Below are 461,373 nucleotides of genomic sequence, written 5' to 3'. Positions count from 1 at the left end.
GGTGCAGACAATCATCTAGTTGAATTTCTATCTCTTCTAAAGTCAACATATCATCCCCCTTTAAACTACCCGTTTGGGTACGGTGTAAAGCGGTTAAATGACCGACTGTTCCAAGAGCCTTGGCAATATCTTCACCCAAGGTTCTAACATAAGTTCCTTTAGAACTATGAACATCAAAGATAATTTGATTAGCGGTAAAAGAGACTAAAGACAATCGAATAATACGAATGGGGCGAGCAGGACGTGCAATTTCTATACCTTGACGCGCATAAAAATAGAGCGGTTTACCTTTATGCTTAAGTGCAGAATACATGGGTGGCACTTGTTCAATATCACCCAAAAACTGAGAAAAAACTTGATTAATAAGTTCTTCTGAAAGCTCAGGTACCGGTAAAGTTTGAATGATTTCGCCTTCTATATCTCCGGTATCAGATTGTTCACCTAGGTTAAGCGTAGCGGTATAACGTTTGTCTGAATCTAATAATAAACCCGAGACCTTGGTCGCTTCGCCTAAACAAATGGGTAACAATCCGGTGGCAAATGGATCTAGTGCTCCGGTATGTCCGCCTTTTTTTGCATTAAATGCTCTAATCACTTGTTGCAAAATACCGTTAGAAGATACGCCTGCCGACTTATTCAGTAACACAATACCGTTTACCACACGTTTAGGTGGTCGTTTAAACTGCTGAGCCATTTATGTATTTAGTGCCTTATTAATCAAATCTTCCATATGTTGAGCATGCTCTGGAATATTGTCATAGTAAAAACGAATATGCGGCACAATACGTAAACGTAAACGTTTACCAATCTCTGAACGGAAAAACCCTTGTGCCTTTTCTAGTGCGGCTAATGCATCTGCTACTTCAGGGTCATTTTCATTAAACCCCATTAAGGCAAAGTGAATTTTTGCAACACTTAAGTCTTTACTGATTTTACAATCGGTAATACTAATATTTTGAAAACGAGGATCTTTAACCTCTTGCACAATTAATTGTGCAATGGTTCTACGAACCTCTTGAGCCACACGTGTTGGTCGACTCACTGCTTGATTACTCATATTTCTTTCTCGTTTAAAATCAAAAAGCCCCAAATAGCTGGGGCAATTTGAATCAAGGACTTGATTTATAAAGTTACCAGGCCTGGTAACTTTATAAAAACCTTATCTATTTGATTAAATTTAGTTTAATCTAAGGTACGTTTGACTTCTACGCGCTCGTAGCACTCAATCTGGTCACCCACTTTAACGTCATTGTAATCCTTAACACCGATACCACATTCCATACCTTTGTTAACTTCATTAGCGTCATCTTTAAAACGACGTAATGACTCTAGATTACCTTCGTAAATAACCACGTTATCACGTAATACACGGATAGGGTTGTTACGTTTAACGACACCCTCTGTAACCATACAACCGGCGATAAGACCAATTTTTGGCGCCTTAAAGACTTCACGTACATCCGCCACACCAACGATGTTTTCTTGAATATCTGGAGCCAACTTACCTTCAACAGCACGTTTAACTTCATCCACAATTTCATAGATAATGCTGTAGTACTTAAGACCAATACCTTCGCTATCAATAATACGTTTTGCAGAGGCGTCAGCACGAACGTTGAAACCAAAGATTAACGCGTCAGAGGCAATCGCAAGGTTAGCATCGGATTCATTAATACCACCGACACCTGAAGAGATAACATGGACTTTAATTTCTTCATTCGAAAGTTTAGTTAAGGCATCTGTAATCGCTTCGATTGACCCTTGAACATCTGCTTTAAGAATAATATTGATGTGCTGAACATCACCTTCAGCCATCTTATTAAACATGTTTTCTAACTTAGACTTTTGCTGACGTGCAATCTTAAGCTCTTTAAACTTACCTTGACGGAATGAAGCGGCTTCACGTGCTTTACGCTCATTTTCAACGGTAATCATTTCATCACCAGCAACAGGCACACCAGAAAGACCTAACAGCTCAACTGGAATAGAAGGTCCGGCTTCAGTTACCGATTGCCCTGCATCATTAACCAATAAACGTACACGACCATATTCCATACCACAAAGAACGATATCACCTTTTTTCAAAGTTCCTGACTGTACAAGAACTGTTGCAACCGTACCGCGACCTTTATCTAGACGTGATTCTACAACCACACCTTTAGCTGGTCCTTCGGTAGGCGCTTCTAATTCTAACATTTCAGACTGCAACGAAATGGCATCAAGCAGGTCATCAATACCAAGACCGGTTTTAGCAGAAACAGGAACAAATTGAACATCTCCACCCCACTCTTCAGGAATAACTTCTTCAGCAGCTAACTCTTGCATGACACGATCCATGTTAGCGGTTTCTTTATCCATTTTGTTAACGGCAACCACCATACCAACACCAGAAGCTTTTGCGTGTTGAATCGCTTCCTTAGTTTGAGGCATAACACCATCATCAGCCGCCACAACAATAACAATAACATCTGTAATATCTGCACCACGAGCACGCATTGCAGTAAACGCGGCGTGACCTGGAGTATCAATAAAGGTAACCCCACCCTTATCGGTATCTACATGATAGGCACCGATATGCTGAGTGATACCACCCGCTTCGCCACTAACGACTTTAGCTTTACGAATGTAATCTAACAATGATGTTTTACCATGATCAACGTGACCCATAATAGTTACCACTGGAGAACGTGTCACAGTTGCACCATCATAGTCTTGGTTTACCACTTCATCTTCAACCGTTGTTTCAGTGAAAGCAATCGCTTTATGCCCCATCTCTTCAACAATCAACATAGCCGTTTCTTGATCAAGAACTTGGTTAATGGTAGCCATAGTCCCTAGTTCCATCATCATAAACTTGATAACTTCACCGGTTTTAACAGACATTTGTTCTGCAAGTGCTGCTAAAGAGATACTCTCTGGAACCTTAACCTCTTTAATCACTGGTTCAGTCGGTTTTTGGAAACCATGTTCCTTATCAGCTTGAGCAGCCTGACGTTTATCAACTTGGCCACGACGACCTTTATTACCACCACGACGACCTTTATCGTTAAAATTACGTCCTTTTGGAGCCGCTTTTCCTTTAGGTCCATCTGTACCGTCATTTTTCTTACGATTGTCTTGATGTTTTTTGTCTTTAGCTTTTTTAGTTGACTTAGAGTGGTCTTCTTTAACAGGAGCAGGCGCAACAACTTCTGGAACAATCTCTACTTTTATAGGTTCAGGTTCAGGTTCAGGTTCTGCTTTAGGCGCTTCTTTAACTTCTGGTTCAGGAGTTTTTTCTGCTACTTTTTCAGCGACTTTTTCAGGCACCGTCTCAACCACTGGAGTTTCCACTACTGGAGTTTCTTGAACTGGCTCAGCCACTTCTTCTACCACTTCTTCAACCGCTTCTGGTTTTTTAACGTAAGTACGTTTTTTTCGAACTTCAACATTTACGGTACGCTTTCCGCTACCAGAACCCGCTGAAAGGTTTAGCGTTTGCTTACGACGCAAAGTCACTTTTTTAGGGGCATCACCCGATACATCCCCGTGTAAACCTTTTAAATAGGTTAATAATGTGCGCTTCTCTTCTTCTGAAAGAGAGTCTGATTCAGTTTTACCCTTAACACCAGATTCATTAAGTTGAGAGATTAGTTTGTCAACAGAAAGGTTAAGCGTCTCTGAAAATTGTTTTATTGATACTTTGGCCATTACTCTTCCTTTTTATTATTCAAACCATGGAGCGCGAGCTTTCAGGATTAATTCACCTGCAGCTGCTTCATCCATCTCTACAAACTCTAATAACTCATCTGTACCCAACTCGGCTAGGTCTTCTTGAGTAACAATACCGTTTCCTGCTAATTGTTTAGCCATATCGTCAGTCATACCTTCTAAAGCTAATAGGTCTTCAGCAGGCTCTGCCATTGCCGTTTTTTCTTCTGCGGCAATCGCTTGCGTTAACAATGCATCTTTTGCACGTTGCTTTAATTCAGCAACTAAGTCTTCGTCAAAACCATCAATTTCTAGCATTTCTGCAGCGGGTACATAGGCAACTTCTTCAACGCTAGTAAACCCTTCCGCGACAAGAACTTCTGCAAAATCTTCATCAATATCTAACGCATCAACAAAAATATCAATTTGACCTTTTGACTCACTTTTATGTTTCTCAGCCATATCTGACTGAGTCATGACATTAAGTTCCCAGCTAGTTAATTCACTTGCTAAACGAATGTTTTGACCATTCTTACCAATTGCTTGAGAAAGCTGTTCATCATCAACCGCTAAATCCATCGTATGGCGATCTTCGTCTACCATAATTGAAGTCACTTCAGCAGGAGCCATTGCATTAATAACAAACTGAGCATCATTAGGATCCCATAAAATGATATCAATACGCTCACCGGCAAGTTCATTAGTAACCGCTTGAACTCGACCACCACGCATTCCTACACAAGCTCCAATAGGATCAAGACGTGAGTCATTGGCACGAACAGCAATTTTTGCACGGAAACCAACATCACGAGCTGCACTCATAATATCGATTAAATCATCTGCAATTTCAGGAACTTCAATTTTGAACAGCTCAATCAGCATCTCATTACAAGAACGCGACATAAATAATTGAGGCCCACGAGGACGAAAAGACACTTCTTGTAAATAACCACGAACGCGATCACCAATACGGAAGTTTTCACGACCAACAAGTTGGTTACGCATGATAACAGCATCAACATTTTCACCCATATCAAGAATAACATCACCACGATCAATGCGTTTAACCTGACCCGTTAATACTTCACCAACGCGTTTTTCGTAAACTTCTACCACTTTCTTACGTTCAGCTTCACGAACTTTTTGAATAATTACTTGCTTAGCCGTTTGTGCACCAATACGCCCAAACTCAATCGATTCCATTGGTTCTTCAATGTACTGACCGACTTCAATATTAGGATCTTCATCAACCGCATCCATTTCACGAATGTACCAACCTACGTTGTCTTCAATCGCAACATCATCTTCAATCACTTCCCAACGACGAAAAGTCTCATAATCACCTGTGTGGCGATCAATACTTACACGAACATCAATTTCATCATCATTATTTCTGCGGGTTGCTGTCGCTAATGCCGTTTCAATCGCGTCAAAGATAATTTCTTCATCAACGCCTTTTTCATTGGCCATAATTTCAACAACGGCTAAGATTTCTTTACTCATTTCTGTCTCGCTCTAATTCTGTTACTACTAAAATCTATTTATCTTAAAAAATCTGTTAATTTCAATAAAGAATGGGGTTAAAACTTAGGTACTACGTTCGCTTTATCAATTAAATCGAATGGAATCTCAAATACTTCACCATCCACTTCTAATTCAATACCGGATTCAGTCACTGTCGACATAGGTCCCTTAAAACGTTTACGACCTAAAATAGCCATACTAGTACGAACTTGAACTTCTTCACCTTTATAACGTGTGTACTGCTCTGGAGTGAATAGCAATCTATCCATACCAGGAGATGAGACTTCTAAACGAAACTCGCTACTAATGACATCTTCAACATCTAAAATAGCGCTTATCTGTTTGCAAACAGCATATGTTTCATCAGAATTTACAGTTCCATCTGCTTTTTCAATAAACACACGTAATAAAGTGTGTCTACCAGCAGGCATATATTCCATACCCCACCAATCAAATCCCATGGATTCAACAGTAGGTTTTAAGGCGTTTTTAATTTTTTCTTCAATCGTCACGTAAAACTCTTTCCAGTAAGGTTTTAATTTATAAAGTTCAAATAACAAAAAACCCCGTAAAGACGGGGTTTTTTAAAATTCAAGCCACCGCTTTAAACTCTTTTAAAGCGACCCTCGATAAAACTTTTAAAAAATCTGCGCGAATTATATCGTTTTTTGTTTATTTGTCAAGAACTTAAGCATGAATTTTTGTAGAATCTTTATTGACCATATACCAAGAAAAAGGCATACAAAAAGGCAAATTAATTTAACTATCCTGTTGTAATTTAACAAAAATAAGTGCTGTCATTAATGCATCACTAAAAGCATCATGTTGACCAATATTGGGTATATTTAGTTTTTTTAGAATATGATCAAACCCCAAATCAATATTTGGCTCAATACAAGATCGCCGATACTTTTGCATAGCATGCTCATAATACATACCTGAAACTTCAATCTGTGGGTTAGGCAATCGAATTCCTAATTGGGGCTTAATCACTTTATTGACCATAGCAACATCAAACTCAAGATAATACCCTACTAAGGTTGCACCCTTTATAAAATGCAAAAAATTCTTAATCGCTTCAAATTCGTCCTCATAAAGAGTTTCACTATTTTCAACATCCAAATTTCTAATTTGATGAATCGCAATACTATCTGCTGAAATAGCTTCTTGCTGTTTAATAACTAAATTTAAACTTTGACTTGTTTGGATTTCATTACCCATAATTTTGATGGCACTAAGCGTAATTATGCGATCATTTTTTTTATCTAAACCCGTTGTTTCACAATCAAAACAAACAAACACCCCTGGTTCAACATCAAACAAAAATTGGTAATTAGGGTCTTTAAGTTGACGCTTAAGCCGATTTAATTTTGAACTTTTTAACCACGCCGTTATACTATTTAACGTACCATTTACCATCACATTAACCCATCCAATGCAAAATGATGATTAATTCGTTTTTTAAATCCCTCAACAACCACAAAACTCTGTTTAAGCAAGTCCTGTTGCATATGACTTAATTCTGACAACCTAATTTTATTATCAGGAAGTTCAACACCCTCTACTAGCTGCTTCAACATAGATTCTAAACGCAATGTATTTAAGAAGTTAAGGGTTTCTCCTAACTCAATACCAAACTCTTTATCAAAGACACCCGCATCCATTAACGCCTTTATTCGCCAGTGAGTGTTGGTTTTTTCAATTCCAGCTTCTAAGGCATAACAACGAACACCATGCACAATACTAAAAATCCCCCCCTTTTTAATATCAATAACCTCATGCCCCGCTTCAGATTCTGCAACCAATCCACCAAAAAAACCTACAGGGGTTTTAAACCGTAAAACAGATACTGCAAAATGGCGTAAAAAATTAGAGTATTTTTCTTTTTCATCCAACAAAATTTGTTTAAGTCGTTTTAGCCATTCTTCACGTCCAAAAACCACCTCTGCATCAAAAAAGATAGCCGCATACATAAAATTCTCTTCAGAGGGGTTAGCAAACCAATCTTTAACTTTTTGCGCAAAGTCTGTTTGACTCATTCGCCAATAAGCATTAGACAACATAATATTTCCAGGACAGGCTGGAAAACCCATTTGTTGCAAAGTGGCTATAAACGTTTGTGAAAACTGCGCCACCTCTTCAAGCTCAATCTCGGTTAATCCATCAGAATAAATAAGAGCATTATCTTGGTCTGTTCTTATCACCTGTTCAGAACGCCCCTCACTTCCCATTACAAACACACAAACCTTTTCTAATAGATGTTTGGGGAGTAAAAGTGTGGCGAGTTTATTAATCATCTTTCTGTGAAGTTCATTAACCAGTTTGGCAATATAGTGAGTTTTAATCCCTTTATGATGTAAATTTCCAATTAGCCCATCAATTTGCTCTCCTAGTACTACTAAATCACTTACGGTTTTAGCCTGATCAACTTTTAATAACACCAGGCCTGATTGATTGGCAAATAAACTCATTAAATCTTTTTGATGTAAAAATCCTAAGTAGCCTTCATCACCTCTTACCACTAATCGATCAATTTGAAACCGCGTCATTTTTAATAATGCATTAAACAAATAATCAAATTCATGTACAGTTTGTACCGGTTTATTCGCTAGACCGCCTAGCCTTAAAGAAGCGATATCTGGCTCATTATTAGCCATAAGTTTTAAAATATCGGTAGAAGTAACAATACCTATTTCTGAATTGTTAGAATCGTCACAATCGTCACAATCGTCACAATCGTCAAATTCAACAATGCAAGCATCTGTTCGATGTTTAACCATTTGTTGTGCGGCATGATGCAAAGTTGCATCTGGAGGCAACGAAACATAGTTTTGTAAAGGTGCCGAACAAACTGTATCCATCATGACCTCTGTTGAGGTAGCCGATTGTATCGCTTCATGAATACGGTTTAACTTTTCAACAATAGACGAATTGAAATAATGAGAAAATTCGTGATTATCTTCAAACGCTTTCAAAAAAAGTTTTGCTGGAAGCTTATAGGCTATTGCCTCTTCTTGAACTTCATAATGTGCTTGAATTTCATTTTTGCCCAAAATAGCCGTATCACCAAAAAAACCACGCACACTATATCGAGAAGTAATTTCTTCATTTTGAATTTCTGCTACCTTGCCCTTTATAAGCAAATAAAGGTAATTTTCAGATATTGAGGTAGAAACTTCAATGAGCGTTTTTTGAGGAAAATAAACTACATCCATACTATCGGCAAGTTCATTTAAAAGAGGCTGGGGTAATTGATTAAACGGTGGGATTTGAATCAGAAAGTTTCGTTGTTGCGTCATTGCCATTTTATTCTAACCCTTATGATTATATTGCTATGAGACCTTTGCACGAGATAGGTGCGAAAGAAAAATGAGGGAAAATTTGCCTGATTGCGGCGGAAAACGCAGGGAATAGCTAGCTATTCGCAAGTTTTCCAACAAAAATCAGATAAATTTTAACCATTTTTACTCGTGCATACTCTCGTACATAGGTCTCTACATTAATACAATCATACATCTAAGAGTTCACTTAGAACAAATATTTAAGACAATAAAAAAAGGGGCTAAAAGCCCCTTTTTTATTACGAAAAATAAGATAACTTATTTTGCGTGAGCTTTTGCCATAAACTCTTCAATATTTCCTTTATCGCTAGTCATCATACTAACAACAACTGTTACTATGATTGCAACAGGAACAGAGTAAAGTGCAGGGTTAACTAATACATCTAAACCTAACATTGTTTTAAGTCCAAAGAACTTAGAGAATGTGAATAGTAAAGATAGTACTAGACCAGTTGCCATACCATAGATAACCGCTTGGCTAGATAAACCTTTCCACCAAACCGCAAGTACTAGAACAGGTGCAAAAGTAGAGGCTGCAATACCAAAACACATACCAACAAGCATCGCTACGTTTTCTTCTTTTAGCCATACAGACATACCAATCGCAATAATTGCTAGGAAGAAAGCACCCATTTTTGCAAATTTAAGCTCTTCTTCATCCGTTGAGTCTGGATTAATAACCCCTTTATATAAATCATGCGCTAATGAAGAAGTTGCAGAAATTAATAGACCCGCAGAGGTACTTAACATTGCCGCCATTGCTCCAGCTGCAATCACACCCATTAGAAGCTGACCACCAAGCATATCACCAAGCATAGGCATGGTCATGTTCTTAGCTCTACCAATTTCACCATCAGTAATCATTTGTAATAACTGAGGGTATAAAGCGTACATTGCAATCAAACCAACAAAGAAAATAGCTGCATAGAATATTGCTAAACCCCAAATAGTGATTTCAACTGATTTACGAGCGTCAGATGCGCTTGATACAGTGTAGAACTTAATCAAAATATGAGGAAGACCTAAAACACCAAAAAACAGAGCAATAACTAAAGACGCTTGGTTAGCAAAGTCACGAAGACCTACACCTGGAGTTACCGCAGATGGAGCATCAGCCATAATTGCACGAACTGCTTCAACCGCTTCACCAGGACCGGCTGCTGCCGTTGCTGCTGCTACCGCTGCCGCATTACCTGCTGCTAGTTTTGCCGGAACCATAGTTTCAGAGGCTTCGATTACGCCCGCTGGGTTACCACCAAATAAGTGAATTACACCAAAAATCAGTAAGAAAAGCATTGCAGCAAATAGGATTGAACCTTGAATCGCTTGGTTATATGAAGTTCCTTTCATACCACCGATGATTACGAATAATGCCATCAATGACCCTGTAACCAATACAGTTGGTAGATAATCCCAACCAAGAAGTAGACCAAATAAATGACCCGCACCTACAATCTGTGGAACTAAGTACATAACGCAAAGTACTAACGTTGAAAACATTGCAACGGTACGAATCTTCTTAGTATTTTCAGAGAAACGTGCATTTAATACGTCGGCAGCCGTGAACTTACCCACATTTTTCAAAGGACTAGAAATGGCAATTAAGACCACAATCCATGCTGCAAAGAAACCGATAGCAAGCCACCAACCATCAACCCCCATAAGAGCAACCGCACCAGCCACACCTAAAAAACTTGCAGCAGAAGCGTAATCACCTAGCATTGCTAGACCATTTACCGTTGGCGAAATGCCTCCACCAGCTACGTAGAAGTCTGATGTACTCCCTGTAGAACCACGGTGATAAAAACTAATCCAAATCGAAAGCGCTATACCAAGGCCAACAATAATTAGAGCAACCATGTTTTCCATTATTCGTTCTCCTCAGAATCCATCTTTTTTAGATACATACGAGTAATGATTACACCTGTAATGATGACCAATAACCCGCCCCAGATTGCTAATGGCATTCCCGCCACATCTGTCGCAGCAATGTCTTTGAACGTTGCACTAACCATCAGCGCAATACCAAAGTACAAGACTGTGAAGACAGCTAATAAAATAGCTGAAAACTTTTCTTTATTATTCACAATACCTCTCCTCAATGAGATTCTTATTTTTTAATCTGTCTATAAGAGACCTTTGCACGAGAGTATGCACGAGTAAAAATGGTTCTAGGTACCCCTTGAGGGTAAAAATTGACCTGATTTTTGTTGTACCCCAAGGGCACTTCCGCTGGGCGACAACTTGCGAATAGCTAGCTATTCCCTGCACTTTCCGCCGCAAACGAAGAACTCGGCGCCCGAAGGGGTAAGTCGAGAATCAGACAAATTTTTCACCCTCAAGGGGTACTCACGCCTATTTTTCTTTCGCACCTATCCGTGCAAAGGTCTCTATAAAAACAGAATCTGCGCAATTATTACGTTATTAAGCCTAAGTTTAAAATAAGTTTTATTTATGGATACATATATAAATAATTCTAAATCAACGATTTATGTAGCCAAAACCTAAAAGATATAAACTATCCCCATGAATTAAATGATAAAAAATAAAAAAACCGAAGTTACCAGGCCTGGTAGCTTCGGTTTTGATAAAGAAAAACTAAATTAAATTAATTTATTTTTGTTGCTGAAATTGCTCAAGAATTGAAGGATCTTCAAGTGTTGAAGTATCTTGTGTAATCTCTTCACCTTTAGCAATCGTTCTTAAAAGACGTCGCATAATTTTACCTGAACGCGTTTTAGGTAAGTTAGTTCCAAAACGAATATCATCAGGTTTGGCGATTGGACCAATCTCTTTTGCCACGTGTTCACGTAACTCAGCAACCAATGCCGTTCTTTCATCACCATTAGGGATATCCACATTTAATACTACAAAGGCAGAAACCGCTTCCCCTTTAATATCATGTGGACGGCCTACAATAGCGGCTTCAGCAACTTTTTCATGCGAAACTAAAGCGGATTCAATTTCCATTGTTCCCAAACGGTGACCAGAAACATTTAATACATCATCAACACGACCTAAAATCCAGAAGTAACCATCTTTATCTTGATATGCGCTGTCACCCACAACGTAATAAGGAACATCTTGTAATGGGAAATATGTACTCTTATAACGTTCCTCATCACCCCAAACATTGCGAATCATTGAAGGCCATGGCTTTTTAATAACAAGTAAGCCACCCTCTCCAAGACCAAGTTCATTACCTTCTTCATCTAAGATAGCCGCTTCAATACCTGGTAATGGTTTAGTACAAGAACCTGGTTTAAGTGGAGTGATTGGGAATGGAGCAATCATATGCGCCCCCGTTTCAGTTTGCCACCAAGTATCAATAATTGGACACTCTCCACGCCCAATCACTTCGTGATACCACATCCAAGCTTCAGGGTTAATTGGCTCACCAACAGTACCCAATAAACGTAACTTAGATAAGTCATATTTTTCAGGAAGATCTGCACCAAACTTCATTAACGCACGAATTGCGGTTGGCGCAGTATAGAAAACGGTCACACCATGGTCTTGACATACCTGCCAAAAACGACCTGCGTCAGGATAAGTTGGCACACCTTCAAACATAAGCATGGTTGCCCCAACCGATAATGGGCCATAAGCAACATAAGTATGCCCTGTAATCCAACCCACATCTGCAGTACACCAAAAGACATCGTTATCATTTAAGTCAAACATCCACTCATTTGTTAGATGCGCATTAAGTAAATACCCACCAGTGCTATGCTGAACGCCTTTTGGTGTGCCAGTAGAACCCGAAGTATAAAGTAAGAACAGTGGATGTTCTGCATTAACCGGAACTGGTTCATGATAGTTACTCATGCCTGCTTCAGCGTCCATCCAGTCAATATCTCGTCCTTCTTTCATTTCAACTTCGTCATCAGTACGGCGATAAACGATGACCTTCTTAACATGATCACAACCTTTTTCTAAAGCTGCATCAACCGCACCTTTTAACGGAATCGTTTTACCACCACGACGACTACCATTAGTGGTAATCACAAGTTTAGCATTGGCGTTTTCAATACGATCACGTAACGCTTCAGCAGAGAAACCACCAAACACAACTGAGTGAATAGCACCAATACGTGCACAAGCTTGCATTGCAATAACGGCTTGAGGAATCATTGGCATATAGATAATGACGCGATCACCCTTTTCTACACCTTGCGCAGTTAAAGTATTTGCAAAACGACAAACTTGGTCATGTAGTTCTTTATAGGTATAGGTTTGAACATCACCTAAATCACCTTCAAAAATAATAGCCGCTTTATCGCTTTTAGTTTCTAAATGACGATCAATACAGTTATAGGAGACATTAATTTCACCATCGGTAAACCATTCATAATGGGGTGCTTTTGAGTCATCTAAACCGACTGTAAATGGTTTTGACCATTCGAGTTTTTCTTTTGCTAAATCAGACCAAAAACCAACATGATCTTCGCTGGCTTTTTTATGCATTTCAGCTAATACCGCTTCAGTAATTGCAACACTGTTTTTAACCTTTTCAGTCGGTTCAAAAATACGTGTTTCAGTAAGAATAGACTCAATGTTTGACATAATATCTCCTGTTAAAAATAACAATCTATATGAGACCTTTGCACAAGTTAAGGATGTAAGAAAAAGTGAAAAAATTCTCTATATATAATCTAAAAAATTTAACCATTTTTACTTTTATCGACTCGTGCAAAGGTACCTATACAGCAAATTGGCAAAGATAACTCGATAATTAAGGCCTAAATAAAAACACCATAATACTGAGCTAAAATATTAGCCAAAGTTTACCACTCTAGGATAGAAATTAAATGGTTTAAATCAATTTAAAATAAAAAAAGCCTTTTGTAAAAGCCGATAAATAGATAAAAACAGCTATAATCCGCAATTTCTATAATAGAAAAATCCATAATCAAACACCAAAGCTCTAACACATCAATACATTTAAGAGGTTCTAATGAACGTTAGTCAAGCGATAAAACAGCGCCATTCAACTCGTGCATTTACCCAGCAAGCCGTCAATATAGAGGTGATTAAAAATTTGATTAATACCGCTAAGCACGCTCCTTCAGGAGTAAATATGCAACCTTGGCAAGTTGCAGTGGTACAAGGCAAAACTAAGCAAACACTCTCAGAAGGCATGATTAACGCATTTAGAAATAAAAACACGGAATCAATGGATTATCACTACTATCCTACAGAGTGGGTTCAGCCATATAAAAGCCGCAGAGTTGAAACTGGAAAAAAACTGTATGAAGCTTTAGATATTCAAAGAGAAGACAAAGAAAAACGTTTAGCGCAGTGGGAAGCCAATTATCGAGCTTTTGATGCACCCATTATGCTGTTATTTTTTATTGACGAGAGTTTAGAAACTGGCTCTTATTTAGACTACGGCATGTTTTTACAAAATATTATGCTTTTAGCTGAAGAAGCCGGTCTAGCAACCTGCCCTCAAGGAGCGCTGGGCGAGTTTCCGACATTAATTAAAGAAACCTTAAAAATAGACAAAAACAAAAAATTAATTGGTGGCATGGCCATAGGATATAAAGATACTAACCACCCCGTAAACCAATACAGAACCACTAGAATTGAATTAGACGAATTCTGCTCTTTTTATGACTAAAAAAGACCTTTGCTCAAGAGTATCTACGAATAAAAATTGTTAAATCTTTAATTGAAAAAAATTGAACTTAATCCGACAGGACAACAATCAATTCATAACCTGACTTGATAAACAATCATTATGAAATTTGAGTTATTTACCGCTTTTGTTATGCTTAATATTGAAGCTTGGGCAAACGCCTTAAGTCCCCTTGTAATAAATGGTGCAAGGTTCTTAGTGTAGTGAACGGTAAAAAAACGCTGCTGTTTGAGCGCAGCGAGTTCAGCGTTTTCAGTTCACAAGCTTAGAACTTGCCCATTTATGGAGTGGGGTTTGTTTTTTGGTTACTTTTTGCCAAACTGCAAAAAGTAACGGGAAGCCTGAGTGACCAAATTTAAGGCAAAGGTTTAAATTTAAAAAGGCTTCTCAATCTCTACAATGTGAAGTGACCCCCTCTTAAATATTAAACCTTACGGCTCAACTTAATTAATTTACTGTACCAAGAAGCCAATACATGAGCATGCTCTTCTAAGTACGCCAACACCTCATCGGGTTTGGCGTCTTCTTTCTCTAAAGTCACTTGTACTAAATAACGTAATTGCTTAAAGTCCTCTGCACTTAGGTGTTTGCCCAAAGTAAACGCAGAGAGCTGCGTTAAGATAGAAGTATTTAAAACAACTTGCCACTGTTTAGTATTGAATGAATACTTACTTTTATAGTGGTTATCAATTTCTTTAAAACGCATTTCAACTAAATGCTCTAACCCCTCTCTTAAATAAACTTCTGCCGTCACTTCTCTTAAAGAGAATGGTAACTCATTCATAAAATAGGGTTCTACAATAACGGCCATTTATGCTCCCTCAAGACTTAATAAGAATTGATGATTAATACAATGATTTGCCGTTTTATCAATTTGTAAACGTTCAATTTCAAGTTCTAAAAATTTCTGATCCTGCTGATCAGGAAACTCAAAATAAAAAGCATTTAACTCAAGCATTTCCGTAGAGTTACTTTCCGCCCTAGCAAACTGAGTTTTAACCTTTATTGTTCTAGCTTGCTCGGCAAAATAAATATAAGAGGTTAAAGGTCTGCCTGGTAAAAACCGCTTAGGAAACATGGTCGAAAAACCACCTGCACTAATGGTCACATCACGTTCTTTCCATGCCTCGGGATGCTCTCTTAAGTAATAATCTGAATTCATTTCCTGAAATATATCACAGTAAGTACTCACCAATTCACTCATAAAATAAATTGCCTGTACAAGGGGAATTTTTTGAAAAGAGGGTTGGGTAAATCTTTGTGTCATGCCATCAATTTTAAAATCAGGCTGTGAAATATCAAAACTGTGATATTGATTTGAACTCGATTTGTGCAGGGATAGAAGTAGTAAACGAAAAAAATGCGTTAGCTTTTTTTCTATTTCGTAGAAATATTGAAACGTTTTTGGTGCCGGCTCTTCAAGAGAAGCAATTCTGCCTACTGACTTCAAATTTAACATTATCTGCTGTGTCATTTGCTCATCTAAAAGTGGATTATGCCCTTTGGAGATGGATTTAACGACTTCACCCAATAATTGTGCGGCATCCACAACCTGCAAAAAAACCGGTTCAAGAATCTCTTTTTGTTCTTGAATATGATTAACCCATGATAAAAGTTGCTTTTGATTACGAGCTATTTTCTTTTGAACGGTATTAGGAAAGTAATCAATCCCTAAAGCAAACAACTCTTTGTCCTTAATGGGATCAGCAGGCGTCACAAATAACTTAACCGCCATATCCATTCGACGGAAACGTCTAAAGTTATTTTTTTCAAACCAAAAAGCCACTTATAAACCTCTCATTTCATATAACCACTTATATAAACATCTATATAACCACTTCTGGGAACCAACCCTGAGCATTTAACGCTTCTATCAAATCGTCATCCGGAAAAAACTGATTAGATACATGCGTTTTCATTTGTACGGTAGCTAAGTCATTAGTGTAATCAACCACCACTGGCAGTCCTTTTTCAGTTTGATAAGCACCTAACAACGTTTGTAACTGGCTAACCTTTTCAATCATTATGGGTTTTTCACTGGCGTTCACCCTAAGCTTAATGGCCCTTGCCTTTTCAACACGAGCTTCAGCCAAACTTACCACAATTTCAGCATCTAACTTAATACCACCATTAAACGTATCTTCTGCGACTTCACCTTGCACCATAACCACCATATCAGGTTTTATCGTCTCTCTAATCGCTTCAAAAACAGTTGGGCGCATAACCACTTCTAAACGCGCTGTTTTATCATCTAATGAAATAAAGCCCATACGTTGTCCATTTCGTGTCACTTTACTTCGTAGTTCAACAACCAGGCCTGCTGCGGATACTTTTTTCCATTTTTCAGGGCGCAAACTAGACAAACGATTAGGTACTAAACGTTTTAATTCCTCTTGGTACATATCAATAGGGTGACCAGTCATATAAAGACCTAAAGTCTCTTTTTCACCGGCTAACCTTTGTTTTTCTGGCAGCTCAGGCACCTCAAGTAACTGAGATTCTCCTGATTCTTCTACAGAAAGCATGTCACCAAACAAGTCATTTTGACCCACTTCATCATTTTTATGTTGCTGCTCAGCCTGTTTAAGAGCCATAGGTACACTTTGCAACATAGCATTTCGATTATCGTGCAACTCATCAAAAGCCCCCGAGCGAATCAGTGCTTCTATGACACGTTTATTGGCTTTTTTACCCGCACGTAAACAAAAATCAAATAAATCTTTGTATTTACCCGTGGCCTCACGCTCAGAAATCACGCCCTCCAGTGCAGCCTCTCCCACACCTTTAATCCCCCCTAAACCATAATTAACGGTTCTTTCGCCGTAGGGTTTAAAGAGAACTTGTCCTGTATTAATATTTGGTGGTAAAACGGTTAAGCCCATTGCATAACATTCGTTTACCATATGAACCACTTTTTCCGTGTTATCCATATCAGATGAAATCTGAGCCGCCATAAATTCAGCCGGATAATGGGTTTTTAACCATGCAGACTGATAAGAAACTAGAGCATAAGCGGCAGAGTGAGATTTGTTAAAACCATAACCGGCAAACTTTTCTACCAAGTCAAAGATTTTCATGGCTAACTCGCCATCAACACCAATACTTTCTGCACCATCCTTAAATACAGAACGCTGTTTTGCCATCTCTTCAGGTTTTTTCTTACCCATTGCACGACGCAGCATATCCGCACCACCCAGCGTATAACCCGCTAAGATTTGTGCAATCTGCATAACTTGCTCTTGGTACAAAATAACACCGTATGTTGGCGCTAAGGTCTCTTTTAAAGATTCATGCTGCCATTGCGCATCCGGGTAAGAGACTTTTTCTTTACCGTGTTTACGTGCGATAAAGTTATCAACCATTCCAGACTCTAACGGGCCCGGGCGAAACAACGCGACCAAAGCGATAATGTCTTCAAAACAGTCTGGTCTAAGCCTAACAATCAAACTTTGCATTCCGCTCGATTCAAGCTGAAACACCCCAGTTGTTTTACCGGTTTTAATCAAGTCAAAGGTAGGTTCATCTTGTAAAGGGATGCGCGCAATATCAACAAAACCTTCATCACCTGGTTTTTTATTCTCATTAATAGACTGTAACGCCCAATCAATAATCGTTAGGGTTCTTAATCCCAAGAAATCGAATTTAACCAGGCCTGCTGTTTCTACATCATTTTTATCTAACTGAGTAACCACACTCGTTCCATCTGGTTCACAAAGAACCGGACAAAAATGGTCTAGTGGTTTGGGACCAATAACAACACCACCCGCGTGTTTACCTGTATTACGTACCGTACCTTCTAACTTAAGAGCCAATTTTAGAAGTTGGCGTGCATCGTCATCATTGTCATATTTATTTTGAAGTTCTTCTTCTTTTTCAAGCGCTTCTGCAAGCTTAATGCCAAGCTCATTAGGGATTAATTTAGCAATACCATCAACCACCCCATAACCTAAACCTAATACACGCCCCACATCGCGCACTACTGCTTTAGCAGCCATGGTTCCGTAAGTAACAATCTGAGACACATGGTCACGACCATAATGCTGCGCAACGTAATCAATTACCTCATCTCGTCGATCCATACAGAAGTCGACATCAAAATCGGGCATAGAAACACGCTCAGGGTTTAAGAAACGCTCAAACAGTAAATCGTATTGAATGGGATCTAAATCGGTAATTTTAAGTGAATATGCCACCAACGAACCCGCACCAGAACCACGCCCAGGCCCTACAGGAATAGCCTGATTTTTACCCCATTGAATGAAATCGGCAACAATTAAGAAATACCCCGGAAACCCCATTTGCAAAATAATATCTAACTCAAACTTAATTCGGGCGTAATACTCTTTATGTTTCTCTTCAAATTCTTCTTTAGACAAGTGACCAAACAAAAAGGCTAAACGCTCATCTAATCCCTTATGACTCTCTTCAATAAAGAACTCATCCATCGTCATCCCTTCAGGTACAGGGAAGTCAGGCAAAAAATAAGTACCTAAAGTTAGGTCTAAAGAACAACGTTTGGCAATTTCAACCGTATTTTCAATGGCCTCAGGAATATCGACAAACAGTTCAACCATCTCTTGTGATGTTTTAAAGTACTGTTCTTCAGAGTAATTTTTTGGGCGGTTTTGATCATCTAAAATATAACCATCATGAATACAAGTACGAACTTCGTGCGCTTCAAAATCTTCTGGCTTGGCAAAACGCACATCATTGGTCGCAACTACAGGCGTCTCGTAACGAATGGCAACGTCTATCGCTTGGGCAATATAACGCTCTTCATTATCACGCCCTGTTCTAACCAACTCTATATAAAATCGATTCTCAAAATAGGTCTGCCACCACTTCATTCTACTGGCAACCAAATTTGGTTTTCCGGCTAATAAGGCCTGTCCAATATCTCCTTTTCGGCCACCTGAAAGAACGATTAGGCCATCATTAAACTCCGCTAACCACTCACGTTTAATCAACGCCAACATATCGTTTTTATAGAGTTTTTGATTATGCAGATAACTTTGAGAAATAATATGTGATAAATTCAGATAACCTTGAGGGTTCTGACAGAGTAAAACGACATTAAAGACCTTACCCTGCTCATCTTCAATATAAACATCCGCACCAATAATTGGTTTAATACCCGCACCATTAGCAGCGTTATAAAACTTAACTAAGGCAAATAGATTATTTTGGTCGGTTAACGCCATTGCCGGCTGTTCACAACCTTGAGTTAACGTGATTAAGGGCTTAATCCCTAAAGTACTATCAACAACAGAATATTCGGAATGGACATGCAGGTGAACAAATTGGGTCATAAATGGAATTCAATTCTTAGCTTTCAATTGCAAAGCTCTCTAATCGCTTCAAACAATATCAAAAAGGGTTAATGGTGTAATTGTGATATTCTATCTTATCTTTAGAATCGACTGAGATTAAGTTAAATAGTTTTTTATAAACTAAAATTCTTAGCACCATTAAAATGTATTCACCTTAAATTCACTGAATTGCACAAAATTTGCTTACTTAAAGAATACAAAATAAAAAACAGTACAGAAAACCATGATAAATCCACCAAATCTTGTTCCATTTTGGCTTGAATCCAAACCTGTTAACTTTCCGCCTAGCGAGCTGGCTATGCAAGACCCAGATGGGTTATTAGCCGTTGGCGGTGCTTTAACACCAGAATGGCTTTTAATGGCTTACAGCAAAGGAATTTTCCCGTGGTTTAACCCAGGTGAACCTATTCTATGGTGGACACCTAATCCACGCAGCGTACTATTTATTAACCACCTTAAGATTCACCGCAGTCTAAAAAAGACCATTCATAAATACCTAAGAGAAAACCGTCTTAAAGTCACCCTAGACAAAGACTTTGCTGAGGTGATGCAAGCCTGTGCAGAAATTCGAAGAAACGATCAAGATGGAACCTGGATTAGTGAAGAAATGCTTCAAGCCTATAATACATTACACAATATGGGTCATGCACACTCCGTAGAGGTTTGGATTGATAACCAACTAGTTGGCGGGCTTTATGGTGTCGCCATTGGCAAAATGTTTTATGGAGAATCCATGTTTGCCAAACAAACAGATGCCTCAAAAATAGGACTTGTAGCCCTAACATTACAACTTAAACAATGGGGCTTTCATTTAATAGATACTCAGGTTGAAACACCGCACTTAAATAGCCTAGGTGCAGAACTTATTAGCCGAGATAAATTTGAAAACTTAATTACCCAAGCAACCCATCAAACTTTCAAACCCAATAAATGGCAACTAGCACCTAATTGGTCTGAATGGATTAATCAACACATTCAAACCCAAGCCAAATAAACTCCATAGACCTTTGTACGAGTCTAAAAATGAAGGATAAAGTGACAAAATTCTCAAGATTTAATCTAAAAAACTGCATCACAGCCAACTACTAACCTGTTTTATAGACTAAAGATAGAAAATTTTCGCCTTTATCCTTCACTCATCTACTCTCACAACTACTCTCACAATCCCCTGCAAAAAACGCTTTTAACACTATTCATAAGGATAAATCAGTAAATAACGGTTAATTATTTGAAATAAAACAAATAAGTTTGTTATAATCCGCGCACAATTTTTTATAGAAAAGGTTTTAAATAAGAATATGGCTAAGCAAGACGTAATTGAGTTCGACGGTGTCGTTCTAGAAACTCTACCTAACACAATGTTTAAAGTAGAATTAGAAAACGGTCACCAAATTTTGGCACACATCTCAGGACGTATGCGTAAAAACTATATCCGAATTCTTGCAGGCGATGCTGTTAAAGTTGAACTAACCCCTTACGACCTAACTAAAGGACGTATTACTTACCGCGGTAAATAAACCCGGTAAGTTGAGAAATTAAAAACCTTTCTAAATAAAAAACCCCTTAGCGCAAATTGCTCTAAGGGGTTTTTTATTGCCCAATGTATATAGAGGTTGCGTTACTTAGTCTGCCATTAACGATTTAAGTTTTTAGTTCAACCTGTTCTACCAGGCCTGGTATGTCCTGTGGCTATCTGTATTTTGTTAGCTCTACTAATAGCAGAGGTGAGTTCAAAGTCTAAAATCAATAGAGTCTGGGTTTATTGGGGGAACTTCATAGCGTCCCCTTTTCATATAGCCTCTTGCAAACATAAACTCAATTTACCAGGCCTGGTAAATCATCTATTTTTATTTTAATGACAACACTCTCTATCACCGCCTGTGCTAGCGGCCCTAATCAACAAGGTGGTGGCAAAAAAGATGGCAAAGGAGCAAAACCTCCTGCTGAAGCATTTACCGCCTGTGAAAGTAAAAGTGCAGGACAAAGCTGTACGGTAACATCATCTCGCGGTGAAATGACAGGTACATGTAAAGCTCCGCCTCAAGGAGAAGGTGAATTAGCTTGCGTACCTGCAAACAATAGGCCACAAAGATAAAAGTCACAACTCAATATAGCAAATAGACATTGCAGGAGCACAATCGTGAAAACAATTATTATTCTAGGCCTAATGAGCAGTTTACTTTTATCATCTTGCGCTGCACCAAGAGGAGGCATGGGTGGCGGCGGTCATGGTGGTGGTGGCAATGCGGACGGCCTAATTCTTTTAGGTGCAGGTGTTGTGATTGGCAGCATCATTGCCACGCTTCCCAAAAAACATGCGCCTGCTGGCCCAGACCAATATTATTCTAATGGTGTGTTTTACCGCAACTCACCAAACGGCTACGAAGTTATTGCCGCACCAATAGGTGTTAGAGTAAATCAAATCCCCACAAACCATAGAGTGGTGCGTTATGAACACCGTATTTATTATAATGCCAGAGGTTCATGGTATATTTATGATCATCACTTGCAGCAATACCAGGTTGTTGCTCCACCAGAAAGAATGAACCCGCGTTAATAACAAATTTTCTTGGAGAAATAGGACAGTATTTTTAAAAAACACAACTTTTATTAATTTAAAATCAATAACTTATCAAAAAAAAATAAAGAATACTGTCCGGTTTTTACATTAATTGACAAGCATTATTTACATAAATGGCAGTTAAAAACACGCCTAATCTAATTACATCTGCCATTGTGCTATCCTCTCTAATCTCTAAATGCTACTTATCTAAAAAAATTTTATCTTTATTTCTTAAAACCAGCCGCTAAACCAACTGGTTACTTTCTCTTTAAGCTCACCCCATGAAAGTGGTTTTTGCTTTGACTCAGTTTGCTCTGGAAAAAGGGGACGTTATAAAGTTCCCCCAATAAACTAATAAAAGGGGACGCTACCCTTTTTTAGGCCTTCCAATTGGTTTATAACTCAAATCTCTTTTCGATTGTTGTTCCAAGTTTTCAATAAACTCGGCATTTCCACAAGGTAAACCTTTCTCTATATTACGTCTGATGATATCTATTGATTCTTTGGCATTATTTTCACCTAAATACTCATGCCACTGCTCTACCGTGCTGGGTGCATGGCTAGCGGGTATGGATGACAAAATTTCATTAGACTCTAATCCAAGATGTGCTCTCGCACTAGACCAAACATACTCTGATGCGTCCTTAACCATTCCAGCTCTTACTGGATTCTGCTCAACATAACGTATAGCAGAATAAGTATAAGCCTCATCCAAAGCGGATGAAAAATACCGACCTTGCCATAAATGACCTTTCCAACCCATCTTTTTATTAATGTATTGTGCATAACGCATATGTAAAGGCTTCAGTACTTGCTGCAAACCTTTTTCCGTTGAAGGCTTCAAGATAAGGTGGATATGATTGGTCATTAGGCAATAAGCCCAAACCTCAACTGCAAATTTTTTAGCGTATTCTTTTAACGTTTGTAAATAAAATTCACGGTCTTCATCATCAAAAAACACATCATCACGTCGATTACCACGCTGGGTAATATGATAAGGAATATTGGGTATAACAACTCGGGCTAATCTAGGCATGGTTAGAGAATAACATTTATTTCAGGGATAAAAAAGGGTAGCGTCCCATTTTTTTTAATATCTTCATTTGCTTTTACGGTATTGGTGCTCATGCCAACTATCCTTAATGTTATTTAATTCTCTTATAAAAATTTTTGTAGCCATATAGTTTGAACTTCAAGATTGCTGAAAATAGCGCTACAAATAAAAACAAAATAATATTCTGGTAAGAAACTCCCCATTGTTTGTATTCATTCAAGGCGTTTTTTATAGATATAATTTCTTTTGATTTATATCGCAGACTAACAACGTAAGGACCACTAAATAATGTTTCAAAATAGGCTACCTCAACGTTATGACCTTCAAGCATAGATAATTCTGAAGCAGCAAAATTCTTCGTAAAGATATTTGGGTCTGCTTTAAAAACTTGCTTGGCTCCACCCTCAAAAACGAGCTTAAACTTTGCAGTGTGTGTTGCTCCATTCTTTCTAGTAAATGATTTTTTAAATTCTTCAACTAGAGCTTGTTGAATTATGTACTCGCCATTAGATACGTTATTCAACTTAATATCTGATAACCCAGTTTCAATTAACATCAGAAAAGGAGATAATATAAAAATGGTTTGAAGAAAATTGAGAAACGCATAGCCAACTGGGACAGACTTTCGCCCCTCTTTTGTGTAAGCATTTCGACCCCAAAAATGCGGAGAAACAATCTTAATAGTTTTTCTAATACACACAACAAATCTAGAGCGTAGATAGGGACGATTCATTCTTATTTTTTTAAACTCGCTCCAATTCAGTTTTTTTCTAAAGGAAAAAGACAATAGAAAAGCAATAAAAACAATAACAAGTATGTGAAAAAAGTACATTGTCCTCTCCTAAAAACTTAGCACATCAATGCTTTCAGACTCGATTGATTTATGCTTTTTCGGCTCATTTATCATATTTACCTCTCCCTAATACTTTCATTCTGATAACGCAGTAAAGGCGTTAACAGATATTCAATAATACGTCTGGTGCCGGTTTTAACTTCTGCGGTGATTTGCATACCGGGGCTAAGTTTGACTTGTTGGTTATCGACATAGACTTGATTTTTTTCTATGTTTAAACGCATGGCGTAGACAAGGCCTAAATCTTCATTTTGTACGGCATCACTGGAGATATTATTAATTTTGGCGTGGATTACGCCGTATTTGGTGAAGTTAAAGGTGTCTATTTTGACTTCTACCGCTTGGCCTTCATGCACAAAACCTATATCCTTATTTAACAACATGGCTTCGACTTCTAGCTGTTGGTTTTTAGGCATAATGACCATAAGCTCTTGGGCGGGTGTGACCACGCCACCAATGGTATGGGTAGCAAGTTGTTGCACGGTACCGTCTATTGGGGCTTTAATCTCGTAAAGCGCTAGACGTTGTTGTGCTTTGATTTGTTCTTGTTGTAGGTTTTCGATTTGTTTATTGGCGTCCACCAATTGCTGTAACAGAGCTTGTTTGGTTTGGCTTTGTAGTGAGGCTTGCTGAGATTGAACTTGCCTTAACTGGGCTTTGATACTGTCAATTCTGAGCTTTTCTATATTGAGGTCTTGAGTTTGTTCGATTTGCGCTTGTTTGACTTGTAGCAACTGATCTTCTGAGATTAAAGAACGTTTATAGAGCTTTTCACTTGAATTTAAGCGTTTTTGGGTGATAGGTAATACAAAGCTTAGTTTGGTTTGCAAAGTGTTTGCGAAAACGACAGCATTCGCATGAGTGAAACGCTGCAAAAATAGATGAAGTGAAAAAATAAGAAACATAAACGCATATTAATGCAAAACACACTAACAAGTAACTATTTTTACTTATTTTTGTGCGTATTCAGTATTGGACATAGGCAATTTTGGATAATTAAATGTATTGAGACAGTTTTACCAGGCCTGGTAACCCCTGTGGCTATCTATATTTTGTAAGCACAGGGCAGAACCTAGAAATGATTCATTTAGGAAATATTAATAACAGGTTAATCTTCAACCTTTTCAAAGGTTAATGCATCTTCTTTACAGTCAACAAACACTTCACCGCCCTGCTGCAACTCTCCAAACAATAACTTTTCAGCTAAAGGCTGTTTTACTTTCTCTTGAATCAAACGTTCCATTGGTCGTGCACCCATTAGAGGGTCATAGCCTTTTTTGGCTAACCATGCTCTTGCTGCATCACTAATTTTTAGACTGACTTTTTTATCTGCCAAAGCATTCTCTAGGGCATAAATAAACTTGTTAACAACCGATTCCATTGATTCTTCAGACAATCGATTAAACTGAATAATGCCGTCTAAACGGTTTCTAAATTCGGGGGTAAACACTTTTTTGAGTTCGGCATCAAAGTCCATTGTGTGGTCTTGAGTGGTAAAGCCCATACTACTGCGTGCCATTTGTTCTGCCCCCACGTTTGAGGTCATGATTAACGTGATATTTCTAAAGTCGGCTTTACGGCCATTGTTATCGGTTAGGGTTCCGTGGTCCATTACCTGTAATAACAAGTTAAAGACATCTGGATGCGCCTTTTCAATTTCATCCAGTAAAACCACTGAATGAGGGTTTTTAGCGACGGCTTCGGTTAATAAGCCGCCTTGGTCATAACCGACATAGCCTGGAGGTGCACCAATCAAACGAGAAACGGTATGGCGCTCCATGTACTCTGACATATCAAAGCGCAGCATCTCCACTCCCATATGATTAGCTAACTGCTGACTTAATTCTGTTTTACCCACACCTGTAGGCCCTGCAAATAAGAAAGATGCCGTGGGTTTATTTGGATTATTTAAACCTGAACGAGCTAAATGAACCGCAGAGGTTAGCTTTTCAACTGCATGATTTTGTCCAAACACAACCCGTTTTAGATTGGCTTCTAAATCAAACAATTTGTCTTTTTCTTTTTGAGTAATTTGCGACACTGGAATACGTGCAATACTTGCTACAACTTGTTGAACCTCGTGCACACCAATTTGTTTTTTACGCTTACTAGCTACCGCTAAAACTTGTTTAGCGCCAGCTTCATCTATCACATCAATCGCTTTATCTGGCAAATGACGATCGGTTAAATAGCGTGCCGACAGTGCAACCGCTTCTTTTAATGCTGGCAGAGTATATTTAACATTATGATGCGCTTCATACTTTGGTTTTAAACCTTTTAGAATCTCAAAACTCTCTTGATGCGTGGGTTCTTTTACATCGACTTTTTGAAAACGACGAGCCAAGGCACGATCTTTTTCAAATACACCACGAAACTCTTCATAGGTGGTGGCGCCTACACATCGTAAACGCCCTGAAGAAAGAGAGGGCTTCATTAAATTAGATGCATCCATTGCGCCACCCTGCACTGCTCCAGCACCAATGACGGTATGAATTTCATCAATAAATAAAATAGCATGTTCTTCTGATTCTAAGGCTTTTAATAAAGCTTTAAAACGCTTTTCAAAGTCGCCTCGGTAGCGCGTACCAGCTAACAAGGCACCCATATCCAGACTATAAACAACCGCATCAGCTAAAGACTCTGGTACTTTTTCATGCACAATTTGATAGGCTAAACCTTCTGCAACCGCAGTTTTACCTACGCCGGGTTCACCGACTAATAAGGGGTTATTTTTGCGACGTCGGCTTAATACTTCTAATGTACGATTTAATTCCCACTCTCTTCCAATAATAGGGTCAACTTTACCGTCAACGACAGCTTGATTTAAATTACTGGTAAAACTTTCAAGAGGTGATTTTTTAGCTTCGCCATCCGACTCTAATTGAGCTTCATCTTCATTGGTTGCCGGTAAATAGTCATCACTTTCACTGGCCGTAACGCCATGCGATAAAAAGCTCAGTACATCAACACGTTCTACACCGTTACTTTCTAATAAAAACACGGCTTGAGAATCTTGTTCTGCATATAAGGAGGCTAATACATGAACGGCCGTTACTTCTGGATAGCCGTTAGATTGCACCAAATAAATGGCGCGCTCAATGACACGCTGAAAACTCATTGTTGGCTGCAACTCATCAGGTTTACGCGAAACCATTTCAGATTCTAAAAATTTCTCTAAACCTTCTTCAATCGTAATCACATCTGCACCGCAAGCATTAATCACTTCTTGCACCGCTGGCACACCAATAAGCTCTAACAATAAATGCTCTAAGGTAACAAATTCATGCTCATACTCATGCGCCACACTAAATGCATTGCTTAGAGTCATTTGTAATTCTTTACTTAACATATTTTTTTGACCCTTTGCTTAAGCAACTTCTAATTGACACATTAATGGATGTTTGTGCTGACGAGAAAAGCTATTTACTTGCTGAACTTTCATCTCAGCCACTTCTCTACTATAAACACCACAAACCCCTTTCCCATCGTGATGAACGGCTAACATAACGGCATTGGCTTTTAGCTCATCTAAACCAAAAAAACGTTGTAAAACCTCAACAACAAAATCCATTGGTGTGTAGTCATCATTCATTAATACTACTTGATATTTTTTAGGTGGTTTTACTTTAGGTTTAGCATGTTCTAACAGTAAATTACCGTCATCTTGCTCTGGTGAATAAGGCATTTAATCTCTTTCTTTTTATTTTAGAGACCTTTTTAAGGGTCTCTTTTACAGATCGTAATATTTGTACAGAATATAATAAATTAACTCTTACAAGTTTTTATGCTGACAATATTTAAATTTTAAAGCAAAAACAATTCCTGTGAGAAGGAAAACATATTTAATCTATCTTGCCGTAATCCATTCATATATCAGCCTATGCGTCTTTCTCTTAACGTCTTTAGATAGATAAGGGCTTATTTAACTAAATTCAACACTGACTACTCAACTCATACTTGTTTTCTATTTTTAAATCATTCTAATTTTAATACCATTAAAGTTAAGCAACATAATTAAATCAACATCAAAGCCAATTTTTAATCATAAGTTACCAGGCCTGGTGCTTTAAGTAACCCGATTATTTCCTTAAAACCAAAGGCAGTATTTAGTAGTCTTTTAATGACTTTTAGTGACTTTTAAGGCATAATACGCGCCCATATTAAATATTTTAACGTAAAGGAACTCCAAATGAGCGTAGAACAAGCCTTAATCGCACGCAGCGGTAACAAATGTGAACTTTGTGGTGCAGAACATGATTTATCTGTATTTGAAGTTACACCTAGTGACGGTTCTGAAGAACAATCCGTATTAATTTGTGGTACTTGTAAATCTCAAATGGAAGATCCTAGCACTTTAGATGCTAATCACTGGCGTTGTTTAAATGACAGCATGTGGTCGCCAACATTAGCGGTTCAAGTTTTATCTTATCGCATGCTTCATGCTCTTAGAGCTGAAGGCTGGCCACAAGATTTACTAGACATGATGTACCTTGAAGACGATGCTAAGGCCTGGGCTGATGCGGGTCTTGCTGAAGAAGACGATGATGATGATACCTTACCAACTAAAGATAGTAACGGCACCGTTCTTAATGAAGGTGATGATGTTACTTTAATTAAAGATTTAGATGTTAAAGGCACTAACTTTACCGCTAAACGTGGAACGCTAGTTAAAAATATTCATTTAACAGATAACCCTCTTCACATAGAAGGTAGAGTCAATGGTACACAACTGGTATTAGTTGCCGCCTTTATGAAAAAAGCTTAACTAAACCCTAGTCTAGTCTACCGACTCATTGACTTGAGTCACGTTGAAACAGTAAAGCCGTATTTATTCATTAACTTGGATAAATACGGCTTTTTTTGTATGGGTACTTTTAGGTTTTAAGCTTCATTCTCATTTTGAGGGTTTTCTATTTCCTCTTTTGAATCATTCATAGATTCACGATCGGCTTTCGCAATATAAGGCTCTTTATTTTTTGGAAAACGTTTTGCCTTAGCCTTTTTTAACTTTTTTTCAAACTTTTGGCGTATCTTTTTTTGTCTATTCATTATAAAACCCATTAAATTGATTTAATTAGGGTGATTTTAGAGCAAAACCTCCTAAAAAATGATGGAATTGTGTAAAATTTACGCTTCGTATATTTTAATGGAGCATTAATAATGGGAAGAGCCTACCAAAACCGCAAAGAATCAATGGCCAAAACCTCAGATCAAAAAGCAAAGGTTTACAGTAAATACAGCCGTGAAATCTATGTGTGTGCCAAATCTGGTGGTGTGGAAACTGAAGGAAACTTAGCCCTTCAAGGACTAATTGACAGAGCTAAAAAAGATCAAGTTCCTGCTCACGTTATTGATAAAGCCATTGATAAAGCCAAAGGCGGTGGTGGTGAGGATTTCTCTCCAGCCCGTTATGAAGGTTATGGTCCGGGTAGCACAATGGTCATTGTTGAGTGTTTAACCGATAATCCTAACCGTACTTTTGGTGATGTGCGCCACTGCTTTACAAAAGCAAACTGTAAAATTGGTACACAAGGCAGTGTTGCACATATGTTTGATCACTCGGCAATATTGGTATTTGCTGGCGATGACGAAGAAGCCGTTTTAGAAGCCTTATTAATGGCCGATGTTGATGTCAATGATATTGAAGCTGAAGATGGAAAAATCAGTGTATTTGCTCCACATACAGAATATGCAAAAGCTAAAAATGCCCTTAAAGAAGCTTTCCCTGAAATTAAATTTGAAGTAGATGAAATTCAATTCTTACCGCAAATGAGTAAAACAATTGAAGGTGAAGACTTAGAAATGTTTGAAAAATTCATTGGGCTTTTAGATGATTTAGATGATGTGCAAAATGTCTATTATGACGCTGAATTTTAATTTTTTTACCTTCTTTTATGCTTTTCCAAACCCAACTAAATAGCTTATTTTTTCATGTAAGTCACTTGTATTTTAATAAAACGACACAAACAGTGTAAAACAATTAATATGTTAAGTAACAGTCATATAGATGGAAAAAAACTTATTGGAGAACTTGAATCTTTATTGAATGAGATTCACCGTTATTCCGATACAATTAATCAGTACGTTATTACATCGTCCACTGATTTAGATGGCACTATCACAAGCGTGAGTCAGGCATTCTGCCAAGTTTCAGGCTACAGTAAAGAAGAACTTATTGGGCAAAACCACAATATTGTTCGACATCCTGAGACCCCTCCTGAACTCTATCGAGAATTATGGCAAACCCTTCAAGCGGGTAACACCTGGCAAGGTGAAATCCAAAACTTGTCTAAAAGTGGCGAAAGCTATTGGGTTACCGCCAATATTGAACCACTTAAAAATGAATGTGGCGAAATAACCGGTTACATTGCCATTAGACAAAATATTACCGACCATAAGTACATTGAAAGCCTAACCATTACTGATGAGCTGACAGGAGCTCATAATAGGCGTTATTACAATCAAATATTACAGCCTGAAATTGATCGCGCTAAACGAGACGATGTTTTTCTTTGTTTCTTAATGATTGATGCCGATAATTTCAAAAAATATAACGATACCTATGGTCACCAATCCGGTGACGAAGTACTTAAAACCATTGTCTCTACTGCCCAATCAATATTTAAACGCGCAGGCGATTATGTTTTTAGATTAGGTGGTGAAGAATTTGCGGTGTTATTTAGAACTGAGAACCCTGAAAAAGCGGCTTTAATCAGTGAACACGCTAGACAGGCAATCTATGATTGCAATATTGAGCATTCAGGAAACTCGCCATTTTATAGAATTACTATATCATTGGGGTTAATGATTTTAGATCCTACTGAAACCTACATTGTTGAAGAAATTTATAAATACGCTGATGAAGCTCTTTATAAAGCCAAAGAAAATGGTCGTAACCGTATTGAAATACATAAAACAGATAATGAAATAGAGTTATTTTAAGTTCATTCTGACAACGTAATATTTTGTAAAACCTGCCAACTCACTTCACACTCACCTCTTTCAGTAGCAATATATGCTGCCCCGTCACTAACCGTAACTGAAAGCTCTGGTTCTATCTACCAGGCCTGCTAGAGTTTGGATTTGTTCATTATCAAACCGATAAAAACTCACCTCTAACTGACTAAATTTATCTTTGCCTTGTTGCCACCAGACCTCTGACTTAGTGTTAAAACTATAAACTTTAACTTCTCTAGCTAAATTTTGAGCCTTCTTTAATCTATCAAATGCAGGTTCACCAATATCAATCCATAACATTAGCTGATCATCTAACGTCTTAACCCAAATATCGGGTTCTTCAATGGCACTTAATCCCTTTGTAAAATCTAAAAACTCTTGTGCATTTAAACAATAAGCTAAAAATCTAGCCATCATTCTTTCTACGTTTTCAGAAGGATGCATGGCAATGGTTAAATTGAGTGTGTCGTAAACATTTCTATCCATATCTGACAATGCAGTACGAAACTTATAAATAGTTGGTTTTAAAGCCATGTGCTAATCCCGTTAAAAACGTTGAATATAATAAAAGTGAAGGAATTATAATAGCCTTAAAGCACTGAGTTATTCTTAAAAATTCTATGTTCTTATCACTTTATAGACTTCTATTTTTAAATTAACAATACGTTGTTAACTTTTTGTGAGGACTTTTATGCTCAGTATTTTCATAATGTGTCTGAAACTTACATAAGGAACGTTACATAAGGAATGATTATGAACACTCAAATATTTAAATTAAAAAATCTAGTTAAAAGTACTTTTTTATTAACGGCTTTTACATCTTTTTCTGCTTTTGCGGTTGATATGCCAAAACCAACAGCCAATGGCATCGATTTTCCCGCTGGCTATCAAGACTGGTCAATTGTGTCTATGACACATCGTGAAGACAACAAAACCATTCGTTCTGTAATAGGCAACCCTATGGCTATTCAGGCAATTAAAGACGGTAAAACAAACCCTTGGCCTAATGGCGCTATTTTAGGCAAGTTGGTTTGGAAAGACGCTAAAGATAAACATTGGCCAACAGCAACCATTCCAGGTAAATTTGTTCATGCTGAATTTATGTTTAAAGACACCAATAAATGGGCACAAACTGGGGGCTGGGGTTGGGCTCGTTGGGTTGGGTTAGAACAAGTTCCTTTTGGTAACACGGCCAAAGCGGCTCAAGATTCTTGCATTGCTTGCCATACCCCCGTTAAAAATCAAGACTGGGTTTTTCATAAACCAGCCATGCTACCTCCTCGTATAGAAAAGAATTAATGAACAAGAAAACGTATCTAATTTATAAATGAATCTAATATAACAACCAACGTTATATTAAACTTCTTCAAAGTTATTTTTAATATTAGGTACGTTAATTTTATGAAAGGTAGTTTTCACGCCCTTATTCTTGAAGATGATACTGACATCGCTCAGCTCATCGCCTTGCAAGTTAAATCATTGGATGGCAGTAGCTACTTGGCTACCGACATTCAATCTGCAACAACCTATTCAACATCTCATGCTAAAGACTTATTTATACTTGATTTATCGTTACCTGATGGCGATGGATTAACCTTTTGCAAGGCTATAAGAGAACAAGATCAAACCACACCAATATTAATTATTAGCGCACGTTCTAATGAAAGAGATCGAGTAATGGGTCTAGAATTAGGTGCTGATGACTATTTAAGTAAACCGTTTGGTTTAGCCGAGTTAAAAGCCAGAATTAAAGCGCTATTAAGACGCTCTCAAACAGCTGAAACAGTTAAAACCACTGAAGAAACTATTACCCTAGGTAAATTAACGATAACGCCTAAAAAGCACCGTGTATGCCTTGATAATAAAGTCATTACTTTAACGGTTAAAGAATTTGAACTACTGACATTATTTGCCTTAAACCCAAACCAAGTGTTTAGTCGTAATGATTTATTAAATACTATTTGGGGTGTGGATTATATCGGTTATGAACATACCGTTAACTCGCATTTAAATCGTTTAAGAAAAAAAATAGAGGTGGATGCTAATGCACCTAAAATTATTGAAACTATTTGGGGAATTGGCTACAAATTAAACAGCCAATCATTACAAACTATATGACGCAACTTTTTAAATCTAAACTCATCAAACAATACACGCTATATTTTGCCCTTATTTTTACCTTAATGAGCGCGATGTACTTTGCCATTAGCATGAATATTTCAAACTATTATTTGGAACAGGTACAAACTAAATTACACATTAATATTGCGACAACCATTATTGAAGATTTTAAAATTATTGAAAAACAAAAGCTCGTTTCAGGTGCTATAAAAACAGCTTTTAACCGTTATATGTTACTTAACCCACACTTAGAACTCTATTTACTAGACGCAAAAGGAAATATTGTTGATTTTTCTGCCGATCCAAAAAAAATCAAACTGCAAAAAGTTCATTTACAACCTATTCATTATTTCTTAAACCATCAACCTTTAAAAACCTTTCCAATGGGCGATGACCCTAGATTCTTAGACGAAAAAAACCCATTTTCTGTTGCGCAATTGCCTAATGGTGGTTTTTTATATGTCATTATTCAAAGCCAAATCGAAAAAGAAGCAAACAGGCAATTACAGGAAAGCATTTTACTTAAAGTCAGTACTCTTGCTTTTGTGGTTAGTGCAATTATGGGCTTTATTTTAGGCGGCCTATTAATTTTTCATTTGACCAAAAGAATTAACCAACTCTCTTACGGCGTAACCCGTTTTTCAGAAAACCGAAAAAACACCATACAATCACCCAAAAAAATTAGTGATGAATTAGATCAATTACACTCAGATATTGTGACCATGTCTACTGAATTAACTCGGCAAATGGAACAGCTTAATCGTATATATCAAAAGCGACGTTTTATGATTTCTAGCCTATCCCATGACCTAAGAACACCGTTAACCAATTTATTAGGTTACATCGAACAAAGCATGCAAGTGTATGAGGATAACAACCTAAACATTGCTTATCAAAATGGTCTAAAACTTAAACATTACTTAAATCAAATATTTGAGTTTTCAAAACTAGAACTTCCGCAAAACACGCTTTATAAACAAGAGCTTTCGATTAATGAGTTTTGTAATGATATTTATATAGAGTATCAAAATAATAATCCATCTAGAAATTTCACCTTAAATTTTGATGGTTTATTTATTTATACATTTGATGCTAACCAACTAGAACGAGCCATAAGTAACCTACTAGACAATGCCATAAAATACGGTACGGACGATATAGATTTAGCCTGCAAAAAAACAGAAAATTGGTTAGAAATATCTGTGTGTGATACAGGAGATCAAGCTCTTATAAAGCAAGACTTACAGCACGATTTTTTATTACAACCTAACAATATATTTAATATTAAGATTCAAGATAAGCCATCACAAAACAAACAACCAAATTACTCCGGATTAGGCTTATCTATTGTGTATTCTATTATTGAAAAGCATCATGGGCAATTTGTGTATAGACGCAGAGAAAACAAAAACTGTTTTGTGATTCGCTTGCCGTTATAACTTTTAGAGACCTTTGCACGAGTGGAGCGCGAAAGAAAAATGTGGTAAAAGTTGTCTTATTTAGCCAAAAACCCTAACCAATCGCTAGCTATTGGCAAGTTGTCGCCCAACGGAAGTGCCCTTGGGGTACAACAACAATCAGGCGGTTTTTAACCATATTTATTCCTGCAGCCGTCTCTTGCAAAGATTTCTTTTAATTAAAAATTATTGAGAACCCCAAATAACTAACGCCTATATTTGGCCTGTTAATAATTAAGCATCTAGGTTATTTAGATAATCAACCACTTCTGAAATACTGCCTTTAAAAATAACCGACTTGTTATTTTTTTGCATTTGATAGTCGTACATTGGGTCGTAGTATTCGACTAATAACGTTTTTATCCAGGCCTGGTGTTCTTCAATTGTGTTTTGATTTAACTGAGTTTTCATAGCAAAATCAAATTGACTCATGACTCTTTGATAACGTTCGCCACCTAAACGTTTTTGAATGCGTTGCATAGCGCCACGCATAAAATCTTCCCACTCAGCAATATTGTTATATTCCGCTTGTGCCTCAATCACGTATTCATCCAAAGTAATTGCAACACGTTCCTCTATTGAAGTATCAACCACCACTCTTGAACCACTTTTTAAAAATTCGAACAGTTCTTTAGATAAGTTTACCGAACCAATGTTGCGTCCTTCATCCTCAATAACTAAATGTTTCGGTTGAGTTTCCATAAAACGGATCAAATCCATTGCTAGATTGTTTTCAAAATTGATTTGAGTCGGTTGTGGTGTGGCATGTCGACCAAAGGCTGAACCACGGTGATGAGCTAAACCTTCTAAATCAATAGCATTGTTTAATTGATGAATCACCAAGGTTTTGCCTGACCCGGTTCTTCCAGCTAAAACAACAGGTTCAATCCCTGCTTTTTCAAACTCTGATGGTACTGAATCTATGAAATCAATTAAATAACGTCTAAAGGCTTTATAACCGCCTTTTAATCGCACTATTTCACGCCCAGCATCTTGCAACCATTGTTGCGAAATTTTAGAACGCATACCGCCTCTAAAACAATAAAGTAATGCGGTTGGATTGGCATCCATAAACTCAATCCAGGACTCTACTCTGGGTTCACGGGTTTGCTGATTAACTAACTGATGCCCCAACGCTACAGCGGCAGCATTACCATTTTGTTTATAACAAAGCCCTACTTTTTGGCGTTCATCATCATTCATTAAGGGCAAATTAGTCGAAGAGATAAACGCACCTTGAACATATTCAACGGGTGCACGCACATCAATTAATGGCGTTTGATTTAGCACGATTGATTTAAAGTCATCCGTCTGCGGTAAATCATCAGTAAATTCAGTAATCTGAACGGTCATTAAATAACCTCAACCACATGAGACTGAGAGTCTGATGCAACGGTCTTTCCAATAGGTTGTAAATCTAAGCCATGTTGAGCAGCAACCGCTTTAAATTCAGCAACCGCCTCTTTACGAACGGCAGCCAATAGACCTCCGGATGTTTGCGGGTCACATAAAATCATTTTTTTCGTTTCACTCAACTCACCTTCAACAGGTGAGACTTTATGACCATAACTGGCATAGTTACGCCCTGTTCCGCCTGGTGTACAACCTTGCTCTAAATAGTTTAAAACATTTGGCAAAATCGGCACTTTATTAAACTCAACTTGTGCGGCAATTCCACTCCCCTCACAAATTTCAATTAAGTGACCTAAAATACCAAAACCCGTTACATCTGTTAAAGCGGTAACCCCTTCGATTTTGGCAAAATCAGACCCAGGTTTATTCAAAGTGGTCATGGCTTCAATTGCCATTTTCATGTGTTCTGGTTGAATTTTTTTCTGTTTTTGAGCAGTGGTTAAAATACCAATACCCACAGGTTTAGTTAAAAACAATTCGCAATCTGCTTCTGCTGATGCATTCTTTTTAAGGTGTGTATTTTCAACAATTCCGGTTACCGCTAGTCCAAAAATAGGTTCTGGAGCATCAATAGAGTGCCCGCCAGCTAATGGAATACCTGCGGCTTCACAGGTTGCACGACCACCTTCAATCACTTGTTGCCCTACTTCAGCAGGCAAGATATCAATCGGCCAGCCAAAAATAGCAATCGCCATAAGTGGTTTACCACCCATAGCGTAAATATCACTAATGGCATTGGTTGCGGCAATTTGTCCAAAGGTAAACGGGTCATCAACAATCGGCATAAAAAAGTCAGTGGTGCTTAAAACAGATGTACCATTGCCCAAATCATAAGCCGCAGCATCATCTTTTGTGCTATTACCGACCAATAAATTAGGGTTAGGAACAATATTCATAGAAGTTTTTAAAATACTGTCTAAAACCATTGGCGAAATTTTACAGCCACAACCTGCACCATGACTGTATTCAGTCAATTTAATGGTTTGTGAAGCTGAATCATTATTGGTTGTGTTTTGCATGTAAATTGTCCTAATTTTGGATGGGTTTTATGATTTTACCAGGCCTTTATAATCACTTCGGGGTGCGGTAAATATTTAATTCTGTGTTTTTAAACTGATTCTAAATTAATATACTAATGAGAAAAACTGACCAAATCGGTTTAATTTTCTTAACCCATTTTTCATCAATCAATTAACCATGTTGCATTTTTAAAATATCCGCCACATTAATAGGGCCAGGATAACGTGCAAACTCAGTTTCTTTCTCATTAATCGCTACCATGGTCATTCTGTCAGCAAGTTCATTGCCTTCTACCCCAACGTGACCATTTACGTGCAGTATTTGAATGTTATCTTTTAAGGTTTGATGCAAAGCAAACATCGCTTTAATCACTTCTAAATTTTTGATCTCACCGCCCGCTTTTTTCCAGCCTTTCTTTTGCCAACCTATTGCCCATTGAGTAACACATTGAATGGAATACTTTGAATCGCATAAAATGGCAACTGAATGCCCGAGTTCAACCTCTGTTTTTGCCATGATTAACGCTTGATGTAAAGCATTTAACTCTGCGGTATTATTTGTTCCCATTGGATTGTAAAGCCCATACCAAAGTTCAGCAATTTTGTTATTGCGATACACCGCCATACCAGAACCTGCTTGGCCAGGGTTAGGTTCACAACCGCCATCGGTAAACATTTTAACATCCAAGCTCATGGCATTAATTTCAGTAGCGGTGTAGGTTTTAATACCATTTGTAGCGGGTTTCTTTTTAATTGGAGTTTGCGCTCTTGACGTAGACTTTGATCCTGAGGCGGCAGAACTTGAGGCTCCATAAGAACCTTTACCGCCAAAAGCTTGCTCTGCCTCTGCCTTAGTTGGAAACGACTTATATTTTGCCCCTGCAAACTTATCTACTTGGGCTTTACAGCTATTCCAATCAGTGTAAATTCCAGGCTGTCTACCCTGCCATACTACATAAAACTTTTTTGCCATTTATTGATTACCTGATATTTTATTTAAGACCTAACTTTATTTAAGACCTATCTTTATTTAAGACCTATCTTTATTTAAGACCTAAGTAAATTAGGACCTTATTTAATTTAAGACCTTTGCACGATTTGGGGATGTAAGAAAAAGGTAAAAGAATTCTTTAGGTTTCGTCTAATAAAACCACAAGATAGCGAGCTATTAAGCGTTTTTTTCTGAAGAAAGAGAATAACAAACTTTTAAACCATTCATCGACTATTGCAAAAATCTCTATTTATAACGCTTCTTTCTAACGTCTCTCTCTTTCTAACTTTTCTTGCATTAATTTAACGCCAAAAAAAGACCACGCAATAACCAAATGAATGCCGCTTATTGATGCTAACACTATTGCTGTCGTTTGTTGGTGATCAAATGGGTCAAGGTAAAGAACCGAAATACTGCTGATGACACCAATGATATAAACTAGAGGGTAAGAGATAAATAAAAACTGAAGAAGCTTAACATCAAAGCCTCCACGACCAGAATCATTGCCCATCACCCCAGCAATGAGCATCGGTCCGGATAAAAACACCATAACAATGCCAAAAAAAACATTTATTCCCGTTACCAAAGCAAAACTGCTCAGTACTTCAAATGTAAAAAAGCCAATTAGCCCTAGTACAAAAATCCAAATCCATTTTCTTATAAATAAAAACACTGTTTGTAAAATATTATTCAAACTAACTTCCTATGATTCTTCATCTATACTTCTGCATCGCCTAAGCTCTCTTTTATTCGTTCTTGGCGTTTTTGTTCCTCTTCTAAAGCCGCCTTAATCTCTTCCATAACAGAATCAACATCTGCATTTTTTTCAACTTCTGAAAATTGTCCGGTAAGTTCGGTGTCGGCATTTAACTCAGCGGCTTCAAACAGTGCCCACATCTCTTTGGCATAATTTGTTTGTAACAACTCTGGCGCATATTGAGAATAATAACGGGTCATATTATCAACATCTCGAGTCAACATACGCTTGGCATTGTTATTGGCCGCCGCATTCACCGCTTGTGGTAAGTCAATAATCACCGGGCCATAATCATCCACCAATACATTAAATTCAGATAAATCACCGTGAATTAAACCTACTGATAACATCAACATCACATAATGCATAATTTCAGCATGATCTTCTATTGCCTGCTCTTTTGACATGGAGACATCATTTAAACGAGGAGCTACATCACCGTCTTCGTCAGTAATCAATTCCATTAACAGAACACCATCAAAACAACCATAAGGTTCTGGCACACGAACGCCAGCGGCCGCTAATTTATATAACGCATCAACCTCAGCATTTTGCCAAATATCTTCTTGTTGCTGACGCCCAAATTTTGAACCCTTTTGCATGGCTCTGGCACGTCGACTGTTTTTGACTTTACGGCCTTCTTGATATTCCACCGCTTTTTTAAAACTGCGTTTACTGGCTTCTTTATAGACTTTGGCACAACGAATTTCATTGCCACAACGCACCATAAAAACGTCAGCTTCTTTACCACTCATCAAGCGGCGAATCACTTCATCAACTAGTCCGTCTTCAATTAGGGGGAGAATTCTTTTAGGTGTTTTCATAGCAGGGATTTTATAGGTTTTGGTTATTCAAATTACGGTACACATAATACACCGGCATGCCTTTAAGGTGTAAAATTGTTTCATTGAACACAGTCTAGCGATTGATTCTTGATTGTGATTATTGATGTTCTTCATTGATTGCTAATGCCATTGCTTCTGCAATACGAATTCCATCAATGGCTGCCGACATAATTCCACCCGCATATCCCGCTCCTTCACCTGCTGGGTAAAGCCCTTTTGTATTGACACTCTGGTAATCGGCATTACGTTTAATAGATACGGGTGAAGAAGTTCGCGTTTCTACACCGGTTAACATGGCATCTTTTAAAGCAAAACCGCGAATTTTACGGTTGAAAGCGGGAATCGCTTCTTGGATGGCTTCTCGACAGTAATCGGGGAGAATCTTTGTCATATCAGTCAGTTTCACTCCCGGTTTATAAGACGGCTCTACCTTGCCTAAATTGTTAGAAGAGTTATCGGCTAAATAATCACCAACCAACTGCGCAGGAGCATCGTAAGTTTCGCCACCCAACACATAAGCTGCACTTTCTAATTGACGTTGCAGCTCAATACCTGCCAACGGGCTATCACTTGGTTAATCACTTGGGTCTATGCCAACAACAATGGCGCTATTAGCGTTGCGCTCATTACGTGAATATTGACTCATTCCATTAGTCACTACTCTATTCTCTTCAGAAGTTGCGGCAACGACCGTACCACCGGGGCACATGCAAAAGCTATACACTGAGCGTCCATTTTTACAATGATGTACCAATTTGTAATCAGCTGCACCTAAAATGGGATTACCTGCATTTTTACCAAACAAAACTTCATCAATTGCCGATTGGTTATGTTCGATACGAAACCCAATTGAAAAAGATTTCGCTTCAACATGAACGCCTTTTTTATATAACATTTCAAAAGTATCACGTGCACTATGGCCGGTAGCTAAAGCAATATGCTTTGATTTAATCCGTTGGCCATCGGCCAAAGTTAACCCAGTGATTTGACCATCTTCAATATGCAAATCATCTACTCGCGAGTTAAAACGAATTTCACCACCTAATTCGATGATTTTTGCACGCATTTTTTCAACCATACCAACCAATTTAAAGGTACCAATATGCGGTTTACTTACATACAAAATTTCTTCTGGCGCACCCGCATCAACAAAATCATTTAATACTTTACGGCCATAATGTTTTTTATCGTTAACTTGAGTCCACAACTTACCATCTGAAAAAGTTCCCGCGCCACCTTCACCAAATTGCACATTAGATTCCGTATTTAAAGTTCTATTACGCCAAAAACCAAAGGTATCTTTAGTCCGTTCACGTACCTCTTTACCACGATCCAGAATAATCGGTTTATATCCCATTTCAGCCAAAACTAAACCAACAAAAATTCCGCAAGGTCCAAAACCAACCACCACTGGACGTTCTGCTAAATTTTCTGGTGCCTGAGCGACATATTTATAACTCATATCTGGGGTTAATCTGACATTTTGATTATCCAAATGCTTTTCCAAAAGCGCTTCTTGATTGGCAACATTGACATCAATGGTAAACAACAAGGTAATTTTGTTTTTACTTCTGGCATCAAAACCTCGCCTAAAGACCGTAAAATCAATCAAATGTTTCTGATTAATTTCAAGAGCAGATAAGACCGCTTCTTCAAGCTGAGCTTCATTATGATCTAAAGGAAGTTTGACATTGGTGATTCTAATCATGGGATATCCAAAAAAATTATAGCGACTAAGACCTTATTTAAAGCCTATATAAGGTTGCAATCTATCGCTTTATCCGTAGTATACTTTCGGGAAGAATAGGCAGGTTCATTTAGAATTTTAAACGAGAAATTTTAACAGAAACTCACGCATAAAGGCTAAGAAAGCATATGGCATTTGTAGTTACCGAAAATTGTATTCAATGCAAATACACCGACTGTGTTGCAGTTTGTCCAGTCGATGCCTTTCATGAAGGGCCAAACTTTTTAGCCATTAACCCTGAAGTGTGTATTGATTGTGACCTATGTTCACCTGAATGCCCTGCTGAAGCTATCTTTCAAGAAGATGCTTTACCAAAAGGAATGGAACATTATCGACAACTAAATATCGATCTTGCTTCTATTTGGCCAGTGATTACCGAAGTCATTCCTGCCCCAAAAGATGCCGACCAATGGGATGGCGTTCCTAATAAAGAAGCGAATTTAATTATTGAATCTTAAGCCCCTTCTCTCAAAAAACAACCTACCAGGCCTGGTAGAATTAATGCGTTAAAACATTTACTTAAATTAAAAGAGACCTTTGAAAGAAATCAGAACCATACATAGCTTATTCCTGATTATTCATGATTTTTAACACCCTTAACCTGACTTTCTAGCCTATCTATAATTGCCAAATAACGTTTTTCATTTGAAATCATTACAAATCCATATAAAACGAAGATTGTCACAACTAAAAATAAAAACAAAACAACCACAGGTAACATCATCACAGACATTGACAAGGTTGATTGGCTTATTGCGTTTTGATTTATTGCTTCTGCAACAAATAAAGGATTTACTAAATAAGGTGTTTTAATCACCAGCCATGCAAGTAACGCAAAAATAATCACTAACATTGCAATGGCTACCGGGTTCCATAAAGAAATTAAACGAGTTCTTTTATTCAGAAATTTATGATCATTTTCATACTGCATACAAAATCAACCTTAGATAAAAAATGGGCTACTCTTTACTTATTCAAGCACAGCATCTTAATGTTTAGCCCTTTCTAGTATTAAATGTTTTTTAATTAATTGAAATCAGAGTAAAGTTATTTTTAAAACACACCTGCTGTACTATTTATTGTTCTTGAATTCAGACAAGCAGCATTTTCCAGATGGATTTTTTGTTTTACATGCACATTGTTTTTTCTTAGTTTCATTTAATACAAATTCACGGGTAAGAGGATTATTTATTGCATCTGATTTTGTAATTCCAAAACAATAGCATATTAATGCATTTTCTGATTTATCTTTTAAACCAATAGGCGTTCTAACAGATGAACTTTCGATAATCGAATTATCCTGACCAAAATATACAACAAGACAATCAGGATCAGAGCAAAAGTAATACCCTTGATCTTTTTCTTGCCATGACCAGGGTTCTTTAATGTGATGTTTTATCGTTGTAGGAGACACTAGCCCGAATTGTTTACCATTAACAGGGCATAGATGTTTTTTAGGATAGGTTTTTATTTCACACGATTTTGAACAACAATTTGACATATATATCTCACTAAACATTACGTTCTAACTAGAACCAGGTTTTCTAAATAAGCACGTAAAACCAATTTATAGCGGCTTAAAAAATACGATAAACATAATTTAGTATGAGACCTTTGCACGAGATAGGTGCGAAAGAAAAATGAGGAAAAATTTACCTGATTGCGGCGGAAAACGTAGGGAATAGCTAGCTATTCGCAAGTTTTTCAACAAAAATCGGGTAAATTTTAACCATTTTTACTCGTGCATATTCTCGTACAAAGGTCTCAGTATATACAATTCTTTCTTAAAAAAAGCTAAAAATATCGACTCTATATTAATTTTTGCCAGGCATTTATAGTTCCTTTTGGCTTTTGTAAGAACATTTTTCGTACAAATTTTAAGCATAAAAAACCCGCACGAATTAACATTTTTTTGGTAATTTTTGCGGGTTTTATAGTTAAAACTAAATGCGTAATTAAGGTTTAGATAGCATCAATAATTGCATTTAAAGTCGCACTTGGTCGCATTGCTGTTTCTATGGTTTTTGGTTGGTAATAACCTCCCAGATCAACAGATGTACCTTGTACTTCATTTAGCTCGCTGACAATAGTTGCTTCATTTGCCGTTAAGGCTTCTGCAACTGGAGTAAAGCGTGCTTTTAAATCGGCATCGTCATTTTGTGCAGCCAGCTCTTGTGCCCAATACATGGCTAAGTAGAAGTGACTCCCACGGTTGTCGATTTCACCGACTTTTCGTGATGGTGATTTGTCGTTATCTAAAAATTGTCCCGTCGCTTTATCTAACGCATTAGCTAGTACTTGCGCTTTTGGGTTGTTATAGTTGTTAGCTAGGTGTTCAAGCGATACGGCTAATGCTAAAAACTCACCCAATGAATCCCAACGTAAATGGTTTTCGTTAATTAGCTGTTGTACATGTTTAGGCGCTGAACCTCCTGCACCGGTTTCAAATAATCCACCACCATTCATTAGTGGAACAATAGACAACATTTTGGCTGACGTACCTAGCTCCAAAATTGGGAATAAATCGGTTAAATAGTCACGGAGTACGTTACCGGTAACCGAAATCACATCTTTACCTTCTTTTACATGACGAAGCGTAAAACGAGTGGCTTCAGCAGGATCCATAATATGAATTTCTAGACCGGTTGTATCGTGAATCGCTAAATACTGGTTTACTTTTTCAATGATTTGATGGTCATGAGCACGTTCGCTATCTAACCAGAAAACCGCTGGATTTCCCGTTGCACGTGCACGGTTAACCGCTAATTTCACCCAGTCTTGAATAGGAGCATCTTTAGCCTGACACATACGGAAGATATCACCCTCTTCAACAGGCTGTTCTAATAAGTTATTGCCATTAGCATCAACGGCGCGAATAACCCCTTTACCGGTTGCTTGGAAAGTTTTGTCATGTGAACCATATTCTTCTGCTTTTTGAGCCATTAACCCTACGTTTGGTACAGAACCCATTGTAGTTGGATCAAATGCTCCGTGTTGTTTGCAAAAATTAATCGTTTCTTCATACACTGTTGCGTAACAACGGTCTGGAATAACGGCCATTGTGTCCTGCTGTTTACCGTCTTTGTTCCACATTTGGCCGGACGTACGAATCATTGCTGGCATAGATGCATCAACAATAACGTCGGAAGGAACTTGAAGGTTGGTTATACCTTTATCGGAATCGACCATGGCAATATCTGGCCCGGCGTCAATAGCCGCGGCGATATCTGCTTCAATCTCAGCTTGTTTATCCGCAGGTAAAGTAGCGATTTTATTGTAAACATCGCCTAATCCGTTGTTTACATTTACACCAATTTCAGCAAAAGTTTTTGCGTGTTTTGCAAAAACGTCTTCAAAATATACCGCTACCGCATTACCAAAAATAATGGGGTCAGAGACTTTCATCATAGTAGCTTTAAGATGAATTGAGAATAGAATACCTTCTTCTTTAGCCTTGGCTTTTGCTTCTTTTAAAAAGGCTCTTAAAGCCGATTGACTCATAACGGCGGCATCTAACACCTCACCCTTTTTTAACGGTGCTGCTGATTTAAGCTCAGTTACTGAACCATCTTGTGCGACAAACTCAATTTTAAATGTTGTTTCATCGGCTACAGTAATTGATTTTTCTGAACCATAAAAATCGCCATCTGACATATAAGCAACATGCGTTTTAGATTCCGCTGACCAAGCACCCATTGAATGTGGATTTTTACGTGCGTAATTTTTTACCGCTAATGGTGCACGACGGTCAGAGTTACCTTCACGTAACACGGGGTTTACGGCAGAACCCAATACTTTGGCGTAAGAGGCTTTAATGGCTTTTTCGTCGTCATTTTGAGGTTCAGCGGGGTAATTTGGAACCGCATAACCATGTGCTTGTAGCTCAGCAATTGCAGCAACAAGCTGAGGAACCGATGCTGAAATATTTGGTAATTTAATAATATTGGTTTCTGGCTTAGTGGTCATTTCACCAAGCTCAGCTAAGGTATCTCCAATACGCTGCTCTTCTTTTAAGTAAGAAGGAAAGTTAGCAATAATTCGAGCGGCTAATGATATATCTCGTGTCTCAACAGCAACGTCTGCCGCACCAGTAAAGGCTTTTACTATTGGTAAAAATGAGTAAGTCGCTAAAACTGGAGCTTCATCGGTTAAGGTATAAATAATCTTGGATTTTTCTGACATACAATTTCCCATAGTTTACTTGGACTCGTCGTTGAGTACGATAATATTAGAATAGAGCTTTGAACAAGTTCGATGAACCTGCAAAAGTCTTAAAAAGTGTTAAAATTTCCACTATTTTATCATCTGCTCCGCTTAATAAAAGCAATTAAAAAAGCAATTAACCCATAATTAACAAAGTAAGCACCCCATTTATGTCAGATCTACTGCTTTTTAACAAACCGTTTAATGTACTTTGCCAATTTACGGACAAACCTGAGTTTAAAGAACAGCGTGAAACCTTGGCTAACTATATTAATCAACCAGGGTTTTATGCCGCAGGACGATTAGACCGTGACTCTGAAGGACTCTTGCTGCTGACTAATGATGGTAAATTACAGCAACAAATAGCTAACCCAAAAACTAAACAACCTAAAACGTATTTGGTGCAGGTAGAAGGTGAGATTACCAAACAAGCCATTAAACAACTTGAGCAAGGTGTTAACTTAAAAGATGGTTTAACCAGGCCTGCTAAATCTCGTAAAGTCTCAGAACCCAAATGGCTTTGGGAAAGAAACCCTCCTGTTAGAGAACGTAAAAACATTCCGACCAGTTGGCTTGAATTAACGATTACCGAAGGCAAAAATCGTCAAGTAAGAAGAATGACTGCTACAGTGGGTTTTCCAACTTTACGTTTGATACGCATTCAAATTGGTCAGTGGAAATTAGGTAACCTTGCTTTAGGTGAATCAACACTTTTAAAGAATCAGTCTATATGCGACCTTTAGCCAACAAAGACCTATTATGCTAGTCGCAGAAATTGTGACTCTCTGCTAAACTAACAGGATTGAAAAACATCAATCTTACCCTCATTAATCACATACGTTAATTTAAAAGAGACCTTTGCACGAGAGTATGCACGAATAAAAATGGTTAAAATTCACCCGATTTTTGTTGTACCCCAAGGGCACTTACGTTGGGCGACAACTTGCGAATAGCTAGCTATTCCCTGCGTTTTCCGCCGCAATCAGGCAAATTTTTCCTCATTTTTCTTTCGCACCTATCTCGTGCAAAGGTCTCTAAAACGCTTAAAACTGTACCAAACACATAAACACATAAAAATTTAGGTAATAAAACAGCATGAATTCAACTCAAGACAACTCCAAAACAAAAGTAATTGTTGGCCTTTCTGGAGGTGTCGATTCGTCGGTTGCTGCTTTGTTATTGAAACAACAAGGTTATGACGTTGAAGGTCTGTTTATGAAGAACTGGGAAGGCGATGATACTGAGGACTATTGCCCCGCTGCGGAAGATTTAAAAGACGCTATGGCTGTGGCTGAAAAGTTAGATATCCCAGTACACATTGAAAACTTTTCAGGTGAATATTGGGATAACGTTTTTGAACACTTTTTAGCGGAATACAAATCAGGCCGTACTCCTAATCCTGATATTCTATGTAATAAAGAGGTTAAATTTAAAGCTTTTTTACAACACGCTATGTCTTTAGGTGCAGACTTTATTGCAACAGGACATTACACCCGTGTATCTCGTGATGAAAATGGCCAATGCCACCTTTTAAAAGGATTAGATGACAATAAAGACCAAAGTTATTTTTTATACACTTTGCAACAACATCAACTACAAAAATCAATGTTTCCAGTCGGTGAGTTAGAAAAACCCGAGGTTCGTAAACTTGCTGAAGAAGCTGGGTTTATCACTCATGACAAAAAAGACAGCACCGGAATTTGTTTTATTGGTGAGCGTAAATTTAAAGACTTTTTACAGCAATTTATACCTGCTCAACCAGGTGATATTATTGATGACCAAGGCAATGTAATTGGTAAACATGATGGTTTGATGTATCACACCTTAGGCCAAAGAAAAGGCTTAGGTATTGGAGGTGGTCATGGAACAGGCAATAATCCTTGGTATGCCGCTGATAAAGATTTAAAAAATAATGTCTTGGTTGCCGTTCAAGGAAAGCAACACCCGTTATTACAACATCAATATTTGGTTGCGGATACTTTAGACTGGGTTTCTGGTGAATGCCCTGCTCTTAACTCGCCATTAAAAGCTAAGATACGCTACCGACAGGCCGAACAACCTTGTCAGATTATTGAACATAAAAATGACAAAATAGTGGTGAAATTTAATGAGCCACAAACCGCTATAGCACCCGGTCAGTCGGTCGTATTTTATATTGAAGATGATTGTTTAGGCGGTGGTATTATTGAACAACGTTTACACTCATTAGATGAGCGTATTTAGTCAACTACTTAGTCCACGACTTAACTTAATGAGAACATAATGAGTCAATATACACAACAAGACCGAACGATTGCCCTAGTGGGTATTTACCAATGTTCGCAATTAGTCTATGAACTTGCAACAACAGGTAAAGCAGATGAACTCGCTTACAAAACTTGTATTAACTCGTTATTTGTAGACAGCCCTGAAGACACCATCGGTGTGTTTGGAGGTAACGTAGAGAATCTCCAACTGGGTGTCAACACGTTATTAGCGCAAATGAGTTCAGATCAGGCGATTCAAAATCGTAATATAGAAATTACACGTTATGTGTTGAACCTAATGATTTTGGCCAAAAAACTAAAAGAATTAGAATCTCCACTAAACTCTATATTTGGTATTTTAGAAACCGCAAAAATGCAAACTGAGCAATTTGGTGAACTACATGAGAATGTGATTGCTACCCTAGCAAGGGCTTACTCTGAAAATGTGAGTCCCGTGACTCCAAAAATTATGGTTAATGGCCAACACGGTCATCTCCAAAACTCTAGAACAGCGAATAAAATTCGTGCCTTACTATTGGCTGGTATTCGCTCCGCTCTGCTTTGGTATCAAGTAGAAGGTTCTCGTTGGGGATTGATTTGGTCTCGTAAAAAATACTTACAATCCGCCCAAGCATTGCATCGTCCCAACAACAATGATGTAGAAAATCATTTTGATTCTTAGTTTTAAGAGAGCTAATAACTAATGGTGAACTAAATAAAATATTGTAAAAAACTGTCTGATTTAGTCAAACAGTACATCGGTTGAGAAGCCTTTTTAAATATTAGCCTTTGCCTTAAATATTGTCACTCAGGCTTCCCGTTACTTTTTGCAATTTGGCAAAAAGTAACCAAAAAACAAACCCCACTCCATAAAAAGGCAAGTTCTAAGCTTGTGAACTGAAAACGCTGAACTCGCGTCGCTCAAACAGCAGCGTTTTTTTACCGTTCACTACGCTAAGAACCTTGCACCATTTATTACAAGGGGACTTATGGCGTCTGCCCAAGCTTCGATATTAAGCATCACAGAAGTGCAAAATAATTCAAGTCCCATTATCTTTGGTTATTAAATTAGAATGGTAATTGACTATTATCTATTCAGATAAAATTCAATTTTTTAAAACTAGTTGATTTTTAACGTTTTTTATTCGTAACCACCTTTTATTTATGCCCTTGGGTACAAATTTTTCAATAAAAAAACCCGAGTTACCAGGCCTGGTAACTCGGGTTTTTTATTAGTTTGCTTTTGTTTGCTTTGGTTAAAAGCTTAAGCTTTCGACCGCAAGCAAACCGTTTATAAACACTTATTTTACTGTTTTATACACTTCTTTTTTAACCACATCAGAAGTTGCTTTTAAAGTGGCTAAACGTGCTGATAACTCAGAATTTGAGAATAGTTCTGCAAACGCCTTTTTCAATGGGGCTTTTTGCTCTTCCGTTAATGGTTTAGTTTTAACGTCAGTTACTTCCAATAAAATAGTATCACCAGTACCTAAAGCAAACTTAGTCCAGCTAGGCTTACCTTCAACTGGCTTAGGCGTTTTAAATGCCTCAGATACCATTTGAGGAAGTAGGTTTTGTGCATTACGTGCAATCCAACCCACAGTATTCCATTCAACACCATCTTGCATTTGAGACTCACCTGATTCACCTGACATAATTTTCTTAAGCAGTGCATCACCTAGTTTTGCTGACTCAGCAATGGCGGCTTTACGGGTTAACTCCTCTTTAATAGACGCTGAAACTTCAGAAAGTGCTTTTTGACGTTCTGGCTTATGAGTATTTACTCTTAAAACTAGCGCACGGTTAGAACCTAACTCAATAGATGAGCTATTTAATCTTGACTTTAAGACATCCTCAGAGAAAGCGGTATTAACCACTTTATCATTACTCAAGATATCACCTGAACCACCTTCACGGCTAAAGAAATCCGAAGTCTGAACCTTAAGCCCTGTTGCAGTTGCTGCTGGCTCTAGGCTATCAGATTGTTCATAAACAATCGTATTCAACTTTTCTAATAAATCAAAATACTGACGTTCAGCTTCTTGCATTTGATATTGCTTAGTAACTTCATCTTTTACGGCTTTTAAGGGCTGAGCTTGTTTTGGTATGATTTTTACTAACTTAATAAGGTGATAGCCAAATTCTGTTTTAACAGGCTTACTGATTTCACCTTCTTTCATTGAGAAAACCGCCTCATCAAACTCAGGCACCATCATACCCTGTTCAAAAGTTCCTAAATCACCACCCGTATTGGCAGAACCAGGATCTTGAGAATAAGCTTTAGCTAGTTTTTCAAAAGACTCACCAGCAGCTAATTTCTCTTGAACTTCAGTAATCGTTTTTTTAGCTTTTTCGTCTGCATCTTCTACATCTGCTGGAGTTAAAATTAAGATATGCTTAGCTTGGCGTTTTTCAGGCAAAGTAAATTGACTCTTATTTTCAGCATAAAAACCTTCAATAATCTCATCTGTCACAGGCATTTTTTCTGCTAATTTTTCTTGCGAAAGTTCAATATAGTCAATTGAAACTTTTTCTGGTTCAACATATTGAGCCATGTCTTTATTGTAAGATTCTGCGATAGCTTCATCTGAAATAGAAACGGTCTTAAAGAAAGGACGTTGGTCAACACGTAAATAATTAACTTTACGTTCTTGGCCCTGCAAACTCGCTAACTGCTTAACTTCAGAATCGGTCGAAAATGCAGACGTTTGTGTTAAGTTTCGGTACTGGTTTTCAGATAAAAACTGACGCTGTTCATTTTCAAAACGTGCAACATTCAAACCATTTCTTAACAAAACCTCTTCATAGATTTTTTGTGAGAACTTGCCTTTTTCTTGAAACACACTAGCTTCATGAATAGCGGAGGCCAGTTGTTGATCACTAATAACCATGCCATTATTTTGTGCCCATTGTCGAATCTCTTCAGATTCAATTAATGCATCCAAAACTTGATTACGTAATTCATCATCTTTAACAACTTGATCATACATATCACCAAATTGCTTTTGAAGTCTTTGCTTTTGACGGTTATATAAGGTTAAAAACTGATTGGCTGTAATATCTTCGCCATTCACTTCTGCAACCACTACGACCTTATCACCACGCGCATATTGGTCAATTCCAAATAATGCAAACGTTAAAATAATTAATCCGACAATCACCCAAGCAATCCACCCTTGAGCGTGATCACGAATAGCTTGTAACATGCTTAATCCTTTGATTCATTTTAATGTAAAAAAACAGCTTTCTATAATAACAAGCAATGACTTTCGTTTCAGCATTATTACTCAATATTAAAAGAATTAAATACCCAAAATAGCAACGATTCACTTAAACATACAAGAATGACTCCATTAATCAAAATGGCAAAACTAAAAATATTAGTTAACTCATGCTCTTTTAGTTTAGTAAAATGAGAATTTAGTAGCCAAAAGGCATATACACTCAATCATAAACAAAAGAGAGAAAAATGAAGAAACTACTCTATGTTGACGATGCCAGTTCTATGAGAAAATTAGTTAATCTTGTATTGGCGAAAGACTTTGACATTACGTTAGCAGAAAATGGTTTACAAGGTTATGAAGCCATTGAAAAACAGCAGTTTGATGTTATCGTCTCAGACGTAAACATGCCCGTTATGACTGGTATAGAGCTACTAGAAAAACTTCGGGCACACCCTAATAGTAAATTCACGCCAGTGTTAATGCTCACCACTGAGGCTAGCTCAGAATTGAAAGCCGAAGGGAAAAGACTTGGCGCAACGGGTTGGATAGTCAAACCTTTTGATCCTGAAAAGCTATCTAGCGTTATCAATCGAGTTTTAAATTAAAACACTTAGAGACCTTTGCACGAGATTGGTACGAAAGAAAAATGAGGTAAAATTTACCTGATTGCGGCGGAAAACGCAGGGGATAGCTAGCTATTCGCAAGTTGTCGCCCAACGGAAGTGCCCTTGGGGTACAACAAAAATGAGGTGAATTTTAACCATTTTTACTCGTTCATACTCTCGTGCAACGGTCTCACTAAATTAAAATAACCCGATATAACCAAAAAGCCCTCAATTAAGAGGGCTTTTTTATGCATGTAAAATAATTATTTCTCGCTATCAAGCTTAAGAGCGAGACGTAAAATTTAGGCAAAAGGGTCATTTATAACCAAGGTCTCAGAACGATCTGGGCCTGTTGATAAAATAGAAACCGGAATACCCACTTCTTTTTCTAAAAACTGAATGTAGTTTTTTGCTTCAACAGGCAATTCATCCCATGACTGTGCACCTACTGTAGAAGTTTGCCAACCAGGCATGGTGACATAATTTGGTTTACATGTGTCATACTCATCAGCACTAGCAGGTGGAAGCAGTAATGTTTCACCATTTTGCGAGTAAGATGTACAAATTTTGATTTCAGCTAAACTATCCATAACATCAAGTTTAGTTAAACACATACCTGTTAAACCATTGATTTGAGCTGAACGACGTAAAGCGACTGCATCAAACCATCCACAACGACGTTGACGGCCTGTAGTTGCACCAAATTCATACCCACGTGTACCCAATTCTTTACCAATTGGATCACCTTGATCTGTATCACAGTTGTAAGACAATTCGCTAGGGAATGGACCACTTCCTACTCGAGTGGCATACGCTTTAGTAATACCTAGAATGTAGTCTAATTCTGTTGGTCCAATACCTGCCCCTGGGCCTGCACCACCAGCTGTGGTGTTAGATGAAGTTACATATGGATATGTTCCATGGTCAATGTCTAATAAAGTACCCTGCGCACCTTCAAACATTAAATTTTTACCCGCCGCATTGTATTCACTAATAAGGTTAGGAATATCTGCAAGCATGGGTAGAATCATTTGACTGTAGCGTTCACATTTTGCCCAAAGCACTTCAAAAGAAACCGGTTCACACTTATAGAAGTTTTCTAACATAAAGTTATGGTAGGTCAAAGTTTCTTTCAATTTAGCTTTAAAGGCAGTCATATTTTTAAAATCACCCGCTCTCAATCCACGACGAGCAACCTTATCTTCATAAGCTGGCCCAATACCACGACCCGTTGTTCCAATCGCTTTATTACCACGAGCAAACTCACGCGCTTGATCTAAAGCAACGTGATAATCTAAAATTAACGGACAAGCTTCACTAATTTTTAAACGTGATTGAACTGCTAATCCCGTCTCTTCTAATTGTTTAACTTCTTTTTCTAATGCATCTGGTGCTAGAACAACACCATTACCTATAAAGCATTCAACATCTTCGCGTAAAATTCCAGAGGGAATTAAATGTAAGACTGTTTTTTTACCATCAATAACCAGTGTATGCCCTGCATTATGACCACCTTGAAAACGCACAACAGCAGCAACACGATCTGTTAAAAGGTCAACAATTTTACCTTTACCTTCATCGCCCCACTGGGTACCAACAACAACAATATTTCGTTTTGACATAAAATACTTCTTAATAACTTTTAATAAATTCTTTGGTTAAGCTAAAACTATAACGTTTCAACGCTCCATTGACCAGACTGCTTTGACAGCGTTTTAACACCTTTATTTAAAGAGGATAAATCATAAGATTTAATTACTCTAAAACCTTGTTTTTTTAAATCTGCAATCGCTTCTTGAAGAGACTTATCAACTAATGAAGGAGCGTATATTGTTTCGGTTACGTTTAAAGTGACTTCTTCTAAAAGATCTAGTGCTGAACGCAAATCTAAACTAAAACCACTTGCTGGCAGTGCTAAGCCAAAAACTGACCCAATATTGTCATAACGTCCGCCTTTAGCAACTGGTTGTAATTTACTACCACTATAACAAGCGAATACAATTCCGGTGTGGTACTGATAGCCACGCATTTCAGCCATATCTAAATGCACTGGTACGGCATTAATTTCAGCAATAGCATCAATAACCGTATCTAATCTTGCAATTGCCGCATCTAAACCAGCTGATAAACCCGCTAATTCATGCATAGCTAAGGCAATAACTTCTGTTGCCGACCCACACATTTTTGGCAACTGTTCGAATTTAGATTTTAATATTGGACTCATATGAATCTGAGCAATAAAGGCTTCAAACTCAGGTATGGCTTTACGCTCCAGAATATTAATAAGTTCACTTGATTGTGAATCACTGAAATTTGCAAGTGTCATTAACTCAGTAACAATCGCCACATGACCTAAGCTAACTTTAATATCAGGCAGTTTCAAAAGTTTCATACTTTCAAGCATTAATTCAATGATTTCTATATCACTTTCAACACCCTGATGACCAAAAATTTCAGCACCAACTTGAATAGGACTTCGGGAGCCTTTAGCTTTATTGTTACGCGTTTTTAAAACTTCTCCAACATAACATAAACGTGAAATAGTTGAATCTGCTTTTAAACGATTACTGACTATACGGGCTACCTGAGGAGTCATATCTGCACGAACCCCCATCATACGACCGCTCTCTTGGTCGGTAAAACGGCAAGTATCAACAGCCATATGACCTGCTGTTCCCGTTAATAAAGAATCAGTAAACTCTGCTAGAGGTGGAAGCACCATTTCAAAACCAGAAAGTTCAAAACCATCAACGAGCTTGCGTCGATAAAACTCTAATTTTTGTGCTTGAGGTGGTAGGAGGTCTTCTAAACCTTCGGGCGTAAACCACGTTGATTGCTGCATTTCAAAACTTCTTTTTATTTATTAAAATTCTTGGGGACATACTTAGACCTTTACTCGATGGGTGTGTACAAGTCTCATATTATTATAAATCAACTCGTTGCTATTCACTAAAAAATAGCAGCAACACTAATCCAATTGAGATAGAAACTAACCCCATTACACGCAAATCGCGATCAGACATTTTCATGGCTTCTAGCATCATACGTTTCCAAATAGCTGGAAACACAAACGGGAGTAACCCTTCTAAAATTAATACTAAAGCAATTGCTGCAAATAATGTGTTTTCTAACATACGTCCATAAAAAAGGTGGGTTACCCCACCTTTCACAATACTTATTCTTTAATAATTTATTTTCCAGACTCGTTAAAGTACTTGAAAAAATCTGATTTAGGGTCAACGACCATTACATCTGATTTATTATTAAATGATTTTTTATAAGCGTTAATACTGTGATAAAAAGCGTAAAACTCAGGGTTTTTACCATAAGATTTCGCATAAATATCTGCTGCTGTAGCATCCCCTTCACCGCGTAAAATCTCAGCTTTGCTATACGCATCAGCTAAGATTACAACACGTTGACGGTCAGCATCAGCTTTAATTTTTTCAGCCGTTTCGGTACCTTTTGAACGTAAGTCTTTTGCTTCTCGATTACGTTCCGCATTCATACGTTGATAAACCGATTCACTGATATCTTTAGCCAAATCTATACGTTTAATACGTACATCTTCAATTTCAATACCAAATGATTCTGCTTGTAGGTCTGTGGTTTTTTTAATTTTTTGTGCAATTTCAACACGCTCACCAGAGATAACTTCTTTAACCGTACGGTTACCAAATTCATCTCTTAAACCTGACTGAACAATTTGCCCTAAACGCATACCTGCTAAACGATTATCACCATTCATTGTGGTGTAAAACTTTTTAACATCAACAATACGCCACTTTACAAAAGAATCCACTTCTAGCTTTTTCTTTTCTACGGTGTAGTAATCTTCAGGTGCTGCATCTAATGTTTGTAAACGAGAATCAAACAGACGAACATTGTTAATAAAAGGCGTTTTAAAATGTAAACCAGGTTCTATATCTGCTTTTACAATTTCCCCTAAACGAAGAACCACACCCGTTTGCCATTGATTGACAACATATACAGAGCTGCTAGCAACAAATAAAACTGCTGCCACAAAAATTGAAAATAATGATTTCATTAACGTAGCTCCCTATTTTTTAGATATTCACGAATACCCGTTCTTTGTGAGTTATTATTTTGTTGCGCGGTTGGAGTTGGAGAAACGGTTGGAGCTGAAGCAGGAGTTTCTGACATTTTAAAAGGAACTGATGATTGCCCACTTACCATTTTATCTAATGGAAGATAAAGAAGGTTGTTACTGCTTTCAGAACCGACAAACACCTTGCTTGTACTACTTAATACGCCTGATACAGCATCTATATAAAGACGCTTACGAGTCACTTCTGGTGCTTTTTCATACTCAGTGACAATACTCGTAAAACGAGATGCCTCACCTTTCGCTTGAGCAATGACCTGATCATGGTAAGCACTCGCTTCTTCAAGCTGACGAGCAGCCTGCCCTCGTGCTTTTGGTAATATGTCATTTGAATAAGCTTCTGCTTCGTTAATAGAACGTTCTCTATCTTGACCCGCTTTAACCACATCAGCGAAGGCTGGTTGCACTTGCTCAGGTGGTTTGGCTTCTTGTAAGTTCACACTGGTAATCATTAAACCGGTTTTATAAGCATCTAATCTTTCTTGCGCTAAATCTTTAACACGTTTAACAATTTCATCACGACCTTCTGTCAAAACAAAATCCATTGTACTTTGACCAACAACTTCGCGTAATGCACTTTCCGTCACAGAACGTAATGTTGTGTCTGGATCCGTTACATCAAACAAGTATTTATTAGCACTCGTCACCTGATATTGAACAGCAATTTTCAAGTCAACAATATTTTCATCTTTGGTCAGCATTAATGATTCATTAAGAACACTACCAGAACCAGAACGACCACGTGAATCCTGCGAAACACCAGATCGATAGCCAATTTCAGCGGTACGAATCTGATCAACGTTAACGATACGAACTTTTTCAATTGGATAAGGCATATGCCAATGCGGTCCGGCTTTGGTTTCGTCTACAAATGAACCAAAACGAGTAACTACACCACGTTCTGCTGGATCCACAATATAAATACCTGACAATAACCAAACCACAACAATAACCGCCACAATAACTGAGCCGCCAATGCCACCAATTCCGCCGCCATTGTTACCAAATTTATCACCCGCGCCACCTAATAAGCTTTGAGCTTTTTTTAGTAACACATCTAAGTCGTCGTCATTTTGTTTTTTTGGTGGTTTATTATCACCACCGCCATTATTACCGTTGTTGCCGGGTTTTCCTGAGTTACCCCAAGGATCTTGCCCTGACTTACCTGGTTCGTTCCAAGCCATTAATTTACTCCATGCTTTCACATTGGTTATGCAATTTTAGTTATTAATCATCACTTGGTTAGACCTAGCAATAAAATCGCGATTTGTAATTCTGTTATTTTAGAGAGTAACACTTTAAATGTCACCTATTAAAATAATTTATAAACAAGTTTTTTAGATTGAGTCCTTTGCATGATGAGAGTATGAATAAAAAGTGAACGAATTCTTTGGATTTAGTCTCTCATTCTCTTTTAATTATTGATTGTTTCTAACTTCAGCTTTAATCAGTTCTGGCCATTTCTTAATTTGATTCCATTCATGTTCTGTCAGGTTCATAGTGAACAAGCTATTACCTTCTTCATCAAAACCTTCTTCCAAAATGGTTCCTAGTTGATAAAGCTGAGAGCGTTTTTTTCCGGCATCTCGTTGTAAGATTAAATCAACCTCATAGAAAGAACCTTTAAAAAATGAAGCCACTGCTTCCATTAACAGCTCTACACCCAGACCTTTTTGAGCTGAAACCCATACACGTTTTGCAACACCCTCTTCATCATAATCAATTTTAGGGTCAATAGCCGGCTCCAACAAATCAATTTTATTGAATACAACTAACTGTGGAACCTCATTTGCCCCTACTTCGGCGATGACATCATAAACATCAGTCATTTTTTCTTCACGATGCATATCAGCAGCATCGACTAAGTGAATTAACAAGCTAGCTTCACGAGTTTCTTCAAGGGTAGAACGAAAGGCGGTGACTAAATCATGAGGAATGTGACGTATAAAACCAACAGTATCTGCAAAAATAACAGGCCCCGCTCCGGGCAAATGAACACGCCTAAGCGTAGAATCTAAAGTTGCAAACAGACGATCTTCCGCATACACATTTGCGGTTGTCATATAGTTAAATAAGGTTGATTTACCCGCATTGGTATAACCAACAATGGTAATAGTCGGCAATTCAGAACGTTTACGTGAACGGCGCCCTAAATCACGCTGTTTACGAACCTTCTCAATCTTAGATTCTAATTGTTTGATTCGACCTTGTACAAGACGCCTATCAGACTCTAGCTGAGTTTCACCTGGTCCTCTTGCTCCAATTCCCCCTTGTCTATCAAGGTGAGTCCAGCCTTTTACTAGGCGAGTAGCCATACGTTTAAGCTGAGCAAGTTCAACCTGCAACTTACCTTCATGCGAACGGGCTCTTTGAGCAAAGATATCTAGAATCAAACCAATTCGATCCAACACCTGACAACCCACTAATTCCGAAAGGTTACGCTCTTGAGCAGGCGTTAAAGCGTGGTTTACAATCACAACATCAGCTTCATATAATTCAACGGCCTGTTGAATCTCTTCAGCCTTACCTTTACCTATAAAGTACTTTGAATCCGGGTGTTGACGTTTAGTTGTGAGGAGTGTGCATATTTCAGCACCGGCAGAATCCACTAACTCATAGAACTCATCAAGTTCTTCTCTATCAGCTTCATTGTGAAAATCAACATGAACTAAAACGGCTCGTTCTAATTCACGTCGTTCAAGACGATCAAATAATTCCATTAACGCTCTCTGGTAAACCCTTTTTGGGTAACCTAATAATAATCAAGCTGCGCACTTTATCAAATTTAGCTAAAATTAGCCAAAATTAGAAACCCGTTAATGAAATTAATCTTTAAGCTTTAGTTTACTCTTTGGCAGATTCATTATCTTCACTAAACGCTTCATAAGGCTTAGGATCACGCATTGGAACAATGGTTGAAATCGCATGTTTATAAACCATTTGCGTTACATTACTTCTCAACAAAACCACAAATTGATCAAATGAATCTACTCTACCCTGCAACTTAACCCCATTAACCAAATAGATTGAAACGCTTATTTTTTCTTTTCTTAACGCATTTAAGTAAGGGTCTTGGATAGGCAATGCCTTAGCCACTTTTTTATTCTCCATGATAATTCCTATTTTATTTTTATTATTTTGATTTCTTATTATTATTTTAAGAACTCATTTAGAGACCTTTTTAAGGCCCCATTTAAATTCAAATCCAAAACCGAAGATGACAAAGCTGAAGATGAATTATGTGGTTGATTTGACCAATTTAGCCTACCAAAAACAAGTTTAGCGAAAAGCATACCACACTGCTTAAAATTGTGATTATCAAATCGTTTTATTTACAGATAAAACACAACGACTATTACACTGAGACCTTTGCACGAGAGCATGCACGAGTAAAAATGGTTAAAATTCACCTGATTTTTGTTGGAAAACTTGCGAATAGCTAGCTATTCCCTGCGTTTCCCGCCGCAATCAGGCAAATTTTCCCTCATTTTTCTTTCGCACCTATCTCGTGCAAAGGTCTCACAATTAATCACACCTTTGAATTTAACAACGATAAGGCTAACTTTACGCGTTCTTCTGGTGAGGTTTTATAAGGGTCAATAACCGTCACATCTGGCTCTTTTCTTAACCAGGTTAATTGCCTTTTAGCAAGTTGACGGGTGGCAACTAAGCCCTTATAAACAAAGGTTTCATAATCGTATTCACCCTCCAAAAACAACCAGGCCTGGCGATAACCCACACTGCGTATAGAAGTCATATCTTCATTTAAGTCTTCTCGTTGATAAAGACCTTTCATTTCTTGTAAAAAACCCGATTCAATCATTGACAAAAAACGTACTTCAATCTGTTTATGCAACTTAGCCCTGTTTTCGGGTATTAACGCAATTTTTATCAACTCAAAATCAGGCAAGCCTTTTTTGGGCTGAGCTCTAAACTCCGTTAGACTTTTACCCGTAATTTCATAAACCTCTATCGCACGAACCAATCTTTGTGGATCATTTTTATGAATTCTTTCTGCTGAAACAGGGTCAATATCTAATAATTTTTCATGTAATAAATTTGGAGATTCATGCCAAATCTGTAACCATTTCTCTCTTATTTTTTCATTCGCAGGAGGCAAATCTGACAAACCTTGTTGCAAGGCATTAAAGTACATCATGGTTCCACCTACTAATACAGGCAGTCTATTTCGGGTATAGATTTCCGTCACCAGACGATTTACATCCTCCACAAATTCAGAAGCCGAGTAGGTTTCACTAGCATCATGCGTATTGATTAAATGATGTGGCACTAAATCTAACTCTTGTTGACTAGGTTTAGCTGTACCAATATCCATATCACGATATATCAGTGCCGAATCCACACTAATAATTTCAATTGGCATTTGCTCAGCTAACAACATTGATAACTGACTTTTACCCGAAGCTGTGGGTCCCATAATAGCTAAACATTTTTTATTAGCGATTAATTGGTTGACTAGGTTTTGATATTTTAAATTCATTAAATGTTCTTTTTCTATAGCTTGTGCAAATATAGCTCGTACAAAGCTCTCTTTGTAAAATTATTGACCACGCATAAACAAACTATCGAGCTGATTCATGGATAATTGAACCCAGGTAGGTCGGCCATGATTGCATTGGTCTGAACGTTCAGTGACTTCCATTTCTCTCAATAAAGCGTTCATTTCTGCAATCGTTAACTGACGGTTTGCTCTTACCGAACCATGACATGCCATAGTCGATAAAATATGATTAATACGTTCTTCAACCTGTTGAGTTTGCCCTGCAACCGCTAAATCTGAAATCATGTCATTTACCAGGCCTGGTATATCACTTTTTGCTAATAATACAGGCACAGCGGTTACTTTTAATTGCTCCGGTCCAAGCGCTTCCAGTTCAAAGCCTAACTTTGCAAATAAAGCTTGATATTCTTCCCAAATTGCAATTTGTGATTGTTCAAATGCCATTGCCATAGGCACCAATAATGGTTGACTAATTAAACGGTCATTTTGCCACTGGGCTTTAAAGCGCTCATAAACCACCCGCTCATGAGCCGCATGCATATCAACTAAAACTAAGCCTTGCTGGTTTTCTGACAATATAAACACACCATGCAATTGAGCTTTTGCAAAACCAAGCATCGGCATATTTGCATTACCCGATTCTGTATTGCCAAGTTCTGTATTGCCTGGCGTTGCATTAGTTCGTTCTTGTTCAGCGGCGTATTTTCCGCTTAATTCTGATACGTTCAATGCATTATTCATAGACGAAGAATCAAGCATTCCCCCATCCTCGCGACGCTGCTGAATTATCTCACCTAAGTTAGCATTGTAACTTCCGCCTGCGCTATTTGAATTTTGCCAACCTTCTACTGGCGCTTGAAAACGCATACTTTCTTGAGAGGTCGCAGATTGATTCAGAAAACCACCTGGATTTATAACTGATTCTAAAGATGCTCCAGTTCCCGTTTCTGAGACCACAGGCTTTGCTACCGCCTCTCTCACACTGCGGCGTAAAAAATCATACACCCAACGTCCATTCGCAAATCGCACTTCATATTTTGCTGGATGCACGTTTACATCAACTAAATCATGAGGCATCTCAATAAAAATCAAATATGCGGGATGTCGTCCATGGTAAAGCACATCAGCATACGCTTGTTTTACCGCGTAAGAGAGTAAACGATCACGCACAATACGACCATTTACAAAAATGTATTGCATATCTGTTTGGCTTCGATTAAACGTAGGTAAACCAACCCAACCAGACAATTTTATATCTTGTGTCTCAAATTCAATCGCAAGAGATTGTTGAACAAAGCTAGTTCCCATTAATTGACTCAGTCGTTTTTGCAAGCTTGCACTATCATTTGCAGTAAAGACCTGACGAACCATCTTTTGGTTATGGACCAGTTTAAACCCTACCTCGGGACGGCTTAACATGACACGCTTAACTAACTGGTCAATTTGGGAGAATTCGGTTTTAGCTGTGCGTAAAAATTTTTTACGTGCTGGGGTATTAAAAAACAGGTCATTAACACTCACACGAGTACCAATTTTACCTGCTGTAGGCTGAGCTTGCCCCCATTTTCCTTCACCCTCTGCCGACAGTTTCCAAGCTGCAGAATCTGATTCATGTCGACTTACCACTTCAAAACGCGAAACTGAACTAATACTCGCCAAAGCTTCACCCCTAAAGCCTAAGGTTTCTACCGCTGCCAAGTCTGATCCTGATTTAATTTTACTTGTGGCATGACGACTAACAGCCAGTAAAAGCTCACCTTTGGGAATTCCATAACCGTTATCCGCAACAACGATTGATTTAGCACCACCCTCTTCAATCAAAATATCAACTTGAGTCGCCCCTGAATCAAGCGCATTTTCCAACAACTCCTTGACTACAGAAGCTGGGCGCTCAACAACTTCACCTGCGGCAATTTGGTCGGCTAAATAACTAGGAAGTTGCTCAATAATCTGGCGCATATAAGATTTAAAACCCGTTTATAGACTTAAAAAGTTTGTAAAAAACGGCCAAAATTATACCATCAATCACGCTATTATTTAGCCATTACCCTGCTTCTAAACCTACTAGGCCTGGTGGTTTTTAATAATTTAATCCAAAAGGTATTCATAAACCTTATTTTTTATAGCCTTTTTATCCAAGTGTTAGCTGTTAAAATAACCACAATTATTTTTTAGAGACCTTTGCACGAGATAGGTGCGAAAGAAAAATGAGGTAAAATTTGCCTGATTGCGGCGGAAAGCGCAGGGAATAGCTAGCTATTCGCAAGTTTTTCAACAAAAATCAGGTGAATTTTAGCCATTTTTACTCGTGCATTCTCACGTGCAAAGGTCTCTTTTAACGGTAGAGGTAAATAAATGGGTATTCTAAACTCTCTTTTTGGCAATGGTATTTCGCAAGAATTACAAGAACAACTCACCAAAAAATTTAAGTCCATTGTTGATCCAACATCACAACAAGACCTAGATTCTCTCAATGCGATTAGTGACTTAAAAATTAAAAAAGATACACTCTCTTTGACCATTGCTATGCCTTACCCATGTAAAAGTCTTTGGCCAAGTATTGAACAAAATATTGTGCACGAATTGACTCAACTTGGTGAAATTAACCACGTAACCGTTAACTTCCAAACCAAAGTTGTTTCGCATGATGCTCAAAAAGGAGTTTCTCCTTTAGCAAACATAAAAAACATTATTGCTATTGCCTCAGGAAAAGGTGGCGTAGGAAAATCGACAACTTCTGTCAATATTGCCCTAGCGCTTCAACAGGAAGGCGCAACCGTTGGCTTATTAGATGCCGATATTTATGGTCCAAGCATTCCAACCATGCTCAATATTAAAGAAAAACCTCAATCCCCAGACGGTAAAAGTATGCAACCCCTTGCGGCTTATGGTCTTCAGGTTATGTCTATTGGTGCTTTAATAGAAGAAGATTCACCGATGATTTGGCGTGGCCCCATCGTGACTCAAACACTAACCCAATTATTAAAAGAGACAAATTGGGATGATTTGGATTATTTAATAATTGACCTCCCTCCAGGAACCGGTGATGTTCAACTTACTTTATCTCAACAAATACCCGTTACTGGCTCAGTCATTGTCACCACTCCACAACAAGTCTCGTTAATAGATGCTAAAAAAGGCTTAAAGATGTTTGAGAAAGTCGAAATTCCTGTATTGGGGATTATCGAAAACATGAGTACCCACGTTTGTAGCAACTGTGGTTATGAAGAAGCTATTTTTGGAGCTCATGGTGGCGAAAACATGGCTAAAGAATATAAGGTTGATTTTTTAGGTGCGCTTCCGCTTGATAAACGCATCCGTGAAGAGTCTGACAAAGGTAAACCGACTGTAACTGCTGAACCCAATAGTGATATCGCCTTAAAATATCGTAAAATGGCTCACAAAATTAGTGCCCAAATCGGCATTAAAAAACGTAACTACGCTAATGTGTTCCCTAATATAGTCATTCAAAATAATTAATTTCACTCATAAAGAGCTTTGCATTCAAGCAAAGCTCCTTTAGCTCCTTTAAAAATAATAAAAAATCATTCAATTAATCAATTAATTAATTAATTGTAAACAACTTTTTGAACTGAGCCACTTCAAGAATTTTAAGAACCGTTCCACTCACATTAATTAATTTTACCTTACGCTTATTACCCATCGTTTGCTCTCGCAAAAGCAACAGCATGCCTAATGCAGAGCTATCCATATAATGTGTTTTTGAAAAATCTAAATTAAAACAATTTTCAGGTGCCTTATATTTTTCACATATAGACTTAAATTCTTCATACTGACTTACATCAAAACTACTATCTAGTTTAAGGGTTATTAAGTCATCTTGTTCTTGAACCACGATACTCATAAATCATCTTCTTTTAACTCTAGCAATTTAACAGAGTCATTATCATTTTTAATGAATTTGCTTTTTATATTGAATAAAAGCATACCTGACACAGAAAATATAAAATAGCTTTCATTTGGATTTAAAGCTAATTTGAGACCTTTGCACGAGAGTATGCACGAGTAAAAATGGTTAAAATTCACCCGATTTTTGTTGAAAAACTTGCGAATAGCTAGCTATTCGCTGCATTTTCCGCCGCAATCAGGCAAATTTTCTCTCATTTTTCTTTCGCACCTATCTCGTGCAAAGGTCTCAATTTAAATTATAACAAGGCGAAAACTCCAAAACTTTACTGCAAACAATCCATACAAATACACCTAAAAAACAATATAATATCTGGCTTAATTTAAAAACTCATTAAGCCTATTATCGAACAGATGGTCGTTATTGCAACCTCTCTTTGTTCGCTCCATGCTTAAAACCGAATTTGTAAAGTGGAAACTCAGCAATGTCAGAAGCACAAACAGCCCCAAGAAAAATCCTAATCACAAGTGCACTACCTTATGCCAACGGCCCTATTCACCTTGGTCATCTTGTTGAGTATATTCAAACGGATATTTGGTCTCGTTTTCAAAAAATGCGTGGACATGAGTGCACCTACGTTTGTGCAGATGATGCGCATGGCACCCCCATTATGCTTAGAGCTCAAGCGGAAGGTATTACACCAGAAGCGTTAATTGCTAAATCGTCAGAAGAACATCAAGCAGATTTTGCTGGTTTTAATGTTAAGTTTGACCACTACCATAGTACCAATTCACCTGAAAATAAAACGTTTGCCGAATACATTTATAATGAGTTAAACGCTAAAGGTTACATTTCACGTAAAACCATCACTCAGGCATACGACCCTGAAAAAGAGATGTTTTTACCTGACCGTTTTGTAAAGGGAACTTGCCCTAAATGTAATTCTGAAGACCAGTACGGAGATAACTGTGAAGTCTGCGGTGCAACCTATAGCCCAACTGATTTAATTGATCCTAAATCAGCGGTTTCAGGTGCAACGCCTATTGAAAAAGAGACTGACCATCTGTTTTTTGAATTAGGACAGTTTGAAGATATGCTTAAGGAATGGACTCGAGCGGGTCACTTACAATCTCAAATAGCCAACAAACTTGATGAGTGGCTAGAGTCTGGACTTCGTGGCTGGGATATTTCACGTGATGCCCCTTATTTTGGTTTTGAAATCCCTGGAGAAAAAGATAAATTCTTTTATGTTTGGTTAGATGCCCCTATTGGGTATATGTCTAGTTTTAAAGCTTATTGCGATAAAACAGGGTTAGATTTTGACGAATACTGGAAGTCAGGGTCAACTACCGAACTTTATCATTTTATTGGTAAAGACATTATTAACTTCCATGCATTATTCTGGCCAGCGATGCTTTCTGGTGCGGGTTTTAGAACACCTAATGCAGTTTTTGCACATGGTTTTCTTACGGTTGATGGTCAAAAGATGTCTAAATCTCGTGGCACATTTATTATGGCCAAAACCTATCTTGAGCATCTAAACCCAGAATATTTACGTTACTACTATGCAGCTAAATTAAGTGGTCGCATTGATGATATTGACCTTAATTTAGAAGATTTTGCACAACGTGTTAACTCTGACTTAGTGGGTAAAGTAGTCAATATCGCTAGCCGCTGTGCCGGCTTTGTCGTTAAAAAATTTGATGGCAAGTTAGCTACATCTTGGTCTAATGATGCTAATGAGTTATATCAATCTTTTACGGCTAAGTCTGAAGAGATTGCTGATTTATATGAGCAACGTGAATATGGTCATGCAATGCGTGAAATTATGACATTAGCGGATAAGGCAAATGAATATATCGCAGAAACTGCACCATGGGTTTTAGCTAAAGAAGAAGGCAAAGAGACTGAGCTATTAGAGTCTGTTAGTGTTGGAATCAACCTATTCCGTGCGTTAATGAGTTATTTGGCTCCGGTTATACCTGAAACTGCGGATAAAGCTCGTGCGTTTTTAAATTTGGAATCTTGGGAATGGAATGCGATTCAAAAGCCATTAATGGGGCATGAGATTACTAAATTCAAAGCCTTATTAACGCGTTTAGAAATGCCGCAGATTGAAAAAATGATTGAAGCATCTGCAGAGTCTTTAGCGAATACTTCATCGGCACCTGACGGTAAAAAAGATGATAAAAAACCAAAATCAAATAAACAACAAAAACAAGAGACCGCACAAGTAAGCAATGAACTTGAACCGATTGCAGAACAAATAACAATCGATGACTTTGTTAAAATTGACTTACGCATTGCCAAAATCGTTAACGCTGAAGCGGTCCCTGAAGCTAAAAAGTTACTCAAATTAACATTAGACATTGGCCTTGAACAACGTCAAGTATTTGCAGGAATCAAATCCGCCTATGAACCAGAAGACTTAATTGGCAAGCTCACGGTTATGGTGGCAAACCTAGCACCCAGAAAAATGCGATTTGGTCTATCTGAAGGTATGGTTTTAGCAGCCGGTCCAGGTGGCAGTGACTTATATATTTTATCTCCCGATGAAGGAGCTATTCCAGGGCAAAGAGTCAAGTAACCAGGCCTGGTGAATACCATTTGGATTAAACTCAAAAGGAAACACTGTTAATGAAAGAATACATTCTCATTTTAATCAGCACGGTACTGGTTAATAACTTTGTATTAGTCAAGTTTTTAGGCTTATGCCCTTTTATGGGGGTTTCTAAAAAAACTGATGCAGCTTTAGGAATGGGACTAGCAACGACTTTTGTATTAACTTTATCTTCCGTTTTAAGTTACCTAATCTTTACTTATCTTTTAGAACCTTTTGGGTTGGAATATCTGCAAACAATCGCTTTTATTTTAGCGATTGCTGCAGTCGTTGGCTTTACGGAAATGGCCATTCATAAAACCAGCCCTGCTCTTTACCAAGTATTAGGGATTTATTTACCGCTGATTACGACCAATTGCGCCGTTTTAGGTGTGGCATTATTGAATGTGGGTGAAAAGAATGACTTTATTGCTTCTGCTTTCTATGGCTTTGGAGCCGCTATTGGCTTTACGTTAGTCATGGTGTTATTTGCCTCCATTCGTGAACGCGTTGAGGTTGCTGATGTTCCAGGACCGTTTAAAGGTGCTCCTATTGCTTTAATCACAGCAGGCTTAATGTCTATGGCATTTATGGGCTTTGGTGGATTGGTGTAAAGATTTATGATAGAAGCAATTTTAATTTTTGTTGGGCTTGCGATAGTATTTGGACTTTTGCTTGGGTACGCCTCGGTACGCTTTAAAATAGAAGGTAATCCCACCGCTGAACGTATTGACAAAATCTTACCGCAAACCCAGTGTGGTCAATGCGGTTATCCAGGCTGTAAACCCTATGCGGAAGCACTTGCCAAAGGCGAAACTGAGGTAAATAAATGCGTTCCAGGCGGGACAGAAGTCATGATTCTCATTTCCGAAATCACCGGTCTTGAACCTAAAGAGATGGAAACCGTCGAAGAGGAAGACAAACCTAAAGAAGTTGCTCGCATTAACGAAGATCTTTGCATTGGTTGCGTGTTATGTATTAAAGCGTGCCCAGTTGACGCTATTTTAGGCGCAACTAAATTAATGCACACCGTCATTGAAAAAGAGTGCACCGGCTGTGAGCTTTGTGTACCTGTTTGCCCGGTTGATTGTATTGATATGCAGCCAATTCCTCTATCAACCCGCAACTGGAAATGGCCAGAACCTGACGAAACGATTGCAATAGAAACCATTAACCAGCAAAGCGACATCAACAAGCCTAATCAAGGAGAGGTTTAATGTCTATTTTGGCCAGTATTGTTAACAAAATTGCTCCTATTTACCCTCAAGCAAAGCGCTGGTTGCATAGTTTTAATGGTGGAGTCTTCCCACAATATCGAAAAGAGCTCTCTTCTAGCCAGCCAATTCGTGAACCGATTATTCCAGAACGTCTAGTCATGCCCTTACAACAACAAGTAGGTCAACCTGCTGAACTCTTGGTAAAAGTTGGGCAAACCGTCAAAAAAAATCAATTAATTGCTCGTTCATCTAAAGATGCTAATAAAGCCTTAGTAGTACCTATTCATGCTCCTACTTCGGGGGTAATTGAAGAGATTGCAAACTACACTCTTCCGCACCCTTCTGGTTTGCAGGATGTTGCAATCATCATCAAACCAGACCATTTAGATGAAAGCATAAAAAACCCACTCAAGGTCTCCGGTGAAAGCCCAAACAATCCAAAAGAATTAAAAGAGATTTTGCTCAACGCGGGCATTGTTGGCATGGGGGGCGCAGGGTTTCCAACCTATGCAAAAATTCCGAATGAACCTGGCAAAATCCACACCTTATTGATCAATGGCGCAGAGTGCGAACCCTTTATTACTTGTGATGATTTAATCATGCAAACTGAAGCGAATGCCATTATCCAAGGTGCGCTGATTACCGCTCAAGCTTTAGGTTCAAGCAAAATTATATGTGGTATTGAAAGTAATAAACCTGCCGCAATAAAATCTATGCAAAAAGCCGCTAAAGATACTTTAGTTGAAATTATTGTGGTTCAATCGGTTTACCCAATGGGAGGGCAAAAACAGCTTACTCAAGAATTGACCGGAATCGAAATGCCGCATAAAGCTCATGCGGTCGATATTGGATTGTTAATGATGAATGTTGCTACCTTTGCCGCCATTCATAATGCAGTTCGTTTTGGCGAGCCACTTACCTCTCGCTTAGTTAGCGTAACCGGCTTAGGTTTAGCAGAACCTTTTAATATTAAAGCCTTAATTGGTACCCCTTTTGAAACCTTAGCTCAAGCAGCAAAGCCAAAATTTCCACTCAATTATCCGTTAATTATGGGTGGCCCAATGATGGGCTTTAAGGTTCAAGACAACCAAGTACCGGTAATTAAAACCACTAACTGTATTTTAGCTAATCCTCCTGAGCCAGTAGAGATGCAAATGCCCTGCATTCGTTGTGGTGAGTGTATGGATGCTTGCCCAGTTAACTTACTACCACAACAGATGTACTGGCACAGTTATGCCCATGAGTTTGAAAAAGTAGAAAAGCTTAACGTTTTTGATTGTATTGAATGTGGTTGTTGTAGCTATGTTTGCCCAAGTCATATACCGTTAGTGCAGTATTACCGCCACGCAAAATCAGAAATTAAAGAAATTCATGCTGAAGAAAAAGCGACTGAACTGGCTAAACAACGTCATGAATTTAAACTTGCACGAATTGAACGTGAAAAACAAGAACGCGAAGCTCGCTTAAAAGCGAAAAAAGATGCGGTAAAAAAACAGGCTGAAAACAAAGCTGATTCAGAAAGCACCTCTAAACCAAAAGGCAAAGCAAGTGCAGCTGCTGCAGCGGCTAAAGCGGCAGCAGCAAAAAGAGCTGCGGCCAAAAACACCGCTTCTGGTTCTGCAGATGAAACGGCTACGTCGGCTACTTCTGACAATATCCCGCCTGCTAGAAGAAAAGCCATTGAAGCGGCTAAACAAGCTACTCATCAAGCTTCGAAACAAGCTAGGGATAATAATGGCAATATATCTAGCCCTAAAGATGCAGCCAAAGCAGCAGCCATGGCGGCGGCTAAAAAACGTGCCGATGCAAAAAAAGCTAAAAAACAGTCTGATTCTTTAGATAACAACAAAACGCGTGATGTAGAACCGTCCGTATCTAAAGACCCAAAACAAGCAGCCAAAGCAGCCGCCATGGCTGCTGCAAAAGAACGTGCTCAGGCAAAAAAAGCGACTCAAAAAGATACAGAGGTAGAGCAAGCGCCAGACTTAACGACAAACTTAACTCAAAACACCGAAGAAACCCCAGCATCCAAAAAAGAAGCGGCGCGTAAAGCGGCAATGCAAGCAGCAAGAGCCGCTGCTAAAAAGCGCAAAGCAGATTCTCAATCAAAAGCCCAAACTAAGAATGCGCAAAATAATGAGGATGCATCTAACTCTAAGCAATCTAATCAGCCAATCACTGAAGCTTCATCCCAACAAGTGGATAAACAAGCTGATAGACAAACTGATAGACAAACTGATAAACAAGATAAAAAACAAAAAGCAATGCAATTAGCTAAGGCCAATGCAGCTAAAAAAGCCGCTGAAAGAGCTGCGTTAAAAAAAATTCAAGAAAATTCTGAGGATACTCAATCGTGAATGCCCCCGAACTAAGTTCTTCACCTTACACTCATAATAATCAAAATGTTCGTAAGGTCATGTTGCAAGTTCAGATTGCGGCTTTACCTGCACTTTTTACACATATCTACCTTTTTGGTTTTGGTATTGTCGTGCAATGGATACTAGCGGTAATGACCTTACTGATAGTGGAATACGTTATGCTAAGAATGCGTGGCCGACCTGTGCTACCTTTTATTACCGATATGAGTGGATTAATTACCATAACGGGTCTTGTGTTTTGTATTCCTCCTGACTCCCCTTGGTGGATTATTGTAAGTGGTAGTACATTTGCCTTAATTTTTGGTAAACATCTTTATGGTGGCTTGGGTTATAACCCTTTTAACCCTGCCATGTTAGGTTATGCTTTTCTTTTAATCTCATTCCCCGTACAAATGACTCAATGGACCTTGCCAAGTAGTTTAAGTGGCCACTCTATTAGTTTTCTGGAATCTGCTTATTACATTTTTACAGGGCATATTCCTGGCATGAATTTGGATGCTCTTACCGGAGCAACGCCTTTAAATTCAGTTCGTACAGGATTATCTCAAGGCATTACGGTTGTAGATTCAATTAGAACTGAAGCGTCGAGTCATTTATTTGGTTTATCAAGCTGGGGCTGGGTAAATGTCGCCTTTATGGTGGGTGGTGTATGGATGATAATTACCCGTTCTATCAGCTGGCAATTTCCTGTTGGCTTTTTGGGTGCTCTTGGCCTAATGAGTTTTATCTTTAACCAAATTGACCCTAACCTATATCCACCAATGAGCTTCACCTTATTGAGTGGTGGAACGATGTTGGCAGCATTTTTTATTATTACTGATCCCGTCACGGCCAGTACAACGCCAAAAGGCCGGTTTATCTATGCTTGCGGAATAGGCATATTGGTTTACGTTATCCGTAACTGGGGAGCCTTTCCTGATGGTATCGCGTTTGCGATTTTATTAATGAACATTGCGGTTCCTTTAATAGACCAATACACTCAACCACGTGTATTTGGCCACAAACGTTAGAGGTTGATTTAATGAATAACACAACCCAACAACTTATTAAAACAATGTTTAGTTCAGCAGGTAAACTGACCTTATTTGTGCTTTTAAGCATTATCCTGCTATTAAGTATTAAAGCCTTAACCGCCCCGGCTATTGAGAAAGCGGAACGTGAAAACTTACTAAATACCTTTGGTCAAGTTTTACCGAAAGCACTTTATAATAACGACCCGCTTGCAAACACTTATACAATCAATGACCCTAACTATTTAAAACTATTGGGTACGTCACAACCAGTTACCGTTTATCGTGCCTTTAAAGACCAACAACCAGCAGGAGCGATTTTTAGTGCCATCGCACCCAATGGATATTCTGGCAACATCTATATATTAATTGGTGTTTATCCTGATGGTCGTATTTCTGGCGTACGCGTCATAAAGCATAAAGAAACACCAGGCCTGGGTGATAAGGTTGAGATTAATAAAACTAAGTGGGTATTAGAATTTGATGGCCGCAAAGTGCGTGATGACAATGATCCACGCTGGGCAGTAAAAAAAGATGGCGGTGATTTTGACCAATTTACAGGTGCAACCATTACACCAAGAGCCGTGGTAGGCGCCGTAAAACACGCATTACTGGTGGTTAATGATTTAGGAGAACGTTTGTATGAGTAATGCAACAACGACCAACCCTGCTGACAATGAAACAGCCGTTGATAAAAAGCCATTTTGGCATGATTACAAAATCATAATAGAAAATGGACTTTGGAACAATAACCAAGCACTCGTTGCCCTTCTTGGGCTTTGTCCGCTATTAGCTGTGTCAAATAATACTATTAATGGCCTGGGGCTTGGTCTAGCGACCCTACTGGTTTTAGTTTTATCTAATGCCTTGGTCTCTGCAATACGTAACCATGTTTCAGATGAAATTCGTATTCCTGTTTTTATCGCTATTATTGCTACGATGGTTACGGTCATTGATTTATTAATGAATGCTTACTTTCATACGCTACATGGCATCTTAGGTATCTTTATTCCATTGATTGTTACCAACTGCGCTATTTTAGGCCGTGCGGAGGCTTATGCGTCTAAAAATAATATCGATAAAGCCATTGTTGATGGATTCTTTATGGGCTTAGGTTTTCTATTGGTCCTCACGTTACTAGGTGCTTTACGAGAGGTGATCGGCAACGGCACTCTTTTTGATCAAGCTTACTTAATGTTTGGTGAAGATGCTCGTAGTTGGACCATACACTTTGGTGATAATTATCAAGGCGTATTATTAGCCATATTACCTCCAGGTGCCTTTATTGGTTTAGGACTTATTATCGCTTTTAAAAACTGGTTTGACGCCCGCAAAATTGCCAAACAACAAAACCAATTAGGCATTCAAGTCTCTGTTACCTCAATGGTCACCAAATAACGTCATGAATAAAGCGAAACGTCTTGAAATCTTTGAACGCCTAAGTGAAGCTATTCCTAACCCGGAAACCGAACTTAACTACTCCACCCCTTTTGAGTTATTAATTGCGGTTATTTTGTCCGCACAAGCGACTGACAAAGGGGTGAATATTGCGACAGATAAACTCTTCCCTATTGCCAATACACCAGAAGCCATCTACGCTTTGGGGGAAGAAGGTTTAAAAGAGTACATTAAAACCATTGGTCTGTTTAATACCAAAGGTGCCAATATCATTAAAACCTGCAAAATGTTAATCGACCTACATCATTCTGAGATACCAGATGACCGTAAAGCCTTAGAAGCCTTACCGGGTGTTGGTCGTAAAACAGCCAATGTCGTTTTAAATACTGCCTTTGGGCACCCAACAATGGCTGTGGATACCCATATATTTCGTGTATCAAACCGCACTAAATTGGCACCAGGTAAAAATGTTCTTGAAGTTGAAATGAAACTACTCAAAAACATCCCTAAAGAGTACCTTATTCCCGCACACCATCTTTTAATCTTACACGGGCGATACACATGTACGGCTCGTAAACCCCATTGTGGTGCTTGCTGTATTTATGACTTATGCGAATTTAAAGAAAAAACAGAATAACCAGGCTTGGTAGCTTAAATAAGCAAGTTTTTGAGTAACTCATAATCTACTCTCTAATGATATTATTTAATTGAGACCTTTGCACGAAATAGGCACGAAAGAAAAATGAGGGAAAATTTGCCTGATTGCGGCGGAAAACTTAGGGAATAGCTAGCTATTCGCAAGTTTTTCAACAAAAATCGGGTTAATTTTAACCATTTTTACTCGTGCATACTCTCGTGCAAAGGTCTCTAATTACCAACGATCCCCTCAAAACAAACTTACCAGGCCTGGTAAAACGATGAAAGGTTAATATGTTTTACACTTCTGAAAGAGATAAACTCAGACAATTTTATGCCGATACCTGGCAAAAAGCGCGTCATGGTTTACCGATGGATGCCATGGAAACCATGGTGGCTAATGTGATTGAACTCCATCCTGAATACCAATCCATGTTACAAAATGAGAAACATCTTGGTAATGAATACAAACCTGAAGATGGTGAAACCAATCCCTTTTTACACATGGGAATGCATTTAGGTTTACAAGAACAAGTCTCTATGGATAGACCCGCAGGTATTCAAGCAGTATACCAACAACTTGGAGAACGCTTGGGCGATGTTCACAAGACAGAGCATGCCATGATGGACTGTTTAGCAGAATCTCTTTGGATTGCTCAGCGAGATCAAGTTGAACCTGATGAACAAGCCTATTTAGCCTGCTTAAGACAACTACTCTTTAAATAACTGATTTAGCTCAAGGATACGCATATGTTAAAGATTCAAAATCTTTTAAAGACATCTCTATCAAAAAATATCTCATTGCTGTTTTTAAGTCTATTTTTGCTTGCAATGTCACCCTTAACCAAAGCTGCACAAAATTCAGTATTTGTATCCGCTAACTGGGTTAAAAAGCACCAGTCTTCAGTTAAAGTTATTGATTTAAGTGATCGAGCTAATTACCTAAAATTTCATCTTCCTAATGCAATGTGGGTGAACTATAGCTGGTTAATCAAGCCACAGAATGGACTCAGCTTAAGTGGCGGTGATAAATATATGGCAAATGTATTTTCTCAATTAGGCATTAATAATAACGATAATATTGTGATTTATGATGATATGGGTGGTTTAAATGCAAGCCGGCTTTACTGGGAATTTACAAAACTCAATCACAAACAAGTTCATATTTTAGATGGAGGGATTGTTAATTGGGTTTTAAGCGGCAATAAAGTCACACAAAAACTCCCTACTCAACCTAAAAAAGTTAATTACCAAGTTCCGGTTAACACTTCAACGGATGCCTTAACCGCTAATAAAGCTGAAGTAATAGCGGCTATTAAAGACAATAAAACCGCGTTAATAGATGCCCGAAGCCAAGAGGAATATGAAGGAATTGCTAAACAGAAACGCAGTGGGCATATTCCAAGTGCTTTATGGTTTGATTGGTCTATGGCCGTGAATACCACTGATGGTTATAAACAACAGCCTAAAGATAAGTTATTAGAGAAATTAAGAGCGAAAAGTATTAATGATTTAAACCAACCTATTATCGTGTACTGTGATACCGCACATAGAGCATCACGCACGTTTACCATGTTAAAAAGTATTGGCTTCAACAATATCAAACTCTACGATGGCTCTATGCAAGAATACAGTATAGATAAATCTTTGCCGCTAAAACTTGGTTCACGCCCTTAATAATTAGCTTTACAAAATGCCCAGCGACTCCCTAAAAATGCTTAACTCTAATGTTGTAAATTCAAAGGTTACCATCTACACCGATGGAGGTTATTTTGAAAAAATTGATATTGGGGGCTGGGGATTAGTTATCTTTGAAAATGACAAAGAAGTTTACAGAGACTCTGGTTGGCAGCGTCAAACCTCCAGTTTAGAGATGGAGTTAACCGCTGCACGCAATGCCCTTGAATACCTGAAAAGTCAAAATTCAATGTATTCTAATCAATCAGAAATGACTCAGCATTCTTGTCTCGATTCGTGTAACACTCTATACACCGATTCTAAAATTATTATTGAAGGTTTAACTGAAAAGTATAGCGTGTGGTGTCAAAATCAATGGCGCGTTAAATCAGGAAAAACGGTTGTCTACAAAGAATTATGGCAAGCCTTATCCAGCTTAACAACTAGCTTAGATATTCACTGGCAGTGGGTTAAAGGCCATAATGGAAATCAAGGCAATACCATTGCGGATCAGCTTGCTAGAGAAGCTGTATTACAGAGAAAATGCAGTTAATAGCGAGTTATCGAAAAATATTTAAGCCACAATCAAGCACCGTTAAGCATTTTTATTAAGCCTACAAACCAACGCATACAGACTCGACCTAACAATTAAAACTCTGTTCAAGCATTAAAACTCAATTCAAGCATAGTCGCATCATCTTTAAGTGGCTGACCTTCACTAAACATCTCAAGACGATTTAGCATTATGTCAATTGATAACGATTGTTTAGCAATCTCATCAATAACTTTCAAGACATTTTCTGCCCCAAAATACTGTTTTTGTGTATTTATCGCCTCACTAATTCCATCGGTATAAACAAACAATTTATCCCCCATCGTTATATCAAATCTAGCCGGCTGGACGTTATGTTGACTAAACTCAACAATCCCTAATGCAAGCGATATAGAAGGAATTAAAGTGAAGGTTTGTTGGTCATAAAAGATAGCATCAGGCAATCCAAAATTCCAGATAGTTACCTGGTTTTGAGTTTTATCCCAATCAATATAAACTGCAGCTAAAAATTGATTAGTCGGTAATTTACAAAACAATTCGTTATTTATCACCTTAAGAATAAATTCAGCAGAATGATTTTCCTCAACTAAAGCATAAAACAGGGAAGAAGCCAAAGGGCCAGCAATAGCGGCATGTAATCCATGCCCGGTAAAATCGCCCATTAAAATCTGTTGATGATTATCTTGATTGGTTGCCGATAGGACTATATCACCGCTAGATTTTTCAATGGGTAGAGACATAACGTCTAGGTTATTTGAATCAAAACGTTTATCAGCATGCATACTTTCTAAAATCTGCTCTATATAAGAGCGTTCTTTTTTCAGGACTTGATTATGATGTTCCAATATTTTTCTAGTAAAACTGAGTTCAAGCTGAGTATTAATTCGCGCTAATAAAATCGCCTCTGTAAACGGTTTAGTAATGAAATCTACCGCTCCCATTTGCAGACCTTTTTTTTCATCATCAACTTTCATCATTGCGGTTAAAAAAATAACGGGGATATGATGAGTGGCAGGATTTTCTTTTAGCGCTTTGCAGACCTCATAGCCAGAGATTCCCGGCATGTTAATATCTAATAAAATTAGGTCTGGTATCGTATCTTTCACAAAGTCTAAACACAACTCTCCGCTTTCAAGCATAGTAAGTTGGTAGCGATTTTCAATCATATCTTCTATGATAAATCGATTCATCGGTTCATCATCAACAGCCAAAATAAGAGGTTTATCAAAAAACCTAAATTTATTCAGAGGCATCATTAACTCCATCTACTGCGTATAAAGGTACAGGTAACGTAAACCTAAATACCGCACCTTGAACGGCATTTTGAACAGTCCAATTTTCACCCCAAATTTTACCTTTGTGAGCGGAAATAATTTCCTTACTTATGGCTAAGCCAAGCCCCGTCCCCCCTGTATTAGCAGCAGAGAGTTTACTTTGGATGAACTTATCAAATATCAGATCAATTTCATCGGAATTTATTCCATCACCGCTATCTTGTAAAGAAAATACGATTGACTCAGAACCATTAGTCTCAACAGAAATTTCAATTTTCTGGTTTTGAGGGGTGTGCCTAATAGCATTACTTAATAAATTGGAAATAACCTGGGCAATTCGGCTTTCATCAAAGACTGCCATGTAGTCAGATTCTTGAACAATGAGTTCAATATTTTTTTCTTTTAACAAAGGAGATTGTTCATTAATACACGCTAAAATGACCGGCTTAATATTTTGATATTTAAAATCGAACTGCATCATTCCTGACTCTAGTTTTTCAGAGTCTAAGACATTATTTAGTAATGACATTAATCTTTGCGCACTGCTATTAATATTCTTAAAATAACGCTGTAACTGTTCTTGAGAAGCGCTTAAATAGCGAGATTCGCCTAATTGTGAATAGCTTAGCACTCCATGAAGAGGGGTTCTAATATCATGAGACATCTTAGCTAAGAAGTCTGACTTTGCTTTATTGGCCGCAATTGCATGCTCTCTTGCCAATTTCAATTTGCTCTCAAGTTGTTTAGGCTTAGAGATATCTCTAAATGCAATGTGAACAACCGTTCTTCCAAAGTACTCTAGGCGTGTTAATACTATATCCGTCCAAAATTCCTCTCCGTTTGCTCGTTTATTGACCCACTCATAACGGTGAGTTCCCTTTTCTAAACAGATCTGTAACATCCTAAAACCTTTACGATATGAAAGCTCTCCATCAGGTTGATACTTAGGCGCAAAGACTCTGTTAGGCAAACTTAAAAGTTGTTCTTTTGATTTATAACCAAAAATTTTCACTGTCGCTTGATTGCAATCTACAACATGACGACCCTCACTAATAAAAATTCCATCAGCAGATTTTTCAAAAATCGTTTCAAAAGCTTGCTTTTGGTCATTCAGATCCCGTGTTGCTTTATTAATTTCTTTTTGAAGCTGAGCATTACTTAAACTTAAGTCTCTATTAATAATTTGCTCTGTAATATTTCGAACAAATGCAATCGTGACATATTCATTTTTCATTTTAAATTTATTAGCACTCACCTCAACATCAATTTGTTGCCCATTATTATCTTGATGAATCGTTTGGAAGAGTCGCTTTTTACCCACTTCAATGCCCGCACAAATATCAGCTATTTCCTCAGCACTATATTTACAATCAATTTGGCTTATACTCATTCTCAACAAGTCTTCTCGAGAGTAACCTAATACCTTACAAGCTTCATCATTTACATCCAAAATAGAGCCATCACACCTTAGTAAATAATACGCTTCTGAACTTTGATTAATGATATCTTGATAATGCCTTTTCTGGCTATTAAGAATGGTTTCTCTTTGCTTGATTTTTAACCAAAAACGTAATAACCAGAAAATGAGTAAACTAAATAAAAGACTAAGACCTAATCCTTTTACCCAGAATTTTTGCAACGATTGATGACTGAGTATTTTGTATTCTGGTATATCTTTAAGATTTATTGCAATTAGCATTTTCCAAGATTTATCGGCAAAAGGCATTAAATACTCATTCTCTCGATAAAGCTTTCCACTCTTATCATAAGACTTTCCAGAAGAGAAAAATGAGTCTAAAGGACTTTGCTTATCAAAAAAAGACAGTCTAAGATTCTTCTCAATTAATGAATTAGCACGAAGATTTTCAATAAAACGTTTTAGATTAAAGCGTAAGACAACATAACCCTTAAAAGTTTGTTGATTATCATAGACGGCTTGATAAAAAAGGGTGTTAACACCATTTGTGTTAGATTGAATAACAGAATGTGGAGTGGTAGCGATTGTTAATTTGCTTTGTTCAGCAAGCAACATAGCCTGTTTTTCAGAGGCATTTAAATGAACATCTGAGCCAATCAACTTATCATTTTCTTCAATAGAAGAAACGTATCTAAAAACGGCATAGTTATGATTCTCATTGGTGAGAAACACCTCAGCATAACGCTCAAAATCTTGTTTAGATATATTCTTAGACAGCTTGAACAAGGCGGCCAAACTATTTAAACGTTCAAGCTCTCTTTTTAAGGCGTTGGTAATCGTATTATTCGCATTAACAGAAACTTGATTGAACGTATTCTCCAAAATTTCAATATGTTTACTTTCTGAATGATTTTTCCACTCCCAAGAGATTAGCAATCCTAAAAAAAAGACTGAAGCACTCAAGAAATAAATAAGTTTATTTGATAATTTAAACGTCACGAAGAAATTATATTCCTAGAATTTTGGAGCCCATAGACACATGCGAAGGTCTCATATTACAAGATAAATCCATTCTAACTGATACATAAACTCATGGCGTAAATTTATGTATAGCTGCTCTTAATATGCGAATTCAAGAGTTCTTGTTTAAGAGGAATACCCATAATTATTTTAAGGGCGATATTCAAGATAATATTCGTTAATATAAATGCTATAAGAGACCTTTGCGCGAGAGTATGCACGAGTAAAAATGGTTCTAGGTGCCCCTTGAGGGTAAAAATTCACCCGATTTTTGTTGTACCCCAAGGGTACTTCCGATGGGCGACAACTTGCGAATAGCTAGCTATTCCCTACGTTTTCCGCCGCAATCAGGCAAATTTTCCCTCATTTTTCTTTCACACCTATCTCGTGCAAAGGTCTCTATAAATCACTCATAAAGACCTTCGTACGAACCGGAGAGGTAAAAAAGTGAAAACATTCTTTAGATTTTTAGCCTAAATATAGAGGATTATTGACTTTTTTACATTCATCCACTCTTGTAAAGAAAGGTCTCTCATATTCACTTAAAGGTTTTTATTATGCTTAAAGTCTCACAAATTGCACCAGCCATCTCAAGTCCTAATCACAATAACCAGATGATTCATCTTGCTGATTTTAAAGGACATAAAAATGTTGTACTATATTTTTACCCAAAAGATGATACCCCAGGGTGTACGATTGAGGCCAATGACTTTACCGCTTTAGCCAATGAATTTTCTGAGGCAAATACCGTGGTTATTGGGGTAAGCAAAGATGATTGCGGCAGCCACCAGGCTTTTATTGAAAAGTTTGGACTTAAGGTTGCACTATTAGCCGATACTTCAGGCGAAGTTTGCGAAGCTTACGATGTTTGGCAATTAAAAGAAAAAAATGGTGTCTCTAAAATGGGCATTGTTCGTTCGACTTTTATTATAGATAAAAGCGGTACATTAGCTTATGTTGAATATGGCGTTTCACCAGACGGACATGCTGCCGCTATGTTAGAAAAAGTGAATGCTCTATAACAGACCTTTAAAAACGGCTTTGCAAGACTGAAAATGGTTATAAACCAGATTTTAATACAAAAAACGAGTGGCTCAATGGTTAAAAGTAGAAAATTCAACTTAATCTGACAGAACAACAGTCAAATACTATTCTAATTTAATACCCCACCATAATGAGATTAGAATTATTTTCACTTCTGCGGCGCTTTACATTGAAGCTTGGACAAACGCCATAAGTCCCCTTGTAATAAATGGTGCAAGGTTCTTAGCGTATTGAACGGTAAAAAAACGCTGCTGTTTGAGCGTAGCTAGTTCAGCGTTTTCAGTTCACAAGCTTAGAACTTGCCCATTTATGGAGCGGGGTTTGTTTTTTTGGTTACTTTTTGCCAAATTGCAAAAAGTAACGGGAAGCCTGCGTGACAAAATTTAAGGCAAAGGCGTAATATTTTAAAAGGCTTCTCAATCGCTGTACTGTCTGATTAAATCTAAGCTTTTACAAATTAAACACGTCCTACTTTAAACTTGCGGCCTTTAATTTTATTTTGGTTTAAACCACGCACGACTTCTGCTTCATAACCACGTTCAATGGCCACGTAACTAGAGTGATCAACCACATCTATTTTTCCCACGTGTTTGCCTTCTAAACCAACTTGCTTAGTAATTGCTCCCAAAATATCTCCGCGGCGCACTTTGTCTTTACGACCACCAGAAATATAAAGTGTTACATATTCTGGCTGAACTCGATTAGACCGAGACTGCGGCAAACGTTCAATAGATTCATATTCCAGAGCATGACCTTGATAGCTACTCAAGTGGTCTAATTTATAACGCTCTTTTTCAGTAAAAAGAGTAATCGCCTTACCTTCTAAACCTGCACGCCCTGTTCGACCAATACGGTGAGTATAAGTCTCTTGATTACGTGGCAATTCATAGTTAATAACCGCGGGTAGCGCTTCAATATCTAAACCTCGAGCAGCGACATCTGTTGCTACTAAAAAATTGGTACTGTGGTGTTTAAAACGAATCAAAATTTGCTCTCGTTCTCGCTGTTCCATATCGCCATGCAAGGCAACGGCATCAAAACCTTTCTCTTCAAGAAAATCCATGACTTCTTGTACCAACGCTTTGGTATTACAAAAAATCATCGCATGTTCAAATTCATTCACTGACAATATACGCACTAAACTCGCCAGCTTATCTTTGTGATGACACATATAAAACAACTGTTCAATGCTTGCAGAATCATGATGTGACTCAACCGCAATTTGCATAGGATTCTTTTGAAAACGGCGACTAATGTATTCAATATCATCGGGAAAGGTTGCCGAAAACAATAAGGTTTGGCGCGTGTGTGGCGTATAACCAATAATATCGACCATCTCTACTTTAAAACCCATCTCTAACATACGGTCAGCTTCATCCAACACTAGAGTATGGATTTGTGAAATATCGAGATTATTTTTTTGAATATGATCTTTTAAACGCCCTGGTGTACCCACAACAATATGTGCACCATGTTCTAAAGACGCAATTTGGGGACGCATGGGAATTCCGCCCGATAAGACGATAATTTTTATATTCGATTGAAAACGAGCTAAACGTCTAAGTTCTTCAGCAACCTGATTACTTAGTTCTCTTGTTGGGCAAATAACCAAACCTTGAACGGTCATATTAGACATATCCAATTTATTCAGCATCGGAATACCAAACGCGGCTGTTTTACCACTCCCCGTTTTGGCTTGAGCAATTAAATCATGCCCACCCAATGCCAAAGGTAACGCCTCGTTCTGAATTGGGGTCATCGATGTATAGCCCAATTGGGTAAGGTTATTTAACTGAGACTTAGGTAAATCAAGATGTTCAAAATTGCTTGGCATGGGATTACTCATTTGGATTATTTTGTATTGACTACAGAGACAGGAAAGTTTTAAAAATAGTTTTTACCAGGCCTGGTAAATTTAAAACTAAGTTGCCATTTAGCGACTTATCGCTCTTATTGAGAGAAAGTTATCTCATTTAAACATTTACTCTCTTCATGACTTCCTGATTTGTGAATTCGTGTCTTTGTGTCTTTGTGGTATCAAAAACTTACCATTCGTGTTTACTGGCATAATAAGAAAATGCCGCCATAAAAGCCGTCTCTTGGAATTTTTTAAGGCCTGTTTCTGCAAAACTAATTGGTAAAGGATAATGTTTTAAATGCACTTTTTGGTCACTTGCAGACATTAAAACAACCTTTAAACCATCAATCAACTGAATCGCTGCTTCAAGTTTAAAGCCATTAGCTCCACCCGCAAACTTGCCTTTTTTCATACGCTCTTTAATGACAACGGTATCAATTTGATAATCTGTCATTAACTGCTTGAACGTCTTTTGAAAATATTGCAGGTCATTAACGGTATCTGGGTTTTGGCAGGTAATACGACGCACACGACACTCAGGTAGGTTAAAAATCTCGTTATCAACGGTTAGTAAACTAATTACCGCATCATTACCACTCAGCTCTACACCACAAATTCGCATCATGTTATTTATTCCTTTTTGTCTCTTAGTGACCTTTGCAAAGGCCTCTCTTGGCTTTAAATTAAAGTCATTACTTTTTTGACCAAGTATCGCGCAAGGCAACCGTGCGGTTATAAACTTGTTGTTCTCCCGATTGATTATCTCTACAGAAATAACCCTCGCGTTCAAATTGGTACGCCTGTTCAGGCTTTGAATCAACCAGGCCTGGTTCAATATAGCCCTGTTTTACACTTAATGATTCTGAATTAATCACCGCTTCAAAATTATCTTCTTTTGCTGGGTTTTCTACTGTAAACAAACGGTCATATAATCTAAATTCAGCAGGCACCGCTTTAGAAGCTTCAACAAAATGAATAACGCCTTTTACCTTACGTCCATCCGCTGGGTTTTTACCATGCGTGTCAGGGTCATAGGTACAATAAACCGTCGTCACATTGCCATCTGCATCATACTCAACACGTTCACCTTTAATCACATACGCATTACGTAAGCGCACTTCTTTATCTAACGCCAAACGCATAAACTTGCGGTTTGGTGCCACTTCAGAGAAGTCTGCACGGTCAATATACAACTCTTTACCAAAGAAGATTTCACGTTTACCCATCTCTTCGTTTTGCGGATGAATCGGCGCCATTAATGCTTGTGGCTCACCCTCATAGTTTTCAATCACTAATTTAATAGGGTCTAATACGGCCATTGAACGCGGTGCTACTTTATTTAAGTCATCACGTACTGCCGCTTCTAAAACCGTCATTTCGGTCATACTATCGACTTTAGAGATACCAATACGTTCGGCAAAATCACGAATAGATGCAGGCGTATAACCACGACGACGCATACCAGAAATAGTGGGCATACGAGGGTCATTCCAACCTTCTACCAAATTATCATCCACCAACTGATGTAACTTACGCTTAGACATTACCGTGTATTCTAAGTTTAAGCGCGAAAACTCATACTGATGTGGGCGGTCTGGCTTATTAAAATCATTTAAATGCTCTAATACCCAGTCATACAAACGGCGGTTGTCTTGAAACTCTAAGGTACATAAAGAGTGAGTAATGCCTTCAATCGCATCAGAGGTACAGTGCGCAAAGTCGTACATTGGGTAAATGCACCATTTATCGCCCGTTTGGTGATGGTGTTCAAAACGCACTCTATAAAGCGTTGGATCGCGCATACACATAAAAGAAGATGCCATATCAATCTTGGCACGCAATACACACTCACCCTCTTTAAACTCTCCGTTTTTCATTTTGGTAAACAGAGCTAAGTTCTCTTCAACAGAAGTATCGCGATATGGGCTATCTTTACCAGGTTCTTTTAAAGAACCACGATATTCTCGGCTTTCTTCTGCATTTAAAAAGCAAACATAAGCCAAACCTTTTTCAATTAATTCAGTAGCATATGCATAAAATTGATCAAAGTAGTTTGATGAATAGCAAATTTCATCCGCCCACTGAAAACCTAACCAGTTCACATCATTTTTGATAGAATCAACATACTCCATGTCTTCTTTTGCAGGGTTAGTATCATCAAAACGAAGATTACATTTACCGTTATAATCGGCAGCCGTACCGAAGTTTAAGCAGATTGATTTAGCGTGACCAATGTGCAAATAGCCATTAGGTTCTGGTGGAAAACGTGTATGAACTTGCTTATGCTTTTGCTGAGCTAAGTCTTCGTCAATAATATTGCGAATAAAGTTTACTGGGCGATCAACTGCTTCGGATTTACCGTTATTACTCATCTATCTAAAAACCTGTTAAATGCTATTGAAACCGGCCTAACGAACTACCAGGCCTGGTAAGAAATAAATAGCGCAAATTATAGCATTATTGACCATGTCTTTAGATAAATATAAGGTGAGACCTTTGCACGAGAGTATGCACGAGTAAAAATGGGTAAAATTCACCTGATTTTTGTTAAAAACCTTGAGAATAGCTAGCTATTCCCTGCGTTTTCCGCCGCAACCAGGCAAATTTTTACTCATTTTTCTTTCACACCTATATCGTGCAAAGGTCTCAAAGTAACCAGGCCAGGTGTAAGTATTCGCATATAAAACTAACTTGCACTAAGCTAATCAAAAATTGCAACAAATACTTTTCAAGATAAAAAATAAAAAAGGATAAAAATGGCTTTAGCTTGCGCAAGACATATTCTAGTTAAAACAAAATAAGAAGCTGAAAAGCTCAAACAACAGCTTGCAAAAGGCGCTGATTTTGGCACATTAGCTAAAAAACACTCTCTATGCCCGTCTAAAAAGAAAGGGGGAAACTTGGGTGAGTTTAGACCAGGAAGCATGGTTAAAGCATTTGATAATGTCGTGTTTAAACTTCCTGTATTAACGGTTCATGGACCTATTAAAACTAAATTTGGCTATCATTTGATTGAAACTATTTATCGAAACTAACCATTTAATTTTTGCCTATGGCTTTAGCAATCTCCATTTAAATCTAAGCTACGCTCCATGATATTAAAGCGTAAATCTAACCGAATCCTGTCAAAAATGGCTTGTGTCATACCATTTAAATTTTGTATATCTTCAGCCTCCGTACACTCATATACTTCACAATGCATGGCTATTGATTCTGCTAAGCTCTGGCTTATTTCAAGCGATTCTGCAATATCATATGATGCCTCTATATTGACATTAACAGGGGCTGAATAGATTAATGGACTAAATAAAAAAGCTAAGCTCAAAATCATAACTGAGGTAAATTTCATAAACCCTCCTATTGAAATCAACTTGAGTCAAAAACCATAGAATACAAACTTGTATAACTTCTACAGGGCAAATTTATAATTTAAAAATAGATCAGCAATAGATTAAAACCGGTAACACCCTGTAATTAAAAGAGAATTAATCCTACTTTATGATTTAATCATACACCTCTTTTAAGATGAGACCATTGCAAGATTCGATGAATGCATAAAAAAGGCTATAATCTTCCATCTTCTGCTTAAAAAATTCTCGCTATTTTCTGAACCCCTGGCTCGTGAAAACCCTCAACGTAAAACAAAAAAACAAGGATTAATAAATGATTCATCAAAAACATCATAAAGTCGTTTTTTCATTTTTTATGTCACTCCTCATGTCCTGCATTATGTCTTTAGTTATCAGCTTATTTAATGTAGGGTTCGTCGAAAATATTATTGAAATATGGTTAAAAGCCTGGTTATTTGCATTTGCCGTTGCCTTCCCTACCATTTTTCTCATTTCACCCTTAGTTCATAAATTGGTTAACTTAGTCCTCAAAGATGAACACAAATAAGCCTATTAAAGCTTAATTAACCAATTTAATAAAAATAAAACGACTCATTATTTTCATTAAAAAGATGATTATTTTCATATATTTGGGTATGATTCCTCGCTTATTTAAAAAATCTTATGATTTACCCCATTTTTAGTTTATCGAGAAAACATGTACTTAGACGCTTTTCATACCATTCAAAACAATTTAATCCAAATTACTCCAGAGCAAGGTAGCCGTTTTGCAAAAGAAGTCTCTAACGACTTTAATCCATTGCACAACCCTGAATCAAAACGTTTCTGTGTACCCGGAGATTTACTTTTTGCGATGACCTTGGCTCGCTTAGGTTTATCAAAAAAAATGCAATTTAATTACACTGGCATGGTAGGAAAAGGAGTGGAGCTAGCTTTTCCAGAAACGGATGCACAAACATTCACTATTAAAGATGTTAATGACAAAAGCTATTTAGAAGTCAACCGAGAAGGTGAGACCTCTCAAGACATGGAATTTATTGAAGGTTTTTCACGAGCTTATGTTGCGTTCTCTGGTCACAGTTTTCCGCATATATTAGTGCCATTAATGCAACAGCATAATGTCATGATTAACCCACAACGCCCTACCGTTATCTATAAAAGTATGGCGTTTGAATTTGAGCATTTAGATATAAAAGCACCATCGCTAAAATTAAGCAATTCAACTTTAGAGGTTAACGGCAAACGCGGTAAAGTTCGTATTGAATTTGATATTTTAGACGGCGATCAAAAAGTTGGTTTTGGTTGCAAAAGCATGGTATTAAGTGGTTTACGTGAATACCAACAATCTGAAGTAGAAAGCTTAATTAATCTTTACGAAACCTCTAAAAACAACTACCTAGCCTAAAACTCAATCGTTATAACTAGGTTCTACCAGGCCTGGTTATGCAAACCTTTCTCAAATAACATTCATATTTCTTTACGTTTTTATTAAGAAACCCTTGTTTTTCAAATCTAGCTAAGTACAATCTAGCTTTTTTCAGGTGCTTTACTAATTGAAGCTTTTCAAAAGGGTAAAGTTAAACGGGAAGTATGGTGCGAAGGGTTTTAATCCTTCTATTCCAGCGCTGCCCCCGCAACGGTGATAGAGAAAACAGATTACTTTAGCCATTGGAACGTTCGTTCTGAGAAGGCAATCTGAAATTGCTCTTAAGCCCGGATACCGGCCTGAAACTACCAGGCCTGGTAATTTCAGGCCAAAACCGATTGCGGTGGGCAATACGGAGATAAGCCAAATACTCTTTGCACATTATCAATGCAAAGATGCCAAAGTAATTTATCTAAGCAGACCTCTATTCCTTTTAATGGAATCGGTTATCACTAACCAGGCCTGTCCGTTTGCCTTCGTTCATTAAAACTTATGAATTGAAGGAATATCATGAAACTCTCAAAAATATCTGCGGCTATTTTAGTTGCTACCATTTCACAAAACGTCTTTGCTGAAACCACAAATTTAGACAAGATTGTTGTGACAGCAAACAATATGTCTCAAAACATTCAATCAATCACCAGCCAAATTAACGTTATTACACGCGAAGAGATAAAAGAAAAGCAGTATCAAACGCTGCAGCAAGCATTGCAGCAAGTACCAGGTGTTAACTTATATAATAATGGTGGACCTCTTCAAGCTACCAGTATTCAAATGAGAGGTTCTTCATCAGGGCAAGTTCTTGTAATGGTTGATGGAATCGCTATTAATGACCCTTCTGGCTTTGGTGCAAACCTAAACTCAGTGGCACTACAAGACATAGAACGCATTGAAATCTTAAAAGGCCCGCAAGCAGGTGTATGGGGTGCAAATGCAGCCGCAGGTGTTATTAATATTATTACTACGCAAGCTAAATCAGGTGAACAAGGTCAAGTTAATATTGAGTTAGGTTCAAACAATACAAAAAAATTGGTTGCTGGTTTAAGTGCTGCTAATGAACAAGGCGATTTTGCTTTTTCAATTTCAAATATCAATAGCGATGGATTTTCAACAATTATGCCTGTAAACGGTGATGCCAGTGATGGTGAAAATGATGGCTATTCTCAAACAGATTTTTCACTCAAATTAGGCGTTAACTTAAATAAGCATCATCGTTTGGAAACGTTTATTAAAAAAGGCACCACCAATACTGATTTTGATTCAGGTTTTCCTATTGACACTAATGACACTCTTTCTAATTCAGACATGAATAGTACTTTGCGTAAATTGCAATACATTTATAACCAAGACCGTTTTAATCTGCGAATTTACCTAAGTAAATTTGAAATTGATCGAACAGTAACTGACCCATTTTCTACAGCTTATTACAAAGGCGATATAACTGAAAAAGGCGCTGTTGCAAATTATGAATATTTAAAAAATCAAACTTTTGCAGCTGGGTTAACCCAAACCATCACCAATGGTTTAAGCGACTATTACGGTGTATCTACTTCTGAATATCAATCCACTGGATTGTTTGTATCAAATACAAACCACTTTAACAATGGTTCTTTAATCCTAACCGAATCTATCAGAAAAGATAATTATGACAACAATTTTGATGATAAATTAACTGGCAAGATTGGCTTTAAGAACTACTTTACGCCTGATGTTTATCTTAGTGGACAATATGGAACCGCTTATAACGCACCATCACTATATCAGTACACTCATCCTGTACCAGGATTTAATCTTCAACCTGAAACAACAGAGGGATATGAGGTTAATTTAGGAGTTTATGGTCTTCAACTTAGTTATTACAATAATGAAATTAGTGATTTATATTCCTATGACTCTACCAGTTTTGGTTATTACAACGAATCAGGAAAAAGTAATTTAAAAGGCATGGAAATTAGCTATTCTCACTATTTTAATACACTGGATACTGAGCTATATTTATCATATGAAACATTAAGTGCAAAAGATTCCAATAATAAATGGTTAGGACGTCGTCCAGAATCTCAAGCAAACTTAAATGTAAGTTATGATGGATTTAAAAACACGGTGTTAGGTATTGAAACACGTTATATTGGGCAAATGAATGATAGAAATGAAGCCAATGGACAGAGTGCACAAATAGGTGATTACTTTACGACTAACTTAACAGCAAGTTACCGTATCAATAAAAATCTAGCTATCTATGGCCGAGTTGTAAATGCGTTTAATGAAAATTATACAAATGCAGTAGCAAATTACTCTTCTACTTATGATACAAGTTCCCCTGTTCAAGATATCTATAATAACGGTGGTCGCCAATTCTTTATTGGTGTTCAAAGCAGTCTTTAATGTAAAACGTTCATAACATAAAACACGGTATATACTCATCATCGTGTTTTATGTTTGTCTGGCAATAATTTATAAGACAGTACTTAAATTTAGAGAAACAATATGACTCAACAAAATACAAAACAAGACCAATATCACAAGGTTCGCATGGAGCGAAAAAAAGCCCAAATTGATGCTTCAATTGAACGTGCTAATGATGAAAAAGGCATTTTATTAGTGATTACCGGTAATGGTAAAGGTAAATCAACTTCAAGTTTTGGCATGGTGGCCCGTGCTTTAGGTCATGGGATGAAAGTTGGGGTTTGTCAGTTTATTAAAAGCCGTACTGATACGGGTGAAGAGGCTTTTTTTAAACAACAACCTAATTGTGAATGGCATGTCTTAGGTGACGGTTTTACTTGGGACACCCAAGATAGAAAACAAGATATTGAAACCTCTGAAAAAGGTTGGGAAGTCGTCACTAAAATGCTAAATGATCCAAGCTACGATTTAGTGGTATTGGATGAACTTACTTATCTATTAAGTTATGAATATCTCGATAAAAACTTAGTACTAGACACCATTCAAAACCGACCTGAGATGCAGCATGTTGTAGTAACAGGCCGAACCGCAATTTCTGAGTTACGCGATTTAGCCGATACTGTTTCAGACATTAAAGATGAAAAACACGCTTATACAAGTGGTATTAAGGCACAAAAAGGTGTGGATTTATAGTGCGCTTTCAATCTTATTTATTTAGGCGGAATAATATTGAGAACAATAGTATTTAGAAAAATTATATTGAGAACAATAATGTTTAATTGGAATAAGCTCATCGCATTTCCGTTATTGACTTTATGTTTAGTTTTTATAAATTACCAGGCCTGGTCAGCCGAATTTATACCAAAACACCGCATTATCTCTTTGGCACCTCATATTACCGAGATGGTTTATTCTGCTGGTGCAGGGGAATATCTGATTGGTGTAAGCGACTATTCTGACTATCCTGAGCAAGCAAAAAAACTACCTTCTGTGGGTAATTATCAGACCATAAATATAGAAGCGATTTTGGCTCTCAAACCCGATTTAATCATTGCATGGAAATCATCTATTAGGCCGCAAGATATTGCAAAATTAAAATCACTTGGATTAGAGGTTTGGTTAACACAAATACAGTCCTTACAAGATATTCCCAACCTCATCAGCCAAATTGGTCAACAAGCTGGTACTTCAATGATTGCAAACCAACACGCTAAAAAATTAAATTCAACCCTAAATCAATTAAAAACACTTTATCATCACAAACAGAAAGTCTCTGCGTTTTATGAGGTTTGGCAAAAACCTTTAATGACCGTTAATGGCAAACAATTTATTAGTTTAGCGATGAATATTTGTGGCGCACAGAATATCTTTTCAGACCTACCCATATTAGCGCCACAAATTAATATTGAAAGCGTCATTCAAAGCAACCCAAAGGTCTTTTTAATAGGTGGGCAAAAAGAATTTCAAAATAATTGGAAACAGCAATGGCTAAAATATCCATTTTTGGATGCCGTTAAAAACCAACATATATTTCTTTTAAATAATAATTTATACCAACGACCAACTGCACGGTTTATTAAGAATTTGCCTGGTTTATGTAGTTTAATAGACCAAGCAAGAGAGCCAACTGCCCTAGATAAACTAAAAGAGACCTTTGCACGAGAGTAAGCACGAGTAAAAATGGTTAAAATTAACCCGATTTTTGTTGAAAAACTTGCGAATAGCTAGCTATTCCCTGCGTTTTCCGCCGCAATCAGTCAAATTTTTCCTCATTTTTCTTTCGCACCTATCTCGTGCAAAGGTCTCTAAAAGAATAATGCGCGACAACGTTAGATAAAAAAACGCCTAATAAAAATTAAGCATTATTAGCAAAAATCAAAAAATAAATCATATAACCGCCATACATAACCACCATAACAATACTCATTAGGGTGATGGGTCTTAAGCCTTTTTGCTCAACCACAATGCCTTGCGCTTCTAGTTTACGGTTACGGATTTTTTGTTTAATTAGCCAGTAAAAAAAGTAAATAACGGCCATTAAGGTAAGGTATTTAAGCATAAAAATCTGAGATTAATTTGGGGCTAACAAGCTACGAACTTGCTTTAGGTCGTCAGCGGTATCCACACCAACACCAGCATCACATAGCGCATCTAAAACTAAAATATCAACCCCATGCCAAAGCACACGTAATTGCTCTAATTTTTCAACATGTTCTAAATCACACTCTGGCCAAGCCACATACTGTTTAACAAAACCTGCACGATAAGCGTATAAACCAATATGGCGTTTATATGCCCAATTAGTAGGTAAGGTTTTAATCTCTTGAGAAAAGGTATCTCTGGACCAAGGCAGTGGTGCACGGCTAAAGTTAATCGCAAAGTTATTAACATCTCTAGAAACTTTCACTGCGTGTGGATCAAATACGGTTTCAACAGAATGAATAGGCTCACATAAGGTGGCCATTTGTATGTGTGAATGAGTTTCTAAGCCTTCGGCCACTTGATGAATTAATTCAGCAGGCAACATGGGCTCATCACCCTGCACATTAACAATAATTTCATCTTCTGCAATACCAGAGAGTTCAATCACTTCGGCAATACGCTCTGTGCCTGACTGATGCTGGTCACCAGTTAAACAGACCTCCGCACCAAACCCCTCACAGGCCTGTTTTACTTGCACTGACTCGGTGGCAATAATAATACGTTGCGCTCCCGATTTTTTTGCTTGTAACCAAGTCCATTGAATCATCGGTTTACCGTGAATATCCATTAAAGGTTTACCAGGTAAACGACTTGATTCAAAACGGGCAGGAATAATAATGCAAAATGACATATAAAGATTCTACGTTAGCGCTTAGCTTTTTTGTTTACGAAACGTTTCCGCTTCTTCAGAAGTTAGCTGACGAGCTTCGTCTTCCAATAAAATGGGAATACCGTCTCTAACCGGAAAAGCTAAATTGGCTGCGGTAGAGATTAACTCTTGAGCGTCTTTATCATAGATAAGTTTTATTTTACTCACCGGACAGACTAAAATTTCTAGTAATTTTGGATCCATTTTTAACTCTTATAATTAATTGTTAGCCTACACGAATGGGATTCGTACCAAGCTCTCTAATTTTATTAATTGAATGCTGCCTAAGTTATCAAGCGTTTTACTTACAACGTTGAATAATCTCTTTAATAATCTGTTCATCGCATTCAGCAGCCACTTGTAAGTACCACCAATGCTTTTCAGATTCTGCAAATTGAGTACATTTTACCGCATCTTTTTCCGTCATAACCAACGGTTTTCGTTCTATTGATTCACCAGACTGACTAATGAGCTTTTCTAAATCGGTTTTTTGATAAGCATAATGATCATCAAATGCCTGTTCCTGTGCTTTTAAACCCATATTTTGCAGGGTATCAAAAAAACGTTTGGGGTTACCAATGCCCGCAACCGCTAAAACCGATTTTTCTGAATATCTAGCTATAAAATCTTCAATACTTAGACTAATATCCGGCCATCCAACCATTCTAAAACAGGCTGGTTGCAATTGCATGGTAGAAGGATTTGATTGTGCGATGTCTAATTGAGGAATAGATTCCGTTTTCGCTAAGCCATTCCATACAATAAAATCGACTTTGGTAATACGTTTTAAGGGTTCTCTTAAGGGGCCAGCGGGAATACATTCACCATTACCAAACTGCCTTTTAGCATCGATTAACACAATCTCTATATCTCGTGCTAAAGCATAGTGTTGCAAACCATCATCACTAATCACAACATCACATTGAGCTTTTTTATTTAACAGCTGTAATGCTTGTAAACGCTTTGGTGCAACCGCGACAGCACACCCCGTTTGCTTATACAACATTAAGGGTTCATCGCCACAATCGCTTGCCTGACTGCTCCCCGTTACCCAATAAGGCCATTGGTTATTTTTAGCGCCATATCCTCGACTAATAATACCTACCTTTAGGCCTTTTGCTTGCAAACTCTTTGCCAACCAAATAATAAACGGCGTTTTACCTGTACCGCCTACAACGATATTTCCCACTACAATCACTTTTGCCTGAGTTTGATTTGACGGAGGAGCGCTTTTAAATTTTTTAAGGCGGCGAGAAGCCTCCCAACAGACTAATTTTGCCAGCGGTAACAATAACTGTGTTTGCCAAGTGTTCTTAATCCAAAATTGTGGCCAGCTCACTGATAATAGGTTCCTTGCTGAGATTTTAAACAGGTGTGATGATACCATTTATGTAGCGATTTGCGTGCTTGATAACGCAAATCTATAGCAAAATTATTTAACTCAAATGAGACCGCACCAGAACAAGCCGTGTTCCACCATTTAATTGGGTTTTGTGGATTGAGTGCTTGCAAACGTTGAATTACCGCTTGGTTAGGAAAATGATAGCGGTTTAAATACCCCGCAGAAAAAACAACCTTAGTTGGATTTACTTTTTGTAAAAATTCAGTAGAACTGGAATGTTTACTGCCATGATGTCCCGCTACTAATAAATTGGCTTGAAGTTTTTCTGTTTGGTGTTGATAATTTTGCCATAAAATTCGCTCGCCTTTTTGGCTTAAATCCCCGGTTATTAATACACTTTGTTTATCATTGGTTATCTTTAAAACGCAAGATAAATCGTTATCAGACTTTAGGCCTTTCGTTTGGGTTGGGTACGGAGACATCACTTCAAATTTAATACCATCAAACCACCAGGCCTGGTCACTTTTACACTGCGTAAATCTAGCTGCATCTTTATCCTTTGATAAATCATCAAAACCCACTAATTGATTCACTTCTTTAGGTTGACCACTGAATCGTTGTTTTACCGTTATATTATCTAAAACGCTTTTAGTCCCGCCTGCGTGATCAATATCACTATGACTAATCATCAGTAAATCAATAGACTGCCAACCTTTTGATTTTAAATAAGGTAATAACACGGCTTTAGCTGCGTCGGTGGTATTTCCCCATTTGGCCCCCGTATCATAAACAACCACATGATTTGCGGTTTCAATCACAATAGATTGCCCTTGCCCAACATTCAAAACCGTTAACCAGGCATGCTGATTATGCTTTTTGGCGTCAAACAGGGGTCTTTCCAAAGTGTACGGATAAAAAATTAGAGCCACAAAATAAAAACTTAAAATAGGAATTAGCCACCAAGCTGAAATGTCCCACCGTCTTTGTATATACCTAAAAACAGATAAAAGTGCCCCTAAGGCCAATAATACAAAAGCAAGCCAAATCCAAGAGTGTTGTAGACTCAGAACATTAACCTTAGGTAAAGCCTGTATCCATTCTAAATACGTCCAAAGTTGCGACCATAACCAGTCAAAATTTTTAAAATAAAACTGAGCTAAATCAGTAGAAAACAGGCCTAGAAAAACGCCTAATAACAGTCCTGGTAAACCTATAAAGGAGACAAATGGCACTGCAACCAAATTCGCTAACAATCCATATAAAGGAACTTGGTAAAAGCTCCAAATAATTAAGGGCGCTAAGCCCGCTGACAACATAAACTGCATGGCAATGAGTTGTTGCCATTTAGGCTTTTCTTTAAAAAACTGCAAACTAATAAATATCATCGCAACCGCAGAAAAAGAGAGCCAAAACCCCGTACTTAAGACAGCGCGAGAATCCCATAAAACCACTAAAAATGCCGCCATCGCTAAGGCATACCAAGGTCTAAAACTTCTTCTTATCAACAAAAAAGCTAATAGACTTACCACCATAATCCAAGCTCTTTGAGTGGGAATAGCGCCTCCAGAAAATATTAAATATCCGGTGGCAAACAAAATTCCCCCTAAAGCGGTAAAGGTTGGCAAGATCATTAATTTTTGACGGTAAGCCCCTAACCACCAAAATAACTTAAAAACCCAAAAACCAATCAGTGCCATAATCCCCATGTGCAAGCCTGAAATAGCCATTAAGTGAATTGTTCCCGTTTGTTGAAACAATTGCCAAAACGAATCTTTTATTTGCGTTTTATCCCCAATAAGTAATGCGTTATATATTCCGTGGTTATCCGTTTTTCCGTAAAGCGTCGATAAATAACTTGCCAAGTGTTCACGCCAAACTAAATAACTCCAGTTGCTTCTATCTTGTAATTTCAATGCCGATACTGCAGTAATAGCAGACAAAGACTTATTTTTAATTTTAACCCCTGAAATAGGGGCTTTTGCCAAGATATGGTTTTGAAACAACCAGGCCTCGTAATCTCGTGCTCCAGGATTAAGGGTGGCGTGATTACTTTTTAATTTTGCATAAAATCGCCATACCTCACCCGTTTTAGGTAATTTTTTTAGACTAAGGTATTCTTCTTTATTCATGTACCAACTAAATTTAATAATGGGTTTTATCAATAACCAGGCCTGGTCGTTGGTATTTTGTTTAAAACCACTTACATGGGGTTGTGTTATTCGGTTTAATTTGGCAACAAATGCCAGTTTATAGAAATGATGCGTTTGAGAAACTTTAGGGGATTGAATAAGCTTGGCTTCTAACAAAGCTTTTTGATTATAGAATTGTGAATCAATATGCGGAGAAAGTGTATTTTGCCAGAAGACAATATTTACCCCAACAATAAAACCAAATAGAAAATTAACAAGAGTTAATCCACCTTCTCTAGAAGAGAGGCTATAAGCCCTTAATTTTGAATTTAATAATGATGAACTATTTATTAATTTTTTTATTAAAAAGAATAGCAATAGCGGCAATAGGGTCAAAATAAACCCTACCCAACCGTTCCAAAAGGGTAGATAAGTTGTTAACTGATAACATAGAATAACACTACACAATAAACCGATAATAAACTGAATAAACATGCCAAAAAAACTCATTAAACGTTATCTACCCAACCCTGACAAAATTAAAAAGATGCAAGGCCTTGGTATTCTTGGTAAATGGCTACACAATCCTAATATTTGGCACCTTAATAGACATTCTGTTTCTAAGGCTTTAATCATTGGCCTTTTTTGGATGTCTATTCCCGTGCCTTCTCAAATGATTGCTTCTGCAATTTTTGCTGTTATTTTTAGAGCTAATCTTCCAATTAGTGTTGCCCTAGTTTGGATAAGTAACCCATTAACCATGGGCCCAATTTTTTATTTTAACTATTTGGTTGGAGCCTATATTCTTGGCCAGGATGCGACGGAAGACCTGGCATTTGAATTAAGCTGGCACTGGGTTGTTAATGTTCTAGGTGATTTATGGATTCCCTTATACTTAGGTAGCGCTGTTGTAGGCTTAGTTTTAGGGTTAATGTCTTATTTAATTGTGAAGTTTCTTTGGCGATTTCACGTTATCAAAAACTGGAAGGCAAGAAAAAATACTTTATCTTAATAAACCCAATAAACCCAATAAACCCTATTAACAGCACCATACATAAGAGAATAACACTATCAAATAAGCAATAATATTTATTAATATTTTTTTTTGAAAGTTTGATTAAATTTGACTTGTTTTATCTCTGTTCTTAACTAGAATCAAAGTAAGAAAAGTATAAAAACTAAATTAATAAGGGATTCCAACAATGACTAAGAAGGACATCGTCATACAATTAAGGGCTGCTAAGGCTGCTCATATTCAGTGGCGAGCTTATGCACAAGCTATTGTAAATGGATTTTCTGTGGACCAAAACCACGTACCCGTTATTCATACCAACTGTAAATTTGGACAATGGTATTACGGTAAAGGGCAAATGCTTTCAAGCATTCCAGGCTACTCTTCGATTGATGCGCCCCACGCAATGCTTCACCAAACGTATATGGAAATTTTTAAACTCATGTTTGGTCAAATTCAAAAGCCAAAAGGCCTTTTTGGCAAAATGTTCTCTTCGGAAGATAAAATCCGCGAAAAAAATGCAAAAAAAGCGAATGAAGAGATGGAAAAATTAATTGATATTTCTGAGACACTGCTTTCTGCACTAACTTCTCTAGAAAAACAAGTCATGGAGCTTTCTGATGAAGAGGTATCTAGACTATTCTAACTAGACTATTCTAACCACACTTTTTTTGAGCTAATCTTTTATCGTTATTTACCAAATAGTTTAATACCTCGAATAGTTAATAGCTCAAATAAAAAAACCGCTACATTTAATATAATGAGTAGCGATTTTTTAGATACAAATTTATTGAGCATTTTTTAAACATTATTCATGCTTTAAGTTCATATCCTCTAAAGACTTAACCACCCGAGCATTCACGCTATTTTTACTAAACTTACCTTTTTTAGTTAATTTACCTGCTTTTACTCCGGTAAATAGCGCAATTGCATCATCAATATGGCTCATTGTATAAATATGGAAGTCGCCCTGTTCAACCGCTTCACGCACTTCAGTGTTTAACATTAAATGACTGGCATTGGCTGATGGAATAATCACCCCTTGCGTTCCCGTTAAGCCTCGTTCATGACAAATTTTATAGAACCCTTCAATTTTCTCATTCACACCACCAATTGGCTGAATTTCACCAAACTGGTTAATGGAACCCGTAATCGCTAAATCTTGTCGCATTGGCAACTGTGCTATTGATGAAATTAAAGCTAATAACTCTGCAGAGGAGGCTGAATCACCCTCTACTCCATTATAAGATTGCTCCATAACAATAGAACCACTAAATCCTAGAGCACGTTGCTTCATATATCGACCACGGAGGTAGCCTGATAGAATCAACATTCCTTTAGAGTGTATTGGGCCAGCCATCTCAACTTCACGCTCAATATCCACCACACCTTCATCTCCGGGTGAAGCTTGTGCAGTAATGCGAACTGGCTGACCAAATGATTGACGACCAACCGTCAAAACAGTTAACCCATTCACCATTCCTATATGTTCGCCTTCCGTTAAGATTAACACCTGCTGTTCTGTAATAGCGCGATGGTAATACTCTTCCATTAACCCAGTATGAAATTCACGTTGCTGTATGGTATCTTCAATGGTCTGACGACTAATAAATTCTTCACCATTTGCTCTTGCAAAAGCATTTGCCTCGGCTAACACATCTCTTAAAATAGCTTTGTTACTGTACAAACGACTTTCGTCTTCGGCCATTCGTGAAGCATATTCAATTAAACGCTCAAATGCAGAGGGTTTAACCGGCAAGTCATCCCAACCTTCTATTTCTGAGGCCAGCTGTTTAGCCAATGTCACTTCATGCTCTGGTGTTCTAGCCAGTTCAACTTCAAATTCTACTTGTACTTTAAATAAACGACTAAATTGTGCATCAATCTCTTGTAAAGCATAAAAATGCGCGGCTTGACCAACCAAAACTAAAGTTAGATTCAGTGGAAAATCAGGCAAGTGATAAGGAGCAACACTGCTTGAAGAAGGCACTTCAAAACTTAATTTTTTACCCATTAATGCTGCTTTCAAATTAGACCAAATGTCAGGATCTTTCAAAATAGACTGAATATTTAAAATTAAGTAACCGCCATTCGCCTTTTGTAATAGCCCCGCCTGGTGGCTCATTGCTAGACTTACGGTATCTGTCGCCGTTGCCGCTGCGGAATTAATGGTATAACCAAAAAGTTTTGGCGTAGTGGCATTTTGTTCATAAATAATAGGCGCATGTTTTAAATCACGATGATCAACCAGTAAGTTTACTTCAAAGATAGATAAGCCCTGCTGCTCAGAGAGTAATTCATCCATACTTGATTGATTATTAGCAGTAACCTGGTCTGCATTTTGATCCCAAAACAGATGCAATTTAGAAACAATGCTATTTTGTAAGTCATCAAGATAGGCAACAACCTCAGGTGTTTTTGCAAACTCCATCTTTAAGGTTTGTATTAAAGGTTCTAAATGCTCATTAGCTACATCGGTGTTTAAGTGTTTTCCCGCATCCATGTATTCATGCTGTAAAAATGGAAAATGCGTTAAACCTTTATTCAAAGCTTCTTCAACTTTGTCAAAAGCGTCTAAAAAATGTCTTTGAATCTCTTCATCAAAGTTTTTAAGTTCAGCCGCGCGATAATTCTTATCATCAATAACGGCTGATAGAACAAAATTATTTTCCGATTGATTTATGGCAATACTCAACTCTTCCGCTAATTCAAAAGCTGGCTCTAATACCGCCTCTTGCTTTTCATTTAACTCATTTTCTAATGCCTGACTTCTTAACTGATAGGCATGGCCATCAAACAAAACCGGTAACTGAGTTTTTAACTGGGTTACAAAAGCTTCTACTGCGGTTTTAAACTCAATCCCAACTCCTGCTTCAAAATAAAGATACTGGGTTTTATTTGATTCACCAAAATCAGAGACTAACACCACATCATTAGGAATCTCTTTTTGCTTTGCCGACTCGGTTAGCATAGCCTTAGTCATACCAATACGGCCAATACCAGGTTCACCCATAATAAAGATATGATTATGATTGCGCTTCATGTGCAAACCAAAGTTTAGAGACTGATACGCTCTAGGATGAAAGTGCTTCATAAAATCTAAGATTTCAGCATCTTTTCCTTTAGTATTTAACGGATTAAAATCTGATTGAGAAAGGTCAGTAAAACGATAAAGTTCTTCAGAGGTTAGCTTTTGCATAAGTTGATATTTTCTTCTTATTGAGACCTTTGCACGAGATAGGTGCGAAAGAAAAATGAGGGAAAATTTGCCTGATTGCGGCGGAAAACGTAGGGAATAGCTAGCTATTCGCAAGTTTTTCAACAAAAATCGGGGGAATTTTAACCATTTTTACTCGTACATACTCTCGTGCAAAGGTCTCTTATTTTAGGTCTTTAAATGTTAATTACACTATAACAAAAAAGCCCGCAACTAAGTGCGGGCTTTTTTAGTATTTAACGTAATTAAATCTACATTTCTAAATGCATTTTGAGACCTTTGCACCCAAGGGCATAAACACGAGATAGGTGCGAAAGAAAAATGAGGAAAAATTTACCTTATTGCGGCGGAAAATGCAGGGAATAGCTAGCTATTCGCAAGTTGTCGCCCAACGGAAGTACCCTTGGGGTACAACAAAAATAAGGTGAATTTTTACCCTCAAGGGGCACCTAGAACCATTTTTACTCGTGCATACTCTCGTGCAAAGGTCTCATCTTAATAGTCATCACGCGGTGGATTAGCATGGATACGGTGAATAGATAAATCCGCACCTTCATATTGCTCATCATCACTCATACGAATTGCAGAAAATGCATTGACTAGTAAGTAAACAAGGTAACCACCAACAAAGGCAATACCCACTCCCATTGCTATTCCCACTAACTGAGACACAATGGAGACTCCGCCTAGACCACCTAAAGTTTCAGAACCAAAGATACCTGCTGCAAGCGCACCCCAAACACCAACTAAACCGTGTAATGGCCAAACCCCTAATACATCATCAATTTTTAAGGTTTTTTGCGTCCATGTAAAGGCTTTAACAAAAAGAGCTCCAGCCACTAAACCAATCACTAATGCGCCTAAAGGGCTCACAATATCAGAACCCGCACAAATTGCTACCAGGCCTGCTAAAGGTCCATTATGAACAAAACCTGGATCTTTATCACCAACAAAGGTTGCCGCTAAAATACCACCTACCATCGCCATTAAAGAGTTCATAGCCACTAAACCTTGAATTCCTTCAATGGCTTGAGCAGACATGACGTTAAAACCAAACCAACCCACAGATAAAATCCATGCACCTAAAGCTAAAAATGGAATACTTGATGGTGGATAAGAGTGGCGAATATTACCCTGTTTGTCATAACGGTTGTGACGAGCTCCTAGCACTAAAATTGCGGCTAAAGCAATCCAACCGCCAACGCCATGCACAACAATAGAACCCGCAAAATCATGAAAACCAGCTCCAAAACTTTCTTCTAACCAAGCTTGTACACCAAAATTTCCATTCCAAGAAATGCCTTCAAAAAACGGATAGATAAATGCCACGATTAAAAAAGTTGACATTAATACAGGATAAAAACGAGCTCTCTCTGCAATACCACCAGAAACAATGGCCGGAATAGCTGCTGCAAAAGTCATTAAGAAGAAAAACTTAACTAACTCATAGCCAGATTTTTCAGTCATAGCTTGAGTTAATTGACCATCAACGTTAAAGCCCCAAAATACCCCGTAGGCAATGCCGTAACCAATGAAGAAATAAGCAATGGTCGATACGCCTAAATCACTCATGATTTTAACCAGGGCATTTACCTGATTTTTATGCTGTACCGTACCCACTTCCAAGAATGCAAAACCTGCATGCATAAATAGTACTAGAATGGCACCTAGTAGGATAAACATTACATCCAAGCTTGTTGTTAGCTGTTCCATTCGACTCCTCGTTGAGCTTTTAGCTAATTATTGAGATAAAATTTGATATTAAAAACTGACTGTCGTACCGCAGTCTAAAAATTAAAAATAGACTAAAATCTATTTCATAAACGACAAATTGTAACAAAATTAAAAAAATATGACAGCCAAAAACCCCATTAAAACGCCTTTAACCCCCCTAGATTCAAGGCTGTTTGATAAATACCAAGTTAAAGTTTGGATTAAGCGTGATGATTTAAACCATCCAACAGTACAAGGCAATAAATGGCATAAACTTAAATACAATTTACAACAAGCACGCAAAATGAATAAAACCACCTTATTAACCTTTGGTGGCGCTTATTCTAATCACATAGTAGCCACAGCCGCTGCCGCTAATCATATGGGTTTTAAAAGCATAGGATTTATTAGAGGAGATGAGTTAGCAAATCATCCCGAGAAGTGGAGTCACACATTAAAAACAGCAGCAGCTAATGGGATGCAATTACAATTTATAAATAGACAAGATTACCGTCAAAAATCAGATGAAAACACGCTAAAAAATTTACAGTTACAGTTCCCACAGGCTTATATATTGCCAGAAGGCGGTACAAATGATTTGGCCGTTTTAGGGTTTGATGATTTAATGACAGAAACCACTCAACAGTGCCCTGATTGGACTCATCTTTTTACCGCGACGGGAACAGGTGGGACTTTAGCCGGATTAGTTCACGCCAGCCAAAATTTAACACCTAAAATAACACCCAAAATAACACCCCAGTCAAACACTAAATCTGAGAATAAAACCAAAACTTTATCACGCCATATTTTGGGTGTTGCTGTTTTAAAAAATGCCGACTATTTAATTCCCCAAATTCAAAATTTGATTTACTCAGCATCCCAAAAAAAATACCACAATGACGTTAATCCAAATCAAACCCTACCGGTAAACTGGAGGTTGCTCACCCAATATCATGGAGGTGGTTACGCCAAACAGTCTTCAGAAAGCAGGCAATTTCAAACCGAATTTGAAAGTCAATTCTCCATTTTATTAGACCCTATCTATACAAATAAAATGGTATATGCCTTTTACCAAGAACTTATAAAAGGCAATATAAAACCAGGTTCAAACATTATTTTATTACACACTGGCGGCTTACAAGGTAGAACAAGATGAAGCACAATTAAAATTAACTTTAACAAATAAAGCATTGTTATAAAACAATAAAAACTAATATTAAACATCAGTTTCAATTAAATACTTTTATTAAAGTCTTTTATTAAATTTCTCACTTAACCCTACTAGCGCTAATTTCACCAGACAACAATTCTTACTCTGTAGATATCACACTTTTGATTTTTAAATCAATCGTTCTATTTCTTTTCTCTTTCTTAAAAGACCATAAGTTTTTTTTGTTATGATTCATATATAAATTTGAATGGAGTTTATCTCCCTTGTTTATAAATTAAACTTATAATAGACAAAGTATAACTAATGGAAATACCCCAAATGAATATTACTATCCTAGGAACAGGTTTTGCCGCATTAACGGCTATTAAACAAACTCGTAAAGCAGCCCCTAATTCAAACATTACGGTTATTGCTCCAAACGAAAATTTTATGTACTACCCTAGTTTAATTTGGATCCCAGCTGGGATTCGTAATGGGGATGATTTAAGCATCAATCTACACAACTTTTTTAATCGTCAAAAAGTTCAGTTTATTCAAGCTAGCGTAGAAAATATCACTAACGGCGGACGCACTGTTGTTACCTCTAATGGCGAATATCAAAACGATGGTTTAATTATTGCAACGGGTGGTCGCTTTATTAAAAAACTACCTGGTATTGAACATGCCATTACTCCTTGTGAAGGAATTGATGCTGCCAACCGAATTAAATCTCGTTTAGACGGTATGACGGGGGGCACCATAGCAATTGGCTTTGGTGGTAATCCTAAAGAGCCATCAGCCATGCGGGGTGGTCCAATGTTTGAGTTCTTGTTTGGAATAGACAATCTACTTCGTCGTCAAGGCCGTCGTGATAAATTTAAAATTGTCTTCTTTAACCCTGCACCAGAGCCTGGCAAACGCCTTGGGCCAAAAGTTCCTGGCAACCTAGTTAAGATGATGAATAAAAAAGGTATTGAAACCCATCTAGGCAATAAAATGGTCGGTTTTGAAGCTAATAAGGTTAAAACCGAAGGTGGTGAATTTGACGCTGATTTAATCTTATTTATGCCTGGAATGACAGGACCTGCTTGGTTACCAAACTCAGAATTACCAAAATCTGCTGGGGGAATGATTGTAGCCGACATGCACGCTAAAGTAGAAGGCTATGATGATGTTTATGTAGCTGGTGATGCAGGAAGTTTCCCAGGGCCAGATTGGCAAGCTAAACAAGCTCACGCTGCTGATCTACAAGCCACTGCAGCGGCAAAAAATTTAGTTAAATCTTTAAATGGCCAAACAGACTTTGAAGAATTTAAACATGAATTAATCTGTATTGTCGATACCCTCACTCACGGTATTTTAATTAAACGTACAGACAAAGGCACAACTTTACTTCCACCATGTCGTCTACTGCATTTCGCTAAACGTGCATTTGAATGGATGTATCTGCGCCAATATCGTTAAAAATCTTTACCGGCCTGAAATTTATACTCACCACACCCCGCAAGGGGCTATACAGGCCTGGTAACACTAATTTTCGCCGTTTTATTACTAAGGAACCCAAAATGAAACAAAAAATCTTTAAAGAAAAATACCCTATTTTTGCACTAGAAATCACAAAAGAAGAATCAAAATTTGACAATGTTCCAGCTATTTTAGATTTTCTACACGCTCAAGTAGAAGCACACCCAAAAGCCGTTAACATTGCACGTTTTGATCACTTTAGTCATACAAAAAGCATTAATGGTGAAATTGGTGAAGGCATTCAAGATGCGCAAAACCTAATTCTTTGTTTTGGTATGCAGTTACCTTCAGCGGACCCTGTTGCGGTTCGCCCACGTTCAATTGGTGTAACTGACATGGGTGATCACTTTGTAATTAACTTTATGGAAGCACCAAATCCTATCGCCAACGAAACAATGGAAGCTTGGGCAAAACAATTAGTTAAATAATTCAATTAGACCAATCTACCCAAAAGCCTCGTTTAGAATTCACTTAAACGAGGCTTTTTTATAGTTATGCTTAGAGCTAAATATTTCATTTTCAACTATCGTTACAATTAGCATTCAAAAACTAAAGTATATCCAGTAAACTAAAGATAATCTGAAACATTTAAGAGACCTTTATTGGATAATATATATGTTTGCTAACAAATCAAAACACAACGCCCAGCCAAGCAGTTCTCGTAGTCTGCTGACCATTTTCATTGCCACCCTGTTTTTATACTCAAATATCTCATTAGCAGAAACCCCTACCACTCAAACGGATACCCAAGTCAACAAAACTGAATCCCTACAAAACGCAGAACAAGAATTACATACCTCTCTCGTCTTGACAGCTTTAAAACTAGATTTTTACAACCGCCGTTGTCGAGGTATTAGCGTGGCCAAAAACTTCAATAAAGTTAATCGTTTATACATTACCAAATACAGCTTAACCGCCAATAATTTCATAAAAGACTACATCAATAATGATGTACGCAAAGAAAAAGCCTCACAAGAACGAGACTTTAAAAAAACCTTAAACTCACTTGGCGGTTGTGCTAAAGCCAAACAAAAAGATTGGATAAAAAAGATTCACGACCAATTCAAAACCACACTAGAACAAGCCCAACAATCGGCTTGGTTTCCAGAAGAAAACTAATCAACCAGGCTTTTATCCCCACTTGCGGGGTGCCATAAAATCAAAAAACTATTTATATCAAACTAGACATAAACAACTACTTGCTTAATTTTTTAAACATCCAGTCAAACTTAACGATAAACCTCTTTTCGGTGTCGGATTCGAATCACCGTTACCAAAATTTCTTCCTCAAACAACTCATAAACGACTCGATAATTACCTACCCTAAACTGATAATAAGATGATAATTCACCTACCAATCTTTTACCCTGAAAAGGATTTTTAACCAACTTAGTTTTTATAGCATTAATAATTCTTTGTTGCCAAACCTTATTGATACCTTTCAAATCCTTGATGACTTTATCATCAAAAACGAGTTGGTACTTTACCTCAGAGGCCAAGAGACTTTTCCAATTCTTCAACAGAAATTAAATTACGTTTTTCATCTTTACTACGAACTTGAGCCTCGTAATAATCCTCCATATCTTCTCTATAGTTTTTCAACGCTTCTTTTACAAAAAAACTTTTAGAACGATGCGTTTCATTCGCCAATGTTTCTAAAAACTTCTCCGTATCCGAATCCAATCTTACAGAAAGCATAACTTCAATCCTTTAATTAAAAATGTATGACAAGTATGACATGCATTACAATCTAAAACAATTTATTTCACTTTACGCCAACCTGTTGGTCTTCCAAGCTTTTTTGGTGACCCCCTTCTACCAGTAAGTGACTCAATCTGTGCTTTAAAGTTTTTATTACGTGCTTTCACTTTATCAGACAAGACAACAGTTAATGACTAACCTAACTTGATAAAAATTCATTATTAGATTTAAGTTATTTTCCACTTTTGTGATGCTCAATATTGAAGCTTGGGCATAACTCACTGAAAACTGAGTAGTTGTGTTTTAAATAATCGGCAATAAATAAAATACGTTGTTCCATAGGGTTCACATTTTTCCATGTCATAATCACCTCCTTGAGTGCTTAATAGATTACAAAATGTGTTACCTATGTTTGTGTATCGGACACCCACAAAAAACGGCTTTGACCACTTAATCTTATTAATCTTCTTAATCTTTAAACCGAGATAATAAAAAAGGGCTGTAACACATATGTATACAGCCCTTTCACTTTGATTACTTTAATCTTCGAGACATTCAATTTAACAAGTTTTAGCTAAAATACCTAGCTAAAATACTTATCTAACTCTTCGTAAACCACTTCAATGTACATCAACTTGGGGCCGCCACCCATTACCACCGCCATCATGGCCGCTTCAAGAATTTCTTCTTTGGTTGAACCTGAATCAACACTTCCTTTAACGTGCAAGGCAATACACCAAGAACATTGAAATGCGACACCTAAGGATAAAAGCATTAAGTGTTTAGTTTTTTCGTCGAGCGCACCATCCGCTTCTGCCCCTTTTACAAAGGCTCCAAAACTCTGTAGTTGTTTTGGCATATCCTTCATAAGACGCCCCATCATGGCGCCAGTTTCTTGTAGTCTTTCCATTTTACAAATCCTTCTTACTTGAAATTAAAGCCTAAAAAACCTATTTAATAATTACTATACTGCTCTAGCTGATTTATTATATGAACTTTTTATGTACCTGATTTTGTAAATCTACCAGGCCTGGTAGCTTGCATTATCAAACTTAACAATTTGAATTACATAATGTTTTAGCCAAACTTAGTTAACCAAAATCCAAGCCAAATTCAGTTGAATTAAATGATTATTCTGGGTTGTAACTAATATCGTTCACAAACCAAGTTTTTTTGCCTGTTGGCAAACTGACAATGACTTCGTCATCTACCGCTTTGCCAATGCAGGCCCTGGCCATGGGTGAATCAATGGATATATAGTCTTTTGCTCCATAGATTTCTTCTGGGCCTACAATTCTAACGTTAAGGATATTACCTTCTTCGTCTTCTAGCTCTATCCAGGCACCAAAAAACACTTTGCCGTCCTGTTGCGAGCTGTATTCTACAATTTTTACTTCTTCTAAAAACTTACGTAAAAATCGCACTCTGCGGTCTATCTCTCGTAAACGGCGTTTATTGTATTGGTAGTCTGCATTTTCTGAGCGGTCGCCCAGGCTGGCGGCCCAAGTTACTATTTTAGTAACGGCTGGACGTTCTTTACGCCAAAGTTCATCCAGTTCATCTTGAAGTTTTTTAAAGCCTTGTTTGGTGATTAATTTCGTTTTCATTTTTATATTTAATAAGACCTTTGCGCTCTGTTTGTTCTAATTCTGTTTGCTATAATTCCATTTTTCTAATTTCGTATAGTAAATTATAGTCTAGTGAATGGCTCCGCTACTTTTTAACTGTTTGTGTATGGCTTGCGCCAATGCTTGGTAGCCTTGAGCATTAAAATGAACATAGTCTGATTTCATGGATGGTCGTTTGATTAGATCAGCCACAATATCTTCTTCGAGCGGTATATTAAATTGATTGGCTAATTCTGAATACAACTCTAGCGAACTACCAAAGAGTTTTTTCTCCGGCACGCCCACCAATAAAACGGCAGAACCACTGTTTTGAATCATACTAATCATGCGAGCTAGATTGGCTTTTATTTGAGACTCTGGAACTTTTTGAAGAACATCATTTCCACCTTCTAATAGAATCACTAAATGGGGTTTATATTCCACTAAAACCTTAGAAAGACGAGCTAATCCTTGCTGGGTGGTTTCACCCGAAATACCTGAATTAATAATATTCAACCCAGTCATTTTGGCTAAAACACTAGGATAACTTTGGTTTTTTTGCACACCGTAACCAACGGTTAAACTATCGCCAAAAGCCACAACAACATCCTCTGATTGTAATACGGGCAATTTAGCCTGACTACAAGATGATAATAACAAGACAGTTGTAACAATGCTTAAAACCAACGTTACCAGGCCTGCTGGTATAGTATTCATTTTCATTTTATTTACCAATTAGATGTAGATTTAATCATATGACATTAAAAGCACGTTTTTCACCTTTTATTAAGCCGTTAGCTTACACGCTAATTGCTATTTCTACTATCGCTTGGATGCTAGTTTTTATTATCCCTTTTTTAGAGTTTGGTATTGCAGAAATGGCTGGCATGATTACCGCCTTAATCATAATGGGTGAAGTGACTTTTTATATTGCTATATTATTAATGGGTAAACCTTTATGGGAAAAAATTAAACATTACTGGCTACACAAGATTTTAAACCAACCTAAAGCCTAAGTTAACAGGCCTGGGATTTTAAACCAACTAAGCCTTTATACCGCATTGATGTTGTGTGCGAACATTTAAATTCTTTGTTACTAACTCCCCCCACCTTATTTGCAGCTTGCTAGCAAAAAATGATTTGTATTAAGTCTTAAAGTCTCTAGAGAGTTGATTTTCTTTTTCGTTAATTTTAAGTGATATATACTTAACTTAAAGAGTTAATTAACCTAACTGCAACGGCGACCAATATGCAATCGACCCAAACCCAGATATCAGAAAATAACCAACTTTCTCAGTCTATAGAGAAAGAAGTGGTATTTGAGCTAGAAGGCATAACTAAAATCTATCAAATGGGTGAGGTACAGGTGCATGCTTTGCGCGGTGTAGATCTTAAACTTTATGAGGGTGAACTCTCCGTTTTACTAGGTCCATCTGGCAGTGGTAAGTCAACGCTTTTAAATATTTTAGGCGGATTAGATACCCCCACAAAAGGGTCGGTTATTTATCACAAGGTTTTGGATGATAAAGATGAAATCATTGATTTAAGCGCGGCTTCGGAGCACCAACTTACTGAATATAGACGCTTTAACGTGGGCTTTGTTTTTCAATTCTATAACTTAATTCCTAGCCTAACTGCTCGTGAAAATGTAGCCGTTGTTACTGAAATAGCGAAAGCACCGATGACACCTGAACAAGCCTTAGAATTAGTTGGCTTAGGTGAGCGTTTTGACCACTTTCCGGCACAACTTTCTGGGGGGGAACAACAGCGTGTTGCCATTGCTCGTGCCATTGCTAAAAACCCAGATGTGTTATTGTGTGATGAACCGACTGGTGCATTAGATTCAAAAACAGGCATTAAAGTATTAGAAGCATTACAACGTGTAAATCAAGAATTAGGTACCACTACAGCTGTCATTACTCATAATGCGGGAATTGCTCAAATGGCTAATCGAGTCATTAGCTTATCCGATGGTCAAATCACAGATATTCATACCAATAAAACCTTAATATCACCTAAAGATTTAAGCTGGTAATTGAGGTTAACCATGAATGCAATTGATATAAAGCTTTGGCGAGAGCTCTGGAATATGCGGATGCAAGCCATGGCAATTGCAATGGTCATTATCGGTGGTGTTGCTATTTTTATCACTTTTTTCAGTACTTACCACTCACTCTATGAAACTCGTGAAAATTATTATCAAGACAATCACTTTGCGGATGTCTTTGCCTCGTTAAAACGCGCGCCTATCTCATTGGTAAAACGTATTGAGGATATACCAGGTGTAGATAAAGTCGAAACCCGAGTAGTTACTTATGTAAACCTTGATATTGCTGGCTATGATGATCCGGTGAGCGGGCACATTATTTCTGAACCCGATAAGAAAAAGAGCCTGCTTAACCAAATCTACCTAGAAGATGGTCAGCCCTTAGAACCTAATCGTGATAATCAAATCATTATTAGCCAAGAATTTGCAGATGCCCACCAACTCAAACCCGGAGATAAACTTAAAGCAAATATCAATGGTCGCAATAAATCGCTGACTATTGCAGGCACTGGACTATCGCCCGAATATATCTATCAAATTGCACCTGGAGCAATGTTCCCTGACTATAAAAGTTATGGTGTTATGTGGATGGCTCGCACACCTTTAGCAAGTGCTTATGATATGACCGGTGCATTTAACGATATTAGTTTAACGGTAACTAAAGGCACCAACCTTCAAGATGTTATTGATGAACTAGATAACCTACTCGCCCCTTACGGGGGTATTGGCGCTTACTCACGAAAAGATCAACTCTCCAACCGTTATTTAAGCCAAGAACTTAAACAATTAAAAAATATGGCGACTCTATTTCCTATTATTTTTTTAGGGGTAGCCGCGTTTTTATTAAATGTTGTCATTAGCCGTTTAATTGCACTTGAGAGGGAACAAATCGCAACGCTTAAAGCCTTTGGTTATAGCAATATCGCTGTGGGCATGCATTACAGCAAGCTGGTGTTAATGATTGTTACTATTGGCGTAATACTCGGAATTGCTTTAGGTATTTGGATGGGAAAAGGTTTAAGCGGACTTTACATGAATATCTTTAGCTTACCTTATATGCATTATTTACTTAAACCAGAGGTCATTGCATCGGCTACCCTAGTGAGTTTTGGCGTTGCATTAATGGGCACGTTATATGCCGTAAATAATGCGATACGTTTATCACCTGCACAAGGTATGCGACCAGAACAACCGATGACTTATCGCCCAACGCTAATTGAAAAATTGGGAATACAAACGCACTTTTCTCAATCTTCTCGTATGATTTTACGCCATTTAGAACGCCATCCAGTTAAGTCTTTTTTAACAACGATTGGGATTAGTTTGGCCTGTGGAATTATGATGGTAAGTGGTTTTCAAAAAGGTGCGATTAATAAGATGTTAGACGTGCAATATAATATGAGCCAACACGAAGACTTAATGGCTTTATACACCGAGCCCACCTCAACCCGTTCACTTTATTCTGTAAAAAACATACAAGGCGTAGAATTAGCCGAGGGGTTTCGCAATATATCGGCTAACTTAACCTTTGAACACCGCTCTTATAGAACCTCTGTAAAAGGGGTTGAACCTAATCAAGTATTAACCAAATTGTTAGACAGTGAACTTAAACCCATTAAAGTGCCTGAGCAAGGTGTAATCATTACCGACTATTTATCACAGCAATTACATATAAAGGTTGGTGACACTCTTACCATAAAAGTTTTAGAGGGCAACCGCCCAATATTACAGGTCCCCGTGGTGGGTACTGCCAAAGAGTATTTAGGTCTCAATGTTTATATGCAACGCCACACTTTAAACAGACTGCTTAAAGAAGGCGATGTCATTTCAGGAACCTATTTAAAAGTAGATGAAAAATATCAAAAACAGGTCTATAAAGACCTAACCAATATGCCTAAAGTGGTGGGTGTAGTGGAACAAAAGTCGGCCATTAAAAGCTTTTACCAAACCATGAATGACACCATATTGCTCTTTAGCTTTGTTTCTACCTTATTGGGTGGAAGCATCGCTTTTGGTGTGGTTTATAACAGTATGCGCATTGCTTTATCCGAGCGTAACCGAGAATTGGCGAGTTTGCGAGTGCTAGGATTACGTCGTAGCGAAATTGCTTATATTCTTTTAGGTGAGCAGGCAATCATTACCCTATTTGCAATCCCCATTGGTTTTTTAATTGGTAACGGATTTTGTGCTTATCTTGCAATGAAGTTTGATAGCGATTTATATCGCATCCCTTTTGTTTTAGAAAACAATGTTTATGCCACTGCAGCACTAGTCGTGATTGTTTCATCACTACTTTCAGCCTTAATGATATGGCGAAATTTAGCGCACCTTGATATGGTAGCGGTATTAAAAGCCAAAGAATAAACTTGAGAAATTTACTATGAAGATGTCATTACGCAATACCCCCTTGTTTAATCACCCTGGCGTTTTAATTACGGTCGTTTTATTGATTGGATTACTTATTTGGGGATTTTGGCCTAAACCCATTATGGTAGAAACGACAACGGTAAAAAAAGCCCCGCTGACGATTACCATTCAAGAAGATGGAAAAACCCGCGTTATTGATCGCTATGTAATCAGTTCCCCAGTTAATGGCATGACCTGTCGCATGCATTTAAATGTAGGTGATAACGTCACTCAAGGGCAAAACCTTTTAGCCATAACCCCTCTTGAATCTCAAGTATTAGATGCCCGAAGCCGTGCACAAGCAGAGGCTCAAGTCATGGCTGCAAGAGCATCTTTACAATCAGCCAAACAACAAGCTATTGCTAGCCAAGCTACCGCTAAATTAGCACAAGAAAAAGTACAACGTTTTAAACCTCTTTTACAAAAAGGCCTTATTTCACAAGAAACTTTTGATGAAGCCAAAACTGCAACCATTACCGCAAATTCACAACAACGTTCAGCTAAGTTTGCTGTTGAAGTTGCTAACTTTGAACTACAAGCCGCACTTACCACGCTAGAATATTCGGCGGCTAAACCACAAAAACAAAACGTAGATCGTGTTGCCGTCAAATCGCCAATTACAGGTAAAATTCTAAAAGTCACCCGCCAATGCGAAGGCCCAGTAACAACCGGACAAGCGTTACTAGAAGTGGGAGATCCAACCGCCTTAGAGGTAGAGGTTGACCTACTCTCCGCTGATGCCGTTAAAATCAAACCCGGCATGACCGTACTCTTTGACCGTTGGGGCGGAGCTCAACCGCTTAAAGGTGTGGTTAAGTTAATAGAACCCATTGGATTTACAAAAGTTTCTGCGTTAGGTGTTGAAGAACAGCGTGTTTGGGTTATCTGCAGCTTTACCTCGCCAACCAAACAGTGGCAACGCTTAGGGGATGGTTACCGAGTAGAAGCCAAATTTATCTTATGGCATGAAGACAACGTACTGCAAATACCTGAAAGCGCGCTATTTCGTTATCAAAACGGCTGGGCTGTATTTAAAAAAGAAGCCAATAAAGCAATAAGACAGTCAGTTAACATTGGACAAAGAAATGGTTTAACCGTGCAAATATTAACAGGCCTGGTAGAAGGCGAAAAAATAATCAACCACCCTAGTGATGCGGTAGAAGATGGCGTAAATATTAAAGAACGTTCAACCCATTAATAAACAAATTGGCAGTCTTATTAAAGACATGCCAAAACCATTGCAAAGTTTGACGCATTTTAAAGCGGCTAATATTGAAGGACATGGGTGGTGGATAAAAGTTGATGATATAGTAAGTATGTAATACTTTAAAAAACCAAGTCATTCCATTGAATGCTGGGTTTCATATTAATTTTTTTAGTGCAAATAAAGCTATTTGTTTAATGGCTTAATCACTAATTCATTACCTTTAAACAATGGAATCAACACTCGATTGCGTTTTGTATCTAAACCAAGGTCTGCAGGAGATTTCAAGCCATCAATAACCTTAGTAACGCTTTTGTCTGAAGCAATACGATAAACCTTTGAAGTTTCCCAGCTTGAAGTAATAATCGAGCCATCATCAAGACTCAAAAGACCATCTAAACGACCCCCTTCTAAAGTCATTATTGATTGGGTTTCTCCTTTATCGTCCATAAAAACTAACTTACCACTACCGAATGTACCAATGATTACACCACCATTATGTGCGGCGATACCATTGGGTTTATTAAGCTTTGTAGTTTTAACCAGTGTAGAAACTTGACCATCTAAACCAATTTGATAAATTGCGTCTGTTCCCGAGCTTTTAAACCCTGGAGCAACCCCCATGTCGGTTACATACACGCTATTTTGGTCGGCCATCGATAAACCATTTAAAAAGCTAGCACCTTCAACAGCAATATCTGCTAACTGCTTACCCGATGGCAAATCAAATACACGTAATTTATCAATATCTGCAATCAACAATCGATTGCCCATGATTTGCATCCCTTTTGGCGCATTTAAAGCAATGTTTGTTGCCGCTCCATCTAACCACTTAAGCTCAAGTACATCACCGTCTGGAGAGATTTTAGAAATAAAACCGTTATCATCTTTAGCAAAGGGGCTGCCATTAATATTAGCCACTAAATAAACATCTTCACCTGCATAATATTCAACCGATTCTGGTGTTGCAAAGCCGACATCGCTCACATAAATTGGCGCACCACTGGCGGTGTTTTCTGAACCCGCAAAAGCTAAATGCATTGGTGCGGCTAAACCTAAAAAAGCCACGGCAAATAGCGCTGATAAAGAACTGAACTTAAATTTCGAACCCATTTTTTGACCCCCTGATTTATATAAAAAGTCGTGATTAAAATACACTTTAAACAGTTTAAATGCGCCATTAAATAACAAGACTTCAAAGAAAGTTTAGCACGCCTATATCAATTAATAAAACGCTATTTAAACAACCTTTGTAAAACTATGGTATAAATAAAGTATAATTATTGTACTTTTCTTTTACAAGCACACGGTTTGTGGATTTTTAAAAGGCAAACCCTGAGTAATTCGCCATAACGCTAAGATGACCACCATGACAAAACCGACTATACAACTTGTTTGGTTTAAAAGAGATTTACGCACCGTGGATCACGCACCTCTTTATATGGCTGCACAAAAAGGCTTGGTTCTGCCTATTTACATTTTTGAACCTGAACTATGGTCGCAAAAAGATGCCAGTCTTCGCCATTGGCGGTTTGTTCAAGACTGCTTAATCGAACTAAACCATGACTTAAGCCGATTGGGACAACCTTTAATCCAATTGTATGGCAACGTGATTGATGTATTTAAACAACTCAAGAGTCACTACCAAATTTCAGGCGTTTGGAGCCACCAAGAAACGGGCAACTTATGGAGTTATACTCGAGACCAAAAGCTTATTACCTGGTTAAAGAGCCACGACATTCCCTGGTATGAATTTAAACAACACCCTATTCATCGAGGTAAAAGCCAGCGTGATTATTGGCAAAGCCAGGCTAACCATCATTTTAACCAGGCCTGCTTACCGGAACCAGAAGCGTTACCTTTTGTTCAAGAACAAACTACCCTACCAAATTATTTGTTATTACCCTCTGCAATTTGTGAACAAGAGCAAATACAAAAAGGTGGGCGCTCCCTGGGTTTAAAGCTATTGCAACGTTTTCTGACCCAGCGAGTAGGTCACTATCTTTTTGATATCGCCAACCCCATAAAAGCACCACAAAACTCCTCACGGTTAAGCCCACACTTAACGTGGGGTTCTCTGTCTATCCGAGAAGTTATTCAAGCGGCACAATTTAGGCAAACTCAAGCCCCTGTTAATCAACAACGTGGGTTAACAGCCTTTATTTCAAGGTGTTTTTGGCAAAGTCATTTTATGCAAAAACTCGAAACTGAACCCCAGATGGAAAAGCACTGCTTGCACGCTGCTACTGAAAATTTGCGACTAGACAACCCTAGTGCAGGTGAGTTCTTGCAGGCCTGGTTAGAAGGTCAAACTGGCGTACCTATGATAGATGCTTGTATGCGAAGTCTAAGAGTCACTGGATGGTTACCTTTTAGAATGCGTGCGATGGTGGTGTCGTTTGCAAGTTATCAACTTTGGATAGATTGGCGTTTAATCGCGCCACCTTTAGCTCAACTCTTTACCGATTATGAACCTGGTATTCATTACAGCCAAATTCAAATGCAGTCTGGTACTACAGGGATTAATGCCATGCGTGTTTACAGCCCGTTAAAACAAGGTAAAGATCATGACCCTTTGGGTCTCTTCATTAAAACCTGGTGCCCAGAATTACAAGCCGTACCAGTGGAATACATTCACCAACCTTGGACTATGCCAATTGAGTGGCAAAGCCATTTTGGGGTTTTTATTGGTCAAGACTATCCTGCACCCTTGGTAGACATTGATGAGAGCGCAAAACGAGCTAAAAACAAACTGGCTACTCTGCGTAAAGATCCCAATGCCAGACAACAAGCTAAAAGCGTTTTTATAACCCATGGTAGCCGTGCTAAAAGGCCGAAAAAAACACCTTCTAAAACGCCCAAAAGTAAAACTACCAGGCCTGGTAACACTGCGAAACAAGCCGTTCCAGATAATCAGTTAAGCCTATTTTAAAGGGGCATTAGTGAGCCGTTACAAAAAATGAAAGGTATCAAAAAACAGAACCTTCCCAGCAAACTCTGCCCTATTTGCCAGCGCCCTTTTGTATGGCGTAAAAAGTGGGCAAAAGATTGGGAAAATGTCATCTATTGCAGTGAAAAATGTCAACGCAGTGCCAAACAAATTCGTCGTCAAATCCAGGAAAAACCATGAATAAAATCCGTAATCTTTGCATTGTATTGGGCGACCAACTCAATTTAAATTCCGCTCTATTTGATGAATTTGACCCAAACCAAGATTTAATTTGGATGGCTGAGGTTATTGAGGAAAGTACACATGTAAAATCACACCCTCAGCGTATCGCTTTGTTCTTAAGTGCTATGCGTCATTTTGCAGAACGTCTTCAAGATAAAGGCTGGCCTGTTCATTACCTCGCACTATCAAAGAAAAACAACCAACATCCATTCAATTTAGCGGATAGTTTAAGTGAATTTTTATCCAAAAATTCCGTTAAAAACATCCAAGTGGTTTTACCGGGAGATTACCGAGTTTTAAAGCAGTTAAAAACAACTGCCAATCACTTTGAACACAAACTTAATGTTTTAGCTGATCGCCATTTTATAAGCCTTCCAGGAGAGTTTAGTAAATGGATGTCGCAGCGTAAAAAACCTGTTATGGAATACTGGATTCGCCACCTGAGAAAGCGCACTGGCATATTAATGGAGAATGGCAAACCTTGCGGTGAAAAATGGAATTTTGATGCTAAAAACCGCGGTAGTTTTGGTAAAAAAGGCCCAGGCCTGGTCGTTGAAGCGCCAACATTTCGTAAAGATAAGATTACTCAAGAAGTTCTAGAGTTAGTAGATGATTTATTTGCCAATCATTCAGGCAGCTTGAAAAGCTTTAATTGGCCCGTGACTCACCAAGAAGCACAACAAGCTTTAGCCGATTTTATTGAAAACCGTCTAGCACTCTTTGGGCAATATCAAGATGCGATGTGGTTTGATGAACCTTTTCTCTATCATTCATTATTATCGAGTAGCTTGAATCTAAAACTAATCTCACCACTTGAAGTCATTAAAGCTGCCGAACAGGCTTATCATAATGGCGATGCTCCTATTGAAGCAGTTGAGGGTTTTATACGTCAAATTTTGGGTTGGCGAGAATTTGTACGAGGACTCTACTGGCATGCTATGCCAGAGTGGAAAACATGGAATCATCTAGATGCAAAACAAAAGCTACCCTCTTTCTACTGGACAGGTAAAACCGATATGCTCTGTTTACAACAATCTATATCGCAAGTTTTAGAGCATGGTTACGGCCATCACATTCAACGTTTAATGGTGACCGGCCTGTTTGCACAGCTTTGGGAAACCAATCCGATTGAAGTGCATGAGTGGTATTTGGGGATGTATGTAGATGCGGTTGAATGGGTTGAACTACCAAATGTAATGGGTATGAGCCAATATGCCGATGGCGGTTTTATGGCGAGTAAACCTTATGTTGCCACAGGAAAATACATCCAAAAAATGAGCCCTTATTGTAGTCAGTGCCCTTACAAACCAGAAGAATCCATTGGAGATAAAGCCTGCCCATTTACTACTTTATATTGGGCTTTTTTGCTCAAACACGAAACCGAATTTAGCCAACACCCAAGAATGGCTTTACAAATAAAGCATCTTGCGAATATGGATAATAAAAAACGTACAGCAATTCAACAGCGCGTGGAGTTTCTTAGAAAATCCCTTTAGCTATATCAAAATTCCGCTATAACAAAATTCCGCTATTTTTCACCGGGCTTGGTTTAGTTAAAACTGGCCAATATGCAATACTTAAGAGCATAAAACGAATTGCCCAACCCCATTGGCTAAGATGCATCCATAAAACATAGTGGTTAGCATCAACAAGCGGAAATACCACCCGAACAATCGCCGTAATGGTTAACAAAGCAAAGACCATAATCACTATTTTAGGGGGTTCAAAAACATTTCTATTGGTATGCCCTAGAGATATTCGAGCCATTATAGATGAACACAATAAACCAATACCTCCTGTGGCTAAAGCACAGAATAGAGAAATCAGCCAAGCCTAAACAAGTTGGCTGAATTTATGAAGTGAAAACCTTCTTTGTAAGGATGTTTTACTGAGTTTTACAATGGCATCATGATAAAAAAGCTAGAAAGTAGACCAATTAAACCACCAAAAATACCACCCCAAACTACTAACCAACCCAAATGTTGCTTAATCATTTGTTGTACCATTTCTTTTACTAATTGAGGTGTTAACTCCTGTAAACGAGCCTCAATAATATCAGCTACTTTGGTTTGAATATCGGCCATTACATCGGGTTGGTCTAGCTCTTCTTGTAACATTTGGTGAAAATCATCGGTTTGTGTCATTTCAATTAATGAGCTTTTCATATTAGAAATGAAAGGTTCTTTTAGAGGTGTTAAGGCCTCCTCACCGCCAAACATAGATAACATAGAGCCAAAGGAGGAGTTCATAATCACTTCAACAAGACGGTCATAAGATGGCGATAAATCGACTTTTTCAATAACCGGTTTAAGTTCAAATTTAGCATTTTGTGCGCTACCGGCTACAAATTTATCAATATTCTCTTTGCTGAAAAACTGCTCCATCATTAAGGTTTTAATCGCGGCTTTAAACTCTTCAAAACGATTTGGAATCACGCCAGAACCTACCAGGCCTGGTACTTTTTCAAACAGCATATAAACCGCTAACCAGTTGGTTAAAGCACCTGAAAGTGCAAATAAACCAAACATCAATAAATAAGTATTTTCAAACATATAACCTAAAAGCAGTAAAACTAGAGCCGCTAAATTAGTCACTAATGATTTATTCATACAATAAACTCCCAAATATTCAACGCTGTTCTGCAATCACAAAAGCAACGGTGTGATGCTTTTCATCACTAATACTAATTGCCCAATCGGTAATGCAGAGTTCATTTGATTTTTCTAGGGTTGAACCTTCCAAAAATAAAATAGGTTGACCACTATCTTTATGGCCAACCGTCATGTCTTTAAAACGAACGCCTTGAGCAATCCCCGTTCCTAACGCTTTAGAAACGGCCTCTTTTAATGCCCAGCGTTTTGCTAAAAATCGCTCTGGGTAGAGCTGATTTTCAAACTCAGTTAACTCAGCTTTTGAAAGCAAACGCTCAGCAAATGCAATTCCTTGCTTATCATAGACTTTAGCAATTCGCTCAACATCAACAATGTCTGTACCTACACCCACAATCATCGTAAAACTTAATCTTGTAAGTAAGCGTTTTGACGAGCTTCAACCATTAAACGCTTCATTTCACGAATCGCGTCAGGAAGACCTGAATAAATGGCTTGCGCAATAATTGCGTGGCCGATATTAAGCTCTTCGATTTCTTTCATAGCGGCAATGGGCTGTACATTATGATAATGCAAACCATGCCCTGCATTGACAACTAAACCAATACTATTTCCGTAAGTGGCGGCTTTTTGAAGTCGTTCAATCTCTGCCTCAACATCGGCAGGATTTTCTAAGTCAGCATAAGTCCCTGTGTGTAATTCAATAACGGGTGCGCCAACTTCTTTTGCAGCTGCAATTTGTGTTTCGTCAGGATCAATAAACAGCGATACACGGCAACCTGCTGCAGCTAAACGTGAACAAACCTCGGTTAACCAGGCTTTTTGTCCTGCTACATCCAAACCACCTTCAGTCGTTAATTCTTGACGTTTTTCAGGTACTAAACAGACATCCTCTGGTTGCTGTTCAATAGCGATTTTTACCATCTCTTCTGTTGCAGCCATTTCTAAATTTACTTTGGTTTGACGCATTGCTGAAATTTGCACAACATCGGCATCTTGAATATGACGGCGGTCTTCACGTAAGTGTAATGTAATACTGTCAGCCCCGGCCATTTCTGCATCTAGCGCAGCTTTAACAGGATCGGGATAACGAGTTCCGCGCGATTGACGTAAAGTAGCAACGTGATCAATATTCAAACCTAAGTAAATCGGATTCATTTAATTTCCTTAAAAATAGTATGAGACTACTGCACGAGGCCATAAAAAAACAAAAAGGCTAAAATTTCACTTTTTTGATGGCTTGTGCAAAAGTTTCTGAGTGTAGAAAAAAGCGTAGAGTATTATCGCTAATTGTTCACAAAATAACATTGAAAATTAATGAATTTAGTTGAATAATTCTCGTGTCATAATCGGTTTATCGCCTAAATATAATGCTAAAACCGCTCTAAACAAACGCTTAAGCTGCGGCAAACAGTCCTCACAGTAACGCATCTCTTGTAATGCCAATAAACAATCACCTTGAATTAATACGCCTTGCTGTTCAGAGTCATTCTGCAATAACACGGCACCTTGTTGCGGATAATATTGGTAGGTAGATTCAGCTAATATCGCTTGTTGATGAACATCTTGTTCACATTGCAAGCCATGCCCCATTTCAGTAAGTAGTTGAAATTCAAATTGACGTAACGACCAGGCCTGGTCAGCTCGATTTTTAGAAGCTAAAAGCTGATAGAGGGTTTGTTGATACACATCAAATAAGGCTTCGGTAGCCACCTGCGGGAAAAGTAGACGGTAGAGGAGTTCGTTAACGTACAAACCACAAATATTGGTTTCCGCCTGCAGGGGAAAACGTAAGGTTGAAAGTTCAATTTGTTGAATATTGAGTAAATCGCTGGCGTTATTTGCTTTTTCTCGCCATTGTAAGGTCAACTGTTGAAAGGGTTGCAATATAGCGGTTTTTTGAGAAGCCGTTTTACGTCCACCTCTAACCCCTCTGACAACCCCATTAACTTTGCCATATTCAGGAGTAAAAAAAGTGACTAAAGCACTAGTCTCTCGATAAGGACGCGAATGTAAAACAAAGGCAGGCTGTTCTATTTGCATAGAATCAGGTGCTCACTTAACTAGAATAGTTGTCATCGTAGCCTAAACTGGCTAAAGCACGTGCATTGTCAGACCAGTTTTCTTTGATCTTAACCCACAACTCTAAATGAACTCGGCCATCTAATAACGTAATTAAGTCTTTACGTGCTTGGATTCCCATCTGTTTGATTAATTCGCCCTTTTTACCGATAACAATCTGTTTTTGACCTTTACGCTCAACCAAGATTAGTGCATTAATTAACCAACGCTCCTCTTCTTCATCGTACTTAAACTGTTCAATCTCAACAGTGGAACCGTAAGGAACTTCTTCCCCTAAGGTTCGCATTAGTTTTTCTCGAATAATTTCAGCCGCTAAAAAACGCTGAGAGCGATCCGTGACATACTCTTCTGGAAAAATTTTATCTTGATGAGGTAGGTATTTTAAAACTTCTTTTTTAATTAAATCTAAGCCACTTTTTTTATAGGCTGAAATAGGAATTAAGGTGTCCATTTTGACCCTTTCACCCACTTTTTGTAAAAATGGAAAAAGGTCTTCTTTATTTTTGTAGTTATCAATTTTATTCATCAAAACGACTACAGGGACATCAATACACGCCAATTTTTTGGCTACCGCATCGTCTTCTTTTGTCCACTTTCCAGCTTCCACCACAAACAGAATGACATCTACATCGGCAAATGCACTATTGGCAGTTCGGTTCATATAGTCATTAATTGATTTCTCGCCACCTAAGTGCATACCTGGCGTATCTACATAAATAATTTGATGCTCGGCAGTGGTATAAATACCATGAATACGGTGACGTGTCGTTTGTGGCTTATGCGATGTAATACTCAGTTTCTGACCAAGCATTTCATTCATAATGGTCGATTTTCCAACATTTGGCCGACCAATTACAGCAGCAAAACCGGCTTGGTATGCGTTATTTTGGTTATTATCCGCGTCACTACCAGCTAAGATTTTTTCTAAAGACAATTCATTATCAGACATGTTTTTCTCATTTTAATCAAATGGTTATTTGATTAATTATAGTTCGCCAAGCGCTTCTAAAGCAATTTCTGCGGCTTTTTGTTCAGCTTTACGACGGTTAGTGGCAATCGCTTCAAACTTAGAATTCAGTTTTCCTACATAACAAGAAACGGTAAATTCTTGATTATGAGCAGCGCCATTAACACTAATAATGCTATATTCTGGTAAGTCTTCGTTTTGCGATTGTAGGTATTCTTGTAGGCGTGTTTTGGGATCTTTACCCACTTTTTTAGGGTCAAGGACTTGTAAACGTTTTTGATAAAAACGACTGACTAATTGACGGCAAGCATCTAGACCACCATCTTCATAAACTGAAGCAATAATGGCTTCTACCGAGTCCGCAATAATTGAATCACGTCTAAACCCACCACTTTTAAGTTCGCCAGGGCCTAATACTAGATAATCACTTAATTTGTATTCACGACCGATAACCGCTAAGGTATCGCCTTTAACTAAGTGAGCACGTACACGACTCATATCGCCTTCAGGTAAACGGTTAAACTGATGAAACAGGACATCAGCAATCATAAAATTAACCAGACTGTCTCCTAAAAATTCTAAACGCTCATTGTTGATAGCGCCCATACTGCGATGGGTTAAAGCATGCTGTAATATTGAAATATCATTAAATTGGTAACCCAATTTTTTGGATAGTTGCTCTAATTTAGCAAGACGCTCAACTGAGAGCTTACCGTTTGACTTAGCCATATTAGTGAATTCCTGTACCTAATCGATTTAGATGTAACTTATGGTCCCAGTTCATCCAAATACCAAACGCTTTCCCTTTGAGGTTTTTCTCAGGAACAAACCCCCAAAAACGGCTATCATTACTGTGATCACGGTTGTCACCCATCATAAAGTAATGACCTTCGGGTACGGTAACGGTATCCATATTTCGTGAAGATTTATCCATATCCAGCAGAATATTATGAACATTACCATCATCAAACGTTTCTTCAACCACAGAGGCGCCATTCATAACTGCACTTGACTCGGTTCCATGATATTTGCCAATAAATTTTTGTGGTACCACTTTACCGTTAATAAAAAGTGTTCTATCAACGTAGGTAATTTTGTCGCCTGGCAGACCAATAACACGTTTAATGTAATCAACATCGGGATCATTTGGGTATCTAAACACCACTACATCTCCACGCTCAGGTTCAGAGGTAGGAATAATTTTAGTTTGCAAAACCGGCAACTTAACACCATAGGCAAATTTATTAACCACAATAAAGTCACCAATTTGTAGTGTTGGATACATTGAACCCGATGGAATTCTAAAAGGTTCAATAATGAATGAACGCAATACCAGTACCACTAAAAATACTGGAAAAAGAGAACGAGCATATTCAATTAACATGGGTTCTTTGTCAGGCATCATTGCCGACAAACGTTTGGGACGCCAAACCACTCTATCCACATAAGTAATCACACCGGTGACAGCGGTTACAATCACTAAGATTAACTCAAAGCTCATAATTAAGACTCTCCTGTGTCTAATATCGCTAAGAAGGCTTCTTGCGGCAACTCTACACTACCGATTGATTTCATGCGCTTCTTACCTTCTTTTTGTTTTTGTAGTAATTTCTTCTTACGAGAAACATCACCACCGTAACATTTTGCCGTTACATTTTTGCGTAATGCTTTTACATTTGAACGACCAATAATTTTACCGCCAATGGCGGCTTGAATGGCAACGTCAAACATTTGACGAGGAATGACATCTTTTAATTTTTCAATAATGACTTTTCCACGTTGGGTCGCAAAGCTTCGGTGAGCAATGACCGCTAAAGCATCCACTTTTTCGCTATTGATCATAAAGTCTACACGTATTAGATCATCAGCTTGAAAACACTTAAACTCGTAATCCATCGAAGCATATCCACGGCTACAAGATTTTAAGCGGTCAAAGAAATCTAACACCACCTCGTTTAGTGGGAGTTCATAATTAATCGAAACTTGGCCACCTGAATATTGCATATCTTTTTGAACACCGCGTTTCTCAATACACAACTTCATTACTGAGCCCACATATTCATTAGGGACTAAAATATTGGCTTGTATAATCGGTTCACGAATCTCTTGAATAACACCCGCATCTGGCAGTTCAGATGGGTTATCAATAGTGATAACATCCCCCGCTTTAGTAAGAACTTCATAAATTACCGTAGGAGCCGTTGTGATTAGGTCAATATTGTATTCACGCTCTAAACGCTCTTGAATAATCTCCATGTGCAACATGCCCAGGAAACCACAACGGAAGCCAAAACCTAAAGCCTCTGAGGTTTCTGGTTCAAAATGTAACGCGGCATCATTCAAGCGTAATTTGCGCAAAGACTCTCGCAAGTCTTCATATTGGTCAGATGAAATGGGAAATAAACCGGCAAATACTCTAGGTTGTGCTTCTTTAAAACCGGGTAAAGCTTCAACTTCTGGCTGAGTAGCATCAACTAACGTATCCCCAACGGGTGCACCGTCAATATCTTTGATGCCCGAAATCACGTACCCAACTTCACCAGCGGATAGCGATGGCATTGATTTACGTTTTGGAGTAAAGATTCCCACATCATCTACCAAATAAACTTCTTTAGTCGACATCACCTTCATTTTGGTTTTTTTACCAATTTTACCGTCAATCACTCTAACTAAAGAGACAACACCTAAGTAGTTATCAAACCATGAATCTATGATTAAGGCTTTTAATGGTGCATCAGGATCACCTTTTGGAGCCGGAATTTTGGCAACAATCTCTTCTAAAGTTTCTTCAATACCAATACCAGACTTAGCACTTGCGCGAACAGCATCAACCGCTTCAACACCTATAATTTCTTCAACTTCTTCAATCACGCGTTCTGGATCAGCTGCTGGCAGGTCAATCTTATTAAGAACAACCAAAACCTCAAGGCCTTGTTCAATAGCCGTATAACAGTTAGCAACGGTCTGTGCTTCTACCCCTTGAGAGGCATCCACAACCAATAAAGCGCCCTCACAGGCGGCTAAAGAACGGGAAACTTCATAAGAAAAATCTACGTGTCCAGGAGTATCGATAAAGTTTAATTGGTAGGTTTCACCATCTTTGGCTTTATACTCCAAAGTAACACTTTGTGCCTTAATAGTAATACCCCGTTCTTTTTCAATATCCATTGAATCAAGAACCTGAGCTTCCATTTCTCTATCAGTCAATCCTCCACATAAGTGAATAAAACGATCTGCAATGGTCGATTTACCATGGTCAATGTGCGCAATAATCGAAAAATTTCGAATATGTTTTAAACTGTCTGACATTTAAGCTCCAACTCAATCTTAAAAACCCATTTTTTAGGGGCTCTACCATTTTAATTTACTTATTCGTGCAATCACCTTGCAAATAATATCCAGCAATGGTCTTCACTAGTAAATTAATGAGACCTTTGTACCCAAGGGCATAAATACGAGATAGGTGCGAAAGAAAAATGAGAGAAAATTTTCCTGATTGCGGCGGAAAACGCAGGGAATAGCTAGCTATTCGCAAGTTTTTCAACAAAAATCGGGTAAATTTTAACCATTTTCACTCGCGCATACTCTCGTGCAAAGGTCTCTTAAAGAAAAAAATACTACAAAAAAAGGGGCCACTGCCCCTTTAAATTCAACCTTGCTAAATTATAAGTATTCGCAAGGTTGATTTGGTTATCAATGAATGGCGGGTATTTTACGCTAATTTAAGGTTTTTCGCATTGATAAATCTTAGCGATGACTTAACTTAACCTCAAATATAACTTAACCACCTTTTTTATGAGTTATTACCTATTTACCATCACTGTAAAACCTCAATTAATCTAGTATTAATGGTAAGAATAATGAACGGTTTTTTCTAACCACTCTAACCGGTAATGAATGCCCTTTTGGTAAAGTTTTCATTAGTTTTTTAAGCCCAGAAGCACTTTTAACAGGTTTAAAATCAATCGTAACAATGATGTCTCCAGATTGAATTCCTGCTTTTTTAGCTGGACCACCCTGAACATCAGTGACAACCACACCAAATGGTAGACCTAATGATTTTAAATCCTCTTTACTAAGTTCTTTAACCAAGGCACCTAATCGATTATCGCTATAGGCTTTACCACTGGCATTGGCAGCAATATCATCCGCATTATCCAACGAAGAAAGTCTGACCGTAAAGAACTTCTCTTTACCTTGGCGTAAGACTTTAACCTTAACCTTTTTAGTAATGGGTGTCATACCCACAATAGGCGGTAAGTCCGAAGATTTTTTAATTGCCTTACCATCAAATTCTAAAATAATATCTCCAGATTCAATCCCTGCTTTTTCCGCAGCAGTATCTGGATAAGTTTGTCCAACTAAAGCCCCTTGTGGTTTAGCTAAACCAAATGATTTCGCTAAATCATTTGTTACTTCCTGAATTTGTACACCTAAATAACCTCGTGTGACTTTTCCTTTGCTTTTAAGTTGCTGCACAACATTCATAGCAATATCAATAGGGATTGAAAAAGATAGCCCCATTGAACCACCTGTTTTACTATATATTTGAGAGTTTATACCAACAACTTCGCCATCTAAGTTAAAAAGTGGACCTCCAGAGTTACCCGGATTAATGGGAACATCGGTTTGAATGAATGGTACGTAAGTATCGTCAGGTAACGCACGACCTAATGCACTAATAATCCCGTGAGATGCGGTAAAATCCAAACCAAATGGTTCGCCTATTGCCAATACCCATTGACCGACTTTTAATTCGTCTGAATTACCAATTTTTGCATAAGGAAGATTTTTTGCATCAATTTTGATCAAGGCAACATCCGTTCTTGGATCCGTACCAATGACCTTGGCAACTAACTCTTTGCGATTTCGCATTCTTACAATAATTTCATCAGCCCCTTCAACAACATGGTTATTAGTCAAAATATAACCGTCTGCACTGATAAGAAAACCAGAACCCAGTGAGTGAGATTCTTCTTTATGAGGTTGTTCAGGAACATTCCCCCTTGGCTCGCCTTTAAACTGCGGCATGCCAAAAAAGTGACGTAATAAATCTTCAGGCATACCTCTAAACTGAGGCATAGCAGCTCTCTCAACCATTTTGGTAGTACTAATATTGACGACACTTTGATTAGTATCTTCAACAAGCTGACTAAAATCAGGCAAACCGAATTTGTTAGCTTGAGACGTATAACTATTCGCATAGCTATTAATAGGCTGAAGAACCACTAAAGCACTAATTAAAACGCTAAAAAGCAGGGATAATTTTTTCATTATTAAATGATCTCCTAATTTAATTTTTAAGTTGATATTGCAATGACCTTACTTAATTCTGGCATAACGGGTTTATAAATTTTTCGAGTTAACCACCAACCTAAGTACAACCCTAAAAAGCCACCAAAAATTGCCGACAACTCTGCCTGGCCTGGTGTTAGCATTAATAAATGCAAAGCTATTTTAGAAAAGCCAATTGCAAAAACAAACAGACCAATTAATGGTAATCCATATGCCATGAACGAATGTTGAAGCAATCGTGACTCATCTAATACTAATTCAACCGTATCACCCATATGACATTCAATTCGATTTTTAACTCTAATTGGTGCTTTACTGGTTGAGGTAAATAGCTTTGCCAAGGCTGATGTTCCACAACCCGATTCTGAAGAGCAACCCGAACAACCGGTGGTTCTTTGAGTTTGAACAAGCACATGGTCACCTTCTATTCCAACCACAATCCCTTGCTCACGCAAAATATGACTATCTTGATTTTCCATTCTATTCCTAAAATTTTAAACGGTGACAAAGACGATCTTAGTTCGTAATAATTCTTGGTTTTTAATAAGGACGACAATTCTTAATTTCAACATTAACATTGTTTTATATAAAACAATCTGGTCATTACAAACCTTTTAAAATAAATATTCACCTTCAAGAAAGATATTCTTCAATATAATATCGGTATTAACAACGATCGGTATTAACAACGATTTAAACTCTTTAGTTTTACTTTTAAGGAAATAATTTGCCAGCTCCATCTAACACATTAACCACCGACATTCTTATTATAGGCAGTGGAATTGCAGGCCTATCACTTGCCCTAAAACTTGCTGAAGAACATAAAATTACCGTACTTGCAAAAGGCTCTTTAAGCGAAGGCAGTACTAATTACGCACAAGGTGGAATTGCTGGAGTATTAGACCCTTTTGATAGCATTGAAGCCCATATTTCCGACACTCAAATTGCAGGTGCAGGTCTTTGTGATCCCAAAGCCGTTGCCATTGTTGCATCACATGCTACAGAATCAATTCAAGAGTTAATTGACTTAGGTGTCCCCTTTAGTCTGGATAATGAAAAGCCCAATAACCACGAAGCAGGTGACTTCCCTTTTCACTTAACGCAAGAAGGTGGGCACAGCCATAGACGCGTGATACATGCCGCTGACCACACAGGGCAATCTGTTTTAAGCACCTTAATTAAAAGAGTTAAAAGCCACCCTCACATCACATTATTACCTGAACATATGACTATTGATTTGATTAAAAATAAGCGTCAAAACCGATGTATTGGTGCTTATGCTCTTAATCAAACCGACAGTAACATTATTGCGATTTCATCTTTATTCACGGTGTTAGCTACGGGGGGAGCAAGTAAGGCCTACCTATATACCAGTAATCCAGACACTTCAACAGGTGATGGCATTGCCATGGCTTGGCGAGCGGGCTGTAAGATTGGAAATATGGAATTTAATCAATTTCACCCTACTTGCCTTTACCACCCTAAAGACCGTTCGTTTTTAATTAGTGAAGCCGTTCGCGGTGAAGGTGGAATTTTAAAACTCCCCAATGGCAAACCCTTTATGCAGCAATACCATGAGAGTGCCGATCTTGCACCAAGGGATGTTGTTGCCAGAGCCATTGACCAAGAGATGAAAAAACATGGTGTAGATTGTGTCTATTTAGATATTACTCATAAACCGGCTAGTTTTTTGAAAAACCATTTTCCAACGATTTACGAACGTTGTAAAAAAATTGGTATTGATATCACCAAAGAACAAATACCCGTAGTGCCTGCGGCTCACTATACTTGCGGAGGCATCGTTACCGACCTTGAAGGCAAAACCAGTTTAGATGGCCTTTATGCCATTGGTGAAACCGCATACACAGGATTACATGGAGCGAATAGACTAGCCAGTAATTCCTTAGCGGAAGGTTTAGTATTTGCCAAAATGGCACAACAAAGTATTAAAAACACCTTTGATAACCAAGAGCTAAAGCATAAAAATGTCATTCCATGGGATAGTAGTGGAACAACCGAACCGAAAGAAAAAATACTCGTGAGTCATGACTGGGACGAATTACGTCGAGTTATGTGGGATTATGTGGGTATTGTTAGAACAAACAAACGCTTAAAAAGAGCACGTCAAAGAATCCGTAATTTACACAAAGAAGTCGATGAATATTACCGTCAACACACGCTTAATCGCGACTTACTCGAACTTAGAAATTTAGTACTTGTGTCTGAACTCATCGTGATTAGTGCTCAAAAACGTAAAGAAAGTCGCGGGCTTCACTATAATTTAGATTATCCACATATACACAAAATACCTAAACCAACCATATTAAAACCCAAACTAGGGTAATCAACTTTAAGATTAAATATTAAGTGTAAATTTCAATTGGCGGCTCTTTAGCTAGTCGCCTAATTAAATCACTCTCAGTAACAATTCCAATAATTTGATGATACTCGCTCATAATAACAAGCGCATCTATTTGATATTGATTTAACGCTTGTGCAACATGGCGAATATCGGTATCTAAGTTAGTGGTTACCACTTCAGTATGCATAACATCAACCACCTTTTCGGGTTTAACCCCTTCTAACTCACCAGATTTACCCACAATAATCCTAGTTAACAAATTTTCTTGAGAACACATTCCTACCAATTCAGCATTATTTAAAACTGGTAAGTGTTTAATTTTTTTGCTGTGCATAATTTGCCAAGCCTCTTCCAAAGAAGCATTCACATTAATTGTGACAACCGGCGAAACCATTACTTCTGCAACCTTAACAACAGCTTTACCTGAAGATGTTGATTGATTTTGTTTATAAGCGTTTAACGCACTGTTTTTTGGATTACTCTGAGATTTAGACTCAATATCAGTTTTTAAAGCCCCTAACTCAGACTGTTCAACCTTATTTATTCGCTTAGCTGGATCAACCTTAAGCACAGGTAAATTTTGCACAGCTCCAATAAAGCTTTGCCCTTCAGGGCTATAGACTATAAACATATTTTCACTCTCAAAATCGTAAACTAGAATTCACTAAAAATTAACGCACTGTTGATTTGTCAAAAATCATCTACCTATACAAACCGTGGATTCAAGTAATAACCGCAATTTTTAATTTAAACTCAAAAAAACTTTCTTGCTAAAAAAACGCCTTCTTATTTAGAGTATATCGACTGCAAATCATACAAACTTAAAGAAAATAAATTTCTCTATGTTAAATACTAAGCCTTAACCGCCAATAAACAATAAAATCAAACTCAAATTTATCCATAATTTAACTAGAATAAGACCCACCAATTGACTATACTATTTGGGTTAAAAAACTCGAAATCACTCACTAAAATAAGGATAATACTATGTCAGTTCTTGTCACTAAACAGGCTCCAGACTTTACTTCAGCTGCGGTTTTAGCAGATGGTTCTATTGTTGATGACTTTAATCTAAAAAGCCACATTGCTGGTAAATACGCAGTTGTTTTCTTCTACCCATTAGACTTCACATTTGTATGTCCTTCTGAAATTCTTGCCTTTGACCACCGTGTTGAAAAATTTAAAGAGTTAGGAACTGAAGTTGTAGGTATCTCTGTAGATTCTCAATTCACTCATAATGCTTGGCGTAATACTCCTGTTAATCAAGGTGGACTTGGTCCAGTTAAATTCCCTCTAGTAGCAGACCTTGGTGGTTCTATTATGGAAGCATACGGAATTGTTCACCCTGGTAATGTTGCTTTACGTGGTGCTTTCTTAATTGATACTGATGGTGTTGTTCGTCACCAAGTTGTTAATGATTTACCACTTGGTCGTAACGTTGATGAAATGGTTCGTATGGTTGAAGCTCTAAAATTCCACGAAGAAGTTGGTGAAGTTTGTCCAGCTGGTTGGAACAAAGGCGATTCAGGAATGAAAGACACTCCTGATGGTGTTGCTGAATACCTAAGCGAGCACTCTGACGAACTATAATTTCGTTAAAAGCTGAATGCTCAACATTAATGTATTAAAATATATCCATTAATTAACAGCATTTTTTGTAAAGGTTTAAAGCTTATCTGCTTAAAACTTTGCACTGATAAAAAGGCCGTCTATTAGACGGCCTTTTTTATGGAGAAGATTTTTGCTAGACCAACTAATCCAATATCAAGAACGTGTTAATCAAGCCTTAACACACCATTTACGGTTCTTTGCTAAGCAACAAAAAGATAGCTTAACAATCGATACTACAAATAACCTATTCCCCGCTATTGAATATGCAACACTAAACCAAGGAAAACGTCTGCGACCTGCATTAATTTATGCAGTAGCTGAAGCCTTGGGGATTCCTTTAAATAAAGTGGATGCTGCAGCCTGTGCTATTGAACTGATTCATAGCTATTCATTAGTGCATGATGATTTACCAGCAATGGATAATGATGACTTGCGCCGTGGGCAACCTACCTGCCACATAAAATACGATGAAGCGACGGCAATTCTGGTAGGCGATGCTCAACAAACTTTAGCGTTTCAAATTTTAGCAGAAGACAAAAATTTAGCTCCTTCTCAAACCATAGAAATGATTCGTTTACTCTCTCTCGCTAGCGGTCCTTTAGGAATGATTGGCGGCCAGGTATTAGATATTCAAGCCGAAGGTAAGTCGATTAGCTTGCAACAACTCAAAGCACTGCATTATCTAAAAACAGGAGCGCTAATTCAATGCGCATTACTAATGGGGGCTACCGCTTCTCCAAACTACACTACTATTCAACCAGGCCTGGTTAAATTAGGAGAATTGATTGGTCTAGCCTTTCAAGTTCAAGACGATATTTTGGATATCGAAGGCGATACCGATACTTTAGGCAAACCTCAAGGTAGTGACATCGCACTCGACAAATCAACCTACCCCAAATTACTCGGTTTACAACCAGCTAAAGAATATAGAGACGATTTAATTACACAAGCCAAAAAAGAACTCTCTATTTTAAAGCTAAAAAGTCCGTTCTTAATAACATTAATAGAGTACATTGCCGCTAGAAAACATTAACTGATCAATAAATTGAAGATTAAAGAAGTTAAGAAAAATCTTAGCTTTCAAAAAGTTAGCTTTTAATCGTTAATCATTTTAGTTATAATCAGCAACCTCTCGCAGCAAGGCTTAAAATACAACTATTTGTGTAGCGAGATTTTGCAAGAGTCGATATATTTATTAGGTTAGAATTTATAAGGCTAGAATTCTCTGAATTAGTTTAAAGAATTCTTTTATTTCTTTCTTACATCTTTCTTGCATCACCAACTCGAACAAAGGTTTCATCTTACTAGCTGACCTCTTAACGGGTGGTAAAACTTTATTAAAAACTGAGAAGATTGACTCTATTATGGCCCAAACATTTGTTTTAAAAACATTACTTGATTTCGCTGCTGCTCATAGCCTAAAAGGTTATCCTGGTGACTGTGCAAAACTTCATGGCCATAACTGGAAAATTGAAGTGCAAGTAGCGGGTTCTCAACTTAATGAAATTGGCATGGTAATCGATTTTAAAGAGATTAAAGGTCATGCAAAGGAAGTCGTAAAAGAGCTAGATCATACCTTCTTAAATGACCACCCACATTTTAAAGAACTAAATCCTACTGCTGAAAATATTGCTGTCTATCTCTATAAAGAGATCGAAAAAAGAATTAAAAGCCCTGAAGTCAACATGCACAGCCTAACCGTCTGGGAAAATGATCGTAACTGTGTGACCTATTCTGAGTAGTATTTGGTAACAGAAATCTTTGCAAGATTCGATAATGATTAAATGCAATAATACAAAAAAGCCGATTCAGATTGAATCGGCTTTTTGCTTTTAAAATTTAAAAAATTGAACTAAAGCTGGCTGGACAACAATAAAGTACTATTCCAATTTAATATCCAATCGTAATGAGATTTGAATTATTTTTCACTTTTTGATGCTTAATATTGAAACTTGGACAAACGCCATAAGTCCCCTTGTAATAAATGGTGCAAAGTTCTTAGTGTAGTGAACGGTAAAAAAATGCTGCTGTTTGAGCGAAGCGAGTTCAGCATTTTCAGTTCACAAGCTTAGAACTTGCCTATTTATGGAGTGGGGTTTGTTTTTTGGTTACTTTTTGCCAAATTGCAAAAAGTAACGGGAAGCCTGAGTGACAAAATTTAAGGCAAAGGCTTAATATTTAATAGGCTTCTCAATCTCGGTGCTGTCTGACTAAGACTAAGTTTTTACATTTAAACCTATTGAGAATATGTTGTTAACCATTTCCAGACGGCATATTTTCTGCATTAGCGACAATATCATCAATTAACCCATCAGCGGCAAGCTTGTCTAAATCAACCACAACAACCATTCGCCCTTTATCAGACAAATTTTGTTCAGCCGTGCCCATTTGTGCCGCACTACTTTGACCTTGACTATCTTTAATTGTGGTTAACCCTAAAATATATTGGCTATGCATAGAATTGGAAATATCAGGTGGATCTTGTAAGTTATTAATATCAAACTGATGAACATCAGACACCGCATCAACCACTAACCCAACCACTCTTTCACCTTGAGACGTTAAAACATGAACAACAATAACCACCGTAGTGCCATCATAGCTCACTTTTAATTTAAACTTTTCTCTTAAATCTATAATGGGAACAACCGTTCCTCTAAGATCAACAACGCCTTTTACATAAGGCGGGACATTGGGTAACGGGTTTGGTGATACCCAACCTCTAATTTCTTGAACACGAAGAATTTCTACCGCAAATTCTTCTTTACCAATAATAAAGGTTAAAAATTCTTGTTTAGAACTTGACACAGGTTGTCTCCATTTTACCTAATCTCTCCCTAAACATAAGGAGCTTACATACGCTTGAAGAGTATTATTAACGTTAATCTAAACGTACAGTTTTTATTTTATACTACTGTGTCATACTAAAAAGCTAAATTAAATTCATCTAGAGACCTTTGCACGAGATAGGTGCGAAAGAAAAATGAGGTAAAATTTGCCTGATTGCGGCGGAAAACGTTGGGAATAGCTAGCTATTCGCAAGTTTTTCAACAAAAATCAGGTGAATTTTAACCATTTTTACTCGTGCATACTCTCGTGCAAAGGTCTCATCTACATTAAAAAATTATATTTGACGAATTTTTGCTATAAGACACTTTGCTATAATATTCTACAAATTCTACACGCAAGAAATACGCCAAGATATTTTATTACGGTATCATATGCATCAAATACAAATTAAGGACAATAAAATGACAACACCAGCTTCTTTAAGCCCTATTTGGTCTGAATTTCTAACCTCTCAAAATGCTCAGTTTGATGAACAAGGCAAAATTTGCAGTTTTGGCCAACCTGAACTTGAACGTTTTATCATCAAAAATGGCCCCGTTGTCACTAGCTTAACGCACCAAGCTTTGATTCGAGTCTCAGGCAGTGAAGCGCTAACATTTTTACTAGCGCAGCTAACAAGTGATGTGAATTTAGTCAGTGATAATCAGGCACAGTTCTCCGCTTATTGTGACCCAAAAGGTCAAGTGCTTGCCAACTTCTTAGTGTTTAAGTACCAAGGTGATTACTACCTTAATTTTGATGGTTCCTTAAGAGAGTCCATCCTTAAACGTTTAACCATGTTTGTTTTACGTTCTGATGTAAAACTAACCGAGGTTTCACAAGAATTAATTCAAGTTGGTTTTGCTGGCGAATTTGGTGATTTAGACATACAACGTCGTTTAAGCACAAAAGTTAAAGATATTTTTGAGTCTGGCATGATTGAGCTAGATGATATGCAAGATGTGTTAGTGGTTAAAGTACCCGGCCCGTATCATAAATATGCTTTATTTGGCCCTGCTGAACAGATGAAGTTAGCTTGGAAAAAAATTCGTGATAATGCGGATGTTACCAACAACTATGACTGGAATCTCTTAAATATTGCCGCTGGCGTGCCTGAAGTTACTGCGGCAACAAGTGCACAGCTAACGGCTCAGTTTTTTAACTTAGATAAGTTTGATGCCATTAACTTTAAAAAAGGCTGTTTTCCAGGACAAGAAATCATCGCCCGAATTCATTATCGCGGTAAAGTCACAAAACGTATGTTACGTATTCACTTAAATGAGGTCGTTTCATTATTGCCTGGCGACAACCTGACATTAAAAGACAAAAATGAAAAAGCCTATAAGCTAATGGTTGTGAATGCAAACCCAGATATTTTTAACGGTACTTTATGTCTAGCGATAGGGACATTAAAGCCTTTAGAATCTGTAGAAGGAGACCTATTTACAGAGTCTGGAGAAGCGGCCACGATTGAACCATTGCCATACAGCATTACTGATGATGAATAAATCGTGAACTTTTCAATAATGGAATGAGAAAGAAAAATACGGTTTTGATAATCAACAACAATCTTTATCCTTAAAAAATAAAACCCCACTTATCCTTTCAGATAAGTGGGGTTTTTTAATACCTTGTTTAATCTTAAAAGATTAATTTTGACGCATATGCGGGAACAATAACACATCACGAATTGAAGCCGAATCCGTAAATAACATTACCAAACGGTCAATACCAATCCCTTCCCCTGCAGTTGGTGGCATGCCGTGCTCTAAGGCCGTAATATAGTCTTCATCATAATGCATCGCTTCATCATCACCCGCATCTTTGGCGGCAACTTGTGCTTTAAAACGTTCAGCTTGATCTTCAGCATCATTTAACTCGTTAAATCCGTTAGCTAACTCACGGCCACCGATAAACAATTCAAAACGATCCGTAATAAATGAATTTTCATCATTACGACGCGCTAAAGGAGAAACTTCTGCAGGATACTCCGTAATAAACGTTGGATCCATTAACTTCTCTTCAACCGTTTCTTCAAAAATTTCAGTAATGACTTTACCTAAACCATAGCCTTCTAAAACATGAATATTAAGTGACTCTGCTAAAGCCGTTGCGCTCTCTAAAGTATCAAGTTGGTCGGCCGTCACACCTTCATTGTATTGAAGTATTGCATCTTTCATACTTAAACGTGCAAAAGGCTTACCAAAATCAAACTCTTGTCCTTGATAAGGCACCTTAGTTGAACCTACCGCTAATTCAGCTAACTCTTTCAAAAGTTCTTCTGTGTAATCCATTAACTGATGATAATCAGAGTACGCGGCATAAAATTCAACCATCGTAAATTCAGGATTATGGCGCGTTGATAAGCCCTCATTACGGAATGAACGGTTAATTTCAAATACACGTTCAAAACCACCTACCACTAAACGCTTTAGATAAAGCTCAGGAGCAATACGCAAATACAAAGGCATGTCCAAAGCATTATGATGCGTATTAAAAGGTTTAGCCGTAGCGCCCCCTGGAATAACATGCATCATTGGAGTCTCAACTTCCATAAACTCTTTACGGATTAAAAAGTTACGTACGTGTTGAACAATTTTAGAACGCAGCATAAAAGTATCACGGCTTTCTTGGTTTACAATTAAGTCAACATAACGCTGACGGTAACGTATTTCTTGGTCTTGTAACCCGTGGAATTTATCTGGTAAAGGACGAATCGATTTAGTGACTAATTCAATGTGTTGAACATGCACCGATAATTCACCGGTATTGGTTTTAAATAAATAACCTTCTGCACCAACAATATCACCCAAATCCCATTTTTTGAATTGAGTATTGTAGAAACCTTCTGGTAACTCATCACGAGTGACATAAACTTGAATACGCCCTGTTTGATCTTGTAAGGTGGCAAAGCTTGCTTTACCCATAATGCGGCGTAACATCATTCGACCCGCAATTTTAACTCTTACTGGCTCAGCTTCAGCTAGCTCTTCTTTAGTCATTTCGTCATATTTAGCGTGAAGATCTAGCGCTTCGTTTTCACGACGGAAGGTATTTGGATACGAATGCCCATCTTCTCTTAAAGCCGTTAATTTAGCGCGACGCTCGGCAATAATTTTATTTTCATCTACTTCAGGCACATTCTTTTTCGTTTCCGACATGAAATTTCTCTCTTAAAACATAATGAAAACTCACCTTAAAGGATTTATGAGCTCTCTAAAAACAAACAACCAGGCCTGGTTACTTTAAAACAACCAGGCCTGGTACATTGAGAGACCTTTACAAGAGTCTATGAATGGTTAAAAAAGTCTATAGCGCTCTATCTTCAGGCTAAAGAGTTCTTTGACTTTTTTATTACATTCCCTGCTCGTGCAAAGGTCTCATTGGTAATAATAAATTGCGTGTATTTTAAGCTTTTACACCAATAAACTCTAGTGTAATAAGCAAAGATAGACCTTTAAAAAGCCTATAAACCAGCAAAAAAGGCTAAATAACAAGGTCTATTAGAGACCTATGCATGAGATAGGTGCGAAAGAAAAATGAGGTAAAATTTACCTGATTGCGGCGGAAAGCGAAGGGAATAGCTAGCTATTCTCAAGTTTTTCAACAAAAATCAGGTGAATTTTAACCATTTTTACTCGTGCATACTTTCGTGCAAAGGTCTCTACTAAATTAAACTCCTGATTTTAAACTGGCTACGATAAACTGATCCAAGGCTCCATCTAAAACCGCTTGCGTATTTCCGGTTTCAACTCCCGTTCTCAAATCTTTGATTCGTCCTGAATCAAGAACGTAAGAACGTATTTGACTCCCCCAGCCAATATCCGATTTTGACTCTTCAAGTTCTTGCTGTTCAGCACTGCGACTTAACATCTCTTGTTCATACAATTTTGCACGCAACTGCTTCATTGCTTCAGCCTTGTTTTGATGCTGAGAACGACCATTTTGACACTGCGTAACCGTATTACTGGGTAAGTGGGTGATACGCACTGCCGATTCTGTTTTGTTAACGTGCTGCCCACCGGCTCCACTTGCACGATAAACATCAATACGTAAGTCCGCAGGATTGATATCAATTTCAAAACTATCATCAATTTCAGGTGACACAAATACCGATGCAAAGGAAGTATGGCGTTTTGAATTAGAATCAAAAGGTGATTTACGAACTAAACGGTGAACACCCAGTTCTGTTCTTAACCAACCATAAGCGTATTCACCTTTAATATGGACTGTCGCCCCTTTAATTCCTGCAACATCTCCCGCAGAAATTTCAGTAATATCAGCTTTAAAGGCATGACTATCGCACCAACGTAAATACATACGTAAAATCATGTTGGCCCAGTCTTGAGCCTCAGTACCACCTGAACCTGATTGTATTTCTAAATAGGCATTATTTGGATCCATTTCACCTGAGAACATACGCTGAAACTCAAGTTTATCTAAACGTTCACCCAATCGATCTAATTCTGAAATAACCTCATCCACCATCTCTTGATCAGAATCCATTTCTGCCATTTCCAAGAGCTCTTTCGAGGCTTCTGTACCAGAGGTTAAATCGTCAATGGTTGAAACAATATTCTCAAGCTGAGATTTCTCTTTACCTAAAGCTTGAGCTTGCTCTGGGTTATTCCACACATTTGGGTCTTCAAGCTCTTTAGAAACCTCTTCAAGACGTTCAGATTTTACATCGTAGTCAAAGATACCCCCTAAGCACTTCACTACGAGCTTGGTAATCTTCAATTCGGTTATAAATAGGGTTTAATTCCATTGATTTAGTTCCATACTACACTTTAAAAATTGCGGTAAATCATAACAGGAATCGGTTTTTTATGCTTTAATTCTCAAAAAGCTCATGCATTTTCACGCTTATCTTTTCGTAAAACCTGTCATTTTGACTATAATTTATGTAAATATTTCTTAAAGTTATCCAACTATTGGCCGTTAAACTGAGTAGCGGTTCTATTTACACTAACATTAGACGTTACAAAAATTAAAAAAACGACATTACTCTCATGTATTGCAAAATGTAAATGACCAACGCTAAATAAACTCACTCGACCAGAAAAGGTGAATCTCATGGCAATTGATACTAAAAACCTAGCCTCTATAAATGCCTACCAAAAGCTTTCTGCGCTACCCACTGAGCAAGCCAGAACCCACAACCCTAATGCAATTGATAGTCAAGAGAATTTTACTGAAAAAACACAGATAGTAGCCTCTCAAATGACGATTCGAAATGAACGCCAAGCCAGCTTGGTTGCACACCTATTTGGTAATGGTCAAGCAGCTGAATCACAATCTTTAAAATTAACTTATCAAGCCGCCATAGACAAAATAAACAAAGTTTTAATGGCTGATAAACCAACTACAGAAGATGCTGAAACAGATACCGCACCGATTAGCGAAGAAGCCTTAAAATCTCAAGGTGGAATGGAATATTGGACACCTGAAAACACGGCTAAACGTATTGTAAGTGGTGCTACAGCTTTTCTACCTGGATTTCAAGCAATTCATCCTGAATTAGAAGGTGAAGCATTAATGGATAAGTTTTTAGACGTAGTTGGCGGTGGTTTAACTCAAGGGTTTGATGAAGCTAAAGGACTATTAGGTGACTTAGATGTTTTAAAAGGAGATATTGCCGACAATGTCGATAGTACTTATCAATTAGTGCAAGATGGTTTACAGAACTTTAAAAATCAATTTTTAGGTCTTAACAAAGGCTTAGATGAAACACCATCAACAACTTCTGAAGAAAATAATACCGAAGTTGAACCAACCTAAAACAAATAAAATCTACGCATAAAATGTAAAAGTTTAGATTTAATCAGACAGTACGGCGATTGAGAAGCCTTTGAAATATTAGCCTTTGCCTTAAATATTGTCACTTAGGCTTCCCGTTACTTTTTGCAATTTGGCAAAAAAGTAACCAAACGAAGAACTTGGCTGCAGAGACAAGAAAAAACAAACCCCACTCAATAAATGGGCAAGTTCTAAGCTTGTGAACTGAAAACACTGAACTCGCTACGCTCAAACAGCAGCGTTTTTTTACCGTTCACTACACTAAGAACCTTGCACCATTTATTACAAGGGGAGTTAAGGCGTTTGTCCAAGCTTCAATATAAGTATCACAAAAGTGGAAAATAACCCAAATCTGATAATGAATTTTTATCAAGCTAGGTTAGTAATTAACTGCTGTCTTGCCAGATTAAATTTAATTTGTACACATAAAAAAAGGCGTTTTAAAACGCCTTTTTTATTGGATTAAATACCTGGGTTAAGTACTTAATTAAGTACTTAGGTAAATACTTAGATTAATTATTCAATCTCTTCAAGACCCACTTTAGTTAATCCTGATTCATTAGCATAGTTAGTTAACTCTGCTGTAGAGGTCATGCCCATTTTAGTCATTAGGTTTTCACGGTGTTTAGACACGGTACGATCACTAATTTCTAGCTGTTCAGCGATTTCTTTTGTTTTGAAACCTTCAGCAACTAACTTAACAACTTGTTTTTCACGAACGGACAAACGTTTGTTATTTAGCCCCCCGTCTGCTTCTAAAATAGGTTGAATTTCAGAGTGAATAAACGTCTCACCCTTCATCACTTTTCTAACTCCAGAAACTAATTCTTTAGGTGAAATTGATTTCATGGCGATTCCATCAATTCCCATATCTAAAACTTCACGCCAAACGTTAATGGTTTCAGCGGCCGTTAATACAATTATTTTAGTATCAGAATAACGTTTTTGAATATGAGTTATCGCATTCACACCACTTAATTTAGGCATCGACAAATCAAGTAAAACTATATCAGGTGTTTTGGCTCTAATTAATTCTAAACACTCTAGGCCATCCTCAGCTTCGGCTACAACCTCAAAGTCTGTTTCACCTTCAATAATTGACTTAAACCCAGCTCTAACTAAAGCATGGTCTTCAGCTAATAAAACACTAATTTTCTTAGACATATCGTCTCTACCTAACTTATTAATTTTATTTAGAATTCTTACTTACAAAATTTTACTTATAAAGTAAGAAATTTTAATTTTTATATTTGTTTATTATGACCAATTAATACCGAATTCTCAAGGCTTTTCACGTTTAATGCAACATTTTGTAAAGTTTTTTGAGTTTTTTCAAACCTAAATAATTTATCTTCTTGTTGAAGCACTTCCAAATGCCTAAATAGATCTACCAGGCCTGGTAACTGAAACAACATACAATTACCTTTTAGATAATGCGCCTTTTTTTTAATGGCTTCACGATTATTTAAAACATTAAATTGCTCAAGTTCCTTAAGGCCATCATTCATCTCAACAATAAACGGTTCAATTAATTGATGAAATTGTTTAGGTACATCAGAGATTAAAGCTAATTTTTGTTGAGTTTCAATTTCCTGGCTAACTTCTTCAGTGCTTTCGTTACCAATTTCGCTACTAATTTCGTTAATTAATGGTTTTGTATGGTCACTAACCAGACTTTTCAAGTTTGAATGTTTTTCTAAGGGTCTATAATCTTGTTCTAAGAGTTCAACAATCTGTTTTTTATTAACGGGTTTTACCAACCAAGCATCAAATCCAACACTTTCAGGTTTTTCATGTTCTGATATAAATCCTGATGAATCTCCCCCTGCCGTAATCGCAAATACGCCTTTAAGTTGCTTAGATTTCCCCTCATCATAATGTTGTTTAATTTTTTTACTGACTTCTACACCATCCAAATATGGCATCTGAATATCTAGTAAGACATAATCAAAATCCTGCTCTTGAAAAACCTTCCAGGCCTCTCTACCATCTCTTACTTCAACCACATTACACGTTAAGTCTGCTAAATAACCTGCTAAGACCATACGATTAATTTTTGAGTCATCTGCAACCAAAACACGACATTGATCTAATTTAGGACTTTCCTGATTCTCGTCCGCCTTGTATTTACTCACATCTTTTTTATTTTTTAACGGCAAGTCTTCTGAGCGAGTTTTACTTTTATTTAACTTAATAAGTTCGGTCATTTGAGTTTCATCAGTTTTGCTTGATAAACTACGACTTGGGCTATCAACACATTTAATCTTTAAATCAAATTCAAATGTCGTTCCGACTCCCTTTTGAGAAGTCACTTTAATTTTCCCGCCCATTAACTCAACCAACTGTTTTACAACAAACAAACCTAATCCAGCGCCTAAAAACTGAGTATTTGAAGTATATTTGCCATTATCGGATTCCAATTGTGCGAAAGGTTCAAAAATCTGTTTTTGTCTTTCTGGAGAAATACCCTCACCGGAATCAGTGATTTTAAAAACAAAACGGTTATTCACTAACTCACGAACTTCAATGTTCACCCCTCCATACTGTGTAAATTTAATGGCATTCACAATTAAATTAATTAAAACTTGGGTTAAACGCACCCCATCTACAATCACTTTTTCATGTTCACCTAAATAAACTAAAGACAAAATTAAGTCTTTATCTGAAGCAATAGATTTAGCCAGTTGTTTTACATTTTCTAATAATTCTGGCAAACACACTTCAGTTGGATGAAGCGTAATTCCGTCATACTCAGTTTGTGAATAAGTCAAAATATCATTCACTAAATAAGTAGACTGTTCTGCCGTCATACTAATGGTTTTGAGCAAAGTCTTAACGTCAGGTGAAACATCCATTTCGGAGCGAATGCGTTTAACCAAACTTCTAATACCTAATAGTGGTGAACGTAATTCATGACTTAATAACGCAAGAAAACGAGATTGCTTATTATAAGAACGGGTAATAAAGGCGTTACGCTCTTCTAAAGCCGTTTGTTTTTCATAAAGTTGATTTAAATTTAACCGGCCTTGAGCCTCAACCATCTCACGTTCTAAGGCTACCATTTCGGAAACATCAAGACAGGTTGTCCAAATAATTTTCTCACCACTCAACGTAAAGATTCTTAACTGATGTTGAAAAGAGCGCTTGCCTTTTAAGGTTTCATAACTGGCAATAAAACGCATATCAAAATCCGATTTTTCAGCATCTTCATCTTGATAAGCTTCTGATATTTTTAATCTAAGCAACTCAGTTTCGTACTCACCCATAATATCTTCAAGCACGGTCACCGGTCTTCCCAAAAGGTTTTGTAAACCTTTTGATAGTCCTAGATTCTCTTTACCCTCAATAATGGAATAAGACCACCACAGGTTGTTATCAAACATTTCATTGGCTAATTTAGTTTGTAAACTACTCATTACTCTTCGCTTAAGGTTAGGCTATATTTTTATTAAAAACAGGCGTAAAATATTTGGCATTATTTTGTCTTAGTTTATTTCAAACTATTTAACCATGAATAAACTTTTTCGGCACACCAATCCTCTGTTTTTAGTTGCTGCTCTTTTCAGAATCTAAAAGTCAGATTACAATTTAAAAAGAACTTAAAACTATGTCACAACCAATTTCCTCTTCTGAAACTCGTATTGAAAAAGATAGCATGGGCAGCTTAGAAGTCCCTAAAAATGCCTTATATGGTGCGCAAACACAGCGTGCAATCAATAACTTTCCTATTAGCGGCATTCCTATGCCAAAAGCCTTTATTGATGCTTTATGCTATGTAAAGTTTGCTTGCTCGGACAGTAATCTAGAGCTAGGTCTTTTAAGTGAAGAGAAAGCGGATGCGATTCAAACGGCGGTTAAAAAAGTTATTCAAGGTGACTTTAGTGAACACTTTCCCATTGATATTTTTCAAACCGGTTCTGGTACCAGTACCAATATGAATGCGAATGAAGTCTTGGCCTCTTTAACAAAACAATTAACGGGAGTGGAAGTTCATCCAAACGATGACATTAATATGAGCCAAAGCTCAAATGATGTTATTCCAACAGCGATTCATGTTGCCGCATCCATTGCTTTAGAAGAACAGTTATTACCAGCTCTATTACATTTAGTAGAAAGCATTGAAGACCGTGAAATTGAATTGGCAAATATTGTCAAAACGGGGCGTACCCACTTAATGGATGCTATGCCAGTAAAACTTAGTCAAGAATTAGGTGCATGGAAAGCCCAAATTAATGACAATATTCAACGTTTACACGATACACAAAAACGTATTCAAAAATTACCTCAAGGCGGAACAGCGGTTGGTACGGGCGTTAATGCAGACCCTGAATTTGGACGTTTAGTATCAGCTAACTTAGCCACCATTACGGCAATTGATTTTGAACCTATGGATAACCTTTTCGTAGGCTTAAGCTCGCAAGATAGCGCTCTTGAACTTAGCGGACAATTAAATGTACTTGCTGCTAGTCTAATGAAAATAGCCAATGATTTACGTTGGATGAATTCAGGGCCTTTAGCGGGCTTAGGAGAAATTCAATTACCCGCCTTACAGCCTGGAAGTTCAATCATGCCTGGTAAGGTAAACCCGGTTATTCCAGAAGCGGTTTGCATGGTTGCTGCGCAAATTATGGGTAATCACACCGCGATTACAGTCGGCGCACAGTCAGGTAATTTTCAGTTAAATGTGATGTTACCAATGATTGTTCACAACCTACTACAAAGTATTGAAATTGCTGCTTCAAGCTCTATTCAATTAGCAGACTTAGCTATTAAAGGCTTTACCGTAAATACTGCAAATATTCAAAAAGCACTGGATGTAAATCCAATTCTAGTTACCGCCTTAAATACTGTGGTAGGCTACGAAAAAGGCGCGGCGATAGCTAAAGAAGCTTATCGTTCTGGCCGCCCAGTTTTGGAGGTTGCCATGGAAATGACAGACTTAGATGAAGCAACCCTAAAACAATACTTAAACCCAGCATTACTGACAGAAGGCGGCAACCCGTCTCTGTAAAATAAGCAATCACCATTAAATGTTCTACGAATCAAACTGAAAGGAAGGCTCATGGCTGTTATTAATCTAAAAACTGAACAATTTGAAGAAACCATTGCAAACAACGATATCGTCATTTTCGATTTCTGGGCTGAATGGTGTGGCCCTTGTAAACAATTTGGTCCGGTATTTGAAGAAATCTCTGAGAAATACCCTGATATTGCCTTCTGCAAAGTTAACGTAGAAGAAGAGCAAGAATTAGCCGGTATGTTCCAAGTCCGTTCTATTCCAACATTAGTGTTTATGCGTGAAAAAATTGTCGTTTTCTCAAACCCAGGTGCCATCCCAGGAAGTGCACTTGAAGAAGGTATTGGTCAACTTTTAGAACTAGATATGGATAAAGTCCATGCCGACCTAGCAGAAGCTCAAGCCAAGCAAGAAGGCTAAATATAAAGCTATTCTCTTTATTATTTATTTGGATACAGCTTAACGATAATAACGATAAGCTGCATCCAAACTAATCTCTCCATCCAATTACTCCAATTCAGTCATTTAAGCACTACTTTAGTTAATCCAAATCTCCTATAATCAAACTAATCTAAATCTAAACGATTATTGGAATCCTAAATGACGCAAGCTTTACCTATCAATAAAATTTTACCTCCTGGAAACATTCTTATTACAGGCTGTTCAACGGGTATTGGTTATCAGTGTGCTAAACAATTACATGAAATGGGATATAAAGTTATTGCAACTTGTCGACAGCAAGACGATGTCACGCGTATCAACAATGAAGGCATCACTTGTATACAGTTAGATTTAGCTAATAGCCAATCCATTGAGTTTGCTCTAAAGCAAATATTACTAGAAACTAATGGCAAAATTGATGCTCTGTTTAACAATGGAGCTTTTGGATTACCTGGTGCGGTTGAAGACTTAAGCCGAGAAGCCATGGAATACCAATTTCAAACCAATGTTTTTGGTACGCAAGAACTTACCAATGCCGTTGTTAAAATTATGCGTGCACAAGGCTACGGAAAAATCATTTATAACAGCTCTATTTTAGGGTTTGCTGCTATGCAATATCGTGGCGCATACAATGCCAGCAAGTTTGCCATTGAAGGCTTTGCAGATACTTTAAGGTTAGAAATAAAACAGGATAATATACAAGTGAGTCTAATTGAACCAGGCCCAATTCTCTCTGATTTTAGAAAGAATGCTTATGAACAATTTAAACATTGGATTTCAATAGATGAGAGTGCTCACAAAGAAAAATACCAGGCAATGGTCAGTCGATTAGAAACGGTTGGACCCAGCGCTCCATTTACCTTAGGACCTGAAGCCGTTAGTAAATGTGTCGTTCACGCCCTCCAAAGTCAACAAGCAAAAATCCGTTATCGAGTCACCATACCAACTATTGTGTTTGCTTATTTAAAACGTTTTTTACCAAATTCTTGGTTAGATATTCTCTTGATTAAGGCTGGTGGTGACGGAAAACGTTAGGTCATATACCAATCGACCTATACATGAAAATATTAATCTTCAAAAAGCATTGAATATGGTCTTGCTATGTCTTGCATCACCTTTTGCAAACTAAAGGTTCTCACCTCTTCAATAAAACGTTGTCCGGTGAAATAGACCTGTAGAGTTGGTAAACTTAACACCCCATTTTGCGAACAGACATCTGTAGTAACATGACAATCAACATAGACCATTTTTATTTTTGGATAATTAGTTTCAATTAACTCAATAATTTGCGGTTTTATCGCATGGCAAACATTACAGTTTTTACCACCAAACAAAACCAACAAAGCCTCTTCTGATTGTTTTAAGTTATCTAATACTGCTAAGGTTTCAATATTTTGCATTATGAGTCCTTATTTTTTGTTAATTAAACAAATTACCAGGCCTGGTAACTTTATTTAGAGCGCTGTCCAAAAGATCGATACTCGTGTAAAGCACTCATCCAATAAATAAATTAACCTCTTCTAGGTGTTCTAGTGCGGTTATTGTTGTTTTTAGGTGCCTGGCTAGAGGTCTGATGCCCTCTGCTGTTTTCACCTGAACGTTGTCCGTCTTGATGATTTACTTTTGGTTTTTTGGGTTTCTTCGGCTTTTTAGGCCGCGGATTAAGACGTGATTGTTTTAATGGATGAGTGGGGACATACCCCTCCAGCGTTCTACGCTCAAGCAACTCACCAATTAAACGCTCAATGGCAAATAGCAACTTATCTTCATCTGCACAAACTAATGATACTGCTTCACCACTTGCCCCAGCTCTTCCTGTTCGTCCAATACGGTGAACATAATCTTCGGCAACATTAGGTAAGTCATAATTCACTACGTGCGGAAGTTGATCTATATCTAAACCACGCGCGGCAATATCAGTAGCTACCATCACTCGAATTGCACCTGATTTAAAATCAGCTAATGCACGAGTTCTTGCTCCCTGGCTTTTATTACCATGAATTGCGGCGGCACTAATCCCTACCGCTTCAAGTTGCTTGGTAATGCGGTTAGCACCATGTTTGGTTTTACTAAATACGAGTACTTGCTCCCAGTTATTATCAATAACTAAATCAATTAAAATTTTGGTTTTCTGAGCTTTGTCTACCGCATAAATCCACTGATCAATTTTCTCAACGGTACTGTTTGGTGGCGTTACCGAAATTTCTACAGGGTTATTCACTAAGCCTTTAGCTAATTGTCTAATTTCAGGTGAGAATGTCGCAGAGAATAGTAAGTTTTGACGGTTTTTAGGTAACACTTTCATAATACGTTTTAAATCATGAATAAACCCCATATCCAACATACGATCTGCTTCATCTAATACTAAGACTTCAAGCTGATTAAATTTGATTGCATTTTGACCATACAAATCTAACAATCGCCCGGGGGTTGCGACTAAGATATCGACACCACGTCTTAAACGCATCATTTGAGGGTTTACTTTTACTCCACCAAACACCACATCTGACTTTAACTCGGTATGTTTACTATAAAGATTTACGCTTTCTTGAACCTGAGCCGCTAATTCACGGGTTGGCGTTAAGACCAAAGCTCGAGCTTGATTTGCTTTGGGGCGTTCTCCACCGCTAAGACGTTCAATTAAAGGTAAGGTAAAACCGGCAGTTTTACCTGTTCCGGTTTGTGCGGCAGCCATAACATCGTTACCAGCAATCACCGCTGGGATGGCTTTTTCTTGAATTGGAGAAGGTTTTTCATAACCTAATTCTGTTACGGCTTTTAGAATTGATTCTGATAAACCAAGGGAGGCGAAATCCATAATATACTCTTTGCAAATTGGCAAAGGAGCATAAACGAATTTATCTTATTTGCCAGGGGGGTTAACTAGAGCGTGTAGCTTACAGTAAGACGTCTATTAAAGCCATTTAGATTAAAGCTTATTTAAACCTCAAATTCACTTAGACTTCAGCAAATTAGCAGGCCTGGTAATTACTACGAATTGCCAGCAGACTAAAGGTTATTAACTAAAGGTCATTAACTACAGTTCATTAGCTACAAGTCATTGTTAACGTGTAACCAACTTGGCTATGCTAAAATCCAAATTATATTATACGTCACAAAGAATGAACTCTATGAATATTTGGGTAGATGCCGATGCTTGTCCAGTGGTAATTAAAGAAACCTTGTTTCGAGCCGCTGACCGAACCAAAACTCATACTACTCTGGTAGCGAATCATGCCATGAGAATTCCACCCTCACCTTACATTAAATTTCAGCATGTAGAATCTGGGTTTGATGTTGCTGATAATAAAATTGTTCAGCAAATTACTCAAAATGATTTATTAATTACCAGCGACATTCCTTTAGCAGCCGAAGCCGTTGCTAAAGGTGCAACCGTATTGAGTCCAAGAGGTGAGCTATATACTGAATCCAATATACGCTCTCGTTTAAATATGCGTGACTTTATGGAAGGGTTAAGAAATAGTCGCGTAGATGTTGGTGGCCCGAATGCTTTAAGCCAAGCAGATAGGCAAAACTTTGCTAATCACCTGGATAGGTGGTTAACTACAACTAAAAATTGATGTAAGCAAAATTTGTGAACTTAATTGCCATAGCGAATGGCGATTCATTTTTTTGGGTATCCGTATTTTGTGATTGATTATCCAGTATTGTAAAAATTAACCACGAAGACACAGAGGCACGAAGATTAAAAAAACAAATAAAAGTGATTCGAAAATCATACCCTAACGTTCTAAAGTCATGACTATAAGCTCTGCAGCTCTGCATTTGTAAAGTTTAAAAGCGATTAATTTATAACGTTTAGTTTGATTATTCGTTAAATTTAAGTTGGTATTAGATATTAGAAATCTTCGTGCTTTGGTGTCTTCGTGGTTAAAAGATTTGTTTAAGCTATCATAAAATACATATACCCGTATTTACAACCAAGCCGCACCTCTTACACCGCTGGCATCGCCGTATTTAGGAGCAAGGAGTTTGGTTTCAATCATATCGCTAAACACCCAGTTTTGCCAGATTTTTGGAACATCTGTATAAAGTCTTTCAATGTTAGACATTCCCCCACCCAACACAATGACATCTGGGTCAATAATATTAATCACACTCGCCAAACCTTTAGCTAACCACTTGATGTAATCTTGCATTAACTGTTCAGCAACCTTATTACCCTGTTCACTTAATGCCACAATCTCTTTTGCAGTTTTAACCTGACCAGTTCGTTTTAAATAATGATTTTCAAACCCGCTTCCAGATAAAAAGGTTTCATTGCAGCCACTCAATCCACAATAACAGAGATGAGAATCCTCCTTTTCAGACTGCCACGGTAAAGGATTATGCCCCCATTCCCCTCCAATGGCATTAATACCATTGAGAATTTGACCATTAATCACGATGCCTCCTCCACAACCCGTACCAATAATCACTCCAAAAACCACTTTAGCACCTTTAGCGGCGCCATCCGTTGCTTCTGAAAGTGCAAAGCAGTTTGCATCATTCGCTAGTTTTACAGGCCGATTTAAAGCACTTTGCAAATCAGCTTGTAAGTCTTTACCCATTAACCATGTTGAATTCGCATTTTTGATCTTACCCGTTTTAGAAGATATTGCTCCGGGAATACCAATACCTACCAGGCCTGGTAAGATTGAAGTTTGGGTATTTTTTTTTGACGTGATAGTGTTTGTTTTAAGAGTCGATTCTAATGTAAATTTAAGTTCTGCTTCAGCCTGCAAAACTAATTGGACAATTGCGTTAACTGTCTCTAAATAATTTCCTTTTGGCGTATTAATACGTTTTTGATAAACCGTCTGTGATTCTTTATTATCAGCCGTTATCAAACCTAATATTTCAATTTTAGTGCCGCCTAGATCTATACCAAAACGCAATTGGGTCATATCTTTTAACTACCGTAATTATTTACGCAAATAAATCGTAAAGTCATTTTCTAAATAACCCTCAACCAATTCAACACGATTAGCAAATCCCTGACAAAAACTCACAATCTGATTAGGTAAAAAACTTTGTAAGTCATAACGACTGTTTACCCATTCGTGACGTGCATCCAATAAATTAAATGCGACACCTTTCCTACTGATTGAATACATTGTTTTAATGACTGATTTGGCATATTCACCTTGTTGCTCATGAGTACCTTCAACTTCAGTTTCAACCACTTCATTCAGTGCTCCGGATAACATCACATAATCAAATTGAGAGCAATTGAAATCAAAATCACTTAACTCTCCCTCTTTAATAACCAAATCAGGATGCATAGATTTAGCTCCAAGTACCATTTCTGGAGAGATATCTATCCCAGTATAATCAGGTTGATAATGGTTTGTTTTTAAATAGTCTAACAGGTCAGCAAATCCACAACCTACATCTAATAATGACCAGGCCTGGTGATTTATTTGATTGGCAGGAGGTAAAATCTCAATTAACTTCTGAAAGCGTATTTCTTGAATTTCACGATTACTCCAATATAAAGCTTGTGGCTGATAACCATAGCGTTCTACTGAAACTCTATGCCGAGTTTGAATTCTTAATCGTTGTTTGTCTGAGAGTTTATTAAACGAAGGTTTCATGATTTCTGTTTCAGATTAAGTTGTTTTCACGAGAGGGTCGGTACTCTATTTTATAGTCTTTAACCATTCAATTTCTTCATCAGAAAAACCGGCTTGCTGTCGAGCTTCAAAATTAAATGGGCCTCTTAAATCACCATGAAAATAATCGCGTATAATCGTTTGAAAAGCTTCAAATGGATTCAAATCACGTTGATCACATAAATATCTAAACCAACGGGTTCCCACCTCTACATGACCAATCTCATCACGTAGTAAAATTTTTAAAATTTCAACACCTCGTTTATCTCCAATAGAGCGCAACTTGCTTATCATTGGAGGGGTAACATCTAAACCTCTGGCTTCAAGCGTTCTAGGAACCAATGCCATGCGAATTAAAGAGTCGTGATCCGTTTCATAAGTTGTCATCCATAAGCCATCATGTGCAGGCATATCACCATACTCATAACCTAGGCTATTCAGATGTTCTCGTACCATTTGAAAATGATAGGCTTCTTCACCCGCAACTCCCAACCAATCACGATAATACTCATACGGCATCTCTTGAAAACGGTAGATAGCATCTAAAGCTAAATTAACCGCATTAAATTCTATATGAGCAATAGAGTGCATTAAAGAAGCATGCCCCTCTTTTGACCCTAAACGACGACGTGGTAAGTCTTTTGGCGGTACTAAATCAGGTTTTAGCGGACGACCCGCATCTTTTACTCTAAACACATTTTTAGTTGGTGATAAATCAAATAACTCATTTGCCCAATCTTCTTGCAATTGTGAGAGTTGCTGTACTTTTAGGTTTAAATCTGACTCCATCAAACAGGCATAGACAGCTTCAAACAGATTTTTAGTATTGGACTTTTTCATAACAGTATTGTGAGATCATTACAGAGGATAAACATAAATAACGCCATTAAAACGTCACTCTTTAAAACAAAAAAACCGGCTTTAAAGCCGGTTTTTTATAGGACACTTAATACCAAATTAACGGTAGTAAGTTGCCTGAAGGTAACGAACACCTTTATATTGTTTAGCATCAACTGCATCAAACAATTTAGCCCACTTAGCGCGGTCTTCAGGAGTCATAACTGAAGAAGGGTTAACACCTACCGTTTTATCGCCATATTTAGCTTCAATTTTAGTCAATTCAGCCATACATGCTGCAACTTCAGTTTTTTGCTCTAAAGCTTGTGCAGCAGTAGAACCTTCTTTAAGTGCCGTAGCAATTACATTTTCAGCATCAGTAATACACTGACTATATACATCATCTGCAGCTTGAGCATTCATAGACATTGCCGCGATTGCAGAAATGAATAATGCTTTAAGTGTTAAGTTTTTCATTTTTAAATAAACTCCGAGGTTTTAATTTTTCGCTGTAACTCGTCAATTCTGACGGTTTTTAATTCAAATTGCAAGCCTATTCGAATTAGAAAATAATGAAATGCTTATAAACATTTTTTATCACTTAGATATCTAAGCCTTCATTACCTTAAGTGTTTTAAATATAGAGAGTATAAGCATAATAATAACAATAAGATAACCCAACTGATAGACACCATGCAAACTGGCAAAAAGAGACCAATCTGCCGCCGTATCATCTAACCCTTTGGGATATTTCGCTTTAATCTCTGCCATCCATGGAGCAACTAACCACAACAAAATACCCATTAACAATAATGAAATAGAATCAAAAATAACCGAGAACGCCACTCTTCTTACCGACAAACGCCAAACCATTAAGAGCAGTAAAGTAACCACTAAAATATAGCCCGAAATACTAAAGAGAAAACCTGCTATGAATCCCGCTAGTTTTGAACTTAAACTGGCAAATAAAACCGGAGTGACTAAATAACCCATACTTAATAACAAACTGAGTAAAGCACTATAAACAATAAGACTTATTGTGTAATAGTTTGAGATTGACCTAATAACACTTAATTTACTCATTGGACTTCCTATTGGCTTTTCTATTAAGACTTGAATTCAAGAGATTCCTATTCAACGCATCAACGCTAGTAATTAACCAAACTTAATTATAAAAAAACCAGGCCTGGTAGGTTTCAGACCTGGTTACATAGTTATTCAACTAAGTAAAAACCAATTTAAGATAATTCATATTAATTGAGAACTTTGCTCAAGATAAATGCAAAGGTCTCGCAAAGTTATCTAATTACCTAAATGTATTGTATTTCTACGATTTCATAATCAATATTTCCGCTAGGTGCTTTAACCACAACCTCATCACCCTCTTCTTTCCCAATGAGTGCTCGAGCAATGGGAGAGTTAACAGAAATCTTGTTTAGCTTAACATCAGCCTCTTCATTACCAACAATCTTGTAGGTTAGCTCGTCATCCGTATCTAGGTTTAAAACCGTGACAGTCGCACCAAAGACAATTTTTCCATTTGGCGTCAATTTTGTTACATCAATGACTTGTGCATTTGAAAGCTGGCCTTCAATTTGACTAACACGAGCTTCAACCAAACCTTGCTGTTCACGCGCGGCATGATATTCAGCATTTTCTTTTAAATCGCCATGTTCTCGAGCATCAGCAATAGCCTGTGTAATACGCGGACGATCTTCTTTTTTTAGTTTATTAAGTTCCGCCTGAAGTGCATCCGCACCTTCTTTTGTCATAGGATGTTTTTGCATAACATCATATCCTTTTCATTTTATTTATTTTTTACATTGAGACCTTTGCATGAGATAGGTGCGAAAGAAAAATGAGGGAAAATTTGCCTGATTGCGGCGGAAAACGCAGGGAATAGCTAGCTATTCGCAAGTTGTCGCCCAACGGAAGTACCCTTGGGGTACAACAAAAACCAGGTAAGTTTTAACCATTTTTACTCGTGCATACTCTCGTGCAAAGGTCTCATATTGAGAGCTTTGCTTAACTTCAAAACGATATTGATTGTATAGTGACAAAGCCCTTTAAAACCTAAAACGCCAAAGTTCAATAATTTAGAACTTTGGCGTTTGGTTTGTTTAAGGTGAATTTAGTGAATATCTTGTAAACGAGTTACAGGTTGATCATCTAAATAATCCATAGCGGCTACCATTGCAAAAGCTCCGGCAATAGTCGTTGTATAGCAGGTTTTGTGCATTAAAGCTTCACGACGAATACTCGAAGAATCTTGAATACTAACTGAACCATCTGATGTATTAACGATTAAAGCAATTTCTTCATTCATGATGGAGTCAACAATATTTGGACGACCTTCTGTCACCTTGTTAACGGTTTCACATTCAATGCCAGCTTCAGTTAAAGACGTTGCTGTTCCTCGTGTTGCAACAACGTTAAACCCTTTTTTAATTAATAACTTAGCTAAATCCACTACATGTTCACGATCGGCTTTGCGCACACTTAAGAATGCCGTACCCGTACGAGGTAGAACCGTTCCTGCTGCTAATGAAGCTTTTGAGTAAGCTTGTGCAAAGTTTTCACCTACACCCATAACTTCACCTGTCGATTTCATTTCTGGCCCAAGAATAGGATCTACACCCAAGAATTTAATAAATGGGAAAACCGCTTCTTTAACCGAGTAATGCTCAGGTTTAATCTCAGATGTAAAACCTTGTTCAGATAGTTTTTGACCTACCATACAACGTGCTGCAATTTTAGCTAATGGATTACCAATGGCTTTTGATACAAAAGGAACCGTACGTGAAGCACGCGGGTTAACTTCTAGTACATAAATATCATCACCTTTAACGGCAAACTGAGTATTCATTAAACCAACTACACCTAAAGCATGAGCCATTTTTTCAACTTGAACACGAATACGATCTTGTATCTCAGCAGAGATACTGTAAGGCGGTAATGAACAAGCTGAATCACCAGAGTGAATACCCGCTTGTTCGATGTGCTCCATAATACCACCAATGACAACCTGCTCACCATCACAGATAGCATCAACATCCAACTCAACAGCATCATCTAAAAAGCGGTCAAGTAATACTGGAGATTCATTAGAAACATCAATAGCGGCTTGCATATAACGCATAAGATTTTCTTCGTCATACACAATTTCCATACCACGCCCACCTAATACATAAGAAGGACGAACCACTAATGGATAACCAATCTCTTTTGCAAGAATTGCAGCTTCATCAGCATTGGTTGCGGTGCGGTTTGGCGGTTGCAGTAAATCATTATCGTTTAGAATCTTCTGAAAACGCTCACGGTCTTCAGCTAAATCGATAGACTCTGGAGAGGTTCCTACAATTGGAACCCCTGCCGCTTCTAGGTCTTCGGCCAATTTAAGTGGTGTTTGACCACCATACTGAACAATCACACCTTTAGGCTGTTCAACTTCCACAATTTCAAGTACATCTTCCAGTGTTAATGGCTCAAAATACAGACGGTCTGAAGTGTCATAATCCGTAGAAACTGTTTCAGGGTTACAGTTAACCATAATAGTTTCGTAACCATCTTCACGCATAGCCATTGCCGCGTGTACACAGCAATAGTCAAATTCAATACCTTGACCGATACGGTTTGGACCACCACCTAAAATCATGATTTTATCGTTATCAGTTGGCTGCGCTTCACATTCTTCATCGTATGTTGAATACATATAGGCAGTAGACGTTTCAAATTCAGCCGCGCAAGTATCCACACGTTTAAAGACAGGACGAATATTAAGAGTATGACGGAACTTACGAACAAATGCCGCATCCGTAGCTAAAAGTTTAGCTAAACGATTATCAGAGAAACCCTTACGTTTTAGATTACGTAAGTACGTTTCATCTAAGGCATCTAAACCACGCTGTTTGATATCATCTTCCATATCAATCAGTTCTTTAATTTGTGACAAGAACCATGGATCAATTTTAGAGCTTTCAAATACCGCTTCTAAATCCCAGCCGGCACGGAAAGCATCTGCTACATACCAAAGACGTTGAGCACCAGGGTTGCGTAATTCTTGACGAAGTTTATCTTTTACATCTTTTTCAGCCATACTGGCTAAAGGCATGATTTCATCAAAACCAGATTTATCTGTTTCCAAACCACGTAATGCTTTTTGAATAGACTCTTGGAAGTTACGGCCCATTGCCATGACTTCACCTACTGATTTCATTTGCGTTGACAGACGATCTTGAGCTTGTGGGAATTTTTCAAACGTAAAGCGCGGAACCTTTGTCACGACATAATCAATAGTCGGTTCAAAAGAAGCGGGAGTCGCTCCATTAGTAATATCATTTGATAATTCGTCTAGCGTATAACCTACTGCCAATTTAGAGGCAATTTTAGCAATTGGAAAACCGGTTGCTTTTGAAGCTAATGCCGACGAACGAGAAACACGAGGGTTCATTTCGATAATAATCATACGACCCGTTTCTGGGTGAATAGAGAACTGAACGTTAGAACCACCGGTTTCTACCCCAATTTCACGCAATACCGCTAACGAAGCATTACGCATAATTTGATATTCTTTGTCGGTTAAGGTTTGAGCCGGTGCAACCGTAATTGAGTCACCTGTATGCACACCCATAGGGTCTAAGTTTTCGATAGAACAAACAATGATAGCATTATCATTTTTGTCTCGAACCACTTCCATTTCGTACTCTTTCCAGCCTTCAATAGACTCTTCAACCAAAAGTTCTTTAGTTGGAGACAAATCTAGACCAAACTTACAAATTTGTTCAAACTCTTGTTTGTTATAGGCAATACCACCACCTGACCCCCCCAATGTAAACGATGGACGAATAACCGTTGGAAAACCAACCGTAGCTTGAATAGCCCAAGCTTCTTCCATATTATGAGCCACATCAGACTTAGGCATATCCAAACCAATTTTAGTCATGGCTTGACGGAAACGATCTCGGTTTTCAGCCTTATCAATGGCATCGGCATTAGCCCCAATTAACTCCACACCGTATTTTGCTAATACACCCTTTTCATCTAGGTCTAACGCACAGTTAAGAGCAGTTTGCCCACCCATTGTTGGCAAAATCGCATCTGGACGTTCTTTAGCAATAATGGTTTCAACGGTCTTCCACTCAATGGGCTCAATGTAAGTAGCATCCGCCATTTCAGGGTCAGTCATAATAGTGGCTGGGTTTGAGTTAACCAAGATGACTCGATAGCCTTCTTCTTTAAGCGCTTTACACGCCTGAACTCCAGAGTAATCAAATTCGCATGCTTGACCGATAATAATAGGGCCAGCACCAATAATCATAATACTTTTTATATCACTTCTTTTTGGCATTCTAATTCCTACTATCCGTTATGCGTTTTTCGCGTTTTTAATATTATCAATAAACTGGTCAAACAAAGGCGCTACATCATGCGGGCCAGGGCTTGCTTCTGGATGTCCCTGAAAACTAAATGCAGACTTATCTGTACGAGAGATACCTTGTAAAGACCCATCAAACAATGATTTATGCGTTGCTTTTAGATTACTTGGCAAGGTTTCACCATCAACAGCAAAACCGTGGTTCTGAGAAGTAATCATCACTTTTTTGCTATCCACATTTTGTACTGGATGGTTAGCACCGTGATGACCAAACTTCATTTTTACCGTTTTAGCGCCACTGGCTAATGCCAATAACTGGTGACCTAAGCAAATACCAAAAACAGGCACTTCTGTTTCTAGTACTTTTTGAATAGCTTCAATGGCGTAATCACAGGGTTCTGGATCACCAGGACCATTCGATAAGAAAACACCATCTGGATTCATGGCTAATACCTCTTCGGCTGGCGTTTTTGCTGGTACAACAGTTAATTTGCAACCACGGTCGGCAATCATGCGCAGGATGTTACGCTTAACGCCATAGTCATAAGCGACTACATGAAAATCATTATTGGCAGAACAATCTGCATGTCCTTCACCTAAAGACCAAGAACCTTCTGTCCAAACATAGGTTTCGGCAGTAGTGACTTCTTTAGCCAAATCCAAACCTTTAAGACCACTAAACGCTTTTGCTTTGGCAACCGCTTGTTCAGCATCAATATTTTCACCGGCAACAATCACACCAGACTGAGCACCTTTATCACGCAAAATACGTGTTAATTTACGGGTATCAATATCTGCAATAGCAACCACATTTTGCTCTTTTAGATATTCAGGCAAAGATTTTTCAGCACGAAAGTTACTCATTAATGGAGGGCAATCTTTAATCACCAACCCCTGTGCCATAATAGCTGAAGATTCTTCATCTTCAGCATTAACACCAACATTACCAATATGAGGGTAAGTTAAAGTAACAATTTGTTTAAAGTAAGAAGGATCCGTTAAGATTTCTTGGTAACCCGTCAAAGAAGTGTTAAAAACAACCTCCCCTGTCGTTTCCCCTTCTGCACCTAGTGAAGTTCCCCAAAAAAGGGTACCGTCTTCTAATGCCAGCAAAGCCTGTGTCATTGATTCATCCATCCAAAGTGAATTGAAATTTTTAAGTATTCGCACATTATTTACGGCGCATACAAAAAAACGGAGCCAGCCTTCATAGAAGACTCACTCCGTTTTCTGTTGCTAAATGACCTTAATCATTCCCGCTAAATACTCCGTAAATTGCCAATAACTGCTTAATTTCAGTCGCAAAAATTAATAACGCGGATTGTACTTCATAAGCTTTACAAAGTCTATATTAATCACCGCATAAATTCAGCATTTAGTTAGTTTTAAGATTTGTATTTACGGGTCATTTTTCGCTTTTAATTTAACCAGGCCTGGTTAATTTAAACTTACTATTTAATTAAAGCTAAACAGCAAGTAAAACTATCTACCAAACTAGGTAAATTCAAACTGGATTAGAACAAGATTTAAGCAAGATTTAAGCATACAAATAGTTGATTAAATAAAATTAACGAATACGTTTAGAGGTGTAATACGTTTTTTGCCAGTAGCGATTTTCTAAATTAGAAATAGTAACACCCTTGCTGGATGACGCATGAATAAATTTAGAGTTTCCTATATAAATACCGTTATGTAATGAATGACGTCCTGTTTTAAAAAACACAATATCGCCTATTTTTAATTTATTTTTTGACACTCTGTGCCCTAATTTAATTTGAGTACGAGTTGTTCTTGGAAGTTGATAACCTAATTTAGTGCGGTACGTATTCTGCACAAAGGCCGAACAATCCACTCCATTTAAGTCTGTGCCTCCATATTCATAAGGCGTTCCTTTCCACAGTCTATATTGTGATAACACAAGACTTTTCACCTTACTGGAATCACTAAGATTAACGGGCTTTGCGAGCTTAAAAGACGAAGAGGATTTATTCGGTGTGCTTGAACAACCACTTAACGTTGCTAACAAAAAACACAAAACCACCGCTAAAAATTGGTTATTCACTAATAACACTTCATATCTCTCGTTAACAAACTATTCTTTCATTCTATCAAGGCTTTATAAAAAATGTAAAACGTCACTTTTATTATGGACGCTCCTAAAATCATGAAGCAATCATGGAGTTTAAATTTTTTTAGTAAGAAATTTTAAAATAAGCTGTCTATTATGATGCTAGAACAATTAAAAACATATTAAGGATATCATCCATGCACTTATTAAACTTAACAACAAGCACGCTTTCAAAATGGCTGCTTACCCTATTTATTCCACTCACACTTAGTTTACCTGGCTGTGCAAAGGAGCCTGACATGGAAAATCAAAATGACATGATGGACACACAAATTGAGAGTAAAACCATTGTGTTAGGTATGGGTTGCTTTTGGGGGGCTGAAAAACGCATGTCTGAAATACCTGGCGTCATTGATGTAGAGAGTGGTTATGCTGGCGGAGACGACAAAAAGGCCGGCTATAGAGACATACTCGGACTTGAACAGAAAATTCAGATGGGATTATCTAACAAACGTAACCATGCAGAAGTCATCAAAGTGACCTACAACCCGTCAATGGTCAATTTAAAAACCATTCTCATTAAATTTTGGGAGAGCCATAACCCTACCCAAGGTAATCGTCAAGGTAATGATATGGGGTCAAATTACCGCAGCGTTATCTACTACCAAACCGATGCTGAAAAAAACCTAGCTGAAGAAACTCAAGCCATTTACCAAAAGGCATTAAGCAATGCAGGCTTCCCCAAAATCACCACTGAAATTGCGCCTTTAATTAACTATATTGCCGCTGAAGAGTACCACCAAGACTACCTTAAAAAGAACCCTAATGGCTATTGTGGCTTAGGGGGAACAGGCGTCGCTTACCCGGGTTCTGAAACCAAAAAACACCCTCAACTCAAAGCAAGCGATCTCAATAAACAACGTCAATTAATTGTATTTGAAGCCGAAGAATGTCCTTATTGTAAAAAATTTAAGGCTGATATACTCAACACCTGGAAATCTGAAGTACCCGTTGTTGCAACTTTAAATCCTAATCCTCCAAAAGATTGGAAATTAGCAAAAGCACTTTTTGCGACACCCACTATCGTGTTATTTGAAGATGGCAAAGAAGTTTCGCGCTTTACCGGTTATAACGGAGATAAAGCAAGATTTTGGAAATGGTTAGGATTTAGACTTCTCACTCCTGAACAACGCAAAATCGCATTTGAAGAAGGCACAGAAATGCCTTTCACAGGGTCGCATTTAGATGAGACCCGACCTGGATATTTTGTTGACCCAATAACTGGGGCTAAATTATTTAGAAGTGACACTAAATTTAAAAGTGGAACAGGATGGCCAAGCTTCTTTAACCCCGTAAAAGGCGCTATTACCGAACATACCGATAATAGTATGGGCATGGCAAGAGTAGAAGTTCGCAGTGCAAGCTCAGGAATTCATTTAGGCCATGTATTCAACGACGGCCCAGCCCCAACCTATAAGCGTTACTGTATTAACGGTAATGTTTTAAAATTTGTACCTGATAAAAAGGAATAATTCGGTTCATAGAATTTAATTTGTGCCGATAAAAACAAAAAAGGTATTCAATCACAAGAATTGAATACCTTTTAAAGGAATAAGTCACACTGCATTATTAAAATACAGTTTTACTTTAGATTAACGCAAACTTGAATTAACGCAAATTCAAAACATCCTGCATATCAAACAACCCTTTGTCTTTATTTGCAATCCAATTACAAGAACGCGCCGCTCCATTAGCAAATGTCATTCTGCTAGATGCTTTGTGCGTAATCTCTACACGCTCGCCTTCTGTGGCAAATAACACCGTATGGTCACCTACAATATCTCCAGCTCGCACCGTCGCAAAACCAATGGTTTTAGGATCACGTGCGCCAGTAATACCTTCTCGACCATAAACTGCACACTCTTTTAAATCACGACCCAAAGTATCAGCCACCACTTCACCCATACGTAAAGCCGTTCCTGATGGAGCATCCACTTTATGACGATGATGACCTTCAATAACCTCTACATCGTAGCCTTCATCCAACACTTCAGCCGCTTGTTTTAATAGTTTTAAACAAAGGTTAACCCCAACACTAAAGTTGGCGGCAAAAATAACCGCAATACTTTCAGCGGCTTTATCAATTGCAGCCAGGCCTGCATCATCAAACCCCGTCGTTCCAATCACAATTTTTTTATTGTGAGCGATACAAACATCAAGGTTATGCTCGGTGACCTTTGGAGAGGTAAAATCAATTAACACATCAAAGTCATCCACAACCGATTCAATCGAACCAACAACAGCAACCCCTAACTTACCAACACCGGCCAATTCACCGGCATCTGCACCAATTAGTGAGCTATCTGGTCGCTCAATTGCAGCGCTTACCGTTAACCCTTGAGTTTGATTGACCGCATCAATTAGGTTTTTTCCCATGCGACCTGAAGCGCCAATAATTGCTACTCTCATCTATTATCCTTTACGATTTCAAGAGACCTTTGCACAAATGTGGCGCGAAAGAAAAGGTGATAAAAACCATTTTTATTCGCAAAACCACCTCTTAGCAAGTTCTCTTTAAGTTTGCTTGTCCAGTATTCTACTAATTCCAAGGCTCATCTTTATCTTTTTTGGATTTTTTATCATCGTCATCATCGCCCGTAAAAAACGATTTAACTGAATCAAAAAAGCTATGTGCCTGAGGACTGTGCTGTTTATGATGCTTACCTTGCAGGCTTTCATCAAACTCTTGTAATAACTCTTTTTGACGAGACGTTAACTTAACCGGTGTTTCAATATTAACTAAAACTACCATATCTCCCATGTGAGATGAACGTACCGATTTAACACCTTTACCGGTTAATTTAAAGCGTTGTCCCGACTGAGTTCCCGCTGGAATTTTCAAATTAGCTTTACCACCTAAAGTAGGCACATCAATTGAACCCCCTAGGGCAGCGGTTGCAAAACCAATCGGCAGTTCACAATAGAGAGTATTACCATCACGTTCAAAAATAGCATGCTTTTTGACGCGAATACGCACATATAAATCACCGCGTGGTGCACCAGGCTCGCCAGCTTCACCTTCGCCTTGTAGACGAATACGATCACCGTTGTCCACTCCCGCAGGAATTTTAACTGACAAGGTTTTATTATCGTGAGTATAGCCTTCACCATGACACTTTTTACATGGCGTCTTAATTAATTTACCTGAACCATGACAACTTGGACATGCACGATTAACGGCAAAGAAACCTTGTTGCATTCGCACTTGACCAGCACCATGACAAGTTGGGCAGGTTTCTACAGAACTGCCCGGTTCCGCACCAGAACCATCACACGCATCACAAACATCTTTAGTCGGAATACGAATATCAACCGTTGTACCCGCTACCGCATCTTCAAGCGAAACTTCAAGCTCATATTGTAAATCTTGACCTGGCTGTGGCCCACGTTGGCCGCCAAAACCGCCGCCAAAAATATCGCCAAAGATATCCCCAAACGCATCGCCGAAACCACCACCGCCAAATCCACCACCGTGGCCACCTGCACCGCCTTCTAAACCAGCATGACCAAACTGATCATAAGTAGCGCGTTTTTGTGCATCAGACAAAACCTCATAAGCTTCAGCGGCTTCTTTAAATTTATTTTCAGCTTCAGCATCACCAGGGTTACGATCAGGATGATATTTCATCGCCATTTTGCGATAGGCTTTTTTAATCTCACCTTCAGATGCCGTTTTGGAAACGGATAGGATTTCGTAGTAACAGGTTTTACTCATCGATCTCTCGTTTTACGTTTTATTCATATCTTTTTTAACCACAAAGTCACGAAGACTCGAAGAAAAAATTAGGTTTAGTTAAACTCAGCGATATGTTATTGAAATTAATATCAAAAAAATTCTTAATCATCTTTTTATCAAGAGCACTGATTAAAAGCGTTTTTTCGGATACAAACTTATTGTTTTAAATAGAAAAGCACGAAGACCTTTCCATTTTGATAAATTTAAAATAAACCCATCAAAACTTAGTGTCTTCGTGCCTTAGTGGTTATCGCTAAGAATTACTTCTTATCGTCATTCACTTCTTCAAACTCTGCATCGACAATATCGTCATCTGCATTGTCTGTTGAACCTTGCTCTTGAGCTTCTGCACCGCCCGCTTGCTGCTGTGCTTGTGCTTTTTGAGCAACTGATTGACTTGCTTCAGCTAATTTAGCAACTGAATCTTCAATTGCAGCCTTATCGTCACCTTTAATGGCTTCTTCTACGGCTTTAATTGCTGTATCAATCGCTTCTTTTTCCGCTGCATCAACAGAATCGCCAGCATCTTTAACCATTTTATTAGTTGCGTGAACCATCGCATCTGCTTGGTTACGTGCTTCAACTAGCTCTTTTAGTTTTGCATCTTCTTCAGCGTGAGCTTCTGCATCTTTAACCATTGCTTCAACTTCGTCCTCAGAAAGACCAGATGAAGCTTGGATAGTAATATGTTGCTCTTTACCTGTATTCTTATCTTTAGCAGACACATTCAAGATACCGTTTGCATCAATATCAAATGTTACTTCAATTTGAGGCATACCACGTTGTGCTGGTGGAATCTCATCTAGGTTAAACTGACCAAGAGACTTGTTTCCAGAAGCCATTTCACGTTCACCTTGAACAACGTGAATTGTAACGGCAGACTGGTTATCTTCAGCAGTAGAGAATACTTGTGACTTACGTGTTGGGATAGTTGTGTTCTTCTCAATCAGCTTAGTCATTACACCACCCATTGTCTCAATACCTAGAGATAGAGGAGTAACGTCTAATAGAAGTACATCGTTAACATCACCAGAAAGTACACCACCTTGAATCGCTGCACCAATAGCTACGGCTTCATCAGGGTTTACATCTTTACGTGGCTCTTTACCAAAGAACTCTTTAACCGCTGCTTGTACCATTGGCACACGAGTTGATCCACCCACCAAAATAACATCGTCAATTTCAGAAGCAGAAAGACCTGCATCTTTAAGAGCCATTTTACATGGTTCAATTGAACGCTTAACTAAGTCTTCAATTAAAGACTCAAACTTAGCACGAGTAATTTTCATGTTTAAGTGTTTTGGACCGGTTGCATCAGCAGTAACATAAGGTAGGTTGATGTCTGTTTGCTCACGAGAAGAAAGCTCAATTTTTGCTTTCTCTGCTGCTTCACGAACACGCTGTAAAGCCAACTTGTCTAATTTAATATCAACATTCTGATCTTTCATGAATTCTTCAGCAATATGTTCAACGATTACGTTATCGAAATCTTCACCACCCAAGAAAGTGTCACCGTTGGTAGAAAGTACTTCTACTTGCTTCTCACCGTCTAAGTCTGCAACTTCAATGATAGAGATATCGAAAGTACCACCACCTAAGTCATATACGGCAATTTTACTATCGCCAGTCGCTTTATCCATACCGTACGCAAGTGCAGCGGCCGTTGGTTCGTTAATAATACGCTTAACTTCTAAACCAGCAATTTTACCCGCATCTTTAGTCGCTTGACGCTGTGCATCGTTAAAGTAAGCAGGAACCGTTACCACCGCTTCAGTCACTTCATGACCAAGATAATCTTCAGCAGTAGTCTTCATTTTAATTAATGTTTTTGCAGACACTTCTTGAGGAGATAATTTCTTACCATTCACTTCAACCCAAGCATCACCGTTATCAGCGGCTACGATTGCATAAGGAACCATATCCTTATCTTTAGCAACAACCGCATCATCTGAACGACGACCGATTAAACGCTTGATTGCAAAAATAGTATTTTCTGGGTTAGTTACCGCTTGACGTTTAGCAGAATCACCCACTAAAACTTCACCGTCAGCCGTGTAACCAATAATAGACGGTGTAGTTCTTACACCTTCAGCATTAGGAATAACTTTAACGTCTTTCCCTTCCATTACTGCCACACATGAGTTGGTTGTTCCTAAATCGATACCAATAATTTTAGCCATTTGATTCACTCCAAATTGCAAACTTAAGTTACCAGGCCTGGTCAATTTAATTTCACCAAGTCGGGTCAAAAGTTAATTCTTAAAATAATGTTTAAATTGTTTGTTGACTTGTATATAAGGCTGTTAAAAATGCTTTCAAGTCTAAATTTGATTTTTTTTACTAATTTCAGCAGAAAGTCTTACTTACCTAACTTTCGCTGAAAAATTCACCGCACAACAATGCTTACTGAGCAACGATTACACGAGCTGCACGAACTAAACGTTCATTTAACGTGTATCCTTTTTGAATAGTATCTATTACGGTATTACTTTCGTGATCAGGAGATGGAATCATGGTCATTGCTTCATGCAGCTGAGGGTCAAACTTTTCACCTGTCGGGTCTACTCGCTCAACATTAAACTCTTGTAAAACGTCAATTAACTGCTTAAACGTCATCTCTACGCCTTCGCTAATACTCTCAATGGTCGCACCCTCTTTTGCAGCGGCTTCCATTCCCATTTCCATAGAGTCCATTGCCGGAATTAACGCATTAACAAACTTTTCTAAAGCATATTTATGAGCACCTTCTACATCTAAACGGGTACGACGACGCAAGTTTTCCATATCTGCTTGCACACGTAAAGCCATATCTTTATGCTTTTGTGCTTCAGCTTTTGCTTCTTCTAATAAAGCGGCAATATCATCTTGAACCGCTTCTTGCGCATTTTCTAATGCTTCTTCAGCCTGCTGTAAAGTCTCTTCTGCCGTTTGATTTTCAACAGTTTCTGCATTTACGTCATCATTCATTTTTTGCTCTTTTTCAGACATGGTTATCTCCAGTAAATTTCTAGTCGGAAGTTTTATAAGGGATAGCCCTGAGTAATTCAAGGCAAAAAAGGATTTTTTTTAAATCAATTTACCAGGCCTGGTAAAGATAGAAAATTAAACGATTAATTTATTACGTTTAGCTTGGTTATTCAATAAATTAAAGTTGGTATTAGATATTAGAAATCTTCATGCCTTCGTTCTTTCGTGTCTTCGTGGTTAAAAGATTTGTTTAATTAATCATTAAATACCTATACCCAAAATAACAAACCACAATTATATGCTTTGGCTTTTTAAGCCAAGGCTTTGGCAATAACCGATGGGAGAGTTTTAGGGTCTTTTATACGTAGCTGTTTATTAACATTCATTCGGCCAAAAACAACCTCTATATCTGACTTATTTACCCCAAATTCACGACAAAGAAATTTAACCATATGATCAGTCGCTCTTCCCGCTACCGGCTTAGCCGTTACACTTATTTTCAGTTGATTAGCTTTGGGCTTACCAATAACATCTCTTTTGGCACTTGGCGTTCCCAAAACGTTTAAAACTAAAATATCATCTTCATACCAACAAAAAGCATTTGGGTCTTTTACAATTTTTTCTGACTCGTTTGCAGTTTGGTTTTTATGATTTTTATTCCTTGCCATTAAAATATATCCTTTATGAATTTTTGTGACGTGAAAGTCTTTTAAGAGCACTCGCCTTTTGAGGCATAGTTTTAATATAAGTCTATTTTAATATAGGTAGAATTTAATATAAGGTAATCCACTAAATGAAAGGTCTTAAGATTGCTTAAGATTGCATAAGATTGCTTTAAATCACGGTAAAAGTTTTCGTGACTTCCTAAAGTCAACAATCCTAATAACTCCAAGACTAAACGCTCTTGCTCAGAAACATAACCAAGCAAGGTTAACTGGCCAACCCTCTTAAACTTATAAACTCGTAAAAAACGCAAATCACCTTTTTTCTGTTCACCCACTTCTGAGTTGTTCTTTAAATAGCGAATCGCTTCTTTGACTTCAGCCTGCTGGTTGGCGTGCAGTTTTTTAAAAGCCTTTTTAAAACTTGGCGTCTGTAATAACTGCAACTCACGCATCTAAATCAAACGGTTCCAACTTGCATGCCTATCGCTCGGACTGAGCCAATAAAGCCTGCTGCACAAAAGAAAAAGGCCAGTCGGGATTGTCTTCCATAATCTCGCCAATCTTAGCCCAATATTCAATTTGTTTAGGTGTGGTACGGTGGTGTGCCTTACCCCAGATATTCGCCTTCTCAACCAAGGATTGATCTAAACGCACGCTTGACGTTGCGATACTACTCTCCTTTAAACTTTAACCACTACAAATTGTAGCATCTTGCTTCAAGTTTACTAAAAGACAAAGGCTACCAGGCCTGGTAATCCTTGTTTTTATTCTAATGAACAAGGGTAGCGTCCCGTTTTCTTGGTAACCTTCGTTTTCATGAAGATTGCAATAAAATTCAGATGAATTTTTACCCTCAGGGGTACCTAAAACCTTTTTTACTCATACATACTCTCGTGTTTATGCCCTTGGGTGAAAAGGTCTCTTTATTATTTAAATTGTAAAATATATACTTTCGTAAGAAAAAAACCTCTATGATAGACAAATTGATTCTAATATATTTAAAAAACGTAAAGACTATTTAACATGCCTCAATTTAAACGATTACAAGAAATTAAAAAGTACATCGACCCTTCTTTTGAGACGTTTTACGATGCCATGCTAAATAATGAAAGAATGTCGGTATTTTTTGATTCTAATGAACAAATTAAAGAGTTGATCGTTAAACAAAAATCACACTTCTTACAAACTCTCCATTTAGGAAAAGAAGAACTCAAGCGAAATTACATTCAATTGGGGGAATTTCATTATAAAATTCGCGTACCTTATATTGACTTTATTAAGGCAACAGAAATACTTGAAGAGCATTTTATTGTTAGCTCCCAAAAAGCCGAACCTTGCCATGAATTAATGGATGAAATATTTGAATACTTTAAAATTATGCGTGCCTTTACAGCAAAAGGTTATCTCAACAAAATGCTTGAAGAAGACGAAAAAGATTTAGATCTTTTTTTAGATCAAGCAAAAGCCATTGATAACCACTATTTACCTAAAGAAGTCATTTTTAAAAAGCTAGAGTGGTTAAAAAACTTATTAATTGCTATTAGCAAAAATGACAGCGAAAATCACGACTTATCGCATGAATTTTTATACGATTGGGCACCATTTATTCGTTTTTTAACCCCTGAAAAACAACGTTTTTTTACTGAAATGGAAAAACGCGTCATTATCAATACTGAAAATCTATTTTTCTTTCTAAAACGTGAAGAATATTTAGAAATATTGCCACTCTACAACTCATTACTCAGCATTTATAAGCTTGCTTTTATGCTCAATAATGCCATCACGTTTGAGTACGCCAGCAAAGTAATTAGCGATATGCGTCTTGATAGTTTGACGCATCTTTTTAGAAAAGACTCTTTTGAAGATATTATTCGTAAAGAGATTTCATTCGCAAATAGAGACCCTAACTACTGCTTTAGTATTGCTTACTTGGATTTAGACGATTTTAAACACATTAATGACCATTACGGTCATTACTCAGGCGACAAAGTATTAGAAATGATGGGCTCACTGATTGAACGCGGCATACGAAACTCAGATTATGGATTCCGTATTGGGGGTGATGAGTTTGCCATATTGCTAAAACAGGCCAATAAAGCTCAAGCAAATGATATTTGTCAAAAAATTCAAACAGAATTTAATCAAACTGATTTTTTATTTAACGAAGAAATTAGTTTTAATTGTACCTGCAGCATTGGTATAAAAGAGTACAGCCAAAGAAAAGTAGAGACTTATGAAACCCTTATCCAAGAGGTTGATTCCAAACTCTATCAGTCTAAAAACAATGGAAAAAACCAAATTCAGAACTAAAGTCTACTACGAGTTAACCCTACAAAAAATGGCTTTGCCCTCATTGATTGAAATTGAGTGTGTAGCAACTTCAGAAAAATTACTGGAAGGAAAAAACAGCTGAAAAAGCTAGAAGTCTTAAAACAAAAAAATGCATAAGAACCTGTTTATAGTTAAAGGGGTCAGTACCCTTTTTATTGCCAAAAACTATATTTACTGTTTATTTTCAATACGTTATATTAAATAAAACAAATTAAAGGGTACTGAGGTTCCCCCAAAAAACTGGACACTAAATATTACTATTTGGAGTCTACAAATGAACCGAAAATACACCGCATTTACCAAAGAGTTTAAACTCGAAACTATACGCCTTGCCAGTCAACCTGATACAGTAATTGCTCATCTCGCACGAGATCTCGGAATTCGTCGTAATATGATATACAAATGGAGACAGCAATTGGATACTAAACAAAGCAAAGCGTTTAAGAGAACCGCCACTGACGAAGATTCAGACCACCGCCAACTGACTGTCTCTGAATTAATTAAAGAAAATAATCGTCTCCAAAAAGAACTTAAACTTGCAGCCATGGAGAATGAAATTCTAAAAAAGGCTCAAGCTTACTTCGAGGACGAAAAGGATTAAGGTTTAAGTTTATTGCACAGCAACAAACTTTTTACCCTATTGAACTACTTTGTCAGTGCATGGATGTATCCAAAAGTGGCTTTTATCACTGGAAAAAAGCACCTGTGAGTCTCAGAAGTAAGCAGAACAATTATCTTTTGATGAAAATTATTGAAGCCTATAAAGCGGGCCGTAGAAACTATGGTTCGCCTAGAGTCTATAAAGAGCTTAAAGCAAACAACATTTCTATTCGCCTAAACAAAGTCGCCAAAATGATGAGAGAAAATGGGCTTTATGCCAATACGTCAATCAAGCATAAAAGGGCTAAAATCCACTGCTGTCCCACTTAGCTAAAATGAAAAAGCCTGAATCCATACAGATTGTTACAATGTAAGTACCACCAAACATATGTAATAACAGAGGATTCAGACTATGAGCTTTCATAATACAGTATTATCACAAGTCTTAAAAATGTTTCCGAGACTTGAATTTGAAAAGCTTTCAAGCATTCATGATGGGAAATGACGAAGTGACGCTTTAAGTCGCTGGTCTCAATTTGCAGCCTTGGCGATTGGCCAGATAGGTGCACGCCATAGCCTTCGAGATATTGAAGCCACAATAGAGTCACAACCCCAACAGCAATATCATTTAGGCAGCCAAAAAATAAAACGCACGACATTCAGTCGAGCCAATGAAAAGCTAGATTATCAGTTCTATTCTGACTTGTTTTCTAAGCTTTACAAACAATGCTCTCAGCACTCACCAAAACATAATTTCAGATTCAAATCAAAGCTATTCTCGTTGGATGGTTCTCTTATTGATCTTTCCATGAAGCTTTTTCCATGGGCGGATTACAATAAGAAAAAATCAGCCATGAAACTGCATATTGGACTTGATCATGATGGCCTTATCCCAGCTTTTGCATCCTTAACAGGAGCCAAAGAGTCTGAAATGAAACAAGTTGATTTATGGAAGTTTCCAAAGGGAAGTGTACTCGTTTTTGACAAAGGTTATAACAACTTCAGCTGGCACAAAGCCTTGAGTTCAAAAGGGTTGGTATGGGTAACAAGAATCCGAGGCAATGCAAAGTATAAAGTTGTAAAAACGTTACCGACGACAAAAAACTTAAACATTATTTCTGATCAGATCATTGAATACACTGGACAGAAATCCCTTAGAGAAAACTTACCCGCTATTCGCTTAGTGAATTATTACGACCCCGTCACGCAAAAAGATTATCAGTTTATTACCAATCAAATGAACTGGTCAGCTCAGACAATTGCAGATATATATAAAGAGCGTTGGCAGGTAGAACTCTTCTTTAAATGGATCAAACAAAATCTAAAAATCAAAGCTTTTTTAGGTAACTCTAAAAATGCGGTAATGACTCAAATCATGGCCGCATTATGTGTTTATTTGATTATCGCTTTTCTTAAGTTTCAATCAGGATCGAAAAAGAGTTTTCAGCAGATTTTAAGATTACTACAAATGAATCTATTTATTAGAAGGCCGTTAATAGAACTTTTGAAGCCACCACCTAATGTAGAAAACGTGAGGCCCCAAATGAGTTTAGGCTTGGTGAGAAATTAAGTGGGACAGCAGTGGCTAAAATCGCACGTAATACGCGAGGGTTTACAGGGAATGTTCTCAACCGTAACTTTTCTTCCCTTATCCCCAATCAAAAATGGGTGAGTGACACAACGTTTGTTTATACCCGACAAGGTTGGTTATACCTTGCTGTGGTTATTGACTTATATTCACGCAAAGTAAATGGCTGGGCAATGAGCAAACGTAACGATACGAATCTTGTATCAATGGCGCTCAAGATGGCCATGAAGGCGAAACCGTCAGCACAAAAGGTAATACTGCACTCTGATCAAGGTTCTACCTATCGATCTGATGCTTACTTAGCATTATTTAAGCGCAACGGGATAATCCAAAGCATGAGCAGAAAAGGAGAATGTCACGACAATGCCGTGGCTGAGAGCTTTTTTAGTACCTTAAAATCAGAGTTGGTCTATCAAACAAGCTATTTAACAAGAGAAGAAGCTCAAAGTAGCATTTTTGAATACATTGAAGTCTTTTACAACAAAATAAGAAGGCATTCTTATCTCAATTATGAATCGCCTTTAAATTACGAAATGGCTTTTTATGATAAAGTCTAACCGTCCAGTTTATTGGGGGAACTTCATACTGACCCCTTTACTTTAAGTTGCCCCTTTTTCCATAAGATTTTTGCGGTCATATCTACTCGTGCATTCACAGAATAGTTAAGTACATATCTCTTGGTTTCTTTACCCAATCAATCTTCTCAGTAATTCACTCACAAAACCCAACGACCTAAATTCTATAAAAAGTCATTGTACAACTTGTCAATCATGCAATTATTATGATAATGTAATGACATTTGTTATTACATATTGTTACCAAACTTATTTGAAAGTGCGCCTTAACTAATACCCAGAGGAGAAACAAAACATGGGGACCATTACCACAAGAGTGGATGATGCTTTAAAATCTGAAGCCTATAATGCTTTACAAGAATTAAACGTCACACCGTCCGAACTATTACGCCAAACCCTTGAGTATGTAGCCGTAAATCATTCTTTACCGTTTAAGCCCGTTTTATTGAGTAATGATGATGAAGCTCTATTAAAAATCGCCCGTGAACGCTTGCAAAGTCCAATTCCAGTAGCAGTAAAACTTGATGAACTATAGCCTTGAATTTGACCAATGAGCGTTAAAAGAATGGCATAAACTCGATGCTAGTATTCGTACACAACTAAAGAAGAAACTAGAAAACGTAATGAGAAACCCAAGAATTGAGGCAAATAGACTTCGTGAACTGGAAAATTGTTACAAAATCAAACTTCGTAATAGTGGTCATAGACTCATTTATCAAGTTCAAGATGAACGCGTAGTTGTATTTGTGGTTGCGATTGGCAAACGAGATAAACAACAAGCTTATAAGATAGCTAAGCAGAGATCTTAATTGTAAACAAGCAGCATTAACTTGTTTGAATAGTTAAATTCCATTAAATTAAAATCCTACTCAATCGATAGGGTCAGACTCGATTGATTTATACTTTTTCATTCTTAAACCTCTTTGATTTCCTGTCGCCACCTTTTGCTTTTGGAGCAGTGGCTCTATTAAGTTGTTTGGCTATCTTTTCTTAAACGTTTTGAATAAAAAGGAAATTTAAAGAGGGAAGTTATGAATTTACTTTTTAAGAAGAGAACCTAAGATTTTGGCAGTCATATCGACTCTAGGCACGACTTTTTGGTAGTCCATTCGGCTTGGTCCTACCACGCCGAGCACACCTAGAATTTCGCCTTCTACTTCATATGGCGTGGTGATAATACTGCAATCTTCATAAATATCATTGCCGCATTCGTGGCCTACAAACACTTGTACACCTTGGGCTTGCATACTTTTATCTAGCAGTGAGACCATTTCATTATGCTGATCAAATGAGTTAAAAAGGGCTTTTAATTTTTCTGAACTGGCGAGTTCTTGGTAGTTTAATAAATTGGTTTTACCTGACACTAAAAAGGGCATTTTTTGTTCTAACTGACTTTCTAAAACAAAGTCAGTGGCTTGCACAATAGAGCTCATAAAATCATTGGTGGTAGAGCGAATCGTATCCATTCTAGACATTAAAAATTGTTTGGCTTCAGCTAAATTTTTACCTAAACAGTGTTCATTTAAGTAGTTGGCAGTTTGCTGAAGTTCATCACCACTAAACGGTTTTTCTAGCTCTATAATGCGGTTTTGCACATCATTATCATTAAACACCAACACCACTAATACTCGATTAGCACCGAGCTGAATAAAATCAATATGTTTTAGAACTTCTTGCTGTTTATTAGGCATTAACACCAAACTGGTCATTCCCGTTATACCAGACAAGACTTTAGAGGCACTTTCAATAAGTGCATCTTGATTTAACCCTGTAGAAAGTTCATTACGAATAAGGGCTTCTTTCTTCTGAGATACGGGCTCATAGGTAAGAATAGAATCAATAAATAGTCGGTAACCAATATCGGTTGGCACTCTTCCCGCTGATGTGTGTGGTGAGTGTATAAGCCCCATTTTTTCAAGGTCTGCCATCACATTACGCACGGTTGCTGAGCTTAAACCAATGTCGGGTAATTTAGCTAGCGTAGTTGACCCTACCGGCTTACCATCATTAAGGTATAATCCCATTAAATTTTTAAACAAAAGTTGTGAACGGTCGTTTAGCATCTCAGCACTCTTAGTAGTAGACTGCTAAATTATATGATGCTTAGGCGGTTATTCAAGACTTAGTTCAATATTTATTAAGCCGCTCACTCTTTAAAGAGCTGAGTTTGGCCATTTGGATGGATTAGAAAATGTTTCAGAATATTGGTATTTTTGGAAAGTACTCGGGTAATCAGTGTTGGGAAAACATTGGTGTACTAGTTGACTTTTTGCTTAAACATTCACGCACTGTTTATTTAGATAAACCCTCTTGCGAACAGTTTCCAAAAAATAAACACGCCCCACTTTTAGAACGTGAAGCACTCTGTGAAAAAATCGATTTAGCGATTATGGTGGGCGGTGATGGTACCTTTTTAGATGTTGCACGTAATATTGCCGATTATGACATTCCGATATTAGGGATTAACTTAGGTCGTTTAGGGTTTTTAACCGATATTTCACCCGACGACATGATAACTACGATGGAAGAAGTGCTTGCTGGGGTTTATCAGGAAGAACGCCGTAATGTGTTAAAAGTGAGTGTTTTTGATAAGGGCCATTTAATATTTGAAGAACGCGCCATTAATGATGTGGTGATTCATAAAATCGACTCACCTCGCATGATTGAGTTTGAAACCTTTGTAGATGGTCGCTTTTTAAATAGCCAACGTTCTGATGGGATGATTATAGCGACACCTACCGGTTCTACCGCTTACGCTTTGTCTGCAGGTGGGCCAATTTTAGATCCCAATTTAGATGCATTTTCTTTGGTTTCGCTTAACCCACATACCATGAGCACCCGTCCTTATGTGATTAGTGGTGACAGTGAAATTGAACTGCGAGCACATGAATATTGTGAAAAAACCGCACAAATTATTTGTGATGGTCAAATTACGCAAGATATTTCACCCTCTCATCAAACCTTTGTAAAACGTAACCCTCATTATTTGAGATTACTGCATCCAAAAGGACACGACCACTTTGAGCTGTTACGAGCCAAATTGCGCTGGGGCGATAAACTTTCATAAGCACCAAATAGAGAGCCTTAAGCCAGACTTACCGGGCCTGGTATATTTTAATTAGGCTTTTTTAAACTACGTTGAGAGGCTTGTAAAGCGTCTCACGTTATAACTACTACTAAATAGAATTGATACCGTTATGCTTCAAGAACTAGCTATTCAAAACCTAGCGTTAATTGAGAAACTTCAACTACAGTTTAATACCGGCTTTACCACCTTAACGGGTGAAACGGGTGCCGGTAAATCTATTTTATTAGATGCATTAGGTCTAGCCTTAGGCGAACGTGCCGACAGTAGTTTAGTCAGGCACAATACCCCTAAAGCGGATGTTACGGCGCTATTTGATATTGAACAACTTCCACAGGTGCAGAGTTGGTTAACAGAACAAGAGTTAGATGATGAAACTCAATGTTATCTACGAAGAACCGTTACCTCAGAAGGCCGATCTAAAGCTTATATAAATGGTTACCCTGTTGCCGCAAACCAACTTAAAACCTTAGGTAGTTTTTTAATTGATATTCACGGTCAACACGAACACCAAACGTTATTATCCAGTCATAAACAATTAGATTTATTAGATGCTTACGCCAATCACCCAGGCCTGGTAGAACAAACTCAAACTGACTTTAAAACCTGGCAAAAGCTCACTCGTGAACTACAAAAACTGGAAGAAGAACAAGCAGATTATCAAAGTAAATTAGAACTGCTTAATTTTCAAAACAGCGAGTTTGAAGAGATAAACCCTCAAGAGGGTGAATTTGAAAGTTTGTCTGAAGAACAAAGCCAACTTTCTCATGCCAGTGAAATTAAACAAGCTTGTGAAAATGCCTACTCTCAAATTGAAGAGGAACAAGGCGCAGTCGATGCGCTTAACCATGCAGTACAAAGCTTAGAAAGTATTTTGGCGTTTAGCCCAAGCTTAGAAAGCACCATTAAACAATTAAACAGCAGTTTAATTGAGGTTCAAGAAGCCGCAAGCGAAATTCAACACCAAGCAGAACAAGTTGATTTAGACCCTCAACAACTCAGTTTTGTTGAAGAACGTTTATCTCACCTTTTTGGTTTGGCTAAAAAATACAATATTGACCCTGAACAGCTCGTTGAAAAACGCCAACAAATCCAAGATGATTTAATGCGCTTAGAACAGTCTGATGCTTCCTTAGAAACACTAAAAGAAGCACTTGACCAGGCCTGGTTAACTTATCAAAAACAAGCCAATACACTTAAAAAATCGCGCCAAAAAGCCGCTAAAGCCTTGTCCAAAATTGTTAGCGAAGGTATGCAAACCCTTGGAATGCCTAACGGTGAATTTGCGGTGCAATTAACAGACAGTGACCAAGCAACCGTTTTAGGTACAGACAAAACGGTATTTTTAGTAACCGCCAACAAAGGTCAACCCTTGCAGCCCTTAGCTAAAGTGGCCTCTGGTGGTGAACTTTCAAGGATTAGTCTGGCGATTCAAGTTGCCACCTCAGAAGTAGCCAGTTTACCAACGCTGATTTTTGATGAAGTGGATGTAGGCATTGGCGGTGGCATTGCTGAGGTCGTGGGGCAAAAAATGCAACAGCTCGGAAATGACAAACAAATCTTATCCATAACCCACTTAGCTCAAGTTGCTTCACACGGCCACAATCATTTACATATCGCTAAAAAGACGGAAAACGAAGTGACAACAACCCAAGTAAATAAACTTGAACCTCAGCAAAGAACCGAAGAGCTCGCCAGAATGTTAGGCGGCCTAACGCTTACCGAACAAACTCTAAATCACGCTAAAGAGATGTTAGCAACCGCACAGAACAAAACGGCTTAGGTTTATAAAACATCACTCATAACAAAGCATCGGCATTAAAAAAGGGTTTGACTCATAAAGAATCAAACCCTTTTTTAATAATTACCTTTAATTACTTTTTAAAAAACTACCCCAAATGGTTAACCACCAAAACCGTAATTTTCTTACTCTTGCGGTAAGGTTCCGTAAATCACTAAGCTGTGACCCGATAATTCGTAACCATTCTCTTTCGCTATTTCTTGAATTCTGCTTTCTATAACCGGATCAACAAACTCTTTTACTTTGCCACTTTTTAGGCAAACTAAATGGTCGTGGTTATCACCTGTATCAAGTTCAAAAATAGAGATATTATTCTCAAAATTTAAACGTCTAACAATTCCGGCTTGTTCAAACTGGGTTAATACTCGGTAAACCGTTGCTAAACCGACCTCTTCACCTTGTTCTAATAAAATTTTATAAACGTCTTCAGCGGTTAAGTGGTGTTCATCCCCTGCACTTTCTAAAATTTCTAAAATTTTAAGCCTAGGCAATGTGACTTTTAAACCCACTTTTTTAAGTTCTACTCCGCTCATAAAAACCCCTAATTTCACTTATTTAATTCGCATATATAGTACATTTAAATACTAAGTAATACGTCAGAATCGCCGATAGAATTGATATAAAATTTAATTCACATCTCAAAAGGTGCGTACCAAGAATAGTGTGTATAATACCTTAAATTATCTTTAACTAAAATTTATTAACGTTAAAAAAGCGCCCTGTAAAGCTGGTTATTACGCTTTACACTAAGCTTTACACCAAGCTTGATTTAAAGCTACTGTTCAATTTGAGGAAAGCATGTCAAAAGTAAATTCGATTCTTAAAAAAATTAACCGCTCAAGTTCATTATTTTTAGCGGGATTATTCAGTTTAAGCTTACTTTCGGGTTGCTCATATCTAGCGCCATATAAAGCTCCGTTAACTCAAGGTAACATTATGACCCAAGAATCGGTTAACCTTTTACAAGAGGGATTAACAAAAGGTCAAGTTAGAGAACTTCTAGGACCTCCAATGGGACAAGATACCTTTAACCCAAAGCATTGGGATTATCTTTACTACACTACTGCTGAAAATTCAGAAACCAAAATTCTTGCTAAACACCTAGTAATTAATTTTGATAATGACGACTTATTAGATAGCTGGAAGACTAGCAACGACAATGTTCAGCTAAAAAAAGACAACTCTTGGCTAGGTTTAGGTTGGTTTTAAAACTCATTAATGCTAAATCAATTAGCTAAAATCTTATACATAAGTTCAAACCCTATAAACAACAAATAAACAAAAAAGGCCTGAATAATTATTATTCAGGCCTTTTTTGTTTATTTGTAAGCTTGTTTAATTCAACTTAACTAGATCACTTAGCGGCTTTGCGCTCTTCTTCAACTTTTTGTCTTCTACGCTCACGCGGGTCTACTTTTAATGGGCGATACACTTCAATTCTATCGCCCTCTCGTAATACGGTATCGTATGAAACTAACTTACCAAAGATTCCCACTTTATCAATGACCAGGCCTGGTAATTCAACCAATAACTTAGATTGATTTAAAGCCTCAATGACCGTTGTACCTTGTTTTACCTTTTCACTAAACAAGTACTGTACATCTTCTAAAGCGTAAGCTACTTCTATTGAAAGCATATCACTCATATTAATACCTTTTTAAGCTTAAGCGTATATTTGCTTGGCACGTTCGCAAAATGAATCCACCATTGTTGCCGCAATATATTCAAAAATTGGACCAATTGCTGCGTTTAATATGCCGCTACTCACTTCAAACTCCACTTCAAAAATAATCTTGCAAGCATCAACATCTAATACTTTAAACTCCCATTCACCACGTAACGCTTTAAAAGGTCCTTCAATTAAGTGCATCTCAATTCTTTCGCCCGGCACTAGGTGATTATGGGTTTTAAAGGTTTGTTTAATCCCCGCTTTAGCTATCGTAACACTCGCGTCCATTTCAACATCCGTTTGTGAAATGACTTCTGACCCACCACACCATGGCAAAAATTCAGGGTACGATTTAACATCGTTAACCAAATCAAAAACTTGTTGTGCCGAATAAGGCAATAAAGCGGTGCGAGCAATTTTCTTCATAGGCGTTTGAATACTTGGGATATAAAATTAAGGGACGTATTATAACAAAGCTCAATTCATTAGACCGATTGAATAAACCCAATGTTAGAATGAAATAACATTAATAAAATAACACTAACCAAATGAATTTAGCTTTTAGGGGAACCGTGCATGCAGTTAATTAAAACAAATTCGGCAAAAACAACGCTAATATTTAGCCTATTTATGGCTATAGGATTAAGTAGTCAGGCAGCCCTAGCGGGTGAAGAACAATTAATTGAAAACCCAACTAAAGGCAGTCCTTTTATTAAAGACAGCTGGTTGGTCACATACCAAACGGATGACTTTAGCGACAAAATTAAAGAAGCTAAGGTGCTCTTTATTCCGGCCAATTTTGGTAAACAAGCCGCCATTCAATTGCGTTGTAAACCCTATTTTACTAATTTTAGCTTGCAATACACGGAACAAACAAAAAATTTAATGAGTGACAATGAGCTACCTAATGCCTCAGATAAATTCGCCAAACATGGTTATATTTATGATGATAAGTAGGACTTAAAAGTCAGTACAAATGATGACTATGAAACCTATGATATTTCTGTTGGCGGTCAAAAAAATCATCTAACCAATCTGTTTAAAACTGCCAATAAAATCAAACCAGGCCTGTTAGGTATGAGTTTTTTCTACTCTTTTACTTACCAAGAAATGCCTAGCTTTAGACCGGGAAAAACCCCTGAAGACGCCAGAGACTTTTTTAAACAAATACAGCAAGCGGTAAAAAATCAAACTCCTGTAAAATTTGAGCTAGAAACCTCCCAAGGCTGGCAACGTCAGTTTAGTTGGGACACACAACGTATGATGAAGGTGGTACCAAGTGAAGTTATGGATTTTTGTTTAACTGAACGTAAACTTAAATAGTTGACACGGAATTAACCAAGACACTTGAAAAGCATAAACATAATCACCATGACGTTTAAACAAGCTTTGACTAGCAATCCTTAACCAACACGCCTTAACCAGGCCTGGTATAATTCATTTCTAAAATAAACTTACTATTGCACTAAAGACAAAATTACATGGCCAAAAAGAAACCTCAAGTTAAATCCAACAGCATCGCTAAAAACAAAAAAGCCCGTTTTGAATTTTTTATTCAAGACACACTAGAAGCTGGTATTAGCCTAGAAGGCTGGGAAGTAAAAAGCCTTAGAGCCGGCAAAATACAGTTAGGTGAAAGTTATGTCATGTTTAAGAACGACCAGGCCTGGTTGTTCGGTGCTTTAATCACTCCGTTAATTACAGCTTCAACACATAATGTGCATGATCCACTCCGCACTCGTCCGTTATTAATGCACCGTAGAGAGATTAATCGTTTACGTGGATTAGTCGATGTGGATGGTTTAACTGTGATTCCGCTAGAACTTTATTGGAAACAAGGGAAAGTGAAACTCGCCATAGGTATCGCCAAAGGTAAAAAACTCCACGACAAACGCGCCACAATGAAAGAGCGTGACTGGAACCGAGACAAACAACGAATCCTCAAAAACGATTTTTAGGTTAAAGATTGCATTACGTGTAAAGATTAGATTTGATTAAACAGAAAATTTAATCAGACAGTCAACAGGTTTAACTTAACGCCCTTCTTCTATCTCAACTCTTAGGGGGTTTTGTACGATTTTTATTCGTGTAATTGCCTTGAAACAGCTCTCATTTAGTTAAATAGCACTTATTTCATGCTAAATAGCCTATTTATCACCTCTATCCCTTGAATAATTTTGATTCACCCCCAATAATAATGCAACTCTGAGATTTATCCCTTTTAATCGGCTGTTTACAGTTATAAGCGATACAAATCCTGAATATCAAATTCGGGGCTGTACTGGTTTCGACGGGGAGTTCAAAATTTGAGATGCATGTCGTGCCTGAATGATGCACGTAAATCTTTATTTCAATTTTGTTATAGTTGCAAACGACGATAACTACTCTCTAGCAGCTTAGGCCGCTAGTGCAGCTCAGGCAAGTTGTCTATGGCCCCTGATCGCTGTATCATCTTACATAGAACCGTGTTAAGTACGTGTTTGGGTATTTAGCATCAAATTAACAAACTCGCCTAATATGATCCCTGCTGGCCGGGTAGCATTAAGGTTAAATGAATAGACCAAATAAGCATGTAGATTTTTAGATGGCGGCTTCGCGGACGGGGGTTCGACTCCTCCCAGCTCCACCAATTCAAAAGCCCGCTCTTCATTTGAAGAGCGGGCTTTTTTATTGAGTTAAATATGTTACTGAGAGTTAAAAAAGAAGAGTTAATGAAAAAAATAGGGGTCTGTTTTCAGGCCTAAGTCATTTAAAATAAAGGGATTTTAGGTAAATATTTAAAATGAGTTTTAAAAGTTTGCAAGAAAATGCACAAAATGTGGTTCAAATCACACTAAAAAGATAGGCAAGCGGAACGGAGTTCAACGTTACTTTTGCCATCAATGCCAATCCAAGTTTCAACTTAAAAGACGACCTAAAAAGTTCACTCAAAAACTATTTGTAGAATATTTTTATCACCGACAATCACTCCAGTATTTAGCAGATAAATATCAGCTGAGTATTCCAACTATTCGTAACTACATTAAAGCGTACCAGCCAATCGAAATACCGCTTACTCCCCGTGAGGTAATCGTCATTGCTGACGCCACCTTTTTTGGGAAAAGAATGGATAAGTTTGGCGTGCTTGTTTTTAAAGATGCGATTACTTCTAAGGTGTTAGCTTGGCAATATGTCCAAACAGAAACGATTCAGAGTTATGTTGATCTTAAGGATTTATTAGAAAGCGAAGGCTTTAGTATTAAAGCGGTGGTTCTAGATGGCAGAAGAGGCTTAATTCAGGCTTTTTCGGGTATCCCTATACAGTTATGTATTTTCCATATGCAAGCGACAATGACACGCTATTTAACAAAGAATCCTAAATTGACACCGGCTAAAGACTTAAAAGAAGTTGCTTCATTTATTCAATATGTGGATGAATCCTTATTCAAGGAAATGCTAGATGAGTGGTATTCAAAACACTCAGAGTTTTTGAAAGAAAAAACCTTTCATGAGGAATCTAAAAGATGGAGCTATAAACATAGAAAAGTACGTTCAGCCTATCGGAGTTTGAGTGTAAATATGCCGTTCATATTTACCTACCAACGACATAAAAAATTGAAAATACCTACGACAACAAATGGACTGGATGGTGGTGTTTTTTCACCACTAAAAAATCTACTAAATACTCATAAAGGTATGTCATTTGAGTTGAGAAAGAAACTAATTGACGATTACTTAAATACCCTAAAAAAATAGTGGTATCAGACCCCCGTTTTTTTCATTAACTCAAAAAGAACCTTTTTAATCTCCATTCTTTTGTAATTGTTGTAGGTCTTCCATAACCTTAGCTACATGTTCTTTAGGGTTAACGTCTCGATAAATTTTGGCAATATGACCTTTTGGGTCAATAATAAAGCTATGGCGTTTAGCGAACTTTAAAATTTTTAAATCTAATAAAGAACCGTATTGTTTAGTGACTTCTCCACTTTCATCCGCCAATAAATCAAAAGGCAAGTTATGCGTTTTTGCAAATTCTTCATGACTTTTTTGGCTATCTAAAGAAACACCTAGTACCACCGCTTGTTGTGCAATCAAATGGTTTATGTTGTCTCTAAAACTACAGGCTTCAGTTGTACAGCCAGGGGTATCGTCTTTTGGATAAAAATACAGTACAACCCATTTTCCTTGGTAATCTTGCAACGAAATATTTTTAGCCGATTGGTTTAAAAGCGTAAAACTCGGCGCTTTATCACCTACAGCTAACTCGCTATTGGCAGCGAATACATTGCTTAAAAAACTGAACATAAATAAAAAACCTATTACTTTAAATATTGGACTTGTTGTCCTTAAACGAAACCGCATGTCTTACCCCAATGATGACTGTCTTAAATGAAAACTTAGCATATCACGTTTGGTAAAACCGGTTTTTATGAACTCAGCTAAAGCGTTAACTTAAGACGATGACTTTTTAAAATATTTGCGATTACCACGCTGATCAATCGCTCCGGCCAAACGCTCAATACCATGAATATAAGCAGCCGTTCTTAACGGGCATTGATGCTGCAATGCTAAGTCATAAATAATATTGGACTCTTTGCGCATGATTTTATGCAGTTTTTCTTCTACTTCTTCATTATCCCAATAAAGCCCCGAACGGTTTTGCACCCACTCAAAATAGCTAACAATGACGCCGCCAGAATTCGCTAATACATCGGGAATAACATCAATATTATTAGCCTCTAATACTTCATCAGCCTGAGGTGTAACCGGACCATTAGCAATTTCCAAAATAGTTTTTGCTTTTATTTGATGTGCATTTAACTGCGTAATTTGGTTTTCTAAAGCACCCAAAACCAGCACATCCACCTCTAGGGTTAATAACTCATCATTACTAATCGTTTCATATTCCAACGTATTGCATACCGAGCCATCACAATAAACAGATGCCAGCTTATTTGATTGTTGTTTGTAGGTGTAAACATCGTCTACATTTAAGCCCGTTGAACTATAAATCCCACCTTGTGAATCCGATAAGGCAACAATACGGTAGCCCTCTTTTTTAGCTAAACGTGCAAAATGATAACCAACATTACCAAACCCCTGAACGGCAATGGTCGTCTCTGATTTATTAAAGCCTTGGCGATGCACATATTCATTTAACGCATGCAAAGCGCCCTGCCCCGTTGCCGACTCACGCCCTTGTGAACCCCCTAGATGTATGGGTTTACCCGTGATCACTGATGGGACTTGTCGACGTGAAATTACGCTATATTCATCGGCCATCCAGCCCATAATCGTACTGTTGGTATAAACATCTGGCGCAGGAATATCTCTATTTTCACCAATTACATCGGCGAAGGCACGAATATAACCACGAGAAAGACGTTCTAACTCTAAACGTGATAAATCTTTAGGATTAACCATTACGCCACCTTTTGCACCGCCAAAAGGTAAACCCGCAACAGCACATTTAACGGTCATCCAGAAACTAAGTGAGGTGACTTCATCCAAGTTCACTCTGGGGTGATAACGAATCCCGCCTTTAGTTGGGCCTCGTGTATCATCGTATTGCACTCTATAGCCGGTAAAAATTTTAAGTTCACCGTTATCCATTCGCACTGGAATACTGGCCATAATTGATCGCTTAGCTACCGATAAACGTTCAATAACCTCTTCATTAACATCAATATATTTAAAAACCGATGCTAACCGTTGTTTTGCTAACTCAAACATACTCGCGCCTTTGCTGTTGCTTTTGTTGTTGCCTTTGTTGTTGTTCTAAGAATTTATTCTATATCAATAGCCTAGTAAGATTGGTTATTAAAAGCAAACGATTAATTACAATCTTTATACGCTGGCTCTCATATAATGAGACCTTTGCACGAGAGTATGCACGAGTAAAAATGGTTAAAATTCACCTTATTTTTGTTGTACCCCAAGGGCACTTCCGTAGGGCGACAACTTGCGAATAGCTAGCTATTCCCTGCGTTTTCCGCCTCAATCAGGCAAATTTTACCTCATTTTTCTTTCGCACCTATCTCGTACAAAGGTCTCATAATAAGAGACGTTTTATAGCGAATAACTTTCAATATTTATATTTTAAGAGACCTTTGAACGAGATAGGTGCAAATTTCTCTACCATTATCAAAAGTATTTTATGACTCAAACACCAGGCCTGCCAGTTCATGCATTATTACCGCAAATAGAACAAACCGTTGCCAATAATCTCAATACCATTCTTAAAGCAGAACCGGGAGCGGGTAAATCAACGCTAGTGCCATTACACCTATTAAAAACTGCCTGCTTTACAGACCAAAAAATAATTTTGTTAGAACCTCGCCGTTTAGCCGTAAGGGCTTTAGCGAGTTTTTTAGCCAAGCAACTGAATGAACCTGTTGGCAAAACAGTGGGTTACCAAGTTAGAAATGATAAAAAAAGTGGCTCAGAGACAAAATTAGAGATTATTACTGAAGGTATTTTAATTAGGCGTTTACAAAATGACCCTGAACTGTCCGATACAGGCCTAATCATTTTTGATGAGTTTCATGAACGTTCTTTAGAGGCGGATTTAGCCTTAACATTAACTCTAGATACCCAGTCTGCACTGCGTGAAGATTTAAAATTACTGGTTATGTCGGCCACGCTGGAAACCGATAATTTAAGTCAATTTCTAGATTCTGCTCCCGTGATTGAATGCCCTGGGCGAAGCTTTCCGGTGGATTATCATTATTTAACTGCGGGAGTAAAAACCGCACAATCTCAAAACAACTCTGGCTGGTCATTAATTAATCAGCATTTAATCAGCACCTTAAATACTGCTATGCAAACTCATTTGGGAGATTGTTTAGTTTTTTTACCTGGTAAAGCCGAAATTACACAGGCCATAAAACTTGCAGAGCAGGCTTGGCCTAACCTACCTTACCAACTTATTCCCCTGCACGGCAGTTTAACCCCGCAACAACAAAATTTAGCATTACAAGCCAGTGAAAACGCAAAGCGTAAAATTATCTTTGCTACCAATATTGCTGAAACCAGCTTAACAATAGAGGGGATTCATATTGTGGTAGATTCTGGCTTGGTAAGACAGGCTAGTTATGATTCTAGCAGTGGTATGACCCGCATGTTAACTCAAAAAATATCCAAAGCGTCTGCTAAACAAAGAGCGGGGCGTGCGGGACGTTTACAGGCAGGAAATGCCTATCGCTTATGGACCGAATCTGACCAAACCACACGAGCCGATTTTGAACAAGAATCCATTTTAAATTCTGACTTAACCGACCTTTGTTTAGAAACCGCTATGTGGGGTGTCACCAATCTATTTGAGCTGCAATGGTTAACCCCTCCCCCAAAAGCTCATATTGAGATTGCACAACAACTTTTACAAACCTTAGGTTTTTTAACGCCCAACAAAGCAATTAAACTGGGTTTATCTGCGCGTTTAGCCAAATTATTACTTTACCCACAAGCGGATAATTCTAAGCAAGAACAGCTCTGTGATATTGCCGCCATTCTAGGTGAAAGAGATTTATTATCTCAAAGTTATAGTGCCAACTTACAAGACCGTATTCAGGCGTTTAACGGTTATAAACAAAACCCTAAAGGCAGTCTACCAGGCCTGGTTAAATCTGCCGCTAAAGAAGCCTTAACAAATAGTAAAAACTGGTACAAACGACTCAATAAAAAGCCATTGAACCCGACTCAAGAACAACCAATATCTAGAATTTCAGGAGCTCTTTCTCCCACAATGGCACAAGCCATTGCCATCGCTTACCCCGATAGAATAGCAAAACGCCGTGGTCAGCAAGACAACCGCTATTTAATGAGTAATGGAAAAGGCACTTTTTTACCAGAACAAGATGGCCTTATTCAAAACGAATATTTGGTGGTCACCAATCTAGATGGACAAAGACGTGATGGTAAGGTTTTTATGGCGATGCCTATTAGTCAAACAGAAATTGAAGAACTATTTACTGAGCAAATCACTCAACACTCTTTGGTTAAATTTAATCCTAGTAAACAACGAGTAGAAGGTATTAAAACCAAAAAATTGGGCGCTATCACTATACAACAAACTGAACTAACAGAGCTCTCTAAACAACAAATTCAATCTGCGATAATCGATTACTTAAAACAGAACCAACTGGCAGATATGCCATGGAATAAGGCAACTCTAGCTTGGTTAAAGCGCATTAATTGGTTAGCCCAATATAACGATGACTATAAAGGTTTTAGCCAAACAGAATTAGTAGACGATTTTGACCAGTGGTGCGCGCCTTATTTAAGCTCCGTTAAACAATGGACGGACCTTAAAAAAATTGACTTACTGGCGCTTCTGCAAGCCAAGTTAAGCTATGAAGCCAGCCAAGCATTAGAACAACAAGCACCCACCCATTATCAAGCGCCTTCTGGGAAAAATGTCGCCATAGATTACACCATTGGAAAACAACCCACTATTTCAATTCAACTGCAAGAACTATTTGGTGAATTGCGTTCCCCTAAAATCGGTTTTGGCAAGGTCGCATTAAGCTTTGAACTGCTTTCACCTGCTCGCAGACCGATTCAAATTACCAGCGATTTAAACTATTTTTGGCAAAATTCTTATTTTGAGATTGCTAAAGAGATGCGTGGTAAATACCCTAAACACCGCTGGCCAGAAAAACCTCTAGAAGAAAAGGCGGGACGTTCTTTACAAACTCATAGACAACGAAAACCCAAAATTTGAAATAAATTAAAAATAAATTAACAATAAGTTAAAGGGTTTGCCCCAATAAATATCGTTAATATACGAGAAAAATATGCCTAAAGATTACCAAATCATTCAACTTGAAAACGTCGATTCAACCAGTCGATATTTAAAAGACTACGTTGCCCAAAACCAACCACAACAACCCGTATTTTGTACCACACAAAAGCAAACCGCGGGCTATGGGCAACAAAAAAGACATTGGCTAACTAATGACAAATCCGCCATTTTCTCGCTTGCGTATCCTCTACCGCAAAAATATCCTTTAACAGGCCTGGTAAGTTTACACATTGCCGCCCTTTTGCATCAAAGCCTAGTGGAATTAACCGGTGATACTTTGTATTTAAAATGGCCCAATGATTTATTCAATTCACAAGGTAAGGTTGCTGGTATGTTAATTGAACAAGTTATGCAAAAAGACTACCGTGCTTTTATCATTGGAATTGGCGTTAACCGAGACTCTCCAGAAATCATGAATGAAGTCGCCTCTTCTAGCAGTACAAGCTGGTTTGAGATTAATGATTTATTTAGTCTTTTTCATCAAAAAGTTCAGCAATCAAAACTTGTTCACTATGATGAACAAGAACTTAATGAATATTGGGTAAAGCATGGCTTTTTTAATCTGGGTGAATCCGTTCAGGTTATACAGCCTAATCAAACCAATACAGATGCATTAAAAACTGAACATGGGATTTACAGAGGTTTTGATTCTCATGGACATGCCAAAATCGAAATCAATGGCGCTTTAACCCTGGTGGCTTCAGGTCAAATATCTATACGTAAAATTTGAATTACGAAAAATTTGAATTACGAAATATTCAAAAATTGAGATTAAGGCTCAAAAACTTCACCATTAAAATCGAATAACTTACCGCTTTCATGCGGAGTTAAATTTTGTAAAACCATATACAATTTATGCGCTGTAAATTCCGGCGTTTGTAGGCTAGCTGGATTGATTCTTTTAGTAAAAGGCTTAGATAGTTCAGTATCGGTTGTACCTGGTTGCAACCCAACCAATGTAATTTTAGATTTATTTCGATTTAACTCAATAGCAACGTTTTTCAGTAACATATTTAAAGCCGCTTTACTGGCTCTGTAGCTATGCCATCCGCCCATGCGATTATCGCTAATACTGCCCACTCGAGCTGAAAGCACGCCAATTTTACAAGGATGCTTCAAATCGATTTTTTGCAATAATTTTTGCAGCATAACAATAGGACCAACAGCGTTAATCTGAAAACTCCGACAGAGATTATCTGCTGAGATTTGTTTGTAAGATTTTTCCGGCCGCTGATCTTTGTCATGCAAAAAACCACTGGCAATAAAGACTAAATCAAATTTCAATTTAGCAACATTGCCGCTCTGCTTTATTTGCTCAAGGGCTTCTTCAAAAACGGTTGGCTCATCTAAATCCCAACTAAAATCCATAATTTGTCCTGCGCGTTTTTCAGCGATAGGTTTGAGCTTGGTTAAATCTCTTGCAAACCGATAAATATGGGCTTTGGGGTTTTGAGTAAAGACTTCATCAACCATTGCGCTGCCAATACCACCTGAAGCACCTAAAATTAACACCGAAAAGACCGAACCATTACTTGAAATTGTCATAAATTGTGAGTCCAACTTAAAAATGCTATACAATAATTATCATTGTTAGTATAACTTATTTATAATTTTTGTATAATTTTAAAGCATGTAAACATGCCTTATTGGCATCAAGGAACCGGAATGACTCACAACAATCAAGCCTCTTTAGAAAGTGCAAAAATTCCTAAAAACCGTATACACCGCCTTTCTAAAGTTGGTCAAATGGTTGGTAGTGTTGTGGGGAACATGATTACTGAAGGCTCTAAACAAGTCATAAAAGGCCAAAAACCTTCATCAAAAGAACTCTTACTTAGTGTTAATAATGCCAAAGTGTTAGCCGACCATTTAGCCCAAATGCGAGGGGCAGCCATGAAAGTGGGACAATTACTTTCAATGGATGCAGGAGATTTAATTCCAGAAGAGTTGGCAATTATTCTTTCGAAGTTACGCTCTGAGGCCAAATCTATGCCACTTAATCAACTTATGGGACAACTGGAAACTGCCTGGGGAGAGGATTGGCAAGATCAGTTTCAACAATTTTCATTCTATCCTGTGGCAGCCGCTTCGATTGGTCAAGTACATGAAGCTCATACCGTTGATGGTCGCCACCTCGCTTTAAAAATTCAATACCCGGGCATTAAAACCAGTATTGATAGCGACGTTAACAATTTATCTAGCCTGCTAAAATTGTCTCGGCTGATTCCAAAATCAGTTGATATGAAACCCATTCTTGAAGAAGCCAAGCTACAACTTCACGCTGAAGCGGATTATCACTATGAGGCCAACTGTTTGAACCAATACCGCAAACTTTTAGGTGATGATAGTCGTTTTACCATTCCTCAAGTCCACGCTGAGTTAAGTAATGAATCTATTTTGACTATGGATTTTGTGGAGGGCGTAGCGATTGAATCAAGAGTTCATGCCTCTCAATCCGAAAGAGATTTTATTATGCACTCACTGTTTGATCTGCTTTTTAAAGAGATGTTTATCTTTAAGCTAGTTCAAACCGACCCTAACTATGCCAACTATCAATACAATCCAAAAACTGAACGTATCGTTCTCTTAGACTTTGGGGCAACTAGACATTACAGCGAACAAATTTCCAACGGTTACCTTAAGTTGATGAGAGGTGCGCAAACTAATAACTTAAGGCAAGTGGAAACTGCAGCAGAACAAATAGGTTTTTTTAATCAAGAAATCTTACCTGAGCAAAAATTGGCGGTTATAGAGCTCTTTCAAAACGCCTGCGAACCGCTACAGTTTAATGGCGAGTATGATTTTTCTGAATCAGATTTAGCCCGTCGTATTAAAGATAAAGGTATGGATTTAAGCATGGAAAAAGACTACTGGCACACCCCACCAGCCGACGCACTTTTTTTCCATCGTAAACTCGGTGGATTATATTTACTTGCCAGTAAACTGCGGGCCAAGGTCAATGTAAACGAGTTGTTTAGTCAAATAACTAACGATCTACCTTAAAGAAAATATTAGATGTTTGTCCTTAACGATCTTGCTTAACGATCTTGCTTAAAGATCTTGCTTTACTGTTTGGCTTAACGATGTAAACCATAACAGCGCAGTTACCAGGCCTCTAAACTTTTTACGAGGTGCGGTAAGTTCTTTAAAACACCTCTAAACGGAATAAAAATGCACTTAAACTCACAACAAATCGATGAATTGACTTTAAAAGAACGGATTCACTTGATTAATTCAATTACCGGTATTAAACCCGCTAACTTAATCGGTACAGTCGACAACGCTGGGCAAACCAATTTGTCAGTATTTAGCTCTGTTATTCATTTAGGAAGTAATCCTGCTTTAATCGGTTTTATATTACGCCCACCTGGTGAAGTCCCTCGCCACACTTATGAAAATATAAAAGAAACAGGCTACTACACAATTAATCACATTCACCCAGATTTTGCACAACAAGCACATTTAACTTCTGCTAAGTACGCTAAAAATGAGTCTGAATTTGACGCTTGTGATATACAAGAACAATTTTTAGATAACTTTATTGCACCCTTTGTTAAAGAATCACAAATAAAATACGGCTTAGAGTTTGTTGAAGAAATAGAAATCAAACACAATCAAACGCGTTTAATTGTAGGTGAGATAAAAGAGATTATTTTAGATATCCATCCACAAACAACGGATGGTGGCTTAGATTTAGAAGCCTGTCAAAGTGTTGGAATTAGCGGTTTAAATAGTTACTACAAATTTAAGCGTATCGCGACCTACGAACAACCTCGCTAAAACGTAAACGAGAATGGTATAAAAAAGTCACCCCCTCTTTTAATTGGATTCTAGTGTAAATCCAAAGCAAAAGGTTTGAGCTCTTCTAGGCTTACGTATTTCAATACAGCTTCATCCGTAGCTGTAAAACGTATTTTGGGGGCTTTTCCCGCTCGAAATGCCTCTACCCAACGTAAAGCACATAAACACCAAAAGTCACCGGGTTTTAATCCTGGAAAACTTCCTGGTATTGGGGTACTCAAATCATTACCCTGCTGTTTTGAAAACTCTAAAAACTCTTCGGTAACTTGAGCACATACAACATGACGCCCTCGGTCAAATTCATCAGTACGACAGTTTCCATCGCGATAAAACCCTGTTAACGGTTGTTCAGAACACAACTCTAAAGCACTACCCAATAAATTTAATTTTGTCATGACAGACCTCTTTGTTGATTAAACCATCCATAAAACTGTTCATAAATAGTCATATTATTCGTCATATTACTCGTCACAATATATTCTCTTCAACCAAATCTAGACCAACACTTACTGGTGTAATGGTTAAACCTTTTGGCGGAGTGAGTAGAAACTTACACAATATACGATATTGATCTAAATCAATCACGTAATCTTGCTGCTGAGTCTCCAATAATTCATGCAATTCTTGTTCATTACTTACACTGCCTAACCAACACCATTGATAAATGACATGAAGGATTTGCTCATCACTTTCACTGTCTGAGGCATTAGACTCTTTAACAATAACCGCTTCATTCCACGGCCAAGCTTTTTGCTGCAAAGGTTGTAACCCCATAGACTGTCTTAAATTGTAGATTTGAGCAGATTCCTTGCCGACACAAGCTCCTTTGCATTTTTTAAGTTGATGAGCAAAACAAGCACCACTTTTTTTGTTTTCTAAACCCGTTAGACGATGACATAAACTTTGTTCATTAGCGAGTTTTTCAATCGCATTAATCGCCTGTTTTTTTGAACGGTACAAACCATACAGCCCACTTAAATCATCGGCATACAATCCATTTAAACTGACTACTTGAAGCGTCTCATAACCTTGTTTATCAAGATTACTTACTAAGCTCCAAAGCTTAGTGAGCTTACGCAATTTAACGTTAAACTTAGGACTTAAGCGTTTTATTTCTTGAGCTTCTAAAAGCTGTGCACCTAAATCACCACTACAAACCGTCCAATCTAAATCATGTATTTCTGTGCTAATTTGTAAGTCTTTAGAATGACGGTAATCACCATTAAAGTGGCTTAAAATTCGGCTACGTAAATTAACCGATTTACCCACATATAAAACTTGACCTGCAGAACCATAAAAACGGTAAACTCCAGCAACATCATCACAGCCATCAAGTACTTTTGGGGCTAAATTGGGTGGAAAACTGGGTTGTTTAAGTTGTGACTTAACCGCTTGCCAAATAGTCTGTTGAGAATGATATTGCGGTAACAATTGAAAAAAATCCCACAGCACTTTTGCATCATCCAACGCACGGTGGCGATGGTCACATTGCAAATCAAAGCGCTCAACAATTTGATCTAAACCATGACGTTTGTGTTCTTTAAATAATGCCCTAGAAAGCTTTACTGTGCAGAGCGTTAACGCGTTCCACTCAATGCCAACTCGCTTAAATTCACTTTTCAGAAAACCATAATCAAATCGAGCATTATGTGCGACCAGTATTTTACCATCTACCAGGCCTGCTAACTCTTCTGCAACCTCTTTAAATGTAGGTGCATTTTGCACCATTTGATTGGATATTCCCGTTAATTGAGTAATCCATGGAGGAATCGATTTTAAAGGCTGTATCAAACTGTGCCACGTCTGTACCAGTTCGCCTTGGCAAACATGCAGCAAGCCAATTTCGGTAATACCATCTCGTTGATGTTTACCTCCAGTCGTTTCAACATCTAAAAAGATAAAGTCACTAAGCTTGTCGTCTTTTGGCCAACTTTCTACTAAGTTACCAGGCCTGGTCATAATATGCCATTCATCATGGCATTCATCAATAAGCAGGTAATTGCAATCAAACTAGCATGCCAACGTAATGTCCAAAACCAGGGAATGGATTGATCTAACTTTATCCAAGCTTTATCTATCAACAGCAAAACGACAAACCCAATGGCTAGCCCCAACCAGGCCTGGTAATCTTCAAAAAACGCAACAACAATCCAAGCCCAAAGCGCGATGACGTTAGAACTGATTAATAAGCGATTAGAGAGTTGGCCTTTAGAGGAAACTGATTCAGCATGATTAGCACCGCTTAAGTCTAAGTCCTCATGAAAATTAAGTGCAAAGCCCCAATGAATCCCCGCAATAAAACTCAAAATCACCAAGGTATAAATCATTAAAACCTGTGATATATCGAAAGGCTGCAGATGACTATTGAGCTCTAAAGTTAAGGGGGTTAAATTCAATGCGGATAAAATGCCATACCAAAATGGCAAGGTACCCAGGTAAGTAAGAATTTTTGCAAGTTGTTTTGATTCCAATGGCGTACTCATCGAATTACCTTATTTAATTTAGTTCTTTTGTTTAGTACGTTTGTTTAGTACTTTTGTCTAGTACTTATTAATCACTTTACTGTACCAATGCATTACATAAATTATACATTAATAATACATATTTACATTATATGCTAAAGTATTAGAGATCTTTGCATGAGACAGGGGCACAAGAAAAACAAGATAGAATTCTTTAGATTTAGGCTAAAAAATACGCATAATAACCAGTTATTGGGCGGATTTTTTAGCTTGAAGATAGAGAATTATAGCTGTTTTTATGTGTTCATGGTCTCGTGCAAAGGTCTCTATTAGGCAATTAATTCACATATTTGGTGAAACCTTTATGAAAATACTCTCTAAATTAATGATTACAACAGCCCTTATATTCATGACTACCAAGGCTATGAGTGAAATTGAAATTAGCGAAAGTTTAGAAGGCTTAACTGCAGAAGAAAAAGCTTGGTTACTAGATGATTCCAATCTTGATGCGATGACCGTCTCATCAGAAAAATTAAAATGGACTGACAAGGCGAGTAAAGATAATTATTGGCTTAAGAACTCACTCAAAATAAATTCACAAAGCTTGAAGACTGGTTGGCTAGAATTTTCTCAATGCCACTACCAACTTGATCCTGTCCCTAAAATAGAAGTGTCCTATAACCCTAAGCATACTCGCAACTTAAAAATCCTTTCATACCAAGATATCGAAAAGGCTACCGCACTTGATAACAGAGTTGTTTTAATGAATGTCAAAAGAGGAGCTCAAATCTGTATTAAAGGAGAAAGCCAAACCTTAAAGTTAATGGATAACCACTTTTCTCTTCAGCGTGGGCCTTATATGCGTAAATTTTTAGACGGCTATTATCCAATGATTGTTGAAGAAAGTATTGAATTAAATTCCGTTAATGCTCGCCTTGCAAAGCAAACCCCGATTAGGCCGATTAGCTCTATCAGGCCAGCAAAGCCTCAAACCGCTTCAAAACCAAACCATTATGACTTTAACTATGCATTTGAAGGCCAGCTAAAACCTTATTACGAATTTATATTAATAAAAGAAAATTGAGTTTTTAAGCTCATTTTAAGACCCAATAGGCTTTAATTAATTTTTCAGTCATGACTTAATCATTATTTCTCAAATTCTAATAGTTCTAGGTTTTTACAGCCTTTTGAACAACGGTTTTCGCACGCGGCGCTAAACCAATGTTTAGCCAGACGTTGATTCTTTTCGGTACCCTGTCCGTTTAAATACAACAAACCTAAATTATTTTGGGCAATTCCGTAATCTTGTTTAGCTGCTTTTTGATACCATTTAAAGGCATTTAGGTAACTTACATCTCCGGTATTCCCGTTTTGGTACATTTTAGCTAAACCATATTGTGCGTAACGGTCTCCTGCCTTAGCCAACGGTAAAAATAGTTTGTAGGCTGTTTGATAGTCTTTAGACGCATAAGCCTCTATTGCCGTCGTTAAATTAGCACTCACACTCAATGAGCTTAGCAACAAAAAACAACCTAAAAAGTAAGTTTGTAATCTCAACATTGGTTCACCTTTAGTCTTTAGTCTTTATACTAATTCACACAAATTTTAGATAAAATTGGCTCGTTAGCCTACTTGTATTTTATTTACCGCTACCCAATGATCGAGTTTCTTCGCAAATGGTTTTATTTTAAATAAATCCCCATTTTCTCCTGCTAAAACCTTTTCTATTCCTGCCTTTTCAGCCAAATTTTTATGGGCACTTAAATGCTCATTTTCTCCGTGAGTAGGTATTAACATTTTGGGATTCATCAACCCATAAAACGTTAGCAAATCTTGCTGACAAGGATGTCCAGAAGCATGCAATACTAAACCATTTTGTTTGGAATCATCAGCATGAATCACATTTACTTCCTGGTTCTTAAAATGCATAATTTGCTCATCAATCGCTTTTCTATTGGGAGGGATTTTAATGGCACTGTAAATGATGCTGTCGCCAGGTTCTAAAAAAAGCCAAGGGTGGTAGCCTAATGCTAACTTTTGAGTGGCTGACCGAGGCTCAGCTTGGGAGCCTGTGGCAATCACCATGACCTCCTCTCTTGGCAAATAACCAATATGCTTTGGATCAACCAATTCTAACTCTTCTGGCCAATAACCTAGACGTCTAGCAATAGAAACCATATTTTCTAAAGAGCGTCCAAACACAGCACAACGTTTCTTTAATTTATGAGCAATTCTTACCAAAGTCACAAATCGAGCCACGTTACTACTAAAACAGGTTACAACTACCCTGCCTGTTTGCGCTTGGATAGTTTTTAACAGATCGGGGTAGACGCTACTTTCTGAAACACTTTGGCCTAGTTTCGTTGCGTTCGTTGAATCGGCTACAAGGACATCAATGGGCAATTTTTTTAGTGCTGAAAAAATTGCCTTATCAAATGGTAAGCCTAACACTGGGTTAGAGTCTTTTTTCCAGTCACCAGTGTGCAAAATATTACCAATATCGGTTTCAATTAATAAGGCGCTAGATTCAGGAATAGAATGAGGTAAAGGCAACCAGGTAACGGAAAAACTACCGAGCTGGTAAGATTGATTAAAGTTAACAATATGTAAAGGAACTTGAGCCAACCAGGGTTCTTTACTTAACTTATTAAAAATCATCTCTATCGCAAATGGCGTCGCGAAAATAGGTACTTTTAATTTTGGCCATAACTCAATAATTGCTCCAATATGATCTTCATGCGCATGCGTTATAACAAGAGCCTGTAAACTTGATGCTTGTTTTTCAATAAACTCTGCATCGGCAATATAACTATTACGACCATTTTCTGAGTCAAAGCCAATACCACAATCAACCATTAACCACTCCCCTGCATGTCCATATAGGTTCATGTTCATGCCAATCTCGCCAGTTCCACCTAAAGGTAAAAACCAAATATCATATCTTGTTGGGGCAATCTGCTTAAGGTGCATGAAGGGTTATCCGTAAAATAATGATTGTATATCTATAGCAAAACAGACTGTAAATGAAATGTAAAAACTTTGCTGTATCTGCTTTTTCAGGTATCTTTTTGGGCGCCGAATGAGATGTTTTTATCATAGCATTTGTGGCTTTATCGCCACTTGAAAACCTATTCTAAAGCTTACCTATTCTCAAGTTTATAAATGCCCTGTTTTCACGTAGATAAGCGTTTCTTCTTCTGCAAATGGAAAATGTTCACTTAGATGCGGACTTCTTAACCAGCTGCCTTTTGGGTATGTTCCATGTTCGTCTTGAAAAGTCCCCTGTAAAACTAAGATTTCTTCTCCTCCCCAATGTTTATGAGGTTGAAAACGTTCACCTTTTGGCCAAAAAACCAAAGCACTACCTTCCGTTCCATGTTGGTGTAATGATAGAACTTTTAAACCACCGATACCCGGTTGCATGGGAGAAGTTGTTGTATCGATGATAACCGTCTCCGTATCCATAGGGTCAAATTGATCTAGTTTTACAAACAAAACGCAGCCTTTTTTTGAAAACGGCGAATGTTTAGAATTAGGTGGATTACGAATGTAGGTTCCTGCAGGATAATCTCCACGCTCATCAGAAAATACGCCTTCTAGAACCAGTATTTCTTCACCTAAAGGATGAGTGTGCTCAGGAAATTCTGAACCCGGCATGAATTGCACAATGCTAGTTGTTCTGCCATGTTCAGAAAACTCTCGTTCTAAAGGTTTGCGCAACACCCCATCAGCCCTACTACCTAGCCAATCCATGGCTTCTGAGTCTATAAATACCCGCTGACTTAAATCCATATTGATTGAATCGGTCACACCAACCTCCTATACTAAGTTACAAAATTCAGCTAATAATCTAGACAAATACTATACAATAATTATTCAAATCATATAATGTAAAAGTAATATTTTCATAACACTTTTAAAAAGAGAATCATGACTAAAAGAGACCTTTTTAAGAGTCCATAAATGTATAAAAAGCTAAATTCTCTAAAGATTAAACCCAATTTCGATCCAATATATATTATATTTAACAAGGATTCATTATGCCAAGCCAAGCCACAACTCAACTATTTCCAAAGCTTTTTACACCTCTAAAACTTGGTGCGATTACCCTGCCAAATAGAGTGATTATGGCTCCATTAACTCGAGCCAGAACAGAGCAAGACCATGTTCCTAATGCCTTAATGGCCGAACATTATGCCCAAAGAGCTTCCGCAGGCTTAATCATTGCTGAAGCCACTATGGCTATGGAAGGTTGCTCATCTTTTTATGCTGAACCCGGTATTTATTCCCAAGCACAAATTAACGGTTGGAAAACAGTAACTGATGCGGTTCATGCAAAAGGTGGACAAATATTTTTACAAATTTGGCACGGTGGACGTACTTGTCACCCAGCTTTAAATAATGGCAAACAACCTGTGTCAGCTAGCGCCATTGCTATTGAAGGCGAAGAAGTGCATACCCCAGAAGGAAAACTGGCCTATACCGTCCCTCATGCCTTAGAGTTAGATGAAATTCCACAAATTATTGAAGGTTTCAAACAGGCCGCAATCAATGCAAAACTAGCTGGTTTTGATGGAGTAGAAATTCACGGAGCAAATGGTTATCTACTTGATCAATTTTTACGTGACGGAAGTAATCAACGTTCTGATGAATACGGAGGCTCTATTGCAAATCGAGCACGTTTACTAATAGAAGTCATCGAAGCTACGTTAGACGTTTGGGAAAGTGGTCGAATTGGGGTAAGAATCTCACCTTTAAACAGTTTCAACAGCATGCAAGATAGCGATCCTGTTGCATTAACCGCATGGCTTGCAGAAAAGTTAAATGAATATAACCTAGCCTACCTGCATGTAATGCGTAGTGACTTTTTTGGTGTACAAAACCAAGACATTCTTAGCCCGGTCTTACACGCTTATAAAGGTAATATTATCTGTAATATGGGTTACGATGCTCAAGAAGCAGAAGATGCCATTGCCAAAGATGGCTTAGCGGCTGTTGCCTTTGGAGTCCCTTTCCTTGCAAATCCAGATTTACCAGAACGCTTTCAAGCTGGCGCCGAATTAAACGTAGCTGATCCAGACACCTTCTACACTCCTGGCGCAAAAGGTTACACTGACTATCCTTTTATGAATTCATAAGCTTGCAATAAAAATCTAAACCGGCTTCCTAATTAATTGATAACTTCCCCCTTCATTTAATACTGGAAGCCACAACTAAGAATCTGACAAATCAAACCTATATTCAAGACAGGCTTAACTTTATCGATGAGCTAATAGAGTGATGAACCTATCCGACTAAGTCATTAAATTGAATTTTAATCTTAAGCAACGAATATTGAAATTAACAATATAGAGAGACCTTTGCATGAGAGTATGCGCGAGTAAAAATGGTTAAAATTCACCTGATTTTTGTTGAAAAACTTGCGAATAGCTAGCTATTCCCTGCGTTTTCCGCCGCAATCAGGCAAATTTTCCCTCATTTTTCTTTCGCACCTATCTCGTGCAAAGGTCTCATAGACAAACTTTAATCATAAATTAAATTTCATATTTAACCTATCTCTGTTTCAGAAATTGACTATGAATTTAAAGATGCGCTAAAGCATGAAGGATTTAAAAGTACATTAGTACCATTTAATCACTAGACCAAAAAGAAAACTTTCAAGACTTGGAAAATAGAAAAGATTTTTTTGATAATTTTTAAATAGAAATGAAGAATTAGATAATAAATTTTATTATTTAAAAAAGGACTAAACTGCTGAATAGTAAAGAAAAATGGGGCGAATGACGGGGATCGAACCCGCGACAACAGGAATCACAATCCTTAAAAAGCATTTTTAACCGTTTTTAACGAAATTTTATAATTCTTATCATTTCTATATATTTCAGCAACTTAAAAAATAAAAGTATATACAAGGTTTAATATTCTTTTATAAAATTTATTCAATTTCGGGGCATATACGGGGCATGAAAATTTATGCCCCGCGAAAAAGGATAAATAACATGAAAAAAAAGATTACAAAAACAGAATTAAAAAAATTCATCAATAACTCAAAATACGGTGATCGATATAACGATACAGAACAAAAAGGATTTCACGCTAGAAATCTTAAAAATGGTCTTTATTTATACTATCGATACGAATCACCAACTGGTGGTAGAAAGACTATTTCATTGGGACGATTTCCTGACCTAACTATCGAAAAAGCTAGAAAGTTAATTTTTGAATACGTAGGTAGAATTGCAGCTGGTGAAGATATTTCAACAACTATTCAAACTCGTCGCCAAGTAAAAGAAAACACTGCATTGAATTATTTGAAAGAAATTTATGATGCTGAATTAAATAAAAAAGCGGATGGTAAAAATATTCGAGCAGATTTATCTAATCACTTTGGGCCGCTGTTAACAAAACCCATGCAAACTATAACTAAACGACACATCAAGATTTGGCAAACTAAAAAAGAAGCTAGCGGGCTACACCCTAAAACAATTAAGAAAGTTTTTGCTTATTTCAATGCTATGCTTAACCACGCAGTCAAAATTGGAGGTGTACTCGATTCAAACCCTTTAAGTGGATATTCTTTAAACCTAAGAAAATCGACTCCTGAAGAAGAGCGAGTATTACGTCAAAAACGCACTTATCTAGATAAAACTCAAACAGAACAATTTTTTAGAGCTTTAGACCTATATCAGCAATTAAAAAGAACGCAAAATCAAAACAGTCGTGCTCATGGAAAAAGTTTTCTTAATGACCTTTCAGGAATAGAATACGTTGATTATGTCAAGCCCATTATGCTCTTTTTGTACTATACCGGCCTTCGACCAGGTGATGCCTTAACCATGCAATGGGATGAGATTAACTTTTCTTTCAAAAGCCTAACAAAAGTCATCAATAAAACAAAACACAAAAAAGAACACCCTACAACCATTCCATTATCTGATGAATGCATAAAATTACTTTTAACATGGCACAAACAACATAAATCACCGAAACATGGTTATGTATTTGCGAACCCTAAAACAAACAAGCCTTACTACAATTTATATAAACCCTGGAAAAAACTTATAGAGTTAGGAGAACTGCCAAAAGAACTTGAAAACTATACTTTAAGACATAACTTTATCAGTCATTTGATAATGAATGGAGCAAACTTACTGAGTGTCGCAAAGCTGGCGACAACAAGTGTTGATATGATTGAAAAACACTATGGCCACTTACAGCCTGATTTACAAAATCGCTTTATTAATGAGTTTGCTCAAAGATAAGAGTTCAACTATAAACTTGAGCCAATAACTTATATGAAATTAGTCGGAGGGGTGCCAGATTAAGTCTGAACTTCTACATGTTATTTCTTAGTAAACCTTACATATTAAGAAACAATCCTTTTTTATTATGTTTTTTCATGAGACATTGAATTTACATAGTTCATTACCAGATCAATAGCTTTCTCAGCTCGCATCTTTCTGTTAAAAACACTTACCAAGATTTTATTAGACTTTTCTTGAGAAAACTCCAACTCAACAGCTCTTTGCAAACACTCTATTAATTGAGTCATTTGCTTTTCCGTGTCATGCTTTTCTTGAGTTTTATTTAATTCTGATAATTTTGTTTCAATGGCGGTGATATTTTTTAATTTTTCCTCATCAGCTTTGGCACTACTGCGAAGTAGTTTGGTTAGTCCATATGCGGTTCCACCGGCAAGTACCGCACCTCCAATTAACCAACCAATTGGCGTCGAGGTCACAAAAACCCCACCCAAAATACCCGCCAAAGTACTGGAACCAAGAAGAGTGGATACACCAGCAGCACTCGCGATAGCACCTGCTGAAACAAATCCTGCAGTAGCCCCTGCCCAAGTAATACCTATTTCAGATAGTGTTCCAATTCGATCTTTTGGTGATTTTTTTAATCTTTCAAGCGCGGCTAAGTAATCTTCTTTTTTTATTTTTTTATTCGAAGTAACTGGTTGCTTTTCAAAGTTCTTAGGCTTTTCTCTTATACTTTTGAATTTAGCTGGAATTTTTTTAAGCTTCTCGCGCATCTAGATAAACCTTCACAGCATCAACAATTTCTACAAATAAATCAAAAAACTTTTTTGCTAAAAGTACAGCTTCATGAGCAACACCTGTCATGTTATTAGCCATTTCATTTCCGTCACTATAGTTATCCAAACGGACACCAAGTAAGGCGCCAACCGCTGTGGCTAAGGGAGCTAGAATTGGTCCTACAAAAGGTATTAATATACTTACTGACGCTCCTAGCGCCATACCTGCACTTAAATGAGGATTTGCCTTCAGAAACTCCCAAATCTTAAATATGATAATTTTTCCAATTGAAACCACCTCTTCGCCTATTCGTTTAGTAACATCCCATAACTGTGTCACTCTGTTGATAATCTCTTGAGGTATTCCAGAGTTAGTTAAATAGGTAACAAAATCAGCCCTATTGGTTTCCACCACGTCGGTCTCTAGTATCGCTAATTCTAATTTTGCTTCATGAACATTCATTTAAATTCTTATCCTTCAATCTTAATTAACGTTATTTTGGACATTTAAAAAAACAACCATTGATACGTAGCCAATTAGTATAAAAAATATACCTATGAATAGCTTAGGTGTGTTGAAAGCTGCTAATACAATAAAAATTGCTATAACAACCAAACCATTTTTCAATACTTTTGCATTCCATCTACAGTTTATGAAATAGGCTAGAATAACTGTTCTGGTCAATTCCATCAGGACATATCATTACTCCTCAATAATTAAGACAATTGTCCATTATTAAAGTGTCCTGTCCAATTAAAGCAGTTCATTTAATCACCGTCCAATCTAAATCATTAGGTAGATATTTTAAAAACCTTAGCTTCTACTCTAGATGATATAGCCATGCAGTGTCTAGTGTTTTAAGACATAACCACCTTTTTTTTGAACACTTTAAGAAGTATGTTGCATTGCTCATTCATGCTTTCATTGAAGTCAGGCGTGTTTTGCTCAGGAATCTTAAGGAATATGACATGAAAAGGAATTTCTTTGCCCTTTTGCTTTATTACACTAGAAATAATTCCCTGAGATTCTTCTAGTTCAGCAGGCCATTTAGAAGCATTCATTGGGTAAATAAAGCCAGACCCTCTGACGTCTGAATTATTTCCCACTTGTCCAATGTAGGTGTGCAGCTGAAATAAATCTTCTCTTTTAACACCGTAAACCTTGTCAAAAGATTTGTATTTGACGTCAAACACATATGTTCCACCTTCATGCTCAATAACAATATCCGGTTGAAGTTCCCGTTTATAACCAATTGCTCCTGTGGCAATCTTTGGTATTGTTTGAAATTTACTTATTAATGAATAACCATCACGGATAAGACGTTTTCGAATGAAGTATTCGAATAACATAGAAACATCAAACAAAAAGGCACTTGAATCGCTATTAGAATCAAAATCAGCCCCGCCATGTTGGATTAACTGTTTTGAAAGATCGATCAAAACGTTGTAATCTTTATAAAAAGGATTGCTGAAGTAATGAGTATCCAGAAGCTCTCTCCTTGTGCGTTTTATCCCTTGATTGGCCGTAACTAAAGAGTTAAAGATACTTCTATTTTTTTGACTAAAATTGAATTCAGAAACCACTTTGTAAGCTTCAATGAACAGTGTTAGAGCCGAATTTGTATAACTGTGCTCTCGGTATGAACATTGATACCTGCCAAGCTTTTTATTCAGTGAATAATCCAGAGGATCTATAGTGCCACGCACTTTTGAAATAACTTCATTTTGGGTCTCATAAATTTTAGGTAGCCCTAACCTAAAAGCACGCTTTAATTTAATATTCCACAAATAAGCAATTAACCATTCATTAGTACCAAGAAGTTTTTCAGCTCCTGAATCTAGGACTTCTAGAAAGCCATCGGCATCAGCAATTATAAATTTAAGAAACTGATCCCCGAAACGTGAACTAATTTTTAAAGAGTGCTGTCCTCTTGATACAATTCCAATAAGATTGCCTGTCTCAAGCTTAAAGTTTTTCCAACTATTGCCTGATAACTTAATTAGCGGTTCGTCTGTATTGTGCTCATATTCTTTATCAGAAAACAAAACAAAATTATATGACGGCTTTTGAGAAGTAAGACTTTCGAACTTTAATGACACCCAATATAAAAAATCTAAACTTTTATTATTACTGTTCAATTCTGTGTGTCGCTCTCGACTTTTACGCTCTCTTAAAGCAATTTCACCCAGCCGATTATTTTTAAGCCTCCCATCAAGCGTTTTATAATTTTGGTTATCTAAGAGGACGCCATCTTTTAAGAAGTTATATAACCACTCCTCCCTCATAGCCCAAAAGCCTTCTTGAACTTAGCAATCAATTCGTTTTGACCTGAACCTCTTAGATATTCTTCAATTAAAGGAAGAATTGAATCTTCCCAGATAAGTTCTCTCACTTGATTGAGGGTATGTTCTTTAGAGTATGAAAGATTCATTAAATATGCATGACCAATACAGTAATCCTCTCCCAACAATGGTTGCATGGTGATGTTTTCATTCAATTCTTTAAGATTGTCGGCTAACGACTTCCATGCCTTAGGTAGACTATCTCTAAGTACAGAGGTATCTGGTTTGACGGCTTCCCAACGAAAACGCCGACGCAATGCAAAATCAAAACTTTCAACACTTCTATCAATAGTATTCATGGTGCCAATGACATACACATTATGAGGAATGAAAAACTGGTATTCCTCACCTACTTTTATCATTCCAGTTTTGGAGTCATTTAAATTTGAGTATTGAGTCTTAACTTTTCCATCTATACCCCTATACTCTAGACAGTACATTAACTCGCCAAATACCCTTGATAATTCTGCCCTGTTAATCTCATCAATAACAAAGAAGAACGGGGGGATAGCATCAACCACTTTTTTATTTTTTAAAGGGTTTGAAATAATGTACTCCCAATGCTGTTTATCTAAACCCAAACCTTCTAAGTCGGCAATAGTTAGATTTTCGAAAACAACAGGCTTCCCATCAACACATTTAGGTTCTTGTAAATTATAATAATCAACTTCCCATTTAGCTGCTTTCTGACAGAACTCTTTAAAAATTCCATTATGTAATGATAGATTTCCTTCTGTGTCAGGTCTCAGTCCTTCAATAAAATCTTCGTAACTAAAAGAGGGATGAAACTGAACTAAACTCATCTGATTTTCAAAGTAAAAATTAGAGTCAAGTGCAAACTCATCTTTCCAAACAGTGAAAAACAGTTTTGTCTGTTTTTTTACTGAATAAGTCTTACCAGTTCCCGGAGCACCATATTTTATTACCTGTTTTTTAAGTGAAAATGGGTTTACTATTTCTTCATATAGATACCATACAAAAATACTAAGCCAATATTCATCAAAATCTAAATTTTGCTCATCACTTAACTCTGTCTTGAAAATAACTTTAAGCTGGTTCATTAGATTGATATTTTTAGAAAACCAATTTCCCTCATTTTCATCCTTGTCTATTAAATTCTCTTTAATAAACCAAGCATATACTTCGTTAAAATAGGTAGGATTTACGGTTGAAGATACATTGGTAGAACAGCCCGCAAAAACTCTGTTAATCACAGAGGAGTTTTGATTTCCTTCCTTACCATCATCCGTTTTTAATAACTTCTTCCAACCGTCACATAATTTAGAGTAATTTTCTGATTTATCTGGAGCTTGAATGATGTTAGAAATAAGGTTTAAAAAGTCTTTATTGTTGATAGCTGCTTGATAGTTTTTCTCACTAAATGGCGTTGCACGTAACGATGAAACGCCATTATTTCGATTAAAAATCAAGTCATGCAAGAAATCTGAATCTTCTGAGCTATCTAGGGATTTGTTATTCTTTATGGCATCTCCTCTTATTTTAACTCTTTCTACAATTTTTTTATAACTGTCATGCCAACTTGTCAGATTTGGTTTTCTGTCAATAATAAGCAGCTTATATAGGTTTTCTAGCCGTTCTTTTCTTAAATCTTGATTCATATCTGTCTCTTGTGTGTTCTGTCTTCAATTCATTTTTTTGCAAAAATAAAACTATTATTATACGACCACTACATATTCATGTAGGTAACCAAACATTTGATACATGTCTATTTGGCTGATACATAATTTTCATCATTACTATGAGAAAAGTAAAAAGCGTAATACTTCATTATTTAATATCCAATATCTCAAACTGGCCTGTGCGCACCCAATTAATAGCAATACCAATAATCGGTTTATCTAAAGCTAACGCTTGAGCGTAGGCTTTTAGTTGTTCTGAATGTTTAGTAAAATCTGTTTTTTTATCGGTTTTGTGGTCAATAATCCAAAACCCTGTTTCGGTTTCAATCAGCATATCAATGCTTCCACTGACTGTTTGACCAAGTTCATTTACGGCTAATATCGGTACTTCGCACTTTATATTTATTGGCTTTAAAATTGCATTTAACCAGGCCTGGTAACTTTGTAACATTGGCTCAATTTGAAGCTTTATTTTATTTATATTCAATGCATTAGACAGCGTTTCAAAGCCTTTTTCTAACAACGCTGGGTTCATGAAATATATCTCAAAAAATCGATGCATAAAATCACCCACTTCATTGGCGGCGATTAATTTATCCCAATCCTTCAAATCAATACCTGAACCATAGGATTCAACCGTTGTTTTTAATATGGTATCCGTTACTGAGCTATTTTCATGAAGAGAAGGTGAGATAGTGGCTGAAATAGCCTTTGGCTGTTTATTTTGAGCTAATTTAATCACTCTGCGTTTTTCTTCTTCTGTTTCGATGATCTCTGGCTCAACAATCATCACCATATTTTTGGACTGATATTCAAATTTATCCGTTTCAAATAATGGGGCAATGAGTGACAACATAGAGTTATCTTTGCCATTATCAAACCAAGGTAAAATAACCTGCTCTCTTGCTCTCGTTAATGCTACGTAGGTGAGGTTTTTTAAGGTGTCAGTAGTCTCTGCCATTAATTCATCGAGCATTTTTTGTTGAGTGGTTTTGTCATCAAAATCCATTAAAATTCGTACAAAGCTACTCTCGAGCATACCATCGACATCGTCAGCTGAATAAGCCATATCAATGGATGGCACTTTAGGTTTTTTATCATCATGGGCATCTAAGACCATTACAATCGGCCACTCAAGTCCTTTGGATGCGTGCCATGTACTTAATACAACGGCTTCATCGGCGTTTAGCTGTATATGCGGTTGATTGTTCATGTCTGACTGGTTGTCTTTGATGCTTTCTTTTAACCATACGTTAAACGTTTCTAGATTTTTACCGTAAATGCCCATCGCTTGTAGTGATTCTGGCTGGGCTTGCTCAAAGGTTTCCGCCAAGCTAATGAGTTTGATTAGATTTGCACGCTGTTGAGCTGCATCGGTTCTAGTTTGAACTTTATCCCAAATATTTAAAAGCTCAATCACAGTGATAACTGCTGTTTTAAAATCCGTTAGGCGTAACTCTGCTGATACGGATTTTAAAGCTTGGACAACGGGATGTTTAAAATGCTTATTTTCAATAAACTCTTTTAGTGCTTCTTGCAATGGAACAAGGGCATACTCTGAGGTAATTAGGTTTAAAAGTGCGAATTGGTTTTTGGGATTAGAAACAAATTGCAGTCCACACAAAACCCATTGCACCGATTCCGATTCGAGAAAACCAGGCTGAGTTAATTTGGTTTGAATACCCAGTTTTTTCAACTGTTTTGAGAAAGAGGACAATCTTGAATGCTTTGGAGAAAGTACTGCGATGTCACTAGGTTTAAGCGCTCTTTTCTGCCTCGTGTTTTTATCTGTTATTTGTATACCTTGTTGCAACAACTCATTTATATGATTTGCTAAGGCAAACTGCCCTTCTTCTTGAATGCTCGCTTTGTTCTTGGACTTTTGAGCTCCCCAATTATCTTTGTTAAATAGGAGTTGCTGAACAGGAGCAAGCTCTGATTGATATTTGGCTTCATCGACAACACTTAAAGATTGATATTGCGATTGGTAAAGTTGATTGCCAATTGCATTAATAAAACGCATCAGTTCGGGCGTGCTACGCCAGTTATTGTTAAGTTCATCAACACAAACGTTTTCATCTGTTAGTCCTTCAGATAAAAGGCTAGAGAACAATCTAGAGTCGGAGCCTTGAAATCCCATAATCGATTGCTTTAAATCACCCACAATAAGAGTTGGCAGGCCTGCTTTTTGAAATTGTCTTAATAAAGAGAATTGCAGTGGGTTGGTATCTTGAAACTCATCAATGATTAAACAATCGTAATTCGATTTGGCCTCAGCTAAAAACTCTGATGAACTTAATACTTGTTCCGCTAAATGCAGCATATCGTTAAAGTCGATAAGGCCAGCTTTTTGTTTTGATGTTTGATAAAGAGACAGTGATTCAATTGCTGAAATTAACAAAGCAGACACATGCTTTAACGCATCATCAAGAGGTCCTGGGTGAACTGAGAGCTTATCTGCAGCTTGCCAAACGGCTAAAGCTAGATGTGCGTGCTCATGCTCTTGCTTTTTACCAAATATTTTTGGAGCGGTTGCAATCGTTTGTAATTTTGTCCAAAGCTTCCAATCGGTTTTGATGTTCTCTTCTGTTGCCTCTCTTAAAGCTGAAAGAAAGCTTCGGGTAGCTGAGTTGGAAGCCCATTGTTCCTCTAGGACGTCTAAGTCTGGATATTGAGCATGTATTGAGTTAATCGCACACCACAAAGCAGTATTTAATGTTTCAGCTTTGGATAAATTTAAACCATAGATGTCTTTTAAAGCCAATTGTGAAGCCTCTAATAAATCAATAGAGGATTGGGCTGATACAGCTTCACCGCCCTTACCCAAAGAACGCAGATTACGAATGACATTGAGTATTCTATTTTTTAATTGGCTTGCACCATCAGTATAGTCATTGCCATTAAAATTACCCGTATAACCATATTGCTTTAAATTATTTAAAAGCGGGTTAATCGCTTCAACTTGCGTAAGAGCCTTGCGAATTAACTGGTTCTGTTCTGCTTCTGTTAACTGTCTGGGTTTTGGCGAAATACCTTGTTCATAAGCAAAGCTTTCAATAATTTCTACACCAAAACCATGAATGGTTGAAATAGTGGCATTTTGAACTTTATTCGCCTCATCACGCATGGACTCTTTTATTAGGTTTTGACGAATACGCTCTTTCATTTCATTGGCTGCGGCATGGGTAAAGGTCACGGCTAAAATACGATCTGGGCGAATCAACCCGTCTTTAATCCACTGTGTTAAATCTTGCTGAATGCGGAAAGTTTTGCCTGCTCCAGCACCCGCTTTGACCATGGTTAGATTAGGAAGTGTTTCTGGGTTGCTATCGATGCTATCGGTATATTTCATTCTTATTCGCCCTCAACTACTTTCATAAAACGGGTCACAACGGGGTTGTCTTTTAAAGCGTAAGCCTTAATACCTTCTTTTTCCCAATTAGCTTGGTCTTGATTACTATTAAGCTCTACCTGCCCAGATTGGAGTTGTGATAGGCGATTTTGCACTAGATTGCGTGCTTTAACAGATTGCTCTTCAATACTAATATCAGGTGCAACAACCTTAATATCTGAGTCAACGGCTTGAATCTGGTCAAGTACCATAACCTGATCATTTAAGTTGTAATAACCACTATGAATTTCAGTTTGGCCATATTGCTGTTGATAAAGCTCTCGATAGATATAGGTCTGTAAATCGAACCCACGGCTCAGTCGGGTTAGGCGATCTTTAGATTTTGATTTTTTATAATCAAGCACCAATACACTTGTCTCTTTTTTCAGTATCGCATCGGCAAACCCCTTAACAGGGGTTCCCCAAATTTCACCTGAGAACCGTTGCTCTACCTCAGCAATTCGCCAACCAGTTTGTGACGACCATCTAATGAATTTTTCAAACGCTGGCTTAACTTGTTGTTTAAGTTGAACAAGCTCTAGACGCCATTCTGACTCTAATAAAAACGATGCCTCTTTAGTCACTGCTTGTTGAAAAAGTTGATTGTATAGACTGTCTGAAAACGCTTTATCTTGCTTCTCTTTAAACAATTCAAATACTTTATGCGCCACTGTTCCTTGAAGCATGACATCTAATTCTTGAACATTCCACCCCTTGTCTTTAATTCCCTGACGATCCAATAACCAGGCTAAAGGAGATACCATCATGGTTTCAAAACTACTGGGTGATTCTGACCTTTGATTGCCGTCTTCATCAGTATGTAAATTCAATATATTAGTCTTTAAATCTAGGTCTTCAATATTGATAGAAGCGTGTTCAGGAATAATGACTTCTGCAAACTCAAGTAAAGGGTGATTAGCTTTTGGTAATGTCTCAAATAAAGAATCCGGATCCACTTTTTCAGGCGGCATAAAACAAAGTGCTACATCTAGAGCGGTTTCACTTAGGTGCAGCCGCCCTCCTTCAAAATCTTGCTGAGAGGCTAAAATTGTTAAACTCTCTTGTGCCTTACCAAGTAATTCTTTAAGTTGATATTGATCGAAATCCACCTTTTGTTCAAAGGAGTTCAAATCTAACCCAACCTTTTTGCCTAATAATGACCAGGCCTGGTTATTTAGAACCGTTTTACTCGCTAATGCAGAGGCATTTGACGAGTAATGCCCCTGATTAAAGCCAATTATAAATAGATGCTTGACAGGTTTTAATAAGACTTCATTTGAAGCTAAAACGGTTACAGCGTTAAGGTAATGATTTTTTTCAGAGGACAAGTTGATCGAATGCGCTTGCAACTGATTTAGCAATTTTTGACACTGCTCAACAAAAGAATCTTTGGCATAAAGCTCAAACCAGCTTTCTAACTGCTTTAACTTATCATTAAATCTTTCATTCGTTAGCCCTAGTTCATTTAAAGGTTTGAAGTGTTTTGCAATCTCTGTTAACCATTGAATAGTTTCATTAGAGTCTTTTGTTTTTTGTTCTAATAAATCAATAAATCCTTCTGAAATTTCATTAGCAACAGCACGGACATTATCATCTAACTCATTTTCAATAATTGAAATACGAGATTTATGGTTTCTCCAAGGCATCAACGGATTACTTAAAACACTCATTCTTGCCATAGGTGGCGTGTTTTGAGCCTGTAAAAGCACTAAGTCTCTTAATAATGCAGTTTGCCAATCGAACACTGTTTGCTGACTGGGTAAGTTTGATACGCTAATACCCGCTTGTTGAAATACTTTTGCTAACCAAATAGGGTAATTTGTACCAGAAGGATAAACCACGGCTATTTCATCAAAAGAGATGTCATTTTTGATTGCCTTTTGAATCATCGAGGCGACAACTTCACAGGCCTCTAAATCATCACGAGGTTTTAAACCATTAAACCCATTCGGGATATCAATAGGGTCTTTAGAAGTGAAAAGAGAATTTTTTAACGGCGAAAATTTAGACTCGTATTCGTTAGAAGTGTTTTCTAAAACATCGAGAATAAGTGACTGATTTTGAGTTAGTTCTTCTGCATTTTTTGACAATTCATTAATTACTTCGTGCTGCCAAGTATCAAACTGAAACAACTCTGTATTCAAATATAGATTAATTGTATCTAAAGAAAGTCCGTTGACCTGGTTCAACCATTTTTTGGCTACCTCTTGATTCAACGGTCTGATACGCTGCATCTTTTTATGCAAGTCCACGAGATCATTAAAGTATCTTTCTGATTTGCTTTCTGGCTTTTTGATTTTTGAGAAAGAAGCATTTAGGGGAAGAGCAGAGAGCATATGTTTTAGACTTTTATCTAAATGATGAATAACACTCTGTTCATCTACTGAGATGGATTGAGACCAAAAGGCTGAATCCATCATTAGAGCGCTCTCTAGAAGCTTTTTATCCCAATCATTATCAGAAACATCAAAAACCCACAAGGATTTAAGCGTTTCTAATAGAGCAGAAAAGTTTCCAACTTTCACTCCATTCAGACGGGATTTAGCAAGTTTATTTCTGACAAAACTTCCCGACAATCCATCTGGCACTAAAACAAAATCAATCATAAATTCCCTTGTTAAATATTTTACAACTAGCTTCGAGTGTTAAAAGTTTTTAGTACCAGATTAATCAGAGTATATAAAAGCAGCAAAAGGCGTCCATAAATAATCATCCGGATTTGACCTTAACTTTTCTTTCTTTTGAGTCGCAACTAATTGCTCTTTCATACCCAATGAATAGACAATATGAATTTCATCATCTATCGAAAAGGCATCAAAAGAATGGTGTGCCATATCTAATCCAGCCCCCCAAATAATCGGGGCTGTTTTTTAAATATTTAATGGATTGCATTCGAGTCCTTTTAGTAATTCTTGATAAAAAAAATTACTATACTAAAAACGTTAAAGACACATCATCATACAAGTTATGAACTGCAAATGATAATGTAATTTACTGGTTGAATAAGTATTTTTTAAAATTATTTTGGTCTATCTAGTAAGCTTCATTTTCTAGAAAACTGTTTATCTCATTGCTCTCAGAAGCAAGCTCTTGTAGTTTTTGTTTATTCTTATAGTTCATAATAAAAATAAGAAATGGATAGCAAATAACCAGCTCTTCAAATAAGTACTCGGGGGGGTTGAATGACAAGCGAGCGAGCATTCGATACCTAATTTCGTCTGGATAACTTTGTTTAATAGACACTAAAGTTTGAATAAAATCTAGTTTTCGATCTGGCAGGTAGAACCCATTGTTATAGGTACTACCCGTTACCTTTGAATTTTTCAAAATAAAGTTAAAAGTTAACCCTTTAACTAGTGTTTCATTAATAGATTCACCTTCAAAAACAGTCCCCCGACTTAAACGCAGCGAAATTCCTTTTTTTAAAGAACACCAAACCAGCAATATTTCTACTATTTGTCCAAACTCAATATCTTCTTTTCTAAAAGGGAAAATTCCTGCACTTTTATCACTAAAAACAAGAAATTGATCCTTCGCATCGGCAACAGAGAATGAGACTTTGTCAGAATAGAAAGAGACTTGAAACAAAAATTTCTTACCCTTAAATTGAATAAAGAATAAATCGCCTAGGCTAGCGTAGTAATCAAACGCATTGTTCTTTTTAGCCGACACACACCAACGAGTTCCTTTGCCATAGTAAATCGCCGCCTCTTCAGAAAGCAGTTGAATCACTTTGGTTTTTATTTTTTTGTTTTCATACCAGATGTGCACAGCTAAAGTGTCAACTAAACGTTGTCTATAAAGTCTTTGAACCTCTCTATTAGAAAGTGTTTCTGCTCCCATAACATTTTGGTAAGGTTCTAATTTTTTAATCAGTTTACGCCAGTTATAGGTACCGATATCCTTTGAAGATAGCATGATGCTATATCGTTCAAAATCCACCAACCTTTGTCTGACTTCACTTTTGTTAATGGTTTTCAAGTCAAATGCACCGACAATATATTCACGCAATAACCATTGTGTATATCGTTTGCCTTTGGTTGGGTCTAGTTCAGCTATCTTATTAACGATTCTCTGTTCTAATTGATGTTTTCTTTTTGTTTCATTAGAAAGGTATTGCGCAGCGACCTTATGACCATATCTCTTGGCTAAAAACTTTAATCTTTTCAAACTCTAAACCACCATTTCGAATTTAAGATGAGCCGATTTAAATACCTTGATAAACATCCAGTTCTACTCGCTCTTTTTTGTGTTTGTTGGCTTTATTATAAATAATAAAAAACAAAACAAGACTCTCAACCAGCTACATAACGACAACTATTGTCGCAACCAAGTAAGGATTTATTCTGAGTGGTCGCTCTTAACTTTTAAGACATGAGAATAAAGAAATATTATGTGAATATTAAGTCATTAAATCAGAGATAACTTTATTTTTTACTCCAATAAAATGAAGGTGCTACACCACCTATTGCAGCAGCATTTGATTCTTCGTTAATGCACGTCGAATAGAAATTTGTGGTTAACTCTTGTGATGGTTAAATATTTTCTAAAAGGTATTGTTAAACCATTCATACAGAACACTTCGATTAAACCGTTAATATGAACCCTTTAGGTTGGCCAGGTTGAACATACATCAATTCCTAGCCAAAATCAGCCAGACCGCCAATAGCGCTGACTCCAACTCTAATCCATAGCATAGATATGAATTAAAGGTTAATTTCGTCATTTTTTGTTCTCGTCCAATCGTAAATAAATGCAAAATCCGCTGGGTCATTACATATTAATTGCGACAATTAGCGTCGCTATTATGGTGTCTTTTATTTTTCAAATTAAATGACATGCGTTATTATTAATTTTAATTATTAATTTTAATTATTAATTTAGTGTAAATTACACTTACTTGAAAGCGCGAATTTTAAAAACTACGTAAATAAAAATTAAAGGAAAACACTATGGATATGCAGGAGCTAAATAGCGAATGGAAAGAAATTCTGAATGAAATCGAAGAATATAACTATTTAGAGGGTGAACATCTTGAAACACTAAAAGATGATATTTTTTGTGACCTTGAAGTTTATGAAGCTTTATTAGAAGCTGACTTTGACACCTGTTCAGATGCTATTTCTACTATGATTGGAATGATGATCGCTGGAGAAGCCTATTACCATTTTGAAACATTTGCAGAATTCATCAAACAAAATAATCTTATGGAAGATGATACTCTTGGTGAAACTTGCGAAACCTTAATTACTCAAATTATTAATGCTGAAGACTGTGATGAGGCACAATCAATAATTTACTTTGTCAATAATGTATTAAAAAATGATGAGCTTGCTGATTCAATGAAACAAAAAATTGAAGATAATTGCTAAATGTCTTTCGTATTTTAGACATTGCGGATTCAAGTAATAATCGTAATGTCTAAATTATGCTGCAAATAACCTAATATTCTGCTCAATTCCATTAGGAAATTTTCCTAAAGAATTTTCATATTCTATTGGTGACAAGTCACCATTAGCATTATGAAACTTATTCAAGTTGTAATATTTCTATACTCTGCCACATCTTTTTTCATGTGTTTGCGAGTGGGTTGATAAATTTTTAACATCCAATAATGCTTTAGGCTGACTAAAAAACGTTCAACAACGGCATTATCCAAACAAGCACCAACATCGCTCATACTGGCTCTAATTTTGTATTGTTCCAGCCATTTTCTAAAGTGTTTATTGGTATATTACGGAACATGACCTAAGTGGAAAACTAAGCCTTTTGGTGGCCGCTTCTGAGACGCTGAAGCCTTGTTCAGTTACTAAAGCCATAGCTTCTGGTTTTAAGACATTACTCTACAACATATAAACGTTTCATCGCGACTAGACATCATTAATTTTCATGACCATTCAAATCTATACACTTCGTTAAAAAGTGTGTCTAAAGTTTTTAACATTCAATTAATCAGAGTAAATAAAAGCAGCAAAAGGCGTCCATAAATAAGCATCGGGATTTAACCTTAGATTTTTTTTCTTTCGTTTCGCAACGGATTGCTCTTTCATACCCAGTGAATAGACAATATGAATTTTATCGTCTATCGAAAAGGCATCAAAGGAATGATGTGCCATATCTGAGCCACTACCTAAATAATGAAAACTGTTCTTAAGGTATTTAATCGTTTGCATTCGAGTCCCTTGACTAAATTATTGATATGAATGGTATATATATTCAAACCGCCATGAAATCTCTTTAGTAGAAACCTATTGGGAATATAAACGTTCGCCAATTTAGCTCTTGGTTCTTTTCCAAGTAAAGATAAAACTCAAGCTGGTAGCGCCTCACAATTGGAAACATTGACATATTTTCCTGATTCGTTTGTATCCCAGATCAGAACCGTCTCTTTTACCCCACCTTTTTCTGCTGGCGAGGTGATCTCAAGGCATCCTAAACCTCTGGATTTGACTTTTATATGCACTTGAATCATGAAATCTAAATCGTAAAGGCCATCATATTCATCAACTTTTACAGCATCATGTGGATTAACATTTTTATAGTCATAAAATTCATCAGAAGAGAGGGTAAAAGCTTCGTCATCAACGGTTTGAAACCCACCCTTCTGAACAATAACGCTATCCAATATCTCGTCTGTTTCATTTACTAGAAATAGCTCATCACCTTCCCGTGCTAACCACAATAGAGGCCGACGAAGTTCGGGTTTTCTTGGAGGGAAACTAATGCGCTTATCCAATGGAATCCAAGGGGCATAATTTGGAATAATTCTTTTGGTTTTCATATTTGACCTTTCTAGATTGAAACACTGGCTTTAGATAATTTGAGGAGTTTTTCATCTTCTTTTATTTGATGAAAATATCCCTTCGGAGAAAAATGAAAATGGTCTCCGTCTTCATTTGTATAAAGGTAAGATTGAATCTCTCCCCATTCATCAAGGACTCCTTGGTAATGCTGATAATGATCGATTACCCAAAACGAAACATAATCTAACATTTGTGTTTTGTTATCAATAAACTCATCGCAACCAAAGGTTTTCCTTCTCTTATGTTCTAAACATGCAAGCGCAAAAATTGGCAAACGACGTTTGCTGATATCAAAGTCTGTCACCACAAAAAGACTTACCTTTGATTGCTGGCACTTTGAAAGAAATCGATCAATACAATCGAGTGAATCAATCACAACTTTTTGACCAATCTTCAATTCAGTAGCTAAGGCTTTAAGAAACTCTGCACCGGAATATTTAAAATCAAAAGAACTTTGATCTAGACCTAGAAATGAATTATTTAAATGCTTTGAAAGACGATGTTGGAAAGCTTCTAGCTTATAGCCAAGTTGATGTGCAATCAATTCTATATTCACTGCTAGAAAAGCACTTTCTATCTGTTTTTGTAATAAGGTTTTAGGAAACTGCGTCTTATCAGATTGATGACTCATAACAAACTCCTTTTTGCTATGAGTATAATCTAAATATAACCAATAATTAACCCTTATTTAACTTGGTAACGACATTAATTGTCGCTACTAGAGCTACAAAAAGAAAGGTTGCGCTCTATAGACTGAATGCATGTTACATGCTAGGCATATTGCTATTTCACAGTAGGAAATTGCTCTACAATCATGTTTTAAATTACCTTTGCAATATCACTTACTGACTGCATCCCTTGAATTTGATGCACGTGTTATCAAGGTAATGGTCATATTTATTCCAGACGGCCTTGATTGCAAGCACCTAAAGAATTGCAGTCAAGCCAAGCTTCTCTGATCAACACAAGATCATTATAATCATAGCTGTATTGCTCTAACTGTAAATTACGGTGCAAATAACCATGAACATCACTCCAGTTATCACAGCCGAAAGGTTGCTCATTACTTGGCTTGATATTTAAGAGCTCGCCACTAAATCGATTACCGCCATTCGCTAGTCTGTCATCAAAAAGATAGATACCAGCATTCAAATGTTTCTTATGGTTCAGTATTTCGCACTTGGCCTGATAAATACCAGATTGTTGTCTAGTTATTATTTTTAATGGTTTTTACCACTAAAAAAATCTTCCAACACACGCTTTTGCTCAAAGAAACCTTCCAATAAAACTTGATAGTCTTCAGATTTTGTATCCGGTGTATACCGGGCATAATCTCCATATTTTTTTGAATTAAAACTTGAAACTTCACATATTTTTAAAATTTGTTCTTTTTCATCTTTTGTGCCATGTGGAGAGGATAAGATAACTGAAAACTTTGCTTTAGTCGGCGGTCTTGCAATGGCTATACTTAAGCCTTTATGAAGCCATCTGAACAGAACAAACCTGGGGTCTTTATCGTCCACGGCGGAAAATTCCAACCCTTGAGTTCTTTGAATAAAATAATCTCGTAAATCCTCAACTGATTCAATGACATTATTTTCTACAACGAGTTTCTTATATGACTCAGTATACTGACCATCGTTAGTGTATTTCTTGACGGGTATGTCTATATTGTCAACTTGCTCGTAGTCTCCAAAAAATCGAATCGATTTAGAATGGTGCCCTTGAACCGAATTAGTAAGGTTTTTAAAGCCGTAAACCCATTTAATTAATGTTGCCTCTACAGCAAAAGCCTCAGACTCGGAATCATACCGCCCTATCACTAATTCTTTTACAGTTAGCCCCTTTAATTGGATGTCTTTAATTTGGCTCTCTTTTGCGTTCTCAGAATTGTCCTTTGCTAACTTTGCGTGCTGTAAAGCTCTATCACCCTGCCCTTTGCCAACATAGAAAACTGAATCGTCCCTTGGATCGATCAGCAAATAAACATAATATTTTTTTAACGGTATTTCATTTTCGGAATAATAATGTTCAGACTTCATGTTAAACCACCTCTATATTGAAAGATTTTGAAGAAAAGATGCCGTGACAAATAATAATTTGAGAACTTTACACAAAATAGGTGCGAATGAAAAATGTGGGGGAATTTGCCTGATTGCGGCGGGAAACCAAGGGAATAGCTAGCTATTCGCAAGTTTTCCAACAAAAATCAGGTGAATTTTAACCATTTTTACTCGTTCATATTATCGTGCAAAGGTCTCAATTTATATAAGCAACCCAATATCTTCAATTGAACCCTATGCTAAGTTCTAAAATGCGCAGTACATTAAATTTTGCTTGGTGCGCTATCAACCACGAAAATTAGGATGGGTGTGCATATAAATCACTGGTGAGAAAATCTTTCATTAACCGTTAACTCAAACCGATCTTCATGCCACTCAAGACGCAGCTAAATCACACATAAACCCCATTCCCTGATAACGCTGGTAGCTCGGTTTGAATTTACACTCTTCTTCTAACGCCTTGAAAATTTTTTCAATCGTCATTTGTTGGCCAGAAAGCCTATTTTTCCGGTTTATGACCGCAAAGTCTCCAGGCGTTAAAACACTTAGGTTTTTAATCTTGCTTTTGAATTCAGCCGTATCTTTTAACAATACTGATGCCGGCAGACTTTTCAAAAACAACTTCCAAGCTTGCTCCGGTGCAAGCGGTTTGAATTCGAGTTTAAGATCAAATCGACGCATAGCAGCAGAATCCAGATTATCCATTAAGTTGGTTGAGGCAATCAGCACACCTTCAAAGTTTTCCATCTGAGTAAGAAGCTCGTTGACTTGAGTCACTTCCCAACTGCGCTGAGCATTTTCTCTATTTTGAAGAAAGCTGTCGGCCTCATCAATTTGTAAAACGGCGTTTTCTTTTTTAGCCTCAGCAAAAGCTTTGGCAATTTTCATTTCTGCTTCTCCCACATAGGGTGACAGTAAATCTGATGCACGCTTAGCCATCAGAGGTCGATCTAATTGCTGTGCGACATAGTGCCCAAATGCAGTTTTGCCGGTGCCCGGCAAGCCATATAAACACAATCGACCGGTAGGGTTTTGCTGTAAGCCACTTACCAAGTCGTTTAAATCCATCTCGGTGTTTAGAAACTCCAACGAATAATCAACAGTATTGGCTTTTTGAGGTTGAATCGCTTTTGTTCCTTGAACTTCCAGTTTGGCATTGATTCGTTCCATAATTTTTGACTCAAGCACGGCTTGTTCTACGTTTTGCAAAGTAGGTGTTTTCATGACTACCTCAGCCACCCGGGTAATCAGTGCTGGCGTGATACATTTATGTTCTGCCAAAGCCTTCATCCAAGATTGACTCACATTTAAATTTTTAAACGTTTTTTCAATAATCTGTAAACGCACACTTCTTGGTGGCGTTTCTATTTCCAACACAAAATCAAAACGTCGCAAATAGGCCGAATCAATTTGATCGACTTGATTACTGATCCAAAAAGCCGGAACCGAGTTTTCCTCCAACAAAGTATTTAACCAAGACTTGCTTTGACTACCTTGTATACCGCGTTTAAAAAAAGTTGTATTGTGTGATACAAACACATCTTCCACCTCATCAAACAACAGTACCGCTTCAGTCTGTTGTTTTAGGGCTCTTTGAGCCAGTTGATACATTCCAACACGTTTTTGCGCTGTGACCATATCGCCGTCTTCATCTTCTGAACGAATTTCATACAAGGTTTTATTTAAAAGTTGTGCAACCAATTTCACCCATTGGGTTTTACCTGTTCCTGGCTGACCATAAATCAAGATATTCATGCCTTTATGTCGATTATGGTTAAGGTAATCAACAATGTCTGCTGTGTTTTCGCTTAAATGCGGATAGTCTTTCAATGAGAGCAATGGTAAGCCACTAAGTTGACAAAATGAGTAAAGCAACTCTTGAGTATCTGCCTGGGGGGTCATAACAAAATCCACCGCACGCGACATAACATCTACTTTGCGATTCAGTTCATCCACACCACTACGATCTATTCTCACCAAACCAGTTTGCGCCAAAACAGAGTTCATTGAAAGCGCCTCTGATATTTGACTTTGCTTTTCATCCAACACCCAAGCTAGCGTTTCAATGAGCTGTCGACGGTTTAACTCCCCGAGAAAACTTGCAATATCTCTAAGCGACCGATTGGCTTCAAAAATGGTAAAAAATCTTAAGACTGCAATATCAATTTTTGACAGTTCCAGTGTTTTAGCTAAGACTTCAAGATTACAATTGAATGCCGATGGAAAAACCAATTGAGACTGTTTATGATTTTTTAAAAATTGATTGCAAAACTCAACCACCAAATGCCCTTTTAGCTCTTCATCCACCTTTTCAAAGTTGAGGTTTAAAATGATTTCAATGTCATCAAAGTCAATATGATTTCGGAACCTTTTGACTGGTTTTAATAGGCCCTTTTTAACATGAGAAAAGCTGAGTATTTTAGCAGCCCAAAACGCAAGCACTTCATCCTCAGGGTAATCAAAACAAGCAACCTGATTATTATTTTGACCCAACAACTTTTTCATAATTTACCTCTTACAACTACAATTTACTTTTCTTAGAAATGAGTATAAGCTTAACAAAGACAAATAATAACCACACATGACACAGTAAGCGACATTAGTTGTCGCCACTAAATTTAATGAACTATGAGAAAATGCAATGAACGATGCCTGTTTTCGAAAAATTCAAACGTTACGACTTCTACCAAAAGCCCCTGCAAGAAAATCAGTCAGTACATTATTAGAAGAACTTAGCGGTCGAGGCTTTGTTATAGATCGTCGCTCATTACAACGAGACCTCAAATCTTTGGCGAATTTATTCCCGATTGAAAACGATGGCAATAAAGACATTCCAGGTTGGTATTGGCGAAGAGACGCTCAAAAGCTTGAACTTCCTGAAATGGAACCAACCGTTGCATTAAGCTTTCAGATGGTTAAAACACATCTTAAGAAATTTATGCCTCCGAGTGTGCTGTCAGAACTCTCACCCTACTTTTCAAATGCTGACAAATTACTTGGTAATTTAAAACAGAATGAACTATCAAGTTGGTCAGATAAGGTTGCAACCATTAACCGGTCTCAGCCACTTATTGCTCCTAAAATAGAGAATGAAATTCTCTCAGTGATTTACTTGGCACTTCTTTCAGAAACACAGATAAAAACGCACTACCAACCTAAACTAGAGGAGCCTAGAGATTACACCATCAACCCCTTGGGTATTGTAATTGTGGATCAGGTAATTTATTTAGTTGGTACTTTATGGAAATATCAAGATGTTCGGCAATTTGCTCTGCATCGTTTTATAAAGGCAGAAAACACGCAGACCTCAAATATTCAAACAAGTAGCTTTTCTTTAAAAGACTATATAGATGGCGGTCAGTTTCATTTTCCAATTGAAGATTCAAACAAAAAAATGGTTTTAAAGATCAGAACCAATAAGTGGATTGCTAACCATTTAGAAGAAGTAAAATTATCAGAGAATCAATCGATTTTAAAACTGGATGATGAAATATATGAAGTAACGGCATCAGTTGATAACACACAGCAACTTAGATGGTGGCTTAATGGTTTTGGGGCAGACATCGAAGTGTTAGAACCGACCTTCCTTCGACAAGAATTTATTAATGCTAGTCAAGCACTTAGCAAACTCTACTCAATTAATCAGAAAGAATAACAATAGGTTGAACCGACAAAGCCGAACACAAAATACGAACGGAGTAATTGTTCTGACGAGTTTTTATGAAAGCTTATCGTTATTTGACTCGTTGTCAAAGAACCCTGCAGAGGATTCAACCCGTCACCACAGCATCTTGCTAATTTCTTGATATAGCTTTTTAAACCCTAAGTATCTTCTAGCCTATTATTCAGCTCAAAAGCAACCTCATCAAGTCTTTTTTAGAAGCTGGAAAAAGTTTTAACCTATTTCCAAAGAGTTTTAGATGAGATACAGAATCACTCTGTGACCTCGGCTACAGGAAAGTTATGATGAATAACATAATTACTTGCTTCTTATTTACACTCTTCTGAATAATAAATGCCTTTGGCCATGGTTATTCCTTTTTACGGTTAATGTAATTTTTACCATAAAAAGTGTCTAGTGTTTTCAGGCCTTAGCACTAATCACATTTTATCTTTTAGCATAACTAATTAAATGATTAAAAGAGCAGTAACGACAACACTTGTCGCTAACGCCTATTTTGCTATATTTTCAAATATACCTAGTTGTTAAAATCAAATACGCTTAAATAATCAAGGGATAAAAAGTGAGCACATTTAATACTGAGCAACTATTGGAAAATTTTGTTAATGATTTGGACCGAAGGTTTAATGAAGAAAAAGATAAAAACACTTTTTATACCGGTTTTGATGCATTAGATGAAGCTCTATGGAACCTTCAAGGTGGAGACCTTGTTTTATTTCAAGGGGCTGCAGCATCAGGGAAAACAGCTTTGGCAGTTAATCTACTCCATAATTTTTCTATGCAAGGAGCATCTACACTATTTGTAAGCAATGGTGATAAAAATGAAGAAATCATGCTTAAAATTATGGCTTTAAATAGTGAGATTGATATTGATAGACTAAGGGCAGGTCGAATTAAAGAAGAAGATTGGCCTAAATTAAACAAAGCCGTAAAAACGTTTAGTGACAATTGGAAAGTAACAATTCACCCTGGAAAAACCACATCACTCAAAGCGCTCCAAGAATTAGCTTTATCTCTGGAACTTGACCACACTTTTTCAATAAATGAAGATACAGAAAGTTCCGTTAACTTAATTGTTATTGATGATCTACACCTTAACAAGAAATATAGCACTCAAATCACCAAAAGCCTGAAGGCATTAAAGGAGCTAGCAATGACTCTTAACATTCCTATTTTAGCTTTTTCATCAAACTCTAAAACCTTTCAAAAAGAGATTATTGAGCAGAATACATATATTAGGGAATATCATTACGAATCTGTTCTAGATTTCGTCGACTTTGGAATTAAAATACATGATTTCAACCCACTACCTTCCTTAAACTCATCTCATGATAAAGCATTAGAGCTTGTAATAACCAAGAATAAAAGAGGTAAAAATGCTAAAGTAAATTTGAGTTTCCATAGCGGGTTTATGAAATTTAAAAGTTTAAACTTAATCTGACACTGCTCTTTAAAACGAGTGCGTTTCTCGTTTTGATATTAGGTATCTAATCATCAAAAATAAAGCTGGCAGGTTTTACCTTTTAACAAATTATTGACATTAAAGTGTGTGTTTTAGCATCAGGTATGATGACAGTATAAACCTTGCCATTTCGCTTTAAAAAACCAAACACCCGAACTTTTGCAGCCAATCCGTAGCCACGTTTACCTTTTCGTCTTCCGCCAAAGTAACTTTCATCAGCTTCGACTTCACCTTCTAGCAATTCATGGTGTTAACTATTATCATAGATTAACTGTCGTAAACGTTGAAAATAATAGCTTGCAGATGTTTTATTCACCCCGGCAAGTGAGGCTGCAATTCGTGCAGTTGTTCCCGCAACAAACAACTTTATTAATTTGCTTTGTTTGTACCAGCTCAGTCTACTTTTTCTCATAGTGTCATCTTAGATAATTTTAGTTATCTAGGACAGCCCCTAAAAAAATTATCAAACATAAAATTTGATTATTAAATCTTACCGAAGAACACACCAAGACATCCCAAATCTGTAAATGAATGAACTCAACTAGTGACACCTTTTATCATTGCTCTAGTTAAGAGTTTTGGGGTCTAAAGCCAATGGTTTCATTAAAGAATAACAAAAGATATAGACTAAAAATCCATAGCTTAAACTTAAACAGACAAGACACAAGGTCAAAATAAAAAGCAGTCCGTTTAGCATGACTTTTACATTCAAATACCATCGCGTGATGGAATAAATAGTTTTTCTTGTCGACCTTTTAAGTTATTAAAATCTTTTGCCATTTGTGCAGAAAAATAACTAATCAATTTTTGTTTAAGTTCTTTTTTGGTACTTTCCATTAAAGCCATTAATTCTAATTTTTCTTGGTCACGATTCATAAATTCATCAGCAGATTCAACCCCTAGGTCGGTTCCGACCCATGCAGCCGTGCCTATTGCTGCACCACACAGGAGGGCAAATGGCCCACAAGCTGCACCCGCTACCGCAGCAGCACTCGCCGTCGTTGCTTTTGTACCAAGTTTTGCAAATACTTTAGCTGAAATTTTTGTTCCCATTTTGGACACTAACTTTAATACTATCTTTGATTTTATGAGTAATAAAGACCCACCAACCGCCGTTAAGCCAGCACCACTGCCTGCATAATTTAATTGCGTAATTTCATCTGTTAATGTGGTTTTTAACTCGTTGTTAAAACATTCACTCTTTTGCAGTTCTTGCTTTAAAAGTTGAGTTTGTTTTTCTAGCACCAAATTCATTTTACTTTGATATTTGTTGGTAATATTTAAATGACTCGTTTCAAGGTTTAATGACAACGTATTACCAAAACTCTCACCTATTTTCTCAGTAACCATCGAATCTAAATCGCCAGATGCCCAATAAAATAACTTTTGATACCCGCCTTTTACGCTGTAGTTCCAATCCAGAAAACGATCTATGCCACCTTCTACCGATTTAAATCCAGTCTCTATTTCGGTATTAATGGTTTGTGCTAAAGAACTTTCAAGATTGGCTTGTTGTTGATTTAAAAACTGCAAACCCTTAGCTTCAACATCTCTTTGCTCGTTTAACGTGTCTTGTTCACTGCAAAGCTCAAGGGTATGCGTTGCTACATTAGCAAGTTCGTCTGCTTGATTATTTTTATTTACCCCGACAAACATAATTAAAAGAGTGATTATTGAAAATAAAACAATTGTGCCCCAAAACCCTTTACGCAAGCCATCTTCACCCAGTATGGTCCAACCCTTGTTGTTTTGCGCCTGAATAACAAGCATCAACCCTGTAAATGCTTTAAAAAAGACATAAAACTGCAAAGCTTGTATTAAAAAGAATACCAACCATGCAAGTGCTTTAACATCAGATGACAGGCCAAATTTTGGCAAACTGTTTTGAATTAAAAAAAGAGGAAACTCATTGATTAAGCTATAGGCTGCTAAAGGATAACCGGCAAATGGGCTGACTGACTGACTGGCAATTAAAGTAAATTGCCCAAAGAAATCATCAAAAGACTGGCCTCTGTAATCAATCTGAGCAGCATTGAATTGAAGCCAGCTATAAAGTGCAGAGAATATCAGTAAATTAATCCAAAACGTGAGATTAGTCATGCTCAAAATTTGGTTCTGCTTAACAAAGTGTGCTTGATATTTATGTCGAATATAGGAATTAATAAAAACTAATAAAAATAAGTCTAGTAACAGGAACCACCCCATATCTTCTGTTAGTTCATGCGATAAGCCCAAAATAATAAATGAGGCCCCTATTGATAAAAACATTGCCTTTATCGAAACTAAACGGCTGCTCCACAAGGTAGATTTAACTGAACTGCCCTCGTTTAGCGAATGATTCAAGATAGCTCGGCGAATAAATAAAGCGTTTTGTTTAATCGAAATAAAAGACAAATAAGCGATAAATAAGAATACTAATAACAACACCCAATTCTCAAATAGGGTTAAATCGATGACATACAGAAAAAACAGTAATGTTGCCAAACTTACAAAGACAATAACCCCCTCAATAAACCGATGTTTAATTGATGAGTTTGTTTTTGGATTGGCGCAGGGATTAAGACTTTTTTCAGTTAGGTTTACCACTTTATTCCACTAAACTTACGTTGTAATTTACTGGAGGATTCAGTCCTACCCAACAAATCAAAAATTATAGTTCCAGGTTAAATGCCCACAATGTACGATTAAAAACGCATATCTAAATTGCTTAGAGAAGTTTAGGAGTAAAGTGTTAAGTGGTCAAGTAAATTTGACCACATCTTCAGAGCAATTTAACCTGTAAATCTACTCCGCCTTATTTGATGTTTTACCACTCCAAAACGATGCTATCGGTTTTTACTTTTTGACGGATGATTCGCATTAAAGTACTTGTTTTAGCATCAGGTATGATTACCGTATAAACCCTACCATTAAGCTTTAAAAAACCAAACACCCGAACTTTTGCATCCAACCCCTAGCCACGTTTACCTTTACGTCTTCCGCCAAAGTAACTTTCATCTGCTTCAACTTCACCTTCAAGCAATTCTTGTTGTTCACTATTGTCATAGATCAACTGTCTTAAACGCTGAAAATAATAGCTTGCGGATGTTTTGTTTACCCTGGTAAGAGAGGCTAAGGTTCGTTCGGTTGTACCCACAAAAAACAACCCTATTAACTTACTTTGTGAGACCTTTGCACCCAAGGGCATAAACACGAGATAGGTGCGAAAGAAAAATGAGGAAAAATTTGCCTGATTCTCGACTTACCCCTTCGGGCGTCGAGTTCTTCGTTTGCGGCGGAAAACGCAGGGAATAGCTAGCTATTCGCAAGTTGTCGCCCAACGGAAGTGCCCTTGGGGTACAACAAAAATCGGGTGAATTTTTACCCTCAAGGGGCACCTAGAACCATTTTTACTCGTGCATACTCTCGTGCAAAGGTCTCTTTTTATTTAAAAAAGCCAGGCCTGATATGACAAACCTGGTATGGAATAGCTTAGCCACTCCAATTTTTTAGTTTAACTTTCTATATAAACAGCCGAGTCCAGTTGAAAATAAAAAAATAAACACCGAAAGGTAAAACTCTGTCTGATATTTATTTTGTTTTAATGCTTCAAGCTCCTCTTTATGACACCTAATAGCCGGAGAGAAGCTTAGTAGGCCTGAAAAATTACCTTGATTTGGATAATGTAGCAAGCCTTTATAACATTGAAGCCCTGCTACACTCTCTTGGGGAATTTGATAATAGACTGCAACGTTATTTTTTACTTGTGTGCGTTCCTGGAAATATAGCTTGCCACTGTAAATTGTCATAATGAATGTCACAATGATGACAACGGCTATGAGTAATTTTATAAAACGCTCAACCCACATCATTTCAACTTTGTTTTGATAAGCCATAAAGCCCTCCTTTAATTAATTAAATAACACCTTTCTCAATGAATATAACGTTTTCCAAAATTCGGTCAACTTTTGAACAACGTTGAGGAAGGTGTATTTAAGATTTAATTCAAACGATTGAGATAATGTTTATTAGAGCCAATACTGAGTTCGGCAAAATGAAAATAATCTGGCTTATCCTTAAACGCCATGTTTCTTAAAGACGCTGAGGTACTTAGCCGGTCTGTCATCTTAATGGCATTGCCAGACACAAAACGACAGACACCTTGTTTTTCTGTCCAAGTTAATAAGTATTGCAAGGTTTCAGCCCCTTCTTTCCAATACTCTTGCAAGGTATTGAGTGGATCAGCCAGTAGCATGAGTGTAAATTGTTCATGGTCAATCAGTCGCCCTGTTGATGTGTGTTGAGTTGACCCAAGGGTTTTAACCTTTCCCACATCATGAAACAGTGCCGCAGTAACGGCGACTTCTTTCTCTTTGATTGAAACATCAATAAGTGACCCAACGGTTTGCTGAGTCATCAAGGCACACTCTAACGAGTGCATCAGTAATCCTCCTGGAAAACTATGGTGATGACGTTTGCTGGCAGGAATATTCACAAAAGCCGTCATCAATGGTTTATCCATTAACACTTCTCTTGCAAACATTCTCAACGGAATAACACTTAAGGTCTCAATCAACTCAAACAGCTGATACAACGAATCAAAGTCATAACAGATACCGTGTTTGATTTTCATAGTCAAGCACCAATCTTATATTCTGGATCAAAGGGTTTACCACTCTTCAGAATAGCATAAACCAGATGAATTAATTTGCGCATTACCGCGGCAACTATCTTCTTACCTGCAACCCCTCTTTTTCTCAGATTGTCTGCAAAGGATTTTAAGACAGGGTTGTATGCAATACTATTTACCGCAGGCATGTAGAGACACTTCCTTAAATTTGCATTGCCCATTTTTGAAAGCGATGAGCGATTTAAACTACTACCCGATTGCTGTATTTGTGGAACAAGACCAGAGTAACAGGCTAAGGCCTTTGCATTATCAAAACGATAAATGTCTTTGATATGAGTGATGAGTTCAATCGCTGTTTTTTCACCCAGTCCTTTAATGGACTTTAATAATGCCATCTGCTTAGCCAATTCAACATCCTGTTGAACGCAGCCTTTCATTTGGGATTGAATCTTTTCAATCTGCTTTTCTAACTGTTTAATCTGAGCTATTTGAATTTTCTGTACTTCAATTTCTGTCGAACTTTGCATTTGGTTTTTAATGCGGGTTTTTGTTTGAATTAACAAGGATTGAAGTGCTGAGAACTCTTGTAGCTTAGCGATAATCGGACTGTCAGGCTGCCAAGGTTTGAGTTTGTGTACTTCACAAAAATCTGCGATGAGCTTAGCATCTTCACTGTCGGTTTTAACACGCTTTAGTTTGGATTGTGCATGATGTTTGATTTTAAATGGGTTGATCACATACACAGGGTATTCTTGTTCGTAAAGATGCAATGCGAGGCCTAAATAGTATTTCCCGGTGGCTTCCATCGCGATGTGTGGAGAATCAAAAAGGCTCATCCATTTGATAAACTTTTTAAACCCCGCTGGGGTGTTATTAAAAGTGACACTTTGCTTTTGAGTTGAAACCGCTACGTCAAAGGTGTCTTTGCTGATGTCTATGCCGATGTATATTTTCATGTTCGAAATACCTATTTTATGCTAGGATTTAATTTCGTTTAGTAAGTTCACACTATGGCTATACTAACCTTATGAATACAGGCTAGGAGTCTTGTCCTGCCTAAGATACCGTTCAGTTTATAGTGTGTGGGGATAAAGGTCTTAATCTGATAACCTGGATCACTCTGGGTGTCATTGGCCTGGTAGCAAGATCTCTTTATCCCTTTACTAAGCGTCCTTAATAAATTCTCCACTTCTGGAGAACACTTTCAACATATAAGGCCTGGTAGATTGGATAGAGTTGTTCAAGCGTTAACGTGCTTTTAAACAGTCGCCAGTTCAGAACTGAGCCATCATTACCTTGCTCTAACCATAGGTAGAGTGATTCATTATTTTGAAGGTTTAGGCTTTCATATCGCTGATTGATTTCAGCGTAATCTTCGCTATCGACGCGGATATAGTGGGTTAGGTGCTGTTGATCTACTAGACTAACCTGACACCAACCGTAATCAGTGCAGCCTAAATCTTGTCCAAAGATACCAGCATAGCCAATAAGCTGTTTGCCATTACCTACTTGTAGTCTTTTTTGTTGGTTGTAAAGCATAATAGGATTCATTGGCATACCTCCATCATCAACTGCTCTTTTAACTGCCCAGATAAAAAAGCAAGAACATCATCATGCCCTATTGCAGATGAGCCAAGCTGATCGTAAACCCAGTGCTGCATCGCTTGTTTATTTGTGTAACACTCTCCATGACCTAAAACAAAAGTCAGGTAATCGCCCTCATGGACATTAAATAAATACATTAGATTATTGACTAAACGACTAACAACTCTTGGGTCTTCAACCTCATATTCAGGAAAAATTCCGGCTGTTCCTTTCATACAAGGATGCTGTCTTACCAATAAAGGATTGGTTTGATTTTGATTTATCATGCGATACCTCCTAGATCATCACCTTCACTATCAACAAACTGCTGCCAAAAATCATCATCTTGATCCAAACTCTCAACATCAATCTCTTCTAAGTACTTAGAGGCAGGTAATGGATCATGATTCACTTCAACCGAACTGGTTAACAATCGCTCCATAGCAGAACCATCTTTACGCGTTAAATTTGGTACATAGCGTGCATACACTCTAAACAGCATTTCAGTGGTTGAATGCCCCATTTGTTTAGCAATCCAAGCGGGATTTTCACCCGCTCCTAACCAAAGAGTCGCTGCGGTATGTCGAGTTTGATAAGGGTTACGACGTTCTAACCCCAACTCAATCAACAATGGATGCCAAATACGTCGTGACACATTGTGATAGTTCAGGTGGTCTCCTCTTGAGTTCACAAACACGTAGTCCAAATGTCCAGAACGTTGATACTGTTCTCTTAAAGCCTCGTAAACAGTTGAAGACATCTCAATATCACGTTGTGAAAAATCATTCTTGGTATAAGTCTGTTTGTTTTTAACTAAAGATTCACGAACTTTGATTATGCGATTGTCAAAATCTACATATTTCCACTTAAGTCCATCTATCTCCCCTGTTCGCATACCCGTTAGGAACCTAACCGTATAATAGTAGCGGTACCAAGGGTCAACACCATTAATAATCAAGTTAACCTCTGATACATTAAATGGATGAATATCAGGCTTATTGTTCCTTAAAGCTTTTATTCCTTTGAAAGGCGTATTAAAATCAAACCGGTCAGCGGCTTCTCTTAATATCATTCTCATTAAATACATATGACGATTGATATGTGATGGCGACATCTTTTTACCGTTTCTACCCGATTCTTCCCCAAGACGTGCTCGAAACTGTAATAAGTCTGCTTTAGTGATTTCGCTGACTTCCTTTTCACCAAAAACTTCCATTAACCGGCCATTTAAGATTTTAACGACCGTTTGATCATAGCTATCACGCCAACCAATTTTCATTTCTTCATACCAAACAGACACAAACTCTTTGAATAACTGCGTTCCTTTACCAGATCTGCGACGCATATCTCGATTAATTACCTCAAACTCTTCGACTCTTGGGCTGTTTGGAAAATACATAGCATATTCAAAAGTACCCAAAGTAATTTCAGCTTCAATCTTGCGTAAAACCTGGGCTAACTTCTTCCTATTAGACGGTGAATCGTTTAGAAGAGTTTGTTCTCTGCATCTTTTCTTTCTATACTTAAAGTCAAAAAATAAACGTCCATCTCTTACTCTTATACTAGCCATAACAAACACCTCCATTCGCCATTGGTATCTCGAATGTATCCTCTAAATCTTTCATATCCTTTTCGATATTCTCCCAAATAAAAAGTAGTTTTCTTTGATGAAAGGGACGAATATAATGCTGCCCCTCTAATAAGACGTTATCAACCAAAGATTCTCTAATAGTCCTTGGATGATATTTAATACGAACCGCTAACTCGGTTGTTGTCAGATATGTTAGACTCATAAATCACCTATATAATTAACAATATTAAAACCAAATGTTCAATATAATAAACATTTGTTTACTATATTACACATTTAGTTCTTTTATGCAAGTTTTTAAATAAACTTTTTAAAGGACTATCAGAAATGATTAGATTTAAATTAAAAACAGTTATTGAGTCCAAAGAATTCGAAAGAGGACAAAAGATATCTATTAAAGAAATTGTAGAAGCGACTGGAATTGGTAGAACTACCCTATCCAAAATTCTTAATCAAAAAGCAACTAACACTACGATTGAAAATATAGACAAGCTTTGCTCATATTTTGAATGTTCTATTGAAGATCTTATTGAACACATCCCAGATTAAGTATTTTGAATACTGATTTAAAGCGATGTTCAATTATTAATAGTTTGGCACCGCATTGGCACGATTTGGGCACGAGACCAAAAAAATAATTAAAAGAATTGGAAAAATATAAGTTTTTTTAAACTTGGTTTAGAAAAATAAAAAGGAATATTTAGATTAAATTTGGAATAGGAAATAGAGGATTAAATAATAATTCTTATTATTTGGAGCACCATCTAACTTATTGATAATAAAGGAAAATGGGGCGAATGACGGGGATCGAACCCGCGACAACAGGAATCACAATCCTGGGCTCTACCAACTGAGCTACATCCGCCATAGATGGCGTGATGAACACGCCAAAAATATGGTGCGCCCATCAGGACTCGAACCTGAAACCCTCGCCTTAGAAGGGCGATGCTCTATCCAGTTGAGCTATGGGCGCGTTATCGAACCTTTTGACTATCGAACTGAAGATGGTGACCATCTTCAGTTCAAAAAGAATATGGTCGGAGTGGAGGGATTTGAACCCCCGACCACCTGTACCCAAAACAGGTGCGCTACCAAGCTGCGCTACACTCCGTAAGATGGGGCGTATTGTATAGACGACCCCCTATTCTGTCAACAACAAACATGAATATTTTTTTGTTTTTTTACAATTTAATTTACTGCTTGTTTCTAGCTTAATAAGCATTGCTTGATAACTTATTGATTCTTATTTTAAAGTGAGAATTTTCAACTTTATTTAGGTTTATTGTTTAACCAGTATTTAGTTTATATATATCAGTTATAAATGATTCCAAAAAAATTATATGACAAAATCGGTTATTATAATCCTCAAATTTTTTACTATGTAATGGGATGATTAAGACTATGTCTGCAAAAATTTTAGATGGTAAAGCCATTGCGGCTGAATTACGTGATTCGATTCAACAAGAAGTTGAGAAGCAAGTCGCTTTGGGTAACAAGCGACCAGGCCTGGCTGTAATTATGGTGGGTGAAGACCCTGCGTCTCAAGTATATGTGCGTAATAAAAAGATAGCTTGTCAAAAGGCCGGATTTAATGACGTGTCTGAAGTCCTTCCTGCTGAAACCTCTCAAGAGGACGTTTTGGCATTAATCGATAAATTGAATGCAGATGAGAATGTTCATGGGATTATTGTTCAGCTACCCGTTCCTGACCATATTGATCCAGAAGAGATTATTGAACGTATTCACCCTTGTAAAGATGTGGATGGTTTTCATCCTTATAACGTGGGTCGACTAGCGACACGTATGCCTCAATTAGCTCCTTGCACTCCTCATGGTGTAATGACGATGCTTGCTAAAACCGGTATACCTTTACGTGGATTAAATGCGGTTGTGGTGGGAGCATCAAATATTGTTGGTGTTCCAATGATGCTTGAGCTGTTAAACGAACGTGCCACTGTAACCGTTTGCCACAGTGCAACTAAAGATTTACCTCAAAAGGTTTCTGAGGCTGATTTGGTTGTTGTTGGCGTAGGTATTCCAAACATGGTAAAAGGTGAATGGATTAAAGATGGTGCTATTGTGATTGATGTAGGTATTAACCGTATGGACGATGGTAAACTTTGTGGTGACGTTGAGTATGACACGGCCGCAGAACGCGCTAGCTGGATTACACCGGTACCAGGTGGTGTTGGTCCAATGACTATTGCGACCTTATTAGAAAACACAATGCAGGTCGCTTATCACTTAGATTGTAAAGCTAAGTGAGACCTTTGCACGAGAGTATGCGCGAGTAAAAATGGATAAAATTCACCTGATTTTTGTTGAAAACCTTGTGAATAGCTAGCTATTCCCTGCGCTTTCCGCCGCAATCAGGCAAATTTTCTCTCATTTTTCTTTCGCACCTATCTCATGCAAAGGTCTCTAAGTAAATTAACGCCAACAATTTAAGCTACCAGGCCTTATATGTTGAAAGTGTTCTCCAGAAGTGGAGAATTTATTAAGGACGCTTAGTAAAGGGATAAAGAGATCTTGCTACCAGGCCAATGACACCCAGAGTGATCCAGGTTATCAGATTAAGACCTTTATCCCCACACACTATAAACTGAACGGTATCTTAGGCAGGACAAGACTCCTAGCCTGTATTCATAAGGTTAGTATAGCCATAGTGTGAACTTACTAAACGAAATTAAATCCTAGCATAAAATAGGTATTTCGAACATGAAAATATACATCGGCATAGACATCAGCAAAGACACCTTTGACGTAGCGGTTTCAACTCAAAAGCAAAGTGTCACTTTTAATAACACCCCAGCGGGGTTTAAAAAGTTTATCAAATGGATGAGCCTTTTTGATTCTCCACACATCGCGATGGAAGCCACCGGGAAATACTATTTAGGCCTCGCATTGCATCTTTACGAACAAGAATACCCTGTGTATGTGATCAACCCATTTAAAATCAAACATTATGCTCAATCCAAACTAAAGCGTGTTAAAACCGACAGTGAAGATGCTAAGCTCATCGCAGATTTTTGTGAAGTACACAAACTCAAACCTTGGCAGCCTGACAGTCCGATTATCGCTAAGCTACAAGAGTTCTCAGCACTTCAATCCTTGTTAATTCAAACAAAAACCCGCATTAAAAACCAAATGCAAAGTTCGACAGAAATTGAAGTACAGAAAATTCAAATAGCTCAGATTAAACAGTTAGAAAAGCAGATTGAAAAGATTCAATCCCAAATGAAAGGCTGCGTTCAACAGGATGTTGAATTGGCTAAGCAGATGGCATTATTAAAGTCCATTAAAGGACTGGGTGAAAAAACAGCGATTGAACTCATCACTCATATCAAAGACATTTATCGTTTTGATAATGCAAAGGCCTTAGCCTGTTACTCTGGTCTTGTTCCACAAATACAGCAATCGGGTAGTAGTTTAAATCGCTCATCGCTTTCCAAAATGGGCAATGCGAATTTAAGGAAGTGTCTCTACATGCCTGCGGTAAATAGTATTGCATACAACCCTGTCTTAAAAGCCTTTGCAGACAACCTGAGAAAAAGAGGGGTTGCAGGTAAGAAGATAGTTGCCGCGGTAATGCGCAAATTAATTCATCTGGTTTATGCTATTCTGAAGAGTGGTAAACCCTTTGATCCAGAATATAAGATTGGTGCTTGACTATGAAAATCAAACACGGTATCTGGTAGCTTATTTACTTAATTTACTTAATGTTAGTTATCTAGATAACTAATCATAAACGCAAAAAAAAAACCGAGTTTTAACTCGGTTTTTTATTAGTTTTAGAATACCTTTCTAAAGCATGGCGTTAAAGACACTTACACCTTAAATTTACTTACTAAACTGGCTAGCGTTGAGGCTTCTGTTTTCATCGTTTCTGATGCTGCAGAACTCTCTTCAACCAGTGCCGCATTTTGTTGTGTAACCGTATCAATTTCACCAATTGCCTGGCCTACTTGGGTAATTGAGTGAGCTTGTTCTCCAGAGGCATTTGAGATGTCCGCCACAATATCACTCACTTTACGAATACTTTCGATAATATGTTGTAAGGCTTCATCAGAGCGTTCCGCTCTTTCCGTTCCTTCATCAACAGCACTCACCGCATTTTCAATTAAGCCTTTAATATCTCGAGCAGCATCAGCTGATTTACCGGCTAAGTTTCTCACTTCGCCAGCTACAACGGCAAACCCGCGCCCATGCTCTCCAGCTCTTGCGGCTTCAACAGCCGCATTTAATGCCAATAAGTTCGTTTGGAAGGCAATACTGTCAATTAAGCTAATAATCTCTTCAATTCGATGACTCGCTTCCTTAATATCACCCATGGATTCAATCGTGCTTCGCATCACTTCTGCACCCCCATCCGCTTGATTTCGAGCAGATGTAGCAAGTTGATTGGCTGATTGTGCATTATCGGTAGTTTGTTTTACCGCAAACATAATTTGATCCATGGTTGCGGTAGTCTCTTCTAATGAAGCCGCTTGACGTTGAGTGCGGTCATTTAAGTCCTGGCTACCTTGGTAAATTTGCTCAACATTATTGGTTAAGTTGTGAACACCAAAGGTTGTATCAGAAATTAACTTGGCAAGATTATCAATTGAGCCATTAAGTGATTTAGAGACCTCGCCAAATTTACCTGCAAAGTTTGAGTTAACACGTTTACTTAAATCACCATCAGCAAGCGCCGTAACTACATCAGAAATTTCACCCAATGCTTGGTCTGTTTGAACGACTCGACTGTTAACACTATCTGCCATCAATTTAAGTTCTCCACTAGCTTCTGCCGTCACTCGTGTTGAATAATCACCCTTTGCCATATTTTCTAAAACTTCGTTTACATTAGAAATAACAGCGCTCATCATTCCTAAAGAGCTTTCTACTTGATTACGAATTCGTGGCTCCACACCCTCATCCATTTTGGCTGAGAAATCCCCTTCACTAAGTGCATTCACGAGTGAAAGAATCTCATTCATAATAAACTCTACTGACTGGGTTGATTGGTTAACCGCCTCTTTTAACGTTTCTAAATCACCTTTATGCTGCCCAGTAATACGCTTAGAAAAATCACCACTCGCAACCGCATTCATAACTAAGTTACTCTCTGAAATAGCTTTTTGAAGGGTATCTACCATTTCATTAATGGCTTCTGCGGCTTCACCCACTTCATCTTGAGATACAACCGGTATACGTTTACTAAAGTCCCCATTATGGCTAATATTATTTACCACTGTTTTCATATTTTCCAAGGGCTTAAAGGCTCTTAAAAATTGTACTTTGGTTAGCGTAAAGGCAATAAGAATCCATAAAACAACCGCTATCGTTCCTAACATAAAAGAGAAATCTTGCGCGGCGTGTATTTCCGTATCATCCGTTAATGTTGCAATATAACCTACGGTATTACCACTAACATCTTCAAGCGGTTGAGTAACACTAGTATAGCTTTTATCACTATAAGCAAACCTATCTAAACTATATTGAGAGACATCAACTCCCGACTGTAAAAAATCGGTTACTATCGGTTGGTCTTGCTGACTAATCAACTTTCCATTAACATCAAACAACATAACATGGTTTTGGCCAATTTTAGAGATACTCTCAGCTAACATGGCATAATCCATAACCAAATCAACCACTGCAAACGCTTGCCCTCTTTTAGTTAAAGGGAAGCTAAAATGAATTTCTGGCTCATTATTCACTGACTCTAAACCACGCGTAATAATAAGTTCAGAAGCAGATTGTTTTGCTAAAGCTAAATCAATAGAACCACCGTCATTCTTATTTCTACTGAATAAAACCTTGCCGCCTACAGTTAATACACGAACATTTGACGCTGTTTTAGTTGCCTCTAAACGGTTTGCCGTTGGCCCTACTCTGTCTGCAATGGCTTGGTTATCTGAAGCTTCAATCGCTGCAAATAATTTTTTATCGCGAGTGAACGCAAATACGTTTTTTTCCATTTGTGAAACAGTTTTATCTAAAACGGTTTTAGAAATAGCATTCTCTTTACTTGCCATCGCATCCAGCAAATGTTGCTTTGACTGATACAACTGATACGAGAAAACGCCTATTAAAATAGCCGCGGTAAAGAGAATGGTTAAAACCGTATAAATTTCAACTCGGGTTCTTAATGATTTAAACATAATAATCTACTCTACTTTTTGTGTTACTCGTATGGATAGCCAGCGTTTTTCCATGACGGAAAACCACCTCTATAGTAATAAACTTTAGTAAAACCAAATCCAACAAGTTTTTTAGCCCCTGCAGAAGCACGGTGACATTTTTCAGCATTGCAGTAAGAGACAACGGCATCATCTAAACCGATATGATTCAAAATATTATATTTATTAAATTCTGGTTTTTTTACGTTGATATGAATCGCACCAGGCACTCGTCCCGCTTCCCAATCTGAATCTTTTCGGGTATCAATAAATAATGCTCCCTGCTGCCAAAGTTTTTTGGCTTGCTCAGCAGTTACCGTGGATGCACCATCCACAGTCTTTACTGAAGGCCCTTTGCCGGCAAAAGCGACTGATGTCATAAAGAGACAGGTAAAACCTATGCCTTTTAGTACATTTTTTTGTGTAAACATTTTATTCTCCAGTTTTAGAGCTTTACTAATTCTATTAGCGATACAGTTTGTGATAAGTTCCTGTTTGAGCCATTAATTCATCATGACTACCCGATTCGATAATATGTCCGTCTTCAAACACCATAATTCTATCTGCCTGGCGGATAGAACTTAAACGATGCGCAACAATTAACGTTGTGCGGTTCTCGAGGAATGGCGCTAAATCTTCATATAAACGTCTTTCGGTTTCCATATCTAGAGCCGAGGTTGCTTCATCCATAATCACCACTTTAGGGTCTTGCAAAATCATACGTGCAATGGCTAAGCGCTGGCGTTGCCCACCTGACAACTTAATTCCGTTTCTACCAACAATAGAGTCTAATTTTTCATCCAAAGCCTGAATGGTATCGGCAAGTTGTGCTTGACTAAGCGCTTGCCATAACATTTCATCCGGTAAATCTTGCCCTAAAGTTAAGTTAAAACGTATTGTTTGGTTAAACAGCGCCGGGTGTTGTAAAACCGTAGCAACATTGGCTCTAACGACCGATTGACCAATGTCGGTGATTGGAATATCGTTATAACAAACCTCCCCAGCCGTTGCTTCATAGAAACCAAGCAGTAACTGTACCAAAGTCGTTTTACCTCCGCCACTGGCGCCCACCAAAGCCAGTTTTTCTCCTGCTTCTATTTTAAAATCCAAGCCCTTAAGTACATCCTCATTTTTTTCAGGGTAATGAAACGCTAACTCTTTTACAGAAACCGATACTGAGTTTTGTTCTTTGAATGGATTTATTTTCTGTTCATATCTTGGCTCTTGTTTTAAATCTAAAACCTCATTTATACGCTGTAAAGCGCCACTGGCTGCGCTGTAACCGTATTGAATAGCCAACAATTCTTGCACGGGGCCCATCATGTACCATAGGTAACCAAAGACGGCAATCATTTGCCCAATTGAAAGATCAGAAAAAACCACCATTAACATCCCAGCCCCTCTGAACAAATCAAAGCCAACCAAGAAAATCATAAATGAGAATCGGCTAGCGGCATCACTTTTCCAGGTAAATGCTTCTGAATGGGTTTTGATTGAGAAGGCATAGGTACGCACTCTATCAAAAAAGGTGGTATCTTGATTGGCAGCTCTTACCTGCTGAAGAGCATCCAATGTTTCTGTCAGTGACTGCTGAAAAGCATCTACCGCAGTGTTTTCATCTTTTTTAAGCGTTTTAACTTTACGACCCATAATCATGGTGAAATAAACCACAATCGGATTAAATAACAAAATAAGAACAGCCAATTCCCAATTTAACCAAAATAGTACCGCACTCACCCCCACTAATGAAAACATCGCAATAATAAGTTTGCTAACCGTGGTGCCTAAAAAGGTGTCAATGGTATTAACGTCAGTCAGCATAGTCGCCGAAACACTACCACTGCCTATTGAGGCATATTGCGCCATGGAAACGCCTTGCACTCTAGCGAGTAAATCTTTACGAATACCAAAAGTGACATCTTTAGCAATCACGGTAAATTGCTGCATTTGCCAGACACCAAAGCCTAAGCCCAGGCCTCTTAAAATAATCGTAAAAATGGTAATGGCAACAATATAGTAAACAGGGCCATACCAGTCAGAAGAAACTAAACTTTGTAAAAACCCAACAATAAAACCAGGTTTATCGAGTAAAACCTCATCCACTAGAATAGGTAACAGCAGAGGCAAAGGTACTGTTGCCAACATGGCAAAAAAAGCAATGATATTTGCCTTAATAAGCTCAGGCTTATGCTCCACGACCAAATCGTAAATGCGTTGCCAGGTATAAGATCGTTCAGATAAAGCGGTTACCTTGACTTTTTTAGGTTTTTCAGCGGCCATATTTCTCATTAGCGTGCTCATTTAGTTGAAATAAATAATTGAAAGAAAGAATTTTACACAAGTTCAAAATTCGATAAAAATTGGCAATATACCTTTATTTGCAGAAGAGAAACCTCTGCAAACCGATAGACTTTTTTCTCGTTTTTAAAACCCAAACCTGTGCAAAAGGGCTCAGATTGGTTTTTAACGCTAGTCTAGTTTAAATAGACGGTTAAAGTTAGCCGTTGTGGCATTAGCTACCGTATCAAAAGGTAAGGCTTTTAAATCTGCAATTTCTTGAACCACATAGTGCGTATAACCCGGTTGATTGGTTTTACCTCTAAATGGCATGGGTGCAAGATAAGGAGAATCGGTTTCTACTAACATTTTATCTAGCGGCATAGCTGTTGCGACCTCTTTTAGCTCTTTAGCATTTTTAAAGGTCACAATCCCTGAAAAAGAGATATAAAACCCTATTGCCATTGCTCTTTCGGCGGTAGCTAAATCTTCTACAAAGCAGTGCATAATCCCACCAGTCTGTTGCGCGCCCTCTTGTTCAAGAATCGTTAAACAGTCTGGCGTGGAGTGTCGAGTATGAATAATTAGAGGTTTATCTAACTGTTTGGCAATACGAATATGCTGCTTAAAACGTTCATGTTGCCAGCTCATATCTTCTTCACCCTCAAAGTGAAAATAGTCTAACCCCACCTCACCAATGGCAATGACTTTTGGGTGAGAAGCCGCTTCTAGAATTTGTTCATCGGTTACCACCACTGACTTATCTTCACAGGGATGTACGCCAATTGAAGCATAAACACAGTCATATTTATCGGCTAAACCGATCACTTCATGCCACTGACTAGGGTTAATCGCCACACATAAGATTCGCTCTACTCCGAGTTCTTGGGCTTTAGCAATCACCTCATCAATGTTACCCACCTTTTCTTCTGGCAAAATATTTAAATGACAGTGTGAATCCACAATCATGCTAAAGCTCCTTTTTGAATATGCGATTGAAAAACCGTTTGTAAAGGCTCTTCACTTTGTTGAATGCTTAACCACTCTAAACAGAGACTTTCTATTACCAACTCTTTATTGGCATTTGCTAACCAGTTTTGTTTAGCGGTTAATACCGCTTGTTGAAAACGTAACCAATTTTGCACCTGACCATTAGAAACACTCATTTCATTGGCTTTGTTTTGTGACTGATACATGACTGAACGCACCACAGAAACACTCCACTGGTAAAAATAGTCAAAAACTCTTTCTGGTTGTTGCCATTTAAGCCATTCGGCAACCGCTTGAGAAGCAGTTTTACCCCCACTTTGAATCTGTTTTAAATCGTTTTTCCACTGGCTATCTTCATCAAACATGCCGTCTTTAATCCAATCTAAAGCTAGCAGTGGCGCTCCCCAATTTAAACGTAAAGCGCGTTTTATTAAAACTTCATCGCCTTGGGGATATTGATTATGCAACCAGCCAATGGCGTCCTGCATCGCAGGTGGTGTAAAACTTAATTGCTGACAGCGACTTTTAATAGTGGCCGGCAAACGGTCTATTTGATGCGTACTTAACAAAAATAAAGTTTGTGGAGCCGGTTCCTCTAAACTTTTTAACAATGCATTAAAAGCAGATTGATTAAGGTACTCAACACCTTCGACCCAAGTCACTTTATAACCGCCTTGGTGAGCGGTTTCATTTAGTTTGTAGATTAAACTTCTGACTTGATCAACTGAAATATCTTTTTTGTCTTCTAAACGTCTTAATTCAAAAAAGTCAGGATGCTGTTGAGTTGCAAATAGATGACAACTTGAACATTGCCCACAAGCTTGACCATTTTGTGGCTGTTTACATAATACGGCTTGTGCCACCTCTTTAACAAAGGCATTAATTCCAATACCTTGCGGGCCCGCTAACAAATAAGCATGACCTAAACGTCCGGACAGCTGTTGCCACTGCTGCCACTGTTGGGCTAACCACGGATAAGATTCATACACAGACATTGATTGGTTCATGCCGTTTGCTCCGCGGCTTGTTGCATGAGTTCTAAACGGGAGACTATATCTTGCTGTACTTTTTCTAGACTTTGGCTAGCATCTAAAACACGATAACGTTGCGGCGCTAATGACGCTCTTTGCAGATAAGCCGCTCGTACTTTTTCAAAGAATTCTTGTTTTTCTTGTTCAAAACGATCGATTTCTCCACCACGAGAGGCCACTCGTGCCATGCCAATCTCTATAGGCAAATCAAAAATAAAGGTGGTATTAGGTTGAAAACCTTTTTGAACCCAGTGCTCTATTTCAGCAATACGTTCAAAAGACATTCCACGAGCCGCGCCTTGATAAGCATAGGTAGCATCCGTAAAACGATCTGACACTACCCATTTACCTTGCTGTAATGCAGGTATAATTTTTTCTTGAAGGTGTTGTGCTCTAGCTGCAAACATTAACAACAATTCGGTTTCAGCTTGCATAGCGGTATAGGCTTTATTGAGTAAAACTTCACGAATGGCTTCACCAATTTCAGTACCACCAGGCTCACGTGTCACAAGGTGCTCAATACCTTGGCGAGTCAACCACTCTTTAATAAACTCCAAGTTAGTTGATTTACCCGCACCCTCGGTACCTTCTAGGGTAATAAATTGGCCTGACATAGTGAATCCTTATTAATCGTTTACAGCAAAAAGCTCTTAGAGTAATTACTTTTTTAATAAATACTTTCTTACTGCTTTATTATGTTCTACTAAAGTTTTAGAAAAATGATGTTGTCCGCCACCTTTAGCCACAAAGTATAACGCTTTTGTTTTAGTCGGGTTTAGCGCGGCTTGAATCGCTTCTGCACTGGGTAATGCAATGGGAGTTGGTGGTAAGCCATCAATCTTATAGGTATTGTAAGCGGTTTTTTTAAGTAAATCTTTTTTGCGAATATTGCCATCATAACTTTGCCCAATACCATAAATAACGGTTGGGTCAGTTTGCAAACGCATACCAATCTTCATTCTTCGCACAAACACGCCCGCTATTAACGGACGTTCTGCAGAAAAACCCGTCTCTTTTTCAACAATCGATGCCATAATTAAGGCTTGGTAAGGCGTTTTATATGGCAAACCTTTCTGACGTTTTTGCCAGGCCTGGTCTAAGGAGTCTTGTAATGCTTGATAAGCCCTTAAAACAATCTTTTTATCACTATCTCCGGCTTGATAATAATAGGTTTCAGGAAGTAACCATCCTTCAATTGTTGCGTATGGATATTTTGATTTAATCGGTTTGTCTATATTAAATAGCGCCTGCAAGCTTTTCACATCATCAATATTTAACTCTTTGCGAATTTTAGGTAACGCTTGAATCATTTGTAGGGTTTGTTGTACCGTTTGCCCAGCAACAATCGTAACGGGGTACTGTATATTTTTAGCGGTCTCCAATCCTTTAATTAACTCACCAACCGTCCAATGAGGTTCTATTTGAAACTCACCCGCTTTAATGACTTGCTGTTTATTTAGGTAACGAACGTACCAAGTAAACCACTTAGGGTGTTGCATAAAACCTTGTTGATGCAGTTGATAAGCCACCTTAGTTACCGAACTGCCGGGAGCAATCGATAATTGGATTGGGGCTTTTTGGTGCGCAATGGGCATGGAAATAAATTGATGATATTGACTATAAGCCCAGGCTAAGTTACCTAAAACAACAACCAACAAAAAAATAAACATCCATTTAAGTACACCAAATTTAGATTGTTTAGCGCTTTTGTCTGGTTCTTTTTTATTATTTTGTTCTGTTTGGTTTGTCATAAAATTAGATTGAAATTCGTTTGTTAGAGACCCTTGCTAGAGTCGATTAATTTAATTGATTAATTTAATGGATTATTTTAATTGAGCAATAGGAGTAGCATTTTGCTGTTGCCAATTTAACCAGGCCTGGTGTATTTTCTGAGTTTGCTGCAACTCAAATTGACTCTCTAACAACCTTTTAACCGGCTGAATACCACGAACAGCATTACTAAAGAAGAGTTCATCCGCTTGCAGAATATCCTCTATTTTTAAATCAACTTGCTGAACATCATAGCCTAATGTTTCTAACAAAAATAGCAATTGATAACGGGTTGTCCCCTCTACTCCACTTACATCAAGCTTTGGAGTAAACACGCTTTTTGCTTTAATAATAAACAGATTGGATTGTGTTCCACAAACGGCATTATTTAAGCAATTGAGCATAATACCTTCATCAAACCCATGTTGTGTCACTTCTGTTCTTGCTAACACATTCTCTAAGCGATTTAGACTTTTTAAACCTACCAGGCCTGGTTGACTACTTGAGCTTGCTTGGTTTATAGACACCATGCTTTCAATTGGTTCGTTGGTTGCTAAAAATTCCTGTTGTATAAAATTGGGAGCGGGTTTAATCAAAAAAATACAGTTTGGATGAATCTCTTCAGGCATTTGATAACCCATACCACCTGTTCCACGGGTTACCATTAGTTTAAGCACACAATCAGATTGACTATTAGCTTGAAAATATTCGCTTAAGGCACTTCTTATCCAGCTTTGTAGCAAGCTTTTGTCTAAGGTTGGAAGAAACAGTGCTTGAGAACTTTTTTCAATGCGTCGCCAGTGGGCTGGCCAATTCAGCAGTTGTTGGTTACGAACCAAAATAGTGGTAAAAAAGCCATCACCGTATTGCAAACCTCTATCATGAATTGAGAGACTTTTGACTGACTCGCCATTGACCCAAGTATCCAATTTTATCAATTTGTTTGTTAACTTCGCTCCTGACATTTTAAAACTCGGTATCGCTTTGGCTAAAATCAAAGGCCTTAATGAGTCCTTTGGCTTTATGACGTGTTTCAGTAAGCTCATTTTTAGCTTTAGAATCAGTCACTATTCCTGCGCCAGCTCTAAATTGAACAATGGGTTTACCCTGTTCTTCAAATTGAATCATCGTACGAATCAGAATATTCAAATCCAATGAACCATCTAAATTGATATAGCCTAAAGAGCCTGTGTAAGCTTCACGAGGCATTTGTTCTAACTCAGCCACAATTTCCATACAACGAATTTTAGGACACCCAGTAATTGTCCCGCCAGGGAATAAGGCATGCACAATATCTAACGGTGAAAGATCAGGCTGTAACTTACCTCTTACATTAGAAACAATATGATGCACATGCTCATAGGTTTCAACCACCATCAGTTCATTTACCTCAACCGAACCTGGTTGGCAGATTCGTCCTAAATCATTACGCTCTAAATCAATTAGCATAATATGCTCAGCACGTTCTTTTGGGTGTTCAATCAGCTCAGTGACTAAAGCTTTATCAGCTGCTTCATTATTACCACGTTTACGTGTACCGGCAATAGGACGAGTCTCTACCCAAGGCGCTTGGTATTTAACTAAACGCTCCGGAGAGGAACTCACAATCTGCCAGGCCTGGTGATGATTACCAGCCCCACCATCTTTAAAATGAACTAAAGAGGCAAACGGCGCTGGATTAGATTTTTTTAATGCACGGTATACTGATAAATAATCTGAGTTAGGCGCAAGCTCAACTTGCCATTGACGAGATAAGTTCACCTGAAAAACATCTCCCGCCAAAATATACTCTTTGATAGTTTCAACGCCGGCTAAGTATTTAGCTTCTGGCTCTTCTTGTGTATCAATGACTTGAACTTTTTGTTGACTATTAGCTTGTTGATTAGCCTTAAGATTGGATGGTGTTTGGCTACTATTAGCTAAAATAACGTTAGTTAAATCCGCCTCAATTTGTGGAATGACATCAGCAAATTCGGGTTCTGCCATCAAAGTCATCTTGCCCGTAGCGTGTTCTAAAATAATAGCCGCTGGCACACGCGTTAAATGAGCTAAAGGAAATTTAGATTGAGGTAGATTTAGAACGGGCTCAACCACTTGTGCATAATCGTAGCTAAAATAAGCAAACCAGCCACCGATAAAAGGCAGTTTAGCTGGATTATCGATTGTGCGATTAATATGTGATTTAAACTCAGTTTGAACTTGCTTGATGAATCTCTGTGCATCAGCAAGATTATCTAGTTGCATACTCTGCTGGGGATAAGCAAACAAAATATCAAACTCACCCAAGCCACCTTTGGCGACACTTTCAAGCAAAAAAGGATAACGATCAGGATTTAACTCATGTAATTGTGTTAAATCGATATCCTGTTCTACCAGGCCTGGAAGCTCTGGGAGTTTAAATACTTTGATTATCTGAGATTGCATACGATTGAGTACTGGCTGCCGTATTTAAAGGTATAGTTGGGATGGTTAGCCGAAAAAGTCATGAATTAATCTCTATCCTAAATTCAAAAATAAACAAGTCGTATTAGTTTACTTGAGTTCTAAGATTTACAATCAAATAATCATGCCTAATTCGGCTTTTAGAGACCTTTGCACGAAAGTATGCACGAGTAAAAATGGTTCTAGGTGCCCCTTGAGGGTAAAAATTCCCCTGATTTTTGTTGAAAAACTTGCGAATAGCTAGCTATTCCCTGCGTTTTCCGCCGCAATCAGGCAAATTTTCTCCCATTTTTCTTTCGCACCTATCTCGTGTTTATGCCCTTGGGTGCAAAGGTCTCTTATAGACTGTACTATCAAACTTTACCAAGCACTAAGGTTGCATTAGTACCACCAAAGCCAAACGAGTTTGATAAAGCATAATCAATCTTAGCATCACGTGCACCACTGGCAACATAATCTAAATCACAACCATCTTCAGGGTTTTCTAGATTAATTGTTGGTGGTAAGGTTTGGTTTTTAATAGCTAAAGCAGTAAACACTGCCTCCATTGCACCCGCCGCACCTAAAGCATGGCCTGTCATTGATTTTGTTGAACTCATGGTTAAATTATATGCATGGTCACCAAATACTGATTTAACCGCTCCTGTCTCACAAACGTCTCCAGCGGGTGTTGATGTACCATGAGCATTAATATAGTTTATTTTAGTAGGATCTAACTGCGCGTTATTTAACGCCGTTACCATACAACGACCTGCACCTTCTCCACCTGCCGCTGGCATGGTCATGTGATAAGCATCGCCACTCATTCCAAAACCTAAAACTTCCGCATAAATATTAGCACCACGAGCTTTGGCTTGTTCATACTCTTCCAATACTAAAGCACCAGCACCATCACTCAAGACAAAACCATCACGATCTTTATCCCAAGGACGGCTAGCTGTTTGAGGATCATCATTCCGAGTAGATAACGCTCTAGCTGCGGCAAAACCTGCTAAACCAAGTTCAGTGGTCGCAAATTCAGAACCTCCCGCAATCATCACATCAACATCACCATACTGAATCATACGAGCAGCATCACCAATACTATGAGTACCGGTTGCACAGGCTGTTCCAATGGCAAGATTAGGCCCTTTTAAACCATACATAATAGATAAGTTACCCGATGTCATATTAATGATTGAGCTGGGAACAAAGAACGGCGAAACTCGTCGAGGTCCACCCTTAAGCATCGCATTATGTTGCTTTTCAATTGAACCAATACCACCAATACCCGAACCCATTGATACCCCAATACGGCCAGCATTTTCTTCGGTAATTTCTAGGCCAGAATCTTTAATCGCCTGAGCTCCCGCAGCAATACCGTAATGAATAAAAGGATCCATTTTTTTGGCTTCTTTTGGCACAATGTGTTGTGACACATCAAACCCTTTTAGCTCACCGCCAAACTTTACTGAATAGGCGCCTGTATCAAATTTAGTAAGAAAATCGATTCCACTTTTACCCGCTAAAATATTTGACCAGTTCTCTTCAACATTTAATCCTACTGCTGAAAGAACACCTAGACCTGTAATAACCACTCGACGCTTAGACAAAATAGCACCCTCTTAAACTTTAGTGAGACCCTTGCACGAAAGTATATCTCAAACGTTAAATACAAAAAAAGCCGTTAAAACGGCTTTTGAGAAGTATCTGACTTTACAGCCAATTACTTATTTCTAACTTATAGGTTAGCTTCTACGTAAGAAGTCGCTTGAGCTAGAGTAGAGATTTTTTCTGCTTCTTCATCAGGAATTTCACAATCAAATTCTTCTTCTAGAGCCATTACTAATTCAACTGTATCTAGAGAATCTGCACCTAAATCATCTACGAATGAAGCATCAGCTGTTACTTGATCTTCTTCTACACCTAATTGCTCAACTACGATTTTCTTTACGCGATCTTCAATACTGCTCATGGAGTTCTCCAACTTGTTTTATATGATAAAAATAAACATTTTAAAAATTTGAACGTATTTTCGCCTTATCTTGAATTATTTTCAAGCATTATTATTGTTTTAGCGAACTTCAATCCATCAATATTTTTTATAAAAAAATAACCCTATGATTTATAACTCTTTTTAAAGAGCTAAATCATATACATACCACCGTTAACATTTAACGTTTGTCCGGTAATATATGCACCACCCTCTCCGGCTAAAAAGGTAGCCGATTTAGCAATATCCTCTGGTTGACCCAAACTTTGTAGTGGAATCTGTGCAGTAAGAGCCGTTCTCTGCTCTTCTGGTAAGGATTTTGTCATGTCTGTATCAATGAAACCTGGCGCAATGGTATTAACGGTGATATTTCTAGCACCCACTTCACGAGCTAATGATTTACTAAAACCAATAATTCCCGCTTTAGCTGCCGCATAATTAGTTTGTCCAGCATTACCCATAACACCAACCACTGATGCAATATTAATAATACGACCACCTTTCGCTTTCATCATGCCTCGTAAACAAGCTTTACTCATACGATAAACAGAACTTAAGTTAGTCTGGATAATATCATCCCATTCATCGTCTTTCATTCTCATTAATAAATTATCACGAGTAATCCCCGCGTTATTTACCAAGATAGTAGGCACACCAAACGTTTTACTCACTTCTGCTAAAACCGTCGTAATTGCTTCACCATCTGTAACATTAAGGCATCTACCTGCCCCAGTTGCACCAGCTTCAGCAAGATATGTTGAAATTGCTTCAGCACCTTTATCTGAGGTTGCGGTACCAATTACGGTCGCACCGTTTGCAGCCAAATCTAATGCAATGGCTTTACCGATTCCTCGGCTTGCACCTGTTACAAAAGCCACTTTTCCTGTCAACATTTTTCCCACCTTGTTTGATGCACGCTTTTAATATAAAAGCAAATTAAACGAATTCTAAATAATTATCTTGAGAGCTTTTTGACTCTTGCAAAGGCCTCAGTTTATAGAGTTGCTAGTGCTTTCTCTATAGAAGCATTGTCAAATACTGCTTTCATGCCCATCTTACGATCAATTCTGCGATTTAATCCCATCAACACTTTACCAGGACCAAGTTCATATAGAGACTCAACCCCTTGAGCTTTCATAGAATTTACCGTTTCAACCCACTGAACAGGACGATATAATTGCTGAACTAACAATTCCTTGATTTCGTCTACTGACTGAGCTTGATTAAAGTTTACATTATGTAGCACAGGAACTGAAGGCATTGAAAGTTCCATACCCGATAATGACTCAGCTAGTCGATCTGCTGCAGGTTTCATTAATGAGCAATGCGAAGGCACACTAACTGGCAAAGGCACAACACGTGAAGCACCTGCCTCTGTTGCTAACTCCATGACTGCATCCACCGCGGCTTTATTACCCGCAATTACAACCTGGCCTGGTGAGTTAAAATTAACCGCTTCAACAATTCCTTCTGCTTTTTCACAGACAGCAACAACTTGTTCATCTTCCAAACCTAAAACCGCAGCCATTGCCCCCTGGCCTGCTGGAACTGCCGATTGCATAAACTTACCACGCTCAGCAACTAAAGCAATACCCTGCGCTAAAGTCATACATCCACTGGCAACTAATGCGGTATATTCCCCTAATGAGTGCCCTGTCATAAAAGCAGGTTCAAGGTTTTTTTGTGCCGCTAAGGTACGATAAACAGCAATACCTGAAGCCAACATAGCGGGTTGTGTAATATCAGTTTGGTTTAATTTACCATCTACATCATTTTGCACAACATCCCAAAGGTCATATCCTAATGTATCTGATGCCTCAGTAAACACTTCTTGAACTTGTGAATGAGATTCTGCTAACTCAGCTAACATTCCCACAGATTGAGAACCTTGACCGGGAAAAACGAATGCATATGACATATTTTTAAATTCCTGTAAATTTTAATTTAGTTTGCATTAATTTAATGAAACCTTTTAAGGTGATAGACACGAACAAAAAAGAGTAACATTTAACTATTTCGACTCTTTTAAAGGTCTATTTTAAACTTGGTCTATTTTAATATTTAATAAGCGCAGTGCCCCAAGTAAATCCTCCACCAAAGGCTTCTAATAATATAGTTTGACCGCGCTGTATACGACCATCACGAATTGCCTCATCTAGTGCTAATGGAACAGAAGCACTTGATGTATTAGCGTGTTTAGCAACCGTTATGACCGTCTGTTCTTCAGTTAACTTGAGCTTTTTAGCGGTTCCCATAATAATTCTTAAGTTCGCTTGGTGAGGCACTAACCAATCAATATCTTCTTTTTCAAGACCATTAGCTTCTAGCGTCTCTTTAGCGATACGACTAAGCGTATTAACGGCAACTTTAAAGACTTCATTACCCTTCATCTGCATTGAACGCTCTGCAACTGAATCTGTAGTAGGTAACTTTGAAACACCAGATGGAACGTGAAGTAGCTCTTCATACTGACCATCGGCATGAATATGAGTTGATAAGATACCTGGTTTTTCAGACGCTTCAATAATCACAGCACCAGATCCATCTCCAAATAAAACACAGGTATTGCGATCCGACCAATCAGTAATTCTAGATAAGGTTTCTGAGCCAACCACTAACGCACGTTTAGCCATACCTGTCTTAACAAACTGATCTGCGACACTTAATGCATAAACAAAACCCGCACAAACGGCTTGCACGTCAAATGCAGGACACCCTTTAATATTAAGACGTTGTTGTAACAAACAAGCTGTACTAGGGAAAACTTTATCGGGAGTCGTCGTGGCAAAGACTATTAAATCAATAGAGCTAGGGTCTATTCCAGCGGCTTCAATGGCTCGCTTAGAAGCCTCTTCAGCTAAATCACAAGTTGTTTGACCTTCGGCAGCAATATGGCGCTGTTGAATACCGGTACGTTCTTGAATCCACTCATCACTTGTTTCAACCATTTTTTCTAGGTCTAAATTCGTAAGAATTTTTTCTGGTAAGTACCCGCCCGTACCAATAATACGGCTGTAGATTTTTTGATTCATAATTATTCTTATCTGATTGAAAGTCTAAATTGACTGATTACCTTACAACAAAATACAAATCTAAACCACCAAAACAAGCTTGAGTTTAAGCGGTTTCTTTAGATTCAGTATTTTCTTTTTGCTGATCAAGCTGCTGTTTTAGCAGTCCAGAAACTTCGGCTGAAATTAACTCAGGTACGTTTTTGACGATTTCTAAACGGGCTTCAGAAATAGCATTTAAAAATGAGAACTGGTCAGCACCACCATGACTTTTAATCACGATTTTACGTAAACCAAGAAGAGACGCGCCGTTGTAATTTCTAGGATCAACTTTGCTTTTAAAGGACTTAAGTACAGGATAAGCCATTAATGCAACAAATTTGGTGAATAGATTTTTTGTAAAGGCTTCTTTCAAGTAGAAAGAAATCATCTTCGCAACACCTTCACTGGCTTTTAGAGCAATATTACCATCAAAACCATCACAAGCTACAACGTCAGTATTGCCTTTGTAAATATCATCACCCTCAACATAACCTATATAGTTAATTGAGGTATCAGCCAGCAGTTTATGCGCATCTTTAATACGTTGGTGACCTTTAATCTCTTCTTCACCAATATTCAGCAGGCCTACTTTTGGCTTTGGATTGTCATCAACGGCTTTAGTTAACACCGAACCCATTAATGCAAACTGCATAAGGTTTTCACCAGTACAACCTACATTAGCCCCTAAATCCAAGACATGTACATGCCCTTTCATGGTGGGCATAGAAGTACAAATAGCGGGTCTATCTATTCCAGGAATGGTCTTTAGAACAAACTTAGCCACAGCCATTAATGCACCCGTATTACCGGCACTAACGCACGCTTGTGCTTTATCATCCTTAACTAAATTAAGGGCAATACGCATTGAAGATTGGCGTTTATTTCTTAAGGCTTTAGATGGTAAGTCATCCATTTCAACAACTTGTTCAGCATGTTGAACGGAAATTCTAGAACTATCGTATTGATGTTTAGCAAGTTCAGTCTCAATAAGAGATTGCTGACCAACTAGAATGATATGAATGTCAGAGAAAGTGTTAAGTGCATCGATTGAGGCTGGGACAGTGACCGTTAAACCGTGGTCACCACCCATAGCATCGATGGCAATAGTAGTAGCCAAGATAAATTACGCCTTATCTTGAACTACTTTTTTACCTTTATAGTAACCATCAGCCGTTACGTGGTGACGACGATGTACTTCACCAGTAGTTTCATCAACCGTTAACGTTGGCGCATCTAGTGAATCATGAGAACGACGCATTCCGCGTCTTGAAGGTGTTTTACGACTTTTTTGAACTGCCATGGCAATCTCCTAAGTTTATAATCTTTAAATCTATTTTTTTAACCCTTGCAAAACTGCAAATGGGTTCGGCTTTTCGGGCTCATCATCAACGATTTGCCCTTGCTGATTTTCAACTTTTGTCTGCTTAGCTGCACCATCATAATCCGGTGCAGAACTTGTGCTATCAACAGGTGCCAATGGCACACATAATAACAATTCGTCCTCTACTAACTCATGAAGTGAAATCTTTTCACTTTCAAGCTCGTAAACCTCAACATCCGTTGGTAAATCTTGTGTTAACGCCAGCGTTTCTGTAAAGACACCTTTAATTTCAGTATCTACAGGCAAGTCAAATGCTTTCAAAGAACGCTGACATTGCAAATTCAAACTGGTTTGTATCTTCATGGTAAAGGCAGGAAACCTGAGCACTTTATCATAGAAGAAATCTATCTGAACATCGACCTCACGATCGGCTTCATTAACCGCCTCAACCACGCGTTTTAAACGGCTTTGGTTGACTCGTCCGGTAAATCGTTTATTATGATTTACCGAGTAAATAGGGTCAATTAATTCAGGTAGCTTATTAAACATAGGCGCGAATCATACTCGTATAACCTTTTGAAGTCAAAAAAAACTCTCTAAAAAAGCAAAAAAAGTGCATATTTTTTAAAAGCTTAAGAGTTTTTTATCATTCAAGGGATAACAAAATAAATTTGATAAAATATCTACAATAAAAACAATCTGTTAGAGACCTTTGCACGAGATAGGTGCGAAAGAAAAATGAGAGAAAATTTGCCTGATTGCGGCGGAAAACGCAGGGAATAGCTAGCTATTCGCAAGTTATCGCCCAACGGAAGTACCCTTTGGGTACAACAAAAATCGGGTTAATTTTTACCCTCAAGGGGCACCTAGAACCATTTTTACTCGTGCATACTCTCGTGCAAAGGTCTCTGTTAACTAATAAATTTAAAAATTCATAATTGAGCATTTAATGACTAGCAAGCAAAACAAGGCAACTCTTCCATCTATCGTATTGGGTTCAACTTCTCCCTTTAGAAAGCTTTTGCTTGATAAACTTCACCTGCCCTTTATTCAAGACGCACCCAATATTGATGAAACCCCTCTCAAAAATGAACTTCCTCAGCAAATGGTTTTAAGACTGGCGCAGGGAAAAGCTGATGTATTTTCAGAAAAATACCCAAACCATATAATTATTACTTCTGACCAATGCGCAGTTTTTAACAATAAACCTATCGGCAAACCCCATACTTTTGAAAATGCGGTTAATCAACTTAAGCAGTTCAGCAATAACGCTATCATTTTCTATACAGGCCTGGTCGTATTAAATACAGCAAGCAATGAACGTTTTGAATATTTGGATACAACTAAAGTTGTCTTTCGTGAATTATCTGATGATGTTATTCAAAACTACTTAAGGATTGAAGAACCTCTCAACTGTGCAGGTAGTTTTAAATCTGAAGGATTGGGAGTTACTCTATTCAACAAAATAGAAAGCCGAGACCCGAACGCTTTAATAGGTTTACCTTTAATGGCGTTAACGGATATTTTTTATGAAATGGGCTACCCATTACCCATATCAAATTAAATATCAGTTTCATAAAACGTTTAAACCAAAAAAAGCCGCTTTGAGTAAGCGGCTTTACATTTACTTTTTTTCAAAACATCTTCTCGTGAACAAAACTTCTCATAAAGTCACCAGGCCTGGTAATAACGACTAACGATCAAACATGTCGCATTAACCATATATTTAACTCATGCAATGAATCCAGTATTGCGACAGGGTTATATGACTGCAACACTTCAGCTTGGTGCACCCCGTGACTTAACGCTAAACGATCCATTTTAAGACTTAGAGCCATTTCCATATCAAAAGTCGTATCCCCAATCATAATCACCTCTGAAGCATCGATTGATAGCTCGTCTAAAATTTGGGTCAACATTAAAGGATTAGGTTTAGACGCGGACTCCACTGGAGTTCGAGTTATATCAAAATAAATACCAAAGCCAGTCTCATCCAGCACAGCATTTAAACCTTTACGACTTTTCCCAGTGGCAATAGCAAGTTTGAGCCCCTGTTGTTTTAAATTTAACAACAATGCTTCTGCACCATCAAATGGCACCATTTCCACACTACTTTCTTCTAAAAAACATTTTGAATATGCCTCTGACATAGCTACCGCTTGTGATTGCGTTAACTCTGGATACAACCCTAAAATTGCATTTTCTAAACTTAATCCAATGATTTGTTTAGATTCATCATAAGAAAGTACCGGTAAACCCAACTTTTTGGCCGCTTTTTGAATGGTATCTACAATCCGAGCTTCAGAATTCATCAAGGTTCCATCCCAATCAAAAATAACGGCTTTATACTTTTTATTTATTGGCGTTGTCGAAGAACTTAATTCTTGCATGGTCATTTTCCGTTTAATTTCTTTAGAGCTTTAATGTTTGAATAATTTTTGTAAAGTCTGGCCACAAAGGAGCTTCAAAGAGCATTTTCTCTTCCGTTACCGGATGAGTAAAACCTAAAAACTGCGCATGAAGCGCTAATCGTTTCATACCTAGTGGACGATATTTTTTATTTACTTCTCGGTTGCCATACTTATCATCGCCCATCAATGCACACCCATTAGCTAAAGCATGCACTCTTATTTGATGCGTTCTTCCTGTTTTAAGCTTAACCGAAACTAAATCCGCCCCTTTAAGATGTTCTTCGACTCTAAAATAGCTAATTGCTTGCTTGCCATCTTTAGCAACATTTACATGCCAACCACCATCTTTTAAGTGATCCTTTCTTAAAGGTAAATCAATCTTTTGCAGGTTTTTTGGCCACTGCCCCATAACGATAGCTAAATAACGTTTATCAAACTGATCCGCTCTTATTTGAGCATGCAAATGCTTTAATACGGATGCTTTTTTGGCTATTAATAAACAGCCTGAGGTATCTCTGTCAATGCGGTGTACCAATTCTAGGCGCTTTGCTAATGGTCTTAAAACTCTAACGACCTCAATTAAACCCCATTGAATACCTCCGCCACCATGAACCGCAACACCTGAAGGTTTATTCACTACGATTAAGTCGTTATCTTCATAAATAATACTATTCTCAATACGCTGTTGTTGCGATAGGGGAATATCAGATTCATTAATTTCAATTTTATCAGGAACTCTAACTGGAGGTATGCGAACGACATCGCCAGATTCTAATCGTGTATTGGCTTTTGCTCGTCCTTTATTAACACGAACCTCTCCTTTACGAATAATTCTATAAATCAAGGTCTTTGGTGCTTTTCGTAAATGGCGCATTAAAAAATTGTCTAAGCGCTGACCGGCATCTTCAGTTCCAACATCAACTAACTTTACTTTTGCACTCATACTTTCTACCAAACACTCAATATAGAGAGGATTTTTATCGATTAGGTTATAAACTTAAAAAACAATTTTACAAAATTTGCGCACAGTTTAACCCTATATCACAAACTTGTCATTGCATAGCCACAAAATGAATGATATATTTGCATAGCTTATTTTTTAAGCGATGTACTCGTAGCACACGATTAAGTGCAGGAATTTTTAACCAGTAGTATGATTAAATTGAGTAAACTCATTAATATATCTACTGATTTGATTAAAAACTCTGAACCAGACATATTAAATTTAAGACGATACACAACCCGTACTAAGCTAGTTTAAGCAGACAAAATCCAATTAAACTTAACGTACTAGCAAAACTTACAAGTGCAATGCCTAATCACGCTTATATCAGCCAAAAAACTGAATAAAGTAATCAAGCCTTAAGACACTTTTTAAGAGCTTTGCTCGATTGGAAAGAAGAAAATGTAGTAAAAACCATTTTTCTTCGTACAACCAACTCGTAAAAGGTCTCTTTGTAAGCGATACGAGAAAAAACAGGTTGAAAGTATTTTAAAAATTGGATTACTAATTAATCCTCACGGCTAGAGAAAACGGCAATACATAAAAAATAAGAAAACACCGTTTAGCTCGATAACAATGTTACCCCAGAAAATGACACCATAGTGAAATGCAATACGGCATTCACTCTAACAAGAAAAACTTGTACAACACCAGGTTAGAAACAGCATAGATGCTTATTTTACACTAACCTTTAAACAGAAAATTCTGGTAACAACTCGCCTAATAACTTTCACCAGGCCTGGTAATAAGGCTCTCGTTTGCATTCGTCTATTTAAAATATGGTTCAGCTCAACCATAAAGAGAAAAGCATGAAAAGAATGCTCATTAATGCGACTCAAGCTGAAGAGACTCGTATTGCCCTAGTTGACGGTCAAACACTTTACGACCTAGATGTAGAAACCCCCACCCACCAAAAGAAAAAAGCCAATGTTTACAAAGGTAAGATTACTCGAATCGAACCTAGCTTAGAAGCTGCTTTTGTTGATTACGGCTCAGAACGTCACGGATTTCTTCCGTTTAAAGAAGTCGCTGAAGAATACTTTCCTGAAAAACAACAAGGCTCTGGCCGTCCATCAATTAAAGATGTACTAACAGAAGGCCAAGAAATTATTGTTCAAGTTCAAAAAGAAGAACGTGGCAATAAAGGGGCAGCGCTAACAACTCAAATTACGCTAGCTGGACCGTATGTGGTAATGATGCCAAACAATCCTAAAGCGGGTGGAATCTCTCGTCGCATTGAAGGCGATGAACGAACGGATATAAGAGATACACTACGTGATTTGGATACGCCTGAAGGAATGGGATTAATCATCCGCACAGCAGGAGTAGGCAAGAACACTGAAGAATTACAGTGGGGAGTAAACTATCTAATACAGCTTTGGGATGCGATTCAAGCCGCCGCTAAAGAAAATGAAGCGCCCTTCCTTATCCATCAAGAATCCGATATTGTTATTCTAGCAATCCGTGATTATCTTCGCCAAGATATTGGTGAAATCATTATTGATAACATGGAAGTTTACAACAAAGCTCGTGATTTTATTCAACACGTTATGCCACAACAGGTATATAAGGTAAAACCTTACCAAGATACGATTCCGCTGTTTACACGTTTCCAAATTGAATCTCAAATTGAGTCTGCTTATCAGCGTGAAGTGACCTTGCCTTCTGGTGGTTCTATTGTTATTGATATTACTGAAGCTTTAACAGCTATTGATATCAATTCAAGCCGCGCCACTAAAGGGAGTGATATAGAAGACACTGCCTATAATACTAACATGGAAGCCGCTTGTGAGATTGCACGTCAATTACGTTTACGTGACCTTGGTGGTTTAGTGGTTATTGACTTTATTGATATGCACTCAAATCGTCACCAGCGTGAAGTAGAAAACAAAATGCGTGAAGCGGTTAAAACAGACCGTGCTCGTGTACAAATTGGTAAGATTTCACGCTTCGGACTGCTTGAAATGTCGCGCCAAAGACTGCGCCCTTCTATTGAAGAATCTACACAAATCGTTTGCCCGCGTTGTCATGGTGTAGGTGTTATCCGTGGTGTTGAATCTCTAGGTCTTTCCATTCTTCGATTACTTGAAGAAGAAAGTATGAAAGAGAATACTCGCCGTGTAACGGTTCAATTACCTGTTGATGTTGCTACCTTCTTACTCAATGAAAAACGTAACCAAATCATTAAAATAGAAGATCGCCATAACCTGCATATCCTAATTGTTCCTAACGAACACTTAGAAACACCACAATATGTTATCGAGCGTACCCGAACAGGGGAAGAAGCTCCTCAGAATGCTAGCTACGAAATTAAAGAAGTTGCTATACCTGAAATTGAGCAAAAAGCAGAACCCACTAAAAAACCGGTAAAAGAAGAACCTGCAGTACAAAACTTGCAGCCTACCGCTCCACCACCCTCTTCAGCACCTTCTTCACAAACCACTGATGAACAAAAGCCTGGGTTATTTGCTCGCGTTTGGAAATCTTTATTTGGCCAAGAAGAACCAGAAGAAGAGGTTAAACCTCGTCCACGTAGTAATAACCGTAATCGTAATAATAGCCGTCGTCGTAATAACGAAGGTCGTAACGACAACCGTAATAGTCGTGGAAAAAACAACCGTAATCGTAATGAAGATTCTCGTAATGATAATCAAAAAAATCGTGATTCGGAATCTGATTCTTCTCGTCAACAAAATACTCAGTCTCAAGAGAAATCTCGTAAACCAAGACGTAATAACCGTAATCGTCGTGACCGTGATGAAACGACTAATACTAATGACGACACTCAAAAAAATGTAGCGTTAGATAACCAACCAACCTCTGATAAGTCTAAGAATAAACAAGGTTCCGAATCAACACCTTCTCAAGAAAAAGAGAAAAAAGGTGGTCGTAAAGGTGGTCAACGTCGTAGTCGCTACAATAGCCGTAGCTATAATAGCCGCAGACGCGCCCCTGCTGGTGCAGCAGAGATGTCAATTAAATCCCCTGCTCCTGGTACTAAAACAAAGACAGACGAAGTGATAGCCATCACTGAATCGAAAGTTGAAACAGAAACGGTTATTAATGCAACGCAAACAACCGTCCCAGAAAACGCGAATGAAGTTAATTCAAATGAAGTAAATAACAACCAGAAAACGGTTGAATCAGAAACCAGTGTTTCTGAAATTGCTCAACCGGAACCAGAACTAAAAGCTGAATCTGATACAACCGAAGATTCTGAGACTTTGCAAACAGCTAGTCAAGAAACTAGTTCAGACGTAACTAGTTCAGAGGAAACAACGGTAGAGACATCTAATGCTGAAGCCTCAACAGAATCTGATTCCGCTGCAACTGATGAGACTCCAAAACCAAGAAGACGTTCTCGTCGTCCTCGCACTCAAGGAAACCGAAGAAAACCTTCTTCTAAACCTTCAGAAAACGCTACAGAATCCGATTCACAAGATTAATTCTAAAATCGTTTTTCTGAACTAAGGATAAAAACACCTTAACCATAAAAAAAGCACCTTTCGGTGCTTTTTTTATACGTGAGATAAATCCATATAGGTTAACTCAAATGAGTTAACCTAATATGTTCTAGAAGCCCCTTGGAAGCCGATTCAACTAAATCAAACACATGCTCAAAACCTTGTGAACCACCATAATAAGGATCAGGTACTTCAGATTCTGTATAATCATTCGTGTAATCTAAAAACATTTGAATCTTTTCGCTATGCTCGGGAAGAGCTAAATCTAATAAGTTATGATAATTTTCATCATCCATCGCTAAAATATAATCGTATTGATAAAAATCGCCAAAATCTACCTTTCTCGCCCTTAAATCGAGCATCTCAATACCTCGATTACGTGCTGTTTCCATTGAACGAGTATCCGGATGTTTTCCAATATGATAGGCAGCCGTCCCTGCTGAATCAATTTCAATAATATCTTCCAAACCCTGCTCTTTAACCAAATTTCTAAACACAGCATGAGCGGTAGGCGAACGGCAAATATTGCCAAGACAAACAAACAGCACTAAAACTTTATTCATTAAACCTAAACCCTTAACTTTTTAGAGCGTTTTTGCACAAGTGCAACTCGTGTAAAATTCTCTTTTAATATCAACATTCGTTTAAAATAACCTGATTAGTTTACAAGGCCTCCCTCTAAAATGCACCCTTTGACCATGAAGCAGTTTCAGTTCGATCCTAGCTGGATTATTTATGTTGATGAATATTTAATTGTAGCAAATAAACCGAGTGGACTATTATCAGTCCCTGGTCGTGGCCCTGATAAACAAGAATGTTTACTTTCTCACTTAAGCAACCTTTATCCTGATGCAAAAATTGTTCATCGATTAGATATGGATACCTCTGGTTTAATGGTTGTTGCCCGCTCAGCAGAAGTACATCGTCATTTAAGTCGTCAATTTCAAGAACGCCAAACGCAAAAAAGCTATCAAGCAATCTGTTCAGGTCATCCAAGCTTATCTAAAGGGGTCATAAACCTTCCTATGCGTTGTGACTGGGAACGTCGCCCACTTCAAATGATTGATTTTAAACAAGGTAAAGGTGCGCAAACCTATTGGAAAATACTTGAACAATACCAAAATACTTTTTTAGTAGAACTTACTCCCATTACAGGACGATCACACCAATTAAGACTTCATATGAAAACATTAGGACATCCCATATTAGGCGATAACCTTTATGCAGACCCTGATAGTTTATCTCAAGCAAACCGTCTCATGCTGCATGCAAAAACCCTAAAATTCACACATCCTATTACCAATCAGACTTTACAATTTGATTCCCCCAACGAATTTTAGACTCGCTAGGCACTTCAATAAATGGCATACAATATGCTTTATTCAGTATTAAATTAATAACAAAAAAAAGCGTCAAAATTATATTTTGACCCACTTTAAGCGGATAGGAATAGTAGCCATGTCAGAAATTGATTTAGATAAAGATGACAAAGCAACCCAAGAAATGCTGTCTATGATGGATGAAATAACTGATGATAATTCTGTTGAGAATCTAGGCGATTCCCTTGATGACTTAGAAGATTTTGATGCTGATGCATTGCTAAGTGCTATTGATGATTTGCCAAGTGGTGATGATAACGATGATACCAAAGAAGTTAAACTAGGTTCTGAAGACGTGGAAATAGACTTAGATGATATGAACTTAGACGATATTAATTTAGATGATATGGATAGCTCTGATGATATTGATAAATTAATGAATGAAGCTAATAGTGAAATTGAGACAGAAGTTGAAGTTAAAGAGGCTACAACCGATGAAAAAGAGACTGATATCGATGATTTAGAAAGCATGCTAGAAGGCATGGATGATATTGAAGCTCCTGTTGAAAGTGAATCTGAAAATACTGATGAAAATATCAATCTAGACGACATTGAACTTGATAATCTAGAAGACATAGAAGATATTGATTTAGATGAATTACCAACAACAGATGAAATTGAATCTGCTACCTCAGAAGAAACTGATATTGCTAATTTTGAAACTGATATTGAAACTGACGTTGAAAATGAAATGGAAGCAATAGATGATGACATTGATTTAAATGATCTTGATTTGAACAGTGAAGCCCCTCTAGATGAAGAGGATATAAATGAAGAGGATATAAATGAAGATAATATAGAAGAATCTATAGATGAGTCTATAAATGAACCAACCACTGAATCATTAGAAACATCTGAAGAACAAGCTACTCCAGAAATAATAGATTCAACAGATGAAACTACTGAGGAATCAATTGACGAAGAAGAACCTGAATTATCTGAAGAAGAATCAAGCCTAATTGAAACGCCTAATAATGATCAAACATTGAATTCTGATTCTGACATTAAAACTGAAGATGACTCAGAAGATTTAACTCTTATTCAACAAGCTAGCGACTCTGTCTCTAATATGGAAGAATCTATTGAGATTGATCAATCCATACAGACCATAGCACAAGAGGTTAAACAAACCGCACAAGAAGCCACGATGCTAGCACTTGAAACCTCTAAACAAGCACAAGCCTCTGCAATAAGAACACAAGAAGCGATTGAAGCTACCTTCAATGCCACAGAAAGGGCTTTTGAAGCCGCTAAAAAAGCTGGTTATAGCGTTGATATTTCGAATATCGACATGAACCAAAGCAGTAATGACATTGCAGAACAACTCAATGAAATTAAACAAAAAAATGCTCATCTAAAAACCATTAACGAGAGCATTAAAGTAAGAATTCAAGAAATGAAAGCTGACTAGGTAGAAGCCATGAGCGATATCGTCGATGATTTATTAGAAGAAGTTGAACAACTTGAGGAGTCTACTCAAGCCTTAGAATCGACTGTAAAAGACACTTCTAACCAAAACCAAAAAGCCCAAGAAGCAAATCAAAAAGCATCTAATGACGCAAGTCTTATTGCATTAGAAGCAGCAAAGACTGCACAAGAAGCTTCAACTCAAAGTCATCAAGCGGCGCAATCTTCTATTAAACAGGCTGAACTTCTTAAAGCTCAAACCATTGAATTAACTGACTCTAACTTCAATTGGAGGCAAGCAGTACGTAACGCCTCTAAAGATTTTCAAGCTGCAAAAGGCAGTTTTTCTATTATGCTTATAACCTCTATCGTCTTTAGCCTTATTGTATTAGGGGTAATGGGATACTTGTTTTATGCTATGCAAAAAGAGCAAGCTCAATTTAAAGGTGAAGTATTAGATATTATTGCCACTGAAAATACCCTTTTAAATAAAAAAATCACCTTAAAAGTAGATGAACTTGCCTCCGTGATTGAATCAATGACGTTTCAAGTTTCTAAACTAAATAAAGCAGAAGCTAATACACGCGTCAATATTCATCCTACAGAACCCGGTATGCTTGAGGAAAACACCGAAAATAAACCTATAGATAACAAAGAGCATTCTCAAAGTCAGCATAAGCAAGCAGAAATGCATCCTTTACCAAAACATGAAACAACACTTCATAAACCTACCCATACTGAGAAAACTCATATTGTTAAAGATGGCCATGCAGAAACAGCACCTAGTCATCAAAATACAAGCATTGATACACATAACTCGCATAGCTCACATGACTCACAACCAAAACATGAAGTACCTTCTGATGGTTTACACAAAACACAATCAAGTCATGAAACTTCTGCCCAAGTTTCTAGTCATGACTTTTCCGAGTTAAAAGCCCTGGTTGAAAAAATAATAACAAAACAAAACTCTTTGCAATCTCAAGTTAAGCAATCATCAAAAACGGTTTCATCAGGTTTAACACCCGCTCAAGTTAAAAAGTTAAACGGTATTAGCTGGTTAGTGAGAAAACAAGAAAAAACTCTGAAGGAAATTCAAACTCGTTTAGGACTTAAAACACCAAATACAAAACAAGGAACTACGAATAACAGCATTATCAATGAACTAAAAACATTGCAGCAGCAGCAAGCTCAGCTTCAACAAAACATTACCAAAATGCAAAAAGCTATCAAAACCTATAACGAGACTCCTGCCCCTTATAGCTACAAAGCAAAATAAATTTACAGGGTCTTTGACTGTTGTTCTGTCAGATTAAGTTGAAACTTTTACAACTTATTAGCTTTGATAAATAGGTTTCGTGAATGAATTGCAGATTTTTTTAGCATTGCTATATCTTTTATCTTATCAAGTCTTCGATAAGACATAATGATCAAAAGCCGCCCTTTAACTTTAATTATCGTATTGGCTAAAACCATCTTGTATTTTTTTGATGTGGAAGAAACACTCCCTATATTTATACTTGTTATAGAGTTTTCTGTTTCAAACATATCAACAGGAATAATCTCATTTACATCAAAGCTAAAATCTCTATCATATTGCTTTTTTATCGCATCGCTAATCTTGGCAACAACATTAGGTAGCTTTTCTTTCGCCCTCTTTGCAACGACCATCCAGTCTGCGTTTACTTTCGCCTTTAAGTTATTAAAATCTTTAGATGAGAAATTATATTTCTCCATTCGCTTGATGGTTTGAACTAATTTGTAATTTTGCAGACTTTTTGATGAACCTTTTTTTATTGCATTATATTCATCTGTTTGAATATAAGCCACTTGAAGGTTATTCTTGCTAGATGTAAAAGCTTTAAAGAGTTTAAAAAATCCCTTATCCGATTTTTCAGTAACAAGTACATAATCTTCAATATAAGGCATTTTAAGACTTACCCCTTTTACATCTATTTCTGATGCGTATACATTGGTTAAAAAAAATATATTTAATAAAACAAAAAACACTATGTTTTTGGTATACATATGATAAATCTCTCAAGTCTTATTTTTTTGATCCAAATAAAAAAGGGAAAAATTTGCCCACGATTTTTTTCAATTTCAGTCAAAAGGCATCTCTTACAATTAAATTTTGTTTAAATTCTTCAGCTTAACTTACTGCTTTCATCAAAAATCGACTCGGCATTTTAATCCTGAAGGTAATGCATAATTTGGATTTGGCAATTCAAGCCTAACACCAAAAGTTCCACTTGCAGCATCTAAAACGGGATCGGCAATAATAACTTTTGCGTTATGAGAGCTATTTAAAGGTTTATCAAGCGTGACTTTGGCAACATCCCCTTTTTTAACCGATCCAAACATTGATGCAGGCAGAACAACTTCAACATATAGGGGATCTAAAGCGACGACTTGCATAACAGGGTCTTCTCCAACATACTCCCCTTTATCTAAGAAAGTTTCTACCACAACCCCAGTGATAGGGCTTCTAATTGTTTTCTGTGCTAATAGCTCTTTTGTTTGAGCCATTTCAAAACTATAGATTTTATTATTGATGATAATATCGTCTTTTTCTTGCTCAGAAATCAATTTACGTTTATATAAATCAATATTACGTTTAATTGTTCTTTTTCCATAAGCAGCCTGTGCTTCATTAAGCCTTAAAGTTGCTTTTTCAACTTCCGAATGGAGTTTAACCAATATTTGATTTTCTTTTACTCTATCACCTCTTTTAACTCTTACACTTTTAATCACGCCAACAACTGGACTTGCTACCTGAATATCACTGCTTGGTGTTAATAAACATGAATCTGAAGTCTTATTTTTTTTCTTATCTATCTCATTAGAAATGTCTTTCGTAGCTAAAATTTGTTCCGCTTCTGACATTTCAGCAAGAGACACAGAGCTAAAACTGAATAAAATTATGGTAAAAATTAATCTTTTAATCTTCAATTGTTTAATCATCAATCTATAGGTCCTGTTATAGCAAGTAAATTACTCTGTTTTAAATCATACTCAAGAGTCGCTTGACGAGCTAGGTAATTTTGCCTTTCAACAAACTGTTGCTCTATTCTTAACGCTTTTAAAGCAATAGACTGTGCTGTATGTGATTTTAAACCAATAGAGTTTATCGTCATTAATAAACTTTTTGCTTGAATAGTTCTAATTGGTTGATTTTCTAGCGTTAATATCATTTCATAACTACCTGGATCACCTTGTCTTGCACATCGTCCAGCTAATTGTCGGTCAACACGAATAGATTCATAATGATTTGTTTGGATTACATGCAACCCACCTCCCTGCTTGACGATAGGATCCAACTTTATATCAGTTCCTCGTCCAGCCATACTTGTAGCAATAGTAACCCTTCCAGGAAGTCCAGCTGTCTTTACTACTTCAGCTTCCTCTTTATCTTGTTTAGCACTAAGAATTTGATGTTGAATACCCGCTTTGTTCAAATATTCGCTACCTAATTCAGAGCTAACGACTGAGTCCGTACCAATTAAAATGGACTGACCCTGTTTGATCTTTTCTTGACATCTTTTTACAACTTCCGTCCAGCGTTCATCTTCCGTTTTAAAAACTTGATGATGATATGTTTTGCGTTTTTCTGGTCGATGAGTAGCCACTTTTGAAACAGCTAGCCCATAAACATTCCATAACTCTTTTCTAACTTCTAGTGCCGTACCGGTCATTCCACCAATCATTAGATATCGTCGAAAAAAGTTTTGATAACTAATTTTAGCTAGCGTTGTTCTTTGCTGAGTTAATTCACAACCTTCTTTTAATTCAATCAACTGATGCAAACCTCCCTCCCATGAACGACCTTCCATTACCCGACCACTGAGTGGGTCAATCAGCTCGACTTTTCCATCTCTAACCAAATAATCCTTATTTAATTGATAAAGATTTCTAGACATTAACGCCTTATGAACAATTTCTTCCCTCCTGATTGCTCCTTTCCATAATGGACCAAAATCCGAAGTCAATTTTTTAAGGTTGTCTCTTCCGCCTTCGGTAAAATTAATTTCTCTTTTATCTCTGTCAATTGTAAAGTCTTCATTTTCTTTAAGCTCTTTTGAGACATCAAATGCTGTTTCTATAAAAACATCTTGATCTTCATTTTTTTGTACACCTGAAATAATTAACGGGGTTCTAGACTCATCAATAAGTACACTATCCGCTTCATCAACCAAAGCGAAGTGTAAACCTCTTAACTGCAACTTTCCTTCCAGCTTGGAGTCTTTTAAGGATTCTACCTGCATCCTTAAATGATGAGTTTGTTTTAGCTTCATTCTATCTCTTAGATAGTCAAACACGAGTTCTTTACCAGTAACATAGGTAATATTTTTAAGATACGCTTCCCTTCTTTCACCTGGCGTTTTCTCATGCGTTATCACACCAACGCTGAGGCCAAGCTTTTCATATAAAGGCGACATTTCATCCGCATCTCGTTCAGTAAGATAGTCGTTTACAGTAATAACATGAACGGGCAAGCCAGATAGAGAAGCCGTTATGACGGGCAGAACTGCGGTTAATGTTTTTCCTTCTCCGGTCTTCATTTCAGCGATGCGTCCTTGAAGCATAATCCACCCACCTGTCAATTGACTATTGAAGTGTTTCATACCAAGAGTTCGGCCTGATAACTCTCTAATTATGGCAAATATTTCTGCAACAAGAATATCTCTAAAACCTAGTTTTTTTATACTCTCACCCAAGTCATGAGCACGAAAAATTAATACTTCATCCGATAACTCTTTACATTCTTCTGCAAAAACTGAAACTTTTTTCAGAAATTTTTTTCTTCGTAATGTTAAACGCCAAGAACTAGACTCAAATAAACCTTTAAAACGGTGCCAAAGCTTATCTAACCACTCTTTATTGATAACTTTTTTTTCAGGACGAAAACGATAATCTGCAGGACCATGAGAAGTTGCTTTAATCATTAAAACTCTAACTCCCTTAGCAAGGTTCTTCTAATACCGCGGTAAATTCTATAACCAATGGGTTCAGGGGAATGTTCAAATCTTACATAAACTCTTTCGCCAATTCTGTACTGGCCATCTTTAAGTCTTAGCTCAAATAAGAATACAGGATCAAAAGATTCTACTTGCTCTTGAGATGATGGATCCAAGGCAAATTCGCCTCCGCCTTCAACTGATAAAGCTAAACTTGGTAACTCTTTTTGTGCGCTAGGCACTTCTCTTGTTAAGCTTGCTGCCATAACTCGATTAAACTTTTCAGCGGTACGAACTTCTACACTTTTAACATCATTTCTTACGGATTCCACATCATCTTGTCCTACTACTGCTCTAATTCTATATTCTCCTGGCTTCAACACATAACCTATTAACGTACCACGAGGAATAAACTTATCTAAAGGATCTACTAAAGTTAAATAAAAAGTACCATCATTGGGACTTTTTATATTAAGTGCTTCTAACTCCTCAACGCCTCTTGCTAGTTCTTTTTTTGACTGAGCTAGCTCTCTAGCTATAATTTCAGCTTCATTTAGGCTCTCTACACCAATAGCAGCCTGATATCTAGCCATTAGCTCCTTAACTCGACCAACGGATTCTTCTATTTCAGCATTTAGATTAGTATTTTCAGCTTTTAACAAGACTTGATTCTTTTTAACTCGTTCACCTTGCTTTACTTCAATATCTTTTATAAAACCGTTACTTTCAGTAATAATTCGAGACTCTTCAGGAGCCCATATAATTCCATGTGCGACAGTCATTCGTGGAACAGGGATAATAAATAAAAGCACCAAAATAGCTAATAAAAATAAACCAATAACGGTTGCAACACGCCCTCTATTTTTTTGCACTTTTTTATCCATCATCAAATACTTAAGTATAGCCACTGAAGGCTTTCCAAACATATTATAGAGAGCTAAAATTCCTAACAGCACCCCAATAAAAAACAATTCACTAATAACAAATAATACGATAGTGAATGTTATAAATACACGATAAACAAAACTAGCCAAAGCGTAGAATGCTAACCAACCATTTTCACTTTTAACATGAGCAGGAGTCATTTCATCTTCAAAAGAAAATAAATAACGTTTCCATAAGTAAGCGATATATTTATTACCTCTTTGAGCTAAGCTAGGAATTTCAAGGTAATCAGCTAAGACATAGTAAGCATCAAATCTTAGCAATGGATTCCCGTTAAATAGCAATGTTGAAACCCCTGCTATAAGCAAAGCATTGAATGCAATACTTCTAACGATACCAGGCTCTGAATAGACCCAAACAGCCATTGCAATAGCTGCGATAAATGCCTCAACAATGATCCCTGCTCCAGCTACCAACATTCTCTGATACTTATTTCTAAAAGCAGCAGATGCAGAAGCATCTACATAAGGAACAGGCATAAAAATTAGAAACATAATGCCCATCTCATGTACCTGACCTCCCCAACGCTTTACCGCATAAGCATGGCCCATTTCATGAATCAGTTTAACAAATGGATAAATCAACCAAATTAGAATTAAGTTTTCAGCTGCAAGAACCCTATCTGCCAAATTTTCAGTTAATTCTGACCAATGAACCAGCGCCTGAGAAAGTGCCCATAAAATAGCTATTAACCAAATTATTCCTGCAGGAATATTAAATATAAAACGACTTAAGCCAGCGGTTCGATTCAAAAACGGTTCAGGATCAATTAAAGGGATTTTTAGAGCTAATGGAGATTTAAGAACAGCAAGTGCTTTATTTTTTTTATCTTTACGTCGACGATCATTCATTTCAGATACATCTGGAATCACATCCGCTTGAATCGCATCAACTTTATGAAGCTGGGACAGAAGCTGAATCACTTCATCTTGTGAAGGCATATCATCGCCTAGCTGATCACCCGCGCTGTACCAAATATCATCAAGCGATCTTTTGCCATTCATTAGACCTATTAAAGAATAGGCTTCCGGTGTGAATCGGTGAAATTGTCCAGTTGCATCATCTTTTATAACATACCAAACTTTAGCACGGTAGACATGTCGATTAATCTCTACATGGGACCGCAAACGCGGTTTGAGATGAGCAACCTTATGCCAAGATGGACTAAATAAGGTTACTGACATTTATGGCCACCAAGACCATATTTTTAACTTAATCCATTGCATCAATGAATAAGTCCAAATCCAAATAAGTTTACGTTCACCTACAGTAACTTTCCCCACACCTTTCATTCCAGGACGCAATTGTGATATCGGATCAAATAATATCGCTTCAACTCTAAAGTAGTTTCCTCCATCCCTCGCCTCGGTAACAGGAGTGACAAGACTAATTTGAAAATTAAAGGTATGCTCTGGTAGTGAGTTAAGTACTATTTGTCCCGTCATTGTTTCAGAAAGGTCTGCCATGCGGTGTTCATCTACCCACAATATTACTCTATAGGCATTTAGTGGTGAAACTTCGAATAAAACTTCACCCTGTTCAACAGCACTACCTAGTCGCTGGCTTAAATCACCACTGACAATTAATCCGTCAAATGGAGCAAGTATTCGTGTTCGCTTAAGTTTGCTTTCTATCAAATCAAGTTGAGACTTATTCTGTTTTAATTGTGCCTGAACTATTTTTGCTTCCGCTCGGTCCCTTTGAGCAACCGCTTCTTCATATTGGCGCTGATACTTTGATTCTTCACTTAAATATCCAAGCTTTTCTAAAGTCAAATCGCGATCATCTAAACGACTCATTTCTTGATTTTTAAGCACTTTCTGACCCGCTTTTACGTCAGCCTCTTCTAAATACCCTTCAAATGGAGCGACTACCGCTCGCCTTTCCGAAGCTTCTAAAATACTATCCGCAGCTATGCGGTAAGTACCATTGACAAAACTGAAGAAAATAGCAACGCAAGCAACAATAAACAAGGTTAATTTACGACCTAAATAACCAGGGCCAATAAGTCTTATCAACTGCGTTTTAAAAGATTCCCAAAGATGTTGATACCAGGTTCGATCTTGTTCATATTTATTTTGTATAGCCTCGCCAGATAAAGCCACAATACTTCTAATTTGACCAACTTCATCTTCTTCAAATGGATTGTTTGCATCACGCTCTAGAGTAACTGAACCAAAATAATACTTACCTGAATGCAGAGGAATTGTGAGTAAATTGGCATTCCCATAAGAATTAGAAAATTGAGCATGCTCTCGAACAACTAGCTTACCCTCATTCTCATTAGGATTATAATTAATGATAGCCCGCTGTAAAATCGCCTCATCCATCACACCGGCAAGTTGACGAATAAGATTCATTTTTTTTCCAAACTTAGCATTATGAGAAAGAGCCGTTACTTTTATTTTGCTATTCTTACTCATTCCAAAGCTAACTCGATCGCTTTTAAAAGTAGCAGCCAGCTCATTAACAAAAGTCATTGCAGCTCCATTGAAATCTTTTTCAGATAAAACTGCACCTAATAAATCAACTGCACTTTCTATTCTATTTAACTGCTGAGCCTGAGCCTTTGCATTGTGCCTTCTTAGCATGACTTCAATCCAAGCACTACCCCATTGAACTTTTTCCATAACTTCTGGAAGTTCATTTTGAGATGCGTCAAGAGATAGGGTAACGACACCTGCTAATTTATCATCTAAACGAATTGGAAATGCTAATCCATGGCCTCCAGAGGATAACAAATGCATTAACCCTGTAGCCTTATCTATACCCTCTTCAATTAAAGCTAAAAGCTCTTCATTTGGTTTACTTTTAGCAGGCCATGCGGCCGTAGGAACAAAACCCTCATCACCTCTTTCAAGAACTAAAAAAGCCTGCTGAACACCAAATATACGCGGGCACATAAGTTCCAACCAGGACTGGCAATATTCTTCATAGCTATTAGAGGTACTGAAACTTATCCAGGCCTGGCGTAAACATTCATTTGTTGATTCAGCTTCAAGTTTCATCGGTATTTTAAATCTTAATCGTTATCAATTATCTCTATACACAATACCATAGTGGGTAATGTTTTTAACATTCTATACTTAAGGTGAATTAATAAGATAATAATAAAACACAGGAATTGTGTTCATTTAGTTATGAAAAGGTACCCTAAGGTTTGGGGTACCATTAAATGAAAGGAGTAAATTAATGAGCCTTGTCGGCATCACTTATATCTGAATTACCTTCTCCAATTTCACCAAAGCGTTCTTCATATTGATTAAGAACGTTGTTTAACAAATTTGCCATACGTTTAGCGGCATATGGATTTAAGATAATTCGGTCCGATAGTTCTATCGTCAATTCTTTTTGAGCGGCATTCCAAGCCTGGTTAAGCCCAAAAAGTAATGTAATTTCTTCTCTTGTACTTGATACATTACAAACATTAGCATAGGTACTTTTCATTTTAGAATCATCCCAACGTACTGTAGGACTTTTTACCTGTTTTTTATCAGTTGCCATCTATTATTCCTTCATTTTGTTTAGAGAAAATATCATTACCTTTGAATTTTTTAACCGGTAAAGCTGCATTAAAATTTTATAATTCCTTTACACAAGGAATATACGAACGAAAAGTAGGTTTAAATCCCCCTTGAGGTTAAAAAACCCTAATTCTCAGCTCTTCGTCGAGAAAAAACAGATGAATATTAACCATTTTTATTCCTGCTTACTCTCGTGTGAAGATCTCCTTATTTGCTATCTTTTACAAAGCATTGATTCTGATCATCCCAACGCATCAATTTACGCTGTTGGTGGCTCAGTTTATCAAAGCCTTTTTTAGCAACTTTAATATTGCCTGAAGTATTACCCGTGGCTAGAGCCCATCCTGCCATTGCTGATACCGCTGCTACAACATCACTCCCCTCTTCAGAAGAGTTATCTTGAGGATTATTATCTTTATCCTCTTGAGAATTTTGCTGAGGATCTACCGCAGGTTCTTCTTTTACTGGTTGAACTGATTCAGGTTTACCTTCAATATTACCATCCTGATCTATTTCAGGTTGAGCGTCTTCTTGACCACTTTCAGGAGTACCTTGTTCCTCTATAGGACATTCAACCACCTCTCCCTGATCGTCGTAACACTGATTGTCTTCATCATCAGTATTCTCATCACCACCAGAGCCTGTCGCAGGTAGATTATTGAGTATATCAATAATATTATCTTGGGCTACACCACTATAATGTCTACGCTCACCATCACTTGTAAATAAAGACGTTGCAGCATCGGCTTTCAAACCAGAAGAACTTAGCGGTGTAAATTTTGATAATGGGGTAAATCCTAGCCCTTCTAACTTATCGTTATATAGGCCAAACTGATTACTTGCAATTAAATCAAGATTACCTTGTGCAAGTCTCACTACAAAGACTCCATTTTCAAAGCCTGCCTGAGATGAATCAATTAATGCACGAGCATATTCACCAATCATTGCGTCTTCACTAAGGTTACCAAAGAACAAATCATCACCAAAGCCACCCATTAATACATCATTATCTGCTCCACCACTAAGTTGGTCATCACCTCCAATAAACAGCTCTATAGTTTCAACACTTTCTAATTGCGCATTTTTGAATATAGCTTGACCTCCATCACCAGATACAAAATCATCGCCTTTGTCACCAAACAAATTATCATCATTCGCACCACCAATAATAATATCGTTATCGTCTCCACCATGAATTTCATCTTGCCCACCTATCTCAGAGTTTTCACTAAAAACTCGATCAAGTGTTAAAGGATTTGAATCATCAGTATTGTAATTAGCAGTACCTAAGTCACCTAGAACTTTATCATCACCCGCATCAGCATAAATAACTTCATTACCTAGACCGCCAAAGATAAGATCATCACCCGCACCACCAATTAAATTATCGTTACCAGAAGTTGCTAAGGTTAAGTCGGTTGTAGTATAAACGTCCGCTAGACCATTCTTATATAATGCAACGCCGTTATCACCAAATATGACATCATCACCATCTGCAGTTTCTATAAGATCATTTCCAACACTACCAAACGCTAAATTATTTCCACCTCTAGCAGAAATACCATCGTCACCACCTAGCGTACTTAGCTCTGAACGAACTTCTACACGTTGATCACCAGTATCATTTAACTGAACAAATCCATTGTCACCGGCTAATATACTATTCCCAACACCAGACGTAATCGTATCACCATAGCTTCCACCAAATACCGTATTGTTACCATCACCAGACTCAATGGTATCAATTCCACCTGTGCTTTCAGACACATCGGTAGTTTCAGTTCGGTTTAATATTCCGTCAAGATACTCTAATTGACCGTTATCACCAAAAATTGAATCAGCCCCTGCACCGGTATTGATATTGTCATTGCCTACACCACCTAAAACTAAATTATCACCACCAGCGGCAGTAATACGATCATCTCCACCTAAGGTACTGACTTCACTTACAACCTGAGTACGCTCACCACTTAATGTAAATGTAGCCGTCCCATTATCACCCATTAAAATACTATTACCTATTCCGGAGTTAATCGTGTCACCATGAGTACCAGCTATAACGATATGTTTACCGTTTCCTAAGGTGACTTTATCGACTCCACCTGTTAGGGAGTCTGTATCATAAGTGGTAATCGTTTGGAGGATTCCATCAGTAAATAACATTTCACCGTTATCACCTAATACCCGATTGTTACCGTTCCCTGCAGCAACTGTATCATTGCCATAACCACCAATAATCAGGTTGTCTCCATCACTTGCGGTAACATTGTCATTACCACCTTCTTGTATATGACGACTTGTAACAGCGGCCGTCATACCAGCAAGGTAAGTCACCAGGCCATGATCTCCAAAGATTGTGTTATTCCCACCACTGTCAGTCACTTTATCGTCACCACCACTAGCGATAATAGTATCATTGCCAAGCCCGCCATCAATCGTGTCATTATCCCCGCCGATAGTCGATTCAACTCTTGTTAGAATACCTGCACGCTGAGTCATTTCATTGCCATTTTCATCAGTGATAGAACCTAAGTCACCTAGAATAATATCTTCTCCAGCATTACCGAAAATTTCATCAGAACCTAACCCACCAACAATAAAATCATTGTCTTGATTACCTGAAATTAAGTCATCATGCATTGAGCCATAAATAGTATCATTACCTAGATTACCTTCAATAGTGATTCCAAATCCTGAATCAATCGCATCGATGATATCTTCACCATTTTCACCCTGAATAGTTAACTTAGTCTCTATACTTGAACGTACATTATTGACAGTGACTGTTACATCATCGTCACCTTTACCCGCTTTAATTGTTGTGTGAGCATATTCAATCACTCCGTCAACGGTAATATCATCGGCACCAAGACCCGCTTGTAATAAGACACCATCACCATATGCACCGGCATAATGAATATCTCCTGCAGCAATCCCTGTAACAGAAGTATAACCAGCTCGTTCACTATTAGTCATAGTAATCGTATCGCCGGAGGAATCAGCAATATCATTAATTTCTAAGCGGTTAATCCCCAATCCAGAATCAACAATTAATTGAGATGTTACCCCTTCAGTCGTGTTATTTTCATCTGTTACAGTGACTAGATCATTACCTCCATTTGTTTCAATATGTACCTCAGCAGTTAATTGACCAAGAGTATCCATAACCTGAACCTGATCGTTTCCAGAGCCTGTTTTAACTGTAAGCATTTCAACATCATCGTAACCAACATGAATATCTGCACCTTGTTCAGTCAGACCGGACACCGAGGTAATATCAGTATATTCTCGATTATCTTCCTTAAAGATAACTGAACTCTGAGTGGTTCCACGAATTAGTTCACCTTGTTCATCTCTAACCTCACTCAAGAACTGGTTTGTTTCATATGGAAGTTGAGAGGCATTTTCATCAATTATATTGTAGTCATCATAGAAGGAAACCATTTCAGAAATAAGGCTACTATCGTCAGCAAACCCTTCTATATCTTGGTCTGGGCCACGAGCTTTAATCACTTCAACCGCAAACTTACTTAACTCTTTCAGCACTAGATATTGCGCATTAAGCTCGTCTTTAGCTGTCTCATATTGAGTACCAAGATCAGCAATTTTACCTTCTAAAGTAGTTTCCTCACCGGAATACCCTGTTAATAAACTATTGAGTCTAGCGGTTTGGCTATCACTTTCTACTTTAAAACCATAAGCTTGGTTTAACTGATTAGCTAGTTCGCTCACCAAAGCATTGGCTTGAGTGAAACGTTGATCAACCGTGTAATCTAGCTGAATGGTGCGATATTCCCCCCAGAACCACCAATAATTTATATGAACGGTGTACTCATTTTTTAGACCTTGGTAATATTCACCATTGTAAGTACCACCGTTTATTAACCAATTACGTTTTGCAATGGCGTCCTGGTAAGCAGAAGTTAGCAAGTTATACTGTTGTTGATTTAACGCTGAAAGCGTAATTGTGTCTCTGGAATCTTGAGTTAAAGAACCCGCCATAGCTTCAAATCGTGATTCTGATTGAAGATAAGCTACATACTCAGGATGGTTTGCAATAAAGGTTTGAACTTCTTGTTGATTAGCCAAGTAATCAGACTTAAATGCATTAAAATCAAATCCTGTTTCAAGAGCATCTACAAATGCGTCAAAACGAGTTGCCGCTCTATCAAGAATTTTAATTTGTTTAAGTACTTCAATGGTTTCAGGAGACAGTTCACCCATATCAACCTGACCGGCAGAATAAATCAAGAACTTATCAATTATGTCTGAAGCCTTACTATAGGCGTCTTGTGCAAGAGCATAATTAGCGGTACTAAAGAGCGCTTGATCATCACTGTAGTTAGTTGTCGCTTGAGCGGCCGCAATAATTGCATTAAAATCAGCGCTATTAATTGCGGTATGCAAGTCTGCAACATCACTAATAATCTCAGCCAAACCGTTTTCAGTATTCCCAGCAAGTAAATTATAAACTGGAGCTAATACCATCTGCTGGTCAGCTTGTAGGCTTGAACCAGAATATGGATTTGTGCTATTAACTAAGCTTTCTAGTTCATTACTGATTGATTTCAGAGTCGCTTCAGAGAAATTACCAGCATTTAACACGCCGTTAATTTTAGAAATCAAACTATCAAACTTATCGTCATAACGATCGGCAAAACTATTCTGAATATTAAGATTTAAGTCATTTAATTGATTTTGAACAGCCTGAGTCGTATGCGACAAAGTAGACGCTGACAAATCAAGATTAATGTTATCAATCGACTCAATCAGATCTGGGCTGTAGTAAGCCTTATCTCCAGCAAGAGGGTTACTTATATCAAACCCTCTAATCGCTGTATTTGAACTATATTGATTGTATAGATTATTTATTTCAGTGTTGTTTAAGCCTCTAGATTCAAGCAATGATTTATAGATACCAGAAGTACCTAAATAGTCATTGACTAAATCGTCATAGATATTTGCATAAGCCCTTGCGGCATTATCGGTAGTCCAATGGTTATATGCATACATGTCTAAAGAAAATGTAACGGTTAACCAATCACTTTCCGTTTCTTCTGCTGTAAATACTTCCTGTTTATTTTTAGTTACTGCATCATTAATTAAACCAAAGAGATCACTGTTACCTGCATTATCTTCTAAAAGTTGTTGTATAAACGATTTGTTTGAAGAGGCATCTAACGTTACCGTTTGGCTATTATCTCCATCAGAAATATCAACTTTATTAGCAAAGTTTGACAACCAATCTTCAGCAATAGTAAACCCATTTTGAATACTTCTCCAATCAAAGTTTTCATAAAAAGTGTGCTCTAGGAAGAAAAGATCAACTTTATACTCAACAGAAAATGACGTAAATATGCCCAAACTCGTGAGCTTATTTAAAATAGCTGTATCAATGTTATTGTCATCGTAATACTTAGAACGGGTATAAAGCTTGATTTGATTCTCAAGCAACATTTGATCGTTTTCACGAAGCGTGTCAACGGCATTTTGAGTAGAGTCAGCAAGCTGCTGCTTACCATTTTCAAGTACTTTAAGAAGTTTCGTTAAAGTATCTTCTGCAATTTCATCAGCTGCTGTTCTTAAATCATTCTGGTTTACTGAAAAAGCGGCATCCGCATAAGGGTCTGAAGCTTCTTTTAAATTCTCTTCTAATAAAGTATTTTCATCGGCCGTTATATTTTGTAAACTCAAAGCACTAGTAATTCTACTTAACTGCTCAAACCCTTTAGAGTGTTCTAATAGATTTTTATCCATCGTTACATCAGCATCACTTGCATCCTGTTCACGATCCAAGATAATGCTATCTTCACCCGCATCACCAAACAGATAAACCTGATCTTTAATCTGGTCTAAACGCCCATCTTTTCCGACGGTTATAGTGTCATTACCATCATTACCATGAACAATAACCTCTGCTAAAGTTTGCTGTATACGAATATCATCCGCAGTACTTCCACCTTCTACAAATAATTTATCTGTCGTGTTAAGAGTTTGAGTCTGTCCTGTCTGATCGGTAATTTTTTCTGTACCAAATAACTCATTATCCACTTCAAGCACTGATCCATTCACTTGATCTTTTTCACTTAAATTCAAGGTAATGTCATTCATACCAGTTATATGAAGTTCCGGTGCTGCGCCAATCACTCCTAATGTATTCATATCATCAGAACGAATCAATTCAACACTACTAATAGCATCGTCTGAAAAATCAACGGTTAAGGTCGATGTCGTTTTAAGTGTTAAGGCTGTTAAGTCTTTTAATATCGACATATTGCCACTAATATCAAAAATAACAGTCTCTTTATGCTGAGCCTCAAATGCAACCGTCTCACCATCTGCAGTTTTAATACTTAGCAATTCATAAAGTTTCTCACCATCTGAGTAATCACCATCACCATTAGGATCAGCACGAGTTGGATCTGGGTGATTAACGATTGTCCAACTCAGTGACAAGTTAAATTTAGTCGCTAAATCTATTAATTGATCACGTGCAAAACTTAATGTTCCATCTGACTGCAAAGTGTTTTGAATATTGAAGTAACTCAAACCCTCTGGAATCACTAGTTGAGAAAGATTATTAGCATTTAAGGTATCCACTAAGGAGGTGTCATAATAACGATCTTGGAAACGAATATAATCTCCAACTGCAGATCCTAGTAATTCTTGCGCTACTGATCCTGAAGTAGGATCATTTAAAATAGTCCCTACAAAGTCTCCTGAACCACTTGTTAAACTGAACTTACTGTAATCAAAAACGACTTCTTTTCTTTCCAATTCAGTATTCGCGAAACGAATATTATTTGCACCCTGCTGATTATTAAAAATAATTTCATCACGCACACCTTCTCCACCATCAATCAAAACAGGAGAAGTGAAAGCATTAATATCGTAGGATTCTGGCATGGTAATCTGCAAGGTACGCGCTGGGTTTTGTACCTCAAAAGGCACAACACGGTCAACTTCATCAATACGATAGAATGGCAAACCTGCAACCATACCTGCATAAAGGTAGTTACCCTCCGCATCTTGATCAACTTTAAACCCTTCTACTTGTGAATAGAACAAATCGCTATTTTTAGGGAAATTTAGGTTGATTATTTGTTCTGGGCCACCAACATGAACGGTATCACTACCTGAACCGGTTTTGACGACCATATCGCCAATCAGCCCCATATCCACACCGTATAGGAAAACGGTATCATCTCCGCCCCCAGTTAATAATTGAAGACGTTCAATATTCAGTAGTTTCTGAAGTTTAATGCCTGCGCCATAGATACGTTGAATCGTTTCACCCGTGGTTTCATCTCGTTCTACAAACACATAGAAGGTATCACTCAATACCGTTCCAACAATAGCTACTGAATCAAATCCTGCGCCACCATCAATAGTAACGTTGGCATTCTCTACATAAACTAGCGTATCAACATCCACTTCACGAGTATCATTTGGATTTTGATTTACAGAAACACCAGATACATTTGCAACACCGCTATCAATGTCTAATAGTTCACCATCGTCATCAAGTGTTAATAGCGCTTTAATAAAGAAGGTATCGTCACCGTTGTCGCCATAAAGACCAATATCTGCAGCATTATGATTTACTTCAAAGTAATCATCATCTTCACCACCAAAGAAGGCCGAACCATTAAAGTTTACACCGTCAGTAATCTCTTCAACAATGGTAACCTCTTGACCTTCTACCAGCACAGTGTCTGTTTTAAGCACAGAGCCTATATAGAATTGATCATCACCCGCATCACCATAGACATCGACCTGACTAGCGGTACCATCCGAAATGAATTTATCATTACCTTCTCCACCAAATACGGTGACCTCTTCGACAGAGTTATAGTTAATGACCTGGTAATCTGCACCTTCAGAAAGGCCGGATTCTTTAACATTCATCAGAGCATCTTCATCATCAAGGTTAACCTCAGTGAAGTTATCCGTTGAATCAAAGTGTGCAATCAATAAACCATCACCATGTTCACCATAGTCAGTCCAACGACTGTCGGTAAATTTATTCTCAACGTCTTGTTCTTTTTTATAAACAGTATCCATTTGGATAGTATCATCACCAGTACTGCCCTTATAAATCAATGAGTCAATTCCACTTGCACCAGTATCGTCAATATTTAAAAATTGACGCCCTTCAGCAAGTTGTGCAAGTTCTAAGGTATAACTATCACCACCTTTACCGCCATCTAAAATACCGCCGCCAGACCAGTCGGTTATTTCAAATTTATTGGCACTATCCAGGCCTGTTAACTCTGCATTTTCAAATATTTGTGCAAAGTTTTCGGTCTCATTCCCATTCTGGCCAGACAAGTTTGAATCATCAATCACAAGCTGTTGATTTTTTAAAGTAAAGTCTGCATCTCGTTTTTCTACCAACACATCTACATCACCTGCAATATTGCTATCACCAATGACACTTTGCTCAAAGAATTTATCTACCCCTACGGCTCCAGTCATTCGGTCAGAACCTGAACCACCAATAATGACATCTGAAGTGGATGCTAAACTCGTACCGATAATGGTATCGTCATCCGCACCACCATCCATAAACAGCTCAGCAACCAAAGCATTAGTCACTCCTTGAGCATCAATCGAATCGTTACCTGCAAGGGTTTCTAAGAGAGTTTTATCTGAAGTACCAAGATTATAAACATCAACAATTACATGACTTGTTGGCTTTTGTGCTTCATCTTTACCACCATCTAATTGCTCATATCTCAAAGAAGTTTGCGTATTACCATCAATACCCGTAGATTCAACAGTACTGATTAGATAATCATCAATACCCTGGGTGCCCTCAACAGTAACATTATCAATATCACCATCGTCTTGAGAATCAAGGATTTTAAAATCAAGTTTTTGAGAGGATTTAACTAAATTACCATCCTCATCACGTTCCTGAACAGATCGCTCTACCGTTTTAAGCGAACGAACAGTACCTGTACTCAGACTAACATTAGCTGTATCCGTATCTTTCAAATTTCCTATGGAAATATCATCTGCACCGTCACCGCTATCCATACTCAACAATTCAACACCGGAGCTGGTTAAGGTTACCGTAGGACCAGAACCATGCTGCCAACTCACATTCGTATTACCATTACTATCTGATACGACAATGGTATCCGTTGCACCGTCATCGACTATATAGTTACTACTATCCTCTTTATAAAACTCATCAGGATTAATTTGGTAACCAGCCATAAAGATTTCATCTGAACCTTTACCACCAGTAAAGTTATCCGCACCGTCGCCTGTTTCCCAGTTTAGCCCGTCATCACCAGCGCCACCCAAAATCACATCGGCGCCTTCCCCAGCATCAATATAATCGGCTCCATCACCACCGTCGATATAATCATTTCCAGCGCCTGAATCAACCGTATCATCCCCAGTGCCACCTAAAATTTTATCAGCACCATCTCCACCTAAGATTTGATCATTACCAGCTCCTGCATCAACATAGTTTGCAAACCCATTTGCCAAACCAGAAGTAGCTACTTCAGTACCTTCAACCCAAATAAAGTCATCACCTGTTCCACCATAAATAATATCTACGCCGTCACCTGATTTAATATTGTCGTTACCAGCATCTCCATAAATCCTATCTGAAATAGCACTACCAACAATAGTATCGTTACCTTCACCACCCCGAATTATGCGGTTTCGGTCACTATTTTGGTTACCGTTAAACATAATAATGTCATTACCTGCTCCACCACCGATATCAAAATCAACATTCACCTCAGTATCAACTTCAAAGACATCATTTCCAGAAGTACCTTCTGAAACAATTTTACTAACATCTCCTTTTGCCCATGTTTGAGTATGGCCGTTACCTGTAACAAAAATACGTTCTTCTTCACCAGTCTTTTTGCCAGCATTATCAAAGTATTCAACGGTATCTAGGTATACTTTATATTTTTCAAAATCTGCTGCATTTCCGTTATCATCGCGATAAGCTAGAGTTAAAACGCCATTATCAAGCGTTGCAACTGTTGGGTTGGGATCAGGACAAACATATTCAAACGAAGCAATTTCATATTCTACAAAACGCTCTGAAGCTGAGAATAAGGTAATTTTAGAACCAAATACTTTCACCCCTACCCAAAGATAGGCTTCTAGGAAGGCATTAATAACACCCTCCATGTCAAATAGACAGAGTGGATTGTGTTGAATAATTTGGGAAATTTCATCAAAACGAATTTTTCCGTCGTAAACGGCAGGTATACCTGTATTTCCACCTGTTCCAGGAGCTGGTTTATCATGTAGATTTAACCCAATAATAGATTCAATACCCCCCAAAACACCAGCCTCAACAAGACCACCTATACCCAATGCGGCACCAGCAGCAATTTGAACTTTTAAAACAACTTCTGAAACATCTTCAGTTCCTAAGACACCGTTAGCATCAACATCCACATCCGCTATAAAGAAACCATCAAAAATATCATCTAAATCACCTGCTGAATCCAAAAAGTCGTAATCATTGCTTTCAAAAGAATCAAACCAACTTCGAATACCTGTTGTATCAAAACCAAAGAAGAAATCCGTATAAGCCTCTAAACTTCCTTTTAAAACCGCATTCAAACCAGTAAATACAGGGAACGATTGCTCATACTCAACATTAAATTGTAAATCAGGTGTGTCGTAAATAAATAAGTCAACGTCTTTACCTAATAACAAACCAACAGCTGTCATTGGATCATAAAGAATTGGGAATAGGATATCTCCTCCAGTTGCTGTTAACTGAGTGGTAAGAGTTTTCTGACTTTCTGTTGCGTTACTATTTGCTACTTTGTCTTTAGAATTTTCACCAGTTCCCTCTTTCTTCTCATAGCTATTTTGTGTAATCGTGTTGCTATCAGAAGTAACTAAACCACCCTTTAAATCAAACGTCCCAAAATTTACTTCAATCGGCGTATTACTCTTAGCAGCATTACTTGCAAGAGAAATAAAATTAGACACACCTTGAAGAGCCTCAACAACTTTCTTCAACGCATCCCCAGTTCCTGGGCTTTTTAGATTCATTGAAAGCACAACAATATCAAGCAGTTTGAGTTCAGTAATACCTAAATCAATCGGCGTGGTTAAAATATCAATAACACGGCGAACTTCAGATTCCTTACCCAAGAATGGATCTAGTTCTAACGCAACAGGTCCAATAAAACCGCTAAACAAATCACCAACATTTAACGTAACATCTTCTAAAACAACTTCCGGTGCTTCAAAGAAATTAGCTGCAAATGTTGCCCCGGACTCCCAGGTAACATTGGCTAATTCTTGATCATAATGAATGGTCGTATTCATGCCTGGCAATGAAATATCCTTGCCTGCAAAGTCCATATCCACTTCTGCAAAAATATCCACATTAGCATAGGCAGATATACCAGCTGCAAGACCTAATGCTTCACCAATGCGCCATTTATCATCATTATCACCATCTTTAAGATCAACAGCAATTTTACCTCGTAACCCACTACTACCATCATCGTCAGCAACCTCTGTTAAGCTCATTTGCAAAAAGCCCAACACCCCTGTAAGAGATGCACCACTACTCAATGAAGCTTCTAGAATTAATCCAAGTTCATCACCTTCTTGGGTAACGCCTGCAGTATCAAGGAAGAAGCCGTCCATATCAAAACCAAAGCCAAGACCAAAGAAATAATCTAAACTCACTTCAATCGTGTCATCAGGCCCTGTTTTTAAACCTAATCCTGGTGCTGTTAAATCAAAGTCAATTGGCACTTCTAAGAAGCGTTTAATCACTTCTAGCTCACCGTCTCCATCTAAATCTGCAGTACGTTCAACATAATCATCAAGCCCTTCAAACACACTACCTGCTAACAATACATTGAAAGTTAAAGCGCCATCAGCTGTTAAAACTAAACCAATATCATCAGAAGTTTCAACTTCACGATATAACGGTGTTCCTGCATCACTAAAAGCAGGATTTCCATCACTATCTGATACAACGACTTGTAGGTAATCACCTAATTCATTAAATAAAGCATCACGAATTAAGCTAATAACATCATCACCATTTGCCGCTGCCTCTGTGAGTTCAGCTCCTAGTTTGCCAGTTTCATAGATGCCACTATTCTTAACACCAAGTAAGTTATCGCGCAATTCATCAACAAATGCACCCGCATTTTTCATAACATCGCCAACCAGAGGTAGACCAAGTTGGCCTAACTGATCTGTCATTAAAGACTTAATATTACTAAACATTCCCTCTAAACCTGTGAGGACTGTAGTTGGATCATTCAAAAATGCAATGAGATTAAAACTACTAAAATTAGGTGCAATGACTTCTGGAGAAGAAATACCACCCGTACCAAAATCAAAACCTGCATGTAATGTATTGTCTGCAATACCATCGCTATTTAAATCAAGTGTCGTACCACCAATTGGCAAACTACCTGTACCTAAATACATAGGTAAGTCAACCGTAGCCTCACCTCCTGCTTCAATTACAAACAGGTTTGCTGCCGGGGTTGCAAACTGACTTAATTGATAACGTCCACTACTCGTCTGCGCTAATGTAAGACCTGCTCCCGCTGAAATGACGGCTACACCATCTTCTACCCAAAAACCGATATCAGGCAAAGTATCATCAATCGTTAAAATTGCTTCAATATCAATATCAGATGCACTCGCAGACGCATCGACACTTACCTGACTATCATCTCCAACAAACGCATAATGCATAAAATCAAGACCAGACAATCCCATATTTGCAATTACGGCTTGGGTAAATTCTTGCGCTGCAAACTCCAATTCCAAATCCATGTCAAAGCCAGCATCAACCGCTAATTCTGCTCCTGCATTAAATTCAATTGCTAAATCACCTGGCAAAAAGTTTGTTGGTAAATCAAAATAGCTGGCTAAATCTGACAAGTCCATATCAAAAGCAAGCGCAAGTTCAGGAAGGCTAAATGAAGCTAGAAGATCATTGATACCTACGTCAAAATTAAAATCTAAACCAAGGTCAATACCATTCCACCCTAAATCGAATTTCGGTAAAGAAATATCAGGCCATATACTAGGGAATAGACCTGAAATCAAATCATTCAACCAAACTTCAAGAGAATCTAATCCGCCTGTAAATGCGGTTGGGTCAAGGGCATTTATCAAATCTTGTAAAAATTGTTCAATGCCTGTATCAAAACCATTGAAGTTTGGAATCAACTCACCTAGTTTTGAGAATAGAGAATCAATGTCTAAACCCAGGCCTGGTATATTTAGATTAAATTCAAAGTTATCCAGTAAATATTGGAGCCCTGACGTTAACATTTGGAATAATTGATCAATACTGATATTACCCAAATCAAAAATTTCACTCAGATCAGGTAAACTCCAGTCAATATCTGTTAACCAAGAAGATAAAGCCGATAGATCTGGAAACTCAGGTAATTCAGGTGTGGATAGACTAATAACAGGTAAGTTAGGCAAATCAATCCCTAAACCTGACGCATTAACGTTAACCGGAAGTTCAGCAGTAATCGCCGTGCTCTTATCTGCTTGTAAACTGAACACACCTGTTATGGCAGTATTTCCATCCACCACATTTTGAAGTGTCGTTTGATTTAAGTCAGTAACCGCACCTAACCCTAATGCTAAGTTTAGTGCTAGTTCACCGCTATCAACCCCGGCTTGAATAAGTCCAAGATCTAATGTGGTATTTACATCATTATCGAATACAGTGATATTAAAATTAACGCTTGGATCCGCTAAATTAAACTCAAGATTTTGTGTTGGCTGGCTAGCGTCTTGTGGCAATACACCAAAGTTGAAATCAAGCATCATTTGCCCATTAACACTCAGGTTAAGATCAACATCAACGGCCGGTATTTCACTTAAAGTTGCGCCCAAATCAAGCGCTTGATTGGTTGTTTGATTAAACAATTCAATACTTGTACCAAACTCAAGTAAACGCGTGTTTTCAGCAATCGTAAAAAGAGGTAATCCATTACCATCAACAAGCGCAAGAATAGCATCCGTATTTGAATCAGTTTTGGCGCCTTGAGCAGGCTCTGTTGTTTCGCCCCAGAAAAGGGTTTTTAATGCATCAATTCTAATTTCTAACTCAGCTGCAACTTTATCTTTAAACTCAGTTGCAGTGACACCACCATCATCAATTAAGTCACCCAGGTTTTGACCAATTAATGGCACACTTAGGTTTAATAATCCATCAAAATCACCATGGTCAGGCAAAAGATCAATGAAATCTTTAAAGGTCTCTAATCCAGAAATCATTTCATCCTGAACAGCAACTTCTACGGTGACATTGACTTGTTCAATGGTATCAGTATCTTTTACACCCTCAAAGCGTTCAACATTAAAGTCTGCTGTTAAGGTATTAGTCCCGTCCGTAACCGTGACATTTTGTGCAAGCGCGGTTGCCAAATCAATTTCTGTTAGCGACGATGTATCGCCTTTTTTGAAGGTTAATGCTTCACTTACACCTGTAAAGTCAAGAACATCTTTACCTTCAGCTAAACTCTCTACAATACTGTCTAGCCCAAAACTAGAATCAAACTGATAGGTATCATTGCCATCACCACCTTGAAGCGTATCATCGCCAGCACCACCGTTTAAAATATTTGCTAAGGCATCACCAATTAATGTGTCACTACCTGCACCACCAATCAAATTAGCGATGTCTTGTATGGTTGCCACATTTTGTACCGTTCCATCGGCTTTTTCATGAGTAACCAGATCAGCAGAAAGATCTGCAACAAAGGCGAAATCACTTGCTGTAAAGGTTGTAAAGCTTACGGTATTTTCACCGCCCCCACCAACAATGGTATGGCTTCTGTTAGCATTGCCATCAGCCTCACCCCACTCACCAACATAGAACGTATTATCTTGGTTATCACCGGTTAGATTGTCTGCTCCACCAAACCCTGAACCATAAACATCTCTAATACCAACGACGCTATCATCTGCAGCTTTAAAACCAGTTGCCCTACCTGTTTCTAAATTAACCGTTACTGCTTGATTATAGCTGTCTGTATGAAGTGAATCCGTACCATTAAAATAATCTAAAGTATTAATGCCATCACCAGCATCAAAACTTCCGGCAAAATCAGCTCCATCGGTGACAATAAAAGTATCATCTCCTGAACCGGTATTAATTATCCAATCGCTACCAGCTTGATTAATGGAGACTTTATTTTTTGCATCGACACCAGCCAAAGAGCCTACAACAGCTGAAACCGTGACATTAGTTCCTGATGTAGCATCATCTTTAAAAGTCACTTTAAGATCTTTACTAATTGCAGTTAAATCTAAAGTGTTTGCACCACTTGCATCTGTAATACTATCAGCTTGTGTTGGAGGTAGTGCAATATCTAATTTTGACCATTGTTTTTCAATAACATAAACATCATTACCCACACCACCTTGTAAATCATCACTGCCTTTACCACCCGTTAAGGTATCAACACCTGAACCACCAATTAATGTATCGGCGCCATCACCACCTTTAAGGTTGTTGTCTTTGTTATCACCAGTCAGCTCATCAGCATAATCAGAACCCACTAAATCATTAACATTACTAAAACTACCAATAAATGAGATATCTTGTGTTGCATCAGCAGGGTTAATAATGATTTTGGCCACACCGGTACTTAAATCTACCTTAACGCCATGACTTGAGCCATCATCAAAGTCTGAAAAATTCAGTGTTGCCGTACCTGCATTAGCACCAGTACCTGAATAGCCCGTTAAAGAACCTGAAAGACTGGCATTACCTTCAAATAAGTATTGGTTATCACCTTTACCACCAATCAGGTTTTCAATACCGCGAGCACTTACTTTGTATTCTTTTCCTGCAACGATTGTTGATACGGTAACAACCGTTACGCCATTATCATCGGTTACTAAAAATTTTAAATCTGAAGTCACGTCTGAAAAATCTAGCGTTCCATTTGTGGAAGCGGTGTCATCAAGGTTAATATCATCAGCAACACTGCCTGTTGCTTGCCACCAATTGTTTTTAAACTCATAAGTGTTGCTGCCCGAACCACCCAACAAATTTTCAATATAAGGCAAGCTAGTATTAGTAACATTTAAAGAGTTCGATCCCTGGGAAATATCTAGAGCACCTGTATCAAATACAAAATTCAGGTCTTGAGTGACTCCTGAAAAGGCGTTAATAGTTGATAGGGGTGAAGGCGTTATCTGATCCATACCAGCAAAACTGATTGTATCGAAACCTTCTCTTGCTAATTCCGTAATGCCGGTATCTTGTCCCCAATTATTGCTAAAATAATAGGTATCATCACCGGTACCGCCAACAAAACTATCGTTTCCTGCCCCACCATGAAAAACATCGTCACCTTTATTACCTAAAAGCTCGTCATTCCCAGCTGCACCTATAAGAAAATCATCGCCTTTAGCTCCTGAGAGTTTTTGGCCGCTGGCATCAGCCACTAAAATATCTTTACGGTCACTACCAACAATATCAAAAGTACCCGTTAACGTCGTTGCAGCAGTAAAACCAGGTAAAACAGTTGTCGATGCAATTAAGTCTATTGCCACACCAAACTGACTGTAATCAAGAATATTGGTTGAAGCGCCTCCAGTAAGAATACCTACATAACTTGTGCCTTGTTCAAGGGTGAATGTATTCGTACCTTGCCCACCAATAATTTTATCAACATTATCAACAATCACACTATGCCCTGAATTACGGCTTGTGCTGTCAGTGACTTTAACTGAACCATCTGCTCTAATTGTGAAATACAAATCTTCCGTTACTGCACTAAAATCAATATTAATCGTTGCAGCGGTTGTTGATTCTATTAGCAATAATTCAGACCAATTACTCTGAAAATTAAATGTGTTAATAGCGCTACCGGCTACAATTTTTTCAATTTGCTTCGCCGCTGTAATGGTTTTGCCCGTAGCAGATATAGTGGCTCCTGTCGTTGAGAGGTCATTAACTGTAAAGGTTAAATCCGCCGTTACTAAACCAAAATCAAGAATATCCGCACCTTGGTTTGCGAGTTCTGTGACTTTTGTTGCATTCCAATCAAAACTATCACTAAACTGATATGTATCATTACCAGCACCACCAGAGAGCGTATCTCCACCAACACTTGCGATTAATGTATCTTCTCCAGCGCCACCTTGAACTGTATCGGTACCAATTCCCCCATCTAACCAGTCATTACCCGCATCACCTTGAATGTTGTCAATACCAGCATTACCCGTAATAGCATCATCACCCTTACCACCAGACAAATCATCAATACCTGTCCCACCTTTTATGAAATCATTGCCTTTTCCGCCGGTAACTGAATCAATATTTTTAATACCATTGGCTGCAAAACCGTCAATCGCTGTGGACTTACCATCTTGGTCAGCGTTATTGCCAAAATCCGTAATAACAGAACCGGTATAAGTTGTATTAGAAAATAAACCTGGGTTAGGGTCTGTGTAAGTAAGAGAGTTTGAGCCAAGACCACCATCAATATATCCTTTTAAACTCGCTCCTTTTTCTACTACAAACGCATCATTACCCTTACCCCCAATAATATTTTCAATATAGGTTGCTGTGATTTTTAAGGTTGTACCAACATAAACTTTTACCTGGTTATCTTTTTTAATAACAATTTTAAGGTCATTAGTAACATTGGAGAGGTTAAGAGTATCAGTACCTTCGTTATTCAACTCTTTAAGAGTAACAGTGCTTGAAGGCATTGATGAAAAAGTATAAGAGTCATTACCTTTTAAACCGGCAATGGTGCCGGATGTTACCGCTAACGTGTCATTACCATCCGTTGGAGTCGTTGCTAAAATACCGTTCAATGCACGACTTACAAAACTGGTTGTTTCAATTTCACCAATATTTTTTTCTAGCTTCCAATCGGCATTTTCAAGGTTACCTGTTGCATCATCAGATGCAGCTATATCCGCACCTGTTGCAACAGCTAGCTGTTCCACAAATTCAAGACCCAATTCTCCATTGGCAACATCACATCCATAGAGTAATAAATCCGCATCTTTAGTTAAGGAATTACCCCAAAGTTTCAATTTTTCAGCGTTTTGTCTTAACTGCTGTGCATTAACTTTTGTATTACCTAAAAATAGCGCTCCTGCAGAACCGTGACTTAACAAATGTACGGCTGCAACACCTTGAAAGTAATCGAGAATAGAGCTAATTTGTTCAAGACCATCTTTGCTACTATCTAATACAAATACTTTAATCTCACGATCCGCATTAATTTCTAACTGACGATCAAAATTTGCACCAATCAAATCAAAAGAATTATTTAGTTGTGGGGCTTCGCTAGATTCAGCAACCGCAGTTACAGGTAGTTCTGGAGGCGTAAGAGTAACGTCCTCTTGATTAAGCACTTCTTCCGAAGAATCCGCATTAAAAAGTTCATTTACAACAGATGGTAAATCAGGAATTGCGGCATCAACAATGACAATTTCAGAAGCCATCATTTTTTCAGCTAGATAGATTGCATCGGGGGTCATTACAACACTATCAGCTTCTTCATCAGTTTCATTTAAAACCTGGGCATCAACATAATCTTCTGGGGCATTCGAGGTTTCAGAAACAATGGTTTCAGCTAGGCGAGTAAGACTGTCTTCAACGGCAATCGTATTCGGCTCAAATTCAGAACTATCAAAACCGTCCAAATGAATTTCAGAAGTCATAACTTCATTTTCAATCGGACTTGAAGGACCTTCTAAATCCGCTGCAGAAACACCTAAATCAGCAGACAGTAAAATCCTGGCTTCTAAAGCTTCAAACTGAAGTTTTGGCTTCCGTTCTGATGCTGTTTTTATATCCTTATTTTTTCTTTTAATACTCATTGTGACGCCCCCGCACCATCAGTAAAAATATCAAATCAATGCATCCTGCAATGACTTTTCCACATTCTTTTTGACTAAAAAGGAAAACTTAATTCGTTAGCCAGCTGTTGACCGTAATAATATCTTCTTGAGTCAAAATACCTACTAATGCCTTTAAACGTAAACCATTTAAAAGATAATCATATTTTGCCTGTGACAAATCTCTCTTAGCCGAATAATAGTCACGCTCAGCATCAAGTACATTCATCGTTGTTTCTATACCAGATTCGTATGCGGCTTGACGCAAATCGAGTGTTGCGGCCTGAGAAACAACCGCTTTTTCTAACGCTTTTACTCGTGTTACTGAATTTACAACTCCCCAAAAAGCCTTTCTTGAATCACTTCGCGATACACGAAGTAATCTTGTTAATTCAGACTTAGAACTTGAGCTTTTTGCAACCGCTTCACGTTTTTTTGAGCTGACCGAACCACCCGCATAAATAGGTACATTCAAACGCAACATACCCTCTTGTGTTTGAACATCACTACCACCACCAAACAGAGTCCCTTGAGTCTCCTGTTTAGTCACTCTATAAATTAAATCGACCGTAGGGTAATGCCCAGCATTCTGCCGATCAATTTCCATTCTAGAGACTTCAACTGAATGACGCTGAACGACCACCGCAGGATTTTTATTCATTGCCGAATCAATCCAAAATTGATCATTACCCGGTGTTGGTGACTCTAATTTAATTTCATCAACCAAACGAGCTAATTCTTTAGGCTCTTTACCAGTCACTTCATAAAGCACATCATAAGCATTCTTTAGGTCTAGTTCGGCTTCTGCATAATCAGCTTCAACTGTTGCCAAACGTGCTTCGGCATCATAGCGATCAACAGCACGTCCCAATGAACTTTCTTCACGACCAATGGCTAAGTCTAACTGCTTGGCTGCTGTTGTTTTTTCAGCCTCTAAAAAAGTCAAAGTATCCTCAGCCATCAACGCATTAAAATAAGCTTCTGAAACACGCAACATCAAATCTTGCTGCGCCTGAATCAATTCAGCATCAGCTTGTTTAAGCTCTTCTTTCGCCTGTCCAATTCTTAAATAATTTGCATATCGAAAAACTGGCTGAGTCAACGTTAAGGTTAAAGTATTGGATGGAAATGAAGTACTTCCTTTTTGAAACACGGTATTATCACTACTCACAATGTCTTGAGTTGTCGTCACAGTATCATAATCAAGAGAAACGGTTGGAAGGTAACCTGCCCATGCTTGAGGAACAACTTCAGAAGTAGCTTGATGATCAAAGGTTGCTTTTTTTAATTCCGGATCAGCGTCTAAAGCAACTTGATATAAATCCAACAAGCCATCCGCACGACTCACAGAGGTCATTAAGGTAAAAATCAAAATTCCTACACCAAACAACCCCTTTCTATCACTAAGCGCACCCATCAACACTCCCCTTGCTTTTTATTTTTTGGTCATTAAATAACTATATTAGAAAATACTAATGCTATAAAAATCAAATACATAGTTATAAAAATACACTAAAAATATTACATTTACTACAGAGAAAGTATGACTATTTCAGATTTTTAAAAAATTAAAATAAAGATAAGCCGTTGATGAAAGGCGCGATAAGATACGTAATGCATTAACAAGAATATTAACTATATGGTATGCTTTTAGACATAAAAAAACCCCGTATTAGGTACTCCCAATACGAGGTTTTAAGAATATGGCGATGGACTAGGGATTTGAACCCCAGGTGGGCTACAAACCCACAACAGTTTTCAAGACTGCCGCCTTAAACCACTCAGCCAGTCCACCTTGTTTTGATGTGGCGTATTATAGAGGTCTTAATGATTATTGCAAGGCGTTTTAATAAGTTTTTTTGTATTTTTTTTGTAAAATAATAAAAAACCAGGCCTGGTAATAAACATGAAATCAAAGAACATTAAAAACAATCACTTAAGTTTTAATGAGCAATGCTATGCTCTATTAATGAAAATACCTAAGGGCAAAATAACAACCTATAAAGCACTTGCCAACGCTCTGAATACTAAAGCCTATCAAGCAGTAGGCAATGCGATGGCTAACAACCCTAATCCTATCAATGTACCATGTCATCGCGTTGTAAATTCCAATGGGGCTATTGGGAATTATGCGTTTGGAATAGAGAGAAAAATCGATTTATTAGAGTCTGAAGGCGTTAGCACTGAAAATGGGAAAATAGTGGCCTTTAAAAAGCTCTTATTCACTTTCAATTGACTTGAAAGCTTTGCAAATGTAAATAAGTGCATAAAAAAGGACATAACCTTTATAACCAGCCTAAAGAATTCTTTCACTAATTACTTGCTTTCATCACGAACTGAAGTCACTTTATTTCGACCATTTTGTTTACTTTTATATAACATAAGGTCAGATTCATTCAATAAATCCAAAGAATTAAAACCCTTAACAGGGACTTTAGAACTCACTCCTAAACTCAGTGTTATAGACTCTAAATTACCTTCCATTTCAATTGGGTCATTCATAACCTTATGACGAATTTTTTCAGCAATAACTTCGGCTTCAGCAATGGTTGTATCATAAAGCATAATCACAAATTCTTCTCCACCGTAGCGAAACAACAAGTCTTCTGAGCGAATCTGCTGCTTAATATTATTAGCAACCCTCACTAACACCTTATCTCCAACTATATGCCCAAAAGTATCATTAACATGTTTAAAGTGATCGATATCACACATAATTAAACTGATTGGTTGTTGCTTGTTTTGATAAACCCTCCAAGCTCTTTTCAAAGCTTCATCAAACGAACGTCTGTTTAACATTTTCGTTAAAAAATCTGTTCTGGAAGATTCATTTAATTTAAGATTAGTTTCCTCTAGTCTGGCGATTAAAAATTCATTTTTTAATGTTTGTATGATTTTATTTCTATGCGTGCCATGCAGACGTTTTGCCTGGCCATGAAGCATAACCAAAAAAACCATGAGCACGGAACTGACAACCATTGAGACAAAACTAAAATGCAATATGTGATAAACGAGATGGCTACCAATATAAGGCACTACAGAAAGATAAAAAGCAGGAATAAAATAGGCAGAATACAATGCAGCGCTGGCCGCCAAAGACATCACCATTAAACTTAGAGCTAAAGACTCAAATGGCAATGAATGAAAATCTAAAAAAGCAACCGAAGAGGCCCATAAAACACCACTCGTAAGCGATGTTCCGAATGCCATATATCGCATCCAAGACTTTTTTCTTTCTTCAGTAGAAGACTTCAACCAAACACGGATAAAGGTATACCTGATTAGCATATTCGCTAACAACACACCCAACCATAATCCAAGAAAAATTGTGTTAACCTTACTAAAAAAAATTACCGCCACTAATAAACCAAATACCGTATGAATAAAAACGGTACCATAAGCGTGTGAATACAACTCGTCGCTCAGTAACTGATCAACTTTTTTGTTTGAGTATGTAAATTGTGGCAATTCTGGTGCATTCATTTAATACTTACCTATAGTACTTACCTTTAACTTAACGATTCAAACACTAACGCTATCCGCTTTGATATTATTTGATTAATTAATCCTTTTATAGACCTTTGCACAAGTCGAGAATGCACGAAAATAGTAAAAGAATTCTTTAGATTTAGTCTAAAAATTCAAATAGTATAGAGTTATTAGGCTTTTTTTAGGATTAAGATACCGCATTATAGAACCTCAACACCACCTAAATATGGACGTAAAGCTTCTGGAACTGTAATCGTTCCATCTTCATTTTGGTAGTTTTCTAGTACCGCAACTAAAGTTCGTCCAACGGCTAAACCAGAACCATTCAAGGTATGCACTAATTGTGGCTTACCTTCTTTAGAGCGGTAACGAGCCTTTAGGCGGCGCGCCTGAAAATCTTCAAAATTTGAACATGAAGAAATTTCACGGTAAGCCGCTTGGCCTGGTAACCAGACTTCTAAATCATAAGTTCTAGCCGCAGAGAATCCAATGTCACCGGTACATAGGTTAACAACACGGTAAGCTAAGCCTAATTTTTGCAGGATTGCTTCTGCATGCCCTGTTAAGTCTTCTAACGCCTGATGAGATTGCTCTGGATGAACAATTTGTACCATCTCTACTTTTTCAAACTGGTGTTGACGAATTAACCCACGAACATCACGTCCGTAAGAACCGGCTTCTGAACGAAAACACGGTGTGTGAGCGACCATTCGTATGGGTAAGTCTGCTTCATTAAGTATTTCATCACGAACTAAGTTTGTGATAGGAACTTCTGCCGTTGGAATAAGATATAAGTCACGATCACTGGTGTCGTGCTCATCATTTTTGCTAATTTTGTATAAATCCGCTTCAAACTTAGGTAATTGCCCTGTGCCACGCAAACTATCTTGGTTAACTAGGTAAGGTACATAAACTTCTTCGTAACCGTTCTCTGAATGTGTATCTAACATTAACTGAATTAAAGCGCGCTGCATTTTAGCCATAGGGCCTTTAAGCACAGAAAAACGACCTGAAGTAACTTTTACGGCGGCATCGTTGTCGTACCAACCACGCTGTTCTGAGAGTTCCACATGGTCTTTAACTTCAAAATCAAACGTTTTTGGCTCACCCCATTTACGGATTTCTACATTATCATCTTCTGTTAAACCAACGGGAACCGATTCATGAGGTAAATTTGGAATACCTGCATAAATAGTTTCAATTTCAGCTTGCACGGCTTCAGAAGCTTTTTCGGCTTCTTCTAACTGAGTTTTTAAGCTTTCTACTTCTGCCAATAGAGGGGCAATATCTTCGCCCTGTGCTTTAGCTTTACCAATGCCCTTAGAACGGCTATTACGTTCTGCCTGTAATTCCTGGGCTCTAGTTTGCAACGCTTTACGTTGTTCTTCTAAGGCTTGAATTTTTGCGGTATCTAATTCAAATCCACGTGTTTTTAATTTTTGGGCAACCGTTTCTAAATCTGATCTCAGTAGCTTTGCATCTAACATTGTGTTTCTCTATTTTTGTAATTCAGTCTATTCAGTAATAAGCGATATTTTGGCTATAAATAACCAATAAATTTTGCGTGATATTCTATCATCTACCAGGCCTGGTAAGTTTAATTTTGCATTGTGCACAGCAAAGTTCTCAACTTAAGTATCAGAGTGCACTAATTGAATATCTACAATTAATTCATTCGCGAGTTCTTCTAGCACTTCTTGGATGTCATTCTCTTTAACGCCTGAGGGTATATGGATTTTTATATCGGCCTTAAATAGAGTTTCCCCAGTCATCGCTGCTTCAATAATTTCGGTATGCAACTTATCTACACTGGCATTCATTAGGCTTAATGCCGAAGAAATACGGTGAATAATTCCGAGCTGATCTTGTCCAACTAAGGCAATTTCAAGTTCTGTTTGTTCTTCTATAGGATTACTACCACTCTCTTCAAAAATAGCACTTAAACCTAACGATTGATCATTTTGTAAAGCGGCTTGAAAAGCCTTTAACTGATCAGCTGGCAAGTCTACCCTAAGTATCCCTGCAAATTTACCTGCTAAATTGGCCATTTGACTTTCTACCCAGTCACCTTGGTGAGCCACAATCAAGTGTGAAAGTGATTTAACCAGGCCTGGTGAGTCATTACCCAGCACACTAATAACAATGGATTTTTTCATGACAAATCTCCTTGTAACTCATCTTCCGCATAATCGGTTAATGGCGGACAAGAACAAACTAAATTACGATCACCATACACGTTATCAACTCTTCCAACCGGGCACCAGTATTTAGTTTCACGCAAGCTCTCTAGCGGATAAGCAGCTAAGGCTCTGGAATAGAGATGAGTCCAATTATCAGCCATTAACATATCGGCTGTATGGGGCGCATTTTTAAGCGGATTGTCATTTTCATCCAATACGCCATTAACCACATCGTTTATCTCATGCTTAATGGCAATCATGGCGTCACAAAAACGATCAAGTTCCAGTTTAGATTCCGATTCAGTGGGCTCTATCATTAAAGTACCCGCCACAGGAAAAGACATGGTTGGCGCATGAAAACCATAATCTATGAGACGCTTAGCAATATCATCTACCGAAATGCCAGATTCTTCTTTAATGGGGCGTAAATCAATAATGCATTCATGCGCCACTAAACCATTTTTATCGCTATACAAAACAGGAAAATGAGAAACTAATCGTTTAGCAATGTAATTCGCATTTAAAATAGCAACTGAGGTGGCGTCTACCAAACCATCACGCCCCATCATTGCGATGTAACTCCAACTAATAGGCAATACGCCAGCACTACCCCATGGAGCACCTGATACCGCCCCAACCTGCTTAGCTTCATTCTCTGAATTTACTTCATTCTCTGAATCAACCACGGAACACCCTGGTAAAAAGGGGGCTAGATGCTTTCTCACACCAATTGGGCCAACGCCTGGGCCGCCACCGCCATGCGGAATGGCAAACGTTTTATGTAAATTTAAATGGGAAACATCTCCCCCAAAATGTCCCGGTGCGGCAACCCCCACCATGGCATTCATATTGGCACCATCAATATAAACCTGACCGCCATGTTGATGAACCAAATCACAGACCTCTTTTACATTTTGTTCAAAAACACCATGCGTTGATGGGTAAGTAATCATCATGGCCGACACTTGTTGTGAGTGTTTTTCTAGCTTGGCTCGTAAATCATCCAAATCAATTTCACCGTCTACAGTGGTCTTAATTACCATCACTTTCATTCCGGCCATTTGTGCAGAAGCCGGATTAGTGCCATGAGCAGACGCAGGAATTAAACAGATATCACGATGCGACTCTCCCCGACTCTGATGGTATGCACGAATGGCTAATAGGCCAGCATACTCGCCTTGCGCCCCTGAATTTGGCTGCAGAGAAACGGCATCATAACAGGTCGTTTCACAAAGCATTTTTTCGAGTTCACTTACCATTTGCTGATAACCCTGAGCTTGTTCAAGCGGTACAAAGGGGTGCAAATTTGCAAATTCTGGCCAAGAAATGGGCATAAGTTCTGCCGCAGCGTTTAGCTTCATTGTGCAAGAGCCAAGCGGAATCATGGCTCTATCTAAAGCTAAATCTTTATCGGCAAGATGGCGCATATAACGCATCATCTCAGTTTCTGAACGATGCTCATTAAAGACAGGATGGGTTAAAAACTCTGAGTTTCTTTGTAATTTTTCTGGGATGACAATCGATTGATTTTCAATCAGTTTTTGAGAATTAAGGCTTTGCGATTCATCACCAGAAAACACTTTCCAAAGCGCTTCAATATCGTTAAGTGTTGTCGTTTCATCAAATGACAAACCAATGGTATTGGCATCTATCGCTCTCAGGTTATAACCTTGTTGAACCGCTTTTTTTGCAACATTAGAAGCGTTGCCGTGCACAGAAATATTTACCGTATCAAAATACACCAAATTATTAACTTTAAAGCCTAACTGAGTTACTCCAATAGCAAACGTTTGGGTATAGCGATGAATTCGATAGGCAATTTTAGTCAAGCCTTCTGCACCATGATATACCGCATACATACTTGCCATTACCGCTAATAAAGCTTGTGCAGTACAAATATTACTGGTCGCCTTTTCGCGGCGTATGTGCTGCTCTCGAGTCTGCAAAGCTAAGCGATAAGCTTTTTGACCACGACTATCTAAAGACACCCCAATTAATCGCCCTGGCATAGAACGTTTAAAACTATCACGGGTAGCCATATAAGCTGCGTGAGGCCCACCGTAACCTAAAGGCACGCCAAAACGTTGAGTATTACCAACCACTACGTCCGCCCCCATCTCGCCAGGTGGCTTTAATAAAGTTAAGGCTAATAAATCGGCCGATACGGCAACCAAAGCTTTTTTAGCATGAAGGTTTTCAATCAAGGAGGTTAAATCATTTACTTCGCCGTAAGTTCCAGGATATTGCAGCAACACCCCAAACAAATCATAGTCTTCAAATCCTTTTGACGGATTACCCACCACAACCTCAATACCAAGCGGTTCTGCTCGTGTTTTAACCACCGCTATGTTTTGTGGATGACAATCTTCAGCCACAAAAAACACCTTGCCTTTGGCTTTACTCATACGTTGGCATAACGTCATGGATTCGGCACAAGCCGTGGCTTCATCTAGCATTGAGGCATTAGCTAACTCCAGCCCGGTTAAATCAGAAACCATAGTTTGAAAATTCAGCATGGCTTCCAGTCGACCTTGAGAAATTTCGGCTTGATAAGGAGTATAAGCGGTATACCAGGCAGGATTTTCAAGAATATTGCGTTGAATCGTTGGCGGCGTTAAGGTGTTGTAATACCCCATACCAATAAAAGATTTGAGAACTTGGTTTTTTTGAGCGATGCTTTTAAGCTTGTTTAAAGACTGATGTTCGGTTAACCCTTCTGCAATATCCATTGCCTGTTGACGACGAATAGAAGCCGGAACCACTTGATCAATAAGCTCCGCTATTGAGTTCATACCAAGCGTCTTTAACATCGCAATTTGCTCGGCATTATCTGGCCCAAGATGACGATTTACAAAGGCTTCACTTTGCTCTAGTTCGTTTAACGAAGCTTTAGCAAGCTGTGATACAGTGGTTTGAGCCATATTACTCTCCGGTTTACCATTCAAGGGGTCTAATTCAATGGGTCTAATTAGGTCGACGGTTTAATTTAAACCCCTTTACTTTAACCTTAACGTTAACCTTAACCTGAATAGACTAAGCTAGTCGACTAAATAAACAATAGCCATTACTCTTCGGTTAATTGGTTGTATGCGTCTTCATTCATTAAATCGTCTAAATCCTTTGAATCCGATAATTCCACTTTTATAATCCAGTTAGCCATTGCATCTTCATTGATTAACTCGGGCTCATCGTCTAAAGACTCATTGACTTCAATCACCGTTCCATCAACGGGTGCAAATAAATCACTTGCCGCCTTAACCGATTCAATCACTGAAATCTCTTCACCCTTACTAATTTCTGTACCTAATTCTGGCATTTCTACAAATACCAAATCACCTAGCTGTTCTTGAGCAAAATCCGTAATACCAATTAAAACTGTGCCATCGCCATTATCTTGAACCCATTCATGCTCTGCGCTGTATTTAATATTGCTCATAATTTACTCCTACTCTGTTTTTTTACAATTAAGATATTCATAGAGGCCAGGCCTGGTTAATCATTTAGCCTCGATAATAATTCTGTTTAACAAACGGTAATTTGACTACTTCTAACTCAACTTTTTTATTTCTGACGAGTGCATTTAGTTTAGTACCCACTTGTGCATATTTAACAGGCACATACCCCATCGCAATGGGACTATTTAAACTCACTCCAAAACCACCACTAGTTACAACACCAATCACCTTATCTTGCTCATCAATAATTTCTGCGCCATCTCTTACGGGCATTTTACCTAAAGGCTTTAAGCCCACCCGTTTACGCTCAACCCCGTTAGCCAATTGTTGCATAATCACCTCAGCACCTAAATAACCACCAGGCCTGGTACCTTCTTCTCGTCTGGTCTTAGATAATGCCCAAATTAAGCTGGCTTCTACTGGCGTAGTTTGATTATCTAATTCGTGTCCATAGAGACATAATCCGGCTTCTAAACGTAAAGAATCTCGTGCACCTAGGCCAATCATTTCCACATTTTCATCACCTAATAAAAGTCGCGCTAAAGCCTTAGCATGTTGATTGGGGACAGAGATTTCAAACCCGTCTTCACCAGTGTAACCTGAACGTGTAACAAAACAAGATACGCCATTTAACGTCAACGTTTTTGCCGTCATAAATACCATTTGACTAGATTCAGAATCTAACCTGGCCATGACTTCTGCGGCTTTAGGGCCTTGCAATGCCAATAACGCATAGTCATGCAATACTTCTATTTCACACGGCTCTGCCAAATAATTTGTTAGGTGTTTAATATCTTGTTGTTTGCAAGCGGCATTAACCACTAAAAACAGATGGTCTCCAGCATTCGTCACCATCAAATCATCCATTACGCCACCTTGCTCATTTGTAAACAAAGCATAACGCTGCTGACCTTTTGGTAAATCGATAATATCAACAGGCACTAATTGCTCTAAAGCCAATGCGGCATTATCACCTTTGATAATGACCTGTCCCATATGAGAAACATCAAATAGCCCAGCTTTTTCTCTAGTATGCAGGTGTTCTTTTTTTATGCCTAGCGGATATTGAACAGGCATGTCATAACCTGCAAAAGGGACAAGTTTTGCACCCAATTCTTGGTGCAGTGCGTGAAGAGGTGTAACTTGTAGAGTGGTATCGCTGCTTACCATAAACTTAGATTCCTTAGATATATTCGCAAACAACACATTTTTAAAGAGACCTTTTCACGAGATAGGTGCGAAAAAAAAATGAGGTAAAATTTGCCTGATTGCGGCGGAAAACGCAGGGAATAGCTACCTATTCGCAAGTTGTCGCCCAACGGAAGTGCCCTTGGGGTACAACAAAAATCAGGCAAATTTTAACCATTTTTACTCGTGCATACTCTCGTGCAAAGGTCTCTTAAAATAACTTTACGCAACTAAAACGCGAAAGTTCTATAAAAAATGTGAAATTTAAACGCAAATCGAACTTTTGATTCTACTGTTTTTTTAGGAAGGATGAAACGAGAATCGACCAATAATTATGTCTTTATTTTTATGGTCGATAAAGTGACATTTATGGCGTATTCATATTTTGTAATTGATTGTTTATTTGGTTGTTTATTTGATGACTTATTAACTGCTTATTGAGGCCTGCGCAAGAGTGTGCAACAAAAGAAAGGTTAGAACTGACGTCCAGCCAACATACCTAGCCAGACGGCGACTAAACAAGTAATCATGCTCACGGCAATATTCATTAACGCTTTATTCAATTCGCCAATTTCTATGTACTGCATGGTTTCAAAAGAGAAGGTAGAAAACGTGGTAAAGGCGCCTAGGAAACCAACCATAATGAAGGCTCGCCATTCTGTAGAAACGCCCAATTTATCAATTAACAAGACAGCGGCTAATCCCATAATAAAAGAACCCAACATATTAACTGACAAGGTTCCCCAGGCAAATTCACGCCCAAACCACTGGTAAACTTGGTGAGACATTGCAAATCTTGCCATGGCTCCCAAAGCACCGCCCATCGCAACGGCAAACCAACCTAGCCCAGTCATCATTTTTTTATCCTTTCTGTTTTTTTGAGACCTTTGCACGAGCGGGGCGCGAAAGAAAAATGTGATAAAAATTGTCTGATTTAGGCGAAAAATGTAGCTAATAGCAAGCTATTGGCAAGTTGTCGCCCAACGGAAGTGCCCTTGGGGTACAACAACAATCAGGCGGTTTTTAACCATTTTTATTCGTGCAACCGTCTCGTGCTAAGGTCTCTTATTATTTACGTCTTTTATAAATAGCATTTTCGTTCAATTGACGAAGATGCGCCATCTTTGCCGAAATTTTAATCTCTAAACCACGTTCAACGGGTTCATAGTAAGAAGTTTCTAACATATCATCCGGAAAGTAGCATTCACCCGCGGCAAAAGCTTCTGGCTCATCATGCGCATAACGGTAACCTTGACCGTAATCTAACTCTGCCATTAATTTAGTAGGCGCATTACGTAAATGCAAAGGGACTTCATGTGAACCATGTTCTTTAATATCTGCTAAAACCGCTTTATACGCCATATAAACCGCATTAGATTTAGGCGCTACAGCCAGATAAGTTGCGGCATGTGCTAAAGCTAAATCCCCTTCTGGGGAACCTAAACGCTCGTAGGCTTCTGCAGCATTAACCGCTACCTGAATAGCTTTAGGGTCAGCATTGGCAATTTCTTCACTCGCCATACGAATTAATCGGCGAGCCAAATAACGAGGATCGGCCCCTCCATCCAACATTCTTACTAACCAGTATAATGCGGCATTTGCATCTGAACCCCGAATAGATTTATGCAAAGCAGAGATTTGATCATAAAAGGCTTCACCACCATTATCAAAGCGTCTTACGCCACCTTGAATAACCTCTTTGCAATTATCTGTCGTTAATTTAACCAGGCCTGGTAGGTTTTGTTTTGCTTCATATTCGGCAAAATCCATCGCTTGTTCTAGACTATTTAAGAGTCGTCTTGCGTCACCATCAGCGGCTTCAATCATAAGTTCAGCAGCTTTCGCTTCTATTTCAATTTCAACATTAGCACCGTTTTCTACTAGACTATCATCACTATTTAAGTCGGCTTGCAGGAGCATCTTGCCACGTTCTAAAACAGTGGCTAACTCCTCCTCTTCTAGCGTTCTTAACACATAAACCTTTGCTCTTGAAAGCAAGGCATTGTTAAGTTCAAACGAAGGGTTTTCTGTGGTGGCACCTATAAACACAAAAGTTCCATCTTCCACAAAAGGCAAAAAAGCATCTTGCTGAGCTTTATTAAAACGGTGTACCTCATCCACAAATAATAGCGTACCTTGCTGAAACTGTTCGCGGTGTAATTTGGCTTGTTCAACTGCCGCGCGAACCTCTTTAACACCATCCAAAACAGCAGATAGACTAATAAACTGTAAGTCCGACTGTAAAGCAATCAACCTAGCCAAGGTGGTTTTACCCACGCCAGGTGGCCCCCAGAAAACCATGGAATGCAAACGCCCAGAATCTAACATTCGAGTTAAGGCACGCTTTTCTCCAAGTAGATGTTTTTGCCCTACATAATCATTTAATGCGGTCGGTCTTAATCGATCTGAAAGCGGTTGATAAACAGACATTACAAAGGTTCACCCACTAAATCTGCGCCTTCTGGGAGCTTAAATTGAAAGGTTTTATAGGGAATCACTTGATTGGATTGAATGTTCGAAAACCTTACTTTTGTAATATTATCGGCACTTTGGTACATCCATACTTGAGTCATCTCTCCATCTTTCATTCCAACTTCAATACTTTGAAAATACGTAGGTTGCTTAGGCGTTAAATTAAACCACTTGGTACCACTTTTATCACCTGATTCAATAATCATAAACTTGGATTGAATTGGCTCTTTATAGAGTAACCAACTTAATGGAAGCTCAGCTTTAACATCATCAATTGGACGCACGGTAACTTGATCTAAATCTTCGTCATAGACCCAGAGATTTTTACCATCAACCACTATTTTTTGTTCATTAGGTTTGGCGTATTCCCAAACTAATTGCCCAGGACGATTTAGCTCAAAATGGCCAATTGATGTGTTGGTTGAAAAGACCTCTTCGTCTGGCTGAGTTTGCACAAAATCGGCTTTGAAGGTTTGCAACTGGTTAACGTAATTTTGCAAATCCGCACCCAGGTTGTCTTTTTTAGCAAACACTTGCGAGCTAAATAGCAAGCTGCTGGAAATAATCAATACGCTAATTGAAGCTTTAAATAGTGCTTTCATGAATGGCTCTCTAAATATTAATTTTCTTGTGGTTTTGGGGCTAATACTTCTCGGTTTCCATTAGAACCGGCTGTAGATACGACTCCGGCAGATTCCATGGATTCAACAATACGAGCCGCTCGGTTATAACCTATTTTAAAACGTCGTTGAACCGATGAAATTGAGACTCTTCGCCCATTAACAACAAACTCTACCGCTTGGTCGTATAACGCATCTTGCTCACCGTCACTGTCAGCATTACCGCCATTTTCTGCAGCACTATTAGCTTGGGTAATGGCTTCTAAATATTGAGGTTTTCCTTGGCTTTTAATAAAAGATGCCACTCGGTGAACTTCTTCATCCTTCATAAAAGCACCATGAACTCGGCGAGGTGTACCTGAGCCAGGAGGCATAAATAACATATCTCCCATTCCTAGAAGCTGTTCAGCGCCCCCTTGATCAAGAATCGTACGTGAATCGATTTTAGTATTGACCATAAATGAAATACGGGTGGGAATATTGGCCTTAATCAAACCGGTAATAACATTAACCGATGGACGTTGTGTCGCTAAAATAAGGTGTATACCGGCTGCACGGGCTTTTTGGGCAATACGCGCAATAAGCTGTTCAACCTCTTTACCGACAACCATAATCATGTCGGCGAATTCATCGACCACAACAACAATATAAGGTAAGGGTTCTAAAGTTGGCGGTTCTTCGCCTAGTTCGTGACCAAAATTTGCCGCCTGCTGGTAAAGTGGGTCAATAATAGGCTTGCCACTATCTATGCCCTCTTTAACTTTTAAGTTAAATCCTGCAATGTTTCTCACGCCTAATTTAGCCATTAATTGGTAACGGCGATCCATTTCAAATACACACCAACGCAATGCATTGGCAGCATCACTCATATCGGTTACCACTGGCGTTAATAAATGTGGAATATCTTCATATACCGATAATTCCAACATCTTTGGGTCAACCATAATCAGACGAACTTCTTCTGCTGTACTTTTATACAACAAGCTCAAAATCATACTGTTAACCCCAACCGATTTACCAGAACCCGTTGTACCGGCAACTAATAAGTGAGGCATTTTGCCAATATCTGCCACCACAGGCTTACCGGCAATATCTCGACCTAAAGCGACCGTAAGAGGTGAAGACGCTGTCTGAAACTCATCAGAAGCTAACACCTCTCTAAAACCAACAATTTCACGCTGTTCGTTTGGTATTTCAATACCGACTACGGATTTACCAGGAATGACATCAACCACTCGCACCGATTTAACCGAAAGCACGCGAGCCAAATCTTTTGCTAAATTATTAATTTGACTGACTTTTACCCCAGGAGCCGGCAAAATTTCAAAACGAGTAACCACAGGACCGGGTTGCACAGATTCAACCTGTACCGTTACTCCAAACTCAAGCAGTCTTTGCTCAAGCAATCCTGATAAGGCGGTTAACTCATCTTTACTAAACCCTTCATCATAACTAGGTGCGGTGTCTAATAAATCTAACCTTGGTAATTGAGCTTTTTCAACAATAGGTGTACTGACTTTTGGGACTTCTTTTGTTCCGACGGTCAAACCTTTAGTTTCTTTTGTTTGAGTTAGAGGTTCTGCCGTTGAGAGTATCTCATGAGAAGTTGCTGTATATTCTTTAGAGTCAACGGGTTCCATTTTATTAAGGTCAATCGTTGGTTCACCGCTAATAGATTGAGTAGAATTTTTAGATTGAATGTCTTCTGTATTTTTATCAGTGGTTTGATCTGTAGTTTGATTTTTTGACTCTTTAGCTGGCAGAATTTTAGCTAACCACTGTTTTCTCGCTTCAGTGGCATCGTCGCCAGTTACCGGTATTTTAGCGACACTCTGTTTAACCTGAGATTGAATCTTGCTAACCTTATCCTTAACTTTTTCCGATTCCATGACTTTGTCTTGAAATAAACTTTTTACTTTTTCAGTCAATTTAATCGCAGACTCACCCGTAAATTCAATAATGGTTAACCATGAACAACTACTAAACATACTGAAAGCCAGCGCAAACAAAATCAACAAGACTAAAGTCGCCCCTAATAAATCAATAGAATGAACCAAGCCACTGCTTAATTCATAGCCTAAAACCCCTCCTGCAGAATAGGGCAATTGAATTAAGGCATTAGGTTGCATATATAAATTCGCTAGACCTGCTCCGGCTGAAATAAGCAAAAGGAGCCCAATTAAACTTAAAATAAACCTCAGATAATCTAATTCATTACCCGTTCGAATTTTAAGTGTGACCCAGCCAGCCAGCAAAATACCAAATGGGATTAAAAAGCCAAATACACCAAAAACATAAAGCAACATGGATGATAACCATGCACCAGTTTTTCCACCATAATTTTGAATATCTTGAACTTCACCCGCAGAGTCAAAACCGGAATCGGCAGGTGAATAACTAAATAGAACAATAAATAGAAAAAATGCTAAGCCAATACAACTTAACACCACGCCATCTTTCAATATCCAACCAAACCGTTTCATGGTGGTCACTTTTTCATTTGCTGGCGTAGCTAACTTATTTTCAGGTTTTGCTGATTTAAAAGACATGTAAAGAGACTTTTATCCTATTTCAAATATTTAAGAAGTTGAACTTGTTCAGTATTTTGGATAAACGCAATTTAGTCTCGTTTATCTTCTAAAAACTGCTAAAATTTTAGCATACATAAAGATGATAATCTGACTATAACCTTGATAGAGTATAAAGATAAGGCTGTCAGCATTCATTGTTAATTCACTTCAATATAATCACGATTTAATAATGTGATTCGTAAAAAGGAAATTGTTATGGCCACAAAACATTGCAAATTATTAATTTTAGGTTCTGGTCCTGCGGGATATACAGCGGCTGTTTATGCTGCTCGTGCAAACTTAGATCCGGTAATGATTACAGGAATGCAGCAAGGAGGTCAATTAACAACCACAACCGAAGTAGATAACTGGCCTGGTGATCCTGAAGGCTTAACTGGACCTGACCTAATGCAGCGTATGCAGAAACATGCAGAACGTTTTGGTACTGAAATTTTATTTGATCATATTCACACTGCAGAACTAGACCAAAAACCCTTTAAACTTATTGGAGACTCTGGCGAGTATACGTGTGATGCTTTGATTATTTCTACCGGTGCTTCAGCTAGGTATCTAGGGTTAGATTCAGAAGAAGCGTTTAAAGGTAAAGGCGTTTCTGCCTGTGCAACTTGTGATGGTTTCTTCTATCGCAATCAAAAAGTTGCTGTCATTGGAGGCGGTAATACTGCCGTTGAAGAAGCACTATACCTTTCTAATATCGCCGCAGAAGTCACTATTGTTCATCGTCGTGATAGCTTCTCTTCTGAAAAAATTCTTGCCAAACATATTCAAGAAAAAGCCGAAAATGGCAATATCAATATCGAATTTAATTCAACATTAGATGAAGTGCTTGGAGATAATATGGGTGTAACCGGTGTACGTTTAAAAAGTACAGAAACTGGAGAAACCAAAGAACTTGATGTTGCTGGTGTATTTATCGCGATTGGACACACTCCCAATACAAGTATTTTTGATGGCCAACTGGATATGCTTAACGGTTACATCAAAGTACAAAGCGGCTTACAAGGTAATGCCACTCAAACCTCCATTCCTGGAATTTTTGCCGCTGGTGATGTTATGGATCAGGTATATAAACAAGCAATCACTTCTTCTGGCGCTGGTTGCATGGCGGCACTTGATGCTGAAAAATATTTAGACAACTTATAATTAAAGACCTTTACGGTTTTATTAAAAAAACCTACCAGGCCTGGTAGGTTTTTTTAATAGCAGATTCAATTTCTTAAAGCAGTATTAACCCTTATTTCTCAAAAGGCATTTCAATGAAAAAGATTATTTTTTTATCATTAGGCTTATTTGCATACCAAAATGCAATTGCCGCTGAACCTCTAGCAACAACGGAACAAAAAGCCAGTTACACTTTAGGAGCTGACCTTGCAAAAAACTTTGCTAAACAAGGTTTAAATATCGATATTAAAGCTTTTACGCTCGGGCTTGAAGACGCCTTAAATAATAAAAAACCTCGTATTACTGAAAAAGAGATGATGCAAGCAATTACCGAAGTTAAAAAAGGTATGATGCAAAAACAAATCGCTAAACGTCAATCCGAAGGCAAGGCTAACCTTGATGAAGGCAAAGCCTACATGGCAAAAAATGCCAAAAACCCTGATGTAAAGACCTTAGATAATGGCATTCAATATAAAGTCATCAAGTCTGGTAAGGGCGAATCTCCTAAAGAGCATGATACGATTTTTGCTCACTATCAAGGATCTTTTATTGATGGAACGGTTTTTGACAGCTCATACAAACGTGGCACACCCCTAAAATTTAAAATGGGTAATGTCATCAAGGGCTGGGGAGAAGTTTTAAAACATATGAAACCTGGCGATAAGTGGGAAGTGGTTATTCCCTCAAATTTAGCCTACGGTGAAAAAGGTGCAGGAGAACGAATCGGACCAAACAAAACATTATTGTTCACGATTGAACTCATCCAATTTGACGCTACCAAATAAATACAATAAGCAAAAAAAAACCCGGTTAAGATAAACTCGACCGGGGGTTCCATAATAAGGGGAACAATCTTAGCTCTTTTAGAGGAGTGTTGTAATGAAACAACGCGCACATAATAATCTAACAAGCCAATCATATCAACAAATTCTAATATAAAAGTATGACGATATTTTGAAAGTCTCAATATTGTTAACACACTCTTTTTTATACATTCATCGACTCTAGCAATACTCCCCTAATACATCAATCATTTGTAGCACCTCATAAGCTGGCGTTTCATAAGGGTGAACACTCTTTAATGCAACCATTGCCGCTTTTATACACTCTTTTTTACAGACTAATTCCACCCTGTACTCTTCTACTTTTGACAGTTCATTTTGGTTACCTATATAAGCACAGCTTCCTTTTAAAGGTCTAAACTGCCCTTCTCCTTTTATTTGCCATGCACAACAATCATAATCACCAATATGGCCAGCACCGGCTTGAAACATTGCCTGCTTAACCACCTCAACATACTCTTCTGGTACAAAAAATATGATTTTAAACATAATTTATTCCTAAAAACGAAAATCAATCCCATAATTTAACTACAATATGAGACCTTTGCACGAAATAGGTGCGAAAGAAAAATGAGGGAAAATTTGCCTGATTGCGGCGGAAAACGCAGGGAATAGCTAGCTATTCGCAAGTTTTTCAACAAAAATCGGGGAAATTTTAACCATTTTTACTCGTTCATACTCTCGTGCAAAGGTCTCAATATGTGCCACATCTTTTAGAGATCTTTGAAAAGGTCTCTATAAATTATAAAAAACTTAAAGTGTCTTTTTCAAAGATCTCTTTAAAATGGATTTAACCAAAATCCAAGCAAAAAAAGGACGTTAAATGCGCTTATTACTTGTCACTTATGCTGTTATTCTTATCCTTGGCATTACTGCTATGCTAACAGGTCTTTACCACTTAGCGAATATTGCCGGGTTTATTTCTGCCGTTGGTTTTATGATTGTCTTTTTTAAAGACAGACCAGATGAAGAACCTGAGATGCAAGTTAAGATGCGTCGTTATTGGTATGTGGTTTTTGCGACGGGGATTATTTTTAGCTTAATTTTTGGAAGTCTTTGGAACAATCACATGGGCAATATGGCTATGTAAATATAAGCTTTAAACAGGCTTATTGATTCATATAAACCAAAAATCCCGCAAAAAAGCGGGATTACAATAATTTTTAAACAAATTGAGGTTTTGTCTTATCTTAGAATAACTCTATTTCACCCTCATCCATCGTCTCTGTATTAACTCGACTCATACGAGTTTCTTGAATTTCTTCTCTTTTTTGATGTATTTTGGTTCTAAACTCTTCAATACGTTGTTTGTGTTCACTTTCAGATTGAGCTGGAGATTGTTGACTTTCTTCAATAAACTCTCTAATTTCACCTGAAAATTGATTCAGCTTTTGCAAATGACTCATCACTTGTTCAACTAACTGCCTAACAATATCTTCAAACTGTAAAGAACGCACAGCGTTAGAAACACTCAGCTCAATTTCAGAAATCATCCCAGAAACATCTCCTAACTTAGAAGATATTCCACCGTTCATCTCTTCAAGGTCACCCAACATAGTTCCAACTTTATTTTGAGAAGATACGGCATGTTCCATATCTTTACTTGCGGTTTCACTTACAATACTTCTGACTTGGTCAACCGTTACTCTTGCTTGTTCAGCTTGTTTACGAATTTGTTCATTTAATACATTTGAATTTAAAGAGAGTTTACGAACTTCATCGGCAACCACGGCAAATCCTCGTCCAGCTTCCCCTGCTCTAGCAGCTTCAATAGCAGCATTTAACGCTAGTAAGTTTGTTTGATCGGCAATCCCTTTAACATCTTCAAGAAGGTGGAAGATAGACTCTATTTGCCCGACCATTTCATCAATTTTTGCAACTGTCTGGTTACTACGCTCACTAGCATTGGTAAGTAAGTCAATTAAATACTGTAAAACCACTTTAATTTCTGATGAAAACTTTTGAATACTCATTTCATCAGAGTCTTCGCCTCCACCCAAATTATCCAAGAGTGAAACCACAAGCTGATACTCTGCTTGAGTTTGTTCATGTAAGCCTGAAAAGCTTCCATTTAACGTTTCAATCGCCTCTGACACCAAGGTCTTCACCTGAAGAAGTTCTTCATCAACAATGCCTACTTCTTGGGAAATGACCGCATCGACATCATTCATAATAAGGCGAAGAGATTCATCTGCCGTAATCACCTTAAGCATGGCTTCTTTATCATATCCTTTAACGGCTGTTTGAACTGCAGGAGCGGGCACATGCTGACTTTCATCCTTTTGTGTATTGACATTCGCTTTGGCAAAATTTGCCACCAGCACAGTCCATATAACAGAGACTAAGACAAGCATAATAGCGCCTATATACGGGATTCCCATAAAACTTACAACCACACCTAGCAACGTAAATAACCAGGCGGGCCAATAGGTTTTAATCATATCAAGCATGATAATCTTCCTTGAAGCTATCTCGTTTAAAACATGTTTTCACTTGCTAAAACTTAATAAGCTATTGAATAAATAAAAAGGGTTTGTGCTCTGATAAAGCAGGTAATATGCCAAGCCTCACCCTAGAATGAAACGGTAAACAATAAGCTTATACATTCAAAGAGGCCTGTGCAATAAACGAGTGCAAAGGTCTCTATAAGAGACCTTTACGCGAGAATATGTACAAGTAAAAATGGTCAAAATTCACCTGATTTTTGTTGGAAAACTTGCGAATAGCTAGCTATTCCCTGCGTTTCCCGCCGCAATCAGGTAAATTTTTCCTCATTTTTCTTTCGTACCTATCTCGTGCAAAGGTCTCTATAAACATAAAAAAACCTATGGTTTATCAATGAACCACAGGTTTTAGATTTTTTGAATATTCAATTATTGTTTTATGAAATATTTTATCAGAACTTTCTAGCTTTCTAGCGGCCAGAAAGCTCCATAATCTTACTGGCAACATTTTCTAATGGCAAAACGAAGTCTGCCGCACCTATCTTAACGGTCTCTCCTGGCATTCCCCATACCACGCTAGTTTTTTCATCTTGAGCCATGGTTGGCGCACCGGTTCCTTGTAATTCTTTCATACCGGTAGCACCGTCTGCCCCCATACCGGTAAGCATCACACCTATTGCATTAGGTCCAACATTCTCTATAACACTTTTTAACATAACCTCTACTGATGGCTTATGTCGATTGACCGGAGGTCCATCATTTAAACGACAAACATAACGCGCCCCATCACGCGCAATTAACAGGTGTTTATCCCCAGGTGCAATATAAACATGCCCCGGCAAAATTTGCTCGCCATCTTCAGCTTGTGTCACGGTCATTTCTGTAATGGTATTCATACGTTTAGCAAAGGGTAAGCTAAATGCTGCTGGTATATGTTGAGTTATAACCATGCCTGGTGCACTTGCCGGCAACCTCATTAACACTTCTTTTATTGCTTCCGTGCCCCCTGTTGAAGCACCTAAAGCAACAATTTTATCAGTTGTTCTAAAATGGCGGCTACTAAAGCTTGGTTTGGATGCAGCAGAGTCTATTGATTGAGTTGTTTTTGTTGTGGAAATACTCGATGAGGCTATAGTTGGTTTTCGGGTTTGGTTGGCAACATAACGTGCATATTGACGTTCTAACATCATTCGACTCACTCTTGAGGCGGTCTTAACCTTTGAGCATATTTCAGAAGTATATGCTTCAAAGGTATGAGCTAAGTCAATTTTAGGTTTGGTCACAAAATCAACCGCCCCTAAATCCATTGCTTCAAAAGTGACATCGGCCCCTTTTTCAGTTAGCGTTGAAACCATAACAACAGGAACAGGATGCAATCGCATTAAGTTTTTTAAAAATGTAACACCATCCATTTTCGGCATTTCAACATCCAGCGTCAAAACATCTGGATGCAGTTGTTTAATTTTCTCTCTTGCATCAAAGGGGTCTGATGCGGTTCCAATAACCTGTAATGCAGGATCACTTGACAACATCTCTTCAAGCATTTGTCTGACTAATGCGGAATCATCAACGATTAAAACTTTAATTGGCGTATTCACTGGATACCCTTAATATTAAATTAGTATTGGTGGTTATTTCACTTTTTTATAAATGGTTTGCCCTAATAGTTCAAAACGGTCGCTTACTTTATACAAAGACTCAGAATGACCTATAAACAAGTGCCCATTGTCAGGAAGCCTATCCGCGTAACGGCTAAAGAGTTTAGTTTGAGTCGGTTTATTAAAATAAATAACGACGTTTCTACAAAAAATAACATCAATAGAATCTTTTATTGGCCAATCATTCATCAAATTTAACTGTCCAAATTCAATAATATCTTGTAGTTCTGGCTTAACTTTAACAAAACCAGCCTGGGAGCCTGAACCTTTTAAGAACCAACGTTTCTTACGCTCTTCGCTGACACCTTTAAGACGATCCGTTTTATAAACCCCCATTTGCCCAGTATTGACAACATTAGAATCTAAATCGGTAGCAATAACTTTTGCATCCCATCCCGGAGGCATAGACTCTTTTAGAACAATCGCAATAGAATAGGGTTCCTCTCCTGTTGAACACCCTGCAGACCAGATGCGTATTTTTTTAGAGCTTGAATTTGATTCTACCAGGCCTGGTATAACCGTTTTAGCCAAATAATCAAAATGGTGATTTTCTCTAAAGAAAAATGTTAAATTTGTCGTAATCGCATTGATTAAATGAACAAATTCCGCTTCACCCTGACTATCGACAAAATCTAAATATTCAGAGAAACTTTGCATATTTAAAAAGCGAATACGCTTAGATAATCGGTTATAAACTAGATTTTTTTTCGAATCATTTAAATCAATGCCGGCAAAATCATACACAATGGTTTTAACACGGCCAAAATCTTGATCTTTAAAATCAAACTCTCGTTCACTCATTCTTTGAACACTCATATATAAATAGAGACTTTTGCACGAGAGTATGTACGAGTAAAAATGGTTAAAATTCACCCGATTTTTGTTGAAAAACTTGCGAATAGCTAGCTATTCCCTACGTTTTCCGCCGCAATCAGGCAAATTTTCCCTCATTTTTCTTTCGCACCTATCTCGTGCAAAGGTCTCAAATAAAAATTAAAAGCAATAAATTACCTTAATAGAATTAAGCTTATCACTTGATATGCTTATTTTGTACTCATAAATTGTATTTAGTCGGGACTAAATCGCTCAACCGACAAATATTAAATATAATTGTCAGATATTCCTTGCAAGTAAAGCTTTTTTAATTTTGAATTAAACGATGGTTACCGTATCCAATAATTTAATCCAAGCAAATGCATTAACAGTTAAATCTAATGCGCCATTGTCAAACTTACTTCAAGTAGGCCAATTATTAACGGCTACCATAAAACCGTTAAGCAATAATCAAGCTCAATTAAACATTGGCAATCAAACTTTTATTGCAAATACCAAACAACCGGTTACTCAATCAGGCACTGTTCAAGTTAAAGTGAATCAGGTATCCCCTGAAATTAAATTATCAATTACCCAACCACAAGCCAATACAAGCGGTAATTCAAATACTCCAAATGTAGCACAAAGTGCTTATCGGCAATTTATACCCCTTCAAGCACCATTATCTCAAGTGTTTCAACAAATTAACCTCTTGCAATCTTTGCCGCCTAGCCTTCAAATCCCGTTACAACAGTTATTGGATCAAGCAACCAAAAAAAACTTAACATTAAATGCCGAGAGTTTAAAACAAAAGCTCAGTGATAGTGGGCTATTTCTAGAATCAAAATTAGCCTCTCCATCCAAAAAAGAGTCTTCAGCCACACTGAAAAATGACCTAAAAAATCAAGTTCTTCAGTTACAACAGCAAGTTTCTGAACTACAACAACAAAAACCTTCTACTAGTTTAAACAAACTGGCTAACTTGCTTAATCAAGCTTTAAGCCGACTGACCGTTCAACAGGTACAACTTTTTGAAAACCCATTGGTCACTCCTTTAGAAATGCCTTATGAAAGTTCACCCAACCATATCAAAGACAATATAGAGTTTAGAAAAATCCAACAACACAAAAATAATCAATGGGAAGCTTATATTGATTCAACACTTGATGAAGGTCTACTTTCCGTAAAACTAAAGCTGTCAGAAAATGGCAATATTGATTGTTACTTATGGTGCGAGACTGAAACTTTACAAGACAAGGTAGTTAATCAGCTAGATACTCTTAAACAGGCTTTAATTGCTAATGATCTCACCGTGAATAACATTCAAATTTCTGCCCAAAAGCCTGTTAAGACAGATAACTCGACTAAAATGGCCTTAATTGACATTAAAATTTAAAACCTGACTAAACAACCATTTAAAAATTGGCAGCATAATTGCTTTACTCTTTTCATACTATAAAAGGGCATTAGTTCAATACTCTTTTATAACGTTTTATTAAAAATGTTTTATTAGGAATGTTTTAATTAACTAAACCCAACCTATCAATTTATAATGTAATGTTTATCATTTAAGATAATTTTGATTAATTTTAATATTAAAACTAGCAAATCAAAGAGAGATAGCCAACATGGATAAAAACTTGGATGCTATTCAAGAGCACATAGAGCAAAACGAAGCCGTTGATGATCAAGTATTAAGCTTTGTATTAGGCAGCGAAGAATATGGCGTTGATATCCTGCGTGTTCAAGAAATTACAGGTTGGGAAAAAACCACAGCAATTCCTAACACCCCAGATTATGTCATGGGAGTCATTAATTTAAGGGGTTCTGTAGTACCGATTGTTGACTTAAGAGTTCGATTTGGTTTGCAAGACCTAACCTACAATGATTCAACGGTTGTGATAATTGTACGTTCACAAGATGCCAGCGGTTCTCAAAAAATCATTGGACTGGTTGTTGACGGTGTTTCAGATGTCTATTCTTTAAAAGAGAGTCAACTTCAACCCTCTCCAGAAATGGCTGGTACCATTCACACAGAATATGTAAATGGACTGGCAACTGTTGCCGATAAAATGGTAATTGTTTTACATGTAGACCAGTTAATTAATGATGGTATTTTAACCTACATAAAAAAAGCCTTAAATATAGAATAACCGACGGTATAATGTTCAAAACTTAGTCAAAACTTAACTATATTTAAATATACAATTTCAAAAAAGTGAGAGTAGTGAGATGTCAAAAATCTTAGCTGTGGATGATTCTAAATCGATGAGACAAATGGTAAGCATGTCCTTAAAATCTGCCGGGCATGATGTAACTGAAGCTGAAGACGGTGCTGTTGCATTAGAAATCGCAAAACAAAATCATTTTGATTTAATTGTGACCGATATCAACATGCCAAACATGAATGGTATCGAATTAATCACTGCACTTAGAGCTATGCCAAATTTTAAATTCACACCAATACTTTGTTTAACTACCGAGTCTTCTGGTGACATGAAAACAAAAGGTAAAGAAGCTGGTGCTACTGGTTGGATTGTTAAACCTTTCAGCCCAGAAAAATTACTTTCCGTTATTAACCGAGTGCTTTAAATCTCTTAACTTTGATAGGGGCTATATCATGAGCGATGCCATTCAACTTCCAGAAAGCTTAACTATTCATCATATTGATGCTCAATATAATGAGTTAAATAAACAATTTAATGATGCTGGCGACCAAATTGAAATTGATGCCTCTACATTAGAAACAATTGATACTTCTGGACTGCAAAGTTTATTAGCCCTAGTCAATACTGCTAACGAAAATGGTAAAAATGTTGTTTGGCAAAACACGCCAGAAATACTCACGACCAGTGCCAAAAAGATTGGTATTGAAAAAGCATTATCTTTTTAAAAAAAGCGGTTTTAACCGCTTTTTTTATGTCTAAAATAGTTAATTCCAAACCACTTCTTCGAAAATTCTCATGAGTAAAAAAGAAAACCTAGCAGATGATCTAGCTATTTCACTCGAATATGAAGGAAGTGGCGCACCAAAAGTCACAGCTAAAGGTCGAGGTTATATTGCTCAAGAAATTATTGAAGCCGCCAAAGCCAACAACATCCCTATTCAACAAAATGAAGAACTCGTTGAATTACTCAGCCAAGTTGAACTAGACCAAGAAATTCCTGAAGCTTTGTATGAAGCGGTTGCTCAAGTGTTAATCTTTGCTTATCAGTTGAGTGGTAAAGAACCTTTAAAAAAATAGGGTATATGTATTTTATGATTGATTAAATAAATCTTTTAACCACGAAGACACGAAAGCACGAAGATTTCTAATATTTAATACCAGCTTAAATTTAACGAATAACCACATTAAACGTAATAAATTAATCGCTTTTAAAGTTTACAAATACAGAGCTTATAGAAATAACTTATGTTCGTTAGGCTATGATTTTCTAATCACTTTTATTTATTTTTTTTATCTTCGTGCCTCTGTGTCTTCGTGGTTAATTTTTACAATACTGGATAATCAATCACAAAATATGGATACCCAAAAAATAAAGCTTACTCCTGTCTAAATTCTAATCGTTCTGTTTTACCTTGTTTAGTGCAATAAAAAACCGCTTAAAAGCGGCTTATCAACAATCATTACGTTAAAACTCAATTTTATCTACGAAAATAAATTATCTATTTCAATCAATATAATCACATTATCTTCAAAGTGAGCAATGCTTTGAATATATCTTGATGCATTCTCTTTTGTCGCTGATAAAGCTTCAAAACGATTTTCAGGAATATCTTTAACTTCCATCACAAAATCAACTAACATTCCAACAGTGCGTTCATCATCAAGTTCCACAATAATAATTCGAGAATGATCCGTCACTTCTTTTGAAGGCATTCCAAATATAATTCGAGTATCAACCACAGTTACAATAACGCCTCGAACATTGATTACCCCAAGAATATGATAATCTGCTCCCTCTACTTTACGAATATTACCCACTCGTAAAACTTCTCGTATTTTTTTGACATGAACACCATAAATTTCATCTTCCATGGTAAATAATACACAACGCGCACTTGGCCCTGTATATTCATCTTCTTCCATAGCTGTCATTGAAGATACTGATGTAGATAGGTTTTCTTTTACCATTTCCATCTCAATCTTTCCTTATTGAAAACGCTGAACAACGCCAGGTAAATCTAGAATTAACGCGATATTTCCGTTGCCGGTAATAGTAGCTCCTGCATAGCCATCAACATGCTTTAACCCTACTCCAAGCGGCTTAATAACAACTTCTTCTTGACCATTTACTTGCTCTACAACTAAACCTGCTCGCTGATTACCAACAGAAACAATAATCACTTTATCCCCGCGATAATCCTCTTTTACAGTCTGCGGTGAAAGCCACTCTGATAAAAAATACAACGGGATACTGCGTTCTCGTAAACGAACCATCATTTGTCCGTCAATCTTATTGGTTTTACTACTGTCAAAATCAAATATCTCTTGCACACTTGTTAATGGTATTGCATAACTATCTTCACTAAATGAAACCATTAATGTAGGCAGAATCGCTAACGTAAGAGGAACACGAATACTAATTTCTGTTCCCTTTCCTAAAACAGAGTGAATATCAATACTACCATTCAATTTGGTAATCATATTCTTAACAACATCCATCCCTACGCCACGACCAGAGATATCACTAATGGTTTCAGCGGTTGAAAACCCTGCTGATAAAATTAGTTCAAACGCTGATTTATCATCTAGCTGATTTGCACTAATTTCATCCATCATGCCTTTTTCAACCGCTTTTCGGCGTAACATATCAGGATCCATACCTTTTCCGTCGTCCGTAATAGACAACAGAATATGATCACCTTCTTGCTGAGCAGCCAAAATAACCGTTCCATTTTTTGGCTTTCCACTTGCTACTCGATCATCCGGCATTTCAACGCCATGATCTACTGAGTTTCTAACTAGGTGAACGAGTGGATCAGCAAGTGCTTCCACTAAATTTTTATCTAAATCGGTATCTTCACCTTGAAGTTCAAGATCAATTTCTTTACCTAACTTTCTAGCTAAATCACGAACCACTCTAGGAAAGCGACCAAAGACTTTTTTAACTGGCTGCATTCTTGTTTTCATCACTGACGCTTGCAAATCAGTTGTCACATGGTCTAAATTGCCTACTGCATTAGAAATATCTTCAAGATCTTGATCGGCCCCTCTCAAGGTCAATAAACGATTACGAACCAACACCAACTCACCCACTAAATTCATAATCTCATCAAGTCTTTTTGTATCAACACGAACGGTGGATTCCGTGTTATTTTTTGGTGCTGCTTTAGCTGGTGGTGTTTTTGGAGTTGAGCTCGCTGCAGGCTTGGGAGCGGGAGGAGTTGAAGGATTTGATGCTACAGGAGCAGATACTGCTTCAACTTTTGGCTGGGTTTTTTCTGATGATTCGGAATCTCTTTGATTTAATAAAGCTTCAAATTCATCATCCGTCATATCACCATCAGGATCAACCCCTTCTGGTAAAGCGAGTTTAGAGGTGCTTGAATCTGCTACATTGTCATTTGAAGCTGAATCACGTTGATTCAGTAAAGCTTCAAATTCTTCATCAGTCATATCTCCATCGGGATCAACGCCTTCAGCTAAAGACAATCCCGTGTTTTCAGATGAATTATCAGAAGCCCCTCCTGAATCTCTTTGATTCAACAAGGCTTCAAACTCTTCATCTGTCATATCACCATCAGGATCAACTCCTTCTGCTAATTGAAGACTACTTTCTTGTTTAGGCGCTTCGACAACAGGAGCGGCATTACCTTTGGTTAAAGCGTCAAGATCAACAAGAAGTTGAGGATTATTTGCAGGAAGCTCTCTTTCTCCGTCATTTAAGCGTTCAATCGAATCGCTAATAACATCAAAAGCACGTAATATGACATCTGCCGCTAGGGCATCATAGCTAACATCACCGTTGCGTATTTTATCGAATACATTTTCAGCTCTATGGCAAACTTCAATTAAAGGCGTAATCCCTAAAAAACCAGCGCCACCTTTAACGGTGTGAAAGCCTCGAAAAACAGCGTTAAGTAAGTCTGCATCAGTGGGTGAATGCTCTAAGTCTACTAACTGTTCATTTAGTTGATCCACCAATTCAGATGCTTCAACTAAAAAGTCTTGTAAAATCTCTTCATCCACAGTGTTCACCTCTTGGTAATTCTTAAAGCCGATATTTCTTAAAATAGTGTGATCGGACTAATTTACCAAATTTTATAGCAATCACTATGCCATTTAAATTGCCATGTAATCACTATAAGATCTTTGCGCGAAAGTATATACGAGTGCAAATGGTTCTGGGTAACCCTTGAGGGTAAAAAAACCTAACTCTTGTTTATATTCTTGGTTAAAAATATCGCTATAAAAAATCAAACAACCTAAATCCCTAGGTCACTTAACAAGTCATCAATATCGTCTTGAGATTCAACTATATCCTTTTTTGCTTGCTGAGAAACATTGGGGCCAACGCCTTTCATTTCTGCTTGATGTTTATTTTCAGAACTTTCTTCTTTATCAGGAATACTATGGTAGTCATGGCTTGACTGATCAATCAACTCAATCAAACTTTGCTCTAAAGAACTAATTATTAAAATAACTCTATTTAAAACCTGACCCGTAAGATCTTGAAAAGATTGTGCAAGCATAATATTTGTCAATTTAGAGGCTACTAAATTCAGTTCAGGTTTTAATGTTTCTAAGAATTTCTCAGGTATTTCATTTTCTAATAAAACATTTACACCATCTAAACACTGTAATGCTTGTTCTGCTTCATCTAAAGTCTTATTACTGGCTTCTTCGGTTGTCTGTATTACATACTGTAATCGCTCTGTGGCATCAGGAATATCGTGTTTTGTTTGCATTAACAGACTAGTATCATTCAGTTCATCAAGCGTTTGATGTAGATTAGTTGTTAATTCACTAACCTGCTGATATAACTCAGATTCTCTAATATTCGTCATTGTATCAATAATACTTTCTACTTTAGAAAAGTCTTCAGTTTGAAGCGCTAAAACTAAATCTTGCGCCATATCAAGCGTTATCTGAGTTGAAAAGGTCATATGGTTATCCTTAAATAAAAACCTATATAGGAAAAGCTAATTTATAAAATAAAGAGAGCTTTGAGGATTTGATTTGATTACTACAATTTAGCCGACATAAATAATATTTACCATCAGTTATTAAAATTTTGCAGTATTTCATGAATATTTTGGTTAAGAGTTGCCGCCGTAAAAGGTTTAACAATATAAGCATCTACTCCGGCATCAGAGGCTTCTAAAATTTGCGAACGTTTAGCTTCTGCGGTAATTAATAAAAAGGGGGTATCTTTAAGGTTTACATCAGATCTAACTTTTTTTAGTAATTCTATGCCGGACACTTGAGGCATATTCCAATCACTAATAATAAAATCATATTTTCCAGTTTGGATCATAGGCCAAGCGGTTTCACCGTCATCAGCCTCATCATGATGATAAAAACCCAGCTCATTAAGTAAATCTTTAACAATTTTTCGCATGGTTGAAAAGTCATCAACAACCAAAATTTTTAAATCTCTATCAATATGCACACAATAATCCTAATGAGCTTTAAAATTATATCCAGTTAACCATTCTAGAACGTATGCGCTTTATGGCCTGACTATGAATTTGACTGACTCTTGATTCACTGACTTCTAAAACTTCACCAATTTCTTTTAGGTTTAGTTCTTCATCATAATATAGAGCCATGACTAATTTTTCTTTTTCAGGAAGGTTAGTGATTTCTTTTGCTAAAGCGTCTTGAAAACCATTCTCTACCAACTCTCCAAAAGGAGTTGAGGCTTTAGCAACCATTCTTCCTTCTGAAAGCTCTTCATGATCAGGCTCATCAATGGATAACAATTGAACAGAATTTGTATCTTGCAAAATATGATAATACTGCTCTATGTCAACCCCCATCTCGTCAGCAATTTCACCATCCCTAGCCTCTCGACCAAAATGTGCTTCTACTTTAGAAATAGCTTCGCTGACTTCTCGAGATTTTCTGTGAACGGAGCGTGGCGTCCAGTCTCCTTTACGAATTTCGTCCAACATCGAGCCACGAATACGGATTCCTGCATAGGTTTCAAAGCTTGCACCCTGGTTAGCATTGAACTTCTGCATAGCTTCAATAAGTCCAATAATACCCGACTGAATCAAATCATCTACAAAAACACTATCCGGCAAACGCCCCTTCAAATGATAAGCAATTCGTTTTACTAATGGCAAATAGGACTCTAAATCCTTCAATTCATTATTGGATTGCTTTTGTACTTGTTTGTAAACGTTTGTGCCAGTCATTGTCTTATTGGTGCCTTGTTTAACGCCCAGATTGAAATAAATTTTCTACAAAAAATTGTAAATAGCCAGTTACCCCTCTAGGAATAGGCCAGGTTTCTATTTTATTTGCCATCCCTTTAAAAGCTTTAGCCGCTAAACTATTCGGACGGTACACTGTTACAGGAACTTGTTTTTGCACAGCTTCACGTAAATCATGATCAAATGGTACGGTGCCTAAATAATCGATACTTACGTCAAGAAACTGCTCACAAACTCGAGCAAATTTTTCATAAAGCTGTTGACCATGAGCAGGAGTTCTACTCATATTAGCCAACAATCTAAATTTAGATAAATTGTAGTCACGGCTCAACACTTTAACTAATGCATAAGCATCAGTAATTGAGGCGGGTTCATCCGTTACAACCACAACTACTTCCTGTGCCGCTCGACAAAAACTAATCACACTATCGGCAATACCGGCAGCGGTATCTACAACAAGAATATCAAGTTCATCACTTAATTCTGAAAAGGCATTAATAATGCCTGCATTTTCCATTGCACTCAGTTGTGCCATACGACGAACACCTGATGCCGCAGGAATAATCTTTAAACCACCAGGACCCTCAACAATGACTTCTTGCAAGGTTTTTTCGCCATCTAAAACATGTGAAAGATTATACTTAGTTTGCAATCCAAGCATAATGTCTACATTAGCTAACCCCATATCCGCATCCATCAACAAAACGCGATTACCTTGCTGAGCTAATGAAATACCTAGATTAACAGAAACATTTGTTTTACCAACTCCACCTTTACCACTTGCAACCGCTATAACACGGACTGGCTGAGGAACTGAATCATTTGACTGTGTTTTATTTGCATGCATCGCGCGTAACCCTGCTGCTTGGTCATTGAGCATCTGAAATCTCCTTACCCATTCCTAAACGGAATGCTTGCTCACTATTTTTATGTTGTGTGTTTTGTTGTCCTAAGACGATTGCTCGGTCAATCAATTCTCTTGTCCTCACCGGCTCTAAGTCTTCTGGAACTCTTTGTCCATTAGACATGTAAATAATAGGTAATTGATCTTCAATTAAGACTGTTAACACATTACCCAATTGTACCGCTTCATCAACTTTGGTCAAAATACAACCGGTTAATACAACCTCACTAAATGATTTTACTATATCTTTCATTACAGATAATTGTGTTGCGGCTGACATCACTAAATAATTTTTAACCGTTGTCACCCCTTGATGACCCGATGTAATTTGTTGCGATAACTGCAAATCTCTTTGACTCATTCCTGCGGTATCAATCAAAATTAACTTTTTATTGTTTAACGAAGTTAACAATGCATAAAGTTCACCTTGTGTCTTTGCGATATGAACAGGAACATTAATTAGCTCTGCAAACGTTTTTAACTGAGCCTGAGCACCAATCTTATAACAATCTGTTGTAATTAATGCCAGTTCGCTTGGACTATTTCGCATAACAAAACGACTTGCCATTTTTGCAATGGTCGTTGTTTTACCAACACCTGTTGGACCCACTAAAGCAACAATGCCACCTTTTTCAAGAATATCGCGTTCTTCTGTTGGAATATCTAATTCAATTTTTGCTAATAATCTTGACCAGGCCTGCTGATTAATAACTGGCAAGCCATTCACTAATTTTTCACTTAAATCCCAACCTAAACCCAGCTGCAACAACCTTTTTAACAAATCAACCTTAGCGGGATCATTATGCTCACTTTGCCCCCAAGCTAATCCAGAAAGTTGGTTTTCCAACATATTCTTGACCGCTTTCAATTCATCAGCCATATGAGCTAATTCTGCCGAGCTATTTACCTGCTGTTGTATCGGCTGGTTTTGTGAAACTTCTGGCGATTGATAAGTACTTCCACTATGTAAAACAGGCTGTTCAGCATGAGACGCATTCGAATCGGGATCGAGTGCCGCAACCACTTCTACACCATCATCGGTATCTTTAGTTGAAAGGATCACCGCATCATCACCATGCTCTTCTTTAACTAAATTCATCGCCTTGCGCATATTTGGTGCGAAATAACGTTTAATTTTCACATTAGCCTCCCTGTCCTACACTGGCGACAACACTAATCTGTCGGTTTTCTGGCACTTCTGAATAAGCCAAAATATATAAATTAGGTAAGCTATATCTAAATAATCTTGCTAGTTGTGAGCGTATTTGCGGTGCTACCAGCAATACCGCAGTCTGCCCTGTTACTTCTAACTTCTGAGACTCTTCTTTTAGAGTAGCATGCAATCTTTCTGCCAGGCCTGGTTCAATAGCTAACTGCCCTTCAGGTGCCCCCTGGGCTGCTTGGAGCAATAACTGTTCCAAGCTTGGTTCAAGAGTTATCACTTTAAGTTCTTGGTCTTGGCCTACAATGTCTTGAATAATCGAGCGGCCTAGAGCCGTTCTTACATGAATAGTAAGTTCAGTTGCGCTTTGTGTTATTGACGATTTATCGGTCAAGGTTTCTAAAATGGTACGCATATCTCTAATAGAAACTTTTTCTTGTAATAGGTTTTGCAACACTCTAACCACCGTTGCTAAAGGTAACTTATCTGGCACAAGCTCTTCTACTAGCTTAGGCGAATTCGCTTTTAATTTATCCAGTAATTGTTGCGTTTCATCATGCCCTAATAACTCAAAGGCATAGTCTTGTACTAATTGGCTAACATGCGTAGCAACCACAGTACTTGCATCAACCACGGTGTAACCTAATGCCTGAGCTTGATCTTGATCTGACGACGTAATCCACACCGCCTCTAAACCAAAGGTTGGATCTTTTGTTGCAACACCTGGAATTTCTCCAAACACCTGACCAGGGTTAATGGCTAATTCCTTATCGGGGAAAACCTCTCCCTCTCCAGAAGGAACCCCCATTAACATAACTCTATATTGATTAGGTTTTAAATCAAGGTTATCTCGAATATGAACCGGTGGAACCAAAAAACCGAGCTCTTGTGAAACTTTTCGTCTTACCCCTTTAATACGATCTAATAATTGCCCATTTTGTGCTTGATCCACCATTGGGATAAGACGATAACCCACTTCTAAGCCTAGAGCATCTATAGATTGAACATCATCCCAGCTTAAATCAGCGGGTTTTGACTCCTCCTCTATTTCATCAGGAATGACAGGTTCCTCTTGTTCTAGATTTTTTTGCTGTTTATGGATTAAATATGCTCCTCCTCCTGCAACACTTGCAAAAGCAAGGAAGGCAACATTAGGCATTCCAGGAATTAGTCCTAAAAAGCCAACAACGCCTGCCGCTGTTCCTAAAGCTTTAGGGCTAGAGAACATCTGTATTTGCATCTGTTCGCCCATATCTTTTTTGTCACCACCGGTTACTCTGGTAACAATAATGGCTGTTGCGGTGGACAATAACAGAGCCGGTATTTGTGCAACTAAACCATCACCCAGCGTCAAAATTGTGTATACCTGGGCGGCATCCGCAAATGAAAGGTCATGCTGCCCAACCCCTATTGCAAATCCACCTATTAAGTTAATAAACAATATGATAATTCCGGCAACGGCATCTCCTCGAACAAATTTACTCGCACCATCCATAGAACCGTAAAATTCTGCTTCTGTTGCAATTTCAGAACGTCGCACCTGAGCTTGTTCTTGAGTAATTAAACCTGCATTTAAATCCGCATCAATTGCCATTTGCTTACCCGGCATCGAGTCAAGGGTAAAACGAGCACTTACTTCAGCAACGCGGCCTGCACCTTTGGTAATAACCACAAAGTTGATAACAACGAGTATTGCAAAAACAACCATACCAACGGCATAATTTCCGCCAATAACAAACTCACCAAATGCCTCAATGACTTGACCCGCAGAGGCACCACCATTATGACCCTCAAGTAAAATCACTCGCGTAGAAGCGATATTTAAGGATAGTCTAAAGAGAGTTGCTAAAAGAATAATGGTCGGGAAAATGGCAAAATCTAGTGGACGTTTGGCATAAAGCGTCACCATCAGCACCACCAGAGAAAGTGCAATATTAAAAGTAAAAAATACGTCTAATAGGAATGCCGGCAAAGGGATGGTAACCATACCCAATAAGGCCAATACAGCGATAGGGATTCCTAAACCACTGCTCAAGTTTGCCTTAATTTTGCTAATTAATTGTTTAAAATCCATTAAGTAACTTTAGCATCCTAAAAAATGGGACATTCACATCAGTCTCATTCTGTTTTCATATCATCAGGAATTGGCAAATTTGCAAAATCCACATCATCTGTTTTCCCTGACTCTTTTAATTGATAAACATAAGCGAGTACAGAGGCTACTGCTTTAAATAAATCATAAGGTATTGGGCGGTCTAATTCTGCATTATAGTATAAAGCCCTCGCCAACGGGGGGGCTTCTACAATAGTAATATTGTTATCTTTAGCAATGGTTCTAATTTGGGCGGCCATAAAATCACTTCCCATCGCCACAACCAAAGGTTCTCGCATACTTTCAGGGTCATATTGTAGTGCCACGGCAAAATGTGTTGGGTTAGTGATAATGACATCCGCTTCAGGGACTTTTTGCATCATTCTGCGTTGAGACATTTCCCTTTGAACCTGGCGAATACGCCCTTTAACCTCTGGATTACCTTCTTGTTGTTTATGCTCTTCCTTCACTTCCTGCTTAGTCATTTTCAATTGCTTATTGTGTTGCCATAGTTGAAACGGTACATCAATAATGGCAATCACTAAAAGAGATAAACTAACAAAAATAAAGGCTTGTACAATTAAACTGCCGGAATGCGCCATAGCAAATTGTAATGGTTCAACACCTAAACCAAGCACTTCATCAAAAGCAAAATACAAAAAATAAGACGCCATAGAAATAACTAACGAAAACTTAGCTAAGGCTTTAAAAAGCTCCAATAAGGCATTTGCAGAAAACATACGCTTAATACCGGATGCAGGATTTAATTTACTCGCTTTAGGAGCGATTGCTTTAGCACTAAACGACCACCCTCCTAACAAAGTCGGTGAAATCAAGGCAACAATGACCATCACTAACACAAACGGTGCAATTAAATAGATGCCATCCAAAACAATCGCAATAATTAAATCAAAAAGCTTTAACTCATCAAATGCTACATCTCGATTAAAACTAAGTCCTTGAGTCGCAAGGTTCATAAATCCTTGCATCATTACCCCTCCATACATCAATAAAAATATTGCTGCGGAAAGCGTCATCAATAAAGTGGTTAACTCTTTTGATCGGGGAACTTGTCCTTTATCGCGGGCATCATCTAATTTTTTCTGGGTGGGTTCTTCGGATTTTTCGCTACCGTCAGCATTCTCTGCCATCGCTTAGCCTCCTGTTAACCTTAATTGCAGGATTAGATCAAGCGCTCTATGAATAAGTTCCTGCAGATGCGGAAGAATGAGCGGTGTTGTTAAAGTCAGCATGATTAAGCCTGTTAATAAGGTAACTGGAAAACCTACCGCAAAGATATTTAGTGCTGGAGCCGCTCGCGTTACCACTCCAAAAGACACGTTAATCAATAACAAAGCGGTAATTGCAGGTAATGCAATCAACACTCCGGCTGAAAACATATAACTCCCAAATTCAACTATGAGTCGTATGCTATCTGCATTTAAAAAGTTAATTCCAATGGGCAGATACTCAAAACTATCCACAATTACCTGAATAACGAGAAGATGCCCATTCATAGCCAGAAAGAGCAAAGTAACCACTATAGTAAAGTATTGAGCAACAACCGGTGCTTGTGCACCACTGCCAGGGTCAACCATTGATGCGAATGCCAAACCCATCCCCATTGCAATCAAGTGACCTGCCACAACAAAAGCTTGAAAGACCACTAAAAAAATCACCCCCATTGCTAAACCAATTAAGACCTGCTGAAGGATAAACAACACTCCTCTCCAAGTAAAAGGATCAACAGGTGGCGGTAAAGACAGTGCGGGAGAGATAACAATCGTTAAAAAAACAGCTAGGATAACTCGACTTCGAACAGGAACGGCTCTAATACCATATAAAGGAATAATAAATAGCATTGCGCCAATGCGCACAAAAGGATAAAAGTACAAACCAACCAGCTGGAGAAATTCTGGGTAGTTAAAGGTCATGTCTTAGCCTATTAAAGCTGGAATATTTTGATAAAGCTCTTTAGTGAAAGAGATTAAAGTTGTTAGCATCCAAGGGCCGGCTACGACTAAAACAACCCCAACCACAGCAAGTTTTGGAATAAAACTAAGAGTCATTTCATTAATTTGCGTTGCGGCCTGAAACATACCAACAAGTAAACCAATAATCAGAGCAGGTATTAATAAAGGCCCTGCTAACATTGCGGTAACTTCAAGCATTTTTTGTCCTAATGACAATACGAATTCTTGTTGCATCATATCCCTCCGGGGACAACAAAACTATTAGCTAAAGTGCCCACAACTAATGCCCAACCATCAATCAATACAAAGAGCATTAACTTAAATGGTAAAGAGATAATCATTGGAGATAACATCATCATACCCATCGACATTAATAAACTCGCCACCACTAAATCAATAATCAAAAAGGGAATAAACAACATAAAACCAATTTGAAAGGCGGTTTTAAGCTCACTCGTCATAAAGGCAGGAATTAGCACCTTAAAAGGAACGGTTTGTGGATCTGTTAAGGTGACATCTGCCATTTCTGCAAACATGCCTAGATCATCTTCTCGAGTCTGTTGTAACATGAACTGGTGCATTGGTTTAGAACCCAATTTTACCGCTTCTTGAAATTGCATCTGTTCATCTAAATAAGGCGCAACCGCTGAGTCATAAACCTTGTCTAAAACCGGTGTCATAATAAACAATGTTAAAAAAAGTGATAAACCTATCAGAACTTGGTTTGAAGGTGTTTGTTGTGTACCTAATGCTTGACGAAGGAGAGCTAAAACAATCACAATACGAAGAAATGAGGTGGTGGCAATTAATGCCGCGGGTAACAAAGTTAACCCGGTCATTAACAGTAATATTTGAATTGTTAAGGTGTAATCTTGATTACCCGCTGCATCTGTTTCAACGGTAAATGCTGGAATGCCTGGCATAGCCCAAGCTAAGATAGGAAAAAAGGTCAAAGCAATTAGAATAAATGATTTAATTATCTTCACGGGTCTGTTGCTTATTATCCTTAGGTTTTAATGCTTCTTGTAGACGTTGCGAGAACTGCCCACTAATAGGAACATTATCCTTTACTTCAACAGGGACTTCAAGTTGATGCAATCGAGAAATTCTACTTGTTGTAACACCAACTAAGATTTGCTCCTCACCCACTTGTAATAATAGAATTCGTTCTCGTTGACCTACTGACAAAGCACCAAGAACTTTTAAATTGCCTTCTGCTACACCTGGGAAACGACCATACCTTCTCAACAGCCATGCCGAAATAAAAATAATTAATAAAACTAAAACCAAAGATAAAACAATTTGCCCAAAATACTCACTTGGCTGAGTCACGGCTTCTCCTACATTCGCAGTATCTTCAGCTAAAGAATACAATGAATATAAGGTTAAAACAATAAACAACCAGGCCTGGTTAAATAGTTTCATTTAAATTACTTTAATTTTTTTATACGTTCTTGTGGGCTAACAACATCCGTTAAACGCACACCAAACTTATCATTAATGACAACAACCTCACCATGAGCAATTAAGGTTCCATTAACCAGTAAATCTAAAGGCTCACCAGCCAGACGATCCATTTCAACAACCGACCCCTGCGTATAAGAAAGCAAGTTTCTAATTGATACTTTAGCTCTACCAATTTCTAATTGCAGAGTCACAGGGATATCCATTAAAACATCTAAATCAACCTTATCTTTACTATTACCACGCTCAGCGGCAAGCTCATCAAAAGCAGCAGAATTAATTGCTTCAGCATTAGCATCCTCAGCATCAGCTTGTTCAGATAATGCATCTCCCCAATCAGCTTCTGCAGATTCACCATCTTCTGCATCGGCTTGTTCTGCTAAGGCGTCGCCCCACGCGCTTAAATCTTCTTCATCACTCATCGTACCACTCCTTAACATTGTCTATCGTTCGCTCTTGATAAGCGGGGTGACGTAAGACTTGTTCTACTTTAACGGCTTTTTTATTATTACTCTCACCAAGTTTGCCACGCATAATTGCAATATCTTCCGCTTTTACTGTAACGGTCTTTGGCATTTCTAAAGGAATAATATCGCCTTTTTCCATTTTCATGAGATCATCAACATTCATTTGTAGTTCTGCCAAGCTCACACTTAAATCAATTTCAATATTCTTCGCTTCTTCTTTAAGCGTTCTTGACCAACGATTATCGCTTTCACCTTGAAGGTTTTGCATACCTTCTTCGAGCTTATCTCTTACAGGTTCAAGCATCGCATAAGGCATGACAATATCTACACGCCCTTCAACCCCTTCAAATCGAACATTGATGGGACTAACAATAATCATATCTGTCGGATCCACAATTCCAGCAAATTTTGGATTCATCTCAGAATGCATATACTCGATTTCAACGTCCATAACTGGACCCCAGGCTTTTCGCATGTTTTCTGAAGTAATATCAAGAATACTTCGAACCATACTCATTTCAACCGGAGTATATTCACGCCCTTCAATTTTAAAAGGTAACAGGCCTGTGCCACCAAAATAAATATCAACAGCCGTAAAAATTAACTTTGAATCTAAAGTAAATAATGACACCCCGTTTAAAGGATTAATACGATAAATATTCAAGCTTGTCGGAACAAAAAGGTTTCGCAGGTAATCAATCATCTTAATGATCTTAACTTCACCAGCAGTCACTTCTACACTGGCCATAATCATTTCATTAAAGTGGCGTTGAAATCCGCGTGCAAATCTTTCATTGATAATATCTAAAGCAGGCAGACGACCACGAACAATACGTTCCTGATTTGTAAAGTCATAGACTTTGGCACTCTGTCCACCTGAAGTATCATCTCCCTCAGTCTCAACATCACCACCGCCCATCCCTTTTAAAAGGGCATCGACTTCATCTTGGCTTAAGATATCATCCATTTAAATCGCCTTACTGCATGACAAATCGAGTCATGTAAACATCTTCCAATAAATCTGGATAAATATTATGTTTTTCCAATACCTTACGTGTCACTTCTAAAATCTCAGCACGCAATTTATCAGGCCCATCAGGTTTATCCAATTCATTATAGTGTTGGTTACGCAACAAACGCTCTATATCATTTTTTAAAATAGGTCTTAAATGCTCCATTTCCCCCTCTTCACCAACTATCTGTGGGTAATAGGATAGAAACTTCAAATCCACGGCTAAGAATTTTGCCTGACCATCTCCATAAAAATTTACAACAAATTTATCCATTGTGAAATACGTTGGTGGCGCTTCAGGTGCAGGTGGTTCAAACTGTTTGTACTTAGGAGAATATTCTTTAGCATGCCCTGAATCATGACCTTCTTCTCCGTGACCATCGCCGTTACCATCTCCATGCTCAGCTGAAGCGTGTACTTCGGTATCAGCACCTTTCTCATCTGCATGTTTATCACCACTAAGTAATAAAAAAGCCATTACACCAATGCCAACTAAAAGAAGAATAACAACAACGAGTAAAACAATGATTAGACCTTTTCCGCCACCACTTTTCTTTTCTTCTTTAACTTCTTCTTCTGACATAATCTTTCCCTTTGCTTGTCACTAGTTTAATTAGGAGTGAGTAGCATTTCACTACTTAAGTCTTCAACCTTAGGCGCATCACTTAAGCTTCGTAAACGCTCTTCGGCTTCTTTATTTAATACAATGATACTAATTCTTCTATTTCTTGGATTATACGGATTTTCTTTATCAAACGGCACCGTATCCGCCATCCCCACTGCCTGAGCAATTCGATCTGAGCTAACACCACCTTGGAGTAATAATCTTCGAGCAGCATTTGCCCTATCTGCAGATAACTCCCAGTTAGTATATTCTGAACTATCGTGATAACCCGAAGAGTCCGTATGTCCGGCAATACTAATTTTATTATTCGTTGAGGCCAAAACCTTTCCAACCTCTTGAAGTAGTTTAGAAGCATACTCTTTTGGTAAATCTACTCCTGAACCAAACATTGGACGCTTTCTATCGTCTAATATTTGAACCTGTAAACCATTCGGAGTCACATCTATTTTTAGTTGATCTTTAAGCTCACTTAGGCTTGGACTTTCCGATATCTTTTGTTCTAAAGCAAGTTTCATGGCTTCCATTTCAGCTTTTTCTTGAGCTTTACCAGAACCATCCTCGTCACCTTCTTCGCCCTTTGGAGAATCCTTAAACCCGCCCATATCAATCATTGCATCCGAAGTTCTACCCGCCTCTTTTGACTCAACTAATGACATTGGAGAAGATTCAATGATCGTTGGATCTCTAAAGAATTCAGCCATCGCTTTCATTTCTTCATCATTCGTTCCACCCAAGACCCATAGCATTAAGAAGAAAGCGGCTGTGGCGGTCATAAAATCGGCAAACGCTATTTTCCAGGCCCCACCGTGTGCAACATGGGGACACTTATTTAAGCGTTTTATGATTATGGATTGTTCATCTGACATAGTAATTCAACTAATCTTAAGGTTGTTTAATGATTACTTCTGGCTTTGCAAAAACTCATCAACTTCAGCAAAAGTTGGACGTTCGTGACTTGGCACCGCTTTACGACCAAACTCAACCGCTACTTGCGGAGCATAACCATTTAAGTTAGCCATTAAGCAAGTTTTAATAACAGCATAAAATGCACTCTCTGCTTCAGCTCGGTTTGCCAGATCGGATGAAATTGGCGCAATAAAACCATAGGCAATAAGAATACCTAAAAAGGTACCAACCAATGCCACCGACATATGGTGAGCAATCTCCATAGGACCGGCATCAAGGTAACTCATAGTAATAACAATACCCAGTACCGCTGCAACGATACCAAAGGCAGGAAGCGCTTCAGCTACTTTACCCACAGCACCACTTGGCATCATTGCCTCATGGTGATGGGCATCTAACTCTAAAATCATTAAATCTTCTAATTGATAAGGATTACTTGCTCCACTAATCATTAAACGTAAATAATCACAAATAAAGTCTATCGCATGATGATCTGCCGCAACTTTAGGAGCACTATTAAACAGTTCACTTGCGTGAGGGTCTTCAACATCAGCTTCAATAGACATTAACCCTTCTCTACGAGCCTTGTTAAATATTTTAAACATTAAGCCCAACAACTCCATAAAAAGTTCTTGGTTAACATGATGTGGCTTAGCTAAGCCTACACCTTGACCAAAACCGGCTTTAACAACCCAGCCAGGGTTAGCAATAATATATGCACCTAGAGCACCACCACAAATAATAACCATTTCTAGTGGTTGAATCATAATACCAATACTACCGTGTGGTAAATAACCACCCAGCAAGGTACCGATTACAACAAGTGTACCTACTATCGCTTTCATGTTTAATTCTTCCCTCTAATCTTGATATTTATTGCTTTAATTTTCTACGTCTAACTATTTTGTATAACGGCGGATAATTCTTGCTGAGCAGATTTTAACTCAGAAAGCTCTTCGACAATACCATTAAATATCTCATTTACCCTTCCAGCTTCTTCTTGAGTCGAGCCCACTCTGTTTTGTCCATTCTCCATTACTTGAACCGCATTTCTCGCACGTTGTTGTAATTCTTCAATAATTGTTTGAATTTCGGTTGTAGCTTGCTGCGTTTTACCAGCCAAAATTCTCACTTCATCGGCTACTACCGCAAAACCTCTTCCATGTTCACCTGCACGAGCAGCTTCAATTGCGGCATTTAACGCTAATAAGTTAGTTTGTTCTGCAATATCACGAATTAACACTAAAACCGTTCCAATATTACTACTATCTTCCTCTAAACGTTTAATCACTCCAGAAGCATGAGTCACTTCATTAGTCAGGCCACTGACTTCATTGATTACATTAGCAGCCGATTCAATACCGCGATTGGAACCTGCTTTTAGTGCATCTAGCTTTGAAGACAGCGTTGAAGATAACGTCAAAAGTTCACTATTATCAAAGGCTGCAGAAACAGCTGGTGTTGATACCTGTTGCTGAGCATAACAATTGGCTAAAGTTTCATTCAACTCTTCCATCTGCATCTCTAAATCTGAGACTTTAGATTGAAATGTTGATTTCTCTATCATCTCTTTAGTAACTTGATTTGATGCCATTTCTAATAGAGCATTTAAAATGCCTATCAACTTCGGGTCTGAATCATTTACATTAACCGTCGTAGCAAGGTCTTCATTTTGAACAATATTTTTTAAAGCTGAAACGAGTTCAGATTGATCACAAGCATTCGATTTACCGCAAGTTAATAAGTATACCAAAGCACCAACTGCGACCGCAGTAACAACCATTGCCATAACAACAAAGCCAAACGTAGGTAACCCCATAATTGCTGAATCAGCATATGCATTTGTTGTGGTTAAAGCAAATATCACTGCAAGACTTTTTACAAAATTCATAATTCGCTCCTAGGCGTAATAATCGACAATATTGTCTGTAGCAACTACCTTCGCTGTGGAAGATTCATTTAATTGCTGCACTTCATTTTCTTCACTGTGTCCGTTAGAACGCCCATAACTTGATTCTGATTCAGCGTTTTCAGAAAACTGGCGATCATCCCCTACATCAAGCGAACCTAAATTAACTCCTGCTTGCTCCAACATTTCTCGAAGCCTTGGTAAGGCGTTATCCATCGCCTCTCGGGTCGTTGCATGCTGCGCATGCATCGTTACATGAAGTTGATTATCTTTATCCATATGTAACTTAACTTGAACCGGCCCCAGTTTTTCTGGATTTAGGGTAATATTTGCCTTTTGCAACTGGTTATTTGCTATATAAACCACACGTTGCCCTAAAGCTTGCCCCCATTGAGGCGACTTAACCGGTAAAGTAATACTTTGTAAACCTAAAGGCAACTGAGAGCGTCCCTCCAAAGAACTAAAACTAGCCCCCAAAAGGCTTTCTTTAGAATCTGCTTTTACAATCAACTCATCCGTTGCCTTAACATTTAATTGCTGCTCAACTGCTTGCGCCTTCATTGTCTGCTGCATCATTTGTGCTTGCTGCTGCGCAAATTGATTTTGCTGAGAGCCATTTTGAGAAAATGACTGGTTACTTTGCGAAGAACCCGAAGCAGATGCTTGAGATTCATTAGCTGAATTCCCAAACTGGGTTTGAGTTTGCGCTTGATTTTGCGATTGTGGTGCAGAATTTCCATTTAGTGAAACACTTGATGCTTTAGAATCCAGACCGACACTATGTGCATTATTTACATGCAAAGGAGCATTAGCCGCAATCATAGCCGGATCTTCTTGAGTAGATTCAAAATCACTACTCTCATCAATCAACCCGTCTTCTTGACTATTATCTGTGTGTTTTAGTGCTAGGGATTGTGCTTGAACTCCATTTACCGAAACGGTCTCTTGACTGCCCACGAATGTTCCCACCATGTCATCGACAGATTCAGTAGCAGTATCATCAATAATACCTTCATCAATAATGCCATCAGCAATAGCATCAACAGACAAATCTATATCTACGGACTCCTCCGTAAGATTATTATCAGAGTTTAAAACATCCTTTGACTGGGCTGAGTTTACTATATTCTCAACCAAGTTCATTATGTGATCGTCATCCATCATTTCTGTCGAAGAGGAATCTGAATCACTAATATTAAATACGTTAATAGAAGGTAAATCTTCCGAATCGCTTTCTATTTTCTCTTCAGTTGGCTGATACATTGATGCAAACAAATCTGAAAACTTTGCCTCTTGTGGCAAACCTTGCCCTTTAACACTCGGATTCAAAGTTTCCGCTGATTGTTCAGGCTTTAAAACATTAGAAGATATAAGCATACTTGACTCTCGCCGGTTTATTATTCAGTAACTGCATAAAAGCAATATGTGTGCCTACAAAATAAAGCTTAAATAAAACCCGTTTTTTTCTGGATATGTTTTTGGGTAGCTAACTCATCCATCATTCGTTGTTCTGCCTTATTAAGCTTGATGGTTTCATTAGCCTCAATACGTTTAGTTAATGCCTCTAAGGCCTTAACTCTAGATCGTTTTTCAATCCAATTTTGCTTGGCTAAATCAACCATTTTTTCTGATTCTTTAACCAGTTGTTTTTGGGAATATAAAGCTTGAATTAATTTATCAGCAAAAGCGTTATGTGTCTGTAATTGAATTGGGGAAATTTGAGAAGATAAACTCGGTTTTTTAGCATATTCTGACTGGTAGTTTTCTAAAGATTCTACTTGTGCTAAAGCGTCACTTAACTTTTGCTGCATAAGCGCAAAACTCTGAGCCGCTTGATCTAACTCAACCTCGGCTAGCTCTATAATTTTATTAAATCTGTCTAAACGATTAGCCACAAAAAAACTCTTCAATTTGGATTAGATTGCCAACCTTAAATATTACCAATTTTAAGTATTACCAAACTCATTATTAGCAACATCATTACTAGCAATCTTAAGACAAGGCTTGAGCAAGGTTATCTAATGATTGATCTACAGAATAATATTCATGAATACCTTGCGACAAATAATCATTTAATACAGGATGCTTAACAATTGACTCATCAATCAATTTATCAGCGCCTTTTCGGTAAGCACCTACACTTATCAAGTCATGATTCTGCTGGTAAGTTGAATAAAGATTTTTAAATTTTCTAGCCATTTGCAGCTGTTCTTCCTGAACAATATCAACCATAACACGACTAATAGAAGACTCAACATCAATCGCTGGGTAACGTCCACTATCTGCTATTGATCGCGATAGAACAATATGGCCATCCAATACTCCACGCGCTGAATCAACAATAGGATCTGATTGATCATCACCTTCCGCCAATACTGTATAGATAGCGGTAATGGACCCACCTCCTAAACTACCGTTGCCAGCCCTCTCAACAAGTTGAGGTAACTTAGCAAAAACAGAAGGCGGATACCCTTTACTTGCCGGAGGCTCTCCAACCGCTAAAGCAATTTCTCGTTGGGCTTGGGCAAAACGCGTCAAAGAATCCATTAATAAGAGAACATTTTTACCTTGCTCCCTAAAATATTCAGCTATTGATGTTGCTAGCATTGCACCATGCAATCTCATTAAAGGAGGATCATCAGCGGGTGTCGCAACCACAACAGAGCGTTTCAAGCCTTCTTCACCGAGGTTTTGACGAACAAACTCATTAACCTCTCGACCTCGCTCACCTACTAATCCAACTACAACAACATCCGCATCGGTATATCGAGTCATCATACCTAATAGAACACTTTTACCTACCCCGGTACCAGCCATTAATCCAATACGCTGGCCTTTCCCAATAGTTAAAAGACCATTTATGGCCTTTATACCCACATCGAGAGGCTCTGTAATGGGATGACGGCTTAACGGATTAATTCTTTCGCCAGAGAGAGAAACATAATCCGTTACATCAATTGCTCCAAGACCATCTAGAGGGTCACCGGTTCCATTCACTACACGACCCAACATCGCCTGCCCTACACCAACTTTAACACCACCATCAACAGGCAAAACTTCAGCATTTGGAGAGAGTCCATTAGTATCTCCAATAGGCATTAAAAAAAGACGACCCTCATGAAATCCAACCACTTCGGCTTCAATAGGTTCTAAATCTACTCCGCGTATAATTTGACAACGAGAACCGATAGGAGCAAAAGTCCCCACCACTTCTAAAGTCATACCAACCATTCTCACCAACCGTCCAGCCACTTTTAGTGGCTGAGCTTTAATCGTAACATTCTGTAAATGCTTTAGACGATTGCTCAATGAAGTATTTAAACGGTCAGTTAATTCCATAGTTTTCTTCTATTTGAAATAAATAACTAAATCATAGTGAGACCTTTACACGAGATAGGTGCGAAAGAAAAATGAGGGAAAATTTACCTTATTGCGGCGGAAAACGCAGTGAATAGCTAGCTATTCGCAAGTTGTCGCCCAAAGGAAGTGCCCTTGGGGTACAACAAAAATAAGGTAAATTTTAACCATTTTTACTTGTACATACTCTCGTGCAAAGGTCTCATTGAGTTAGATTTAAAGAAAGATTCATTAAACCTGCGAGTCAGACTCTTCCAATTCATTGATAGTATATTGAGAAGTTTGCTCTACAATCTCTTCAAAACGAGCTATCCAACTATTTAAGATAGTCGAATAATCTTGCTTGACTAAGCAAGTTCCCTGTTCAACATTATGACTTTCGTGTAGTTGCCATTTTTCCGAGATTGAGGGTTTTGAAATTTGTAAAAAGGCGAGATCATCAGGGTGTAAATAGACATTAATTTTACTAGATGACTCTGGAAGCTGCTCAACCGATTCCTGAACCGCCTTCAGAACCCAATCTTTATCATCAATGACATTCTTTTTAATAACGGTTTGGGCAACATGCAAAGCAAAATCAACCAACTCTGAGTAGAGTTGATTTTCTAAAGAATCAAAAGGTTTATGTAACGCAGATAAAATAGAATCAAATTGTTCAATTTTAGGCTCAATGGTTTCCATCACTTTTGCCCTAGCTTCCAATTCACCCTGTTTTTGCCCCTCATCAAGACCTTTTTCTAAACCTTCTTGATAACCTTTATCAAAGGCTGAATCATAAGCTTCTTTCTTAATTAACTCCGCTTGCTTTTGAATCTCCGGTTCAATCTCTCGATGCAGTTTTTCATAAACCTCTTCTGACATTTTGGTCGATTCTACTTGTTCATCTAATTCAAAGCTAGATAACTTCCAAGGCTCTATACTCGGTGACTTTAAATCCGAAGATTGAACAAGTTTAGTGACAGGAATGGCTTCTTCTTGAAAATCCTTTTCTGCATTCACAGTATGCTCATCCACCTACACAAACTCCTCACCACCACCAGGCATCATAATCTTCTCTTCATCAGCTAAACGGCGAACGGTCTGTATGATAGTTCGTTGCGCATCTTCAACTGCGCTAAGCTTAACTGGTCCACCGGTTTCTAGGTCGTCACGCATAATATCGGCTTGACGTTTTGAAAGGTTTGAAAGAAATTTCTCTTTAATCTCTGTGTCGGCACCTTTAAGAGCAACAACCAATAGATCACTTGGTACCTCAGCCACAAGAGATTGAATCCCTCGATCATCTATGCCACCAATATCATCAAATACAAACATTTTGTCTTGAATCGCCTTACTAACATCATCATGTTCAATGGCAATATCATCTAAAATTCGAGAATCAACACCACTTCCAACCAAGTTTAAAATCTCAGCAGCTCGTTTTTCACCACCAATGGTTGCAAGTTTGCCGCCTTCACCATCACTTGATGCATTTTGTAACACGTCATTTAAATCAAATAATGCACGAGGTTGAATGGTTGTAAGCGTTGCAATACGGTAAATAACTTCAGACTGAAAGCGTTCAGGGATCCCACGCAATACCTCTGCGGCTTGATCAGAATCAAAATAAGACAGTACAATTGCAACCACCTGAGGGTGCTCATTACGCAACATATTAGAAATGGTTGAAGGATGCTGCCATTTTAAGGCCTCTAAACCTTTAACCTGATCACCTAGTAGCGCGGCATCCATAAGGTGTCCACCACCATCACCAAGAGCATCCGCCATCAGTGACTGAGCATATTCACTAGGATCAACCCCTAACGCATCATCACCAATCTCGTCTAGAAAATTCTTCATGACTTGATGGATATCGCCATGAGAAACATTTTCTACCGATGTCATAGCAGAACCAATATGTTGAACTTCTCTGGGATTTAAGTGCTTAAGCACTTTAGCAGCAGAATCTTTACCTAAAGAAAGCAGCAAAATAGCCGCTTTATCAAGATTAGTGATATCACTTTCTGTTCCCATTTCTTCTATCATTGATTCAGGCATTTTATTCTCCAGACATCCACTGCTTAATCACATGCGCGGCCACTTTAGGATCCGCAGCGACAATTGCCCTTACTTTTTCAAGCAACTCATGCTCAGCTTGAGATTCAGCTTCTGACTCTACTGCTGTTTGCTCAACTTCTTCATTCATTTGTTCTAGGGCTTTAGAAATTTCATCGACATTCTCAAGCTGTTCCTCTTCCTCAGGAACATCTTCTGGATATTCTAAATAGGTTTCTTCTTTCTTCGAGAGGTCTCTTAGCATTGGGCGAATGACACCAAAGATAATAATTAGAACTGCCAGGCCTGCTAACAATTGTTTAACTAAATTCCAGAACCATGATTCTTGCCAAATTGGAGCCGATTCAAGCTCTTCTGTTGGCGCAACCATAAAGGATGCATTTACAACACTTAATGTATCGCCACGAGTTTCATCAAGCCCAACCGTATCACTCACTAGTCTTCTGTAACGTAGCAATTCTTCATCATCAAGTGGTTGACGAACAATCACACCATTCTCATCTAAACTAGTTTTATCATCAAGTACAACGGCCACAGATAATCGGTGAATATTCCCAACGGAATTTTTGATATGACTGACCGTTCTATCGATTTCATAATTCTTAGTTCTCTTTTCACTTGAACTCTTTAAATTTGGATCTCCATCTGGAGTATAACCTTGTTCAGGAGCTAAACCTGCTCTAGGAGGCTGATTAGTTAAAGCTCCAGGAATACCTGTTGGGCCCTGATTACGGTTAATCTCTTTAACTTCTTGTTCAGATCTAACCGCTTCGGGATCAGGTTCATAATTTTCACGAGTCTGTTCTTGCTGAGTAAAATCTAGTTCTGCAGTAACTTGAGCTCGAACTTTATTTTCTCCACCAACAATTGGGGCTAATAATTTGATAATACGATTTGAGAGTGTCTCTTCAACCTGGCGAGTATAGTCAAGCTGCTTCATGCTCATATTTAGCATACCGGTACTAGACTGAGAGCCCGTTAACAAATTGCCATGCTGATCAACAACCGTAACCGATTTCACTTCCATATTAGGAATACTGGATGATACCAAGTAAACAATAGCGCTCACCTGCTCTTCATTCAGTGTTCTACCAGGGTAAAGCTTAACAACGACTGAAGCAGAAGGCTTTTGCTGTTTTCTCACAAAAACAGAACGTTTAGGTAAACCTAACATCACTCGGGCAGATTTGACCGCATTGATAGAAGAAACTGATTTCGCTAACTCACCCTCTAAGGCTCTATGGTAACGAGTAGTTTCTTTAAATTGAGAAATACCAAAACCTTGTTCAACATCCAATATTTGATAGCCCGTAGCGGCTTGTTTTGGGTAACCTGCAGCGGCAAGTTTTAAACGCAATGAATGAACTTTATCGGTAGGAACTAAAATTCCACCACTAGACTGATCAATTTGATATTTAACTCCATCTTGTTCAAGCGTTTGAACGATTTCGTTCATATCTTTTGCATCCACACTACCAAAAAGTAAAGTGTAAGGAGTACTTTGAGACCAGAGGACAATACCAACAACTAAAGCAAGAGATGCCGCTAATGCTATAACTAAACTGACCTGTTTGGCCACAGATAAAGAGGTAAGATTATTTAACAGCGTAGAACCCACACCAGACGGAGGTTGGGTATTTAGAGAGTTATCAAGTGCAGCTTGCTGTTCAGCCATTATAAATTCTTCTTGTCTTTAGAGACCTTTACAAGAGTCGATGAATGATTAAAAAAGGCTATAATACTCTATCTTGAGTCTAAAAATACACCCAATAGCTAGGCTAGCTATTAAGAGGTCCTTTGAGACTAATTCTAAAGAATTCATTCACTTTTTTCTTACATCCCCTAATCGTGTTAAGGTCTCCTTTAATATTTAATACGGTATATCGTTTTTAGACTATAAAGGCATATGAATGACATCTTTGTAAGCTTCGACTAATTTATTTCTAACTTGAGTCATTGCTTGAAAAGACAGACTGGCTTTTTGAACTTGTAACATTACTTCAGATAATTCCATTTCTGGATCACCTTGTTCAAAGGCTTTTTTCATATCACCGGCTTTATGTTGCTCATGGTTTACAGACTGAACAGATTCCGCCAGTAAATCGGCAAAATTAGCCCCTTTATCCTCACCGGATTTTACATTTTCTGTTACATCAAGTGCCGGCTTAGCTTCTGCTTGAGCAGCTAAAGAGCGCATTTGTAACATTAAACTTTGCGTATCAATCGGGTTCATCTGTATGTTCAACTCCAGAAGGCAGTGTGCTATTTCAAAAAAATCTAAAAATTGTAATTCATTATTACATAGTTCTAAATGTCTTTCAGCAATTGATATGCCACTTTTTTGTCAAAAAACCAACTTTTCACTAAACTTATTATTGCTTTGGCCGATAACCTTTTAAATCTAAGGGACGTCAACCCCTTGTTCCTTGAGTTTCGCAATTTTATAACGCAGGGTTCGAGGGCTGATATTAAGCGCTTCAGCCGTTTTTTGACGATGCCCTGAATTTTGTTTTAAGGTTTCTAAAATTAACTGAGTCTCTCTCGCTTTTAAATCCATAGGTAACTCAGTCGGCGTAAAATTTTCTTTTGGAGTTTCTTGAACAGGTTTCTCGTCCGCAGTCACGTTTTGATCACTTTGCTCAACAGAAGCGTCATTCATACTCGAGCTAAAGTTTGTATCAAACCCATCATCAAGCATAATATTTTGTTCTTGAATCGTATCTCCTGACATCATCACCAAAGCACGTTGAATAACATTATCTAACTCTCGAATATTACCAGGCCAGGTATATTGTATTAAGCGTTTCATTGCAGGAGCTGAAATCATAGGCTGAACACGATTCATACCACAATGTCTCTGTATTAATCTTTCTGCAATAGCGGCTATATCTCTTTGCCTCTCTCTCAATGGAGGCAAACACATTGGAAAAACATTTAATCGATAAAACAAATCATCCCTAAACCCACCATCCGCAATCGCTTTTTTCATATCAATATTTGATGCACTTAGCACACGAACATCTAATTCAATGACTTTAGAGCTACCAATACGTTCAACCTCTTTTTCTTGCAACACCCTTAAAAGCTTAGCCTGTAAGTCTGGTTTCATTTCACCAATTTCATCTAAAAAGATGGTTCCGTGCTGGGCTTGTTCAAATTTTCCAGGCATCGCTTTTGCCGCACCGGTAAAAGCACCTTTTTCATAACCAAACAACATCGCTTCCAGCATACTTTCAGGAATCGCAGCACAGTTAATAGCCACAAAAGGTTGCTTTGCACGCGGTGATTGTAAATGAATATAGCGAGCTAAAACCTCTTTACCGGTTCCACTCTCTCCGCTTATTAAAACACTCGCTTCACTTTCAGCCACACGTTTTGCCATTGTCTTTAGTTGTTGTGTAGCCGGATCAGCGACGATAAAATCGTCTTCATTTGAAGCATCCCGGTTAAAGTAAATTTTTGCTTTTTCTACCAAAACATCCGCTTCAAAAGGCTTAACAATATAATCTACAGCACCCGCTTTCATTGCATCAACCGCTTGTTCAATCGTTCCATAAGCCGTCATCAATACAATTGGTAAATAAGGTTTTATGGCTCTAATGCGCATCATCAAAGCATAACCATCCATTCCGTCCATACGAATATCACTAAAAACCATACCAATTTCATCATCCAAAGCAGTCAGGGCTTCTTCAGCACTACTTACGCTGATTATTTCAAAACCATTCAGACTTAAAGTATCAACCAACGCCTCTTGAAGCTCAGAATCATCTTCAACAACTAAAATTTTAGCAATACTCATGCAATTTCCTTTTTAGAAGTTAATGGCAGACGCAAACCAAATTGAGTGCCATAACCTACTATTGATTTAACCCACACTTCGCCACCGTGTGCTTCAGCAATTGCTCTTACAACAGCTAATCCTAAACCTGTGCCTTTAGCTCGACTCGTATAAAAAGGCTCAAAAATCTTCTCTAATCGTTCGTTCTCAATTCCTGGCCCTTTATCACTAACCACTAAATCAATTTTTTCGTCCGATACTTTATTAACGGTCACCTCGATATGCGCAAACGTTCCAACCACATCAATAGCGTTACCAATCAAATTTTGCAATGCCGTCAATAAAGCATCTTGATCACCGGTAACAACCAGGCCTGGTATAAAGGCATTGAACCGAATAGTACTGTTAGATTGAGTTACTTGAGTTTCCACAGACTGTTCTAAATTAGCCAGTAACGTATCAATCAATATCGGCTTCTCACTGCCTTTCCCCCCCTTTGCATAACGCAACATATCTTTAACTAAACACTCTAAATGATTTAAGCTATTTAATGCCTTACCGACAAATTTTTCACGTTTATCGTCATCAAGATGTTCAGAATTCATTTGCGAAACATAGAGTAGAGCCGAGGAGAGAGGAGTACGAATTTGATGAGCTAAAGATGCTGCCATTTCACCCATAGAATGTAATCGTTGATGACGACTAACGTGTTCTTGAAGCTGTCTTGCTGCGGTAACATCTTGAATAAGAAGAATACGATTTAACTCTTTATTAACAGGCGTTTCTGAAAGTTGAAAAAACAACCCATCATGAGTAATCAGCTCACCTGCTTCATTTGAATTCAAAAATACATTTTTTGTGACAACATCCCAATCACGGCCTATAGCATCTTCTCCTAAGATTGTCTGTGCACTTGGGTTCATTTCCAGAATTTGATTATTGTCATTTAAAACAATCACACCCGCAGGCAACAACTCAAGTAAACGGCTAAGTTTATCGGCTACTTGTTTTTTTTGCTTATCGCTTTTAGCTAGCTGTTTTTGTAAATGCGCAGCCTGCGCCTGTAAAGAATCGTAAGACGACGTTAACTGTATTGACGTTTGATTGAATAAATCAAACGCTGCTTCCAACTCATTTAAACGTTCTTGTTCATCAGTACTAATCAATTCCACTCACCCAAGAAATTTAACTATTAAAACTTTTACGACAAATCATATTTACGAATTTTTTCTACTAGCGTTGTTCGGTTCGTTTGCAATAGTTTTGCTGCCTGAGAAACATTTCCATCAGTTTGTGATAGTGCTTTTTGAATTAACTGCACTTCCATTTCAACCAGATAAGATTTTAAATCTAAGCCCTCTTCTAAATCGGGTGAACTTTCAACCAGGCCTGGTTGTTCTGCATTTCCAGTCACATTATTTTGAGTTTCCCCCTCTTTCAATTGAGCAACAACAACACTATCTGAAACTTTATCATGAACTTGAGATTCACTACTTGTTTGTGAAACCAGCAATTGAGCATCTTCAGGTAAATCTACCTGATATTTTGGAGGTAAGTCTTCATAATCGACTGGTAAACCAGGAAACAAAATAGAGAGTCTTTCTGATAAATTGCCTAATTCACGAACATTACCAGGCCAGCTATAATTTTGAAGCGCAATTAGAGCTTTTTCAGAAAAAGAGGGAATTTTACGGCCATTACCTTCAATTCGGCCCAACATAAAGTTTAAAAGCTCAATAATATCTTCGGGTCTTTCACGCAAAGAAGGCATTTCAATTGGAAAAACATTCAAACGATAAAAGAGATCTTCTCGAAAGTCTCCCGCTTGAATACTCTCTTCTAGGTTTCTATGCGTTGCGGCAATAATACGCACATCACATTCAAAACTTTTATTACCACCTACCCGTTCATAAATACGTTCTTGCAGAACACGCAACAGTTTAACCTGCATCGGCAAAGGCATATCCCCAATTTCATCTAAAAAAATCGAGCCTTTTTCAGCCATTTCAAAACGACCTTTACGAGCCGTAATCGCGCCTGTAAACGCGCCTTTCTCATGACCAAAAAGTTCACTTTCTAAGAGTTCAGCAGGTATAGCACCGCAGTTGATAGGAATAAAAGACTTAGACGCTCTATCTGAAGCATTATGAAGGGCTTGAGCCACCACCTCTTTACCGGTTCCGGATTCACCCAGAATCAAAACGGTTGCATCAGTTTGTGCTACTTGAAGGATTAGTTTTTTAACTTGTTGCATCGCTGATCCTGAACCAACGAGTGAAGCAAAAATTTCTTGTGACATCTAGCCGCCATTTAAATTGTTTGACACTTAGGTACCCTTTATATACAGGTTTTTAGCAGATGTCAAAATTTTGGCATTTTTTATAGATTTATTTTAGATACTGTTTTAATGAAGAAATGGATTGACTACTATTCTGCCATTCATCATTGAGTACAGATTGTGATTGTTTAATTAGTATTTGAATCTTTTGATTATCATCCAATAAGCTTTGACTAATCGAATTTAATCCGCTGCCAAATTCAATTATTCTTAGCTCAAGAAGCTCTTGCCAACCTGATTCAAAATCAGAATATTTTAGCCAATCACCCTCTTCGGCAGCAACCAACATATTTTTTGACCTTGCCAATAACTCTATTTTAGTTTTTTCAACGGGGCTCACAGCTTAGCTTCTCTTTCAATTTTTAAGGCACTAGCCTCTGCCAGTTCTACAGGCATTTGCTTCCATGAATCATTTAAACCTTCCATTATTTCAATCACTTCACTCAGTTTTTGGGCATCATTTAATCTTGATGCATCAAACACGCTTCTATAGCAATAATCATAAAGCTCAAAAAAATTACTCGCTACATCGCCACCTTTTTCAAGATTCACACCAGATTTCAACCCATTTATAATCGAAAGCGTTTTATTAAGATGAAAGGCTTTTTTCTCATAGTTTTTTTGTTCTATAAATACTTTAGCTACTTTCATATTTCGCAGTGCACCTTCATAGAGCATCGCTACTAACTTATGAGGAGATGCTTCAGAAACCGATGTTTCAACATAGTTATTTGCATACTGCTGAGCAAATTGTTTTTTTAATAAAGCATTCATCTAACACTTCCTTGTTTATCATTTTAATCATTGTGGTTTTTGCCAAGTTCATCACTTAATCTATCGTGTTTTCTTGGTAAACTCTCTTTTAGACCCTTGCAAAGGTCGCTATTTATTTAATTACTACTATTATTAAATTGTGCTATTAGTGAATTCCTTGTCGATTCTGCATTTGACAAAATCGTCTGTAACATCGAAAACTGAAGCTGATATTTAGCTTCTAACTTAGCGTAGCGGGCATCAAGATCGGTTGTCTTTTCAGTATAAACATCTAATTTATCCGTAAGTGAAGATACTTTACGGGCTACAACCCCGGTATCCTCATCAAATAATCCATTAATCGCTTCTTCTAATTTTGCTCCAAAACCTTTCGCAAAATTCAAGTCTCCACGATTAGTGATTAAAGCCCCACCGCCATCATACTCACCACCGAGTACTTCGAATTGAAGGCCTCTAACTTCAGCATCTTCACCACCAATAATGGCATAATCGCTAATTTTGATTACACGGCCATCGGTAGAATCAGCATAAGCACCAATATTGATTGTCCCGCTCTCGGTAGTCAATGTTCCATCAACGCTTTGACCCGCATCAGAATCAACCGCCAATCCAGAATTTAAAAAACCAGCAGACACTGAAGATATATCTATATTTGAAAAACCACCAAAACGTTTTGATGCAATCGATAGTGCAGAACCATCTGAAGAAACGCTAACTGAATTCCCTGATTCTTGAATTACTGAATTATTATTAATGGCATTCGCCATACTTAAGGCGAGTTCTGAATGGGTATACTTTCCTGCAACCATATCGATAGTGGCAACACTTGAATCATCAACGGCAACATCAAAACTTAAAGTGCCAGACGTTAAATCAATCAATGCTTCGCCATTATATTGCTTAGCTGAGGTAAACCCTTGATTCGCTAAGCCTGACGAAGAATTAATCACTACACTGCCTGAACCCGAATTCGCAGCGATTTCAAAGCGTGCCTGGGCAACATCGTATGAAACGGTAGCAAGTGAAGAACCAAACGCGCCATTAATTGCACCTTGTAATGTTGAGGCTACGGTATCTTTATCAGCATAACTACCTGCTAATGACGATAAGTCAATAATTTGTTGAGCTCCGCCAATTGAAATATCTAAAGAAGCACCTGAAGAAATCTGTAACGCTGATGCCGTATCAATAATTCTATCGGAAGCCACTTGCTCATCAGAGGAAGGGTTTGCAGCACCAGTAGTCACAACCGCTCTTTCAGCCAGTTGTGTGACATCAAGCTGATAAGAACCCGTTAATGTATCTGTTGAACCACTGATAACATTAATTAAACCATCATCGCTACTTCCACCCTTTGCAAACAAAGATGATAGCGCCGAAAAATTATTATTTACAACTTTATCTAAAACCGAATCATCTAACTCTAGTTGACCATCTAGGTTTTTCTTAATACCCACCGAGATTAGTGAATTGTAGTTTCCTGAAATTTCTGAAATCGCGCCCGTTAGAGCATCATTTAAATTTGACCTGGCTTGTTTAAGCGTACTATTTCCTGCCAAATCACCATAAAACTTATATTCGTCAGACTGTAATTGTTCCTCCGTTAAGTCAGAAGTATCATAACTACTTAATTCATCAAAAATTGTATCTAGCTGATTATAGACATCAACAAAGCTATTAATGCTTTCTACTGCTCCATCCGTATCATTTGAAATACTAACCGTATTTGATTGGTTTGCCGCTGCAGAATTTAATTTAAAACTCAAGCCATCAATCACTTCATCAAAAGTATTGGTGCTATTAGATACCGCTAAACCGTTAACAACCATAATGGCGTCTTGCGCTTCAGAAGTGGTTGTTAAACCATCAACATCAAAATCCGTTAAACCAGAAATAGAAACTTCCCCTGCAGCACCTTGCTGTTTGGAAGTAAACATTAACTGATAACTACCGCCATTATTAATCACAGAAGCATTCACACCATAATCGCCATTATTTATATATTTCTGCAAGCTCTCTAAGGTGTTATTGGATGAATCCACCGTTATCTGATGAGTTTCACTACCTGTTTGAATTTGTAGTGTTCCTGAAGAAATTGAGTCGTAAGGCGATGCATAAGACTTATTAACCACTTGCGTATGGTATTGAGCTAATTGCTTGGATTCAATTTGATAAGAACCTGGAACCACATCAGAACTGGCTGTGACAGACACCACACTCTCATCAGATGAGGTGGCTGTTTTTTTCAAAAAAGTCTCAGGGTTTGATAGGTCAGCAACATAACTGTTAAATGCATCTAAATTAAGTTTTAGATAGTTAAAAGCGTTTAATTCAGTGTTGGTTTTTTCTTGATTTCGTTCAAGAATGGCGCGTGGACCTGCGACTTCTGCCTCAGCTAGACTTTTAGACATCGCACCGATATCAAAAGTACTATTGGTCAAGCTATTGACAAGCGTCGTACCAATTTCATTTGCCATAACATTGCTCCTGGTCAATCAATCTCATTAATTATTATATTTTTAAAGCACTGTTAGTGCCAATTTATAATAATTATATCGGCCTAAAAAAGGGGAACTTTAATAAGAAATTATAATGGGGTAGGTAAAACAAAAAAAGCGGCCAAAAGGCCGCTAAACACACAAGGGAAAAATTTAAGCCTGTTCATTAGTTAACAAGCCGGTTGGCATAGCCACCTTTTCAGATAGCTGCTTTTGCATTTCTAAATAATCTGTAATATTTTTAGAAATGTCTAGAAATTCTTTTGATGGTATCTGACGAATAATTTCATCAGTTTGAGTATCTTTAATAAAAATAACCATCTTGTCAGACGCATCGTCTTTCTCAAATCGTAAATAATTCTGAAGTTTTTCTAACTGTTTATTGAGTCTTTCAACTACATTTCCCAGCTCGACTTTTTCAGATAGTCCCGTAGCTTCTTTTGATTGTGCAATATCAATAGATTTTTTTGCATTCTCAATTTTTTGAGATACATTAGTCTCTTGAGCTTTTACTTCATCTCGTGAAGCCCCGGTATCTGTTGAAGGCTTAATAATATTTGAATTATTCAGGTAATTTGGTTGTATAACATTTATATCTGCCATAACCTTCTCCTATGAATCATATATACCTATATGATTTCATTGAAAAGACCACCTGTCAAACCCTCTTTTGTTAAACCTCCAAATTGTTGTGCCCTTTCTAGGTAATCTTGAATGTTTTTCATCATTTTCAAAGACCCTTCTGAGGGATATTGTTTAATTAATTCATCAGTCGTTTTATCAACTACTTTTACCACAGAAGACTGGGTAGTTTGATCCACTCCAAAAGTAATAGTTTGTCCGAGCTGTTCTAAAATTTTATTTAAATTTTCAGCTTGTAAACCTAATGCCTCAGGAGTATCTTCAACCGCAATTGATTTTGGAGAGACGACTGATGTCTCTGCTGGCACTTTACCCTCAACTTTTGAGTTAACTTCCGCTAGCCCTTGAGTTGATTGTTGACCAGTTAAGGTATTGATTGAGTTAATATACATACCTGTCCCTCCTAATTTATCAGTGATATCTTAAACGATTATCTTAATAAGGATAATACGTTCTGAGAGTTCTGATTAGATTGCGACAACATACTCATACCTGCCTGCTGTAGAACTTGTGTACGAGCTAAGTTAGCACTTTCTTTTGCAAAATCAGCATCTTGAATACGTGATCTAGAAGACGTAATATTTTCGTTAATGTTAGAAAGGTTAGAAACCGTTGAATCTAATCTATTCTGAATTGCACCCCAGTTAGCCTGCATATTTTTAATAACCGACAAGCTTCCATCAATAGCAGTAATGGCTGTTGAAGCTAATGCAACACCAGAAGCATATGTCGTTATTACTGCACTAGCACCTTTTGTCAAAGAAATAGCTGAAGCGATCGCACTTAAAGTTGAAAAGTTTAGCATTGCAATACCAATGCGGTTAGTAGAGCCAGTTTCCCAACCAACATGCGCTTTAAAAGAAGCTGAACCATGCGCAGCAGTTGAAAAAGCTCCGGCACTAGTCGCGGCAAATGAAGCCGTTAAAGCAGCGGAACCAAAACTACTTGCATTCATGATATTCATACCATTGAATTTTGTAGTATCTGCCACACGCTGAATTTCACTTTGTAACTGAGAGAACTCAGAATCCATTTGTTTACGGTTATCAAGATTATAGGTACCGTTCATAGACTGAACACTTAGTTCACGCATACGTTGAAGCATGTTTACCACTTCACCTGTAGCGCCATCAAGTGTTTGAACCATCCCAATACTATCATTAGCATTACGAACAGCTTGGTCTGTTCCACGAATCTGTGTGGTCATACCGGTTGAAACTGCAAGTCCTGCTGCATCATCAGCAGCCTTGTTGATGCGAAGACCCGAAGTCAAACGTTCCATAGAGGTTGTTTGTTCTCTAGATGTTCCTTCAAGAATACGCTGTGCATTAATTGCACCCATATTTGTGTTGATTACCATTGCCATGATAAATCTCCTTTTTTTAATAAATAAACCATTAAAAGCAAACGCTTAATTTGGTTTCTTTCTTCAATTACGGTATGACCCGTTAATGAAACCTGCTGCCTCTTCAATAGTTATTGAAGAAGCGACAATACTTGCTGGGACTGTTGATTTGCCTGACTCAACATACTCATTCCAGCTTGTTGCAGAACTTGCGTACGTGCTAAGTTAGCACTTTCTCGAGCAAAGTCTGCATCCATAATTCTTGATCTTGACGATTGAATATTTTCATTCACATTCGCTAAATTCGAAACGGTAGAATCCATTCGGTTTTGTAGCGCACCCCAGTTAGCTCGCATCGTTTTGAGCACTGATAAACTGCCATCAATCGCTAGCATGGCTGTTGACGCTAATGCAACGCCTGACGCATAAGATGCCACACCCGCTGAATGTAATTTGATGCCAGTAGCAATCGCACTTAGAGTTGAGAAGTTTAGAAGTGGGATTCCTATTCTTTGAGCACTTCCTGCCTCCCAACCCGCGTGAATTCTCATCGCAGTAGAGAGAGCAACAGCGGTAGACAATGCACCTGCACTGATTCCAGCAAAACTCGCTGATACAGCTCCACTAAAACTACTTGCATTCATGATATTCATACCATTAAATTTAGTGGTATCAGAAACTCTCTGAATTTCATTTTGTAATTGCTTTACTTCTGACTGCATTTGCTGTCTATTGTCTTTGTTGTAGGTACCATTCATTGACTGAACCGATAACTCTCTCATACGCTGAAGCATATTCATTACTTCTTCAGAAGCACCATCAAGCGTTTGCAACATACCAATCCCGTCATTGACATTACGGATTGCCATTTCAGTACCTCTGATTTGGGTTGTCATACCCGTTGCTACCGCTAAACCTGCAGCATCATCTGCTGATTTATTAATTCGTAAACCACTTGTTAAACGTTCCATTGAAGTTGTTTGCTCTCTTGATGTTAAATCAAGCGTTCGAACGGCATTCAGTGATGCCATATTTGTATTAATTACCATTGCCATGATATTTATCCTTGCCTGTGTGTATGTGTTTTAACTTTATAATTTTTGAGGCACTCTTTGTTGCCTTCAATACCTATATCGGCTTATGAAAAATATCTTTAGAAAAAAATTAACTTTTTTAAGCAAAAACAATAGAAATGAATAAACGACACATTTAAACGAGATGAAGTGGACTAATACAATAGGCTAACGACAAGTGGTAAAAACAATAGAATGAGAAAAAAGTTAAATTGAGAATTTTTACTAGTAGCGAGCAAAAAAGGGGTAAAGCGTGTTTGATTTAGGAAGATAGGCGAATACATGCAAAATAGATAGCTGTTTTGTCTTCGTGTGATGAATAATAGCTAACATATAAATGATTATTTTGAATAACCAGGCCTGGGTAACTGCAATCCCCTCCAGAAGGAAGCTTTAAAAGAGGTGTTAATATGGGCTCATCATGAGGATTGATTTCACCAAGCCAAGTACTCGCATCATTGTTATCTATTATTCTGTAACTAATCAGATTTTTTTGTTTAAATCTAATTAATTTAGGGCCGCCAAGTTGAACATTAAGTTCAGACCAATGCCATTCCATATAAGGAGGCTCAGAAGTACCTAATAGAGAAAAACAGTCAACTCGATCCCTTCGCACGACACAAGTCGCTTTACCTGATTCGGAAAATACAATGCTCGTTTCATTGGCAAAACAATCTGACGGAGGAAAAAAAGGAAACACTAGCTGTTCCCATTTTTCGCCTGTTTTAGAGCGATAAAGAGCACCTTTAATTTTTTGGCGGGCATAACCGACAGAATACAAATAACCATCTGTAAAATTTTTAGATGCACTCCAACGCCAAACCCCTATGTCATGATCCATAACCGGGTTAAGGATAAAACCAGAAGCGCTTAAAGACCAACTTAATGAAACAATACCTTGATTAAAGCTGGGACAAACAGCTACCCGCATGCCTGAAAGCATACCAAGTTGATTTTTGGCATTAATATAAAATTTAGGATCTCTTAAATCTCCACCCGCCCAAAATAGTTCTTGAAAACTACTCCAGTTAACGCCATCAGGAGACTTAAGAATTCTAATTGAACCATCATAAGACATATGAGAAGAAGCTTCACGAAACCCACAAAACCAAGTTTGGTCAAAAAAAATCAAATCTGTAAATGCGTTATGTTGCGCCTTATCCCAAATAAGACTACAAGACTCTATTTTTTGAGAAAGTATTTTCGTCATAAAATGCTTTATTGAATACTTTTATAAAGATGCTTAGCAGTCTGGTTGTTAGGCTCTAACTCTAAAACGGCTCTTAATAAGTCAGTAGCCAAAGAAAATTCATTAAACTGAATATAAACCTGAGCTAACTTTAGTTTAGCTAAAATATTTTCAGGTCTGTTTTGTATAAAGAGCATATAAACTTGAACAGCCAAATCATATTGCTTCAATATAACCAACATGTCACCATAGGGAATCATGTAATCCAAAGAAATTGCACACAATTGCTCTAACATAATTAAAGCGTTTTCATAATTTTCTTGGTTCATAGCCATTGAAAGACCTAACTGAAGCGCTTCATGTCTTAAGATCGACATTTCTACAGATAGATAGTATTCTTTGGCTTCTGGATAATCGCCAACGATTTGGGCTTTCATACCTTTTAGTAAGTTAATAAAACTTTCTTTCTGTTGAGCATTGTTTGAGTCAAGCGATTCGGAGTGTTCAATAAGCTCTAGCAAAATTGCTTCATTATTTGCCTCTAAAGCCATTTTAGCCCTAATCAATAAAGTAGATACATTACTTACTTTCTTTTTTACGCGAGATAAATAGTTATGATCTTTTTTATCATATTCATTTCTAAACTCAGTAATTGCCTTTTCAAGAGATGTTTTAGCTTTATTGTTAGCCGGGTAACCATGCAACTCCTGCCAAATAACAGCCCGCCCAAATTCATGCCATTTCTTCCAAGATGCAAATAACTTTTCAGGTGATTTAGTACCCTGTAGTTCGTCAATGTATAGTTCAACTCTTTCAATACCTTGTTCTAATAATTTAGAAAAGTGGTGGCTAGACTTTTCAACTCCTCCAAAAAAGCCTTCAAGCTGTTCAACAACATCTTCATGGCTCATATTCAACTCATCTTCGATTGGTTTAAATGAATCATGAAAAAATGCCGCTTGGTAGCTCATTAACATATCGCCATCATCCGCTATAAGGTTTTCAACTTTGCGTTTAAAGCGTTTAATTTTGTCAGCACCCTTTATATTTATGCTTTGATCTCTGTAAACTTTTTTAGATTTTGATTTTGCCTCTTTAGCAAGCTTATTCAACTCTTTAAAACGTCTTAATTGTCTAGTAAGTTCTTTTTTAGTTTCTTTACTTGCTGATAATACTTCAGAACCCATTACTTCTATACTTAGCTTTAGCTCTTTAAACCATTCTTTCTTATCATCTTGGTTAAGAGTTAATTCGGAACAAGGTTGATAAGCAACTCCTGTCATTTTTGCAGAATGTAAGCCTAAACTGATGATTTCCGTATTGTACTTTTGACGATAAATACCAACTGCTTGTTGCATAGATTGCATGGCAGAATAGAAATCGTCTCCTGTTTCAGTAAGATTGCCAGCATTATCTTCAACTTTAGCTTTACTGCTTTTACCAAAAGTGTCTTTTAACTTCACTTCATCACTACCAGATTCATGAGTTCTACCATAAGCAAAACAAAAATCTATCCCTGATAAAAAAACACGTTGAGCACCTAAGCCAACGGCCAAATGTAACGCTGAATTAGTTACTGTCGGCCCTACAGCTTCAATATTGCCAAAGTCATTATAATGTTCTGTTTTCCAACCATATTTGGGACCCATATAAATGGATAATCCACGCCATTGACTTACTATTTTATGTTGAGCATGAAAACTATGAGCGAGAACGCTTTCTTCAGCATATTCTAGAACCCCTTTTGAGTTGTCAAAACTCCAATCAAAAGGATCTACCGTTACAAAAAAATCTGCAACAATACCTTCTTTCTTTAATCTAAGCGCAATACGTGCTGCCGCAAAAATAACCAATGAGTTCTGATTTTCTTTAATCCATTCAATAGAATCATCTAGTGTGGGTCCTCCACCCAAAATAATCGCATCTCGTCCTTTTAAAACCCCTAACAAATTTGAGGCTGGTATAAGATTATGTGCAGCATTTAAAATACGCTCTTCTTCAAAAACCTTAGCTGAATTTGAGTTAAAACACTGTCTTAAATAAGCCGTATAATTTACCTGCATATTTTCCCATAACTGAAAATACGGGCTACCAGGCTTAGCATCCATTACCGCCAAAGACTTAATTAGTGAAATATTACGACGTAAAATATATTGATTAAACTCGTAACCTAATAAATTAAAATCAAAATGCTCATTAACTAATCGACAATTCCCTTCCCAATTAGCTTTACCATTACCCTCAACGAGTTCAGTTTTTTCGATCACAGATTCGAAATCAATAAAAATAAATCGAACATTTGGTTTATCAAAATTCTTTTTTACATACTCATACAGCAAGCCAGAGTCTGAGCCAATAATAATAAAGAGTTGCTCTTCTGTATTTTTAAAAGATGGATAATTTGATTCAAAAACTTCTTGCGAAGCTAAGTTTTTAAATGTTAGATGATTAACTTCTTCAAAATACTTTTCACCAAAAATATTTTCTTGGAATTCATTTAATACTAATGAGGCCATTCATATTTCCTTGTGCACTACTCAATATGCTCTTGCTTTAATGGAGCGCCAACTTCAATATTTTGAGTAGCTTTTTTATTTATAATTTCATAATAATTTAATGGTGCTAGTCCGATATTAGGACGTAAAGATTTAACATTTTCAGCAGTAAAAACTTCACCTCTTCTAATTGGACTTATAGCAAAAAGTGAACGTTTTCTATATTGATCATTCTCAGAGACATCATAACTTACGTTACCTAAAGCCTTTTCTGAGGATCTTACTAAATCCACCATTTGTGAAAACTCAGCGGGTTCCATAGAAAATACAGAATCCAGGCCTCCATTAGACCTGTCTAAAATAAAATGTTTTTCAATTACTTCAGCACCTAAACTTGTTGCAACTATTGGGACAATAAAACCTTCTGAATGATCTGAGAGCCCTACCTTTACAGGAAAACGTTTTTTTAAATCTAGCATTTTATTTAAATTAGCCTCGCTAATTTTAGCTGGATATTCTGAGGTACATTTCAAAAGAGTAATATCAAAGTTATTGGCAAAATGGCAAGCCTCTACAGCTTGTTCAATTTCATCCAAACCTGCTACACCTGTGGAGATAATTATTGGCTTTCCTGTTGATGCGACCTTAGAAATTAGAGGAATATCATTTATTTCAAATGAAGCAATCTTATATAAAGGAACCTTCAAACTTTCTAAAAAATCTACTGCATCTAAATCAAATGGGCTTGAAAAGAACACCTTACCACTAGACTCGACTAATTCTTTTATAGGAATATGCCATTCATAAGGTAAGGCTGCTTTTTGATATAAATCCCAAGGTCGCCAACCTTTCCATGCCCCTTGTTTTTTAGGACCAAAGATTTCATTATCAACATCAAGAGCCAAAGACTCGGGTTTAAACGTCTGAACTTTAATAGCATCCGCACCGGAATCTATCGCTGCTTGAACCGTCTTCAATGCAAGATCAAGGTCATTGTTATGGTTGGCCGAAATCTCAGCAATAATAAAAACACTCACTTTAAAACAACCCTAGACAAGACTCTCTCAAGTAAACTTTCAGTCTCATGTATAGAATCACCATAAGTGATTACTGCACCAAAACGAGCAGATGAAGAGTTCAGATCTGGAATCAAATCTTCTGGCAACAGTCTGCAATCTGATAAAAACACCCCTTCCATGGAATCTTCTCGCCCTTCAAAACCAGATACCAAAGACACAGATTGCCTACCTGGTAAATCTAATTCCGTTAAAAATTTAACAATAACAGATTTATATTTTGGATGGCTCTGATAAGCCTTAAAACCTTTAAACTCATCTAATGCCTGGTCTATTGCAACTTCGATCATATCAACACCACTTTGAAGAAGCGCAACTTCTCTCATATAACCTCCGGGAATTCTGGCGGCTATTTCTAGAATTTTTGCACCTTTGTCAGGAGAGGCAATGATTTGAGGATAAGCAATACCATTTTTCAATCCAATTGATTCAATCGCAGCTAAAGCTGTGTTCTTTACATCTAACAGCATGGCGTCAGTTAATCCTATTGGCGATTTATGAGCCGTCGCAATACCAAAATGAGGTGATTCTGCTGTAACGCGGTGAGAAAATGATAAAAAATGGACTCTTCCATTCTCAACCAATGCAGTAACATTAATTTCAGGTCCATTTACATATTCTTCAACTATCGCTGAACCATCGCTAGAATACTTGATAGCTTCTATCAAAGCTTGTTCAAGGTTTGATGATTCATCATATATCCCAATGCCTTTTTGCCCGCTACTATCACTGGGTTTTACAACAATTGGCCAGTTTTTTTTTTCTACAAAAGCTTCTAGTTCAATTAGATTTTCAATTTTCTGGGATTCTGATGAAGGAACAGAAAAACTTTTAAAAGCGTCATGCATAACATTCTTATTTGTCGCTTTCAAAGCAGTCTCTTTTGACACCCCGTTTAGATTCATTTTTTCACAAATATGAGCAACCACCGGTACAGCCAATTCTGAACCTAAAGTCATTACTCCATCTATTTTGGCTTCTATAGCCAAAGCTAAATTTGCCTCTTTATCTGCTGTACTAATTTCTGCAAAATGATCTGCATACTGAATGCCAGGAGCCGATGGGTTGTAATCTGTAACCCAAACTTTATGGCCTTTAGATTTTGCTATTTGTATTGCCGGGACTTGCTCATGTCCTGCACCAATAATTAATAAAGTTTTTTTCTGGGTCATACTAAACCTATTCAACTAATGATATTGTTTTGCCATCATAACAAGGAACAAGTGAAGACGTTTCCTGTCTTGCACAGTAAATAACATCCTGAATATATCCTAACCTAGCGAGGTTCATACCACTATCACTACTAATAAACTCTCTCTCAATATCATTGGAGTAATGAGGTTCGAGGAAACCTCTTATAATTGGACTTGCAATATGTTTAAGTATTTCAGTCGCACCAATTCTATCTTCGATAGCGGGTAAATTATTGCGGCCTGCAGCTAATATAGTGATATTTTTATTCTGCTCTATAGCCATTTTAAAAGCCAAATCAGCAACGGCTTTTGCATTAACAACAGAACCAATTAACACTTTATTGGTATTACCTTTAGCGGTACAAATACATTCTGCTCCATTCGTTGAAGACAGAACCACTTGCTTTCCTTTCAAATCTTGCTTACTTATTTCAAAAGGACTGTTTCCAAAAGTTGCGCCGTATAATTTTTCTCCCCCTCGCTCTCCTATAGTAATATCACCATGCAAATCATCAGCACTTACTACTGGGGTTACTTGGTTAGCTCCTTGCTCAAAGCATTCAATAATGGTCGCACTCGCCCGTAATGCATCGACAACAATTACAATATCATCACGACGTTGAGCTCTTAAAGCTCCACCAACGGCAAGTTCTAAATACACAACAACCGCATCTTTTAAGTAATCTCGAAAGGTATCTGCTCTGATACCAAGTCTTAAGGACTCTAAGCTCATTGCTTCAAAGGGAACTACATTGCCAATATTTACATCTCTACCAAGTTGATGAATCAACCAAACTTGTTGTTCTTTTTTAGGTGCTTCCCATATGATTAGGTCAGGATCAATATTTTGAAATATACTATTCGCAAGAGAAACGTTAACCTTACCATTAGCATCAAAAATACCAACACTCCCAGACTCTCTAGCCTCCATAATGACCTTGTCAGCACCTGATTCAATATCGGCCAAAACTTGTTTAATCCTATCTGAATAAGAAAGTTTATAATCTTCTTCAGACATTTTTTTGCCTACTTCTGAAAACGTATAAAATCCCGCTCTCGACACTTTTGAAATCAATTCACTCTTCTGTGAAAGAGTTAAATTAGGATGAATTCCATTAGACACTTCTATTGAATCAAAACCTATATCCTTTGCATATATCAACATTTCGTCGACTTTGTTTTGTTCAAACGCAAGCTCCATAAATGTTCCACCCGTACAAACTTTTATGTCATGTTGACGATACAGAGCGACCTTTTGCTTCAATATAGATTCGTCATAAAGTAATGAACTCCCCCAGCCAAGCTTAACTACATCAATATAGTATGCTGAGCTTTCAATCAAGTTCTTTGCTTCAGATAAACTTAGGTGCTTATCAAGCACCATAGTCATACCTTTTTGTCGTGGTTTTTCAGTGCGGCTAGGTAAAGTAATAAAAGGAAAAGGCTGTTTAGGTTTCATCGTTATTCTCAGATATTTAGTAGTAACGGCTATTATTTAGGACTTATATAGGCTGTAATGTTTCGACCCATTCCAACGTCAGCGAGTGATTGCCAAAATTTAAGCACTTTATCCATTGGCTGTTGGTCTATTAAATTTTCTAATGCAACTCTTGCATGATGCGCTGATTTTCCAGCAGTTTTCTCTTCAATATAATTACTCTTACCATTCATCAAAAACCAATCAATAGGGAAATCTCCTGTAATAGATAAACATTCCCAACCACAGAACTCTGTCAAACGTCTTAAGCTATCCGCATTAAAATAAGAAAGGTGGTCAGGTAGTGCGACCCAAAAAGGAGTACTAATTTTTTGAGTCTCTAGTGCATTTACTTGCAGATCCGAAAAATCATTTGGCACAGTAATAACTGCACAACCACCAGGTTTAACTAACTTTTTAAGTTGATTCAATAAAGATTGAGGATCAATAACATGTTCTAAAACATTCTGTAACCATACTACTGAATATTGAGCGCCCGATTTTATTTCCTTATCAAGTAATGTGTAAATATTCCCTGTTTCTAAATAATCCAAACAAGAAGGGTTCTGTTTTAACATTCCATCAGAACTAAAATCAATACCTTTAACCTTCCAGCCTTTTTGGTGAAAATATGCTATTTCAAAGCCTTCCCCACAACCGACATCTAACATCGTTTTATTAGGCAAGTGCGGCAATAAATTGTCAATCATCGCAGAACGCTGTTTAACTTTTGCATTATAAAATGCTAATTCAGATTCAGTATATTGCTTCTGATGTGCCCCTTTTAACTCTTGATAATACTTTTTTGCATAATATGCTTCCAAATCTGATTCAGAGGGTTTATCAATAACCTCCCAATAACCTAAAGTGTTTTGATGTAATTTTGTGGCAATCGTTTTCATAATATTGGCTTCATTAATACTTTCATAATGTTATATCTAAGCTAATCTTTAAATCTTTTTAACGTTTAAAGACGCTTGACCATTTCAATGATGTTCTTTTCTTGTTTAAGTCAATTTCTTTGCTAGACATTTCCATTAGTTCACTAGAGTTCTTTTGCAAATTAATTATCTGTTCTTTCAGCTGTAATTCAAAATTTTCTGGGTTCAATTTCTTTCCAATGCCTAATTCTTCAACACAATCTACTTGCTTCAACTGATTATCAGCAATAACCGTTATTAAAGAAGGCAATGCTGTTTTGCACCTTTCCCAAATCATCGTGCCTCCAGCGCCAATGGCCAAATCTGCTTGCAACATCAATTCTGCCATTTTATTTGTTTGCACGTATAAATTCATACGACTGGAGGATTCAACTATTTTTCTTATATGCTCTATATTTTTATAGTTTTTTCCAACGGCTATGGTTATTCTAAAATTAAAGCTTTTTAAAACATTTAATGCTTTTAAAGTGTAATCATCACTATCAACACCTCCAAAAGAAATTAGAATGTGATTTAATTCTTTTCTCTTTCTTGGCTTAGTACAATTATTGAATTCTGGGGATAAAGGTATATAAGAGTACCCTTGAAAAAGCTTACATTGATCACTGATTAAACCCTGCCATTTTGTTACTTTATTACACTCATTAGGATCAATTAATATGTCAGTATCGTGTTTTCTATCAGCTTGTCCATCAATGACAGCAATATTAACTCCTGTCTTAACCTTCATAGCTGAATGCCAACGATAATCCAATCCAAAATGATCAATAAGCATCCATTCATTCTTAACAACATAGCTAACGTGTTTATCTGAAATATCGAGATGACCTATCATTGATTTATAAGTTACCAAAAGATCATCTAACTGACTCGCATGTAACCAATATCCATGTTTTAAAACAGGTTCTTCTGATTGAAGTTGATTTTTAGTAGGCAACTCGCTTGGCAATGTTAAAACACAAAAAGACTGAGACTTTATCCAATCTATTAAATTGCCATCAAAAGCACGACAAATAAAGATTACATCATAACCATCCTGTTGCAGAGTTTTGGCAATTTGAACACATCGATAAACATGCCCTGTCCCAATTTCATATGAAGCATCAACTCTTATCCAAAAACGCTTCATTAAATTAACTCCACTCAAGCAAGCCTTATCTCTTAACCTAATTTATACTTTCGTTTTTTCCATCAAAAACCAAGTACTATCATCAACCATATTATTCAAACTTGGATCACGATGATATCCAAAACCATAATCAAGCAATCTTAAATCTGGATATTTATCCATCATTTCTCCTGCAAAATCACGTTTATATAATTTCCCTGCATGTCCTCGATAAGGTACTTCTACAGGTGTAGGGTTATAATATTCTATTAACAATATATATTGATTAGATGCATCGTAGAGCTTTTGATATACAACTTCTAACATACTTGGTTCGATATGTATTAACACCCCTCTAATCAGCGAAAGTTGGTATTGTTTTTCAAAATTGTAATCAAAAATAGAACCGTTATAGACATTATCATCTCCGATAAGAGTCTTTAGTTTTTCGCTTGCAGATTTATTTATTTCAATTGCAAAGCGTTCTAAACAAGGATAAATAACCTCCAACGCCCTTTGGTTCATACCAATATTTGCACCAAACTCCGCAACCGATTTAATTTTCCCGGCACCTCGTAAAGCCCTAGCAAAGAATGCTAAATTAGAAGCTAGTAGCTCCTGCCCATCATTTCTAACCAAATACTCTTCACCAAAATCTCCAGCCCAAAATTCTTCTTGTTCTGTTTTATATGCCATATATAGCTCCTACAATCTATTTTTTAACCATCTCTTAAACTTAAGAAGGTATTAAAACTATTCTTACTTTTTTTAGAGCAATCACTTATTCTTTTCAACCAACCAGTTAAATAGAAGTTCTGCGTGCTCCCAATCCTCTAGCGTGTCAATATCTTGTACTCGTCCTCTAGGCACAACAATTGGTGCCGAGTTACCATTTAATACCCTTCTGCCGGCCGACCAGGCCTCACCTGTCCCCCAATAAAATTGTCCAGCGTTATAAAAACCTTCTTCCAAATCTTGAGAACGCGAATTCAAATATTCTGGATACATCATTTCAACTCTTCCAGCCCGGTTAATTCTAATTGCTCTCTGAATAGGTGATTCAAAGCTAGCAACTGAAAAAACATAATCCGACTCTTCTTTTTGAATTTTATCAAGTCCGAACTGAATATCCTGAGTTCTTACAAATGGTGCTGTTGCATACAAGCAACAAGCAAGTTCAACTTCCCCCCAGTTTTCAGACACCCAATTAACGGCATGCTGAATAACCGCAACCGTTCCAGTATAATCATCGGCTAATTCAGAGGGGCGATAGAAAGGGACTTCCGCGCCAAACGACTTAGCCACTTTTGCAATATTTTCATCATCTGTAGTAACAATAACCTTATCAAAGCAGCCACTATTTATAGCCGTTTCAATAGACCACCCAATAATAGGTTTGCCACAAAATTCTCTAATATTTTTATTTGGTATTCGTTTACTCCCGCCCCTAGCAGGAATTACACAAATTTTCATTGGATACACTCTTTTAGTGATTGAATCACAGTTAATAAATTTTCATCTGTCATTGATTGGTGGATAGGGATGCTCAATGCCTTTTTATAATAGTTTTCTGCATTAGGAAAATCTCCCCACTTAAAGCCTTGTTGTTGGTAATAGGGCTGAGTATGAACGGGAATATAGTGCACATGCACACCAATTTGTTTAGCGCGCATTCTGTTAAAAACGTCTCTACGTTGCTCTTCATCAAGCAGTTGTATCGGATAAAGATGAAAACTAGAATGGCTATCACTTATCTGTTTTGGAAGCACAACAGGCAACGTCTGAAGTTGAGAATAATAAATATGCGCAATTTCATGACGACGCTTTACAAATTCATCTAATCGCGTTAACTGAGATAGACCTAAAGCGGCTTGCATTTCGGTCATTCTATAGTTTAAACCTAGCTCAATTTGCTCATAAAACCAACCGCCTCTCAAAACATCTTCTTGGTTGTTAAACGTTCGGCTAATTCCATGAGAACCATATAAACGCATTTTATTAGCCAAATCACTATCATTAGTGGCTGCTAAACCACCTTCCCCAGTAGTAATAATTTTTACAGGATGAAAACTAAATACCGTAATATCAGAAAATCGACAAGAACCTACTTTTGTCTCTAAATAACTTGCTCCGATTGCATGAGAAGCATCTTCGATAATATAGAAACCATATTTCTTTGATAGCTGATAAATAGCTTGCATATCACAAGATTGACCACCAAAGTGAACCGGCATAACCACTTTTGGAAGCTTGTTCTGTTGTTGAGCTTTTTTAAGTTTTTCTTCTAAAACCAAAGGGCACAAATTATAGGTTTGCGAATCGATATCCACAAAGTCAACTTGTGCTCCACAAAGACGACCTACATTGGCACTCGCTACAAAAGTAATAGGGCTTGTCCACAACCAATCATCTTTGCCTAACCCTAATGCTAAACAAGCAATATGCAATGCAGACGTGGCACTATTAACCGCTACGCCATATTGAGCGCCGCAATACTGTACGATATTAGCTTCAAATGCAGTTGCATTAGGGCCTTGAGTTAAAAAATCGGACTCTAGAACCTTAACCACTTCATCAATATCAGATTGACTAATTGACTGTCGGCCGTATGGAATCTTCATATTTATCGAATTTGGTTGTAATGTTGAATTTGTTCAACACTTAAAAAGTCTGGATTAGAACCAGAAGAATAGGCATAGTTCTCTGCGACCTTATTACCCTGCTCCCCAATAGAGTTCTTTGAATAATCATTACCACGTTGGGTAAATGTAATTGACGGTGCTATAACGTAGTAATCATCAAATTCAAAGGTATGATTAGCATCATCTTCAGGACACATAATTTCATGAAGTTTTTCACCTGGACGAATCCCCACAACGTCATGCTCAACATTGGGTAGCATCGCCTCCGCTAAATCCATAATACGAATAGAGGGGATTTTAGGAACAAATATTTCGCCACCTTTCATTCTTTCAAAATTTTTGAGTACAAAATCAACACCTTGTTGAAGCGTAATCCAAAAGCGAGTCATCCTTGTGTCCGTTATTGGAAGCTTATTCGCACCTTCGTCAATTAATTTTTGAAAAAATGGCACAACTGAACCACGAGAACCAACAACATTACCATACCTAACAACCGAGAACTTAGTTGGCAATTTCCCTGCAATATTATTTGCAGCAACAAATAACTTATCAGAAGCCAACTTAGTTGCACCATACAGGTTAACAGGGTTAGCGGCTTTATCTGTTGATAGAGCAATCACTTTTTCTACTTTATTCGCTAAAGCCGCTTGGATAACATTTTCAGCACCTATTATGTTCGTTTTTATACATTCCATGGGGTTGTACTCTGCAACAGGAACATGCTTAAGAGCCGCTGCATGAATAACAAAGTCAATTTCACTCATCGCTTGCTTAAGACGCTCTGCATCTCTAACATCACCAATAAAGTAGCGCATTACATCAGAATCAAACTTCTGTTGCATTTCATATTGTTTTAATTCATCTCTTGAGTAAATCACAATACGTTTGGGTTTATATCTCGCCAAAATTGTTTCGACATATTTATGGCCAAATGAACCTGTACCACCTGTGATTAGAATTGCTTTATTATCAAACATAAATTTTAGCTTCTTTTCTATTTAAAATTTCCCGAACAGGATATCATTAGTTATAGTTAGTTAACGGCGTTTTTTTATTTTTCTTAACACACCAGGTTTATTGTTTAAAACATATGCAAATTATTATTTACGATACCGAATTTACAGCTTGGCCGGGATCCTCTCAAAGAGGCTGGAGCGAAGACTGGGAGTTTAAAGAAATCATACAGTTCTCAGCACACCTTATTAGCATTACCCAAAACAAAATTAACACCACCAAAATACTTAATTTATATATTAAACCCAGGATTAATACCCAACTTTCTCATTACATCACTGAGCTAACCAATATCAAACAACAAGATATTGACACTGGAATCAATTCTGAGCAACTTTTTGAAAAGCTCAAATCCTTTTCAAAAGATGGCTCAATTCCTTTTTTTAGCTGGGGCAATGATTTACATGTACTTAAAGAAACCGCTCATTTAAATCAATTGGATATCAACTGGTTAAAATCCTACGATTTACGGCCTATTTTTCAAGATTTTAATCTTAGTAAAAATATTTCAAGTGGTGTTTTGTATCAACACTTTAATCTTAATTTAAACCTTCATGAACATAATGCCGAACATGACACAATTAGCTTAGTAGAATCTTTAAAACATATTCAACAAAATCATTTGGTAGAACTTGAGGAATTATTCCATCAAGAACTAACTTTGAGCAGTTAGGTTTAAAATTTCTGCATATTTCTTCTTAGCTTTTTTAACCTTATGTAAATATTGTCTTGTCTCTAAAGACAAGTCTCCCTTAGTTAGCTTTCGGAAAACATAATTTTCAGAATAGCGATTTATTTTGTTAATCGCTTCTTTCTCATTTCTATCAAATGCTTTTAAAACTTTGTTCAAGCCACCGTTATAGGCAGATACCATTAACATTTCTTTCTTATTCTTATCCGTAATGTTTTTTAAGTATTTATTTTTTAGAAGAGCAAGATAAGCGCTACCTATACGAATATTTTCTTTTGCATCAAATAAAACATTTCTTGAAGGCTTATGTCCAACGCCATCAACATATTGATAAACATCCTTTCCAGCAGAATCAGACTTAATTTGCATTAAACCTAATGCATTTGATTTACTAACGGCTAATGGATTAAAGGCACTCTCAACATCCATGATTGCGAAAATTAAAGAGGGTTCAACGTTGTATTCTTCTGCATATAAGTTTACCCAGGCCTGGTACTTTTTAACTTTTTCAGGCAATTCAAGAGTATTCAAAGGAATTTTTACAATAAAAAATACGCCTAGCTCATCCTGGATAACTTCTGACTCATTTTGCATTAAATATTCAGCATAACGATAAGCCTGAGCCGGATAACGAATTGGCTTTTTATTTTGATCAAGTATTTTTTTATATAAAGCAGGTTTTTTTGCGGTTTCGATTGGATCAGAAGACAATATTTTAGTTATGTTTAGGCTTTGAGGAACAACCAATAATCTTGACAACACTTTTTGTTTTTCATAGTTAGAATAATCCGAAGAAAACTCTACTAATAACTCATCTTCAAGTTCAACAATGGTGGGTATTGTTCGATTTGAGTGAATCAAAACATCTTGATTCATACCGGGGTTTATATTAATGCTAGACAAATCAGTAAACCTAGCCACTTCCTTTTCAGCTTCATCACCCACATTGGGTGTCAAAATATTAGCAGAGGATGTTGTAGAAGGTTGCTCAATACCTATATTGGAATTTGATTCCCTAGACAAGGGTAAACTACCTGTATTGCTTGAAACAATTGAGCGAATCCCCACACCAACTTGATTTGGTAACATATTGTTTTTAAAAACATTAGAATCTTGTTTAGCGTTAAACACCAACCAATTTTGTAAATGATAAATATAGCTAGAGCTCAGCACCAACAAACTGCAGAGCATCGCTAATATTGATATTGTTCTAAATTGATTGTTCACAAAAAAGCCTCCATATAGGAGGCTTTAGCAAGAGCAATACCACTTTTTTAAAAATCTATCGCAAATAGTTAAACAAGGACATATCTTGCACACGTGTAAATACTTGCTGAGCCATTTGTAAAGCGTTTTGATATTGAGTTAAATCGGTTACACCTTGAACAATATCCATGTCTTCTAGCCCCATTCGGCGCTCTTCAAGTGCTAATTTAAATGACTCACCGGCATCATACTGAGATTCTACACGATTTTGACGACCACCAACCTCAGCACGAACCTTTGTTAATGATTCAAGAGAAGTATCTAACATAGAAACCACATCATCTAAAGTAGGAGCAGAGCCTGTAGGGTTACCATTTTCTACCGCCATAGCCTGAGACGATCCACCCTTTAATAAGTTACTCATATTCACAAGTACATTAAGAATATTGTTATCTACGCCAGTAGTATTATCTAAATTTGCTGTGTCTAATGATGAGTCAACTGCGAAAACTTTTGATCCATTATCCGTCACTCTCACTCTACTAGGGTCTCCTTTATCATCAGGAGTGAGAACATTATCATCATCAAAACCTACTTGCACAAATCTAGAACCATAAAGTGCCTGCTGATCAGCGCCAGCAGCACCAGTATTGGTCGCATTTGGTGAACCTATATACGTGTAATAACCTGGATTAGTAGGATCTTCAATAAAAGCTTTATCAGCAAAAACACTGTTACCAGCAAAAATCTTTTCACCCTCAGAATTTGTATAGTTCATCATACTTTGTGCTTGTAAAACAATTTGATCAATTTCTGCAGCCGTTGCTTTTTTATTTTCATCCGAATAGGTTCCATTCAACATCTGAATACCTAACTCACGAGCCCTTTGCATAGAATTAATCGTGTCATCAATAGACGTTTCTTCAAGAGTCAATTGAGACTTTGCAAATTCACCATTTTTTGCGTATTGATCAATAGAGGTCATAGTGCGATTGATTGAATGTATTTGATTTAATGCCACAGGATCATCTCCTGGAGCATTAATTCGTTTGCCCGTACTCAATTTTAATTGAGCATCTAGAACATCCTGCTGATGCTTTTGAATGGATTGTAAACCCTGAGTATGAAATAAATTCGTTGAAACTCTCATTGTTACGCCCTCGAAATACCTAGTAAGGTTTGAAATAATTCTTGAACCGTAGACACGATTTGTGCAGATGCTTGATAAGCTTGTTGATACTTAACCAAATTAGCAGCTTCTTCATCTAAACTAACGCCTGAGTATGACTCTCGTTGAGCAACCATTACATCGTACACATTACTTTGAGCGGTATACTGTATATCGGTACCACGAACATACATACCCACGTTGACCGCCATTTTTGAATAGCCCCCCAGCAAACTTTCAGTGGCTTTACCATCAGCACCAGCAAACAACAGTTTAGCTGACTGTAAGCCCGCCATGTTTGCAATATTAACGTTATCTCCTTTCGCCGCTGCCGCTGGGACCTCATCATCTAAGCTTCCGTCAGAGTTCGAGTCAATTGGACTCTGTCCACGAGTTGCAAATTTTTCTTGCTCTGTAATAACCTTGGCAAAATCTTCTAAAATTTGCTTATGAGGCTTAACCAAAAAAGAGTCCTCATCTGCTGGTACATTGGTTACGCCGGTAAAATCAAAGTAAAGCCCTTCAACATTGGCTGATGAGCCCCTTGCTACAGAGATAGGATTACCAGAACTATCCACAACCGCTTGCTTGGTTATATAATCAAAAAAATCGAAAGAATCAGTACCTTGGTTATACATTAACTTGTATTCTCTAGGCTCAAAATTCCCCACTTCGGTATTGGCATTGTCCAAATAAGTTTGTTTGTCACCATAGGTAGCAGGTTGGCTGGCAAGTGCGCTAGAACCATCATAAGGCGGTTCAGAAACACCTGGGTTTGGATTAAAACTCACTGAGATATCCGTACCATAAACAGTCCCTGTATTTTTTACACTGTCTATTGCATTAGTGGACAAGGGTGCAAAGATATTGCCTCCAGCATCTCCGTTAGCATCATAACCTTGATAGTGTTGCCAGTTCATTGAAGCAACCATGCCATTTAAGGTTAAGCCTAAATCATTTTGAGCTTTGCCAAGCATATTATCTCTAAAGTCTAAAACACCACCTAGCTCACCACCTACAATTTTGTCACTAATTAACTGTTTTTGGTCTCCAATATAAGCATAAACTTCAGTTCTATTCTCGTCTTGGAATTCACTACGACTCGCTTCTAATTGCATTAATGTATTACTTGAAAGCAATGGAACTTGGCCATTCCCAGCATAAATATCAACACTACCATTGTCATGGTAGTAGGTTTTAATATCCATATACTGGCTAATTTCTAAAATCGCTTGATCGCGCTGATCCATCAAATCATTGGGGGCATTAGTCGTATTTTTAAGGACATTATCGATTTGAGTATTCATTTCTTGAACTGACTGTAATCGATTATTTACTTCTTCAATAATATCGCTAACTTGGTTATTTGTTTGGTAATTTGTATCCCCTAGAACAGAGGTTAAGTTATTAATATGACTCTCTAAATTACCGACTTCATCAAGAACCTGTTGACGACTTGTTGTTGAAGTGGGATTGTCTGATAAGGCTTGAAGAGAAGATAAGTAACGATTCAAAAACTCTTGTACCCCTTCATCATTACTCGCTACAATTCCTTCAACCTGAGTTGATAAATCCAATTGTGTTTCGTAACGTTGTTTAAGCGTTTGACTAGAATAGAGTTGAGTTTGTAGCGCTTCAGAATATATTCGCTCGATGCCCCCCACCGTCGAACCACTACCTTGGTAGTTATTACCAGCATTACCAGGCGCACTACTCTGAATAATGACACGCTGCATGTTATAACCTTCTGTAGAAGCATTGGCAACGTTATGACTTGTCACCTCTAGTGCTTTCTTAAAGGTATTTAATGATAGTGAGGCGATAGTTAACATATCAGCCATAATTTCGTCCTCATTCTGGTCAGAATATTAAGCTTAAACGTGTATTCAGCAAAAGCATTAACGATTAGAACCGTTATTTAGCAAACCTTAATGCTAAAGCATCTTCAGTTGAAGGTTGATTATTATTTTTTGTCTCAACTGGTTTTTGTGAACCAGACTCAACTAAATCGCTAGTCTGATTATCTAATTTTTTCACAGCAGGAATGCTTGGTAACAACTGTTCTACTATTGTATCGGCAAAACCTAAGGTTCCTTTAGCGGCTAAATCTTGCGCCAACTGTTTATCATGCCAGTCTTTGTAAAAGTCGCCCTGATTACCATCTAGCCAACCATCATCAAAACTCACCTTGCGAGACTCTTTAAAAATCTGCTGTACAAAAATTGCCTCAAACTGTTCAGCTACCGGTTTTAGAGCTGCCCGCTGATCTTCTCTTGCTTGTTCTCTTAAACTATTTAACCCCTGAAGATCAGTATAATTTTGTGCCGCATTTGAAGCTTTATTTTGATTAATCAACGTATCTATGCGATTGTTTATATTCATTATATTACTCCTAGCAGCTTTAAATAATCATTAAATCTGCTTTTAGGGCACCAGATTGTTTTAATGCTTCTAAAATAGCGACTAAATCGCCCGGTGCAGCACCTACCTTATTAACCGCTTGAACAATATCATTTAGAGAAACGCCTTTTGGAAACTTAAACATTCTACCCGTCCCATTAGAGCTAACATCTACGACTGAATTGGGAGTAACCGCGGTATTACCACCTGCAAAAGGATTAGGCTGAGAGGCCTCAGTATTTTCTGAAATTTTAACGGTTAAACCACCATGAGTCACTGCGGCAGGGCTAACAGTAACATTCTGTCCAATAACTACCGTTCCAGTTCTTGAATTAACAATAATTTTTGCGGCACCTTGACCCGAGACCACTTCAATATTTTCTAAAACAGACAAAAAGGCTACTCGTTGATTAGGTAAACGAGGCGCCATAACCTCTACAGTTTCCCCATCAATCGCGCTGGCGGTACCTGCTCCTAACATTTTATTAACCGCATTCACTAAGTTAGTCGCAGTGGTAAAATCTGCATCTTTTAAATTTAAAGTAATCGTATTCCCTAACTCAAAACCTGTTTGTACGGTACGTTCAACCATTGCACCATCTGGTATACGTCCAACACTGGGAACATTAATCGTAATTTTTGATCCATCTGCCCCACTGGCATCCAAGCCTCCTACAACTAAGTTTCCTTGAGCCAAAGCGTAAACATTTCCATCAACTCCCTTCAAAGGAGTTAACAATAAGGTTCCACCTCTTAAACTTTTTGCATTACCTAAAGAAGAAGCCGTAATATCAATTTTTTGGCCAGGCTTTGCAAAAGCAGGCAACTCGGCATGTACTGCAACGGCAGCTATATTTTTAGAGTTAGTTTTTACCCCTGCAGGAACTTTAATACCAAATTTATTCAACATGCTTAATAAACTTTGCTCAGCAAAAGGGGTTTTATCACCAGACCCATTTAAACCGACAACCAAGCCATACCCCACTAATTGGTTAGAGCGCACGCCCCCAACATCTGCAATATCCTTAACGCGTTCTGCATAACTGTAACTACTCCATAAAAAGAGTAATGTCAAAAACATGACTATTCTTTTGCTATACATGTTGATTCCCTTGCCTTATCAGGCTATTTTCTTCTGGTTTAATTAGCTTTTTTAAGCTTTTTATTTTTATTCACTGAATTTCTTATGAATTCAGGCTTTCTACTAAAGATCTAGCATACCTTATGCCAAATTTAATAGATAAGCTAAAGTAAGCATGATGGCAGCCGATAACAAATTTTTTGCGACATAAATTAGTTAAAACCGTTTCACCGAACAAAGACTTAGACTTTACATTTTATATTCATAAAATAACTACCAGGCCAGGTAACTTAAGGTTTTTAGCAATATAAAAAGATAAAATATCATTAAGAAAAGAAAACCGACCCGCAAAAAGGAGATTTAAAAACAGGCCAGTAAAAAGGATTAAGAAGAAATCGAGTTACACTCAAATATTAGCTTATTTAAAATAAACAATAGATACATATTAGACTACTTATCTAAACATTTCAAATAGTTAACTTTATTTAAAAATAGAGACCTTTAATCTACAAAGGCCAATATTTTGTTAACCACTGAGTACCGACTCCCGTTCTAGCATTATCACCCGTCATACCCACATCTTTATAAACTAAACGAACATCAGCAACTTTTTCAGACGTAATCGTATTATCTGGTTGAATATCTTCAGGTCGAATAATACCGGCAAATTGCACCACTTCATCACCATCATGAATCGTAATCCATTTTTCACCACGAATCACTAAATTACCATTTGGAATCACCTCAACCACCGTCACAGCGATAGAACCTGTTAAGCTTGAATTTTGCTTAACATCGCTCTTCCCAGAAAAGGAACCTTCTGACCCATAACCAATGCTTAAGCCGTTAACGGGAGAGGTCAAGGTACTCACAGCACTGCCAACAACATTATTAGGAGTGGTCACACTAAAAGGAGTGGTAATACCATAATCCTGACTATTAGATTTATCGTATTTTGCTTCATCTTTCTTTTTAGCAGTCATACTTTCGCTTAGCGAAATTGTAATAATATCACCCACTTTATGAGCTCGAGCATCATTAAATAAAGTCATTGCTCCTGCCTGATACAAGGACCCATTTTTTGGCTGAGCCGCTTGCGGAATATTTAACGGGTAATTTGGCGCATAACTCATGTGCTGCATTCTTTGTGGAGGCGTTGAACACCCCACTAAAAAAGCAGAACCCACCAGCAACAAAACAAACCTGCTGACATTTATTTTTTGAATATTCATTTTATTCACCCTTGTCTTAAAAAGACATTTACAAGTGTTGATTAAAATTATGTGTTGTTATTTAGATATTGCATCATACCGTCTGCTGCTGAAATGGCTTTTGAATTCATTTCATAAGTACGCTGTGCTTCAATCATTCCAATTAACTCTTCAACCGTATTTACGTTTGAGGCCTCTAATGCACCTTGAGTTAATGCTCCAGCCTCTGCCGTTTGAGGATTGTTAATATTAGGCGTTCCACTAGCCGTAGTTTCAGAGTAAAAGTTATGCCCTAATGACTCTAAACCTGCTGGGTTAATAAAACTCGCTAACTCAATCTGTCCAACCTGGTTTTGTGCAACATTACCAGGTTCGCTAACATAGACTGCTCCATCACGGGTAATCGAAATTTCAGTTGTGTCTTGAGGAATATTAATATTAGGTTCTAGCAAATAACCTGAAGAAGTCACAACATCACCGTTTTGGTTAACTTCAAACGAACCATCACGTGTATACATCAAGTTACCATCTTGATCCAATACCTGAAAAAAACCTTTTCCTTCAATCGCAATATCTAACTGGTTATCCGTCACCATCAAGTTACCTTGAGTATGAATTTTCTGCACACCAATCGCTTTTACCCCTGTACCTAACTGTAAGCCAGATGGTAAAGTATTGGCCTCATCTTGTGACGCTTGAGCACCTGGTTGACGTACATTTTGATACAACAGATCATCAAACTCAGCTCGCCCCGTTTTATACCCATAAGTATTGGCGTTTGCGATGTTATTGGAAATAGCCGCTAAGCGAAACTGTTGGGCTTCTAACCCTGTTTTTGCAACATATAGTGCTCTATTCATTTTCTTATTCCTCTAAGAGACCTTTGCAAAAGTCGATGAATGGTTAAAAAAGGCTATAATTTTCTATCTTCAGCCTAAAAAAACCGCCTAATAGGTAGCTATTACGCAATTTTTTTAGACTAAATCTAAAGAATTCTTTCACTTTTTTCTTACATCCACGACTCCTACAAAGGCCTCTCTAACTTATCGAATCGACAATAGTGAATCGGATTTTTGTGCATGACTTTTAGTCGTTGACATCATTTTGACTTGCATCTCATACTTTCTAGATAGCTCAATCATATTCACCAAAGCTTCTGCAGTATTTACATTACTAGATTCCAGAGCGCCACTCACAACCATAACAGGCTCTTGTATAACAGGAGGTGCTCCGTCTTTTAAACGAGTATAACCATCCAGTCCTTTTTCTAAATCTTTAATATCAGGCTTAACCAAACGCACTCTATCCAAAACCACTAACTGATTACTGGGTGAATCAGCAGGCACAATTGAAATAGTACCGTCATCACCTATTGTGATTGTTTTGACCGGCGGCACATTTATCGGCGTACCACTCTCATTTAAGACAGGGTTACCTTTTACATCAACCATATTGCCGTTTTCAAGAATTTGCATACTCGCAGATCTTACATAGGCTTCATCCCCATTTGGGGCTTGAATTCCTATAAAACCGTCTTCTTTGGTAACAATATCTAAATCTCTGCCTGTGACTTTAATCGCACCGGCAGTAAAATCAGTAGCAGGTCGTTCATCTAAAGAGTATGCTCTTGACTCCCAACCAGGACCTTCAACATGTTGTGCCCTAAAAATATTAAAGTCTTTTTTAAAGCCATCAGTATTTGCATTCGCCAAGTTATTAGAGTTATTAGCTTGAGAAAGCATAACCTCTTTGGCACCACTCATTGCGATATACAACATACGATCCATGACAACTTACTCCAGGATTAATTATTATCTAGTCAAAATTATCTAGTCAAAAATGGGATGATTAATTACTTCACAAATATCATCCCTTATAAATTGAAACACTTATATAAGTGGGTCTAACGCCCAAATGTGTTTCCCTTGTGTGTTAGCATTTTGACACGCTATTTACGTTCAAACAGGTAATAGCAGAGACTATGCCAAAATAATTTATATTTTCACTAAAGGTTTTAGAAATTAGCCGATAAGCTTATATAGAGGGGTTTTAACAAATAAAAAAGCCGGCTAAAAAGCCGGCAAGACCAGAAAAAGTTTTTAACTTTACAAGTTTAAAATAGTTTGCGTTAATGTTTGAGAAGTTGAAATAACCTGGGCAGAGGCCTGGTAAGTTCTTTGTGTCTGAATCATATTAACCAGTTCACCTGCCACATCAACGTTTGAATATTCTAATGATCCAGCTTGAATGGTTCCAAATCCATTCTCTTGCGGTGATCCCAACTGAACAGTACCCGAAGAAAAGGTTTCCGCATAAGTTTGTCCACCCAATTTTTCCATCGCATTTTTATCTGAGAAGTTAGCAATACCTAATCTAGCCACAGGTATTGAACGCCCGTTAGAATAACGTGCTTCAATCGTTCCATCTAAACCGGTGCTTAATCCAACCAAATCACCAATTTTAAAACCATTTTGAGTTACTCCTCGCAAGTTGTAAGAACCTGAAAACTGAGTCATATTTCCAAAATCCATAGCAATACTAACATTACCTGCATCTGCAGAACCCAAAGGATCTGTTGCGCCTGTTAATGGCTGATCAATAACAAAACTCATCGTTGGCAATATTCCCGTTGTTGACCAGTTTGCTTCATCTAAAGGGTTATTATCATCATCACGCCCAGTACCAGCGGTATCTAGTGTTCCATCATCTGGTTCACGAACATCAATTAAATTACCGCTAGTATCATAACGTAACTCATATATTGCTCCAGCCAAGTTATTACCGGCGTTATCTGTAATCAAAGCTCCTGTTGCAGAGTCAGCCTGATGACCACTTGTTACATAGGTACCAGTCGTCTCATCGTAATCCTCTATGGTCATCTGAGCGACCCAACTCGTATATTTAACCCCTGTTCCAGTTCCGTCAGTAATATAGGTTCCATCCGCATTTTGACCCACGTCTGAGTTAGCATTTACCACATCACGCTTGTAAAAGTTTGTAGTCAGACGATGCTCTCCACCTAAAGAATCATGAATAATTTTATTGGTTGAAAAATCTGGAAAACCTGCATAAGGCCCTGAGTTTTCAGGATCAACCAAAGCTTTTAAATTAGTTGTTGTTCCTAAAGAATTAGTTGTGCTATTGGAATCTGTTGGATCACTATTATTTGCTTCTTGACCATCCAGATTAATGTCAAAACTCATTTCATCCGTTGCTTTAGGCTCCCGGTTTAATGCATCCAAGTCAATTGAACTTAAGGTTGTCTCAAAAACAGGCGTTGACTCAGTTGAAAGACTTTCATTTAACAAATAACCTTGAACCTGATTCCCTTCTTGAGCGGTTAAAAAACCATCTTTATCTAATTTAAAAGAACCATTTCGAGTATAAACATTGTCATACTTTCCGGTTTGGTCAGCTAAAACAAAAAAACCTTCTCCATCAATCGCCATATCAAGCTCACGACCGGTACCATTAATGGTTCCCTGACTAAAATCTTGGGTAATTGCAGCCACACGCACGCCGTTACCTGGTGAGTTTTGTGAACCCGAAAAAAGGTCCGAAAACTCGGCTCTTGAACCTTTGAAGCCGACCGACTGTGCGTTAGCTAAGTTATTTGAAATAACCCCTAAACCACTTGACGCTGCATTGATACCACTTAACGCGTTTAAATCGTAAGCTACACCCATGATATTCTCCTTGTGTATTCCACAACAAACTTGCTTAGTTTGTGTGTTTTAAAACTGTTTAATATTTATTTTAATAACGAGGGATTTATTACTATAAATTTCTAACCACTAATTTCTCTAACCGTATCCATTGCGACTCTCTCACCTGTTGCCAAGGTTAAAGTCATTGTGCCGTCACTATTAACGCCAACCGAATTCACTCTTGAAGCAACAACCGTATCGATTGATTGCAAGTCACCATCTGCATTAGTGCCATAAGCGGTTAATGAATAAACACCACTAGGTTTACTGACATCAACATTATCTAGACCATTCCAGTCCACTGTTTTTTCACCTGCCTGCATACTTGGAATACTAAGTTCTTTAACTACGCCATTATCATCACTTACCACAATAGTGACATCCGTTAAAGCAGAATCCGAGTTAAGTCTGAACTGCGAAGTTTGGTCTTGAACATGTGAAAAATCTTCACCACTCACTTGAACATTTTTACCAATAATTGAAGCCGCCTGCATAGTTTGCAAATTTTGAAAAGATTGCGTCATAGCCAATATTGAATCATTCATATTGGTTGTTGCTTCTAACTGACTCATCTGAGTCAAATCGGTTACAAATGCAGTTGGATCCATCGGTTTAGATGGATCTTGATTTTGTAATTGTGTCGTTAACAATCTCAAAAAATCTGCCTGCCCCATAACATTGCTAGGCGCACTTGAACTTGGATTTGAAGCTTGTTGCATTGCCTCTAAGTAATCAGCATTGCCCGTCGTAATATCTGGAAAATAATCAGCCATAATTTAACTCCTTACCTATTTCCCTAATTGGATAGTACGCAAAAGCAACTGCTTAGACGTATTCATTACTTCAATATTGGTTTCATAAGATCGAGAAGCCGACATCATATTCGCCATCTCCTCAACCACATTAACGTTCGGACGATATATATACCCTTTCTCGTCTGCCATAGGATGATTTGGGTTATATTCCATTAACGACGGAGCCTGGCTTTCTACAATTTCTTTAACCCTTACTCCACCCGTTGGTTCATGCATATTACCTTCTAAAATAGTCTGAAAAACAGGCTGTTTTGATTTGTAGACTTCATCTTTATTGGAGCTAATACTATCCACGTTAGCCATATTAGAAGCGATTGTATTTAAACGAACCGTTTGAGCATGCATTCCTGTGGCAGATATATCTAAAATTTTGAACATTGACATTTTTAACACTCCTTATTCAAAATCTATTCACCACGCAATGCGCCACGAATACCTGAAATCTTGCCATTGATAAACTCTAAAGTTGCTTGCTGTTGCATAGCATTTTCCATAAACTGAGCTTTCTCAATATGCGCTTCTACCGTATTACCATCTAAAGATGGCTGAGTAGATTGTCTATACATTAAATATTGGGATGTTGATGAAAAACCATTGCTATCGCCATCAATATGACCAGGATTAGTTTTTCTCATTTCTGTTTGATATTGACTATTCATTTGACCACTTGCGTCTTGCAAAGCTTTTCTAAAATCAATATCTTTCGCCTTAAAATTAGGAGTATCTTCATTGGCTAGGTTATTTGCCAATAACTCTGCCCGTTCTGTTCTAATTTTTAAGGCTTGTTCATGTATGCCAAAAATTGATTCAGCCATCATCATTCCCTTCTGGTTTCTTCAGTGAGTGTTTTTTGACACCTCTTAATATTTAAGGTTGATTTAGCAACAGCAATGCCAAGATTAAGATTTTTTAACATTTCCCCTAAAAAACGTCTAAAGTTTTATAAAAAGCTGCAGTTATCGGCAGAATTATGAAAACTTTAATAAAAAAGTGAAAAAAAGAGGAAAAAATTGCCGCCCTATAAAAAACAGTATAATTATCATAAACTTAAAAAAATAAAAATTAATTACCAGGCCTGATAACTTTGACAATACCAAAATAGACACACAAAAAAACCGCTCAAAAGCGGCTTAATTTATTTTATATGTTTATGTTTTATGTTTATGTTAATACGCTTAAGAATGATTAAAAACTACCAAGTCTTAACCGTATCTCCCACTTGAACCAATCCTTTTTTAGCCGTCAGTTCAGCGACAGCAAATCTTGGCATAATTCGTTTAATTTTAAGAAATGCTCCAGGAACCATGTCCGTTCCTAGCACTAAACCATTAAAACGCACAGGTCTTCCGGTTTTATGATAAACCGCAAGGTCATCTCCAACTTTTGCCCCTGAATTCGCACTTAAATAAATAACATATTCTCCATCACGCACATCAATCACTTGGCTTTCAAAGGGTTTACAATGTAAATAATCAATGGCATCGGTTACTTCTTGCTCAAGTAATGCGTGAAAAACCTTACCCGTATCTGTAGCAAAAAAAGCATTCGTTCCAAATGGTTTATCACGACCAACCCTTACGTCACCTTCAACATCAAATCCGCCTCGCGATTGGTGAACAATTTCATTACGAATCAAATCCACCATATACCAATCGGCCTCTATATAACGTGTATTATCTTGAACCTGCAAATTATAAAAACGTTTAACGTTATTTTTAATTCCATCCTCAGAGTGCGATGACATTGACCGAATAACCGTTAACAGCAAATATTGTGCTCCGGTATTATCTCTAATGGTCGATATTAATTCAGGATCGAGATTTGGAGAAACTTGAACATTGGGCTGAATGTCAACCACTTGATGTAATAAAGAATAGTTTTTATAACCTTGATTGCGCACTCGTCTATCCAGCTCTAACTGATAACCATTTAAAAGATTTGAAACATCATTAGCTTGATAAGCGTGCGGAAAAACCACCGGAGCAATCGCTAAACGGGGTTGATATTGGTTACCGGGTATATTCGCACAAACACCTCTTTCTTCAGTAAGACAGACATTCATCGTCACTTCATAATTTAACGGTAATTTTTTAGTGGCACCATATTTATCTACTGGTTCTTCATACCCTTCTTTTAAAACCGTAAAGCTTTTAATCTTACTAGATGAAGTAAAACGTGCAGAATCTAAGGTTAACTGATAAGACTCAACAGATTGATCAGTCTTTACCACCGCATTATTTTGTAAACTGGCTTGTTGCAAAGCATCTCTAATTGCCATTTTTCTAGCAAACGCTTCACTTACTTCTTTGGAAGAAGCGATGCCCTTAACCACAACGCAGGAACCTTCGTCAGAAAATCCCTTGTTAGACGTTAAATGACTATCATCTTTCTCCTGAGCGAAACTAGCCGTACTCTCAGCCTGATCAATATCTCCATAATCAGGTTCAGCACACATTTCGGGTCTATTTGGGTTATCAATACATTCTTTATCAATGCTTGCGGATAAAACGCTATGCGAAAAAAATAAAGCTAATATAAAAAATACTAAAGGATATTTCATACGAACTCTATGCCTGTTTTATAGAAGCCTTACTGACCTCTTCAATTCGTTGAACAATAACATTGGCTAACTCATCTGAATGCCACTTAGATAAAAACACATTTGCTCCTACTTTATCGGTTAAAGATTCGTTAAACCCTCCACTGAGTGAAGAGTTTAAAACAACAAACAAATCTTTTAAACGGTCATCTTTTCGTATATTCGTGGTAAGCGTATAACCATCCATTTCAGGCATTTCAATGTCAGAGATTACCATCAAAATTCGATCCGAAACCCTTGGAGAAATTCCTTTTTCAGCATCATCAGCCCATTTTTGTAAAAATTCTAATGCTAACTTACCGTTATTTAAAATCTTATTAGCAATGCCCATTTTATCTAGAATCCCCTTTAGTTGGCTACGAGCTACTGAAGAATCATCTGCACCTAATACAAAATAGTCATGCCCGGCCGTCTTATCAACATGGCTGTTTATAAATTCATCAGAACTATCATCACTTAAACCAGAGATTTCCGCTAAAACTTTTTCGACATCAACAATTTGCACTATTTGCTCTTGCGCACGAGTAATACCTGTTAAATAATTAACATTCAGCAAACTATCAGGTGGTGGCAAAATATCTTCCCAACGTAAATGTACAATCCGATCAACATCTTCAACTAAAAACCCTTGAACAGAACTATTAAACTCGGTCACGATAGTTAAGCTATTAGAGTAGTTATTTGGGTCAATAGGCTCAAGATCTAAAGCTTTTGCCAAGTCAATCATTGGCATCGTCTGCCCACGAATATCTGACACACCAACTACCCTTGAGTCCGCTTTAGGTACGCTAGAAATATGAGGCGTCCGAATCACTTCACGAACTTTAAATACATTTATTCCAAACAACTGCTGACCCTTAATTGTAAAAAGTAACAGCTCCATTCGGTTCATACCTGCCAAAGAAGTCCTTTGATCAACACCTTTTAAAAAGCTCGACATGTTAACGTCACCTTATTTCGTTTTATTTTTATGCATTAACTTATTTAACTCAACGCAAAATGAGTATATCTTATTGATTTAATAACAACAGTTCTTTCAAAGAATTTTACGCCCATGTTAGACTGTTCATATGAAAAATTCGATTTATCTATTTACCATTATCTCATTGCTTCTTGTGACGTTTAGCAAAAGCAGCATTGCTAGCCCCAAAGCGAATCTTTACCAAGACAAAAGTACTGCATTTCAATCTATCGATGAAATCCACGACTTGGTTACCCAGCATGTAAAGCAAAAAATTGACCAAAAAATATTTGAACCTACCATTCAACTCAGAAAACTCTCCCCTGAAACAAGATTAAAACCTTGTCTAGGGAAAATTCAAATTGAGGACAAAAATTTAGATAGAGTAACCGGTAGAATGACGATTAGCGCTGTTTGCTTAAATCCAAATTGGCGTGTTTATGTCCCCGTTACCGTTAACGGAAAACAGCCCGTTGTTATCTCCACTCAAGGAATTCTAAAAAAAGCCGTTATAAAAGAAGAGGATGTAAAACAAGTACTTATTCACTATAAAAAAATACCTTCAGGTAGCATGGTAAATATTTCAAAAGCAATTGGTATGCGAGCTAAAAAATCAATAGCACCCAATCAAGTATTAAGAATTAGAGATTTGCAGCCTCCATATTGGGTTTTTAAAAATCAACAAGTAAATATCATCACTCGTATTGGTGAAATTGAAGTTAAAACAACAGGAACGGCTTTAAAAAATGCTGTCGTGGATGAACAAGTCTCTATAAAAAACAATTCCTCTAAAAAAACCATTAAAGGCATAGTTGTTGCTCCGAATACAGTATTAGTTCCATAGAAGCCATAAATTTGACAGCTCATAACGACATAACAATATGATAGAAACATTAAAACAATATATAAAAAGGAAACATCCGCTCCCGTGCAGTTTACACAAAGAAAATAAATTTAAAAAAAGTGTAAACTTTTACTAAAGCTTTTCTTTTTTTTACCGATACATATAATAGAAGACGTTAAATTACGGTTAACATAAACAAAATATCAGGTGTGAGGCCATTAAAATGGATATTAAAAACTTAACAACAGGTGTTCTACCTAGTCGTTCTAACGACCAGCCAAAAGCACCCGCTAAAGAGATTGATGAGCGTGTCAACACTGCCACCCCAAACTCTACAGACAAGGTCACTTTAACCGATTTTTTATCACAAGCTCGTGAACTTGAAACTAAATCTCAAGATGTTAATGTTGATAACTCTGAAAAAATTGCTGCTCTAAAAGCTGCAATTAACGATGGGTCTTATCAAGTTGACTCTCAAAAGGTTGCCGAAAAACTGATTCAAACTGAAGCATTGTTTGCTAAAGCCTAGTTGATAATAATGAATTCAAGAATTGAGCCAAGCGAATTTGACATGAATCTGTTTTCCTCACAAACAGAGTCAATGACTCAACTTTTAAATCAATTTTTGAATACTCTAGACCTTGAAACAGAAGCTATTAAAAAAAATCTAACTCAGCAACTTATTGATGCAAGCTCTCATAAAAGTGATTTAGCAAATCAAATTGAAGAAAAAAACCAAACACTCAATTCAATGCTTGAAAAAAGCAATGTCACCCTAGACTCTCTGCCAGATTCTTCAATTTTTAATACCCTACCTACAGAGATTCAAAACAACACCCTAGCTTTAATTAAATTAATTCAAAATTGTCATGATAAAAATTTAGCCAATGGAATGTCTATTCAAATGCTAAGTAATATCAATCAACATGCTTTAGATTTAATGTCTGGTAAGCCAAAAGATGATGCGAAACTCTATAGCTCAAGCGGAGAGAAAACTCGCTCTGGTTATCAAAGCTCACTGGGTAAAGCCTAACAATTCACTCTTTTCCCTTAGTCAATAATACTCCCTCATTCTTCTCTATTTTAACGATTTACTTGGCCATTGGCTCATTTACTGCTTATAAATTCATAAAATATTCTAAAGAATTTTCATTCGTTACGTTATTTGTATAAACTAACCAAAAAACATTATTAATACATAATCACACCTTGTGTGATGACTAGAGAGAAGATTTATGCGTAAAGACCAACGCTCTTATTACCGAATTGATGTCATTATGCCTTGTAGCTATCGTATTTTATCGTTAGAACAAGCATCTGAAACACTTCTTCCCAGTACACCTGATTCAAAATATATTGAAGAATATTTCATGGAAAATTTGTCTCAACTTGATGAGCAAATAAACGAAGTTATTTCTCATATTAATCAAAAAAGTTCAGTGCTAGCAACAGCATTGACCGCAATGAATAGTAAGATCAACTTTCTTTTACAAACAATTGATGAAAGGCAACTAACTAGAGCGATTCCTCAGCGCTTGGTAAACTTGAGTGGTGGTGGAATTGCTATTGATGTAGAAGAGAACGTTAAATTATCAGATAAGATTGATTTACTGATTAAACCACTTCCAAATGAAACCCCTATTTTAGTTCGCTGCGACGTTATCAGTGTTGCACCTATCTCAGATGGTTCAGAAGGCTCGACCATTGCACTTTCTTACCAAAATTTAGCTGAAGATGACCGACGGAAACTTGTCTATTTTATTCAAGCAAAAGAAATTGAATTTGCGCAAAAGAAACGTAATAAAGAGCTTAAAAAATAACCGCAATTATCCTCTCTTCTGCTTCTAACTCCCTATGCGATAAAAATCATATTTATTAAGCATCGCTCTTGTTAAAGCATAAAAAACCCCGATATAAATCGGGGTTTTATTTTGAGTAAAAATTTTATCTGCAAAATTATAGACTAAAGTCCAAAAATCTAGTTTTATGGAAAAGCATAGCGTTTATCAGAACGTTCAAAAACCTTCTTTTTATCATCTTTTTTTAACAGTTTTGATAATTTTTTCTCTAAAGCTCGCATCTTAGCCAAGCTTTTATCAACCTTCACTTCACTATTTTTTTGTGACTGAGTCGAGGCTCTAATTTGCTTGTCCTGCTTAGCGACTTTGCTTTCAAGTATTCTAACTCTAGTACTAATACTTGCCGCATCGGCAACTCCTTGCCAAACAAATAGCGATAAAATGGTTGCTATCAAGATTTTTTTTAAAATCATAATGACCTCAATCTAGCGTACTCAAACCTAATCAACTAATTGACCAATTCATTAGTAACCAGGCCTGGTAACTCTTTAATAAGAGCTTACTTTATAAGCCTGTTCAGGTTCTACTATAGAGGCTTTAGATGCGGTATAAACAAAGGCTTGTTCAAAGAATTTTTTGTCTACATAAACTTCTAAAACAGTCTCGTAGTTTCTATCTGCCATAGGCGTCACGCTTACTACTCTAGCCCCCTTAACAACCGCATTGACTCGAGCACGAAAACTATCATTTTTGGCGGTTAAGGTTGATACAGAAGTATTACTATCAATTTTAATACCATATAACTGCTCGGCAAGAGCTCTGTATGCATCTAACTTGGAAGATCTAATAGCCATTAAACGGCGTTGACCTGGTGTATAAGCAGCAAAAGTACTTTCAGCACCATAACCAATACCCGTTACTTTTAACAGCTCTGGCTTTTGAGCGGGAGCAACAGGTGTTGCTTCAGCCATAACAGGTTTAGTCTCAACCATTATTGGCTGAGGAACATTAGCCGCTGACGCGGGTTCATCTGACTTAATCTGAATACACCCAGATAACACTAAGCTACTAGCTGCTAGCTGCTACTCCAGCAATTACAAATAATTTCTTTTTCATGGTCTTACACTCCACTATTTACTCAAAACTGTTTTTTAGAGACCTTTGCACGAGATGGGCGCGAAAAAAATTTGGTAAAAATTGTCTGATTTAGTCGAAAAACATAGTTAATAGCTATTAATAGCAAGCTATAGGCAAGTATTCAAACAACAATCAGTTGGTTTTTATCCATTTTTTATTCGTTCAGCCACCTCGTATGCAAAGATCTCTTTAAATTGATTAACATTTATTTTGTGTCTCAGAACAATTTAAGTCTTTTAAATTGTACTTAACACCGGGTTCATATTTTTTAGGTAACGGCTTGGTTGAATAATAATCGGGAACTTTCATAACTGATTTCTCAATCAAACCTACATCTTCACCAACATTCATCAATGCATTTTTAGCTATTTTTACAGGTTTTGAGCTACAAGCACTCAACCCCACTTGCAAAGCAAGCATTAATAACAACCATTTCAATTTCATAAGCAATACTCACAAATCTTAACTATGGATAAGAATCCGTAACCGACTGGTCATAAAATGCCGCATCTGGAGCAGAATATTGATATCGATTTTTTTCTTTCGCTTCTTTCATCGCGGCTTGCTTTTTAGCCTTTTCAGCTTGTTCAACTAAAACCTGCTTTTCAACTGTTTTAATACTTTGCATTAACGCTTTATATTGATCTTGAATTTTTTTAACGCGACCATTCACTTCATCAATTCGGCGTTGTGCCTTGATTAATTTATAATTAACCGAAGTTACTTTTTTCATTAACTCTGGATTTTCCGCCGCCACCGCTGGTAAAGAAGGTGGTGCTGTCTGGGTATGACTATTAGTATTCATTGCATGTGAATCATGAGTGGTTTTCACCGCATGAGTATTCTGTGCATTATGAGAATCATTTCCTGTTTTCTCTGTTGCGTGGGAATCCTGATGCCCCCCAAGTCCTAAAGGATCAATAATTTCATTATTATGTCCATCCGTTCCAGAACTTGTTTTCGCCATATCTGCAACTAATTGTTCTATTTGAAAGTTAATTGCATCTAATTTCTTTTCTACAGATTGAGCCGTTTTATCAACATCATGAATTCGTTCATTATTACCCTCAGAAGAGACTTTTATAGATTCAATTAATGTTAAGGTTTCCTCATCCATTCCTGCAGAGGAAGCCGCTAATGCTCCCCATAAACCAATTCCGATACCAGACAAAGCCAGTACACTTAAAACTGAACCAAAAATTATGATAAGTTTTTTTATAGAATCCATATCTTCTGCCGCCATATTGGAGTTTTGTGCTACTTGAGCACTTGCACGTTTTTCTAAAAATTCATCGGTATTATCAACCGCTGCTACTTTTTTCTCAGCAACATTCGGAACGATATTATCTGTTTCAACAACAGGTTCAGGCTCTTCAACAACCTCTGCTTCCTTTGGTTCAGAAACATCAACCACCTCTGGCTCGTCCTCTAAATCTAAACCTTCTAATGAATCAAGAATGTCATCACTTTCATTACTTTCATCAGGAAGATCAGTCGATTCATCGGCCAACTCTTCCATATCAGGTAAATCATCAACTGTATCAAGCTCTGGTGATTCTAGAACAGGGTCATCATCTGATTCTTCAGAGACAGCCTCTAGCTCAGCCTCATCCAATAAAGCATCAATACTTTCTAGATCATTAGGGTCAAATGTATCGTCTTGCTCAGCCACGCATTAATTCCTTAACAACTTTTTCATTATTTAAAAAATAAAATTATGTAAAAACTTAATTTAAGTAAAAAATAAATAATGAAAAAATTAACTAATAAAACTCAATCTTAGTCATTGTGAGCGATACGAAATAAAAAGCTTCAAATCTATTCTGGTTGAATAGAAAACTTTTCAAAGATGCCGTTATCTGCCCAATAAACAGTTGGCAATAGGGAAAATTGTCCATTAGCGTCTCGAACATAAGTTCCAAACCTAGTATCGATCAAAGTATCTACCGTAGAGGAGATACTCGGATTTTTGACAATTTCTATAGCCATCTTTCCTAAAGCATAAAACAGGCCATTTTTATTTTTTGAAGTGCTAGGCGGTTGTTTTTCTAAACTGCCGCCTAATGAGATAGGTAAAATTACAAATGTTTGTGACCATGCATCAATATTTTCTTTTAAGTAGTTGGCATTGGGCGTTTTGGTTGGATACCATATATGGGCTATATCTACTGGAGAATTTAAGAAATCTAAATACGGTGCAACTTGAATCGCTTTGGTTTCAGGTACAAAAGAGATGATTGCTTCAATATCTTGACGGACTCTGGGCTTAAAGACCAATTTTTGATTTAAAACCGACTGCAACCATCTATGCCTATCTTTGGATTCTTGAACCTTTAACCCAATATCAATGGATTGCCCTACCGTTTTATTAATGGTTTGTAAGATATATCCCTGAGAATGATTGAATTCTAACCAGGCCTGGTTAAATGCTCGCTCAACGTTTTCAGAAGTTTCATCATTACCTCTAAGAACCATAATATTTTGATACTGAGCTTGATTCAAAACCTGAAAAACTTGTTCTAGACCCGCTATTTTACTTGGTGCAAGACTGTATTCATTTCTGGCTAAATGTTCAGTTTCATTAAAATAAAGCGTCGCAACTCCCGTCTCTAATTCTTGCCACTGTTGAATTTTATTTTTTTGCATCGGTCCAAAAATAAAATCTGGTTCGTAGTATTTAAGAATTTCCCACAAATCAAATGCGGTGGAATATAAATTAGAATCTAAAGCCACTAGCTTTCCTTTAAAGCCCGCCTCATTAAGAGAGCTCTGCAAAGCATTTTGTAATGCAAGGCCAACACGTTCATAACGTCCACTTGTCGGTAAAACAATGGCGACAACTGCGCTAGGGTCATGCATTGGAAAATCAATATTTTTAGAAAATGAAAAGACCGACAATAATGAAGGAGACTGGGGTAGATTTGATAAATAAGCCTCTAATCGATCTACCCTTTTTTGAAAAGCGGGAATAATGAATTGTTTTTTGATTTGTTTTAAATATTGAGCAACCTGCTTATAGTCTCCATTTTGTTTCGACATTTCTGCTCGCAAGATCAAAATCTCTTGATCCAGACGACTGACTTGCTGTAAACGTTGCTGACTTTCAACTTTATTTTGAGGCTGAGACTTACCTACTCCAAGATCAATTAAACTTTTAGGCTCACTATCACGAAAAAACTCATCCCATTCTTCAGCATAGGCAAAGCTTGCCAGTGGCAAAGTCATTACCATAGCGAGAATAATATTAAGAGTTTTTTTCATATATCCTCATGCTTAAACATATCATCCGAATCTGCGTCCATTAAGAAACATTTAAAGATTTTGAAACAATTTCATATACATCTTTTGAAAGGTTTTCAGTCTCAAGGATTCTTTTTAATGCTTGCTTCATGAGTTCTTGTCTTTCAGAATCATATCGTTGCCAATGAGTAAAAGGAGCCACAATTCTAGCTGCAACCTGGGGATTAAGATTATCTAACTTAATCACTTGTTCCGCTAAGAAACGATAACCTTCACCCTCTTTTTGGTGAAAACCTAACATATTCAAACGTCCAAATACTCCCAAAACACTTCTCACGCGGTTTGGGTTAGTGTATTTGAAATCCTTATGGTTAACCAACTCTCTAACATGCTGAAGCGAATGAATATGGTGCGAACCTGCTTGCAAACTAAACCATTTATCTAACACTAAAGTATCGTCTTTCCATTTGTCATAAAAAGCGCTTAAGCAAACCTCTCTTTCTCGACTATCTGTATGCGATAAAGCTTCTAGTGCTGCTAAAACATCAGTCATATTTTGACTTTGTGAAAATTGTTGCTTACCTAGTTGAATTTGATTTGGTAATAACAACAAATAATCTAAACAAACCTTTTTAAGTTTACGGATTGCAATATCTTCTTTGTTGTATTGATACTTTGTTAGAGCTTGATTTAATTGCGTATATAGGCCAAAAAGTTCCTGCTCAAACAAAGTAGCAATCGCTTGCTTTAACCAACGTTGAACGTGATAGATTGCATCAACATTTAACTGTTGATACTGTTCTCCAATATACGTTAAATCTGGAAGTGTTAAAGCAAGAGCCTTAAGTGCCTTGTCAACATTAACATCTAGCAAAACACTATTAAATGCTTTTTTAAAGGTATCAGAAACCGTCAGAGGTTGACCCTCTTCATACAAATGAATATTGTGTTTAATCTCTCTTAAAGCTAAGGTTTGCATGGACTCCCAGCGATTAAAACTATCCGAATCAAAACGAGCCAATCCTGCTAAATCCTGATCGCTTTGTTCATACTCCAAAATAACGGGAGCTGAAAAACCTCTTAACAAAGAAACAACTGGATTGGATTCAACATTCTTAAACCTAAACTGTTCTGTTTTTGAGGTAAGTTTTAGAGTTACCTCTGTTCCTTTGACTATTGTATTTGCTTTATCTTCAGAAGAAATATCAAAACTTAAAGCCTCACCTTCATTAGAAAATAGTGCGATTTTTACCGGTATGAGTAATGGTTTAAATTCATCTTTTAACTTTGGAATACTTTGTGACAAAGTTATCGTAAATTCTTTTGTTGCAAACTCATAGTCGGTTTTAACGTTTAGAACGGGGGTACCACTTTGTAGATACCATTGATGTAATTGCGATAAGTCAATATCGTTGGCATCCCCCATAGCATTTCTAAAATCTTCAACTGTAACCGCTTGACCATCATGACGAGAAAAATACAAATCCATCCCTTTTCTAAAGCCCTTTTCTCCTAGCAAAGTATGGTAAAGCCGAACCACTTCTGCCCCTTTTTCATAAACCGTCATCGTATAGAAATTATTCATTTCAATATAAGATTGCGGCTGAATAGGATGAGACATTGGACCGGCATCTTCTGGAAATTGATTACTACGCAAACGCTTTACATCATCAATACGTTTAACTGAAGGAGAAAGCATGTCAGCAGTAAACTCTTGATCTCTAAAAACCGTTAAGCCTTCTTTAAGCGTTAACTGAAACCAATCTCGACAAGTGACTCGGTTCCCTGTCCAGTTATGAAAATACTCATGCCCAATAACGGCTTCAATCCCCTCATAATCAACGTCTGTTGCTGTCTCAGGTTTAGCTAAAACAAATTTTGAATTAAAAACATTTAATCCCTTGTTTTCCATGGCTCCCATATTAAAGTCATCAACCGCAACAACCATATAAATATCTAAGTCATAGACTAGACCAAAACGCGTTTCATCCCACTTCATTGACTTAATTAAAGAGTCCATAGCATGTTGGCATTTATCGATATTTTTAGGCTCTACATAAATTCGTAAGTCTACAGCTCTGCCATCTTGAGTATGGAAAGTATCCTGAATATATTCTAAATTTCCTGCAACAAGAGCAAACAAATAACACGGTTTTTTAAATGGGTCTTCCCAAACCGCATAATGTCGGTTGTTATCTAAATCACCTGACTCAATTAAATTACCATTGGAAAGTAATACCGAATTTTCATTTTTATCCGCAATAATTTTTGTTGTAAACAGCGTTAACACATCTGGACGATCTAAAAAATAGGTTATCTTTCTAAAACCTTGCGCTTCACACTGAGTACAGTAATTACCACTTGTTCTATAAAGCCCTTCTAAGGCGGTATTGTTTTCAGGTTCAATCTGAGTAACAATTTTCAACTCAAATGATTCTAAACCAATACAAGGAATGGTTAAGCTCTCACTATTCTGCTTACATTCATCTGTAATGTTTTGCTTATTAACAACAACTGAGACCAGCTGTAAACCCTCTCCGTCCAACACCATTTGTGTCTGATTAGACACATTTAGAACCTGCATTGTGTTAGAAACACGGGTATTCATAGCCGCTAAATTAAATTCTAAAAATATTTTCTCTATTTTAAAATCTGGAGTTTTGTAGTCTTTCAGGAAGTGTTCTATAGGACTTTGATTATTCATATTGGATTCAGCTCACACAAGATATAGAGAGTATTACTCGAGAATATGCTCAAATAAAGTTCTCTGGGGATAAATATATTTCTTAAACGGTTTCTACATAAAATAGTTGCAAAGGTCTCTATTGGTAATAGTTGCTAATATTCAAATTAACAGTTCTTATACCAAAACATTAAAACAGATAGTTTTAAAAACAAAAAAGCCTTCCTGCTTAAACAGAAAGGCTTTTGGTAACGGCCTAATTTAATTAAAAATTAGTATTTGAATTCTGCACGACGGTTTTTAGCCCACGCATTTTCATTATGTCCTTCAGCAACCGGATTGTCTTCACCAAAGCTAATAACTGAAATACGACTTGGGCTTACACCTTCAGCAACCAAAGCATTTTTAACCGCATTAGCACGACGTTCACCAAGCGCTAAGTTATATTCACGTGTTCCACGCTCATCACCATAACCACTTACCGTAATAGAAGAACCTGATTCAAGCGCCATATAATCTGCATGAGCTTTAATTAACGCATAATCACTAGGTCGGATATCTGACATATCAAAATCAAAATGAACGGCTTTACCATCAATCATGGCTTTAAGCTCAGATTTTTTTGCAGCTAAATCAGCGGCTGCTTTTTCAGCTGCGGCAAGTTTTGCTGCTGCAATATCTGCATCAACTTGACTTGATGCCATTTCTTTACTGTTGTCATCATCCATTTTGGGTGTAGAACTACAACCCACTAATGCAAAACCTAAAAAACCAACTAAAAATAATTGTGAGATGCTTCTAAAAGACATGGCTTTATTCCCTAAATTAAAAAAACTTATACTTAATAATACACCTAATTATATTAAAAACGCTAGAGATAAAATGAAGAATTTGAGATTTTTTTAGGGATTGAAGAAAATATTTAAATTTAAAAATGATACTTTGTCATTATGAAAACTTAGACAAGCAACTCAAGAACGAGTTGAAAAAGACCCCGGCTAAACGCCGGGGAAACGGGCTACATTATGAAAGCGTAAATCCAATTACAAACGTTTCCATAAATTGATTACAACATAGTCAATAATTTTAGATATTGATTGAAATCAATTAACCCACTTCTTTACAAATATCACAATCATTTATGCCCGCAATATTTTTCAATTTCTTTTCATTATAAATAATGACTTCTTTTTTCTTCCAGCTCACAATTTTTTCTGCATTAAATTTAGCCAAAATTCGGGAGACTGTTTCAGGCGTTAAACCTAAATAAAGTGCAACATCTCTATGCAAAATACTTAGACGAAATTCGTCATACCCATATCCACGGTTTTTATAACGATTAGCCATATTCCAAACAAACTGAGCGACTCTTTGATCTGCATTACGTTTTACTAAGAGCTCAGAATGCATTCTTCCTTCTTGCATTTTTTTGCTCATTACTGTTAAAAGCTGCTGATTAAGATTAGGTATTTTTAATGAAAGCTCACTTAATTCGTCAAACGGTAAATTACAAATACTCGTGGTATCTAAAGCAATCGCATTATATAAATACTGTTTATCAACTAAACCATCAAATCCAACTACATCTCCAGGTAAGTAAAATCCATGAACAATTTCTTCACCATGATCTGAATATGAATATAATTTTATGACACCTGCTCGGATAGCATAAATAGATGAAAACTGCTGACCAGTTTCATAAAGATGCTGGTTTTTTTTAAGTGGGGATTTTCTGTCAACAATATCATCAAGACGATCAATATCACTTTTTAGTAATCCCGTTGGAAAACATATTTTTTGCAAACCACAATTTAAACAACTTGCGTTAAATGCAGATTTAATTTCACTCATACATAGCCTAATGAATATTTACGGCGAATAACTAATCGCTCAATTTATTATTTTGAATCAATAATTGTATATCTTTTATTTTGTTTGTCATCTATATCTCAAAATCATTTACCGATATTCTGTTAATGACTCCATAAAATAGAGTCTGTAATTCTCTATAATTCACAACAAAACCTTACTGCTTATTTTTTAAGCAGTTTAATATTTTATAGCTAATATAAAGAACTTAAGGCACCTTTATTAACTTTACACACAAAGTTATCCACAGGTTTTGTGGAAAAGAATTCTTAGAAAAGCCGCACTTATTACAACTTCAATAAAAACACACTTAAACATTAAATATCAATTACTTATAAAACAAAAATAAACCAAAATATAACTATTAAAATTTAAGTCGCTCTATTTTCATGTCAAGCTTTTTTTTACTTTATTCACTTTTATTTTGAAAACACATGATAAAGCAAGGTTTTTAGAGCTATGTTAAAATTCAAGCTAAGAAAAACGTGCTGCTTAACCAATCAGCTCAACCAGCCTTATAATAAAAATTATCGGTAAATATTAGATGTCTAAAATTTTAGGTATAGGAAATGCAGTCCTTGATATTATCTTAACTGTAGACCATCATCCACAAGAAGATGAAGAGTTACGTGCTCAAAACAAAGACGTAGAGACAGGCGGAAATATCAATAACACCTTATATGTGCTTAATCAACTAGGACATCAAACCGAAATTTGCACCACAGTCGCTGCGGACAACGAATCAAAACAACTCATAGCAGGCCTTAATCAAAGAAATATTTCTACAGAACATACCCAAAAATTCATTAAAGGTAGAACCCCCACCTCCTTTGTGACTCTCAATGCTCAAAATGGGCATCGGACGATTGTTCATTATCGTGATTTACCAGAACTAAGCTTTGATTTCTTTGCAAAAATTGAAATTGAAGAATATGACTGGTTACACTTTGAAGGTCGCAACACAACTCAATTACCTGGCATGATAAATATTGCTAAAACATTCCTAACACACCAGCCTATCTCCCTAGAAGTTGAAAAATCCAGGGATGGAATAGAGGCTTTGTTTTCCAGTGTTAACCTGCTCATTTTTTCGCATCATTACGCTAAAGCAAAAGGCTTCAACAACGGTCAAGAATTACTAGAAAGTCTTACGTTAGATAACGTAAACATGGTTTGTACTTGGGGAACAAAAGGGGTTTGGTATAAAGCAATCAATCAAAATATAGAACATATTGAAGCAGAGCAAGTAAGCCCGGTTATTGATACTCTTGGAGCAGGAGACACCTTTAATGCCGCATTAATTCATTCTCTAATTGGGCAGAAAAGCTTAAAAGATTCTGTTATTTTTGCAAGTAAACTGGCCGCTAAAAAATGCCTTCAACCAGGGTTAGACAATATTATCGCAGAACAAGAGACTAAAAAACCCTTAGCTAACATCAAACAGTTAAGCAATGCGAAAACACTTGTCACCACGAGTGAAAACGGTGACTCTTTAGTGCTAATTAAATACGAAGACAGTGTACGTTGCTATATAAATAATTGCCCACATCAAGACGTACCCCTAAACGAAGCTTATAAGATTGATGTAAATCCATTTGAAAAAACAATGAAATGCTCTGTGCACGATGCCTTCTTCAATATTGAAGATGGCTTATGCATTGATGGCCCATGTTGGGATGAGTCATTAAAAAGTGTTGCAATCAAAATTGATGATAATGGTGACATATACACAATTTAATTCAAGATGACTTAATAGATGACCTATTGGATGACTTAATGAGACCGATGTGCAAATAAAAAAGCATTTATAAAACAACCAGGCCTGGTAATTCTATAAATGCTTATTTATGAGACCTTTGCACGAGAGTATGCACGAGTAAAAATGGTTCTAGGTGCCCCTTGAGGGTAAAAATTCACCTGATTTTTGTTGCACCCCAAGGGCACTTCCGTTGGGCGACAACTTGCGAATAGCTAGCTATTCCCTGCGTTTTCCGCTGCAAACGAAGAACTCGACGCCCGAAGGGGTAAGTCGAGAATCAGGCAATTTTTTTACCCTCAAGGGGTACTTACGCCTATTTTTCTTTCGCACCTATCTCGTGCAAAGGTCTCTTTATGGTTTAAATTATTCTATGTTTTAGCTTGTTGTAGCTTGTTTTAGCTTTTTTTAATAAATGTCTATTTGTAGAAGACAAAATTTAACTTTTAGCTTTACTTTTAGCTTTAATAGCTCTCTGTCTAAAAGCTTCATATACCGTCACACCAGTGGCAACTGAAACATTTAAACTTTCAACCACGCCAACCATTGGAATAGCTGCCAAATGATCACAAGCCTCACGAGTTAAGCGTCTTAAACCACTCCCCTCTGTTCCCATTACAATGCCAATAGATCCAGTCAAGTCATGATCATAGATAGTTTGGTCTGTTTCACCAGCCAAACCAATCATCCACATACCTGCTTGCTGCATCTCTTTAAGTGTTCGCACTAAATTCGATACTACAATAAGCTTAACGTTGTCTGCAGCACCAGATGCCACCTTTCGAACGGTTGCATTCATTCCAACTGAGTTATGTTTAGGAATAATTACAGCATGGACACCAACAGCGTCTGCTGTTCTTAAAATAGCGCCTAAATTGTGAGGGTCTTGAACTTCATCTAAAAAGACAAACAAGGGGTTAGAGGTTTCTTCAACTAAAGCCTTTAAATCAGACTCCGTTAAATCAGCTTGCTTAGCGACGGTAGCCATCACTCCCTGGTGATTTCCATCTACCTTATTGAAGGCAGATTTACTCACTAACTCTAGATTTAACCCAAGATACTTAGCTTGGTCATGTAATGCTTGTTGACGATTACTTAAACGTCCTTTCAAAAAACTAATGGTATAAACCGACTGCGGTGATTGTTTAATAAACTTTTCAACCGCATGTAAACCATAAATAACTTCTTGCTTCATCCGTTAATCCTTAGTCTGCTTTTGACTTAGAACTAGAACGTTTCTTTTTACGGTTATAACGTTTTTTGCGAGCCGGCTTTTTACCTTCATTCGTTTCAGTATCAGCAACTTCATCTGTCTGAGGCGTATCTGTCTCTTCATGTTCAGTTAAACTTTCAAGAAAACGCAAATCTACTTTACGGTCATCTAAATTAACCTGAGCAACTTGAACCCTAATGCGATCACCTAAACGATACACTTTACCGGTACGTTCACCTTTTAAACAATGTCGTGCGTTATCATAGTGGAAATAATCTTCACCTAACTCTGTAATATGAACCAACCCCTCAACAAAGAGCGGTTGTAACTCTACAAATAGGCCAAAGTTAGTCGCTGCAGAAACAACGGCTTCATACTCGCCACCAATTCGGTGCGATAAAAATTCGCATTTCAAGAAGGTTACCGCATCACGAGTCGCTTCATCTGCTCTTCGTTCTGTATCAGAACAGTGCTGACCTAGATCAACCATTTGATTGTCATTGTAATCAAATGCTTCTACGCCTTTTTTGCTCCATACATGACGGATTGCACGATGAATAAGAAGATCAGGATAACGACGAATTGGAGAAGTAAAGTGAGCATAGTGCTCATAGTTTAGACCAAAATGCCCCTTATTCTCAGGTTGGTAAACAGCCTGATTCATACTACGCAACAAGACTGTTTGAACTAAGTGTTCGTGAGATTCTCCTTCAACCTTTGCCGCGACATCAGCATAATCATGAGCTGTTGGCTCATCACCACCTTCTAGCGTAAGACCAAAGTCTCCTAAGAAAGTTCTTAAATTCTTAAGACGCTCTTCCATTGGCTTTTCATGCACTCGGTACAGCATTGGCATTTTATGCCATTTTAAATAACGAGCAGTAGCGACGTTAGCCATTAACATGCACTCTTCAATTAACTTGTGAGCGTCATTGCGAACAACAGGCACAATTTCTTGAATTTTACGATTTTCATCAAAAACCATACGAGTTTCTGTCGTTTCAAACTCTAAAGCACCGCGTTCAGCACGAGCAACTTTTAGCACTTTATAAAGATCATGTAAATCATGTAACAAAGGAACTTGCTCAGCAAACTCTTCACGGTATTCACTGCTTTCATCAGTAAGTATATCGTTAACTTGAGTGTACGTTAAACGTGCTTTTGAGTTCATGACCGCTTGATAAAATTGACTTCTCTCAAGCTTACCATCTTCAGTTAAGGCTAAATCAGCAACCATACATAGACGATCAACCTTAGGATTTAATGAACAAAGCCCATCAGATAACTTTGATGGCAACATAGGCACAACACGTTGTGGGAAGTAAACTGAATTTCCTCGCTTATATGCTTCTTTATCTAATTCCGTATTAGGTTTTACATAATGTGAAACATCCGCAATCGCAACCACTAGACGCCAACCATTTTTTCGGCGCTTAGCAAAAACCGCATCATCAAAATCTTTGGTGTCCGCGCCATCAATCGTTACCAATTGAAGACCACGTAAATCTTTACGACCTTCTAAATCAGCTTCGGTGACTTCATCAGGAATTGACGACAACTCTGCTTCAAGTTCAGCAGACCATTCATTTGGAATACCGTACGCATGAATAGCCGAATCAATTTCCATTCCAGCCGCCATATAATCACCAACGACTTCAATAATTTTACCAATAGGTCCAGAACGAGCCGAGGGCTGATGAAGTATTTCCACCAAAACAACTTGCTCTTCTTGCGCTTCTAACAAGCCATCATTAGGGATAAACACATCTTGAGTTAGACGATTATTGTTTGGTCTTACCCATGAAAGCCCATCTTCATGATTTAGACGTCCTAAAACTTGAGTTGTGTTATGGCTTGTAATTTCAACAATAGCGCCTTCTTGACGACCACGTCGATCTTCACCAATAACCGATGCAATCACAGTATCGCCATGAAGAACTTTATGCATTTCTTTCTCAGAAAGAAAAAGGTCTTTACCACCTTCATCTGGAACTAAAAAACCATATCCATCTGGATGACCAAGCACACGACCTTTAATTAGATCCATCTTCTTAATAATACCAAATGCGCCACGACGATTACGAATCAGCTGACCATCGCGAACCATTGCCTTAACTCGACGCGATAAAGCTTCAAAACGCTCTTCATCATCTTCATCAACATCAACAGCTTTAGCGATTTGATATAGTCTTAAAGGCTTTTGTGACTCTTCTAAAGCTTCTAAGATAAACTCACGACTTGGAATTGGGTTTTCATACTTTTCAGCTTCACGCTGTGCATGTGGATCCTGTTGACCCGATGTATTTTCTTTACTCACGAATACCATCTAAATTTAATAACGCTCTTCTATTAACACTTATTAAAACTCCACTCAGTGAGAATTTTCAGAACGTTAGGTTTAAAAAAATTGGCGCCATTATAACAAATAGTTAGCGAATTATTTTAATAGTGTTAATTCCGCCTCAATTCCTCTCTCCTCTTTAGAATACAACTGAGAATATAATTGATAAAGAGCAGCTTTTACGGCCTCTTCTAAGACAGGATGATAGAAAGGCATTTTAATAATATCTAACACTGTCATTTGCTGTTCCACCGCCCACCCTAATAAATGAGTAATATGCTCAGCGTGTGGCATCACGATTTCTCCACCAATTAATTTGCGAGAGGCCTTATCTCCAAACAAACAAATTACACCGTGATCTTCTGCCATAACAATGGCCCGACCATTATTTTTTTCTAAATTAAAGTCTGTAACCACAACTTCATCTAAATCCAAATCTCGGTAATTAGCACCAAAAAATCCAATATCAGGGTCTGTAAAAGCCACGCCTAAAGAGGTTTTTCTAGCAAATGACTTAATTTCTGGATAATTCATCGCATTAAGAGTCGCTATTTTGCCTTCATGACTTGCCTCATGCAAAATGGGACGATATGCATTGACATCTCCAGCAATAAACATAGTGGTATCATCAATCTGCATCGTATTAATATCAAAGTTAGGCATTCCTCTTTGATTAAGCGTTACACCGGTTTTTTCAATATCTAGTAAATCAATATTTGGACGTCGACCTAAGGAAGCTAAAACAGCATCAACCTCAAATGATTTATCACCAAATTTAACCAACACACCTGACTCTGTAGTTTCTAACTGGGCCGCAGCACCTAAATGTATTGCAAATTCTTTTGAAAACAACTCAATTGCTTTATCAATTGCCTTAGGGGAAGCTAAGCCACCAACGGTATGTTGCATTTCAATACCAACAACTTCAACACCTAATCTAGACAACGCTTGCCCTAACTCTAAACCAATAATTCCCAGGCCAACAATAGCGATACGCTTAGGCAATGTTTCTAACTCAAAAATTTCATCACTGGTCAGTAATTTATCGCCTAAAACTTGCCATGGACCAGGAACAACTGGACGAGAACCCGTCGCAATAATAATTCTTTCTGCTTGAATCTGTTGACCATTTACCTCCAAGAGGTTTAGACCAATAAATTTCGCATAACCATCAATAAAGTTCTCTTCAGACAAACCATCCGTTGAACCTGCTTGAACGCCTTTAGTAAAACGATCACGTAAACGTCTAACTCTTTGCAAAACCTGTTCAGTATTGACCTCTAAACTTTCACCACCAGATATACCAAACTCATTTAGCTTAGAACGATTATAAAAAGTATTAGCCGATTGAATCATCGCTTTTGAGGGCATACACCCCACTCTTGCACAGGTTGTACCAAGAGGCCCGCCATTAATTATCACAAAGTCATCAGTTTGCTTACGGATCATCCCTAATGCTGTTAAACCTGAAGTACCTGCACCTAAAATTACATATTTTACTTTTCGCATTTCATCTCTCCCAAAAATTAATTACCAATTTCAATTTATTCATAAATTCAATTGTATCTAGATTGCAAACTATCAAAGTTTTTATTTAAGCGTTTTCTAATAAGTTTAGAAAAAAATTGTTCTCTATCATGAATATGCGGCCTTTGCACAAGATAACCTTCAAAGAAAAATGTAGTTAAAACAATCTGCTTAATTCAAAAAACCTAGGTAAAAGATTGTTATTGTGAGTTTTTAACCATTTTTTACTCATACATACTCTCGTGCAAAGGTTTCTATAATAAAGAGTTAAAATTAAAGTTTTATTAACCTAGCAACTCCTCTAAAATGGATATCTACTTTATCGTTACAGGATTGGCCTTTGAAACGGACTCACTTTTTCTCTTTTTTGCTGCTATTTAAAATAGGCGTTGGCTTAGCGATTCTAGGCTTACTAAGCCAGTCTGCTTATGCCGTTGAAAAAAGCAAAACGATAGGAGAAAGAATAAACCAATCTTTTATTGGCGACCTTAAAGAGATTAAAGAGCGCCGAATTCTTCGTGTATTAGTCAGTTATAACAGAACAAACTTTTTTCACACTAAACGTGGTGACAGAGGAATTGAACATGACTTAATGAAAGAGTTTGAAAAATACCTTAACCGTGGCCCAAGAAAAGAACGGTATAAAACTCATATTGTCTTCTTAGCTCATCCTTTTGACGAACTCATTACCGATTTACAAAAAGGTTATGGTGACATTGTCGCCGCAGGATTAACAATCACTCCAGAGCGAAAAAATTACATTGATTTTACCGAACCTTACATAAAAAACGTTCAAGAAATTCTTGTTTCCAATAAAAACATCCCGCAACCAGCTTCTTTAGAAGAGCTATCTGGCAAGCAAGTCATTGTTGTCTCAAACAGTAGCTACATTGTAAATTTAGAGCGTGCTAATCAAGCCCTAGGGAGATTAGGCCTACCCGCAATTGAAATTATTAAAGCTAACCCTTTGCTAGAGGCTGAGGACATACTTGAAATGGTGAATGCAGGATTATTTGACTATACCGTTGTAGATAGCCATATTGCGGAAATTTATGCAAACATATATAAAAATCTACAAATTCATAAAAACTTTATATTTCACCATGGGGGGCATATTGGATGGGCGATAAACAAAGATTTACCCAAACTTAAAAACACCTTAAATCAATTTATAAAAAGATACGCTCGACCTGGAAAATTCTTGGGTAACAGCCTATATAAAAAATACTTTAAAAACCCTTATTGGATAAAACAACCATTATCTTTAAGTGCCTTAAGTGAAACACCTTGTTTACAGTACTATTTTGAAAAATACGCTGAGTTTTTTGATTTCGACTGGTATTTAATTGCATCGCAAGCTTACCAAGAATCTGGTTTTAAACAAAACTTAGTAAGCCGTGCAAATGCCGTTGGCATCATGCAAATTAAGCCCTCAACGGCTAAGTCGAAAATCGTAAATATCCCCAATATTCAAGATTTAGAAACCAATATTCTTGCAGGAATAAAATACTTAGCCTTTATTAGAGACTTTTACTTCGACAAACCTGAATATTCTGAAGAAGACAAAATCAACTTTACATTAGCTGCATATAACGCTGGTCCAGGAAGAATCAGAAAATTACAGCGCATGGCGGAAGCCAGAGGCTTAAACCCTAACAAATGGAATTACAATGTAGAAATAATGGCTAGACAAGAAATTGGCCAGGAAACAGTAAACTATGTAACAAAAATTCAAAAAACCAAAATCGCGCTAAAACTCTCTAAAGAACTTGCTGAAAAGAAACATCAATTAAAACAACAAAAATTAGAGGCTTTCAAAGAAAAAGACCAGTCCACTAAAACACAGAGTAAGCCAACCAATTAAAACTTAATGGGTGGGCCCCGAAACAGGACGATACACTCTAACATTTCCATAACCTGCATCTCTCAAATACTGAGCATGCAACTGACTCATTACACCTTTTTCACAAAACAGAACATACTGTTTTGATTGGTCCAATTTTTTATAAGCCCTATTTAATCCTGTAAAAGGAATATTGATATTTTCAATATCTAATGGCGCACACGAAACTTCTGACTCTCTTCTAATGTCAATCACTAGAGCATCACCAGGTTCATTAACCACATCCACAGGTGCCGTATTGTTGACATCTTCAATAATTTTATCGACCGGAATAGTCAAGGCCTGTTCAACAGCTTTATTTAAAATATCATAATTAAAACGTTTAGCTTCCCTTTTCATTCTAGAAAAAGAGGCATTTGTGACCGGATTTTTAGAAATCACACCACAATACTCAGGCATATTTTCAGCAAACTCTCTAGTACCAATATCATCGGCTATTTTAATTATTTCAGGTTTATTCATCGTTGCTAGAGGTCGTAAAATAAGTTTTTCAGAAACCTCGTCAATAACAGCCAGATTACGCAAAGTCTGACTGCTTACTTGTGCCACGCTCTCTCCAGTTACCAAGGCATCAATCCCCATGGCATCAGCCACTTTTTCACTCGCCATAATCATAAGACGTTTTAACGTCACACCCATATAACTTTCATGGGTAGATTTAAATATTTCTTCCACCACCTCTTCAAAAGGCACTGAAACAAATTGAACTCTATGGGAAGCACCAAATTGCCCCCATAAATAAAGCGCGACTTGCTTCACACCTACTTCATGCGCGGCTCCGCCAAGGTTAAAAAAGATAAAATGGGTTTTAATTCCACGTTTCATTGTCAGGTAACTTGCTACAGTTGAATCAAAACCACCGGACATAAGAGAAAGCACATCTCCCTGAATACCCATAGGGAATCCACCCAGGCCTGGTTGTCTTAAAGTGATGACATTTAATATTTGTTGAATTAATTCAAACTCTACTTTCACTTCTGGATTATGTAAATCAATCCCCGCTGGATTTCCATGCTCATATAAATACCCCCCAACAAAACGCTCAATTTCAATAGAGGTAACCGAATGTTCTCCAGTTCTTTTTGCTCTAACGACAAACGTTTTTCCTTCAATTTGATCAAGTTTATGCTCAGCAACCTTTTCTGCAATGGCTTGTAAATCTTCACCTAACTCATATTGGACAACTTCTAAATACTTTTCAATACCGGGAGTTTGCTGCAATACTTTACGAACAGCATCTATATTTTTTTTATCAACCTGAACTTCAATTTTGTCCCAAAAGCGTTTAATTAAAATAGAGTCATCAATTCTAAAAAGCAGTGTACGTAGGTTTTCATAAAGCATATTAATCATGCGTTTTTTTAGGGGACCACCCTTAATCATTATTTCAGGAAACAACTTAACAATAAATTTCATCTTTGACTCTTTTTAATCATTACATCTTCTATAGAATGCCTATTGTACATTACTCATAGCGATGATTTTTACTCGCTTTTTAGGAGACTGTTGCAACGGGTCTATGAATTTAGAAAAAACTCCGTAACGATATTGAATTGATAAATCAACCATCACCATGTTAGAATTTAAAGGTTTACAATTTTCAATTTAAAACAGAGAGACCCTCGATGAAAAGATTAATAAAAGTACTAGCTGCGGATGGTGTAAATTCTGAATTAGAGCTTGTTATCAAAGACGTAATGGTTGCATGCAAAGACATCGCATATAAATTAGGTCAAGGTGAATTGGCTGGTATCTTAGGTGCAACAGAAGACGAAAACGTTCAAGGTGAAACACAAAAGATGTTAGATGTAATCTCTAACGATCTTCTTAAAGACATTTTAGTTGCTAACCCATATGTTCGTGGTGTTGGTTCAGAAGAAGAAGATTACACTATTGCAGGTCATGCTGATGGTAAGTACCTTGTTACTTTTGATCCATTAGATGGTTCTTCAAACATCGACGTTAACCTTTCTGTTGGTACAATTTTCTCAATTTTAGAAGCGCAAGATGCTACGCCTGGTGATAACCAAGAGGTATTTCTACAAAATGGTCGTAAGCAAGTAGCTGCGGGTTATGTTCTTTACGGACCTTCTACCTTATTAGTCATGACAACAGGTAAAGGGGTTAACTTATTCACTTTAGATACCAATGTTGGTGAATTCGTTCTAACTAAAGAAGGACTTCAGATTCCTGAAGATACTGCTGAGTTTGCTATCAACATGTCTAACCAGCGTTTCTGGGAACCAGAAATGAAGCAGTACATTGACGACTGTTTACAAGGTGAAGAAGGTCCATTAGGTAAGCGTTACAACATGCGTTGGGTTGCTTCAATGGTTGCAGAAGTTCACCGTATTCTTATCCGTGGTGGTATTTTCATGTACCCATATGATAGCCGTGATCCATCAAAAGCAGGGAAACTTCGTTTAATGTACGAAGGTAACCCAATGTCTATGATTGTTGAACAAGCTGGTGGAGCATCTTCAACTGGTCGCATGGACATCATGGACGTTCAGCCTGACGGTATCCATGACCGCGTACCGGTTGTCCTTGGTTCTAAAAACGAAGTAGCTAAAGTTGTGGCATACCACAAATAATAAGTTAATTTAATTTATTAAGCCGAAAACACCCGCTAAAAGTTAACCACGAAGACGCCATTTTTGCTGTCTAAACGGAGAATTTATGCGGGTGTTTTACGTTATCAATACGATAAATTCACTCTAAATAGATGACTACTGAACGAATCACACCTATATTTTCTTGGTGTCATCGTTTCTTAGTAGTAAATACAAAGGAAATAAAACATGGGATATTCAGCAGTTCCAGCAGGTAAAGACCTTCCTAATGATATAAACGTTATCATTGAAATTTCTGCATTCGCCGCACCAATCAAATACGAAGTAGATAAAGACACTGATTTAGTTTGGGTTGACCGCCTTCAAGGTGCAACAATGTCTTACCCAGCAAACTATGGTTACATTAACGACACGCTATCCGATGACGGCGACCCCGTTGATGTATTAGTGGTAACACCACACCCTCTAATGGTCGGTTCAGTAATTCGTTGTCGTCCAATCGGAATTTTTAAAATGACAGATGATGGAGGTGAAGATGCCAAAGTTATCGCTGTTCCCGTCGATAAATTATCACCAATCTATTCTAAAATAGAGAAAGTAGAAGATATTCCTCTTCTAAAAGAACAGGTAGAACACTTTTTTAGCCACTACAAAGATCTTGAACCGGGTAAATGGGTAAAAGTTGATGGCTGGGGAGATGTTGATGATGCTCGTCAAGAAATTCTAAATGGCGTTAAAAGCTATCAAGCAAAATAATTAAAGACCATACCTTTTGGTAAATTGTCATTAATGAAATGCCCTCTTATTGAGGGCTTTTTTATTTAATGCTAAAAATCCTACCCTAAAAATCATCCAAAAACAGACCATCAATAAAATTTTATTAGCCCTAGCCTGCTTAATTCATACAAATTTCTGCTATAATCCTTAACTAATTTTGTTTAGATAACTGAGAGTAAAAATGGCAGCTGAAAATCGTGATAAGCAGTTAAGAGCGCGAGTCAAACTTCTAGGTAATATTCTAGGAAAAGTCATCACTTCACAAGTAGGTGTTGAAACTTATAATGCAATTGAAAAGCTTCGAAAAGGCTATATTTCTCTCCAAAAAGAAGATAACCCAGAACTTCGTCAAGAACTTAAGACGTTTATAGAATCTCGTAATCCAGATGAACTAAACCTCATTATTCGTGCATTCAACTTATACTTTAGCCTAGTAAACTTAGCGGAAGAAGAGCACCAATATCACGAAAGACAAAGCCAACTTAAATCCGATGGTCCTCTATGGACCGGTTCAGTGCTTAACACTGTTGGAGAGTTTAAAGAACAAGGCTTAGATGCCTCCCAGGTTCAAGAACTACTTAATAAACTGCACTACATTCCGGTATTTACGGCCCATCCAACAGAATCTAAACGCCGTTCAGTCATGGATAACCTAAGAAGAATCTTCTTAGATATTGGCACATTAAATGAAGCAGATACTTACAACAATGAATACCTAAAAGAATCTTTATATCAGCAACTAGAATCCCAAATTCAAGTGCTTTGGCAAACCGATGAAGTTCGTCGTCAAAAACCAACCGTTGAAGATGAAATACGCAATGGTATCTATTACTTCCGAAAATCTCTGTTTGAAGCGGTTCCTGTTGTTTACAACTATATGGAAAGAGCATTAGCTAAACACTACCCTAATGATAAAATTGAAACACCAAACTTCCTTACTTTTGGCTCTTGGATAGGTGGCGACCGTGACGGAAACCCATTTGTAACCCATGACACAACGGTAAAAGCGTTACTACTTCAAAGTCGCGCGGCCATTTACGAATACAGAAAACGTATTTTTGAACTGAGCTCAAAACTTACTCACTCACGTCATCTTTGTAATATCTCTCAAGAAATCATCAACCGTTCAATGATTGTAGATGCCGACTTAATTAAAAAGGTTTTTCAAAAGCGCTCAGAACGTTTTAAAGATGAACCTTACCGTCGTTTTCTTTACATCATGGAAGGCCGCTTGAAGCAAAATATTAACTATATTGAAGCTTGGTTAGATGATTCACCTATTGATAAAGGCTCTTTTGCGTATCAATCAGAAGACGAGCTCCTTGAAGATTTAGAGCTCATTTATGACTCTTTATGCAATCATGGTGATGAAAATGTCGCTAATGAAGAACTTCAAGATTTAATTCGCTTAGTCAAAACATTTGGTTTCTACTTAATGCGTTTAGATATTCGCCAAGAATCTAATGTACACAGTGATGCGGTCGCTGACTTACTATCTCATCTTAATATTGATTACTTTAGCTTAAGTGAGCAAGAAAGACTGGAAGTTTTAGCAAAGCATGTTTCTTCAGCCACCATTATTGATACCCAACACCTTGCTTTAAATAAGATGACAAAAGAAGTCTTAGAAGTCTTTAATGTTGTCCGTGAAATGCGTAAAGAGATTAGTCCAAAAGCGTTTAACAACTATGTTATATCAATGACGCACGAAGCTAGCCATGTAATGGAAGTACTATTCTTAGCACATCAAGCAGGCCTGGCAGGCTACAATGCAGGTGAACCTTATTGTGACATTCAAATTGCTCCACTATTTGAAACCATTGAAGATTTAGAGCATATTGTTCCTGTCACTCAAGCGTTATTTGAAAACAGCACTTACAAAGCGCTTCTAAAGGCTTCAGGTAATCAACAAGAAATTATGCTTGGTTATTCGGATTCTGCTAAAGATGGTGGTAACCTTTCTTCTGCTTGGAGCCTATATCAAGCCCAACAACAAATCATGAAACTTGCCGATGCGTATGAAGTGGATTGTCGCTTATTCCATGGTCGTGGTGGAACAGTTGGTCGTGGTGGAGGTCCTACTCACTTTGCGATATTGTCTCAACCAACCGGAACTGTGCGTGGCTCAATCAAATTTACAGAGCAAGGTGAAGTTTTATCATACAAATACAGCAACTCTGAAACGGCTATGTATGAACTTTCACTAGGGGTAACAGGCCTAATGAAAGCGAGCACCGGACTTGTACAATCGATTACGAAAGACAAACCAGAATTCTTAGAGTCTATGGCTAAATTAGCTAAAGATGGTGAACATAATTTCCGCGAGTTAACTGACAATACTAAAGGTTTCTTTGAGTTTTTCTATGAAGCAACTCCGGTTACAGAAATTGGTTTATTGAACATTGGTTCTCGTCCTTCTCACCGTAAGAAAGGAAACTTATCTAAATCATCAATTCGTGCCATTCCATGGATATTTGGTTGGGCACAAGCTCGACTGACCTTCCCCGCTTGGCAAGGAACAGGATACGCTTTAGATAATTGGATTAACCAACATGGTGATGGACAACTTAAAGAAATGCATGAAAAGTGGCCGTTCTTTAAAGCCTTAATCAGCAATATTCAAATGGCTCTTTATAAAACAGACTTAACTATTGGTAAAGAGTACAGCAAGCTTGGACAAGATCAAGAAATTGCTCAACAAGTTTACAGCATGATTGCCGATGAACATAAACGTTCTGTAAACCGTATCTTAGAAATTACAGGGAACGAATATTTGATGGCTGAAACACCAACCATTGCGCTCTCTTTGAAGAGACGTAACCCTTATTTAGTCCCTTTAAATAATATTCAAATGGTCTTACTTTCTCGTTACAAATCTACTGAACTGCCAGAAGAAGAACGTGATATTTGGCTACCACCACTACTCAATAGTATTAATGCCATTGCGGCAGGTATGCGAAATACCGGGTAAACTTTTCAGATTCAAAACCCTTTAAACCTCGCTTATGCGGGGTTTTTTATTGTCTAATTTTTCTTGTAATATATTTTATAGCTCAATAAACCAAACTTAATCATTAAAAATTTATAAAAAAAGCAGTATAATATCTTGCTAAAAAATTAATTATTCGCAGTTTACTGTTTAACTAGACTATAAACTGAGTGATGGTGATCTCATTCTTCGAGCAAAAGAGAATTATATGCAAGTAACGCTATTAAAATCGAAACTACATCGTGTGACTACCACACATGCTGAACTAGACTATGAAGGCTCATGTGCGATTGATGGTCACTTATTAGAGGTGGCTGGGATTCGAGAATACGAACAAATCCAGATATACAACATCACAAATGGAGAACGTTTTACAACGTATGCGATACGTGCAGAAGATCACAGTGGAATTATTTCTGTGAACGGTGCCGCTGCCCATAAAGCAAATCCGGATGATTTATTGATTATTGCAACCTATGCTGCTATGAGTGAGGCTGAAGCGGATAACTTTAAGCCTAAACTTGTTTATTTTGATGCTGATAACAAAATAACGCATACACGCAATACCATTCCTACACAAACTGTGGATATGTCTAAAGCAAGTTAACCGTTAATAAGTTAACCATTAATAAGTTAATAGTTAATTTCATTATTGATTGCTTGAATGACTAAAAGCGGGGCTCAGAAAGATTTCTTAGCTCCGCTTTTTTATTTCTAAAACCCTAACTAAAACCCTATTTAGGTCGCGAGTGTTGCGGCGCAATTAATATTTCAACCCTTCGGTTTTTAGCATAATCTAATGCCGTTTTCCCTAATGAAATAGGCTGAGTATCAGCCAAGCCAACTGCTTCTGCCTGATTTGGACGAATAGATCCATCCCTAACTAAATATTCAATAACGCTTGCGGCTCTAGCACTAGAAAGCTCCCAATTGGATCTAAAACGACCACCCGAAATGGGTCTACTATCTGTATGTCCAATGACTCTTAAATCGACCGGCTCATCTCTAAAAGCAAAAAATTTTCTAAGCAAGTTCTCAAAACGTAATTTTAGATCAGCCCTACCTGGGTCAAAAGCGATTTGTTCTGGAAACACTAATTTAATTTGATTGTTATCCGCATCGTACTCAATTTTGATTTCATTGTTTTGACTTGCATCAGAATAGGTCTCAATTAAGCTATCGTATAGAGGTTTTAAGTCATCCACCTGTGAAACTTCGACTGGAGGAGAATCAGAAACCTTATCGACCTCTTCAACCTTTTCTTTTGATAAGATGGAATTAAAAAACTGCTCCTGCTCCGGAGTCAATTCACTACCGTTTCCCAAGGTTTCATTAAGAGATTCTACAACCGCTTTATATTTAGGCACATCAGTACTAGACATGGCATATAACAGCACAAACATCGCCATCAATAAAGACATTAGGTCGGCAAAAGTTGCTAACCAGGCTGGACCACCTTTAGCTTTCTTCGCCATCAGCTTTGGCCTTGCTATTTATTTGTAGATAAGGAGCTAACAAATCACGCATAACGGCAGGATTATGCCCTTGTCCAATACTATCAATCGCTTCAATAATCAGCAACTCACGATCGGATTCATTTTGCGCCCAAGACTCAATTTTATCGGCAATCGGTAGTGCCATAAGATTCGCTATCATTGCGCCATATAAAGTGGTTAACATAGCAACTGCCATCGAAGGTCCAATCGCTGCTGGGTCGCTTAAATTAGAAAGCATTTGAATCAAACCCACTAAGGTTCCTATCATTCCAAAAGCGGGTGCCGCGTCACCAATAGAACGAAATACACCGGCACTGGTTTCCGCTTTTTCTACTAATAATTTATTTTTTTCTTTTAATGTTTGTTTCACCATCTCCAGTGAATAGCCATCAACCAACATCTTTACGCCAGAACTATAAAACTGATTATTTAGTTCATATGACTCCATCGCAAGGACACCTTTACCTCGAACTAATCTCAGTAAATCTTCAGTAATATCCACTAATTCATGAAAATCTTTAACTTCAGAGCTTACCTTTAGCACACTAAAAGACATCCCAATCGCTCTAAAACTATCAGCCATTGAATAACGAATCATCGTTGCCGCAATAGTCCCGCCCACTACAATCATCAGGCCTGGTAGATTTACAAACATCGAGATAGACGAACCCATGGCCATTGCAATTAAAACAATAGTAATACCGGCAACAAGGCCTATTAAGGTTGAAAAACTCATAAGTTATATTCTTTAATATCGTTAAGTTTATATTTAAATAATTTGCATGAACGCGGTGAGAGAATATTTCTTGTAAAAAACATCCTATTTATGCGGTTTTTTATTCATACAAAAGCCTAGAGCAAAGCTCTATATTTAAGCATTAAGCAAAATATTATCCAATAAACGGGTTTTTCCTAAACGTGCCACGGCTAGAATCACCTTTTTATTGGTTAGCTTATCTGCAGGTAATAATGTTATGGCATCACAGACCTGAACATAATCCACTTGATCAAACCCTTCCGTCAATAAAGATTGTTTTGCTGATTCACATAGAGCATTAAAATTGAGATTGCCAGAATCAATAGCAACCCTTATATTTTGTATAGTCGTAAATAACTTGGGAGCAACGTTTCTTTGTTCGGTAGTTAAATATTGATTACGAGAACTTAAGGCCAATCCATCTTTATCTCTAGCAATTGGCACTGAGATAATTTCAATCGGCATTGCCAACTCAAAGACCATTGCTTTTATGACCGCTAACTGCTGAAAATCTTTCTGTCCAAAAAAAGCTTTATCTGCTTGTACCATATTAAATAGCTTTGCAACAACGGTGGTAACGCCATCAAAATGCCCAGGACGCTTTGCGCCTTCTAACAAAGAAGTAAGTGCTTCTGGCACACTGACTTGAGTTTGAGCTAATCCATTAGGATATACCGCTTCAACACTAGGGTAAAAGACCGCATCAGTTTGCAGTTGAGCCAATTTAGCCTGATCTTCATCAAATGTACGTGGATAACTATCAAAATCTTCATTAGGACCGAATTGCATCGGGTTAACAAAAATACTCACCACGACTTTGTCACAAGTTTGTTGTGCTTTTTTAACGAGGCTGAGATGACCATCATGTAAATTTCCCATGGTTGGAACAAACCCAACTTTATGACCAGATTTTTTCCAATCAGAGACTTGCGAACGTAGCGCACTCACTTCTTCAAAGATTTGCATAAAGACCTTATTTAAGAACACTGAATCAATTAAATAACCCTCTGATAAATTGAGGGAGAGTAAAACATTAACTAAGATATTTCGAGTATATGTATTTTATGATTGATTAAACAAACCTTTTACCACGAAGACACGAAAGCACGAAGATTTCTAATATCTAATACCAACTTAAATTTAACGAATAACCAAACTAAACGTAATAAATTAATCGCTGTTAAACTTTACAAATACGGAGTTTATAGGCGTGACTTAAGATTGTTAGGCTATGATTTTCGAATCACTTTTATTTGTTTTTTTAACCTTCGTGCCTCTGTGTCTTCGTGGTTAATTTTTACAATACTGGATAATCAATCACAAAATACGGATACCCGATATTTCTTAGCTACAAATAATATAAAACCTTACAAAACTCAAGCTCTAAGGTTAACCAACCAGATGAGCTTCGCTAGGAAATAATTCGGTTTTAACCTCTGAGACATAAGTGGTTAAGGCTTGCTGTATTGAGCTAGATTGTGCCATAAAATTTTTTGCAAACTTGGGTGCCTGACCAACAGTAATACCTAACATATCATGCAAAACCAAAACCTGACCACTGGTATCTTTGCCCGAACCAATCCCTATAACAGGAATACTTAATTGCTTAGTCACCTCTTTAGCCAGTTCTGCGGGAACGCACTCTAAAACAAGCATTTCTGCACCCGCGGCTTCTAGAGCAATTGCATCTGAAATTAATTTCTGTGCTGATTCAGAATCTTTACCCTGAACTTTATAGCCATATTTTTCAACTGACTGCGGTAATAAACCCAAATGCCCGCAAACCGGAACACCTAAAGCAGAAAGCGCTGCAACCGATTCGATTACACGCTCTCCTCCTTCTAGCTTTACCATATTTGCCCCACCCTCTTTCATTAAGCGTGCAGCATTTCTTAGCGTCATATCAATTGAGGTATCTGACATAAAAGGTAAATCTGCAATACACCAGGCCTGGTGATTACCTTGTTGAACCATTTTAGTGTGATAAACCATATCATCCATTGTAACGGGTAAAGTCGTTTTATGACCTTGCACTACCATCCCCAAAGAGTCACCAACTAAAATCACCTCAACGCCAGCTTCCGCAACCCAGTAAGCAAAGCTTGCATCATAAGCTGTTAAACACACAATTTTTTCATTGCTGTTATGCATCTTTTTTAGTTTTAAAAGCGTTATTGACATAGCTTTTCCTAGATAGTTAATGAATAAATGACGTTCTAATTTAAATAGAGTTTTTCACGAATGAATCTCGTGCAAAGCTATCCTAAAGGCATTAAATATGAATCTGTAAGAGTAGAAATTAGATTTTCAACCTTACCTTTATTAGGAATCACCAGGCCTGGTGCAATTTCAGACAATGGAATCAATACAAAATCACGCAAAGCAATTTGTGAATGAGGCACAACTAAATCTTTGCTATTAATCAGATTGTTTCCAAAAAGAAGAATATCCAAATCAATTAAGCGCTCACCCCAATGACGTTTTTTTATTCGCCCTTGTTCTAATTCAATCGTTTGCAATCTTTTTAGTAAATCTTCCGCTTCCAATTCGGTTTCAATTTCACAAACCGCATTAATAAAATCGGGCTGGTCTTGTGGTCCTAATGGCTTCGAACTGTAAAAAGAGGAGCGTTTAATCAGTTGAGTAAAAGGCATTAATGCAATGGATTTCATTGCTGTATTTAATTGTTCGACAGGATTAGATAGATTACTCCCCAATCCTATATAAACAGTATTAGTAGACATAGAAAACTCTCACAAAACCAATCTTAAATCACATTAACCATGATTAACCGGGTTAAGAATCACCCTCACCAGACTGACTTCTTTTACGATAGAAGTTACGATTACGACGAGTACGTTTTTTACGTTGAGGTTTTTCAACAGAGTTGGCAAAAGCAACCTGAGCAACAGGATCTTTTTCTTGGTAAACCGTCCACCAATCAAATATAGACTGAACTTCGGTTTCACCACCCGCAGCTCGAACACCTAAAAAATCATATGCCGCTCTAAAACGCGGATGTTCTATAATTTTTTGAGCTCTATCCCCATGACGTTTGGGCAAACGATGTTGTAAATTCCAAATATCTCGCATTTGAGCTGTAAAACGTTTAGGAATAGCCGTACGCTTAATTTGTTGTTCGATGACATCATTACAAGCTGCGTGAAAGGCATCTTGGTGAGCGAAACCTTCATCTAAAAAAGTTTGTTTGCGCTGTAACATTGGCTCCCAAAGCATCGCTGCAAATAAAAAGGCAGGATTTACAGACTTACCACTTTGAATTCTAGCATCTGTACTTTTCAATGCTTCAATAATCATCATGCGCGGAAAGCCGTCTTTTTCGTCAAAAAGAGCCTCTTCTGTTAAAGGGAATAGATGTTCAAACAAACCGTAATGACGTAATTTCTCAAAAACCTCAATGGCAACACCACTATGAAAAAGTTTCAAGACCTCTTCAAACATACGGGCATTAGAAACATCTTGTAACAGAGGCGCCAAACCCACAATCGGTTTTTCAGTTTTCTTTTCAATGTTAAACCCTAATTTAGAAGCAAAGCGTATTGCTCTGATCATACGAACAGGGTCTTCACGATAACGCGTTTCAGGGTCACCAATTAAACGTAACTGGCCTTTATTAATATCCTCTAAACCACCTGTGTAATCGGTAATTGAGAAAGTCTTAATGTCATAATACAAAGCATTAACAGTAAAGTCTCGGCGCCAAACATCTTCTTCAATCGTACCGTAAACATTATCCCTTAGCAGTCGTCCACTATCATCCACTTGACGAGCGGGGCCAGAAACTTTTCCTTTACGCCCAAAACGATCTTTACGTCCATCACCATCACCTTGCCCACGAAAAGTAGCCACTTCAATCATCATGCGGCCAAAACGAACATGTGCTAAACGGAATCTGCGCCCAATTAAACGACAGCGTTGTTTAAAAACACTTTTTACTTGATCCGGTTCTGCATCAGTCACCACGTCAAAATCTTTAGGCTCTAACCCCAATAATAAATCTCGAACACAACCGCCCACCAAATAGGCATCATAGCCACCACGCTTTAGGCCGTATAGAACATCTAAAGCAGATTTATCGATTTCTTTTCTTGAAATTCCATGTTTTTGACGTTTAACAATGACCGGAGGTTTAACCCCTGCTGTAACATGTATGGGAAGATGTTTTGCCCTTGAAAAAAAGGCGCTGATTTTACGAATAATTCGTTGCATAAAGTAGTATTGATTTAGTGTTCACAGAATAGAACTTCATTTTAGCGTGTTTTAAAGATACTGCAATCAATAAGGTTTCTTTTTGAGGTTTATTATCCAAAACCTCGTGGTACTTAAATTTTTAAATTAATGTTTTAGTCATAAGAAATTATTTTAAAACCCTTAAAATAACTACAAATAATATCTCATAAATTAAAAAAGAGCATAACAATGACCAAAACTAAAAATCCTATTATTTCATTTGGCTTAGTTTTCTTACAATTTTTTCTAATTGCGCTACTTCTTCTAGAACTGCCGCTAAGCTTCAATATGACAATTTTAATCATTCAAGGTATCGCAGTATTTATTGGACTATGGGCTATACAAAGCATGCATTTAGGTCACTTTAATATTGTTCCCGATCCAATGCCAGATATCCAATTAATCACACATGGCCCTTATCAATTTATTCGCCACCCTATGTACTTTTCAATAATCTTATTCTTTTTTCCTCTCGTCATTTTACAACTTAACTGGTTTGCTTTAGCCCTCTACTTATCTTTATGCACAACACTACTTATAAAGCTAACCTACGAAGAACGTCTGCTCACTGAAAAACTAAATGACTACGCTGAATATCAAAAGAAAACTAAAAAACTAATCCCATTTATTTTTTAATCAAAAAGTCTTATATAGTCATGCATAAATAACAAAAACCAAGCCTACCCTAGTTATTCAGACTATAAAATGCGAAAATACCGTCCATTCACATAACTCAAAAAGCCGCCATAGGCACAGAATAGAAAGATTTATATGACAAATACTAAACCTACTTTATTAAGCGGAATTCAGCCTTCTGGCGATTTAATGATTGGTAACTATATTGGCTCAATTAAAAACTGGGTAAAAATGCAGGATGATTACAACTGCCTTTTTTCGTTAGTCAATATGCACGCTATTACGGTTGAACAAGATCCAAAAGCCTTACATCAACGTAGTTTAGATTTTGTAGCCCTCTACCTTGCTGCGGGGATTGACCCAAACAAAAGCACTGTTTTCATTCAATCACACGTACCAGAACACTCTGAACTTGCCTGGATACTTAACTGTTCAACCTATATGGGTGAACTTAACCGAATGACTCAGTTTAAAGACAAATCGGCCAAACACGCTCAAAATATCAATGTGGGATTATTTGATTATCCAGTATTAATGGCTGCTGACATTCTTCTATATCAAACCGAGATGGTTCCCGTAGGTGCAGACCAAAAACAACACTTAGAACTAACGCGCGACTTAGCAACCCGTTACAACAACCGCTTTGAAAAAGAAATCTTTAAAATACCAGAGCCCTTTATTCCGCCCACAACCTCTGGTGGACGCATTATGAGTTTGCAAGATCCTTTATCTAAGATGTCAAAATCAGATGAAAACAAAGGCAACTTTATCGGCCTGTTAGACGACCCTAAAACCATAATAAAAAAATTCAAAAAAGCCACGACAGACTCGGGTGCTGAAATTCATTATGACCTAGAGAATAAGCCAGGTGTTTCTAACCTTTTAACCATTTACTCTGTAATTAGCGGTAAATCCATACCTGAAGTAGAAGCGCATTTTAAAGGCAAAATGTATGGGCACTTAAAAGTAGAATTGGGTGAATTGGTTGTAGATTATTTAGAGCCCATGCAAAAACGTTTTTATGAGATTCGTGATGATGAAACCTATCTTCGCGACATTCTAAAACAAGGAGCATCAACAGCTCGTGAGCAAGCACAGAAAACGCTTAAAAACGTACATGAAGCCATTGGATTTGTTTTACCTTAACCCATAAACATCTTCACCACTTAAATACTAATAAGCCCCTAAAAATCGGGCTTTTTAGTCTTTATGAGACCTTTGCATGAGATAGGTGCGAAAGAAAAATGAGGAAAAATTTGCCTGATTGCGGCGGAAAACGCAGGGAATAGCTAGCTATTCGCAAGTTTTTCAACAAAAATCGGGGAAATTTTAACCATTTTTACTCGCGCATACTCTCGTGCAAAGGTCTCATTTAAATTTAAACTCAATTTAAAACTACCAGGCCTGGTAGCTTTTACCCCGTTCTTTCAGAATTGAATGGTTCTCATTATTCCTAATACGTAAATTTATAGGCAACAAACTCTTACACAACACGTTGTTGAATAGGAATGTTTATGCCGATAAACTAATAAATTTAAACAATAAAAAAGCCCCGTTAGTTTTCTCTAACGAGGCTTTAAAATATGGTGCGCCCGAAGGGAGTCGAACCCCTAACCGCTCGGTTCGTAGCCGAGTACTCTATCCAGTTGAGCTACGGGCGCTTTGTTTGTTGAGGCGTATTATAGAGAGAATTTGCTAGGAGTCAACTCTTTATTTAATACTAAATTTCAACGGGTAGAAATGGCGGAGACGGAGGGATTCGAACCCTCGATAGAGCTACAAACCCTATACTCCCTTAGCAGGGGAGCGCCTTCAGCCTCTCGGCCACGTCTCCAATTTCTGGTGCGTATAATACAAGGTTAAGCTCCGCTTGTAAACGATGTTTTAGTCTTTTTTAACTTTATTTATAGCCAATGGTTTGGAATGCTCAAAAAGCAACATTGATAGAGCGTTAATCAAGTTGAGGGCTTTGTTTATAAAAGAGTGTTAATTGATGATATACCGCTGGAAATACTCTTTTTAAAACGGCAGGCGCTTCAAAAAAATATTCTGTAGACACTGCAAAAAATTCAGCGGGATTAGTTGCGGCATAGGGATTAATTGCTGGCTTTCGACCTTTTATCAATTGTTGACAAAGTGATTCAAACGCCTCTTCAAAAGCCATAAACCACTCTCTTTCATTCATATCTGCATGCAATGGCGGATGCCCATTTGTATCACCATCCAACATATCTAACTTATGTGCCATTTCATGCATTAAGACTTGATTTGCATGTGCTCTTAAGCGATGAGGCTTATCATCATTCCAATCAATGACAATTCCGCCTTGGTATTGCGTTTCTCCCGATTCCAAACCTGACTGACTAACCAATACACCATTTGGACTAACAATATTTTCTCTACCATTTAAAAATGGCATTGGGTAAACAATGATTTGGCTCCAATTACGCAACCAACTCATTGCAGAACCCTCTTTAGCGAGTTCAAAGCCATAAACCATAATTGCGGCTTGAGTGGCAATGATGACCTTAATTTCATCTGTAAAGACCATTCCTTTAATGGCTATAAGATGCTTAGTTCTAAGAATTTCACTTGCTAATAGTCTTATCTGCATGCGTTGCGAAGAATGATATCGCTGCATAATAGGCATTTTACGAATGGCTTGATGCCATAGTTTGAGAGGGATTTTATTGCGTTTTAGGTGAAGGGCTAAAACTTGATGTTGAAGTTGTTGAATGAGACGCATGATTAGTCCAAAAAGCTAATATATTAGCATATTTAAGCAGACCAATTAGCGCAACGATAACATCCAAAGCAACCCTAAAAGAGTTAATAACTTAAGAGACCTTTGCACGAGATAGGTGCGAAAGAAAAATGAGAGAAAATTTGCCTGATTGCGGCGGAAAACTTAGGGAATAGCTAGCTATTCGCAAGTTTTTCAACAAAAATCGGGTGAATTTTAACCATTTTTACTCGTACATACTCTCGTGCAAAGATCTCTTTAAATTATTAAGCTGGTACAACCTCTTCATCGCTTTTATAATAATTATTATCTTGGATTTTACCCTCTAATAACAATTCTTCGCGATGAATCATAACGTCTTTGGGAGCATCAATTCCAACCCTAACTTGCCCCCCCTTTACCGCTAAAATAGTCAGTCTGATATTATCACCAATGACAAATGACTCATTTTCTCTACGCGTTAAAACTAACATTATGCATCCCTGTATATATGAGTTAAATTTATGAAGCTAATCCAGTATATTACTTTTACTAAGACTTACATAATTAATCGTATTTATGCGTAAAATAAGAAAATTCTAATACTTAGCTAAAAGTATAAGATATTTTTGTATAAAAAAACCTGCTGAAGCAGGTTTCTAGAAAGGGTATAACTTTATCTATTTATCGACTATTGCATTGGTCTCTGATTATTTATCTAATTCAAAAGCTTCATGCAATGACTGTACCGCCAACTCTAAACAAGGTTCATCAATCACAACAGAAATTTTTATTTCGGTTGTACCAATCATTTGAATATTAATATCTTTATCTGCTAACGTCTTAAACATAGTACTTGCAATGCCCGAATGTGATTTCATACCCACACCCACCATAGAAATTTTAACAATAGAGTCATCAGATAAGACTTCACGCGCGCCCAGTTTAGCAGCAATACTTTCTAAAATTTCAAACGCAGTTTCTCTATCATTACGACTTACCGTAAAGGTAAAGTCTGTATTACCATCAACCCCTTGGTTTTGGATAATCATATCAATTTCAATATTGGCATCTGAAATAGGCCCAAGAATCTGATAAGCCACTCCTGGCTTGTCTGGAACACCTAAAATCATTAACTTAGCTTCATCTCGACTAAACGCAATCCCTGAAATGAGAGGCTTTTCCATATTACTATCCTTAATATTATCTTCTGTCGTTATTAAAGTCCCGCCACCTTCTTTCATGGAAGACAGAACTCTTAAAGGTACTTTGTATTTGCTTGCAAATTCTACTGAACGTATTTGTAAAACTTTAGCCCCTAAACTTGCTAATTCAAGCATTTCGTCATAGGTAACTTTATCTAATCGCTTAGCTTCAGGAACAACCCGAGGATCGGTGGTGTAAACGCCATCTACATCGGTATAAATCTGACATTCATCAGCATTTAATGCCGCCGCTAAAGCTACTGCGGTAGTATCTGAACCACCTCTTCCCAAGGTAGTAATATCACCATCAATTGTCATTCCCTGAAAACCAGCAACCACAACAACATTACCTAAAGAGATTTGATTTAAAATCTTTTCACCGTCAATTTTCTCAATACGTGCTTTGGAGTGAACATTATTCGTGGTAATCGGTACTTGCCAACCCGTATAGGAGACCGCAGGGCAATCTCTTTCTTGCAACGCCATACTTAATAATGCAATCGTAACTTGCTCACCGGTCGTTAGTAAAACATCCATCTCTCTTTTAGATGGGCGAGATTGCATCTCTTTTGCTAAAGCAGTTAAACGATTTGTTTCACCACTCATTGCCGATACAGCAACCACAATCTGATTACCTTCACGAACACTTTTAGCGATTTGATTTGCTACATTTTGAATACGCTCAACATTTCCTACCGAGGTGCCACCAAACTTTTGAACAATTAATGCCATTTTCTGTATATCTTTATGTTGAAAACTTTTCACGAATCCTTCTCGTGAAAAGCTCTCATATTATTTTTTTGTTTGCGATTATTATCGCAAACAATCTCTTATTTTGATTCTGCCCAAGCTTTAACAGAAGCCAAGGCTTCAGCCAATTTACTTGGATCTTTACCACCCGCTTGAGCCATATCTGGACGCCCACCACCTTTACCACCGACTTGCTGAGCAACATGATTTACTAGCTCACCCGCCTTAAAGGTTGCAGTGACTTCTTTAGAAACACCTGCAACTAAGGTGACTTTTTCACCATCGACTGCCGCTAAGACAATAGCCGCAGGCGCCAGCTTGTCTTTTAATTTATCTAAGGTTTCGCGTAGAGTGTTAACATCAGCACCTTCAAGCTTAGCAGCAAGTACACTCACATCACCGACTTTAATGGCTTGATTCGCTAGATCATCACCTTGTGAAGCGGCCATTTTAGATTGAAGTTGCTTAAATTGCTTTTCAAGCTCTTTATGTTCAGAAACCAGTTGAGCAACTTTAGTTTCAACCTGATGCTTATCAGATTTAACCGTATTAGCAACATTCAACAATGTTTTGTCATCTTCATAAATCGCCGCCCAAGCACCTTCACCTGTCACCGCTTCAATACGGCGAACACCTGAAGCAATACCGGTTTCTGATAGCAATCTAAATGGCCCTATTTGCCCTGTAGAACAAACATGAGTTCCACCACATAGTTCAACGGAGAAATCCCCCATATCAACTACGCGAACAACATCTCCGTATTTTTCGCCAAACAGTGCCATTGCACCTTTTTCTTTGGCCGAATCAATATCCATTTCATTGGTGCCAACAGGATTGTTTAGCATAATGTTTTGGTTAACCAACTTCTCAACTTCCAGCAATTGCTCGGCTTTAATTGGCTCAAAGTGTGAGAAGTCAAAACGTAAACGTTCTGGAGTCACTAAAGAGCCTTTTTGCTGTACATGCGTACCCAACACGGTTCTTAATGCTGCATGCAATAAATGCGTAGCTGAGTGATTACGTTCAGAAGAGCGGCGGCCATTAGCATCAATACGTGCTGTTAAAACTTGACCAACAGAAACAGAACCGGCTGTTGCCGTGCCCATATGTAAGAAGGTTTTTCCTTGTTTTTGGCAGTTATTCACATGAAAACTATTCATGCCTTCAGTTAAACTTCCCGTATCGCCAACTTGACCACCCGATTCAGCATAAAAAGGTGTTCTACCTAAAACAATAACAGCATCAGTGCCTTCTACAATTGAATCAACCGAAGTACCATCAACAAAAATTGCCATTACCTTAGCTTCAGCTTCATCGCGGTCATAACCCACAAACTGAGTTTCGCCGGTATAATCAATTTTACCAGCGGTTTGTGCCGCAAAATTACTTGCCGAACGAGCACGCTCACGCTGTGCTTCCATCGATTTTTCAAATCCAGCTTCATCAACGGTTAAGTTCTTTTCTCGTGCAACATCAGCAGTAAGATCTAACGGGAAGCCGTAAGTATCGTAAAGTTTAAAAGCAATTTCACCCGCAATAACCGAATCTTTCATACCTGCGATATACTCTTCTAACAGCTTCATACCATTTTCAAGAGTTTCTGCAAAACGCTCTTCTTCTAACTTTAAAGCGCGTTCTACATTAGCCTGTTCTTTAACCAACTCAGGATAAGCTTCACCCATTTGTTCAACTAAAACGGGAACAAGTTTATAGAAGAACACATCATTCATACCCAACTTATAACCATGACGAATTGCGCGACGAATAATACGACGTAATACATAACCTCGCCCTTCGTTAGAAGGTAAAACACCATCTACAATCGTAAACGCACAAGAACGAATATGGTCAGCAATCACTCGTAAAGAGCTATTGCTTAAATCGGTTTGATTGGTTAATTTAGCGGCTTGTTTTACAATCGCTTGGAACAAATCAATATCGTAGTTATTATGCACGTTCTGCATAACCGCTGCTAAACGCTCCAACCCCATACCCGTATCTACCGATGGTTTTGGTAAAGGCGTTAAAGTGCCGTCTGCTGCACGTTCAAATTGCATGAACACCAAGTTCCAGATTTCAATATAGCGGTCACCATCTTCATCAGGCGAACCTGGAGGTCCACCCGCTACATCTGCGCCGTGATCATAAAAGATTTCGGTACAAGGCCCACAAGGTCCAGTGTCACCCATTTGCCAAAAGTTATCTTTAGCACCACAACGTGAGAAACGCTCAGAGCTTATCCCCATATCTTTTAACCAGATATTTGCCGTTTCGTCATCTTCTTCAAATACGGTTACCCAAAGTTTTTCTTCTGGAAGGTTTAGCTCTTTGGTCAAAAAGTTCCAAGCGAATTTAATCGCTTCTTGCTTAAAGTAATCGCCAAAACTGAAGTTACCCAACATTTCAAAAAACGTATGGTGACGGGCGGTATAGCCTACATTTTCTAAGTCATTGTGTTTACCACCCGCACGAATACAACGTTGCACACTAGTTGCACGAGTATAGTCACGCTGCTCTTGACCTAAAAACGTCTCTTTAAACTGAACCATTCCAGCATTGGTAAATAACAATGTTGGATCATTACCTGGTACAACCGGACTAGAATGAACGGCTGTGTGGTTTTGCTTAACGAAATAATCTAGAAAAGCTTTTCTGAGTTCGGCACTCGTCATAATGAAAATAACCTTAAAGTTTATAAATTTTGTAATTCTGTTTGTAATTCTGTACTAGTAATTCAGTATCAGTTGATTTTAGAGACTCTTGTAAAAGTCTCTTTAGTTTCTCTAAACTCAAAACCAGCTTAAGAAAATCGTCTTAGGAAAATCGTTCTATCTGCTTTTTATTTAACGAAGCTTTTATTTAACGAATCTTAGTTTAACGAAACGATTTCCAAATCGTACTCTGAGAAAAGCCACGGCTCTGCAAAAAACGCATACACCTTGCTTGTTCTTTTTGTTCAGCTGGCTTTTTACAGCTACCATACTTTTTGTATAAAGCGTCTTGAGCAAGTTCAACCCAATCCGATTCATCCCAATCTAATGCGGCTGAAATCTGACCTGAATCATGACAATTCTGCTGTAACTTCTGCCGAATTTTTTGCGGGCCATGGCCTTTATCAACATAATTACGAACCGCTTGTTCAATATAACGCTCATCGCTTTGCCAATTGTTTTCTTGGCAAAGCGTCAATACATCAGTCACTAATAATTTAACCAGGCCTGGTTGTTCTGCATACTCTGCCAATAACTCTGAGGTTTCTGGAAACTTAGTTAATAACTTCTGTTTTAACTCTTTAGCACCATGTTCACGCATAGCCAATAAGGCAACCGCTTTGGCTTCAATTTTTTTTGCGAGTTCAGCGGTATTTTTTACTTCTGAAGATAAAGAATCACTCTCTCCAAAAGCAGAATGCGGATTAGGTTCAATACCTAAATCCGCTCCTGATTTCATTGCTAACTCAGCTAAAAACTCTTCTGCATTTTTCAAGGTGGCTTTATACCTCAACTAAGCAACTGATTAATTTACTCAGCAACTTACTCAGCAACTTCTTCAGATTCGTCAATGGCTTTAGGCTGTGGCATTATCGCTGTCTTAATTTTATCCATCAATTCTGCGGCAATTTCAGGGTTATCAATTAAATACTGACGTACATTATCTTTACCCTGACCAATTTTTGCACCGTTATACGCGTACCAAGAACCCGATTTATCAATCAACTTTTCTTTAACACCAAGATCAATAATTTCACCTTCACGAGAGATACCTTGGCCATAAAGAATATCAAACTGTACTTGTTTAAAAGGTGGAGAAACCTTATTTTTAACCACTTTAACGCGCGTTTCGTTACCTAAGATTTCATCGCCTTTTTTGATCGCACCAATACGACGAATATCTAAACGAACTGACGCATAGAATTTCAGTGCATTACCGCCCGTTGTGGTTTCAGGGTTACCAAACATTACACCAATTTTCATACGAATCTGGTTAATGAAAATAACTAAAGTATTTGTACGCTTAATATTGGCGGTTAACTTTCGTAACGCTTGCGACATTAAACGTGCTTGAAGACCCATATGAGAATCCCCCATATCACCTTCAATTTCTGTCTTAGGTGTTAAAGCAGCAACCGAGTCAACTACCACAACATCTACCGCACCAGAACGAACCAATGAATCAGTAATTTCTAGAGCTTGTTCACCGGTATCTGGCTGAGAAACTAATAAGTTATCAACATCCACACCGAGTTTTTCTGCGTAAAGAGGATCTAAAGCGTGTTCTGCATCAATAAATGCTGCTGTACCGCCTGCTTTTTGCATTTCAGCAATCGCATGTAACGTTAAAGTGGTTTTACCTGATGATTCTGGACCATAAATTTCAACAACACGTCCTTTTGGCAAACCGCCTATGCCCAATGCCATATCCAAACCTAAAGAACCAGTAGAAACCGCTTCGATATCACGAGGCACCGTACTGTCGCCCATACGCATAATTGAACCTTTACCAAACTGTTTCTCAATTTGGCCTAAAGCGGCATCTAATGCTTTTTTCTTATTATCATCCATCTAGTGCGATCCTTTTGGTTTTCGGCTTAGACTATAAGTCTTTATAAGTCTTAGGCGATAAAAATTTAGCTATGCACTTTTAATGCATTTCTTAACTATTTTATTCAAGCTTTTGAAAATTCTTTATTTTGATTTATCAAAAATTAGTCTTATGAGACCTTTGCACGAGATAGGTACGAAAAAAATAGGCGTGAGTACCCCTTGAGGGTAAAAAATTTGCCTGATTGAGGCGGAAAACGCAGGGAATAGCTAGCTATTCGCAAGTTGTCGCCCAACGGAAGTACCCTTGGGGTACAACAAAAATCAGGTGAATTTTTACCCTCAAGGGGCACCTAGAACCATTTTTACTCGTGCATACTCTCGTGCAAAGGTCTCTTATTATTTCCAATAAAAAACCCTTGTTTGCCAACCTGCCTTCAACAATCTTTTAAAGATAGATATTAAAGGCAAAACACATGGCTAAAACAAAGGCTTAGCAAATTCTATTTTTAATCTAAAACCCTTTTAAAAACAAATATCTTATTCTTTTTCTAAGCGCTTTAGAACAGTATAAATTTCACAGGATTTATTTAATCTTCGCCCTAGCAAAATTTTAAACGCGAATTATCCCATAAAATAAATTTAAATCCTAGTAGAGACCGTAATTACCAATCAAGCAATCAATTTCATTATGCCCATTAACGCCGCTTCAGTTGTTTTTTCTCTTACCGCTTGTCTATCACCGTCAAACAAAAACTGTTGAGAAATAACCTCTTCTTGCCCTTGTACAGCCCAAGCAAGCCAAACTGTGCCAACGGGTTTGCCAGGTGCTCCGCCCCCTGGTCCTGCAATTCCGCTACAAGCGACACTCACTTTTGCGTGCGATTGCTGCAAAGCACTTAATGCCATCTCTTCCACACACTCCTGGCTAACCGCACCTTTTTTCTGAATGGTTAGCTCTTTTATACCGAGCATTTCGCGTTTAGACTCATAACTGTAAGTAATGTAAGCACGGTCAAACCAAGCCGTACTTCCGGCAACAGAAGTTAATGCTTCAGCAATCATTCCACCCGTACAGGATTCAGCCGTAACCACCATAGAGTCATAATCCACTAAAGCCTTACCCACTTGGGTTACCAAATTTTCAAATTTCATATTTAATATCCATATATTTCTTTAGCTTTACGGGAGGTTTGTTCAAGAGGGGCTCATGAGAATAATGTGGAAAAACCTATCGATCTGACTTATCTGAAAATGCAGCCAATCGCTAGCAATACTTGCTATTTGCAAGTTTTTTAACGACAAGCCGATAAATTTTACCCATTTTTATACGATTATCCATTTAATGCAAAGCTCTCTTTATGCTTAATTTATGCTCAACCTAAAAAGATCAATCAAACCCCATATCAATTGCATAAATCTAACAGGGGCTGAGGTTTACCAATACCATACCCCTGCACAAAATCAATGCCCAAGTCTTTCAATTGCTTTAATATTTCATCATTTTCAACAAATTCAGCAACTGTTTTCAAACCAACAACCGTTGCAACTTCATGAATCGATTTCACCATTGCCAAATCCATTGAATCTTCACAAATATCTTTTACAAAAACGCCATCAATTTTTAGGTAATCAACAGGCAGATTTTTTAAATATCCAAACGAAGACAAACCACTTCCAAAATCATCTAAGGCAAATCTCACCCTTAATTTACGCAGTTCTTCAATAAAGAATATGGCATCGGTCATATTGCTAATGATTGTTGTTTCGGTAATTTCTATACAAATTTTAGAAGAAACTTGCTGATATTCATCAAATAATCTTAATACAAACTGTAAAAACTCATAATCCGTCATCGATTGCGCTGAAACATTAATTGAAAAATACTCTACATTGGCTAATACCTTTGGACACGAAGCCAAGGTTGATAGCGCCTTTTTAAAGACCCAACGATCAATTTCTGTGACTTTGCCATAACGCTCCGCTGCAGGCAAAAAAGCTCCAGGTGGGATTAAACTTCCATCGTCATTCTGAATACGCACTAATATTTCATAGCTAGAAAACTTCCCCTCTCGCTCAATCACTGGAACAATAGGTTGTGCATACAAAACAAAACGTTCGTCATTAAGCGCTTGTTCAATGCGAGATATCCACCCCATCTCTTTTTCTCGCATCTGTAATAATTCGTCATCTTGAGTATAAAAATGATATGTATTTCGGCCTGTATCTTTAGCAGCATAACAAGCTGAATCCGTCCATTTTAAGACCTCATCTGCACTGGTCATATCGGCATCTATTTCAACGATTCCAATACTTACCCCGATTCTAAAACTATTTTCTTGCCAATAAAACTGGTAATCACCTATTGATCGAATCATAGATTTCGCAGCATTAATTACCGCCTCATAATTACTGTTCTCGAACAAAACAGCAAACTCATCACCACCTAGGCGGGCTAGTGTGTCTGATGACCTTACATGTGGCTGAATAATTTTGGGAACCTGTCTCAACAGCTCATCTCCTGCTGAATGACCACAAGTATCATTAACAATTTTAAATTGATCTAAATCTAAATAAAAAACATAATGAATTTCATTGTTTTGCGCTCGCTGTAATAACAAGGAAAGTCGACGTTCGAATTCATATCGATTTATCAATCCTGTTAATGCGTCATGGGATGCTTGATAGGAGATTTTTTTTGCTATCTTTTGGCGTTCGGTAATATCTTGCGCCTCTGCAACTAAGTTAGTGATATTGCCAGTCGAATCAAAAATGGGCGTTATAATAAAATTAACTTCCATAAACTGATTTTCGCCAAATTTTAAGGTCATTTCCCTTTCAATTTTTTCTCCTGTTGCGGCTTGTTTTAAATCAGCTTTAAGATTTTCCACTGCTTGAACATTAAAATCCCACCAATAACTTTCATAAAGCGAAAGCCCTTGAACATCTTTAATATCTAACCCGGTTTGTTGAATGGCTGTTTTATTAACCAACTCAATACGGCCTTCTGAAGATAATAAAAACGTAAATGTTGATAGCGCATCCGTAAAAGTATGAAGACGTTCTTCAGAAATTCTTAATTGAGATGAAACCTCTTTTTGCATATCTAAATTTTTCAACAAAAGCCGTTGTTCGTTTCTAGATATACGCTGTAGATAAACCAATATAAACAGTACAAAAGCAATAAAACTAAATAAAACCAAACTAAAACGAAATTCTGAATCTTTTATTTTACTCTCAATATTACTTACTAGGGCTTTCTCTGATTGATTACCAAGGTCATCAATCTTAGTGATTTGTGCTAACACTTGATTTTGTCCGGGAATCGCTTTTTGTAATAACAAAGAAACAGCATTATTTCTTTCATGCCCTATAAGCAAATTAGCTACTTCCAACTGCAATGGTGCATTTTTTGCTGTTAACGCGTTTTGAATTGCCATTAAATCACGTTCTTGTTCTGTGATTTTTAACTCCATAAATTGACTGCGAGCCTGCATAAAATCTGTGGCATCTGCACTCAAACTTTGATTAAGTTCATCAAGCACAAAGTCATCCTTTTCAGCTAACATTTGCAGTAAAATAAGCGAGCGTTCTCTGGCAGAATTGAACATTTTATTGAGGGCTACACGCTTGTGCTGCTGCAAGGTTAATTGATCAGAAATTGCCTGGTAATTTGTTGAGACATTTTTAAAAGCACCATAAATAAAAAAGATAGATACAAATAAGATTGCTGTTACAAATAACATGATTTTTTTGTTCAAAACAGCACTCCTTCAGTATCATAAATAATATTACAAACAATCATTCAAACTTGTGATTAAAGCTCTCTCAAAAAAGCTTATCATGAACAGGTTTACATATCATTATTTCAAGATAAAGTTTATTTTTGCTAGAATAAGTTTTTGAACTTACTTTTGAAAAAATACTCTATTTTTTACAAAAAGTCATATTATTCTCCCTTAACCCTCAAATTTTAAAGATAAACAACTTCGTGAATTCAGCAATCAAACACACCCCAATGATGCAACAGTTCTTGGCTATTAAAGAACAACATCAAAACCATCTTTTGTTTTACCGCATGGGTGACTTTTATGAGTTGTTTTTTGAAGATGCCAAAAAAGCTTCAGAATTATTAGAAATCACTCTTACGGCTCGTGGTAAATCTGGTGGTGAGCCCATTCCAATGGCAGGGATTCCACACCATTCTGCTGAGGGCTATTTAGCAAAACTGGTTAAACTCGGTGAATCGGTCGCTATCTGTGAACAAGTCGGTGATCCAGGAACAAGCAAAGGCCCGGTTGAACGTAAAGTGGTCAGAGTCATTACTCCCGGCACCCTAGTAGAAGAAGCTCTGCTAGAAGACAAAAATGAAAACTTGTTAGTAGCAATCACTCAGCAAGACAATCAATATGGATTAGCCTATTTAGAGGTTTCTAGTGGCCGATTTGAAACCACACAATTGACCTCTTTAAATCAACTATTATCAGAAGTCGAACGCTTAAAACCCTCTGAGCTATTAGTGCCCGATGACGATTTATTTAGAGAGCAACTTCCTAAAAATATATTGAATCAACCAGGCCTGGTAAGATACCCAAGCTGGCATTTTGATGTTTCCAGCTGTCGTAAACGTTTGATATCTCATTTTCAAACTCAAGATTTAGTTGCTTACGGCTGTGAATCACATTCGGCATCAATTAGCGCAGCAGGAGTCATTTTGCACTATGCGCAGAGTATGCTTCAAAGTGATTTAAGTTATATTTCTAGCCTGCACACCTATCAAACCACCGACACCTTAGTTTTAGATGCCATTAGTCGTCGTAATTTAGAAATTGATACCAATTTATCTGGTGGAACCAGCAATACTCTAGCCGCAATTTTAGACCATACAGCTACCGCAATGGGAAGCCGATTACTTAAACGTTGGCTTAACCAACCGCTGCGAAACCGCACCATTATCAACCAACGTTTAGATGCCATTGAAACAATTTTAACTAACCATCAAGACGATGAACTGCGAACCACCTTAAAACAAGTGGGAGATATGGAGCGTATTTTAAGCCGTGTGGCTTTAGGTTCCGCTCGACCGCGTGACTGCCTACATCTTGGCAGAACCTTAAACGCTTTACCCGATTTTCAAAACCAACTTGCCAACCTTAATCAAGCCAAAAAACTTAACGAGCTTGCTCAAAGAATGAGTACTTTTCCAGAATTGGCCGAGCTATTAGACAGAGCAATTATTGATAACCCTCCCATGTTAATTCGTGATGGTGGAGTCATTGCAGAAGGCTACGATACTGAACTTGATGAGTTACGTAACTTAAAAAATGAAGCTGGCGATTATCTCTTAGCGCTTGAACAACGAGAAAAAGAACGCACAGGTATATCCACCTTAAAAGTCGGTTATAACCGTGTGCATGGCTACTACATTGAAATCAGTAAACTACAAAGTGCCAATGTTCCTGCCGAATATATTCGTCGTCAAACCTTAAAAGGCCAAGAACGCTATATTATTCCTGAACTTAAAACCTTTGAAGACAAGATTTTAAGTGCGGGCGAAAAAGCCCTTGCTCGAGAAAAATGGCTTTACCAAGCCCTATTAGAAAAACTAAACCAACATTTAGCTGAACTACAAAATTGTGCCAGTGCCTTGTCTGAATTAGATGTTTTAGTCAACTTAGCACAACAAGCAGTTCGTTTAAATTTAACGCGTCCCGTGCTAACAGAACAACCAGGCCTGGTCATTGAACAAGGCCGCCATTTAACGGTTGAAGCCGTCTCTAGCGAACCGTTTATTCCTAACGATGCCTTATTTAATGAGACGCGTAAATTACACATAATTACCGGACCAAACATGGGGGGTAAATCCACCTATATGCGTCAAACGGCACTGATTACCTTAATGGCATTTATGGGAAGTTACGTCCCCGCTGATAAAGCCGAACTCGGGCCCATTGACCGAATATTTACCCGTATTGGCGCCTCTGACGACTTAACATCTGGGCGTTCAACCTTTATGGTAGAGATGACTGAAACCGCTAATATATTGCATCATGCAACAGAAAACTCATTGATTTTAATGGATGAAGTCGGTCGAGGAACCTCAACCTTTGATGGACTAGCACTAGCCTGGTCAATTGCAGAACACATTGCCCAAAATGTAAAAGGTTATTGCCTATTTGCAACCCACTATTTTGAACTCACCACCTTAAACGAACAGTTTAACAACACCATTAATGTGCATTTAGACGCCATTGAACATCAAGACAGCATTGTGTTTTTACACCAAGTTCAAGATGGCCCTGCATCTCAAAGTTATGGCTTACAAGTGGCGGCTCTAGCCGGAGTGCCCCAAAACGTAATACAGCTTGCTAAACAACATTTAACCCAACTGGAAAACCAGGCCGTAACTCAAAAATCAGCAACGCCCGTTAATAAAGAAAATCAAGCCGCTCAAGCCGCTGAACCCACTCAGCAGTTTGATATGTTTAGTTATGAGACTAACCCTGCACTTGAAAAAGTTGAACAACTTTTACAAGAAATTGACCCTAATGAGTTAACCCCCAGAATGGCCTTAGATAAGGTTTATCAACTTAAAACTCTATTAAAAAAATAAAATGGCTAATCACTCAATCAATCAATCAATCAATCAATCAATTAATGAATCACTCGAATTAACTTCAAGCAAAGACTCATGCTCTTGATCTGATATGACTCTGGCGATACCAAATAAACCAATAATTTCGCCATTTTGATCCTTGATTGGATATTTACGATTATCTACCCAACCTTTATTGCCCTCATCATCTAAGGTAGGCTGGTACTCTTGAGCGACCTCGACCTCACCACTAAAGATCTGTTTTTCAAGTTTAAAATACTGATCGGCATACTCTTTTGGAAAAACGTCATAATCGGTTTTACCCACCAACTCAGCTCGGTCTTTGACATTTGCAATCTTTACTAAAGTTTTACTTGCCGCAGTAAAGACATGATAGCGATCTTTAAAATAGATATAGTCGTTGGTATTTTCTAGCATTGCATGAAAATTGTAGACCAATAAAGCATCTCCAAATGAAGAATGAAGACTTAGACTCTCAAACAACTCTAGCTTAATCAAACCTAGAGAACCTTGAATTTTACCCGGTTCAAAATAGACCTCTAGGCTAGTAATTTTTGCATCTCCAACAAGATTTAAAATTCTAAAAGAAGATCGCCATAAAAGGGTTTTAGAGCTATATTGTTGACTTAATTCTGATAATTGCAAACCGGTTTCGGCAAACCTTTGAACCAAATCAAAATCATCGGGGTGTAAAAACTCTCTTATACAATGTTCTCCGTCAAGCAGCCTACTAGCTTGAACCCCCATTAATTCGAAAACGTTTTCACTGACTTCGCAAGGCTTAATACAGCCATCCGTATTTTTAAAGCTGCGAGTTTTATCAAGCTCTCTAAAACTATCCGCATCAAAACGAATAAAGACAAAATCGCCTTTTTTATGGAGAACATTATCCAAAACCTCTTCAGAACTTGTCTTACAAAGATTGATTCGATTACGGCCTATGGCTTTACTTCGATAAAGCGCATCATCAGTCAGCTTATAGATTTGCTTAAAATTTTGAACCTGAGCTATATCAGAATGATATACACCAATACTAATCGTTCTTTTAATTTCAAAATCATGATATTTAAAAATATGTTTTTCAAATGTTTGGCGAACGTCTTCAGCTTTGGCTTTGGCATCCTCTAAAGAGGTGCCTTCAAACAAAATAACAAACTCCTCACCACCTGTTCTATAAATTAAATCTGTTTGTCGGACAGATTCAATTAATATTTGAGCACTCTCTTTTAATACAAAATCTCCAGCTTCGTGACCATAGTCATCATTAACGCTTTTAAACCAGTCAATATCAATCATTAAGACCGCAAATGGGGTGCTGTATTTTTTGTTCAGCTCAAGAATTCGCTCAGTACTTTTTTCTAAGTTCAGTCTATTTTGCAACCCAGTTAAAGCATCTTTTGATGCCAAATCTGCTAAAGTTTGATTTGCACGTTCTAACTTTAAGGTTCTTAACTCTACTTGGTATTCAAGCTCACGCTTATATCCAGTATGTTTATTAGCATATTCAGTGAGTTTACGAACCAATGGCTGAAAAATAAAAAGTGCTTCAATCACCAAAGCAATAAGTGTCAAAAACCAAACATTCGTTTCTATTGATTTAAGGGTTGAGAGCTTGTCCTCCCCCTCTTTTTGATATATTTTGACGGCGTTATCAAGCTCTGGCAAGAGAAGAACTGACAGCTGACTTAAGTGAGAAATTTTCTCAAATCCCTTGCCAACAACTACTTCTTTATTTAATGTTTGAGCTAGCGCCAAAAAACTATCAACCTTTTTAGCCAGTTGAGTCGAACCAAAATACAACTCCTTTAATTCAGGTGACAAAGCATGATTACCATGGCTTAAAAATTTTCCGGTTCTTAACTGATGATTAGCCGCAGCCATTTCATTAATGTTTCTTTCTAAACGATGACTAAAAACCATTAACTCTGTATTTAAATTATTATCAGAATTATTCGTCATTTTTTCCCGAACAACTTTAATTCTATAAACATCTAGCACAATAGTTTGGCTGAGCATACGTTGTTTACCCGAAATATTAACCAAATAAGCAGAATTATTTGAATCTTTAATTGCCATTATCAAAAAAGTAAACGCAAGAGTAACAAGCAATGCAATCAAAGATAAAGCCAAGGTATAACGTATGATTAAATTTTTACGCAGTCCAACGAAATCTAGAGTGGTCATAAACGGCCTTCAAACTGAAGCAGAGATAAAAGGAAGATAGATTTAAAATACAATAAGATTTTATTTTAACCGATTGCTATTCCAATAAAAACAATTGATTAACCACGGTTTACTCAATGCTAAAAGCTTAACTTTATCTGATTGTTTTTTACACTATAATGCACCCTATTATTAAGGCTCAACATACTAAACCCACTTAAAGGACACCATCAATGCAAGAAGCGATGATTGTTGATATTACATTAAACAATGTTCAAGAAATGGTTATGCAAAACTCTAAACGTTTGCCTGTTTTGCTAAATTTTTGGTCACCACTCAATGAGCAGAGTAAATTAACCAATACCATATTAGAAAAGCTAGCACAGGAATTTGCCGGTAAATTTATTCTTGCCAAAATCAATGCAGATCAACAAACTGAACTAGCTCAAAAACTTGGCTCGCCAACCATTCCTTTTTGTAAACTGATTAAAAACGGTGACATAGTAACCGAATATCAAGGACTGTTAACAGAAGATGCCTATCGCGCTATGCTAGAGGCTAATATTCAAGAAGAACCGTCTGAAGTATTACGTTTACAAGCAGGAGAAGCCTTCGCTCAAGGCCAATATGACCAAGCCATTAAACTCTTAGGCGAAGCTGCTAAAGTCAACGCCAACAACTTTAAGATTCACCTAGATTTAGTACAAATGTATCTACATACAGGCCACCTAGACAAAGCTCAAGACCTATTTTACAAGTTACCTGAAGAGGCTCAAAATGACCCTAAAGGTAAAGAATTAGAAGGGATTTTATTCTTCTCAGCGGTTTTAGAGCAGGCACCAGAAATAGAAAATATTCAAGCCACATTAGCTAGAAACCCAAATGATTCTGATGCCCTCTACGCCCTTGCGAGCTATTTAATGCTTAACGGTCATGCTGAAAATGCATTACAAAGCCTATTTAAACTTTTTACGGTAGATCGCACTTATCAAGAAGGCTTACCACAAAAAGCCATTATTAAAGCCTTTGAAATGCTTACCGCAAAAGCCCCTGAATTAGTTACAATTTACCGCAGAAAATTTCAAAGCCTTTTGTATTGAAGCCTTTTATATTCAAGCTTTTTATATTAAAGTCTTACTTAACGAGACCTTTGCACGAGAATATGCACGAGTAAAAATGGTTCTAGGTGCCCCTTGAGGGTAAAAATTTATCTGATTTTTGTTGAAAAACTTGCGAATAGCTAGCTATTCCCTGCGTTTTCCGCCGCAAACAAAGAACTCGACGCCCGAAGGAGTAAGTCGAGAATCAGGTAAATTTTACCTCATTTTTCTTTCGCACCTATCTCGTGTTTATGCCCTTGGGTGCAAAGGTCTCTTAACCACACTAAAAAAATCAAATAATACAAAATGGATAGCAAAATGTTAAAGAACAGTGAACAAAATTATGGCTTAGTTTCTCGAGCCAACCATTGGATTTCAGCGGTACTTTTTATTGGCTTAATTGCTATTGGTTTATATATGAGCGACCTAGAAAAAAGTCCCGAAAAATTTGAGTTATATGATTTGCACAAATCATTAGGAATTGGGCTTTTTATGTTGATGATGTTGCGTTTAGTTTGGTTAAAAATCAGCCCTAATCCAGAGCAAATATCCAACAACAAATTTGAACACATTCTTGGCCACGCAGTAAAAGGCATTTTTTACCTAGCAATGATTATGATGCCTATTTCTGGTTGGATTATGTCTACAACAGGCGGACATGATGTCTCTTTCTTTAACCTATTTACCCTACCCGTGTTAATTGGTGAAAACGAAATGATTCATGAGATTGCAGAAGAAATTCATGGCACTGCAGGCACATTAATGATTGCCGTTATTCTATTGCACGTTGCTGGTGCTTTAAAACATCACCTAGTTTACAAAGATGCCACGTTATTACGCATGCTAGGCAAAAACCAAAAAGAACAATAAACCACTATGAGCCAATATTCTATTGATAAAAATACCCTACAAAAAATGGTAGGGTTTGGCGTGGCTGGCAACTTTGCAGGGCACTTAGAGCAAGCGGGAGAAACGCCTGACTTTGTGAATGTTAAAACTGCTTCAAGCAATGCACCAAAAGGGCTTTTCCCCTTTTATTTAACAGGATCTACAAAGCAAATCGGGGTTTACCCTCTCTCTTCAAGCGAAATTCACTACCCTAAAAATCTTGACGATAAGGCACACTTGCAAGCTGAACCTGAAGTATGCATTGTTTTTGATATTACCTATGATGAAGGTTATGTTACTGCACTTTTACCCAAAGCTTTTGCGGCGTTTAATGACTGCTCAATTCGCAAACCTGGCGCAAAAAAAATCAGCGAAAAGAAAAACTGGGGCCACTCAACCAAAGGCGTTTCTCAAGATTTTATAAGTTTAACCAGCTTTAAACCGGGTTGTGAATTAGACAGTTTTCACATCGCCTCATTCTTAAAGCGTGATGGACAAATTCATCCATACGGAAAAGACAGTTCCGTACTGACCTACTCATACTTTCATGAGCAACTGAATGACTGGATGATTGAAAAACTTAATCACCAACAAGATGCCGGGCCTCTTGAAAACTTGCACCAACTATTACAGCAATCAGGCCAACCTAACACCATTATGATTAGCTTAGGGGCAACCACCTACACAAAGTTTGGTGAAACCGTATTCTTACAACCGGGTGATGAAGTTTTTATCTATGTTTATGATGCAACACAAAATAGTGCCGAAGACGTATTTGCTCATTTGATAGGCGATAAAAGCCAACTGGTTAACAGCTCAATTTTGCATCAAACCATCGTTTAGAGAAAAAACCATGTCTAACCCAAATAATAATCAAGCCATTTTAAATGATGTTAACCAGTGGTTAGACAAAGTGGTGATTGGCTTAAACCTATGTCCTTTTGCTTCACAACCCTATAAAAACCAACAGATTCGTTTTACCATCTCACATTGTGATTCAGATGCCTGCTTGCTTGAAGACCTGCAAAATGAGTTGAATTTATTAGCCGAAACCAAAGCAGAAAGCATAGAAACCACGCTATTAATTGTGCCAAATATGCTACAAGATTTTTACGACTACAATGACTTTTTAGAATATGTCGATGCTCTAATCGAAGACAACCAATGGCAAGGTATTTTTCAAGTTGCTACATTTCATCCCAACTACCAATTTGGTGGAACAGAACCAGAAGACACAGAAAACCTGACCAATCGCGCGCCCTACCCAATCCTACATTTATTGCGTGAAGCCAGTCTAGAAAAAGCCATAGAACACTACCCCAACCCAGAAGAAATTCCAGAACAAAATATTGAAACCGTTAGCAATCTAACGTTACAACAAAAAAGCGTTCTATTTCCCCATATATTTAAAAACTAACCAGTAAAAACTAACCTGGCCTGGTTGTTTAATTTCAAAAAAGACTAACTACGTATAAAAGCTTAAACTATAATCACATCATTAACTCTCATTAATCTAAATACACAAGAACTCAAGCTATGCGAATTGATGACGCTTTACCCAATACTAGAGATATCGAAAACTTAGCTGGATACCTGCCAATACTTTATTCACCTGACTTTAATCCGGTTCAATCAACAGGCGGTGGTGAACATCATCAAAACGGAGTTATAGATACCCCCTACCCAATCTATCACGCTATCGTTAATAAATTCTTTGCAGAAGCCTCTAATAATATTTGGATGGATTTTGAATATAAACCGGAAGAACAACAAAACCTCATTAAAGATGAACGCTACATTCAATCAGCCACAATCGAAAACATTAAAAGCTTAATCACCTATTGCGTTCGTGGTGAAAAGTTTTGTGATGGTCATTGGAATAGAATGATTAAAAAAGGCTATATTCAAAACATTCTTAAACGTTTGCAAACAATCCTATATGAAATGCCACACGAATAAAATCAATCGACAAACCAATCAATAAATCAATGAACTAAACCAACCAGGCCTGGTGGAAAAGGGGTCAGTACCCTTAAATCCCTGATAAAAGGAAAATTATAATTATTCTTTAATAAATTCAATAAGATAAAATATTTTTTAAAATAAAAGGGTACTGACCCACTGCTGTCCCACTTAATTTCTCACCAAGCCTAAACTCATTTGGGGCCTCACGTTTTCTACATTAGGTGGTGGCTTCAAAAGTTCTATTAACGGCCTTCTAATAAATAGATTCATTTGTAGTAATCTTAAAATCTGCTGAAAACTCTTTTTCGATCCTGATTGAAACTTAAGAAAAGCGATAATCAAATAAACACATAATGCGGCCATGATTTGAGTCATTACCGCATTTTTAGAGTTACCTAAAAAAGCTTTGATTTTTAGATTTTGTTTGATCCATTTAAAGAAGAGTTCTACCTGCCAACGCTCTTTATATATATCTGCAATTGTCTGAGCTGACCAGTTCATTTGATTGGTAATAAACTGATAATCTTTTTGCGTGACGGGGTCGTAATAATTCACTAAGCGAATAGCGGGTAAGTTTTCTCTAAGGGATTTCTGTCCAGTGTATTCAATGATCTGATCAGAAATAATGTTTAAGTTTTTTGTCGTCGGTAACGTTTTTACAACTTTATACTTTGCATTGCCTCGGATTCTTGTTACCCATACCAACCCTTTTGAACTCAAGGCTTTGTGCCAGCTGAAGTTGTTATAACCTTTGTCAAAAACGAGTACACTTCCCTTTGGAAACTTCCATAAATCAACTTGTTTCATTTCAGACTCTTTGGCTCCTGTTAAGGATGCAAAAGCTGGGATAAGGCCATCATGATCAAGTCCAATATGCAGTTTCATGGCTGATTTTTTCTTATTGTAATCCGCCCATGGAAAAAGCTTCATGGAAAGATCAATAAGAGAACCATCCAACGAGAATAGCTTTGATTTGAATCTGAAATTATGTTTTGGTGAGTGCTGAGAGCATTGTTTGTAAAGCTTAGAAAACAAGTCAGAATAGAACTGATAATCTAGCTTTTCATTGGCTCGACTGAATGTCGTGCGTTTTATTTTTTGGCTGCCTAAATGATATTGCTGTTGGGGTTGTGACTCTATTGTGGCTTCAATATCTCGAAGGCTATGGCGTGCACCTATCTGGCCAATCGCCAAGGCTGCAAATTGAGACCAGCGACTTAAAGCGTCACTTCGTCTTTTCCCATCATGAATGCTTGAAAGCTTTTCAAATTCAAGTCTCGGAAACATTTTTAAGACTTGTGATAATACTGTATTATGAAAGCTCATAGTCTGAATCCTCTGTTATTACATATGTTTGGTGGTACTTACATTGTAACAATCTGTATGGATTCAGGCTTTTTCATTTTAGCTAAGTGGGACAGCAGTGGTACTGACCCCTTTTACTTTTACTACCAGCTTGTCCTGTTGATAAACGCTCACATTTCTCGTCCTGCAGTGCAGAATACGCTGGCCTCGGTCACGATAAGCTGGGCCAAAATTAACCGTTTGTCAGACTTATCCAAAGGCACCCAATTTTCCTCTGGCAGAGACAGCGATTTCGGATCGATGGTCTGCGGATCGCCAGCAATCTCTGCGCGACGTTCAGCCTCTGTCTTGATACAACTGTTCACCTTTTCACTGATGTTTGTCGCTTCTTTCATTCCCTCCAGAAAATAGCCCAGCTCAGCAGTGGTAAGCTTGCCGTCTGCGTCAAAGGGCGAGTCAGTGAACAGTTGATCACATGCACTGATGAATAGTACTACAGAGGTAAGTAAGAAAATGCGCCCAAGCCTCAAACTTTTTTTATTCATTTGGGTCTTATGTGGTGAAGTTGAATCCATAAATTTGCTCCTAATCCAGTCGACTGTTTTATCTCCAAATCAGCCATCACTAGCGGACATTTTCCAGGCAGATTAACGCCGAATTCAGCGGCTTGTCCGCTGCAATGCCTTGTTAGATTATTGTTTTAATTCAATCAACTGTCTCAATATCTATACCATCTGCCAACAATCTAGAACCAATAAAAAATCCATGCTTTTTATTGGTCTGCACAACACGCGCGGAAAAATGATGATAAATGACACCATAGTTATCAACAGAAACTTGCTGCTCCACTGCACTTAGGACAAGCCAATACCGATGTATTAAATCATCTGATGGTATAGATACTACCTTTGACTCTCTCACATAAGGAATATATGTATTGCTGAACGGTTTCTCGCTATCAATCTTTGTCCGCTTAACATTTAGGCTACCAGTGGAAACTAATTCGATCAAATACCCATTACTGACAACGATTTTATCAGGCTCACACCTCAGCTCTCTGCTCCTATCATCATCAGGTACCATCACAGTCATGCGTTCAGATAAACCTTCAGGGCCAACGGTTACAATATAAACTGAAGGCTTTTCTGAATCTATATGCATTCCCCGAGATTCAACTGCTACATACCCCTTACCAATGCAGAAATTACCGTCAGTGTCTGCAAACGAAAAAGATGAAAACCAGGAGAGGGAAAGGTAAATACATGTAAATAAAAAGTTATTAAGTGTCAACATATATTCCCCATATTTCTATATCTAACATTTATTGTAAGCCACTATTGCCTTGTTATTTTGTATTGGGGTGCTTTTAAGCTGTTTTGCCTTTGTTTTGTCTACGCCTGTTTTTTTGACAGGTTAAGCTTTATTAACGTAGTTTTTTGCTGCTGTTAAAAAGCACTTTTGTGAATATTACACTATAAAAATCTTCCTTACTAGTTTAAGTACGTAGTCTATTACGTTTGTAGATTATTTGTTATTAACCTGCCCTTTTCGTAACGTTTGTTGATTTGTGCTAAGATGCCCTTTTTTTAATTAACAGGACTTTTTAGTATGTCTCATAACTTTACTTCTTCTGCTGACATCGTCAGTTATGGTATTGGTCGCCAAATGGGTGATCAATTGACTTCTGACCCTTTTGAGGGTGTAAACGCTGAAGCGGTTGCTGCGGGTGTTTTGGATGCGCTTTCTGGTGTGGCTAGCCCAATTGATGATGCTGCCTTTGCTAAAGCATTTCAAGAAATTAACGATATTATGCAAGTAAAGCAGGCTGAGAAAGCTCAAGCGGCTGCGGCTGAAGGTGAAGCCTTTTTAGCTGAAAATGCGAAAAAAGAGGGTGTGTTTGTGACTGAATCAGGCTTACAGTATGAAGTTATTACTGAAGGTACTGGCGATAAACCTACTGCAGAATCTACCGTTTCGACTCACTATCACGGGACGTTAATTGATGGTACGGTATTTGATAGTTCTGTAGAACGTGGTCAGCCTGCTGAGTTCCCTGTTAACCGTGTTATTGCGGGTTGGACAGAAGCCCTGCAATTAATGCCTAAAGGGTCTAAGTGGCGTTTGTATGTGCCTCAAGAATTGGCTTATGGTGCTCAAGGTTCTGGCGGCAAAATCGCGCCTTACTCTGCTTTAGTATTTGATGTAGAGTTATTAGATATTGTTGCTTAGTTAAATAATTAACTACGAAGTCACGAAGTTTTTTTAAAAACTCACGACTTCTAAAACTAGGCAAAGCAATTTGCGTTGCCTAGTTTTAGACTTAGAATTTCAGACTTAATCTAAACCTCTTAATTCATCTCTCCTTAACTTAGAAAGCTTAACTTAGCATTGTCTGTTTCTCGATTTTCTATTTCCCGCTTTTCTATTCCAGCCTTTCGATTCCCTGCTTAGCCATTAACAGTTAACGTTTCTGTGTAAATTATTTCTATCGATAAAGTCATTTTCTGTTTTACCAGGCCTGGTAATATAATTATTCACATGATGGTATTTGGTTTTTTCTAACCTCAAGGATTAACATAATGAATATATTTAAAGAACGGGCTTTTAAATCAATTTTGATTTTACCAGGCCTTTATACCCTCTTTCGGGGTGTGGTAATTTCGCTTTTGTTTTCGAGTTTGTTTTCAGTTAATGCTTATAGCGATACTAGCGTTTTGCCAATTGCGACTAATTTGCAAGAATTGGGTAAAAAGGCACTGAAACAAAATATTCCCATTGCCATTTTGTTTTCAGCCAAGGGCTTAAAGTCTACCCAAGATTTAAAAGATGAAGCGATTGTTCCGATGTTGTATTCGGGGGATTTAGAGGGTTTTGTTTTGATGACTGAGATTAATGTCAACGTAGATGAAACTACCATTGATTTTTATGGCGATGCAATGCCAAATGAGGAGTTTAAAGATTTATACAATCTAACCAGTTTGCCCGTGGTGATTTTTGTTAATGGTGAAGGAGATGTCATTACTGACCAACTGCTTTCTGGCGCTTATGACTTTTATCCGCATTATTTAAAAGAATCAATTAATAACGCCTTAAAAGCATTAAATAACACTAAACAAATTGCCAATTAAAATCTAAGCAAACAACCAGGCCTGGTTGTTTTGCCACTAAATATGACAATCTTCTAAAAAAGGAAATTGCTTCCTAACCTCATTAACTTGCTGCAAATCTATCTCTACATTAAGCCATTCTTGCTGCTCATTTGCATAGGCTAAGACTTCTCCCAGTGGGGAAATCACACTAGAACCGCCAATGTAATTTAAGCCATTACCATCTTGCCCTATGCGATTGACCCCAATGACGAAACATTGGTTTTCAATGGCTCTAGCTTTTAGTAATGTCTCCCAATGCTGTTGACGAGATTGTGGCCAATTGGCAATAATGATCATGCCTTTTACCTGCGAAGCAACCTCCCTAAAGAGTTCGGGAAATCTCAGGTCATAACAAATAAATAGGGCAAAGGGTTCGCCATTTAGCTGAACAATTTCGGGCTGATGTCCTGCAATAAAGGAGTGTTGTTCATTGGCGTAGCTAAACAGTTTTTGTTTGCTGTAACTTCCAATTTGCTGACCTTCACGATTAAAGGCTAAAGCACGATTATAAAACCGAGCTTGTTGACCATGGCAACCTGCTCTAACCTGCTTTTGCGCTACACCGGCAATAATCGCAACTGAATAGGTTTTAGCTAATTCTGATAACTTCTGACTCACCTTGCCATCAACCGATTCAGCATACTGCTCGGCTTGCATAGAAAAACCTGAGTGAAAGGTTTCGGGCAAAACAACTAAGTCGATATTTTTAGTTTTATCCGTTAACTGTTCTGCAAAGGTTTGTTCTAATTTTATTAGGTTCTCTGCAGAGTTTTGCCAAACGGGATTCCATTGTATTGCGAGTATTTTCATTGCTTTAACCTTGCCGAACTTAACTTAACTGAGCTGAATATTACCGATTTAGTTTAATTGAGAGCTTTGTAAAAAATGAATGCAAAACTCTTTCAACATTTACCCTATCACGTTAATAATAAAGTTCACGATAATTTTAACTAGGATTTGATGAAGAAATTAACCAGGCCTGGTTAATTAAAATTTTAGTTTTTACTTAGCACTAAATTACCAAACTACTTATTCACGTAATAACCCAATCACCTATTCACCTATTCACGAAAATACAAAAACAAAAACAAAAAACCCGCTAAAGCTTTAATACCTTAGCGGGCTTTGGGTAATGAGATTACTCACATAAAATAGGTTAAAGGATTAAAGCCCTTGTGTTTTTAAGTAAGAATCGAAGTCACCATGGAAATCTTCGATACCGCCATCTTTCATTATCAATAAACGTGTGGCAATAGATGAAACGAACTCACGATCGTGCGACACAAAAATAATGGTTCCTGGGAAGTTTTCCATTGCTAAGTTTAAAGATTCGATTGATTCCATATCCAAGTGGTTAGTTGGCTCATCCATTATCAGTACGTTTGGCTTTTGTAACATTAACTTACCAAACAACATGCGACCTTGTTCACCCCCTGATAAAACCTTAACGGATTTATCAATCTCTTTTTGAGAGAACAATAAACGTCCTAATACCGCACGTAATGATTGCTCATCATCACTTTCTTGTTTCCACTGCGCCATCCATTCTAATAAAGACAGGTCTTCTTTAAAGTCATCGGCATGATCCTGAGCATAGTAACCAACTTTAACGTTTTCAGACCATTTCACTATACCTGAGGTTGGTTTTTCATCACCCACTAAACATTTTAACAAAGTGGTTTTACCAATTCCGTTTGCCCCTAAAACCGCAATACGCTCTTCGACTTCTAGCATTAAATTAACGTTTTTAAGTACTTCGTTAGATTCTCCATCGTTGTCGTATGTTTTACTTAACTTTTGGATTTCTAACGCTAATCTAAATAATTTTTTATCCTGATCAAAACGAATAAACGGATTTACACGGCTTGAAGCCTTAACTTCAGAAAGCTCAATTTTGTCGATTAACTTAGCACGTGAGGTAGCCTGTTTGGCTTTTGATGCATTTGCAGAGAAGCGGCTTACAAAGGTTTTTAACTCGGCAATTTGAGCTTGTTTCTTTGCATTGTCTGATAATAGCTGTTCACGAGCCATCGTTGCCGCAGTCATGTATTCATCATAGTTACCAGGATATAGTCGTAGTTCACCATAGTCTAAATCGGCCATGTGAGTACAAACACTATTTAGAAAGTGTCTATCGTGGGAGATAATAATCATGGTGCTTTTACGTTCATTCAAAACCGTTTCTAACCAACGAATCGTGTTAATATCCAAGTTGTTGGTTGGCTCATCAAGTAACAGAATATCTGGGTCTGCAAACAGTGCTTGCGCTAAAAGAACACGCAGTTTCCAACCTGGGGCAACTTCACTCATTGGGCCATAATGTTGCTCTACCGGAATCTCTAACCCCATTAGCAATTCACCCGCGCGAGACTCAGCGGTATAGCCATCCATTTCACCAAACTTAACTTCTAAATCAGCAACTAACATTCCTTCTGTTTCAGACATAGCTGGCAAGCCGTAAATACGATCGCGCTCTTTTTTTACTTCCCAAAGCTCTGGTTGACCCATAATAACGGTATCGACAACACTAAACTCTTCATAAGCGAACTGGTCCTGTTTTAATTTACCAACACGCTCATTTTCATCAATACTCACCGTACCCGCCGTTTGTTCTAAATCGCCCCCTAAAATTTTCATAAAGGTCGATTTACCGCAACCATTAGCACCAATTAAACCGTAGCGGTTTCCGTTACCAAATTTAACTGAGATGTCTTCAAAAAGAGGTTTTTCACCAAACTGCATGGTGATATTAGCTGTTGAAATCAAAATTTTTTCCTTATTACTATATGGCAACTTAACAATTTAACTGCGATTTTGAGCGTAGCGTTTTTTCTTAACGATAGAGAGTAACGGCTCATTGAATTTGGGCGCTATTGTGCCATAAATTAGTCCTAAGTATCTGAAAATAATATTTAATCTACCGCTTTCACTCAATAGAATAAATAGCAAAGTCTTTTAATAACCATGAAATCATTAATAAATAACAAAATTAAAACCCAAATACTAATGAGAATAATTATTATTACATATTGCAATCAATTACTATTAAGATTAATATAACTAATAGAGACCTTTGCACGAGATAGGTGCGAAAGAAAAATGAGGGAAAATTTGCCTGATTGCGGCGAAAAACGCAGGGAATAGCTAGCTATTCGCAAGTTTTTCAACAAAAATCGGGTAAATTTTAACCATTTTTACTCGTTCATACTCTCGTGCAAAGGTCTCTAATACAAACTGATAAATAAAAATATTGCGAGTAACGAATATGCTTGAAATCAAAAACCTACAACTTTGTCATTCTCAAACAGCTATATGTCAAAACGTAAACTTGACCTTAAGAAAGGGTGAAATATTTGGTGTCGTTGGGCCGAGTGGGGTCGGAAAATCAAGTTTAATAAAAGCTATTGCAGGCGTTATGCCTCTAAAAGTCGGATCAATTTATTGGCAAGGAAAAATTTGGTCACAAGAGCAGCAAGTTGTTGCCTTAGAAAAGCGTGGTTTAGGCTTAGTCCTGCAAGACCCTGCTCTTTTCCCGCATATGACAGTAGAACAAAATATGGTTTTTGGTTTAACTTCATTATCTAAAAGTGACAAGCAAAAACGTATTGCCGAAATGTTGGCTTTTGTTGAAATGACAGGATTTGAAAAACGCTACCCTCATGAGCTATCAGGTGGCCAAGCAGCACGTATTGCATTAGCACGTTCTTTAGCACCTCAACCGCAGTTATTACTTTTAGATGAACCTTTTGCGAATCTAGACAAAGATTTATCGCTACGCATTATTGGACGTTTACAAAAGCTGTTTGCGAAAAATAAAACCAGTGTTTTATTGATTACCCATGAACTAAAAGAAGCTCAATCATTATGCAACCGAATATTAAACTTTACTGCTAACGGTTTAGAACCATTAGTAGCTTAAATAATTTAACCGTTTAATTTAATTCCCCTTTTTTTAATATTTAACATTTTGGAGTTTTAGATGTCTTTAAAATCTATTTTTAAGCCATTAGGTTTAATCATTGCCACTCTGTCATTAACCGCAAATACCGCATTTGTGCAAGCCAGTGATGATTTAGTAATTTACTCCTCACGCACAGTAAACCTTATTCAGCCTTTAATTGATGGCTTTAAAAAGCAGCATAATATTAACGTTAAGCTGATGACAGGCAAAGATGAAGCCTTAATTGAACGTTTAAAAATGGAAGGCCGTAACTCTCCTGCCGATGTATTAATGACGGTTGATGCAGGGAATTTAGGACTCGCTGCTGAAAAAGGCTTATTTCAACCTCTTAATCTTGGCCCAACAGAAGTGGTGGTGCCTGCTCATTTACAAGATAGCAATGGTTTATGGACAGGCCTCTCTTTAAGAGCCAGGACTATAATTTATAACCCTAAGTTGGTCGACGTAAAAAGCTTAACAACCTATGAAGATTTAGCGAATCCAATGTGGAAAGGAAAACTCTGCTTACGTACTAGTAAAAAAGTTTATAACAAATCATTAGCCGCTAGTTTTGTGGCCCACTTTGGTGAACAAAAAACCCTAGAAATATTCAAGGGCTGGGTGAGTAATTTAGCCACTAAGCCTTTTGCTAAAGATTCAGAAGTGATTAAAGCAGTTAATTCTGGACAGTGTGCTGTAGGGATTGTAAACACTTACTATGTCTATAGAAATCAATCAAAAAATCCACAATCCGTTGCTAAACTGTTTTGGGCAAACCAGGAAACCACTGGAACACATATCAACATTTCAGGAGCAGGTATTACCAAGTATGCGAATAACAAAGAAAACGCAAAGTTATTTTTAGCCTATTTATTAAGTAATGAAGCCCAGAAAATCTTTGCCGATTTAAATCATGAGTTTTCTATTGCACAACTGGTATCAAAAACGGCAACTCTACCTTTTAAAGCGGATAACTTACCCATCACTAAATTGCACACCGAGCAATTTAAAGGTGTAAAACTGATGCAAATTGCAGGGTACGAGTAATATCTTGAACTACAGTTTTCTATCCTCTCCTAAAGTAAAAAAAATTGGCATCTGGGGTTTAATTGCCTTAGGCGTTTTGCCACAACTACCTTTAATAATTTCTTGGTTCTTAGGCATCGATTCAAATTGGAATCATATTGCGGAACATTTACTTCCAAAACTACTAATCAACACCCTTAGCCTAGTACTTTTGGTAGTTTTAGGTGCTGGTTTAATTGGTACTTTACTCGCTTATATAATGAGTCATTACCGTTTTCCAGGACATAGATGGCTTAACTGGGCTTTGTTGCTACCACTGGCTATTCCTGCTTATGTCATGGCGTTTGTTTTTTTAGGCTGGCTCGACTATTCAGGGCTAATACAGACGCAATTGAGGGCTTGGGGGGTTAACATGACCTGGGATGCTCGACAAGGCTACACTAGTTTAGTAATTGTATTAAGCCTCATGTTCTTCCCTTACGTTTACGGGGTACTGAAACCCAATTTTGAACGTACTTACCCAGAGATGGATATTCAAGCTGCTGCATTGGGTGCTGGGCCTTGGAGACGTTTTTGGCGTATTCAATTTCCATTAGCTTTTCCATCGCTATTTTTAGGCATGATGTTAGTCATGATGGAAACATTAGCCGACTATGGAACCGTTTCTATTTTTAACACTCCAACTTTAACAACGGCTATTGTCAGCGCATGGCAAGATTTTTACTCACTTAAACTCGCCATGCAATTAGCATCACTCATTTTATTAGTCGCATGGACTCTATTTATGGTCGACCATTGGGTAAAAGTGTCTCGCCCCCGTGTACTGAATAAATGGCAAAAAATCACGCCAACAACCTTAAAAGGTTACCAGGCCTGGTCAATTTTTGTATTAGTGTTTACCATTTTTAGCATTAGTTTCTTGCTACCATTTATACAACTTCTTTACTGGGCTATTATCTCTGACCAAAGTTTTACTGACTCTAAATACTGGTCTTTAACCATCAATACTTTAGGACTTGGTCTGGGTGCTATGGTCGTCATTTTAAGTGTCGCGGTGACATTTGAATTACTCAAAAGAGATTTACAAGCTGGACGATGGATTCAGCGTTTTTCTCAACTCACTTTAATGGGCTACGCCTTACCAGGAAATGTAATTGCTATTGGTGTATTAGGGATTTTAATTGGATTAGAGCATCAGTTTGGACTCACTTCAGGCTGGCTTTCTCAAAGTATCTGGGTATTAATTTTAGTCTTAAGCTTACGCTTCTTTATTTTGGGGCAAGGGCCTGTGAGCAATGGGCTAAGACAAATTTCACCACAGATGATTCAATCGGCTAAAAGTCTGGGCGCATCACCCTTACGCCTTTCTACAAAAATTTACTTACCACTACTTAAACCTGGCCTGATAGCTTCATCAGGTTTGATTTTTTTAGAGGTCATGAAAGAGTTGCCAGCTACTTATATGTTACGTCCTTTCGACTGGAGTGCTTTGTCTATTTACACTTATGAATTGAGCCTAGAAGGAAACTATGAAGGTGCGGCATTGCCCGCTTTATTGTTAGTATTACTGGGAATTTTAGCACTATGGGTTTCGCAACGCAGAAGACGTTAAATCAATTGCTGTAACTATATTCAGATGCCGTTTTAGAAGAGATATCAAACAGACTTTTTAAATTCAAACGCTATAAACAAAAAACCCAATTAACCAGGCCTGGTTAATTGGGTTTATTTACACTAAACCTAAGTTTAGTGATGTAAAGCGCTGTAAAAACTTACATAGCTTCACTTAACAATGCATTCATACGTTTAATAAACGCTGCAGGTTCTTCAAGTTGATCACCTTCGGCTAACTGAGCTTGCTCTAATAAGAATAGAGACCATTCTGTTAACTTAGCGTCATCTTCAATGCCTTCAAGTTTTTTCACTAACGCATGATCAGGGTTTAATTCTAAAACAGGATTTTGCTTTGGAATCGCTTGTCCCATTTGTTCCATCATACGAGCCATATGCGCTGACATATCGCCTTCTGCACTCACTACACATGCTGGAGAATCCGTTAAACGATGAGTGATACGTACATCTGAAACCTTATCTTCGATTACTTTTTTAACTTTTTCCGTTAAGGCTTCTCGAGCTTGTTTTTCATCATCAGAAATTTCTTTATCTGCTTCGTCTTCAAACTCTTTTAAGTCTGCAGAAGTAATCGATTTAAGCTGTTTACCTTCAAACTCAGTTAAGTGTGAAACTAACCATTCATCAATACGGTCAGATAACAACAACACTTCAATGCCTTTTTTACGGAACATCTCTAAGTGTGGGCTACCTTTAGCTGCTGCATGGGTGTCTGCAACAATAAAGTAAATCGCTTCTTGACCTTCTTGCATACGATCAACATAACTCTCTAAAGAGGTACGTTGCTCACTTGATGCTTCTTCGTAGGTTGATGCAAAACGCAGTAATTTAGCAATTTTGTCTTTATTGGCAAAATCTTCTACTACACCTTCTTTCATTACTTGACCAAACTGGTCCCAGAAAGTGTTGTATTCAGTTTGATCTTCAGCTTTAGCAAACTTAGCTAGCTGGTCAAGTACACGTTTAACCGAGGCCGCACGAATCTTATCAACCACTTTGTTGCTCTGTAAGATTTCTCGCGATACATTTAATGGTAAGTCAGCTGAATCAATTACCCCACGCACAAAACGTAAATAGGTTGGCATTAGGTGTTCAGCGTCATCCATGATAAATACACGTTTAACGTAAAGTTTTAAACCATAACGACGTTCACGATCATATAAATCAAATGGGGCATTTTTAGGTAGGTATAGCAATGATGTATATTCAAGCGTACCTTCTACTTTGTTATGCATATGAGCTAATGGCTCATTAAAGTCATGAGAAATGGTCTGATAGAAGTTGTTGTAATCTTCATCCGATAGTTCAGATTTTGGTTGAGTCCAAATTGCCGTTGCTTTGTTAACTTGCTCTAACTCACCGGTTGCTTTTGATTCTTTAGCTTCTTCATCCCACTCCGTTTTTTCCATTTTAATTGGGAAGTTAATGTGGTCAGAATAGGTAGTTACAATCGTTTTAAGGCGATTTTCATCTAAGAACTCATCCATTTCTTCTTTTAAATGAAGCGTGATGACTGTACCTTTTTGAGCTTTTTCAACAGTTTCTAAAGTAAATTCGCCTTCACCTTTAGATATCCATTTAGTTCCTTCAGAAGCTGACTCACCCGCTTTACGAGTGGTTAATTCAACCTCATCGGCAACAATAAATGAAGAGTAAAAACCTACACCAAACTGTCCTATTAGGTGTGAATCTTTTGCTTGATCACCAGTCATAGACTCTAAGAATTTTTTGGTCCCTGAATTGGCAATGGTACCAATGTTTGCAATCACTTCATCACGAGTCATACCAATACCGTTATCGGTTATCGTAATGGTGCGGGCTTCTTTATTGAATTCTAACTGAATGGCTAGCTCTTCTTCACCTTCGGTTAAAGCATCATTAGAAACCGCTTCAAAACGCAGCTTATCTAAGGCATCCGATGCGTTAGAAACAAGCTCTCTTACAAAAATTTCTTTGTTTGAATATAGGGCGTGAATCATCAACTTTAAGAGTTGGTTTACTTCGGTTTGAAACGCGTGAGTCTCTGTTGCACTCATTAATAAATCTCCTAATGTGGTGTTTAAGAATTTGATTAAGTAAATTAAATAAATTATAAATGTGCAAGATTAATAAGGCCTAAAAAAACCTTTTCAAGCCTTTAAAACAAAAAAGCACAGAAAATTCTGTGCTTTTTTAAAGAGAAAATAAGAAGCTGTTTATAACAAGCTATCTTCTTCGCTTTCTATCTTTTTATTATTAGCTACTGCCGTTAATGCATCTTTAATATCGTCAGGAGCATCGGAAATACTCATAAAGCTACCAGACCCCATCATAGAAAGACTTGGCCAGTTAATCGCAATTCTAAATTTTCCGTTTAATGCCATCACTTCATCACCATCAACCAATATTTCATAAGGAAAATGTGCCGCATGAGAGTGACCTGAAAGATCAATTTGCTTTGCAATGTTTTTATCAGACGCTCCTTTATAATTTAAGGCAACACCAAAAACGGTAACATTTTTACCCGGAATATCAATTCGATAAACTTTTTTACTACCTGCTTGCTTGGCTTTTAGACCTGCTTCAACGCTTGCAACCGCTTCTTTATAAGAACCATATTCCGCTAGTTCATCTTCATCATCAAAATAAGGCATCATCATTTTATAGTGATAGCCACGTAAGTCATCAGCAGATAAACCTTTATCAGCTCCAAATTCAGACTGTTTACCCAATGCTTTTTGCATAGCGGTTTGTATAGGTGAAATATCGCCTTTCATTCGGTAAATATTCCATAGATAAGATGGATTGGTGTAACTCACTTCAATTTTTCCACCTGTTTTAGTGACAGCAACTCGTTGCATTGCACCAAACCCACCATGTTTAGACAAACTTGCTATTTTTTTGAGTTGATTATTTGTTACCACAATAATCGTTGCATTTTGTGTTGGAGAGTAAGTACCTGCGATATTAAACCCGTTGTCTTTAAGGGCTTGCTTAACCTTTACTGATGCCGTAGAAACACTCGTTTCTGCTGTAGCATTACCTAAAACAAACGGCATTAAACCGGCTGCTAATGCATTAAGTGGAATAAATAAAATTCCGATGAACAGGCCGACTAAGGAAAATTTTTGAGCGTGTTTTTTATGTGCTAACTTCATTGTTGCCTCATGTTTTTTAATGACTAAGATTGCTTGGAGTTACCATTATTATTAATAATACTTATAAATAGAATTCAATTATTTTTATCGGTAAATAAAACAATAAGATATTTCATTTAAAACTCAATCTGTAGGCATAAAAAAACCCGCAATTGCGGGTTCTAAGATGAAAATAGAGAATTAAAGCCTTGCTTATAAATTCTTTAAATCTTCTTAAAAAGGTCTCAAATCAAAAGAATTCAATCTCTTCTTCAACATCTTCCTCTTCATGCATACGTTTACGCATGCGATCTTTCATAATATCAATCGCTTCTTGGGTAGGAACATGCTGATCAAAAATAAGTTCAAATAATTCTTCTTCTTCTCGCATCGTTGTACCTTTACGAACGCTGCTCTTAAAGGATTCCCACTCTGCTTCATTTTGAACGCGCATTTCATGAGAAACAATATCTGCAAGCCCGGTTAAACCATAGGATACATGTTCTAAACGTTGACTCAATTTATCATAAAACTGAAATGCAATAATTGCTTGCTGCATTTTCAAAGATAGCTCACCAGCTTCACTCAACAAAATGCTTTTATGCTGCTCAACATTTTCACCCTCACCACTCATTTCAGCTAAGCTATTTCCCGCTTGTTGAATTTGTTGTATATGCTGAGACATAAAAGTGAAAGAATCTATTAAGGTGTTGACAGAATTATCACCTTCAGTAATGGAGAGATCTATTTGAGCAATGGAGAGATTGAGAACTAGTATGGTTTGTTGAACTTCTTTAGCACCTAATGCATAATCAGAAACTTGCTCCGACATATTGACCTCTAAATTTAGAAATTTATTATAAGCTTACGATACTTTAAGCTTTTAAAATAAAGGGGGAATTTATATCCCCCCTTCATTGCTATAGAGGCATTATGCAACATTCACCTTGGCATTTCCACCTTTATGAGAACTCACTGTTTCGCTAACATCTAAAATTAACGATACCGTACCATCTCCTAAAATAGTCGCTCCAGCAATTCCTTCAATTTTCATGAAATTACTTTCTAAACTTTTAATAACCACTTGCTGTTGACCTAATAAATCATCTACAAAAACACCGGCTCTTTGCCCGGCATCTTCAACCACAACAAGCAAGCCATCTGATAAATCTTCTTGAGCGTCTTGAATACCTAATTTTTTGTGTAGACGTATTACCGGAATATAACTATCACGTAACTTATAAAGCTCAGTTTCTCCAGCAATACCTTTTACATGAGCCTTATCAACCTGAATAGATTCAATAATTGAAATCAATGGGAATACATAGGTTTGACTTCCCACAGAGCATAATTGACCGTCTAGTATGGCTAACGTTAATGGTAGACGGATAGTAAAGACACTCCCTTCTCCAATCGTTGTTTTTACATCAACCGATCCGCCTAAACCACGAATATTTCTACGAACAACATCCATCCCAACACCACGACCGGAGATATCGCTAACCACATCAGCTGTTGAGAAACCGGCATGGAAAATCAAATCAACAATTTCATCTTTATTGAGATTATGGTCTTCTTCAATAACCCCTTTTTCAATGGCCTTGGCTTCAATTTTACGATAATCAATTCCTGCACCATCATCGGTAATTTGAATAAGAATATTACCACCCTGGTGAAAGGCTGCCATTTTAACAATACCTTGCTCTGGCTTACCTGCCGCAGTTCGAACTGCTGGGTTTTCTATTCCGTGATCGATTGAGTTACGTACGATATGAACTAATGGGTCGGTTAATTGTTCCAACATGGTTTTATCAAGTTCGGTACCTTCACCTTCCATGACAAGTTCAATTTGTTTTCCTAACTTTTGACTAACATCATGCACTATTCGAGGCATTCGGTTAAAAGCAAAACTCACTGGCAACATTCGGATATTCATGACTGACTCTTGAAGTTCACGAGTATGGCGCTCTAAATGAGTTAATCCCTCTTTGAGTTTATCAACCCACTCCATATTGGCTTCTTTAGAATTTTCAGAGCTCTGTTCAGCTTGCTCTCCAAACTGACTTAGCATAGATTGAGTAATAACTAATTCACCCACAAGGTTTACCATTTGGTCAATTTTACTTAAATCAACACGAATAGAACCTTCCTGCTTAGGCGCTTTGTTTTCCGCTGCTTTAGCGGCCGGCTTACTTGGCGCTTTTGGTGCAGGTTTAGCGGCAACTGGTTCTGAAGTGGCAGAAGTTGCCGGAGCTGGTGTTTTCTCGACGACCGGTGCGGCTACATTCTCAACCGGTTTAGCTTCTGTTACTGGTGCGCTTATTTTAATTTCAGCGCCATCTCCATCAATCCACTCAAACACTTCATTAATATCATCTTCTTTCACCGAGTCTCCTGAAAGGGTTAAATCCCATTTCATGTATAAAGACTCAGGATCAAACGTTGAACTATTTGGTAAACCTTCCCAATCTGCTGAGACCTGTAATGTGCCTAGAGTTTCTAATTCTCTAAAAATTCGTAAAGGTTCATTACCCGTTTGTAATAGTGATTTATCAGGAATAATTTGAATATTCCAATCACCACCAGAAGCCTCTATCACAGGTGTCTGATCACTGCTTTCAGCGGTGGTTTGGGGAGATTCCTCACCACCAAGAATGGCTTCTAGCACAGATTGAACCTGACTTGCGCGCTCTTCATCAATTGGCTCGTGGTTTTGTAGTTTAGTTAACATATCTCGCAATATATCAACAGCCGCCAACATTGCATCAATCGACTCTTGCGTAACATCACGTCGATCATCACGCATTTCATCTAAAAGCGTTTCTAGTACATGTGTAAAGCCTGCAATTTCACTAAAACCAAAGGTTCCACTTCCCCCTTTGATAGAGTGGGCTGCTCGGAAAATTTCGTTAATTTTTTCATTATCAGGTTTGCCGGGAGGAAGCTCTAAAAGCCCTGTTTCCATTACATCAAGGCCTTCAAAACTCTCTTCTAGGTAAGTTTGGCGAAATGTTTCCATCATATCCATAGCATTGTTCCTCAGAAAAGTTCTACGTCGCCTTCTACAGGCTTAGATTCAATTTTATTAATATAGCGATTCTCTTCGTCAGCCAAGGACTGATTATGCATCGCATTTAACCGTCTTACACGTACTCGCCCTGTTAATGGGTAGTACAAAACTTTACGGGGGTATATATCACCAATGTCTTGCGACACTATTTTAAACCCTTCCGTGTAAATATAATCAAACGTAAAGCCAATATTGTACCAACCTACGTTAGTTAATGAATTCATGATGCGTCCACCACCAAAAATTTTGAACTCTAAACGTTCTCTTTTAGCGCCATGGCTCAGTAAAGCGTTGACTAAATTTTCCATAGCATAGTTGCCATAACGATTGGCATCGGAGACATCAGATGCCCCCTTTTTATTTTTATCGACCGGCAACATAAAGTGATTCATGCCACCTATACCGGCAATTGGGTCTCTTACACAGGCAGATATACAAGAACCTAAAACGGTTTCAATTCGTTCATTATCTTGAGTAACATAAAACTCCCCCGGCAAAATTTTGACGGTTGTTATGCCTTCTGCAGGGTCAATACTTTTTTGCATAATTAAAAAACATTTCCTAAAAAATATTTACTCTATTCGCTCACTTAACACATACCTTTTTGACAAAAAATCAATCATTGTCAAAAACAACTCAAAAATAACCGTTTTGCATCACTCTATATGAGCGTCTTTTTTTTGTTTTAGTTCTTTATGTGCTTGGCGACGCTTTTTAAAAAATAAACTAATTTGTTGTGCGCACTCATCTTGATTTATTCCACCATCAACCAGTAATTGATGATTAAGTTGCGGTGCATCAACTAGATTAAAGACTGAACCTGCCGCTCCTGTCTTGGCATCATACGCGCCAAAGACAACTCGTTTAACTCTTGCATGCACCATTGCACCAGCACACATAGCACAGGGTTCAAGAGTAACATATAAAGTGGCATCAATTAATCGGTAATTACCTATAGCTTGACCCGCCTTCTGTATAGCAATAATCTCTGCGTGAGCGGTTGGATCGTTATTTAGAATAGATTGATTCCATCCTTCAGCAATTAAGGTATTTTCTAGAACCACAACAGCACCTACGGGTACTTCTCCAATTGCTTCCGCCTTATTTGCACATTGCATTGCATATTCCATCCAGAATTGATCTTGCTGCTGCTGAGAGTATTCTTTTGGGCACTTCATTTAATAAATCCTAAGACTAGCCAATATTGATAACATTGATAACACTAATAACGGGCGCTTTGCTTTAAAAATACATACTTGCAAATTAATCATTACGGACACATTCTATCTTAGACATTTTAAAAAAATTGCCAAGTTTATTAGAGACCTTTGCACGAGAGTATGTACAAGTAAAAATGGTTAAAATTTACCTTATTTTTGTTGAAAAACTTTCGAATAGCTAGCTATTCACTGCGTTTTCCGCCGCAATAAGGTAAATTTTTCCTCATTTTTCTTTTGCACCTATCTCGTGCAAAGGTCTCTATTAATAAGTTTTTTATAGACGACATAGATACAAAAAAGGCCTTAATTAATAAGGCCTTTAATAACTATTTGATAAGTAACTATCTAACTCTAAAACTATTCATTCCCACTCAATGGTAGCAGGTGGTTTACTTGACACATCATAAACCACTCGTGAAATGCGAGGTATTTCATTAATAATTCGTCCTGATACATGCTCTAAGAAATCATAAGGTAAATGTGCCCAACGCGCGGTCATGAAATCAATCGTCTCAACGGCTCTTAATGCAACCACATAATCATAACGACGAGCATCACCCACAACACCAACTGACTTCACGGGTAAAAATACCGTAAATGCTTGAGACGTTTTATCGTATAAATCCCATTTAATTAGCTCTTCAATATAGATATTGTCCGCTAAACGTAAAGTGTCTGCATATTCTTTTTTAACTTCACCCAAAATACGAACACCCAGGCCTGGCCCTGGGAATGGGTGACGATAGACCATATTGTAAGGTAAACCTAAAGCGACGCCTAATTTACGTACCTCATCTTTAAACAATTCACGCAATGGCTCAATTAAAGACATTTCCATGTCATCTGGTAAGCCACCAACATTGTGGTGCGACTTGATGACTTTGGCTTTACCGGTTTTAGAACCCGCTGATTCAATCACATCTGGATAGATTGTTCCTTGAGCTAACCAATTAACACCTTTTAATTTAGCTGATTCAGCATCAAATACTTCAATAAACTCACGTCCAATAATTTTACGCTTTTGTTCAGGATCGGTTTCACCCGCCAACGCATTCATAAAACGATCTTCTACATCTGCTCGAATGACTTTAATACCCATGCTTTCTGCAAACATGGCCATTACCTGATCACCTTCTTTATAACGAAGCAAGCCGTGATCTACAAACACACAAGTTAATTGATCACCAATAGCTTTATGTAATAAAGCCGCTACAACCGATGAATCAACCCCACCTGAAAGCCCCAACATAACTTGATCAGACCCCACCTGCTCTCGAACACGTGCAATACTGTCATCAATAATGTTTTCAGTAGTCCACAATTTTTCACAACCACAAAGCCCAACCACAAAGCGTTCAATCATACGTAAGCCTTGCTTAGTGTGAGTCACTTCAGGGTGAAATTGAATACCGTAAAAATTCTTTTCTTCATTAGCCATTCCCGCAACAGGACAGCTTGGCGTACTTGCCATAAGTTTGAAACCGTCCGGCATGGCTTCAACACGGTCACCATGAGACATCCAAACATCAAGCATACCAAAACCTTCTGGCGTAACTTCATCTTCAATATCGACAAGGAATTTTGTATGACCATGTGCTCGTACTTGGGCATAACCATATTCATGCTCATCAGCATTAACAACCTGACCACCTAACTGTTGAGCCATTGTTTGCATACCATAACAAATACCTAAAACAGGTACGCCAAGGTTGAAGACAACTTCAGGTGCCACTGGAGCATCATCACCAATAACGGTTTCAGGACCTCCGGAAAGAATAATCCCTCTTGCACCAAAAGCTTCAACATCTTTTGCATCGATATCCCATGGTTCTACTTCACAATAGACGCCAATCTCACGAATACGACGGGCAATTAGTTGCGTGTACTGTGAACCAAAATCAAGAATAAGAATACGGTGGTCATGAATGTTTGCTTGTGTCATAAATTTTCCAAATCTGAAAATGTTTTATTTGAGAAACAAAAAATTGTTCTCATAAGGCAAAAGGCTTTTGCAAATTTTCTACAAAAGCCTTTTAAATTTAACCTAATCGAGTCTAAATTACTAAAGATTAAACTCGGTAATTAGGTGCTTCTTTTGTAATAGTGACATCGTGAACATGACTTTCTGCCATACCCGCTGAAGAGACTTTAACAAAAGAAGGTTTCGTGTTCATCGTTGTAATATCTTTACAACCGGTATAGCCCATACTCGAGCGAACACCACCCACTAATTGGTGAATAATGGGAGCCAAAGGTCCTTTATAAGCAACACGACCTTCAATTCCTTCTGGTACTAATTTATCTTCGGCATTAGATGCCTGGAAGTAACGATCAGAAGAACCTGAAGGCTGAGCCATTGCACCTAGAGAGCCCATTCCACGGTAAGATTTGTAAGCACGACCTTGTAAATACTCAATTTCACCAGGAGACTCTTCTGTACCCGCAAACATTGAACCAATCATACAAGCCGATGCACCGGCAACAATCGCTTTAGCCACATCACCAGAGAATCGTAAACCACCGTCTGCAATCAATGGTACGCCAGTACCTGCTAATGCTTTAGCAACATTTGAAATCGCTGTAATTTGAGGAACACCCACACCAGCAACAATACGTGTTGTACAAATAGAACCTGGCCCAATACCAACCTTAACACCATCAGCGCCTGCCTTAACTAAATCTAAAGCGGCTTCACCTGTTGCAATGTTTCCACCAATAACTTGAACTTGTGGGTAATTTTGTTTAACCCATGCTACACGATCAAGCACCCCCTGAGAGTGGCCATGAGCGGTATCAACAATAATTACATCAACACCTGCTTTAACTAATGCAGCAACACGATCCTCTGTTTCAGCACCGGTCCCCACTGCCGCACCAACACGCAAACGTCCTTCCGTATCTTTACAAGCATTAGGATGGTCAGATTTTTTCATCATATCTGAAACGGTAATCATACCTTTTAATTCAAAAGCATCATTTACTACCAACACACGTTCAATGCGGTGATCATGTAATAAATCAAGAACCACTTGTGGGTCCTCTTTTTCTTTAACGGTAACCAATTTATCTTTAGGTGTCATAATTTTTGATACTGGCTTGCTCATATTCGTAACAAAACGAATATCACGACTGGTTACGATACCAACCAGCTCATCGCCATTCATTACCGGTGCACTGGATACACGATTCTTTTTGGTTTTCTTAACAACATCAGCAACCGAATCCGTGTGCTGAACCGTAACTGGTTCTGAGATAACACCATGCTCATATTTTTTAACTTTACTCACAACATGCGCTTGCTCTTTAACCGTCATATTTTTATGAACAATACCTATACCACCTTCTTGTGCCATTGAAATGGCTAAGCGTGCTTCAGTAACCGTATCCATTGCCGCTGAAACAAAAGGAATATTTAATGTAATTTCTTTGGTTAATTTTGTTTTTAGAGAGACATCTTTTGGTAACACCGTTGAGTGCGCAGGAACCAATAAAACATCATCAAAAGTTAATGCATCTTGCAAAATTCTCATTTTTTCTACCTTATATAAAACTTATAGGCTAATTAGTTATTTTTCTAAAAAAAACCAAAAAACTTTACTGAAAAGTTAAACTTATTATTTTTCATATACTTAACATGTTATTTACTTAAAAATAACCTGAAAAACAACGTTGTTTTCATCTAATACTGGGTATTATAAAGATTGACAGGACCGGGGTAAACTTAATAACGTATACAACCATGCGAAAACAGAAAAAAAGTGTTCGTAATAAGCTTTAACATTATGTCAAATGCGATTACAATGGCCGAGACATAAAAAATATAAAAAGTATGTAAGCTTAAAAAGCTATAAAGCTCGTTTTAACCTGGAGGATAGTCAATGAAAAAATTATTAGTAGGAACAGCTGTAGTTGCAGCATTAGCAATCGGTGGATGTGCTTCCGCTCAATCAAGCCCTGTAAGTTATGCAGATTACATTGATGGTGCTAATGCCGCACATGCAAAAGCTAAAGCATCTAACAATGTGTGGAAACAAAAGAAAATGAAAAAGTCTTATGTTGACACTTACCTTTCTAAAGCTGCTGAAGCTAAGAAAAAAGGTGATAAAGCCGCTGCAATGAAATACGCTAAAAAAGCGTATAAATCTGCCAACGCTGAAGTTATGCAAATGGATTCTTGGAAAGGCTTAAAGGCAGGTTGGGAAAAATAATTCCTTAGCTGTTCGATAAAAACCGGTTTAATAGCCGGTTTTTTTATGCCCAAAATTTATCGAACTGGCCTTGGCTTTTAAAGCTATTTATCTCATTTTTGTCTCTCTTAAGAAAAATCACATCAGACCTCTATCAAAGAAACATGAGCCTACTTTCCATTGATATAGGTTTTATCATGAAAAGTGGTAATCCAGTTCGGCTTTAATATCACTAATGCTGCAAGCAACATTCCATTGACAAAACCTTCTGGTGTTGCCATTAAAGGAATATAGACAATAAAACTTTGCTTTAATATCGCTGGCGTGTAAACATCATTCAATGCCATAACAATCGCAGCTAACCCCAAAGAAACCACTACGCCAACGGCCGCGGATAAAAAACCGTTGTAAAAAATATAAACAAAAAAATTAGCTTCTAAAAACTTTGCACCCAACTTATACATAAGCCAAGTAATCGAAATAGGTATCACACCCATCAATAAAGCATTAATGCCCAAAGATAACCAACCTAAATCGCTTTGAATCGTTACCCCTATCAATGCCAATATCATTCCCATAATCGCGAATTGGGGACCAAACATTAAAACCATTAACGTCATCAATAAAAAATGAAAAGTTATTCCATTTTCTAAACTTGCTCCAAACAGCCAAAGTAAAAAGATAATTACCGACATTCCCAACAAAACATGTTGTGCGCCTTTGTCGCCATCTACCTTATCCCATGGCGCTGACTTCAAAGCCCAAAATAACACCAATAGAAATACCACCCAACCACCTACGATGGTAGCGAGATTAAGATTTTCAGCATGTAGATTCAAAATATATTCCTTAACTTAATTTTTTAAGAGTCGCGAGCAATGACTATTAACACGCCTGAAACGTGTACAATATCTTTAAGTGATCTTTCACATTTAATTAAACAATTATAAGCTTTCAACCCAATGAATGGATTCAAAATACTTTTTGCCAATCTGTATGATCTTTTATTACTCATTGCAATTTGGTTTGTTGCCGCCGTACCATTTGTAATTTGGCAAGGACAAGCCTTTTCCGACAAACCCATTATAACGCTTGCCTTTCAGGTTTATATCGTTGCTATTACCTATGTCTATCTAACTTACTTTTGGATACAAACAGGGCAAACACCTGGCCTAAGAACATGGAAGTTGCAATTGGTAACAGAAGATCAGCACTTAATTTCTCGTCACTCTGCTAATTTAAGATTTATTTTTACTGTTTTGTTCTTTTTAATTGGATGGATTGGATTATTTTTCCCCAAACAACAACTTTTGCAGGATCGATTTGCAAAGACTAAAATAGTCTCCATTCACAATTAATTCTTAATGACTTGTCTTAATAACTTGTCTTAATGATTTCATAATTTTTACGATTAGAAACGCTCATTTAGTAAAAACGCATCCTAACCCGAAAATGTAAACAGGAAAAATATGGCCACCTTAATTATTCACAGCAATACCCTAAACTTTGAACAATCCAAAGTGATTGAACGTACCTTTGCTCAAGGAACCAAGCTAACCAAAATCGATAACCATTTTCGAGTTGAGTTAGACACACCTCCTGCTCTGGAAATAATCCAGAAATTAGCTAATGAAATTAAAGTGGATATTAATTTATTGCCTGAAAATTTTAATGCTAAAGAGATTAAACTCGTTATTAGCGATATGGACTCAACCTTAATCAGCATAGAGTGCGTTGATGAGATTGCCGACTACGTAAACCTTAAGCCTGAAGTTGCGGCTATAACCGAAGCTGCAATGCGTGGAGAACTCAATTTTGAAGAGTCTCTAATTAAACGAGTATCATTACTTAAAGGTCTTGATACCAGTGCTTTAAGTTATGTCTATAACGACCGTTTAAAACTTAATCCTGGGGCAGAAAAGTGGATTTCAGGCTTGCACAAAAATGACATCAAATTTGCCTTAGTATCCGGTGGTTTCACCTTCTTTACTGAACGATTACAAAAACAGCTCAACCTAGACTTTACACGCGCTAACCTTCTAGGGGAAGAAAACGGCGAATTAACGGGTGAAGTCATTGGCGGCATTATTGGAGCTCATGCCAAAGCGGAATTTCTTCATGAACTTTGTCAAAAACTAGAAATAAAACCAAATCAGGTGATTGCCGTAGGAGATGGCGCAAACGATTTAGTCATGATGAAAGAAGCAGGCCTTTCTGTAGCCTTTAATGCAAAACCCGCCGTTCAAAAACAGGCTAGCACAGCCTTAAACTATTCTGGTTTAGATGCTATTTTAGATTTTATTGAATAAATCGGGTATCCGTATTTTGTAATTGTCCGTATTTTGTGATTGATTATCCAGTATTGTAAAAATTAACCACGAAGACACAGAGGCACGAAGATTAAAAAAACAAATAAAAGTGATTCGAAAATCATAGCCTAACGATCTTAAGTCATGCCTATAAGCTCTGTAGCTCTGCATTTGTAAAGTGTAAAAGCGATTAATTTATTACGTTTAGCTTGGCTATTCGTTGAATTTAAGTTGGTATTAGATATTAGAAATCTTCGTGCTTTCGTGTCTTCGTGGTTAAAAGATTTGTTTAATCAATCATAAAATACATATAACCAATAAATCTAACTTCATAAAACAACCAGGCCTGGTTGTTTTTTATTTTAGCCAGTT

At 37.7% G+C, this 461,373-nt stretch carries 397 protein-coding genes, 6 tRNA genes, 1 other RNA gene, 7 pseudogenes and 1 riboswitch (1 of these 412 running past the window's edge); of the genes and pseudogenes, 128 read left to right on the top strand and 283 right to left on the bottom strand.

What is annotated here, in order from left to right; all coding sequences use genetic code 11:
- The 10 genes from truB to acs form a co-directional block, all read right to left on the bottom strand.
- A protein-coding gene (gene truB / locus BS34_RS0105130) for a tRNA pseudouridine(55) synthase TruB (protein ID WP_029407470.1) crosses the window boundary here: on the bottom strand, positions 1-694 show its 5' portion. Its footprint begins 221 nt before the window's first position; the window shows 694 of its 915 coding nt (coding positions 1-694); it begins with the start codon at positions 692-694; its stop codon lies off the left edge, out of view.
- Positions 695-1,057, bottom strand: coding sequence for a 30S ribosome-binding factor RbfA (rbfA, locus tag BS34_RS0105125; protein WP_029407469.1), 363 nt, complete (start codon positions 1,055-1,057; stop codon positions 695-697). It lies immediately after the preceding gene.
- A 125-nt stretch (positions 1,058-1,182) separates the two neighbouring features.
- Positions 1,183-3,690 carry a translation initiation factor IF-2 gene (gene infB, locus BS34_RS0105120; protein ID WP_029407468.1) on the bottom strand — a complete coding sequence of 836 codons (2,508 nt, stop codon included), beginning with the start codon at positions 3,688-3,690 and terminating at the stop codon, positions 1,183-1,185.
- A gap of 15 nt (positions 3,691-3,705) precedes the next feature.
- The gene (gene nusA, locus BS34_RS0105115; RefSeq protein WP_029407467.1) at positions 3,706-5,193 is read right to left on the bottom strand and encodes a transcription termination factor NusA; all 1,488 of its coding nucleotides are present in this window, start codon (positions 5,191-5,193) and stop codon (positions 3,706-3,708) included.
- A gap of 77 nt (positions 5,194-5,270) precedes the next feature.
- Positions 5,271-5,726 carry a ribosome maturation factor RimP gene (gene rimP, locus BS34_RS0105110; RefSeq protein ID WP_029407466.1) on the bottom strand — a complete coding sequence of 152 codons (456 nt, stop codon included), beginning with the start codon at positions 5,724-5,726 and terminating at the stop codon, positions 5,271-5,273.
- A gap of 247 nt (positions 5,727-5,973) precedes the next feature.
- Positions 5,974-6,633 (bottom strand): 3'-5' exonuclease, encoded by a 660-nt coding sequence (locus BS34_RS0105105; protein WP_029407465.1) that lies wholly within the window; start codon positions 6,631-6,633, stop codon positions 5,974-5,976.
- Complete coding sequence (locus BS34_RS0105100; RefSeq protein WP_029407464.1) at positions 6,633-8,519, bottom strand: putative nucleotidyltransferase substrate binding domain-containing protein; 1,887 nt, start codon at positions 8,517-8,519, stop codon at positions 6,633-6,635. Before BS34_RS0105100 ends, BS34_RS0105105 begins: the two co-directional genes overlap by 1 nt.
- 294 nt (positions 8,520-8,813) lie before the next feature.
- A complete protein-coding gene (locus tag BS34_RS0105095; RefSeq protein ID WP_029407463.1) occupies positions 8,814-10,424 on the bottom strand; it encodes a sodium/solute symporter in 1,611 nt (536 codons plus the stop codon).
- Positions 10,424-10,642 (bottom strand): DUF485 domain-containing protein, encoded by a 219-nt coding sequence (locus BS34_RS0105090; RefSeq protein WP_084151567.1) that lies wholly within the window; start codon positions 10,640-10,642, stop codon positions 10,424-10,426. The genes BS34_RS0105095 and BS34_RS0105090 overlap by 1 nt, the downstream gene beginning before the upstream one ends.
- Before the next feature lie 526 nt (positions 10,643-11,168).
- Positions 11,169-13,121 carry an acetate--CoA ligase gene (gene acs, locus BS34_RS0105085; protein WP_029407461.1) on the bottom strand — a complete coding sequence of 651 codons (1,953 nt, stop codon included), beginning with the start codon at positions 13,119-13,121 and terminating at the stop codon, positions 11,169-11,171.
- Positions 13,122-13,512: 391 nt separating this feature from the next.
- On the opposite strand from acs, the gene BS34_RS0105075 reads away from it, so the two are divergent.
- On the top strand, positions 13,513-14,178 hold the full coding sequence (locus BS34_RS0105075) for a nitroreductase (protein ID WP_029407460.1): 666 nt from the start codon (positions 13,513-13,515) through the stop codon (positions 14,176-14,178).
- A 442-nt stretch (positions 14,179-14,620) separates the two neighbouring features.
- Here the strand turns inward: BS34_RS0105075 and BS34_RS0105070 are convergent, their stop codons facing one another.
- The 3 genes from BS34_RS0105070 to dnaE are packed head-to-tail and all read right to left on the bottom strand — an operon-like array spanning position 14,621 to position 19,505.
- Entirely contained in the window at positions 14,621-15,007 is a 387-nt protein-coding gene (locus BS34_RS0105070) for a hypothetical protein (protein WP_029407459.1), read from the bottom strand.
- Positions 15,008-15,982, bottom strand: coding sequence for a hypothetical protein (locus BS34_RS0105065; RefSeq protein WP_029407458.1), 975 nt, complete (start codon positions 15,980-15,982; stop codon positions 15,008-15,010).
- Positions 15,983-16,022: 40 nt separating this feature from the next.
- A complete protein-coding gene (gene dnaE, locus BS34_RS0105060; RefSeq protein ID WP_029407457.1) occupies positions 16,023-19,505 on the bottom strand; it encodes a DNA polymerase III subunit alpha in 3,483 nt (1,160 codons plus the stop codon).
- Between the two features lie 244 nt (positions 19,506-19,749).
- On the opposite strand from dnaE, the gene aat reads away from it, so the two are divergent.
- The 4 genes from aat to BS34_RS0105040 all read left to right on the top strand — a co-directional run bounded on the left by aat (position 19,750) and on the right by BS34_RS0105040 (position 22,083).
- Positions 19,750-20,520, top strand: coding sequence for a leucyl/phenylalanyl-tRNA--protein transferase (gene aat / locus BS34_RS0105055; protein ID WP_029407456.1), 771 nt, complete (start codon positions 19,750-19,752; stop codon positions 20,518-20,520).
- 304 nt (positions 20,521-20,824) lie between these two features.
- On the top strand, positions 20,825-21,043 hold the full coding sequence (infA, locus tag BS34_RS0105050; RefSeq protein ID WP_029407455.1) for a translation initiation factor IF-1: 219 nt from the start codon (positions 20,825-20,827) through the stop codon (positions 21,041-21,043).
- Positions 21,044-21,381: 338 nt separating this feature from the next.
- Complete coding sequence (locus BS34_RS0105045; RefSeq protein ID WP_029407454.1) at positions 21,382-21,621, top strand: hypothetical protein; 240 nt, start codon at positions 21,382-21,384, stop codon at positions 21,619-21,621.
- Between the two features lie 45 nt (positions 21,622-21,666).
- On the top strand, positions 21,667-22,083 hold the full coding sequence (locus BS34_RS0105040) for a DUF6515 family protein (RefSeq protein ID WP_106379964.1): 417 nt from the start codon (positions 21,667-21,669) through the stop codon (positions 22,081-22,083).
- 373 nt (positions 22,084-22,456) lie between these two features.
- Here the strand turns inward: BS34_RS0105040 and BS34_RS0105035 are convergent, their stop codons facing one another.
- From BS34_RS0105035 to clpS, 5 genes are all read right to left on the bottom strand, one after another.
- Positions 22,457-23,125 (bottom strand): transposase, encoded by a 669-nt coding sequence (locus BS34_RS0105035; RefSeq protein ID WP_029407452.1) that lies wholly within the window; start codon positions 23,123-23,125, stop codon positions 22,457-22,459.
- A gap of 109 nt (positions 23,126-23,234) precedes the next feature.
- Complete coding sequence (locus tag BS34_RS0105025) at positions 23,235-23,975, bottom strand: hypothetical protein (protein ID WP_029407451.1); 741 nt, start codon at positions 23,973-23,975, stop codon at positions 23,235-23,237.
- A gap of 77 nt (positions 23,976-24,052) precedes the next feature.
- The gene (locus tag BS34_RS0105020; protein WP_158660977.1) at positions 24,053-24,826 is read right to left on the bottom strand and encodes an HlyD family type I secretion periplasmic adaptor subunit; all 774 of its coding nucleotides are present in this window, start codon (positions 24,824-24,826) and stop codon (positions 24,053-24,055) included.
- Between the two features lie 278 nt (positions 24,827-25,104).
- Entirely contained in the window at positions 25,105-27,345 is a 2,241-nt protein-coding gene (gene clpA, locus BS34_RS0105015) for an ATP-dependent Clp protease ATP-binding subunit ClpA (protein ID WP_029407449.1), read from the bottom strand.
- 18 nt (positions 27,346-27,363) lie between these two features.
- On the bottom strand, positions 27,364-27,681 hold the full coding sequence (clpS, locus tag BS34_RS0105010; RefSeq protein ID WP_029407448.1) for an ATP-dependent Clp protease adapter ClpS: 318 nt from the start codon (positions 27,679-27,681) through the stop codon (positions 27,364-27,366).
- 504 nt (positions 27,682-28,185) lie between these two features.
- Between clpS and BS34_RS0105005 the strand changes: the two genes are divergently transcribed.
- Complete coding sequence (locus BS34_RS0105005) at positions 28,186-28,761, top strand: PhnA domain-containing protein (RefSeq protein ID WP_029407447.1); 576 nt, start codon at positions 28,186-28,188, stop codon at positions 28,759-28,761.
- Between the two features lie 116 nt (positions 28,762-28,877).
- Here BS34_RS0105005 and BS34_RS12220 read toward each other — a convergent pair whose 3' ends face one another.
- Positions 28,878-29,045, bottom strand: a complete 168-nt coding sequence (locus BS34_RS12220; RefSeq protein ID WP_084151623.1) for a DUF2986 domain-containing protein — start codon at positions 29,043-29,045, stop codon at positions 28,878-28,880.
- Between the two features lie 111 nt (positions 29,046-29,156).
- On the opposite strand from BS34_RS12220, the gene BS34_RS0104995 reads away from it, so the two are divergent.
- Complete coding sequence (locus BS34_RS0104995; protein ID WP_029407446.1) at positions 29,157-29,873, top strand: YebC/PmpR family DNA-binding transcriptional regulator; 717 nt, start codon at positions 29,157-29,159, stop codon at positions 29,871-29,873.
- Positions 29,874-29,981: 108 nt separating this feature from the next.
- Positions 29,982-30,938 carry a sensor domain-containing diguanylate cyclase gene (locus tag BS34_RS0104990; RefSeq protein WP_051640688.1) on the top strand — a complete coding sequence of 319 codons (957 nt, stop codon included), beginning with the start codon at positions 29,982-29,984 and terminating at the stop codon, positions 30,936-30,938.
- 87 nt (positions 30,939-31,025) lie between these two features.
- Here BS34_RS0104990 and BS34_RS12215 read toward each other — a convergent pair whose 3' ends face one another.
- Positions 31,026-31,487, bottom strand: a complete 462-nt coding sequence (locus tag BS34_RS12215; protein ID WP_233993143.1) for a YaeQ family protein — start codon at positions 31,485-31,487, stop codon at positions 31,026-31,028.
- Positions 31,488-31,706: 219 nt separating this feature from the next.
- Between BS34_RS12215 and BS34_RS0104980 the strand changes: the two genes are divergently transcribed.
- The 3 genes from BS34_RS0104980 to BS34_RS0104970 all read left to right on the top strand — a co-directional run bounded on the left by BS34_RS0104980 (position 31,707) and on the right by BS34_RS0104970 (position 34,513).
- Positions 31,707-32,252 carry a cytochrome P460 family protein gene (locus BS34_RS0104980; RefSeq protein ID WP_029407444.1) on the top strand — a complete coding sequence of 182 codons (546 nt, stop codon included), beginning with the start codon at positions 31,707-31,709 and terminating at the stop codon, positions 32,250-32,252.
- Positions 32,253-32,354: 102 nt separating this feature from the next.
- Positions 32,355-33,071, top strand: coding sequence for a response regulator transcription factor (locus tag BS34_RS0104975; protein WP_029407443.1), 717 nt, complete (start codon positions 32,355-32,357; stop codon positions 33,069-33,071).
- Complete coding sequence (locus BS34_RS0104970; protein ID WP_029407442.1) at positions 33,068-34,513, top strand: sensor histidine kinase; 1,446 nt, start codon at positions 33,068-33,070, stop codon at positions 34,511-34,513. The genes BS34_RS0104975 and BS34_RS0104970 overlap by 4 nt, the downstream gene beginning before the upstream one ends.
- A 252-nt stretch (positions 34,514-34,765) precedes the next feature.
- On the opposite strand, the gene mnmH is transcribed toward BS34_RS0104970, so the two are convergent.
- The 6 genes and pseudogenes from mnmH to BS34_RS13220 form a co-directional block, all read right to left on the bottom strand.
- Positions 34,766-35,884 (bottom strand): tRNA 2-selenouridine(34) synthase MnmH, encoded by a 1,119-nt coding sequence (gene mnmH, locus BS34_RS0104965; protein ID WP_029407441.1) that lies wholly within the window; start codon positions 35,882-35,884, stop codon positions 34,766-34,768.
- Positions 35,884-36,963: a selenide, water dikinase SelD gene (gene selD / locus BS34_RS0104960; RefSeq protein WP_029407440.1), complete on the bottom strand. Its 1,080-nt coding sequence runs from the start codon at positions 36,961-36,963 to the stop codon at positions 35,884-35,886. The genes mnmH and selD overlap by 1 nt, the downstream gene beginning before the upstream one ends.
- Positions 36,964-37,135: 172 nt before the next feature.
- Positions 37,136-37,936: a ribonuclease H family protein gene (locus tag BS34_RS0104955; RefSeq protein ID WP_029407439.1), complete on the bottom strand. Its 801-nt coding sequence runs from the start codon at positions 37,934-37,936 to the stop codon at positions 37,136-37,138.
- Positions 37,937-38,219: 283 nt separating this feature from the next.
- Positions 38,220-38,648, bottom strand: a complete 429-nt coding sequence (locus BS34_RS0104950; protein WP_029407438.1) for a hypothetical protein — start codon at positions 38,646-38,648, stop codon at positions 38,220-38,222.
- Positions 38,649-38,671: 23 nt separating this feature from the next.
- Positions 38,672-39,535, bottom strand: coding sequence for a PA4780 family RIO1-like protein kinase (locus BS34_RS0104945; protein ID WP_029407437.1), 864 nt, complete (start codon positions 39,533-39,535; stop codon positions 38,672-38,674).
- 118 nt (positions 39,536-39,653) lie between these two features.
- A pseudogene (locus BS34_RS13220) lies at positions 39,654-40,913 on the bottom strand (NAD(P)/FAD-dependent oxidoreductase).
- Positions 40,914-41,431: 518 nt separating this feature from the next.
- On the opposite strand from BS34_RS13220, the gene fdxA reads away from it, so the two are divergent.
- Positions 41,432-41,761 carry a ferredoxin FdxA gene (gene fdxA / locus BS34_RS0104935; protein WP_029407436.1) on the top strand — a complete coding sequence of 110 codons (330 nt, stop codon included), beginning with the start codon at positions 41,432-41,434 and terminating at the stop codon, positions 41,759-41,761.
- A gap of 116 nt (positions 41,762-41,877) precedes the next feature.
- Here the strand turns inward: fdxA and BS34_RS0104930 are convergent, their stop codons facing one another.
- The 3 genes from BS34_RS0104930 to BS34_RS0104920 form a co-directional block, all read right to left on the bottom strand.
- On the bottom strand, positions 41,878-42,234 hold the full coding sequence (locus BS34_RS0104930; protein WP_029407435.1) for a hypothetical protein: 357 nt from the start codon (positions 42,232-42,234) through the stop codon (positions 41,878-41,880).
- 141 nt (positions 42,235-42,375) lie between these two features.
- Positions 42,376-42,804 carry a putative iron-sulfur cluster-binding metallochaperone gene (locus BS34_RS12555; RefSeq protein WP_029407434.1) on the bottom strand — a complete coding sequence of 143 codons (429 nt, stop codon included), beginning with the start codon at positions 42,802-42,804 and terminating at the stop codon, positions 42,376-42,378.
- Positions 42,805-43,265: 461 nt separating this feature from the next.
- Positions 43,266-45,485 carry an NADP-dependent isocitrate dehydrogenase gene (locus BS34_RS0104920; protein ID WP_029407433.1) on the bottom strand — a complete coding sequence of 740 codons (2,220 nt, stop codon included), beginning with the start codon at positions 45,483-45,485 and terminating at the stop codon, positions 43,266-43,268.
- A 191-nt stretch (positions 45,486-45,676) separates the two neighbouring features.
- Here BS34_RS0104920 and BS34_RS0104915 point away from each other — a divergent pair, with 191 nt between their 5' ends.
- The 3 genes from BS34_RS0104915 (at position 45,677) to hflD (ending at position 48,434) form a co-directional block, all read left to right on the top strand.
- Entirely contained in the window at positions 45,677-46,249 is a 573-nt protein-coding gene (locus tag BS34_RS0104915; RefSeq protein WP_029407432.1) for an rRNA large subunit pseudouridine synthase E, read from the top strand.
- A 352-nt stretch (positions 46,250-46,601) separates the two neighbouring features.
- Positions 46,602-47,729, top strand: a complete 1,128-nt coding sequence (gene mnmA, locus BS34_RS0104910) for a tRNA 2-thiouridine(34) synthase MnmA (protein ID WP_029407431.1) — start codon at positions 46,602-46,604, stop codon at positions 47,727-47,729.
- 39 nt (positions 47,730-47,768) lie between these two features.
- On the top strand, positions 47,769-48,434 hold the full coding sequence (gene hflD / locus BS34_RS0104905) for a high frequency lysogenization protein HflD (protein ID WP_029407430.1): 666 nt from the start codon (positions 47,769-47,771) through the stop codon (positions 48,432-48,434).
- A gap of 619 nt (positions 48,435-49,053) precedes the next feature.
- Here the strand turns inward: hflD and BS34_RS0104900 are convergent.
- Positions 49,054-50,958, bottom strand: a complete 1,905-nt coding sequence (locus BS34_RS0104900; protein WP_029407429.1) for a SurA N-terminal domain-containing protein — start codon at positions 50,956-50,958, stop codon at positions 49,054-49,056.
- Positions 50,959-51,221: 263 nt separating this feature from the next.
- On the opposite strand from BS34_RS0104900, the gene BS34_RS0104895 reads away from it, so the two are divergent.
- Complete coding sequence (locus BS34_RS0104895; RefSeq protein ID WP_029407428.1) at positions 51,222-51,581, top strand: response regulator; 360 nt, start codon at positions 51,222-51,224, stop codon at positions 51,579-51,581.
- A 302-nt stretch (positions 51,582-51,883) separates the two neighbouring features.
- Here the strand turns inward: BS34_RS0104895 and BS34_RS0104890 are convergent, their stop codons facing one another.
- The 9 genes from BS34_RS0104890 to mutL form a co-directional block, all read right to left on the bottom strand.
- Positions 51,884-53,203, bottom strand: coding sequence for an adenylosuccinate synthase (locus tag BS34_RS0104890; protein WP_029407427.1), 1,320 nt, complete (start codon positions 53,201-53,203; stop codon positions 51,884-51,886).
- Positions 53,204-53,250: 47 nt separating this feature from the next.
- Positions 53,251-54,423 carry an ATP phosphoribosyltransferase regulatory subunit gene (locus BS34_RS0104885; protein ID WP_029407426.1) on the bottom strand — a complete coding sequence of 391 codons (1,173 nt, stop codon included), beginning with the start codon at positions 54,421-54,423 and terminating at the stop codon, positions 53,251-53,253.
- A 100-nt stretch (positions 54,424-54,523) separates the two neighbouring features.
- Complete coding sequence (locus BS34_RS0104880; RefSeq protein WP_233993140.1) at positions 54,524-54,751, bottom strand: DUF2065 domain-containing protein; 228 nt, start codon at positions 54,749-54,751, stop codon at positions 54,524-54,526.
- 20 nt (positions 54,752-54,771) lie between these two features.
- Entirely contained in the window at positions 54,772-55,629 is an 858-nt protein-coding gene (gene hflC / locus BS34_RS0104875; RefSeq protein WP_029407424.1) for a protease modulator HflC, read from the bottom strand.
- Entirely contained in the window at positions 55,629-56,891 is a 1,263-nt protein-coding gene (gene hflK, locus BS34_RS0104870) for an FtsH protease activity modulator HflK (protein ID WP_029407423.1), read from the bottom strand. Before hflK ends, hflC begins: the two co-directional genes overlap by 1 nt.
- A 234-nt stretch (positions 56,892-57,125) precedes the next feature.
- Positions 57,126-58,427: a ribosome rescue GTPase HflX gene (gene hflX / locus BS34_RS0104865; RefSeq protein WP_029407422.1), complete on the bottom strand. Its 1,302-nt coding sequence runs from the start codon at positions 58,425-58,427 to the stop codon at positions 57,126-57,128.
- Positions 58,428-58,551: 124 nt separating this feature from the next.
- A complete protein-coding gene (gene hfq, locus BS34_RS0104860) occupies positions 58,552-58,818 on the bottom strand; it encodes an RNA chaperone Hfq (protein WP_029407421.1) in 267 nt (88 codons plus the stop codon).
- 418 nt (positions 58,819-59,236) lie between these two features.
- A complete protein-coding gene (gene miaA / locus BS34_RS0104855; RefSeq protein WP_051640687.1) occupies positions 59,237-60,208 on the bottom strand; it encodes a tRNA (adenosine(37)-N6)-dimethylallyltransferase MiaA in 972 nt (323 codons plus the stop codon).
- Between the two features lie 60 nt (positions 60,209-60,268).
- Positions 60,269-62,188 carry a DNA mismatch repair endonuclease MutL gene (gene mutL / locus BS34_RS0104850; protein ID WP_029407419.1) on the bottom strand — a complete coding sequence of 640 codons (1,920 nt, stop codon included), beginning with the start codon at positions 62,186-62,188 and terminating at the stop codon, positions 60,269-60,271.
- Between the two features lie 396 nt (positions 62,189-62,584).
- On the opposite strand from mutL, the gene apbC reads away from it, so the two are divergent.
- The gene (gene apbC / locus BS34_RS0104845; protein WP_106379962.1) at positions 62,585-63,709 is read left to right on the top strand and encodes an iron-sulfur cluster carrier protein ApbC; all 1,125 of its coding nucleotides are present in this window, start codon (positions 62,585-62,587) and stop codon (positions 63,707-63,709) included.
- An 85-nt stretch (positions 63,710-63,794) separates the two neighbouring features.
- On the opposite strand, the gene BS34_RS0104840 is transcribed toward apbC, so the two are convergent.
- A complete protein-coding gene (locus tag BS34_RS0104840; protein ID WP_029407417.1) occupies positions 63,795-64,094 on the bottom strand; it encodes an STAS domain-containing protein in 300 nt (99 codons plus the stop codon).
- Between the two features lie 487 nt (positions 64,095-64,581).
- On the opposite strand from BS34_RS0104840, the gene metG reads away from it, so the two are divergent.
- The 11 genes from metG (at position 64,582) to BS34_RS0104780 (ending at position 75,565) form a co-directional block, all read left to right on the top strand.
- Positions 64,582-66,684 (top strand): methionine--tRNA ligase, encoded by a 2,103-nt coding sequence (metG, locus tag BS34_RS0104830; RefSeq protein WP_029407416.1) that lies wholly within the window; start codon positions 64,582-64,584, stop codon positions 66,682-66,684.
- A 50-nt stretch (positions 66,685-66,734) separates the two neighbouring features.
- The gene (gene rsxA / locus BS34_RS0104825) at positions 66,735-67,310 is read left to right on the top strand and encodes an electron transport complex subunit RsxA (RefSeq protein WP_029407415.1); all 576 of its coding nucleotides are present in this window, start codon (positions 66,735-66,737) and stop codon (positions 67,308-67,310) included.
- 6 nt (positions 67,311-67,316) lie between these two features.
- Complete coding sequence (rsxB, locus tag BS34_RS0104820; protein WP_029407414.1) at positions 67,317-67,913, top strand: electron transport complex subunit RsxB; 597 nt, start codon at positions 67,317-67,319, stop codon at positions 67,911-67,913.
- Entirely contained in the window at positions 67,913-70,270 is a 2,358-nt protein-coding gene (gene rsxC, locus BS34_RS0104815; RefSeq protein ID WP_084151566.1) for an electron transport complex subunit RsxC, read from the top strand. Before rsxB ends, rsxC begins: the two co-directional genes overlap by 1 nt.
- Positions 70,267-71,301 (top strand): RnfABCDGE type electron transport complex subunit D, encoded by a 1,035-nt coding sequence (locus BS34_RS0104810; protein ID WP_029407412.1) that lies wholly within the window; start codon positions 70,267-70,269, stop codon positions 71,299-71,301. Before rsxC ends, BS34_RS0104810 begins: the two co-directional genes overlap by 4 nt.
- Before the next feature lie 11 nt (positions 71,302-71,312).
- Positions 71,313-71,951, top strand: coding sequence for an electron transport complex subunit RsxG (gene rsxG, locus BS34_RS0104805; RefSeq protein ID WP_029407411.1), 639 nt, complete (start codon positions 71,313-71,315; stop codon positions 71,949-71,951).
- Complete coding sequence (locus tag BS34_RS0104800; protein ID WP_084151565.1) at positions 71,944-72,699, top strand: electron transport complex subunit E; 756 nt, start codon at positions 71,944-71,946, stop codon at positions 72,697-72,699. The genes rsxG and BS34_RS0104800 overlap by 8 nt, the downstream gene beginning before the upstream one ends.
- 4 nt (positions 72,700-72,703) lie before the next feature.
- On the top strand, positions 72,704-73,336 hold the full coding sequence (nth, locus tag BS34_RS0104795) for an endonuclease III (RefSeq protein ID WP_029407409.1): 633 nt from the start codon (positions 72,704-72,706) through the stop codon (positions 73,334-73,336).
- Positions 73,337-73,629: 293 nt separating this feature from the next.
- Positions 73,630-74,061 carry a DUF1841 family protein gene (locus BS34_RS0104790; RefSeq protein ID WP_029407408.1) on the top strand — a complete coding sequence of 144 codons (432 nt, stop codon included), beginning with the start codon at positions 73,630-73,632 and terminating at the stop codon, positions 74,059-74,061.
- 24 nt (positions 74,062-74,085) lie between these two features.
- Complete coding sequence (locus BS34_RS0104785) at positions 74,086-75,012, top strand: sulfurtransferase (protein ID WP_029407407.1); 927 nt, start codon at positions 74,086-74,088, stop codon at positions 75,010-75,012.
- Between the two features lie 37 nt (positions 75,013-75,049).
- Positions 75,050-75,565, top strand: coding sequence for a ribonuclease H family protein (locus BS34_RS0104780; protein ID WP_158660976.1), 516 nt, complete (start codon positions 75,050-75,052; stop codon positions 75,563-75,565).
- 107 nt (positions 75,566-75,672) lie between these two features.
- Here the strand turns inward: BS34_RS0104780 and BS34_RS0104775 are convergent, their stop codons facing one another.
- On the bottom strand, positions 75,673-76,818 hold the full coding sequence (locus BS34_RS0104775) for a fused response regulator/phosphatase (protein WP_029407405.1): 1,146 nt from the start codon (positions 76,816-76,818) through the stop codon (positions 75,673-75,675).
- The gene (locus tag BS34_RS0104770) at positions 76,805-79,255 is read right to left on the bottom strand and encodes a sensor histidine kinase (RefSeq protein ID WP_029407404.1); all 2,451 of its coding nucleotides are present in this window, start codon (positions 79,253-79,255) and stop codon (positions 76,805-76,807) included. Before BS34_RS0104770 ends, BS34_RS0104775 begins: the two co-directional genes overlap by 14 nt.
- Positions 79,256-79,833: 578 nt before the next feature.
- Between BS34_RS0104770 and BS34_RS0104765 the strand changes: the two genes are divergently transcribed.
- Positions 79,834-80,298 (top strand): peroxiredoxin, encoded by a 465-nt coding sequence (locus tag BS34_RS0104765; RefSeq protein ID WP_029407403.1) that lies wholly within the window; start codon positions 79,834-79,836, stop codon positions 80,296-80,298.
- Positions 80,299-80,777: 479 nt separating this feature from the next.
- Here the strand turns inward: BS34_RS0104765 and dbpA are convergent, their stop codons facing one another.
- The 3 genes from dbpA to glnS all read right to left on the bottom strand — a co-directional run bounded on the left by dbpA (position 80,778) and on the right by glnS (position 84,550).
- Positions 80,778-82,154 carry an ATP-dependent RNA helicase DbpA gene (gene dbpA, locus BS34_RS0104760; RefSeq protein WP_029407402.1) on the bottom strand — a complete coding sequence of 459 codons (1,377 nt, stop codon included), beginning with the start codon at positions 82,152-82,154 and terminating at the stop codon, positions 80,778-80,780.
- 211 nt (positions 82,155-82,365) lie between these two features.
- A complete protein-coding gene (locus tag BS34_RS0104755; protein ID WP_233993139.1) occupies positions 82,366-82,803 on the bottom strand; it encodes a DUF3010 family protein in 438 nt (145 codons plus the stop codon).
- Positions 82,804-82,870: 67 nt separating this feature from the next.
- On the bottom strand, positions 82,871-84,550 hold the full coding sequence (gene glnS, locus BS34_RS0104750) for a glutamine--tRNA ligase (protein ID WP_029407400.1): 1,680 nt from the start codon (positions 84,548-84,550) through the stop codon (positions 82,871-82,873).
- A gap of 384 nt (positions 84,551-84,934) precedes the next feature.
- On the opposite strand from glnS, the pseudogene BS34_RS12200 reads away from it, so the two are divergent.
- Positions 84,935-85,213, top strand: a pseudogene (locus tag BS34_RS12200) (peptidylprolyl isomerase).
- Between the two features lie 23 nt (positions 85,214-85,236).
- Here the strand turns inward: BS34_RS12200 and BS34_RS0104740 are convergent.
- Positions 85,237-85,527: a hypothetical protein gene (locus tag BS34_RS0104740; RefSeq protein WP_029407399.1), complete on the bottom strand. Its 291-nt coding sequence runs from the start codon at positions 85,525-85,527 to the stop codon at positions 85,237-85,239.
- Positions 85,528-85,841: 314 nt separating this feature from the next.
- Here BS34_RS0104740 and BS34_RS0104735 point away from each other — a divergent pair, with 314 nt between their 5' ends.
- The 5 genes from BS34_RS0104735 (at position 85,842) to BS34_RS0104715 (ending at position 91,028) form a co-directional block, all read left to right on the top strand.
- Positions 85,842-86,075 carry a DUF2798 domain-containing protein gene (locus tag BS34_RS0104735; protein ID WP_029407398.1) on the top strand — a complete coding sequence of 78 codons (234 nt, stop codon included), beginning with the start codon at positions 85,842-85,844 and terminating at the stop codon, positions 86,073-86,075.
- Positions 86,076-86,225: 150 nt separating this feature from the next.
- Entirely contained in the window at positions 86,226-86,933 is a 708-nt protein-coding gene (locus BS34_RS0104730) for a DUF3581 domain-containing protein (protein ID WP_029407397.1), read from the top strand.
- Positions 86,934-87,050: 117 nt separating this feature from the next.
- Positions 87,051-87,272: riboswitch (cobalamin riboswitch) on the top strand.
- Between the two features lie 192 nt (positions 87,273-87,464).
- Entirely contained in the window at positions 87,465-89,339 is a 1,875-nt protein-coding gene (locus BS34_RS0104725; RefSeq protein WP_029407396.1) for a TonB-dependent receptor plug domain-containing protein, read from the top strand.
- Between the two features lie 102 nt (positions 89,340-89,441).
- Positions 89,442-90,053: a cob(I)yrinic acid a,c-diamide adenosyltransferase gene (gene cobO, locus BS34_RS0104720; protein ID WP_029407395.1), complete on the top strand. Its 612-nt coding sequence runs from the start codon at positions 89,442-89,444 to the stop codon at positions 90,051-90,053.
- A gap of 78 nt (positions 90,054-90,131) precedes the next feature.
- Positions 90,132-91,028 (top strand): cobalamin-binding protein, encoded by an 897-nt coding sequence (locus BS34_RS0104715; RefSeq protein WP_051640686.1) that lies wholly within the window; start codon positions 90,132-90,134, stop codon positions 91,026-91,028.
- A gap of 187 nt (positions 91,029-91,215) precedes the next feature.
- On the opposite strand, the gene BS34_RS0104710 is transcribed toward BS34_RS0104715, so the two are convergent.
- The 5 genes from BS34_RS0104710 to BS34_RS0104690 all read right to left on the bottom strand — a co-directional run bounded on the left by BS34_RS0104710 (position 91,216) and on the right by BS34_RS0104690 (position 96,177).
- On the bottom strand, positions 91,216-91,419 hold the full coding sequence (locus BS34_RS0104710) for a G protein-coupled receptor family protein (RefSeq protein WP_029407393.1): 204 nt from the start codon (positions 91,417-91,419) through the stop codon (positions 91,216-91,218).
- A 12-nt stretch (positions 91,420-91,431) separates the two neighbouring features.
- A complete protein-coding gene (gene kdsB / locus BS34_RS0104705; RefSeq protein ID WP_029407392.1) occupies positions 91,432-92,193 on the bottom strand; it encodes a 3-deoxy-manno-octulosonate cytidylyltransferase in 762 nt (253 codons plus the stop codon).
- Positions 92,194-92,214: 21 nt separating this feature from the next.
- Positions 92,215-92,415: a Trm112 family protein gene (locus BS34_RS0104700; protein WP_029407391.1), complete on the bottom strand. Its 201-nt coding sequence runs from the start codon at positions 92,413-92,415 to the stop codon at positions 92,215-92,217.
- A gap of 97 nt (positions 92,416-92,512) precedes the next feature.
- Positions 92,513-93,550 (bottom strand): tetraacyldisaccharide 4'-kinase, encoded by a 1,038-nt coding sequence (gene lpxK, locus BS34_RS0104695; protein ID WP_029407390.1) that lies wholly within the window; start codon positions 93,548-93,550, stop codon positions 92,513-92,515.
- The gene (locus BS34_RS0104690) at positions 93,547-96,177 is read right to left on the bottom strand and encodes a DNA internalization-related competence protein ComEC/Rec2 (protein WP_029407389.1); all 2,631 of its coding nucleotides are present in this window, start codon (positions 96,175-96,177) and stop codon (positions 93,547-93,549) included. The genes lpxK and BS34_RS0104690 overlap by 4 nt, the downstream gene beginning before the upstream one ends.
- Between BS34_RS0104690 and BS34_RS0104685 the strand changes: the two genes are divergently transcribed.
- Together BS34_RS0104685 and BS34_RS0104680 are read left to right on the top strand one after the other, a co-directional pair.
- Positions 96,176-96,694, top strand: a complete 519-nt coding sequence (locus BS34_RS0104685; RefSeq protein ID WP_029407388.1) for a DUF2062 domain-containing protein — start codon at positions 96,176-96,178, stop codon at positions 96,692-96,694. The genes BS34_RS0104690 and BS34_RS0104685 overlap by 2 nt on opposite strands.
- A gap of 190 nt (positions 96,695-96,884) precedes the next feature.
- The gene (locus tag BS34_RS0104680; protein WP_029407387.1) at positions 96,885-97,340 is read left to right on the top strand and encodes a CZB domain-containing protein; all 456 of its coding nucleotides are present in this window, start codon (positions 96,885-96,887) and stop codon (positions 97,338-97,340) included.
- A gap of 162 nt (positions 97,341-97,502) precedes the next feature.
- Here the strand turns inward: BS34_RS0104680 and BS34_RS0104675 are convergent, their stop codons facing one another.
- Both BS34_RS0104675 and BS34_RS0104670 read right to left on the bottom strand, forming a co-directional pair.
- On the bottom strand, positions 97,503-99,893 hold the full coding sequence (locus BS34_RS0104675; protein WP_029407386.1) for a Lon protease family protein: 2,391 nt from the start codon (positions 99,891-99,893) through the stop codon (positions 97,503-97,505).
- 513 nt (positions 99,894-100,406) lie between these two features.
- The gene (locus BS34_RS0104670) at positions 100,407-101,624 is read right to left on the bottom strand and encodes an ammonium transporter (protein ID WP_029407385.1); all 1,218 of its coding nucleotides are present in this window, start codon (positions 101,622-101,624) and stop codon (positions 100,407-100,409) included.
- Between the two features lie 139 nt (positions 101,625-101,763).
- On the opposite strand from BS34_RS0104670, the gene BS34_RS0104665 reads away from it, so the two are divergent.
- From BS34_RS0104665 to BS34_RS0104650, 4 genes are all read left to right on the top strand, one after another.
- Positions 101,764-102,780 carry a 1-aminocyclopropane-1-carboxylate deaminase/D-cysteine desulfhydrase gene (locus BS34_RS0104665; protein ID WP_029407384.1) on the top strand — a complete coding sequence of 339 codons (1,017 nt, stop codon included), beginning with the start codon at positions 101,764-101,766 and terminating at the stop codon, positions 102,778-102,780.
- A gap of 333 nt (positions 102,781-103,113) precedes the next feature.
- Positions 103,114-104,238 carry an NAD(P)/FAD-dependent oxidoreductase gene (locus tag BS34_RS0104660; protein ID WP_029407383.1) on the top strand — a complete coding sequence of 375 codons (1,125 nt, stop codon included), beginning with the start codon at positions 103,114-103,116 and terminating at the stop codon, positions 104,236-104,238.
- 101 nt (positions 104,239-104,339) lie between these two features.
- Positions 104,340-104,726 carry a DUF6858 family protein gene (locus BS34_RS0104655; protein ID WP_029407382.1) on the top strand — a complete coding sequence of 129 codons (387 nt, stop codon included), beginning with the start codon at positions 104,340-104,342 and terminating at the stop codon, positions 104,724-104,726.
- A gap of 187 nt (positions 104,727-104,913) precedes the next feature.
- A complete protein-coding gene (locus tag BS34_RS0104650) occupies positions 104,914-105,417 on the top strand; it encodes a hypothetical protein (RefSeq protein WP_029407381.1) in 504 nt (167 codons plus the stop codon).
- A gap of 110 nt (positions 105,418-105,527) precedes the next feature.
- Here the strand turns inward: BS34_RS0104650 and BS34_RS0104645 are convergent, their stop codons facing one another.
- The 6 genes from BS34_RS0104645 to BS34_RS0104620 form a co-directional block, all read right to left on the bottom strand.
- Positions 105,528-105,797 carry a type II toxin-antitoxin system RelE family toxin gene (locus BS34_RS0104645; RefSeq protein WP_029407380.1) on the bottom strand — a complete coding sequence of 90 codons (270 nt, stop codon included), beginning with the start codon at positions 105,795-105,797 and terminating at the stop codon, positions 105,528-105,530.
- Positions 105,787-105,996, bottom strand: coding sequence for a type II toxin-antitoxin system RelB family antitoxin (locus BS34_RS0104640; protein WP_029407379.1), 210 nt, complete (start codon positions 105,994-105,996; stop codon positions 105,787-105,789). Before BS34_RS0104640 ends, BS34_RS0104645 begins: the two co-directional genes overlap by 11 nt.
- Before the next feature lie 235 nt (positions 105,997-106,231).
- The gene (locus BS34_RS13145) at positions 106,232-106,363 is read right to left on the bottom strand and encodes a hypothetical protein (RefSeq protein WP_255327150.1); all 132 of its coding nucleotides are present in this window, start codon (positions 106,361-106,363) and stop codon (positions 106,232-106,234) included.
- Positions 106,364-106,582: 219 nt separating this feature from the next.
- A complete protein-coding gene (locus tag BS34_RS0104630) occupies positions 106,583-106,909 on the bottom strand; it encodes a carboxymuconolactone decarboxylase family protein (RefSeq protein WP_029407378.1) in 327 nt (108 codons plus the stop codon).
- A 220-nt stretch (positions 106,910-107,129) separates the two neighbouring features.
- Positions 107,130-107,606, bottom strand: a complete 477-nt coding sequence (greB, locus tag BS34_RS0104625) for a transcription elongation factor GreB (RefSeq protein ID WP_029407377.1) — start codon at positions 107,604-107,606, stop codon at positions 107,130-107,132.
- Positions 107,607-107,696: 90 nt separating this feature from the next.
- Positions 107,697-108,329: an arylesterase gene (locus BS34_RS0104620; protein ID WP_029407376.1), complete on the bottom strand. Its 633-nt coding sequence runs from the start codon at positions 108,327-108,329 to the stop codon at positions 107,697-107,699.
- Between the two features lie 32 nt (positions 108,330-108,361).
- Here BS34_RS0104620 and BS34_RS0104615 point away from each other — a divergent pair, with 32 nt between their 5' ends.
- The 4 genes from BS34_RS0104615 to BS34_RS0104600 all read left to right on the top strand — a co-directional run bounded on the left by BS34_RS0104615 (position 108,362) and on the right by BS34_RS0104600 (position 113,257).
- The gene (locus BS34_RS0104615; RefSeq protein WP_051640685.1) at positions 108,362-108,622 is read left to right on the top strand and encodes a transporter suffix domain-containing protein; all 261 of its coding nucleotides are present in this window, start codon (positions 108,362-108,364) and stop codon (positions 108,620-108,622) included.
- Positions 108,623-108,855: 233 nt separating this feature from the next.
- Positions 108,856-109,641 carry an ABC transporter ATP-binding protein gene (locus BS34_RS0104610; RefSeq protein ID WP_084151563.1) on the top strand — a complete coding sequence of 262 codons (786 nt, stop codon included), beginning with the start codon at positions 108,856-108,858 and terminating at the stop codon, positions 109,639-109,641.
- Positions 109,642-109,653: 12 nt separating this feature from the next.
- Positions 109,654-112,017 (top strand): ABC transporter permease, encoded by a 2,364-nt coding sequence (locus tag BS34_RS0104605; protein WP_029407373.1) that lies wholly within the window; start codon positions 109,654-109,656, stop codon positions 112,015-112,017.
- A 16-nt stretch (positions 112,018-112,033) separates the two neighbouring features.
- The gene (locus BS34_RS0104600) at positions 112,034-113,257 is read left to right on the top strand and encodes an efflux RND transporter periplasmic adaptor subunit (protein ID WP_029407372.1); all 1,224 of its coding nucleotides are present in this window, start codon (positions 112,034-112,036) and stop codon (positions 113,255-113,257) included.
- A 192-nt stretch (positions 113,258-113,449) separates the two neighbouring features.
- Here the strand turns inward: BS34_RS0104600 and BS34_RS0104595 are convergent, their stop codons facing one another.
- The gene (locus BS34_RS0104595; RefSeq protein WP_158660975.1) at positions 113,450-114,376 is read right to left on the bottom strand and encodes an SMP-30/gluconolactonase/LRE family protein; all 927 of its coding nucleotides are present in this window, start codon (positions 114,374-114,376) and stop codon (positions 113,450-113,452) included.
- Between the two features lie 256 nt (positions 114,377-114,632).
- Between BS34_RS0104595 and BS34_RS0104590 the strand changes: the two genes are divergently transcribed.
- From BS34_RS0104590 to BS34_RS0104580, 3 genes are read left to right on the top strand one after another with little or no spacing between them, the layout of a single operon-like run.
- A complete protein-coding gene (locus BS34_RS0104590) occupies positions 114,633-116,195 on the top strand; it encodes an FAD-binding domain-containing protein (RefSeq protein WP_029407370.1) in 1,563 nt (520 codons plus the stop codon).
- A gap of 27 nt (positions 116,196-116,222) precedes the next feature.
- Positions 116,223-116,393, top strand: a complete 171-nt coding sequence (locus BS34_RS12815; RefSeq protein WP_084151562.1) for a DUF2256 domain-containing protein — start codon at positions 116,223-116,225, stop codon at positions 116,391-116,393.
- The gene (locus BS34_RS0104580; RefSeq protein ID WP_029407369.1) at positions 116,390-117,931 is read left to right on the top strand and encodes a cryptochrome/photolyase family protein; all 1,542 of its coding nucleotides are present in this window, start codon (positions 116,390-116,392) and stop codon (positions 117,929-117,931) included. Before BS34_RS12815 ends, BS34_RS0104580 begins: the two co-directional genes overlap by 4 nt.
- 16 nt (positions 117,932-117,947) lie before the next feature.
- Here BS34_RS0104580 and BS34_RS0104575 read toward each other — a convergent pair whose 3' ends face one another.
- The 11 genes from BS34_RS0104575 to BS34_RS12550 all read right to left on the bottom strand — a co-directional run bounded on the left by BS34_RS0104575 (position 117,948) and on the right by BS34_RS12550 (position 127,867).
- Positions 117,948-118,259, bottom strand: coding sequence for an NnrS family protein (locus tag BS34_RS0104575; protein ID WP_255327159.1), 312 nt, complete (start codon positions 118,257-118,259; stop codon positions 117,948-117,950).
- A 71-nt stretch (positions 118,260-118,330) separates the two neighbouring features.
- Positions 118,331-119,044 carry a DUF445 domain-containing protein gene (locus BS34_RS0104570; RefSeq protein WP_029407367.1) on the bottom strand — a complete coding sequence of 238 codons (714 nt, stop codon included), beginning with the start codon at positions 119,042-119,044 and terminating at the stop codon, positions 118,331-118,333.
- A 19-nt stretch (positions 119,045-119,063) separates the two neighbouring features.
- Positions 119,064-119,444, bottom strand: a complete 381-nt coding sequence (gene acpS, locus BS34_RS0104565; protein ID WP_029407366.1) for a holo-ACP synthase — start codon at positions 119,442-119,444, stop codon at positions 119,064-119,066.
- An 8-nt stretch (positions 119,445-119,452) separates the two neighbouring features.
- Positions 119,453-120,202, bottom strand: coding sequence for a pyridoxine 5'-phosphate synthase (pdxJ, locus tag BS34_RS0104560; protein ID WP_029407365.1), 750 nt, complete (start codon positions 120,200-120,202; stop codon positions 119,453-119,455).
- Between the two features lie 165 nt (positions 120,203-120,367).
- Positions 120,368-121,087 (bottom strand): DNA repair protein RecO, encoded by a 720-nt coding sequence (gene recO / locus BS34_RS0104555; protein ID WP_029407364.1) that lies wholly within the window; start codon positions 121,085-121,087, stop codon positions 120,368-120,370.
- Between the two features lie 16 nt (positions 121,088-121,103).
- Positions 121,104-122,075 carry a GTPase Era gene (gene era / locus BS34_RS0104550; RefSeq protein WP_029407363.1) on the bottom strand — a complete coding sequence of 324 codons (972 nt, stop codon included), beginning with the start codon at positions 122,073-122,075 and terminating at the stop codon, positions 121,104-121,106.
- Between the two features lie 36 nt (positions 122,076-122,111).
- The gene (rnc, locus tag BS34_RS0104545) at positions 122,112-122,822 is read right to left on the bottom strand and encodes a ribonuclease III (RefSeq protein ID WP_051640682.1); all 711 of its coding nucleotides are present in this window, start codon (positions 122,820-122,822) and stop codon (positions 122,112-122,114) included.
- A 1-nt stretch (position 122,823) separates the two neighbouring features.
- Positions 122,824-123,594, bottom strand: coding sequence for a signal peptidase I (gene lepB, locus BS34_RS0104540; RefSeq protein ID WP_029407361.1), 771 nt, complete (start codon positions 123,592-123,594; stop codon positions 122,824-122,826).
- Positions 123,595-123,596: 2 nt separating this feature from the next.
- Entirely contained in the window at positions 123,597-125,402 is a 1,806-nt protein-coding gene (gene lepA, locus BS34_RS0104535) for a translation elongation factor 4 (RefSeq protein ID WP_029407360.1), read from the bottom strand.
- 525 nt (positions 125,403-125,927) lie between these two features.
- Positions 125,928-127,367, bottom strand: coding sequence for a DegQ family serine endoprotease (locus tag BS34_RS0104530; protein WP_029407359.1), 1,440 nt, complete (start codon positions 127,365-127,367; stop codon positions 125,928-125,930).
- A 26-nt stretch (positions 127,368-127,393) separates the two neighbouring features.
- The gene (locus BS34_RS12550) at positions 127,394-127,867 is read right to left on the bottom strand and encodes a SoxR reducing system RseC family protein (RefSeq protein WP_051640681.1); all 474 of its coding nucleotides are present in this window, start codon (positions 127,865-127,867) and stop codon (positions 127,394-127,396) included.
- A 248-nt stretch (positions 127,868-128,115) separates the two neighbouring features.
- Between BS34_RS12550 and nadB the strand changes: the two genes are divergently transcribed.
- Positions 128,116-129,732 (top strand): L-aspartate oxidase, encoded by a 1,617-nt coding sequence (nadB, locus tag BS34_RS0104520; RefSeq protein WP_029407357.1) that lies wholly within the window; start codon positions 128,116-128,118, stop codon positions 129,730-129,732.
- Between the two features lie 19 nt (positions 129,733-129,751).
- On the opposite strand, the gene BS34_RS0104515 is transcribed toward nadB, so the two are convergent.
- Complete coding sequence (locus BS34_RS0104515) at positions 129,752-130,381, bottom strand: CBS domain-containing protein (protein WP_029407356.1); 630 nt, start codon at positions 130,379-130,381, stop codon at positions 129,752-129,754.
- Between the two features lie 356 nt (positions 130,382-130,737).
- On the opposite strand from BS34_RS0104515, the gene BS34_RS0104510 reads away from it, so the two are divergent.
- From BS34_RS0104510 to queD, 3 genes are all read left to right on the top strand, one after another.
- Complete coding sequence (locus BS34_RS0104510; protein ID WP_029407355.1) at positions 130,738-131,340, top strand: peroxiredoxin; 603 nt, start codon at positions 130,738-130,740, stop codon at positions 131,338-131,340.
- A 151-nt stretch (positions 131,341-131,491) separates the two neighbouring features.
- Complete coding sequence (locus BS34_RS0104505; RefSeq protein ID WP_029407354.1) at positions 131,492-132,394, top strand: polyprenyl synthetase family protein; 903 nt, start codon at positions 131,492-131,494, stop codon at positions 132,392-132,394.
- Positions 132,395-132,725: 331 nt separating this feature from the next.
- The gene (gene queD / locus BS34_RS0104500; RefSeq protein WP_029407353.1) at positions 132,726-133,103 is read left to right on the top strand and encodes a 6-carboxytetrahydropterin synthase QueD; all 378 of its coding nucleotides are present in this window, start codon (positions 132,726-132,728) and stop codon (positions 133,101-133,103) included.
- A 511-nt stretch (positions 133,104-133,614) separates the two neighbouring features.
- Here the strand turns inward: queD and BS34_RS0104495 are convergent.
- Positions 133,615-134,169 (bottom strand): chemotaxis protein CheW, encoded by a 555-nt coding sequence (locus BS34_RS0104495; RefSeq protein ID WP_029407352.1) that lies wholly within the window; start codon positions 134,167-134,169, stop codon positions 133,615-133,617.
- Positions 134,170-134,612: 443 nt separating this feature from the next.
- Here BS34_RS0104495 and BS34_RS0104490 point away from each other — a divergent pair, with 443 nt between their 5' ends.
- Complete coding sequence (locus BS34_RS0104490) at positions 134,613-135,698, top strand: CAF17-like 4Fe-4S cluster assembly/insertion protein YgfZ (RefSeq protein WP_029407351.1); 1,086 nt, start codon at positions 134,613-134,615, stop codon at positions 135,696-135,698.
- A 141-nt stretch (positions 135,699-135,839) separates the two neighbouring features.
- On the opposite strand, the gene lysS is transcribed toward BS34_RS0104490, so the two are convergent.
- Both lysS and prfB read right to left on the bottom strand, forming a co-directional pair.
- Positions 135,840-137,351 (bottom strand): lysine--tRNA ligase, encoded by a 1,512-nt coding sequence (gene lysS, locus BS34_RS0104485; RefSeq protein ID WP_029407350.1) that lies wholly within the window; start codon positions 137,349-137,351, stop codon positions 135,840-135,842.
- A 511-nt stretch (positions 137,352-137,862) separates the two neighbouring features.
- A protein-coding gene (prfB, locus tag BS34_RS0104480) for a peptide chain release factor 2 (RefSeq protein WP_106379960.1) occupies positions 137,863-138,958 on the bottom strand; the annotation gives its coding sequence in 2 pieces (ribosomal slippage) (positions 137,863-138,885 and positions 138,887-138,958; 1,095 coding nt in all).
- 308 nt (positions 138,959-139,266) lie between these two features.
- On the opposite strand from prfB, the gene BS34_RS0104475 reads away from it, so the two are divergent.
- A complete protein-coding gene (locus BS34_RS0104475) occupies positions 139,267-139,971 on the top strand; it encodes a DUF5610 domain-containing protein (RefSeq protein ID WP_051640680.1) in 705 nt (234 codons plus the stop codon).
- A 534-nt stretch (positions 139,972-140,505) separates the two neighbouring features.
- On the opposite strand, the gene BS34_RS0104470 is transcribed toward BS34_RS0104475, so the two are convergent.
- Both BS34_RS0104470 and BS34_RS0104465 read right to left on the bottom strand, forming a co-directional pair.
- Complete coding sequence (locus BS34_RS0104470) at positions 140,506-141,153, bottom strand: response regulator (protein WP_029407347.1); 648 nt, start codon at positions 141,151-141,153, stop codon at positions 140,506-140,508.
- A gap of 80 nt (positions 141,154-141,233) precedes the next feature.
- Positions 141,234-143,405 (bottom strand): hybrid sensor histidine kinase/response regulator, encoded by a 2,172-nt coding sequence (locus BS34_RS0104465; protein ID WP_029407346.1) that lies wholly within the window; start codon positions 143,403-143,405, stop codon positions 141,234-141,236.
- A 191-nt stretch (positions 143,406-143,596) separates the two neighbouring features.
- Between BS34_RS0104465 and BS34_RS0104460 the strand changes: the two genes are divergently transcribed.
- From BS34_RS0104460 to BS34_RS0104450, 3 genes are all read left to right on the top strand, one after another.
- Positions 143,597-145,000 (top strand): class II fumarate hydratase, encoded by a 1,404-nt coding sequence (locus tag BS34_RS0104460; protein WP_029407345.1) that lies wholly within the window; start codon positions 143,597-143,599, stop codon positions 144,998-145,000.
- Between the two features lie 51 nt (positions 145,001-145,051).
- Positions 145,052-145,426 carry a thioredoxin gene (gene trxA, locus BS34_RS0104455; protein WP_029407344.1) on the top strand — a complete coding sequence of 125 codons (375 nt, stop codon included), beginning with the start codon at positions 145,052-145,054 and terminating at the stop codon, positions 145,424-145,426.
- A gap of 180 nt (positions 145,427-145,606) precedes the next feature.
- Positions 145,607-146,482, top strand: a complete 876-nt coding sequence (locus BS34_RS0104450) for an SDR family NAD(P)-dependent oxidoreductase (RefSeq protein ID WP_051640679.1) — start codon at positions 145,607-145,609, stop codon at positions 146,480-146,482.
- A gap of 32 nt (positions 146,483-146,514) precedes the next feature.
- Here the strand turns inward: BS34_RS0104450 and BS34_RS0104445 are convergent, their stop codons facing one another.
- On the bottom strand, positions 146,515-146,847 hold the full coding sequence (locus BS34_RS0104445) for a thioredoxin family protein (protein WP_029407342.1): 333 nt from the start codon (positions 146,845-146,847) through the stop codon (positions 146,515-146,517).
- Positions 146,848-146,957: 110 nt separating this feature from the next.
- Complete coding sequence (locus BS34_RS0104440; protein WP_029407341.1) at positions 146,958-148,265, bottom strand: DEAD/DEAH box helicase; 1,308 nt, start codon at positions 148,263-148,265, stop codon at positions 146,958-146,960.
- Between the two features lie 313 nt (positions 148,266-148,578).
- Between BS34_RS0104440 and BS34_RS0104435 the strand changes: the two genes are divergently transcribed.
- A complete protein-coding gene (locus tag BS34_RS0104435) occupies positions 148,579-149,028 on the top strand; it encodes a YaiI/YqxD family protein (protein WP_029407340.1) in 450 nt (149 codons plus the stop codon).
- A 354-nt stretch (positions 149,029-149,382) separates the two neighbouring features.
- Here the strand turns inward: BS34_RS0104435 and BS34_RS0104430 are convergent, their stop codons facing one another.
- From BS34_RS0104430 to BS34_RS0104390, 10 genes are all read right to left on the bottom strand, one after another.
- Positions 149,383-150,354, bottom strand: a complete 972-nt coding sequence (locus BS34_RS0104430; RefSeq protein ID WP_029407339.1) for an ROK family protein — start codon at positions 150,352-150,354, stop codon at positions 149,383-149,385.
- Positions 150,355-150,372: 18 nt separating this feature from the next.
- A complete protein-coding gene (locus BS34_RS0104425; RefSeq protein ID WP_029407338.1) occupies positions 150,373-151,044 on the bottom strand; it encodes a class I SAM-dependent methyltransferase in 672 nt (223 codons plus the stop codon).
- Between the two features lie 45 nt (positions 151,045-151,089).
- A complete protein-coding gene (locus BS34_RS0104420) occupies positions 151,090-151,902 on the bottom strand; it encodes a ferritin-like domain-containing protein (protein WP_029407337.1) in 813 nt (270 codons plus the stop codon).
- A gap of 117 nt (positions 151,903-152,019) precedes the next feature.
- Entirely contained in the window at positions 152,020-152,376 is a 357-nt protein-coding gene (locus BS34_RS0104415) for a hypothetical protein (RefSeq protein WP_029407336.1), read from the bottom strand.
- Positions 152,377-152,508: 132 nt separating this feature from the next.
- Positions 152,509-152,982, bottom strand: coding sequence for a DUF4149 domain-containing protein (locus BS34_RS0104410; protein ID WP_029407335.1), 474 nt, complete (start codon positions 152,980-152,982; stop codon positions 152,509-152,511).
- A gap of 227 nt (positions 152,983-153,209) precedes the next feature.
- A complete protein-coding gene (gene greA / locus BS34_RS0104405; protein ID WP_029407334.1) occupies positions 153,210-153,686 on the bottom strand; it encodes a transcription elongation factor GreA in 477 nt (158 codons plus the stop codon).
- A 120-nt stretch (positions 153,687-153,806) separates the two neighbouring features.
- Entirely contained in the window at positions 153,807-153,959 is a 153-nt protein-coding gene (locus tag BS34_RS12955) for a hypothetical protein (protein ID WP_158660973.1), read from the bottom strand.
- Positions 153,960-154,030: 71 nt separating this feature from the next.
- Positions 154,031-157,246 carry a carbamoyl-phosphate synthase large subunit gene (carB, locus tag BS34_RS0104400; RefSeq protein WP_029407333.1) on the bottom strand — a complete coding sequence of 1,072 codons (3,216 nt, stop codon included), beginning with the start codon at positions 157,244-157,246 and terminating at the stop codon, positions 154,031-154,033.
- 18 nt (positions 157,247-157,264) lie between these two features.
- Positions 157,265-158,398: a glutamine-hydrolyzing carbamoyl-phosphate synthase small subunit gene (gene carA / locus BS34_RS0104395; protein ID WP_029407332.1), complete on the bottom strand. Its 1,134-nt coding sequence runs from the start codon at positions 158,396-158,398 to the stop codon at positions 157,265-157,267.
- A 442-nt stretch (positions 158,399-158,840) separates the two neighbouring features.
- Positions 158,841-159,335: a C40 family peptidase gene (locus BS34_RS0104390; RefSeq protein ID WP_029407331.1), complete on the bottom strand. Its 495-nt coding sequence runs from the start codon at positions 159,333-159,335 to the stop codon at positions 158,841-158,843.
- Positions 159,336-159,538: 203 nt separating this feature from the next.
- Between BS34_RS0104390 and msrA the strand changes: the two genes are divergently transcribed.
- The gene (gene msrA / locus BS34_RS0104385; RefSeq protein WP_029407330.1) at positions 159,539-160,873 is read left to right on the top strand and encodes a peptide-methionine (S)-S-oxide reductase MsrA; all 1,335 of its coding nucleotides are present in this window, start codon (positions 159,539-159,541) and stop codon (positions 160,871-160,873) included.
- Between the two features lie 136 nt (positions 160,874-161,009).
- On the opposite strand, the gene dapB is transcribed toward msrA, so the two are convergent.
- The 7 genes from dapB to BS34_RS0104345 all read right to left on the bottom strand — a co-directional run bounded on the left by dapB (position 161,010) and on the right by BS34_RS0104345 (position 167,423).
- Complete coding sequence (gene dapB / locus BS34_RS0104380; RefSeq protein ID WP_029407329.1) at positions 161,010-161,810, bottom strand: 4-hydroxy-tetrahydrodipicolinate reductase; 801 nt, start codon at positions 161,808-161,810, stop codon at positions 161,010-161,012.
- Positions 161,811-161,940: 130 nt separating this feature from the next.
- On the bottom strand, positions 161,941-163,116 hold the full coding sequence (gene dnaJ, locus BS34_RS0104370) for a molecular chaperone DnaJ (protein WP_029407328.1): 1,176 nt from the start codon (positions 163,114-163,116) through the stop codon (positions 161,941-161,943).
- A gap of 281 nt (positions 163,117-163,397) precedes the next feature.
- Positions 163,398-165,317: a molecular chaperone DnaK gene (gene dnaK, locus BS34_RS0104365; RefSeq protein WP_029407327.1), complete on the bottom strand. Its 1,920-nt coding sequence runs from the start codon at positions 165,315-165,317 to the stop codon at positions 163,398-163,400.
- 223 nt (positions 165,318-165,540) lie between these two features.
- A complete protein-coding gene (gene grpE / locus BS34_RS0104360; RefSeq protein WP_029407326.1) occupies positions 165,541-166,125 on the bottom strand; it encodes a nucleotide exchange factor GrpE in 585 nt (194 codons plus the stop codon).
- A gap of 290 nt (positions 166,126-166,415) precedes the next feature.
- On the bottom strand, positions 166,416-166,772 hold the full coding sequence (locus BS34_RS0104355) for a DUF167 domain-containing protein (RefSeq protein WP_084151560.1): 357 nt from the start codon (positions 166,770-166,772) through the stop codon (positions 166,416-166,418).
- Between the two features lie 71 nt (positions 166,773-166,843).
- Entirely contained in the window at positions 166,844-167,221 is a 378-nt protein-coding gene (locus BS34_RS0104350; protein WP_084151559.1) for a type II toxin-antitoxin system RelE/ParE family toxin, read from the bottom strand.
- Positions 167,222-167,249: 28 nt separating this feature from the next.
- Positions 167,250-167,423, bottom strand: coding sequence for a ParD-like family protein (locus tag BS34_RS0104345; protein ID WP_233993138.1), 174 nt, complete (start codon positions 167,421-167,423; stop codon positions 167,250-167,252).
- Between the two features lie 369 nt (positions 167,424-167,792).
- Here BS34_RS0104345 and BS34_RS0104340 point away from each other — a divergent pair, with 369 nt between their 5' ends.
- The 7 genes and pseudogenes from BS34_RS0104340 to BS34_RS12190 form a co-directional block, all read left to right on the top strand.
- The gene (locus BS34_RS0104340) at positions 167,793-169,079 is read left to right on the top strand and encodes a GGDEF domain-containing protein (RefSeq protein WP_029407322.1); all 1,287 of its coding nucleotides are present in this window, start codon (positions 167,793-167,795) and stop codon (positions 169,077-169,079) included.
- Positions 169,080-169,374: 295 nt separating this feature from the next.
- Positions 169,375-169,701, top strand: a complete 327-nt coding sequence (locus tag BS34_RS0104330) for a transposase (protein ID WP_029407321.1) — start codon at positions 169,375-169,377, stop codon at positions 169,699-169,701.
- A 59-nt stretch (positions 169,702-169,760) separates the two neighbouring features.
- The gene (locus tag BS34_RS13215; RefSeq protein ID WP_029407320.1) at positions 169,761-170,030 is read left to right on the top strand and encodes an IS3 family transposase; all 270 of its coding nucleotides are present in this window, start codon (positions 169,761-169,763) and stop codon (positions 170,028-170,030) included.
- Positions 170,031-170,223: 193 nt separating this feature from the next.
- Positions 170,224-171,270 (top strand): annotated as a pseudogene (locus tag BS34_RS12195) (IS4 family transposase); the annotation flags it as partial.
- An 11-nt stretch (positions 171,271-171,281) separates the two neighbouring features.
- Entirely contained in the window at positions 171,282-171,845 is a 564-nt protein-coding gene (locus tag BS34_RS0104315; protein WP_051640678.1) for an IS3 family transposase, read from the top strand.
- 313 nt (positions 171,846-172,158) lie between these two features.
- Positions 172,159-172,398: a type II toxin-antitoxin system RelB/DinJ family antitoxin gene (locus BS34_RS0104310; protein WP_029407318.1), complete on the top strand. Its 240-nt coding sequence runs from the start codon at positions 172,159-172,161 to the stop codon at positions 172,396-172,398.
- Between the two features lie 31 nt (positions 172,399-172,429).
- Positions 172,430-172,672 (top strand): annotated as a pseudogene (locus tag BS34_RS12190) (type II toxin-antitoxin system RelE/ParE family toxin); the annotation flags it as partial.
- Between the two features lie 228 nt (positions 172,673-172,900).
- On the opposite strand, the gene hrcA reads toward BS34_RS12190, so the two are convergent.
- Positions 172,901-173,926 carry a heat-inducible transcriptional repressor HrcA gene (gene hrcA / locus BS34_RS0104300; protein ID WP_029407317.1) on the bottom strand — a complete coding sequence of 342 codons (1,026 nt, stop codon included), beginning with the start codon at positions 173,924-173,926 and terminating at the stop codon, positions 172,901-172,903.
- 128 nt (positions 173,927-174,054) lie between these two features.
- Here hrcA and BS34_RS0104295 point away from each other — a divergent pair, with 128 nt between their 5' ends.
- Both BS34_RS0104295 and recN read left to right on the top strand, forming a co-directional pair.
- Entirely contained in the window at positions 174,055-174,930 is an 876-nt protein-coding gene (locus tag BS34_RS0104295) for an NAD(+) kinase (protein ID WP_029407316.1), read from the top strand.
- A gap of 130 nt (positions 174,931-175,060) precedes the next feature.
- The gene (recN, locus tag BS34_RS0104290; protein WP_029407315.1) at positions 175,061-176,731 is read left to right on the top strand and encodes a DNA repair protein RecN; all 1,671 of its coding nucleotides are present in this window, start codon (positions 175,061-175,063) and stop codon (positions 176,729-176,731) included.
- 143 nt (positions 176,732-176,874) lie between these two features.
- Here recN and fur read toward each other — a convergent pair whose 3' ends face one another.
- Positions 176,875-177,282, bottom strand: a complete 408-nt coding sequence (gene fur / locus BS34_RS0104285; RefSeq protein WP_029407314.1) for a ferric iron uptake transcriptional regulator — start codon at positions 177,280-177,282, stop codon at positions 176,875-176,877.
- Between the two features lie 265 nt (positions 177,283-177,547).
- Between fur and BS34_RS12185 the strand changes: the two genes are divergently transcribed.
- On the top strand, positions 177,548-177,958 hold the full coding sequence (locus tag BS34_RS12185) for an outer membrane protein assembly factor BamE (RefSeq protein WP_233993137.1): 411 nt from the start codon (positions 177,548-177,550) through the stop codon (positions 177,956-177,958).
- Positions 177,959-178,103: 145 nt separating this feature from the next.
- On the opposite strand, the gene BS34_RS0104275 is transcribed toward BS34_RS12185, so the two are convergent.
- Both BS34_RS0104275 and BS34_RS0104270 read right to left on the bottom strand, forming a co-directional pair.
- On the bottom strand, positions 178,104-178,394 hold the full coding sequence (locus BS34_RS0104275) for an RnfH family protein (RefSeq protein WP_199774075.1): 291 nt from the start codon (positions 178,392-178,394) through the stop codon (positions 178,104-178,106).
- 18 nt (positions 178,395-178,412) lie between these two features.
- Positions 178,413-178,844 (bottom strand): type II toxin-antitoxin system RatA family toxin, encoded by a 432-nt coding sequence (locus tag BS34_RS0104270; RefSeq protein ID WP_029407311.1) that lies wholly within the window; start codon positions 178,842-178,844, stop codon positions 178,413-178,415.
- 150 nt (positions 178,845-178,994) lie between these two features.
- Here BS34_RS0104270 and BS34_RS0104265 point away from each other — a divergent pair, with 150 nt between their 5' ends.
- The 5 genes from BS34_RS0104265 (at position 178,995) to BS34_RS0104250 (ending at position 182,153) form a co-directional block, all read left to right on the top strand.
- Positions 178,995-179,375 carry a hypothetical protein gene (locus tag BS34_RS0104265; protein ID WP_029407310.1) on the top strand — a complete coding sequence of 127 codons (381 nt, stop codon included), beginning with the start codon at positions 178,995-178,997 and terminating at the stop codon, positions 179,373-179,375.
- Positions 179,376-179,495: 120 nt separating this feature from the next.
- Entirely contained in the window at positions 179,496-179,741 is a 246-nt protein-coding gene (locus BS34_RS0104260) for a hypothetical protein (RefSeq protein WP_029407309.1), read from the top strand.
- A gap of 158 nt (positions 179,742-179,899) precedes the next feature.
- Positions 179,900-180,376, top strand: coding sequence for an SsrA-binding protein SmpB (gene smpB / locus BS34_RS0104255; RefSeq protein ID WP_029407308.1), 477 nt, complete (start codon positions 179,900-179,902; stop codon positions 180,374-180,376).
- A gap of 314 nt (positions 180,377-180,690) precedes the next feature.
- Positions 180,691-181,047: a transfer-messenger RNA gene (gene ssrA / locus BS34_RS12810) on the top strand.
- Positions 181,048-181,523: 476 nt separating this feature from the next.
- On the top strand, positions 181,524-182,153 hold the full coding sequence (locus tag BS34_RS0104250; protein ID WP_051640677.1) for an IS256 family transposase, variant Zn-binding type: 630 nt from the start codon (positions 181,524-181,526) through the stop codon (positions 182,151-182,153).
- A 45-nt stretch (positions 182,154-182,198) separates the two neighbouring features.
- Here the strand turns inward: BS34_RS0104250 and BS34_RS0104245 are convergent, their stop codons facing one another.
- Positions 182,199-182,702 (bottom strand): peroxiredoxin, encoded by a 504-nt coding sequence (locus BS34_RS0104245; protein WP_199774074.1) that lies wholly within the window; start codon positions 182,700-182,702, stop codon positions 182,199-182,201.
- A 147-nt stretch (positions 182,703-182,849) separates the two neighbouring features.
- Complete coding sequence (locus BS34_RS0104240; protein WP_029407305.1) at positions 182,850-184,130, bottom strand: Glu/Leu/Phe/Val family dehydrogenase; 1,281 nt, start codon at positions 184,128-184,130, stop codon at positions 182,850-182,852.
- 424 nt (positions 184,131-184,554) lie between these two features.
- Between BS34_RS0104240 and hrpB the strand changes: the two genes are divergently transcribed.
- Entirely contained in the window at positions 184,555-187,119 is a 2,565-nt protein-coding gene (gene hrpB, locus BS34_RS0104235) for an ATP-dependent helicase HrpB (RefSeq protein WP_029407304.1), read from the top strand.
- 73 nt (positions 187,120-187,192) lie between these two features.
- Positions 187,193-187,930 carry a biotin--[acetyl-CoA-carboxylase] ligase gene (locus tag BS34_RS12545; protein ID WP_051640676.1) on the top strand — a complete coding sequence of 246 codons (738 nt, stop codon included), beginning with the start codon at positions 187,193-187,195 and terminating at the stop codon, positions 187,928-187,930.
- A 41-nt stretch (positions 187,931-187,971) separates the two neighbouring features.
- On the opposite strand, the gene BS34_RS0104225 is transcribed toward BS34_RS12545, so the two are convergent.
- On the bottom strand, positions 187,972-188,745 hold the full coding sequence (locus BS34_RS0104225) for an SDR family NAD(P)-dependent oxidoreductase (protein WP_038126270.1): 774 nt from the start codon (positions 188,743-188,745) through the stop codon (positions 187,972-187,974).
- 120 nt (positions 188,746-188,865) lie between these two features.
- On the opposite strand from BS34_RS0104225, the gene BS34_RS0104220 reads away from it, so the two are divergent.
- Together BS34_RS0104220 and BS34_RS0104215 are read left to right on the top strand one after the other, a co-directional pair.
- Positions 188,866-190,203: an ABC1 kinase family protein gene (locus BS34_RS0104220; protein ID WP_029407301.1), complete on the top strand. Its 1,338-nt coding sequence runs from the start codon at positions 188,866-188,868 to the stop codon at positions 190,201-190,203.
- Between the two features lie 168 nt (positions 190,204-190,371).
- Entirely contained in the window at positions 190,372-190,980 is a 609-nt protein-coding gene (locus tag BS34_RS0104215) for a flavin reductase family protein (protein WP_029407300.1), read from the top strand.
- Between the two features lie 50 nt (positions 190,981-191,030).
- Here the strand turns inward: BS34_RS0104215 and BS34_RS0104210 are convergent, their stop codons facing one another.
- The 3 genes from BS34_RS0104210 to BS34_RS0104200 all read right to left on the bottom strand — a co-directional run bounded on the left by BS34_RS0104210 (position 191,031) and on the right by BS34_RS0104200 (position 193,484).
- A complete protein-coding gene (locus BS34_RS0104210; RefSeq protein ID WP_029407299.1) occupies positions 191,031-191,396 on the bottom strand; it encodes a DUF2237 family protein in 366 nt (121 codons plus the stop codon).
- Between the two features lie 73 nt (positions 191,397-191,469).
- Complete coding sequence (locus BS34_RS0104205; RefSeq protein ID WP_029407298.1) at positions 191,470-192,960, bottom strand: exonuclease domain-containing protein; 1,491 nt, start codon at positions 192,958-192,960, stop codon at positions 191,470-191,472.
- Positions 192,957-193,484 (bottom strand): DUF3429 domain-containing protein, encoded by a 528-nt coding sequence (locus BS34_RS0104200; RefSeq protein ID WP_029407297.1) that lies wholly within the window; start codon positions 193,482-193,484, stop codon positions 192,957-192,959. The genes BS34_RS0104205 and BS34_RS0104200 overlap by 4 nt, the downstream gene beginning before the upstream one ends.
- A gap of 343 nt (positions 193,485-193,827) precedes the next feature.
- Here BS34_RS0104200 and BS34_RS0104195 point away from each other — a divergent pair, with 343 nt between their 5' ends.
- On the top strand, positions 193,828-194,547 hold the full coding sequence (locus tag BS34_RS0104195) for a hypothetical protein (RefSeq protein ID WP_038126269.1): 720 nt from the start codon (positions 193,828-193,830) through the stop codon (positions 194,545-194,547).
- A gap of 62 nt (positions 194,548-194,609) precedes the next feature.
- On the opposite strand, the gene BS34_RS0104190 is transcribed toward BS34_RS0104195, so the two are convergent.
- The 3 genes from BS34_RS0104190 to BS34_RS0104180 form a co-directional block, all read right to left on the bottom strand.
- Positions 194,610-195,023: a tetratricopeptide repeat protein gene (locus tag BS34_RS0104190; protein ID WP_029407295.1), complete on the bottom strand. Its 414-nt coding sequence runs from the start codon at positions 195,021-195,023 to the stop codon at positions 194,610-194,612.
- 63 nt (positions 195,024-195,086) lie between these two features.
- A complete protein-coding gene (locus BS34_RS0104185; RefSeq protein ID WP_051640675.1) occupies positions 195,087-196,433 on the bottom strand; it encodes a ribonuclease J in 1,347 nt (448 codons plus the stop codon).
- 186 nt (positions 196,434-196,619) lie between these two features.
- On the bottom strand, positions 196,620-197,255 hold the full coding sequence (locus tag BS34_RS0104180) for a cupin domain-containing protein (protein WP_029407293.1): 636 nt from the start codon (positions 197,253-197,255) through the stop codon (positions 196,620-196,622).
- A gap of 248 nt (positions 197,256-197,503) precedes the next feature.
- On the opposite strand from BS34_RS0104180, the gene BS34_RS0104175 reads away from it, so the two are divergent.
- Positions 197,504-198,601 (top strand): alkene reductase, encoded by a 1,098-nt coding sequence (locus tag BS34_RS0104175; RefSeq protein WP_051640674.1) that lies wholly within the window; start codon positions 197,504-197,506, stop codon positions 198,599-198,601.
- A gap of 861 nt (positions 198,602-199,462) precedes the next feature.
- Positions 199,463-200,725: a tyrosine-type recombinase/integrase gene (locus tag BS34_RS0104170; protein WP_029407291.1), complete on the top strand. Its 1,263-nt coding sequence runs from the start codon at positions 199,463-199,465 to the stop codon at positions 200,723-200,725.
- A 125-nt stretch (positions 200,726-200,850) separates the two neighbouring features.
- Here BS34_RS0104170 and BS34_RS0104165 read toward each other — a convergent pair whose 3' ends face one another.
- The 8 genes from BS34_RS0104165 to BS34_RS0104125 all read right to left on the bottom strand — a co-directional run bounded on the left by BS34_RS0104165 (position 200,851) and on the right by BS34_RS0104125 (position 213,048).
- A complete protein-coding gene (locus tag BS34_RS0104165) occupies positions 200,851-201,501 on the bottom strand; it encodes a hypothetical protein (RefSeq protein WP_029407290.1) in 651 nt (216 codons plus the stop codon).
- On the bottom strand, positions 201,485-201,967 hold the full coding sequence (locus BS34_RS0104160; protein WP_029407289.1) for a hypothetical protein: 483 nt from the start codon (positions 201,965-201,967) through the stop codon (positions 201,485-201,487). Before BS34_RS0104160 ends, BS34_RS0104165 begins: the two co-directional genes overlap by 17 nt.
- Before the next feature lie 395 nt (positions 201,968-202,362).
- A complete protein-coding gene (locus BS34_RS0104150; protein WP_029407287.1) occupies positions 202,363-203,790 on the bottom strand; it encodes a 5-methylcytosine restriction system specificity protein McrC in 1,428 nt (475 codons plus the stop codon).
- The gene (locus BS34_RS0104145; protein ID WP_029407286.1) at positions 203,787-205,466 is read right to left on the bottom strand and encodes an McrB family protein; all 1,680 of its coding nucleotides are present in this window, start codon (positions 205,464-205,466) and stop codon (positions 203,787-203,789) included. Before BS34_RS0104145 ends, BS34_RS0104150 begins: the two co-directional genes overlap by 4 nt.
- 169 nt (positions 205,467-205,635) lie before the next feature.
- Positions 205,636-208,839: a UvrD-helicase domain-containing protein gene (locus tag BS34_RS0104140; protein WP_029407285.1), complete on the bottom strand. Its 3,204-nt coding sequence runs from the start codon at positions 208,837-208,839 to the stop codon at positions 205,636-205,638.
- 2 nt (positions 208,840-208,841) lie between these two features.
- Positions 208,842-211,484, bottom strand: coding sequence for a PD-(D/E)XK nuclease family protein (locus tag BS34_RS0104135; protein ID WP_029407284.1), 2,643 nt, complete (start codon positions 211,482-211,484; stop codon positions 208,842-208,844).
- A gap of 60 nt (positions 211,485-211,544) precedes the next feature.
- Complete coding sequence (locus tag BS34_RS12950; protein ID WP_158660972.1) at positions 211,545-211,712, bottom strand: hypothetical protein; 168 nt, start codon at positions 211,710-211,712, stop codon at positions 211,545-211,547.
- A gap of 199 nt (positions 211,713-211,911) precedes the next feature.
- Positions 211,912-213,048 (bottom strand): hypothetical protein, encoded by a 1,137-nt coding sequence (locus BS34_RS0104125; protein ID WP_029407283.1) that lies wholly within the window; start codon positions 213,046-213,048, stop codon positions 211,912-211,914.
- Positions 213,049-213,830: 782 nt separating this feature from the next.
- On the opposite strand from BS34_RS0104125, the gene BS34_RS0104120 reads away from it, so the two are divergent.
- Positions 213,831-214,250, top strand: coding sequence for a hypothetical protein (locus tag BS34_RS0104120; RefSeq protein ID WP_029407282.1), 420 nt, complete (start codon positions 213,831-213,833; stop codon positions 214,248-214,250).
- Positions 214,251-214,304: 54 nt separating this feature from the next.
- Here the strand turns inward: BS34_RS0104120 and BS34_RS13210 are convergent.
- The 7 genes and pseudogenes from BS34_RS13210 to BS34_RS12175 all read right to left on the bottom strand — a co-directional run.
- Positions 214,305-214,660, bottom strand: a pseudogene (locus BS34_RS13210) (integrase core domain-containing protein); the annotation flags it as partial.
- Positions 214,661-214,826: 166 nt separating this feature from the next.
- Entirely contained in the window at positions 214,827-215,051 is a 225-nt protein-coding gene (locus BS34_RS0104110) for a hypothetical protein (RefSeq protein WP_029407281.1), read from the bottom strand.
- Positions 215,052-215,188: 137 nt separating this feature from the next.
- Positions 215,189-215,659 carry a hypothetical protein gene (locus tag BS34_RS0104105; RefSeq protein WP_029407280.1) on the bottom strand — a complete coding sequence of 157 codons (471 nt, stop codon included), beginning with the start codon at positions 215,657-215,659 and terminating at the stop codon, positions 215,189-215,191.
- A gap of 11 nt (positions 215,660-215,670) precedes the next feature.
- A complete protein-coding gene (locus BS34_RS0104100) occupies positions 215,671-216,312 on the bottom strand; it encodes a hypothetical protein (RefSeq protein ID WP_029407279.1) in 642 nt (213 codons plus the stop codon).
- 266 nt (positions 216,313-216,578) lie between these two features.
- On the bottom strand, positions 216,579-216,833 hold the full coding sequence (locus BS34_RS0104095) for a hypothetical protein (protein WP_029407278.1): 255 nt from the start codon (positions 216,831-216,833) through the stop codon (positions 216,579-216,581).
- Between the two features lie 68 nt (positions 216,834-216,901).
- Positions 216,902-217,723 carry a GIY-YIG nuclease family protein gene (locus tag BS34_RS12540; RefSeq protein ID WP_051640673.1) on the bottom strand — a complete coding sequence of 274 codons (822 nt, stop codon included), beginning with the start codon at positions 217,721-217,723 and terminating at the stop codon, positions 216,902-216,904.
- Positions 217,724-218,119: 396 nt separating this feature from the next.
- Positions 218,120-220,249, bottom strand: coding sequence for an AAA family ATPase (locus BS34_RS12175; RefSeq protein WP_038126267.1), 2,130 nt, complete (start codon positions 220,247-220,249; stop codon positions 218,120-218,122).
- Positions 220,250-220,385: 136 nt separating this feature from the next.
- On the opposite strand from BS34_RS12175, the gene BS34_RS0104080 reads away from it, so the two are divergent.
- Positions 220,386-221,399: a helix-turn-helix transcriptional regulator gene (locus BS34_RS0104080; protein ID WP_029407275.1), complete on the top strand. Its 1,014-nt coding sequence runs from the start codon at positions 220,386-220,388 to the stop codon at positions 221,397-221,399.
- 589 nt (positions 221,400-221,988) lie between these two features.
- Positions 221,989-222,867 (top strand): DnaB-like helicase C-terminal domain-containing protein, encoded by an 879-nt coding sequence (locus tag BS34_RS0104075; protein ID WP_029407274.1) that lies wholly within the window; start codon positions 221,989-221,991, stop codon positions 222,865-222,867.
- A gap of 85 nt (positions 222,868-222,952) precedes the next feature.
- On the opposite strand, the pseudogene BS34_RS12805 reads toward BS34_RS0104075, so the two are convergent.
- The 9 genes and pseudogenes from BS34_RS12805 to BS34_RS0104030 all read right to left on the bottom strand — a co-directional run.
- Positions 222,953-223,300 (bottom strand): annotated as a pseudogene (locus tag BS34_RS12805) (transposase); the annotation flags it as partial.
- Positions 223,301-223,596: 296 nt separating this feature from the next.
- Positions 223,597-225,474, bottom strand: a complete 1,878-nt coding sequence (locus BS34_RS0104065) for a hypothetical protein (protein ID WP_029407273.1) — start codon at positions 225,472-225,474, stop codon at positions 223,597-223,599.
- Positions 225,475-225,706: 232 nt separating this feature from the next.
- Positions 225,707-226,075 (bottom strand): annotated as a pseudogene (locus tag BS34_RS13100) (transposase); the annotation flags it as partial.
- Positions 226,076-226,376: 301 nt separating this feature from the next.
- A complete protein-coding gene (locus BS34_RS0104055) occupies positions 226,377-226,763 on the bottom strand; it encodes a hypothetical protein (RefSeq protein ID WP_029407272.1) in 387 nt (128 codons plus the stop codon).
- A gap of 104 nt (positions 226,764-226,867) precedes the next feature.
- Complete coding sequence (locus BS34_RS12530) at positions 226,868-227,500, bottom strand: TraI domain-containing protein (protein ID WP_051640671.1); 633 nt, start codon at positions 227,498-227,500, stop codon at positions 226,868-226,870.
- 2 nt (positions 227,501-227,502) lie between these two features.
- The gene (locus tag BS34_RS0104045) at positions 227,503-228,453 is read right to left on the bottom strand and encodes an IS110 family RNA-guided transposase (protein WP_029407270.1); all 951 of its coding nucleotides are present in this window, start codon (positions 228,451-228,453) and stop codon (positions 227,503-227,505) included.
- 217 nt (positions 228,454-228,670) lie between these two features.
- Positions 228,671-229,048 (bottom strand): hypothetical protein, encoded by a 378-nt coding sequence (locus BS34_RS0104040; protein WP_029407269.1) that lies wholly within the window; start codon positions 229,046-229,048, stop codon positions 228,671-228,673.
- Positions 229,045-229,368, bottom strand: a complete 324-nt coding sequence (locus BS34_RS0104035) for a hypothetical protein (RefSeq protein ID WP_029407268.1) — start codon at positions 229,366-229,368, stop codon at positions 229,045-229,047. Before BS34_RS0104035 ends, BS34_RS0104040 begins: the two co-directional genes overlap by 4 nt.
- Positions 229,365-230,651 carry a tyrosine-type recombinase/integrase gene (locus BS34_RS0104030; protein ID WP_051640670.1) on the bottom strand — a complete coding sequence of 429 codons (1,287 nt, stop codon included), beginning with the start codon at positions 230,649-230,651 and terminating at the stop codon, positions 229,365-229,367. The genes BS34_RS0104035 and BS34_RS0104030 overlap by 4 nt, the downstream gene beginning before the upstream one ends.
- Before the next feature lie 348 nt (positions 230,652-230,999).
- Between BS34_RS0104030 and BS34_RS0104020 the strand changes: the two genes are divergently transcribed.
- Complete coding sequence (locus BS34_RS0104020; RefSeq protein ID WP_029407265.1) at positions 231,000-231,221, top strand: helix-turn-helix domain-containing protein; 222 nt, start codon at positions 231,000-231,002, stop codon at positions 231,219-231,221.
- 240 nt (positions 231,222-231,461) lie between these two features.
- Here BS34_RS0104020 and BS34_RS0104015 read toward each other — a convergent pair.
- The 3 genes from BS34_RS0104015 to BS34_RS0104005 form a co-directional block, all read right to left on the bottom strand.
- A tRNA-His gene (locus BS34_RS0104015) sits at positions 231,462-231,537 on the bottom strand.
- 31 nt (positions 231,538-231,568) lie between these two features.
- Positions 231,569-231,645: transfer RNA gene (locus tag BS34_RS0104010), tRNA-Arg, on the bottom strand.
- A gap of 61 nt (positions 231,646-231,706) precedes the next feature.
- Positions 231,707-231,783, bottom strand: a tRNA-Pro gene (locus tag BS34_RS0104005).
- A 290-nt stretch (positions 231,784-232,073) separates the two neighbouring features.
- Between BS34_RS0104005 and folD the strand changes: the two genes are divergently transcribed.
- Together folD and BS34_RS0103995 are read left to right on the top strand one after the other, a co-directional pair.
- On the top strand, positions 232,074-232,937 hold the full coding sequence (gene folD / locus BS34_RS0104000; protein ID WP_029407264.1) for a bifunctional methylenetetrahydrofolate dehydrogenase/methenyltetrahydrofolate cyclohydrolase FolD: 864 nt from the start codon (positions 232,074-232,076) through the stop codon (positions 232,935-232,937).
- A 453-nt stretch (positions 232,938-233,390) separates the two neighbouring features.
- Positions 233,391-234,341, top strand: a complete 951-nt coding sequence (locus BS34_RS0103995) for an IS110 family transposase (RefSeq protein ID WP_029407263.1) — start codon at positions 233,391-233,393, stop codon at positions 234,339-234,341.
- Between the two features lie 158 nt (positions 234,342-234,499).
- Here the strand turns inward: BS34_RS0103995 and BS34_RS0103990 are convergent, their stop codons facing one another.
- From BS34_RS0103990 to BS34_RS0103910, 17 genes are all read right to left on the bottom strand, one after another.
- Positions 234,500-236,818: a methyl-accepting chemotaxis protein gene (locus BS34_RS0103990; protein WP_051640669.1), complete on the bottom strand. Its 2,319-nt coding sequence runs from the start codon at positions 236,816-236,818 to the stop codon at positions 234,500-234,502.
- A gap of 23 nt (positions 236,819-236,841) precedes the next feature.
- Complete coding sequence (locus BS34_RS0103985) at positions 236,842-237,267, bottom strand: rhodanese-like domain-containing protein (protein ID WP_051640668.1); 426 nt, start codon at positions 237,265-237,267, stop codon at positions 236,842-236,844.
- 34 nt (positions 237,268-237,301) lie between these two features.
- Positions 237,302-239,116, bottom strand: coding sequence for an ABC transporter ATP-binding protein (locus BS34_RS0103980; protein WP_369699486.1), 1,815 nt, complete (start codon positions 239,114-239,116; stop codon positions 237,302-237,304).
- A gap of 189 nt (positions 239,117-239,305) precedes the next feature.
- Entirely contained in the window at positions 239,306-240,082 is a 777-nt protein-coding gene (locus tag BS34_RS0103975) for a TatD family hydrolase (RefSeq protein ID WP_029407259.1), read from the bottom strand.
- Entirely contained in the window at positions 240,079-241,110 is a 1,032-nt protein-coding gene (gene holB / locus BS34_RS0103970) for a DNA polymerase III subunit delta' (RefSeq protein WP_051640667.1), read from the bottom strand. The genes BS34_RS0103975 and holB overlap by 4 nt, the downstream gene beginning before the upstream one ends.
- On the bottom strand, positions 241,107-241,748 hold the full coding sequence (gene tmk / locus BS34_RS0103965; RefSeq protein ID WP_029407257.1) for a dTMP kinase: 642 nt from the start codon (positions 241,746-241,748) through the stop codon (positions 241,107-241,109). Before tmk ends, holB begins: the two co-directional genes overlap by 4 nt.
- A 45-nt stretch (positions 241,749-241,793) precedes the next feature.
- Complete coding sequence (gene mltG / locus BS34_RS0103960) at positions 241,794-242,885, bottom strand: endolytic transglycosylase MltG (protein ID WP_233993136.1); 1,092 nt, start codon at positions 242,883-242,885, stop codon at positions 241,794-241,796.
- A 72-nt stretch (positions 242,886-242,957) separates the two neighbouring features.
- Positions 242,958-243,869, bottom strand: coding sequence for an aminodeoxychorismate lyase (pabC, locus tag BS34_RS0103955; protein WP_158660969.1), 912 nt, complete (start codon positions 243,867-243,869; stop codon positions 242,958-242,960).
- Position 243,870: 1 nt separating this feature from the next.
- Positions 243,871-245,328, bottom strand: coding sequence for an aminodeoxychorismate synthase component I (locus tag BS34_RS0103950; RefSeq protein WP_029407254.1), 1,458 nt, complete (start codon positions 245,326-245,328; stop codon positions 243,871-243,873).
- Positions 245,329-245,699: 371 nt separating this feature from the next.
- Entirely contained in the window at positions 245,700-246,938 is a 1,239-nt protein-coding gene (gene fabF, locus BS34_RS0103945; RefSeq protein ID WP_029407253.1) for a beta-ketoacyl-ACP synthase II, read from the bottom strand.
- A 128-nt stretch (positions 246,939-247,066) separates the two neighbouring features.
- Positions 247,067-247,300 carry an acyl carrier protein gene (gene acpP / locus BS34_RS0103940; RefSeq protein WP_029407252.1) on the bottom strand — a complete coding sequence of 78 codons (234 nt, stop codon included), beginning with the start codon at positions 247,298-247,300 and terminating at the stop codon, positions 247,067-247,069.
- Between the two features lie 170 nt (positions 247,301-247,470).
- Positions 247,471-248,211: a 3-oxoacyl-ACP reductase FabG gene (fabG, locus tag BS34_RS0103935; protein WP_029407251.1), complete on the bottom strand. Its 741-nt coding sequence runs from the start codon at positions 248,209-248,211 to the stop codon at positions 247,471-247,473.
- Positions 248,212-248,312: 101 nt separating this feature from the next.
- Positions 248,313-249,236, bottom strand: a complete 924-nt coding sequence (fabD, locus tag BS34_RS0103930; protein ID WP_029407250.1) for an ACP S-malonyltransferase — start codon at positions 249,234-249,236, stop codon at positions 248,313-248,315.
- 136 nt (positions 249,237-249,372) lie between these two features.
- Entirely contained in the window at positions 249,373-250,350 is a 978-nt protein-coding gene (locus tag BS34_RS0103925; protein ID WP_029407249.1) for a beta-ketoacyl-ACP synthase III, read from the bottom strand.
- 85 nt (positions 250,351-250,435) lie between these two features.
- Positions 250,436-251,488: a phosphate acyltransferase PlsX gene (gene plsX / locus BS34_RS0103920; protein WP_084151555.1), complete on the bottom strand. Its 1,053-nt coding sequence runs from the start codon at positions 251,486-251,488 to the stop codon at positions 250,436-250,438.
- 6 nt (positions 251,489-251,494) lie between these two features.
- The gene (rpmF, locus tag BS34_RS0103915) at positions 251,495-251,671 is read right to left on the bottom strand and encodes a 50S ribosomal protein L32 (RefSeq protein ID WP_029407247.1); all 177 of its coding nucleotides are present in this window, start codon (positions 251,669-251,671) and stop codon (positions 251,495-251,497) included.
- A 30-nt stretch (positions 251,672-251,701) separates the two neighbouring features.
- Positions 251,702-252,241 carry a YceD family protein gene (locus BS34_RS0103910; protein WP_029407246.1) on the bottom strand — a complete coding sequence of 180 codons (540 nt, stop codon included), beginning with the start codon at positions 252,239-252,241 and terminating at the stop codon, positions 251,702-251,704.
- A 400-nt stretch (positions 252,242-252,641) separates the two neighbouring features.
- On the opposite strand from BS34_RS0103910, the gene BS34_RS0103905 reads away from it, so the two are divergent.
- On the top strand, positions 252,642-253,256 hold the full coding sequence (locus BS34_RS0103905; RefSeq protein WP_029407245.1) for a Maf family protein: 615 nt from the start codon (positions 252,642-252,644) through the stop codon (positions 253,254-253,256).
- A 136-nt stretch (positions 253,257-253,392) separates the two neighbouring features.
- Here BS34_RS0103905 and BS34_RS0103900 read toward each other — a convergent pair whose 3' ends face one another.
- Complete coding sequence (locus BS34_RS0103900; protein WP_029407244.1) at positions 253,393-254,082, bottom strand: HAD-IA family hydrolase; 690 nt, start codon at positions 254,080-254,082, stop codon at positions 253,393-253,395.
- Between the two features lie 22 nt (positions 254,083-254,104).
- Positions 254,105-255,046: an RluA family pseudouridine synthase gene (locus tag BS34_RS0103895; protein ID WP_029407243.1), complete on the bottom strand. Its 942-nt coding sequence runs from the start codon at positions 255,044-255,046 to the stop codon at positions 254,105-254,107.
- Between the two features lie 869 nt (positions 255,047-255,915).
- On the opposite strand from BS34_RS0103895, the gene rne reads away from it, so the two are divergent.
- Entirely contained in the window at positions 255,916-258,552 is a 2,637-nt protein-coding gene (gene rne / locus BS34_RS0103890; RefSeq protein WP_084151554.1) for a ribonuclease E, read from the top strand.
- Positions 258,553-258,650: 98 nt separating this feature from the next.
- Here rne and BS34_RS0103885 read toward each other — a convergent pair whose 3' ends face one another.
- The gene (locus tag BS34_RS0103885; protein ID WP_029407241.1) at positions 258,651-259,133 is read right to left on the bottom strand and encodes a low molecular weight protein-tyrosine-phosphatase; all 483 of its coding nucleotides are present in this window, start codon (positions 259,131-259,133) and stop codon (positions 258,651-258,653) included.
- Positions 259,134-259,253: 120 nt separating this feature from the next.
- Here BS34_RS0103885 and BS34_RS0103880 point away from each other — a divergent pair, with 120 nt between their 5' ends.
- The 3 genes from BS34_RS0103880 to BS34_RS12160 all read left to right on the top strand — a co-directional run bounded on the left by BS34_RS0103880 (position 259,254) and on the right by BS34_RS12160 (position 262,635).
- Positions 259,254-259,910: an RluA family pseudouridine synthase gene (locus BS34_RS0103880; RefSeq protein ID WP_084151553.1), complete on the top strand. Its 657-nt coding sequence runs from the start codon at positions 259,254-259,256 to the stop codon at positions 259,908-259,910.
- A gap of 118 nt (positions 259,911-260,028) precedes the next feature.
- Positions 260,029-261,360, top strand: coding sequence for a hypothetical protein (locus BS34_RS0103875; RefSeq protein WP_029407239.1), 1,332 nt, complete (start codon positions 260,029-260,031; stop codon positions 261,358-261,360).
- A 9-nt stretch (positions 261,361-261,369) separates the two neighbouring features.
- Complete coding sequence (locus BS34_RS12160) at positions 261,370-262,635, top strand: hypothetical protein (protein WP_038126264.1); 1,266 nt, start codon at positions 261,370-261,372, stop codon at positions 262,633-262,635.
- Positions 262,636-262,682: 47 nt separating this feature from the next.
- On the opposite strand, the gene BS34_RS0103865 is transcribed toward BS34_RS12160, so the two are convergent.
- The 9 genes from BS34_RS0103865 to BS34_RS0103825 form a co-directional block, all read right to left on the bottom strand.
- Positions 262,683-263,384, bottom strand: a complete 702-nt coding sequence (locus BS34_RS0103865) for a hypothetical protein (protein ID WP_029407238.1) — start codon at positions 263,382-263,384, stop codon at positions 262,683-262,685.
- Between the two features lie 141 nt (positions 263,385-263,525).
- The gene (locus BS34_RS0103860) at positions 263,526-264,320 is read right to left on the bottom strand and encodes an efflux RND transporter periplasmic adaptor subunit (protein WP_084151552.1); all 795 of its coding nucleotides are present in this window, start codon (positions 264,318-264,320) and stop codon (positions 263,526-263,528) included.
- Positions 264,320-266,302, bottom strand: coding sequence for a preprotein translocase subunit SecA (locus tag BS34_RS0103855; RefSeq protein WP_029407236.1), 1,983 nt, complete (start codon positions 266,300-266,302; stop codon positions 264,320-264,322). Before BS34_RS0103855 ends, BS34_RS0103860 begins: the two co-directional genes overlap by 1 nt.
- On the bottom strand, positions 266,302-268,443 hold the full coding sequence (locus BS34_RS0103850) for a site-2 protease family protein (RefSeq protein WP_029407235.1): 2,142 nt from the start codon (positions 268,441-268,443) through the stop codon (positions 266,302-266,304). Before BS34_RS0103850 ends, BS34_RS0103855 begins: the two co-directional genes overlap by 1 nt.
- Positions 268,444-270,267 (bottom strand): efflux RND transporter periplasmic adaptor subunit, encoded by a 1,824-nt coding sequence (locus tag BS34_RS0103845; protein ID WP_029407234.1) that lies wholly within the window; start codon positions 270,265-270,267, stop codon positions 268,444-268,446.
- Between the two features lie 181 nt (positions 270,268-270,448).
- Complete coding sequence (locus BS34_RS0103840) at positions 270,449-270,763, bottom strand: DUF3467 domain-containing protein (protein WP_029407233.1); 315 nt, start codon at positions 270,761-270,763, stop codon at positions 270,449-270,451.
- A gap of 227 nt (positions 270,764-270,990) precedes the next feature.
- Positions 270,991-289,638 carry a DUF4347 domain-containing protein gene (locus BS34_RS0103835; RefSeq protein WP_029407232.1) on the bottom strand — a complete coding sequence of 6,216 codons (18,648 nt, stop codon included), beginning with the start codon at positions 289,636-289,638 and terminating at the stop codon, positions 270,991-270,993.
- A gap of 88 nt (positions 289,639-289,726) precedes the next feature.
- Entirely contained in the window at positions 289,727-291,073 is a 1,347-nt protein-coding gene (locus BS34_RS0103830) for a TolC family outer membrane protein (protein ID WP_051640666.1), read from the bottom strand.
- A 287-nt stretch (positions 291,074-291,360) separates the two neighbouring features.
- Positions 291,361-291,451 (bottom strand) — tRNA-Ser (locus tag BS34_RS0103825).
- Positions 291,452-291,562: 111 nt separating this feature from the next.
- On the opposite strand from BS34_RS0103825, the gene BS34_RS0103820 reads away from it, so the two are divergent.
- Positions 291,563-291,892: an MGMT family protein gene (locus BS34_RS0103820; RefSeq protein WP_029407230.1), complete on the top strand. Its 330-nt coding sequence runs from the start codon at positions 291,563-291,565 to the stop codon at positions 291,890-291,892.
- Between the two features lie 80 nt (positions 291,893-291,972).
- Here the strand turns inward: BS34_RS0103820 and BS34_RS12525 are convergent, their stop codons facing one another.
- From BS34_RS12525 to BS34_RS13185, 10 genes are all read right to left on the bottom strand, one after another.
- Positions 291,973-293,139 carry a GGDEF domain-containing protein gene (locus BS34_RS12525; RefSeq protein WP_051640665.1) on the bottom strand — a complete coding sequence of 389 codons (1,167 nt, stop codon included), beginning with the start codon at positions 293,137-293,139 and terminating at the stop codon, positions 291,973-291,975.
- A gap of 206 nt (positions 293,140-293,345) precedes the next feature.
- Positions 293,346-294,632, bottom strand: coding sequence for a serine--tRNA ligase (serS, locus tag BS34_RS0103810; protein ID WP_029407228.1), 1,287 nt, complete (start codon positions 294,630-294,632; stop codon positions 293,346-293,348).
- A 144-nt stretch (positions 294,633-294,776) separates the two neighbouring features.
- Complete coding sequence (locus tag BS34_RS0103805) at positions 294,777-295,301, bottom strand: glycine cleavage system transcriptional repressor (protein ID WP_029407227.1); 525 nt, start codon at positions 295,299-295,301, stop codon at positions 294,777-294,779.
- Positions 295,298-298,246 carry an aminomethyl-transferring glycine dehydrogenase gene (gene gcvP, locus BS34_RS0103800; protein ID WP_029407226.1) on the bottom strand — a complete coding sequence of 983 codons (2,949 nt, stop codon included), beginning with the start codon at positions 298,244-298,246 and terminating at the stop codon, positions 295,298-295,300. Before gcvP ends, BS34_RS0103805 begins: the two co-directional genes overlap by 4 nt.
- Positions 298,247-298,389: 143 nt before the next feature.
- Complete coding sequence (gene gcvH, locus BS34_RS0103795; protein WP_029407225.1) at positions 298,390-298,761, bottom strand: glycine cleavage system protein GcvH; 372 nt, start codon at positions 298,759-298,761, stop codon at positions 298,390-298,392.
- Positions 298,762-298,825: 64 nt separating this feature from the next.
- Positions 298,826-299,950: a glycine cleavage system aminomethyltransferase GcvT gene (gene gcvT / locus BS34_RS0103790; RefSeq protein ID WP_029407224.1), complete on the bottom strand. Its 1,125-nt coding sequence runs from the start codon at positions 299,948-299,950 to the stop codon at positions 298,826-298,828.
- A 491-nt stretch (positions 299,951-300,441) separates the two neighbouring features.
- Positions 300,442-300,822, bottom strand: a complete 381-nt coding sequence (gene crcB / locus BS34_RS0103780; protein WP_029407223.1) for a fluoride efflux transporter CrcB — start codon at positions 300,820-300,822, stop codon at positions 300,442-300,444.
- Positions 300,823-301,036: 214 nt separating this feature from the next.
- A complete protein-coding gene (locus BS34_RS0103775) occupies positions 301,037-302,398 on the bottom strand; it encodes a replication-associated recombination protein A (protein ID WP_029407222.1) in 1,362 nt (453 codons plus the stop codon).
- Entirely contained in the window at positions 302,398-303,042 is a 645-nt protein-coding gene (gene lolA, locus BS34_RS0103770) for an outer membrane lipoprotein periplasmic chaperone LolA (protein WP_029407221.1), read from the bottom strand. Before lolA ends, BS34_RS0103775 begins: the two co-directional genes overlap by 1 nt.
- 17 nt (positions 303,043-303,059) lie before the next feature.
- On the bottom strand, positions 303,060-305,609 hold the full coding sequence (locus BS34_RS13185; protein ID WP_029407220.1) for a DNA translocase FtsK: 2,550 nt from the start codon (positions 305,607-305,609) through the stop codon (positions 303,060-303,062).
- Between the two features lie 237 nt (positions 305,610-305,846).
- On the opposite strand from BS34_RS13185, the gene trxB reads away from it, so the two are divergent.
- Together trxB and BS34_RS0103755 are read left to right on the top strand one after the other, a co-directional pair.
- Positions 305,847-306,794 (top strand): thioredoxin-disulfide reductase, encoded by a 948-nt coding sequence (gene trxB, locus BS34_RS0103760; protein WP_029407219.1) that lies wholly within the window; start codon positions 305,847-305,849, stop codon positions 306,792-306,794.
- 113 nt (positions 306,795-306,907) lie between these two features.
- Positions 306,908-307,597, top strand: coding sequence for an FKBP-type peptidyl-prolyl cis-trans isomerase (locus tag BS34_RS0103755; RefSeq protein ID WP_029407218.1), 690 nt, complete (start codon positions 306,908-306,910; stop codon positions 307,595-307,597).
- Between the two features lie 219 nt (positions 307,598-307,816).
- On the opposite strand, the gene BS34_RS0103750 is transcribed toward BS34_RS0103755, so the two are convergent.
- A complete protein-coding gene (locus BS34_RS0103750) occupies positions 307,817-308,143 on the bottom strand; it encodes a YqfO family protein (protein WP_029407217.1) in 327 nt (108 codons plus the stop codon).
- Between the two features lie 334 nt (positions 308,144-308,477).
- On the opposite strand from BS34_RS0103750, the gene BS34_RS0103745 reads away from it, so the two are divergent.
- A complete protein-coding gene (locus BS34_RS0103745) occupies positions 308,478-308,744 on the top strand; it encodes a hypothetical protein (RefSeq protein WP_029407216.1) in 267 nt (88 codons plus the stop codon).
- A 100-nt stretch (positions 308,745-308,844) separates the two neighbouring features.
- On the opposite strand, the gene BS34_RS13180 is transcribed toward BS34_RS0103745, so the two are convergent.
- From BS34_RS13180 to BS34_RS0103730, 3 genes are all read right to left on the bottom strand, one after another.
- Positions 308,845-310,104 carry a methyl-accepting chemotaxis protein gene (locus tag BS34_RS13180; RefSeq protein ID WP_029407215.1) on the bottom strand — a complete coding sequence of 420 codons (1,260 nt, stop codon included), beginning with the start codon at positions 310,102-310,104 and terminating at the stop codon, positions 308,845-308,847.
- Positions 310,105-310,568: 464 nt separating this feature from the next.
- A complete protein-coding gene (locus BS34_RS0103735; protein WP_029407214.1) occupies positions 310,569-311,696 on the bottom strand; it encodes a protein-glutamate methylesterase/protein-glutamine glutaminase in 1,128 nt (375 codons plus the stop codon).
- 33 nt (positions 311,697-311,729) lie between these two features.
- The gene (locus tag BS34_RS0103730) at positions 311,730-312,572 is read right to left on the bottom strand and encodes a CheR family methyltransferase (protein ID WP_233993135.1); all 843 of its coding nucleotides are present in this window, start codon (positions 312,570-312,572) and stop codon (positions 311,730-311,732) included.
- 343 nt (positions 312,573-312,915) lie between these two features.
- On the opposite strand from BS34_RS0103730, the gene BS34_RS0103725 reads away from it, so the two are divergent.
- The 5 genes from BS34_RS0103725 to BS34_RS0103705 all read left to right on the top strand — a co-directional run bounded on the left by BS34_RS0103725 (position 312,916) and on the right by BS34_RS0103705 (position 315,814).
- The gene (locus tag BS34_RS0103725) at positions 312,916-313,965 is read left to right on the top strand and encodes a flagellar hook-length control protein FliK (protein ID WP_029407212.1); all 1,050 of its coding nucleotides are present in this window, start codon (positions 312,916-312,918) and stop codon (positions 313,963-313,965) included.
- A 232-nt stretch (positions 313,966-314,197) separates the two neighbouring features.
- The gene (locus BS34_RS0103720; protein ID WP_029407211.1) at positions 314,198-314,722 is read left to right on the top strand and encodes a chemotaxis protein CheW; all 525 of its coding nucleotides are present in this window, start codon (positions 314,198-314,200) and stop codon (positions 314,720-314,722) included.
- Positions 314,723-314,801: 79 nt separating this feature from the next.
- Positions 314,802-315,161, top strand: a complete 360-nt coding sequence (locus tag BS34_RS0103715) for a response regulator (RefSeq protein ID WP_029407210.1) — start codon at positions 314,802-314,804, stop codon at positions 315,159-315,161.
- A gap of 28 nt (positions 315,162-315,189) precedes the next feature.
- Positions 315,190-315,462, top strand: coding sequence for an STAS domain-containing protein (locus BS34_RS0103710; protein ID WP_029407209.1), 273 nt, complete (start codon positions 315,190-315,192; stop codon positions 315,460-315,462).
- A 70-nt stretch (positions 315,463-315,532) separates the two neighbouring features.
- Complete coding sequence (locus BS34_RS0103705) at positions 315,533-315,814, top strand: EscU/YscU/HrcU family type III secretion system export apparatus switch protein (protein ID WP_029407208.1); 282 nt, start codon at positions 315,533-315,535, stop codon at positions 315,812-315,814.
- Positions 315,815-316,219: 405 nt separating this feature from the next.
- Here BS34_RS0103705 and BS34_RS0103700 read toward each other — a convergent pair whose 3' ends face one another.
- The 47 genes from BS34_RS0103700 to pseB form a co-directional block, all read right to left on the bottom strand.
- On the bottom strand, positions 316,220-316,669 hold the full coding sequence (locus tag BS34_RS0103700; RefSeq protein ID WP_233993134.1) for a chemotaxis protein CheW: 450 nt from the start codon (positions 316,667-316,669) through the stop codon (positions 316,220-316,222).
- Between the two features lie 54 nt (positions 316,670-316,723).
- Positions 316,724-318,763 (bottom strand): chemotaxis protein CheA, encoded by a 2,040-nt coding sequence (locus BS34_RS0103695; protein WP_029407206.1) that lies wholly within the window; start codon positions 318,761-318,763, stop codon positions 316,724-316,726.
- A gap of 236 nt (positions 318,764-318,999) precedes the next feature.
- On the bottom strand, positions 319,000-319,680 hold the full coding sequence (locus tag BS34_RS0103690; RefSeq protein WP_029407205.1) for a protein phosphatase CheZ: 681 nt from the start codon (positions 319,678-319,680) through the stop codon (positions 319,000-319,002).
- A 113-nt stretch (positions 319,681-319,793) separates the two neighbouring features.
- Positions 319,794-320,180, bottom strand: a complete 387-nt coding sequence (locus tag BS34_RS0103685) for a response regulator (RefSeq protein ID WP_029407204.1) — start codon at positions 320,178-320,180, stop codon at positions 319,794-319,796.
- Between the two features lie 31 nt (positions 320,181-320,211).
- Positions 320,212-320,937 (bottom strand): RNA polymerase sigma factor FliA, encoded by a 726-nt coding sequence (locus BS34_RS0103680; protein WP_029407203.1) that lies wholly within the window; start codon positions 320,935-320,937, stop codon positions 320,212-320,214.
- 19 nt (positions 320,938-320,956) lie between these two features.
- On the bottom strand, positions 320,957-321,835 hold the full coding sequence (locus BS34_RS0103675) for a MinD/ParA family protein (RefSeq protein ID WP_029407202.1): 879 nt from the start codon (positions 321,833-321,835) through the stop codon (positions 320,957-320,959).
- On the bottom strand, positions 321,825-323,000 hold the full coding sequence (gene flhF, locus BS34_RS0103670; RefSeq protein ID WP_029407201.1) for a flagellar biosynthesis protein FlhF: 1,176 nt from the start codon (positions 322,998-323,000) through the stop codon (positions 321,825-321,827). Before flhF ends, BS34_RS0103675 begins: the two co-directional genes overlap by 11 nt.
- Position 323,001: 1 nt before the next feature.
- The gene (gene flhA / locus BS34_RS0103665; RefSeq protein ID WP_029407200.1) at positions 323,002-325,095 is read right to left on the bottom strand and encodes a flagellar biosynthesis protein FlhA; all 2,094 of its coding nucleotides are present in this window, start codon (positions 325,093-325,095) and stop codon (positions 323,002-323,004) included.
- A gap of 44 nt (positions 325,096-325,139) precedes the next feature.
- Positions 325,140-326,264 (bottom strand): flagellar biosynthesis protein FlhB, encoded by a 1,125-nt coding sequence (gene flhB, locus BS34_RS0103660; protein ID WP_029407199.1) that lies wholly within the window; start codon positions 326,262-326,264, stop codon positions 325,140-325,142.
- 3 nt (positions 326,265-326,267) lie between these two features.
- The gene (fliR, locus tag BS34_RS0103655; RefSeq protein ID WP_029407198.1) at positions 326,268-327,047 is read right to left on the bottom strand and encodes a flagellar biosynthetic protein FliR; all 780 of its coding nucleotides are present in this window, start codon (positions 327,045-327,047) and stop codon (positions 326,268-326,270) included.
- A gap of 3 nt (positions 327,048-327,050) precedes the next feature.
- Complete coding sequence (fliQ, locus tag BS34_RS0103650; RefSeq protein ID WP_029407197.1) at positions 327,051-327,320, bottom strand: flagellar biosynthesis protein FliQ; 270 nt, start codon at positions 327,318-327,320, stop codon at positions 327,051-327,053.
- Positions 327,320-328,066 (bottom strand): flagellar type III secretion system pore protein FliP, encoded by a 747-nt coding sequence (gene fliP, locus BS34_RS0103645; RefSeq protein WP_029407196.1) that lies wholly within the window; start codon positions 328,064-328,066, stop codon positions 327,320-327,322. Before fliP ends, fliQ begins: the two co-directional genes overlap by 1 nt.
- The gene (gene fliO / locus BS34_RS0103640) at positions 328,059-328,511 is read right to left on the bottom strand and encodes a flagellar biosynthetic protein FliO (protein ID WP_029407195.1); all 453 of its coding nucleotides are present in this window, start codon (positions 328,509-328,511) and stop codon (positions 328,059-328,061) included. Before fliO ends, fliP begins: the two co-directional genes overlap by 8 nt.
- A 5-nt stretch (positions 328,512-328,516) precedes the next feature.
- Positions 328,517-328,972 carry a flagellar motor switch protein FliN gene (gene fliN / locus BS34_RS0103635; protein WP_029407194.1) on the bottom strand — a complete coding sequence of 152 codons (456 nt, stop codon included), beginning with the start codon at positions 328,970-328,972 and terminating at the stop codon, positions 328,517-328,519.
- Positions 328,965-329,984 (bottom strand): flagellar motor switch protein FliM, encoded by a 1,020-nt coding sequence (fliM, locus tag BS34_RS0103630; protein WP_029407193.1) that lies wholly within the window; start codon positions 329,982-329,984, stop codon positions 328,965-328,967. Before fliM ends, fliN begins: the two co-directional genes overlap by 8 nt.
- Before the next feature lie 10 nt (positions 329,985-329,994).
- Complete coding sequence (gene fliL / locus BS34_RS0103625) at positions 329,995-330,612, bottom strand: flagellar basal body-associated FliL family protein (RefSeq protein WP_029407192.1); 618 nt, start codon at positions 330,610-330,612, stop codon at positions 329,995-329,997.
- A 26-nt stretch (positions 330,613-330,638) separates the two neighbouring features.
- Positions 330,639-331,520 carry a flagellar motor protein MotB gene (motB, locus tag BS34_RS0103620; protein WP_029407191.1) on the bottom strand — a complete coding sequence of 294 codons (882 nt, stop codon included), beginning with the start codon at positions 331,518-331,520 and terminating at the stop codon, positions 330,639-330,641.
- 33 nt (positions 331,521-331,553) lie between these two features.
- Positions 331,554-332,405, bottom strand: a complete 852-nt coding sequence (gene motA, locus BS34_RS0103615; RefSeq protein ID WP_029407190.1) for a flagellar motor stator protein MotA — start codon at positions 332,403-332,405, stop codon at positions 331,554-331,556.
- Positions 332,406-332,455: 50 nt separating this feature from the next.
- Complete coding sequence (locus tag BS34_RS13175) at positions 332,456-333,451, bottom strand: methyl-accepting chemotaxis protein (protein ID WP_029407189.1); 996 nt, start codon at positions 333,449-333,451, stop codon at positions 332,456-332,458.
- 9 nt (positions 333,452-333,460) lie between these two features.
- Positions 333,461-334,846, bottom strand: a complete 1,386-nt coding sequence (locus BS34_RS12520; protein WP_029407188.1) for a flagellar hook-length control protein FliK — start codon at positions 334,844-334,846, stop codon at positions 333,461-333,463.
- A 68-nt stretch (positions 334,847-334,914) separates the two neighbouring features.
- Entirely contained in the window at positions 334,915-335,364 is a 450-nt protein-coding gene (gene fliJ, locus BS34_RS12515; RefSeq protein ID WP_029407187.1) for a flagellar export protein FliJ, read from the bottom strand.
- A 97-nt stretch (positions 335,365-335,461) separates the two neighbouring features.
- Positions 335,462-336,808, bottom strand: coding sequence for a flagellar protein export ATPase FliI (fliI, locus tag BS34_RS0103595; protein ID WP_029407186.1), 1,347 nt, complete (start codon positions 336,806-336,808; stop codon positions 335,462-335,464).
- A 249-nt stretch (positions 336,809-337,057) separates the two neighbouring features.
- Positions 337,058-337,840, bottom strand: coding sequence for a FliH/SctL family protein (locus tag BS34_RS0103590; protein WP_029407185.1), 783 nt, complete (start codon positions 337,838-337,840; stop codon positions 337,058-337,060).
- Positions 337,841-338,863 (bottom strand): flagellar motor switch protein FliG, encoded by a 1,023-nt coding sequence (gene fliG / locus BS34_RS0103585; RefSeq protein WP_029407184.1) that lies wholly within the window; start codon positions 338,861-338,863, stop codon positions 337,841-337,843.
- A 1-nt stretch (position 338,864) separates the two neighbouring features.
- Complete coding sequence (gene fliF / locus BS34_RS0103580) at positions 338,865-340,556, bottom strand: flagellar basal-body MS-ring/collar protein FliF (protein WP_029407183.1); 1,692 nt, start codon at positions 340,554-340,556, stop codon at positions 338,865-338,867.
- Between the two features lie 219 nt (positions 340,557-340,775).
- A complete protein-coding gene (gene fliE, locus BS34_RS0103575) occupies positions 340,776-341,114 on the bottom strand; it encodes a flagellar hook-basal body complex protein FliE (RefSeq protein WP_029407182.1) in 339 nt (112 codons plus the stop codon).
- Positions 341,115-341,282: 168 nt separating this feature from the next.
- Entirely contained in the window at positions 341,283-342,683 is a 1,401-nt protein-coding gene (locus BS34_RS0103570) for a sigma-54-dependent transcriptional regulator (RefSeq protein WP_029407181.1), read from the bottom strand.
- Positions 342,680-343,834: a sensor histidine kinase gene (locus BS34_RS0103565; protein ID WP_233993132.1), complete on the bottom strand. Its 1,155-nt coding sequence runs from the start codon at positions 343,832-343,834 to the stop codon at positions 342,680-342,682. Before BS34_RS0103565 ends, BS34_RS0103570 begins: the two co-directional genes overlap by 4 nt.
- A gap of 29 nt (positions 343,835-343,863) precedes the next feature.
- On the bottom strand, positions 343,864-344,961 hold the full coding sequence (locus tag BS34_RS0103560; protein ID WP_051640664.1) for a sigma-54 interaction domain-containing protein: 1,098 nt from the start codon (positions 344,959-344,961) through the stop codon (positions 343,864-343,866).
- Positions 344,962-345,049: 88 nt separating this feature from the next.
- Positions 345,050-345,340, bottom strand: a complete 291-nt coding sequence (locus tag BS34_RS0103555) for a hypothetical protein (RefSeq protein ID WP_029407178.1) — start codon at positions 345,338-345,340, stop codon at positions 345,050-345,052.
- The gene (gene fliS / locus BS34_RS0103550; RefSeq protein WP_029407177.1) at positions 345,337-345,774 is read right to left on the bottom strand and encodes a flagellar export chaperone FliS; all 438 of its coding nucleotides are present in this window, start codon (positions 345,772-345,774) and stop codon (positions 345,337-345,339) included. Before fliS ends, BS34_RS0103555 begins: the two co-directional genes overlap by 4 nt.
- A 116-nt stretch (positions 345,775-345,890) precedes the next feature.
- Positions 345,891-348,251: a flagellar filament capping protein FliD gene (fliD, locus tag BS34_RS0103545; RefSeq protein ID WP_029407176.1), complete on the bottom strand. Its 2,361-nt coding sequence runs from the start codon at positions 348,249-348,251 to the stop codon at positions 345,891-345,893.
- A gap of 174 nt (positions 348,252-348,425) precedes the next feature.
- On the bottom strand, positions 348,426-348,875 hold the full coding sequence (locus tag BS34_RS12510; RefSeq protein WP_051640663.1) for a flagellar protein FlaG: 450 nt from the start codon (positions 348,873-348,875) through the stop codon (positions 348,426-348,428).
- Positions 348,876-348,901: 26 nt separating this feature from the next.
- The gene (locus BS34_RS0103535; RefSeq protein WP_029407174.1) at positions 348,902-349,306 is read right to left on the bottom strand and encodes a flagellar protein FlaG; all 405 of its coding nucleotides are present in this window, start codon (positions 349,304-349,306) and stop codon (positions 348,902-348,904) included.
- 38 nt (positions 349,307-349,344) lie between these two features.
- Positions 349,345-350,280, bottom strand: a complete 936-nt coding sequence (locus tag BS34_RS0103530; protein WP_029407173.1) for a flagellin N-terminal helical domain-containing protein — start codon at positions 350,278-350,280, stop codon at positions 349,345-349,347.
- A gap of 110 nt (positions 350,281-350,390) precedes the next feature.
- A complete protein-coding gene (locus tag BS34_RS0103525; protein WP_029407172.1) occupies positions 350,391-351,314 on the bottom strand; it encodes a flagellin N-terminal helical domain-containing protein in 924 nt (307 codons plus the stop codon).
- 280 nt (positions 351,315-351,594) lie between these two features.
- The gene (locus tag BS34_RS0103520; protein WP_029407171.1) at positions 351,595-352,542 is read right to left on the bottom strand and encodes a hypothetical protein; all 948 of its coding nucleotides are present in this window, start codon (positions 352,540-352,542) and stop codon (positions 351,595-351,597) included.
- An 8-nt stretch (positions 352,543-352,550) separates the two neighbouring features.
- Positions 352,551-355,037 (bottom strand): motility associated factor glycosyltransferase family protein, encoded by a 2,487-nt coding sequence (locus BS34_RS0103515; RefSeq protein WP_029407170.1) that lies wholly within the window; start codon positions 355,035-355,037, stop codon positions 352,551-352,553.
- 17 nt (positions 355,038-355,054) lie between these two features.
- Positions 355,055-356,053 carry a pseudaminic acid synthase gene (gene pseI, locus BS34_RS0103510; protein ID WP_029407169.1) on the bottom strand — a complete coding sequence of 333 codons (999 nt, stop codon included), beginning with the start codon at positions 356,051-356,053 and terminating at the stop codon, positions 355,055-355,057.
- The gene (locus BS34_RS0103505) at positions 356,050-357,264 is read right to left on the bottom strand and encodes an ATP-binding protein (RefSeq protein ID WP_029407168.1); all 1,215 of its coding nucleotides are present in this window, start codon (positions 357,262-357,264) and stop codon (positions 356,050-356,052) included. The genes pseI and BS34_RS0103505 overlap by 4 nt, the downstream gene beginning before the upstream one ends.
- A gap of 7 nt (positions 357,265-357,271) precedes the next feature.
- Complete coding sequence (locus BS34_RS12505; RefSeq protein WP_051640662.1) at positions 357,272-358,744, bottom strand: phosphosulfolactate synthase; 1,473 nt, start codon at positions 358,742-358,744, stop codon at positions 357,272-357,274.
- Between the two features lie 32 nt (positions 358,745-358,776).
- Complete coding sequence (locus tag BS34_RS0103495) at positions 358,777-359,664, bottom strand: class I SAM-dependent methyltransferase (RefSeq protein ID WP_029407166.1); 888 nt, start codon at positions 359,662-359,664, stop codon at positions 358,777-358,779.
- Positions 359,665-359,722: 58 nt separating this feature from the next.
- Entirely contained in the window at positions 359,723-360,832 is a 1,110-nt protein-coding gene (pseG, locus tag BS34_RS0103490; protein WP_029407165.1) for a UDP-2,4-diacetamido-2,4,6-trideoxy-beta-L-altropyranose hydrolase, read from the bottom strand.
- A gap of 42 nt (positions 360,833-360,874) precedes the next feature.
- Entirely contained in the window at positions 360,875-361,507 is a 633-nt protein-coding gene (locus BS34_RS0103485; RefSeq protein ID WP_029407164.1) for a pseudaminic acid biosynthesis-associated methylase, read from the bottom strand.
- Positions 361,508-361,588: 81 nt separating this feature from the next.
- Entirely contained in the window at positions 361,589-362,284 is a 696-nt protein-coding gene (gene pseF, locus BS34_RS0103480) for a pseudaminic acid cytidylyltransferase (RefSeq protein WP_029407163.1), read from the bottom strand.
- A complete protein-coding gene (gene pseC, locus BS34_RS0103475) occupies positions 362,281-363,432 on the bottom strand; it encodes a UDP-4-amino-4,6-dideoxy-N-acetyl-beta-L-altrosamine transaminase (protein WP_029407162.1) in 1,152 nt (383 codons plus the stop codon). The genes pseF and pseC overlap by 4 nt, the downstream gene beginning before the upstream one ends.
- 2 nt (positions 363,433-363,434) lie before the next feature.
- Positions 363,435-364,430, bottom strand: coding sequence for a UDP-N-acetylglucosamine 4,6-dehydratase (inverting) (gene pseB / locus BS34_RS0103470; RefSeq protein WP_029407161.1), 996 nt, complete (start codon positions 364,428-364,430; stop codon positions 363,435-363,437).
- Between the two features lie 113 nt (positions 364,431-364,543).
- Here pseB and BS34_RS0103465 point away from each other — a divergent pair, with 113 nt between their 5' ends.
- The gene (locus tag BS34_RS0103465; protein ID WP_029407160.1) at positions 364,544-365,140 is read left to right on the top strand and encodes an exonuclease domain-containing protein; all 597 of its coding nucleotides are present in this window, start codon (positions 364,544-364,546) and stop codon (positions 365,138-365,140) included.
- On the opposite strand, the gene BS34_RS12500 is transcribed toward BS34_RS0103465, so the two are convergent.
- The 14 genes from BS34_RS12500 to BS34_RS0103395 form a co-directional block, all read right to left on the bottom strand.
- Positions 365,123-366,385 carry a murein transglycosylase domain-containing protein gene (locus BS34_RS12500; RefSeq protein ID WP_051640661.1) on the bottom strand — a complete coding sequence of 421 codons (1,263 nt, stop codon included), beginning with the start codon at positions 366,383-366,385 and terminating at the stop codon, positions 365,123-365,125. The genes BS34_RS0103465 and BS34_RS12500 overlap by 18 nt on opposite strands.
- A 55-nt stretch (positions 366,386-366,440) precedes the next feature.
- The gene (gene flgL, locus BS34_RS0103455; RefSeq protein ID WP_029407158.1) at positions 366,441-367,514 is read right to left on the bottom strand and encodes a flagellar hook-associated protein FlgL; all 1,074 of its coding nucleotides are present in this window, start codon (positions 367,512-367,514) and stop codon (positions 366,441-366,443) included.
- A 2-nt stretch (positions 367,515-367,516) separates the two neighbouring features.
- Complete coding sequence (flgK, locus tag BS34_RS0103450; protein WP_029407157.1) at positions 367,517-369,373, bottom strand: flagellar hook-associated protein FlgK; 1,857 nt, start codon at positions 369,371-369,373, stop codon at positions 367,517-367,519.
- A 73-nt stretch (positions 369,374-369,446) separates the two neighbouring features.
- Positions 369,447-369,914: a rod-binding protein gene (locus tag BS34_RS0103445; RefSeq protein WP_051640660.1), complete on the bottom strand. Its 468-nt coding sequence runs from the start codon at positions 369,912-369,914 to the stop codon at positions 369,447-369,449.
- Positions 369,915-369,933: 19 nt separating this feature from the next.
- Complete coding sequence (locus BS34_RS0103440) at positions 369,934-371,013, bottom strand: flagellar basal body P-ring protein FlgI (protein WP_369699482.1); 1,080 nt, start codon at positions 371,011-371,013, stop codon at positions 369,934-369,936.
- A 506-nt stretch (positions 371,014-371,519) separates the two neighbouring features.
- Positions 371,520-372,245: a flagellar basal body L-ring protein FlgH gene (locus tag BS34_RS0103435; RefSeq protein WP_029407154.1), complete on the bottom strand. Its 726-nt coding sequence runs from the start codon at positions 372,243-372,245 to the stop codon at positions 371,520-371,522.
- Positions 372,246-372,292: 47 nt separating this feature from the next.
- Positions 372,293-373,084, bottom strand: a complete 792-nt coding sequence (flgG, locus tag BS34_RS0103430) for a flagellar basal-body rod protein FlgG (protein WP_029407153.1) — start codon at positions 373,082-373,084, stop codon at positions 372,293-372,295.
- Between the two features lie 183 nt (positions 373,085-373,267).
- On the bottom strand, positions 373,268-374,011 hold the full coding sequence (locus BS34_RS0103425; protein WP_029407152.1) for a flagellar basal body rod protein FlgF: 744 nt from the start codon (positions 374,009-374,011) through the stop codon (positions 373,268-373,270).
- Between the two features lie 318 nt (positions 374,012-374,329).
- On the bottom strand, positions 374,330-375,910 hold the full coding sequence (locus tag BS34_RS0103420; protein ID WP_029407151.1) for a flagellar hook protein FlgE: 1,581 nt from the start codon (positions 375,908-375,910) through the stop codon (positions 374,330-374,332).
- 101 nt (positions 375,911-376,011) lie between these two features.
- Positions 376,012-376,704 (bottom strand): flagellar hook assembly protein FlgD, encoded by a 693-nt coding sequence (locus BS34_RS0103415; RefSeq protein ID WP_029407150.1) that lies wholly within the window; start codon positions 376,702-376,704, stop codon positions 376,012-376,014.
- 15 nt (positions 376,705-376,719) lie between these two features.
- Positions 376,720-377,130, bottom strand: a complete 411-nt coding sequence (gene flgC / locus BS34_RS0103410) for a flagellar basal body rod protein FlgC (RefSeq protein WP_029407149.1) — start codon at positions 377,128-377,130, stop codon at positions 376,720-376,722.
- 23 nt (positions 377,131-377,153) lie between these two features.
- Positions 377,154-377,561, bottom strand: coding sequence for a flagellar basal body rod protein FlgB (gene flgB, locus BS34_RS0103405; RefSeq protein WP_029407148.1), 408 nt, complete (start codon positions 377,559-377,561; stop codon positions 377,154-377,156).
- A 377-nt stretch (positions 377,562-377,938) separates the two neighbouring features.
- Positions 377,939-379,306, bottom strand: a complete 1,368-nt coding sequence (locus tag BS34_RS0103400; protein WP_051640659.1) for a hypothetical protein — start codon at positions 379,304-379,306, stop codon at positions 377,939-377,941.
- Positions 379,307-379,313: 7 nt separating this feature from the next.
- Positions 379,314-380,285, bottom strand: a complete 972-nt coding sequence (locus BS34_RS0103395) for a chemotaxis protein (protein WP_029407146.1) — start codon at positions 380,283-380,285, stop codon at positions 379,314-379,316.
- Between the two features lie 130 nt (positions 380,286-380,415).
- On the opposite strand from BS34_RS0103395, the gene flgA reads away from it, so the two are divergent.
- The 4 genes from flgA to BS34_RS0103375 all read left to right on the top strand — a co-directional run bounded on the left by flgA (position 380,416) and on the right by BS34_RS0103375 (position 382,970).
- Positions 380,416-381,150, top strand: a complete 735-nt coding sequence (gene flgA / locus BS34_RS0103390; protein ID WP_029407145.1) for a flagellar basal body P-ring formation chaperone FlgA — start codon at positions 380,416-380,418, stop codon at positions 381,148-381,150.
- A 223-nt stretch (positions 381,151-381,373) separates the two neighbouring features.
- A complete protein-coding gene (flgM, locus tag BS34_RS0103385; protein ID WP_029407144.1) occupies positions 381,374-381,679 on the top strand; it encodes a flagellar biosynthesis anti-sigma factor FlgM in 306 nt (101 codons plus the stop codon).
- Positions 381,680-381,688: 9 nt separating this feature from the next.
- A complete protein-coding gene (flgN, locus tag BS34_RS0103380; RefSeq protein WP_029407143.1) occupies positions 381,689-382,183 on the top strand; it encodes a flagellar export chaperone FlgN in 495 nt (164 codons plus the stop codon).
- Between the two features lie 202 nt (positions 382,184-382,385).
- Entirely contained in the window at positions 382,386-382,970 is a 585-nt protein-coding gene (locus BS34_RS0103375) for a PilZ domain-containing protein (protein WP_029407142.1), read from the top strand.
- A gap of 164 nt (positions 382,971-383,134) precedes the next feature.
- Here the strand turns inward: BS34_RS0103375 and BS34_RS0103370 are convergent, their stop codons facing one another.
- From BS34_RS0103370 to fnr, 8 genes are all read right to left on the bottom strand, one after another.
- Positions 383,135-383,422 carry a hypothetical protein gene (locus BS34_RS0103370; protein ID WP_029407141.1) on the bottom strand — a complete coding sequence of 96 codons (288 nt, stop codon included), beginning with the start codon at positions 383,420-383,422 and terminating at the stop codon, positions 383,135-383,137.
- A gap of 75 nt (positions 383,423-383,497) precedes the next feature.
- Positions 383,498-384,010, bottom strand: a complete 513-nt coding sequence (locus tag BS34_RS0103365; RefSeq protein WP_051640658.1) for an LPP20 family lipoprotein — start codon at positions 384,008-384,010, stop codon at positions 383,498-383,500.
- A 274-nt stretch (positions 384,011-384,284) separates the two neighbouring features.
- Positions 384,285-384,530, bottom strand: a complete 246-nt coding sequence (locus tag BS34_RS0103360) for a hypothetical protein (protein ID WP_038126259.1) — start codon at positions 384,528-384,530, stop codon at positions 384,285-384,287.
- A 22-nt stretch (positions 384,531-384,552) separates the two neighbouring features.
- A complete protein-coding gene (locus BS34_RS0103355; protein WP_029407138.1) occupies positions 384,553-385,758 on the bottom strand; it encodes a hypothetical protein in 1,206 nt (401 codons plus the stop codon).
- A 146-nt stretch (positions 385,759-385,904) separates the two neighbouring features.
- Positions 385,905-387,347 (bottom strand): penicillin-binding protein activator, encoded by a 1,443-nt coding sequence (locus BS34_RS0103350; protein ID WP_029407137.1) that lies wholly within the window; start codon positions 387,345-387,347, stop codon positions 385,905-385,907.
- 40 nt (positions 387,348-387,387) lie between these two features.
- The gene (gene pepN / locus BS34_RS0103345; RefSeq protein ID WP_029407136.1) at positions 387,388-390,030 is read right to left on the bottom strand and encodes an aminopeptidase N; all 2,643 of its coding nucleotides are present in this window, start codon (positions 390,028-390,030) and stop codon (positions 387,388-387,390) included.
- Positions 390,031-390,281: 251 nt separating this feature from the next.
- Complete coding sequence (pal, locus tag BS34_RS0103340) at positions 390,282-390,818, bottom strand: peptidoglycan-associated lipoprotein Pal (RefSeq protein ID WP_029407135.1); 537 nt, start codon at positions 390,816-390,818, stop codon at positions 390,282-390,284.
- A 298-nt stretch (positions 390,819-391,116) separates the two neighbouring features.
- Positions 391,117-391,860: a fumarate/nitrate reduction transcriptional regulator Fnr gene (gene fnr / locus BS34_RS0103335; protein ID WP_038126258.1), complete on the bottom strand. Its 744-nt coding sequence runs from the start codon at positions 391,858-391,860 to the stop codon at positions 391,117-391,119.
- A 562-nt stretch (positions 391,861-392,422) separates the two neighbouring features.
- Here fnr and BS34_RS0103330 point away from each other — a divergent pair.
- On the top strand, positions 392,423-393,616 hold the full coding sequence (locus tag BS34_RS0103330) for a PfkB family carbohydrate kinase (RefSeq protein WP_029407133.1): 1,194 nt from the start codon (positions 392,423-392,425) through the stop codon (positions 393,614-393,616).
- A gap of 457 nt (positions 393,617-394,073) precedes the next feature.
- On the opposite strand, the gene rlmB is transcribed toward BS34_RS0103330, so the two are convergent.
- From rlmB to BS34_RS0103315, 3 genes are all read right to left on the bottom strand, one after another.
- The gene (gene rlmB, locus BS34_RS0103325) at positions 394,074-394,829 is read right to left on the bottom strand and encodes a 23S rRNA (guanosine(2251)-2'-O)-methyltransferase RlmB (protein WP_029407132.1); all 756 of its coding nucleotides are present in this window, start codon (positions 394,827-394,829) and stop codon (positions 394,074-394,076) included.
- Positions 394,830-394,839: 10 nt separating this feature from the next.
- Complete coding sequence (gene rnr / locus BS34_RS0103320) at positions 394,840-397,173, bottom strand: ribonuclease R (protein WP_038126257.1); 2,334 nt, start codon at positions 397,171-397,173, stop codon at positions 394,840-394,842.
- Between the two features lie 111 nt (positions 397,174-397,284).
- Entirely contained in the window at positions 397,285-398,697 is a 1,413-nt protein-coding gene (locus BS34_RS0103315; RefSeq protein ID WP_029407130.1) for a dihydrolipoyl dehydrogenase, read from the bottom strand.
- A gap of 358 nt (positions 398,698-399,055) precedes the next feature.
- Here BS34_RS0103315 and BS34_RS0103310 point away from each other — a divergent pair, with 358 nt between their 5' ends.
- Complete coding sequence (locus BS34_RS0103310; RefSeq protein ID WP_051640657.1) at positions 399,056-400,579, top strand: MltF family protein; 1,524 nt, start codon at positions 399,056-399,058, stop codon at positions 400,577-400,579.
- A 3-nt stretch (positions 400,580-400,582) separates the two neighbouring features.
- On the opposite strand, the gene thiI is transcribed toward BS34_RS0103310, so the two are convergent.
- Complete coding sequence (thiI, locus tag BS34_RS0103305) at positions 400,583-402,034, bottom strand: tRNA uracil 4-sulfurtransferase ThiI (RefSeq protein WP_029407128.1); 1,452 nt, start codon at positions 402,032-402,034, stop codon at positions 400,583-400,585.
- Between the two features lie 209 nt (positions 402,035-402,243).
- Between thiI and BS34_RS0103300 the strand changes: the two genes are divergently transcribed.
- The 4 genes from BS34_RS0103300 (at position 402,244) to panD (ending at position 407,564) form a co-directional block, all read left to right on the top strand.
- Positions 402,244-403,212 carry a class 1 fructose-bisphosphatase gene (locus tag BS34_RS0103300; protein ID WP_029407127.1) on the top strand — a complete coding sequence of 323 codons (969 nt, stop codon included), beginning with the start codon at positions 402,244-402,246 and terminating at the stop codon, positions 403,210-403,212.
- A gap of 207 nt (positions 403,213-403,419) precedes the next feature.
- Positions 403,420-403,947, top strand: coding sequence for an inorganic diphosphatase (gene ppa, locus BS34_RS0103295; protein WP_029407126.1), 528 nt, complete (start codon positions 403,420-403,422; stop codon positions 403,945-403,947).
- A 202-nt stretch (positions 403,948-404,149) separates the two neighbouring features.
- Entirely contained in the window at positions 404,150-406,939 is a 2,790-nt protein-coding gene (gene ppc, locus BS34_RS0103290; protein ID WP_029407125.1) for a phosphoenolpyruvate carboxylase, read from the top strand.
- A gap of 226 nt (positions 406,940-407,165) precedes the next feature.
- Positions 407,166-407,564 (top strand): aspartate 1-decarboxylase, encoded by a 399-nt coding sequence (panD, locus tag BS34_RS0103285; protein ID WP_029407124.1) that lies wholly within the window; start codon positions 407,166-407,168, stop codon positions 407,562-407,564.
- Between the two features lie 127 nt (positions 407,565-407,691).
- On the opposite strand, the gene BS34_RS0103280 is transcribed toward panD, so the two are convergent.
- From BS34_RS0103280 to pcnB, 6 genes are all read right to left on the bottom strand, one after another.
- A complete protein-coding gene (locus tag BS34_RS0103280; RefSeq protein WP_029407123.1) occupies positions 407,692-408,432 on the bottom strand; it encodes an OmpA/MotB family protein in 741 nt (246 codons plus the stop codon).
- Complete coding sequence (locus BS34_RS0103275; protein ID WP_029407122.1) at positions 408,416-409,189, bottom strand: motility protein A; 774 nt, start codon at positions 409,187-409,189, stop codon at positions 408,416-408,418. The genes BS34_RS0103280 and BS34_RS0103275 overlap by 17 nt, the downstream gene beginning before the upstream one ends.
- A 135-nt stretch (positions 409,190-409,324) precedes the next feature.
- Entirely contained in the window at positions 409,325-410,176 is an 852-nt protein-coding gene (gene panC, locus BS34_RS0103270; protein WP_029407121.1) for a pantoate--beta-alanine ligase, read from the bottom strand.
- A gap of 423 nt (positions 410,177-410,599) precedes the next feature.
- Positions 410,600-411,391, bottom strand: a complete 792-nt coding sequence (gene panB / locus BS34_RS0103265; protein WP_029407120.1) for a 3-methyl-2-oxobutanoate hydroxymethyltransferase — start codon at positions 411,389-411,391, stop codon at positions 410,600-410,602.
- Positions 411,392-411,468: 77 nt separating this feature from the next.
- Complete coding sequence (folK, locus tag BS34_RS0103260; RefSeq protein WP_038126256.1) at positions 411,469-411,954, bottom strand: 2-amino-4-hydroxy-6-hydroxymethyldihydropteridine diphosphokinase; 486 nt, start codon at positions 411,952-411,954, stop codon at positions 411,469-411,471.
- A 52-nt stretch (positions 411,955-412,006) separates the two neighbouring features.
- Positions 412,007-413,440 carry a polynucleotide adenylyltransferase PcnB gene (gene pcnB / locus BS34_RS0103255; protein ID WP_029407118.1) on the bottom strand — a complete coding sequence of 478 codons (1,434 nt, stop codon included), beginning with the start codon at positions 413,438-413,440 and terminating at the stop codon, positions 412,007-412,009.
- Between the two features lie 210 nt (positions 413,441-413,650).
- Here pcnB and BS34_RS12495 point away from each other — a divergent pair, with 210 nt between their 5' ends.
- Positions 413,651-414,097, top strand: a complete 447-nt coding sequence (locus tag BS34_RS12495; RefSeq protein WP_051640656.1) for a methyltransferase family protein — start codon at positions 413,651-413,653, stop codon at positions 414,095-414,097.
- Between the two features lie 135 nt (positions 414,098-414,232).
- The gene (gene trpS, locus BS34_RS0103245) at positions 414,233-415,243 is read left to right on the top strand and encodes a tryptophan--tRNA ligase (RefSeq protein ID WP_029407116.1); all 1,011 of its coding nucleotides are present in this window, start codon (positions 414,233-414,235) and stop codon (positions 415,241-415,243) included.
- A 438-nt stretch (positions 415,244-415,681) separates the two neighbouring features.
- On the opposite strand, the gene BS34_RS0103240 is transcribed toward trpS, so the two are convergent.
- From BS34_RS0103240 to BS34_RS12490, 10 genes are all read right to left on the bottom strand, one after another.
- Positions 415,682-415,758, bottom strand: a tRNA-Arg gene (locus BS34_RS0103240).
- A gap of 80 nt (positions 415,759-415,838) precedes the next feature.
- Positions 415,839-415,931 (bottom strand) — tRNA-Ser (locus BS34_RS0103235).
- Between the two features lie 117 nt (positions 415,932-416,048).
- The gene (locus BS34_RS0103230; RefSeq protein WP_051640655.1) at positions 416,049-416,843 is read right to left on the bottom strand and encodes a M90 family metallopeptidase; all 795 of its coding nucleotides are present in this window, start codon (positions 416,841-416,843) and stop codon (positions 416,049-416,051) included.
- A 263-nt stretch (positions 416,844-417,106) separates the two neighbouring features.
- Positions 417,107-417,313, bottom strand: a complete 207-nt coding sequence (gene csrA / locus BS34_RS0103225; RefSeq protein ID WP_029407114.1) for a carbon storage regulator CsrA — start codon at positions 417,311-417,313, stop codon at positions 417,107-417,109.
- 216 nt (positions 417,314-417,529) lie between these two features.
- Positions 417,530-418,756, bottom strand: coding sequence for an aspartate kinase (locus BS34_RS0103220; protein ID WP_029407113.1), 1,227 nt, complete (start codon positions 418,754-418,756; stop codon positions 417,530-417,532).
- Positions 418,757-418,854: 98 nt separating this feature from the next.
- On the bottom strand, positions 418,855-421,446 hold the full coding sequence (gene alaS, locus BS34_RS0103215; protein ID WP_029407112.1) for an alanine--tRNA ligase: 2,592 nt from the start codon (positions 421,444-421,446) through the stop codon (positions 418,855-418,857).
- Between the two features lie 202 nt (positions 421,447-421,648).
- Positions 421,649-422,260 carry a regulatory protein RecX gene (locus BS34_RS0103210; RefSeq protein WP_029407111.1) on the bottom strand — a complete coding sequence of 204 codons (612 nt, stop codon included), beginning with the start codon at positions 422,258-422,260 and terminating at the stop codon, positions 421,649-421,651.
- A gap of 47 nt (positions 422,261-422,307) precedes the next feature.
- On the bottom strand, positions 422,308-423,336 hold the full coding sequence (gene recA / locus BS34_RS0103205; protein ID WP_029407110.1) for a recombinase RecA: 1,029 nt from the start codon (positions 423,334-423,336) through the stop codon (positions 422,308-422,310).
- Between the two features lie 651 nt (positions 423,337-423,987).
- On the bottom strand, positions 423,988-424,470 hold the full coding sequence (locus tag BS34_RS0103200) for a CinA family protein (RefSeq protein ID WP_029407109.1): 483 nt from the start codon (positions 424,468-424,470) through the stop codon (positions 423,988-423,990).
- A 251-nt stretch (positions 424,471-424,721) separates the two neighbouring features.
- A complete protein-coding gene (locus BS34_RS12490) occupies positions 424,722-427,076 on the bottom strand; it encodes a putative bifunctional diguanylate cyclase/phosphodiesterase (protein WP_158660968.1) in 2,355 nt (784 codons plus the stop codon).
- A gap of 230 nt (positions 427,077-427,306) precedes the next feature.
- Between BS34_RS12490 and mutS the strand changes: the two genes are divergently transcribed.
- Positions 427,307-429,928, top strand: a complete 2,622-nt coding sequence (mutS, locus tag BS34_RS0103190) for a DNA mismatch repair protein MutS (protein ID WP_369699481.1) — start codon at positions 427,307-427,309, stop codon at positions 429,926-429,928.
- Positions 429,929-429,961: 33 nt separating this feature from the next.
- Here the strand turns inward: mutS and BS34_RS0103185 are convergent, their stop codons facing one another.
- Positions 429,962-432,115, bottom strand: a complete 2,154-nt coding sequence (locus BS34_RS0103185) for a diguanylate cyclase (RefSeq protein ID WP_029407106.1) — start codon at positions 432,113-432,115, stop codon at positions 429,962-429,964.
- A 212-nt stretch (positions 432,116-432,327) separates the two neighbouring features.
- Between BS34_RS0103185 and BS34_RS0103180 the strand changes: the two genes are divergently transcribed.
- The 5 genes from BS34_RS0103180 to BS34_RS0103160 all read left to right on the top strand — a co-directional run bounded on the left by BS34_RS0103180 (position 432,328) and on the right by BS34_RS0103160 (position 436,041).
- On the top strand, positions 432,328-433,194 hold the full coding sequence (locus BS34_RS0103180; protein WP_029407105.1) for a tetratricopeptide repeat protein: 867 nt from the start codon (positions 432,328-432,330) through the stop codon (positions 433,192-433,194).
- A 318-nt stretch (positions 433,195-433,512) separates the two neighbouring features.
- Positions 433,513-434,064: a cytochrome b gene (locus BS34_RS0103175; protein WP_038126254.1), complete on the top strand. Its 552-nt coding sequence runs from the start codon at positions 433,513-433,515 to the stop codon at positions 434,062-434,064.
- A gap of 6 nt (positions 434,065-434,070) precedes the next feature.
- Positions 434,071-434,925: a DUF5718 family protein gene (locus BS34_RS0103170; RefSeq protein ID WP_084151550.1), complete on the top strand. Its 855-nt coding sequence runs from the start codon at positions 434,071-434,073 to the stop codon at positions 434,923-434,925.
- A gap of 10 nt (positions 434,926-434,935) precedes the next feature.
- The gene (locus BS34_RS0103165; RefSeq protein ID WP_029407102.1) at positions 434,936-435,499 is read left to right on the top strand and encodes a DUF1415 domain-containing protein; all 564 of its coding nucleotides are present in this window, start codon (positions 434,936-434,938) and stop codon (positions 435,497-435,499) included.
- A gap of 119 nt (positions 435,500-435,618) precedes the next feature.
- Positions 435,619-436,041, top strand: a complete 423-nt coding sequence (locus tag BS34_RS0103160; RefSeq protein WP_029407101.1) for a DUF6508 domain-containing protein — start codon at positions 435,619-435,621, stop codon at positions 436,039-436,041.
- A gap of 174 nt (positions 436,042-436,215) precedes the next feature.
- Here the strand turns inward: BS34_RS0103160 and BS34_RS0103155 are convergent, their stop codons facing one another.
- The 3 genes from BS34_RS0103155 to BS34_RS0103145 all read right to left on the bottom strand — a co-directional run bounded on the left by BS34_RS0103155 (position 436,216) and on the right by BS34_RS0103145 (position 438,645).
- Positions 436,216-437,373 carry an IS4 family transposase gene (locus BS34_RS0103155; RefSeq protein WP_029406808.1) on the bottom strand — a complete coding sequence of 386 codons (1,158 nt, stop codon included), beginning with the start codon at positions 437,371-437,373 and terminating at the stop codon, positions 436,216-436,218.
- Positions 437,374-437,522: 149 nt separating this feature from the next.
- Positions 437,523-437,927: a hypothetical protein gene (locus tag BS34_RS0103150; RefSeq protein WP_029407100.1), complete on the bottom strand. Its 405-nt coding sequence runs from the start codon at positions 437,925-437,927 to the stop codon at positions 437,523-437,525.
- Between the two features lie 130 nt (positions 437,928-438,057).
- Positions 438,058-438,645 carry a hypothetical protein gene (locus BS34_RS0103145; RefSeq protein WP_029407099.1) on the bottom strand — a complete coding sequence of 196 codons (588 nt, stop codon included), beginning with the start codon at positions 438,643-438,645 and terminating at the stop codon, positions 438,058-438,060.
- 315 nt (positions 438,646-438,960) lie between these two features.
- Here BS34_RS0103145 and BS34_RS0103140 point away from each other — a divergent pair, with 315 nt between their 5' ends.
- Both BS34_RS0103140 and BS34_RS0103135 read left to right on the top strand, forming a co-directional pair.
- Complete coding sequence (locus BS34_RS0103140; RefSeq protein ID WP_029407098.1) at positions 438,961-439,581, top strand: FKBP-type peptidyl-prolyl cis-trans isomerase; 621 nt, start codon at positions 438,961-438,963, stop codon at positions 439,579-439,581.
- Positions 439,582-439,931: 350 nt separating this feature from the next.
- A complete protein-coding gene (locus BS34_RS0103135; RefSeq protein ID WP_029407097.1) occupies positions 439,932-440,480 on the top strand; it encodes a thioredoxin domain-containing protein in 549 nt (182 codons plus the stop codon).
- A 36-nt stretch (positions 440,481-440,516) separates the two neighbouring features.
- Here the strand turns inward: BS34_RS0103135 and BS34_RS0103130 are convergent, their stop codons facing one another.
- Entirely contained in the window at positions 440,517-441,311 is a 795-nt protein-coding gene (locus tag BS34_RS0103130; protein ID WP_029407096.1) for a nitrilase-related carbon-nitrogen hydrolase, read from the bottom strand.
- Between the two features lie 354 nt (positions 441,312-441,665).
- Complete coding sequence (locus tag BS34_RS0103125) at positions 441,666-443,267, bottom strand: ABC-F family ATPase (protein ID WP_029407095.1); 1,602 nt, start codon at positions 443,265-443,267, stop codon at positions 441,666-441,668.
- A 499-nt stretch (positions 443,268-443,766) separates the two neighbouring features.
- Here BS34_RS0103125 and BS34_RS0103120 point away from each other — a divergent pair, with 499 nt between their 5' ends.
- From BS34_RS0103120 to BS34_RS0103110, 3 genes are read left to right on the top strand one after another with little or no spacing between them, the layout of a single operon-like run.
- Positions 443,767-444,420, top strand: coding sequence for an ABC transporter ATP-binding protein (locus BS34_RS0103120; protein WP_029407094.1), 654 nt, complete (start codon positions 443,767-443,769; stop codon positions 444,418-444,420).
- 60 nt (positions 444,421-444,480) lie between these two features.
- Positions 444,481-445,488, top strand: a complete 1,008-nt coding sequence (locus BS34_RS0103115; RefSeq protein WP_029407093.1) for an extracellular solute-binding protein — start codon at positions 444,481-444,483, stop codon at positions 445,486-445,488.
- 4 nt (positions 445,489-445,492) lie between these two features.
- Positions 445,493-447,079 (top strand): ABC transporter permease, encoded by a 1,587-nt coding sequence (locus BS34_RS0103110; RefSeq protein ID WP_051640653.1) that lies wholly within the window; start codon positions 445,493-445,495, stop codon positions 447,077-447,079.
- A 160-nt stretch (positions 447,080-447,239) separates the two neighbouring features.
- Here the strand turns inward: BS34_RS0103110 and htpG are convergent, their stop codons facing one another.
- The 8 genes from htpG to guaB all read right to left on the bottom strand — a co-directional run bounded on the left by htpG (position 447,240) and on the right by guaB (position 458,035).
- Complete coding sequence (gene htpG / locus BS34_RS0103105) at positions 447,240-449,135, bottom strand: molecular chaperone HtpG (RefSeq protein WP_029407091.1); 1,896 nt, start codon at positions 449,133-449,135, stop codon at positions 447,240-447,242.
- A gap of 159 nt (positions 449,136-449,294) precedes the next feature.
- Complete coding sequence (locus BS34_RS0103100) at positions 449,295-450,236, bottom strand: hypothetical protein (RefSeq protein WP_029407090.1); 942 nt, start codon at positions 450,234-450,236, stop codon at positions 449,295-449,297.
- Positions 450,237-450,465: 229 nt separating this feature from the next.
- A complete protein-coding gene (locus tag BS34_RS0103095; protein ID WP_029407089.1) occupies positions 450,466-451,047 on the bottom strand; it encodes a hypothetical protein in 582 nt (193 codons plus the stop codon).
- Positions 451,048-451,146: 99 nt separating this feature from the next.
- Entirely contained in the window at positions 451,147-453,243 is a 2,097-nt protein-coding gene (locus tag BS34_RS0103090; RefSeq protein WP_029407088.1) for a chemotaxis protein CheA, read from the bottom strand.
- 11 nt (positions 453,244-453,254) lie between these two features.
- Positions 453,255-453,830, bottom strand: coding sequence for a chemoreceptor glutamine deamidase CheD (cheD, locus tag BS34_RS0103085; RefSeq protein WP_029407087.1), 576 nt, complete (start codon positions 453,828-453,830; stop codon positions 453,255-453,257).
- A 111-nt stretch (positions 453,831-453,941) separates the two neighbouring features.
- Positions 453,942-454,463, bottom strand: coding sequence for a tRNA adenosine(34) deaminase TadA (gene tadA, locus BS34_RS0103080; RefSeq protein ID WP_029407086.1), 522 nt, complete (start codon positions 454,461-454,463; stop codon positions 453,942-453,944).
- Between the two features lie 403 nt (positions 454,464-454,866).
- Positions 454,867-456,447: a glutamine-hydrolyzing GMP synthase gene (gene guaA, locus BS34_RS0103075; protein ID WP_029407085.1), complete on the bottom strand. Its 1,581-nt coding sequence runs from the start codon at positions 456,445-456,447 to the stop codon at positions 454,867-454,869.
- Between the two features lie 127 nt (positions 456,448-456,574).
- Positions 456,575-458,035 (bottom strand): IMP dehydrogenase, encoded by a 1,461-nt coding sequence (gene guaB / locus BS34_RS0103065; protein ID WP_029407084.1) that lies wholly within the window; start codon positions 458,033-458,035, stop codon positions 456,575-456,577.
- Between the two features lie 348 nt (positions 458,036-458,383).
- On the opposite strand from guaB, the gene BS34_RS0103060 reads away from it, so the two are divergent.
- Positions 458,384-458,713 carry a hypothetical protein gene (locus BS34_RS0103060; protein ID WP_029407083.1) on the top strand — a complete coding sequence of 110 codons (330 nt, stop codon included), beginning with the start codon at positions 458,384-458,386 and terminating at the stop codon, positions 458,711-458,713.
- A gap of 149 nt (positions 458,714-458,862) precedes the next feature.
- On the opposite strand, the gene BS34_RS0103055 is transcribed toward BS34_RS0103060, so the two are convergent.
- A complete protein-coding gene (locus BS34_RS0103055) occupies positions 458,863-459,531 on the bottom strand; it encodes an energy-coupling factor ABC transporter permease (protein ID WP_029407082.1) in 669 nt (222 codons plus the stop codon).
- 123 nt (positions 459,532-459,654) lie between these two features.
- Here BS34_RS0103055 and BS34_RS0103050 point away from each other — a divergent pair, with 123 nt between their 5' ends.
- Both BS34_RS0103050 and serB read left to right on the top strand, forming a co-directional pair.
- The gene (locus BS34_RS0103050) at positions 459,655-460,050 is read left to right on the top strand and encodes an RDD family protein (RefSeq protein ID WP_029407081.1); all 396 of its coding nucleotides are present in this window, start codon (positions 459,655-459,657) and stop codon (positions 460,048-460,050) included.
- A 111-nt stretch (positions 460,051-460,161) separates the two neighbouring features.
- A complete protein-coding gene (serB, locus tag BS34_RS0103045; protein WP_029407080.1) occupies positions 460,162-461,001 on the top strand; it encodes a phosphoserine phosphatase SerB in 840 nt (279 codons plus the stop codon).
- Positions 461,002-461,373: the final 372 nt, after the last annotated feature.

The sequence above is a fragment of the Thiomicrorhabdus sp. Milos-T2 genome (assembly GCF_000702325.1).
In the GTDB taxonomy this organism is placed as follows: Bacteria; Pseudomonadota; Gammaproteobacteria; order Thiomicrospirales; family Thiomicrospiraceae; genus Thiomicrorhabdus.
Note: the sequence above shows the minus strand (reverse complement) of the source record. Positions and strands in the feature narration are given on the sequence as shown.

Excerpts from the sequence above, each read along its gene's own strand:
- BS34_RS12220 (WP_084151623.1), bottom strand. The coding sequence starts at position 29,045 with ATGAATAGACAAAAAAAGATACGCCAAAAGTTTGAAAAAAAGTTAAAA.
- BS34_RS0103445 (WP_051640660.1), bottom strand. The coding sequence starts at position 369,914 with ATGAATATAAACAATCGCATAGATACGTTGATTAATCAAAATAAAGCT.
- panC (WP_029407121.1), bottom strand. The coding sequence starts at position 410,176 with ATGCAAATCTTTGAAGAAGTGAGTGCGCTACGTTCGCAAGTCTCTGAT.
- BS34_RS0105025 (WP_029407451.1), bottom strand. The coding sequence starts at position 23,975 with ATGTACTTTTTTCACATACTTGTTATTGTTTTTATTGCTTTTCTATTG.
- BS34_RS0104650 (WP_029407381.1), top strand. The coding sequence starts at position 104,914 with ATGTTTGCTAACAAATCAAAACACAACGCCCAGCCAAGCAGTTCTCGT.
- BS34_RS0104510 (WP_029407355.1), top strand. The coding sequence starts at position 130,738 with ATGTCAGTTCTTGTCACTAAACAGGCTCCAGACTTTACTTCAGCTGCG.
- BS34_RS0104700 (WP_029407391.1), bottom strand. The coding sequence starts at position 92,415 with ATGGATCCAAAATTACTAGAAATTTTAGTCTGTCCGGTGAGTAAAATA.
- carA (WP_029407332.1), bottom strand. The coding sequence starts at position 158,398 with ATGACACAGGCTTTGCTGGCATTAGAAGACGGTACCCTTTTTTGGGGA.
- BS34_RS0104615 (WP_051640685.1), top strand. The coding sequence starts at position 108,362 with ATGACATTAAAAGCACGTTTTTCACCTTTTATTAAGCCGTTAGCTTAC.
- rsxG (WP_029407411.1), top strand. The coding sequence starts at position 71,313 with ATGAATAACACAACCCAACAACTTATTAAAACAATGTTTAGTTCAGCA.
- BS34_RS0103680 (WP_029407203.1), bottom strand. The coding sequence starts at position 320,937 with ATGACTGGCACAAACGTTTACAAACAAGTACAAAAGCAATCCAATAAT.
- hflK (WP_029407423.1), bottom strand. The coding sequence starts at position 56,891 with ATGGCTTGGAACGAACCAGGTAAGTCAGGGCAAGATCCTTGGGGTAAC.
- BS34_RS0103275 (WP_029407122.1), bottom strand. The coding sequence starts at position 409,189 with ATGAGTTTTTCAACCTTAATAGGCCTTGTTGCCGGTATTACTATTGTT.
- fur (WP_029407314.1), bottom strand. The coding sequence starts at position 177,282 with ATGAGCGGAGTAGAACTTAAAAAAGTGGGTTTAAAAGTCACATTGCCT.
- BS34_RS0104465 (WP_029407346.1), bottom strand. The coding sequence starts at position 143,405 with ATGAGTAGTTTACAAACTAAATTAGCCAATGAAATGTTTGATAACAAC.
- BS34_RS0104600 (WP_029407372.1), top strand. The coding sequence starts at position 112,034 with ATGAAGATGTCATTACGCAATACCCCCTTGTTTAATCACCCTGGCGTT.
- BS34_RS0104220 (WP_029407301.1), top strand. The coding sequence starts at position 188,866 with ATGACTCACAACAATCAAGCCTCTTTAGAAAGTGCAAAAATTCCTAAA.
- panB (WP_029407120.1), bottom strand. The coding sequence starts at position 411,391 with ATGTCAATAACGCTTTTAAAACTAAAAAAGATGCATAACAGCAATGAA.
- BS34_RS12520 (WP_029407188.1), bottom strand. The coding sequence starts at position 334,846 with ATGCTTATATCTTCTAATGTTTTAAAGCCTGAACAATCAGCGGAAACT.
- BS34_RS0104655 (WP_029407382.1), top strand. The coding sequence starts at position 104,340 with ATGAAACAAAAAATCTTTAAAGAAAAATACCCTATTTTTGCACTAGAA.
- BS34_RS0104840 (WP_029407417.1), bottom strand. The coding sequence starts at position 64,094 with ATGAGTATCGTGGTTCAAGAACAAGATGACTTAATAACCCTTAAACTA.
- crcB (WP_029407223.1), bottom strand. The coding sequence starts at position 300,822 with ATGACTGGGCTAGGTTGGTTTGCCGTTGCGATGGGCGGTGCTTTGGGA.
- carB (WP_029407333.1), bottom strand. The coding sequence starts at position 157,246 with ATGCCAAAAAGAAGTGATATAAAAAGTATTATGATTATTGGTGCTGGC.
- BS34_RS0104105 (WP_029407280.1), bottom strand. The coding sequence starts at position 215,659 with ATGAAAACCAAAAGAATTATTCCAAATTATGCCCCTTGGATTCCATTG.
- BS34_RS0104160 (WP_029407289.1), bottom strand. The coding sequence starts at position 201,967 with ATGAATGTTCATGAAGCAAAATTAGAATTAGCGATACTAGAGACCGAC.
- BS34_RS0103495 (WP_029407166.1), bottom strand. The coding sequence starts at position 359,664 with ATGAAAACGATTGCCACAAAATTACATCAAAACACTTTAGGTTATTGG.
- BS34_RS0103875 (WP_029407239.1), top strand. The coding sequence starts at position 260,029 with ATGTCAGAAATTGATTTAGATAAAGATGACAAAGCAACCCAAGAAATG.
- flgK (WP_029407157.1), bottom strand. The coding sequence starts at position 369,373 with ATGGCTGATATGTTAACTATCGCCTCACTATCATTAAATACCTTTAAG.
- BS34_RS12815 (WP_084151562.1), top strand. The coding sequence starts at position 116,223 with ATGAAAGGTATCAAAAAACAGAACCTTCCCAGCAAACTCTGCCCTATT.
- BS34_RS0103060 (WP_029407083.1), top strand. The coding sequence starts at position 458,384 with ATGAAAAAATTATTAGTAGGAACAGCTGTAGTTGCAGCATTAGCAATC.
- recA (WP_029407110.1), bottom strand. The coding sequence starts at position 423,336 with ATGGATGATAATAAGAAAAAAGCATTAGATGCCGCTTTAGGCCAAATT.
- htpG (WP_029407091.1), bottom strand. The coding sequence starts at position 449,135 with ATGAGTGCAACAGAGACTCACGCGTTTCAAACCGAAGTAAACCAACTC.
- BS34_RS0103675 (WP_029407202.1), bottom strand. The coding sequence starts at position 321,835 with ATGCTCAATGACCAAGCAGCAGGGTTACGCGCGATGCATGCAAATAAA.
- BS34_RS12175 (WP_038126267.1), bottom strand. The coding sequence starts at position 220,249 with ATGAAAAAGTTGTTGGGTCAAAATAATAATCAGGTTGCTTGTTTTGAT.
- BS34_RS0104475 (WP_051640680.1), top strand. The coding sequence starts at position 139,267 with ATGGCAATTGATACTAAAAACCTAGCCTCTATAAATGCCTACCAAAAG.
- BS34_RS0104595 (WP_158660975.1), bottom strand. The coding sequence starts at position 114,376 with ATGGGTTCGAAATTTAAGTTCAGTTCTTTATCAGCGCTATTTGCCGTG.
- BS34_RS0104470 (WP_029407347.1), bottom strand. The coding sequence starts at position 141,153 with ATGTCTAAGAAAATTAGTGTTTTATTAGCTGAAGACCATGCTTTAGTT.
- BS34_RS0103115 (WP_029407093.1), top strand. The coding sequence starts at position 444,481 with ATGTCTTTAAAATCTATTTTTAAGCCATTAGGTTTAATCATTGCCACT.
- aat (WP_029407456.1), top strand. The coding sequence starts at position 19,750 with ATGATAAATCCACCAAATCTTGTTCCATTTTGGCTTGAATCCAAACCT.
- rsxA (WP_029407415.1), top strand. The coding sequence starts at position 66,735 with ATGAAAGAATACATTCTCATTTTAATCAGCACGGTACTGGTTAATAAC.
- smpB (WP_029407308.1), top strand. The coding sequence starts at position 179,900 with ATGGCCAAAAAGAAACCTCAAGTTAAATCCAACAGCATCGCTAAAAAC.
- BS34_RS12160 (WP_038126264.1), top strand. The coding sequence starts at position 261,370 with ATGAGCGATATCGTCGATGATTTATTAGAAGAAGTTGAACAACTTGAG.
- BS34_RS0104530 (WP_029407359.1), bottom strand. The coding sequence starts at position 127,367 with ATGAAAAAATTATCCCTGCTTTTTAGCGTTTTAATTAGTGCTTTAGTG.
- BS34_RS0104035 (WP_029407268.1), bottom strand. The coding sequence starts at position 229,368 with ATGATAAATCAAAATCAAACCAATCCTTTATTGGTAAGACAGCATCCT.
- BS34_RS0103140 (WP_029407098.1), top strand. The coding sequence starts at position 438,961 with ATGTCTCATAACTTTACTTCTTCTGCTGACATCGTCAGTTATGGTATT.
- ppc (WP_029407125.1), top strand. The coding sequence starts at position 404,150 with ATGGCAGCTGAAAATCGTGATAAGCAGTTAAGAGCGCGAGTCAAACTT.
- acpS (WP_029407366.1), bottom strand. The coding sequence starts at position 119,444 with ATGATTGTGGGTGTAGGTACAGACATTGTTGATGTTGAGCGAATTGCT.
- BS34_RS0104210 (WP_029407299.1), bottom strand. The coding sequence starts at position 191,396 with ATGACAAAATTAAATTTATTGGGTAGTGCTTTAGAGTTGTGTTCTGAA.
- BS34_RS0104260 (WP_029407309.1), top strand. The coding sequence starts at position 179,496 with ATGAGTTTTTTCTACTCTTTTACTTACCAAGAAATGCCTAGCTTTAGA.
- BS34_RS12555 (WP_029407434.1), bottom strand. The coding sequence starts at position 42,804 with ATGTCAAATTGTTGTTCAAAATCGTGTGAAATAAAAACCTATCCTAAA.
- BS34_RS0103120 (WP_029407094.1), top strand. The coding sequence starts at position 443,767 with ATGCTTGAAATCAAAAACCTACAACTTTGTCATTCTCAAACAGCTATA.
- BS34_RS0104145 (WP_029407286.1), bottom strand. The coding sequence starts at position 205,466 with ATGAATCAAGATTTAAGAAAAGAACGGCTAGAAAACCTATATAAGCTG.
- BS34_RS0103435 (WP_029407154.1), bottom strand. The coding sequence starts at position 372,245 with ATGAATATTCAAAAAATAAATGTCAGCAGGTTTGTTTTGTTGCTGGTG.
- dnaJ (WP_029407328.1), bottom strand. The coding sequence starts at position 163,116 with ATGAGTAAAACCTGTTACTACGAAATCCTATCCGTTTCCAAAACGGCA.
- BS34_RS12525 (WP_051640665.1), bottom strand. The coding sequence starts at position 293,139 with ATGAATGCACCAGAATTGCCACAATTTACATACTCAAACAAAAAAGTT.
- BS34_RS0103300 (WP_029407127.1), top strand. The coding sequence starts at position 402,244 with ATGAAAAGATTAATAAAAGTACTAGCTGCGGATGGTGTAAATTCTGAA.
- hrcA (WP_029407317.1), bottom strand. The coding sequence starts at position 173,926 with ATGCTAAACGACCGTTCACAACTTTTGTTTAAAAATTTAATGGGATTA.
- BS34_RS12530 (WP_051640671.1), bottom strand. The coding sequence starts at position 227,500 with ATGAAAATCAAACACGGTATCTGTTATGACTTTGATTCGTTGTATCAG.
- BS34_RS0104620 (WP_029407376.1), bottom strand. The coding sequence starts at position 108,329 with ATGAAAATGAATACTATACCAGCAGGCCTGGTAACGTTGGTTTTAAGC.
- dnaE (WP_029407457.1), bottom strand. The coding sequence starts at position 19,505 with ATGACCCAATTTGTTCACCTGCATGTCCATTCCGAATATTCTGTTGTT.
- BS34_RS0104410 (WP_029407335.1), bottom strand. The coding sequence starts at position 152,982 with ATGAGTAAATTAAGTGTTATTAGGTCAATCTCAAACTATTACACAATA.
- BS34_RS0104735 (WP_029407398.1), top strand. The coding sequence starts at position 85,842 with ATGATTCATCAAAAACATCATAAAGTCGTTTTTTCATTTTTTATGTCA.
- BS34_RS0103995 (WP_029407263.1), top strand. The coding sequence starts at position 233,391 with ATGAAAATATACATCGGCATAGACATCAGCAAAGACACCTTTGACGTA.
- pabC (WP_158660969.1), bottom strand. The coding sequence starts at position 243,869 with ATGTCAGGAGCGAAGTTAACAAACAAATTGATAAAATTGGATACTTGG.
- fliO (WP_029407195.1), bottom strand. The coding sequence starts at position 328,511 with ATGAAACTATTTAACCAGGCCTGGTTGTTTATTGTTTTAACCTTATAT.
- BS34_RS0104715 (WP_051640686.1), top strand. The coding sequence starts at position 90,132 with ATGTTTAATTGGAATAAGCTCATCGCATTTCCGTTATTGACTTTATGT.
- BS34_RS0104045 (WP_029407270.1), bottom strand. The coding sequence starts at position 228,453 with ATGAAAATATACATCGGCATAGACATCAGCAAAGACACCTTTGACGTA.
- BS34_RS0104885 (WP_029407426.1), bottom strand. The coding sequence starts at position 54,423 with ATGCAGCAATCAACGTGGTTTACGCCCGAAGGTTTAGAAGACCTCCTA.
- fabD (WP_029407250.1), bottom strand. The coding sequence starts at position 249,236 with ATGTCATATGCATTCGTTTTTCCCGGTCAAGGTTCTCAATCTGTGGGA.
- BS34_RS0103705 (WP_029407208.1), top strand. The coding sequence starts at position 315,533 with ATGAGTAAAAAAGAAAACCTAGCAGATGATCTAGCTATTTCACTCGAA.
- grpE (WP_029407326.1), bottom strand. The coding sequence starts at position 166,125 with ATGTCTGAAAAAGAGCAAAAAATGAATGATGACGTAAATGCAGAAACT.
- BS34_RS0103855 (WP_029407236.1), bottom strand. The coding sequence starts at position 266,302 with ATGATTAAAGCAACTTCTCATGGTCCTGCAGATTATCGTTTTCGTCCT.
- BS34_RS0103090 (WP_029407088.1), bottom strand. The coding sequence starts at position 453,243 with ATGGATATGATGGAAACATTTCGCCAAACTTACCTAGAAGAGAGTTTT.
- gcvH (WP_029407225.1), bottom strand. The coding sequence starts at position 298,761 with ATGAGCAATATTAAATACAGCGCAGAGCATGAATGGGTTCAAGATAAT.
- fliN (WP_029407194.1), bottom strand. The coding sequence starts at position 328,972 with ATGAGTGATGAAGAAGATTTAAGCGCGTGGGGCGACGCCTTAGCAGAA.
- BS34_RS12540 (WP_051640673.1), bottom strand. The coding sequence starts at position 217,723 with ATGAAGTCTGAACATTATTATTCCGAAAATGAAATACCGTTAAAAAAA.
- BS34_RS0103440 (WP_369699482.1), bottom strand. The coding sequence starts at position 371,013 with ATGTTTTTGACATTACTCTTTTTATGGAGTAGTTACAGTTATGCAGAA.
- BS34_RS0104030 (WP_051640670.1), bottom strand. The coding sequence starts at position 230,651 with ATGGCTAGTATAAGAGTAAGAGATGGACGTTTATTTTTTGACTTTAAG.
- BS34_RS0103200 (WP_029407109.1), bottom strand. The coding sequence starts at position 424,470 with ATGAAATTTGAAAATTTGGTAACCCAAGTGGGTAAGGCTTTAGTGGAT.
- lepA (WP_029407360.1), bottom strand. The coding sequence starts at position 125,402 with ATGTCAGACAGTTTAAAACATATTCGAAATTTTTCGATTATTGCGCAC.
- BS34_RS0103465 (WP_029407160.1), top strand. The coding sequence starts at position 364,544 with ATGCAAATTATTATTTACGATACCGAATTTACAGCTTGGCCGGGATCC.
- BS34_RS0104415 (WP_029407336.1), bottom strand. The coding sequence starts at position 152,376 with ATGAAAAACTTAACACTTAAAGCATTATTCATTTCTGCAATCGCGGCA.
- queD (WP_029407353.1), top strand. The coding sequence starts at position 132,726 with ATGGCCCAAACATTTGTTTTAAAAACATTACTTGATTTCGCTGCTGCT.
- BS34_RS0104930 (WP_029407435.1), bottom strand. The coding sequence starts at position 42,234 with ATGCAGTATGAAAATGATCATAAATTTCTGAATAAAAGAACTCGTTTA.
- motA (WP_029407190.1), bottom strand. The coding sequence starts at position 332,405 with ATGAAAGCGATAGTAGGTACACTTGTTGTAATCGGTACCTTGCTGGGT.
- holB (WP_051640667.1), bottom strand. The coding sequence starts at position 241,110 with ATGAACCAATCAATGTCTGTGTATGAATCTTATCCGTGGTTAGCCCAA.
- rsxC (WP_084151566.1), top strand. The coding sequence starts at position 67,913 with ATGTCTATTTTGGCCAGTATTGTTAACAAAATTGCTCCTATTTACCCT.
- BS34_RS0104080 (WP_029407275.1), top strand. The coding sequence starts at position 220,386 with ATGAACGATGCCTGTTTTCGAAAAATTCAAACGTTACGACTTCTACCA.
- flgB (WP_029407148.1), bottom strand. The coding sequence starts at position 377,561 with ATGGCTGAATCAATTTTTGGCATACATGAACAAGCCTTAAAAATTAGA.
- BS34_RS0104755 (WP_233993139.1), bottom strand. The coding sequence starts at position 82,803 with ATGATGCGAATTTGTGGTGTAGAGCTGAGTGGTAATGATGCGGTAATT.
- acpP (WP_029407252.1), bottom strand. The coding sequence starts at position 247,300 with ATGAGCAGTATTGAAGATCGCGTAAAGAAAATCGTAGTTGAGCAATTA.
- mutL (WP_029407419.1), bottom strand. The coding sequence starts at position 62,188 with ATGCGCCAGATTATTGAGCAACTTCCTAGTTATTTAGCCGACCAAATT.
- lepB (WP_029407361.1), bottom strand. The coding sequence starts at position 123,594 with ATGAGCTTTGAGTTAATCTTAGTGATTGTAACCGCTGTCACCGGTGTG.
- BS34_RS0103525 (WP_029407172.1), bottom strand. The coding sequence starts at position 351,314 with ATGGCAATGGTAATTAATACAAATATGGCATCACTGAATGCCGTTCGA.
- BS34_RS0103835 (WP_029407232.1), bottom strand. The coding sequence starts at position 289,638 with ATGAGTATTAAAAGAAAAAATAAGGATATAAAAACAGCATCAGAACGG.
- BS34_RS0103400 (WP_051640659.1), bottom strand. The coding sequence starts at position 379,306 with ATGAAATATCCTTTAGTATTTTTTATATTAGCTTTATTTTTTTCGCAT.
- BS34_RS0104800 (WP_084151565.1), top strand. The coding sequence starts at position 71,944 with ATGAGTAATGCAACAACGACCAACCCTGCTGACAATGAAACAGCCGTT.
- BS34_RS0104515 (WP_029407356.1), bottom strand. The coding sequence starts at position 130,381 with ATGTTTATAGTCTATAGCCCTGAAGGGCAAAGCTTTATTGGAGCTGTG.
- BS34_RS0104915 (WP_029407432.1), top strand. The coding sequence starts at position 45,677 with ATGTCAGATCTACTGCTTTTTAACAAACCGTTTAATGTACTTTGCCAA.
- BS34_RS0103980 (WP_369699486.1), bottom strand. The coding sequence starts at position 239,116 with ATGGCCGCTGAAAAACCTAAAAAAGTCAAGGTAACCGCTTTATCTGAA.
- BS34_RS0103220 (WP_029407113.1), bottom strand. The coding sequence starts at position 418,756 with ATGGCATTAATTGTTCAAAAGTTTGGTGGCACCTCGGTAGGAAATGTT.
- BS34_RS0104435 (WP_029407340.1), top strand. The coding sequence starts at position 148,579 with ATGAATATTTGGGTAGATGCCGATGCTTGTCCAGTGGTAATTAAAGAA.
- BS34_RS0104020 (WP_029407265.1), top strand. The coding sequence starts at position 231,000 with ATGATTAGATTTAAATTAAAAACAGTTATTGAGTCCAAAGAATTCGAA.
- BS34_RS0104110 (WP_029407281.1), bottom strand. The coding sequence starts at position 215,051 with ATGCAAACGATTAAATACCTTAAGAACAGTTTTCATTATTTAGGTAGT.
- BS34_RS0104490 (WP_029407351.1), top strand. The coding sequence starts at position 134,613 with ATGACAACACCAGCTTCTTTAAGCCCTATTTGGTCTGAATTTCTAACC.
- BS34_RS0104610 (WP_084151563.1), top strand. The coding sequence starts at position 108,856 with ATGCAATCGACCCAAACCCAGATATCAGAAAATAACCAACTTTCTCAG.
- lysS (WP_029407350.1), bottom strand. The coding sequence starts at position 137,351 with ATGTCGGAAACGAAAAAGAATGTGCCTGAAGTAGATGAAAATAAAATT.
- BS34_RS0104185 (WP_051640675.1), bottom strand. The coding sequence starts at position 196,433 with ATGCACCTTAAGCAGATTGCCCCAACAAGATATGATATTTGGTTTTTA.
- BS34_RS0104785 (WP_029407407.1), top strand. The coding sequence starts at position 74,086 with ATGTTAAAGATTCAAAATCTTTTAAAGACATCTCTATCAAAAAATATC.
- flhB (WP_029407199.1), bottom strand. The coding sequence starts at position 326,264 with ATGGCAGAGAATGCTGACGGTAGCGAAAAATCCGAAGAACCCACCCAG.
- BS34_RS0103130 (WP_029407096.1), bottom strand. The coding sequence starts at position 441,311 with ATGAAAATACTCGCAATACAATGGAATCCCGTTTGGCAAAACTCTGCA.
- BS34_RS0103895 (WP_029407243.1), bottom strand. The coding sequence starts at position 255,046 with ATGAGTGCAAAAGTAAAGTTAGTTGATGTTGGAACTGAAGATGCCGGT.
- motB (WP_029407191.1), bottom strand. The coding sequence starts at position 331,520 with ATGTCAGATGAACAATCCATAATCATAAAACGCTTAAATAAGTGTCCC.
- BS34_RS12185 (WP_233993137.1), top strand. The coding sequence starts at position 177,548 with ATGTCAAAAGTAAATTCGATTCTTAAAAAAATTAACCGCTCAAGTTCA.
- hrpB (WP_029407304.1), top strand. The coding sequence starts at position 184,555 with ATGACTCAAACACCAGGCCTGCCAGTTCATGCATTATTACCGCAAATA.
- BS34_RS0104680 (WP_029407387.1), top strand. The coding sequence starts at position 96,885 with ATGACTAAGAAGGACATCGTCATACAATTAAGGGCTGCTAAGGCTGCT.
- BS34_RS0104630 (WP_029407378.1), bottom strand. The coding sequence starts at position 106,909 with ATGGAAAGACTACAAGAAACTGGCGCCATGATGGGGCGTCTTATGAAG.
- BS34_RS0103710 (WP_029407209.1), top strand. The coding sequence starts at position 315,190 with ATGAGCGATGCCATTCAACTTCCAGAAAGCTTAACTATTCATCATATT.
- flgA (WP_029407145.1), top strand. The coding sequence starts at position 380,416 with ATGAAAAATTCGATTTATCTATTTACCATTATCTCATTGCTTCTTGTG.
- fliD (WP_029407176.1), bottom strand. The coding sequence starts at position 348,251 with ATGGCAAATGAAATTGGTACGACGCTTGTCAATAGCTTGACCAATAGT.
- BS34_RS0104175 (WP_051640674.1), top strand. The coding sequence starts at position 197,504 with ATGCCAAGCCAAGCCACAACTCAACTATTTCCAAAGCTTTTTACACCT.
- BS34_RS0103775 (WP_029407222.1), bottom strand. The coding sequence starts at position 302,398 with ATGTCTGTTTATCAACCGCTTTCAGATCGATTAAGACCGACCGCATTA.
- BS34_RS0103805 (WP_029407227.1), bottom strand. The coding sequence starts at position 295,301 with ATGAAAAAATCCATTGTTATTAGTGTGCTGGGTAATGACTCACCAGGC.
- BS34_RS0105100 (WP_029407464.1), bottom strand. The coding sequence starts at position 8,519 with ATGGCAATGACGCAACAACGAAACTTTCTGATTCAAATCCCACCGTTT.
- msrA (WP_029407330.1), top strand. The coding sequence starts at position 159,539 with ATGCACTTATTAAACTTAACAACAAGCACGCTTTCAAAATGGCTGCTT.
- serS (WP_029407228.1), bottom strand. The coding sequence starts at position 294,632 with ATGTTAGATGCAAAGCTACTGAGATCAGATTTAGAAACGGTTGCCCAA.
- BS34_RS0105045 (WP_029407454.1), top strand. The coding sequence starts at position 21,382 with ATGACAACACTCTCTATCACCGCCTGTGCTAGCGGCCCTAATCAACAA.
- BS34_RS12505 (WP_051640662.1), bottom strand. The coding sequence starts at position 358,744 with ATGAAACCTAAACAGCCTTTTCCTTTTATTACTTTACCTAGCCGCACT.
- gcvP (WP_029407226.1), bottom strand. The coding sequence starts at position 298,246 with ATGGCTCAAACCACTGTATCACAGCTTGCTAAAGCTTCGTTAAACGAA.
- BS34_RS0104590 (WP_029407370.1), top strand. The coding sequence starts at position 114,633 with ATGACAAAACCGACTATACAACTTGTTTGGTTTAAAAGAGATTTACGC.
- BS34_RS0104195 (WP_038126269.1), top strand. The coding sequence starts at position 193,828 with ATGAAAATACTCTCTAAATTAATGATTACAACAGCCCTTATATTCATG.
- BS34_RS0103515 (WP_029407170.1), bottom strand. The coding sequence starts at position 355,037 with ATGGCCTCATTAGTATTAAATGAATTCCAAGAAAATATTTTTGGTGAA.
- BS34_RS0104165 (WP_029407290.1), bottom strand. The coding sequence starts at position 201,501 with ATGCGCGAGAAGCTTAAAAAAATTCCAGCTAAATTCAAAAGTATAAGA.
- pepN (WP_029407136.1), bottom strand. The coding sequence starts at position 390,030 with ATGAATAATCAAAGTCCTATAGAACACTTCCTGAAAGACTACAAAACT.
- fnr (WP_038126258.1), bottom strand. The coding sequence starts at position 391,860 with ATGAGTGAAATTAAATCTGCATTTAACGCAAGTTGTTTAAATTGTGGT.
- BS34_RS0104975 (WP_029407443.1), top strand. The coding sequence starts at position 32,355 with ATGAAAGGTAGTTTTCACGCCCTTATTCTTGAAGATGATACTGACATC.
- BS34_RS0104055 (WP_029407272.1), bottom strand. The coding sequence starts at position 226,763 with ATGGCTTATCAAAACAAAGTTGAAATGATGTGGGTTGAGCGTTTTATA.
- BS34_RS0104225 (WP_038126270.1), bottom strand. The coding sequence starts at position 188,745 with ATGACAATTTCAAGTAATGGTTCGGTCTTTTCGGTGTTAATTTTAGGT.
- dapB (WP_029407329.1), bottom strand. The coding sequence starts at position 161,810 with ATGAGAGTAGCAATTATTGGCGCTTCAGGTCGCATGGGAAAAAACCTA.
- csrA (WP_029407114.1), bottom strand. The coding sequence starts at position 417,313 with ATGTTAGTTTTAACGCGTAGAGAAAATGAGTCATTTGTCATTGGTGAT.
- BS34_RS0104295 (WP_029407316.1), top strand. The coding sequence starts at position 174,055 with ATGTTTCAGAATATTGGTATTTTTGGAAAGTACTCGGGTAATCAGTGT.
- BS34_RS0103830 (WP_051640666.1), bottom strand. The coding sequence starts at position 291,073 with ATGGGTGCGCTTAGTGATAGAAAGGGGTTGTTTGGTGTAGGAATTTTG.
- fliM (WP_029407193.1), bottom strand. The coding sequence starts at position 329,984 with ATGGATGATATCTTAAGCCAAGATGAAGTCGATGCCCTTTTAAAAGGG.
- BS34_RS0103330 (WP_029407133.1), top strand. The coding sequence starts at position 392,423 with ATGTCTAAAATTTTAGGTATAGGAAATGCAGTCCTTGATATTATCTTA.
- rnr (WP_038126257.1), bottom strand. The coding sequence starts at position 397,173 with ATGGTATTCGTGAGTAAAGAAAATACATCGGGTCAACAGGATCCACAT.
- BS34_RS0104270 (WP_029407311.1), bottom strand. The coding sequence starts at position 178,844 with ATGAAGAAAATTGCTCGCACCGCTTTATTGCCTTATTCGGCACAACAA.
- BS34_RS0104730 (WP_029407397.1), top strand. The coding sequence starts at position 86,226 with ATGTACTTAGACGCTTTTCATACCATTCAAAACAATTTAATCCAAATT.
- BS34_RS0103570 (WP_029407181.1), bottom strand. The coding sequence starts at position 342,683 with ATGAGTATTGCTAAAATTTTAGTTGTTGAAGATGATTCTGAGCTTCAA.
- BS34_RS0103230 (WP_051640655.1), bottom strand. The coding sequence starts at position 416,843 with ATGCGTCTCATTCAACAACTTCAACATCAAGTTTTAGCCCTTCACCTA.
- BS34_RS0103900 (WP_029407244.1), bottom strand. The coding sequence starts at position 254,082 with ATGCAAGAATTAAGTTCTTCGACAACGCCAATAAATAAAAAGTATAAA.
- panD (WP_029407124.1), top strand. The coding sequence starts at position 407,166 with ATGCAAGTAACGCTATTAAAATCGAAACTACATCGTGTGACTACCACA.
- BS34_RS13185 (WP_029407220.1), bottom strand. The coding sequence starts at position 305,609 with ATGTCTTTTAAATCAGCAAAACCTGAAAATAAGTTAGCTACGCCAGCA.
- fliF (WP_029407183.1), bottom strand. The coding sequence starts at position 340,556 with ATGGCTGAACAGCAAGCTGCACTTGATAACTCTCTAAATACCCAACCT.
- hfq (WP_029407421.1), bottom strand. The coding sequence starts at position 58,818 with ATGGAGAATAAAAAAGTGGCTAAGGCATTGCCTATCCAAGACCCTTAC.
- BS34_RS0103095 (WP_029407089.1), bottom strand. The coding sequence starts at position 451,047 with ATGTCGGAGCAAGTTTCTGATTATGCATTAGGTGCTAAAGAAGTTCAA.
- BS34_RS0103840 (WP_029407233.1), bottom strand. The coding sequence starts at position 270,763 with ATGGCAACTGATAAAAAACAGGTAAAAAGTCCTACAGTACGTTGGGAT.
- BS34_RS0104245 (WP_199774074.1), bottom strand. The coding sequence starts at position 182,702 with ATGTTCAGTTTTTTAAGCAATGTATTCGCTGCCAATAGCGAGTTAGCT.
- BS34_RS0104200 (WP_029407297.1), bottom strand. The coding sequence starts at position 193,484 with ATGAGTACGCCATTGGAATCAAAACAACTTGCAAAAATTCTTACTTAC.
- BS34_RS0103850 (WP_029407235.1), bottom strand. The coding sequence starts at position 268,443 with ATGTCAGTAACCTTATTTAGTCCATCTTGGCATAAGGTTGCTCATCTC.
- pseG (WP_029407165.1), bottom strand. The coding sequence starts at position 360,832 with ATGAAGCGTTTTTGGATAAGAGTTGATGCTTCATATGAAATTGGGACA.
- BS34_RS0104970 (WP_029407442.1), top strand. The coding sequence starts at position 33,068 with ATGACGCAACTTTTTAAATCTAAACTCATCAAACAATACACGCTATAT.
- folD (WP_029407264.1), top strand. The coding sequence starts at position 232,074 with ATGTCTGCAAAAATTTTAGATGGTAAAGCCATTGCGGCTGAATTACGT.
- BS34_RS0103925 (WP_029407249.1), bottom strand. The coding sequence starts at position 250,350 with ATGAATCAAAAAATCTACAGCCGTATTATTGGTACGGGCGGGTACTTA.
- dbpA (WP_029407402.1), bottom strand. The coding sequence starts at position 82,154 with ATGCCAAGCAATTTTGAACATCTTGATTTACCTAAGTCTCAGTTAAAT.
- BS34_RS0103950 (WP_029407254.1), bottom strand. The coding sequence starts at position 245,328 with ATGCAATCTCAGATAATCAAAGTATTTAAACTCCCAGAGCTTCCAGGC.
- BS34_RS0103050 (WP_029407081.1), top strand. The coding sequence starts at position 459,655 with ATGAATGGATTCAAAATACTTTTTGCCAATCTGTATGATCTTTTATTA.
- rsxB (WP_029407414.1), top strand. The coding sequence starts at position 67,317 with ATGATAGAAGCAATTTTAATTTTTGTTGGGCTTGCGATAGTATTTGGA.
- gcvT (WP_029407224.1), bottom strand. The coding sequence starts at position 299,950 with ATGGTAAGCAGCGATACCACTCTACAAGTTACACCTCTTCACGCACTG.
- BS34_RS0104100 (WP_029407279.1), bottom strand. The coding sequence starts at position 216,312 with ATGAGTCATCAATCTGATAAGACGCAGTTTCCTAAAACCTTATTACAA.
- BS34_RS0103535 (WP_029407174.1), bottom strand. The coding sequence starts at position 349,306 with ATGTATATTAACTCAATCAATACCTTAACTGGTCAACAATCAACTCAA.
- BS34_RS0103865 (WP_029407238.1), bottom strand. The coding sequence starts at position 263,384 with ATGTATACCAAAAACATAGTGTTTTTTGTTTTATTAAATATATTTTTT.
- fliE (WP_029407182.1), bottom strand. The coding sequence starts at position 341,114 with ATGAACCCGATTGATACGCAAAGTTTAATGTTACAAATGCGCTCTTTA.
- BS34_RS0104265 (WP_029407310.1), top strand. The coding sequence starts at position 178,995 with ATGCAGTTAATTAAAACAAATTCGGCAAAAACAACGCTAATATTTAGC.
- rpmF (WP_029407247.1), bottom strand. The coding sequence starts at position 251,671 with ATGGCAGTTCAAAAAAGTCGTAAAACACCTTCAAGACGCGGAATGCGT.
- flhA (WP_029407200.1), bottom strand. The coding sequence starts at position 325,095 with ATGGATTTTAAACAATTAATTAGCAAAATTAAGGCAAACTTGAGCAGT.
- BS34_RS0103375 (WP_029407142.1), top strand. The coding sequence starts at position 382,386 with ATGCGTAAAGACCAACGCTCTTATTACCGAATTGATGTCATTATGCCT.
- thiI (WP_029407128.1), bottom strand. The coding sequence starts at position 402,034 with ATGAAATTTATTGTTAAGTTGTTTCCTGAAATAATGATTAAGGGTGGT.
- BS34_RS0104980 (WP_029407444.1), top strand. The coding sequence starts at position 31,707 with ATGAACACTCAAATATTTAAATTAAAAAATCTAGTTAAAAGTACTTTT.
- fliI (WP_029407186.1), bottom strand. The coding sequence starts at position 336,808 with ATGGAATTAACTGACCGTTTAAATACTTCATTGAGCAATCGTCTAAAG.
- nth (WP_029407409.1), top strand. The coding sequence starts at position 72,704 with ATGAATAAAGCGAAACGTCTTGAAATCTTTGAACGCCTAAGTGAAGCT.
- guaA (WP_029407085.1), bottom strand. The coding sequence starts at position 456,447 with ATGACACAAGCAAACATTCATGACCACCGTATTCTTATTCTTGATTTT.
- BS34_RS0103350 (WP_029407137.1), bottom strand. The coding sequence starts at position 387,347 with ATGAAAAAAACTCTTAATATTATTCTCGCTATGGTAATGACTTTGCCA.
- nusA (WP_029407467.1), bottom strand. The coding sequence starts at position 5,193 with ATGAGTAAAGAAATCTTAGCCGTTGTTGAAATTATGGCCAATGAAAAA.
- BS34_RS0103820 (WP_029407230.1), top strand. The coding sequence starts at position 291,563 with ATGAAATCAAAGAACATTAAAAACAATCACTTAAGTTTTAATGAGCAA.
- BS34_RS0104430 (WP_029407339.1), bottom strand. The coding sequence starts at position 150,354 with ATGACCCAATTGCGTTTTGGTATAGATCTAGGCGGCACTAAAATTGAA.
- BS34_RS0103990 (WP_051640669.1), bottom strand. The coding sequence starts at position 236,818 with ATGTTTAAATCATTAAGAACCCGAGTTGAAATTTATACGGTTTTAACC.
- BS34_RS0104190 (WP_029407295.1), bottom strand. The coding sequence starts at position 195,023 with ATGTTGAGATTACAAACTTACTTTTTAGGTTGTTTTTTGTTGCTAAGC.
- BS34_RS0104790 (WP_029407408.1), top strand. The coding sequence starts at position 73,630 with ATGTTTTACACTTCTGAAAGAGATAAACTCAGACAATTTTATGCCGAT.
- flgN (WP_029407143.1), top strand. The coding sequence starts at position 381,689 with ATGAATTCAAGAATTGAGCCAAGCGAATTTGACATGAATCTGTTTTCC.
- BS34_RS12510 (WP_051640663.1), bottom strand. The coding sequence starts at position 348,875 with ATGGCAGATATAAATGTTATACAACCAAATTACCTGAATAATTCAAAT.
- BS34_RS0104340 (WP_029407322.1), top strand. The coding sequence starts at position 167,793 with ATGCCTCAATTTAAACGATTACAAGAAATTAAAAAGTACATCGACCCT.
- dnaK (WP_029407327.1), bottom strand. The coding sequence starts at position 165,317 with ATGGCTAAAATTATTGGTATCGATTTAGGAACAACCAACTCATGTGTG.
- BS34_RS0104440 (WP_029407341.1), bottom strand. The coding sequence starts at position 148,265 with ATGGATTTCGCCTCCCTTGGTTTATCAGAATCAATTCTAAAAGCCGTA.
- BS34_RS0103845 (WP_029407234.1), bottom strand. The coding sequence starts at position 270,267 with ATGAAACTTGAAGCTGAATCAACAAATGAATGTTTACGCCAGGCCTGG.
- BS34_RS0103880 (WP_084151553.1), top strand. The coding sequence starts at position 259,254 with ATGCACCCTTTGACCATGAAGCAGTTTCAGTTCGATCCTAGCTGGATT.
- BS34_RS0103985 (WP_051640668.1), bottom strand. The coding sequence starts at position 237,267 with ATGTTTACACAAAAAAATGTACTAAAAGGCATAGGTTTTACCTGTCTC.
- BS34_RS0103420 (WP_029407151.1), bottom strand. The coding sequence starts at position 375,910 with ATGGGTGTAGCTTACGATTTAAACGCGTTAAGTGGTATCAATGCAGCG.
- pseC (WP_029407162.1), bottom strand. The coding sequence starts at position 363,432 with ATGAAGATTCCATACGGCCGACAGTCAATTAGTCAATCTGATATTGAT.
- BS34_RS0104765 (WP_029407403.1), top strand. The coding sequence starts at position 79,834 with ATGCTTAAAGTCTCACAAATTGCACCAGCCATCTCAAGTCCTAATCAC.
- mnmA (WP_029407431.1), top strand. The coding sequence starts at position 46,602 with ATGAATTCAACTCAAGACAACTCCAAAACAAAAGTAATTGTTGGCCTT.
- apbC (WP_106379962.1), top strand. The coding sequence starts at position 62,585 with ATGGGTATTCTAAACTCTCTTTTTGGCAATGGTATTTCGCAAGAATTA.
- tadA (WP_029407086.1), bottom strand. The coding sequence starts at position 454,463 with ATGAAGTGCCCAAAAGAATACTCTCAGCAGCAGCAAGATCAATTCTGG.
- BS34_RS0104990 (WP_051640688.1), top strand. The coding sequence starts at position 29,982 with ATGTTAAGTAACAGTCATATAGATGGAAAAAAACTTATTGGAGAACTT.
- mltG (WP_233993136.1), bottom strand. The coding sequence starts at position 242,885 with ATGACAAACCAAACAGAACAAAATAATAAAAAAGAACCAGACAAAAGC.
- flgL (WP_029407158.1), bottom strand. The coding sequence starts at position 367,514 with ATGAGAGTTTCAACGAATTTATTTCATACTCAGGGTTTACAATCCATT.
- rne (WP_084151554.1), top strand. The coding sequence starts at position 255,916 with ATGAAAAGAATGCTCATTAATGCGACTCAAGCTGAAGAGACTCGTATT.
- BS34_RS0104995 (WP_029407446.1), top strand. The coding sequence starts at position 29,157 with ATGGGAAGAGCCTACCAAAACCGCAAAGAATCAATGGCCAAAACCTCA.
- BS34_RS0103750 (WP_029407217.1), bottom strand. The coding sequence starts at position 308,143 with ATGTTTAAAATCATATTTTTTGTACCAGAAGAGTATGTTGAGGTGGTT.
- BS34_RS0104310 (WP_029407318.1), top strand. The coding sequence starts at position 172,159 with ATGGGGACCATTACCACAAGAGTGGATGATGCTTTAAAATCTGAAGCC.
- cheD (WP_029407087.1), bottom strand. The coding sequence starts at position 453,830 with ATGCAAAAAAGTATTGACCCTGCAGAAGGCATAACAACCGTCAAAATT.
- BS34_RS0104445 (WP_029407342.1), bottom strand. The coding sequence starts at position 146,847 with ATGCAAAATATTGAAACCTTAGCAGTATTAGATAACTTAAAACAATCA.
- BS34_RS0105005 (WP_029407447.1), top strand. The coding sequence starts at position 28,186 with ATGAGCGTAGAACAAGCCTTAATCGCACGCAGCGGTAACAAATGTGAA.
- BS34_RS0104425 (WP_029407338.1), bottom strand. The coding sequence starts at position 151,044 with ATGAAACCTTCGTTTAATAAACTCTCAGACAAACAACGATTAAGAATT.
- greB (WP_029407377.1), bottom strand. The coding sequence starts at position 107,606 with ATGAAAACGAAATTAATCACCAAACAAGGCTTTAAAAAACTTCAAGAT.
- BS34_RS0105035 (WP_029407452.1), bottom strand. The coding sequence starts at position 23,125 with ATGCCTAGATTAGCCCGAGTTGTTATACCCAATATTCCTTATCATATT.
- BS34_RS0103135 (WP_029407097.1), top strand. The coding sequence starts at position 439,932 with ATGAATATATTTAAAGAACGGGCTTTTAAATCAATTTTGATTTTACCA.
- BS34_RS0104685 (WP_029407388.1), top strand. The coding sequence starts at position 96,176 with ATGCCAAAAAAACTCATTAAACGTTATCTACCCAACCCTGACAAAATT.
- BS34_RS0104170 (WP_029407291.1), top strand. The coding sequence starts at position 199,463 with ATGAAAAAAAAGATTACAAAAACAGAATTAAAAAAATTCATCAATAAC.
- BS34_RS0103745 (WP_029407216.1), top strand. The coding sequence starts at position 308,478 with ATGCGCTTATTACTTGTCACTTATGCTGTTATTCTTATCCTTGGCATT.
- pseB (WP_029407161.1), bottom strand. The coding sequence starts at position 364,430 with ATGTTTGATAATAAAGCAATTCTAATCACAGGTGGTACAGGTTCATTT.
- BS34_RS0105095 (WP_029407463.1), bottom strand. The coding sequence starts at position 10,424 with ATGGAAAACATGGTTGCTCTAATTATTGTTGGCCTTGGTATAGCGCTT.
- alaS (WP_029407112.1), bottom strand. The coding sequence starts at position 421,446 with ATGACGAGTGCCGAACTCAGAAAAGCTTTTCTAGATTATTTCGTTAAG.
- serB (WP_029407080.1), top strand. The coding sequence starts at position 460,162 with ATGGCCACCTTAATTATTCACAGCAATACCCTAAACTTTGAACAATCC.
- rbfA (WP_029407469.1), bottom strand. The coding sequence starts at position 1,057 with ATGAGTAATCAAGCAGTGAGTCGACCAACACGTGTGGCTCAAGAGGTT.
- BS34_RS0103720 (WP_029407211.1), top strand. The coding sequence starts at position 314,198 with ATGGATAAAAACTTGGATGCTATTCAAGAGCACATAGAGCAAAACGAA.
- BS34_RS0104250 (WP_051640677.1), top strand. The coding sequence starts at position 181,524 with ATGGATAAGTTTGGCGTGCTTGTTTTTAAAGATGCGATTACTTCTAAG.
- BS34_RS13175 (WP_029407189.1), bottom strand. The coding sequence starts at position 333,451 with ATGAATTTTGTAAAAAGTCTTGCAGTGATATTTGCTTTAACCACAACA.
- BS34_RS0103730 (WP_233993135.1), bottom strand. The coding sequence starts at position 312,572 with ATGAGTGTTCAAAGAATGAGTGAACGAGAGTTTGATTTTAAAGATCAA.
- BS34_RS0103185 (WP_029407106.1), bottom strand. The coding sequence starts at position 432,115 with ATGACCACTCTAGATTTCGTTGGACTGCGTAAAAATTTAATCATACGT.
- rlmB (WP_029407132.1), bottom strand. The coding sequence starts at position 394,829 with ATGAAGCAAGAAGTTATTTATGGTTTACATGCGGTTGAAAAGTTTATT.
- BS34_RS0104665 (WP_029407384.1), top strand. The coding sequence starts at position 101,764 with ATGACAGCCAAAAACCCCATTAAAACGCCTTTAACCCCCCTAGATTCA.
- BS34_RS0104920 (WP_029407433.1), bottom strand. The coding sequence starts at position 45,485 with ATGTCAGAAAAATCCAAGATTATTTATACCTTAACCGATGAAGCTCCA.
- BS34_RS0103170 (WP_084151550.1), top strand. The coding sequence starts at position 434,071 with ATGAGCCAATATTCTATTGATAAAAATACCCTACAAAAAATGGTAGGG.
- hflC (WP_029407424.1), bottom strand. The coding sequence starts at position 55,629 with ATGAAATCATTATTTTCAATTTTTGTGGCAGCAGTTTTATTTGTTGCT.
- BS34_RS0105075 (WP_029407460.1), top strand. The coding sequence starts at position 13,513 with ATGAACGTTAGTCAAGCGATAAAACAGCGCCATTCAACTCGTGCATTT.
- BS34_RS0104675 (WP_029407386.1), bottom strand. The coding sequence starts at position 99,893 with ATGCAAAAGCTAACCTCTGAAGAACTTTATCGTTTTACTGACCTTTCT.
- infB (WP_029407468.1), bottom strand. The coding sequence starts at position 3,690 with ATGGCCAAAGTATCAATAAAACAATTTTCAGAGACGCTTAACCTTTCT.
- BS34_RS0104945 (WP_029407437.1), bottom strand. The coding sequence starts at position 39,535 with ATGAAAACACCTAAAAGAATTCTCCCCCTAATTGAAGACGGACTAGTT.
- miaA (WP_051640687.1), bottom strand. The coding sequence starts at position 60,208 with ATGAATTTAAAATATCAAAACCTAGTCAACCAATTAATCGCTAATAAA.
- lolA (WP_029407221.1), bottom strand. The coding sequence starts at position 303,042 with ATGAAAGCACTATTTAAAGCTTCAATTAGCGTATTGATTATTTCCAGC.
- hflD (WP_029407430.1), top strand. The coding sequence starts at position 47,769 with ATGAGTCAATATACACAACAAGACCGAACGATTGCCCTAGTGGGTATT.
- BS34_RS0104780 (WP_158660976.1), top strand. The coding sequence starts at position 75,050 with ATGCTTAACTCTAATGTTGTAAATTCAAAGGTTACCATCTACACCGAT.
- cobO (WP_029407395.1), top strand. The coding sequence starts at position 89,442 with ATGACTCAACAAAATACAAAACAAGACCAATATCACAAGGTTCGCATG.
- BS34_RS0104040 (WP_029407269.1), bottom strand. The coding sequence starts at position 229,048 with ATGAATCCTATTATGCTTTACAACCAACAAAAAAGACTACAAGTAGGT.
- BS34_RS0105070 (WP_029407459.1), bottom strand. The coding sequence starts at position 15,007 with ATGGCCGTTATTGTAGAACCCTATTTTATGAATGAGTTACCATTCTCT.
- trxB (WP_029407219.1), top strand. The coding sequence starts at position 305,847 with ATGGCCACAAAACATTGCAAATTATTAATTTTAGGTTCTGGTCCTGCG.
- BS34_RS0104460 (WP_029407345.1), top strand. The coding sequence starts at position 143,597 with ATGTCACAACCAATTTCCTCTTCTGAAACTCGTATTGAAAAAGATAGC.
- mnmH (WP_029407441.1), bottom strand. The coding sequence starts at position 35,884 with ATGACCGTTCAGATTACTGAATTTACTGATGATTTACCGCAGACGGAT.
- flgG (WP_029407153.1), bottom strand. The coding sequence starts at position 373,084 with ATGAATAGAGCACTATATGTTGCAAAAACAGGGTTAGAAGCCCAACAG.
- BS34_RS12545 (WP_051640676.1), top strand. The coding sequence starts at position 187,193 with ATGCCTAAAGATTACCAAATCATTCAACTTGAAAACGTCGATTCAACC.
- BS34_RS0103690 (WP_029407205.1), bottom strand. The coding sequence starts at position 319,680 with ATGACCTTTTCAACTCAGATAACGCTTGATATGGCGCAAGATTTAGTT.
- BS34_RS0104240 (WP_029407305.1), bottom strand. The coding sequence starts at position 184,130 with ATGTTTGAGTTAGCAAAACAACGGTTAGCATCGGTTTTTAAATATATT.
- BS34_RS0103560 (WP_051640664.1), bottom strand. The coding sequence starts at position 344,961 with ATGTCACAAGAAATTTTTGCTTCACTCGTTGGTTCAGGATCAGCGATG.
- recN (WP_029407315.1), top strand. The coding sequence starts at position 175,061 with ATGCTTCAAGAACTAGCTATTCAAAACCTAGCGTTAATTGAGAAACTT.
- BS34_RS13215 (WP_029407320.1), top strand. The coding sequence starts at position 169,761 with ATGGATGTATCCAAAAGTGGCTTTTATCACTGGAAAAAAGCACCTGTG.
- BS34_RS0104775 (WP_029407405.1), bottom strand. The coding sequence starts at position 76,818 with ATGCCTCTGAATAAATTTAGGTTTTTTGATAAACCTCTTATTTTGGCT.
- BS34_RS0104955 (WP_029407439.1), bottom strand. The coding sequence starts at position 37,936 with ATGGCAAAAAAGTTTTATGTAGTATGGCAGGGTAGACAGCCTGGAATT.
- BS34_RS13145 (WP_255327150.1), bottom strand. The coding sequence starts at position 106,363 with ATGACATGGAAAAATGTGAACCCTATGGAACAACGTATTTTATTTATT.
- era (WP_029407363.1), bottom strand. The coding sequence starts at position 122,075 with ATGTCTGATAATGAATTGTCTTTAGAAAAAATCTTAGCTGGTAGTGAC.
- BS34_RS0103165 (WP_029407102.1), top strand. The coding sequence starts at position 434,936 with ATGTCTAACCCAAATAATAATCAAGCCATTTTAAATGATGTTAACCAG.
- BS34_RS0103395 (WP_029407146.1), bottom strand. The coding sequence starts at position 380,285 with ATGTCGAGCTTTTTAAAAGGTGTTGATCAAAGGACTTCTTTGGCAGGT.
- BS34_RS0103520 (WP_029407171.1), bottom strand. The coding sequence starts at position 352,542 with ATGACGAAAATACTTTCTCAAAAAATAGAGTCTTGTAGTCTTATTTGG.
- BS34_RS0103370 (WP_029407141.1), bottom strand. The coding sequence starts at position 383,422 with ATGATTTTAAAAAAAATCTTGATAGCAACCATTTTATCGCTATTTGTT.
- BS34_RS0103505 (WP_029407168.1), bottom strand. The coding sequence starts at position 357,264 with ATGACCCAGAAAAAAACTTTATTAATTATTGGTGCAGGACATGAGCAA.
- BS34_RS0103280 (WP_029407123.1), bottom strand. The coding sequence starts at position 408,432 with ATGGCGAAGAAAGCTAAAGGTGGTCCAGCCTGGTTAGCAACTTTTGCC.
- selD (WP_029407440.1), bottom strand. The coding sequence starts at position 36,963 with ATGCAAAACACAACCAATAATGATTCAGCTTCACAAACCATTAAATTG.
- BS34_RS0104710 (WP_029407393.1), bottom strand. The coding sequence starts at position 91,419 with ATGCTTAAATACCTTACCTTAATGGCCGTTATTTACTTTTTTTACTGG.
- BS34_RS0103100 (WP_029407090.1), bottom strand. The coding sequence starts at position 450,236 with ATGAAGTTAGCACATAAAAAACACGCTCAAAAATTTTCCTTAGTCGGC.
- BS34_RS13180 (WP_029407215.1), bottom strand. The coding sequence starts at position 310,104 with ATGCTTGATATGATTAAAACCTATTGGCCCGCCTGGTTATTTACGTTG.
- BS34_RS0104355 (WP_084151560.1), bottom strand. The coding sequence starts at position 166,772 with ATGGCAAGGAATAAAAATCATAAAAACCAAACTGCAAACGAGTCAGAA.
- fliS (WP_029407177.1), bottom strand. The coding sequence starts at position 345,774 with ATGAATGCTTTATTAAAAAAACAATTTGCTCAGCAGTATGCAAATAAC.
- flgM (WP_029407144.1), top strand. The coding sequence starts at position 381,374 with ATGGATATTAAAAACTTAACAACAGGTGTTCTACCTAGTCGTTCTAAC.
- BS34_RS0103975 (WP_029407259.1), bottom strand. The coding sequence starts at position 240,082 with ATGATTGTGGATTCACACTGTCATTTAAATATTTTGCCAGAAGAAAAG.
- recO (WP_029407364.1), bottom strand. The coding sequence starts at position 121,087 with ATGCAAATAGAACAGCCTGCCTTTGTTTTACATTCGCGTCCTTATCGA.
- BS34_RS0104420 (WP_029407337.1), bottom strand. The coding sequence starts at position 151,902 with ATGAAAAAGTCCAATACTAAAAATCTGTTTGAAGCTGTCTATGCCTGT.
- infA (WP_029407455.1), top strand. The coding sequence starts at position 20,825 with ATGGCTAAGCAAGACGTAATTGAGTTCGACGGTGTCGTTCTAGAAACT.
- BS34_RS0103145 (WP_029407099.1), bottom strand. The coding sequence starts at position 438,645 with ATGTTGACACTTAATAACTTTTTATTTACATGTATTTACCTTTCCCTC.
- BS34_RS0104180 (WP_029407293.1), bottom strand. The coding sequence starts at position 197,255 with ATGGATTTAAGTCAGCGGGTATTTATAGACTCAGAAGCCATGGATTGG.
- trxA (WP_029407344.1), top strand. The coding sequence starts at position 145,052 with ATGGCTGTTATTAATCTAAAAACTGAACAATTTGAAGAAACCATTGCA.
- BS34_RS0103700 (WP_233993134.1), bottom strand. The coding sequence starts at position 316,669 with ATGACAGCTATGGAAGAAGATGAATATACAGGGCCAAGTGCGCGTTGT.
- BS34_RS0104660 (WP_029407383.1), top strand. The coding sequence starts at position 103,114 with ATGAATATTACTATCCTAGGAACAGGTTTTGCCGCATTAACGGCTATT.
- BS34_RS0103860 (WP_084151552.1), bottom strand. The coding sequence starts at position 264,320 with ATGATTAAACAATTGAAGATTAAAAGATTAATTTTTACCATAATTTTA.
- pdxJ (WP_029407365.1), bottom strand. The coding sequence starts at position 120,202 with ATGAATCCGATTTACTTAGGTTTGAATATTGATCACGTTGCTACTTTA.
- BS34_RS0103425 (WP_029407152.1), bottom strand. The coding sequence starts at position 374,011 with ATGGATCGTATGTTGTATATCGCAATGAGTGGTGCCAAAGAGGTTATG.
- BS34_RS0103155 (WP_029406808.1), bottom strand. The coding sequence starts at position 437,373 with ATGAGCTTTCATAATACAGTATTATCACAAGTCTTAAAAATGTTTCCG.
- BS34_RS0103910 (WP_029407246.1), bottom strand. The coding sequence starts at position 252,241 with ATGTTTAATAAGCTACCTGAATTAATTGACCCTATTTACTCGGTAAAT.
- BS34_RS12950 (WP_158660972.1), bottom strand. The coding sequence starts at position 211,712 with ATGGCACACCATTCTTTTGATGCCTTTTCGATAGATGATGAAATTCAT.
- BS34_RS12550 (WP_051640681.1), bottom strand. The coding sequence starts at position 127,867 with ATGGAAAATCAAGATAGTCATATTTTGCGTGAGCAAGGGATTGTGGTT.
- BS34_RS0104670 (WP_029407385.1), bottom strand. The coding sequence starts at position 101,624 with ATGGAACAGCTAACAACAAGCTTGGATGTAATGTTTATCCTACTAGGT.
- trpS (WP_029407116.1), top strand. The coding sequence starts at position 414,233 with ATGACAAATACTAAACCTACTTTATTAAGCGGAATTCAGCCTTCTGGC.
- fliL (WP_029407192.1), bottom strand. The coding sequence starts at position 330,612 with ATGTCAGAAGAAGAAGTTAAAGAAGAAAAGAAAAGTGGTGGCGGAAAA.
- fdxA (WP_029407436.1), top strand. The coding sequence starts at position 41,432 with ATGGCATTTGTAGTTACCGAAAATTGTATTCAATGCAAATACACCGAC.
- BS34_RS0104450 (WP_051640679.1), top strand. The coding sequence starts at position 145,607 with ATGACGCAAGCTTTACCTATCAATAAAATTTTACCTCCTGGAAACATT.
- BS34_RS0103360 (WP_038126259.1), bottom strand. The coding sequence starts at position 384,530 with ATGAAATTGAAATGGTTGTTATTAATGCTTGCTTTGCAAGTGGGGTTG.
- fliG (WP_029407184.1), bottom strand. The coding sequence starts at position 338,863 with ATGCCTGAATCAATGATAGAAGAAATGGGAACAGAAAGTGATATCACT.
- BS34_RS0104120 (WP_029407282.1), top strand. The coding sequence starts at position 213,831 with ATGGATATGCAGGAGCTAAATAGCGAATGGAAAGAAATTCTGAATGAA.
- BS34_RS0104275 (WP_199774075.1), bottom strand. The coding sequence starts at position 178,394 with ATGAGTGATATGCTTTCAATAGAAGTAGCTTACGCTTTAGAAGATGTA.
- BS34_RS0104140 (WP_029407285.1), bottom strand. The coding sequence starts at position 208,839 with ATGAAATATACCGATAGCATCGATAGCAACCCAGAAACACTTCCTAAT.
- BS34_RS0103180 (WP_029407105.1), top strand. The coding sequence starts at position 432,328 with ATGCAAGAAGCGATGATTGTTGATATTACATTAAACAATGTTCAAGAA.
- BS34_RS12495 (WP_051640656.1), top strand. The coding sequence starts at position 413,651 with ATGACCAAAACTAAAAATCCTATTATTTCATTTGGCTTAGTTTTCTTA.
- pal (WP_029407135.1), bottom strand. The coding sequence starts at position 390,818 with ATGTCTTTTAGAAGCATCTCACAATTATTTTTAGTTGGTTTTTTAGGT.
- tmk (WP_029407257.1), bottom strand. The coding sequence starts at position 241,748 with ATGTCAGGCCAATTTATTACCCTAGAAGGTACCGAGGGTGCGGGTAAA.
- rnc (WP_051640682.1), bottom strand. The coding sequence starts at position 122,822 with ATGGCTAAGTCAAACGGTAAGCTCTCAGTTGAGCGTCTTGCTAAATTA.
- BS34_RS0104330 (WP_029407321.1), top strand. The coding sequence starts at position 169,375 with ATGAACCGAAAATACACCGCATTTACCAAAGAGTTTAAACTCGAAACT.
- BS34_RS0104350 (WP_084151559.1), bottom strand. The coding sequence starts at position 167,221 with ATGCGTGAGTTGCAGTTATTACAGACGCCAAGTTTTAAAAAGGCTTTT.
- BS34_RS0103315 (WP_029407130.1), bottom strand. The coding sequence starts at position 398,697 with ATGCGAAAAGTAAAATATGTAATTTTAGGTGCAGGTACTTCAGGTTTA.
- BS34_RS0104690 (WP_029407389.1), bottom strand. The coding sequence starts at position 96,177 with ATGTTTATTCAGTTTATTATCGGTTTATTGTGTAGTGTTATTCTATGT.
- folK (WP_038126256.1), bottom strand. The coding sequence starts at position 411,954 with ATGTCTACTAATACTGTTTATATAGGATTGGGGAGTAATCTATCTAAT.
- BS34_RS0104215 (WP_029407300.1), top strand. The coding sequence starts at position 190,372 with ATGCACTTAAACTCACAACAAATCGATGAATTGACTTTAAAAGAACGG.
- BS34_RS0103485 (WP_029407164.1), bottom strand. The coding sequence starts at position 361,507 with ATGGCATATAAAACAGAACAAGAAGAATTTTGGGCTGGAGATTTTGGT.
- ppa (WP_029407126.1), top strand. The coding sequence starts at position 403,420 with ATGGGATATTCAGCAGTTCCAGCAGGTAAAGACCTTCCTAATGATATA.
- BS34_RS0104580 (WP_029407369.1), top strand. The coding sequence starts at position 116,390 with ATGAATAAAATCCGTAATCTTTGCATTGTATTGGGCGACCAACTCAAT.
- BS34_RS0104740 (WP_029407399.1), bottom strand. The coding sequence starts at position 85,527 with ATGAAATTTACCTCAGTTATGATTTTGAGCTTAGCTTTTTTATTTAGT.
- BS34_RS0103150 (WP_029407100.1), bottom strand. The coding sequence starts at position 437,927 with ATGGATTCAACTTCACCACATAAGACCCAAATGAATAAAAAAAGTTTG.
- kdsB (WP_029407392.1), bottom strand. The coding sequence starts at position 92,193 with ATGTCATTTTGCATTATTATTCCTGCCCGTTTTGAATCAAGTCGTTTA.
- BS34_RS0104135 (WP_029407284.1), bottom strand. The coding sequence starts at position 211,484 with ATGATTGATTTTGTTTTAGTGCCAGATGGATTGTCGGGAAGTTTTGTC.
- BS34_RS0104895 (WP_029407428.1), top strand. The coding sequence starts at position 51,222 with ATGAAGAAACTACTCTATGTTGACGATGCCAGTTCTATGAGAAAATTA.
- greA (WP_029407334.1), bottom strand. The coding sequence starts at position 153,686 with ATGCAAAAACATCCTATGACAAAAGAAGGTGCGGATGCACTTCAGGCG.
- BS34_RS0104605 (WP_029407373.1), top strand. The coding sequence starts at position 109,654 with ATGAATGCAATTGATATAAAGCTTTGGCGAGAGCTCTGGAATATGCGG.
- BS34_RS0105105 (WP_029407465.1), bottom strand. The coding sequence starts at position 6,633 with ATGGTAAATGGTACGTTAAATAGTATAACGGCGTGGTTAAAAAGTTCA.
- pcnB (WP_029407118.1), bottom strand. The coding sequence starts at position 413,440 with ATGCAACGAATTATTCGTAAAATCAGCGCCTTTTTTTCAAGGGCAAAA.
- hflX (WP_029407422.1), bottom strand. The coding sequence starts at position 58,427 with ATGGAATTATTTGATCGTCTTGAACGACGTGAATTAGAACGAGCCGTT.
- glnS (WP_029407400.1), bottom strand. The coding sequence starts at position 84,550 with ATGAGTAATAACGGTAAATCCGAAGCAGTTGATCGCCCAGTAAACTTT.
- clpA (WP_029407449.1), bottom strand. The coding sequence starts at position 27,345 with ATGTTAAGTAAAGAATTACAAATGACTCTAAGCAATGCATTTAGTGTG.
- BS34_RS0103725 (WP_029407212.1), top strand. The coding sequence starts at position 312,916 with ATGGTTACCGTATCCAATAATTTAATCCAAGCAAATGCATTAACAGTT.
- flgC (WP_029407149.1), bottom strand. The coding sequence starts at position 377,130 with ATGTCAATGTTCAAAATTTTAGATATATCTGCCACAGGAATGCATGCT.
- metG (WP_029407416.1), top strand. The coding sequence starts at position 64,582 with ATGTCAGAAGCACAAACAGCCCCAAGAAAAATCCTAATCACAAGTGCA.
- BS34_RS0103885 (WP_029407241.1), bottom strand. The coding sequence starts at position 259,133 with ATGAATAAAGTTTTAGTGCTGTTTGTTTGTCTTGGCAATATTTGCCGT.
- BS34_RS0103160 (WP_029407101.1), top strand. The coding sequence starts at position 435,619 with ATGCGAATTGATGACGCTTTACCCAATACTAGAGATATCGAAAACTTA.
- BS34_RS0103175 (WP_038126254.1), top strand. The coding sequence starts at position 433,513 with ATGTTAAAGAACAGTGAACAAAATTATGGCTTAGTTTCTCGAGCCAAC.
- BS34_RS0104900 (WP_029407429.1), bottom strand. The coding sequence starts at position 50,958 with ATGTTACAAGCTATTCGTGATCACGCTCAAGGGTGGATTGCTTGGGTG.
- BS34_RS0104205 (WP_029407298.1), bottom strand. The coding sequence starts at position 192,960 with ATGACCAGGCCTGGTAACTTAGTAGAAAGTTGGCCAAAAGACGACAAG.
- BS34_RS0104890 (WP_029407427.1), bottom strand. The coding sequence starts at position 53,203 with ATGTCAAAACGAAATATTGTTGTTGTTGGTACCCAGTGGGGCGATGAA.
- fliQ (WP_029407197.1), bottom strand. The coding sequence starts at position 327,320 with ATGCAACAAGAATTCGTATTGTCATTAGGACAAAAAATGCTTGAAGTT.
- acs (WP_029407461.1), bottom strand. The coding sequence starts at position 13,121 with ATGTCAAACATTGAGTCTATTCTTACTGAAACACGTATTTTTGAACCG.
- BS34_RS12215 (WP_233993143.1), bottom strand. The coding sequence starts at position 31,487 with ATGGCTTTAAAACCAACTATTTATAAGTTTCGTACTGCATTGTCAGAT.
- guaB (WP_029407084.1), bottom strand. The coding sequence starts at position 458,035 with ATGAGAATTTTGCAAGATGCATTAACTTTTGATGATGTTTTATTGGTT.
- BS34_RS0104725 (WP_029407396.1), top strand. The coding sequence starts at position 87,465 with ATGAAACTCTCAAAAATATCTGCGGCTATTTTAGTTGCTACCATTTCA.
- BS34_RS0103755 (WP_029407218.1), top strand. The coding sequence starts at position 306,908 with ATGAAAAAGATTATTTTTTTATCATTAGGCTTATTTGCATACCAAAAT.
- fabG (WP_029407251.1), bottom strand. The coding sequence starts at position 248,211 with ATGTTGACAGGAAAAGTGGCTTTTGTAACAGGTGCAAGCCGAGGAATC.
- BS34_RS0104570 (WP_029407367.1), bottom strand. The coding sequence starts at position 119,044 with ATGAATAAATCATTAGTGACTAATTTAGCGGCTCTAGTTTTACTGCTT.
- BS34_RS0103415 (WP_029407150.1), bottom strand. The coding sequence starts at position 376,704 with ATGGCTGATTATTTTCCAGATATTACGACGGGCAATGCTGATTACTTA.
- pseF (WP_029407163.1), bottom strand. The coding sequence starts at position 362,284 with ATGAAAATTTGTGTAATTCCTGCTAGGGGCGGGAGTAAACGAATACCA.
- clpS (WP_029407448.1), bottom strand. The coding sequence starts at position 27,681 with ATGCCTTATTCACCAGAGCAAGATGACGGTAATTTACTGTTAGAACAT.
- BS34_RS0104150 (WP_029407287.1), bottom strand. The coding sequence starts at position 203,790 with ATGAGGGAGGAGTGGTTATATAACTTCTTAAAAGATGGCGTCCTCTTA.
- BS34_RS0103905 (WP_029407245.1), top strand. The coding sequence starts at position 252,642 with ATGACTAGCAAGCAAAACAAGGCAACTCTTCCATCTATCGTATTGGGT.
- BS34_RS0104640 (WP_029407379.1), bottom strand. The coding sequence starts at position 105,996 with ATGCTTTCTGTAAGATTGGATTCGGATACGGAGAAGTTTTTAGAAACA.
- BS34_RS0103715 (WP_029407210.1), top strand. The coding sequence starts at position 314,802 with ATGTCAAAAATCTTAGCTGTGGATGATTCTAAATCGATGAGACAAATG.
- fliR (WP_029407198.1), bottom strand. The coding sequence starts at position 327,047 with ATGACCTTTAACTACCCAGAATTTCTCCAGCTGGTTGGTTTGTACTTT.
- BS34_RS0103530 (WP_029407173.1), bottom strand. The coding sequence starts at position 350,280 with ATGGCAATGGTAATCAACACAAATATGGGTGCAATTAATGCACAGCGT.